416 protein-coding genes, 6 tRNA genes and 7 pseudogenes (1 of these 429 only partly in view) are annotated in these 461373 nt (G+C 63.3%); 216 read left to right on the top strand and 213 right to left on the bottom strand.

The annotated features are described in order from the left end of the window. Positions 1-54 precede the first annotated feature (54 nt). The 3 genes from AC6I65_RS07890 (at position 55) to AC6I65_RS07880 (ending at position 4016) form a co-directional block, all read left to right on the top strand. On the top strand, positions 55-687 hold the full coding sequence (locus tag AC6I65_RS07890; protein WP_497901376.1) for a universal stress protein: 633 nt from the start codon (positions 55-57) through the stop codon (positions 685-687). Between the two features lie 645 nt (positions 688-1332). Next, positions 1333-2280, top strand: a complete 948-nt coding sequence (locus AC6I65_RS07885; RefSeq protein ID WP_497901375.1) for a zinc-binding dehydrogenase — start codon at positions 1333-1335, stop codon at positions 2278-2280. 215 nt (positions 2281-2495) lie between these two features. Then, the gene (locus AC6I65_RS07880; RefSeq protein WP_497901374.1) at positions 2496-4016 is read left to right on the top strand and encodes a SagB/ThcOx family dehydrogenase; all 1521 of its coding nucleotides are present in this window, start codon (positions 2496-2498) and stop codon (positions 4014-4016) included. Positions 4017-4852: 836 nt separating this feature from the next. Here AC6I65_RS07880 and AC6I65_RS07875 read toward each other — a convergent pair. Together AC6I65_RS07875 and AC6I65_RS07870 are read right to left on the bottom strand one after the other, a co-directional pair. Further along, positions 4853-4975, bottom strand: a complete 123-nt coding sequence (locus tag AC6I65_RS07875) for a hypothetical protein (RefSeq protein WP_497901373.1) — start codon at positions 4973-4975, stop codon at positions 4853-4855. 302 nt (positions 4976-5277) lie between these two features. Further along, the gene (locus AC6I65_RS07870; protein ID WP_497901372.1) at positions 5278-5712 is read right to left on the bottom strand and encodes an ester cyclase; all 435 of its coding nucleotides are present in this window, start codon (positions 5710-5712) and stop codon (positions 5278-5280) included. 591 nt (positions 5713-6303) lie between these two features. Between AC6I65_RS07870 and AC6I65_RS07865 the strand changes: the two genes are divergently transcribed. Together AC6I65_RS07865 and AC6I65_RS07860 are read left to right on the top strand one after the other, a co-directional pair. After that, positions 6304-6669, top strand: a complete 366-nt coding sequence (locus tag AC6I65_RS07865) for a DUF5805 domain-containing protein (RefSeq protein ID WP_497901371.1) — start codon at positions 6304-6306, stop codon at positions 6667-6669. 5 nt (positions 6670-6674) lie between these two features. Then, the gene (locus AC6I65_RS07860; protein WP_497901370.1) at positions 6675-7718 is read left to right on the top strand and encodes a tyrosine-type recombinase/integrase; all 1044 of its coding nucleotides are present in this window, start codon (positions 6675-6677) and stop codon (positions 7716-7718) included. A gap of 551 nt (positions 7719-8269) precedes the next feature. On the opposite strand, the gene AC6I65_RS07855 is transcribed toward AC6I65_RS07860, so the two are convergent. The 3 genes from AC6I65_RS07855 to AC6I65_RS07845 form a co-directional block, all read right to left on the bottom strand. Beyond that, a complete protein-coding gene (locus tag AC6I65_RS07855; RefSeq protein WP_497901369.1) occupies positions 8270-8404 on the bottom strand; it encodes a hypothetical protein in 135 nt (44 codons plus the stop codon). 193 nt (positions 8405-8597) lie between these two features. Next, complete coding sequence (locus tag AC6I65_RS07850; protein ID WP_497901368.1) at positions 8598-10196, bottom strand: amidohydrolase; 1599 nt, start codon at positions 10194-10196, stop codon at positions 8598-8600. 89 nt (positions 10197-10285) lie between these two features. Then, a complete protein-coding gene (locus AC6I65_RS07845) occupies positions 10286-11215 on the bottom strand; it encodes a dihydrodipicolinate synthase family protein (RefSeq protein WP_497901367.1) in 930 nt (309 codons plus the stop codon). 228 nt (positions 11216-11443) lie between these two features. On the opposite strand from AC6I65_RS07845, the gene AC6I65_RS07840 reads away from it, so the two are divergent. After that, the gene (locus tag AC6I65_RS07840; protein WP_497901366.1) at positions 11444-13270 is read left to right on the top strand and encodes a BNR-4 repeat-containing protein; all 1827 of its coding nucleotides are present in this window, start codon (positions 11444-11446) and stop codon (positions 13268-13270) included. 159 nt (positions 13271-13429) lie between these two features. Then, positions 13430-14401 (top strand): Gfo/Idh/MocA family protein, encoded by a 972-nt coding sequence (locus AC6I65_RS07835; RefSeq protein ID WP_497901365.1) that lies wholly within the window; start codon positions 13430-13432, stop codon positions 14399-14401. Positions 14402-14583: 182 nt separating this feature from the next. On the opposite strand, the gene AC6I65_RS07830 is transcribed toward AC6I65_RS07835, so the two are convergent. Further along, positions 14584-15732 carry a GNAT family N-acetyltransferase gene (locus AC6I65_RS07830; RefSeq protein WP_497901364.1) on the bottom strand — a complete coding sequence of 383 codons (1149 nt, stop codon included), beginning with the start codon at positions 15730-15732 and terminating at the stop codon, positions 14584-14586. Positions 15733-16810: 1078 nt separating this feature from the next. On the opposite strand from AC6I65_RS07830, the gene AC6I65_RS07825 reads away from it, so the two are divergent. Then, positions 16811-18070, top strand: coding sequence for a right-handed parallel beta-helix repeat-containing protein (locus tag AC6I65_RS07825; protein ID WP_497901363.1), 1260 nt, complete (start codon positions 16811-16813; stop codon positions 18068-18070). Between the two features lie 224 nt (positions 18071-18294). Here AC6I65_RS07825 and AC6I65_RS07820 read toward each other — a convergent pair whose 3' ends face one another. The 3 genes from AC6I65_RS07820 to AC6I65_RS07810 all read right to left on the bottom strand — a co-directional run bounded on the left by AC6I65_RS07820 (position 18295) and on the right by AC6I65_RS07810 (position 20798). Then, entirely contained in the window at positions 18295-18534 is a 240-nt protein-coding gene (locus AC6I65_RS07820; protein ID WP_497901362.1) for a hypothetical protein, read from the bottom strand. Between the two features lie 185 nt (positions 18535-18719). Further along, positions 18720-19766, bottom strand: a complete 1047-nt coding sequence (locus tag AC6I65_RS07815; protein ID WP_497901361.1) for an ABC transporter permease — start codon at positions 19764-19766, stop codon at positions 18720-18722. Positions 19767-19778: 12 nt separating this feature from the next. Next, complete coding sequence (locus AC6I65_RS07810) at positions 19779-20798, bottom strand: ABC transporter permease (RefSeq protein WP_497901360.1); 1020 nt, start codon at positions 20796-20798, stop codon at positions 19779-19781. A 149-nt stretch (positions 20799-20947) separates the two neighbouring features. Between AC6I65_RS07810 and AC6I65_RS07805 the strand changes: the two genes are divergently transcribed. Continuing rightward, complete coding sequence (locus AC6I65_RS07805) at positions 20948-21181, top strand: hypothetical protein (protein ID WP_497901359.1); 234 nt, start codon at positions 20948-20950, stop codon at positions 21179-21181. Between the two features lie 269 nt (positions 21182-21450). Here the strand turns inward: AC6I65_RS07805 and AC6I65_RS07800 are convergent, their stop codons facing one another. The 3 genes from AC6I65_RS07800 to AC6I65_RS07790 all read right to left on the bottom strand — a co-directional run bounded on the left by AC6I65_RS07800 (position 21451) and on the right by AC6I65_RS07790 (position 25783). Further along, on the bottom strand, positions 21451-22533 hold the full coding sequence (locus tag AC6I65_RS07800) for an oligopeptide/dipeptide ABC transporter ATP-binding protein (RefSeq protein WP_497901358.1): 1083 nt from the start codon (positions 22531-22533) through the stop codon (positions 21451-21453). Continuing rightward, positions 22523-23602 (bottom strand): ABC transporter ATP-binding protein, encoded by a 1080-nt coding sequence (locus tag AC6I65_RS07795; protein ID WP_497901357.1) that lies wholly within the window; start codon positions 23600-23602, stop codon positions 22523-22525. The genes AC6I65_RS07800 and AC6I65_RS07795 overlap by 11 nt, the downstream gene beginning before the upstream one ends. A gap of 237 nt (positions 23603-23839) precedes the next feature. Then, complete coding sequence (locus AC6I65_RS07790; RefSeq protein ID WP_497901356.1) at positions 23840-25783, bottom strand: ABC transporter substrate-binding protein; 1944 nt, start codon at positions 25781-25783, stop codon at positions 23840-23842. A 608-nt stretch (positions 25784-26391) separates the two neighbouring features. Here AC6I65_RS07790 and AC6I65_RS07785 point away from each other — a divergent pair. The 3 genes from AC6I65_RS07785 to AC6I65_RS07775 all read left to right on the top strand — a co-directional run bounded on the left by AC6I65_RS07785 (position 26392) and on the right by AC6I65_RS07775 (position 29666). Further along, a complete protein-coding gene (locus tag AC6I65_RS07785) occupies positions 26392-26586 on the top strand; it encodes a hypothetical protein (RefSeq protein WP_497901355.1) in 195 nt (64 codons plus the stop codon). A gap of 116 nt (positions 26587-26702) precedes the next feature. After that, positions 26703-28169 (top strand): amidase, encoded by a 1467-nt coding sequence (locus AC6I65_RS07780; RefSeq protein WP_497901354.1) that lies wholly within the window; start codon positions 26703-26705, stop codon positions 28167-28169. 177 nt (positions 28170-28346) lie between these two features. Then, on the top strand, positions 28347-29666 hold the full coding sequence (locus tag AC6I65_RS07775; protein WP_497901353.1) for a neutral/alkaline non-lysosomal ceramidase N-terminal domain-containing protein: 1320 nt from the start codon (positions 28347-28349) through the stop codon (positions 29664-29666). Between the two features lie 125 nt (positions 29667-29791). Here the strand turns inward: AC6I65_RS07775 and AC6I65_RS07770 are convergent, their stop codons facing one another. Continuing rightward, positions 29792-31405 (bottom strand): glycoside hydrolase family protein, encoded by a 1614-nt coding sequence (locus AC6I65_RS07770; RefSeq protein WP_497901352.1) that lies wholly within the window; start codon positions 31403-31405, stop codon positions 29792-29794. A gap of 260 nt (positions 31406-31665) precedes the next feature. Here AC6I65_RS07770 and AC6I65_RS07765 point away from each other — a divergent pair, with 260 nt between their 5' ends. From AC6I65_RS07765 to AC6I65_RS07750, 4 genes are all read left to right on the top strand, one after another. Beyond that, positions 31666-32658, top strand: coding sequence for a Gfo/Idh/MocA family protein (locus AC6I65_RS07765; RefSeq protein ID WP_497901351.1), 993 nt, complete (start codon positions 31666-31668; stop codon positions 32656-32658). Further along, positions 32655-33650 carry a Gfo/Idh/MocA family protein gene (locus tag AC6I65_RS07760; protein WP_497901350.1) on the top strand — a complete coding sequence of 332 codons (996 nt, stop codon included), beginning with the start codon at positions 32655-32657 and terminating at the stop codon, positions 33648-33650. Before AC6I65_RS07765 ends, AC6I65_RS07760 begins: the two co-directional genes overlap by 4 nt. 48 nt (positions 33651-33698) lie before the next feature. Continuing rightward, on the top strand, positions 33699-34703 hold the full coding sequence (locus AC6I65_RS07755; RefSeq protein ID WP_497901349.1) for a Gfo/Idh/MocA family protein: 1005 nt from the start codon (positions 33699-33701) through the stop codon (positions 34701-34703). Between the two features lie 187 nt (positions 34704-34890). After that, the gene (locus tag AC6I65_RS07750; RefSeq protein ID WP_497901348.1) at positions 34891-35730 is read left to right on the top strand and encodes an NAD-dependent epimerase/dehydratase family protein; all 840 of its coding nucleotides are present in this window, start codon (positions 34891-34893) and stop codon (positions 35728-35730) included. Positions 35731-35832: 102 nt separating this feature from the next. Here AC6I65_RS07750 and AC6I65_RS07745 read toward each other — a convergent pair whose 3' ends face one another. The 5 genes from AC6I65_RS07745 to AC6I65_RS07725 form a co-directional block, all read right to left on the bottom strand. Further along, positions 35833-36831, bottom strand: coding sequence for a Gfo/Idh/MocA family protein (locus tag AC6I65_RS07745; RefSeq protein ID WP_497901347.1), 999 nt, complete (start codon positions 36829-36831; stop codon positions 35833-35835). Next, complete coding sequence (locus tag AC6I65_RS07740) at positions 36828-37790, bottom strand: Gfo/Idh/MocA family protein (RefSeq protein WP_497901346.1); 963 nt, start codon at positions 37788-37790, stop codon at positions 36828-36830. The genes AC6I65_RS07745 and AC6I65_RS07740 overlap by 4 nt, the downstream gene beginning before the upstream one ends. A gap of 308 nt (positions 37791-38098) precedes the next feature. Continuing rightward, positions 38099-38872: an AAC(3) family N-acetyltransferase gene (locus tag AC6I65_RS07735; protein WP_497901345.1), complete on the bottom strand. Its 774-nt coding sequence runs from the start codon at positions 38870-38872 to the stop codon at positions 38099-38101. A 438-nt stretch (positions 38873-39310) separates the two neighbouring features. Beyond that, on the bottom strand, positions 39311-40063 hold the full coding sequence (locus AC6I65_RS07730; RefSeq protein WP_497901344.1) for a fumarylacetoacetate hydrolase family protein: 753 nt from the start codon (positions 40061-40063) through the stop codon (positions 39311-39313). Positions 40064-40191: 128 nt separating this feature from the next. Beyond that, positions 40192-41646, bottom strand: coding sequence for an amidase (locus tag AC6I65_RS07725; RefSeq protein WP_497901343.1), 1455 nt, complete (start codon positions 41644-41646; stop codon positions 40192-40194). Positions 41647-41751: 105 nt separating this feature from the next. On the opposite strand from AC6I65_RS07725, the gene AC6I65_RS07720 reads away from it, so the two are divergent. The 5 genes from AC6I65_RS07720 to AC6I65_RS07700 all read left to right on the top strand — a co-directional run bounded on the left by AC6I65_RS07720 (position 41752) and on the right by AC6I65_RS07700 (position 46791). Next, positions 41752-42528, top strand: coding sequence for an HpcH/HpaI aldolase family protein (locus AC6I65_RS07720; RefSeq protein WP_497901342.1), 777 nt, complete (start codon positions 41752-41754; stop codon positions 42526-42528). A gap of 278 nt (positions 42529-42806) precedes the next feature. Further along, the gene (locus AC6I65_RS07715) at positions 42807-42983 is read left to right on the top strand and encodes a hypothetical protein (RefSeq protein WP_497901341.1); all 177 of its coding nucleotides are present in this window, start codon (positions 42807-42809) and stop codon (positions 42981-42983) included. Continuing rightward, entirely contained in the window at positions 42980-44047 is a 1068-nt protein-coding gene (locus AC6I65_RS07710) for a Gfo/Idh/MocA family protein (protein ID WP_497901340.1), read from the top strand. Before AC6I65_RS07715 ends, AC6I65_RS07710 begins: the two co-directional genes overlap by 4 nt. Positions 44048-44346: 299 nt before the next feature. Continuing rightward, complete coding sequence (locus AC6I65_RS07705) at positions 44347-45636, top strand: DegT/DnrJ/EryC1/StrS family aminotransferase (protein ID WP_497901339.1); 1290 nt, start codon at positions 44347-44349, stop codon at positions 45634-45636. Between the two features lie 108 nt (positions 45637-45744). Further along, positions 45745-46791: an NAD-dependent epimerase/dehydratase family protein gene (locus tag AC6I65_RS07700; protein ID WP_497901338.1), complete on the top strand. Its 1047-nt coding sequence runs from the start codon at positions 45745-45747 to the stop codon at positions 46789-46791. A gap of 85 nt (positions 46792-46876) precedes the next feature. Here AC6I65_RS07700 and AC6I65_RS07695 read toward each other — a convergent pair whose 3' ends face one another. Continuing rightward, positions 46877-48325 carry an enolase-like domain-containing protein gene (locus AC6I65_RS07695; protein WP_497901337.1) on the bottom strand — a complete coding sequence of 483 codons (1449 nt, stop codon included), beginning with the start codon at positions 48323-48325 and terminating at the stop codon, positions 46877-46879. 295 nt (positions 48326-48620) lie between these two features. On the opposite strand from AC6I65_RS07695, the gene AC6I65_RS07690 reads away from it, so the two are divergent. From AC6I65_RS07690 to AC6I65_RS07660, 7 genes are all read left to right on the top strand, one after another. Next, a complete protein-coding gene (locus tag AC6I65_RS07690) occupies positions 48621-50678 on the top strand; it encodes a hypothetical protein (protein WP_497901336.1) in 2058 nt (685 codons plus the stop codon). 298 nt (positions 50679-50976) lie between these two features. Beyond that, positions 50977-51738 carry an IclR family transcriptional regulator gene (locus AC6I65_RS07685; RefSeq protein ID WP_497901335.1) on the top strand — a complete coding sequence of 254 codons (762 nt, stop codon included), beginning with the start codon at positions 50977-50979 and terminating at the stop codon, positions 51736-51738. A gap of 302 nt (positions 51739-52040) precedes the next feature. Continuing rightward, entirely contained in the window at positions 52041-52928 is an 888-nt protein-coding gene (locus AC6I65_RS07680; RefSeq protein ID WP_497901334.1) for a GNAT family N-acetyltransferase, read from the top strand. Between the two features lie 1132 nt (positions 52929-54060). Beyond that, the gene (locus AC6I65_RS07675) at positions 54061-54939 is read left to right on the top strand and encodes a DUF7351 domain-containing protein (protein WP_497901333.1); all 879 of its coding nucleotides are present in this window, start codon (positions 54061-54063) and stop codon (positions 54937-54939) included. 115 nt (positions 54940-55054) lie between these two features. Then, on the top strand, positions 55055-56143 hold the full coding sequence (locus AC6I65_RS07670; RefSeq protein ID WP_497901332.1) for an aminopeptidase: 1089 nt from the start codon (positions 55055-55057) through the stop codon (positions 56141-56143). 123 nt (positions 56144-56266) lie between these two features. Then, positions 56267-56710 (top strand): universal stress protein, encoded by a 444-nt coding sequence (locus tag AC6I65_RS07665; protein WP_497901331.1) that lies wholly within the window; start codon positions 56267-56269, stop codon positions 56708-56710. A 74-nt stretch (positions 56711-56784) separates the two neighbouring features. Beyond that, entirely contained in the window at positions 56785-57897 is a 1113-nt protein-coding gene (locus AC6I65_RS07660; protein WP_497901330.1) for a thiamine pyrophosphate-dependent dehydrogenase E1 component subunit alpha, read from the top strand. A gap of 82 nt (positions 57898-57979) precedes the next feature. On the opposite strand, the gene AC6I65_RS07655 is transcribed toward AC6I65_RS07660, so the two are convergent. The 6 genes from AC6I65_RS07655 to AC6I65_RS07630 all read right to left on the bottom strand — a co-directional run bounded on the left by AC6I65_RS07655 (position 57980) and on the right by AC6I65_RS07630 (position 64666). Next, positions 57980-58333, bottom strand: coding sequence for a hypothetical protein (locus tag AC6I65_RS07655; protein WP_497901329.1), 354 nt, complete (start codon positions 58331-58333; stop codon positions 57980-57982). 163 nt (positions 58334-58496) lie between these two features. Next, positions 58497-59009 (bottom strand): metal-dependent transcriptional regulator, encoded by a 513-nt coding sequence (locus AC6I65_RS07650; protein ID WP_497901328.1) that lies wholly within the window; start codon positions 59007-59009, stop codon positions 58497-58499. Positions 59010-59173: 164 nt separating this feature from the next. After that, positions 59174-60442, bottom strand: a complete 1269-nt coding sequence (locus AC6I65_RS07645; RefSeq protein ID WP_497901327.1) for an RNA-guided endonuclease InsQ/TnpB family protein — start codon at positions 60440-60442, stop codon at positions 59174-59176. Positions 60443-60617: 175 nt separating this feature from the next. Then, entirely contained in the window at positions 60618-61274 is a 657-nt protein-coding gene (locus AC6I65_RS07640) for a dihydrofolate reductase family protein (RefSeq protein WP_497901326.1), read from the bottom strand. Positions 61275-62524: 1250 nt separating this feature from the next. Then, the gene (locus AC6I65_RS07635) at positions 62525-63922 is read right to left on the bottom strand and encodes a hypothetical protein (RefSeq protein ID WP_497901325.1); all 1398 of its coding nucleotides are present in this window, start codon (positions 63920-63922) and stop codon (positions 62525-62527) included. A 162-nt stretch (positions 63923-64084) separates the two neighbouring features. Then, on the bottom strand, positions 64085-64666 hold the full coding sequence (locus tag AC6I65_RS07630) for a DUF7998 family protein (RefSeq protein WP_497903178.1): 582 nt from the start codon (positions 64664-64666) through the stop codon (positions 64085-64087). 162 nt (positions 64667-64828) lie between these two features. On the opposite strand from AC6I65_RS07630, the gene AC6I65_RS07625 reads away from it, so the two are divergent. From AC6I65_RS07625 to AC6I65_RS07610, 4 genes are all read left to right on the top strand, one after another. Next, positions 64829-65866, top strand: coding sequence for a sodium:calcium antiporter (locus tag AC6I65_RS07625; protein ID WP_497901324.1), 1038 nt, complete (start codon positions 64829-64831; stop codon positions 65864-65866). Between the two features lie 106 nt (positions 65867-65972). Continuing rightward, positions 65973-66302: a cupin domain-containing protein gene (locus AC6I65_RS07620; protein ID WP_497901323.1), complete on the top strand. Its 330-nt coding sequence runs from the start codon at positions 65973-65975 to the stop codon at positions 66300-66302. 84 nt (positions 66303-66386) lie between these two features. Beyond that, complete coding sequence (locus tag AC6I65_RS07615) at positions 66387-66788, top strand: dihydrofolate reductase family protein (protein WP_497901322.1); 402 nt, start codon at positions 66387-66389, stop codon at positions 66786-66788. Beyond that, positions 66740-66937 (top strand): dihydrofolate reductase family protein, encoded by a 198-nt coding sequence (locus AC6I65_RS07610; RefSeq protein ID WP_497901321.1) that lies wholly within the window; start codon positions 66740-66742, stop codon positions 66935-66937. Before AC6I65_RS07615 ends, AC6I65_RS07610 begins: the two co-directional genes overlap by 49 nt. A gap of 155 nt (positions 66938-67092) precedes the next feature. On the opposite strand, the gene AC6I65_RS07605 is transcribed toward AC6I65_RS07610, so the two are convergent. The 10 genes from AC6I65_RS07605 to AC6I65_RS07560 form a co-directional block, all read right to left on the bottom strand. After that, entirely contained in the window at positions 67093-67557 is a 465-nt protein-coding gene (locus tag AC6I65_RS07605; protein ID WP_497903177.1) for a YbhB/YbcL family Raf kinase inhibitor-like protein, read from the bottom strand. Between the two features lie 125 nt (positions 67558-67682). Next, complete coding sequence (locus AC6I65_RS07600; RefSeq protein WP_497901320.1) at positions 67683-67826, bottom strand: hypothetical protein; 144 nt, start codon at positions 67824-67826, stop codon at positions 67683-67685. 101 nt (positions 67827-67927) lie between these two features. Beyond that, positions 67928-68320 (bottom strand): secondary thiamine-phosphate synthase enzyme YjbQ, encoded by a 393-nt coding sequence (locus AC6I65_RS07595; protein WP_497903176.1) that lies wholly within the window; start codon positions 68318-68320, stop codon positions 67928-67930. A 299-nt stretch (positions 68321-68619) separates the two neighbouring features. Beyond that, complete coding sequence (locus tag AC6I65_RS07590; protein WP_497901319.1) at positions 68620-69717, bottom strand: Mrp/NBP35 family ATP-binding protein; 1098 nt, start codon at positions 69715-69717, stop codon at positions 68620-68622. Positions 69718-69791: 74 nt separating this feature from the next. Further along, positions 69792-69992 (bottom strand): hypothetical protein, encoded by a 201-nt coding sequence (locus tag AC6I65_RS07585; protein ID WP_311136822.1) that lies wholly within the window; start codon positions 69990-69992, stop codon positions 69792-69794. Next, complete coding sequence (gene nrfD, locus AC6I65_RS07580; protein ID WP_497901318.1) at positions 69992-71356, bottom strand: NrfD/PsrC family molybdoenzyme membrane anchor subunit; 1365 nt, start codon at positions 71354-71356, stop codon at positions 69992-69994. Before nrfD ends, AC6I65_RS07585 begins: the two co-directional genes overlap by 1 nt. Next, positions 71353-72618, bottom strand: a complete 1266-nt coding sequence (locus AC6I65_RS07575) for a 4Fe-4S ferredoxin N-terminal domain-containing protein (RefSeq protein ID WP_497901317.1) — start codon at positions 72616-72618, stop codon at positions 71353-71355. The genes nrfD and AC6I65_RS07575 overlap by 4 nt, the downstream gene beginning before the upstream one ends. Positions 72619-72670: 52 nt before the next feature. Beyond that, positions 72671-73183, bottom strand: a complete 513-nt coding sequence (locus AC6I65_RS07570; RefSeq protein ID WP_497901316.1) for a halocyanin domain-containing protein — start codon at positions 73181-73183, stop codon at positions 72671-72673. A 135-nt stretch (positions 73184-73318) separates the two neighbouring features. Then, on the bottom strand, positions 73319-73990 hold the full coding sequence (locus AC6I65_RS07565; protein ID WP_497901315.1) for a helix-turn-helix domain-containing protein: 672 nt from the start codon (positions 73988-73990) through the stop codon (positions 73319-73321). 129 nt (positions 73991-74119) lie between these two features. Beyond that, a complete protein-coding gene (locus AC6I65_RS07560) occupies positions 74120-74335 on the bottom strand; it encodes a hypothetical protein (RefSeq protein ID WP_497901314.1) in 216 nt (71 codons plus the stop codon). Positions 74336-74530: 195 nt separating this feature from the next. Between AC6I65_RS07560 and AC6I65_RS07555 the strand changes: the two genes are divergently transcribed. The 6 genes from AC6I65_RS07555 (at position 74531) to AC6I65_RS07530 (ending at position 79114) form a co-directional block, all read left to right on the top strand. After that, positions 74531-74764, top strand: a complete 234-nt coding sequence (locus AC6I65_RS07555) for a DUF2249 domain-containing protein (protein ID WP_253434883.1) — start codon at positions 74531-74533, stop codon at positions 74762-74764. 201 nt (positions 74765-74965) lie between these two features. After that, positions 74966-75247 (top strand): DUF2249 domain-containing protein, encoded by a 282-nt coding sequence (locus AC6I65_RS07550; RefSeq protein WP_497901313.1) that lies wholly within the window; start codon positions 74966-74968, stop codon positions 75245-75247. A 197-nt stretch (positions 75248-75444) separates the two neighbouring features. Beyond that, positions 75445-76548: a copper-containing nitrite reductase gene (gene nirK, locus AC6I65_RS07545; protein ID WP_497901312.1), complete on the top strand. Its 1104-nt coding sequence runs from the start codon at positions 75445-75447 to the stop codon at positions 76546-76548. 330 nt (positions 76549-76878) lie between these two features. Further along, a complete protein-coding gene (locus tag AC6I65_RS07540; RefSeq protein ID WP_497901311.1) occupies positions 76879-78453 on the top strand; it encodes a heme o synthase in 1575 nt (524 codons plus the stop codon). Continuing rightward, entirely contained in the window at positions 78450-78899 is a 450-nt protein-coding gene (locus AC6I65_RS07535) for a DUF3054 domain-containing protein (RefSeq protein ID WP_497901310.1), read from the top strand. The genes AC6I65_RS07540 and AC6I65_RS07535 overlap by 4 nt, the downstream gene beginning before the upstream one ends. Before the next feature lie 77 nt (positions 78900-78976). Then, a complete protein-coding gene (locus AC6I65_RS07530) occupies positions 78977-79114 on the top strand; it encodes a DUF7560 family zinc ribbon protein (protein ID WP_497901309.1) in 138 nt (45 codons plus the stop codon). Positions 79115-79243: 129 nt separating this feature from the next. On the opposite strand, the gene AC6I65_RS07525 is transcribed toward AC6I65_RS07530, so the two are convergent. Further along, on the bottom strand, positions 79244-79705 hold the full coding sequence (locus AC6I65_RS07525; protein ID WP_497901308.1) for a pyridoxamine 5'-phosphate oxidase family protein: 462 nt from the start codon (positions 79703-79705) through the stop codon (positions 79244-79246). A gap of 62 nt (positions 79706-79767) precedes the next feature. Next, positions 79768-80424 (bottom strand): helix-turn-helix domain-containing protein, encoded by a 657-nt coding sequence (locus AC6I65_RS07520; RefSeq protein ID WP_497901307.1) that lies wholly within the window; start codon positions 80422-80424, stop codon positions 79768-79770. Positions 80425-80732: 308 nt separating this feature from the next. Between AC6I65_RS07520 and AC6I65_RS07515 the strand changes: the two genes are divergently transcribed. From AC6I65_RS07515 to AC6I65_RS07505, 3 genes are all read left to right on the top strand, one after another. Continuing rightward, positions 80733-82802 carry a sensor histidine kinase gene (locus AC6I65_RS07515; RefSeq protein ID WP_497901306.1) on the top strand — a complete coding sequence of 690 codons (2070 nt, stop codon included), beginning with the start codon at positions 80733-80735 and terminating at the stop codon, positions 82800-82802. A gap of 215 nt (positions 82803-83017) precedes the next feature. Then, positions 83018-83179, top strand: a complete 162-nt coding sequence (locus AC6I65_RS07510; RefSeq protein ID WP_497901305.1) for a DUF7560 family zinc ribbon protein — start codon at positions 83018-83020, stop codon at positions 83177-83179. 341 nt (positions 83180-83520) lie between these two features. Further along, complete coding sequence (locus AC6I65_RS07505) at positions 83521-83901, top strand: helix-turn-helix domain-containing protein (RefSeq protein ID WP_497901304.1); 381 nt, start codon at positions 83521-83523, stop codon at positions 83899-83901. Between the two features lie 32 nt (positions 83902-83933). Here AC6I65_RS07505 and AC6I65_RS07500 read toward each other — a convergent pair whose 3' ends face one another. The 3 genes from AC6I65_RS07500 to AC6I65_RS07490 all read right to left on the bottom strand — a co-directional run bounded on the left by AC6I65_RS07500 (position 83934) and on the right by AC6I65_RS07490 (position 86069). Next, entirely contained in the window at positions 83934-85046 is a 1113-nt protein-coding gene (locus AC6I65_RS07500) for an aminotransferase class V-fold PLP-dependent enzyme (RefSeq protein ID WP_497901303.1), read from the bottom strand. 149 nt (positions 85047-85195) lie between these two features. Beyond that, positions 85196-85726 (bottom strand): DUF2243 domain-containing protein, encoded by a 531-nt coding sequence (locus AC6I65_RS07495; protein WP_497901302.1) that lies wholly within the window; start codon positions 85724-85726, stop codon positions 85196-85198. A 1-nt stretch (position 85727) separates the two neighbouring features. Next, positions 85728-86069 (bottom strand): four-helix bundle copper-binding protein, encoded by a 342-nt coding sequence (locus AC6I65_RS07490; protein ID WP_497901301.1) that lies wholly within the window; start codon positions 86067-86069, stop codon positions 85728-85730. Positions 86070-86209: 140 nt separating this feature from the next. On the opposite strand from AC6I65_RS07490, the gene AC6I65_RS07485 reads away from it, so the two are divergent. Next, positions 86210-86497 carry a DUF7967 family protein gene (locus AC6I65_RS07485; protein ID WP_497901300.1) on the top strand — a complete coding sequence of 96 codons (288 nt, stop codon included), beginning with the start codon at positions 86210-86212 and terminating at the stop codon, positions 86495-86497. A gap of 150 nt (positions 86498-86647) precedes the next feature. Here AC6I65_RS07485 and AC6I65_RS07480 read toward each other — a convergent pair whose 3' ends face one another. Together AC6I65_RS07480 and AC6I65_RS07475 are read right to left on the bottom strand one after the other, a co-directional pair. Continuing rightward, a complete protein-coding gene (locus tag AC6I65_RS07480) occupies positions 86648-87685 on the bottom strand; it encodes a sulfite exporter TauE/SafE family protein (RefSeq protein ID WP_497901299.1) in 1038 nt (345 codons plus the stop codon). 1 nt (position 87686) lies between these two features. Further along, complete coding sequence (locus AC6I65_RS07475; protein ID WP_497901298.1) at positions 87687-87836, bottom strand: DUF7512 family protein; 150 nt, start codon at positions 87834-87836, stop codon at positions 87687-87689. A 532-nt stretch (positions 87837-88368) separates the two neighbouring features. Between AC6I65_RS07475 and AC6I65_RS07470 the strand changes: the two genes are divergently transcribed. Further along, positions 88369-89211, top strand: a complete 843-nt coding sequence (locus AC6I65_RS07470; protein ID WP_497901297.1) for a universal stress protein — start codon at positions 88369-88371, stop codon at positions 89209-89211. Positions 89212-89237: 26 nt separating this feature from the next. On the opposite strand, the gene mobA is transcribed toward AC6I65_RS07470, so the two are convergent. After that, complete coding sequence (gene mobA, locus AC6I65_RS07465; protein WP_497901296.1) at positions 89238-89888, bottom strand: molybdenum cofactor guanylyltransferase; 651 nt, start codon at positions 89886-89888, stop codon at positions 89238-89240. Between the two features lie 222 nt (positions 89889-90110). On the opposite strand from mobA, the gene AC6I65_RS07460 reads away from it, so the two are divergent. Continuing rightward, on the top strand, positions 90111-90572 hold the full coding sequence (locus AC6I65_RS07460) for a pyridoxamine 5'-phosphate oxidase family protein (protein WP_497901295.1): 462 nt from the start codon (positions 90111-90113) through the stop codon (positions 90570-90572). Positions 90573-90612: 40 nt separating this feature from the next. On the opposite strand, the pseudogene AC6I65_RS07455 reads toward AC6I65_RS07460, so the two are convergent. The 3 genes and pseudogenes from AC6I65_RS07455 to AC6I65_RS07445 all read right to left on the bottom strand — a co-directional run bounded on the left by AC6I65_RS07455 (position 90613) and on the right by AC6I65_RS07445 (position 92385). Next, positions 90613-91340, bottom strand: a pseudogene (locus AC6I65_RS07455) (DUF2270 domain-containing protein). Positions 91341-91436: 96 nt separating this feature from the next. Continuing rightward, positions 91437-91874: an NINE protein gene (locus tag AC6I65_RS07450; RefSeq protein WP_497901294.1), complete on the bottom strand. Its 438-nt coding sequence runs from the start codon at positions 91872-91874 to the stop codon at positions 91437-91439. 61 nt (positions 91875-91935) lie between these two features. Further along, on the bottom strand, positions 91936-92385 hold the full coding sequence (locus AC6I65_RS07445) for a DUF2085 domain-containing protein (RefSeq protein ID WP_497901293.1): 450 nt from the start codon (positions 92383-92385) through the stop codon (positions 91936-91938). A gap of 95 nt (positions 92386-92480) precedes the next feature. Between AC6I65_RS07445 and AC6I65_RS07440 the strand changes: the two genes are divergently transcribed. Both AC6I65_RS07440 and AC6I65_RS07435 read left to right on the top strand, forming a co-directional pair. Then, entirely contained in the window at positions 92481-92771 is a 291-nt protein-coding gene (locus AC6I65_RS07440) for an amphi-Trp domain-containing protein (protein ID WP_497901292.1), read from the top strand. Between the two features lie 159 nt (positions 92772-92930). Beyond that, positions 92931-93398 carry an NUDIX hydrolase gene (locus AC6I65_RS07435; protein ID WP_497901291.1) on the top strand — a complete coding sequence of 156 codons (468 nt, stop codon included), beginning with the start codon at positions 92931-92933 and terminating at the stop codon, positions 93396-93398. 256 nt (positions 93399-93654) lie between these two features. On the opposite strand, the gene AC6I65_RS07430 is transcribed toward AC6I65_RS07435, so the two are convergent. The 4 genes and pseudogenes from AC6I65_RS07430 to AC6I65_RS07415 all read right to left on the bottom strand — a co-directional run bounded on the left by AC6I65_RS07430 (position 93655) and on the right by AC6I65_RS07415 (position 97856). After that, the gene (locus AC6I65_RS07430) at positions 93655-95040 is read right to left on the bottom strand and encodes a calcium:cation antiporter family protein (RefSeq protein ID WP_497901290.1); all 1386 of its coding nucleotides are present in this window, start codon (positions 95038-95040) and stop codon (positions 93655-93657) included. 78 nt (positions 95041-95118) lie between these two features. Then, positions 95119-95784, bottom strand: a complete 666-nt coding sequence (locus AC6I65_RS07425) for an AIM24 family protein (RefSeq protein ID WP_497901289.1) — start codon at positions 95782-95784, stop codon at positions 95119-95121. Between the two features lie 170 nt (positions 95785-95954). Beyond that, the gene (locus AC6I65_RS07420; protein WP_497901288.1) at positions 95955-97262 is read right to left on the bottom strand and encodes a TIGR00341 family protein; all 1308 of its coding nucleotides are present in this window, start codon (positions 97260-97262) and stop codon (positions 95955-95957) included. Between the two features lie 343 nt (positions 97263-97605). Then, a pseudogene (locus AC6I65_RS07415) lies at positions 97606-97856 on the bottom strand (hypothetical protein). Positions 97857-98280: 424 nt separating this feature from the next. Here AC6I65_RS07415 and AC6I65_RS07410 point away from each other — a divergent pair. From AC6I65_RS07410 to AC6I65_RS07390, 5 genes are all read left to right on the top strand, one after another. Next, positions 98281-98796 (top strand): hypothetical protein, encoded by a 516-nt coding sequence (locus AC6I65_RS07410; protein ID WP_497901287.1) that lies wholly within the window; start codon positions 98281-98283, stop codon positions 98794-98796. Between the two features lie 79 nt (positions 98797-98875). After that, the gene (locus AC6I65_RS07405) at positions 98876-100507 is read left to right on the top strand and encodes an SbcC/MukB-like Walker B domain-containing protein (RefSeq protein ID WP_497901286.1); all 1632 of its coding nucleotides are present in this window, start codon (positions 98876-98878) and stop codon (positions 100505-100507) included. After that, the gene (locus AC6I65_RS07400) at positions 100500-100943 is read left to right on the top strand and encodes a hypothetical protein (protein WP_497901285.1); all 444 of its coding nucleotides are present in this window, start codon (positions 100500-100502) and stop codon (positions 100941-100943) included. The genes AC6I65_RS07405 and AC6I65_RS07400 overlap by 8 nt, the downstream gene beginning before the upstream one ends. Before the next feature lie 557 nt (positions 100944-101500). Next, the gene (locus tag AC6I65_RS07395; protein WP_497901284.1) at positions 101501-102751 is read left to right on the top strand and encodes a hypothetical protein; all 1251 of its coding nucleotides are present in this window, start codon (positions 101501-101503) and stop codon (positions 102749-102751) included. 306 nt (positions 102752-103057) lie between these two features. Next, a complete protein-coding gene (locus AC6I65_RS07390; RefSeq protein ID WP_497901283.1) occupies positions 103058-105133 on the top strand; it encodes a hypothetical protein in 2076 nt (691 codons plus the stop codon). A 250-nt stretch (positions 105134-105383) separates the two neighbouring features. Here the strand turns inward: AC6I65_RS07390 and AC6I65_RS07385 are convergent, their stop codons facing one another. Genes AC6I65_RS07385 through AC6I65_RS07370 form a run of 4 tightly spaced genes read right to left on the bottom strand, consistent with a single transcriptional unit; the run spans position 105384 to position 108575 of the window. Next, a complete protein-coding gene (locus AC6I65_RS07385; protein WP_497901282.1) occupies positions 105384-106331 on the bottom strand; it encodes an amino acid ABC transporter permease in 948 nt (315 codons plus the stop codon). Next, complete coding sequence (locus AC6I65_RS07380; protein WP_305882359.1) at positions 106328-107059, bottom strand: amino acid ABC transporter ATP-binding protein; 732 nt, start codon at positions 107057-107059, stop codon at positions 106328-106330. Before AC6I65_RS07380 ends, AC6I65_RS07385 begins: the two co-directional genes overlap by 4 nt. Before the next feature lie 4 nt (positions 107060-107063). Then, positions 107064-107780 (bottom strand): amino acid ABC transporter permease, encoded by a 717-nt coding sequence (locus AC6I65_RS07375; protein WP_497901281.1) that lies wholly within the window; start codon positions 107778-107780, stop codon positions 107064-107066. A gap of 6 nt (positions 107781-107786) precedes the next feature. Next, on the bottom strand, positions 107787-108575 hold the full coding sequence (locus AC6I65_RS07370; RefSeq protein ID WP_497901280.1) for a transporter substrate-binding domain-containing protein: 789 nt from the start codon (positions 108573-108575) through the stop codon (positions 107787-107789). A gap of 364 nt (positions 108576-108939) precedes the next feature. On the opposite strand from AC6I65_RS07370, the gene AC6I65_RS07365 reads away from it, so the two are divergent. Continuing rightward, complete coding sequence (locus tag AC6I65_RS07365; RefSeq protein WP_497901279.1) at positions 108940-109680, top strand: glycosyltransferase family 2 protein; 741 nt, start codon at positions 108940-108942, stop codon at positions 109678-109680. Between the two features lie 420 nt (positions 109681-110100). Here the strand turns inward: AC6I65_RS07365 and AC6I65_RS07360 are convergent, their stop codons facing one another. Next, complete coding sequence (locus tag AC6I65_RS07360; protein WP_497901278.1) at positions 110101-112356, bottom strand: NADP-dependent malic enzyme; 2256 nt, start codon at positions 112354-112356, stop codon at positions 110101-110103. A gap of 127 nt (positions 112357-112483) precedes the next feature. Between AC6I65_RS07360 and AC6I65_RS07355 the strand changes: the two genes are divergently transcribed. After that, complete coding sequence (locus AC6I65_RS07355; protein WP_497901277.1) at positions 112484-112978, top strand: phosphopantetheine adenylyltransferase; 495 nt, start codon at positions 112484-112486, stop codon at positions 112976-112978. A 363-nt stretch (positions 112979-113341) separates the two neighbouring features. Beyond that, positions 113342-117475, top strand: coding sequence for a glucodextranase DOMON-like domain-containing protein (locus AC6I65_RS07350; protein ID WP_497901276.1), 4134 nt, complete (start codon positions 113342-113344; stop codon positions 117473-117475). A gap of 426 nt (positions 117476-117901) precedes the next feature. On the opposite strand, the gene AC6I65_RS07345 is transcribed toward AC6I65_RS07350, so the two are convergent. Next, entirely contained in the window at positions 117902-118210 is a 309-nt protein-coding gene (locus tag AC6I65_RS07345) for a cyclin family protein (protein ID WP_497901275.1), read from the bottom strand. 257 nt (positions 118211-118467) lie between these two features. On the opposite strand from AC6I65_RS07345, the gene AC6I65_RS07340 reads away from it, so the two are divergent. The 8 genes from AC6I65_RS07340 to AC6I65_RS07305 all read left to right on the top strand — a co-directional run bounded on the left by AC6I65_RS07340 (position 118468) and on the right by AC6I65_RS07305 (position 125042). Beyond that, on the top strand, positions 118468-118638 hold the full coding sequence (locus AC6I65_RS07340) for a hypothetical protein (RefSeq protein WP_253434770.1): 171 nt from the start codon (positions 118468-118470) through the stop codon (positions 118636-118638). A 47-nt stretch (positions 118639-118685) separates the two neighbouring features. Then, positions 118686-118767, top strand: a tRNA-Leu gene (locus tag AC6I65_RS07335). A 203-nt stretch (positions 118768-118970) separates the two neighbouring features. After that, complete coding sequence (locus AC6I65_RS07330) at positions 118971-119987, top strand: metallophosphoesterase family protein (RefSeq protein WP_497901274.1); 1017 nt, start codon at positions 118971-118973, stop codon at positions 119985-119987. 197 nt (positions 119988-120184) lie between these two features. Next, complete coding sequence (gene sucC, locus AC6I65_RS07325; RefSeq protein ID WP_497901273.1) at positions 120185-121330, top strand: ADP-forming succinate--CoA ligase subunit beta; 1146 nt, start codon at positions 120185-120187, stop codon at positions 121328-121330. Further along, entirely contained in the window at positions 121327-122196 is an 870-nt protein-coding gene (gene sucD / locus AC6I65_RS07320) for a succinate--CoA ligase subunit alpha (RefSeq protein ID WP_497901272.1), read from the top strand. The genes sucC and sucD overlap by 4 nt, the downstream gene beginning before the upstream one ends. Before the next feature lie 220 nt (positions 122197-122416). Next, positions 122417-123259, top strand: coding sequence for an RAD55 family ATPase (locus AC6I65_RS07315; protein ID WP_497901271.1), 843 nt, complete (start codon positions 122417-122419; stop codon positions 123257-123259). 191 nt (positions 123260-123450) lie between these two features. Further along, positions 123451-124398, top strand: a complete 948-nt coding sequence (locus tag AC6I65_RS07310) for a hypothetical protein (protein WP_497901270.1) — start codon at positions 123451-123453, stop codon at positions 124396-124398. Beyond that, positions 124395-125042: a DUF8135 domain-containing protein gene (locus AC6I65_RS07305; protein ID WP_497901269.1), complete on the top strand. Its 648-nt coding sequence runs from the start codon at positions 124395-124397 to the stop codon at positions 125040-125042. Before AC6I65_RS07310 ends, AC6I65_RS07305 begins: the two co-directional genes overlap by 4 nt. A gap of 111 nt (positions 125043-125153) precedes the next feature. On the opposite strand, the gene AC6I65_RS07300 is transcribed toward AC6I65_RS07305, so the two are convergent. From AC6I65_RS07300 to AC6I65_RS07290, 3 genes are read right to left on the bottom strand one after another with little or no spacing between them, the layout of a single operon-like run. Next, entirely contained in the window at positions 125154-125345 is a 192-nt protein-coding gene (locus AC6I65_RS07300; RefSeq protein ID WP_497901268.1) for a 30S ribosomal protein S17e, read from the bottom strand. Positions 125346-125368: 23 nt separating this feature from the next. Further along, entirely contained in the window at positions 125369-126013 is a 645-nt protein-coding gene (locus AC6I65_RS07295; protein ID WP_497901267.1) for a DUF447 domain-containing protein, read from the bottom strand. Continuing rightward, on the bottom strand, positions 126010-126174 hold the full coding sequence (locus tag AC6I65_RS07290; protein ID WP_497901266.1) for a hypothetical protein: 165 nt from the start codon (positions 126172-126174) through the stop codon (positions 126010-126012). Before AC6I65_RS07290 ends, AC6I65_RS07295 begins: the two co-directional genes overlap by 4 nt. A gap of 26 nt (positions 126175-126200) precedes the next feature. Between AC6I65_RS07290 and AC6I65_RS07285 the strand changes: the two genes are divergently transcribed. Continuing rightward, a complete protein-coding gene (locus tag AC6I65_RS07285) occupies positions 126201-126578 on the top strand; it encodes an Ig-like domain-containing protein (protein ID WP_497901265.1) in 378 nt (125 codons plus the stop codon). A gap of 128 nt (positions 126579-126706) precedes the next feature. Here AC6I65_RS07285 and AC6I65_RS07280 read toward each other — a convergent pair whose 3' ends face one another. Both AC6I65_RS07280 and AC6I65_RS07275 read right to left on the bottom strand, forming a co-directional pair. Further along, positions 126707-127561: a triphosphoribosyl-dephospho-CoA synthase gene (locus AC6I65_RS07280; protein ID WP_497901264.1), complete on the bottom strand. Its 855-nt coding sequence runs from the start codon at positions 127559-127561 to the stop codon at positions 126707-126709. A gap of 81 nt (positions 127562-127642) precedes the next feature. Then, a complete protein-coding gene (locus tag AC6I65_RS07275; RefSeq protein ID WP_497901263.1) occupies positions 127643-129184 on the bottom strand; it encodes an outer membrane protein assembly factor BamB family protein in 1542 nt (513 codons plus the stop codon). Positions 129185-129596: 412 nt separating this feature from the next. Between AC6I65_RS07275 and AC6I65_RS07270 the strand changes: the two genes are divergently transcribed. Next, positions 129597-131792, top strand: a complete 2196-nt coding sequence (locus tag AC6I65_RS07270; RefSeq protein ID WP_497901262.1) for an AAA family ATPase — start codon at positions 129597-129599, stop codon at positions 131790-131792. Between the two features lie 93 nt (positions 131793-131885). Here the strand turns inward: AC6I65_RS07270 and AC6I65_RS07265 are convergent, their stop codons facing one another. Both AC6I65_RS07265 and AC6I65_RS07260 read right to left on the bottom strand, forming a co-directional pair. Continuing rightward, positions 131886-132611, bottom strand: coding sequence for a protein sorting system archaetidylserine decarboxylase (locus tag AC6I65_RS07265; protein WP_497901261.1), 726 nt, complete (start codon positions 132609-132611; stop codon positions 131886-131888). A 94-nt stretch (positions 132612-132705) separates the two neighbouring features. After that, a complete protein-coding gene (locus AC6I65_RS07260) occupies positions 132706-135531 on the bottom strand; it encodes a DEAD/DEAH box helicase (protein ID WP_497901260.1) in 2826 nt (941 codons plus the stop codon). 139 nt (positions 135532-135670) lie between these two features. Between AC6I65_RS07260 and AC6I65_RS07255 the strand changes: the two genes are divergently transcribed. Together AC6I65_RS07255 and AC6I65_RS07250 are read left to right on the top strand one after the other, a co-directional pair. Beyond that, positions 135671-136849, top strand: coding sequence for a tRNA sulfurtransferase (locus AC6I65_RS07255; RefSeq protein WP_497901259.1), 1179 nt, complete (start codon positions 135671-135673; stop codon positions 136847-136849). A gap of 476 nt (positions 136850-137325) precedes the next feature. Continuing rightward, positions 137326-138438, top strand: a complete 1113-nt coding sequence (locus tag AC6I65_RS07250) for a glutamate-cysteine ligase family protein (protein ID WP_497901258.1) — start codon at positions 137326-137328, stop codon at positions 138436-138438. Positions 138439-138539: 101 nt separating this feature from the next. Here the strand turns inward: AC6I65_RS07250 and AC6I65_RS07245 are convergent, their stop codons facing one another. Then, on the bottom strand, positions 138540-139700 hold the full coding sequence (locus AC6I65_RS07245; protein ID WP_497901257.1) for an aminopeptidase P family protein: 1161 nt from the start codon (positions 139698-139700) through the stop codon (positions 138540-138542). A gap of 299 nt (positions 139701-139999) precedes the next feature. Between AC6I65_RS07245 and AC6I65_RS07240 the strand changes: the two genes are divergently transcribed. Next, positions 140000-141601, top strand: coding sequence for an alpha,alpha-trehalose-phosphate synthase (UDP-forming) (locus tag AC6I65_RS07240; protein WP_497901256.1), 1602 nt, complete (start codon positions 140000-140002; stop codon positions 141599-141601). Positions 141602-141608: 7 nt separating this feature from the next. Next, positions 141609-142409, top strand: a complete 801-nt coding sequence (gene otsB, locus AC6I65_RS07235) for a trehalose-phosphatase (RefSeq protein ID WP_497901255.1) — start codon at positions 141609-141611, stop codon at positions 142407-142409. Between the two features lie 74 nt (positions 142410-142483). On the opposite strand, the gene AC6I65_RS07230 is transcribed toward otsB, so the two are convergent. After that, positions 142484-143245, bottom strand: a complete 762-nt coding sequence (locus AC6I65_RS07230) for a peptidase M10A and M12B matrixin and adamalysin (RefSeq protein ID WP_497901254.1) — start codon at positions 143243-143245, stop codon at positions 142484-142486. Between the two features lie 85 nt (positions 143246-143330). After that, a complete protein-coding gene (locus AC6I65_RS07225; RefSeq protein ID WP_497901253.1) occupies positions 143331-143621 on the bottom strand; it encodes a hypothetical protein in 291 nt (96 codons plus the stop codon). Positions 143622-143869: 248 nt separating this feature from the next. Between AC6I65_RS07225 and AC6I65_RS07220 the strand changes: the two genes are divergently transcribed. After that, complete coding sequence (locus AC6I65_RS07220) at positions 143870-144034, top strand: hypothetical protein (RefSeq protein ID WP_497901252.1); 165 nt, start codon at positions 143870-143872, stop codon at positions 144032-144034. 307 nt (positions 144035-144341) lie between these two features. Then, on the top strand, positions 144342-145289 hold the full coding sequence (locus tag AC6I65_RS07215; protein ID WP_497901251.1) for a biotin--[acetyl-CoA-carboxylase] ligase: 948 nt from the start codon (positions 144342-144344) through the stop codon (positions 145287-145289). 15 nt (positions 145290-145304) lie between these two features. Here AC6I65_RS07215 and AC6I65_RS07210 read toward each other — a convergent pair whose 3' ends face one another. Next, complete coding sequence (locus tag AC6I65_RS07210) at positions 145305-145787, bottom strand: universal stress protein (protein ID WP_254155928.1); 483 nt, start codon at positions 145785-145787, stop codon at positions 145305-145307. 94 nt (positions 145788-145881) lie between these two features. On the opposite strand from AC6I65_RS07210, the pseudogene thiC reads away from it, so the two are divergent. Together thiC and AC6I65_RS07200 are read left to right on the top strand one after the other, a co-directional pair. Beyond that, positions 145882-147333 (top strand): annotated as a pseudogene (thiC, locus tag AC6I65_RS07205) (phosphomethylpyrimidine synthase ThiC). Between the two features lie 173 nt (positions 147334-147506). Beyond that, entirely contained in the window at positions 147507-148406 is a 900-nt protein-coding gene (locus AC6I65_RS07200) for a PhzF family phenazine biosynthesis protein (protein WP_497901250.1), read from the top strand. Between the two features lie 259 nt (positions 148407-148665). Here the strand turns inward: AC6I65_RS07200 and AC6I65_RS07195 are convergent, their stop codons facing one another. Together AC6I65_RS07195 and AC6I65_RS07190 are read right to left on the bottom strand one after the other, a co-directional pair. After that, on the bottom strand, positions 148666-150984 hold the full coding sequence (locus tag AC6I65_RS07195; RefSeq protein ID WP_497903175.1) for a PAS domain-containing protein: 2319 nt from the start codon (positions 150982-150984) through the stop codon (positions 148666-148668). A gap of 129 nt (positions 150985-151113) precedes the next feature. Further along, positions 151114-151476: pseudogene (locus AC6I65_RS07190) on the bottom strand (PAS domain S-box protein); the annotation flags it as partial. Positions 151477-152286: 810 nt separating this feature from the next. On the opposite strand from AC6I65_RS07190, the gene AC6I65_RS07185 reads away from it, so the two are divergent. From AC6I65_RS07185 to AC6I65_RS07175, 3 genes are all read left to right on the top strand, one after another. Next, positions 152287-152937 carry a helix-turn-helix domain-containing protein gene (locus AC6I65_RS07185; RefSeq protein WP_497901249.1) on the top strand — a complete coding sequence of 217 codons (651 nt, stop codon included), beginning with the start codon at positions 152287-152289 and terminating at the stop codon, positions 152935-152937. A 229-nt stretch (positions 152938-153166) separates the two neighbouring features. Then, positions 153167-154303, top strand: a complete 1137-nt coding sequence (locus AC6I65_RS07180; protein ID WP_497901248.1) for an ATP-binding protein — start codon at positions 153167-153169, stop codon at positions 154301-154303. 562 nt (positions 154304-154865) lie between these two features. Next, positions 154866-155459 carry a cupin domain-containing protein gene (locus AC6I65_RS07175; RefSeq protein WP_497901247.1) on the top strand — a complete coding sequence of 198 codons (594 nt, stop codon included), beginning with the start codon at positions 154866-154868 and terminating at the stop codon, positions 155457-155459. Between the two features lie 382 nt (positions 155460-155841). Here the strand turns inward: AC6I65_RS07175 and AC6I65_RS07170 are convergent, their stop codons facing one another. Then, positions 155842-156522 carry a hypothetical protein gene (locus AC6I65_RS07170; protein ID WP_497901246.1) on the bottom strand — a complete coding sequence of 227 codons (681 nt, stop codon included), beginning with the start codon at positions 156520-156522 and terminating at the stop codon, positions 155842-155844. Between the two features lie 252 nt (positions 156523-156774). Between AC6I65_RS07170 and ppsA the strand changes: the two genes are divergently transcribed. Further along, the gene (gene ppsA / locus AC6I65_RS07165; RefSeq protein WP_497901245.1) at positions 156775-159126 is read left to right on the top strand and encodes a phosphoenolpyruvate synthase; all 2352 of its coding nucleotides are present in this window, start codon (positions 156775-156777) and stop codon (positions 159124-159126) included. 73 nt (positions 159127-159199) lie between these two features. Here the strand turns inward: ppsA and AC6I65_RS07160 are convergent, their stop codons facing one another. Together AC6I65_RS07160 and AC6I65_RS07155 are read right to left on the bottom strand one after the other, a co-directional pair. Next, the gene (locus AC6I65_RS07160) at positions 159200-160033 is read right to left on the bottom strand and encodes a class I SAM-dependent methyltransferase (protein ID WP_497901244.1); all 834 of its coding nucleotides are present in this window, start codon (positions 160031-160033) and stop codon (positions 159200-159202) included. 76 nt (positions 160034-160109) lie between these two features. Then, positions 160110-160844: an SDR family oxidoreductase gene (locus tag AC6I65_RS07155; RefSeq protein ID WP_497901243.1), complete on the bottom strand. Its 735-nt coding sequence runs from the start codon at positions 160842-160844 to the stop codon at positions 160110-160112. 151 nt (positions 160845-160995) lie between these two features. Here AC6I65_RS07155 and crtID point away from each other — a divergent pair, with 151 nt between their 5' ends. The 3 genes from crtID to cruF all read left to right on the top strand — a co-directional run bounded on the left by crtID (position 160996) and on the right by cruF (position 164370). Beyond that, on the top strand, positions 160996-162495 hold the full coding sequence (gene crtID, locus AC6I65_RS07150) for a bifunctional phytoene desaturase/3,4-desaturase (protein ID WP_497901242.1): 1500 nt from the start codon (positions 160996-160998) through the stop codon (positions 162493-162495). A 125-nt stretch (positions 162496-162620) separates the two neighbouring features. After that, a complete protein-coding gene (locus tag AC6I65_RS07145; protein ID WP_497901241.1) occupies positions 162621-163493 on the top strand; it encodes a prenyltransferase in 873 nt (290 codons plus the stop codon). Then, a complete protein-coding gene (gene cruF, locus AC6I65_RS07140; RefSeq protein ID WP_497901240.1) occupies positions 163486-164370 on the top strand; it encodes a bisanhydrobacterioruberin hydratase in 885 nt (294 codons plus the stop codon). Before AC6I65_RS07145 ends, cruF begins: the two co-directional genes overlap by 8 nt. Before the next feature lie 119 nt (positions 164371-164489). Here cruF and AC6I65_RS07135 read toward each other — a convergent pair whose 3' ends face one another. The 4 genes from AC6I65_RS07135 to glpA form a co-directional block, all read right to left on the bottom strand. Further along, on the bottom strand, positions 164490-165668 hold the full coding sequence (locus AC6I65_RS07135) for a Cdc6/Cdc18 family protein (protein ID WP_497901239.1): 1179 nt from the start codon (positions 165666-165668) through the stop codon (positions 164490-164492). Continuing rightward, positions 165668-167191 (bottom strand): anaerobic glycerol-3-phosphate dehydrogenase subunit C, encoded by a 1524-nt coding sequence (locus AC6I65_RS07130; protein WP_497901238.1) that lies wholly within the window; start codon positions 167189-167191, stop codon positions 165668-165670. The genes AC6I65_RS07135 and AC6I65_RS07130 overlap by 1 nt, the downstream gene beginning before the upstream one ends. Before the next feature lie 220 nt (positions 167192-167411). Next, entirely contained in the window at positions 167412-168716 is a 1305-nt protein-coding gene (gene glpB, locus AC6I65_RS07125; RefSeq protein ID WP_497901237.1) for a glycerol-3-phosphate dehydrogenase subunit GlpB, read from the bottom strand. Position 168717: 1 nt separating this feature from the next. Next, positions 168718-170484 (bottom strand): anaerobic glycerol-3-phosphate dehydrogenase subunit GlpA, encoded by a 1767-nt coding sequence (gene glpA, locus AC6I65_RS07120; protein ID WP_497901236.1) that lies wholly within the window; start codon positions 170482-170484, stop codon positions 168718-168720. A 327-nt stretch (positions 170485-170811) separates the two neighbouring features. On the opposite strand from glpA, the gene glpK reads away from it, so the two are divergent. The 6 genes from glpK (at position 170812) to ribB (ending at position 177082) form a co-directional block, all read left to right on the top strand. Beyond that, the gene (gene glpK, locus AC6I65_RS07115) at positions 170812-172350 is read left to right on the top strand and encodes a glycerol kinase GlpK (protein WP_497901235.1); all 1539 of its coding nucleotides are present in this window, start codon (positions 170812-170814) and stop codon (positions 172348-172350) included. Positions 172351-172352: 2 nt separating this feature from the next. Continuing rightward, entirely contained in the window at positions 172353-173423 is a 1071-nt protein-coding gene (locus AC6I65_RS07110) for a DUF7973 family transport facilitator (RefSeq protein WP_497901234.1), read from the top strand. A gap of 174 nt (positions 173424-173597) precedes the next feature. Continuing rightward, on the top strand, positions 173598-174284 hold the full coding sequence (locus AC6I65_RS07105) for an HAD-IIB family hydrolase (protein ID WP_497901233.1): 687 nt from the start codon (positions 173598-173600) through the stop codon (positions 174282-174284). Between the two features lie 76 nt (positions 174285-174360). After that, positions 174361-175401 carry a 4-demethylwyosine synthase TYW1 gene (gene twy1 / locus AC6I65_RS07100; RefSeq protein WP_497901232.1) on the top strand — a complete coding sequence of 347 codons (1041 nt, stop codon included), beginning with the start codon at positions 174361-174363 and terminating at the stop codon, positions 175399-175401. Between the two features lie 282 nt (positions 175402-175683). Then, a complete protein-coding gene (locus tag AC6I65_RS07095) occupies positions 175684-176388 on the top strand; it encodes a DUF120 domain-containing protein (protein WP_497901231.1) in 705 nt (234 codons plus the stop codon). A 1-nt stretch (position 176389) separates the two neighbouring features. Next, positions 176390-177082, top strand: coding sequence for a 3,4-dihydroxy-2-butanone-4-phosphate synthase (gene ribB / locus AC6I65_RS07090; protein ID WP_497901230.1), 693 nt, complete (start codon positions 176390-176392; stop codon positions 177080-177082). A 105-nt stretch (positions 177083-177187) separates the two neighbouring features. On the opposite strand, the gene AC6I65_RS07085 is transcribed toward ribB, so the two are convergent. Further along, a complete protein-coding gene (locus AC6I65_RS07085) occupies positions 177188-177637 on the bottom strand; it encodes a Rieske (2Fe-2S) protein (RefSeq protein ID WP_497901229.1) in 450 nt (149 codons plus the stop codon). A 65-nt stretch (positions 177638-177702) separates the two neighbouring features. On the opposite strand from AC6I65_RS07085, the gene AC6I65_RS07080 reads away from it, so the two are divergent. Beyond that, positions 177703-178731, top strand: coding sequence for a class I SAM-dependent methyltransferase (locus AC6I65_RS07080; protein WP_497901228.1), 1029 nt, complete (start codon positions 177703-177705; stop codon positions 178729-178731). Between the two features lie 168 nt (positions 178732-178899). Beyond that, positions 178900-178972 (top strand) — tRNA-Thr (locus AC6I65_RS07075). Positions 178973-179819: 847 nt separating this feature from the next. Here AC6I65_RS07075 and AC6I65_RS07070 read toward each other — a convergent pair. Continuing rightward, the gene (locus tag AC6I65_RS07070) at positions 179820-180218 is read right to left on the bottom strand and encodes a CBS domain-containing protein (RefSeq protein WP_497901227.1); all 399 of its coding nucleotides are present in this window, start codon (positions 180216-180218) and stop codon (positions 179820-179822) included. A gap of 200 nt (positions 180219-180418) precedes the next feature. On the opposite strand from AC6I65_RS07070, the gene AC6I65_RS07065 reads away from it, so the two are divergent. The 4 genes from AC6I65_RS07065 (at position 180419) to AC6I65_RS07050 (ending at position 187952) form a co-directional block, all read left to right on the top strand. Beyond that, on the top strand, positions 180419-180871 hold the full coding sequence (locus tag AC6I65_RS07065; protein ID WP_497901226.1) for a hypothetical protein: 453 nt from the start codon (positions 180419-180421) through the stop codon (positions 180869-180871). A gap of 76 nt (positions 180872-180947) precedes the next feature. Next, a complete protein-coding gene (locus AC6I65_RS07060; protein ID WP_497901225.1) occupies positions 180948-183248 on the top strand; it encodes a hypothetical protein in 2301 nt (766 codons plus the stop codon). After that, positions 183245-184327, top strand: coding sequence for a hypothetical protein (locus AC6I65_RS07055; protein WP_497901224.1), 1083 nt, complete (start codon positions 183245-183247; stop codon positions 184325-184327). The genes AC6I65_RS07060 and AC6I65_RS07055 overlap by 4 nt, the downstream gene beginning before the upstream one ends. Continuing rightward, the gene (locus AC6I65_RS07050; RefSeq protein ID WP_497901223.1) at positions 184320-187952 is read left to right on the top strand and encodes a UvrD-helicase domain-containing protein; all 3633 of its coding nucleotides are present in this window, start codon (positions 184320-184322) and stop codon (positions 187950-187952) included. The genes AC6I65_RS07055 and AC6I65_RS07050 overlap by 8 nt, the downstream gene beginning before the upstream one ends. Positions 187953-188097: 145 nt before the next feature. On the opposite strand, the gene gltB is transcribed toward AC6I65_RS07050, so the two are convergent. From gltB to AC6I65_RS07035, 3 genes are all read right to left on the bottom strand, one after another. Then, positions 188098-192651: a glutamate synthase large subunit gene (gene gltB, locus AC6I65_RS07045; RefSeq protein WP_497901222.1), complete on the bottom strand. Its 4554-nt coding sequence runs from the start codon at positions 192649-192651 to the stop codon at positions 188098-188100. Positions 192652-193162: 511 nt separating this feature from the next. Beyond that, positions 193163-194650, bottom strand: a complete 1488-nt coding sequence (gene proS / locus AC6I65_RS07040) for a proline--tRNA ligase (protein ID WP_497901221.1) — start codon at positions 194648-194650, stop codon at positions 193163-193165. A 134-nt stretch (positions 194651-194784) separates the two neighbouring features. Next, positions 194785-195906 (bottom strand): Cdc6/Cdc18 family protein, encoded by a 1122-nt coding sequence (locus AC6I65_RS07035; protein ID WP_497901220.1) that lies wholly within the window; start codon positions 195904-195906, stop codon positions 194785-194787. A 261-nt stretch (positions 195907-196167) separates the two neighbouring features. Here AC6I65_RS07035 and phnD point away from each other — a divergent pair, with 261 nt between their 5' ends. The 7 genes from phnD to AC6I65_RS07000 all read left to right on the top strand — a co-directional run bounded on the left by phnD (position 196168) and on the right by AC6I65_RS07000 (position 203044). After that, positions 196168-197298, top strand: a complete 1131-nt coding sequence (phnD, locus tag AC6I65_RS07030; protein ID WP_497901219.1) for a phosphate/phosphite/phosphonate ABC transporter substrate-binding protein — start codon at positions 196168-196170, stop codon at positions 197296-197298. Between the two features lie 6 nt (positions 197299-197304). Then, complete coding sequence (gene phnC, locus AC6I65_RS07025) at positions 197305-198141, top strand: phosphonate ABC transporter ATP-binding protein (RefSeq protein WP_497901218.1); 837 nt, start codon at positions 197305-197307, stop codon at positions 198139-198141. Then, positions 198138-198986 carry a phosphonate ABC transporter, permease protein PhnE gene (phnE, locus tag AC6I65_RS07020; RefSeq protein WP_497901217.1) on the top strand — a complete coding sequence of 283 codons (849 nt, stop codon included), beginning with the start codon at positions 198138-198140 and terminating at the stop codon, positions 198984-198986. The genes phnC and phnE (AC6I65_RS07020) overlap by 4 nt, the downstream gene beginning before the upstream one ends. Further along, positions 198983-199795, top strand: coding sequence for a phosphonate ABC transporter, permease protein PhnE (gene phnE, locus AC6I65_RS07015; protein WP_497901216.1), 813 nt, complete (start codon positions 198983-198985; stop codon positions 199793-199795). Before phnE (AC6I65_RS07020) ends, phnE (AC6I65_RS07015) begins: the two co-directional genes overlap by 4 nt. 19 nt (positions 199796-199814) lie before the next feature. After that, positions 199815-200603 (top strand): HAD-IIA family hydrolase, encoded by a 789-nt coding sequence (locus AC6I65_RS07010; RefSeq protein WP_497901215.1) that lies wholly within the window; start codon positions 199815-199817, stop codon positions 200601-200603. A gap of 94 nt (positions 200604-200697) precedes the next feature. Beyond that, a complete protein-coding gene (locus AC6I65_RS07005) occupies positions 200698-201669 on the top strand; it encodes a quinone oxidoreductase family protein (RefSeq protein ID WP_497901214.1) in 972 nt (323 codons plus the stop codon). A gap of 112 nt (positions 201670-201781) precedes the next feature. Beyond that, complete coding sequence (locus tag AC6I65_RS07000) at positions 201782-203044, top strand: sulfite oxidase (RefSeq protein ID WP_497901213.1); 1263 nt, start codon at positions 201782-201784, stop codon at positions 203042-203044. A 24-nt stretch (positions 203045-203068) separates the two neighbouring features. Here AC6I65_RS07000 and AC6I65_RS06995 read toward each other — a convergent pair whose 3' ends face one another. After that, positions 203069-203554: an 8-oxo-dGTP diphosphatase gene (locus tag AC6I65_RS06995; protein WP_497901212.1), complete on the bottom strand. Its 486-nt coding sequence runs from the start codon at positions 203552-203554 to the stop codon at positions 203069-203071. 214 nt (positions 203555-203768) lie between these two features. Between AC6I65_RS06995 and AC6I65_RS06990 the strand changes: the two genes are divergently transcribed. Continuing rightward, complete coding sequence (locus AC6I65_RS06990; protein WP_497901211.1) at positions 203769-204428, top strand: helix-turn-helix domain-containing protein; 660 nt, start codon at positions 203769-203771, stop codon at positions 204426-204428. A 275-nt stretch (positions 204429-204703) separates the two neighbouring features. Here the strand turns inward: AC6I65_RS06990 and AC6I65_RS06985 are convergent, their stop codons facing one another. Then, positions 204704-205993, bottom strand: coding sequence for an MFS transporter (locus AC6I65_RS06985; protein WP_497901210.1), 1290 nt, complete (start codon positions 205991-205993; stop codon positions 204704-204706). Positions 205994-206182: 189 nt separating this feature from the next. On the opposite strand from AC6I65_RS06985, the gene AC6I65_RS06980 reads away from it, so the two are divergent. Then, on the top strand, positions 206183-207157 hold the full coding sequence (locus tag AC6I65_RS06980; protein WP_497903174.1) for an aldo/keto reductase: 975 nt from the start codon (positions 206183-206185) through the stop codon (positions 207155-207157). 140 nt (positions 207158-207297) lie between these two features. Continuing rightward, on the top strand, positions 207298-207753 hold the full coding sequence (locus AC6I65_RS06975; RefSeq protein WP_497901209.1) for a DUF7979 domain-containing protein: 456 nt from the start codon (positions 207298-207300) through the stop codon (positions 207751-207753). Between the two features lie 34 nt (positions 207754-207787). Here AC6I65_RS06975 and AC6I65_RS06970 read toward each other — a convergent pair whose 3' ends face one another. Next, positions 207788-208384 (bottom strand): DUF6149 family protein, encoded by a 597-nt coding sequence (locus AC6I65_RS06970; RefSeq protein WP_497901208.1) that lies wholly within the window; start codon positions 208382-208384, stop codon positions 207788-207790. Between the two features lie 195 nt (positions 208385-208579). Here AC6I65_RS06970 and AC6I65_RS06965 point away from each other — a divergent pair, with 195 nt between their 5' ends. Continuing rightward, positions 208580-209818 (top strand): NAD(P)/FAD-dependent oxidoreductase, encoded by a 1239-nt coding sequence (locus AC6I65_RS06965; RefSeq protein ID WP_497901207.1) that lies wholly within the window; start codon positions 208580-208582, stop codon positions 209816-209818. Positions 209819-210125: 307 nt separating this feature from the next. Here the strand turns inward: AC6I65_RS06965 and AC6I65_RS06960 are convergent, their stop codons facing one another. Further along, positions 210126-211763, bottom strand: coding sequence for an outer membrane protein assembly factor BamB family protein (locus tag AC6I65_RS06960; protein ID WP_497901206.1), 1638 nt, complete (start codon positions 211761-211763; stop codon positions 210126-210128). Between the two features lie 808 nt (positions 211764-212571). On the opposite strand from AC6I65_RS06960, the gene AC6I65_RS06955 reads away from it, so the two are divergent. The 6 genes from AC6I65_RS06955 to AC6I65_RS06930 all read left to right on the top strand — a co-directional run bounded on the left by AC6I65_RS06955 (position 212572) and on the right by AC6I65_RS06930 (position 217827). Continuing rightward, positions 212572-214632, top strand: coding sequence for a histidine kinase N-terminal 7TM domain-containing protein (locus AC6I65_RS06955; protein ID WP_497901205.1), 2061 nt, complete (start codon positions 212572-212574; stop codon positions 214630-214632). Between the two features lie 227 nt (positions 214633-214859). Further along, positions 214860-215087, top strand: a complete 228-nt coding sequence (locus AC6I65_RS06950; RefSeq protein ID WP_497901204.1) for a DUF7979 domain-containing protein — start codon at positions 214860-214862, stop codon at positions 215085-215087. A 147-nt stretch (positions 215088-215234) separates the two neighbouring features. Next, positions 215235-215645, top strand: a complete 411-nt coding sequence (locus tag AC6I65_RS06945; protein ID WP_497901203.1) for a DUF7124 domain-containing protein — start codon at positions 215235-215237, stop codon at positions 215643-215645. A 1-nt stretch (position 215646) separates the two neighbouring features. Continuing rightward, entirely contained in the window at positions 215647-216513 is an 867-nt protein-coding gene (locus tag AC6I65_RS06940; RefSeq protein ID WP_497901202.1) for a DUF7847 domain-containing protein, read from the top strand. A 61-nt stretch (positions 216514-216574) separates the two neighbouring features. Beyond that, complete coding sequence (locus AC6I65_RS06935) at positions 216575-217114, top strand: DUF5815 family protein (protein ID WP_497901201.1); 540 nt, start codon at positions 216575-216577, stop codon at positions 217112-217114. Between the two features lie 119 nt (positions 217115-217233). After that, on the top strand, positions 217234-217827 hold the full coding sequence (locus AC6I65_RS06930; RefSeq protein ID WP_497901200.1) for a flavodoxin domain-containing protein: 594 nt from the start codon (positions 217234-217236) through the stop codon (positions 217825-217827). A gap of 140 nt (positions 217828-217967) precedes the next feature. Here AC6I65_RS06930 and AC6I65_RS06925 read toward each other — a convergent pair whose 3' ends face one another. After that, a complete protein-coding gene (locus AC6I65_RS06925) occupies positions 217968-220772 on the bottom strand; it encodes a PAS domain S-box protein (RefSeq protein WP_497901199.1) in 2805 nt (934 codons plus the stop codon). 166 nt (positions 220773-220938) lie between these two features. Here AC6I65_RS06925 and carB point away from each other — a divergent pair, with 166 nt between their 5' ends. Both carB and AC6I65_RS06915 read left to right on the top strand, forming a co-directional pair. Next, positions 220939-224109: a carbamoyl-phosphate synthase large subunit gene (gene carB / locus AC6I65_RS06920; RefSeq protein ID WP_497901198.1), complete on the top strand. Its 3171-nt coding sequence runs from the start codon at positions 220939-220941 to the stop codon at positions 224107-224109. Between the two features lie 90 nt (positions 224110-224199). Then, positions 224200-225297 carry a phosphotransferase family protein gene (locus tag AC6I65_RS06915; RefSeq protein ID WP_497901197.1) on the top strand — a complete coding sequence of 366 codons (1098 nt, stop codon included), beginning with the start codon at positions 224200-224202 and terminating at the stop codon, positions 225295-225297. Between the two features lie 61 nt (positions 225298-225358). Here AC6I65_RS06915 and AC6I65_RS06910 read toward each other — a convergent pair whose 3' ends face one another. Continuing rightward, complete coding sequence (locus AC6I65_RS06910; RefSeq protein WP_497901196.1) at positions 225359-225529, bottom strand: glycine zipper domain-containing protein; 171 nt, start codon at positions 225527-225529, stop codon at positions 225359-225361. 217 nt (positions 225530-225746) lie between these two features. Here AC6I65_RS06910 and AC6I65_RS06905 point away from each other — a divergent pair, with 217 nt between their 5' ends. Further along, positions 225747-225983: a DUF8015 family protein gene (locus AC6I65_RS06905; protein ID WP_497901195.1), complete on the top strand. Its 237-nt coding sequence runs from the start codon at positions 225747-225749 to the stop codon at positions 225981-225983. A gap of 271 nt (positions 225984-226254) precedes the next feature. After that, entirely contained in the window at positions 226255-228831 is a 2577-nt protein-coding gene (gene folP / locus AC6I65_RS06900; RefSeq protein WP_497901194.1) for a dihydropteroate synthase, read from the top strand. A gap of 94 nt (positions 228832-228925) precedes the next feature. Here the strand turns inward: folP and AC6I65_RS06895 are convergent, their stop codons facing one another. Both AC6I65_RS06895 and AC6I65_RS06890 read right to left on the bottom strand, forming a co-directional pair. Next, the gene (locus AC6I65_RS06895; protein WP_497901193.1) at positions 228926-231181 is read right to left on the bottom strand and encodes a PAS domain-containing sensor histidine kinase; all 2256 of its coding nucleotides are present in this window, start codon (positions 231179-231181) and stop codon (positions 228926-228928) included. A 51-nt stretch (positions 231182-231232) separates the two neighbouring features. Further along, positions 231233-232315 carry a glycosyltransferase family 4 protein gene (locus AC6I65_RS06890; RefSeq protein WP_497901192.1) on the bottom strand — a complete coding sequence of 361 codons (1083 nt, stop codon included), beginning with the start codon at positions 232313-232315 and terminating at the stop codon, positions 231233-231235. Positions 232316-232629: 314 nt separating this feature from the next. Here AC6I65_RS06890 and AC6I65_RS06885 point away from each other — a divergent pair, with 314 nt between their 5' ends. Then, entirely contained in the window at positions 232630-233832 is a 1203-nt protein-coding gene (locus AC6I65_RS06885) for a carboxylate--amine ligase (RefSeq protein WP_497901191.1), read from the top strand. 87 nt (positions 233833-233919) lie between these two features. On the opposite strand, the gene AC6I65_RS06880 is transcribed toward AC6I65_RS06885, so the two are convergent. Continuing rightward, positions 233920-234933 carry a DUF8471 domain-containing protein gene (locus tag AC6I65_RS06880; protein ID WP_497901190.1) on the bottom strand — a complete coding sequence of 338 codons (1014 nt, stop codon included), beginning with the start codon at positions 234931-234933 and terminating at the stop codon, positions 233920-233922. 392 nt (positions 234934-235325) lie between these two features. Here AC6I65_RS06880 and AC6I65_RS06875 point away from each other — a divergent pair, with 392 nt between their 5' ends. Next, positions 235326-236192 carry a DUF7982 domain-containing protein gene (locus AC6I65_RS06875; protein WP_497901189.1) on the top strand — a complete coding sequence of 289 codons (867 nt, stop codon included), beginning with the start codon at positions 235326-235328 and terminating at the stop codon, positions 236190-236192. A gap of 138 nt (positions 236193-236330) precedes the next feature. On the opposite strand, the gene AC6I65_RS06870 is transcribed toward AC6I65_RS06875, so the two are convergent. Next, the gene (locus AC6I65_RS06870; protein WP_497901188.1) at positions 236331-236600 is read right to left on the bottom strand and encodes a DUF8044 family membrane protein; all 270 of its coding nucleotides are present in this window, start codon (positions 236598-236600) and stop codon (positions 236331-236333) included. A 543-nt stretch (positions 236601-237143) separates the two neighbouring features. On the opposite strand from AC6I65_RS06870, the gene AC6I65_RS06865 reads away from it, so the two are divergent. Together AC6I65_RS06865 and AC6I65_RS06860 are read left to right on the top strand one after the other, a co-directional pair. Further along, positions 237144-238244, top strand: a complete 1101-nt coding sequence (locus tag AC6I65_RS06865) for a peptidoglycan bridge formation glycyltransferase FemA/FemB family protein (protein ID WP_497901187.1) — start codon at positions 237144-237146, stop codon at positions 238242-238244. Positions 238245-238369: 125 nt separating this feature from the next. Beyond that, entirely contained in the window at positions 238370-239827 is a 1458-nt protein-coding gene (locus AC6I65_RS06860) for an oligosaccharide flippase family protein (RefSeq protein ID WP_497901186.1), read from the top strand. A gap of 112 nt (positions 239828-239939) precedes the next feature. On the opposite strand, the gene AC6I65_RS06855 is transcribed toward AC6I65_RS06860, so the two are convergent. Then, the gene (locus AC6I65_RS06855) at positions 239940-240980 is read right to left on the bottom strand and encodes a GNAT family N-acetyltransferase (protein WP_497901185.1); all 1041 of its coding nucleotides are present in this window, start codon (positions 240978-240980) and stop codon (positions 239940-239942) included. A 308-nt stretch (positions 240981-241288) separates the two neighbouring features. Between AC6I65_RS06855 and AC6I65_RS06850 the strand changes: the two genes are divergently transcribed. Further along, positions 241289-242848 carry a right-handed parallel beta-helix repeat-containing protein gene (locus AC6I65_RS06850; RefSeq protein WP_497901184.1) on the top strand — a complete coding sequence of 520 codons (1560 nt, stop codon included), beginning with the start codon at positions 241289-241291 and terminating at the stop codon, positions 242846-242848. 70 nt (positions 242849-242918) lie between these two features. On the opposite strand, the gene AC6I65_RS06845 is transcribed toward AC6I65_RS06850, so the two are convergent. Together AC6I65_RS06845 and AC6I65_RS06840 are read right to left on the bottom strand one after the other, a co-directional pair. Continuing rightward, positions 242919-244748, bottom strand: coding sequence for a putative glycosyltransferase family protein (locus tag AC6I65_RS06845; protein WP_497901183.1), 1830 nt, complete (start codon positions 244746-244748; stop codon positions 242919-242921). 220 nt (positions 244749-244968) lie between these two features. Continuing rightward, complete coding sequence (locus tag AC6I65_RS06840; RefSeq protein WP_497901182.1) at positions 244969-246204, bottom strand: carboxylate--amine ligase; 1236 nt, start codon at positions 246202-246204, stop codon at positions 244969-244971. A 339-nt stretch (positions 246205-246543) separates the two neighbouring features. Here AC6I65_RS06840 and AC6I65_RS06835 point away from each other — a divergent pair, with 339 nt between their 5' ends. Together AC6I65_RS06835 and AC6I65_RS06830 are read left to right on the top strand one after the other, a co-directional pair. Next, positions 246544-247509, top strand: coding sequence for a hypothetical protein (locus AC6I65_RS06835; RefSeq protein ID WP_497901181.1), 966 nt, complete (start codon positions 246544-246546; stop codon positions 247507-247509). A gap of 304 nt (positions 247510-247813) precedes the next feature. Next, entirely contained in the window at positions 247814-249856 is a 2043-nt protein-coding gene (locus AC6I65_RS06830) for a hypothetical protein (RefSeq protein WP_497901180.1), read from the top strand. 283 nt (positions 249857-250139) lie between these two features. Here AC6I65_RS06830 and AC6I65_RS06825 read toward each other — a convergent pair whose 3' ends face one another. The 8 genes from AC6I65_RS06825 to AC6I65_RS06790 are packed head-to-tail and all read right to left on the bottom strand — an operon-like array spanning position 250140 to position 258750. After that, positions 250140-251039 (bottom strand): polysaccharide deacetylase family protein, encoded by a 900-nt coding sequence (locus tag AC6I65_RS06825; RefSeq protein ID WP_497901179.1) that lies wholly within the window; start codon positions 251037-251039, stop codon positions 250140-250142. Beyond that, positions 251029-252093 (bottom strand): non-hydrolyzing UDP-N-acetylglucosamine 2-epimerase, encoded by a 1065-nt coding sequence (gene wecB / locus AC6I65_RS06820; RefSeq protein ID WP_497901178.1) that lies wholly within the window; start codon positions 252091-252093, stop codon positions 251029-251031. Before wecB ends, AC6I65_RS06825 begins: the two co-directional genes overlap by 11 nt. After that, the gene (locus tag AC6I65_RS06815) at positions 252090-253175 is read right to left on the bottom strand and encodes a DUF354 domain-containing protein (protein ID WP_497901177.1); all 1086 of its coding nucleotides are present in this window, start codon (positions 253173-253175) and stop codon (positions 252090-252092) included. Before AC6I65_RS06815 ends, wecB begins: the two co-directional genes overlap by 4 nt. After that, complete coding sequence (locus tag AC6I65_RS06810; protein WP_497901176.1) at positions 253172-254245, bottom strand: glycosyltransferase family 2 protein; 1074 nt, start codon at positions 254243-254245, stop codon at positions 253172-253174. The genes AC6I65_RS06815 and AC6I65_RS06810 overlap by 4 nt, the downstream gene beginning before the upstream one ends. Continuing rightward, positions 254245-255561, bottom strand: a complete 1317-nt coding sequence (locus tag AC6I65_RS06805) for a nucleotide sugar dehydrogenase (RefSeq protein ID WP_497901175.1) — start codon at positions 255559-255561, stop codon at positions 254245-254247. The genes AC6I65_RS06810 and AC6I65_RS06805 overlap by 1 nt, the downstream gene beginning before the upstream one ends. Further along, complete coding sequence (locus tag AC6I65_RS06800) at positions 255558-257153, bottom strand: nucleotide sugar dehydrogenase (RefSeq protein ID WP_497901174.1); 1596 nt, start codon at positions 257151-257153, stop codon at positions 255558-255560. The genes AC6I65_RS06805 and AC6I65_RS06800 overlap by 4 nt, the downstream gene beginning before the upstream one ends. Next, a complete protein-coding gene (locus tag AC6I65_RS06795) occupies positions 257146-258135 on the bottom strand; it encodes a Gfo/Idh/MocA family oxidoreductase (protein ID WP_497901173.1) in 990 nt (329 codons plus the stop codon). The genes AC6I65_RS06800 and AC6I65_RS06795 overlap by 8 nt, the downstream gene beginning before the upstream one ends. A 39-nt stretch (positions 258136-258174) precedes the next feature. After that, positions 258175-258750 (bottom strand): acyltransferase, encoded by a 576-nt coding sequence (locus AC6I65_RS06790; protein WP_497901172.1) that lies wholly within the window; start codon positions 258748-258750, stop codon positions 258175-258177. A gap of 523 nt (positions 258751-259273) precedes the next feature. On the opposite strand from AC6I65_RS06790, the gene AC6I65_RS06785 reads away from it, so the two are divergent. Together AC6I65_RS06785 and AC6I65_RS06780 are read left to right on the top strand one after the other, a co-directional pair. Continuing rightward, positions 259274-261124: a S9 family peptidase gene (locus tag AC6I65_RS06785; RefSeq protein ID WP_497901171.1), complete on the top strand. Its 1851-nt coding sequence runs from the start codon at positions 259274-259276 to the stop codon at positions 261122-261124. Positions 261125-261225: 101 nt separating this feature from the next. Beyond that, entirely contained in the window at positions 261226-262278 is a 1053-nt protein-coding gene (locus AC6I65_RS06780; protein WP_497901170.1) for a lysylphosphatidylglycerol synthase transmembrane domain-containing protein, read from the top strand. 25 nt (positions 262279-262303) lie between these two features. Here the strand turns inward: AC6I65_RS06780 and AC6I65_RS06775 are convergent, their stop codons facing one another. The 3 genes from AC6I65_RS06775 to AC6I65_RS06765 all read right to left on the bottom strand — a co-directional run bounded on the left by AC6I65_RS06775 (position 262304) and on the right by AC6I65_RS06765 (position 266929). Next, positions 262304-263365, bottom strand: a complete 1062-nt coding sequence (locus AC6I65_RS06775; protein WP_254155791.1) for an NAD(P)-dependent glycerol-1-phosphate dehydrogenase — start codon at positions 263363-263365, stop codon at positions 262304-262306. 132 nt (positions 263366-263497) lie between these two features. Next, positions 263498-265852, bottom strand: coding sequence for a heavy metal translocating P-type ATPase (locus AC6I65_RS06770; protein WP_497901169.1), 2355 nt, complete (start codon positions 265850-265852; stop codon positions 263498-263500). An 87-nt stretch (positions 265853-265939) separates the two neighbouring features. Then, entirely contained in the window at positions 265940-266929 is a 990-nt protein-coding gene (locus AC6I65_RS06765; protein ID WP_497901168.1) for an NAD-dependent epimerase/dehydratase family protein, read from the bottom strand. Positions 266930-267093: 164 nt separating this feature from the next. Between AC6I65_RS06765 and AC6I65_RS06760 the strand changes: the two genes are divergently transcribed. Continuing rightward, on the top strand, positions 267094-268029 hold the full coding sequence (locus AC6I65_RS06760) for a branched-chain amino acid transaminase (protein WP_497901167.1): 936 nt from the start codon (positions 267094-267096) through the stop codon (positions 268027-268029). A 60-nt stretch (positions 268030-268089) separates the two neighbouring features. On the opposite strand, the gene AC6I65_RS06755 is transcribed toward AC6I65_RS06760, so the two are convergent. Next, a complete protein-coding gene (locus AC6I65_RS06755; protein WP_497901166.1) occupies positions 268090-268644 on the bottom strand; it encodes a DUF6735 family protein in 555 nt (184 codons plus the stop codon). Positions 268645-268955: 311 nt separating this feature from the next. Here AC6I65_RS06755 and AC6I65_RS06750 point away from each other — a divergent pair, with 311 nt between their 5' ends. Next, on the top strand, positions 268956-269627 hold the full coding sequence (locus AC6I65_RS06750; RefSeq protein WP_497901165.1) for an HAD family hydrolase: 672 nt from the start codon (positions 268956-268958) through the stop codon (positions 269625-269627). Between the two features lie 49 nt (positions 269628-269676). On the opposite strand, the gene AC6I65_RS06745 is transcribed toward AC6I65_RS06750, so the two are convergent. Next, complete coding sequence (locus AC6I65_RS06745; RefSeq protein ID WP_497901164.1) at positions 269677-270123, bottom strand: SRPBCC family protein; 447 nt, start codon at positions 270121-270123, stop codon at positions 269677-269679. A gap of 89 nt (positions 270124-270212) precedes the next feature. On the opposite strand from AC6I65_RS06745, the gene AC6I65_RS06740 reads away from it, so the two are divergent. After that, positions 270213-271502, top strand: coding sequence for a DUF7405 family protein (locus AC6I65_RS06740; RefSeq protein WP_497901163.1), 1290 nt, complete (start codon positions 270213-270215; stop codon positions 271500-271502). Positions 271503-271698: 196 nt separating this feature from the next. Here AC6I65_RS06740 and AC6I65_RS06735 read toward each other — a convergent pair whose 3' ends face one another. Both AC6I65_RS06735 and coxB read right to left on the bottom strand, forming a co-directional pair. After that, positions 271699-274185, bottom strand: a complete 2487-nt coding sequence (locus AC6I65_RS06735) for a cbb3-type cytochrome c oxidase subunit I (RefSeq protein ID WP_497901162.1) — start codon at positions 274183-274185, stop codon at positions 271699-271701. Then, positions 274185-275180 carry a cytochrome c oxidase subunit II gene (gene coxB, locus AC6I65_RS06730; RefSeq protein ID WP_497901161.1) on the bottom strand — a complete coding sequence of 332 codons (996 nt, stop codon included), beginning with the start codon at positions 275178-275180 and terminating at the stop codon, positions 274185-274187. Before coxB ends, AC6I65_RS06735 begins: the two co-directional genes overlap by 1 nt. Positions 275181-275549: 369 nt before the next feature. On the opposite strand from coxB, the gene AC6I65_RS06725 reads away from it, so the two are divergent. Further along, positions 275550-275840 carry an amphi-Trp domain-containing protein gene (locus tag AC6I65_RS06725; protein WP_497901160.1) on the top strand — a complete coding sequence of 97 codons (291 nt, stop codon included), beginning with the start codon at positions 275550-275552 and terminating at the stop codon, positions 275838-275840. Between the two features lie 59 nt (positions 275841-275899). Here AC6I65_RS06725 and AC6I65_RS06720 read toward each other — a convergent pair whose 3' ends face one another. Further along, entirely contained in the window at positions 275900-276310 is a 411-nt protein-coding gene (locus tag AC6I65_RS06720; RefSeq protein WP_497901159.1) for a DUF7975 family protein, read from the bottom strand. A gap of 59 nt (positions 276311-276369) precedes the next feature. Here AC6I65_RS06720 and AC6I65_RS06715 point away from each other — a divergent pair, with 59 nt between their 5' ends. Continuing rightward, on the top strand, positions 276370-277005 hold the full coding sequence (locus AC6I65_RS06715) for an adenylate kinase (protein WP_497901158.1): 636 nt from the start codon (positions 276370-276372) through the stop codon (positions 277003-277005). Positions 277006-277031: 26 nt separating this feature from the next. On the opposite strand, the gene AC6I65_RS06710 is transcribed toward AC6I65_RS06715, so the two are convergent. Beyond that, positions 277032-279599, bottom strand: a complete 2568-nt coding sequence (locus AC6I65_RS06710) for a vWA domain-containing protein (RefSeq protein WP_497901157.1) — start codon at positions 279597-279599, stop codon at positions 277032-277034. A gap of 338 nt (positions 279600-279937) precedes the next feature. Between AC6I65_RS06710 and AC6I65_RS06705 the strand changes: the two genes are divergently transcribed. From AC6I65_RS06705 to AC6I65_RS06695, 3 genes are all read left to right on the top strand, one after another. After that, positions 279938-280894 (top strand): DUF106 domain-containing protein, encoded by a 957-nt coding sequence (locus AC6I65_RS06705; RefSeq protein WP_497901156.1) that lies wholly within the window; start codon positions 279938-279940, stop codon positions 280892-280894. Between the two features lie 105 nt (positions 280895-280999). Next, entirely contained in the window at positions 281000-281575 is a 576-nt protein-coding gene (cmk, locus tag AC6I65_RS06700; protein ID WP_497901155.1) for a (d)CMP kinase, read from the top strand. Continuing rightward, a complete protein-coding gene (locus AC6I65_RS06695) occupies positions 281575-282501 on the top strand; it encodes an RNA-guided pseudouridylation complex pseudouridine synthase subunit Cbf5 (RefSeq protein WP_497901154.1) in 927 nt (308 codons plus the stop codon). The genes cmk and AC6I65_RS06695 overlap by 1 nt, the downstream gene beginning before the upstream one ends. 48 nt (positions 282502-282549) lie before the next feature. Here AC6I65_RS06695 and AC6I65_RS06690 read toward each other — a convergent pair whose 3' ends face one another. After that, a complete protein-coding gene (locus AC6I65_RS06690; protein WP_497901153.1) occupies positions 282550-282948 on the bottom strand; it encodes a MaoC family dehydratase in 399 nt (132 codons plus the stop codon). An 87-nt stretch (positions 282949-283035) separates the two neighbouring features. Here AC6I65_RS06690 and AC6I65_RS06685 point away from each other — a divergent pair, with 87 nt between their 5' ends. From AC6I65_RS06685 to yqeC, 12 genes are all read left to right on the top strand, one after another. Then, positions 283036-283911: an alpha/beta fold hydrolase gene (locus tag AC6I65_RS06685; RefSeq protein ID WP_497901152.1), complete on the top strand. Its 876-nt coding sequence runs from the start codon at positions 283036-283038 to the stop codon at positions 283909-283911. Then, entirely contained in the window at positions 283908-285611 is a 1704-nt protein-coding gene (locus AC6I65_RS06680) for an AMP-binding protein (RefSeq protein WP_497901151.1), read from the top strand. The genes AC6I65_RS06685 and AC6I65_RS06680 overlap by 4 nt, the downstream gene beginning before the upstream one ends. A 76-nt stretch (positions 285612-285687) precedes the next feature. Further along, positions 285688-286389 (top strand): helix-turn-helix domain-containing protein, encoded by a 702-nt coding sequence (locus AC6I65_RS06675; RefSeq protein WP_497901150.1) that lies wholly within the window; start codon positions 285688-285690, stop codon positions 286387-286389. A 72-nt stretch (positions 286390-286461) separates the two neighbouring features. Then, positions 286462-287631, top strand: a complete 1170-nt coding sequence (locus AC6I65_RS06670) for a thiolase domain-containing protein (RefSeq protein ID WP_497901149.1) — start codon at positions 286462-286464, stop codon at positions 287629-287631. Beyond that, entirely contained in the window at positions 287628-288005 is a 378-nt protein-coding gene (locus AC6I65_RS06665; RefSeq protein WP_497901148.1) for a Zn-ribbon domain-containing OB-fold protein, read from the top strand. Before AC6I65_RS06670 ends, AC6I65_RS06665 begins: the two co-directional genes overlap by 4 nt. 338 nt (positions 288006-288343) lie before the next feature. Continuing rightward, positions 288344-289795 (top strand): ABC transporter substrate-binding protein, encoded by a 1452-nt coding sequence (locus tag AC6I65_RS06660; RefSeq protein ID WP_497901147.1) that lies wholly within the window; start codon positions 288344-288346, stop codon positions 289793-289795. A 5-nt stretch (positions 289796-289800) separates the two neighbouring features. After that, positions 289801-290736: an ABC transporter ATP-binding protein gene (locus AC6I65_RS06655; RefSeq protein WP_497901146.1), complete on the top strand. Its 936-nt coding sequence runs from the start codon at positions 289801-289803 to the stop codon at positions 290734-290736. Beyond that, positions 290733-291431, top strand: coding sequence for an ABC transporter ATP-binding protein (locus AC6I65_RS06650; RefSeq protein WP_497901145.1), 699 nt, complete (start codon positions 290733-290735; stop codon positions 291429-291431). Before AC6I65_RS06655 ends, AC6I65_RS06650 begins: the two co-directional genes overlap by 4 nt. Positions 291432-291508: 77 nt before the next feature. Next, complete coding sequence (locus tag AC6I65_RS06645; RefSeq protein WP_497903173.1) at positions 291509-292627, top strand: branched-chain amino acid ABC transporter permease; 1119 nt, start codon at positions 291509-291511, stop codon at positions 292625-292627. Between the two features lie 28 nt (positions 292628-292655). Further along, on the top strand, positions 292656-293987 hold the full coding sequence (locus tag AC6I65_RS06640; RefSeq protein ID WP_497903172.1) for a branched-chain amino acid ABC transporter permease: 1332 nt from the start codon (positions 292656-292658) through the stop codon (positions 293985-293987). 97 nt (positions 293988-294084) lie between these two features. After that, positions 294085-295107 carry a 3-oxoacyl-ACP synthase gene (locus AC6I65_RS06635; RefSeq protein WP_497901144.1) on the top strand — a complete coding sequence of 341 codons (1023 nt, stop codon included), beginning with the start codon at positions 294085-294087 and terminating at the stop codon, positions 295105-295107. 85 nt (positions 295108-295192) lie between these two features. Then, positions 295193-295963, top strand: coding sequence for a selenium cofactor biosynthesis protein YqeC (gene yqeC, locus AC6I65_RS06630; protein ID WP_497901143.1), 771 nt, complete (start codon positions 295193-295195; stop codon positions 295961-295963). Positions 295964-296002: 39 nt separating this feature from the next. Here the strand turns inward: yqeC and AC6I65_RS06625 are convergent, their stop codons facing one another. Together AC6I65_RS06625 and AC6I65_RS06620 are read right to left on the bottom strand one after the other, a co-directional pair. Beyond that, positions 296003-296386 carry a CBS domain-containing protein gene (locus AC6I65_RS06625; RefSeq protein ID WP_254155716.1) on the bottom strand — a complete coding sequence of 128 codons (384 nt, stop codon included), beginning with the start codon at positions 296384-296386 and terminating at the stop codon, positions 296003-296005. Positions 296387-296460: 74 nt separating this feature from the next. Beyond that, the gene (locus AC6I65_RS06620; RefSeq protein WP_497901142.1) at positions 296461-297027 is read right to left on the bottom strand and encodes an 8-oxoguanine DNA glycosylase OGG fold protein; all 567 of its coding nucleotides are present in this window, start codon (positions 297025-297027) and stop codon (positions 296461-296463) included. 144 nt (positions 297028-297171) lie between these two features. Here AC6I65_RS06620 and fdhF point away from each other — a divergent pair, with 144 nt between their 5' ends. Beyond that, positions 297172-299250 carry a formate dehydrogenase subunit alpha gene (fdhF, locus tag AC6I65_RS06615; RefSeq protein WP_497901141.1) on the top strand — a complete coding sequence of 693 codons (2079 nt, stop codon included), beginning with the start codon at positions 297172-297174 and terminating at the stop codon, positions 299248-299250. An 87-nt stretch (positions 299251-299337) separates the two neighbouring features. On the opposite strand, the gene udk is transcribed toward fdhF, so the two are convergent. After that, positions 299338-299997 (bottom strand): uridine kinase, encoded by a 660-nt coding sequence (gene udk / locus AC6I65_RS06610; protein ID WP_497901140.1) that lies wholly within the window; start codon positions 299995-299997, stop codon positions 299338-299340. Between the two features lie 121 nt (positions 299998-300118). Here udk and AC6I65_RS06605 point away from each other — a divergent pair, with 121 nt between their 5' ends. Beyond that, entirely contained in the window at positions 300119-300883 is a 765-nt protein-coding gene (locus AC6I65_RS06605; protein ID WP_497901139.1) for an aldo/keto reductase, read from the top strand. Between the two features lie 61 nt (positions 300884-300944). Here the strand turns inward: AC6I65_RS06605 and AC6I65_RS06600 are convergent, their stop codons facing one another. After that, the gene (locus tag AC6I65_RS06600) at positions 300945-301370 is read right to left on the bottom strand and encodes a JAB/MPN domain protein-containing protein (RefSeq protein WP_497901138.1); all 426 of its coding nucleotides are present in this window, start codon (positions 301368-301370) and stop codon (positions 300945-300947) included. Positions 301371-301454: 84 nt separating this feature from the next. After that, positions 301455-302138 carry a hypothetical protein gene (locus AC6I65_RS06595; protein ID WP_497901137.1) on the bottom strand — a complete coding sequence of 228 codons (684 nt, stop codon included), beginning with the start codon at positions 302136-302138 and terminating at the stop codon, positions 301455-301457. 118 nt (positions 302139-302256) lie between these two features. On the opposite strand from AC6I65_RS06595, the gene AC6I65_RS06590 reads away from it, so the two are divergent. After that, positions 302257-302979 (top strand): VOC family protein, encoded by a 723-nt coding sequence (locus tag AC6I65_RS06590; protein WP_497901136.1) that lies wholly within the window; start codon positions 302257-302259, stop codon positions 302977-302979. Positions 302980-302993: 14 nt separating this feature from the next. Here AC6I65_RS06590 and AC6I65_RS06585 read toward each other — a convergent pair whose 3' ends face one another. Then, positions 302994-303284 carry a DUF5779 family protein gene (locus AC6I65_RS06585; RefSeq protein WP_497901135.1) on the bottom strand — a complete coding sequence of 97 codons (291 nt, stop codon included), beginning with the start codon at positions 303282-303284 and terminating at the stop codon, positions 302994-302996. A gap of 162 nt (positions 303285-303446) precedes the next feature. Here AC6I65_RS06585 and AC6I65_RS06580 point away from each other — a divergent pair. From AC6I65_RS06580 to AC6I65_RS06565, 4 genes and pseudogenes are all read left to right on the top strand, one after another. Next, positions 303447-303517 (top strand) — tRNA-Pro (locus AC6I65_RS06580). 167 nt (positions 303518-303684) lie between these two features. Further along, positions 303685-303810 (top strand): hypothetical protein, encoded by a 126-nt coding sequence (locus tag AC6I65_RS06575; RefSeq protein ID WP_497901134.1) that lies wholly within the window; start codon positions 303685-303687, stop codon positions 303808-303810. A gap of 134 nt (positions 303811-303944) precedes the next feature. Then, positions 303945-304010, top strand: a pseudogene (locus AC6I65_RS06570) (hypothetical protein); the annotation flags it as partial. Positions 304011-304238: 228 nt separating this feature from the next. Continuing rightward, positions 304239-305021, top strand: a complete 783-nt coding sequence (locus AC6I65_RS06565; protein ID WP_497903171.1) for a CAP domain-containing protein — start codon at positions 304239-304241, stop codon at positions 305019-305021. A gap of 219 nt (positions 305022-305240) precedes the next feature. Here the strand turns inward: AC6I65_RS06565 and AC6I65_RS06560 are convergent, their stop codons facing one another. Then, positions 305241-306383 carry a S8 family peptidase gene (locus AC6I65_RS06560; protein ID WP_497901133.1) on the bottom strand — a complete coding sequence of 381 codons (1143 nt, stop codon included), beginning with the start codon at positions 306381-306383 and terminating at the stop codon, positions 305241-305243. Between the two features lie 695 nt (positions 306384-307078). Further along, positions 307079-308821 (bottom strand): dihydroxy-acid dehydratase, encoded by a 1743-nt coding sequence (ilvD, locus tag AC6I65_RS06555; protein WP_497901132.1) that lies wholly within the window; start codon positions 308819-308821, stop codon positions 307079-307081. A 202-nt stretch (positions 308822-309023) separates the two neighbouring features. Here ilvD and AC6I65_RS06550 point away from each other — a divergent pair, with 202 nt between their 5' ends. Beyond that, the gene (locus AC6I65_RS06550; RefSeq protein ID WP_497901131.1) at positions 309024-309302 is read left to right on the top strand and encodes a HalOD1 output domain-containing protein; all 279 of its coding nucleotides are present in this window, start codon (positions 309024-309026) and stop codon (positions 309300-309302) included. Between the two features lie 102 nt (positions 309303-309404). Here AC6I65_RS06550 and rqcH read toward each other — a convergent pair whose 3' ends face one another. Both rqcH and AC6I65_RS06540 read right to left on the bottom strand, forming a co-directional pair. Next, a complete protein-coding gene (rqcH, locus tag AC6I65_RS06545; protein WP_497901130.1) occupies positions 309405-311600 on the bottom strand; it encodes a ribosome rescue protein RqcH in 2196 nt (731 codons plus the stop codon). Positions 311601-311756: 156 nt separating this feature from the next. Beyond that, entirely contained in the window at positions 311757-312329 is a 573-nt protein-coding gene (locus AC6I65_RS06540; RefSeq protein WP_497901129.1) for a twin-arginine translocation signal domain-containing protein, read from the bottom strand. Positions 312330-313126: 797 nt separating this feature from the next. Between AC6I65_RS06540 and AC6I65_RS06535 the strand changes: the two genes are divergently transcribed. Then, positions 313127-313363, top strand: a complete 237-nt coding sequence (locus AC6I65_RS06535; protein ID WP_497901128.1) for a hypothetical protein — start codon at positions 313127-313129, stop codon at positions 313361-313363. An 80-nt stretch (positions 313364-313443) separates the two neighbouring features. Here the strand turns inward: AC6I65_RS06535 and AC6I65_RS06530 are convergent, their stop codons facing one another. Together AC6I65_RS06530 and AC6I65_RS06525 are read right to left on the bottom strand one after the other, a co-directional pair. Continuing rightward, the gene (locus AC6I65_RS06530; RefSeq protein ID WP_497903170.1) at positions 313444-314052 is read right to left on the bottom strand and encodes a DUF5806 family protein; all 609 of its coding nucleotides are present in this window, start codon (positions 314050-314052) and stop codon (positions 313444-313446) included. A gap of 384 nt (positions 314053-314436) precedes the next feature. Beyond that, entirely contained in the window at positions 314437-316404 is a 1968-nt protein-coding gene (locus AC6I65_RS06525; RefSeq protein WP_497901127.1) for a beta-propeller domain-containing protein, read from the bottom strand. A gap of 183 nt (positions 316405-316587) precedes the next feature. Between AC6I65_RS06525 and AC6I65_RS06520 the strand changes: the two are divergent. From AC6I65_RS06520 to AC6I65_RS06505, 4 genes and pseudogenes are all read left to right on the top strand, one after another. Next, a pseudogene (locus tag AC6I65_RS06520) lies at positions 316588-317724 on the top strand (thiolase family protein). A gap of 276 nt (positions 317725-318000) precedes the next feature. After that, positions 318001-318336 (top strand): DUF7344 domain-containing protein, encoded by a 336-nt coding sequence (locus AC6I65_RS06515; protein ID WP_497901126.1) that lies wholly within the window; start codon positions 318001-318003, stop codon positions 318334-318336. Between the two features lie 82 nt (positions 318337-318418). Further along, complete coding sequence (locus AC6I65_RS06510) at positions 318419-319210, top strand: TrmB family transcriptional regulator (RefSeq protein WP_497901125.1); 792 nt, start codon at positions 318419-318421, stop codon at positions 319208-319210. A 66-nt stretch (positions 319211-319276) separates the two neighbouring features. Continuing rightward, entirely contained in the window at positions 319277-319603 is a 327-nt protein-coding gene (locus AC6I65_RS06505) for a HalOD1 output domain-containing protein (protein WP_497901124.1), read from the top strand. A gap of 75 nt (positions 319604-319678) precedes the next feature. Here the strand turns inward: AC6I65_RS06505 and AC6I65_RS06500 are convergent, their stop codons facing one another. Both AC6I65_RS06500 and tnpA read right to left on the bottom strand, forming a co-directional pair. After that, complete coding sequence (locus AC6I65_RS06500; RefSeq protein WP_497901123.1) at positions 319679-320500, bottom strand: TrmB family transcriptional regulator; 822 nt, start codon at positions 320498-320500, stop codon at positions 319679-319681. 406 nt (positions 320501-320906) lie between these two features. Further along, positions 320907-321304: pseudogene (gene tnpA, locus AC6I65_RS06495) on the bottom strand (IS200/IS605 family transposase). 43 nt (positions 321305-321347) lie between these two features. Between tnpA and AC6I65_RS06490 the strand changes: the two are divergent. The 14 genes from AC6I65_RS06490 (at position 321348) to AC6I65_RS06425 (ending at position 332348) form a co-directional block, all read left to right on the top strand. Beyond that, positions 321348-322664: an RNA-guided endonuclease TnpB family protein gene (locus tag AC6I65_RS06490; protein WP_497901122.1), complete on the top strand. Its 1317-nt coding sequence runs from the start codon at positions 321348-321350 to the stop codon at positions 322662-322664. A 233-nt stretch (positions 322665-322897) separates the two neighbouring features. Further along, on the top strand, positions 322898-323875 hold the full coding sequence (locus AC6I65_RS06485; protein ID WP_497901121.1) for an ROK family protein: 978 nt from the start codon (positions 322898-322900) through the stop codon (positions 323873-323875). 87 nt (positions 323876-323962) lie between these two features. After that, positions 323963-325519, top strand: coding sequence for an LVIVD repeat-containing protein (locus tag AC6I65_RS06480; protein WP_497901120.1), 1557 nt, complete (start codon positions 323963-323965; stop codon positions 325517-325519). Between the two features lie 38 nt (positions 325520-325557). Further along, positions 325558-325920 (top strand): NifU family protein, encoded by a 363-nt coding sequence (locus tag AC6I65_RS06475; protein WP_312907027.1) that lies wholly within the window; start codon positions 325558-325560, stop codon positions 325918-325920. Positions 325921-326042: 122 nt separating this feature from the next. Further along, positions 326043-326678, top strand: coding sequence for an amino acid-binding protein (locus AC6I65_RS06470; RefSeq protein WP_497901119.1), 636 nt, complete (start codon positions 326043-326045; stop codon positions 326676-326678). Further along, positions 326678-327622, top strand: coding sequence for a homoserine dehydrogenase (locus tag AC6I65_RS06465; protein WP_497901118.1), 945 nt, complete (start codon positions 326678-326680; stop codon positions 327620-327622). Before AC6I65_RS06470 ends, AC6I65_RS06465 begins: the two co-directional genes overlap by 1 nt. A 249-nt stretch (positions 327623-327871) precedes the next feature. Continuing rightward, complete coding sequence (gene tuf / locus AC6I65_RS06460) at positions 327872-329137, top strand: translation elongation factor EF-1 subunit alpha (RefSeq protein ID WP_497901117.1); 1266 nt, start codon at positions 327872-327874, stop codon at positions 329135-329137. Next, positions 329138-329446, top strand: a complete 309-nt coding sequence (gene rpsJ, locus AC6I65_RS06455; protein WP_253434333.1) for a 30S ribosomal protein S10 — start codon at positions 329138-329140, stop codon at positions 329444-329446. Positions 329447-329622: 176 nt separating this feature from the next. Further along, positions 329623-330237 (top strand): rhomboid family intramembrane serine protease, encoded by a 615-nt coding sequence (locus AC6I65_RS06450; RefSeq protein WP_497901116.1) that lies wholly within the window; start codon positions 329623-329625, stop codon positions 330235-330237. Between the two features lie 95 nt (positions 330238-330332). Next, a tRNA-Ala gene (locus tag AC6I65_RS06445) sits at positions 330333-330404 on the top strand. Between the two features lie 335 nt (positions 330405-330739). Continuing rightward, positions 330740-331039, top strand: a complete 300-nt coding sequence (locus AC6I65_RS06440) for a hypothetical protein (RefSeq protein WP_497901115.1) — start codon at positions 330740-330742, stop codon at positions 331037-331039. A gap of 276 nt (positions 331040-331315) precedes the next feature. Then, positions 331316-331582, top strand: a complete 267-nt coding sequence (locus AC6I65_RS06435) for a hypothetical protein (RefSeq protein ID WP_497901114.1) — start codon at positions 331316-331318, stop codon at positions 331580-331582. Positions 331583-331780: 198 nt separating this feature from the next. Then, complete coding sequence (locus AC6I65_RS06430; RefSeq protein ID WP_497901113.1) at positions 331781-332026, top strand: hypothetical protein; 246 nt, start codon at positions 331781-331783, stop codon at positions 332024-332026. Positions 332027-332120: 94 nt separating this feature from the next. Then, entirely contained in the window at positions 332121-332348 is a 228-nt protein-coding gene (locus AC6I65_RS06425; RefSeq protein WP_497901112.1) for a hypothetical protein, read from the top strand. A gap of 79 nt (positions 332349-332427) precedes the next feature. On the opposite strand, the gene AC6I65_RS06420 is transcribed toward AC6I65_RS06425, so the two are convergent. The 3 genes from AC6I65_RS06420 to AC6I65_RS06410 all read right to left on the bottom strand — a co-directional run bounded on the left by AC6I65_RS06420 (position 332428) and on the right by AC6I65_RS06410 (position 333467). Then, the gene (locus tag AC6I65_RS06420) at positions 332428-332610 is read right to left on the bottom strand and encodes a hypothetical protein (protein ID WP_497901111.1); all 183 of its coding nucleotides are present in this window, start codon (positions 332608-332610) and stop codon (positions 332428-332430) included. Between the two features lie 280 nt (positions 332611-332890). After that, positions 332891-333016: a hypothetical protein gene (locus AC6I65_RS06415; protein ID WP_497901110.1), complete on the bottom strand. Its 126-nt coding sequence runs from the start codon at positions 333014-333016 to the stop codon at positions 332891-332893. 16 nt (positions 333017-333032) lie between these two features. Then, on the bottom strand, positions 333033-333467 hold the full coding sequence (locus AC6I65_RS06410; protein WP_497901109.1) for a DUF8023 family protein: 435 nt from the start codon (positions 333465-333467) through the stop codon (positions 333033-333035). 121 nt (positions 333468-333588) lie between these two features. On the opposite strand from AC6I65_RS06410, the gene AC6I65_RS06405 reads away from it, so the two are divergent. Both AC6I65_RS06405 and AC6I65_RS06400 read left to right on the top strand, forming a co-directional pair. Then, on the top strand, positions 333589-333780 hold the full coding sequence (locus AC6I65_RS06405) for a DUF8053 family protein (protein WP_497901108.1): 192 nt from the start codon (positions 333589-333591) through the stop codon (positions 333778-333780). A gap of 73 nt (positions 333781-333853) precedes the next feature. After that, positions 333854-334357 carry a hypothetical protein gene (locus AC6I65_RS06400; RefSeq protein ID WP_497901107.1) on the top strand — a complete coding sequence of 168 codons (504 nt, stop codon included), beginning with the start codon at positions 333854-333856 and terminating at the stop codon, positions 334355-334357. A 21-nt stretch (positions 334358-334378) separates the two neighbouring features. Here the strand turns inward: AC6I65_RS06400 and AC6I65_RS06395 are convergent, their stop codons facing one another. The 4 genes from AC6I65_RS06395 to AC6I65_RS06380 all read right to left on the bottom strand — a co-directional run bounded on the left by AC6I65_RS06395 (position 334379) and on the right by AC6I65_RS06380 (position 337762). Next, entirely contained in the window at positions 334379-334966 is a 588-nt protein-coding gene (locus AC6I65_RS06395; protein WP_497901106.1) for a tyrosine-type recombinase/integrase, read from the bottom strand. Between the two features lie 484 nt (positions 334967-335450). Beyond that, complete coding sequence (locus tag AC6I65_RS06390; RefSeq protein ID WP_497901105.1) at positions 335451-335912, bottom strand: type IV pilin domain-containing protein; 462 nt, start codon at positions 335910-335912, stop codon at positions 335451-335453. Between the two features lie 832 nt (positions 335913-336744). Continuing rightward, entirely contained in the window at positions 336745-337206 is a 462-nt protein-coding gene (locus AC6I65_RS06385) for a hypothetical protein (protein ID WP_497901104.1), read from the bottom strand. A 373-nt stretch (positions 337207-337579) separates the two neighbouring features. Then, positions 337580-337762, bottom strand: a complete 183-nt coding sequence (locus AC6I65_RS06380) for a DUF8106 domain-containing protein (protein ID WP_497903169.1) — start codon at positions 337760-337762, stop codon at positions 337580-337582. Positions 337763-337991: 229 nt separating this feature from the next. Here AC6I65_RS06380 and AC6I65_RS06375 point away from each other — a divergent pair, with 229 nt between their 5' ends. After that, entirely contained in the window at positions 337992-340910 is a 2919-nt protein-coding gene (locus tag AC6I65_RS06375; protein ID WP_497901103.1) for an Eco57I restriction-modification methylase domain-containing protein, read from the top strand. Between the two features lie 278 nt (positions 340911-341188). Here the strand turns inward: AC6I65_RS06375 and AC6I65_RS06370 are convergent, their stop codons facing one another. Beyond that, positions 341189-341752, bottom strand: a complete 564-nt coding sequence (locus AC6I65_RS06370) for a DUF7344 domain-containing protein (protein ID WP_497901102.1) — start codon at positions 341750-341752, stop codon at positions 341189-341191. A gap of 698 nt (positions 341753-342450) precedes the next feature. Here AC6I65_RS06370 and AC6I65_RS06365 point away from each other — a divergent pair. After that, positions 342451-343569: a hypothetical protein gene (locus tag AC6I65_RS06365; protein WP_497901101.1), complete on the top strand. Its 1119-nt coding sequence runs from the start codon at positions 342451-342453 to the stop codon at positions 343567-343569. 397 nt (positions 343570-343966) lie between these two features. Here AC6I65_RS06365 and AC6I65_RS06360 read toward each other — a convergent pair whose 3' ends face one another. The 7 genes from AC6I65_RS06360 to AC6I65_RS06330 all read right to left on the bottom strand — a co-directional run bounded on the left by AC6I65_RS06360 (position 343967) and on the right by AC6I65_RS06330 (position 354056). Beyond that, positions 343967-346918, bottom strand: a complete 2952-nt coding sequence (locus tag AC6I65_RS06360) for a hypothetical protein (RefSeq protein ID WP_497901100.1) — start codon at positions 346916-346918, stop codon at positions 343967-343969. 474 nt (positions 346919-347392) lie between these two features. After that, the gene (locus tag AC6I65_RS06355) at positions 347393-347551 is read right to left on the bottom strand and encodes a hypothetical protein (protein ID WP_497901099.1); all 159 of its coding nucleotides are present in this window, start codon (positions 347549-347551) and stop codon (positions 347393-347395) included. Positions 347552-347651: 100 nt separating this feature from the next. After that, the gene (locus tag AC6I65_RS06350; protein ID WP_497901098.1) at positions 347652-348950 is read right to left on the bottom strand and encodes an ABC transporter ATP-binding protein; all 1299 of its coding nucleotides are present in this window, start codon (positions 348948-348950) and stop codon (positions 347652-347654) included. Next, the gene (locus AC6I65_RS06345; protein WP_497901097.1) at positions 348947-350158 is read right to left on the bottom strand and encodes an ABC transporter ATP-binding protein; all 1212 of its coding nucleotides are present in this window, start codon (positions 350156-350158) and stop codon (positions 348947-348949) included. Before AC6I65_RS06345 ends, AC6I65_RS06350 begins: the two co-directional genes overlap by 4 nt. A 1-nt stretch (position 350159) precedes the next feature. Further along, positions 350160-351161, bottom strand: coding sequence for an ABC transporter permease (locus AC6I65_RS06340; protein ID WP_497901096.1), 1002 nt, complete (start codon positions 351159-351161; stop codon positions 350160-350162). After that, positions 351158-352234, bottom strand: a complete 1077-nt coding sequence (locus AC6I65_RS06335; protein ID WP_497901095.1) for an ABC transporter permease — start codon at positions 352232-352234, stop codon at positions 351158-351160. The genes AC6I65_RS06340 and AC6I65_RS06335 overlap by 4 nt, the downstream gene beginning before the upstream one ends. Positions 352235-352400: 166 nt before the next feature. Beyond that, entirely contained in the window at positions 352401-354056 is a 1656-nt protein-coding gene (locus AC6I65_RS06330) for an ABC transporter substrate-binding protein (RefSeq protein WP_497901094.1), read from the bottom strand. 132 nt (positions 354057-354188) lie between these two features. Here AC6I65_RS06330 and AC6I65_RS06325 point away from each other — a divergent pair, with 132 nt between their 5' ends. The 3 genes from AC6I65_RS06325 to AC6I65_RS06315 are packed head-to-tail and all read left to right on the top strand — an operon-like array spanning position 354189 to position 355756. After that, the gene (locus AC6I65_RS06325; RefSeq protein ID WP_497901093.1) at positions 354189-354824 is read left to right on the top strand and encodes a ribonuclease H family protein; all 636 of its coding nucleotides are present in this window, start codon (positions 354189-354191) and stop codon (positions 354822-354824) included. A 51-nt stretch (positions 354825-354875) separates the two neighbouring features. Next, entirely contained in the window at positions 354876-355328 is a 453-nt protein-coding gene (locus AC6I65_RS06320; RefSeq protein ID WP_497901092.1) for a DUF2240 family protein, read from the top strand. A gap of 23 nt (positions 355329-355351) precedes the next feature. Next, positions 355352-355756 (top strand): DUF7993 family protein, encoded by a 405-nt coding sequence (locus AC6I65_RS06315; protein WP_497901091.1) that lies wholly within the window; start codon positions 355352-355354, stop codon positions 355754-355756. 58 nt (positions 355757-355814) lie between these two features. On the opposite strand, the gene AC6I65_RS06310 is transcribed toward AC6I65_RS06315, so the two are convergent. The 5 genes from AC6I65_RS06310 to AC6I65_RS06290 form a co-directional block, all read right to left on the bottom strand. Next, the gene (locus AC6I65_RS06310) at positions 355815-356870 is read right to left on the bottom strand and encodes a Leu/Phe/Val dehydrogenase (RefSeq protein WP_497901090.1); all 1056 of its coding nucleotides are present in this window, start codon (positions 356868-356870) and stop codon (positions 355815-355817) included. Positions 356871-358098: 1228 nt separating this feature from the next. Continuing rightward, entirely contained in the window at positions 358099-358752 is a 654-nt protein-coding gene (locus AC6I65_RS06305) for an HAD family hydrolase (RefSeq protein ID WP_497901089.1), read from the bottom strand. Between the two features lie 117 nt (positions 358753-358869). After that, positions 358870-360144 (bottom strand): cation:proton antiporter, encoded by a 1275-nt coding sequence (locus AC6I65_RS06300; RefSeq protein ID WP_497901088.1) that lies wholly within the window; start codon positions 360142-360144, stop codon positions 358870-358872. Between the two features lie 33 nt (positions 360145-360177). Continuing rightward, positions 360178-360672: a cation:proton antiporter regulatory subunit gene (locus tag AC6I65_RS06295; RefSeq protein WP_497901087.1), complete on the bottom strand. Its 495-nt coding sequence runs from the start codon at positions 360670-360672 to the stop codon at positions 360178-360180. Positions 360673-360818: 146 nt separating this feature from the next. Beyond that, positions 360819-361469, bottom strand: a complete 651-nt coding sequence (locus AC6I65_RS06290) for a DUF8159 domain-containing protein (RefSeq protein ID WP_497901086.1) — start codon at positions 361467-361469, stop codon at positions 360819-360821. An 87-nt stretch (positions 361470-361556) separates the two neighbouring features. On the opposite strand from AC6I65_RS06290, the gene AC6I65_RS06285 reads away from it, so the two are divergent. Further along, entirely contained in the window at positions 361557-362816 is a 1260-nt protein-coding gene (locus AC6I65_RS06285) for a cation:proton antiporter (RefSeq protein WP_497901085.1), read from the top strand. An 81-nt stretch (positions 362817-362897) separates the two neighbouring features. Here the strand turns inward: AC6I65_RS06285 and AC6I65_RS06280 are convergent, their stop codons facing one another. The 5 genes from AC6I65_RS06280 to AC6I65_RS06260 all read right to left on the bottom strand — a co-directional run bounded on the left by AC6I65_RS06280 (position 362898) and on the right by AC6I65_RS06260 (position 368400). Further along, complete coding sequence (locus AC6I65_RS06280) at positions 362898-363623, bottom strand: ABC transporter ATP-binding protein (protein ID WP_497901084.1); 726 nt, start codon at positions 363621-363623, stop codon at positions 362898-362900. Then, positions 363616-364425, bottom strand: coding sequence for an ABC transporter ATP-binding protein (locus tag AC6I65_RS06275; protein ID WP_497901083.1), 810 nt, complete (start codon positions 364423-364425; stop codon positions 363616-363618). The genes AC6I65_RS06280 and AC6I65_RS06275 overlap by 8 nt, the downstream gene beginning before the upstream one ends. Next, complete coding sequence (locus AC6I65_RS06270) at positions 364425-366470, bottom strand: ABC transporter permease (RefSeq protein WP_497901082.1); 2046 nt, start codon at positions 366468-366470, stop codon at positions 364425-364427. The genes AC6I65_RS06275 and AC6I65_RS06270 overlap by 1 nt, the downstream gene beginning before the upstream one ends. Before the next feature lie 18 nt (positions 366471-366488). Beyond that, entirely contained in the window at positions 366489-367793 is a 1305-nt protein-coding gene (locus tag AC6I65_RS06265; protein ID WP_497901081.1) for an ABC transporter substrate-binding protein, read from the bottom strand. A gap of 145 nt (positions 367794-367938) precedes the next feature. Continuing rightward, a complete protein-coding gene (locus tag AC6I65_RS06260; protein WP_497901080.1) occupies positions 367939-368400 on the bottom strand; it encodes a MaoC/PaaZ C-terminal domain-containing protein in 462 nt (153 codons plus the stop codon). Positions 368401-368545: 145 nt separating this feature from the next. Here AC6I65_RS06260 and AC6I65_RS06255 point away from each other — a divergent pair, with 145 nt between their 5' ends. The 3 genes from AC6I65_RS06255 (at position 368546) to AC6I65_RS06245 (ending at position 371097) form a co-directional block, all read left to right on the top strand. Continuing rightward, positions 368546-368959 (top strand): universal stress protein, encoded by a 414-nt coding sequence (locus tag AC6I65_RS06255; protein ID WP_497901079.1) that lies wholly within the window; start codon positions 368546-368548, stop codon positions 368957-368959. 214 nt (positions 368960-369173) lie between these two features. Next, complete coding sequence (locus AC6I65_RS06250) at positions 369174-370427, top strand: RNA-guided endonuclease InsQ/TnpB family protein (protein ID WP_497901078.1); 1254 nt, start codon at positions 369174-369176, stop codon at positions 370425-370427. A 73-nt stretch (positions 370428-370500) separates the two neighbouring features. Further along, on the top strand, positions 370501-371097 hold the full coding sequence (locus AC6I65_RS06245; protein ID WP_497901077.1) for a GNAT family N-acetyltransferase: 597 nt from the start codon (positions 370501-370503) through the stop codon (positions 371095-371097). A gap of 120 nt (positions 371098-371217) precedes the next feature. On the opposite strand, the gene AC6I65_RS06240 is transcribed toward AC6I65_RS06245, so the two are convergent. After that, complete coding sequence (locus tag AC6I65_RS06240; RefSeq protein WP_497901076.1) at positions 371218-372060, bottom strand: enoyl-CoA hydratase/isomerase family protein; 843 nt, start codon at positions 372058-372060, stop codon at positions 371218-371220. Next, positions 372060-372980, bottom strand: coding sequence for a 3-hydroxyacyl-CoA dehydrogenase family protein (locus tag AC6I65_RS06235; protein ID WP_497901075.1), 921 nt, complete (start codon positions 372978-372980; stop codon positions 372060-372062). The genes AC6I65_RS06240 and AC6I65_RS06235 overlap by 1 nt, the downstream gene beginning before the upstream one ends. A 169-nt stretch (positions 372981-373149) precedes the next feature. Here AC6I65_RS06235 and AC6I65_RS06230 point away from each other — a divergent pair, with 169 nt between their 5' ends. Beyond that, a complete protein-coding gene (locus AC6I65_RS06230) occupies positions 373150-374292 on the top strand; it encodes a thiolase family protein (protein ID WP_497901074.1) in 1143 nt (380 codons plus the stop codon). A gap of 93 nt (positions 374293-374385) precedes the next feature. Here AC6I65_RS06230 and AC6I65_RS06225 read toward each other — a convergent pair whose 3' ends face one another. Further along, positions 374386-375921, bottom strand: coding sequence for a zinc ribbon domain-containing protein (locus tag AC6I65_RS06225; RefSeq protein WP_497901073.1), 1536 nt, complete (start codon positions 375919-375921; stop codon positions 374386-374388). Continuing rightward, positions 375918-377090 carry a thiolase domain-containing protein gene (locus AC6I65_RS06220; protein ID WP_497901072.1) on the bottom strand — a complete coding sequence of 391 codons (1173 nt, stop codon included), beginning with the start codon at positions 377088-377090 and terminating at the stop codon, positions 375918-375920. Before AC6I65_RS06220 ends, AC6I65_RS06225 begins: the two co-directional genes overlap by 4 nt. 162 nt (positions 377091-377252) lie before the next feature. Between AC6I65_RS06220 and paaK (AC6I65_RS06215) the strand changes: the two genes are divergently transcribed. Together paaK (AC6I65_RS06215) and paaI are read left to right on the top strand one after the other, a co-directional pair. Next, on the top strand, positions 377253-378539 hold the full coding sequence (gene paaK / locus AC6I65_RS06215) for a phenylacetate--CoA ligase PaaK (RefSeq protein ID WP_497901071.1): 1287 nt from the start codon (positions 377253-377255) through the stop codon (positions 378537-378539). A gap of 501 nt (positions 378540-379040) precedes the next feature. Continuing rightward, complete coding sequence (gene paaI / locus AC6I65_RS06210; protein ID WP_497901070.1) at positions 379041-379436, top strand: hydroxyphenylacetyl-CoA thioesterase PaaI; 396 nt, start codon at positions 379041-379043, stop codon at positions 379434-379436. A 106-nt stretch (positions 379437-379542) separates the two neighbouring features. On the opposite strand, the gene AC6I65_RS06205 is transcribed toward paaI, so the two are convergent. Continuing rightward, a complete protein-coding gene (locus AC6I65_RS06205; RefSeq protein ID WP_497901069.1) occupies positions 379543-380181 on the bottom strand; it encodes a helix-turn-helix domain-containing protein in 639 nt (212 codons plus the stop codon). Positions 380182-380268: 87 nt separating this feature from the next. Between AC6I65_RS06205 and paaA the strand changes: the two genes are divergently transcribed. The 6 genes from paaA (at position 380269) to paaK (AC6I65_RS06175) (ending at position 384581) form a co-directional block, all read left to right on the top strand. After that, complete coding sequence (gene paaA, locus AC6I65_RS06200; RefSeq protein ID WP_497901068.1) at positions 380269-381207, top strand: 1,2-phenylacetyl-CoA epoxidase subunit PaaA; 939 nt, start codon at positions 380269-380271, stop codon at positions 381205-381207. Positions 381208-381209: 2 nt separating this feature from the next. After that, positions 381210-381539, top strand: a complete 330-nt coding sequence (gene paaB, locus AC6I65_RS06195) for a 1,2-phenylacetyl-CoA epoxidase subunit PaaB (protein ID WP_253434174.1) — start codon at positions 381210-381212, stop codon at positions 381537-381539. Then, complete coding sequence (gene paaC / locus AC6I65_RS06190; RefSeq protein ID WP_497901067.1) at positions 381539-382393, top strand: 1,2-phenylacetyl-CoA epoxidase subunit PaaC; 855 nt, start codon at positions 381539-381541, stop codon at positions 382391-382393. The genes paaB and paaC overlap by 1 nt, the downstream gene beginning before the upstream one ends. Before the next feature lie 162 nt (positions 382394-382555). Further along, on the top strand, positions 382556-382960 hold the full coding sequence (paaD, locus tag AC6I65_RS06185; protein ID WP_497903168.1) for a 1,2-phenylacetyl-CoA epoxidase subunit PaaD: 405 nt from the start codon (positions 382556-382558) through the stop codon (positions 382958-382960). Position 382961: 1 nt separating this feature from the next. Continuing rightward, the gene (paaE, locus tag AC6I65_RS06180; protein WP_305882370.1) at positions 382962-383129 is read left to right on the top strand and encodes a 1,2-phenylacetyl-CoA epoxidase subunit PaaE; all 168 of its coding nucleotides are present in this window, start codon (positions 382962-382964) and stop codon (positions 383127-383129) included. Between the two features lie 168 nt (positions 383130-383297). After that, the gene (gene paaK / locus AC6I65_RS06175; RefSeq protein WP_497901066.1) at positions 383298-384581 is read left to right on the top strand and encodes a phenylacetate--CoA ligase PaaK; all 1284 of its coding nucleotides are present in this window, start codon (positions 383298-383300) and stop codon (positions 384579-384581) included. 60 nt (positions 384582-384641) lie between these two features. On the opposite strand, the gene AC6I65_RS06170 is transcribed toward paaK (AC6I65_RS06175), so the two are convergent. Further along, positions 384642-386087: an aldehyde dehydrogenase family protein gene (locus AC6I65_RS06170; protein WP_497901065.1), complete on the bottom strand. Its 1446-nt coding sequence runs from the start codon at positions 386085-386087 to the stop codon at positions 384642-384644. A gap of 232 nt (positions 386088-386319) precedes the next feature. Here AC6I65_RS06170 and AC6I65_RS06165 point away from each other — a divergent pair, with 232 nt between their 5' ends. After that, positions 386320-386796, top strand: a complete 477-nt coding sequence (locus AC6I65_RS06165; RefSeq protein ID WP_497901064.1) for a VOC family protein — start codon at positions 386320-386322, stop codon at positions 386794-386796. A 462-nt stretch (positions 386797-387258) separates the two neighbouring features. On the opposite strand, the gene AC6I65_RS06160 is transcribed toward AC6I65_RS06165, so the two are convergent. The 6 genes from AC6I65_RS06160 to AC6I65_RS06135 form a co-directional block, all read right to left on the bottom strand. Beyond that, complete coding sequence (locus tag AC6I65_RS06160) at positions 387259-387633, bottom strand: methylglyoxal synthase (RefSeq protein ID WP_497901063.1); 375 nt, start codon at positions 387631-387633, stop codon at positions 387259-387261. A 52-nt stretch (positions 387634-387685) separates the two neighbouring features. Continuing rightward, entirely contained in the window at positions 387686-389212 is a 1527-nt protein-coding gene (locus tag AC6I65_RS06155) for a TrkH family potassium uptake protein (protein ID WP_497901062.1), read from the bottom strand. A 190-nt stretch (positions 389213-389402) separates the two neighbouring features. After that, positions 389403-389651, bottom strand: coding sequence for a hypothetical protein (locus AC6I65_RS06150; RefSeq protein WP_497901061.1), 249 nt, complete (start codon positions 389649-389651; stop codon positions 389403-389405). Between the two features lie 305 nt (positions 389652-389956). Further along, on the bottom strand, positions 389957-392272 hold the full coding sequence (locus tag AC6I65_RS06145; RefSeq protein ID WP_497901060.1) for an amino acid permease: 2316 nt from the start codon (positions 392270-392272) through the stop codon (positions 389957-389959). Continuing rightward, on the bottom strand, positions 392265-392696 hold the full coding sequence (locus AC6I65_RS06140) for a universal stress protein (protein ID WP_497901059.1): 432 nt from the start codon (positions 392694-392696) through the stop codon (positions 392265-392267). Before AC6I65_RS06140 ends, AC6I65_RS06145 begins: the two co-directional genes overlap by 8 nt. A 178-nt stretch (positions 392697-392874) precedes the next feature. After that, complete coding sequence (locus AC6I65_RS06135) at positions 392875-395235, bottom strand: amino acid permease (protein WP_497901058.1); 2361 nt, start codon at positions 395233-395235, stop codon at positions 392875-392877. A 322-nt stretch (positions 395236-395557) separates the two neighbouring features. Between AC6I65_RS06135 and trkA the strand changes: the two genes are divergently transcribed. The 8 genes from trkA to AC6I65_RS06095 all read left to right on the top strand — a co-directional run bounded on the left by trkA (position 395558) and on the right by AC6I65_RS06095 (position 405038). Next, the gene (gene trkA, locus AC6I65_RS06130) at positions 395558-396892 is read left to right on the top strand and encodes a Trk system potassium transporter TrkA (RefSeq protein ID WP_497901057.1); all 1335 of its coding nucleotides are present in this window, start codon (positions 395558-395560) and stop codon (positions 396890-396892) included. Next, positions 396892-398445 carry a TrkH family potassium uptake protein gene (locus tag AC6I65_RS06125; protein WP_497901056.1) on the top strand — a complete coding sequence of 518 codons (1554 nt, stop codon included), beginning with the start codon at positions 396892-396894 and terminating at the stop codon, positions 398443-398445. The genes trkA and AC6I65_RS06125 overlap by 1 nt, the downstream gene beginning before the upstream one ends. 51 nt (positions 398446-398496) lie before the next feature. After that, positions 398497-398916 carry a VOC family protein gene (locus AC6I65_RS06120; protein WP_497901055.1) on the top strand — a complete coding sequence of 140 codons (420 nt, stop codon included), beginning with the start codon at positions 398497-398499 and terminating at the stop codon, positions 398914-398916. Positions 398917-399562: 646 nt separating this feature from the next. Next, on the top strand, positions 399563-400360 hold the full coding sequence (pyrF, locus tag AC6I65_RS06115) for an orotidine-5'-phosphate decarboxylase (protein WP_497901054.1): 798 nt from the start codon (positions 399563-399565) through the stop codon (positions 400358-400360). Between the two features lie 97 nt (positions 400361-400457). Next, positions 400458-400718: an AN1-type zinc finger domain-containing protein gene (locus AC6I65_RS06110; protein ID WP_497901053.1), complete on the top strand. Its 261-nt coding sequence runs from the start codon at positions 400458-400460 to the stop codon at positions 400716-400718. Between the two features lie 101 nt (positions 400719-400819). Then, positions 400820-401587, top strand: a complete 768-nt coding sequence (locus AC6I65_RS06105; protein WP_497901052.1) for a Nif3-like dinuclear metal center hexameric protein — start codon at positions 400820-400822, stop codon at positions 401585-401587. Positions 401588-402046: 459 nt separating this feature from the next. Beyond that, a complete protein-coding gene (locus tag AC6I65_RS06100; RefSeq protein WP_497901051.1) occupies positions 402047-403735 on the top strand; it encodes a hypothetical protein in 1689 nt (562 codons plus the stop codon). 211 nt (positions 403736-403946) lie between these two features. After that, positions 403947-405038: a deoxyhypusine synthase gene (locus AC6I65_RS06095; RefSeq protein WP_497901050.1), complete on the top strand. Its 1092-nt coding sequence runs from the start codon at positions 403947-403949 to the stop codon at positions 405036-405038. A 113-nt stretch (positions 405039-405151) separates the two neighbouring features. Here AC6I65_RS06095 and AC6I65_RS06090 read toward each other — a convergent pair whose 3' ends face one another. Both AC6I65_RS06090 and AC6I65_RS06085 read right to left on the bottom strand, forming a co-directional pair. Beyond that, entirely contained in the window at positions 405152-405361 is a 210-nt protein-coding gene (locus AC6I65_RS06090) for a DUF7563 family protein (protein WP_253434122.1), read from the bottom strand. A gap of 470 nt (positions 405362-405831) precedes the next feature. After that, positions 405832-407148, bottom strand: coding sequence for an RNA-guided endonuclease InsQ/TnpB family protein (locus AC6I65_RS06085; protein WP_497901049.1), 1317 nt, complete (start codon positions 407146-407148; stop codon positions 405832-405834). A gap of 203 nt (positions 407149-407351) precedes the next feature. Here AC6I65_RS06085 and glmU point away from each other — a divergent pair, with 203 nt between their 5' ends. Both glmU and AC6I65_RS06075 read left to right on the top strand, forming a co-directional pair. Then, positions 407352-408533, top strand: a complete 1182-nt coding sequence (gene glmU, locus AC6I65_RS06080; RefSeq protein ID WP_497901048.1) for a bifunctional sugar-1-phosphate nucleotidylyltransferase/acetyltransferase — start codon at positions 407352-407354, stop codon at positions 408531-408533. 200 nt (positions 408534-408733) lie between these two features. Further along, a complete protein-coding gene (locus tag AC6I65_RS06075; protein WP_254160516.1) occupies positions 408734-408985 on the top strand; it encodes a translation initiation factor eIF-1A in 252 nt (83 codons plus the stop codon). Between the two features lie 253 nt (positions 408986-409238). On the opposite strand, the gene glmS (AC6I65_RS06070) is transcribed toward AC6I65_RS06075, so the two are convergent. From glmS (AC6I65_RS06070) to AC6I65_RS06045, 6 genes are all read right to left on the bottom strand, one after another. Continuing rightward, positions 409239-411053 carry a glutamine--fructose-6-phosphate transaminase (isomerizing) gene (gene glmS / locus AC6I65_RS06070; protein ID WP_497901047.1) on the bottom strand — a complete coding sequence of 605 codons (1815 nt, stop codon included), beginning with the start codon at positions 411051-411053 and terminating at the stop codon, positions 409239-409241. A gap of 427 nt (positions 411054-411480) precedes the next feature. Further along, positions 411481-412170: a helix-turn-helix domain-containing protein gene (locus AC6I65_RS06065; protein WP_497901046.1), complete on the bottom strand. Its 690-nt coding sequence runs from the start codon at positions 412168-412170 to the stop codon at positions 411481-411483. Between the two features lie 243 nt (positions 412171-412413). After that, on the bottom strand, positions 412414-415749 hold the full coding sequence (locus tag AC6I65_RS06060) for a bacterio-opsin activator domain-containing protein (protein WP_497903133.1): 3336 nt from the start codon (positions 415747-415749) through the stop codon (positions 412414-412416). A 154-nt stretch (positions 415750-415903) separates the two neighbouring features. After that, positions 415904-416578, bottom strand: a complete 675-nt coding sequence (locus AC6I65_RS06055) for a cytochrome c biogenesis CcdA family protein (protein WP_497903132.1) — start codon at positions 416576-416578, stop codon at positions 415904-415906. A 3-nt stretch (positions 416579-416581) separates the two neighbouring features. Beyond that, positions 416582-417139, bottom strand: coding sequence for a TlpA family protein disulfide reductase (locus AC6I65_RS06050; RefSeq protein WP_497903131.1), 558 nt, complete (start codon positions 417137-417139; stop codon positions 416582-416584). A 1-nt stretch (position 417140) separates the two neighbouring features. Beyond that, positions 417141-417998, bottom strand: coding sequence for an SCO family protein (locus tag AC6I65_RS06045; RefSeq protein WP_497903130.1), 858 nt, complete (start codon positions 417996-417998; stop codon positions 417141-417143). A 92-nt stretch (positions 417999-418090) separates the two neighbouring features. Here AC6I65_RS06045 and AC6I65_RS06040 point away from each other — a divergent pair, with 92 nt between their 5' ends. From AC6I65_RS06040 to AC6I65_RS06030, 3 genes are all read left to right on the top strand, one after another. Further along, a complete protein-coding gene (locus AC6I65_RS06040) occupies positions 418091-419233 on the top strand; it encodes a DUF7350 domain-containing protein (RefSeq protein ID WP_497903129.1) in 1143 nt (380 codons plus the stop codon). Positions 419234-419337: 104 nt separating this feature from the next. Continuing rightward, entirely contained in the window at positions 419338-419535 is a 198-nt protein-coding gene (locus tag AC6I65_RS06035; RefSeq protein WP_497903128.1) for a hypothetical protein, read from the top strand. A gap of 243 nt (positions 419536-419778) precedes the next feature. Continuing rightward, complete coding sequence (locus tag AC6I65_RS06030) at positions 419779-420537, top strand: ribonuclease H-like domain-containing protein (RefSeq protein WP_497903127.1); 759 nt, start codon at positions 419779-419781, stop codon at positions 420535-420537. Between the two features lie 91 nt (positions 420538-420628). Here the strand turns inward: AC6I65_RS06030 and ddfA are convergent, their stop codons facing one another. The 7 genes from ddfA to mct form a co-directional block, all read right to left on the bottom strand. Continuing rightward, positions 420629-420904: a DdfA family disk-determining factor gene (ddfA, locus tag AC6I65_RS06025; RefSeq protein ID WP_497903126.1), complete on the bottom strand. Its 276-nt coding sequence runs from the start codon at positions 420902-420904 to the stop codon at positions 420629-420631. A gap of 435 nt (positions 420905-421339) precedes the next feature. Further along, positions 421340-421413 (bottom strand) — tRNA-Thr (locus AC6I65_RS06020). Positions 421414-421428: 15 nt separating this feature from the next. After that, positions 421429-421944: a GNAT family N-acetyltransferase gene (locus tag AC6I65_RS06015; protein WP_497903125.1), complete on the bottom strand. Its 516-nt coding sequence runs from the start codon at positions 421942-421944 to the stop codon at positions 421429-421431. A gap of 213 nt (positions 421945-422157) precedes the next feature. After that, entirely contained in the window at positions 422158-422736 is a 579-nt protein-coding gene (locus AC6I65_RS06010; RefSeq protein ID WP_497903124.1) for a CBS domain-containing protein, read from the bottom strand. A gap of 105 nt (positions 422737-422841) precedes the next feature. After that, entirely contained in the window at positions 422842-423597 is a 756-nt protein-coding gene (locus AC6I65_RS06005; protein ID WP_497903123.1) for a GTP cyclohydrolase III, read from the bottom strand. A 233-nt stretch (positions 423598-423830) separates the two neighbouring features. Next, positions 423831-424151 (bottom strand): DUF5785 family protein, encoded by a 321-nt coding sequence (locus AC6I65_RS06000; RefSeq protein WP_497903122.1) that lies wholly within the window; start codon positions 424149-424151, stop codon positions 423831-423833. Between the two features lie 53 nt (positions 424152-424204). Then, positions 424205-425377: a succinyl-CoA:mesaconate CoA-transferase gene (mct, locus tag AC6I65_RS05995; protein ID WP_497903121.1), complete on the bottom strand. Its 1173-nt coding sequence runs from the start codon at positions 425375-425377 to the stop codon at positions 424205-424207. A 135-nt stretch (positions 425378-425512) separates the two neighbouring features. Between mct and glmS (AC6I65_RS05990) the strand changes: the two genes are divergently transcribed. The 5 genes from glmS (AC6I65_RS05990) to citE are packed head-to-tail and all read left to right on the top strand — an operon-like array spanning position 425513 to position 430914. Next, complete coding sequence (gene glmS / locus AC6I65_RS05990; protein WP_497903120.1) at positions 425513-425974, top strand: methylaspartate mutase subunit S; 462 nt, start codon at positions 425513-425515, stop codon at positions 425972-425974. Continuing rightward, positions 425975-427420 (top strand): methylaspartate mutase subunit E, encoded by a 1446-nt coding sequence (locus tag AC6I65_RS05985; protein WP_497903119.1) that lies wholly within the window; start codon positions 425975-425977, stop codon positions 427418-427420. Further along, positions 427410-428690, top strand: a complete 1281-nt coding sequence (locus tag AC6I65_RS05980; RefSeq protein ID WP_497903118.1) for a methylaspartate ammonia-lyase — start codon at positions 427410-427412, stop codon at positions 428688-428690. The genes AC6I65_RS05985 and AC6I65_RS05980 overlap by 11 nt, the downstream gene beginning before the upstream one ends. Beyond that, a complete protein-coding gene (gene mch, locus AC6I65_RS05975) occupies positions 428683-429828 on the top strand; it encodes a 2-methylfumaryl-CoA hydratase (RefSeq protein WP_497903117.1) in 1146 nt (381 codons plus the stop codon). Before AC6I65_RS05980 ends, mch begins: the two co-directional genes overlap by 8 nt. Positions 429829-429867: 39 nt before the next feature. Next, positions 429868-430914, top strand: coding sequence for an L-malyl-CoA/beta-methylmalyl-CoA lyase (gene citE / locus AC6I65_RS05970; RefSeq protein WP_497903116.1), 1047 nt, complete (start codon positions 429868-429870; stop codon positions 430912-430914). 135 nt (positions 430915-431049) lie between these two features. On the opposite strand, the gene AC6I65_RS05965 is transcribed toward citE, so the two are convergent. Further along, positions 431050-431445 carry a hypothetical protein gene (locus AC6I65_RS05965; protein WP_497903115.1) on the bottom strand — a complete coding sequence of 132 codons (396 nt, stop codon included), beginning with the start codon at positions 431443-431445 and terminating at the stop codon, positions 431050-431052. Between the two features lie 144 nt (positions 431446-431589). On the opposite strand from AC6I65_RS05965, the gene AC6I65_RS05960 reads away from it, so the two are divergent. Beyond that, entirely contained in the window at positions 431590-432024 is a 435-nt protein-coding gene (locus AC6I65_RS05960) for a DUF7539 family protein (protein WP_497903114.1), read from the top strand. A gap of 106 nt (positions 432025-432130) precedes the next feature. On the opposite strand, the gene AC6I65_RS05955 is transcribed toward AC6I65_RS05960, so the two are convergent. The 3 genes from AC6I65_RS05955 to AC6I65_RS05945 form a co-directional block, all read right to left on the bottom strand. Then, entirely contained in the window at positions 432131-432316 is a 186-nt protein-coding gene (locus AC6I65_RS05955) for a hypothetical protein (RefSeq protein WP_497903113.1), read from the bottom strand. After that, positions 432313-432666: a HalOD1 output domain-containing protein gene (locus tag AC6I65_RS05950; RefSeq protein WP_497903112.1), complete on the bottom strand. Its 354-nt coding sequence runs from the start codon at positions 432664-432666 to the stop codon at positions 432313-432315. The genes AC6I65_RS05955 and AC6I65_RS05950 overlap by 4 nt, the downstream gene beginning before the upstream one ends. A 92-nt stretch (positions 432667-432758) precedes the next feature. After that, entirely contained in the window at positions 432759-433400 is a 642-nt protein-coding gene (locus AC6I65_RS05945; RefSeq protein WP_497903111.1) for a helix-turn-helix domain-containing protein, read from the bottom strand. 282 nt (positions 433401-433682) lie between these two features. On the opposite strand from AC6I65_RS05945, the gene AC6I65_RS05940 reads away from it, so the two are divergent. Next, positions 433683-434339 (top strand): helix-turn-helix domain-containing protein, encoded by a 657-nt coding sequence (locus AC6I65_RS05940; protein WP_497903110.1) that lies wholly within the window; start codon positions 433683-433685, stop codon positions 434337-434339. Between the two features lie 136 nt (positions 434340-434475). Beyond that, positions 434476-434811 carry a DUF7344 domain-containing protein gene (locus AC6I65_RS05935; RefSeq protein ID WP_497903109.1) on the top strand — a complete coding sequence of 112 codons (336 nt, stop codon included), beginning with the start codon at positions 434476-434478 and terminating at the stop codon, positions 434809-434811. Positions 434812-434899: 88 nt separating this feature from the next. Here the strand turns inward: AC6I65_RS05935 and AC6I65_RS05930 are convergent, their stop codons facing one another. From AC6I65_RS05930 to AC6I65_RS05920, 3 genes are all read right to left on the bottom strand, one after another. Further along, positions 434900-435691 (bottom strand): NAD-dependent epimerase/dehydratase family protein, encoded by a 792-nt coding sequence (locus AC6I65_RS05930; RefSeq protein ID WP_497903108.1) that lies wholly within the window; start codon positions 435689-435691, stop codon positions 434900-434902. Between the two features lie 109 nt (positions 435692-435800). After that, entirely contained in the window at positions 435801-436085 is a 285-nt protein-coding gene (locus tag AC6I65_RS05925) for a DUF7410 domain-containing protein (protein WP_497903107.1), read from the bottom strand. A 153-nt stretch (positions 436086-436238) separates the two neighbouring features. Continuing rightward, the gene (locus AC6I65_RS05920) at positions 436239-437645 is read right to left on the bottom strand and encodes a hypothetical protein (RefSeq protein ID WP_497903106.1); all 1407 of its coding nucleotides are present in this window, start codon (positions 437643-437645) and stop codon (positions 436239-436241) included. A gap of 324 nt (positions 437646-437969) precedes the next feature. On the opposite strand from AC6I65_RS05920, the gene AC6I65_RS05915 reads away from it, so the two are divergent. Further along, complete coding sequence (locus AC6I65_RS05915; RefSeq protein ID WP_497903105.1) at positions 437970-438230, top strand: cytochrome C oxidase subunit IV family protein; 261 nt, start codon at positions 437970-437972, stop codon at positions 438228-438230. A gap of 399 nt (positions 438231-438629) precedes the next feature. Here AC6I65_RS05915 and AC6I65_RS05910 read toward each other — a convergent pair whose 3' ends face one another. The 26 genes from AC6I65_RS05910 to AC6I65_RS05785 form a co-directional block, all read right to left on the bottom strand. Continuing rightward, positions 438630-439058: a hypothetical protein gene (locus AC6I65_RS05910; protein ID WP_497903104.1), complete on the bottom strand. Its 429-nt coding sequence runs from the start codon at positions 439056-439058 to the stop codon at positions 438630-438632. Between the two features lie 195 nt (positions 439059-439253). Then, positions 439254-440726: a preprotein translocase subunit SecY gene (gene secY, locus AC6I65_RS05905; RefSeq protein ID WP_497903103.1), complete on the bottom strand. Its 1473-nt coding sequence runs from the start codon at positions 440724-440726 to the stop codon at positions 439254-439256. Positions 440727-440728: 2 nt separating this feature from the next. Then, a complete protein-coding gene (locus AC6I65_RS05900) occupies positions 440729-441241 on the bottom strand; it encodes an uL15m family ribosomal protein (RefSeq protein ID WP_497903102.1) in 513 nt (170 codons plus the stop codon). A gap of 2 nt (positions 441242-441243) precedes the next feature. Then, entirely contained in the window at positions 441244-441717 is a 474-nt protein-coding gene (locus tag AC6I65_RS05895; protein ID WP_497903101.1) for a 50S ribosomal protein L30, read from the bottom strand. Next, positions 441714-442346, bottom strand: coding sequence for a 30S ribosomal protein S5 (locus tag AC6I65_RS05890; protein ID WP_497903100.1), 633 nt, complete (start codon positions 442344-442346; stop codon positions 441714-441716). Before AC6I65_RS05890 ends, AC6I65_RS05895 begins: the two co-directional genes overlap by 4 nt. Further along, entirely contained in the window at positions 442343-442891 is a 549-nt protein-coding gene (locus AC6I65_RS05885) for a 50S ribosomal protein L18 (RefSeq protein ID WP_497903099.1), read from the bottom strand. The genes AC6I65_RS05890 and AC6I65_RS05885 overlap by 4 nt, the downstream gene beginning before the upstream one ends. Next, a complete protein-coding gene (locus AC6I65_RS05880; protein WP_497903098.1) occupies positions 442891-443340 on the bottom strand; it encodes a 50S ribosomal protein L19e in 450 nt (149 codons plus the stop codon). Before AC6I65_RS05880 ends, AC6I65_RS05885 begins: the two co-directional genes overlap by 1 nt. Next, positions 443337-444044, bottom strand: coding sequence for a 50S ribosomal protein L32e (locus AC6I65_RS05875; protein ID WP_497903097.1), 708 nt, complete (start codon positions 444042-444044; stop codon positions 443337-443339). The genes AC6I65_RS05880 and AC6I65_RS05875 overlap by 4 nt, the downstream gene beginning before the upstream one ends. Before the next feature lie 3 nt (positions 444045-444047). Then, entirely contained in the window at positions 444048-444581 is a 534-nt protein-coding gene (locus AC6I65_RS05870; RefSeq protein WP_254160201.1) for a 50S ribosomal protein L6, read from the bottom strand. A gap of 2 nt (positions 444582-444583) precedes the next feature. Beyond that, complete coding sequence (locus AC6I65_RS05865; protein WP_254160199.1) at positions 444584-444976, bottom strand: 30S ribosomal protein S8; 393 nt, start codon at positions 444974-444976, stop codon at positions 444584-444586. Beyond that, on the bottom strand, positions 444973-445161 hold the full coding sequence (locus AC6I65_RS05860; RefSeq protein ID WP_253434008.1) for a 30S ribosomal protein S14: 189 nt from the start codon (positions 445159-445161) through the stop codon (positions 444973-444975). Before AC6I65_RS05860 ends, AC6I65_RS05865 begins: the two co-directional genes overlap by 4 nt. Further along, positions 445154-445699 (bottom strand): 50S ribosomal protein L5, encoded by a 546-nt coding sequence (locus tag AC6I65_RS05855; RefSeq protein ID WP_254160195.1) that lies wholly within the window; start codon positions 445697-445699, stop codon positions 445154-445156. The genes AC6I65_RS05860 and AC6I65_RS05855 overlap by 8 nt, the downstream gene beginning before the upstream one ends. Then, positions 445696-446421 (bottom strand): 30S ribosomal protein S4e, encoded by a 726-nt coding sequence (locus AC6I65_RS05850; RefSeq protein ID WP_497903096.1) that lies wholly within the window; start codon positions 446419-446421, stop codon positions 445696-445698. Before AC6I65_RS05850 ends, AC6I65_RS05855 begins: the two co-directional genes overlap by 4 nt. Further along, on the bottom strand, positions 446418-446774 hold the full coding sequence (gene rplX / locus AC6I65_RS05845; protein ID WP_497903095.1) for a 50S ribosomal protein L24: 357 nt from the start codon (positions 446772-446774) through the stop codon (positions 446418-446420). Before rplX ends, AC6I65_RS05850 begins: the two co-directional genes overlap by 4 nt. 8 nt (positions 446775-446782) lie before the next feature. Further along, entirely contained in the window at positions 446783-447181 is a 399-nt protein-coding gene (locus AC6I65_RS05840) for a 50S ribosomal protein L14 (RefSeq protein ID WP_253433997.1), read from the bottom strand. Next, positions 447181-447636 (bottom strand): 30S ribosomal protein S17, encoded by a 456-nt coding sequence (locus AC6I65_RS05835; RefSeq protein WP_497903094.1) that lies wholly within the window; start codon positions 447634-447636, stop codon positions 447181-447183. The genes AC6I65_RS05840 and AC6I65_RS05835 overlap by 1 nt, the downstream gene beginning before the upstream one ends. Further along, positions 447627-448061 (bottom strand): ribonuclease P protein component 1, encoded by a 435-nt coding sequence (locus AC6I65_RS05830; RefSeq protein WP_497903093.1) that lies wholly within the window; start codon positions 448059-448061, stop codon positions 447627-447629. Before AC6I65_RS05830 ends, AC6I65_RS05835 begins: the two co-directional genes overlap by 10 nt. Positions 448062-448071: 10 nt before the next feature. Then, positions 448072-448293, bottom strand: a complete 222-nt coding sequence (rpmC, locus tag AC6I65_RS05825) for a 50S ribosomal protein L29 (RefSeq protein ID WP_497903092.1) — start codon at positions 448291-448293, stop codon at positions 448072-448074. Then, positions 448293-449291, bottom strand: a complete 999-nt coding sequence (locus AC6I65_RS05820; RefSeq protein WP_497903091.1) for a 30S ribosomal protein S3 — start codon at positions 449289-449291, stop codon at positions 448293-448295. The genes rpmC and AC6I65_RS05820 overlap by 1 nt, the downstream gene beginning before the upstream one ends. Further along, positions 449291-449764 (bottom strand): 50S ribosomal protein L22, encoded by a 474-nt coding sequence (locus AC6I65_RS05815; protein WP_312912433.1) that lies wholly within the window; start codon positions 449762-449764, stop codon positions 449291-449293. The genes AC6I65_RS05820 and AC6I65_RS05815 overlap by 1 nt, the downstream gene beginning before the upstream one ends. Before the next feature lie 7 nt (positions 449765-449771). Further along, positions 449772-450197: a 30S ribosomal protein S19 gene (locus tag AC6I65_RS05810; protein ID WP_253433984.1), complete on the bottom strand. Its 426-nt coding sequence runs from the start codon at positions 450195-450197 to the stop codon at positions 449772-449774. Continuing rightward, positions 450194-450916, bottom strand: coding sequence for a 50S ribosomal protein L2 (locus tag AC6I65_RS05805; RefSeq protein WP_497903090.1), 723 nt, complete (start codon positions 450914-450916; stop codon positions 450194-450196). Before AC6I65_RS05805 ends, AC6I65_RS05810 begins: the two co-directional genes overlap by 4 nt. Before the next feature lie 2 nt (positions 450917-450918). Next, complete coding sequence (locus tag AC6I65_RS05800) at positions 450919-451173, bottom strand: 50S ribosomal protein L23 (protein ID WP_312912430.1); 255 nt, start codon at positions 451171-451173, stop codon at positions 450919-450921. Then, positions 451170-451922 carry a 50S ribosomal protein L4 gene (gene rpl4p / locus AC6I65_RS05795; RefSeq protein ID WP_497903089.1) on the bottom strand — a complete coding sequence of 251 codons (753 nt, stop codon included), beginning with the start codon at positions 451920-451922 and terminating at the stop codon, positions 451170-451172. The genes AC6I65_RS05800 and rpl4p overlap by 4 nt, the downstream gene beginning before the upstream one ends. Positions 451923-451933: 11 nt before the next feature. Beyond that, complete coding sequence (locus AC6I65_RS05790; protein WP_312912428.1) at positions 451934-452953, bottom strand: 50S ribosomal protein L3; 1020 nt, start codon at positions 452951-452953, stop codon at positions 451934-451936. 4 nt (positions 452954-452957) lie between these two features. Beyond that, positions 452958-453839 carry a putative RNA uridine N3 methyltransferase gene (locus AC6I65_RS05785; protein ID WP_497903088.1) on the bottom strand — a complete coding sequence of 294 codons (882 nt, stop codon included), beginning with the start codon at positions 453837-453839 and terminating at the stop codon, positions 452958-452960. Between the two features lie 270 nt (positions 453840-454109). Between AC6I65_RS05785 and AC6I65_RS05780 the strand changes: the two genes are divergently transcribed. Both AC6I65_RS05780 and AC6I65_RS05775 read left to right on the top strand, forming a co-directional pair. Continuing rightward, entirely contained in the window at positions 454110-456020 is a 1911-nt protein-coding gene (locus AC6I65_RS05780; RefSeq protein WP_497903087.1) for a polysaccharide deacetylase family protein, read from the top strand. Positions 456021-456169: 149 nt separating this feature from the next. Beyond that, a tRNA-Gly gene (locus tag AC6I65_RS05775) sits at positions 456170-456240 on the top strand. Positions 456241-456538: 298 nt separating this feature from the next. Here the strand turns inward: AC6I65_RS05775 and AC6I65_RS05770 are convergent. Further along, positions 456539-456745 (bottom strand): HalOD1 output domain-containing protein, encoded by a 207-nt coding sequence (locus tag AC6I65_RS05770; RefSeq protein WP_497903086.1) that lies wholly within the window; start codon positions 456743-456745, stop codon positions 456539-456541. A 502-nt stretch (positions 456746-457247) separates the two neighbouring features. Between AC6I65_RS05770 and AC6I65_RS05765 the strand changes: the two genes are divergently transcribed. Both AC6I65_RS05765 and AC6I65_RS05760 read left to right on the top strand, forming a co-directional pair. Beyond that, positions 457248-457967, top strand: coding sequence for a DUF2270 domain-containing protein (locus tag AC6I65_RS05765; RefSeq protein WP_497903085.1), 720 nt, complete (start codon positions 457248-457250; stop codon positions 457965-457967). A 211-nt stretch (positions 457968-458178) separates the two neighbouring features. Beyond that, complete coding sequence (locus AC6I65_RS05760) at positions 458179-459420, top strand: inorganic phosphate transporter (protein WP_497903084.1); 1242 nt, start codon at positions 458179-458181, stop codon at positions 459418-459420. 587 nt (positions 459421-460007) lie between these two features. On the opposite strand, the gene AC6I65_RS05755 is transcribed toward AC6I65_RS05760, so the two are convergent. Continuing rightward, positions 460008-460667, bottom strand: coding sequence for a helix-turn-helix domain-containing protein (locus AC6I65_RS05755; RefSeq protein ID WP_497903083.1), 660 nt, complete (start codon positions 460665-460667; stop codon positions 460008-460010). A gap of 421 nt (positions 460668-461088) precedes the next feature. Between AC6I65_RS05755 and AC6I65_RS05750 the strand changes: the two genes are divergently transcribed. Beyond that, positions 461089-461373: the 5' portion of a DUF7344 domain-containing protein gene (locus AC6I65_RS05750; protein WP_497903082.1), read on the top strand. The gene runs 72 nt beyond the window's last position; the window shows 285 of its 357 coding nt (coding positions 1-285); the start codon lies at positions 461089-461091; its stop codon lies beyond the right edge, outside the window.

The following is a 461373-nucleotide window of genomic DNA, read 5'->3' as shown; positions in this document are numbered from 1 at the left end:
TAGGGTACAATAACGGCCCAAGAATATAATGAGGGAGGCCGGTGACGGTCGAATATGTACCAAACGATTCTGCTGCCGACCGACGGAAGCGACGCCGCAAACAGTGCCGTGGGACAGGCCTACGAGATAGCCGAGCGCTTCGGTGCGACCGTTCACGTGCTCTACGTCATCGACGCGGAGCAAAACTACTCGTTCGAAGTATCTGAGGAGGAACTGTCCGAAGCGTTTCGAGACGAGGGCGAGACCGTGACGGAGGAAGCGGCCCGCCGGGCGCCGGAGGGCGTCGACGTCGTCACGGCCATCGAGGAAGGGTCGCCACACCAGTGCATTCTCGAGTACGCCGACGAACACGGTGCGGACCTGATTGCGATGGGGACACACGATCGACGCGGTCTCGATCGGTTCCTGATCGGGAGCGTCACGGAGCGCGTCCTGCGTGGGGCGGACGCGTCGGTGCTGGTGACGCGAACGGCCGCGGAGGCCGGCGTCGAAACCGCCGAACGCGCGATCGAAATGGCTCGAGACGTGCTTGGCCAAGAGGGCTACGAGAACGCGACTGTACTCGAGGAACCGTACGAACAGGGCGGCTACTGGATCGTCCGGACGGAGGCAGATCACGAGCAGTTCAACGTGCACATCGAGCGCTCGAGCGGTGATGCCCGGGTTGCTCGGATCGAGAGGCGGTGACTGGTGACTGGTGACTGATGAGTGTGACTGACAACTGACGTGTGCCCCGTCGAACTCGGGTTGTTGAGACACGTCATTCTCCGTCCCGGAGAGCTGACTGAACGTGGCAGAAACCCGGTCACCTGCACTGAACGATGCTGGCGTTTTGATACAGACGACGTCGTCGACGAGCTTTCGCAGTCGCTCGGCAGTCGCCGGCGGCCCACTCACGCCAAAAATACGTGTGGCTGGAAGGCAGGACTCGAGGTCTCCGGTTGGATACGATAATCCCTCTGAACTGGCGACGGGGAGGAAGGTACCCGTCACCAATCCCAGGTCAGGGTCTACTAGGTGGGTACTGATCGGATCGATACTGTCGCGCACGGTAGATAGCGCGACAGGTTGTCGTGGTGGTGCGATTAGTATCAATTTCGTTGCGATTCCCACTCACTTGTAATCGTCCCAGGCGGTCAAAACGCAACGTTCGGTGATCCCCTCTAGCGGGGCTCAGTCTGGTTAGAGATGAGCGCCCACGCAGATAGAGATTGGAAGCGCAAACTGTCCGAACTGGTGGACTGCGACGATTGACTCGGTCCGCAGACGGGCGACGAGCAAGTGGTTCCAGCAGGGCCAACGTATACGGCACCGCTAATCGTACGGCCGCGCATGGAGGCGATGGTTATCACCGACTTCGGCGGGACCGAGGTGTTCGAACAACGTGAGGTCGATCGGCCGACTCCGAGGCCGACCGAGATCCTCGTTCGTGTCCGCGCTTCGTCGGTCAATCCCGTCGATTGCAAAATTCGGCAGGCGGGTTCTTGGGCCGGGATCTCTCCGCCGACCGTCATCGGATACGACGTCTCCGGCGTGGTCGAAACGGTCGGAGACGAAGTCACCGACTTCGAGGCGGGCGACGAGGTGTTCTACACGCCCGAAATCTTCGGCGAACAGGGCAGTTACGCCGAGTATCACGTCGCCGACGAGTCGATCGTCGCTCGAAAGCCCGAGTCGCTCTCCCACGAAGAGGCAGCGGCGCTCCCCCTCGCGGGCGGGACCGCGTGGGAGGCGATCGTCGAACGTGGCGACGTAACTGCCGGCGAGACGGTACTGATCCACGGCGCCGGCGGCGTAGGTTCCCACGCCGTGCAGATCGCCGACGCCGCTGGTGCACGGGTAGCTGCCAGGACGAGTCCCGCGACCGTCGAACAGACCGAAGACCTCGGCGCGACGCTCGCCATCGATTACAAGTCGGAGGACTTCGTCGACGTGATCGAGTCGTCGTTCGACGAACCGGTCGACTTGGTCTTCGACACCGTCGGTGGCGAGACGCTGGTCGAGAGCACCGACATCACGAAGCCCCACGGGCGGCTGGTCACGATCCTCGAGCCGGAAGGTGAGTGGGGCACCGCCTACCAGAAGAACCTGACCGTGGAGATGCTGTTCCTCGAGCGGGATCGACGTCCCCTCGACGGATTGCGCCGACTCGTCGAGCAGGGGCGACTCGAGCCTGTGATCGATTCGGTCTTGCCGCTGTCGGACGTGGCGAAGGCCCACGAGATGGTCGAGGAGGGCGGCCTCACCGGCAAGGTTGTGCTTTCCGTCGGTGGCGAATAACGCCGGGATCTCGATCCGTGTCGCAGACCAGTTTCGGGATTGATTGCCAAAGTACGACTGAAAGCCGCCGCTCTCGTCACTATTTCCGCATTCGCCATCGTTGCTTCCGCCACCTTCGTCCCTGGTCCGGTGCCAGATCGACGTAACAATAATTGGAAACTCCACGGCAGGAACGAACCCCGGATTGATTGGGACTGCCGTAGAAGGAAACCAGTATGGTCAGCGCCATCGAGTACCACGAGCGCACCAAACACTCCCCGCGGAGCGTTCGGGAGAGCAGCCACCGTCTCGATTTCGATAACAAACCTCGCCCCTTCAAGCACTACGAGGACCTCCCGCGCCGAGCGCTATCAGAGCGCGTTCGCGTGACCGGCATTCCTGCGCTGTCAGCGATCACGCCCACCCACGCCGATTTCTCGCACGAGCGAGCCGTCGACCTGGACGCGCTCACGGCGCTGTCGTACTTCTCGACCGGAATCACGAAGCAGGTCACCCGTCAGGGCCGCGAGCTACTCTTTCGTGCCGCGGCCTGCACCGGAGCGCTGTATCACGTCGACCTGTATGCGGTCTGTGGCGACCTCGCGGATCTGAAAGCCGGCGTCTACCACTTCGAGCCCCGATCGCTGTCGCTCGACGTGCTTCGCGAGGGGGACTACCGGGGCGTGCTCGCGGTCGCCAGCGATCACGACGGCGTCGCGACTGCGCCGGTCACGTTCGTCGCGACGTCGACCTGGTGGCGAAACGCCTGGAAGTACCGCGACCGGACGTACCGTCACGCGTTCTGGGATTCGGGAACGGTACTCGCAAACCTGCTGGCGACCGCGGAATCGCTTTCCCTCCCCGCGGAGGTCGTCCTCGGGTTTGCCGACGAGCCCGTCGTCGAACTGCTGGGTGTCGACCCACGACGGGAAGCGCCGCTCGAACTCGTCCCCGTCGGCGCCGGAAATCGTGCGCCCGACTCACCCCCCGTCGAACCAATCGATCCGGCGACTGCGGCGCTGTCGCCTGAAGAGAAGGAGTTCCCGCTCGTCCACGATGCCTGGCGGGCGAGTACGCTCGAGAGCGGAGACGCCGTCCGCGAGTGGCGCTCTACGGCACGAGAGCAGTCAGTCGGACAACGAGAGGGCGGTGATGGAGACCGGATCGAACTCGACCCGGTCGATTACGAGACGGAGTCGAAGCGGCCGCTACACGCGACGATCCGTCGCCGGGGCTCTTGTCGCGCCTACGAGCGCGAACCGGTGAGCTTTCGGAAATTTTCGACGGTGCTCGACCGGGCCACACGAGGCGTTCCGCTCGACGGTCGCGAATCCGACGCCTCGCCGCTCCAGTTCGTCGACGCGTACGTACTCGTCAACGGCGTCGACGACGTCCCACCCGGCGCATACCACTACCACCCCAAGGCGGGCGAACTCGAGCGGCTGATCGATGGCGAGTGTCGCGAGGAGGCGGCCCACCTCGCGCTCGATCAGCGCCTCGGCGGGGAAGCTGCGGCCTGCGTGTACTTCCTGACGGACCTCAAGGCGGTCGTCAATCGACTCGGGAACCGGGGGTACCGACTGGCACAGCTCGAGGCGGCGGTGACCGCCGGGCGTTGCTATCTGGCGACTTACGCACATCGCCATCTCGGCGGAACTGGGCTCACGTTCTACGACGATCGCGTGACGTCATTTCTGTCCCCGCGTGCCGACGGACAGACGCCTATGTTCCTCTACACGTTCGGCAAACCGGAGTAGAGACGTGGTTCGTGTGATTGCTTATATAGCATCTATTCGAATGTGCATCCATCGCTGAGCCGAATTGCGATTCGATTGTACCGACCTGCTCTCGCAACCACCGACCGTATTGATATAGCATTTAGTAGTTTATGGGTCGATTTCAACGACACCCGTGATTACTCGATGATTCGGGACGAGCGTACTCTCTCGTGTAGTCAACTACTCTATCCCCGACGGACGGAAGCGATGGCGTAGTCGAAGCAATTGAAGCGAGCCAGACACTGGTGAATCAGTTCGACTCGACTATTCATGCGTTGTTCGTCAACGAACCGTTCGTCGTTATTACGACGTGGCCTTCGAGGAAGCCGATTGCAAAGCCGAACGAGCATTGGATAGGGCGAGCGAGAAACGTAATCGGGATTGACGTCAAAAAACACCGCAGGACTGGGATTGCGTATTGAGTGATTCCTCGAGCCATCGATGAGTACGAAGGGGTCTCGTGCCAATGGGTACACACAGACGAACGAACTCGAGCACTTCTCCATCGCGAGCGTTACCGGTCGTGGAATTCGCCGGCTTCGGTACTCGTTCGTGTACAGTTTTCAATTCAGACTTCAGAAGACGGGACTCTCGATCAAGTGACGTTCACCTGGGAGCGGCTAATCGACGACGTATGTCGTGTGGCAGAGATGGGCGGAACTCAGTACAGAGCAACTCCAGGATCGGCTGCCTGGGTCGGTCAGCAACGACCTTAAGGGCACACTTGCCCAGAAAGAGGAACACCTCGTTCACGTGAGCCCCTGATGACGGCCAGGCGGAAAGAGTGTGCGTGCCCGCAGCTCGATCCTACCGAATCACCGACGCAGCGTTCTGATGATCAACTCGACGTACTCGATGAACGAGACGGTCGGCGTTCCGGGTAGATACATCGGAGGATCGGACTGATCGAGCGGGTCGTCGAATTTGGCCGAGTTCATACACCAGTTACGGGCCAGAGGCATTTATGTATTCGTAAATATAATACAGGAATTGAAAACTAATATTCGTGATTGTTGGGTGGTGGCGTGGTGGTGAGAATCACTGGTCGACAGTCGCGGCGATCTACTAACCAACTGTACAGAATACAGTCGAGAAAAACTGTGTACCGGGCTGAACGCAATTTCGTGTGAGCTCGAGATGAAGAAACCCGGCGGATCGATTAGATACGGCTGTATGTTGGCCTGAACACGGATCTACAACCAGAAAACTGAAAAAACAATGGGCGTCACGGTAGCCCGGATTATGCGGTTGGCAGTGTTGTGACCCCCAACTGTCGGAGTATCCCGAGTACGTCGGGCCTGACTCGACGCTCCGCTATCTTTCCGTCTTCGAGTCGCAAAAACGCCATTGCCTCGATCTCGAACGCGTTCCCGGTCGGTTCGTGTCCCATGAACACTCCCTCGTGTGTTCCCCGCTGTGTCATCCGGACGACGACCGTGTCTTTTTCCGCGACGGTCTCTTCCGGAGTGACGACGAAGTCGGGAAACGCCGTCCGTAGTTCCTTCGTGGTTTCCACGACAGCCTCTCGGCCCGTTGTTTCGCCCAATGGAGTGTAATCGACGATATCCGCGTCCAGAAACTCTCTGGCTGTGTCGTAGTTGCTCTCGTTAACGAACTCGTTCGCGAATCGACGAACGATCTCTTTGTTTGCCCTGGTTGTCGATGCTGATGCCATAGTCTCCCTCGCACGTCTGTACGCTCGACTCGGACCCTCGCGCTCCTCGATGCCCGATATCTAACGCAAGTGGACGTTACGCCGTGAACTGCGTTAACAATTTTCTCAGTGTTTCTGGAGTCTTCGGCCGAGGAGCCTTCTTCGAAAACAAATTCGATGCAAGCTGTTGGCCAATCGAATGGTCCTTGAGTGGCTCGTGTTGAATACCGACTCTGGACCTTGCACGCCGTTGTAGAGGAGAAGCAGAGGTGAACAAGGTATGTAAAAGACAATGCGCATACCAATTGCACGCCGTCTGGTCCTCTTTTGTGCACTCGAGGGCTCTAAGGTCAGTGGAACCAGGCGAAATCATTTCTCGGCGAATTAGCGATACTCGTGATGGGTACTCAACACTACCTCCTGAACTGGACGGCCGTCAGAACGACGCAAATTCACCCACTGAAAAATCATCTTACTCCACTAAACTGTCCAATAGGAACCAATCAGCACATACCTTGCCGGTATATTGGGTGGTTTTAGACGGATTAGGCGCATAAGCTGTCCTCAACCACCATCATTAAGTGACTGTCACGAGTCCTGGTCAGTGAGACGATGCAGAACAAGCGATCCCTCAATGTCGACGTCCCCGAGTACCAACTCGAGCTATACGACGAGGAGGCCGAACAGATGGGGTTCGGCTCTCGAGCGGCGTACATCCGTGCGATGATCAACGCTGGACGGCGGGATTTCGGCCTCGACCCCCAGGGTGCAGGGGACGAAGACACCACTCTAGACGATCTGATCGAACAGCGTATCCTCACCCACCTCGGCCAGACTGGTTCTCTCCCAACCGACGAAATCGTCGATGGACTGACCGGCGAGGTCGAGCAATCCACGACGGCCGCACTCGAGCGACTGAACGACGCCGGTGACATCGATTACTCCGTCCAGGATGGCGGGTTCGTCCTTAGCCGGTGACCGAGATGGCAGGAAGAGACCTCACGCGAGCATCGGCCGACGCTACGACGGACCCGATCGCGACGTTCGTCGAGGAGATGGAGCTGTACGGGCGGTCGGAAACGACGGTCAACGATTACGAGACGACGCTTCGGCAGTTCGACGACCACCTCGGGCAAGAAACGCTCGACAGCGCTGACCGCCTCGACTGCTTGCGATGGATCCAGGGATTGCGCGACGACGGCTACGCTCCCGGTTCGATCCGGACGAAGGCTGTCCACCTCAACCGATTTTACGGCTACATGGCCCAGGTCGGCACGTTCGACGCCAATCCCATGGTGGTCGTCATGGAAGAGATGAGCGAGAAGGGCGATTCTTCGCCGACGCGCCGCCAAGTAACCGTCCAACAGATGGGCGAGTTCGTCGATGACATCGAACATCCTCTCAGACGAGCGCTCGTAACGTTGCTGGTGAAGACCGGAATGCGGGCCGGTGAAGCGTGCAACCTCGACCTGCGTGACGTCCACCTCGACCACGCCGCCGTTCGAGACCATCGTTCGAAGCCGGTTCGAGCGGCGATCCGCGACCACCCGGATACGCTATTCGTGAGCAGCACCGTCGGCGTTGGAGACGTCGTGAACGACGAGAAGCGCGTCGACGGGAACAAACGCCACCGAGACACCCGAATCCCGATCGACGAGGAGTTGCGGGACGCACTCGTGCGGTGGTTGGCCGTCCGGCCCGACCCGATCTCGGACGCCGACCCGTTGTTCGTGAGCCTCTCGAGGGATTACGGCGAACGGTTGACGAGTGACGCCGTGCGATCTCACGTCCGTTCGGTAGCCGAAGGGTGGGGATGGTACGCTGAAGGTGCGGGGCCGGAAGAGAACGTCACGCCGCACTATTTCCGTCACTTCTTCACCACGGAAATGCGCAACCGTCTGGGGGATGCGTACGTCGTCAAGTACGTCAGAGGCGACGTTGGCGACGTGATGGACAGGTACACTCACAACTGGGAGGAACTTGTCGAGGCACCCTACCGAAACAATATCTTTCGTTTACAGGAATGACCGCCCAGGCCCAAATGAATCATATGTCGCTATATTGAATCTGCACTGTCGTTGTTGAATGCTAAAATACACGCTTGAGCTTCATCCGCACTCAATTGAGCGGCTACGCGTTCTCTGAGCAGTCGGAGATCGTGCCGATGAAGCGAGTTCAGTTACGTGATGAGTGTGTCTACAGCGGCTGGTGCTCTGTCGAGCCAGACGTAATGAGTCGAACTATACCCCGTGTCCGGTTCGTCTCATCGGTCAACGCTTGGCGGAGCACTCGTTAGGCAGGTCTGAGAGGCGAGCAGGTTGTAGAGTTGGTATTGCTATCTAGTCTTCAATTGATCACGATGTTCTCCCTCTTACGGATTCCCGAACAGCCACTGTCTCGTTTAGCACCTCACGTTGAATCACATCATTCAAGTTATTGGTTCGGTATTCGTGTAAGTTGGTAGTTCACTATTAGTGCAAGACACTCGTGACCGCTCGCCCGACTGCCCATCCGGTTTCGAGCAGGTTCAGTCGCCGTCCTCGAGGTGATTTCTCAATCGGAGTTGAAAGTGGGAGAGTCAATATTCGTAGCCGTCCTCCAGAATCACGGTATCGTCGAGACCGGATTTTCGGATGGCCGATGGAAGGAACAGGGTCTGGATCGATTCTTCGATGTCAGTTCCTTCGATATCTAGAATCAGCTCTGGCTCCATGGTATTGCGCTCGTACCCAATACCAGATACTGTTTACAGATGACTGCAGGCTGTTAACTATATCAAGGATAACGAGAATGTCTCGAGTTTGATGATCACGATCGTTGTGTCATCGTTGCTCTCTAGGAGATCAGTATACGTGGCGCTTCGAATGTCAGAACCCCATCAGAGAGTCCAATGCTCGAGTCCGCCGTTACGCACCCGATCGCTCGAGGCGGTTCTGTCCGTCAGCCCTGTAAACGAATTCCCCACCAACTATTGTCGCCAGGACGTCGAAATCAGCGATCTCCTGGGGATGTTCGTACGGATCTCGGTCGAGGATCACCGCGTCGGCAAGCATCCCTGGCTCGAGCGTTCCCTTCCGGCCTTCTTCGAACTCGGCGTAGGCTCCACCGCGGGTGTACGCACGAATCGCGTCGTCGACGGAGAGTCGCTGAGTTGGGTGGGGTGCGTTCACCGCGCAGTGTATCCCGTACAGCGGTCCAAACGGCATCTTGTCGCTGCCGAACGCGAGCGAGACGCCAGCATCCTGGATCGACCGGAAGCGATTGTTCTCGCGCAACCAGCGTTCGCCGAGGCGCGCCTCGTAGAGTCCGCCCGATGCGGACCACTGCAGGAAGTTCGGTTGCATACTCGCGACGACGTCAAGGTCGGCCATCCGCTCGATCTGTTCGTCGGTCGCGAGTTCGACGTGTTCGATCCGCAATCGTGGGTCTGAGACGTCGTAGTCGGCGAGAACCCCCTCGTAGGCGTCGAGGACGACGTCGATCGCTTCGTCGCCGATTGCGTGGGTCGCGATCTGTTGATTGGCTCGAGCGGCGGTTGCGAAGGCCGATTCGAGGTGGTCCGGGTCGATCACGAACTGACCGTCGTTGCCGGGGTCGTCGGCGAACTCGCCCGTCAGTTTCGCCGTTCGAGAACCGATTGACCCGTCCGCGAACACCTTCAGACCGAGTATCCGAAGTCGGTCGTCGCCAAAGCCGCTGGCAAGTTCCAGCGTCGAAAGTTCGTCGACGTGGTCGACGTGAACGTAGTAGCCCAGGCGGATCGGGAGGTCGTTCTCGCGCCACGCGTCGTGGAAGGCGGCGTGAATCGAATCGCCCGCACCGGGTGGCGTCGTCATCCCGACCATGTCCTGGATCGACGTCAGTCCGAGTTCGTTCGCCTGTCGAACGCCGAGGTCTAGGATCGTTCGCGCCTTCTCGCGGTCCGGATACGTCGCCTCTTGGACTCGGATCACCGCGTCCTCGACGACGACGCCGGTCAGGTCGCCGTCGGCGTCCCGTCGAAGGTCGCTCTCGACGCCCTTGAAGTCGACGCGTTCCAGACCAACCGTGTTGAGCGAAATCGTGTGGCCATCAACTCGTTGAGCGGCGATCGGATGGTCGTTGCTGATAGCATCGAGATCGGCCCGCGTGAGGTACTCGCGGTCCCCGACCGGCCAGGTGCTCTCGTCGTATCCGAAGCCGAGCACCCAGTCGCCGGGGTCGGTGCCCGCAGCGTTTTCCGCCAGGAGGCCGAGCGCGTCCGACCGACGTTCGACCGCTTCGAGATCCGTCTCGTGTAACGTCATTCCGACCGACGGAATGTGGGTGTGTGCGTCGTTGAACCCGGGGAGAACGACACACCCGTCGAGGTCGAAGGTGTCGGCGTTCGAATCCGATGCGTCTCGAGCCTCGGCTCCCAGGGCGTCGACCCGGCCGTTTCGAAACCTGATGGCGTTCGACGTCGTCCGATCGTCGTCGAGGGTGTGGACGGTCCCACCGTCTAACAGCAGCGACTCGGCGGTCATATCTGGGACTCGAACCGAGGACAGTAATACGTATCGTTAGAGACGGATTCGACGCCCTGGGAGACGAGTGATAGCCCGCCTGCATCCGTTCAGGACAGGAGTCCGTCGCGCTCGAGGTTCTCGAGGAACGACTCGACGCGGCCACGGTCCTCGGCCGAGAGTTCGACGAGCGGTTCGCGGATGGTACCGCCGTGCATTCCCTGCAAGTCCGTACCGTACTTGACGACGGGAACGTTCTTCGCGGATCCGAACGCGGGGCCGCCGCCTGCCTCCTCGCGCAAGTCCTCGTAGGACCGCAGAGCGTCACGGATCTCCTTCGCACGCGCCCAGTCGCGGTCGGTGAGTGCATCCGACAGCTCGAGGACGGGGCGCGGGATGAAGTTCCCGATTCCCGTCGTGAAGCCGTTCGCACCCTCAATCGCGTAGGCGAGCGCGTAGCGCTCGGCGACACCGTTGAGCCACTCCACCTCACCCGAGACGGTCTCGACTAATCGGGAGAACTCCTTGACGTCGTTGACGGCGTACTTGACGGCGACGACGTTCTCGATGGTCGAGAGTTCCTCGAGCACCGTCTCGTCGAGCAGCGAACCGCGCTTGTAGACGACGAGTCCGAGATCGGTCGCCTCCGCGAGCGTGCGGTAGTACTCGATCAGTCCCTTCCGATGAACGTAGGTGTGACGCGGATACATGATCATCGCGGCGTCGGCCCCCGCGGCGGCGTAGTACTCGAGGAGTTCGGTCGCGTTCTTCGTGCTGCCACCGGCCCCGCCGACGACCGTGGCGTCGTCAGGCAGCGCGTCAACCGTCGCACTGACGACGTCGATTCGTTCGGTCTGTGACAGCGAGTAGTACTCGCCCGTGTTCCCGCAGGGGATGAAGACCCGAGCGCCCTCATTGTACAGCGTCCGTACGTTATCGGCAATCCGTGTCTCGAGGACGTCCTCACCGTCCTCGCTGAACGGCGTCGGTATCGTGAAGGCAACTGATCGAAGGTTCTCCCGCAGTGCGTCGTAATCCATGATCGCTGTCGGTATCATTCGGGTGTTGGACCATTATATTTCCGGTCACCCCACTCCTGCGTACGAGTGTCGACTCGGTGCAACCGACAGGTGACATAGTCTCCGTGGCCCACTGTTCCAGGAGATTCGTCCTCACTGGCCATGAAGATTCGTTCGCGCTCGAGACGCGTTTTCGGTTACGGGGAAACGTATAACCCGTACTACGTGAGTGAGTTCCATAGAAGTGAAATGAGAGACGAGACCTCGCTCTCGCGCGGGCTCCTCGGACACTGGTCGGGCGAGCGATCGCCCGACGGTATCGTTCGAGACCGGTCGCTCGAGGGCAACCACGGTAACTACGGAATCGACGCCCGTTGGATCTGGTTTACGAACCCGCGGGCGGTTAGACACGTCGGTGATCGGGAGCGAACGTACGTCTGCTACCTCGGCGGCCCGACCGGGCGGGATATCGTCGCCGCAGCCTACGACCACGAGACGCGGTCGTTTTCGACGACCGTCGTCGACGAATCGTTCTCCGACGACGACCACACGAACCCGTCGCTTATCGTCCGTAACGACGGCCGGATTCTGCTGTTCTGGGCAGGCCACAACGGTGACGCGCTGCACTACGCCGTCTCCTGCGATCCCGAGAGCGTGTCGGCGTTCGGTCCGACCCGGCAGATCGAACAGGAAAGCGTCACGTATCCGAACCCGGTTCGGTCGCCCGACGATCCGGAGACGCTATACCTGTTCTACCGGGATCGAACATACACGCGCGACGTGACGAACGACAAGTACGGCTACATGGGTGACGGCAACCTCTACTACCGGGTTTCCGAAGACGACGGGCTGACCTGGAGCGACCAGACGCGAATTGCCGTCCCCCCGGAGGGCCACTACTCGATGTACTTCGTTCCCGCTCGCGGAGACGACGCGATTCACTTCTTCTTCACCGACGCCGAGCGCGGTGGCGATGCCCCCAAGTGGAACGTAATGTACGCCCAGTTTCGCAACGGACGCTTCCACGCCGCTGACGGGTCGCAAATCGCTGGCACTGACGACCTACCGATGACGAAGTCAGACCTCGAGGTCGTCTACGACTCCACCGCAGCGGGCAACCATTACGCCTGGGTCTGGGACAGTGCGGTCGACGACGATGGCAACCCGGTCGTTGCGTACGCGACGTTTCCATCGACGCTCGCTCACGAATACCGGTACGCGCGGTGGGACGGCGACCAGTGGTGCGATCACCACCTCGCGGACGCGGGCCGCTACATCGCCAGACGGCCGATCGAGTTGCACTACTCCGGCGGGCTCTCGATCGATCGCGACGATCCGAGCGTCGTCTACGGCTGCGTCTCTCGAGGCGACCAGTGTGAACTCCGGCGGTTCGAGACCGATACCGGTGGTGAGACGTGGGCGGAGATGACGATGACGAAACGGCCGGTCGGCTGTGCCATCAGACCAGTCGTCCCGCGAAACGCCGGCGAGGAGGTGCCAGTTCTCTGGACGACGGGCTCGTACAAACACATGGACACGGCACAGACCGTCCTCCGCGGGCTGCCCGCCGACCAGCTAATCGGGTCGAAACTCGAGGGCGATGGGTCACACGGCGTCGATCTCGGATTCGACCGCTACGACGCCGCCACGTTCGCCGGCGGAATCTCCGTCGCTGCGCGCATCGAACCGCGAGACGTAACGAGGCCGCAGGTACTCGCGAACTTCGGCGGTGCGGTCACGCTTGGAGTTGGTCTCACGGGAAAATCGGCGATCGAATTCTCACTGCGCGGCCCGAGAAAGGAGTGTACAGTCGCGTGGACAGACGTTGCGGCAAACGAGTCCCATCACGTAGCGGGCGTCTGGGACGGGCGGGACCGCCTCGCACTCGCCGTTGACGGTGAGGTGATCGACGAGGGTCGCTTCGACGGACCACTCGAGTTCGAGACCGACTGGGCCAGCTGGACGCTATTGAAGGGTGAGTACCTCTTCGATCACGGCTACGACGGAACCGCGACGGACGTCCGACTCTACAACCGACCGCTCTCGACGGCGGAGTTGCGGGCGCTCGCGGAGTAGTCACTGCAGCGACCACCTCGAGAACGTTACCGCGGCCACCTCGAGAACTGTCGCTCTCGCCCAATTCGAACGTCGAACTTACGGTCCCGGCGCGCCGAATCCTGTCACTGTGGGTACTGATATCGAAGCCTACAAGAGGATTACCTCGGTGAACGACGTATGGACGTAGGATTCATTGGAGCTGGCAAGATGGCCGCCACGCTGATGGAGAAAGTCGACGCCAGTAGTGACGCGAGCATCACGGCAATCTGTGACATCGACGAGGACGCCGCTCGAGAAGCCGCAGAGCCTCGCAACGCGTCGGTGTACACCGAGCACGAAACCCTCTACGAGGAGGAGTCCCTCGACGCGGTGTTCATTGCGATCCCCCCGTTTGCGTACGACGACCAGGTGACCCTCGCCGCGGAACACGGAATCGCCGTTTTCGTCGAGAAGCCGGTCGCCCTGAAACCCGAACAGGGGCGAGAGACGCAGGCGGCGATCGAGGACGCCGGGATCGTTACCGGAACTGGCTACGTCTTCAGGTACGACGAGATCACGGAGAAGGCCCTCGAGTTGCTCGAAGGCCGGGAGATTGCGATGCTCACCGGCCGCTACTGGAGCAGCCTGCTCGCGAGTCCGTGGGGGAACGAACTCGAACTCTCCGGTGGCGAAATCGTCACCCGGACGACTCACATCTACGACCTGGTTCGGTATCTCGGCGGCGACATCGAGCGCGTAACGGCTGCGAGTACGGATCGGATCGGAACCCCGGAGATCGACTACCCGGACGCCACGACGGCGACACTGGAACACGAGAACGGCGTCATCAGCACCGTCTCCTCGGCAGTGACGTCGCCGGAGTGGACGGCCGAGTTGAATATCGTCGGCGAGGATGTCCATTTACACTTGGATTACACGACACAGGAGCTCACCGGTACGGTCGGCGAGGAGTCGGTCCACTTCGAACTCCCGACCGATCGATACGGACAGGAGGTGACAAACTTCCTCGAGGCCGTCGATCGAAACGACCCCGCACACGTCCGTTCAGATTACGCGGACGCTGTTCGGACGCTGTCACTCAACTGGACCGTCATCGACGCCGCCGAGTCGGGCGAACCGGCCATCGTTGGTGAGACGCCTCGATCCTGAGCGGAGCGAACAGGCCCATCGACGGATCGACGTGTGGGTTTTTCGTTCGACGTGTAGCGTTTTGAATCGGTTATCGAGATAGAACTCGAGTGCGTGAGCGGTTTTTTATCGTAGCGTAGGCGGCTCGACAATCACGGCGAAGGCCGCTCGATGACCCGGTGACTCGAGTGCTCGCCGACCACTCAGATCGTCTCGGTCTGCCAGAAGTAGTACTCCAGAGGGAGGACCGCTCGCAGAAACGGCCGCGAGCGCCTGATCGGCCAGCACGCGTCGGGCGAGCCAAACAGGAGGCGGGTCATCGTCCGCCGGTCCAGGACGACATCCGGCTCTCGCGTCGTTCGCTCGACGTGAACGCCGGTCGCGTCGTAGGCGACCGTCACGGCGTCTGTCGTCTCGAGTCCCTCTACGGCCAGCGTCACCGCCCCGGATGGACACCCGAAGTCGTCGTCGACGGTCGCCCATCGCTCCGCGAGCAGCGGTTCGTACGCCTCGAGCGTCGCGAGCAGGTCGAGGATATTCAGTTTTCGATGCGGGCGCGTCTCCCAGTCGATTGCCAGGTCACAGAACGACGGGACGAGCGGATGGTGGGGATGGGTGAACACCTCCAGTTCGGCCTCCGTCTCGAGGACGGATCCGAACAGTGTCGTGACGCCCTCGCGCGAGCCGCCGAATTCGAGGACGGACGCGGGGTCGGTCCCGCGATAGGCGAGGTACGCTGGTCGATCTCCGTCGTAGACGAGTATCTCGAGGTCGCGCTGGCCGAGCAACCGCTCGTATCCACGGTCGGTGCGGGTTATCCGGTACCGTTCGCGCTCGTGGATATCCGTGATCAGTTCGAGATCCGTCCGACGTCGATACTGGCGGATGTCTGCGGAACCGGCGGGATCAGCAGTGAACGATCGACGCGTGATCCGGTACCGGTCCTCTCGGCCGGCGTTCTCCCAGCCGAATCGCCCGTAGCCGAGTCGGTCGCCCTCGAGTTCCGCGAGGGGGACGTCCTGTGAATCGAGGCGGTCGAGCCAGAACTCGAGGAGCTGGGTCATGTACCCGTTTCCGCGGTGGTCCGGGTCCGTCGCGACGCCAGCGATGCCGTAGCACGCGACGGTCGCGGATCCGGCACGAAGTTCCGCCGGAACACAGGCCACGTGGCTCACGATGTCGCCGTCGCAGGTGACGACCGCGTGTCGGTTCGGCCGTGTTTCATCGAAGCAGTGGGGCATTCGCCGTTCGAGACCACCGCGTTCGAAGCCGAAACATCGTTCCGTGAGCGTCATCGTCTCCCGGAACTCGCCCGGCCGAATGAGCCGCGGCCCCTCGATAGCTGGAGTCACGGAAGCACCTACTCACCACGCCTACAACACAATTTCGGTGATAGATATCCACGAACGGTACCCGACGAGGACGGGGCCGTATCGTTTCGGTCGAGTAAACGGCGAGCGATGTACCCGACGATTGCATTCGGATTGCCGTCTGTGAAGTCGTGTCCTCCCGGAGGGGTACCGTCCGAAAACGACCACTACGCCAGTTAGTTCCTGGTCTGACGAGGGCCGGTTGGTCCACTGATTGACTCGAGTTCGATCAGGCGACGGGGCCGAATCGACCTCTAGTGGTGTGGTAATAGCGTCGGTCGATGCACACGCCGTACTGCTATCGACCAGCGTGCAATGGTCCTTCCTCGTCAGAGAAACCATTCGTTCCACCGAGACAGACCCGAGCAGGACTCGAGACGGTGCACACGAATCCGTTGCGTGCAGCAATTCGTTTGGGTAGGTCAAACGAACGTCCGAAACCGGACTGCTGCGGCGATAGTCGACTATCGACCGGCCTGCTGGCGGACGAGCAGTCGCTCCACAGGTACACTCAGTTACATCCACCTCGGGGCTTACAACATTATGTATGTCACACGAAGGGAGCGGATGTGGTTGGTATCCTGACGATTAAATAAAAAGGAATCGAACCAGAACCGACGTATCCCACAGGTTTGATTATTCGAAACAAATATGTACAATGATGTGCCTCCCTGGCTGGGGAAACGGTTCCGAGCGGCCACACATCCATCGAAGAAGCCGTCTACGCCGTGCGTTTAGCAATTCCAAACGATTGTTGACACTCGCGGCATTCGAGGTGCCCACACGAACCAAGCAATCTGGCTTTGGAGGCTACCCCTCACAAGGTCGGGTCGGAGCAACCGGACACTCTCATCTCGGGAATTAACTCATTGACTTTCGAGACGAACAACGTATCATCACAGAGAAGGTAGCGATTAATAATTTCAACATCTAACGAACGTAATTTTTACGTGAATGTTATGTGCCACTGCGTCACATTATCGTGTGTGGCACTCACATGAACAGACGATCGTATCTTTCATCCGTTGGAATCGCAAGCGGTGTCCTGGCGGCCGGTTCGATGAAGACCGGTGCAGACTCGCTTGACATCAGTAGCCAGTCTCCATCCGAATCGACCAATCGAATTCAAACGGCGGGCGACCTCGCTCGCCTGTCGACCGACGAGATTCTCGAGCTCGACGACGAAACCGTCCGGCGGCCGTTCAACCCGGAACTCGGCGGCGGTGAGGCGTACGATCCCGACGAGTTCGAGGGTGCTGAAGCGTATCCTCACGGCGGGAAAGTCACCCGAGACCTGGCCGAATACGTCGTTTCCGATGCGGACGAACTCGAGACGGCAGCCGGCGATTCGACTGCCGGAGAGATCATCTGGGTCGAGGGAGACGCCGAGATCGATATGACCGGCGTCTCTATCACGCTCCCTGGCGGCGTGACGCTCGCGTCCGACCGTGGGCAAGACGGGTCGGAAGGGGCGCTCCTCTCCCAGGACGAGAACGGGTTTAATGCGTTCATCAGTACTGGCGGTGACGACGTTCGACTCACCGGGCTTCGACTGTCCGGGCCCGAACACGAGCACTGGGACTACGAGGACAAGGGAATCGACAGTATCTACGACGTCGGAATCACCTACGGACTCCTGATCGACGACACTGACGACGTCGAGGTGGACAACTGCCAGTTCTCCGGGTTCACGTACGCCGGCATTCGGGTCGGAATGTGGGGTGAGTACGAGTGTGAAGGGGTCTACATTCACCACAACGAGTTCGTCGACAATCCATCGCCATCACTCGGGTACGGCATCAACGTCTACGGCGGCGATCCGCTTATCGAGTACAACTATTTCGATAACAATCGTCGTTCCATCGCCGGCGTGGGCGGTGACGTGCCGATGAACTACACGGTCCGGAACAACCTCTTTGGCCCGCGGACACAGTTGGCACCGATCGACGCCCACGGAGGCGAGGTCGACGATATGGACGAACCACAGGCGGGCGTGCGCATGAACATTGAGAACAACGTCGTCCTGTCGGAGAAGGCCGTTGTCTCCGACGCTCCACAGCCGGCGATCGTCATCCGTGGCGTGCCGCGGGAGCGAGCTACGATCCGGAACAACTGGTTCTTCACCGACCGCGCTCCGCCGTTCAGTGCGGACGAAGGGACTGGTGACGGTGGCGCGGCGATCCGCCAGTGGACCGACCAGTATACCTCGATCACCGCGTACAACAACGTCTTCGGAAAGTTCGTTTTCACGGCAGAACTCGGAACGCCCGGAACGGCGTGGAGACCACAACAGGCACGCGAAGACCGAGATACCAACTGACGGTCGCCCGACCGTACTTTCGCCACGTTCTCTCCGGCTGCACTCGAGAGAGACCGATCACTTTGAAGGGACCTACCGTCGAGTGGTCGGGCGTATACTGGTCGTAGTAGTCTCGCTATCTTTCCCCTACGATACGCTCGGTGACTGTTCGACGGACGATGCAGTCGAACATCTTGTTTGGGGAGAAGAATCCTCGAAATATGGACTGTTGAAATGTCTGTGGCTCACTGACCGCGCCGTATCACGGCCAAAACGACGTAGAGGCCCACCGAAACGAGAATGACCGTCGCACCGTAGATCCCGAGCATTCCGGCGACGGTACCGTCTCCTCGAACCGCTCCGACCAGGAGCAAACCGAAGCCAAACAGCAGACTCAGTGCCAGTGGCTGCTCGAGCAACGATTGGACCGACTGGTCGATCCGTGACGATACGCCCTGTGAATCTTCGGACAGCTTCGCGGACATTGTGAGTTACTCCGACCTTCGGAGGACAACTGCATAAACCTTCACCTCCCCAGAGTGCGCTCGAGGGAATACAGGTGGCCGGAGCGGAAGACTCGGTTTTGAGCCCGTGATTAGGGTTGGGACCTGCAGACGAAGACGATGGGGAAGACCAAAAGGAAGACGAAAACGAAGAGTATAGTAACCGATCAGTTTCGGTTCGTGACGTCCTCACTATCGTCGACGGTCTTGGAGTGGCGAGCCCTGAGGCGGGGGTTGAACACCTTGTCCAGTCCCTGCGAGAGCAACACCAGTGCGAACGAGAGCAGTATGAGTGCCGCCATCGGCGGGTACAACCAGTGTGCGGCCCGCTCGGGGTTCGAGAGGGCGCCTCCAGTCGCGTACGCGTCGTTCATCATGGTCCCCCAGTTCGTCTCCGAGTAGGGAAGGAACCCGAGGAAGTACAGCGCGACGGAAGCGAAGATCACGCCTCGAGCGGCCTGTGCGGAGTTGATCAGTACGTACGGCATGAGCTGTGGGATAATGTCGTTTCGGAGGATCGAGCGCGTCGAGACGCCCATCGAGCGGACGGCTTCGACGTATGACGCCTCGCGAAGCGTCAGAACCTGCGATCGAATCGTCCGTGCTAGTCCGGGCCAACTGTCGATCGCGAGGATCACGCCGACGGCGAATGGATCCCGCGGCTGGTAGATGGCCGCCAGGACGACGACTAGCGGAAGCCCGGGAATGACCATGAGGATGTCCGAGATGAGCATCAGGACGTAATCGACGATCCCACCCTTGTATCCCGCGACCGTCCCGACGACGACCGCGACGCCTGCGGCGAAAATCGCCCCTGCGAGCCCCATTTTGAGCACGGCAGGCGTGGCGTGGACGAGCTGTTTGTGGATCGGTCGACCCATATTGTCGGTGCCAAGAGGGTATTCCGTCGACTGGAACCAGGTCATGTACGTCTCCGCCTCGTTGATCGACGGTTCTGGGACGAGGTAAACGCCCACCGTTCCGGTGAAGACGAACAGTCCCAGCACGACGATTCCAAACCGGGTTCGCCAGTCGGTCCAGGCGATTCGGGCCTGCGTTAGGAAGTAGCGGTCGATCGCCCGTGAGTACCTTTCGCGTTTCGACATCGTCGACATCGATGACTGGGACATGTTGGTCAGGAAGTCCGGCGTCGACCCGCCGTCAGTCCTCGCTTCGTTCGCCCCGTCGTCAGCCGTTCGTTCGTTGTGTTTCATCTTGAAATCAGCTCAGTATGACTCTTTGTCGTTCGTTCCGGCCCGTGGATCGATCAACCCGTACGTCAGGTCAGCGATCATGATTCCGGTGATGGTGATCGTCGAGAAGAATATGAGCAGCCCCATCAAGAGCGGATAATCATGCTGTGAAAGCGCTTCGTAGGTGTACCATCCGATTCCGGGATACGTATAGATCTGTTCCATGATGATCGAACTGCTGAAAATCGCGGCGATACCAATCATGAAGCTCGTGTACAGGGGCAAAATTGCGTTTCTGCCGACGTACCGGATCGCGATCCGATTGTCACTCAGCCCGCGGAGACGGGCTACTCGAAGGTAGTTCTCCCCCATGACGCGGATACAGTTCCCCCGCATCGCCAGCGCGGAGCCGCCGAATCCGACGATGATACTCGAGGCGATGGGGAGTGCAGAGTGATGCAATACGCTCAGCATGAAGGGGATGTTGAACCCCTCCGTCGTGGAGGGATCGTATCGACCTCTGGTCGGGAACCAGCCGAACTTGAAGCCGAGAAACGAGAGCATCAGGATCGCCCCAACGTAGTACGGAACCGAATTGAGGAACGTCGCACCGATAGATGCAACGTTGTCGAACCGGGACCCCTCCTTGTAGGCCATGAGCGCGCCCAGGACGATGTTCGCGCTAAATCCGATCAAGAGCCCGTAGATACTCACGAAGATCGACCACGGCATCGCTCGAAAGAGAATATCGAAAACTGGCTCGCCACGCCAGAGGGATTCACCGAAATCCTGGTAGACGACGATGTTGACCATGTACTCGGCGTAGGCTTCGAGAATTGGTTGCTCTGGGTCGATGTTCGTTCGCAATTCGATCATTCGGTTGATCTGATCGATGTTCACGTCCTGGCCCTGTTGAAGGGAGGTCTGTATCATTTCGTCTCGCATAACCTCGATTGGACCACCCGGCATAAGACGATAGAGAATAAAGGTTATCGTTATTACAGAAAATAACGTAATAATTGCTTGCCCTACTCTCCTGGCATAGTAGTTCATACTGGCTCATTTCGCTAGTCGATATTAAACTTTGCGTCAGGTGTTATCATGCCAAGGAGACGCCCTCGACGGGGGATATTGTTTTCAACTGCATTGACTTCACCGACACCCGAACAGTTATATGGGAATCGACGGTGACACTCTACGTAATGGGGCGATCGTTCACCGCGGAACTGGGCAAGCAAGTCTGTACGTACAAACTCTACCTGATCTTCGGCGTCTCACTGGCCCTGGTCCTGATCGCGTTCTCGCTAGTTTCGCTCACCGTCGTCGAACCAGCGAGCGCGACGTATGTCATCGTCGTCCTGAACCTCGCAACGCTCGCTGTCCTCACTGTCGCCATGTCAGTCGCGATCGTCATCTGTACGAGACGTGACTATTAGTGCTCCGCCGAGCGTCGACCGATGAGTCAAACCGGCTTCAAGTCCGGTTCGATTCTTCGCTGTAAGCTCTGAACGCCCTCAGTGCGATTCCAAACCTGAATTGAGGGGTAACACCGATGGCGTCTACCTGTTTTCACTCACCAGTCGACCCTCGGAAGCGTACGAGTACCCCTCTCGTCGACTGTTTCCGGAATCGAGTATCGTCAGTAACCCCACCGGAGAAGACGAGAGCGAGCAATGAGCGTCTACGGCCAGTTCGTCGTCGCGATTCACTCCGGAAGCGGTTCGCTGTTCCAGTATTCGTGGTTCCGCTCAGACCGGAAGCACGCGACGTCCGAACGGCCGCTTTCGTCGGCTGGCGTCAACTGTGGAACCTGGGTCGTACACACCTCTCGAGCCTTCGGACACCGGGTGTGGAACCGGCACCCGCTCGGTGGGTGTTTCGGGTCCGGGATGTCGATTTTTCGCATCGGAAGTTCCTTCGCCCCTTCTTTCGCCGCGTCCGGATCCATGACCGGCGTCGCCCACCGAAGAATCTTCGTGTAGGGGTGTTTCGGATTTCGGATGATCTCCTCGGCGTCACCGATCTCGACCAGGTTTCCGAGGTACATGATCCCGATACGGCCGCCGACCTTCTCCGCGAAGTAGTACGCGTTGGCGAGGTCGTGTGAAATGAAGAGATAGGACGTGTTGACCTCCCGTTGCAGGTCGTGCATGAGGTCCATCATCTCTATCCGCAACGAGACGTCGAGGGCACTGACGGCCTCGTCGGCCAGAATTACGTCCGGGTTCATCAGGAGCGCACGGCCCAGTGCAACCCGTTGTTGTTCACCACCGCTTAGCTGGTGGGGATACCGCGACGCGTACGACGACGCCGGTTTCATCCCGACGTAATCGAGCAGTTTGTAGATCCGTTCCTCTCGATCGTCGACGCTCAAGTTTGGATACCACTTCTTCAGCGGCACCGACAGACTGCTGAGGATGGTTCGATTGGGGTTCAGTGAACTCCCCGGATCCTGATGGATGATCTGGAGCGACCGACGGATGTCCGCGAACGGGATGTCTACGTCACCACTTCCGTCCTTGGCGTCCCAGATATCCTGTCCGCGGTACCGTACCGAACCGTCAGAGGGTCGCTGCAGGCCGACGGCCGTCTTTCCCAGCGTGGTCTTTCCGCACCCGCTCTCGCCGACGAGAACGATCACCTCGTTCTCGTGGATGTCGAGGGAAACCCCATCGACCGCCCTGACGACCTCTGCCTTCTTCCGTCGAAGGGTCTGCATCAACGACCTGTCCGAAAACTCGACACCGACGTCGTCCAGCGTGACGACCGGTTCGGAACTACGGCTCATCGAACGTCACCTCCTGTTCCTGGTCGCTCAGTGTATAGGTGAGCTGTTCTCGGGCGTCCTCCCAGTGGTAACAGGCGACCTCGTGGTCGGCGCTCACGGGCTCGAGTTCCGGATCGACCGCCACACACTGCTCGTCTGCCAGCGGACACCGAATGTGATAGGAACACCCCTTCGGCACGTTGACCGGGTCTGGACTGTCACCCTCGATTGGTTGCATATCTTCCAGGGCAGACGACAGATTCGGGACGGCCTTCAACAGTGCTCGAGTGTAGGGATGGGCGGCGTCTTTCAGGATGTCGTAACACGGGCCCACTTCCACGAACTGGAACGCGTACATTACGGCGAGGCGATCGGCCAGATCCGCGACGAGCGGCAAATCGTGCGTGATGAAGATCATCGTGATCTCGTACTCGTCGTGGAGTTTCGCCAGCAGATTCGTGATCGAACGCTGCATCAGCAAGTCGAGCGCCGCCGTCGGTTCGTCCATCACCAGGACGCTGGGCTCGAGCAACAGACTGAGCGCGATCAGGGCGCGCTGTTGCATACCGCCACTCAGTTCGTGTGGATACGAGTCGAGAACGCGCTCGGGATCGAGATACAGGTCCGTGAGCAACTCGCGGCCGTAAGCCATTCCTTCCTCGACGTCGCGGTTGTGGGCCCGAAGCGTCTCCTTGAAGTGGCCGCCGATCGACATCGTCGGGTTGAACGAGTCCATCGCCCCCTGAAACACCATCGAGACTTCCTCCCACCGGAACTTTCGGAGCTCCTCTTCGTCGAGGTCCCGGACGTCGAACGGATCGCCGTCAGGAGGGTGGTAGATTACCTCGCCGGTCAACCTCCCTGGATTGACGACTGCGTCCAGGAGCGCCGATGCGAACATGGATTTGCCGCTGCCACTCTCGCCGACGATCCCGAGAATTTCGTTCCGATGGATATCCATCGTCACGTCGTCCATCACTTTCGACGTCCCTCGTTCCATGTCGAACGTAACGGATGCGTTCCGGACTTCGATCAGTGTCTCCCTCCCCCAGGAGTTTGGCGAGGTCGTCACTCCGTCACGTACGGTCACAGAGAGTCACCTGTACGGGAGCAGTCGACTTTACAGTGACGTTCGGTTCGTCACGTACCGAGAACTCGATCATCAGCCGTTCCATACCCAAAGGGAGGGTGGTTTTCTCACATAAGCTTTTAGGAACCTGTTTGCCGACGTATAGCTTTTCGTGGGACAGAAGTCGTGAGAGAAGAGGAAAGAGGGAGAGAAAGAAGACGGTGCTAATTCCGCTCACCGAGCGGCCGTGCGGGTTCGTTATGGGTACCCAACGGTGCCGTTCTTGATGAGGGGGTACAGCGCGTTGTTGGTTTCGAGCCGCCACTCCTCGTCGACCGACCAGTCGAAGTCACGCGTGTTGGCCCAGCGACCGGATTGGCGGTAGAGCAGGTCGATTTCCGGCATGTGGAAGTTCCACATCCAACACAGCTTTTTGATCTGTTCGTTGGTCCACTCGACGTCGTCCGTAACCATGATCTCGTCGACAATTTCGACCAGGTTGATCTCCTCGGTGTCGCCGGAGAGGTCGAGTTGACCGATTTCGGTTGGGATTTCCCAAACGAGCGGCTTCCCGTTGTACGGCGAGTGCGTGCGGCCGTCGTCGAGCCACTGCTGGATCGTATCGTTCGCAGCGCTGGTTCCACCAGTTGCGATCTGTGACACGAGGCGAAGCCCGAACGAGTGATTGTACCGGAAAAACCCAACCGGGTGCTGGTAGTCCGCTGCGTAGTGGCTGTACGGCGTGAGCCCCCAGTCCATGGTTTCGTTGAACCGCTCGGTCACCTGGTTCTGCTCCTGGCCCTCGAACACGACGGGGAAGCCGTACTCCTCGAGCTGGGCGTGGACGGTCTGTCCTGGGACGTTGAAGAAGTAATCCGTCCCGATGGGCATCAGGATCGGATCGAGTTCTTCGCCGTCCGGATTGTAAACCGTCCCGTCTTCGCGCGAGTAGCCACCGGCCTCGAGGAACTGATCTGCAAGTTCGTGGTCGGATGCCTGGGGTGCGTAGTCGATGAAGTTGTCCAGGTCGTCGCCGAGGTACGTATTGTTCCACTCCTGTTCGATGCCCGTGTGGACGTCGATTGGCAGTCCAGTCTCGAAGTTCGTGACGACGTCCTGCGTGTTGATGACTGCCGTTATCGCGCGACGAACGGCACGGTCCTGGAGTGCCTCGGTGTGGTTCCAGTTGATCGTCATCGAGTACATGAACTTCGAGGCGTACTTCGCGAGGTCCTGGTAGTGGTCGGGGAGTACTTCCCTGTACTTCTGTTCCATCGCGACGGACGCGAAGTCGACCTTTTCGTTCGATATTAGCTCGTCCTGTGCGGCACCCCCAGCGACGAGTTCCTCGTACTGTTCGATCTGGATGTCTTCGGACCAGCGGTGGTGGTCGACGGGTTCGAGCGTAACGCCCTGTGTGGACCAGTCGACGAGTTCGAACGACCCCGTGCCGAGCCCTTCGTTCATGTACTGGTCGATATCGATTTTCTTTTCGAGAACCTCAGTTGCGGCCGCATCACGTTCCTCGTCCGTCGACGCGTCCTGCAGCGCCTCGAGGTGGGGTTGCCACGTCTCTGCATTGAGGGAGTCAAGGTTACCGCTCACGCCACCCAGGTCGGTGGTCTCGATGAGCGCAGGATTCTTGGGCTCCTTGTAGGTGTACTCGATCGTCAGGTCGTCGACCAGTTCGATGTTCTCGTACTGGCTTCCGTCGGGTGACATCAGCCGATTCACTTCTTCCCACGTGTACAGGTCCTCTGCGGTGTACTGGTCGCCGTTCCAGAAGGCGAGGTCGTCACGAAGCGTCTTCGTGAGTACTAGGCTATCGAGGTCCCAGTTCCAGGACTCGAGAGCCGGCGTCTCGACGTTCCCGTTGTTGTAGACGATCGTTTGCCGGTCATTGGTGAAATCGGCCAGTCGGGACGGGAACTCTTCACCGAGAGGGTTGAAGTTGTACTCGTCGGGAAGCGTACTGCCGGCAATTCGGGTCAGCGTCCGGTTCTCACCGTTGCCCCCATTTCCTCCGTTGCCGCCGTTGCCTCCGTTGCCTCCGTTGCCTCCGTTGCCACCGTTACCACCGTCGCCGCCCGTACACCCGGCGAGACCGGCCGTCGCACCCGCCGTCAGGGCGAGAACGTGACGCCGACTGGTCAGATTCCTGTTGCTACGCGTGCCCACTGTAGGTTTGTCACCGTCTGGCATAGGAACCACACTCGCCCCAGGTACGATAAATCTTTCCCCGCGAAGTATGTGGATTCGCCTGGGAAATTTGCCGGGTTCTAGAATTTACTGGCCGTTCCTCTTTACTTACCCAAATCGTTATGGAACTATCTCGTGCAAGTTCCGACCGCCAGCCGCGGCGAATCCAGAGACGACTGGTAGCCGAGGTCTGGTCGGTCAGAGGCCGGTCACAGAAGAACGAGAGGTGCCGAACGGGTGCGGTCAGAAAGCAATCCTGATTCGATCCGCTGTTCGCGGTCGGCGATTGATACGCTCGACTCGAGCTGATCCTTCGCCTCGATGTACGACCACGTTCGCTCGCGACAATCACCCACATCGTTCTGGAGGGGGTCAGAAAATCGATCGAAAGAGATCACTCGAATCGTTCGAGCCCGTGAATAGAGATCGGACGACGACAGCGACAGGTATCCAGGGAACCAATATCCAAAAGCGACGGGACGCTCCGAAGACGAATGGGCGAAGACTATAACTCATGCCGGGCGAGCAACGTGAGTATAGATAGCGAATAGCATGACGAGCAACTCGTGGAGAAAAATGGTTCACGGTTGCCCAACGGACGTCGAGGGTTCGTGGTCGGTGCCGCGGCCGGAGTACTCGGACTCGGGGCGACGAAACTCGCACTCGAGCTACGCACACCCTACGACATCAACAGCTTCGACTATCACGAGGCCCGGCTCCGTGCGGCCGGACACAGCGATCCGCCGCCACGGGCCCGTCGAGAGGCGGTCTTCGACTGGGTCGCCGAGGACATGCCGTCGACCTGAGGAGTGTTGGCCCTCGAGGCGTGAACTCGGCTGTCGAGGAACCACAATCGGTGGATTCCTCGAAGCCGACGCCACCAACACGCTTTTGCCCCCTCCGAGACCTTCTTCAGCGGACTATGGCCAGTGATCGTCGCTTCGATCCCGCGTGGGAACTCGCAGAACGCATCCGCAACGGAACCGTCAGTCCAACGGCGACCGTCGACGCTCACCTCGAGCGAATCGACGCGCGCAACGACGACGTCAACGCCTTCATCACCGTCGCGGCGGATCACGCCCGCGAGCAGGCCCAAGAGGCGAAACGGGCGCTCGAGGACGGCGAGTCGGTCGGTCCGCTCCACGGGGTACCCGTCGCACTCAAGGATCTCACGGCCTTCCGCGAGGGGATTCGACACACGTTCGGCTGTCGAGCCTTCGCTGACAACGTCGCGACCCACACCGCCGAGTTCGTTCGCCGACTCGAGGACGCCGGGGCGATCGTGATCGGCAAGACCAACACGCCCGAGTTCGGTCACAAACCACTCACCGACAATCTGCTCGTCGGACCGACCGCGACCCCGTTCGATCTCGATCGAAACGCCGGTGGCTCCTCGGGCGGGAGCGCCGCAGCGGTCGCTGACGGACAAACCGCGTTCGCCCAGGGCGGAGACGCGGCAGGATCCGTCCGTATCCCGGCGGCGTGGTGTGGCGTCTACGGATTGAAACCGTCCTTCGGACGGATCCCGGAATCCGCACGTCCGAACGCGTTCCAGTATCACTCGCCGTTCATCTGCAAGGGCTTTCTGACGCGATCGGTCAAAGACGCCGCGATCGCCCTCGAGGTCACGGCAGGACCGAACGCCCAGGATCCGTTCGCCTTGCCGGCGGATGACGCCGATTACGTCTCCGCACTCGACCGACCGATCGACGAGTGGTCGATCGCTTACAGCCCCGACCTCGGGGTGTTCCCCGTCTCGCAGTCGGTTCGGGCCTGTATCGAAGACGCACTCTCCGCGTTCGAGCGAGCGGGCGCGACCGTCGACCAGGTCGACGTCGACATGGGCCACACCCTCGAGACGCTCCGAGACCGGACCCGTTTCGGACTGATGCAGGCGTTCACCGCGAAGATTGCCGACTCGATTGAGGACCGTAGCGGCATCGACTTCCTCGGCGAACACGCCGACGACGTTCCCGAGGAGTTTCGCGATCGAATCCGGGCGGGTCGGAGGTACTCCCCCGTCGATATCGGCCGGATGAACCAGGTTCGGACGGCGATGTTCGACGGCGTGCAGACCGTCTTCGAAGACGAGGGATACGACCTTCTCGTGACGCCGACGTCGTCCATTCCACCGATCCGAAGCAATTCGCTCGACGACGTTCGTGTCGACGGTGAACCGGTCAATTCGCGGGCCGACTGGCTGTTGACGTGGCCGTTCAACATGACCGGTCACCCCGCCGCGTCGATTCCGGCGGGGCTGGTGGACGGACTCCCGGTCGGGATGCAACTCATCGGCCCGCGCTTCGGCGACGAAACCGTGCTCACGGCGAGTGCGGCATTCGAACGCCACCAGCCCTGGATGGACTGGTACGCGACGGTGCAGGCATAGTAGTCCCAGCGAGGCGGGTACCACGGCACGACGGGCCGCTGGCGACTGGCCACGGACGACGGACAGCACGGTCGCCACCGCTCTCGCGGACGACCCACTCGTTTTCGGCTGCTTCGTCGAGTGACGATGCCCACCACAACCGGACCGTTTTTGCCCCCGGTCGAACAGAGTAGTGTCATGAGCACGACGGACAACGATCACGAGTGGCGTGCAGGAACCGCGAGCGAGGTTATCACGCCCGAGGAGTCCATGCGAATGGCCGGTTTCGGTGCCCGCGAGGAACCCTCCGAGGGAACGCTGCAGGACCTCCACGCGAAGGCGATCGCCCTCGAGGACGAGAACGGGACGCGCTTCGTTGCCGTCGGGGTCGAGATCCTGGCAATCTCGCGGCCCCTGCACGCGACGGTCACTGACGCCTGTGAAGACCAGTACGACCTCCCGGCATCAAACCTGCTGTTGAACGCTTCGCACACGCACTGCGGCCCGATCTACCGGGAGCGCAAGACCGAGGTCTTCTCGTTGAACGACGAAGAGCGTGCGCAAGCGCGAGCCTACGCCGCGTACCTGGAGGAGACGCTAATCGAACTCGTCGGCGAAGCACTCGCGAACCTCTCCCCCGCCTCGATCACATACAGTCACGCCCGCTGTGGCATCGCGATGAACCGACGCATTCCACTCGAGCAGGGGATCGGCTTTCAGCCGTACCCGGACGGGCCGGTCGACCACGACGTGCCGGTGCTGGCGATCGAGTCACCGGACGACGAGACGCTTCGGGGGATCTTATTCGGATACGCCTGCCATCCGACGAGCCTGTTCATCCGGGAGTGGGCCGGTGACTGGGCCGGGTACGCCATGGAACACCTCGAGGAGGAGTACCCCGACGCCACCGCCGTCTTCGTCCAGGGATGTGGCGGCGACCAGAAGGCCTACCCCCAGCGCGACCTCGAGTTGACGAAACACTACGGCAAGTCCCTCGCGACGGCCGTCCGCGGCGCGCTCGTCGCAAAGCGCCGTGAGGTTCACGGACCACTCCGGTGTGTGAAAGAGGAAGTCGACCTCGAGTTCGAAGACCCGCCGTCCAGGGAGGAACTGGAGACACAACTCGAGTCCGAGGAGCGCTACGAGCGGCGTCACGCCGAGCACCTCCTCGCGGAACTCGACGAGCACGGCGAGTTGCCGCGCACCCATCCCTACCCGATCCAGGCCATCGGATTCGGCGGGGACCTCACGGTGGTGGCGCTGACGGGCGAGGTGCTGGTCGGGTACTCGCTGAAGCTCAAAGAGCGGCTACCCGGTCCACTGTGGGTTGCCGGGTACTCGAACAACTACATGACGTACATTCCGACTGTCGACGACCTCTTCGCCGGCGGCTACGAGGCGGATCGGTTCGTTCACCTGACGGAACTGCCCGCGAAGTTCGACCACAGCGTCGAGGATCGAGTGCTCTCGACGGCGACGGCGCTCGCTCGACGCGTCGGGCCGCCGGACGAGCGGTAACGGGCAGGGACGTCGAGTGGAACGGACTGGTCCTCGCCGATCCAACCGATCTCGATTATCGAACATCCCAAAGGCCGACTCCTTGAGCAGTCACGGTATGATCGCGTTCTCGCAGGACTCGCTCGTCACCACCAGTCGTTCTGGTGCGTTTCAAGGTTCGTGAGATCACCATCGTCGAGGGCGTCCTCGTTCACACCGTGGAACTCCGACAGCCGTATCCGAACGCCGTCGACCTCTCCCTGGATGACCGAGTCCGTGTTCCAGATTTTACAGCCGTGGATACGGACATTCGAGAGTTCACCTACGGAGTCGACCACCCAGTCGTCGTCACGGGTGTGCTCGATGAACGCCCTCGGTTCGTCGCCGTCTCCCACGTCGAACGCGCAGTTGCTGAAGTCGATGTGGCGGACGACGGACGTCTCGTCGAGAATCCGGCACTCGACGAATTTGTCGAGGTTTCGCGCGGTACAGTTGCTGAAACTGACGTTTTCGATGAGATCGTTCGCCCACGTCCAGAGGACGACCGCCGCCGGAATCTGGGCGTCGTGGTCGGCGTATCGGGGCGCCATCGTACAGGAGTCGACGCGGCCGTTTCGGATCTCGCCGGTGAACGCCGAGAACGCGATCGTGTCGACGTCGCAGTCCGAGATTCGGAACCCGTCGACCTCCTGGATGATACCGATGCGACGGACCGAGCAGCCCTGTATGGCGACGTCCGTAATGCCACCGCGCACGCCGTGGATCGCCAGGTGTTCGTCCATTCGACAGTCGGTGAAGGTGAGGTGATGACCGCCGGTACCGCCCTCGCCGATGCTCGGGGCCGCCTGGATGCCCGGCCCGTTCACGTTGTCGTAGGTCGAACAGCGGACGACGTCGACGTGTTCGCAGGTACCCCGGAGGGTGATGCCGTCATAACCGGTGTTGCGCGCGAGGCAATCAACGATCTTCGAGCGCGTGCAGTCGGTGAAGACGATACCGTAGCGCCAGTCGACGTTCTCGACGGTGATCGAGTCGAACCGCGCGTTGTCGACGGTGTGGAGCCAGACGGGACCCCAACGGATGCCGTTCTGGTCGGAATCGACACCCTCGAAGTCGATGTGACCACCGCGGACCGTGATGTCGTGGTTGCCGTTCTCGTGGTCGTCGTTAGTGATGAGTGCGGCACCCCCGTGGAACACCTCCGTGTCGCTTTCGTCCATCGTGGACGTGATGGTGACGCCGTCGAGAATCTCGAGGGTGAACTCGCTGGGGAGGTAGACCGTTCGATTCCACTCGCCCTCGTCGCCGTAGACGACGACCTTGTTGTGTCCCTCGGCGTCGGCCGCGTCGACGGCCTCCTGGACCGCAGCGGCCCCCTCCGCGACGTCGACGTAGCGGACGTTGTTGATCAGGTCTCTATCGTTCGTCGCACGCAACACGCCATCCTCGATAGTGAGATCCTCGCCTGCGAAGTCGGTGATGGGGTCGGACCCGGCCATCTCGAGGGCACCGAGGTCGCTCAGGGTGTGTCCCTGTGCATCGACGTCCTGTTCCCATCGACGAGGTCGTGGGTTGCTGGTAGCACCGACCTGCCCGACAGCGCCGCCCAGCAGACCCGCACCGGTGACGCCCGCCAGCGCCATCGCCGCCCGTCGAGTGACTGTTCCCTCCTCTCGCTCGCCCGCTGGTACTCGATCCGCCGCTTCGCCTGTCGGGTCGGTCGACTCCGAGGATCCGCTATCTTGTCTATTGGTAGCCATTCGCACTGTTGGCAACACCCATGAGGGTTATAAGTAAATTTCCTCAGGAGGATGTTTCTTATAGAAAAAGAAATAAATAGGGTAATTAGAAGCAATCGGATGCGTTACGCACTGTGAACGCGCTCGAGTGCTGATCGAAGCGAGTGTTCTCGCCTCGAGTCGATGTACGGAAACGAGCACAGAGGCGACGGTGCGAGACCACAACCCGCGTCAGCAATTGACACAATACTTATCGTGCCCCTCCCTGTACGCCTCGAGTGATGGTACGGATCGGAATTCTGGGCCGCGGCTTCATGGCGACCGTCCATGCGCTGCGGTACGCCGAGCTGGATGGAGTCGACGTCGTGGCCGTCGCGTCGCCGAGCGGCCCGAACGAGTTCGTCGCCGAGTACACCGACGGCGCGACGCCCTACGACGACGCCGTCGAGATGTACGACGCGGAACCCCTCGACGCAGTCGACGTCTGCACGCCGACGCACACCCACCGGGAGCTAGTCGTGCCCGCAGTCGACCATGGCCTGGACGTCCTCTGTGAGAAGCCCATCGAGCGAACGATGGCCGACGCGACGGCGATGGTAGACGCGGCCGCCGAGGCGGGCGTGACGTTCATGCCGGGCCACACCCTCCGGTTCTTCCCGGAGTACGCGAAAGCACGAGAGCGAATCCAGGCGGGCGACATCGGCACCCCCGGAAACGCCCGTCTGTTCCGCCAGTCGCCGTTCGCGGAGAAGAACGCCTGGTTCGTGGACGACGAGAAAAGCGGCGGGGTCCTCCTGGATCTGGCGATCCACGACTTCGACTTCCTCCGGTGGACACTCGGCCCGGTCGAACGCGTCTTCGCTCGACGCAAGCAGTGGGACGACCACGAGTACGCACTCGCTACGCTCCGCTTCGAAAGCGGCGCGGTCGGCCACGTCGACGCCCGCTGGCCTAACCGCCCCGACCTCCCGTTCGTCACCCGGTTCGAACTCTCCGGCGACGAGGGCCTGCTCGAGTACGACAGCGAGGCGGTTTCGCCGATAGACGTCTACAGCACGACCGATTCCGGCGAGCCCCAGCGAGACCCGATCGACGAACCACTCGAGAAGGACCCCTATCGACTCGAACTCGAGGCGTTCGTCGACTGCGTGCGCTCGGGTTCGGAGCCGCCGATCACGGGCAGCGACGGACTGGAAGCACTCCGGATCGCGCTCGCGGCGATCGAGTCCGCGAACACCGGACGGCGCGTCGCGCCCGACGAGGTGACGGCATGACGCTCCGTATGGGTATCCTGTCGACCGCGCACGTCCACACGAACGGATTCGGGTCTCGACTGAACGCCCGGACGGACGTCGAGTTCGTCGGGGTGACCGACGACGACGGCGAACGCGGTCGCGAGGCGGCGGATCGATTCGACGTCGAGTTCCTCGAGCCTACAGCGTTGCTCTCATCGGTGGACGCGGCCATCGTCTGTTCGACGAACGTGACCCGGCGCCAGTGGGTCGAACGGGCGGCCGCCGCCGGCGTCCACGTCCTCTGTGAGAAGCCGCTCGCGACGAGCCTCGAGGACGCCCGCGCGGTCGTCAACGCCTGCGACGACGCGGGCGTCCAGTTGGGCGTCTGTATGCCGTTGCCGTTTAGCGTTCCCGCGAAGCGGGCGAAGGAAGCCTACGAGGCGGGCGAGATCGGTGACCTTCGGGTCGCGGTCGGTACGAACCGGGCGTGGCTGCGCGACCGCCACCTGACGGGGTGGTCGGCCAGTCCCGAACACGCTGGCGGCGGCGCGGCGATGGACCACACCGTCCACATCGTCGACCTGGTACGCTGGATCACCGGCGAGGAGGTCGTCGAGGTCAACGCGGAGTTTTCGACGATGCACGACGGCGTCGAAGTCGAGGACATCAACGTGCTCTCGATGGCGCTCTCGGACGGGAGCATCTTCACCCTCGACGGATCCTGGGACCGGCCAGACGACTGGGACTACTGGGGCGACGCGACGCTGAACCTGATCGGCACCGACGGCGAACTCTCGATCGACGTCTTCGACCAGACGCTCAAGCGCACCCGCGAGGGCGAAGGCATCGACGGCGTCTACTGGGGTTCGATCCCGGACGACGGGTTGCTTCAGGATTTCGTCGACGCGGTAGAGAACGACCGACCGCCCCTGGTCACCGCCGAGGATGGTCTTCGCGAAACCGCCGTCGTGCTCGCAGCCTACGAGTCAGACGAGCGCGGCGAACCAGTGGCGGTCGAGTACCGAGACTGACGCCGACTGGAGGCACATTTTTATACCGGCCGCGTGATGGATTCGGCGATGACTGAAGACATTCCGGTCCGCGTCGGCATCGTCGGGCTGGGAACCATCGGACGAATTCATGCGACGCGAATCGACGACCTCGGCGCCGAACTCGTCGGCGCAGACTTAGACGAGGACGCGCGGGCGTCGTTCACGGACGAATTCGACGCCCCGGCCCACCGCGATCACCACGAACTGCTCGAGTCCGGCGTCGACGCGGTGATCGTCGGCGTTCCAAATCGCATCCACGAGGAAATCGCGGTCGATGCCCTCGAGGCAGGCGTGGACGTCCTCCTCGAGAAGCCACTGGCGCACTCCGTCGAGAGCGCCGAACGGATCGCGGCGGCTGCCCGAGCGGCCGACGGATTCTGTACGGTCGGGTTCACGATGCGGTTCTCGAGTCTCACGGAGCGAGCGATAGAGCTCCGGGACGAGGGATCGTTCGGCTCGCTCTCGCACGTGAGCGTCGACTACCTCCGACGAGGCGGCGTCCCCGGCGGCGGGCGGGGCTGGTTCACCGACGAGGGACTGGCCGGCGGCGGCGTGCTGATGGATCTGGGCGTTCACATCATCGACCTCGCCCTGTACCTGCTCGACTACCCGACCGTCGTCGAGGTGAGTGGACGGGCACGCTCCGAGTTCGGCGAGTACGACGTCGACGACTCCGCGACCGCCTTGCTCCGGTGTGCCGACGGGCAGACGATCTCCGTCGAGACGGCCTGGCACGCCACGGCCGTCCCCTCGAGATCGTGCGTCGTGCGAGGGAGCGAAGGTGGCGTGTCGTTCCAGGTGAGCGAATCCGACCTCGCGTTCGTGAGCGCCGACGCCGACGCCGACGTCGATACCCTCTCCGTCGAGGCCAACGACATGCACCTCGCGGAGGACCGGGCGTTCCTCGAGGCGGTCGCCGGCACCCGCGATCCGCCTGCGGAGACGGTCGAGGAGGCGCTCGTCGTCCAGCGAGTGATCGACGTGATCTACCGGTCCAGCGAGAGCGGTCGGGCGGTGCGTCTCACCGAGTAACCGAACCGTACCGGACGCTTCCTCTTCGAACGTGCGGTGACTCGACTAGCGTTCGGAGAACACCACGATGGCGATTTCTTGCGAGTGCTCGAGCGAAGAGCGGTGAACCAGAACGGGGAGCACGAGAAGAACGGGGGAAGCGGGAACGAAGCCCCACCGTTATATCGACGCTCGTACATTGGCGACCATGGACGTGCTGATCACCGGGGCGAACGGAATTGTCGGAACCGCGATCGTCGAGGCGCTCGGCGATCGCGACGAGTATTCGTTCACGGAACTGGACATCGAGTCGCAGCCGGATCGAGAGACCGTCGTCGCGGACGTCGCCGACTACGAGCAGCTTCGACCGGCGTTCGACGGCATCGACGCCGTCGTTCACATGGCCGTCTACGCACCCGGATTCGTCGACGAGTCCTGGGAGGACATCCTTCGGGTAAACGTCCGCGGGACGAGAAACGTCCTCCGGGCAGCGGCCGACACCAAGGTCGAATCGGTGATCTTCGGCTCGACGAACCACGTCGTCGGAATGTACGAGCGGGAGTTCTCGCCGGACCTTTACGAACCCGAATACGACCTGACTGTCGATCACCGGTCTCCCGTCCGCCCGGACTCGACCTACGGCGTCTCGAAACTCTTCGGCGAGCACGATGCTCGTTTTTTCGTCGAGACGAAGGCGTACCCGAAACGGTGCTACGCGCTTCGGATAGCCAGCGTCAGGCCGGCCGGGGAGGACCACCCCTACGCCGCCGCGGAGCGCGGCGTCGACGACGGGCGCTGGGAACGCGACAGCGAGACGTACGATCGACAGGTCGCCCGGTTGAAGGCGACGTGGTTCTCCCGTCGGGACTGCGGGCACATGATCGATCGAATGCTCCAGGACGACAGCGTCGAATTCGACGTCTTCTACGGCGTCAGCGACAACGACCGACGGTGGTTCGACATCGACCACGCCCGCGAGGTGCTCGACTACGCGCCTCGAGACAACGGAGAGGAGTGGGACGGTCCGCCGAGCGGTGACCGAGGGTGAGTCAGACTCACGGCCTCGAGACCGGAGACCACGGCGTGACGAACGTACACCTCCCGGAACGGCTACCTGGACGTGACACTGAATCCCGCGACGGGTCGAGGGTCAGTCGAACGCGACCTCGACTGGCTCACCCCTCTCGGCTGACTCGTAGGCCGCTTCGACGACGCCGACAGCCAACAGGCCGTCGTCCGGGGTGATCTCCGGTTCTCGATCTGCCCGAACACTGCTCACGAAGTCCTCGATGAGGCCCGCGTTCGCGTTGGTGCCGTAGAACGCCGTGTGAACGCCTGCGTTCGAACCGGACTCGACGGTGTGGACGAGCGACTGATTCGTGTAGTCGATGCCGACCGTGGCGTCAGTGCCGGTCAGTTCGAGGGTCGCGTCGCCCCACGTGTGCCAGGCGTCCGGCTTGCTCCACGACCCGTCGAGGAAGAACGGCGTTCCGTCCGCCAGTTCCATCGAGAGGACGTTGACGTCGTCGACCGGGATGTCGTGAAACCGCGTGCCGACCTCGGCGTACACCTCCGCGACCGCCTGACCTGTGAGGTGATAGACGAGGTCGACGATGTGAACCGAGTGGTCCATCACGGCGCCGCCACCGGCGGCCTCGGGATCGACGAACCAGCCTCCGGGCATCTGCCCGCGGTTCGTTCCGGAGATGGCGAGGAGGTTACCGACCTCGCCGGCGTCGAGGGTCTCTTTCGCCCGCTGAGCGGGGCCGCAAAAGCGAAGCGGCATGGTGATGCCGGCTCGGATTCCCGACTCCTGCCAGACGTCGACGATCGCCCGTGCGTCCTCGAGAGTCGGTGCGAGCGGCTTCTCACAGAGGACGTGGACGCCGGCGGCGGCCGCCCGTTCGAACCACTCGCGGTGGTCGGCGTTTGGCGCACAGATCACCGTGGCGTCGATTCGCTCGAGGAGCGCGTCGGCGTCGGCGACGTACTCGGTGTCGTGGCGTTCGGCCGTCTCCTGGCCGCGGTCGGAATTTCTGTCCGTTACGCCGACGAAGTCGACATCCTCGCGGTCGGCGAGTTCACCGGCGTAGGCGTCCGTGTGGACGTGGGCGGTCGACAGGATCCCCATCGCGATGGGGTCGCTCATTTCGCCACCTCCTCGGGTGCGACCGGGACACCGCGGTCAGCCGAGTGCTCGGCGGCGAGCGCGAGGCGAAGCGCCTCGATCCCCTCCGAAGCGCCGGCCTCGGGGTCCGAACCGTCGTCGAGACAGGAGACGAAGTGCTCGAGTTCCCGCCGATAGCCGTTCTTCGCGAGCGGGCTCTCGACGGTCGCGTCGCCGTCGGTCCACTCGGCGTAGGCCGACTCCTCGGCGCTCGAGAACTCGACCAGGCCGTCGTCGCCGGCGAATTCGAGTTCGACGGTAAACGGCCTCGAGTCGGGCTGTGCCCAGGAGGACTCGACGTAGCCGACGGCGCCGCTCTCGAAGCGAAGGGTGACGAACCCGTGTTCGGACTCGTCGTCGCGGTGGCGGCGGGCGAACACCCGCTCGACGTCGCCCCAGCACCACCGGAGATAGTCGAGATCGTGGATCGCCAGGTCGACGAAGATGCCACCGCTCTTCTCGCGGTCGGCAAACCAGTTATCAGAGCCCCAGTCCGGAAACGGCGAGAGTCGCCGTGCGCGAGCGACGCCCTCGTTTCCGATCTCGAGGTCGCGAGCGTTTCGGTAGTTCGGGAAGAAGCGGGCGACGTGACCGACCATGAACGTCAGCCCGGCGTCGGCGACAATCTCGTCGATCTCGTGCGCCTCCGGGAGCGTCCTGGCGATCGGTTTCTCGAGGAAGACGTCGACGCCGGCCGCGGCGGCCGTCCGCACCAGTTCGACGTGCGTGTGTGTCGGGGTACAGATGTCGACGTAATCGGGGTCTGTCTCCTCGAGCATCGTCGCGACGTCCGTGTAAATCTCGGCCTCGAAGCCGAACTCCGCGACGAACTCGTCGGGACCGCTCGGTGAGGCGACGCCAACGACCTCGACGTCCATCTGGGCGTACTCCGCCGCGTGGGTTCGGGCCATGAAACCCGCTCCCGCAATACAGGCTCGCATACTGAGCATTGACACGCCAGAGCTATAATAAACGTTTCGTGGGACGAACCGAAGCACGGGTGGATCGAGGGGCCGATACACCGGTTCGACTGAACACAGCAGCTGGACCGATCCGTTATCGTGACCTCCGAAAGGGACATGCGAAACGCATCGTCAATCGCTCGAGGCGACCGGTGACCGAGAACTCGGAATCGCAACGCCGTCTCTGTGATCGGCGTTTCGATTGACAAAACTGTACCTTGGTGTGTGTTCACACAGATATCCAGGGACGTGACCCCAAATTATGGAGTGGACTGGTGACGATACAGTCACTGCCGGTCAGCGATGCGGCGCCGCGCGTACGCACACCGTTCGCAGTCGGGAACGTCACAGAGGAGGAGCCCAGGCTGCTCCTTGAGTAACTCCACGACCAGTGAGAGAAGCCTCCGTCCGTCGACGAGGCGCGCGGTCGCATCGCCGACACGCCCCTCTCTCTCGAGACCCAGTCGGGTCGCGATACTCCCGACGACGCCGAATCCGTGGGAGCAATGCACCTGGTTCACTTCGACGGTTTCGGTCGATCCGTCCTCCCCTCGTATCGTCGTCTCGGCGATCTGGTCGCGGTAGGGCAGGTTGGCCAGTCGCTCGGCGACGTGAAGCGCCGAGTTCGTCGTGTGGTCGACGCCGAGGAGGAGTATCTGTCCGTCTCTGTCGTTGATGAGCCGGTGGATCGGACTGCCAGGACCGATCGAATTTCGGAGTTCGTGGTTGGCGACCACCGACTCGGCGTCTGGACCGATTGCGGCGACGGACTTCGTCGGGTGCGCGCTCCGTACTGCTTCCGGTCGATTCCAGAACGCTTCGGTGATGGCACCGACGGTCGACGGGGACGTCTCCGGATCGTACGCCCGATCGTACCTGGTGAACGTCGGCATCAGTATGGTTCCGTCGCCTACCGTATCACAGAGTGCGTCGACGACCGTTCGTGCACCACCGTCGACCCAGCCGAGACGACGCAGGGAACTGTGGACGATCAGGCTGTCGCCGGCCTCGAGGCCGAGGCCACGGAATCCGCCACGAAGCTCCTCCCGGGTGAGGCTCATACCCCGTTCCTCTCGAGGTTCGGGCATAACTGTTGCGAACGGTCGATGACCACTGGGCAGCACAGATAGAGTTGTTTTGCGATTCGAAACAGATTCGACCGTCGGCTCGATGGCGTGTTGTACACCCACGTGAACCATCATTGTCGAAGACGGCGGGTCGGTTACCGCGACAGAGCGGGGGTAGATCACTCGAGGTCATCACCCATGGATTACACACCTACGCCTGTAATATTTTGGTGGTGGGACAGATCGTACCACCGTAGAATGCATAACGTACCACGCCAACGAGTCACAGGGGGTTTGGAGTTCCTAAACGGCCATTTCGTATGAATAAGCGTATAGGAGACTGATTGCCCCGTGTTCGAGGAAAGTCGGGAGCCACGGTAACATGCACCACATTTAGTAATTCGAAACGAGAATCTACCCCCACGCTTCGATTCACTCGCGATCGATTCGAACTGTGTGTTCCAGCGTTCCAATCCCCTCGATTTCGATTTCGACCCGGTCACCGTCGGAAAGTGGTGCGACACCGGTGGCGCTCCCCGTCGCGATTACGTCGCCTGGTTCGAGCGTGAGATACGACGTGATTTCCTCGATTACTGCCGCCTCCGAGAACACGCAGTTCGATCGGTTCGTTCGTTGCTTCACCTCACCGTCGACGCGCAGTTCCATGGTTGCATCGTCCGGCACGTCCTCCGGACTCGCGAGAACGGGGCCGATCGGTGTGGAGTCGTCGATCGCCTTCGCACGAACGAGGTTCGCCGGGTCGTAGCGGCTTTCCGGCGGCGAGAGGTCCGTAATCTCGTTGAGACACGTAAACCCGGCGACGACGTCCATCGCCTCGTCTCGAGAGACGTTTCGACACTGCTCGCCGATGACAACCCCCAGTTCTAGTTCGAAACAGTACTCACCCTCGCCGTCGAACGTCGAGACGCCACCGTGACCGACCAGCGTGTTCGGCGGCTTGACGAACAACAGCAGGTCTCCCGGTGTTCTGGGCGGTTCGTCGTCCTTCTCGAGGACGTTCGATTCGTAGTTCGGTCCGACGCCGATCACCTTCGTCGGTTCCGTCGGGGGAAGTACCTCGACCTCGGAAGGATCGTAGCGCCGGGTGTCCGTTTCGATTCCCTCCGCCGTCCAGTCGCCGGTCGCGACTCGTCCGGCAGCGTCGATGAATCTCGTCTTTCGCATCGCCTCAGTCGAGGCTCGAGAGGGCGATAAAGGTACTGGAACGTGGAACGACCGGCCCAGCGCGGGCACGATTCGTCCCCGTTCTCGTCCGACAGTCGCGTCCTGCCATCGTCACATACCGCATCCGATCAGATAGTTGGCAACGGAACCCGTCGATCGTCGATCCGTTCGAACGCCGCACTCGCCGCGAGGACGGTATCGTCGCGGAAGCGGCGTCCTGCAATCTGGAGGCCGACCGGGAGGCCCTCGTCGGTGAGGCCGGCCGGAACCGACGCCGCCGGGTGGCCGGTGAAGTTGTAGGGCAGCGTCAGGTGCCACCCGCCCGAGGGGATCGGTTCGCCGTCGATCGAATGGGGGCCGTCGGTCGTCTTGTCGAACGCCGGCACGCCGACCGTAGGCGAGAGTAAGAGATCGTACTCCGTGAAGACGTCCTGCAGTCCATCGAGGACGTCCGTCCGAGCAACGTCGACGAGTTTGTAGTCGATCGCTGGATACTCCAGCCCACGTTCGATCGTGTCGATACTGTACTGGGACAGTTCGTCTCGATGGTCCTCGTAGAGATCGATTCCGTGTTCGCGCTTTACGTGGATATTGTGGAGCGCGTGGCCGACGGCCGACCAGCCGGTGTACATCGTCTCCAGGATCTCCTCGTGGGAGCGCCCGTAGTCGACGTCGACCCGCTCGATCGTGGCGTCGGTGGCCGCTTCGAACGCGTCGACGGCATCGTCGACGACGGTGCGCACCTCGTTCGCGACCGGAAAGACACCGAGGTCGGGACTGTATCCAATCCGGAGGTCGCCGACCACGTCGGTCACCGCGTCGACGTACGCCGTTCCGTCGTCGGGGAGGCTGAACGGATCCCGCGGATGCGGCCCGGCCATTACGGACAGCATCAGCGAAGCGTCCTCGGCGGTCCGAGTGATCGGTCCGGCACAACACGTGGGTGAGTGATGGTAGAACGCGTCCGGTCGACTCGCGATCGGAACGCGGCCGTAGGACGGTTTCAACCCGAAGACGCCACAGAACGAGGCTGGAATCCGAACCGAACCGCCCGCGTCGGTCCCGTGAGCCAGCGGGACCAGTCCATCGGCGACCGCCGCGGCGCTCCCGCCCGAGGAACCGCCGGCGGTCCGCTCGAGGTCGAACGGCGTGGGCGTCGGACCGCGAAGCCGGTTGTCCGTCGTTCCGCTGCGCCCGAATTCCGGCGTGTTGGTCTTGCCGATCACGATCGCGCCGGCGGCCTGCAATCGTTCGGCAACGATCGAGTTTTCGCTCGGAACGTTGTCTTCGAACACGCGCGACCCGTACGTCGTCCGAACACCGGCGACGTCGTAGAGGTCCTTGATCGCGACGGGGACGCCGTGGAGTGGACCGAGCGGGTCCCCATCTTTGATCGATCGCTGGGCGGCTCGGGCCTGCTCCCGGGCGCGGTCGTCACAGACGGTGAGGAATGCGTTGATCGTATCGTTTCGTTCGTCGATTCGCTCGAGGTGGGCCTCGACGACGTCGATCGGCGACAGGTCGCCTCGTCGAATCGAACCCGCGAGGTCAGTTGCCGAGCGACTACAGAGATCAGCTGTCATCGATACCTCGAGCCACGAATCCCGATACGATAAGCGCTTGCGTTCGTCGGGAGAGGCGAAGACCGAAGAAACACTTACTACGGTGGTTCGTCTCGTAACGGGTGGATGGATCATACGAACAGTATACGGCACGAAATCGAATCCGGTAGCGTGGTTCTCGGCGCCGAAAGTGCGACGTTCTCGCCGTCGGTCGTCGAAGTTTACGGCGACGTCGGCCTCGACTTCGTGTGGCTCGACTTCGAGCACGCGGGTCCGAGCCCGTACGACAGCACCGTTCTCGAGAACCTCACCCGCGCGGCGGAGCTCGCAGGGATCGAACTCCTCGTCAGACTGCCGACCGGCGACCCGCCGTTGATCCGGAAGGTCCTCGACGCCGGCGTCAGGTCGATCCTGATCCCCCGCGTCGAGACCGCGGCAGAGGTGCGGGCAGCGGTCGAAGCTACCCGGTATCGGTACGACGGCGGCGTCGGCGACCGCGGCGTTGGCAACAGTCGAAACAGCACCTGGGGGAACTCCGCGCCGAACCAGGTCGAACTCGAAGACGACTCGGTGGCTATCGGCGTGATGATCGAAAACGAGACGGCGATCGAGAACCTCGAGTCGATCCTCGCCGTTCCAGCACTCGACTTCGTCTTCGTCGGTCCCGCGGACCTCTCGGTATCCCTCGGCGGGTCGTGGCTCGATCCACCGACCGAACTCGACGAGCGGGTCGATTACGTAGTCGAGACCGCGACGGACGCGGGGATACCGGTCGGCGGGGTCGCGACGACGGTCTCGTCCGCGCAAGCGGCGGTCGACCGCGGCTATCAGGTGCTCCTCGTCGGCGGCGAGATCAGTTCGGCACGGAGCGTCCTCGAGGAGAAATTGGCGAGTCTCCGTTGAGATTGCGGTCTCGGCAGGAGATACGCCTGTTATCGTCGACTTCATAGAAATACGCCGGTTATCACATCGTTGATTCTATAGGAAACACACCAGTTACCGCGTCGTTGCATCGTCGAATTGAGACGAGAGCCAGCAACGATGTTCGAACAGCCCCTCCGTCGATGACCAATGTTGATGTGGAATTTACGCACCCACAAATTACATTATACTGAGGTCCTTAGCGGAAGGCGGAGAACAATGCAGCCCAGTCGTCCATCTCAATCAGAGGCAGGTTCGCCGTGACGTTCGACGTCATCCTGAACGAATACTACGCGCCCGATCGCGACTTCGATAGCACGGACCGCTACGAGCAAGCCGATCCAATCACAGCGCCCTCTGCGCTGACCACGAGGATGGTGACGCTCGAGACGCTCGAGACGCCCAATAACCCGGTCGTACCGGAGGGACGCCAGTGACCGATCGAACGATCGGCTACGTCGGCCTCGACCACCACCACGCGGAACCGTACCTCGAGACGCTCGAGACGCTCCCCGTAAACGTTACGTGCGCCTGTGAACCAGATCCGGACTTCGAGGCGTCCACTGTCGCCACCCTCGACGACGTCCCCGTGTACGACGACCTCGAGCAGTTACTGAGTTCGGAATCGCCGGACGCTGTCTTCCTGACGCTCCCGAACAGGGACACCCCCGGAGCGATCGAACAGGCTCTCGACGCGGGTGTCGACATCTACACGGAAAAGCCGGCTGCCCGAACCGCCGCCGAACTCGAGCCCCTACTCTCGCGAGTCGAAGCCGCCAACGAGACCGTCTGCGTCTCCTATCCCTGGCAATCACACCCGATCACGACGGAGCTCGTGGCCCTCGTCGACGAGGGATTCTTCGGCGACATGCGAGCGTTCGACGTTCGATACGTCGCCTCGCAACTGTCGTTCCGGGACACCGACCACTTCATCTTCGACGAGGACGCCAGCCGCGGTGGCATCCTCCAGTGGCTCGGCATCCACTGGCTTCAGTTACTCACCTTGCTCCTGGAGGAACCGATCACCCGCGTCAACGCGTGTATGGTCGACGGAACCGCGGAGGTCGAAGTCGAGGACGCGGCGACGTTGCAACTCGAGACGGCCGACGGCGTGCTCGGGACGCTTCACTGTGGGTACTACCTCGGCGAGGACCTCTACGACACGAAGATTGACCTCTACGGGACTCACGGTCGGAGTAGCTGGGACCCGATGGGGCGGGAGTTCGGGTTCGACGAGGAGACGACGCTCGAACTCGACGACGCGAGCGGCGAGTGGGCCAGCACGCCCCACCGGACGATCACCCACGAGTACGATCCGGCGCCGGGCTACGGCGGGTCGTGGGGCAAAGACTTCGTCGAGGAATTCTTCGAGGCCTGCGACGGGAATCGCGATCCGCCGGTCACGCTCGAGGACGCGATGGTCGTCCTCCGCGTTCTCGACGCCGCCTACGAGTCCGCGGAGACGGGCGAGTGGGTCGATATCGAAAACGCCGGTAACTGAGAGACACTGGTAACTGAGAGCCGTCCGCTCGCTCGAGGTCTGTCCGATCCCAAACCCGACGCTGATCCACGAAACTGCCGCTCGCGTGGTGACGTTCGCTGGGATAAAAAGCGCGGCCGCTAGCAGCGGCTGCTAGCAACCTGAAATGCGGCCGCTGGTGGCCCCAAACGCGGCCGCTAGGAACCTGAGACGAAGTCGTTGGTGTAGAGTACAACGACCGTCATCTATATTGTGATCAAAACCACTAGTCACTCGTGAACCCACATGACGTACCCAACTGAGCGGAGGACGACGAAACGATGAGTCGTGCCCTCGCGATAAACGACGGCCCCGAAGCGGTCACCGTCGATGACGACGACGTATTCTCGTGGCCGATCATCACGGACGAAGACGAAGCGGCCACCCTCGATGTCCTCCGGCGAGGATTGATGTCCGGCACCGAGATCACGAAACAGTTCGAAGCGGAATTCGCGGACTGGCAGGGACAGGAGTACGGCCTCGGCTACAGTTCCGGGACGGCGTCGCTCCTGGGGGCGATGTACGGCGTCGGTGTCGGCGTCGGCGACGAAGTCATCGGCCCCAGCGTCACCTACTGGGCGGCCATATTGCCGTGTATGGCGCTGGGCGCGACACCGGTGTTCGCGGACATCGAACCCGATACCCTGTGTATCGACCCCGAGAGCGTCGAAGAGCGAATCAGCGAGCACACGAAAGCCATCGTCGTCGTCCACAACTACGGGCATCCAGCCGACATGGATCCAATCATGGAGATCGCTCGCGAACACGACGTCGCGGTCATCGAGGACGTCTCTCACGCCCACGGCGGGGAGTACAGGGGCCGCAGGCTGGGGAGCATCGGCGACGTCGGCGCCATGTCGCTGATGAGTCGGAAGTCCTTTGCTGTGGGCGAGGCCGGAATGCTCGTCACTGACGACCGAGAAATCTACGAACGGGCGGTCGCCTTCAGTCACTACTCGCGTCACTCCGAAACCCTCGAGCGAGAGGACCTGGTTCGATTCTCCGGCCTCCCGTTCGGCGGTCACAAACACCGGATGCATCAGATCAGCGCCGCCGTCGGACGCGTTCAACTGAAACACTACGACGAACGCATGGCGGAGATTCAGGACGCGATGAACTACTTCTGGGACTTGCTGGAGGACGTCCCAGGCATCCGCGCCCATCGACCCGACGACGAGGGGAGTAACGCCGGCGGCTGGTACGCACCGAAGGGGCTGTACGATCCCGAGGAACTGGGCGGATTGCCGGTCGCTGACTTCGCCGACGCGGTCGCGGCCGAGGGCTCCGTCTGCAGAGGCGGGTGTAACTTCGCGCTTCACACCCATCCCCTCCTCAACGAGGCCGACGTCTACGGACACGGGAAACCGACTCGACTCGCACACGCTCACCGCGACGTTCGCGAAGCAGAAGGTGACCTCCCCGTCGCCGAGGGAATTCAGGAACGCTGTTTCGCCGTGCCGTGGTTCAAACAGAACCGACCGGCGGTAATAGAGCAACACGCGGACGCCTACCGCAAGGTCGCGGAGAACTACGAGGAGTTGCTGGAAACGGTCGCTCAGGCCGACGACTGATCGGTGGCGGGCGGTCCGATTGAACTCGTCGCTATACCTCGGTCGGGCCGTCGGTACCTTTATATCGAAATGCCGTTTCCATTCGAGGGTAACCCGCGATACCCAGCTATGAGCGAAGGAAATACACCCCCCGCTGCAGTCTCAACCGAAGCACAGCTAGATGATCTCCTCTCCGAGCCCTACCCCGAGGACGTCGAATTCGCCCGGCAACTCGAGGGCGACGTCATGGTTCTCGGTGCGGGCGGGAAAATGGGACCGACGCTCATCAGACGGATCCTCCGCGCGAACGAGGAAGCAAACGCCGACACGACCGTATACGCCGTCTCGCGGTACTCCGATTCCGCTGTCGAGGAGAGACTCCAGTCGTGGGGCGCCGAGACGATTCGGGCGGACCTCCTCGAGGAGGGCGCGCTCGAGTCGCTTCCGGACTGCGAGAACGTCATCTACCTGGTCGGCATGAAGTTCGGGACGACCGGCCAGGAGCCCAAAACCTGGGCGATCAACGCCTACCTCCCCGGCCGTGTCGCGAGCCGGTACGCGGATTCGCGGATCACCGCGCTCTCGACCGGCAACGTCTACCCGCCAGTGCCGGTCGACTCCGGCGGCTCGGTCGAGACGGACGAGACGGGGCCGGTGGGCGAGTACGCCCAGTCGTGTCTGGGTCGCGAACGCGTCTTTCAGCACTTCTCGAAGGAAAATGGGACGCCCACGTGTCTATTGCGATTGAACTACGCCGTCGAACTACGCTACGGCGTCTTGCTCGACCTCGCGAAGCGAGTGTACGCCGAAGACCCGGTTCCGCTCGAGATGGGCCACGTCAACGTCATCTGGCAGGGTGACGCCAACTCGGCATGTTTCCGCTCCCTGGAACTGGCCGATTCCCCCGCAGAAATCCTGAACGTCACCGGGCCGAACGTCCTCTCAGTGCGCGACCTCGCCGAACAGTTCGCCGACGAGTTCGGCTGCGACGTGACGTTCGAAGGCGAAGAGAAGGAGACGGCGCTTCTCAACGACGCGAGTCGGAGTCACGAGCTATTCGAAGAACCGAGAATGGCGATCGACGACGTCGTCGAACTCGTCGCCTCGTGGGTCGAACAGGACGGTCCTACCCTCGGCAAACCCACGAAGTTTCACGTCCGGGACGGCGAATTCTGAGAGGGGCCGCCGACAGGGAGGGGATTCCTTCTCGTGGCCGCGGCGATATTCGATTCCCAGTTCGATCCGCCTCGAGAGCCCGTACCTACTCGTACATCGACTCGATTTCCCACGCCTCGAGCGGCGTGAACCGCGACGGATCGAGTTCGAAACGCCGGCCGAACGGCGCGTCGATTACGCTTCCGAACTGCATGTGACCGTCCGCGACGTCGAGCGCGGCGAATCCATCCTCGTGACGCTCGTAGAGGTCGCTGTGGGCCTCGAGGAGCGTCTCCTGGAGGTCGTCGGGGAGGAAGCTCAGGCCGCGATAGTAGTGGTGGCCGTTGCGTTCGATGTGATCCAGTCCGAGCGTCCCCATCACCGCCAGGTCGTGGAGCAATTCGACCGGACCGATCGTGGTGAGGTCCTCGCCGCTCATAACGTAGTCGCCGTCCGTCTCGCGGCGGCGTTTCTCGATGAGACAGGCGTTGACGACGCCCTTGAAGACGCCTTTGCAGTTTTTGTGACTCGTTCCGGCGTACCCACACTCGAGGGCGCGACCGGCACTGTCCAATCGGTCGTCGGACTCGTCGATGATGATCGGCGGGCTGTCACTCCACTCGGAGAGGACTTCGCGTGTCTCGTCGGTGAGCGCCTGCTCGCGTGGGAGTGGCTGTTCGACGTACGCGACGTGATCGACGACGGCAGCGAGGGCCGGCTCGTCGGCGTGGCGTTCCCACTGCTCTTTGAAGACGCGGACGCTCTCGTACTGCTCGTTCGCGTCGAGCGTGCAGAGATACGTGTCGTGTGCCCCCTCCTCGAGAACCGCACCGATGCGGGCCAATCTGTCTGCGTCGCGCGCTTCGTCCGCCGAGAGCTTGATCTTGAAGTGGGTGATTCCGTCGCGCTCGACGTACTCCTCGAGCGCCTGCGGGAGTCCATCCTCGAGCCGGTTCGTCGCGTCGATTTCATCTCGTCGGAGGGGATCCGCCAGTCCGACCGTGTGTCGAACGGCCGCTTCTCGAGTCGGGTTCTCGGGCAGGTACGCCGAGAGCGATTCGCCCTCGAGTTCGGGGTAGATTCGCCCGGGGTCGACCCCGAAGGCACCGCTGCGAATGCCGTCCGCGAAGGTGAGCTGTCGGTGGCGACAGAAGGCGTCGACGAGCGCCTGCTCGACCATGCTCACGCCGTAACCCCAGAGCAGCGGCGGGTGCTCGGTGTCGGCAGCCCACTGGCGCTGGCGCTCGTAGAGGTCGTACCAGAGGTCGAAGACGGTTGGCGCAGGCTCGAGGTCCCGGGCGTGGTCGCAGGCAGCGGTGAACACCTCGAGCAGGCGTTCGTTCTGTTCGACCAGCGAGAGGTCGGGGTCCTTGAGAAACCACATCGGGGCGATTCCGACCATCGAGACGCCCGTCGCCCGCTCGCCGTCGACCGCGATCTCGAGGTCGAGAAAGTGGTGGGCTCCCTCGGTCGCGACGACGTTGCCAAAGTGAAACGGCATTCGGGTGTCGTTGTTGCGCACGTACTGGTCGGCACGGACGACTTCGATTTCCATACGGGGAGCAGTGCCAGGAGAGACATAAGTATGCGTGATTACGGGCGACGAGACGGTCGACGGTGTGCTCGAGAACCGAGGCGTGCAGTCCTGAACGTTCGATCGAGACGACGTGCTCGCGGCTGAACCTCGGGCCAGACGACTGACGGTGTCGGTCACGCGAGCGGAATCGGTCGCCCAACATCAACATGTGACCGTTCTCCTGAGCGTAGATTGAATCGAACGTTCACGGACCATTGTCAATCAATCTAAGTTAAATTTAATTACCACAGTACGGTGGTTGTCAATGGCTATCATGACTGATGCTAGCGAGCGGGGAGAGACAGACGTATCCGACCGTAACGGCACGGTTGGTAGTACATTGAGCCGACGAGCGGCGATGAGCGCACTGGGGTTGGCTGGCCTCGGGTTGGTGAGTGGCCAGGTCGGTGCGCAGGAGCGAAGCAAACAGCCGTGGACCCGCTGGGAGGGCGACGTAAACGCCGACGGCCACGATTTGCTCGCTCTGGGCGGACTCGAGATGGCGGCGACGTCAGAACGGATTTCGGATTTTGCCGGACAGAACCTCAGCGTCGACGAGGGCGTGTTGAACGCCGACAGTACACTGGTTGACGTAATCGACATTGACGACTACGGTGCGGATCCCACGGGCGAGGAACCGTCGGACGACGCACTCGACGCGGCAATCGACGATCTGAGCGACGGCGACACCCTGGTGATGACCGATGGGGAGTACTGGTTCGACGGCCAACACGAAATCTTCGAAGACTACGTGACGGTTCTCGGCACGGGATCCAAACTACGAATCACTGGCGTCGGGTACGGAGCGTACGCACACTTCCTCTCGTTCGGTAACTGGACTGCCGTCAGCGACTTCGGCGGCGATACGGTCAATGCAACCGACGTAAGCGAAGGCGATCAGCGGATCGAGGTCGAGGACGTCTCGCCGTTCAGCGTCGGCGACGACGTCACGATCTCGGAGACGAAATACAACAACTCGCCGACGCTGTCCTGGGGCGGTACCGCCGGGCGTGGGACCTGCCCCACGAGGGCAGTCATCCGCGAGATCGACGGTTCGACGCTCTATCTCGACCGCGGCCTGAACTACGATCACGGCGCGGGTAACGCCGGCGTGTTCCTGCTGGATTCGGTCGTCGGCGGCCGGTTCGTCGACATGCACCTGACCGACGGCGACGGCGAGGACGAGACCGAGGGCTTCCTAATGTGCGCCTACGCACGCGACTGCACGTTCATCAACTGCACTGCCGAGAACTACGTCGGGTTCCCGTTCGTCGACATCCACTCGCTCCGAACGGTGATGGTCGACTGCGAGGCGACGAACCCGGTCCTCCCCGAGGGTCGAGCGTCCTCCCACTGGGAACCCTTCCAATTTCGCGGCAGTACGGATCCGACGGTCGTGCGCCCGTCGATCGACACCTGCCGACGCGGGATCGACATCAACGCTGGGTCGAACGTGGTCAGAATCTTCGACCCGCGGATCAGGAACGCGTACCTCCACGGCATCTGCTTCCACTCGAACGCCACGCAGCAGGTCTACGGTGCCTACGAGGTCTACGGCGGTCGGATCGAAGGTGCCGAGGAGATACTCCACGACAAGTACCACGCCGGATACGGGCTCTCGCTGTCGCCCAACCAGAGTCACGTGAAGGCGTTCGGAACGACCGTCGTCGGTCGCCCCGCCGCCATCAATACCCCGTACGGCCAGGCATCGAACCTCACCCTTGAGGGGTGTGAACTCGAGACGTTCGCCGGCACCGGCGCGAACGTGGTAAACGGCAATCTTCGAAACTCGAGACTGGAAAGCGTCTCCATCGTCGGTCGCGGCGGGAACGACGACGTTGCCCTCAACCTCGCCGGAGCGGAGAACGTCTCCGTGTCCGGGGACGTTTCGGGAAGTTTCACGGACGACGTGGTCTACGTCGGAGACGCCGAGAATGTGACCCTCGAGGTCGATGTCCTGGACAACGATACCGCTGCCAACGACGTGACGATCGAACACTCACGGAACGTGTCGGTGACCGGTACGCTGCACGGCCGGGGCCGGTCCGTCGCCACGAGCGGCGACGTCTCCGACGTTCGCGTCGCCGACGTCGACGCCAGGGCGGACGCGCCTCCCATCGGTCACCACGGAGCCGATGGCATCGTCTCCAACCTGTGGGTAACGGCCTGCAATACCGTCGGCGGTGCCGACACAGACATTGACTTTGCCGATGAACTGGAGGCGGAGATCGAGGGCCTGTGGATACAGAACAACGTCTGTGGCGACGTGTCGTTCCACGGGAACGCGAGTGACGAAGACAAGTTCGTGAGTGGGAATCTGACCGGCCAGTAGCCAGGCGAATCAATCCGTCTCGTTTCCGCTTCGGTCGGAAACAGGGTGAATCCGCGATTGTCTCTCCCTCCTCGAGGCGTTCGCGGACGTACGCTGGTACGCTCGTTTGGACCGTCGAAATACGTCCCATCGGTTCGAGACCAATACGGACTCCAACTGGACCGGTGGTCCCCCGTGTCATTATGTAGCATTGGGTCCATGGAGTGCATATCGAGAGCAAATGCGTTCCAGTAGATGTCATTTGAGTGTGTTTAGCAGAGCCAAACATTTATCACCTCCATACGCCCATTAGCCAGGCATGGCCGAAGCAAAAAACCCGGTTCAAGCGGTCCAGCGTTCCCTCGCGATCGTCGATATGCTCCGGGACACCGGTGGGGCCCGCGTCACAGAGGTCGCCAGGGAGATCGGCGTCTCGAAGGGGACCGCCCACTGCCACCTGGCGACCCTCGAAGAAAGTGGGTACGTCGTCAACGAGAGCGGCGAGTACAAACTGGGATTGCGGTTCATTGACCTCGCACACTACGCGAAGAACCGTATCGACATCTACGACATCGCGACCACAGAGGTCGACGCACTCGCCGAAGAGTCCGGAGAGATGGCGCTATTCACCGTCGAAGAAGACGGCGAAGGAATCTGTCTGTACACGGCCCAGGGCGCGAAGGCCGTCCAGACCGAGATTTACGTCGGCTATCGAAACGCCCTCTACCACACCGCTGTCGGAAAGGCGATGCTCGCGTTCATGCCGGCGAAAGAGCGCGACCGACTCATCCAGGATATGGAGTTCGAGGCCTTCACCCCGAACACGATCACCGACGAGGAGGCGTTGCGCACGGAACTCGAGACGATTCGTGAGAGTGGGATCGCGTACAACCACGGCGAGACGATCCAGGGACTCGTCGGCGTCGGTGCGCCGATCCGCGACCAGGACGGGACGGTCTACGGTGCGATCAGCATCATTGGTCCAGTGCGCCGGATGGACGAGGAACGCCTCGAGACGGAAATACCGGACATGATTCGGCGGGCAGTCAACATCATCGAGATCAACATTACCTCGCTGTGAACGTGTTTTCGTCTTCGTGAACGCCGCCGCCGAAGGAACACGCCGACGTTAGGGCCGCTCGAAACGGACTTCGTACGTCTCGGACGGGGTCCCGTGCTGATTCGTCGAACGGGGCTGTACCAGGTCGAAACAGACAAACGTCGTTCGGCAGGCCGTCGGACACGACAGGAGCACGTGCTCGTGTCTGGATATCGTCGAAAGGGTGGCAATTGGGCAGTGCAGTCTCTCCTCTAGCCCATGACACGGTCTCTCCATCCGGACCGCCAGAGCTATGTTCGTTCTGGAACATCCATTCCCATCGAATGCTCGAGATACGACCACTCTCGGCCGACGACCTCGACGACGCACTGACCCTCTCGACGCAGGCTGGCTGGAACCAGCTACCCGCCGACTGGGAGCGGCTATTCGCGTGCTGTCCAGCGGGCTGTTTCGCCGGCACCGTCGACGGCGAACTCGTCGCGACGACTACCGTGATTACCTACGGTGCTGACGGCGACGGAGCTGACGTCAGCTGGATCGGGATGGTGCTCGTCGACGAAGCCCACAGGGGCCAGGGGTTCGGGAGTCGAATCTTCGAACATGGACTCGAGTACGCACGCGAGAACGGAGGCGGCCTCGTCGGCCTCGACGCGACACACCTCGGAGAACCGATCTACCGAAACTATGGGTTCGAGCGCGTCGAACCCGTGTTCCGCTGGCAGGGGACGCTTCCCCGTCCCGAAGACCTCGCGGACGAACAGGAACCGAGACACGATAAGGAGACCATCGAACGCCTCACCTCTCCAGACGTCGACGCCATCCTCGAGTTCGATTGTCGTCACGTCGGCGTCGACCGGAGCACGCTACTCGAGGAACTGTTCGCCGAGCCTGAGGTTCGCGGGTTCTACTCGCGAACCTCGACCGGAATCGAGGGCTACGCGGTTATCCGGCCGGGGAGAACCCACTGGCAGATTGGGCCGCTCGTAGCGGCCAAACCATCCGTGGTCGGTCCGCTACTCCGGGCCGTTTCGGCCGACCTCGCTGGTGAGGCGGTAATCGTCGATTCACCGGAACGGGGTCCAACCACGACCTCCCTCGAAGCACTCGGGCTCTCTCGCGAGCGGGAACTCGTACGGATGACGTATCCGAATCGCGAACCGGCACTGGTCGCCGAATCGGTCCACGGATTTCTCGATTTCGCGTTCGGGTGACTCGATTCCGCTTCGTCTCACGAAATGGGCTGTTAGCGACCTCAAAGCGTCTAGTCCATAATTGATATCGAGTAGCCGTTTCGGACAGGAAAGCCACGGCCGTTACGAACTCGGTCGAGTCATCCTCGCCCCTGGTTCTCGGGGCGCAACGAGCGACTGAACCGCGATCACAGTCACGAGCGTGTAAGGATCTGCGTCACAGTCGGGAGCTCTCGCCAAAACTGACAATTTCGAGATTTGTTTGACCGACACCATCCTTAGTAGTGTAGAAAACACCCACTATAGTTCCAGATACACTCTCGACTTCTCTCCACTCGCTGGGAAAGCACACAACGCGAAACTCGACGACACAAGGTTCGGTTAGAGTGGAGTCGACAAACCGAGTTGACCGCTCAACTCAGCCCTATTGAGAGGAGGGAGATTGTCGTAGCCGGCAACCAAGAATAAGGCTTCAGAAGGAACGAATTTCTCGGTCGACCGACTCAGGAACTCCGTTCTAGGTCGCTGTCGTATCATCAAAGTTGACGACACGAGGAAACCGATTCGATCCCAGTTATATTGAGAAATTAGATCAATACCGGCTCCGCCATATATTGGCAGAAGAGTATCAATACCGGCTCGAGATGGCTTCGTCGGCCTCACTACACAACTCGTTCTGCTGAGCCACACGAGAGCATTGCTCTCGTGGACGTCGTGAATCTACTCGTGCGTACACGGCAAAATAACCCTAGCCGAAGTCCGACCTCTCAAACCCTACTCGATTCCGCTACTAGCCGCAAAGACTGCTGAGCGAGAAAAAGGACCTTGCCTTCGTCGACGAGGACACCAGGTCTACCTTCGAGAACGTCAGCGAAGAATTGGCGGGAACCATCGTCGGTGATCGATCGTTCTTGAGGAAAGACGAATTCGAAGATGTAGTGGAGAGCTGGCCGTCAACGACGGAATACGCCGGGATACTCGAGTTCGGTCTACCCATCTGTGGTAACTTCCGATAGTAGATAGTAACGTCGAGACCGCGGCACAGATCCGATCCAGTTATCGAGTGCTATCGTATGAAAAGACCGAATCTCGGACAGAGATCACCTGGCCGGCTGGCGGAATAGCTTTCTCACCATCTCGCCATAGACCGTCCATGAGCGACGACGAAGCAGTTTCGGTCGAACACCGGCCGCCAGAGGAGGTGTTCGGACTGCTCTCGAACGACCTCCGCGTGGAGATCGTTCAGGTACTTGGGAAGGGCGGAGAGCCGCTATCGTTTTCGGACCTTCGGACAGCTGTGAGCGAACGGGACTCGGGGAAGTTCAACTATCACCTTCAGAAACTCGTCGGCCACTTCGTGATCCAGGACGAAGACGGCTACCGACTCTCGTTCGCCGGTGAACAGGTGTACGGTGCTATCCTCTCGGGGTCGTACACGGCAAACGCATCGATTCCCCCGTTCGAGTTCGACGGACCGTGCCCGATGTGCGGTCACGCCGCCCTCGTCGCAGAGTATGGGAACGAGACAGCGTTGCTCTACTGTCCGGAGTGCGACGAGTGGCGCAACGAATTCTCGTTCCCACCTGGCACGCTCGACCAATTCGCCCGTCAGGATCTCCCGTTTGCGTTCGATCGCTGGATGCGGGCGACGGTGATGAAATTCCTTCAGGGCTTCTGTGAGAACTGCGGTGGCCGAGTCGATACGGCCCTCGAACGGGCTTCGTCGGTCAATCCGAGGCCCGCTAGAGCGGTATTCGAGTGCGAACGTTGCGACGATGAATTACGGGCTTCACCCGCGCTCCCGGTTCTATACCACCCGGTTACCATTTCGTTCTTCGAACAACACGGCGTTGACGTGTTGCACGATCCTTCCTGGCGGTACTACGACGAGGATGACGACATGGCGATCGAGATGATAAACGACGATCCGTCGAGCGTCCGTGTGTCCGTTACGCTAGGCGAGACGGAACTCGTCGCCACGGTTGACCACGACGTCACGATCACGGACGTGGCCATCAGGAGCGGCGACTAGAGACCAGAAGTGCCAGGAGAGGCGTAGGCCGACATCGTCCACTTCTTGCAGCCATCTTACAGAAGTGTGCTTCTGGGAACGATCAAGATGACGCTTGCCCAGTTACCAGACGGACATGGACCCACGAGTCGTGGAACACGCGCGTATCATCGTCGACCACTCGATCGCTGCGAAGCCAGGAGACGAGGTACTGATTAAGGCACCGTCTGAAGCTGAAAACCTGGCTGTCGCGCTGAACGAACTTCTCGGAGATCGCGGTGCTCGACCGATTTACATCGGGCCGAGTAGCCGAGCCCAGCGTGCATTTATGCGGGCGATGGATCCCGACGACTACGACGGGCCGCCAGCTGCGTACATGGCCCTCGCCGAAAACGTCGACGCCTCTATCGCTATCCGTGCGGCGTCGAATACCAACGAAACCAGCGACGTCCTTCCGGAGAAGACCACCGCCTATTCAGCGTTGATGAAGCCGTTCCAGGAAGAAATGGCGGACAAGCGGTGGGTTGCGACCCAGCACCCCGCACCGGGGAACGCACAGGACGCCGAGATGAGTACGGCGGCTTACGCTGATTTCGTGTACGATGCCGTCAACAAGGACTGGGAAGACCAACGCGAGTTCCAGGAGAATCTGGTCGCGTTGCTCGAGGAGGGACACGAGGTACGAATTCGCTCTGGTGACACGACGGACATCACCATGTCGATCGACGGTATGGTGCCGGTCAACGACTTCGGTGAGAAGAACCTCCCTGGCGGTGAAGTCTTCACGGCGCCAAACCCAGACTCGGTCGAGGGCGAGGTGTTGTTCGACAAACCGCTGATGGCCTACGGGCGCGAAGTCACGGACGTCCAGTTCGTCTTTTCGAAGGGCGAGGTAGTGGACTACAGTGCGGGGAAGAATCAGGACCTGTTGGAGGCCGTACTAGAGACCGACGACGGCGCTCGGCGGCTCGGCGAACTCGGCATCGGTATGAACCGCGATATCGATCAGTTCACCCATAACATGCTCTTCGACGAGAAGATGGGAAATACCGTTCACCTGGCACTGGGTCGTGCCATCGACGAGAGCGTTGGCCCGGACCGTACGGGCAACGATTCAGCCGTCCACATGGACATGATTGTCGACATGAGTGAGGAGTCGGTTATTGAAGTCGATGGTGAACGAATACAGCAAGAGGGAACGTTCGTGTTCGAGGACGGATTCTAGAGACCGATACCCACCAAACGAGGCGGGTACGTTTGCAGTGACCGAAACGCCCCTCTCGCTCGAGCGAGTGATGGAACGTGTCTTTTTCACTGCAGGGCGTGTCAATCGATACAGAGACCGACAATGTACGACGAGATCCTCATTCCGACAGACGGAAGCACCACGATCGATCAGACACTCGAGCACGCCCTTCCGATCGCAGCAGACAACGATGCGAGAGTCCACGCACTGTCGGTCATCGACACGCGAATCGTCCAGGCAGCAACGGGCGAGACGCGTGAGGAAATCAAGACACAACTCGAACGTGAGAGTGAGTCGGCCGTCGCCGACGTCACCGAGCGAGCGTCGGACGCCGGACTCGAGGGGGTCGAGGCGGTCGAGCGCGGCACACCGGCCAAAGCGATCCTCGAATACGCCGAGACTCACGACGTCGATCTAATCGTCATCGGCACGCATGGGAAGAGTCCTCGAGAGAAACGGATTACGATGGGGAGCGTCTCCGAACGGGTCGTCGACAAGTCTCCGATCCCGGTGTTTGTCATCCGTAGCGCCGATGGGGTCGTATAGACCAACGTGTTTTCCCAAGATCCAATAGTACATCCAACAATACGCTTTTCGTGGCGCTGCCCGATCCCCTCTCTATGATCAGAGACGTACTCGACCGGGAGCCGGACGATCGAGTATCGGTACTCGATTCCGACGGGACCGTCGTCGCCCCAGAGCTCGTACCCGACCTCGACGACGAGACGTTGGTGTCGATGTACCGGGATATGCGCCTGTGTCGGCGATTCGACGAGCGGATGATCAGTCTCCAGCGCCAGGGTCGGGTCGGGACGTACGCTTCGCTTGCCGGGCAGGAGGGAGCACAGATCGGGTCGACGTATGCGCTGGCCACGGAAGACACTATTTCCTACCAGTACCGCGAGCACGGGACCGTCCTTTCGAGGGGCTTCCCGTGGGAGTACCTGTTGTACTGGATGGGGCACGAGGTCGGGAACGCGGTGCTCTCCGACGACAACGTCTTGCCGCTCAACATCTCGATCGGTGGCCACCTCCCACACGCGGTCGGGTACGCGTGGGCGGCGAAGTTGCGCGGCGACGACCGCGTGACGCTCGTTCACTTCGGGGAAGGATCGACGTCTGAAGGGGATTTCCACGAAGCTGCGAACTTCGCGGGCGTCTACGACGTTCCGATCGTCTTCTTCTGCAATAACAACCAGTGGGCGATCTCCACACCGCGGGAACAGCAGACACCGTCGAAGACGTTCGCGGAGAAGGCTCGCGCCTACGGCTTCGACGGCATCCAGGTCGACGGAATGGATCCGCTCGCGACGTACGTCGTGACGGAGGCGGTCCGCAATCGAGCGGCAATTCCCGCCGGTGGCGAGCCTCGACCCACGATGATCGAGGCAGTTCAGTACCGCTTCGGCGCGCACACGACGGCGGACGATCCGACCGTCTACCGCGACGACGCGGAGGTCGAACGCTGGAAGGAACGCGATCCTGTCAGGCGGTTCGAAGCGTATCTTCGAGGACAGGGGCTGCTCGACGGCGAGCGCATCGACGCGCTCGAGTCGACCATCGGCGAGATGATCCAGGCAATGATCGATCGAGCCGAGTCTTACGAGGGGGATCCCGACGAATTATTCGAGGATACGTACGCCGATCCGACCGACCGACTGGTCGAACAGCGCGCGTTTCTCCGAGAGCTCAGGGAGACACACGGCGACGAGGCGTTGCTCGAGGAAAACTAGATCAGTCACGGAGACGTATCGAGAGGAGGAGTCGGGCTCCCGTATCGGTACTCTGGTGAAGTGATCCGGGCAGCAGGTCGCGTCAGTACTCGTCTTGCACCTTGTCCATCTTACACTGGACACAGAGATCGTCAGCAAAGCAAGCGACATTCTCGTAGGGGCAATCGTACGCTTCGACGGTGACGGAGAGGCTCCGTTTCGCGTGCTCCCACTCGGCCGCCCAGTCTTCGATACGTGTATCGACGGAGGTGAACACGACCTCGTCGTCGCGGTCGATGATTTTCGCTGCAGTGACGTCGTACTGGCGGTCTTTCACGACGTCGATCGCCTCGTAGTACGACGAACAGATAATCTCGTCAGTGCCGTCAGTATCGTCCAGTAATCGGACTCTGATGGAGCCATCGTACTCCTCAGTCGGGTCCAGCCCACTTGGCATAGTGGTACTCATGGGACGATACTGTAAAAGACCCACCCCACCCGTCCCGGCGAACCGATTTCGAGAAGCGTCCTCGAGAGCGACTCGAGTTTCGCCCTCGACGCTCGTCTCCTGCAGTATTCGACGGAAAACAGTGGGCAACGATTCGAGAACGTCCAGCGGGCTATCCGAACGTTCTAACGAGGCACGTCCCGTCGTCGGCGAGACGACGACACGTTCGTTCGCGGGTCCGGTCGATACGCCGCTCGAGGCGGACGAGCCCTCGTTCCGGGAGTTCGTACCCGATCCGATAGGCGGTTTCGTCGTCGATGTCGTACGAGAGCGTGCGGTCGAAGAAGGTGGTGACGACGCACTGACGCCACGCCAGTGCCTCCGCGTGTGCCGTTCCGCGGTCGGTCAGTTCGAACCCGGCGTAGGGCTCCGTTTCGAGGAGCGAGGCGTCGGCGAGTACGTCGACCATTTCGGTAACGCTGGCCGGCGCGACCGACAGCCGTACGGCGAGTTCGCCGGCTCGCACGCGACGGGTTCCGCGACTCGAGAGCCAGTAGCCGCCGAGGAGGTACCAGCCGGAGGTGGCGGTGAGCACGTTCGTCGAATCCGGATCTGGGCACTCGCGCCTCGAGTCGGCCTTCGTTACCCTCGATCGGTCACGGCTCGAACTTGCTGTGGTGTCCATCGACCACTACTCACGCGTCTAACCGGGAAATTGCTCGTCCGAATACGTTCGTATTTCGTATTCTGGTTCTGTTGAGACCCTTCAGATCTGTTGACATCCTCCCGCGCCTGAAGACGCGGGAATCCCGACCGCAGTTGAGATATTAGGGTTTACGAGCCCACGTGTTATCGCGGTGCAAAGCAACCACTCTCTGTATCGAACACGAAAGTCGATGGCTGTGCCAACCAGCCGTTACTCCTATCGCCGCCATCCGTGGCGAGACTCGGAGTTACTTTCCGCCGAATGTTCTCCGCGCCGTTCACGTCCGCATTGGCCACCATTCCACACTCATCGCAGACGTACAGGCCGCGTTCAACGCGGTTCGCCTTGCGCTTGCGTCCACAACACGAACACGACTTCGACGTATTACGCTCCGACACACGCTTGACCGTGATACCCTCGGCCTCGGCTTTGTATTCGAGCATCTTCGTGAACCGGTCGAACGCCCACGAGTGCAGGTCCAAGTTGCCGTGTTTGCCCCAGTCCTTCACGTCGCCATCCTCGCCTTCTCGAATGCCACCGAGGTCGCCGATGGCTATCAGTCCAACGTTCTCTTCGACACAGTGTTCGACGATGTGCTTCGAGAGCGCGTGGAAGTAGTGGATGCGCCGACTAGACTTCTTCGCGTTCAATCGCGTGGCTCGCTCGGACGCCGAATCGTCACAGCGCGCAATGTGCTTGCTGTGATAGTAGTCGTCCTGTTTCAGGCAGTTCAACGGGTACAACTCTGCGTGGCCGTCCTCGTACGCGAGGGCGGCGAAGTTTTTCACACCGAGGTCAATCCCCACGGTGTTTTCGCCGGGCGTTTCCAGAACTTCGACTGCGAGTTTGCAGACGAGGTGGAGTTCCCACTCGTCACTCGTCGTGTTCCAGACGGCACGGACTTGCCGGATGCTCCGCACCTCATCCAAGTCCACGTCGGGGCGGGTTTCAATATCGCAGAGGGTGAAGTCGGACCAGTGTTCTTTGAGGTTTTTGCCCTTCGAGAGGCGAACCCTGCCGAACTTGGTATCGACTTTGAACCCGTTCTGCTTGAACGTCACCGTCGAGCGTGGGTGTTCGTCGTTGTGTTTGCGGTAGCCGGGCGGATTCGCTTTCGAGTCCCCGTTTCGGCGTTTTCCGTACCAGCCGTCGAACGCTTCAGCGAGTTCTTCGAGAACGCGCTGACTCGATTGAGAATGCAAGTCGGCGTAGCGTTCGTGGGTCTTGAGGTAGGATTTGAGGTCGCCTTCCTCGGGGATGAGGCCGGTTTCACTCCACACGCGGTCGCAGGTCCAGCGACCGACGTTCCAGAGTTTGCTGGCGGCGAATCCGAGCGCATCGAGGTCGGACTGAACTTCTCGCTGGTTCCGAATGGAAGCAACGAGTGTTCTATCCACGACCTCTATCGCCATACATAACCAGTGTTGACAAGATTATATAATACTACCCAATTCCGTGACGCGTTGAATATCCAGCCGTACTGTTATCGGTGGTTCACGGCATCCCGCGACGGCGCGTATCCACGCCGTAAACGACGTGGTATTGCGCCTGCTCCGCGTATAACTTTACCCACGAACGAACCACTACTCACTCCGTCACATCGTCCAACGCGAACGAGCCGTATTCAATCTCCCCCGCTCGCTCATATCGGAGCATGTGGACTCCCGTGCTCGACGTCTCGGCATTCGCCAGTTCGAGGGCCGTGGGGATCGTGCCGTCCCCGAACAACCGCTTCCCGTTTCCCAGGACCAGGGGGAAGATCCAGAGCCAGAACTCGTCGACGAGGTCGTGTGCGAGCAATGTCTGGATCAGGTCGTGGCTCCCCTGCGTCATGATCACATCCCCGCGCTCCTTCTTAAGATTCTCAACGGCCTCCACGACGCCTCTCGAGAGGAGCGTCGAATTGTTCCACTCCACCGCATCGAGAGTTCTGGAGGCGACGTACTTGGGCATACTGTTCAGTTTCGACGCCATGGGATCGTCCTCCGCATTGACGTGAGGCCAGTGCGCGGCGAAGATCTCGTACGTCTTTCTGCCGAGCAGCAGCGCATCGGCCTCGGCGAACTGGCCATCTATGACTTCGCCCATCTGCTCGTCCCAGTAGTTGACCGACCAACCGCCGTGTTCGAAACCGCCGTCACGGTCCTCGTCAGGACCACCCGGTGCCTGCATCACGCCATCGAGTGTAAGGAACGTTCCAACAACAAGCGTACCGGTCGTTTCGTTTGTATGATTCTCGCTCATTCATCCGATTAACGTGAAAACAAGCGATAAAGGTATCATCCGTAGATGCCGCTTTGCTGAATACAACCTTTGGGCCTTGTTTAGACGCAGCAGAGACTAGCTCTCGCACCTCGCGCTCAAAGTGCGAAACCGTACTGTAGGATGCCGACTACCGGATTCACCTCGCCCGAAATGACGCTCGACTCTCCTATTTAGGAGCGTCTAAACAATGCTCAACCTCTATATTCAGCAGACAACTCTTATAATCTACTGAGGATTACAACAAAACGTCCTAATCGCGTTTCAGATACCTCATAATCGGGTTCTACATCCGGAAGAGTAGGTTTGGTCTCTGTTCGAGGGCCGATTATGAAGATAGTCTAGAAATGATTGCACGATGAGGATCTTCCTCGAGAGCAAGGCTTGTGTCCCAATCGTCGAGTATGAGGATTCTCGAGGCGATTAGGGGCCATTCACGTATGTTTCAGTGATTTCTGAGACTGATGGTCGAGTGAGGTCCGTTTCGTGATCGGTACTCGCTACGTAGATGCAGGGCACGAAGCGTCAAACGTGCATAACCGGTTCGAGACGCGTTCTATGGTGTGTTTACCTTCTTGAAAAGTGTCTCAGTCTCTTCGGAAATTCTGGTGCTGTCTAGAACCCAAAACCGATAGCAGGGAACCGATTTTGAACTTTCGAGTCGTGTACTGACCGGGCCTACGATCGACTCGAGCGGGTGAGTGAGATCCCTCCGGAGAAGCCTCTAAACCGCCGAATCCGATTTCGTCAGATTGACTTGAGGCTCTCTTCATAGTGTTTCTCTTCCTGGTAACCGCCAACCCGGAAAACGCAAGAGGGAAACCGATTATGAATTTTTTGAGAGCGTGATTTGCCCCACTTTTCGGGTCACTCTCTTTCTCCTATTCACGTCTGTCACTGCCCTGGAAGCCATCTCGAGCGATAACCCCACTCAGAAATCTCTTCCTAGATTCGTTCATAGACCACTTCTACACACTTCTTCCGGACCACTACCGCGGTTATGATCACCAAGCTAGTCTGGGCAATACGATCATAGAAGCGCTCATCCCTCTGTGAACTCCTCTATTCGTTAGGGAGCATGTTCAGTTCGCACCCATCTGTACCGGTTAGTTCCATTCAATGTGGTTGAAATAAAAGGGCTCGATGTGCTGCATCCATTCTCTCTATGCAGCACGGTGGTTCAAACCTATCACTCTCTGAGGGGTTCAACAGAGCCGTATTTCTGTTTTTGGTCACCTGGGAGGCGAGTCGACGCCGGACTGTGACTGGGGCTGGGAGGGCGACGGCTCGCTTCCTGGTTCTTCGCTAGAGAACCGGCCGAACAGCAAGCCCGTCACCGAGTGGGGACTGTGGCGTCTGAGGATCAGGATCACGTTGAGCAGGAAGAGCGCGGCGCCAACTGTGACCGAGAGTCCGCCGAGGGTCGAGACCGTTTTCGAGAGCGCGAACGCGTCGCTGACGACCAGCAACCCCACCCCGAGGACGAAACAGACGAAGTCAGCGCGTGCCACCCGGTCGTCGTAGAGGTCGTCGATCATGGGCACCGGTTCGAGACCGAGCCGGTCGCTGTAGCGGTGGACCCAGACGATGAACGGAACCACGTGGTAGAGCGTCCCGAGGACGACGAAGCCGACGACGCCGAGGATCAACAGCGAGAAGGCGCCGGGGGCGCCGAAGAGCGTAGCCGGGTCGAGCGGGTCGCGCAACAAGGCTGGGCCGGTCCAGATCGCCCACCCGCCCATCGCCGCGGTGAGGACGGCGTACCGACTGAGCATCGGCGTCCAGGGCACCTGTGCCTCGAGGAGCCGACGGGCCAGGATCACGCTCATTCCGAGGGCGCTCGCGACGACGAGGATCGCACCCACGCGGGCAAGTGGCGCGACGTCGAAGAGTCGACCCCCGGCCAGCGCGAGGACACCTACGGGATGGCCGACCGACTCGAGCTGACGGAGCGGGAGGTCGATTCCGTGGAGACTCGACTGGGTGAACATCGTAGCGAGCTGGTAGAGCGCCCCGTAGACGGTCGTGAGGACGGCCCCGTAGAGAGCGAGGGTCGCATGGCTCATCCGGACCGATCCGTGGCTCACAGGGGTATCTGCGAGAATCGGCCGCGTTAGGCCGGCCGCGAGAACCACGCCCAGGCCCGTCAACAGCACGAAGAAGCCCAGTGCGATGGCGAAGTGGCGCTCGGTGACGTCCCACGGCCTGGCCCGGCGGAGCGTTCGCCCGACGTTGTAGACGAACGTCCAGAACCCCGCGAGCATCACGAACCCGCCGAGCGGGAGCCAGCGGTACGCGCCCACCAGAAGCGCGGCGGCGAACGCGAGGAGGCCGGCGACGACCAGCCACAGTTGCGCGCTCGCCAGCCGCCTCGAGTGGATGGCGACGCCCGACCAGACCGGGACGAACTGGGTCATCGCGCCCATAATCGTCACGGCGACCCAGCCCACCAGCAGGAGGTGGACGTGCGCCAGCCCGAGATTCCCCGGAACGAGGGTTCCGCCGAACGACTGGACGGCCCCCGCGAGGGCCCCGGCGAGCAACAGCCCGGTCCCAACCAGGAAGTGTCGAAGAGGGATCGTCATGGGCGGACCTCGATCCGCGTCGATCGATCCCGGTATCGCGCTCATAGTCAGTGAAAGGGGCTCGAGCTACCTCGAGATGGTTCCGAACATATTCCGGTCGGCGTTCGCTGACGGGTATTTTGGCGGTAAAGCGGCGAGCGATGAGCAACGAGAGCACCCTTCCTGAGAAACGAGAAACCACAACCCAGAAACGCGACGCTCAGAACGTCAGAACGGCGCGTCTGAACTGCCCCGGCTCGGCCCTGTCGCGCCCATCGAGCGCTCCATCGGATTGGACCCGATGTCGCCACTCGGCTCGTGATCGACCGCACCCGTCTCGAGGAAGGCGGCTTCGACCTCCTCGAGCTGGGCGTTGATCGCCTCGCTCTGGTGGTGCATCGGCGCCGCGCGAACCGAAACGAGGTCGTACTCGTGGCGCTCGGAGAGACCGTTCCAGGCCCGGAACGAGCCGATCGTGAGGGTGTGCGTCTGCGGGCAAAACGGCGTCGTCGGGGTGAACTCCGCCCGGAGGACCGCGGGGTCGTCGCGGTCCCGGGCGTACCGGTAGCCGGCGCCCGGGTGGCGGGTGTCCAGGTTGAGCCTGGCGAGGTTGTAGTTGAAGGTCATGTCGTAGACCTTCCGCTCCTCGAAGCAGTCGCGCGTGAGCCGATGAAACGCGAGGTGATCGTCGCCGGTCAAGATGTCGTGCTCCTCGAGGGACGGCCCCGGCTTTGGCACGTTTTCCGGAACGTACTCGTCGTAGCCGTCGAAGAGGTCGTCCGCGCCGAACGGGGATCGAAAGCCGCGCATACCAAACGAGAGGGGCTCCGGCACCCTATGGGTGGTCCCGGACATATTCGCGTCGAGCACATCTGGCGCATCTGGCGCATCGAGCGCTTCGGGCACATGGGACCATCGAGCGCGTCGACATTTCGGACCGATTTATACCCTTTCGTCCCAACACGTTCGCCAATGGTCTTCCCAGGAGTCCTCGCAGGCGGGTCGCTGGTCGACGTCGCCGTCGTCCTCGTGGCCACGGGCGTGATCTGGATCGGGAGCGGTTGGCTCGAGGGGTCGGCTGATACGCTCTCGACGTACTACGAACTCCCGGCCGTCGTCCAGGGATCGATCGTCGTCGCCGTCGGCTCGAGTTTTCCGGAACTCGCGAGCGTCGTGTTCACGGCGATCGGAGGAACGTTCGACATGGGGGTCGGCGCGATCGTCGGCTCCGCGATCTTCAACATCCTGGTTATCCCCGCACTCGCCGGCATCTTTTCAGACGGAACCATGGAGACGAACCGGGCCATCGTCTACAAGGAGGCCCAGTTCTACATGATCGCCGTCTCGGGGTTGATCATCACGTTCGCGCTGGCGGTCATCTACAACCCCGTCTCCAACGGCTCGGGACTCGGCGGCGAAATCACCCGTCCGCTGGCGATGCTCCCGATCGGGCTGTACGGCCTGTACCTCTTCATCCAGTGGCAGGACGTCAGCGATTACGAGGCCACGGAGGCGAAGCCATCGATCGACCTCGCTCGAGAGTGGGCGAAACTCGCTGGTGGATTGCTCCTGATCCTCGTAGCGGTCCACCAGCTGGTAGGTAGCGTCGAATCGCTCAGCACGACGTTCGGCATCCCGGAGTTCCTCGCCGGCGTCACGATTATCGCGGGCGCGACGAGCCTACCTGACATGCTGGTGAGCATCCGGTCGGCTCGAGGCGGAAACGAGGAAACGAGCCTCGGCAACGTCCTCGGTTCGAACACGTTCGACCTGCTCGTGGCGATCCCCATCGGCGTGTTGATCGTCGGGACGGCCGCGGTGGACTTCGCGGTCGCCATCCCGATGTTCGGCGTGCTCACCCTCGCCACGGTGGTCCTCTTTGCGGTCATGCGAACCGACCTCTCGTTGACCACCCGGGAGGCGTACCTGCTGCTCGTGAGCTATCTGGTGTTCGTCGGCTGGGTGATCGCGGAAACGATCGGCGTAACCAACCTGATCAGGGGCGTTTGAGATCTGTCGTCGCTCGAGATTTGGACGTGAGCGCGTCGCTCGAGGCCCGGAAACCGAATCGATTCGGGCGAATCCCCATGGGCCCGGGATCCGTGCATACCACTATATGTCAGAACCGACCGCCGATTCCGCCGCACCCACCGAACGCGCTGTCCTCGAGGACCTCGAGGGCGCGCCCCACGCCCGCGTCTTCGAGGGCGAACCTCAGACGATCAGGCTCACGCTCTCCGCCGGCGATTCCATCGCACCCCACCAGCACCCCGACCGACAGATCGTCTTCTACGTGCTCGAGGGACGCCTGACCGTCACACTCGACGAGGACGAACACGAACTCGAGGCCGGCGATATCGTCCGCTTCGACGGCGACCAGTACGTCTCTCCGAAGGCCATCGAGGACAGCGTGGCGTTGCTGGTACTGGCCCCTCGAGTCGACTAGCGATTAGTGATTAGCGCCCGCCGTTATCGACGGGACGCACCCTTCGAGGCCAAGAACGATCGTCCCTGGAGTCGTACGAGCAGCGTGATCGCCGGAACGATCACCCTCTACATCGCGACCAGCGTCGACGGATTCATCGCCGACGATGACGGCGACGTCGAGTGGCTCGAGGCGTTTGAATCGACGAGGGAGAGCCAGGGTGACGGCGGGTACGACGCGTTCTTCGCAGATATCGACGCCCTCGTGATGGGCGCGAATACGTACGAACAGGTGCGGTCCTTCGGCGCGTGGCCATACGAGGATCGGCCGACGTGCGTGTTAACTCACGACGATACCGAACCGGTCGTGGACTCTGTCGATACCGTCGAGTTCGTCGACGAACCGGTTGCGGACCTCGCGCTCCGCGGCTCCGAGATCAGTACGCCAGTATCTGGCTCGTGGGTGGCGCTCAGGTCGCTCGGGCATTTCTCGAGGCGGGACAGGTAGACCAACTTCGTCTGACCATCGCCCCAATTCTGCTCGGTGGCGGAATTCGTCTGTTCGGGACGAACGGACCGAGAAACCGGTTGAAGCTGGAAGAAACGACGACGCTCGAGAACGGGCTCGTCGAGCTTCGCTACGGGATCCAGGAGTAGTGTTCCCCTCGATGTCGGTCGGACAATTGAGGTCAGTGGACCGGAGGGGCGCCCACTGTGGGTTTGTCAGAGGAACGACCACGCTTTCGGTGACGCCCTCGAGCACTTCGTCGACGGATAAACCGCCGAATCCCGTTCGAACCCGCCCAGCCGAACTACGGCGGATACGTCCCGGTCAACTGCGTCTGTGCGATCACGTGCCCGTCTATCGCCCTGCCGAGTTCGTCGGCCGAGGAGCCCGCCTCGAGGTCGAACATGGCGTCGAGGGCGTACGCTTTGAATCGATAGGTGTGCTCGGCGTCCGGTGGCGACGGCCCGCCGTAGCCGACGCCGCCGAAGTCGTTCTCGCCCTCGACGGCGCCTGCGGCGTCCCAGTCCTCCGGAATCGTGGTCATCTCCGGCGGCACGTTCCACACCAGCCAGTGGACCCAGATCCGCCCGGCCGGTTCGACGGCGTCTGGATCGTCGACCACCAGGACGAGCGAGTCAGCTTCGTCCGGTACCCCCTCGATCTCGAGTGGCGGATTGACGTCCCGGTCGCCGCGTCCGTACTCGTCGGGGATGCGCTCGCCGTCGTCGAAGGCGGGGCTGGTGAGTCGGAGGTCGCCCCGCTGGTCCACTCTCGAGAGAGCGGGGTTGTCGTCGTCGCTGTTCCCACCGCCGGAATCGCCGGGGCCGCCGAACCCGCCGAAACACCCCGCGAGAATCGCGACGAGTGCGGTCGTAATCGTGCGTCGTGGCATGTTCATCTCCGTTCCTGTCGCGGCTCAGGTTCGCGTTCTCGAGCGGCTTCCCGGACCGACGTCGTCATCTCGTGCAAGACGACGCTCTCGGCCTCGAGTCGGTACAGTCGTGAAAGTCGAGCGCTCGAGTCGGGTGTGTGGACCACTGCCAGGGGAATAAAACACCCACCTGTCGACAGCAGAGGTCTCCCGGTCCGATCGGTAGCGGATGTCGTTCGCCGTTCCCCGGTCGAGGGCGAATACGCAATCACGCCGAGAGCGCCGTCACGCGGAGGCGACGGGTTCGCGGTCCGTCACAGTCGACGAACAGGATCGACTGCCAAGTCCCGAGCGCGAGTTCCCCGTCGACGATTGGCACCGTTACGCTCTCCCCGAGGATCGTCGCACGAAGGTGGGCGTCCGCATTGTCGTCGATCGCATCGTGATCGTAGCCGTCCCCGCGCGGGAGTAGTCGCTCGAGGGCGTCCTCGAGGTCGGCCAGGAGTCGCCGTTCGTTTTCGTTGACGATCACCCCGGCGGTCGTGTGCGGGACGAAGACGGTGCACGTGCCGCTCTCGACGGCGTCGGGAAGGGCGTCTTCGACGGTCGACGTCACGTCGACGACGTTGAGTCGGTCCGTGGTCTGGATCTCGAGTTCCATCGTTGTGTTCGAGTATCGTTTCGTGTCGTTCACCGTAATTCCCGGCGTGAATAACGCGGTTACTCCCGCGAGAACAGAAGTTCCTTCGCGGGATCCTCCGCGACGACCCACCAGTTGACGTCCCGCTTCGGGTGACGTCGCTCCACGTGCTCGCGAAGGTGCTCACCCGTGTCGAAGTCGACTGGCGCTCGGTCTCGAGGTGTGACGAATTCGGGCGAGGTTATTACTATAAAAAGTATAGCTGTCGTCGAAACGGCGGCAGAACTCGAGCGATCGACGGGAAACGGGAAATGAAACGGCTACTGGCCGGCCGCGGACGGAACGGGTTCTTCGACCTCGTTCGCCGTTACGTCGGCGACTCGAGCCCGGTTCACCTCTCCGATGCGGTCGACGACGGTTTCGACGAGGTCCTCGAGGGCCCCCTGGACGGGGCTCGAGTCGTCCTTGACCGGCGGGACGTCGCGCTCTTCGGCGCCGAACTCGGGATTGAGGGGAAGTTTCGCGAGCAGCGGGACGTCGTAGTCGGCGCTGATGCCGTCGCCGCCGTCGCGGCCGAAGAGGTCGTGCTGGTCGTCGCAGTTTGGACACTGGAAGGTCGACATGTTCTCGACGATACCCAGGATCGGCGCGTCGTGTTCCTGGAACATGCGTAGCCCCTTCCGGGTGTCGTCGACGGCCATCTGCTGGGGCGTCGTGACGATGACGGCCCCCGCGACGGGCATGAGCTGAAGGAGGTTGAGCGTAGCATCGCCAGTTCCTGGCGGCAGGTCGACGATGAGGTAGTCGAGGACGCCCCACTCGACTTCCTGGAGGAACTGGGTCATGATGTTGTTGACCATCGGCCCCCGGAGGATAGCCGGGTCGTCCGCGTTCTCCGTGAGAAAGCCCATGCTGATGACACGGACGCCGTCCGACCGGGGCGGGACGAGTTCCTCGTCAGGGGTAATTCCGGGTTCGCCCTCGATCGGCAAGATGCGCGGGACGTTCGGGCCGTGGATGTCCGAGTCGAGGATGCCGACCCGCGCACCCATCTTCTCGAGGCCGGCCGCGAGGTTCGCGGCGACGGTCGTCTTGCCGACGCCGCCTTTGCCGCTCGAGACGGCGATCACGTTCTTGACTCGGGGGAGAATCTCCTCGTCGAAGCCGTGGTCTGTGCCCACGTTGGCGCGAACGTCGGCCTCGAGGTCCGCGTCGAGGTCGGCGACGACCTCGCGGATGCGATTCCCCATCGTCATCTCAGCGGGGGCGTAGGGCGCGTTGAACGCCAGCGAAATCCGGGCGGTGTCGTCCTCAATCGAGATGTCGTTGACCAGGCCGAGCGAGACGATGTCGTCCTCGAGTTCGGGGTCCTGTACGGTTGCGAGTTGGGTACGGAGGTCGGATGCGGATACGGTCATAGGTTCAGTTTGGTTTGAATCGGTAGTCGGTGTCGTTCGTCGCTCGATACGCGGGTCGAAGGGCGGCGATGAAATTAGAAGAAGATCACGTCGAGAATCACCGTCTTGATGAACATAGCGGTCCACAGGAGCGTGGTCAGTCCAACGAGGTAGACAACCCCGAGGGTCGCCGTCTTTCTGTCGCGGGGCTCACCGAGATACCACGCCAGGAGGACGACGTAGACCGGAACCAGGATGATCCCAAAGATAAGCCACGTGCCGGGGCCGAACTCCATTACGCGTTCACCTCCATTGGGGAGTCAGCCGTCGGAGTCGATTCGGCCTCGTCGTCGTGACCCCGCAGTTCCTCGATCGCGTGGAGTTCGACGACCGGGATGACCTTCGCGACGAGCATGAAGAACGTGATGACGATGGCGATGGTCCCGACCAGCGAGGAGAGCTCGACGAGGCTCGGGACGTACGATCCGGGGACGCCGCTGTAGAGGCTGAACGTCGGATGCATGAGCCCCTCGACGACGAAGAGGATCTTCTCGACCAGCGTCGCACAGAGCACCGCGACCGCCGCAGCGATGCTGCGCTTGAGGCTGAACAGCGACGGGCGGAGCGTCTGGGCGAAGACGTACGCCATCGTTCCGAAGACGAGGCCCATCGACACCCAGTACAGCGGCTGAGCGAGTTTGGCGTGCATCGCGTAGTCGACGTCGACCGGCGGCGCGAAGACGCCGTTGATGACCTGCTGGAGCTGGAGCCAGAGGAACAGCAGACTGAAGAAGCCGAGCCACAGCAAGAGCCCGCGGAACACGTCGTCGGTGATGATGTGGTCCCAGTCGTAGGCCCGTCGGAACGCGTAGGAGGCGATCAGGACGCCGCTGATGGCCGAGGTCAGCGCGATGGTCAGGAACTGGGGGCCCTGAATCGCGCCCGACCAGCCCGGCATCGACGACAGCAGGGCGAACAGCCACGGGATCACTCCCCCGTGGAGCAACAGCGGCGCGAGGATGATGATCCCCAGCGCGAGCCACCAGACCATCCGTTCGACGACCTCGTCTTCCTCTTCGGTGTACCCGATCGTCAGCGCCCGGTACAGCGGCTCGAGTCGGTCCGGGAGGTCGTCGCGAAGACGCGTCACGTCGTAGCGTATCGTCAGTGCGAGGTAGGTCGCGGTCATCACGAAGTAGAGCGTGATGACGGTCACGTCCCAGACCAGCGGCGAGGTGTGGATCGTCTCGTGGTAGTTGAGCAGGATGCTCGTGACGATTCGGTCCGGCCGGCCGACGTGGATGATGATGTACAATCCGGCCGCCGTCAGGCCGGCAATCGTCAGCAACTCCGCGAGTCGGGCGACAGGCTTGTACCGGTCCATCCCGAGGAGGCGGACCGCTGCCGATAGGATGATCCCACCGTGGGCGATCCCGACCCACCAGATGAACGCGCCGATGTACAGCCCCCAGGTGACGCCGCCGCTCGAGCCCCAGTCCCCGAGACTGGTGACGATGAGGCCGTCTCGAAGCTGGAGTCCCCAGCCGATCAGGAACGCGAGGATTCCCAGGGAGACGACCGCGAGCAGGCCGTAGTATCCCTTCGAGGTGCGCTGCATCGGCCGAACGATGTCCGCTTCGCTCGGACGTTGGGTGCTCACGGCGAGACACCTCCGGCGAACGTGCCGTCGTCGAGCACTTCCTTCCGGCGGTCGAGTTGTCCGACGTCCTCGTAGGCCACGGGCCCTTCGACCTGTTTCGCGTCGGGGCCCGGTTCGTTCCCAACGAAGACGACGTTCGGGTCGGTGCCGAGTTCCTCGAGCAGCCGGAACGTCGAGACTTTGTTCTCGGTCCGGTTGGGGAACGTCTCGCGGTCGTTGGGGGTTTCCTCCCGGACCTGCTCGAGGTAGCGGTTGGGGTCGCTGTCCTCGTCGTTCATGTCCCCGAAGTGGATGGCATCCATCGCACAGGCGTCCTCGCAGGCGGTCGTGCCGATCTTGTCCTCGCCGCGCTTGCCGTCCTGGCGGGAGGGGCACATCGTACACTTGCCCATGACGCCCTTCGGCGGCCGGCTGTCGACCCGGCGATCGCGCCCGTCGTAGACGTGCTCCGGATCGAGTTCCGACTGCGGGGTGTCGGGTTCGCCCCACTGGAAGTAGTTCACGCCGTAGGGGCAGGCCACCTGACAGTACCGGCAACCGATGCAGACGTCGTAGTCAGTCAGGACGAGGCCGTCCTCGGTCCGCTTGTGTCTGGCCGTCGTCGGACAGACCTTCTGGCAAGGGGCGTCCGAACAGTGCTGGCACGTCCGCACGAGGAAGTTGTGGCCGTCCTGGTCGGGCTCCTCGTAGGTGAAGACGTACATCCAGTTGGCCCCCATCGAGGTATTGTTCTCCTGGCTGCAGGCGACCACGCAGGCCAGACAGCCGTCGCACTTCTCGAGGTCGATGACCATCCCGTACTGCGTGCCCTCGTCTTCGCCCTCGCCGGCGGCCGCGGCCGGGTCTGCGCCCTCGGCGCTGTCCACCGTGGCCCAGGTGCCGAGTCCGAGGAAGAGTCCCGCGGCACCCATCTTCTTCATCACCTCGCGGCGGTCCATCTCGCCGTCCTCTTCGAGGGCAGCCAGTCTGTCGGCCAGCGAACGCTCGTCGTCGACGTCTTCGAGCCCTGCCAGCTCCTCGGGCAATTCGGTGTCGTCGACCTCGAACTCCTCGACGACCGCGTCGTGGTAGCGCGCGGCGAACTCGGCTTCGGTCAACTCGCCCGCGACGAGGCGCTGGGCGTCCTTGGCCATCGCCAGCCCGAGATCGGCGTCGTACTCGCCGTCCTCGAGTAGTTCGCGCATCTCCGCCTCCCATTCTTCGGTGTGGAGCGCCTCGAGCGTCTCCGTGGCGTCGCCGGATTCGGCTTCGTCGGCGCTCATACGCGAGCCCACCTCGGCGTCAGCGTCGTGAATAGTGCGATCATGGCTGGAGCTATTCGACGACGACGGCGCCTTTCATGCCCATGCTGACGTGGGGCGAGCAGTAGTAGGTGAAGGTGCCCGTCTCGTCGAAGGTGTGTTCGAAGGTTTCGCCTTCGTCGCTCAGCATCTCGCTCTCGAAACTTTCGTCCTCGGCGATTACGTCGTGTGGGCTGCCGGCGCCGGTCCACTCCCAGACGACGGTCGTTCCCGAGTCGACGACGATGGCTGCGGGGCCGTACGCGAAGCCGTCCGAGCCGGCACCGACGTCGACGGTGACCTCGGACTCGCCGGTGTGGTCTTCGACGCCATCGTAGTTGTTGGCGTCGTCGAGGTAGCCGTCGAAGTCGTAGTCGCCGCCGCCGTTCCCGTTCCCGTTGCCGTTCCCGCCATTTTCACTTTCATCACTGTCCCCGTTCCCGCCGCTAGCTTCCTCGTCCTCGAGACACCCGGCGAGTCCGCCAAAGACGAGCGCTCCCCCGACGGCCCGTAGAAATCGCCGTTTCCGTTTATCGTGTACAGTCATGATACCTCTGGCAGAAGTATGGACGACGGATATAGGATTTCAGTGGTGGTTTCCAGACCACGGGAACACACCCGATGATGTTCGGAGAAACGTACTGTTTGCTCGAGAACGAGAGAATTGCGTCTGTGTGGTCGCTCAGGACACCAGTTCCTCCTCGAGCGGAGGCTGTCGTTCTACGTCGACCAGATTCTCGACGAACTGCTTGATGATCGCTTCTTCGGCCCGGTGAAGCGTCTCGCTGCAGGTCGACTTCGCGATGCCGAGACGCTCGGCGAGGTCGGTCAGCGAACACCGGCGCGGGGTGTCGTAGTACCCGTGTTCGACGGCGGCGACGACGAGTTCGTGCTGGCGCTCCGACAGTAACTGCGTGTCGTGGAGCCGTTCCTGGACGCTGTCGATGCGGTACTCGAGACCGAATCGGGAGAACTGGTCGGCCAGCTGGGAGAGTCGGTCCCGGGAGCCGGCGACCTCGAGGGTCGCTTTCCCCTGTCGGATCTCGACCGGGAGCTCGATCGGCATACCGGAGTCGCGCGAGGAGAAGAGCAACAACGGGGCCGTGGTCTCGAAGTGGACCGTCGCCTCGTTCTCGCTCCACTGGATGAGCGAAATTTCGGTGAGTTGTGGATGGTCCTCCATGTCCTCGAGGACGGCCGGGACGTCGGGACCGGTGATTCGAACCAGGGCGAACCCCGATTCGGCGCCCGGAACCGCGGCGTCGACGTAGAAGGTTGCCTCCGGGTGGGCGCTCGAGACCTCCTGCACCCATACCTTCTCCGGGAGCGTGACGGTGAGCGTCGCGTGAGCCATACGAACACGTTCGGGTCCGTTCTCCCTAATTACTACCCCAGAATATGATCGGTCGGGAACGACCGTGGGGTTTATCATCTCGAATCGCCACCGCGGCTGGATTTCGCTCGAGGGCGGCGAACAGCGGCGCTAGCGTTCTCCGGACGTCGGATGGAAGTCGGCATAGACCGGCCAGAAGGGGACCAGCAGAAGGAAGACAGCGACGACGAAGGCGGGGACAGCCAACCGTGCTGGCAGTCCGAGCCACCAAAGCAGGGCCGTGGTTCCGAGAGCGAGTCCAACGTGAAGGAGGACCGCGACCTGGACGGTGAGGAATCCGTGTGTGCCAGCATCGGTCGGATACATCGAGTATCGGTACCGTTCGAATCCGCATAAGTGTTCTCGCGTATCCGACACGACGACCGTCCGAACGCTTCCTGAATTATGTGTGATACGCACGTGAGCACGCGATCCGGTGAGGAGAGACGACCGCCTGCCTGAAACTATCCCGAACGTATTCGGAGGAACGCCGATACCGGTGGAACCACTACCGACGACTGCATGACGACACTCGACGTCAGATCGATCCCGCCGGTCGACCGCCACCCGACGATTCACGACGCCTTCGACGAACTCGAGGCGGGCGAAACGCTGACGATCATCAACGATCACGAACCGAAGCCGCTGTTCTACGAGTTCCAGGCGGAAGTCGACGAGTTCGATGTCGACGGGTACGCCGTCGAACAGGCCGAGGCGGGGAAATTCGTCGCGGAGTTCCCCAAACGAGCCGAGTAACGCACCGTTCGAAACTGATACTGGTACCCTCACTCTCGTTCATCTCCACCGTTCGCGTCTTCGCGCGAACGTTTTCGTCTGTCGCACTCAGTTGTCACCCCGAGTTGTCATCCTCTCCTGTCACCCTCGATCAGCAGCCTCGCTCCTCACCCGAACGCATTCGCGAACAAGTAGACGAGCCTCGAACCCGTTTGTAGACGTATGTCTACTCACGACCAGGGCCACGATCTCGAGTCCGCCGTCGAACGAACGACAGCACCCAAGGACCGACCGCGAACCGTGCTCGACGTTCGATCGCTGGGACCGCCTGCTCCGCTCGCGAACACGCTCGAGCGACTGGCGGAGCTGCCCGAGGAGACGGTACTAATCCAGCGAAACGATCGCGCTCCGCAGTTCCTGTATCCGAAACTCGAGGACCGGGGCTACACGTACGAGACGCTCGAGATCGACGCCGAAGTCGTGACCGTCATCTGGCGAAAGTGACCGGAAATCGGGATGTCGACTCCGCTTTCATCGGATTCGAACCCCGTCTGGACGAGATGGTTGAAGTTGACACCCTCATAACGGGGGGTCTTTTAAATATTTAAACTCCTGTCCGAACACCTCCGTGTGTATTTCCATTGTCCGGGAATCATATTCATACTTGAACATACGTCAAGCCATACTCCCAGGTGAGGACAATGACCCAACTGAATTCGAAACGACGGCGGTTCTTACAGGGGCTCGGTGTTGCTGGTGCAGTAGCGGTCGCTGGCTGTGTCGGGAACGCTGACGAAGGGAACGGAAACGGCAACGGAAATGGCAATAGCGAAGAACCAGCGGGCGACGTGGAAGAGTCGCTCGCGAGTGCGAAACCGGTCGACGTCGACCGCGTCGCGGCCGATCCGACGGACATTCCGGGGCCGGTCGACTGGAACGAGCCCCGTCACCACGAAATCTCGATGACGACGACGGAGGTCACCGCGGAGATCGAACCGGGCGTCACTTTCGACTACATGACGTTCGACGACCAGATCCCGGGACCGATGATTCGCGTTCGCCAGGGCGACACGATCCACCTCACGCTCACGAACAGTGAGGAGAACTCGATGCCCCACAACATCGACCTGCACGCGGTCTACGGCCCTGGTGGGGGCGCCGAGGACACGACGATCAATCCGGGCGAGAGTGCGGAAATCGAGTTCAAGGCGATGTACCCCGGCGTACACGTCTACCACTGTGCGGTCCCGAACATGGACTACCACATCAGCGCCGGGATGTACGGCGCGATCCTCGTCGAGCCCGAGGACGGCCTCCCAGAGGTCGACCGCGAACTGTACTTCGGACAGAACGAACTGTACACGAAGGGCGCCCCCGGTGAGGAGGGCCACCACGCGTTCAGCTTCGACAAGATGAAAGCCGAGGACCCGACCTACGTCACCCTCAACGGCGAGGCCTACGCGTTTACCGGGAACGGCTACGGCCCCGTGACCGTCCAGAAGGGCGAACGGGTTCGCGTGTTCTTCGCCAACGGCGGGCCGAACCTGACGAGTGCCCTCCACCCCATCGGGAACGTCTTCGATGCGTACTACCGCGAGGGCGACCTGGTCTCCGAGCCGGGCCGGTTCATCGAAACCGCGCCGGTCGTCCCCGGCTCCGTCGCGGCTGGTGAGATGGAGACCCCGGTTCCCGGTCCGATCAAGCTCGTCGACCACGCGCTCACTCGAGCCGCGCGGCGGGGGATGCTGGGCGTCATCGAGGTTGAAGGCGAACCGGAACCCGACATCTTCAATCCGAACCCGTAGGCTCGCTGTGTGTGGAACTCACCTTTCTTTTCCGCGACTCGTCTCCTCTCCGATCTGCCTCGATTCTCATCCACGACTCTCGACAGTTGACGAGCTGACGCTCGCCGAAACGTACCGTCCTGTCTGACCCAGCCAGGGTGTAGATTCGGGCTCGAGGGACGAACCCCTGACCGCTCCGATAACTGGCGTCGAAATCGACGATCGTCGGATCTGAACGGTGGAAGTGAACGCCAGAACTGTCACCCGCCTCCCTCGAGACACTTCGTCGCTCGAACCCGCCGAAACATGTTCGGGGGAATTGTCGGGTACGACCATTTCGAACGCTTTCCTGTGAGCGGGACCGAAACCGCCCGTTCGAACACGCTCTACTCACTCATGACGACCCTGTTTACGACACGTCGATTCGTCCTCCTCCTCGCAACAACGACGCTCGCAACCTACGCACTGCTCGCGACGGGGGCGGCGCTCGCGACGACCGACGCCGGAAGCGCCTGCGGGACGTGGCCGCTCTGTACCGACGGAATCGCGTCACCGATCGATCCCACGCTGATTGCCGTTCTCGGCCATCGACTGCTCGCCGGGCTCGTCGGCCTGTTACTCGCCCTGACGACACTCGGCGCCTGGAAGACGGAGGCCAGTCGGCGGACGCGCATCGCCATCAGCGGCGGCGTGGTCCTGTTCGTGATCCAGGTCGGTGTCGGTGGACTCGTCGTCGTTACCGGGGAGCCCGTCGCGGGACGAGCCCACCTCGCGATCGCTGCCGTGCTTTTCACCGCGCTGCTCGCTGCCCTCGGCTGGATGCTCGAGGGCGAGTCAACCACCGAACGGACGACACCTGCTGTCGGCGAGCCGTCCCCGTCGTCCACGACCGAAAGCAAGCCGTCCGCATCCGCAGGCGGGCTGTCGTCCGCAACCACAGGTGAGCCGCCGTCCGTAGCCGCAAGCGAGCCGTCGTCTACATTCGCGAGTGAACCGGTATCGAACCCGACTCGAGCCAACGCGGAACGGTCGACGCGCGCCCGACTCCGTTCGAGGGGGCGATCCTACCTCGAGTTGACGAAACCACGGCTGATGTGGCTACTGTGTCTGCTCGCGCTCGCGGGGATGGCGCTCGCGACAACGACCGGTCAGTGGCCCGACGGCGTGACCGTCGTGGCGACGCTCGCCGGCGGGGTGCTGGCCACGGGAGCGAGCGGGGCGTTCAACCACGCCTACGAACGCGACCGCGATCAGCAGATGTTGCGAACGGCGGACCGCCCCGTGGCGACCGATCAGGTGTCGGCCGCTCGCGCGACCCTCTTTGCGTTCTCGCTGGCCGTCCTTTCGATGGTCGTGCTCGTGACGCTAGTCAGCCTCCTCGTCGCGGCGCTGACGTTGGTGGCCATCGTCTACTACAGCGTGCTCTACACCGTCGTCCTCAAACCGAATACGACTTGGAACATCGCGATCGGCGGCGGGTCGGGCGCGCTTCCGGCCGTCATCGGCTGGGCCGCCGTCACGGGATCGGTCGGACTGCCGGCGATTGTGCTCGCACTGATCGTCGTCGTCTGGACGCCGGCACACTTCTACAACCTCGCGATCGTCTACCGCGACGACTACGCGCGGGCCGGCTATCCGATGTTTCCGGTCGTCTCGGGCGTCTCGGCCGCCCGTCGCCGGGTCCTCCTGACCCTCGGCGGAACGCTGGTGATGACCACCATGCTCGGTCTCGTGACCCCACTCGGCTGGCTCTTCACCCTCTCGACGATCACCGCGGGTGGGCTGTTTCTCGGGACGACGGTCGTGCAGTGTCGCCGCAGAACTGACCGTTCGACGCTCCGAACCTTCCACGCCTCGAACGCCTATCTCGGCGTCGTCCTGCTCGCCATCGTCGCCGAAGCGCTCGTCGTCGGTCTCCGACCATGAACGCGATAACCACACGCATCCGACTCGCCACCCTCAACTCGAGCATCGCCGTCGTCGCCAACGTCGTCGCTCTCGGCGACGGGATTGCCATCCTCGCCTTCTTCGGCGTCGGCTTGCTCTCGCACGCCGTTGAACCGTGGGCGTACCCGATCCACACCCTTCGAACCGCCGTGCCGTTTCTGGTCGGCTGGCTGTTCGTGAGTCCGCTCGTCGGGACGTTCCGGTTCGACACGCTTTCCAGCCCCTCCGAGACCCTTCGGTACGTCACGCTCGGCTGGATCGGCGCTTCGCTCGTCGGTGCCGCGATTCGGGCGACGGAATACTTCCCCGGGGGTGCCCCGCTCGAGTTCGTCCTCGTCAACGTCGTCTTCGGGCTGGCCTTCGTCCTGCCGTGGCGACTCTGCGTTTCGCTGCTCGTTCGTCGGGCGCTTCGACACCCCGTTTAAACACCCCCACATAGTGTGGCTAGACCCCTATCGAGAGCCGCCGTGTTCGTCTAGATAGAGGTGCCCAACCGACTGCAATGACAACTTACGAATTTACCTGTCCGGGCTGCGGCCAGCGAGGCCCCGTGGACGGCGACGTACGCAACGCGACGGTCGAATACGGGTGTCCAGTCTGCGGAACGAGGGTTTCCAGCGAACACTTTCTCGTCCACTGATGGCGTTTTAGCGCGTTTCGACGCGTTTCGACGTATTCGGCGCGTTTTAGCGCGTTCGCCACGTTTGTCGCGTTCACCGCAGATTGCCACCGCTCGAGAGCCTGATCCACGCCGAAAAATCGACAGAATCTACGCGTCCCCGCGATCGATTTCGGTTCGGCGCCCGCTCAGGTCGTCGGGTACGAACCGATAGAGTTGGATGTCGAGATTCGCCTTCGACTCGCCCCAGATTTCGAACAGCGGTCGCTTCGTCGTTCCGTACTGTTCGACGTCCTCGACAGTGAGGTTGGCCGGGTCGATCGTCTCGAGCGTACCGACGGCCACGATGCTGTGGTAGGTCTCACCGCCATCTCGTTCGTTGTAAACGACGAGACGAACCTGGGGAGAGGAGTCGAGAAACTCGCGTTTCTCGCTTTCGGGCGTCGAAACCAGTCGCATGTAGAACGATCGGCTGTCGGCGTCGTATCCGTAGGAGATCGGGACCGCGTACGGCGTGTTGTCGCTGGCGAGTGCCAGGACGCCAGTCTCGTGGCGACTCAGGAAGTCGTCGATCTCCGTCGCCGTCATCTCGGTTTCCTCGGCTAGTGACATCGTCGTATGCAGAGTCAAAGCCGATGCGGCATTAAACTATTTCCGTTGTCACTCGCCGACGATCACGCGTCGGTCTCGAGGATGTCCTCGAAGAGCTTTCGCTGGGCGGCGACGAGGTGTTCAGTGAACGTCGACTGGCTAATGTCGAGCTCGGCGGCGATTTCGGTCGCGTTGGCTCCTTTCGGGCGCTCGAAGTAGCCGGCATCGTAGGCAGCCTGCAGGACCTCGTGCTGGCGGTCGGTGAGTTTCCCCCGGTTGACGAACACCTGCTCTTCGGTCGATCCTCGTAGTGGCGGCTGGAGGAGTCGCTGGACATCGATGTCGGGGTACCGTTCGCGGAACTCGGCCATGATCGCCTGGAGCTGGTCGAAGTCCTCGGCGTGAAAGACCAGCGTGAGGTCCCCGTCCTCGGCGACGTAGCGGTGGACCGGACAGCCGAACGAGCCGAGGCAAGCGCAGGGACAGCTCGAGTCGTCGTGCGCGTGGCGATAGAGGTTGGTCGACCCGTAGGAGAAGATCGGTCCGGAGACGTCGTCGATCTCCTCGTCGGTGGCAGCCAGGAACTCCGTGGTGCTTCCCCCACCGTGACTCGAGCTGTCCTCGCTGGCGGCACTCGTCGAGACTCGATCGACCGTCGTCCCCGTCCGCTGTGAAAAGGCCGCGATTGGACAGCCCTCAGGCGACCCGACTTTCACCGTCGCGCGAATTCCCGGCGACATCGTCTAGGGTCGTGTTCGAAGGCCGGCCTAATGAAGATAGGGTTCCGCGGACTCCGGGTCGGCGTGTCGGTGTACGGCCATTTCATCCCGCGTGATACCCAGTGGTGGTACGGGGCCTTCCAGCGGGGTAGGCCACCATCGCGCATGATACGCACGGTCGGGTAGAGATGACAATTCGTCATCCCACCTCCAAAAGACGCTCCGGCAGCCGCGGGGCGAGCGACGATCGACACCGGGTGACGATACGTCCGTCTGAGTGACGGTCGGATCCAGAAGTACTATTTATTTGGCTCTACGTCTGGAATTGTATGAATCCCCTGGCCCGATTCCACTCGACGTTCGGTGGGCGTCGTGCGATCCTCACACTCGGGGGTCTGTACGCCGCTATCGGTGTGATCTGGCCACTCACGCAGGCTGGCGAAGTACTGCCGAGTTCGGCGGTACTAATCGTCGTCGTTCTGGTCAGCGGCTCCGGCCTCGTGCTTCTCTACGGGGGATACGGGCTGCCCCAGACCGACATTCAGCCGAGGTTCTTCGCGACCATCGCCCGCTGGTGTCTCCGCGCGATTGGCGTGGTTGTCAGTATTCTCCTCTTCATTTACCTCGCCGGTCAGTTATCGGACCCGGTGAACAACTTCCTCATCCTCACTGCGCTCGCTGGCGTCGCCGGTTTCGGCGCAGGGGCGTACGATGCGCGCGCAAAATCGCGAACTTACGTTCTCGAGCAGCGCAATCAGGAACTCCAGGACACGCAGGCGGAACTCGAAGAGACGCTCGATCGTCTCGCAGCGTCCGAACAGCGCTACCGAACGTTGACGGAGAACTTTCCGAACGGGGCCGTCGCGCTGCTGGACACCGAGTTACGACACACGCTCGTCGCCGGGAACGCCCTCGAGGAAACCGGATACGATCCGACCGAACTACGGGGAAAACGCGTCCAGGACGCCTTCCCGCCGGAGGTCGTGGACGTCGCCGAACCGCACTATCGCGCGACGCTCGAGGGCGAATCGACCGTCTTCGAACTGGAGACGCCAGAACAGGTGTTCGAGTTCCGTACCCATCCGTTGACCGACGAAGGCGGACGCGTGTACGCCGTGCTGGTCATGTCCCAGGACATCACCGGGCGGAAAGACCGCGAACGGGAGCTCACGGATCGGATTCGCCAGCAACAGGTCGTCGCCGACCTCGGCCAGCTCGCACTCGAGACGGACGACCTCGACGAGCTCATGCGCGAAGCGACCCAGCGGGTGACGGCTGCGCTCGACATCGAATACTGCAAAGTGCTCGATCTGAATCCCCAGGCCGACGAATTGCTCCTTCGCCAGGGGATCGGCTGGAAACCCGGGCTCGTCGGAGCGGCGACGGTTTCCGCCGTCGAAGCCGACTCGCAGGCGGCGTACACGCTGGCAAACGATCGTCCCATCATCGTCGAAGACCTGGAGGCGGAAACGCGATTTACCGGTCCGGATTTGCTCCGAAACCACGACGTTCGCAGCGGAATTAGTACCATCATCGGCCCGAATGACAATCCGTGGGGAATCCTGGGGGCTCACGACACCGATCCACAGGTCTTCAGCGACGAAGATGTCACGTTCGTCCAGAGCGTCGCTAACATCATCGCGGAGGCCATCGAACGCCACCAGTACCAGCACGAACTCGAGCAGTCCGTCGCCAGTCTTCGAGAATCCAACAAGCGCCTCGAGCAGTTCGCCTACGCCGCCTCCCACGACCTCCAGGAACCGCTCCGAATGGTCTCGAGTTACCTCCAGCTCATCGAGCGCCGATACGGCGACGTCTTCGACGAAGATGGGGAAGAGTACCTCGAATTTGCGATCGACGGGGCCGACCGCATGCGGGGAATGATCGAGGGGTTGCTCGCGTACTCGCGGGTGGAAACGAGCGGCGAACCGCTCGAGCCGGTCGATCTCGAGGCCGTCCTCGAGAACGCTCGCGAGGACCTCCAGGTGCAGATTTCCCAGAGCGATGCGGCGATCACGGCCGAATCACTCCACGAGGCGACCGTCGAGGGCGACCACGATCAGTTGCGACAGGTCTTCCAGAACCTGATGAGCAACGCAATTCGGTACAGCGGCGACGAGCCGCCGTCGATCCACGTCTCGGCGGAACGAAACGGCTCCCGATGGGTCGTTTCGGTCCGAGACGACGGGATCGGCATCGATCCCGACGAGACGGAGCACATTTTCGATGTCTTCACTCGACTGCATAGTCGGACGGAGTACGAGGGAAGCGGGATCGGACTCGCCGTCTGCGAGCGGATCGTCGAACGCCACGGCGGCGAGGTCTGGGCGGAGTCCGAACCCGGTGACGGAACCACGGTCTCGTTTACCCTCCCTTCGGTCGGTGAGCGGGCCGAGTGAGGCCCGCAGCGGTCACGATACGGATGCGCGGACGCGCGAACGCGTCCAGACCGACCTGGACACTCGAGCGACGTCCTCGACGCCGTCGCCCCGTCGTTCGTTCCCGAAGAGAGGAATCGCCCCAGCAGGGCGAGACTCGACGCCCGTGGGGTATTCTCATCATCTCAGAACGAGAGTGGACAACTTATTACTGGAGGGTGTCTGACCTAGTAGCAATGAGTGCAAGTGAGGACTATCGCTTCGTCTGTCCCGAGTGCGCCCAGACCATCACGGTCAACGCGTCGATGCGGGACGCCCTCGTCGAGAACGGCTGTGTGATCTGTGGAAGCACCGTCTCTCGAGCGGACTTCGAAGAGATGGCCGAAAACGACGCCTGAATTACCGCCCGTCACCGACGAGTCGAACGCCCGTTTCTCTCTTCTCTTTTCACGACCGACGCTCGATGGGCGAATTTTGTTGACGAATGCCGGCTTCGTCGCGATTCGACGACATGGACGGAGTGGAGGACGTCCAGGACTCGAGTTCTGCGATGGCGATGATAATGACGACCACCGGAAGACGACCCGCAAGCCGTGTGCGAGACGCCCTCGTTCCAACAGCCACTCGAGGCCGTGTGATGCGTTCACAGGCCCCGAAACGGCTATTTTCGCCACCCTATATAAATAACCCACGATATCGGTGGTGTACACTCGAGGGCCATCGGTTCCTCTACAGAAGTATGAGCCAGTCACTGACCGCGACGACGAGCCCCTTCGGATACGACACCCCAAGCGACGAGACGACGATCACGACCGGCGACGACGTCCAGACCATTCTCGATGCGCTCACCGACGCCGACTGCCGGACCATCCTCGAGGCCCTCAACGAAGACGCCGCGTATCTCACCGCATCCGAACTCTCCGAGCGCTGTGACGTCCCCCTCTCATCGACCTACCGCAAAATCGAGAAGCTGACCGACGCGGGGATGCTCGACGAGAAACTTCGCATCCGCCGCTCGGGCAAGCACACGAGCGAGTACGGCCACCGCGTCGACGACGTCCAGATCTCGGTCGAAGCCGACAGCGGGATCGAACTGTTGCTCTCTCACCCCAGCGCCTGATCGGCTCCGATTCTTCTCTTTCACTCCTGAAATTATCGTTTCAACGCCTCGAGCAACGCGTCCAGGTCGTCTCGCGTATTGAACGCGTGAACTGACGCTCTCATGCCATCCGGGTACGAGAGCGACCGAACTGTGATGTCCTGCTCGGCGAGGCGGTCCACCGTCGCCTCCGGATCGGGCACATCAATCGTGACGAGCCCGGACTCGAACTCGCGAGGGCTGAGCAATGCGGAGTCCGGGAGGCCATCCTTGAGATACCCGGTGAGGTCGGCGATACGGGACTCGATCGCGTCCGTCCCGAGTTCCTGGTGATAGTCGATTGCCGCCGCCAGGCCGTCGTAGAGGGCGGGGCTGGTCGTGCCGACCTCGAACCGGCCAGCGCCGGGCGCGTACTCGTAGTCGTGCGCAGAGGCATCGGTCACGCTCCGGTAGCCGATCGCACCCGGCACGCACTCGCGTTCGGCCCCCTCGCGGACGTAGAGGAAGCCGGCGCCGAAGGGGCCAAGCAGCCACTTGTGACCGGCACCGACGACGAAATCGGCTCCCCAGCCGGTGACGTCGACAGCTGTCTGTCCGGGCGACTGCACGGCGTCGACGAGCACCCGTGCGCCGGCGTCGTGTGCCAGTTCGACGAGTTCCTCGATCGGCAGTCGCGTTCCGTGTGTCCAGGTGATCGAACTCACGACTAGCAGCGTCGCTCCCTTGAGTGCGTCCTTCGCGGCCTCGAGGTCCAGTCTTCCTTCCGTGGTCTCGAGGACGCGAACCTCCGTGCCGCGCGTGCGTTCAAGTCGTCGCCACGGCAGGATACCCGCCGGGTGCTCGAGGTCGGTACGGACAACGACGTCGTTCTCGTCCCAGTCGAACGCGCCGGCGACGCGGTTGATGCCGTCGGTCGTGCTCTGGGTGAGCGCGATTTCGGTCTCGTGAGCGCCGATGAGGTCGGCCACTGCCGCCTCCGCCCGGTCGAGGCTCGAGACGGCAGCGGCGTACATGCCTTCGCCGGTCGGCGCGTCGTACTCGTGGGACTCGAGGGACGACTCGATCGTCTCGACGACGGGCCGGGGACTGGGCCCGCCGGCGCCAGTGTTCAGGTAGATGCCGTGCTCGAGCGCTGGAATGTCCGCGCGAAGGGTCTCGTAGTCCATGAAGGTAGGTACGTCTACTCGCCGAAGGTCCTAATCGTTGGCCTCGATCGTGGGGGCTGCCGGTTCCGCTGCCAGTTCGGCGTTCGTCTCCTCGAGATTGTGCCCAGTCCAAATTTCTCTCCAGGATCGAAATAGCAGTCTGTTCGCAGTCAGGTGGTTCCATCTCGAGCGCCGCCGGCTGCATCCGAGTGCGAGCGAGCGATACCGTACCCGAGCGTGAGCAAGAGCATGCCCGAGAGCAAGAACGCGACGTCGAAGACCAGAACGCTCGCCGGCCCGTCGGGCCAGACGTGGTGGAGTTCGAGGAGGTGGTGATTGACGAGTCCCTCGACCAGGTTGAAGATTCCCCAGCCCATCAGGACCGAGCCGAATAGCGTTCGACCCGAGGGTGAGACGTACGGATGACGCCACGCGCGGACGATCAACACGATGCCGACGATCGTGAACGCGTAGGTCGCCACGTGAAAGAGCCCGTCAGCGAGGACGTTGAGCCGCATTGCGGCGAGGTCGGTCGTGTCCGTCCGGGCCGAGAGCATGTGGTGCCACTGCAGGAGCTGGTGCAGGACGATACCGTCGAAAAAACCGCCTAGCCCGACGCCGAGGGCGGCTCCGGCTTGGACGAGCGGCTTCGACCGCGCGGAGAGCCCGAGCCACCTCTCGGATCGCGGGGGTGCTGCCATGCTAGCTGGCCATTTCACGACACGATTCGGCACACTTCGGAAGGACCTCCGCACAGGCCTGACAGTGGTCGTGGTCGTGCTGTTCGCACTCCTCGGCACAGGCCTCGCAGGCGTCCGCACAGATGGAGGCGAGGTCGCCGTGGTAATCCGAATCGCGTGCCATGAATCGCGCGTGCAACGTTGCCAGGTCGGCGACGTCCCGACAGAGCCGGATGCACTCGGCCATCTCCTCGCCGTGGTCGGCACACTCGTCCGCACACCACTCACAGACCTGGGCGGCCTCGAGGCAGTTGTCGATGCAGTCTTTCATCTCGTCGTCTCGCGGGAGCTGTTGTAGCGCCATCACAAGAACGAACAACACCAAACCGGATCAACGCCACACATGGTCATGCAAGCGTCGCCCGGCGCAGACGAGAGTGGGTCCCTCTCGAAGGAGCACGTGACTGCCAAACGGCTTTGGGAATCCGCGTCCTGGATCCAGTTATGGCGTCCGAAGGGGACCAAGAAGGCATTCGAGTCTGGCTGGTCGAGCGAACGTACTCCGACGACGAACAGAACCTCATCATCCTCGTCTACGCGACGCCCGACGGCGAGCGCTACTTCCGCAAGGAACGGGCGCTCACGAGTTTCACCGACGCTCGAGAGACGACCGCCGCACTCGAGGTCGACGCCGACAACCTCGGGTCGGTCGACGACCGCGACCAGCGGGAACGCTACGCGACCGAGGCATCCCGAATGGCTGCCGAGCACGAACCCGACGATCCAATATAGTGTCCCCGCAGGCTCAAACTCGAGTCGCTCCGTCCGTACTGGTGATTGATATTCGATCACTGTCGGTCGCGTCGCTCGAGACCACTGGCTGACGGTCTCGAGTACCGTGTCACGGTGAAAACAGATCTGCCGAACGCGTTCGAGGCTCGACTAATCGGCCGTCGAACGAGCGATTCGAGCGTTCTGGCGCATCGTGGCGATGGTGCTGTAGATGACGGCCCCACTGACCATGAACGCCGAGAGCAAGATTAGCGCGAAACTGATCGTGCTCAGGACCTCGATTCCGAGGTAATCTCCGGCCTGGCGGAACGCGACGGCGACCGAGCCACCCAGGAGCATCAGCCCGAAGTATATCTTGATGTCGCCCTCGTCGACGATGCTGGTCGCCGCCGAACCGATGCGGGCGCCGAGCGCGCTCCCGGCCAGCAGCGGCGCGACGATCGAGAGGTCGACGCCGCCCTCGAGGCCGTAGAGGAACGACCCGATCCCACCAGAGAAGACGATTTCGAACAGGTCGGTCCCGACGGCCACCGGAACGGGGACCCCGATCAGGTAGAACATGGCAGGCATGCGGATGAACCCGCCACCGACGCCGAGGAAGCCCGACAACAGCCCCGTGGCGAACGCGACGCCGAGGACCATCCACAGCGAGACTTTGATTCCGCCGGCGATGGTCATCATCGGGGGCACGTGGTAGGACTGGATCTTCTTCGCAAGGTCTGGGATGGCGTCCGGATCGATCTCCTCGTCGGCGGCGTCGTGGTGGCCGCTCGAGCTATCGGTACCGTCACTCTTCAGCGCGTTCCGGGTGACGAACAGACCGATTGCGCCCAACAGAACGACGTACGTGACGCCGATGACGCCGCTGGCGAGGCCGAGTTCCTCGAGGTAGAAGACCCCGATTCGCCCGACTTCGATGCCGGCGGTCGTCCCGACAATCATCAACCCGCCGAGTTTGTAGTCGACCTGGCCGAGGTCGTGGTGTTTCATCGTCGCGATGACGGCGGTCCCGAAGACGAACGCCATGCCGCTCCCGACCGCGACGCGGGCCGGGTAGCCCATGACCAGGAGCGCCGGCGTCACGAGGAAGGATCCGCCCATCCCGAAGAAGCCGAACAGGACGCCGACCATGAAGCCGAAGCTCACGAACAGGACGAGCATCGTGAGCGCGATGCCGAATACCTCCATGTTAGACGTTCTCGATCGTGGCGATCAGGGGCGGTGCGCCGACTCGCTCGAGCAAGCCGTATCCTCCGTAGAGGACGATCGCCTCGACGAGGACGGCTCCCACGAGGACGCCTGCCTGTACTGGTTCCGACAGGGAGGCGAGCTCGATCATTCGTCTCGACCTCCGTTCTTCGCGCGTTCCGGTTGTGTACGGATCATGGTTTTCTGCTCATTACCTTCTACTGCAGAAGTGCCTATAACGCTTTTGGGATTAGTGCACAATATTACTGTCACCTATCCCACGCCTAACCAACAGAGATATTCGAATACGTTACAGGAATACGAAGACCTTCGCCGGGAGGGTTGAGCACGGGCCCTATCGTCTCACGCGCAGATCGACTCCCAGCCACGACAACGCGTGGTCACCAGTCACGAGGGCATCTAGTCAAATGCACCTGTTTCGCTCGCCTGTCGACGCGCTCGCTGTAACCGTTCGCTGGCTGATCTCCATCGCACCGGCGAATCGAGGACTCGAGCCATCTGTGCGGATCACGGAGAACGAACGGTGGCAAATTCGTACGCCTCCCCAACTGCACCGAGCGACCAGTTGTACACGTCGAATAGAGCGATCAATGCCCGAGACATTCCCAACACGGTATTGGGTGTACGAAACAATATTAAACCTGGAGATCCCTAGTGACGTTATGAAGGCCGTCATCGCAACCGACCTGTCCGCAGCCAGTGAAGCCACGATCGAGACCGAGACCTGCCTCGAGTGCCTCGGCCGGATCGGCATCGAGGAGATTCACCTGGTGACGGTCATCCCCTTGAACGTGCACGCGGGCATGCCCGGCATGGACTTCGAGGGGCGGCGCGAGCGCGCACTCGAGCGATACCGAAACGTCATCGAGGGCGCCGGCTTCGACGTCGAGAGCCACGTCGTCCGGGGAACGCCCCACCGACGAATCAGGGGCATCGCGGAGACGATCGGTGCGAGCATGACGATCGTCGGCTCCCGCGGGAAGAGCCCGCTCGAGAACCGGGTGATCGGGTCGACCGCACGTAACCTGGCGCGAACGAGCGAGACGCCGTTGCTCGTCAACCGGATCGAGCGCGGCGTCGACGAACCCGAAATCGTCCGCAAACACCTGTTCCAGCGGATGCTCTACGCGACGGACTTCTCCGAGAACGCCGACCGCGCGTTCGACGCGTTCTCGTATCTCCGGCACGCTACCGAGGAGGCGACCCTCGTTCACGTCGAGACGCCGAAAGACCCCGGGCTACCAGAGGGGGAGGATCCCCGCCAGCGACTCGAGGAACTCGCTGACCAGCTCGAGGAGTGGGGAATCGACACTCGGATCGAGATACGGCAGGGCGACCCGGCCGACGAAATCCTCGACGTCGAGTCCGAGTACGAGCCGACGACGACCCTCGTTGGCTCACGCGGACACAGCCGCCTGCGACGGCTCCTGCTCGGGAGCGTCTCCGAGGACATCGTTGCCCGCGCGAAGGGGAACGTGTTGCTCGTGTCGCCGCGCGTAGCCTGATCGGTCGAGGGCCGATTTTCTGCCGGTCAGAACCGCGCCCGTGCCGCCTCGAGGTCCGCTCGCGTGTCGATGCTGTCGAACGAGTCGAGCGTCGCGTATCGTTTCCAGTCGGCCGGCTCGAAGACGGTCCACTCGAGCCTGTCGAGCGCGGCCAGTATCTTGCCCTCGTCGGCCTCGAGCGCCGCGCGACAGGCGTCGGCCATCGGTTCCGCCCGGTAGACCGCGTGGGTCGTCTGGAACCAGCCGTCCGGGTGTTTCGGAACGACGGCTGCCGTCCGTTCGTCGGAATCGCGAGCGTCACCGCCCTCGAGTCGCTCGAACAGCGCCTCGAACAACGCCGGTTCCACGAACGGCATGTCACACGCCACGACCGCCGCGACGGGAGCGCTCGCGGCCTCGAGACCCGTCGCGATCCCGGCGAGGGGGCCGCGGTCGGGCGTCTGGTCGACGGCCACCTGGATCGTCCGCGACTCGGATTCGACTGCGCCCCGGAGGACGTCGACCTGCTCGGCGCGGCAGTTGACGACGAGTTCGTCCGTCACGTCCTCGAGTCGGTCGGCGACGTGACCGATCAACGGGGTGCCGTCGAGGTCGGCGACTGCCTTGTCGCCGTCCTGGAAGCGAGTCGAAAATCCGCCCGCGATGATGACGCCGGCGCGCGAGGATGTCTCGGGCATCGTGGCTCGAGTTCCCCTTGGCGGTCCGGGTGAATCAGTGCATCGAAGCAAACGAGAGAATCCTCGAGATGGGGAGGAAGCGAAAACCGTTATTGACGTGCCGGACTCGAGCGTCGGCGAGCAAAGAGCGCCGGGAGCGCCCGGGCGGAAATGATCCGTTTCTCGAGACAGTCCGTGCGCTCGTGAACGGTCTATTTTTGGCCGACGCTCGTACCGGTTGACATGCACGGACAAGGGCTTCGCTGGGTACAACTCGGTGGCGAGGACCTCGATTCGTTTCTCGACCGGGGCGGGACCGGCGTTCTCTCGTTCGGCTCGACCGCCGAGGAACCGCCGTTCTCGATTCCGGTTTCCTACGGCTACTACGCGGACGAGGGCCACTTCTACTTCCGGCTATCGTTCCCGGAGGGACACAGCGGCGGCAAGACAGCGGTCCTCGACCGACCGGTCTCGTTCGTCGTCTACGCGGAGACCGACGACGGCTGGCACAGCGTCGTGGCGACCGGATCGCTCGAGGAGATCTCGGACGCGCCATACGAATCGGCGGCGGTTCAGGGGATGTGGGCAGTACAAATTCCGGCCGTCGACGTCTTCGAACGGCCGCCCGACGACGTGACGTTTCGCGACTTTCGGCTCGTGCCGGACCGCGTCACTGGCCGGAGAGAAGTCGAGACGGCGGAGTGACCGTCGCTCGGATTCAGTGGCATTGGGATTGTGAAGCCGTCTACTGCCCGGACTTCCACTCGCCGTGCTCGCCCTCACGAAACTCCCCTTTCGCCTGCCGCTCGCGCGGCCAGAGGCCGATGGCGACGGCGGCTAGGTACCAGAGGGCGCACACGGCGACGACCACCTCGCCAGAAACGAGGGCGATCGACGCCGACTCGAGCCAGGCGTCGCTGGGGACGAACGCCGTGATCCGAAAGGCCCACGCCAGCACCAGTACGGTGAACAGCGCCAGGTAGATTCGTCGGAGTCGGTTCGCGAGCGCCTCGAGCGTCGACACTTTCACCGTCGGCCGTCGGTAGTCGTCGCTCAGTTCGACACGCCAGTCGGCGTTATCGACGGGCGCGTCGGGATCGAGCGCCGCCGCCAGCAGATTCTGTTGCATGAGGCGGACGCGAGCGCGATACACGTCGTAATCCCGGTAGCGTCTGGCTTCGATGAACAGGAACGTGGTGACCACCAGGCCCGCGATCAGGATGATGTAGTGGGGGTTGTCCGTACTCGAGAACGCCCAGGTCAGGATGGCCGTCATGATGGTAACGCTCCAGGTCGTCGTCTGATCGAGGCGCGAGCGCCAGGTCGTTTCCCGGGAGACTTCCCCACGATAGGTGTTCCTAACACCGAACTGATGGTCGTTCGGTCCTGCTCGAGGTCGCTTCCGATCGCTGCGTCGCCGTCTCGTGCTCGTGTATCGCCGGTGTCGGTCGCGTCGTCGCTCGAGGGTAGCATATGGGTGTTACGCGGGCGAAGATGATGAACGAAGGTGGGGGTGCCGGTGGTCTCGAGGCGCGGACGTACTCGCAAGAAGAACAGCGATTGGACCCGTTATCGGCCCAGCAGACTCCCGTCGGCCCACTTCTCCTCGTACTCGGCGTCGTCGGCTATCAGCATGAGGATGCCCTCGATTATTCCGAGGATCTCCGGAATAAACGTCCAGAAGAAACACAGATACAGTACGCCGAGTTTCATGTTCCCCTGGTAGAACTTGTGGGCACCGATTCCGCCGAGAAACAGTGCGAGAACACCGGCGACAACCTTGTCCGAATTGGCCGATCCACCGCCCGACGCGGGCTGTCGAGTGCCACACTCCGGACACAGTTCCGCCTGCTTGGCGATGAGCGACCCGCACTCGACGCAGTACTTCTCGTTCGCGCCGCGTTCCCCGTGGCTTCCCTCGAGGGAAATCGATTGATTGACTCCGCAACTCGGGCAAACCGATGCCTGATCCTGGATTTCGTCGCCGCAGTTGATGCAGTGTTTCATGGACAGGTGTCAGCGAAACTTCTCACGCTCGAGGTAAATAACCAGGTGCAAGAGGTGCTGTTCAGTCGGATCGGCGAAGCGAGTACGAGAGCAAGAGGGCGGCGAGGAGCCCGTAGATGAGACCGACGACGAGGACCGCCAGCACCGACTCGAGGAACAGGAGCGAGAGACCCAGTCCGTAGCCAAATCCGAGCAGTGCGCCGGTCAGCGTTCGAACGGCGTTCGTTCCGCGGGTCTCTCGAAAGGTCGTCATCGACCAGTCGAGGAGTGCGGGTGCGGGCAAGATTGCCACGAGAAGCGTCGGGTTCGCTGGCAACGGAGCGAATAGATACGCGAGAAATCCGGCGACGATGCCCGGGTAGATACCCAGACACCGGGCACAGACGTCCACCCGGCGACCGAAGACGACCGGCGAGTAACACCGGTGTCGTTCCGAGGGCAGGTGGTGGGCGAGCAGGAACCGCCGGGTCTCGGTGAGCCCCTTCCGGAGTTCCGCTCGGTCGACGTCCATACGTACTCGTGTCGGAGCGACCGGATGAATCTACTGGACGGTCACGCTGGCTCGAGCGACGCCCCTATCCGCATCCGACCCGAATCGATATCACCATGTCGTCAGACGAAACCGACGCCGAACGAACGGTGATCCGAAGCGGCCGGAAGTTCGAACAGGCGTACCGCCTCGACGCGGACGAGGTCGGCGCCTTCCTGATCTCCCTGGGCGAACAACTCCAGGCGGGCAACGAACTCACGATCAGCGGCGAGGAGTGGGAACTCCCCTTCGCGTTCGGCGAACCGATCGAGCTGGAGATCGACTTCGACGGGGTGGGCGACCCGGAACTCGAGATCGAACTCGAGCTTCCGGGACGGACCGACGAAACTGCGCCGCGAGTCGAGTAAGCCGAACGAGCCAAGCGAATCGGATCCCCGCGCCGACGAATCGAGGTGCGTTCGAGGACGACGGTCTCGACTCTCTCGTCGGTCGGAAGAGACCTTTAATGATCCTAGGACTCATTGGGTGATACCTTTTTATGTATTACCGTGATTGAGTGGTATAGAATGGGCACTCGATCACCGACGTACGTGCACAAATCGTGTGCGTACATCACTCGAGACGAAGCGGAGCTACTGGCGTTCGAGAGCCCCGAGCACGACGGACTGCAGATTCCGAAGGGAACGATCGAATCCGGCGAGTCACCTCGAGCGGCCGTCTTTCGCGAAATCGTCGAGGAGAGCGGCCTCAGCGCGGTTGGCCCGACCAGCCACGTCGCCACCGACGTCTGGAACCGGTACGAATCCCCACCGAAGTACTACGTCAGACACTTCTTCCATGCGACGGTCCACGACGCGCCCGACGAGTTCACCCACGTCGTCACCGGCGAGGGCGAGGAGGTCGGCCTCGAGTTCGAGTACTCCTGGATCGACCTCCGAGAGCCACACTCGTTCGCGCTCGACCTGGACGACTACCTCTACCTGCTCGAGGGAGCGCCGGACCAGCCGAGGGCCGTCGGCTCCGCCGCTGACTGATCGCAGTGCGCTCCCCTGGACGGGCCCGGGCGACGCGATTCTCGGACAGGTAGCTGGCGATTGGAACCCCGATATCGACCCTTCTCCGAGTACGAAGCGACCCCGGGACTTTCGAAAAGTTCGCACTCGAGACTCGAGGCACAGGCAACTGAAATGCTGAAAGCCAGTGCACAGAAGAACCTCCAGACACGTGACGCCTCCCGGCTCGTCGAAAACGAGCGGAGGAAGTATAACGCTTCGAACGATGGAGCCAGATTCAATCGTCAGCGCCGTGAGCGCGGTCGTCACCGGGGGACATCGCCTCGCCGATCGTCCCCGCAGTCCGACGGAGGAGGAGCAAAAATTCTCGACGACGCTGGACGAACAACGTCACCCCGAGAACGATGTAGACGATGGAGTACGCCAGCAAAAGTTCGATACTCGAGACGGGGAGCGTCACGAAGTCTCGGATGATAATGAACTCGAGCAGAACCTGCGAGAGGAACAACACGAGCAGCGTCAGCGCCTCCGTGACGGAGATTTCGAACCGGATTAGCAACGAGACGGCGAAGAACGACTGGGCGGCGGTGAGCCAGATTTCGGCCTCCTGTTTGAAGTCAAACGCGAGCACGCCGTAGCGCCCCAGCGCGATCGAGTAGACGACCACGAGCGTCCCGATGAGCAGCGTCCACTGGTTGAGCTTCGAGGAAATGAGGGCGTTGAACCCCGCCGTCGATCGCGCCTTGTTCACCAGGTAGACGACGACGATGAGCTCCGGCGCCTCGGAAGCCAGCGGGGCGATCCACTGGATCATGAAGAACGCGGGGATGCCGATTCCCTCGCCCAGGAACTCGAGACCGTGAGCGAAGGGTTCGACGGCCGTAAAGATCATCGTCCCGGAGTACGCGAACAGCGCAAACACGGTGGCTATCCGGAGTCGTTTCGGGAATTGCTGGAGGTACGCCGGAACGCCGACGTGATCCATGTCGGGTTCGACGTCGCCGCGGATGATTACCGCGATGTAACAGACGTAGAGTCCGACCAGGACCAGCATGTCGAAGATGTCGATGCCGCCGTTGAACGGCACGAGGAACGCCCACAGGGTCGCCAGCAGGAGGAAAACGACCTCGAGGCCGATCTCGCGGTCGAGAACGACCGAATCGGAGAGGATGCCGCGTCGGTTTCGCACCGCTGGATCGTCGGACGCCCCAGTCCGATAGATCGTAAAGAGCGCGACGCCGGCCCAGCCGAGACCGATGAGGATGCGGTTCGCGCCGGTCATGTTGGCGACGGCGAGGTTCCCGGCTTCGGCGCCCCGCGGGGTTCCCGCGAATGCGCCCGCGTTCCACGCGTAGAGCGCGTCGACGGCGTACTCGGGGGCCACCGCCAGGACGGCCAAAACGGCAATCGCGAACGCCTGCGGGACGTCCTTCTCGGCGGTCTCGGCGGCCCACGCGAGGAGGAACGCCGAGCCGAGGACGGCGAGTCCCGTCACGAACACGGTCTCGAGGGTTGAGAGCGTGGCGAGCACGGTCGGTGCCTGGTACTCGAGTCCCAGCCGGGGCGCGAGCCATGGAAGGATGGTCGTTGCTCCGCCCACGACGACCCAGGGGAGCGTCAGTGCGAACGCTGCCGAAAGAGCGAGGAGGACTCGTCGGTTCATAGTGCAACTCTCGTGTCTCGTCAACTGAAACGCGTACCGGCCACCCTACGGTGCGCCCCGCGATGATACTGTGGCCTGCTACTGCTGTGAACCGTGTTCCTCGTACGGCTGCACGACGACGAACCCCTCCGATCCCGTGAACTCGAGCTGGTAGGTCTCGTCTGAAGACTGGCCGATCATGTTCGAGAGCGTCCGGTCGACGTGACTCCCGGGCGTCGTGCCGCTCCAGGCGACGGTCGCGCTCGGGTCGGTCCGGACCGGCGGCCGTAGTACCAGCGGCGACCCGTGGGTCGTTATCGCGACGCACCCCGGCCCCACGAGCGAGACGTTCGTCAATCCACCTGCCGAGAAGCCCGCGATGCTCTTGATGGTCCGGATTTCGTAGTTCACGCTCGATTCGAACGCGAGCACGTCGTCTCCGTTGACCGAAATCTCTTCGCCGTCCTCGAGTTCGAGTAGCTGGATCTTCTTCTCTTGATCTGCGAGGTAGAGGTGGCCGGTGCCGGTCGCCTCCATCACCGGAGTTCCCTCGCTCGTCGCTTTCTCCTTGAGGAATCCCTTGATGCCGCCCTCGGCGGAGGACTTTCCTTTGAACGAGACCTCGCCGCTGTAGGCGATCATCGAGCCGGCCTTCGCGATCACCGACCCGTCGAGGTCGATGTCCAGCAGTTTGTCGCTCTCGAGTTGAAAGGTCTCGCCACCCTCCCTGGGTTCGTTCGCATCGACAAATTCGTTGACGTTCATGATATCTGAGCCGTTTCGACTCTATCGGCTTCCATGGCAGAGGGTAGCCATATAGGTATGTATCTGGCGCTGTCGCGTCCTGCCGGTCGAAACCGGGTCCGACAACAGGTCGGTTATCCAGCAGGAGTCGGGACCGATCACTCGAGCGTAACGAGGTCTCACTTAGAAGGTTAGTAACCAATGCCGAATTCAGAGAGAGTTTCGCTCGATTCGTTGCTTTCGGCGACCGTCGCTTCTTCACTGAAAACAGTGACAGAGACCTCGTGTCCGGTTTCCTCGAGGATATCCTGTTGGAGAGCCGCAGCAGTCGTCGACGTGTCGCCGGTAACGGTAACGGTTACACCGGTCGGCGTCCTCGAAAAAAGGTTAGTTTCGTACGAAACCGAATGTGAGAGAACGGTCGCGTCGGTGTTCGCCATTACGCGTTCGACGTCGTTCTCGAAAGCGGCATCCTGGGTTGCGTCGAGGGTCGTACCGACAAGGAACGACGAGAGGAGGAGCACGCAGACAAGGAGGACGACGAACTGTTTTATCGCCTGCCCGCGTGCGATTTTCTCTTCCCGGTACCGTTTGGGGCGATAGCCCCGCATCCACAGGACGGCCATGCCCGCGAGGTTAATACAGAGAACGTTCACGAGTACGAGGATGGCAGTGCTCGCCGCGAGCACGGGGTCCCCGAAGGCGACCCCGATGCCGACGGCAGCTGCCGGAGGGATGAGCGCAGCTGCGATCATCACTCCGACCAGTACGGCACTCGCACCTGTGGTGAACGCCAGTGCGCCTGCGACACCTGAGGCAATCGCGATTACAACTGAGAGCACACCCGGATTCGTCCGCTGGGCGATTTGTTGGTGAGTCTGAATCTCTATGCCCGCGCCGATCGTATAGCGGACCACGAGCGAAAATACGAGCGCACTGACGACCGCGAGGACGACTCCGAGCACCTGTGCACGCACTCCTTCGCGGAACAACTCCGGCTCGTGAATCATTCGGCCGACACTTGCACCGATTGCGGGGCCGAGAAGGGGCGCGATTACCATCGAACCGACGATAACCGCCGCGCTGTCGGTCAACAGTCCCGCCGTGGCGACGACCGCGCTAAGGGCGATCAACGTGAAATAACTCGGACCAGATTCCGCCATCTGTTCGGCTTGAGAAAGTAACTCTTCGTGAGCGATGCGCGCGTTGTCCGTCGACTCCTTTGCTACACCCGTGGTTTCATCGCTCGTCTCGTACCGGTGTGAGACGAGCGTTTCGAGATCGCTAACGGCGACGAATCCCCGCTCTTGGATTCCTATGTCCCGGAGGCCGTCCATGAGCTGATCCGTAGCATCTGTCGAGACCGGAACGAGCAACATCGCCTCGTATTCGCGGTTAGATACTTCTTCGATGAGTGTGTAGTCGAGTTCGGAGTCGTCGAGGAACGAAATGACAGTGGCCCGTTCACCGCTCGGGACAGGAAACTGGACGAGCCGCATAGGGTGGAAACGCCTCCTGATCAAATAGAATCGTTGCCTCGCGGTTTGATCGTTCACTTCACTGTGAATGTAAAGCGGACGTATAGAACGGCTCGCCATCGATAGTCCGGCAACGGCGAGATCATCGCCACGGTTAGTGGCATGCCTACGTTACCTGCTCGCCGGGAGTTCCACGCCGTTTAGATGGATTCTAGCCCTGAAGTCGTCGTACTCGTGAGGGATTTCTGATGGCTGAGTCGACGTCCTCGTCGAGAGCGACACCTCGTGCAGGCAACAATATCGTCGTTTCCTAGTACTCGAAGAACCGCACGCGGACGGTCACTGAGTCCGAGACGCGGCGGCGTCACGCGTTCAGTCCCCAGTCGACATCCACCTCGACGGCTTTCCGCCCTCGTTCGACGCGTTCGACTTTCGTCCGACCGACGTGCTCGATGGCTTTCTCGCGGTCGAGCTCTCCGTCGAGGCACTGCGTGAGTACGAGGTCCTCCCACAGGTCTTCGAGACCGCGCTCGAGTGCCCGCTCGACACTTCTGACTCCGGAAGGCCGCGAATTTCGGCGATTTCTCGAACCCGGTCGGAGATTTCGGCGGCCATAGGCCACGATTGGCCGGCAACGCTCTCAAATCGTGTCCGTCTGTCCAGCGAGGAGCTGACCGGGGCCTATGTTCACACTTCCATCTTGTTCGATTCTGTTGTCGTGATGTTTGCATTCAACGAGTGTTGTGACTTCGTCTTCGTCGCCTTCGCTCACAACTAGAAGTCGATTTGCTTCTCCCCGTAATCATACGAATATTGCTTGTTCCACTTTACGTTATACGACCCAGATTCCTCGAGAAACTGGCCAGCGATCACCGCTGCCCCCATTCGCTCGTACTGCCTCCAAACGATTCACACACTGATTGACGATACGTCTGGCGATCAGGGACCCAATGACTTGTAGTCGCAACTGTAGTTCATCTTCATTTATTCCCTATGTTTTATGTAACCTTGATGAGAACATCCGATTGTCTTACCAGATATGCAGATTCCAACGAAGATCTGGGATAGCGGATGGGGTGCTCTCTTTCTCACCATCTATTCTCTTATGGCAATTCATATGATGGCCCCTGACAATCATGTATACAAGTCCTTCGCCGCACTGCCGACCATTCTCGTCATGTTCCTCGTTGAGCGGTACAGTAACGAGCTTATTGATTTCTGGGCAGGAGGAGAACTCTACCGTTCTACGGAGTACGTACATACGCTGACGGGTGAAGATCACTTCTATCATGCAGTGAATGAAAACGTCCAATTAAGCATCGACGACTTTGACCGACGGGCATACCAAAATAACATCACTATCCTCACGGGCCTCATCATCGCGATTAGTGCACCATTCCTCGGATTTTATAACCAGAACCTTGTCGGAGCCATAGTCGGCTTCGTTATTGCAGTCCTCGCAGTGCAATGGCTGAGCCGCAGGTCAATTGAGCAACTGAACACCTTGGCACGGGACATTACCGAACCATACAAAGCAAAATATGAAAATCAGTAGACTCCACATCAAGCAGTTCGCACGAAACGAATTCCCCGAGTTCACTAAGGACGATGTGTCCGGTGATGACCTCCTTATTATGGGAGGCAATCGATCCGGCAAGACCCTCACATTCAACGCGCTTCTATACGGCCTCTACGGTCCACAGGCGACCTTTGGGGTTTCACCGGGGCGCAAAAGCACAGTTCGATTTCACTTCGACGATGATGATATCGTCGAACGCGGAGGTGGAGGTCGAAAATACTCGCACGGCGACGAAACCTACGAAAAGGGGGAAGCAGACCAGAAAATCGAAGAGAGGATTGGTCCAGCGAAACTCGTCACCCTTCAGTTTCTCCTTTCCGAGAAGGACGAGTTACCACTTGCACAGCTATCCGGAGACGACCGTCTATCAGTGATTCGGCGTGTCGTGGATACCGACCTTCAGGATGAAATCGTGGCACTTCGAGAACAACGAGAAGAATTAGAGCATGAGATTGAACGAATTCAGCGAACAGAACTCCAGCCACGGAAAGAAGACCTAGACGATATCAACGTCGGCCAATATGAACGTCGACTGGAGAAAATCAAGCATCTTCAATCGCTCATCAACTCTGGACGGATTGATATCATCAAACAACGGCTTTTGGATAACGAGGAGATCCGTGAGGAACTGAGCGACCTCAACACTAGGAAACGGGGAGTCGCACAAGAACTTCGGAAGAAACAACGTCAGCTACGTGAAGCACGGCGCTATACACAACAGGTCAACAACATCATTGTCGACGCGATCCAGGAATTGACCTGTGCCGTTTGCGATCAGATCGTCGTCGAAGAAACCGCAAAACAACGCCTCCAAAATGGCCGCTGTCCGCAATGTGGTCGGAAGCGTGACTTGGACGAACTGAAAAGCCACCTCAACTCCAAAGTTGAACGCGCAGATGACGATGTCGAGGCGCTGGAAACAAAAATCGAAGAACTCCAAGAGGAGAAGGACGAACTTGAGAACGAGATTGAGTCACTACAGGATTCCGTCCCGGATTTGTCTGACCTGAATGATCTCGCCCAACATACGCTTGAGGACAACGACTACGACATTGATGCGGTGGCAGAACGAACACGAAAGGAACTGGATCAACACCGAGAACATATTGAGGAATTACAAGAACGCAAAGACCGGCTTGAGGCGGAAGTTGTAGAGATCGAGGCTACACTTGCTGATCTGGATGATGAACTTACTGCTATAAACGACCGTATAGACGAACTCTCTCAGGAGAGCTTTGAAGAGATTATACAGTCGTTCCGAGACGCATGGTCAGACAACTACCAGGAAATGGCTCCTGAGTTGGCTGTCGAAATTAACATAGAATCCGATGGGACAATTATTCTTCCAGGAAATGAAGGTGCTCGGGAATATGATGAACTAAGTACTGGGGAAATCTGGCTCCTGAACTTGTCGTTTGCATATACGCTAGCAGAGCAAGCAACCGAAGCCGAAGAAGGCGGGCACAACTGGGAAATCCTTGTTCTCGACGAACCCTTTGCAAACATCGATGAAGACATCCGAGAGGAAACACTCGAGTACATCCGCGATTCCGATATTCAGTTTATCATCATGACCTCAAACGAGGAGCTGGAGTCCCACTTCAATCCGCAGCAAGTCAAATCTCTAGACCGAATTCAGGTCCAGTACACGTTTGACGATATGGAGGAGTTGATTGCTGATGACTGATGACGAAGCTCACCATCCGCGACTCTTACTATTAGACGAAGCAGACGGGGAAATCAAAGGCCGGGCTAAGTATCACAAACTGCTCTACAATTACGTTGACGAGGAAGCTGAGGACTCGGAGTTGGCGTTTGTAAGGGAAGAACGGGGTCCGTATGATCCGGGACTGTCTCAGGCGATGCAGCGGTATATCGACCTAGGACATGTCGAAGTAGATGAAGAGAATGAACCACACGAAATTCGCCAAACGGAGAAAGGCGAGCGGTATATGAGCGGGTACGAGCGAACCAAGATGCGGCTTGATGAAACGTTCCGACAAACAAAGAAGCGGATAGCAGAGACTGTGAAAAAACACGGTGAAAAGAGCGCAAATGAGATGGTCCAAGAGGAGAATATTCAGGAAGCGAAGGAAAATCCGTTCCGGAAAGAGCTGAAGTAGTCTGATTCTACCCGACTATATGCCGTTCATTGCTCGGAAGGACCACCGGACTGTAATCCCTGAGGAGGTGAGCGATGAAGAAGATGTTATTTGCCCGTCCTGTTGTGAGCAGATGCGGGCGCGAGGACCGTTCGAGAATGGGACGGGTCGTCACTTCTACCATCTGTCAGGCAGCAATGCAGGCGGCTGTAACGGTGTTCCCGGAGGTGAATCGGACACACATCGGAAGCTGAAGTCAATCGCAGTGTCCGCACTCCGCCAGAAGTACGACGGTCAATACACCTACTGCACGCACGAGGTCACACTAGACAGACGGAGACAGGAATCAAACATTAGAAACGGGGCCTCGGCACTCGAACGGAGATGGTGTACTCGTACCGCTCAGTCGAATCCATCCGTACTCACTTCGGCAGGTGTTATTCGGGCAGAATCGAACGCGACGGTACCGGGCTAGCAGTACGCTTCGAATTGGCAGGGTTAGGTCGGCCTGTCCCACGGTACTCACACCGGGACGTCGCCACCAGCCGTTAAGACCCCCCACGATGAACCGTCGGACGATGTGTCGTTCTCTATCGGGCGACCGCGACGGTCCGACGCTCGTGGCGGCCGAGTGCGAGGGGTCGACCGGGCTGCAGGTCGACGTAGGGGTGCTGGTCGCTCACGCGCCGGGAACCGATCCCGGCCGGCTTCAGTCGTTTGCGACGCAAGCTGCCGAAGATACGGTCGACGAACTCGCGTCGGTCACGGACGTCACCTGGCGGTTCTACCTCGAGGACGCGGTACCGCTCGCAGACCACGACAAGCGACGGCCCTCGGAGTTCCTCGACCGCGCCACACACCAGATGGTCGAAGGGCCGTACGACTTGATCCTCGTCGTGACGGACGTTCCGCTCGTCTCGAGTAAGGAACGGTTCGTCCCCGGACTGGCGTCGCCGCTCTCTCGCATCGCGGTCGTCTCGACGAACAACCTCCGCAGTGCGCCCCGCAACGAACCTCGACGCTCGCTCGAGGACGACGCCGTCCGCTGGAATACGGCGACGCTCGTGGTCCACCTCGTCGGACACATGCTGGGTGCTCGTCACCGCGACGCCGACGGGGGCGTCATGGAGCCGTTCCAGTTCGATCCGGACCGACGGGCCGTGCCGCCGTTCGACGCGGACGTCGAGCGATATCTCCATCGGATCGCCGCGGAGCTCCCCGCGGCCGAGGCCCGCCCGCGCGGCCCAATAGCGCGTCTCGTCTTCCACGCGGCCAGTGCCGTCCGAAACCCCGGACGAATCCTGCAGGCGCTCGGTAACAGTCGGGCGCCGTTGTTGCCGCTCTCGCTACCGAAGCTGTCGACGGCCGCGCTGACACCGACGCTCGTCATCGTCTTCAGCGCCGAATCCTGGGACGTCGGCTTCCACATGACCAACGTGACGGCAGCGCTGTTCGCGGCCGTCAGTATCTTCACGGCAACGCTCTACCTCCTGTTCGTCCAGAACCTCTCCTTCCCGCGGAAGCGACATCGGATCGTCACCGAACACACGGCCTTAGTCAACGTCACGGTCTTTTTCGTCCTCTTGCTGGCGATGGTCGGCTTATTCGGGCTCGTGTGGGCGATCATTCTCGTCATCGAACTGGTCGTCTTCCCGCCGAATTTGATGTCCAACTGGCCGAGTCTCGAGGAGCCGACCGTGGGCTTCATCGATCTCGTCCGGACCGGTGCGTTCATCAGCACCATCGGGGTACTCTCGGGCGCGTTGGCGGGTGGGCTGGAGAGTCGGCTTATCATCAGTCACCTCGCACTGTTCCCCGACCGACCGTAGCCTCCTCATCCGAATTCGAATGCGCCGATTTCCCTGGGAGGACGAGAAGTAGGACTAGTAATTCGATGGCGCCGGCACTCACGACTGGTCTACTATCCACAGCCACTGTGTTTACAGTTTCTGTAGTGTTCGCTCGTACAGTAGTCTACCAATGCGAGATTGGGTCACGTCCGGCTTTGTGTAACTCCAGAAAGCCTATCCGTACTCCCGCCACGGTGGTTCCTAGACGATGTGGAACCGTACGGCCGTGCCGGACGATACGTGTGGAAGGGCTGCCATCGTCAGGACCTGCACAGTTGATGACGAATGAGCAAAGACACCGATCTGCCGATCGACCGACGGACAGTACTCGGGACAGTTGCGAGCGGGGCGGCCGCGTTACTGGCGGGCTGTTCGCTGCTCGAACGGAGCGCCGATAACGCAACCTCGAACCTCGACGACGAACGGGCGCGCTCACTCGCCGAACGGTTCGCACCGACGATGTACTTCGATCGTCAAGAGCAGTGGTTCCCGACAGATCCTCGACGATACGAGAGCGAGCGGGATGGCGAATTCGTCGTGAATGGATTCGACGCCTTCGACGGGTACGTGAAGCGCCGGAACGATGGTGACGGACGAAAACCGCCAGAACCGACGGTGTTCTACCACGCCGTCGAGTACGACGATTCGCCGCTGGTAGTCGTGCAGTTCTGGTGTTACTCCGTCTTCGATCAGTTCACTACGAACTTCCATTGGCACGACTGGGAGGTCCTGCAGGTGTTCGTCGACACCGACACCGACGAACCGCAACTGTACGTCGCCAGTTCCCACTCCCGATCGGTGCCGAACAACGAGTTCCTCGACCCCGACCCCGAACAGCGACCGCGGATCCTCTCGGAACTCGGATCGCACTCTAGTGCCCTCTCGGTCAACGCCGACGCCGAACACTTCCAGCGGTTCCCCATAGACGACGACGTAGCCGACATCACCAATAGCGTCGTCGAGAGCCTCGAGGACGTCGCGGCAATTCCGCTGGCTTACGGCCTCCCGCGCGACGAGGGGTTGGCGCTCCCATTTGCGGTCCCCGAACTCGAGGGCGAACCGATCTACGAACACGAGCGGCTTCCGTCAGTCGACGCCTCGGATCTCGTTCCCGACGAGTTAACCGTCCGCTCGTTCGACACGCTCCAGTCGCCGCCGACAGACCTTCCGGGCCGAGAGTCGGGCTACCGTTTCGAGTACCGGGGACGTGAGGGGGCAGACCCCGACGTAGCGTACGAACTGGTCCCGACGGCCGAACTCGAACACATCGAGGAATTTACGGGGCCGCAACTGAGCTTCGAGTTCGCCATTCCGGAGTTCGCGGAGGACGCCATGGCCGGCCACCTCACGACGACCGGCGTCCCCTGGAAAGGGGCCCGGTACGACGAACCAGCAAGCGACATCACCGAAATTAGACACCGTCAGGCGCTTTCAGATCGATACGACGCTATCAGCGACCCCTCGCCAGTCAACCAGATCGTCGCCGGCATCACGAACGTGGTGGCTTCCGACGACGCCCCAGAAGACGAAGGGCTGACCACCGAATCCTCGTCGATCGAGATGCTCGCACTGCTCCAGAGCGACCCCAAAGCGGTACCGACGTTCCAGGGAATCGCCGTCCTCCAGGACGTCCCCGAGGGCGAGCACACCCTGACGATAAACGGCGCTGGCGTCGCTCCCCACAGCGAGACGATCACAGTCTCCGACGACGGCGACACAACGGTCGCCGGCGTCAACGGCGAAATCCCCACCGTGGCCCGCGAGAACGCCACGAAACTCGAGATCGATCCTGACGACGCCGACAGCAACCTCACCGCCCTCGCCGTCGAGGACGACTTCGCCGGACGGCTGTACGACGCCCCGCTGTCCGGCCCCGACGCGGTGTACGTCCACCGCGGCGGAGCGTTCACGACCGAAATTCGCGACAGCGACGGCGAGGTCGGCGCGTTCCGCGTCAACCCCGGCGATGAGGAACGAGTGCACATCGACGAGCCGCGGACGGGCAAGACCCCCCTTGCAACCTACCTCGCGGACCTCGCCGAGGAGACCCGTGTCGGTGTGGCGACCGACGACTCGGACCCATCCGACGACCAGGGCCGAGAAAACGCGATTCAGGGACTCTCGCAGGCGCTCGAAGCCGTCGTGGACGCCGCCCGCCGAGCCGCAACGCGCGCCGAGTCGGGCGACCGGGGCGGTGCGAACCGGAGTCTCGACGCGGTGGCGACCCGCCTGGAAACCGTCGAGACGCGGCTGGTGGAGGCCAGCGATTCGCTTCCGCCGACACGGGTCCGCGCGACCGAACGCCGCCTCGAGCAGGCCAAACGTCGGTCCGCTCAGGCGCGCGAGGCCCAGAAGCTCTGAGTCGATCGACTGTCCGAACGGGGAGTGGAGCGGACTGCTTTCGAAATTCCAGGGAATCGATCTGCCTTCGATGCGGACGACTCGTCTCTATCCACGTTGGGCCCGCATAGCCAAATACCTCGAGGAAATCGGTGGCCTCAGCACTCATAGGGCTCGTCATCACCGGGTGCCGAGTCCGGTTCGGAGCGAGTACGTCGTCATCGGCCACTCGAGCCTACGCCCGCTACCCAAAAATCAGTTCGTGTTTCCATCAGCTCCGTTCGGACGCCGTCCCCAGTCCTGGAATCGCAACCGTTCGCTCGAGGCGGGCCATCGCGAGCGAAGTCGTGAGCACCAGCGCGAGGTAAAACAGCGCGACGACGATGTAGATATTGGTGAACTGGAACGTATCCGAGCCGATGTGTCTGGCCTGGCGAAACAGTTCGGGGACGGTGATGAACGCCGCCAGCGAGGAGTACTTGATGAGGTAGATGAACTCGTTGGTCCAGCCTGGGATCGCGAACCGGAGCCCCTGCGGGAGGACGACGTGGCGGATGCCCTCCGTTCTGGAGAGGCCGACGGCTCTGGCCGCCGTGAGCTGTCCGGGATCGACCGACTGCAGGGCCGCCCGGATGTACTCGGCCTGGTAAGCCGAGGAGTTGATCGTGAAGCCGACGATGGCGACGAAGATGGCGGCCCGCGGAATCCCACCCTGGCCGACGAAGCCGATCGAGTCGAATGCGCTCGCCAGCGGCGACCCAAAGTAAAGGAAGAAGAGCTGGGCGAGCAGGGGCGTCCCGCGGATGAGTTCGGTGTAGGCCAGCGAGACCCGGCTGAGGATCGGGCCGCCGTACGTTCGCGCGACGGCGAGGGGGACGGCGATCACCAGGCCGAAGAGCATCGAGAGCACCGTCAGGTAGACGGTGATGAACGCACCTGCCGCCAGCGACGGCGCCGACTCGATCGCAAGGCTCACGAGGTCGAACGATTCGAACGGCTCGAGGGGGAGCCAGGGCTCGCGCTGGCTGACTCCCAGCTCCGAGCGGATTAGGTCCGGGAACCCGACGGCGGTGAACAGGCTGTCGAGCCACGCGTTGTGGTAGGCCCAGCGGGCGAGCAACCACGTCCAGAAGACGATCCCGACGGCGCCGACGACGAGCCGTCGCCGACCGGGGAGGGTGTCGATTGCCGAGCCGCGAGCCTCCTCGAGCGTGCTCATCGGTGGACGGTGAGGTCGCCGAGGAAGGCGGCAGTGCGGTCGTGTTCCGGGTCGTCAAACAGCGCCTCGGGCGGGCCGCGCTCGACGATCCGTCCCTCGTCCAGGAACGTCAGCGTCGTGGCGGCCGAGCGGGCGAACCCCATCTCGTGGGTGACACAGAGCATGGTCATCCCTTCGTCGGCGAGGTCTTTCATGACCGCGAGCACCTCGCCGATGAGTTCGGGATCGAGCGCGCTGGTCGGCTCGTCGAAGAGGATGAGTTCGGGGTCCATCGCGAGCGCGCGAGCGATGCCGACGCGTTGTTGCTGGCCGCCCGAGAGTTCGGCGGGATAGGAGTCCGCCTGGGGCTCGAGTCCGACGCGCTCGAGGTAGTCCATGGCTCTGGCGTCGGCTTCCTCGCTCGAGAGGCCGAGGACCTCCTCGAGCCCGAGGGTGATGTTGCCTCGCGCCGTCCGGTGGGCGAAGAGGCTGAAGTCCTGGAAGACCATGCCGACGCGCCGTCGGAGGTCGTTCTCGTCGATGTCGTGGATTTCGACGTCGTCGAGGTAGATGGCGCCGTCGTCGATCTCGGTGAGTCGGTTGACACACCGGAGCAAGGTCGACTTCCCCGACCCGCTGGGGCCGACGATCACTTCGACGTCCTGGGACTCCATCTCGAAGCTGACGTCGTGCAGTACCTCCTCGTCGCCGTAGGATTTGTCGACGTGGTCGACGCGTAACAGACTCATAGGCTCAGTCGTTTCCTCCGGGAATCGCGTAGCGGTCGTGCAAGTGGTCGAGCGAGCGGTTCGTCACGAACGTCAACACGAAGTAGATCAGGCTGATGGCGATGATGACCTCCATGACGGCCGTGTCGCGTCCGGGGCGAAGGTAGAGTTGCTCCGCTCGGGTGAGCAACTCCGCGAGCCCGATAGCGAAGGCGACGCTCGTGTCCTTGAGGACGATTGTAAATTCGTTCTGAAAGCCGGGGATCGATCGGCGGACCGCCTGCGGGAAGATCACGTGTCGAATCGCCCCTATTTTCGTCATCCCGACCGACCGCGCAGCTTCCATCTGGCCTTCGCTGATCGACTGGATGGCGCCTCTGAACACCTGCGCCTGGTAGGCACCGCTTCGAAGGCCGAGCGCGAGCGTCGCGGCGATAAACGCCTCCAGTCCTACGTCGAGCCCCGGAATCGTCCCGAGTCGAGGGATCGGCAACCCAAAGTAAAAGAGGACGATCAGGACGACGATGGGGGTTCCACGGAGGACGACGCCGACGGTGCTCACCGTCTCCCGAAGCCAGCCCGAGCCATATACCTCTACGGCGCCCGCCGGGAATCCCGACAGGAAGCCGAGCGTGAGGCTCGTGATCGTGAGCAAGACCGTGACGAACGTGCCGAGGAGGAGAAAATCCCAGCTCGAGGCGACGAACTGCCAGTCGCTCGCCTGCAAGACGACGGGGTCCATGATTCGTTACTCGAACCAGGTTTCGATGAGTTCCTCGTAGGTGTCGTCGTTCCGAATCTCCTCGAGGGCGTCGTTAATGTCGCCGAGGCGGTCGTCGTCCTGACGCATGCCGAAGCCGAACACCTCGCCGGTCTCGATCTCGAACGCGACTTCGACGTCCCGCCCGGACGCGAAGTTCTGTGCGACGGGGATGTCGATGATGATTGCGTCGACGTTCCCGTTCTCGAGGTCCTCGACTGCCAGCGGGTAGTTGTCGTACTGGCGGACATCGTCTTCCTCGAGGATGCCCTCTTCGACGAGTGCCTCGGCTTCGTCCAGACCGGTCGTTCCGCCCTGTGCGCCCACGGTAAGGCCCTCGAGGTCTTCGACCGCGCTCGCGTCGACGTCACTGCCGGCGGCGACGAGCACGGCCTGGTCGGACTCGTAGTAGGGGTCCGAGAACGCAATCGCTTCCTGGCGCTCCTCGTTGATCGTCATCCCGGCGGCGATGAAGTCGATGTTCCCCTCCGTGAGCGACGGAATCAGCGAGTCGAACTCGGTGTCGGTCCAGTCGCCGACCTCGTAGCCGGCCCGGTCGATGGTTTCCTCGGCGAGGTCGATGTCGAATCCGACGAGTTCGTCGTCCTCGTTGATGAACTCGAACGGTGCGAATCCAGATGCGGTGCCAGGGACGATCACGTCCTCGTCGCCACCACCGAGGACGTCGCCAAGGCAACCGGCGACGCCGGCGGTCGCACCGACCGCGCCGACGGTCTTGAGGTACGCACGGCGATCCATGTCGAATCTGCGAGTCATACCCGTGAACTCGCAAGACTGACGTTTTAACGTTTCGCACGAGGGGCGCAAACCGGCGCTCTCGGGACCCTCGAGAGTGGCTCGCGGCAAATATTGTGCGCCACTTATCAGTACACTATCCGATTACTACTCAATCACTACCTGACCACTCTCCGATCACAACCGAAGAACACCGTGACGCCGTCTCTCGATCCGAACGTCGACCTGGATAGAGGACCCGAGCGTCGATCTGGCCGACGACCTGAACCGACAGTCGAACGAAGAGCCGACAGTATAAGTCAGTGCCTCGAGACCTGGGTCGTAGATGCGACGTTCGAGGCGGCGGTCGACGGGGTTGGACACAATAGACGACCGAAGAACCGAGATGCGTGCAGACGGCGGTGACGAGCCCGAACGTACCGACGCGGACGACCGTACTGACGGCCAACGCGCCAGACGCGCCGACCGCTCGAGCAGACCCCTGGTGAGCTTCGTCGTCCCCGCGCGAAACGAGGCCGAGTACATTCGAGGGGCCCTCTCGAGCATCGAGGCCCTGGACACTGCCTACGACTACGAGGTGATCGTCGTCGACGGCGACTCGAGCGACGCCACTCGAGACGTCGCCTGCGAGTACGACGTGACGGTCGTCTCCGGCCCGGCGGACGGAATCGCGGCGGCGAGAAACCGTGGTGCGCACCAGGCCGAGGGCGAGTGGCTGGCCTTCGTCGACGCCGACACCGAGGTTCGCGCCTCGTACCTGACCCGGATGCTCGGGTTCGTCGAGGCCGAGGGGCTGGCCGCGGCTTCCTCGCGCTGTCGGGTGACCGGCCCACTCCGGGCGAAGTGCATGGAGGCGACGATCAATTATGTGTTCCCGCGGCTCGAGCGGCCGGTCCTGCCGGGGTTCAACACGTTCGTCCACCGCGACGCATTCGAGGCAGTCGGCGGCTTTCCACCGGTCGCCAACGAGGACACGGCGTTCAGTCGGACGCTCGCGCGCTCGTTTCCGACGGGCTACTGTCCGCGGGTGTTGGTCGAGACGTCGGGTCGACGGATCGCAGCGACCGGTCTGACGGGCACGCTCTGGCACTACGTGAGACTCGACGTCGATCGCGTGTTTGGGTGACCTTCGTAGGGTGAACGGCGTTACTCGACGTGTGGCCCCTAGTCGGAAGACGGCGAACTGCCGAATCGAGCGCCGAACTCGGAGAATCGGTTCTACGTGCTGAAACCGAGGCCGTGACACCGTCTGAACGCGTACTTGAATACGACAGGTCAACGTTTTTTGTGTCTGTCGGTGACTTTCAACCTGGTCTGAAACCTCGAGCGCGAGAGGACACAGACCGCTTGGAATTCACCCGTTGACGATCGAATCTGGCCACCTCTCCCACCCTCCCCCCTCCCGAGGTGGCCATTCTCACTCCTCACTGGCACCTGGAACCTGGCACCGGCTTCGAGCGGCTAGTCGTCCGAGAGTCGCACCGTGGCGGTTGGCGATCGGGAGTTGAAAGTCAAAAATCGAAATTACCGAACACCAGTACGCGCGTTACTCCGACTGGGCGTCGACGACCGCCACTCCGGCCAGGTTGACGATGTCTTTGACCTCGTCGCCCCGCTGGAGGACGTGAACCGGTTTGTCCATCCCGACGAGCATCGGGCCGATGGCCTCCGCACCGCCGAGGCGCTGAAGGAGTTTGTAGCCGATATTGCCCGACTCGAGGTTCGGGAAGACGAGCACGTTCGCCGGGGCGTCCAGGTCGGAGAACTCGTAGGTACCGGTGAGGATGTCCTCGACGACGGCCGTGTCAGCCTGCATCTCGCCGTCGACGGGGAAGTCGACCTCGGGGTCGCCCTGGAGCATCGCGGCGGCGCGACGTGGCTTTCGCGTCCCCTCGTTGTCGACGCTCCCGAAGTTGGAGTACGAGAGCAGGGCTGCCCGCGGCTCAACGTTGAACCGGCGGGCGAGTTTCGCGGTCTGTTTCGTGACCTCCGCCAGCACCTCCTCGTCGGGGTCCTGGTTCACGGTGGCGTCCGCACAGAAGACGATCCGATTCTTGAACGTCATGAGGTAGACGCCGGCGGCGTAGTCGACGTCGTCGGCAGTGCCGATGACCTGCAACGGCGGTCGAAGCGCCGAGGGATAGTGGTGGGTCAGTCCCGTGAGCAGGGCGTCAGCATCCCCCTCCTCGACCATCACGCTGCCGAAGTAGTTCGTATCCCGGCGGATCAGTTCGGTCGCCTCCGAGCGCGTGATCCCCTTGCGCTGGCGCAGGTCGAACAGCCGTTCGGCGTACTCGTCGTAGGCGCCCGCGGTCGGGTCCGCAACAGTGGGCGTGAAGTCGAGGCCGAGATTCGCCGCCGTCCGGGCGATCGTGTCCTCCTCGCCGATGAGGACCGGGTTGGCGATCCCCTGCTCCTGGAGCTGGTAGGCTGCCCGTATCATCTTCTCGTCTTCGCCCTCCGCGAGCGCGACGCGTTTGGGGTCGCTCTTGGCCTTGTTGAGAACGACGCGCATCATCTCCCGGGACTTCCCGAGGCGGGCCTCGAGTTGCTCCTCGTAGGCCTCGACGTCGATCTCGGTCCGGGCCGCGCCGGAGTCCATCGCCGCCTGGGCGACCGCGGGGGCGACGCGGAACAGCACCCGCGGATCGACCGGCTTGGGGATAATGTAGTCGGGACCGAACTGGATCGCCTCGTCGCCGTAGGCCTTGACGACCGCGTCGGGTACGTCCTGGCGGGCGAGGTCGGCGAGCGCCTCGGCTGCCGCGACTTTCATCGCCTCGTTGATCTCGGTCGCGCGAACGTCGAGAGCGCCGCGGAAGATGAACGGGAACCCGAGGACGTTGTTGACCTGATTGGGGTAGTCCGAGCGGCCGGTGGCCATGATGACGTCGTCGTCGCGGGCGTCTTTGGCCTCCTGGTAGCCGATTTCGGGGTCCGGGTTTGCCATCGCGAAGATGATCGGATTGTCGCCCATCGACGCCACCATCTCCGGGGAGACGATGCCGCCGACCGAGAGGCCGACGAAGACGTCCGCACCCTCGAGCGCGTCCGCCAGGTCACCCTCGGGGACGTCGCGGGCGAACTCGCGTTTGTACTCGTTGACGTCGCCGGCGTCGGCTCGCGCCTGCGTGATGATCCCTGAGGAGTCACACATCTGGATGTTCTCTCGCTTCGCGCCCAGCGAGACGTAGAACCGGGCCGTCGAGAGCGCGCTCGCACCGGCGCCCGAGAAGACAATTTTCAGGTCCTCGAGGTCCTTGCCGGCGATTTCGGCGGCATTGACGAGCGCGGCGCCGGAGATGATGGCCGTCCCGTGTTGGTCGTCGTGGAAGACGGGGACGTCCATCTCCTCGCGGAGGCGCTCCTCGATGGTGAAACACTCGGGGGCTTTGATGTCCTCGAGGTTGACGCCACCGAAGGTCGGTTCCATCATCTTGACGGCCTCGACGAATTTGTGGGGGTCGGCCTCGTCGAGTTCAATGTCGAAGACGTCGATGTCGGCGAAGCGTTTGAACAGGACGCCCTTGCCTTCCATGACGGGTTTCGAGGCCTGCGCGCCGATGTCGCCCAGTCCGAGGACGGCGGAGCCGTTCGAGACGACGCCGACGAGGTTCCCCTTCGCTGTGTAGGTGTAGGCGTCGGTTTCGTCCTCGTGTATCTCCATACACGGCGCGGCGACGCCCGGCGAGTACGCCAGCGAGAGGTCTCGCTGGGTGTTCGTCGGCTTCGTCGTCGAAATTTCGATCTTGCCCGGTGGCTCGCTCCGGTGATACTCCAGCGAGTCTTCGTCCAGTCCCATATCGGGGAGAGGAACGTGCAGTACAAAAAACGATGCGAAGCGGATGTTCGACGATCGTCGTATATCGCTCGAGAGCGGGAATCGACGATTCGACCCTTTTATACGCACCCCACCAGTGACAACGGGTATGGACGTCGCGCTTGGTGGGACCTTCGACCCCGTTCACGATGGCCATCGACGGCTCTTCGAACGGGCGTTCGAACTCGGGGACGTGACCGTCGGGCTGACCAGCAACGAACTTGCACCGAAGACCCGACACGTCGACCGGTACGTCCGCCCCTACGACGAGCGAAAGCGCGACCTGGAGGCCGAACTCGAGGCACTCGCCGAGAAACACGACCGCGAGTTCGAGGTCCGGACGCTCACCGAGCCGACGGGAATCGCGACAGAGGCCCAGTTCGACTACCTGATCGTCTCGCCCGAGACGGTCGATGGTGGCAAGAAAATCAACGACCTGCGCCGCGAGCGCGGCCACGACCCGCTGGAACTCGTGGTCGTCCCCCACGTCCGGGCCGAGGACGACGACATCATCTCGAGTACTCGCATCGTCAACGGCGAGATCGACGAGCACGGGAACCTGACGCCCGACCGCGAGGGGCGGGAGTCCTCTCGGCCAGAGTAACGCGACGTACCGAGCGGATTCGGCCAGTTTTCGTTCGGCGCCGAGACGCGACCTTGAGCGCCGTTCAGATTTTCTGCGGGATGCGAACGAGGTCTTCGAGCGGCGCGTCTGGCTATCACCGTCAGTATCGATCGAGAACCGTAACTCGATCGAACCCTCGAGCGGGTCGACCGCCGCTATCTGACGACGTACGGATTTCCTAATCTCGTCGGAGCGCCAATAGATATCTCTAAGTGTGAGGAATAATTACACCCCACTTGCAACAGCCATCAGGCGCGATGACACGGCACACGGCCTCGAGTCGCACGCTCGAGCGGCGGTCCGAACTCGCGCTCGCGGACACCATCGGACGATCCACCAACCATGAGCGACAATTCACGAGACGACGACTCGAGATCGCTGTACAGACGAACCGTCCTCGGCGGCGTTGCGGGACTCGGCGCCTACGGACTGACGGCCGGACTGAGCGGCTCGGTCGCGGCGAGCGCCCCGGAGGGCGTGACGGCAAGCGGCATCGACTCCTTCCACCCCGGCCACCCGCGCTTCGTCCAGGTCGGCGAGAAACTGTGGAACTCGGCGTTCGTCGGCCCCGAGATGATTGGCGGGCGAGACAACCTCGCCCCGCGGGTACCCGAGGCCAGCCCGAACCCGGAGGGCTACACAGCTGAGGACTTCACCTGGTCCGTCGCGCAGCGTCCAGAGGGGAGCGAGGTCGAGCTCACCTACCAGTCGTCACTCGACCTGGATCGACCCAGGTACGACGAGGGCCGGGACAACGTCGCCGAGTTCGAGGCCGACGTCCCCGGCACCTACGTCCTCGAACTCGAGGCGCCCGACGGCACTCATGAACTGACGATCCACGCGTTTCCCGAATCCGAGGGGGGAGCAGGCGGCCAGCCCCGGATCGAACTCGAAGGACGGTACGAGGACGGCGAGTACGTCCTCGAGACGAACGCGCGACTCGCGCCGAACAGTCGGGCGACGCGGGCCGACCTCGAGGTCGCCTTCCTCGCGGACGACCGCGACGCGCTCGCTACCGACGCGATTCAGGTCGACGGACTAACCGGGCGCGTACCCGAGTCGGCCCTCGAGGGCGAGCCTGCCCGCGTCCACGCGGTCGCCTACGACGGCGACAGCCTGAGCACCCTCGATACGATCGAACTCGGACCCGACGGCGCGATCAACCTGCCCAACCGCCCGCCGGAGTGGATGGCCGAGGGCGTCATGTACCAGATCTTCCCGCGCTCGTGGGCGGGCGAACGTGGCGCGACGACGTTCGAGGACCTGATCGACGGCGTCGATTACCTCGCCGATCTGGGCGTCGACGCGGTCTGGCTGACGCCCGTCGTTCCGGCCGAGAGCGTCGACAAACTGTACGGCAACAACAACGATTCCGGCTTCCAGGAGGGGCCGCCCGGCGGCGGACCGCACGGCTACGACACGAACGACTACTTCGGAATCGCCGAGGACCTCGTCCCGGACGGGATGAATCCCATCGAGGCCTACGCGGCATTCGTCGACGCCTGCCACGAGCAGGACATCAAGGTCGTCTTCGACCTCGTGAGCAACCACGCCGGACGGGGACACGACTACTTCCAGGACACCATCGCCGAGCAGGGATCCAAACCGCCAGCACCGAGCTGGGAGTACCCGCCCGTGGAAGCCTGGAACGAGGACTCGAAACACTTCGACTGGTGGGACCGCCTCGAGGCGCCGATCACCCACGACGGCGAGACGGTGGAACCGGCCCCCAGTCCGACCGGCTTCTGGGGCCTCCGGGTCATGCCCAACTGGAACTACGACAACGTGGCGGTCCGCGAGCACATGCTCGCCGTTGCCGAGTTCTGGTCGGGCGAGGTCGGCGTCGACGGCTTCCGCTGTGACATTGCCTGGGGGGTCCCCCACAGTTTCTGGAAGGCGGTCCGCGAGGTCGTTCGGTCGAACGATAGCGAGTTCCTCATGCTCGACGAGACGATCCCGAAGGATCCCGCCTTCTCGGAGAACGAGTTCGACATGCACTTCGACACCGAGGGGTTCACGACGACGACCCACGACGTTGCCGGCGGACTGGCCTCGCCCACCGACCTCTACGACGACGTACGGGCGCGAGCGTCGGAGGGGATCCCGGACCACTCGCTCGTGCTCAACGCCACCGAGAACCACGACGAGTTGCGCCTGCTCAACCAGACCGTGATCGACCAGGCGAACCCGAACCACGACGAGACCTCCGACGACGAGTGGGAGGGCGGCGCCGCCCTTCAGCGCGCCTGCTGGGCCGCCGGCGTCACCCTCCCCGGCGTCCCCTTCGTCTACTACGGCCAGGAGCGCCAGATCAGCCGCTTCGGCAAGGGTCGACACATGGGCGAGGACGACCTTCGAGGCTACAATGACGACGGCTCGGTCAACAGTGGCGCCGACGTCCGCCCCGGCGGTCGCCAGCGAGCGTTCATGAACTGGGACGCGTACGACGAGGACCACCTCGAGTTCTACCGGACACTCATCAGTGCGTACCACGACCTCGACGTGCTGAAGAACAACGCCGAGCTCGTCGGCGAGTGGCACGAATCCGACGACCGCGTGCTCGTCTTCGGCCGCGACGCCAGCCACCTCGAGGACGTCGACGGGCCCGAGCGCGTCGTCGTGATCGTCAACTTCGACCCCGAAGGGGCAGCGACCGTCGACCTGCGGTCGGACGTGCACGTGACCGACGTCGTCTCCGGCGCGGATCTGGAGGTCGAGGCCGACGACGAACGACGCGCTGTCGAGGTTGACCAGGTCGCGATCCTCGAGACGCCGACGTTCTTCGCCGCGGGCGACCGCATCGCGAACCTCTCCGTCACCCCGGGAACCGACAAGGGCGGCAACGGCCGCTACCAGTACCCGACCGACGACCGGTTCACCGACGGCATCTTCGATCTGACCGCGTTCTCGGTTCACGACGGCGGCGATACCTACCAGTTCCGCGCGGCGGTCGGCGGCGACCTCGAGAACTACGACGGCTACGACGGGGGCTTCTCCGCCCAGCACCTCCAGTTGTACCTCAGCGACGGCTCCGACGACGGGACGACGGAGATGCGTGAGGGCGTCAACGCGACTCTCGAGCGCCCTCACCAGTACCGGGTCGTCGTCGACGGCGAACACGGGACGCGACTCGAGGCCGCCGACGGGACGCTCCTCGCCGAGGGCGACGTCGCCGCGAACCCGGCCGCCGACGAGATTCTCGTCGACGTGCCGAAGGCCGCGCTGGAGACGCCCCTCGACGACCTGGACGTCGCGGTGGTGATGCTGGGCTACGATCCGGACGCGCCGGGGAACGTCATGCAGGCCGAGGCGGAGGCCACCGAGACGACCTTCGGCGGCGCACAGAACGACTCCGCGCCGAACGCGATCGACGTGGTGACGCCGGCAGACGTCGACTGGTACCGTGGATTGGCCTACAGCGACGGGACGCGAGCGACAGTGCAGTACATCCCGCTCGTGACCACACTCGAGCCGGTCGCCACGTTCGACGAACCCACCGGCGAGCCCTACGGCCCGGGGACCTACGAGTACCCGACGAGCGACGACTTCTACGAGGGTGCCTGGGACATCGACGAACTGACCGTCTCGGCCTCGCGAGATCACGTCGAGTTCGCGTTCACGATGGCCAGCGAGATCCAGAACCCCTGGGGGCTCCCCCGCGGCTTCTCCCACCAGTTCTTCCAGGTGTACGTCCACGACCCCGACGCCGACGTAGAGGGAACCACGGAGGGTCGAACCGGGCTGAACGCCAACATGGCGACGCCCTACCACTACCGCGTCGTCGTCAACGGCGAGTCGGTCAAGAGCGTCGAGTCGGCGGCGGGCGATTCCGTGTCGTCGAACGTCGAGACGAACGTGGAAGGGGGCACGGTCTCGGTCCGCGTTCCTGCCGACGCCATCGGCTGGGACGTCGATGTCGACGGCGGGATCGGTATCGCGGCACTCGTCGCCCCGTTCGACGGCTACGGGGACGGCGCGATTCGCGGTATCGCCCCCGAGGCCGGCGAGTACGTTATCGGCGGCGGCACTGGCGAGAACGATCCGGCCGTGATGGACATGGTCACCCCCGAGGGCGTGGACCGCGTCGAAGTGCTCTCGGAATCCGACGGATCGGTGCCGCAACTTCCGTTCGTCGTACTCGGTGACGTCGACCTGCCCGAGGCCGGGGACGGGTCCTCGAGCGACGGGAGCGATGGAAGCGATGGAAGCGGCGGCAGCGAAGGGGCCGACGGCGACGACGGCAGCGACGGCGATGGCGCAGACAACAATGGTAGCGACGCCGACGGCAACGGCAACGACGAAAACGAAAGTACGGACGAGAGTAATGGCGGCTCGAGCGACGACAGCGGAAGCGGCGGAAACGGCGGATCGGAAGACGATGGACTCCCCGGTTTCGGCGCCGTCGTCGGCACCGCAGGCGTCGCCGGCGGAACCGCACTGGCAGCGAAGCGTCTCGCCCGCGAGGACGACGAATAACGCCTCGCTACTCGCATTTGCCGTCGGCGTTCGAGGCCGGTGGGCGTGGTCGTCTCGAGCGCGAATCGGTCGGCGACACTCGGTGAGCGCACCGGGCGAAAACGCGTCTCGACGTCTCGAAAACCATCAGGAAACGGAACACTTTCGCTAGTGTAGCGGCCGCCTACCGGAAGGACATCGGTGTTTTCCCGCTGGAACGATCCCGTGAATCGGGAGTATCGACCATTACTCAGTGCGCCGAATGAAGCCCTCACTATCTGGCGACGGTGGATCGCGAATAGAAGAGGATGCGTTCGCGAGGGAATCAGGCGCTCAGCTGATTCGCTCGGATCGGTGGCGATCTGCGCTGACGATGCGGTTCGGCGCGTCTGCGCGTTCTTCCAGGTCCAGGTGAGTCACTCGCGTTGCGCTCGATCACCGATCGGTCTACCACTTCGGCGGCTCGAGTCCGGCGCCAGCCAGCAGGTCCTTCCAGCGCTGTTGGATGGAGAGGCGGGAGACGTCCGCAGCCTCGGCGACGGCACACTGGGTGCGGCCGTCGCCCGCGACGAGCGACCCGGCGTAGATACTCGCGGCCAGCACCGCCGGCTTCGATCGATCGGCCTCGGGGACGTTCGCGAGAAAGAGATCGGCGGCCGTCGAGCGAGCCTCGCCCGTCAGCTCGAGGCGATCCGCGGCCTGCTCGAGTTCCTCGAGCCACGGTTCGTGTTCGACGCGCGTATTGGCGCTGTACATGCTCGTTACAACGGATGGTTGCACCATAAACACACGGTTGGCGATCGCTCCCGTCGCGTCCCACCATCGTTCACCTATCGAGGACTGTGGCGGCAGCCGTGATTCTCATCGCAATAACGTGCTACGCCAGACAACGTCCAGCTACGAAACCCTAGGCTAACTGGCCGTTCGCCCGGGATTTCACTAGGTCACTCTTACTAAAGCGGTTCGGATTCGAAGCAAGGACCACGCACCCGGCGGGGGGTACGCGTCACCACATGAACGAACCAACTTGCAAACTCGTCTGTACTGGCTGTGGGCTCGAGATGCCGTATCGAGACCGATCGTTGGCCGAGCAGGCAGCCGAACTCCACCAGTTGCGAGACGCCGAGCACATCACGTTCATCGTGCCGCCGGACTGGTCGCCCGAGGAACCGGTGACGCACTAGGACGGACCGATACTTTCTTAGCCGATTCGACGTGTATTCGAACTCGAGCGCGGGTAGCCAAGTGGTAACGGCGCAGCGCTTAGGACGCTGTCTCGTAGGAGTCCGCAGGTTCGAATCCTGTCCCGCGCATGCCTCTCCGAGCACTCCGCGAGGAGAGGCATCGCGACGAGGGATTCGAACGAGAGAAGTCGCGCGCAACGAAGTGAGCACGTCTTCGCGTTGTTCGAATCCTGTCCCGCGCCTCGAGTGGTGACCACTCCTGTTCCCCACTGACTGGGGATCGAGGCCGACACACCTTTGCTGGGAACCCGAGTCTGGGAGACCAGTGATCTATGGTGGCGACGATCGAGAATCTCTCTCCTGGTGATAGACTTTCTGGCCCGATGGTGTTCACCGTTACAGAAGTCTGTTGGGACCCTGAAGTCGCGCGGCGAGCGGAAGTTGCCCTCGTCGACTGTAGAGGAAACGAACTACGGCTCGTCGACTACGAAGGCGCGAAAATCTCGATTGACTGGAAGCGAAACCACCGGTATCGAATTTCCAGATGCGCAGTTCAAGCTGGAGGTGGTGGATACGCTCTCGAGCTCTCTCCGAGCAAACGAACGGAGATCGATTCGATTGGTCCGATCGAACGAACCGCCGGAATTCTGGTGATTGGGGATACGCACGTCGGTCGGACCACGCATCCACGAACTGGTGAAACGATCGATCCGATTGGGGCGTTCAGTGCGGCTGTCGACTACGGTATCGAACAGGACGTCGATGCAGTCGTACACGTTGGGGATATTTTCCACGATACGGCGACTGCCGTTCAAGCGAAGGCCGTCGAGCAACGCGTCTTTGACCCGCTGGCCGAAGCTGGGATCCCGTTCTACTACGTTCGCGGTAATCACTCGGCAGAACCAGGCGACGAATTGCTCGCAAGCAGAGACAGCGTGCAGGTCTCACGGATCGACACCAGTGGAATATCGGTCAAATCGACGGTCCGACTTTTCGGTATCGATCACCATCCAGAAGGCAAGCTTCGCTGGCATACTCTCGAGTTTCCAAACGCAGTCAGTGAACCCGTTTCTATTCTTATCCTCCACCAGACGCTCGAGCAGCTTTCTGGACCCGGTCGAAAAAGCGTTGATCTCTATCAGATTCAACGTCGGTTTGGGAGTCAATTCGATTCCGTTGTTTCGGGACATCATCACGATGCCAGGTCAAAGAAATGGCGAGGAGTCCCTGTGATGTATGCTGGCGCGGCTGAGAGAATGAGCAAGAACGTCGACCCAGTCGATCGAGTCGCGTGGCTTCTGACCGTCAGGGACGAAGCGATTGCTTTCGAGCAGTACGATATTCCGTAATCCCCTCGATCATCCCACAACGACCATCGATAAAACCCGTTTCACGGAACGTTTCGGGATTACTCACCTCATCCTTGTATCCATCATAGCTGCACACATCGCAGGTAACCAGGTGTGACAACTCGAGCCACGAAACTCGAGACTCGACGCAAACTCCCATGATTTAAGCAACGGCGCGACTGCTTTTCGAGTGCGCAATGAAACTCCACGAGTACCAGGCGAAGCAGGTGTTCGCTGACGCCGGGGTTCCGACGCCAGCGTCGACGCTCGCGTCGGACGTCGACGGCGTCCTGGCGGCCGCCGACGAGATCGGCTATCCGGTCGCGATCAAGGCACAGGTTCAGGTCGGGGGTCGCGGCAAGGCCGGCGGGATCAAACTCGCCGAGGACGCCGACGAGGCCCGCGACGCGGCCGAATCGATCCTCGGGATGGACCTCAAGGGCTACCACGTTGACCGCGTGCTGGTCGAGGAAGCCGTCGACTTCGTCAACGAACTGTACGTCGGCGTAACGATGGATCGCGGGGAGGGCAAGCCCGTCGCCATGGTCTCGACGAAAGGCGGCGTCGACATCGAGCAGGTCGCCGAGGAGACGCCCGAAGCGATCGCTCGTGAACACGTCGATCCCGCGTTCGGCATGCACCCCTACCAGGCTCGCAAGGCCGTCTACGACGCGGACGTCGATCCGGACCTCGCCCTCGACGTGGCGGGCGTCTTGACGACGCTCTACGACCTCTGGGACGACCGCGACGGATCCGACGCCGAGATCAACCCGCTGATGGTCACCAGCGACGGCGAGGTCATCGCGGCCGACGCCGTGATGAACATCGACGAGGACGCCCTGTTCCGCCAGCCCGAGCTCGCGGAGATGGAAGACGAAGCCGCGAGCGGCGACGAACTCGAGCAGAAGGCCGACGAGTACGACTTCGACTACGTCCGCCTCGAGGGCAACGTCGGGATCATCGGCAACGGTGCCGGTCTCGTGATGACGACGCTGGACCTCGTGGACCACTACGGGGGGAAGCCCGCGAACTTCCTCGACGTCGGTGGCGGCGCGAAGGCCGAGCGAATCGCCAACGCGCTGGATATGGTGTTCTCCGACGAGAACGTCGATTCGGTCGTGTTCAACATCTTCGGGGGCATCACCCGCGGCGACGAGGTCGCCAAAGGGATCAACGAGGCCCTCGGACAGTTCGACGAGATTCCAAAGCCGGTCGTCGTGCGGCTGGCCGGAACGAACTGGGAGGAAGGCATGGAGATTCTGAACGAGGACCTCGTGACGGTCGAACAGACCCTCGAGGATGCGGTTCAGCGTGCCGTCGAGTACGCGGAGGGAGAACAATGAGCGTCTTAGTCGACGACGACACTCGCGTGGTTGTACAGGGAATCACCGGCGGCGAAGGGAAGTTCCACGCCGGTCAGATGCTCGAGTACGGGACCAACGTGGTCGCTGGCGCCGTCCCCGGAAAGGGCGGCCAGGAGGTCCACGGCGTCCCGGTCTACGACACGGTCGACGAGGCCGTCGAGGAAGAAGACGCCGACGCCTCGGTCATCTTCGTCCCGCCTGCGTTCGCCGCGGATGCCATCTTCGAGGCCCTGGACACGGACCTCGACCTCGCGGTCGCGATCACCGAGGGCGTCCCGACCCAGGACATGGCGAAGGTCAACAAGCGCCTGACCGAGACCGACACGCGGCTCATCGGGCCGAACTGTCCCGGCCTGATCACGCCCGGCGAGTCCAAACTCGGCATCCTTCCCGGCAACATCTTCGCCGAGGGTGACGTCGGTCTCGTCTCCCGCTCCGGCACGCTGACCTACCAGGTCGTCGACAGCCTCACCCAGCGCGGGATCGGCCAGACCACCGCCGTCGGTATCGGCGGCGACCCGATCATCGGCACCGACTTCGTCGACGCCCTCGAGCTGTTCGAGAACGATCCTGAGACAAAGGCGATCGTCATGTGCGGCGAGATCGGTGGCGAGGACGAAGAGGAGGCCGCGGCGTACATCGACGAGCACGTCGAGACGCCCGTCGCAGGCTTCATCGCCGGCCGAACGGCCCCGCCAGGAAAGCGGATGGGCCACGCGGGCGCCATCGTCTCCGGTTCGGGTACCGGCACCGCAGAGAGCAAGATCGACGCGCTCAACGACGCGGGCGTCCCCGTCGGCGACACGCCCGAGGAAGTCGCCGATCACATCGAGAGCTTCCTCTAGAGCGCGAGTCGGTCGGATTTTCATTATTTCGTTGTTTCGTTGTTTCGTTGTTTCGTCGTTTCGTTTTTAGGCTCCGAGGCGACTCGAGACGAGGACACGCACTCGAGTCGAGGATTCACTCGAGTCGAGAGTACATCCGTTACTGCGTGACTCTCTGCTGTCTCCGGACGACCTCGAGCCTGCCACAACACGTAAGCGAGTCCCCTGCGACGCTGACCGTATGCAGCGGATGCCACTCGGTATCTCGCGGTTCGACGCGATGATCGGCGGCGGCGCACCGAGCGGAAGCGTCGTCTTGCTGGCGACCGAGGCGGGTGCCGGCGGCCGGGAGTTCTGTTACACGGCGACGGCCATGAACGGCCTCGCCAGAGCCGACGGCGACCAGTTCGAGTTCTACTACGGCGACCTCGAGCCTGGCGTCGTGCTCCCCGACAACGTTCATTACGTCTCCTTTACGAGCGAACGCGACGCGATAGTCGACGAGATGCGGTTCGTCCTCGACGACGACCTCGTCGAGGCGGGGACGTCGGCCGTCTCGTTCGTCGACCTCTCCCAGGAGTTCTTCCAGTTGACCCCGGTACCGACCGACTGGTACAGCGACACGCGAACCGACATCACGAACCTTGGCGACGGGACGAACCGCCGGAACGTGCTCGAGGCGCTCGGCGAGTACCTCACGGAACACGCTTCCGGGAATCTGGTCGTTATCGACTCCGCAACGGACCTGCTGGCGGCCGCGGCCACCAGCGACCAGTTCTCCCAGAGCGATCTGACGATCCTGCTCAAGGGGCTCAAACGAGCGGCGTACCGATGGGGTGGCATCGTCCTGTTGCTCGTCGATGTCGAAACGCTCACCGGGCAGGCGTTCGGTCGGCTCAAGGAAGCCGTCGACGGGACGCTACACTTCGAGTGGGAGAGCGGAGGCTCCGAACGGGATCGAACGCTGGTCGTCGAGGAGTTTCGAGGCGTGCTCTCGCGGCTCGAGGACGAGAACATCGTCCAGTTCGAAACCGAGATTCGCGACAGCGGGTTCGACATCAGTAACGTTCGAAAAATTCGGTAGGCTCCTCCCACCCCTCCCCTTCACCGCCCTCATATCCCCATCTCCTCCCTTCACCGCCCCCACCTCCATCCCTCGCCATCCGCCCATCTACACCCGTCAGCCGAATACCACGCTGAGAGCCAATCTCCTGCGCGTATCGAGCGCTGAAACCGACACAACCCCTAAGAGTGCGCCCGTCGAATCGGGTACGCATGGCGAGCGAGAACCACGAGGACGGGGCGGTCTCGTTCGCGTTACCAGCCGATGTGGACGATTGGATCGACGAGGAGGCTGACCGGCACGGCGAGACGCGAGCGGCGTTCTGTCGACAGCTCCTGTCGGCGACGCACGCGGTCACCACCGACGATGCGGGACCCGACGATGAAGGCCCTGACGAAGACCGGATCGAGCCCGTCGACTCCGAGACGCTCCGATCCGCACTCGAGGAGCAGCGAACCGAGTTCATCGACCACGTCGAAGACGTTCGTGAGCGCGTCGTCCAGGTCAAGCAGGAGGCTGATGGGAAGGCCCCCGAGGAGCACGACCATGACGAGTACGCCGACCGTTCGGCGGTCGAAGCGCTCGACGAGGACCTCGAGACCGTGGCAGAGCGACTGTCGGCGTTCGAGGACCGGATCGACGCGCTTTCGAGCCTGGAAGCCGACCTCGAGGCCCTCTCGGAGGCGGTCGACTCGGGCTTCGAGAACTTCGAGGACGTCCTCGAGCACGTTCTGGAGACCACCGACGAACTCGAGCGGCGGTCGACGACGCTGGCGACGGCGGTGCTCGACCTTCGCGAACAGCGAGACGCCCTCGCGGCTCGCGAGCGTCGCCGTTCGGAGGCCGAACGACTGCAGCGAGCGGCGAGTCGGCTCGGGATTCAGACGGCCACCTGCGCGGCGTGTTCGACGGCCGTTTCGATGGGACTCCTGACCGAACCGACCTGCCCATACTGTGGTACGCAGTTCGCGGACGTCTCGAAGAAGCGCTCGTTCCTGGGGTCGCACACGCTCGAGACGGGCGAGCCGCCGGCCCTCGAACCGGCAGCGCACGCGGCGGTCGACACCGACGAGACGGCGTCGGTCTTCGAGACGGTCGAGGCCGACGCGGAACCGGCGGTCGACGACCAATCGACCGCGAGCGAGGAGGAAGGCAAATGAGTGACGATCGTAGCGACGGCGGCGGCGATGTGAGCCGGGAGTTCGACGACGGTGATGTGGACGTAGACACGAACTCGGACCCAGATTCGGATTCTGCATCGAACTCGGACGCGTCAAACTTGGACGCGTCGGACCCAGACGCGAACTCGAGACCGGGCCAAAACTCAGAAGCGGACGAGGACTCGAGAGCCGTGGCGTTCGACGAACGAGCGCTCGAACCCGACACCACTGACGAGACGCCGCCAGCACTCGAGTCAGCCTCCCAGAAACCTGACGACCGTACGGACCCCCTCGGCGACCTCGCGGCACGAGTCTCCGACCAGGCGACGTCATCGCCGAAGCGGGATCCGGCCATCGACGACCTGTTCGATCGGGAAGACGTCGCCGAAATCGATCGCGAGCGCCTCTGGGCGGAACTCGAGGACGAGTCCACGGAGGTGTCGCCGGAACCATCCACCGAACGGGAGTATCGGACTATTCCGAAGCGAAGTTACTGCCACCAGTGTGAGTACTTTTCCGACCCACCCACGGTCGCCTGCACCCACGAGGGGACGGAAATCCTCGAGATGCCTTCGATGGACACCTATCGCGTCGTCGACTGTCCCGTCGTGCTCGAGGACGAGGCGCTCGAGCGGGATCGATGAGCGTGGGCTCGAACGCGTAGTGTTTCGAGTCGCTATCGTGTCGACTCGCCGGCTCAAAGGTCGTCAGCGTCGTCACTCACCGATTCAGTGGCAGTCGAGAAAATCCCCAATTCAGGCCGAAATGGCGGCGCCTTTCTTTCGCGTGACGTAGCCCGCGATTCGGTTTCGAACGCCCTTCGATTCGATGTTCGTCAGCTTCGTGACGCTGTCTTTGTTCTGTTCGAAGTCGGTCGTGAACGCCTCCGGATACTGCTCCAGGAGGATGTTCCCCGTCTTTTTGATGTAGGCCGGCTTGATTGCCATACCCGTTATTCCGTGAGCGCCTTCTAAAGCCATTCGTTCTCGTCTCGCGCTCGCGCCGACGGGTTCCACTCGCTGTACGCCACGAGATTCCCGAACGCCGCTCGCTCTCTGGTGCCGCCAGCCCGGTCGACAACCTCGAAGCAGTGCTCTAACAGCCCCTCGAGTCGCGCGCGGTCGTAGCCCTCGACTCCGAGGCGGGAGGCCGCGACGGTCGCCTCGATCACGGCGCCGAAGCCGCGATTGATTGGGACCGGCGTCACGGACTCGCGTTCGACGGCCGACTCGCGTGGCTCGAGCGTCCACTCCGCCCAGCCGGTGCCGTCGGCCGTGCCGGTCTCGACTCGCTCGACTGCGACGCGAGCCCAGGCGTCGGCGGACTTGAGGATCGGGTCCTCGCGTTCGGTGATCGAGAGCGCGGCGTCGACGAAGTCGACCGGGTCGCGGGTGAACTGGACGTAGCCCTCGCCTCGCCGCTCGAAGTTCCGGCGCGTTCGCGTGTTGCCCCACGTTCTGGCGGTGGCGGGGTCGCCGGCGAACACGCCGAGTGCGGCGACGTTCCACAGCCCATTGGGCCCGAGCGTGGTGACGACGGTTTCGCTGACGCCGCGTAACTCGAGTGGCCACCCTACGGTGTTCGCGCCGTCGTCGACGGTTCCCGGGTCGCTCATATCTCGACCGTTTCGTGCTCGAGGGCGATGAATAACCCGGCCGCGGTGAGATCGGCCGGCGTTCCCGGATTGTCCTCGTGGTCGCCGATGTTAGTACCGATTATGGTGTGGATGGTAGCTATGAGAAATAATGTAACGGAGGTAAATCCTACAATAATCATATATGCTCTTCGGATATAGATTTTCTATGGATAGAAGAGGATTCTTGAAAACCTTTGGTATAGCCACGACAGGACTCGTCAGTATTGGTGGTATCGGTTGGTGGGTAACACGGGATGATCTCTCCCTATCAGTTCGAAACCTTACAGAATCTAAAAGACCCGTTTCCATCTCTGTTGAAACTGGATCAGATACTATTTTCCACGATTCATTTGAGGTTCCTGCCTCAGAAACTATAGATCGTGAAGATATTGCGAAACCAGGACAATATACATTATCTTTAACACTCGATTATCATGGAGATAATAAGTTCGAACACGAAGTAGATACCCAACTTTGCCATACTTCGAGGATGACCTTCGAAATAGACATCGGCAACGCCCTGGCGATCTATGAAGACTGCTAGTTCCTTACAAATTCCTGAAGCACTGTTTCAGCTCGTGGATGCTCCGGGACATGGCAGACCTGGCTTCCCACTGCACCTACTGCATTGTACAAGTACCCAGCGAACGTCGCCGTCCGGGCCGGAATCACTCATATCTCGACCGATTCGCGCTCGAGGGCGATGAATAGCCCGGCCGCGGTGAGATCCGCCGTCGTTCCCGGGTTGATCCCCCGGTCGACCAGCTCGTCGGCGAACGTCTCGACCGCCGGTCGATCGGTCTCGAGGGCGTCCCGCTCGTAGAGCATCGCAGCGCGGTCGGTCACCTCGACCGCGACGTCCTCGTCGTGGCGGGCGGCGACGAGGGTGTCCGGACGCTCTGCGAGCAACGAGAGGAAGACCGAGGCGGCGCGCTCGAGGATCGATCCCCCGGCCGCTTCGAGGCGGTCGGCCGCGGCGAACGACCGCTCGAACCCGCGGATCCACTCGCGAGCGACGTCGTCGCCGGGGACGCTCCCGTCCATCACGTCGTACAGCGTCAGCCCGCGCTCCTCGAGGGCCGGAATCGCGTCGCTCCCGCGGCGCACGTCGAGGGGTTCCATGTCCGCGGGCGGGTCGCCGACGAAGACGTCGACGTAATCGAACGCGCGGTAGAACGCCGCCGCGTCGGCGACGGTCGTCCCCTCGACGACGCTCGTGACGGCGGATCTGGTCAGGCCGTCACCGTCTCGAGCAGCCCGAACGAGCGGAACGAGCACCAGCAGTGCGCCGAACTGCGTGTTCCCGCCCTCCTGTTCGGCCATGCCTTCGATCGCGCGTTCGAACGCCGGACCGACGGATGCGCCGTCGGCTGCCATCTCGAGGCCGTCGCGGGCTCCCACGGCCCCTGCGAGGAAGTGTTCGAATCGTAAGTCCTCGAGGTCGCGGTGTCGGTCGACGTTCCCGGGCTTCGGCGTGCCGGCGACCTCGAGCAAGAGCGCGAGTTCAGCGGTTCGATCCGGTCGCATGCCATCACCTCCACGCCGGCGAGGCTTAGGCGTAGGTGTCTCGTGGCCGTCGAGTCGTCTCGCGTACCGCGCTCCTGACGCTCAGCACTCCTTCGGCTCGGTGACGACCAGTGTCCCCGTCTCGGTCACGTCGTTCGCGGAGACGATCCAGTCGTGTTCGCCAACCCCGAGATCCCTGCTCGTGACGGTGAAGTGAACGGCGTCGGTCTCGCCACCGTCCAATTCGAGGGAAATCGACTCGTTGTACGGACCGATCTCGAGCCGGACCTCGATCGAGGTCGTCTCGTCGCGTCGGTTCGTCACGGTGACGTCGAAGTCCGCGCCGTCTTCGGCGGGCTCGGCGTCTTCCCGGTATTCGATCGATTCCGGGGCCTGGACCGAGAGACGTGGGGGATTGCCGTTCGGGTTCTCGTCCCCGTCTTCGGACGAGCGAAGGGCCGCGACCCTATCCGGTGTCGAGACGTACAGAGTGTCCCCGTTGGCGGCGCACGACATGGCCGGCCACATTGCGCCCCTGTAATCCTCGACGCCGAGTTTCGCGAGCGAAAACGACCAGAGTTCGTCCCCGTTTTCGAGGTCGAATCCGTACAGCTCTGGCTGTTCCCTCGAATACGAGTGGTGCGGAATGACAACGGTTTTCCCGGCAACGATTGGTCGGCCCCAGGCGTCCGTCGAGCCGCCGATTGACCACCGGGAGTCCGTGTCGTAGTGGTACGCTCCGAAGCCGGCTCTGCCCACCGCGACTTTTGCCGTTTCTGTCACCGCTAGCGGGAACCGGTACGTCGTGTAGCCGACTTGATCACCGGTCGTCACGTCGAGGACGGGGAATTCCTCGCCGTCGCTGATCTGCCCCGTGAAGAGGAGTCCCGCCCCGACGGTGAGGTGGTCGTGATAGTCAACATGCGTGGCATGATACAGTTTCCGGTAGGACCACTGCTCGTCACCCGTAACCGGATCGAGCGCGACGAAGCCCGCATCGCCGACGCCCGCGTAGATCGATTTATCGTCAGCGGCGACCGGCGTCGATGTGAACCGAACCGCCTCCTCCTCTTTTTCCTCCCAATGGCGGGTCTCGAGTTTGACGGACTCTCGCTTCCACCGGACCGAGCCGTCGGTTCGGTCGAGCGCGTACAGGGTCCCGTCGACGACGACGTACACTGTCTCGTATGCGACGACCGGCTCCGGAACCGAAACCTCGCTATCGGACTCGAATTCCGCTCGCCAGCGAATCTCGCCCGTCCGAGCCTCGAGCGCCGTCACTGCGTCGCCGCCGACGTAGACGGCGTCGTCGACCACCGCCGGCGTCCCCGCGGCACCGACGTCGTCGCTCTCCCACCGGACCGTGCCGTCCTCGGCCTCGAGTGAGTGTACTTCCCCGTCAGTTCGAAGGTAGACGACCCCATCGACGACGGCAACGTCTCCGGTGTAGTCGTACTCCCAGGCGACCGACGTCGGCGCGGGCAACCAGCCATCGAGCGGGATAGCCGACGAGTTTTTGACACCTCCGTGGTGGGAGGACCAGCCACTTTGCTCTTCGAACGATTGTTGCGAGTCCTCCACCTCCTGAGTTGCTCCGGCGGAGACGAGGACGCTACCAGTCGCGAGTGCTGCACCTGTTGCCAAGACGGACCGTCGTTTCCAGGACGACATAGGTGGGAAAACCGGACTTCCTCCTATTCCTATGCGGTTGTTTATCCGAACGTTTCACGTAGAGAAACTGTTGCTCGCGCTGTAATTATGGCGCTGACACGGGGTCGGTCGAACGTCGAGGGCGAGGCTGAGATCGACTCCACGAGGCGGGCTTCCGCTCGAGCAATCGGTGGTGCCTACCTTGTCGTTTCGGGCGACGGCGCGGGAATCGAACGGCGGAAGTGGCGGATTCTAGCGGGTCGCAGTCGACGCTTCCAGCGTAATTCACCCCGCGTCTGGAGAGATTCCACTCTCGACGCCGATCGATGGACACTCCCCCGTCGATCATCGAACGCATCGCCGCTGGTGGGAAATTCTCAAGGCGACTCCCCCACAACGATCTGTCATGACCGAGACTGACGACGGCGTCACGCTGACCGTGCGCGCGGCGGAGAAGCGCGACGCCGGCCGCGGCGTCGCACGGATCCCAGAGACCGCGCGGCGAAAGCTCGGCGTGTTGAGCGGCGACACCGTCGTCATCGAGGGCGAGGGGCGAACCGTCGCGAAGATGTGGCCGGCGGATCCGGCGATCCCGGAGCAGGTCGTCCAGATCGACGCCGACACCCGCGCGAACGCTGGCGTGAACGTGGGCGACACCGTCGAGGTGCGAGCGACGGACGGCTCGTCCATCCGGGAGGCCGAAACCGTTACGCTCTCGCCGCCGCCGTCGCTGAGCGACGCCGAGTCGCGACTGGCCGAGCGCGTCGCCAACCAGAAACTGCGCAACCGGCCGATTCGCGCCGGGGAACAGATCCGGATCGAGGGCGTCGCGGCCGACCCCTTCACCGTCGTCGAGACCGAACCCGCGGGCGACGTCCAGATCACCGGCTCCACGACCGTGCTAGTCTTCGACGACACCGATACCGACGGCGCCGATACGCCGAGTTCGACGCCGTCTCGAGACGGCGACGACGGGCGCGGATCGGCAGGGACGGCGGCCAAGCCGAATCGACCATCGGGCGTCACCTACGAGGACATCGGCGGCCTCGACGAGGAACTCGAGCAGGTCCGGGAGATGATCGAGTTGCCAATCTCCGAACCCGAGTTGTTCAAACGCCTCGGGGTCGAGCCGCCGTCGGGCGTCCTGCTGTACGGACCGCCAGGCACAGGGAAGACGCTGATCGCCCGCGCAGTGGCCAACGAGGTCGAGGCCAACTTCGTCACCATCTCCGGGCCGGAGATCATGTCGAAGTACAAGGGCGAGTCCGAGGAGCAACTTCGACGGACCTTCCAGGAGGCCCGCGAGAACGCCCCGACGATCATCTTCTTCGACGAAATCGACTCCATCGCGGGGACGCGCGACGACGACGGCGACGCCGAGAACCGGATCGTCGGCCAGTTGCTGACCCTGATGGACGGGCTCGACGCCCGCGGCGAGGTGATCGTCATCGGGGCGACGAACCGGGTCGACTCCATCGATCCCGCGCTCCGGCGCGGCGGCCGCTTCGACCGCGAGATCCAGATCGGCGTCCCGGACATGGTCGGTCGACGCGAGATCCTCGAGGTCCACACCCGCGGGATGCCCCTGGCCGAGGACGTCAACGTCGACAAAATCGCGAGTCGGACCCACGGCTTCGTCGGCGCGGACCTCGATTCCGTCGTCACCGAGGCCGCGATGGCTGCCATCCGCCGCCGACCCACCGACGCCGACGATCGCGCGGCCTGGAGCGCGAATCCCACGGTTACCCGGGCGGACTTCGACACCGCGCTCGCGGCCGTCGAACCCTCTGCAATGCGCGAGTACGTCGCCGAGTCGCCCAACACCGACTTCGCGGACGTCGGCGGTCTCGAGGACGCCAAACAGGTCCTCCGGGAGTCCGTCGAGTGGCCGCTGACCTACGAGCGACTCTTCGATCGAACGAACACCGATCCGCCCTCGGGGGTCCTGCTCTACGGGCCGCCAGGGACGGGGAAGACACTCCTCGCGCGGGCACTCGCCGGCGAGACCGACGTCAACTTCGTCCGCGTCGACGGCCCGGAGATCGTCGACCGCTACGTCGGGGAGAGCGAGAAAGCGATCCGCAAGGTGTTCGAGCGCGCCCGCCAGTCGGCTCCCTCGATCGTCTTCTTCGACGAAATCGACGCCATCGCGGCCAATCGCGACGACGGCCACGAGGTGACCGACCGCGTCGTCTCACAACTGCTGACCGAACTCGACGGCATGCGGGAGAATCCGAATCTCGTGGTGCTGGCAGCGACCAACCGCAAGGACCACCTCGACCCGGCCTTGCTCCGACCAGGCCGCCTCGACACGCACGTCCTCGTGCCCGAACCCGACCTCGAGGCCCGCCGCAAGATCCTCGAGGTCCACGGCCGCGGCAAGCCGTTCGGGGAGGACGTCGACCTCGATGCCCTCGCCGACGACCTCGAGGGTTACACCGGTGCCGACCTCGAGGCGCTCGTCCGGGACGCCTCGATGCGGGCGATCCGCGAGGTCGCTACGAAGTACGGTCCCGAAGAGGCGAACGACCACGCCGACGACGTTGTCGTCGAGCAGCGCCACTTCGAGGCGGCCCGGGATGCGGTGGACGCCAAACGCTAACGGCTGGTGTTGGCTGGCCGATTGACGACTGGTGCTGGCTGACCGGTTGACGGCTGGTGCCGGTTGGCCGGTCGCACATCGGCCAGGAACTGATCAGCGGCTCGAGCGACCGTCGTCGAGTCCGTCGTTGCCCGACAGCAGATTTTCGTCGGTCTCGAGGATCACCGTCTCTCCGGCGGTCATCTTCTGACCCGGCTCGACTACCAGATCCTCGGGGTCGACTGAGGGGGGAAACACCACGTCGACCCGACTGCCGAACGCGATGTGGCCGATTCGCTGGCCGCGCTCAAGGGAGTTGCCAGGCTCGACGTAGGGGTGGATGCGGCGGGCGAACGCGCCGGCGATGAACGTGACCTCGGCTTCCGTCGATCGTTCCTGGGATTCGGTTTCGTCGGCGCTCGAGTTGGGGGTCTCGTCGTCATTCTCGGAGAACGCCCCTTCTGTGGGCTCAAGGTGCAGGTGAACTTTCTCGTTCCGGTCGGAGTCCTTCGAGAATGCGGGTTTGAATCCGCCCGGCGAGTGCTCCACGTCCCGTACCGTGGCGTCGAACGGCGCACGGACGACGTGGACGTTGTGTACGTTCATGAACGTCCCCAGCCGAAACCGGTCACCCTCGGTCCGCATGACGGACACCTTGCCGTCGGCGGGCGCGACGACGCCAGATAGGGGCGGCGTTCGCTCGGGATCGCGGAAGAACGCGAGCGTCCCGACGCCGAGCAGGAGGGTCGCGATGCCGACGCCGACGCTGATGAGGTAGGCGAACGGGGCCACGACCAGCGGAACGATGGCGTAGCGCCACGCACCCGGCGCGAACTTCATAGTCGGACGAACGCGGCGTGAACGCTTGGGCGTTACGACCGCGGCTCGAGTGGGACCGATTCCCGCCCGAACCTGGCCCCATGCTCAGTCTCAGTCAATCCCAGAACGCCTTCGTCCGGGCGTACTGGCGCTCCTTCTCGAGGATGTCTCGGTAGAAGTCGGCCTCGTTCTCGCGTAAGCGACTGATGATCTGGGCGGCGTTGTGCGGGCCGACCCCGCGGGCGGACATGGCGACGACGGCCCGCTTGCCGTGACTCTGGACCAGATTCGCATTTTTAACCGCGCGACGGGTCAGCTCCTCCTGTTCCTCGTCCTTCGAGTCAGCCTGGACGGCCTGGAGGACCTCGTCGGCCCACGGACTCAGTGCCGCCACACGCGTCGAACCGCAATTCGGACACTCGGGTTGCTCAGCGACCCGCTTCACTTTCGTCCGCGAGTACCACTCCCGACAGTGGGTGCACAGCAGGGTCACCCGGTCGTCTTGCAGGCGCTCCTTGACGGTCTGGATGACGCTCGCATCGGCGTTCTCGGGTACCAGCAGTTCCTTGCCACCGGAGCGGCCCGCGCTCCCGATGGCCGTCCGGCCGCGAACCGTCTCGAGCGATATCTCGCCGGACTGGAGCCGCGAGAGGACGCGGCTCGCGCCCGTCACGTCGAGGTCCTCGTGGAACACCTCGCGGATCGACTCGGCGTACATCGGCGTGTCCTCGAGCGCCTTGAGCAACCGCTCGTTCGACATGCGGCCGGAGCCCTGCCAGCGCTTGAGCGCGCCGAACTTCGCCGAGACCTGCGAGAGGCGGTAGGCGAGGGCGTCCGATCCCTTCAATCCCAGCTCGACGATGGTGCCGACGTGGTCGGGGTCCGTCTCGGTCAGGACGGCCACGACGTCGCTCGTCGCCACGTCGGTCGGCACCTCGAGTTCGATCCGGTAGGGATCGGTGTCGAGGCCAATCGACGACCCGGACTGCTGGCCGAGCAGGGCCGAGAGCACGCGACCGAGGGTTTCGTTCGTCCGGTGGCCGAAGCAGGCGTTGAGGACGACCGTCCGCCCCTGGCGCTCGAGCACGATGCGGTCGTGAGTCGGCATCGGTGCCTCGCCCTCGAGCTGTTTTCGAAGCCCGGAGACGGCCCCAAGGAGCGTCGTATCGTCGCCCGGGTAGCGCCCGCCGAGGTCGCGAGCGACGGCGTCGTCCTCGGCGCCGGTCTCGAGTTGGGCGCCGACGGTACCGCGAATTTCGCCGACCTCCTGGGCGACCGGTTCGGGGACGGGAATCTCCTGGCCAATCCAGGACGGGACCTCGCCTGCTGGATCTTCGATGGGGGTGACCCGTACTCGCTCCTCGTCGTCGTCGATTTCAACGATCCGCCACATCTCCCCGCGCTGGATGAAGACGGCCCCCGGCTGACCGAAGGTCGTGACGAATCGCTCGTCGAGAGTGCCGATCTGGCCGCTCGAGGCGATGTCGTGGACCTCGTAGGTCGCCTCGTCGGGGATCATCGAGAGGTTGGCGTAGACGTACTGCCAGGTGCCGCCGGTGGTCTCGACTCGCTCGCTGCTCTCGTCGAACCAGACGATGCGATTCCGGTGAAGCTCCGAGAGGACGCTCCGCAGGGCCGATTCCTCGAGGTCGCGGAACGGATAGGCGCGGGCGAACAGGTCACGGATTTCCGAAATGTGGCGCGAGCCGGTCGACTGGACGATCCCCGGAATCTGGTTGGCGACCACGTCGAGGCTCCCGTCGTGGATCTCGGCCGGTTCGACCTCGCCCGCGCTCGCCCGCCGGGCGATGGCCAGCGCCTCGAGCGTGTCGTCCGGGCGGGTCGTGACGATGGTCCCCCGTGAGACCTGGTCGCGGCGGTGGCCCGCGCGGCCGATCCGCTGAAGCAGTCGCGAGACCTGGCGCGGGCTCTGGTACTGGATCACGTGGTCGATCCGGCCCACGTCGATCCCGAGTTCCATCGAGGAGGTACACAGCAACGCGTCGAGGTCGCCGGCCTTGAACCGGTCCTCGACGTCGATGCGGGCCTCTTTCGAGAGCGATCCGTGGTGGACCCCGATCGGCAGGTCGAGGCGGGTGAACCGCGAGCCGAGCGCCTCGGCCGTCTGGCGAGTGTTGACGAAGATGAGCGTGGACTCGTTTTCGGCAACGAGGTCTCGGATGAATCGGACGTGGCTGGCCGTCGTCGCGTCGGTGGCGAGTTCGCCCGCGAGTCGCTGATCCTCGTCCGTGATCTCGGGCTGGCGAACCCGCACGTCGATCCGGCTCCCGACGTCGATTTCGCGAATCGTACACGGTCGGCCGCCCGTGAGAAACTGGCCCACCGAGTCGGGGTCGCCGACGGTCGCGGAGAGCCCGATTCGCTGGAACGAGCCCGAGAGTTCGCGGAGTCGCTCGAGCCCTACCGCTAGCTGGGCGCCCCGCTTGGAGGCGGCGAGTTCGTGAACCTCGTCGATCACGACGTGGGAGACGTCCTCGAGCCCCTCCCGGAGGCGCTCGCCGGTGAGCATCGCCTGGAGCGGCTCGGGAGTCGTCACGAGCACGTCGGGCGGATTCTCGGCCTGCTTGCCGCGCTGGTACTGGGTGGTGTCGCCGTGACGGACGTCAACCTCGAGGCCGAGGTACTCGCCCCACCACTCGAGGCGCTCGCGCATGTCACGGTTGAGCGCCCGCAGCGGGGTGACGTAGAGTGCGCCGAACCCGTCGGGCGGGTCGGCCACGAGGTCGTCGAAGACGGGAAGCATCGCCGTCTCGGTCTTGCCACTCCCCGTGGGGGCGATCACGAGCGTGTGCTCGCCGGCGGCCAGCGGCGGAATCGCGAGTCGCTGCGGCGCCGTCGGCGTCGCGAACCCGCGTTCGGAGAGGGCCTCCCGGACGCTCGAGCCGAGGTGAGTGAAGGCGGCGACGTCCCCGTCTGTCATCGATTCTAGCAGGGGCCGAGTGAGGATAAAAGCCGTGTTACCGACCCGATGTGCGCCGTGTTCTCGAGCGTCTCGCCCGCCGGTACCGCGGCTTCGTCGCTCGTAATCCCCTTATACGTCGGCCCATCTATCTCTCTCCATGCACCCGCCCGGCGCCGACACCGTCCTCGTCCGACACGGGGACCTCAACACGAAGAGCAACACCGTCAAGCGGTACATGCTCGACTTCCTGCTCGAGAACCTCGAGGCCGTCCTCGCGGACCGCTCGGTGGCCGGCGACGTGGAGGGCAACTGGAACCGCCCGCTGATCCACACCACCGAGGACGCCGTGGAGGCCGCGGCCGCTGCCGCCGCCGACGTCTTCGGCGTGGTCTCGACCAGCCCCGCAATCGTGGTCGAGGCCGACCTCGAGACGATTTGCGACGCACTCGCCAAGACCGCCCACGCCCGCTACGACGGCGGCAGTTTCGCCGTCGACGCCACCCGCGCCGACAAGCGACTCCCGTTCACGAGCGAGGACGTCGCCCGGCAGGGCGGGACCGCCATCTGGGAGGCCGTCGAGGACGAGTTCGATCCCGAGGTCGACCTCGAGGAGCCCGACCTGACCTTCGGCGTCGAGGTTCGCGACGAGGCGGCCTACGTCTACCTCGACCGTCTCGAGGGGCCAGGCGGACTTCCCCTCCGATCGCAGGCGCCGATGGTGGCGCTCGTCAGCGGCGGCATCGACTCCCCCGTCGCGGCCTACGAGATGATGCGCCGGGGCTCGCCGGTGATCCCGGTCTACGTCGCGCTCGGTGACTACGGCGGCCCGGACCACGAGGCCCGGGCCATCGAGACCGTCCGATCGCTCTCGCGGTACGCGCCGAACGTCGACCTGAGCGTCTATCGCGTGCCCGGCGGCGAGACCGTCTCCCTGCTCGCGGAGACGATGGAGGAGGGGCGGATGCTCTCCCTGCGGCGATTCTTCTACCGGATCGCGGAGCAGATTGCCGAACAACACGACGCGAGCGGAATCGTCACGGGCGAAGCTATCGGGCAGAAGTCGAGCCAGACGGCCCAGAACGTCGCCGTCACGAGTCGTGCGACGCGACTGCCGATCCACCGGCCCCTTCTCACGCGAGACAAACAGGAGATCGTCGCGCAGGCCCGCGAGATCGGGACCTACCGCGACTCGACGATCAACGCCGGCTGTAACCGGATCGCGCCGAACCGCGCCGAGACCAACGCCCGTCTCGACCGGTTGCTCGAGGTCGAGCCAGACGACCTGTTCGAACGTGCTGAAGCGGCGGCGGCGAGCGCCGAGCGGATCGAGTTGTGAGTTGTGAGTGGGCTCTGGCGCTCGAACGCTCGTCGGCGGTAAACGGTATCCACACGCTCGAGTATCCACGCGCGTCAGCGTGGAGCAGATCGTCGCCGGCTCGAGATTGCGCATTCCCGCCTGGCAACCGCTGAGAGAATACCCGCGTCACTGTCGATTTGGACTACGGAACGATTTCGAACGCCGTTGCAGTTCTCCTGGTCAGAGAGGATAGGTAACACACAGATTTGTTCGAACTCCCCTCTATAGCCGGTGGCACCGCGTACGACCGATAGCTGGCCTGAGGTTCGAGTCGCCAAGTATCTGTATTCACGACGGTATCACAGCTGCCCAAATCACTTTGGGAGAGGGGTCTTCCCGCTCACTCGGTTGGTTTCTGTACGGTCGAACGACGACTGACCCCATATCCGGGGTCGATCCCGTGCCGCCGTCGCTGTGATGTGAAACCACTCAGCGTGCAGTAGCTCACCAACACCATGCAACTCAGTCTCGAACTCGAATACTGGACCGTTGACGATACGGGTGCACTCGCACCTGCAACACCGGTGCTCGACCGCATCGACGACCTTCACGCCGAGAGCGCAGACCCCATGCTCGAGGTCGTCACCGATCCGTGCGATGGCATCCCCGAACTCCGGGAGGAGGTCGCGTCCAGACTCCAGGAAGCGATCGACGTCGGGCGAGAAGAGGGACGTCACCTCGTCCCGCTCAGTACGCCGCTCAACGCCGGTTCTCTCGGCACGAGCGATACGCCTCGAACGCGGATTCAGCGTCAGGTGCTCGGCGAAGCGTTCGAAAAGGCCACCTACTGTGCCGGCACCCACCTGCACGTCGATCAGATCGAGGGAGCCGAAGCCGACCAGTTGAACCTCCTGACCGCACTGGACCCGGCGTTTGCGCTCGCTGGGAGTTCCACGTACCACCAGGGAGAGAACGTGGCTGCCTGTGCGCGCCCCCACGTCTACCGGCGGACGTGTTACGGCGACCATCCCCGGCTCGGCCGATTGTGGCCCTACGCAGAGGACGTAGACGAGTGGAACGACCGGATCGACGCCACGTTCGACGACTTTCGCCAACAGGCAGTTGCCGAAGGCTTCGACCAGGAGACGTTCGACGAGCACTTTACGCCAGAGGATACGATCTGGGCACCGGTTCGGTTGCGCGACGAATTCGACACGATCGAATGGCGGGCCCCGGACGTCGCACTCCCTGGACAGGTCCTGCAACTCGCCGAAGACGTTCGAGACATCTTGAGTCTCGTCGAGCGTAGACGCGTGGAGATCGGTGGACGGGGCGACGTTACGGGGTCGACAGTGTCGATTCCCGAGTTCGATCGAGTGAAACAGCACGTGAGCGACGCCATCGATTACGGGCTCGAGGCGCCTGCTGTCGAGCGATACCTCGAGACGATGGGATTCGACCCCTCCGCCTATCGTCCGCTCTCGACGGAGTTCGAGGACAGCCCTCGGCTGTCTCGGGCGCAAGCACGGCAACTTCGACTTCGGTACGCCCACCGGCTCGAACGGGAAGTCGACGCACTCGCCTCCGAGCAATCACCAGCACAGCCTTCGGTTCTCCAGCCAGTCTGAACCAGGGTTCACTCTTCTGACGGCCCAGGACCACAGTGGTTCTCATTCCGCCACCGTTTCCAGGGTACACAACAGCATCCAGCTCGACGAGGCCAACTCCGCTACCGGCGAGTCCCTTCGCACGTCCAGTCCAGCGGCGTCGTATTCAACCGCTCGCAGTCGTCTTCGGTGACCATCACAAGGTCCTCGAGTCGGACCCCGAACTCACCCTCGAGGTAGATTCCCGGCTCGACGCTGAAGACCATGCCCGGCTCGAGGGCCTGGTCGTTGCCCTCGACGATGTAGGGCGGTTCGTGGACCTCGAGGCCGACGCCGTGGCCGGTGCGGTGAACGAAGGCGTCGCCGTAGCCTGCGTCGGCGATAATCTCGCGGGCGACGGCGTCGACCGACTCGGCCGTGACGCCGGGTTCGACGTGCTCGACGGCCGCCCGCTGGGCGCGGGCGACGGTCTCGTGTACCTCCCGATACCCCTCGGGCGGGTCGCCGGCGAAGACCATCGTCCTGGTCTGGTCGCCAGGATAGCGGGCTTGCCCCGACTCGAGGTCCGCGTCGACGAACGCGCCGAAGTCGAGGACGACCGGATCGCTGGCTTCGATGGGGCGGTCGTCGGGCTGGTGGTGCGGGCGCGCCCCGTTCTCGCCCGCGGCGACGATGGTGTCGAACGCGGTGCCGCGACCACCCTCGGCCTCGAGCAATCGATCGATCTCCTCGGCGAGTTCCCGTTCGGTCAGCCCGACGACCGCCTCGCCGCGCTCGCGGAGCGTCGTGGAGACGCGGTCGGCGAGGGCCCCTGCTCGTCGGAGAGTCGCCCGTTCAGTTCGATCCTTTCGCAGGCGAAGGGACTCGAGCACATCGCTCGCGAGGCCGTACGTCGCGTCGGGAAACAGACCGCGAACGTCCTGGGCGAAGGTCGTCCAGAGGCGGTCGTCGAGCAGAATCGTCTCGCCGGCCCCGAATCCCGGCTCGAGACCGGCGGTTTCGAACGCGCTCGAGAGCGCATCGACGGGGTCGTCGCCGTCGTCCCAGAGCATGACGTGGTCGATGGGCGCGGCCTCGAGATCCGCCTCGTACATCGCGGGCGCGACCACGACCGGCGGCCCGTCGCGGGGAACGGCTGCCAGGAAGTGGCGTTCGGACGGCGATTCCTCGAGGCCCGTCAGGTAGGTGAGTGCCGGCCCAGGCGAGGCGATCAGTGCGGCGCCACCACGGTCGGTGAGTCCTCGCTGGCACTGCCGTACTCGTTCGGCGAACGGCTCGTTCATGGCTGACGATTCAGGGGGAGCCCCTTGAGCGTTGCTCGAGGCGCCGGTCGTCGGTCGCTGGTCGCTGATCGCAAGTCGCTGGTTCACGGTTTGATCGCCCGGTCGCCGTCACCCTCGAGCGCCCGTGAATGTCCCTGCAGCGAGCCGGTTAGGGTGGTGTATATCAATGGCCTGTGACTGCAGGCCGCGAACGAAACAGTAGGGCAAACGAGGAAATTTCATAGATGCGATCTACGGAGCGAGTAGCGGTGGCGGAGTCGAATCATGGGAACGATTTACGGGACGACGGTAGACGGCTCGTGACCGACGGTGGCGCCGATTTCGACGCCCCGGAATCGCTACTCGTCGTCTCGAACCGGCAGCCGTATCGTCACGAGTGGGCCGACGGTAGCTCGCGCGGGGACGACGGCGACGGAGCCGGGAACGGCGATAGCGACGAGAACGGCAACGGCGACGGAGCCGGGAACGAAACCGACTCGAGCGAGCGTGACGTCACCGTCGACGAACCGACCGGCGGCCTGACCGCCGGACTCGACCCCGTGATGCGAGCGACTGGCGGCACCTGGATCGCGTGGGGCGACGGCAGCGCCGACCGCGCGGTCACCGACGAAAACGACCGCGTCGACGTCCCACCCGGAAGCGATGATCAGTACACGCTGCGGCGGGTCTGGCTCTCGGACGAGGCCGTCGAGGGCTACTACACGGGCTACAGCAACCGCGTCCTCTGGCCGCTCTGTCACGGGATGACCGAACTGCTCGAGTATCGACCGACCGACCTCGAGTGGTATCGTCACGTCAACCGGCAGTTCGCCGACGCCGTCCTCGAAGAGGCCACCGACGAGTCCGTGATCTGGCTCCAGGATTACCACCTCGGGCTCGCGCCGTCGATGATCCAGGCGAAGGCACCAGCGGGTGCGACGGTCGCTCAGTTCTGGCACATTCCGTGGCCGGACCCGTCGTCGTTCGCCGCCTGTCCCAACGCCCGCGAACTCCTCGTCGGGCTGCTCGGATCCGACGTGTTCGGCTTCCACGTCGAGCGCTACGGGACGGCTTTCCTCGAGTGCGTCGAGGAGACGCTCCCGTCTGCGACGGTCGATTACCGCGAACGTACGGTCCAGTACGACGGCCACGAGACGCAAATCGTCGCGACGCCGATGGGCGTCGACGCGAGCAGCTACGAGGAACGGGCCCGAGAGATCGGAGACGACAGGTGGGATTCCCTGCGCGAACGGTACGCCATCCCCGACGACTGTGCGGTCGGCCTGGGCGTCGACCGACTCGACTACACCAAAGGAATCCCGGAGCGACTGGCCGCCCTCGAGCGTCTCTTCGAAGGCTACCCCGAATGGCGCGAGTCGTTCACGTTCCTCCAGAAGGCGACGCCGAGTCGGACGGAGATTCCGAGTTACGATCGACTCGGACGGCAAGTTCGATCGACCGTCGACCGGATCAACGAGCGCTTCGGTACGGACGACTGGCAGCCGATCATCTACACGGAGGACTTCCTCGACCGCGCCGACCTGACCACGCTCTATCGGGAGGCCGACCTCCTCGTCGTCAGTTCGGTCCGCGACGGCATGAATCTCGTCGCCCAGGAGTACGTCGCGTCATCGACCGACGGTGATGGCGCCCTCGTTCTCAGCGAGCACGCGGGAGCGGCCGACGCACTCGGCTATCCGTCGTTCACGATCGACCCAGCGGATGTCGATCGGTTCGCGCGAACGATCGCCGACGCGCTCGGAGCCCCGAAAAGCGAGCGCACGACCCGAATGGCCGCCCTGCGGAACTACGTCTTCGAACACGACCTCGAGTGGTGGATGAGCGAGCAGTTCGCCCACATCGAGGCAGCCCGATTTCCAGCAACCGACCGACGAGTGAACGACGTGTCACGATCCCTCTGAGTCCCCGATGTCCCTTCAGCAACGAACGACCCGAGACCTGCAGGAACGCCTCGCGACCGGACTCGATCGCCACGACGAACTGCTGGCGTGTTTCGACTTCGACGGCACGCTCGCCCCCATCGTCGACGACCCCGAGCGGGCGCGACCGCTTCCGGCGGCCGAACGCGCCATCGAGCGCCTCGACTCCCACGAGGACGTGACGACAGCAATCGTCAGCGGGCGCGCGCTCGCCGACGTCTCCCGGCGCGTCGACGGACCGTCGGTCTACGGCGGGAATCACGGCCTCGAACTCGCGCGGGACGACTCGGTCGCCGTCCACCCCGTCGCACGGAAGCGATCCCGGCTGGTCGAGCGGTGCTGTGACGTCCTCGAAGACCGCCTCCAGGGCGTCTCCGGCTGTCGCGTCGAGAACAAACGACTCACGGGAACGGTCCACGTCCGCCACGTATCGCGGGAGATGGTCCCGGTCGTCGAACAGGAGACGCGAGCGGTCGTCGACCGGGTCGGAGACGGCGACCTGGAGTGCAGTCACGGCAAGGCCATCCTCGAGTTCGGCCCGCGCGTTCCCTGGACGAAAGGCGACGCTGTCTCCTTGCTTCGGTCGAAGCGAGCGCGGGATCCGTTCGTCCTGTACGTCGGCGACGACGTGACCGACGAGACGGTCTTTCGTCGCCTCGGCCCGAATGGGCTAGGGGTGGCCGTCGGACGAGCGACGGAGACGGCCGCCTCGTGTCAGGTTCGATCGCCTCGAGCCGTAGCACACCTCCTGGACTGGCTCGTCGACGCGACGGCTGGGCGGTTCGAGTGAGGGCTGGAGATAGCTGTTCTACGGACACTCAGAAGTCGGCGTCTAAGGGACACTCGGCAATCGACGCCCAGTAACTACCGCAGATTAACGCCACCCTTGTATTCGCGTAACGTCGACTCCGCACAGAGCGAAAATCGGTGAGTGAGCTTTCGGTCCGGGTGTGGCGGGGGGGTGTACTCCTGACCACACCGAGACTCCGCGGAGTCGAACGACGAATCCCACGCGTAGGCGCTCATCATCGGCGTCGACACGGTCGCTTGGTTGGCGACGTACGTCCGCCCGTGCTCGTGGCGAAGCCCGAGCGTGTGGCCGACCTCGTGAATCACGACCTGGATGGTGAGGTTGGGTCGCGAGTACGGGAGTTCGTCCGCCTCCTGATCCGGTGGCTCGAGTTCGGCGATGTGACGCGCCCCGCCGACCGAGGCAACGTGTGGAATCGCGTACCCTGTCGGTGACGTGTGCATCGGCCCGTCGGTGACCAGCAGGTTGACGTCCTTCGCGGCGTCGATCGAACCGATCCCCGTCGCCCCCGATCCGACGGCCATGGGCCACCGGCCCGACCGGACGGGTCGGGCCCCGTCCTCGGAATCGACGGGAACGACGCCACCGAAGGAGACGTCGACGTCCCAGAACTCGTACTCGAGCGCGGCCTCGATGTGGGCCGCGAGCAGGTCGGCGATGTCGTACGTCGAGGCCTGCTCGGTCAGCCAGAACCGCACCTCGATCTCGGTCGCCGGCTCGCGCGTGGCGTACCTGAGCGTTCCCAGCGTGCCCAGTGATCCGACCCCGGCGAGAAACGACCGACGCTTCACGCTCGGAGCGTTGAACGAAACCATCTAGAAACTTGGTATTCACATCGCCATCCATTAAGTGTGTGACACCGGCGCAGGTTCACTCGCCCGCGACATCCCGCTGCCACTGTCACTGTCGCGTATCGATCGCTCGCGTCTTCACCCGTCGCTGGCCCGTCGCCACCCTGATCTCGAGCCAGTCGGGCAGGTCGCTGGCGGCGACCGGCGTCAACGACAGGAGCGCGTCACCGTCGGCGACCAGTCGTCGACCGGATCGGTGGCGGAGACAGGGCTCCCACGTGCCCGAGCGGTGCTTCTCGAGGACGTCCCAGCTGGTGTAAAATCGTCCGTCCGATCCCAGGTACACGGTTCCGAACCGACCGCCGCCGACGTCATCGTTCCCGTCGCGCTCGCCTCCCATCGTGGTCGACTCGAGAGTGGGATACCAGCCGTATTCAGTTACGGGTGAATATACGGTTCGTTTATCAGTCTCGATGGGAGACTGGTCTCGACGGTGTCTGGTTTCAGGCGGTGGCGAATCGGCGAATTAGCGAATTCGATTCTATCAGTCGTCGAGCTAATCTCGGGTCCACGAGCATCCTCGGGCGTTCACGAGCGGGGCACGACCGATCACAATAGATATGTGTTCGGATATCGGAAGTAAATACAATGGATGCGCAGCGAGCGACGTATCAGTGGGGGCGCATCGCTGCATTCCTCCTCGGAATCGGTCTCCTCGTCGTCGCTCTCGAGATGGGGTTGTTCGGCATCCTGCCGATCCGCTCGCTGCAGGGCTCTGTTCGATTCCCGCCGCTGCGTTCCTCTACAGGGTGACGAACCTGTCGTGGCGATCAGCCGCACTCTCCGGGCTCGGGGCCGGTATCGGTGTCGCCATGGGAACGTATCTCAGCGGAACCGTGCTCGCGATGGTGTAGGCGAGTCCAAGGGGATTTTCGTAGTCAACTGGACCGCTCGAGACCCACTCTTCAGTGACGTGTTTCGGTTCTCCGTGAGGAACCTGTGAACTCCTCCGAGACTCCCTATTGATCCTCCTTTACGCTCGTCCGGACGAACCGTCACGACCAAACCGCCGCCAACCGCGACCACCTCGATTAAGTATCCCGCGAACCGCCTCACACGCATGAACGACACGCGACGCGCCGTCCTCGAGGCGCTGGCTGATGGCCCCGTGTCGGGGCCGGACCTCGCCGCCGACCTCGAGTGCTCGCGCGCGGCCGTCTGGAAACACGTCGAGGCCCTCCGGGACGCCGGCTTCGACGTCGAGAGCACCGGATCGGGCTACGTCCTGGCCGGCGATTCGATCGACGCCTACTCCGGGCCGGCGATCGAGTATGGTCTCGAGGCACCGTTCGCGGTCGAGTATCACGAGACGCTCACCAGCACGAACGATCGCGCACGGGAACTCGCGGGACGCGGCGAGACCAATGTCGTCGTGGTGGCCGATCAGCAGACTGAGGGACGTGGCCGCCTCGAGCGCGCCTGGGACGCCCCCGCGGGCGGCGTCTGGCTCAGTATCGTCTGTCGACCAGAGATCCCGCCCGCTCGCGCGCCCCTCTACACCCTCGCAGCCGCGGTCGCTACGGCCCGGGCCGCTCGAGAGGCGGGCGTCGACGCGGCGATCAAGTGGCCCAACGACGTGATCGTGCCGGTCGGCGACGGGGGCGATTACCGCAAGCTAGCCGGTATTCTGACGGAGATGGAGGGCGAGACAGACCGCGTCGCGTGGCTCGTCGTCGGCATCGGCGTCAACGCCAACCTCGAGGTCGCCGACCTGCCCGAGGGGGCGACGAGCATCAGCGACGAGGCGGGGGCCGTCGATCGACGTCGTTTCGTCCAGCGAGTGCTCGAGACCTTCGACGAGTACCGGTCGGATCTGGACGCGGTGATCCCCGCCTGGCGCGAGCTCGCGGCGACGCCCGGCCAGCGCGTTCGGGTCGAAGTCGCCGGAACCGAACTCGTCGGTCGAGCCGTCGACGTCGACGAGCACGGCGCGCTCACGGTTGCGACCGACGAGGGCGATCGGACGGTGACGGCAGGCGACTGCGAGCACCTTCGCCCGGTCGAGTGATCGGCGTCGAACGGGCTACTCGACGGTCGCCTGGGCGTTCTGTACGCCCTCGAGTTCGTCGTCGCGGTCGCCGTCGACGCGAACGGTCAGGACCGGGACGCCAGCCCGTCTGACGACGCGTTCGGTGACGCTTCCCAGGAGGAGGCGGTCGATGCCGCCGCGTCCGTGGGTCCCCATGACGACGAGGTCGCACTTCTCGGGTTGGGCCTCGGCGACGATCACCCGGCTGGGCGAGCCCTCGAGCACCTGCGTCTCGACAGTTACGTCGTCGGGTGCGAGTTCGACGACGCGCTCGACGGCCGCTTCCCCCTCCTCCCGGAGTGCGTCGGTGATCCCGTCCCACGCGGTCTCCATCGGCAGCCCGCCATAGTTCGCCGCGTTGACCACGTAGATCGCGCGCACCGTCGCGTCGTGGAGCCGGGCGAGGTCGATGGCGTACTCGACTGCACGCTCGCCCTCGACCGAGCCGTCGGTCGGGACGAGGATACACTCGTACATGTGTTATCGTGGTACATACTCGCCCGACAGATAAGTACGTTGCTGTAGATTGGGATGTGAAGAATTATAATCTAGTGGTACCACTAAGTTGTCGATGGCAGAGACGCAACTACAGGCTGCCCGATCGGGGACGGTCACCGACGCGATGGCACGAGTCGCAGAGCGAGAACAACGCGACCCGGAAACCGTTCGGAAGGCAGTCGCCGACGGACGCGCCGTTATCCCAGCGAACGTCGGTCACGACGCGCTCGATCCGATGATCATCGGCCGCTCGTTCGCGACCAAGGTCAACGCCAACATCGGTAACAGCGAGACGACGAGCGACGTCGAGACCGAACTCGAGAAGCTTCACACGGCAGTGCACTACGGCGCCGATACCGTCATGGATCTCGGCACGGGAAGCGACCTCGATCGGATTCGAACGGCCAACGTCGAGCAATCGCCCGTCCCAATCGGGACGGTTCCCGTGTACGAAGCGGTCAAACGCGCCGGTTCGCCCGAAGACCTGACGACCGAGCTGCTGCTCGAGGTGATCGAAAAGTAGGCTCGACAGGGCGTCGATTACATGACGATTCACGCGGGAATCCTCCTCGAGCACCTGCCGCTGACGGAGGGGCGAACGACCGGAATCGTCTCGCGAGGAGGCTCGATCCTCGCGAAGTGGATGGAAGCCCACGGGGAACAGAATCCGCTCTATCAGGTCTACGACGACATCTGTGCCATCTTTGAGGAGTACGACGTGACGTTCAGCCTCGGAGACAGCCTCCGCCCGGGATCGCTGGCCGACGCCTGCGATGAGGCGCAGTACGCCGAGCTCGACACGCTGGGACACCTGACGCGGCGGGCCTGGGATCAGGGCGTCCAGGTTATGGTCGAGGGGCCCGGCCACGTCCCGATGGACCGAATCGCCGAAAACGTCGAGCGTCAGCAGGACGTCTGCGATGGCGCGCCGTTTTACGTCCTCGGGCCGCTGGTCACCGACGTCGCGCCGGGATACGACCACATCACGAGCGCCATCGGGGCGGCTATGGCGGCCAGAGCCGGGGCCGCGATGCTCTGTTACGTCACGCCCAAAGAACACCTCGGGCTGCCAGAGAAGGACGATGTTCGAGACGGACTCGCGGCCTACCGGATCGCCGCCCACGCCGCCGACGTCGCGAACGGCCGCCCCGGGGCTCGAGACTGGGACGACGCCCTCTCGGAGGCTCGGTACGCGTTCGACTGGTCGACCCAGTTCGACCTCGCCCTCGACCCCGAGCGCGCCCGGTCGTTCCACGACCAGACGCTCCCCGGTGACAACTACAAGGAGGCTCGCTTCTGTTCGATGTGCGGTGTCGAGTTCTGTTCGATGCGCATCGACCAGGATACCCGCGAGGAGGGAGAACTGGGTCGACTGACGGGACGGACGGATCTCGAGACTTCGCCGGCCGCTTCAGTCAACCTGCCGCCAGTTGGCGTCCACGACGGGGGTAAGGTTGTAACCGACGAGACGAGCGTCGAGAGAGACCGCGATCCGAATGTCGACGCGACCACCGATTCGCGCTAACGTGCGTGCTTTCGGACATGAGCGCCCTGAATACGACCGCCTTCGGACACGAGCGCCATCGAGCCATCGACCGATGGCGTCCACCTCTTCGGAAGGGTCGACCAATGACGTCCACCTCTTCGTTGGATCCGTCCGTCGGTGGATTCATTTGGCTGTCAGCCGTCGCCGCCAGCATGGAGACGAGACGCATACTGCAGGTCGACGCGTTCACCGACGAACCGCTAGCCGGAAACCCCGCCGGCGTCGTCCCGGACGCGAACGACCTCTCGGAGACGCAGATGCAGGCCATCGCCAACGAGATGGCCGTCAGCGAGACGGCGTTCCTCCTCGAGAGCGACGACGCCGACCGCCGAATCCACTACTTCACCCCCACCCAGGAGGTCGACCTCTGCGGGCACGCGACTATCGCCAGCTTCGCCTGGCTCGCCGAGCACGGCGACGTTGAGCCCGGAACCTCGACCCTCGAGGCGAACGTGGGAGTCCTCGAGATCGACGTCGAGGCCGACGGCACCGTCTGGATGACCCAGGACGCCCCGACGATTTGCGAGGTCGACCTCGAGTACGAGGACGTCGCCGACGCGCTGGGCGTCGACCAGGCGGGGCTCGAGGGCGTCGCCGCGGACCTCCCGCTGGCGGTCTCCTCGACCGGCCTCCCGTTTCTGCAGGTCCCGATCACCTACCTCTCGGACGTGGGCGGGGCGGACCCGGACGTGAACGCCGTGGCGGCGCTCGCCGACCGGGTCGACGCTGCGGGCGTCTACCTGTTCACGTTCGACGCGCTCGAGGCCGAGTCGACCCTCCACGGCCGAGCGTTCGCCCCGGGGGCCGGCGTCCCGGAGGATCCCGTGACCGGCACCGCGAGCGGCGCCTGCGGCGCTTACCTCGAGCACTTCGGTGCGTTCGACGACTTCCCCGAGGAACTGCGTCTCGAGCAGGGCCACTACGTCGACCGTCCGGGGCTCGTTCGCGTCCGCGTCGACGATCAGGTGCAGGTCGGCGGCCGGGCGGTGACAGTCCTGGACGGCTCGTTACAGGTTCCCGAAGCGGAGGCGGACGACATACTCGAGGCCTGAGTGTCGGTTCGAGAGGCTCTGTTGAAACCCTTAGAGATTGATACGAATCGCGTGCTGAATACAGAGGATAGATTCAGCGAACGACTTCATGGTTCTGAGTGATTTGCGCTGGATCAGCCGATCGATAAACTGGCGAGTTGATCAGTGGGATTTCTGTCAGCTAAGACGCTGTTCGGTGGGTCGTAATGAATACAAGATATTTATTCAGGAGGCGTCGATAGTCGGTCAATAGGGATGTGTGGTTAATCGGTAGAGGTCGTCATTCACGTAGATCGTCTGCAGCTGGTAACGTGAACGAAAACGTCGCTCCCTCACCCGACTCGGACTCGACCCGAATCTCACCGCCGTGTCGCTCGACGATGCGCTTACAGAGTGCGAGACCGATCCCCGTCCCATCGTGTTCCTCGTGGCTATGGAGGCGTTGGAACACCTCGAAGACCCGGTCGGTATCGGTGGGGTCGATGCCGATTCCCTCATCGCGAACCGAGATACGCCACTTCGATCCCTCGCGTGCTGCCGAAATGTGAACACGGGGCGGCTCCTCGCCGCTGTACTCGATGGCGTTGCTCAACAGATTCTGAAACACCTGCCGGAGTTGGCCGCCGTCTCCGTGAACGTGCGGGAGCGACTCCGCCGTGATCTCTGCGTCTGATTGCTCAATCTTGAGCTGAAGATTCATTCGAACGTCTTTAAGCACCTCTTCGAGAGCAACCGATCCGAACGGTTCGCCTCTCGTTTCGACGCGGGAGTATTCGAGCAGGCCGTCGATCATCTCACGCATCCGTTCGGCACCGTCGACGGCGAATTCGAGGAACTCCTGCCCATCCTCGCCCAACTCCTCATCGTATCGGCGCTCGATGAGGTTGAGATAGCTGGTAATCATCCGGAGCGGCTCTTGAAGGTCGTGTGAGGCGGCGTACGCGAACTGTTCGAGACGTTCGTTGGACTCCTCGAGTTTGCGTTGATACCTCTTGCGCTCCGTGATGTCAGTAAGCGTCACGACTGCGCGACTCACGTCACCGTGTTCGTCCTCGACTGGCATCCCATGCTCCATAATAATACGCTGCTCATCGTCGAACGTACTGATTTCGTAGATATTCGGTTCAGTGACTTCTTCGCCGCGGAGCACTTGGGACATCGTCCACTCGTCTGGGTCGACCGGGTCGCCTGATCCTGCCCACACCGCGGAATACTTTTCGTACTCATCCACCGATTCCGCATCGAAGACATTGCCGCCCCATATTTCCTTTGCAGTGTCGTTCGCTCTACACAGTGACCCGTCTTCATCCGCGACTACAACACCGACGGGTAGCACTTCGAATAGCGTTTCGAGTTCCTTCGTTCGCTCCTCGAGTTTGAGTTGGGCTCGTTTTCGCTCCGTGATGTCGGTCAGTGCCCCGGGGAACGTCTGGGCGTTCCCGTCATCGTCGCACTCGACGTGACCGCGGGCAACTACCCATCGAAGTTCATCGTCGGCGTTCCAGACGCGAAACTCTGCTTCGAATTCGCCACAGGTCTCGATTGATGTACCAACCTTTCGTTCGACACGCTCGAGGTCGTTCTCGTGGATCGAAGTCAAGTACTTATCAGGCGGGATACCATCACGAGCGTCATCAGGATCGATCCCGAACAGCGTGGCGAACGAGGCACCGGCGCGCAGCCGATTTTCGGGGACGTCCCACTCCCACGTGGCAATCGCTCCGGCTTCGGTTGCGGCTTCCAGTTGTTCCTTCGCGTCGTGCAGATACTGCTCACGCGCTTTCCGCTCGGTGATGTCGGAGGCGATCCCAACGATTCGTGCTACCGTTCCGTCTTCGTCGTGAACGGCGTTTGTCCGGTCGTGGATCCACCGTTCACTGCCGTCGGGGCGGACGATCCGGTATTCCGTTTCGTACTCGGTCTGTTCGGTGACCAGCTTCCGAACACGGTCTCGGTCATCCGGATGGATCGCATCGACGAACGCTGTTGGATTCTCGTAGAGGTGCTCACGGTTTTGGCCCCAGATGGTTTCGTAGGATGGGTTAACGTAGTGTATCTCGTCTCCATCGACCGATTCGATATAGACGACTTCTGTGAGGTGATCGGCGAGCTGGCGGAATTTCTCCTCGCTCTCGCGGAGTTCCTCCTCTTGTTCTTTCCGTTCGATTTCGGAGGTGACCAACCGACTTAGCAGGTCTACCAGCGTGATTTCCCAGTCGGAAAACGGTTCTTCGCGAACATCGTCATCGTAGAAGCAGAACGTACCGTACAGGTCTCCGTCCTTAAAGACAGGCGCGGCGAGGTAGCACGCGATTCCCCACTCAGCGTTCTCTGCTCGGTCAGCGAGTGCCGGCGCGTCGGCGGCGACGTCTTCGAGGACGAGCGACTCTCCAGTGCGGGTCACTCGTTCACACACCGTCGCCGAACGCGGAACGACATCTCCTGCCTGTATTGTGCCGTCTGGTGCGCGTACGACCTCGAAGCGGTACTCATCTCCGTTGACGTGCGACAGAGAAGCGTACTTCGTTCCAATCACGTCCTGCCCGATACCTAACAAACTATTGACTTTCTCCTCGAACGATCGCTCTCCATCAGAGATGACCTCGTGAATCTCGCGTAACGTCGCCTCTTGTTCTTCGAGTCGTTGTTCCGGTTTTTCACGGAAGGTAAGTGTCCGCTCCGTCTGGTTCTGTTCGGAGGTTTCGTGAACGATATCGAACGTTCCATAGAAGTCACCATCGTCGGTAAGAAGGCTCAGTCGGACTTCACAGGGTTTCGATTCGCCATCGGCAGTTTCAATCAACAGGTCGAACGTTCGTTGGTTATCCGGGGTTTCACCGCTTTTGAGCCGGTTGCGAAGGTTCTCTTCAACGCGTTCGATCGCGGCCTCCTTGAGGAGAAGCGAAACGTGCGAGCCTACGAGTTCCTCGCGGCTGTAACCGGTTATCTCAGTAATAGCATCGTTAACCCCGACGAACCGTCCATCGGAGTCGAGTTGATAGATCCCGGCATCTGCCGTCTTAACAAGGGTTTGATAATTTTGGAGGGCTTGATCGGCATCTACATTCCCCCAAAATGCAGTTCCGGTCATATCCGCTATTTTCATATACAGGTCTGTAGCCTCGAATGCGGTTAAACCCTTGTACGGGTGTCTTTTTTCGTGCGCATTCAGCCAGAAAGAGATGAAATTCGTCATCCGTATTCAACACGCGTTTCCTGACAGGGTTTAGGCATGCTAACACCTGTCTCGGTATATTGTCCTCCTGTACCGAGCGGCTCCCACTTTTACCGATTGAACAGAATCTCGTGTTGCATTCGCGCTGTGTATGCAGCACCAGCTCAGCAGACTATCGTTTTTCTGGCAGCTCGAGGCTGCTGCATACAGAGGATGAGTTTAGAACGGCAGCACCGTTTGTTTCGCGCTGGTGACGTAAAATCGAGTTCGTGTAAATGCTGATTAGACACTCGATGAGAGGGACCAACCTACGGAGCGAACGCGATTGAACTACGTGCCCTCCGTTCGGGCCGGTATATGCCAGCAGACGAGCCAAACCCGTGTTCGGGATAATTTCCACAGGAACATGGAAGGAGACTTCGGTCCGCTCGATGTAACCGCTCGGGGACCAGGAGAGCCCGAGGTAGTGATCGTTGCCCGCGTTCATGGCGACGAGCGGAGCGGTATCCGTGCGGTGACTCGCCTGCGCGAGGCCGACCCTCAACCTGCAACGAGGTGTTGCGTTCGTCCTCGCCAATCCAGCGGCGACCGAGGTCGGCTCAGAGAAGGTATGCAACATGATGACTTTCTTTATTTCCCTCGGCTGTTTCTGAATTACTCGATATAGAACCTGCGAATCGATCATTGTGGTCGATAGATCTTTATTCCAACTCGAGTATTTCGCGTATGGCCATTGAAGCATCATTTGCTACTACAGACGGTGAATTCCCGCTTGCAGCCGTTTTTTCGGAGTTGCCAGATGCGCAAATCGAATTAGACCGTGTTGTCCCGACGGACAAGGCGGTTGTTCCGTATTTCTGGGTGAGGGACAGTGACGTTGCAGAGAGTGAACTTGGCGAAATCGAGCATCCTGGCGTTCACGATCTTCGTGTGATCGATGACGTTGCTGGTGAAGCCCTTATCCGCATTGACTGGGACTTCGACTACGAGAGCGTCTTAACTGCGATCCTCGAAACAAATGTCATACTGGTCTCAGCCATTGGGAAGCAGGATAAATGGACGTTCGAAATACGTGGCGACGAACAACAAGCTGTCTCCAACTTTCAGTCTTACTGTCGCAGTAACGAGATTCCAATCAAACTCACCCAGCTTCATGCCCTTGCACCCTTACGATCAGGGCAAGAGTATGATCTCACTGAGGCCCAGCGAGAGGCGCTGACGCTCGCATATGCACGCGGGTACTACGACTCTCCACGGGAAGTAGCGCAAACAATGGTCGCTGACGAACTCGGGATTACACGACAAGCGCTGGCCTCCAGATTGCAACGAGGTACCAGACGGCTGATTGGGAGTACCTTAGTCAGCCCGGCCAAATGAGTATATGAATTGGTTACCTACGCAAAAGTCACATTCAAACACTGTTCGTTCCTGTGAAACAGTATGGTCGGAAATGTCGGGTACGCCATCATAACACAAGGCGTCTGCTGCCTGGAAATTGCTTTTGGGGTGAGACTCATACAGGTCACTAGAGGTACATCTCTCGGGAATATAGACGGAAGCGCGTCATCTACCCTTCGCGACAGAGGCTATCTATCATTATAAAACCATGTCTGCCAATACGACAGATAATGAAGGGTACAGGAATCTCTGGCCACGCATTATTTCTGCCGTCGGAGGCCTGTTTGTCGCGATTGCTGTCTGGAGAGTTTTCTTTAGTGCACTCGAGGAGACGTCACTCACCCCCGCGGTACTCGATTTCTTCAAGATTGGTCTCCCTGGTATTGTACTTCTGTACGGTGGGTATCGGCTGCATCATTCCGGAGTCCACCCGGAGACGTACTCACAGATTGCAATCTGGTGTTTAGGCGCGGTAGGAGTGATGACAGTCGCCATCTCTTTGCGTATCGTTGACCCCAGTGTGACTACTGACGGGGTGCTCTGGTCGATTACGATTACGATGGCAATCGGTATTCTCGGTGGCTTCGCAATTGGTATGAACGAAGCTCAAACTACGACCCGCGCTCGTGAGGCAGAACAGCACAATCGTGAGGTCAAACAGCACAACCGTGAGGTCAAACAGCACAAACATCGGCTTCAACAACAGAACGAGCGCCTTGAGGGATTCTCGAAAATGCTCGCACACGAACTGCGAAACCCGCTGGCAATCGCACAGATACGCCTCAATGATTTCGCGGACGGTAACGACGAGGCGTTCGACGAGGTCGAGCAGGCGCACAACCGTATCGACGAGATCATCAGTGTTCTTCTACTGACTGCACGGGTAGATGAAGCAACTCTGGAGGGAGAGGTGGTGGCGATTTCAGACGTGGCCACAGACGCGTGGGCGGCGCTGGTATCAGGACAAGCACGGCTTGTGATCGAAACCGAACAGATAATCTACGTCGATCCGGTTCACCTCTACCATTTACTCGAGAATCTGTTCTCAAATGCGATCGAGAATAACCATGAGGGTGTGACCGTTCGTATCGGTGATCTTGACGGAGGGTTCTACGTTGAAGATAATGGCCGCGGAATCCCAGAGGAAGACCGCGGCGCCGTCTTCGATGCTGGATACACCACTGGTGAAGTTGGTATTGGGTTTGGCCTCTCGTTTGTTGCTCAGATCACCAACGCCTACGGCTGGGAGTGTGACCTCACTGAAAGTGAGTCGGGTGGGGCGCGATTTGAGTGGACAAGCGTCGACGTCGCCGCTACATCAGAGGAGTCAATCAGCTCTGCCTAGTGATTGGCTGGTAGAAACTGACCCGAACAGGTGTGGAATACCGAACAATATGCTATCTCCATTAACGCCAAAAGAAATGCTGCCACCTGCTGTTGCGTCCCTCTCCAATCAACTCTCTCACAAATCCGAACCCCAGTGCAGCCAGGTACTTTACCATCTATAGATCGATTATTGTTCAATGAGGTATAATAATTTCCCCTCTGGATAGAGCGATAGGGGAGCCCTCTCTATTGGGCAATCACCACTCCTTGAAAGTCGGCTTCAGTCCGTGCTACATTCGCACCTTCTCTCTTGCAGAAACTCAACAAACTACCGAGTTGCTATCAGAAGTGGTGTGCTAGATACAGAGGGTGAATTCAGCACAATAGCGCCATTTATTTCACCCAGTCAGTTCGGAACCAACTGAGACATACGGCTGCGAACTAAGCAGGTGTATCCTCAAACGAGTTGTTAGCTATGACGTTCCTTGTTATTGTTTGATTGATAGTATTATGTGGTATGTTAACGTTTGCGTTGAATGCTCTAACTGAAAACGACAGTTGGGGGATTGAGGAAAGAGAATATGAGCCAAAATACAGACCCAGTTAAAGGTCTCTTGCGCCGAACAGTCCTGAAAGCGAGCGCGGTCACAGCGGGTGCACTTGCCATGAGCGGTCCTGTGTCAACTGCTGATGACGGAGACAACGAGAGTGACACCAACGGTGAGGACGGCGCCATTGACGAACCGGACGGCTTCGAAGTCGATATCCTCGCAGAGCACGCCCCTTTTCCTGACGAATTGGCGGCGACGTTCTCGCACACGTTTGCTGAAACAGATCACGATGACCCCGGTGTCCCCATCGGTGCGCATCAAACGCTGGACAGTGAGTCAACCATGATCGTCGCCGATGTCAGGTGGGAGCCAGGCGGGTCGTCCGGCTGGCACCACCACCCAGGAGTGGTGCTCGTCAGCATGCTCGAAGGTGAAGTCGAAGTCACGTGGGAGAGAGATTGTGTCCCTCGCACCTACTCGGCAGGTGATGGATGGTTCGATCCCGGAGTGGTCCACAATGCTGATAACCTGAGCGACGATGAGCCCGCCCGAGCATACGCGATCTTCCTCGGGGTTCCCGACGGAGAACCTGCGACGATATGGGTCGAACCAGTTGAGTGTTGACGCCCCGCTCCAGATATTTGGCGGTTCGTGCTCGAGTGAGCCGGCGCCACGAACAAAAGGTTCAATTCGGTGATTCCGTCCCTGATATTCAGCGCACAATCCAGACAAATTTTCGATATTCTGTGGCCGGTGTGTTATCTCGTTTCTCTACACTAAGCGATTGTAATGTCTTCCGAGTGATCGTTGATCCATGCTGCATTCGCGCCCTGTATTCAGCACGCCCCCAGGTTCCTGTAAAATTTAAACATTCTACAGGACCTTTTAGAGGGTCGAGTTGGGACACTCGAGATCGATCGCAGTCAAGTACACGGGAGCTGCCGCTACGGGACGCCGTTCCAGTGTACGGAAGAAACTAGAACGAACGATGTGAGGAGAGAACGATTCAGGGTAGCGGATCGGACCCCTGATTTGTCCCTGACTCGTCGCGTTCACGGTCGCTCGAGTGGCTCGACCCCGACCCGGTCGAGTCGGACCCTCCCGTGCCGGCCGACGAACCCGATTCGGACCGAGAACTCGAGGTCGTTCCCTGATTCGTTCGAGATTCCTCGCGGTTGAGCGGCCGCCCTGCGCCGCCAGTCGAAGAACCGGACTCGAGTGCCGACGGTTCGTCGCCCGCGCCGCTCTTGAGCGCCGTCCCTTCGTCGAAACTCGCGGCGTGTTCTTCGCGCTTGAGTTCCTGGACGCTCCGGCGGGTCTCCGCGACGTCCTCCTCGAGGTCCGTCAGTCGGCCGTCGAGGCCCTGCAGGATGTCGCTCTTGAGGGTCTGCCGGTCGAACTGGCGGGCAGCTTCCTCGCCCGCGGCCACCGGAACGGTGTACAGGAGCGCGAACGTTCGGCCGAACTGCCAGATAGCGATCCCGAGGAGCACGAGGATCACGGTTATTACCGGACTCGTCACCTCGAGCGCCTCCCCCGGACTGGTCGGATCCGAGAACAACGCGCCGATCGACCCCGACAGGCCGACCATGAGGCCGAGCGCGACGAGTACGAACCCGCCGATCAGCGAGCCGGTCACGATAGCCCGATACTGGAGCGTCCGCGTGAGTACCTTCGCAAGGTCCATACGCGAGTGAATCTCACTCGAGCGGTATAGTCACTTCGGGACTGCACCGGAGCGGGGCGCGTTTATTCACCGATGAAGGTCGCTTATGAACTCACGAATATCGCTCTATACGGGTATTCGGAGGAGGAACGGACGGTTCCGTCCGACTAACCAGATCCGACGCTGTCCGAGAAATTCATTCGATATCGAGTTGGAAATTGTAAGCATCGTTCGCAACCTTCTTTATTCGATGCGGTGTCCACGAAGACACAGATGGCAGTACTCTGGCTGGACGAGATCAGCGCCGACGACATCGAGACTGTCGGCGGCAAAGGTGCCTCTCTCGGGGAACTCACGGATGCTGGGTTGCCCGTCCCACCCGGGTTCGTCGTCACCGCCGGGACCTATCGACGCTTCATCGAGGACGCCGGCATCGACGAGGAACTGTTCGAGGTCGTCGACGTCGACGTCGAAGACTCGGCCGCGCTCGCGAGCGCGGCCGACGGCGCCCAGGACCTCATCCTCGAGACGCCGTTCCCCGACGAGCTTCGCGAGGAAATCCTCGAGTCCTACCGCGAGATTGGGGGTGACGAGGAAGCCTTCGTCGCCGTGCGCTCGTCGGCGACGGCCGAGGACCTCCCGGACGCCTCCTTCGCCGGCCAACAGGAGACGTTCCTGAACATCACCGAGGACGACCTGCTCGACCGCGTCCGCCGGTGCTGGGCCTCGCTGTTCACCCAGCGGGCAATCTACTACCGACAGGAGCAGGGGTTCGACCACTCCGTCGTCAACATCGCCGTCGTCGTCCAGCAGATGGTCGACGCCGAGACCTCGGGCGTCATGTTCACGAGCCACCCCTCGACCGGCGACCCCACCATGATCATCGAGGCCGCCTGGGGACTGGGCGAGGCCGTCGTCTCCGGGGCCGTCTCCCCGGACAACTACGTCGTCTCCCGCGAGGACGGCTCGATCGACGTCACCGTCGCCGAGAAGAAGGTGATGCACGTCAAAGACGAGGCGACGGGGGAAACCGTCGAGCGCGAGGTCGACGAGGACCGCCGGAACGCGCGGGTGCTCTCCGATACCGACCTCGAGCAACTGGTCGAACTCGGCGAGCGCGTCGAATCGCACTACGACACGCCCCAGGACGTCGAGTGGGCGATGGTCGACGGCGACATCTACATGCTCCAGTCACGGCCGATCACGACCATCGATGGTGGATTCGAACCCGACGTCGAAACCTCAGGGCTCGACCAGTCCGGAGTCGAGGCGGACGCGGCGACCGGCCTCACTGATGGCAGCGGCTCACAATCGGTCGCCGGCGGCGAATCCGGCGACTCGGGCTCGAAAACTGGTGAGGTCATCGTCGACGGCCTCGGCTCGAGCCCCGGCACCGCCAGCGGCGCCGTCCGGATCGTCCGTAAACTCGACGAACTCGACAAGGTCGAATCGGGCGACATCATCGTCACCGAGATGACCACGCCCGACATGGTGCCGGCGATGAAACGCGCCTCCGGCATCGTCACCGACGAGGGCGGCATGACCAGCCACGCCGCCATCGTCTCGCGAGAACTCGGCGTCCCCGCGATCGTCGGCACCCAGAACGCGAGTACCGTCCTGGAGGACGGACAAATCGTCACCCTCGACGGCGACAAGGGAACGGTCCTCGAGGGGGCGAGCGAACCCGATGCGGACCGCGAACCCGTCGAGGAGGTCCGGCCGCAGTCGCCGGTCAAGCCGATGACGGCCACGGAGGTCAAGGTCAACGTCTCGATCCCGGAGGCCGCCAACCGGGCGGCCGCCACCGGCGCCGACGGCGTCGGCCTGCTGCGCATCGAGCACATGATCCTCTCGCTCGGCAAGACGCCCGCGAAGTACATCGAGGACAACGGCGAGAACGCCTACGTCGGCGAACTCATCGAGGGCGTCCGAACGGTCGCCGACGAGTTCTACCCGCGCCCCGTCCGCGTCCGCACCCTCGACGCCCCGACCGACGAGTTCCGCGAACTCGAGGGTGGCGAGGGCGAACCCGCCGAGCACAACCCGATGCTCGGCTACCGCGGCATCCGCCGCAGCCTCGACCGCCCGGACGTCTTCGCCTACGAACTCGAGGCGTTCCGCCGGCTGTTCGAGATGGGCTACGACAACGTCGAGATCATGTTCCCGCTGGTCAACGACGCCGAGGACGTCTTCCAGGCCAAGCGGCTCATGCAGGAAGCCGGCATCGACCCCGAGAAGCGCAAGTGGGGCGTGATGATCGAGACGCCAGCCTCGGCGCTCTCAGTTGGCGATATGGCCGAGACCGGGATCGACTTCGCCTCCTTCGGGACGAACGACCTCACCCAGTACACCCTCGCGGTCGACCGGAACAACGAGAACGTCGCCGACCGGTTCGACGAACTTCACCCGGCCGTTCTCCGCCTGATCGGGGACGTGATCGAGACCTGCCGCGAGCACGACATCGACACGAGCATCTGCGGCCAGGCGGGCTCGAAGCCCGAGATGGTCCAGTTCCTCGTCAACGAGGGCGTCAGCTCGATTTCGGCGAACATCGACGCCGTCCGCGACGTCCAACACGAGGTCAAGCGCGTCGAGCAGAAGCTGTTACTCGAGTCCGTACGCTAGAACTCGAGTCGGCAGACCGTTCGGGCGGCTCGACGCCCTGATCGCATCGGCTCGCTTGAACAGTACACTCGATTTAGTTCTCGACCGGGCTCCGCTTTCCGGCTTCGTCCACGACACGGTCGTCGTCCTCGAGAGCGAGCGCCGAGTCCTCCCGGTAAAACACCCGGAGCGTATCGACGGTGTCCTCGGTCCGGGCCAGCTGGGTGAATCCCAGGTCGGTGAAGATCGGCTTCCACTGCCTGAAATAGAGCGGAAAGTCCTCGACCTGTGTGGTCCGTAACAACTGGTCGCCGTCGGGCTCGTTCTCCTTCGTCACCAGCAAGTTGTCGGTCACGCGGCCGATTTCGCCGAAAACCCACTCGTTGTCTGGGTGGATGTGCTGGAGGGCCTCTACTGAGAAGACGACGTCGAACTGGCCGTCCTCGAGTCGCGGGAGGACGTCCTCGAGCGGTTCCCAGTAGAAGGTTCCGTCCTCGGCTAACTCGGGATAGCGCTCAGCCATGACGTCGCTGGCGTCCTCGTTCAGGTCGATCCCGTGGAGGTTCTCGTAGCCGTGCTCGCGGAGGTGCTCGAGGTGACGACCGGCGCTACAGCCGACCTCCAGGATCGTCGCGTCGCGGTCGACCCGCGCGTCGAGCACCGAACGGATCGATTCCGTGCCGCCGGTCGTCCCCATGTCGGCGTAGAACTCCGGCGAGTAGACGCCCGAGCGCTCCGCCCAGCGTTCCTGGACCTCATCAGGGTCCATTCGCCTCGAGTCCATCGAGAGTAACAGGGTGCCGAAGGCGCCGAGGGCGGCCTGCGGGCGGGTGCGAAGGTAGGTGAGCGTGCCCTCGTCCGCGAGCGCCTCGCGCTGGCGATCGATGGTCGCTCGGATCCACCGGGTGATCGCCGACAGTCTCGTCATACCGGGCGTACGGCGTGGCATCGTAAACACCTGTGGTCTCGGGGTCGCCCCTATCCGTCCACCCGCCGGTCGCTTCCTACCTGTCGACTCCGTTGGTCGTCTCATCCCTCGTCGCTCGTTTCCAGTCGGCGAGGCCGACGACCTCGCCGTCAAGCACGTCCGGGTCGCACTCGGTCGCCGCCCAGACGAAGAGTTCGGCCACCGATACGGGGTCCCGTCCCTCGCCACCTGTTAGGTTGGTGCCGACCTGGCCTGGATCGAGACAGCCGACGACGGTGTCGGTATCGGTGTCGGCAGCGAACCCGCGAACGACCGCCTCGGCGCCCGCTTTCGAGACGGCGTAGGAGCCGTAGCCCAGCTTCCCGTCGCGAGCGACCGAACCCGTCGGCACAAGCACGCGACCGCCGTCGCTCAAGTGCGGCAGGGCTTCCGTGATCGTGGCGAACACGCCGCGCGCGTTCGTCCGCCAGTGGTCGTCGAACCGGCTGTAAGACTCCTCGTCGATCGGCGTCTCGCCTGCGTTCCCGTGATAGACGCCGGCGCAGGCGACGACGACGTCGATCCCGCTCTCTGGTCCGGCTCTCGAGGCGGTCTCCATCAATCGCTCGCAGTCGAACTCGTCGCGAACGTCGGTCCGGAGACCCGTGACGGCCCCGTCGGTCCCCGAGGCGAGGTCCGCGACCGCCTCTTCGAGTTCGGCGGCGTCTCGAGCCCCGACGACGACCGTCCACGCCTCCGCCGCGAAGGCCGCGGCGACTGCTCGACCGATTCCGCGCGTCCCGCCGGTGACGACGACCGTCCGTTCGTCCATGCGCGACCCACGGCGGCCAGTTACTCGAGCGTATCGACTCGCCGTAGCCAGTTACGCAAGCACATCGACCGGCGAAAAAAGACCTCCTACGACAGCGACACCTACGTAGGTAGGCACACGTTTATCACCGATCCAACACTACTTTGGGACCATGCACTCGCTCGCGGGAGAGTCGGTCGTCGTAATCGGGGCCGGGATCGGCGGGCTGTCGACGGCGTGCTACCTCGCGAATGCCGGGGCCGATGTGCAGGTCATCGAGAAGAACGAGCAACTCGGCGGTCGAGCCAGCCGCCTCGAGAAAGACGGCTTTCGCTTCGACATGGGGCCCTCCTGGTACCTCATGCCGGACGTGTTCGAGCGGTTTTTCGCGACGTTCGACCGCTCGCCGAGCGACTACTACAGCCTCACCCACCTCGATCCACACTACCGGATCTTCTTCAAGGACGGAGACCGGGTGGACGTCACGCGCGACCTCGAGCGGACCAAAGCCGTGTTCGAATCCTACGAAGATGGCGCCGGCGAGGCGTTAGAACGCTACCTCGAGAAATCGAGGGAGAACTACGAGGTCGGGATGGAACACTTCGTCTACGAGGACCGCGAGCACCTGCGCGACTATCTGGACCTCGACGTGGCCCGCCATGCCCGCGGCCTCTCTTTGCTGGGGTCGATGCAGGGCCACGTCGAGAACTACTTCGACCACCCGAAGCTCCAGCAGATAATGCAGTACACACTCGTCTTCCTCGGCGGGTCGCCCCGGAACACCCCCGCGCTGTACAATTTGATGAGCCACGTCGACTTCAACCTCGGCGTCTGGTACCCCGAGGACGGCATCGGCGGGGTCATCGACGGAATCGCCGACCTTGGGCGCGAACTCGGCGTCACCTACGAGACGAACCGGCCGGCGACCGAGATTAAGGGCCGCGAGGGGGCGTTCTGCGTCGAGACCCCAAAGGGACCTCTTGAGACGGATCTGGTGGTTAGCAACGCCGACTACGCCCACACGGAGCAGGACCTGCTCCCACCCGAGAAGCGCGGCTACGACGCCGACTACTGGGCGTCGCGTACCTACGCCCCCTCCGCGTTTTTGTGCTACCTCGGTGTGGAGGGTGACGTGCCGGACCTCGCTCACCACACCCTCGTGCTTCCGACGAACTGGGAGCACCACTTCGAACAGATCTTCGACGAGCCAGCCTGGCCAGACGACCCGGCTTACTACCTATGTGTCCCCTCCGAAACCGACGACACCGTTGCCCCCGAGGGCCACAGCAACCTGTTCGTGCTCGTCCCGGTCGCGCCGGGACTTGAGGATACCCCCGAGATCCGGGAGGAGTACCGCGACTTCGTCCTTGCGGACATCGCCGAACACACGGGCACCGACCTCCGGGATCGAATCGTCTTCGAGGAGACGTTCTCCATTGAGGATTTCGCCGACCGGTACAACAGCTTCGCGGGCACTGCGCTGGGGATGGCCCACACCCTGCGACAGACGTCCCTCTTTCGGCCACCACACCGCTCGAAAGAAGTCGACGGCCTCTACTTCACCGGATCGTACACCACACCCGGCATCGGCGTCCCGATGTGCCTCATCAGCGGCGAACTCACGGCCGAGAAGGTGCTCGAGGATTTCGGTACAGACGGCGCTGGTACCTGACTCGAGGTGACCACGATGGCACCGACCGACACACAGGTCCGAAGCCAAACCATGGTGAACCGACACTGTCACTCGGCGGTGACGGCGCCGTTGCCAGCGAGGGAATCGTTCCCCGGTGAGCCACCGTGACCGCCAACCGACGCTCCTCGAGCGAGCGCCCGATCCTCGACCCGCTCGCGTACCTGGTGACGCTGTCTCGACCACGGTTCTGGCTGTACCTCGCCGGGCCGGTGCTGGTGGGAATCGCCTACGCCGCCGAGAGCGTCGGGGAACTGCTGTCGCTCACCGCGCTCGTCCTGTTCGCGTACTTCCTGGTCCCGGCGAACGTCTTCCTGTACGGAATCAACGACGTGTACGACCGGGAAATTGACGCCGAGAATCCGAAGAAGGACGGTCGCGAAGCGCGCTACGAGGGGCAGCGATTCGTTCCCGTTGGCGTCGTCGCGTGCGCACTCGTCCCGCTTGTCCTGCTCCCGTGGCTGCCGGCGCCGTCGTGGCCCTGGATCGCCGTCTTCCTCGTGCTGGGTGCGGGCTACAGCGCCCCGCCGCTTCGATTCAAGACGACACCGTTGCTCGATTCGGTCTCGAACGGCCTCTACATCGCCCCCGGCGCGGCCGCCTACGCTGCCATCTCTGGCTCCCAGCCGCCGATTCTGGCCCTCGTCGGCGCCTGGCTCTGGGCGATGGGCATGCACACGTTCTCGGCCGTTCCCGACATCGAACCCGATCGCCGGGCTGGGATTCGGACGACCGCGACCGTGCTGGGAAAACGGCGCACCTACGCCTACTGCGCCGCCTGCTGGCTCGCCGCCGCCCTCGCCTTCGGGGCGCTCGACTACCGTCTAGGACTACTGCTCGGCATCTACCCGTTCTTCGTCCTGGGCGTGGCGACCTCGAGCGTGGCCGTCTCGCGGGCCTACTGGTGGTTCCCGGCGATCAACACGGTCGTCGGTATGGCGCTGACGATGGGCGGGCTCTGGGGGGTGTTCTATGGCTGACGGCGGGACCGCGGCAGCTCCGAATCGGGCAGGCAGAGAACGGATCCAGCGTCGCCTCGAGACGCTCGTCCTGGAGAATCGCTTCACTATCGCCGTGATCTTCCCGCTGGTGGGCGCAATTAGCCTCGTCGGGAGCGCCGAAGGCGTAATTCCGGAGCCGTTCGCGTACAACCCGCTGTTGATCCTCTTCGGCACGCTCGTGATGCGCTCGCCCCTCGTGGTGGGTCTCCTGCCCCGGATCGGCTGGCGGGCGCTCGGCTGGCTCGGCCTGCTCACGGCCTACACCTACGGCGTCGAACTGCTGGGCGTGCGTATCGACTGGCCCTACGGCGACTTCGAGTACGCAATCTCGCTCGGACCGATGCTCTTCGGGGAGATTCCACTCGCCTTGCCGCTGTTCTTCGTTCCGCTCGTACTCAACGCCTACCTCCTCACGGTGCTCGTCTTCGGCCAGCGGGCCACGAACCCGCTGGTCCGGCTCCCGGCCGCCGTCGTCGCCGTTGTCGCCGTCGACCTCGTGCTGGACCCCGCCGCCGTCTCCATCGGCTTCTGGGCGTTCGAGACGGGCGTCTACTACGGTGTTCCGCTCTCGAACTACGTCGGGTGGCTCCTCTCAGGGACCGTCGCCGTGGTTCTCGTCGACCTCGCTTTCGACCGCGAGGCGCTGCTCGAGCGCGTCCACGAGTGTCCGTTCATCCTCGACGACCTGGTGAGTTTCGTGCTCCTGTGGGGATCGATCAATGTCCTCTACGGCAACTGGATCGCCGCGGCCGTCGCTGGCGTCTTCTGTCTCGGCCTCCTGCGAACCGGCCGCTACGACCGCACGATGGTGGCGAACGCCGTTCCGAAGGGGATCCGAAGCCGGGTGCTCGAGTAGCGCGTCGACAGAATCGCGACGAATCATCGTCCGTCAAAGTGAGGAGAACGCCGAGGCTCTAACCAGTACTGATCCACTAATACTATAGGAATTATATTAAAAGCCGCTCGAGCGCTCGGTTACTCCTGGGCCGTCGTCAACGCCTGAAACGCGATCGTCGGGAATCGCGGCTCGAGCGTGCTCGGGCGGCGACCACCACTCCCTCCCTCGCTCCCGACCGCCTCGTCGATCGACACCCGCTCGAGCAGCCCTCTGTCGGCCAGTTCGTACAGAAACCGCTTGACGGTTCCGCTCGTCAGCGACGACGAGCGGGCAATGTCGTCCGCGAGGGCGCGAATCGACCGACGGTCGGTTTCGTCGTCACACACCTGGATCAGCGCGACGAGCACGCGCTGGCGCGATTCCGGCAGGGCCAGCGCCCGGTCGACGTGGACGCCGCCACCCGGCACGTCCGTCTTCGCGGCCTCGAGGTGGCGGTCGTCGATCGCTTCGGCGCCCGCCTCCGTCGCCAGGTACGCGGCGCCGAACACCGCCGCTAGCGCGTCGTGAGCGTTGCCGTCGGCCCACTCCGCCAGCGACCGGACTGTCTGGTGGTCGAGTGTGCCGGCGGCCAGTCCCGCGGCAGTTCGCTCGGTCACCACGTCGACGAGTTCGTGCTGGCGGTAGGCCGGGACATCGACGACGGACCCGTCCCACCCGGTGGGCGCTCGCCGCCCGACCGGGACGACCGTGGTGCTCTCGTCGACCGCCTCGAGTAACTCCCGAACCCTCGTCACGTCGATCGTTTCCGGTTCGTCATGGTGGTCCACGGCGATCACTGCCCGGCGGTCGGGCCGGGCCAGCCGCGCGGCGAGACGGTCGCGGAGGTCGTCCGTCCCGACGCCGCTGGTCGGAACGGAATCCGTCGAGAGCGACGAGAGGACGGCCTGATAGAAGGCGAACGCACTGGTCGTCCGCCGGGCGTCGACGTAGACGAACCGGATCGCCCGCCGGTCGCTGCCGGCGCGCGTCGTCGTCCCGATCGCTCGAGTCGAATCGCCCAGCTCCGCCGTCAGTGCGGCGAAGAGCGCGGTGATCACGGCCGACGTTCCGGACCCGGCAGGACCGACGACCGCGAACGGTTTCGGCAGAAAGTTGCTGAAGGCGGGTTCGACGGCGTCGAGGAGCGCCTCGAGGGTCGAACCGCGGCCGACGGGCTCACTGCGGTGGACGGTGGGGCTCAGCACCTCCCGGTCGAGGACGAACCCCGAATGCGGCTGGGCGGTTCGCCGACGGGCGATTCGTTCCGCGAGATCCATCAGTTCGCTCCGGACGGCTCGTCCTGGCCTTCGCGGTCCGGTCTGCCCGTCCCGTCTTCGTGGTCAGCTTCGTCCGTCCTGTCTTCGCGGTCCGATCCGCGCACCTCGTCTCGACGGCCCGCCTCGCCCACCTCGTCGACGCCGCCATCCGTCGTCGCACGCGCGACATTTGGAGAGTCCGGAACGAGCGCCGCCTCGAGCACCTCGAGCGGGTGTTTGATCTCGTATCCGGTCCCGTGTTCCATCTGCATCGCACAAGTTGGACACTCGGTGAGACCGGTGTCGCCGTCGGCGCGTTCCATGTGCTCGAACATCTCCTCGCCGATCTGCATCGAGGTCTCGTAGTGCTCTTCCTTCCAGCCGTAGGTGCCCGAAATTCCAGAACAGGACTCGCCCACGTCCTGGGCCTCGACGCCGTCGATGGTCGTCAGCACCTCGATGGCCTGTCCGTCCAGTCCCTGGTTACGGGCGTGACAGGGAGTGTGGTAGGCCAGGTTCGGCACGTCGGCGCGCGTCCCCGCGAGTTCGCCCTCGAGGTCCTCGTGGACGCGGAGGTACTCCAGGCCCTCCCAGGTGTTACTCGAGACGTCGTCGACGCCGTCGATGTCGAACAGTTCGGGGTACTCCTGGCGAAGCGACATCGAACACGAGGTGCAGGAAGCGATCACGTCGGCGCCGTCCTCGATGGCGGCCGCGAGTTCGGGGACGTTGGTGTCGGCGGCCCGGCGGGCGTCGTCGAGCATGCCGTTCGCGAACATCGGCGTCCCCGAACAGCGCTGCTCGGGCACCACGACTTCGTAGCCGAAGTGTTCGTACACCCGTACGAGGGCCTTGCCGACCTCGGGCGTGTTGTAGTTCGAGTAGCAGCCGTGGAAGTAGGCGACCCGCTTTTCGGCGCCGGACTCGCCGCGTTCCTCCCGAGCCGCCTGTGCTCGTTCTCTCGAGGCCTCGTGACCGCCCCGCGCTCGCCACCACTCCCGGAAAGTTTCGGTGGCGAACTCGGGGAACTCGCGTTCGCCCGCGATGCCGAGGACCTTCTCGTTGAATACACTGGTGAGCGTGAGCCCCATTACGAAGTTCGTCAGCCGGGGGACCTTGCTCCCGAGGTGGGCCATCAGCCGGTAGTTCGAGAGCAGACGGTTTCGCCAGTACTCGAGCGAACGCTTGCTCATCCGCTCCTCGACGTACTCCCCGCGAGCGCTGTTGTGCATCTGGGAAAGCGGCACTTCCGAGGGACAGGCGTGGTCACAGCGCATGCAGTTCGAACACTTCATGATCGAGTCGTCGACGTCGTGGTCGGACTGGCGTTTCAGCCGCCACTGCTCCGGCCCCTGGAACTTCGGTCCGGGGAACTCGTCGTCGACTTCCGCGACCGGGCAGTTGGTATCGCAGGTCGAGCACTTGTAGCAGTTGTCCGCCCCCGGCCGGAGGTCCATGTCGTCGGCTTCCGGAAAGACCTCGATGGGGTCGAACTCGTCGTCGCCCGGGACGTGGTCGTCGGTCGGTCGTGTCGCGTCGCTCATGGAATCACCGTCATATTGGTTTGAAATTGGATCCGTCTCTGAATCTGCATGTGCGCCTGAGCCTGGCTCTGAAACTCGTCTCCACCGCAAGTCTCGGTCTCGCTCTCGGTCGCCCGTCGATCCGGCCGCCACTGATCGCACACACTGCTCGAGGGGCCACTCGAGGCTGCGTACGGTCCGTACAGTGCGTCCGGGCCAGCACGCGAACGAACCGCTCGGTTCATCCGCGCACCTCCGATCCAGCCCGGTCGCCCGCGACGAACCCCGTCGCGAGCGAGACGCCGCTGCCGGACTTTTCGGCGGCGAAGTCGTACCCCGAGAGGACGGCACCCGCCGCCCGCAGGTTCGCGAACTCGAGGTCGCCCGCGGCGTCGAGCGGGCGCAACTCGCGGTCGATGGCCACGCCGAAGCGAGCGAACGGGTGGTCGCCGAAGGCGTCGCCGTCGAACCAGTCGTAGCGGTCCGGCGACGCCTCGACGTGGCAGTTGAAGATGGGTTCGAAGACCCGCTCGCGTTCGGATCGAACGCCCTTGCCGACGAGGCCGCCGGTGGCGAGGACGTACTCGTCGGCGCGGTAGGGGACGTCCTGGCCCTTGCGGTCGACGAGGACGTGTTCGATTCGCGTCGAACTCGAGCCACGGTTGCGCTCCGCCGCCTCGTAGTCGACCACCGGGACGCCCGTCGTGACGCGAACGCCAGCGTCCTCGAGCGCGTCGTACAGGCGGTCCTCGAGGCGCATTCCTGGCAGGCTCGGTGGCCCCGAAGGCACCTCGAACACGTCGACGCCGAGGCGCTCCTCGAGGTCCCGGCGGACGGTCGCGTGATTGTCGTCGCCCAGGATTGGCGGGAACCCCACGCGGGACTCGCCCTCGAGCTGGTCGCGGACGATGGCGGCCAACGCGGCCCGCGCGGAGGTCTCGCCGCGGCCGACGTCGACGGCCTCGTCGCGGTCGAGCAGGTGCGCGTACCGGGTCACCTTGGCGTCGTCGCGCCGAATGCCCGGGAACGAGAGGGTGACGCCGCGGGCCTCGAACGGAGCGCCGGTGTCCTCCAGGTGGGCTGCGGCGAGGGGGGCATCGAACTCGGGGAGCGTCTCGAAGCCGACGAGCAGCGCGTCGCTGGGATCGCTCGCGAGCCCGGGCGCGACGCCGGCGGGGTAGCGGGCCGTGGGCTTGATCGCGCCGCTCGAGGTTGGGACGAGCGCGTTTGCGTCCGTGTGCTCGCCTACGTAGGCGTCCCCGACGATCGCGTCGAAGAAGAGCAGCGCCTCGCGAACCGAATCGCCACCCACGCGTTCGTAGGGGTGGCCCTCCGGGAGCGACTCGAGGGCGTCGAAGGGGTCGGCGAGTGGTCCCTTTCCATTAGGCGCGTAGCCGAGCACGTCGATCAGCCCGCTGGCGTGTCGGAGCGTGCTCTGTTTGTAGGTGAGCAGGCGAACCTGGACGCCGCGTTCGGCCGCGGCGAGCGCCGCCGTGGCGCCGGCGAGTCCGCCGCCGATGACGAACACGTCGTCGGTGATGGCCATTTCAACGATCACCTCCCTTCGGATCCTCGCCACGCTGTCGGGAGTCTCGAGGACCGCCGTCGGTCGCGACGCCGCCGGTCGCCTCCCGAGCCGAGTCCGGCCGTCCGCCGTCGAACGCCCCGAAGTCGACCGGCTCGTCGGCTCGAGCCGGATCGCCGTCGGCGTTGAACGTCGTCGCGTGCAGCGCGTAGGTGAGCATCGCCTGGGAGAGCTGTTCGCCCCAGAGCGCGTGGCGCTCGCCCTTCCAGCGCTCCTGGAAGAGTTCGTCGTAGGCGGCTCGTGCCGTCGGCTCGTCGTACTCGGGGTGGAGTTCGTTGGCCATGACGTGACAGCAGAAGCCGCCCTGGCAGTTGCCCATCGACGCCCGGGTCCGGATTCGCACGGCGTTCAGGTCGGAGCCGGATTGCTCGATGGCGTCCTGTATTTCGGCGCGCGTGACGCCCTCGCAGGTGCAGACGACCGGGTTCGGATCGGTGGTTCCGAGCACCTCCTGGGAGCGACTCCCGAGGCGCTGTTTGCTCCGTCGCGCGATCGGCGAACGCAGGCCGAAGTCGTCCATCGCGTCCTCGAGGGTCTCGAGGTTCTCGCTTCCCGGAAGTGGTTCGCTTGCAGTTTCGCAGGTGGCCCGGTGGCCGAGTTTCTCGCAGACGTGATCGGAAATCTGCTCGGCCATCATCCGGTAGGTGGTGAACTTGCCGCCGACGATGCTGGTGATTCCCGAGACGCCGTCGCGTTCGGCGTGATCGAGCAGGAAGAAATCCCGGGTGATGTCCGTGGGGTCTACCGTCCCAGTTCCTGGCGGTTCGTACAGCGGGCGGACCCCCCAGAACGAGCGGATCGTGCGGGCCTCCGAGAGGATCGGCACCAGTTCCGAGAGGGTGTCGATCATCAGGTCGACCTCCCAGCCAGCCTCAGGGTAGTCGTCGGGGTCCTCAACTTCCTCGTCGGTGGTGCCGAGGATGGCGGTCGTCTCGTGGGGCACGACGATGTCGGCGTCGCCTTTCGGTCGACAGCGGTTGATGACCGTGTCGACCTGGCGGACGTTCATGATGGTCATGACGCCCTTCGAGGGGCGGACGGCGACCTCGAGGTCGGCCATCTCGCCGATCTGGCCGGCCCACGCGCCGGTCGCGTTGACGACGTACTCAGCCGTGATCTCCTCGGTGGCGCCGGGCGACCGGTGGGTCCGCTTTCCGGGGCCGGAGTCGTGGCGGACCTCGACGCCGTAGACGTCGTCGCCCTCGCGGAGGAGGTCGATCACTTCGGCGTGGGTTTCGACGCGCGCCCCGTGGAATTCGGCATCGAGAGCGTTGGCCACGCAGAGTCTGAAGGGATCGATCGCACCGTCGGGCACCTGAATCGCTCGCTCGACGTCTTTGGCGAGGTAGGGTTCGATCTCCCGGGCTTCCCGCCCCGAGAGGGCACGTGCGGGGATGTCACACGCCTTGCACCCACGCAGCTTTTCCTGGAAGTAGTCGTCCGGATCCTCCGGGCGCTGGACGAACAGTCCGCCGGTCATCTCGACGCAGTGGCCGGCGATGTCGCGCAGGACCTCGTTCTCCTCGATGCACTCCTTCGCGCTGGCCTGGTCCGACACGGCGTAGCGGCCCCCGCTGTGTAAGAGGCCGTGCATCCGGCCGGTCGTCCCGTGTGTGAGGTTTCCCCGCTCGACGAGCGTCACCTCGAGCCCGCGCATCGCCAGGTCCCGGGCGATGCCACAGCCGGTGGAGCCGCCGCCGACGACGAGTACCTCCGTATCGTATGCCATCCGTTGACTCAACGACGTGGTGACGCGCCATTATTTTATCGGTGGTCAGCCAACACCCATAACAATCACCGTTTTTCCAGATAGTTCGTCGTTGTGTCAGGAGTTTTCGTGGGTCGAACGAGTACAGGCGAGAAACGCCCCTGTAAATTCGTCTACTCGATATTCCTAGGCAGTAATGGTTTCGTTCACAGAGGTTGTCTCGAGAAATACATAAATACCGACTTACATATTGGGCAATGTTTATACCGATCGTTGGTGTTGTTTATCAGTAATACCGGATCGTCGGTAAAGATGTTCGCAACCGAGCGACACAACGGGTGACCACCAATGACAGACACATACGTCGGCGCAGTAGACCAGGGTACGACCGGCACGCGATTCATGGTGTTCGACCACAGCGGCCAGGTCGTCGCCAACGCGTACGAGAAACACGAACAGATCTACCCGGAACCCGGCTGGGTCGAACACGACCCGATGGAGATCTGGGAGAACACCAAATCGGTGATCACGAGCGCACTCGGCCAGGCCGGGATCAGCCCGGACCAGCTCGAGGCCATCGGCGTCACCAACCAGCGCGAGACGACGCTGCTCTGGGACGCCGAATCCGGGAAACCGGTGCACAACGCGCTCGTCTGGCAGGACCGCCGGACGACAAGTCGCGTCGAGCAACTCGAGGAAGACGGTCTGGTCGGAACGATTCGCGAGAAGACCGGCCTCGAGGCCGACGCCTACTTCTCGGCGACGAAAGCCGAGTGGCTCCTCGAGAACGCCGACCCGATCAAGATGGAGCGTACCCGGCCATCGGACATCCAGGACCGCGCGGCCGAGGGCGAGGTCCTCTTCGGGACCATCGACACCTGGCTGATCTACAACCTCACGGGCAACCACATCACCGAAGTCACGAACGCCTCGCGGACGATGCTCTACAACATCCACGACCTCGAGTGGGACGACGAGTTGCTCGAGGAGTTCGACGTGTCCCGGGAGATGCTCCCGGAAGTTCGCCCCTCGAGCGACGAGGACACCTACGGGACGACCGATCCGGACGGCTTCCTCGAGGCCGAGGTCCCAGTCGCGGGCGCGCTCGGCGACCAGCAGGCGGCGCTGTTCGGCCAGACCTGTTTCGACGCCGGCGAGGCCAAGAACACCTACGGGACGGGCTCGTTCTTCCTCATGAACACCGGCGAGGAGGCCGTCGAGTCCGAACACGGCCTGCTCACCACAATTGGCTTCCAGCGCTCGGGCGAACCCGTCCAGTACGCTCTGGAGGGCGCCATCTTCATCACCGGCGCGGCGATCGAGTGGCTCGAGGACATGACGCTGATCGACGACCCGGCCGAGACGGCGGAACTGGCCAGGAGCGTCGATTCGACCGACGGCGTCTACTTCGTCCCCGCGTTCACGGGGCTAGGCGCCCCGCACTGGGACCAGCGCGCCCGCGGCACCATTGTCGGGATGACCCGCGGTACCCGGAAGGAACACGTCGTCCGTGCGACCCTCGAGTCCATCGCCTACCAGACGCGAGACGTCGCCGAGGCGATGGAGGCGGACTCGGGCATCGAGATGCAGGATCTCAAGGTCGACGGCGGCGCGGTCAAGAACAACTACCTCTGCCAGCTCCAGTCGGACATCATCGGCTCGGAGATCTCTCGTCCCGTCGTCGACGAGACGACGGCCCTGGGGTCGGCCTACGCGGCCGGCCTGGCGGTGGGCTACTGGGGCGACGTCGAGGGGCTGCGCGACAACTGGCAGGTCGACCGCGAGTTCACTCCCGAGATGGATCCGGAGAAAGCCGATCGCATGTACAGTCGCTGGAGTGACGCCGTCGAGCGCTCGCTCGGCTGGGCCACCGACGGAGGCGACTGACCATGGTTCTCGGTGAGCTCCTGGAGGCGCTGCTCGACCTCGAGATGCTCATCGCCGCGTTCGGCGGCGGTGCGTTCGGGGCGGCCCTCGGCGCGCTTCCGGCGTTCATCTTCACCGGGTTCATGGTTATCGCGGGCGAGTCGGCGACGCTCGTCAATCCGGATGCCGCGGCGATCACTGGCGATGTCGCGTTCGGCCCGCCGTTCTCTCCGGCAATCAGTTTCGCTGGCGGTGCTGCGGCGACGGCCTACGCCGCTCGCCGGGGCTACATCGACACCGCCTTCGACTTCCACGAGGCGAAGAACATCGCCTACGCTCTCGGGACGAAACCCGACGTCCTCGCCGTGGGCGGCGCCTTCGGCGTCCTCGGGTACGTCCTCCAGGTGACCTCGGCGACGCTCGGGTTGCCCTGGGATCCCATCGCGATGGGGGTCGTCCTCTCGGCGCTGTTTCACCGGCTAATCCTGGGCTACAGCATCATCGGGAAAGTCCGGGGCACTGGCTACTTCGACATGTCGCCGTTCGAGCGCGAGGAGACGCGGGCGATCACCGACGGCGGCGAGGTGGACGCAGGAGCAGAGACGGAGGCGGCGGCCGCCCAGAGTTCGCGTCTCGCCGTCGAACCGTGGCTCCCCCACCAGTACAAGTGGGACCACGTCGCCATGATCGGCCTGGCTGGCGGCCTCCTGGGCGGGTACACGGCGCTCGTCACCGAGAGCCCGTTCCTGGCGTTCGGTATCAGCGCCGCCTCCCTCGTCTTCCTCAACTGCGGCGTCGAGAAGATCCCGGTCACGCACCACATCACGCTCCCGTCCTCGACGGCCGCGCTGGCGGTCGTCGCGAGCGGCGACGCGGTTCTCGCGGGGACCAGCAATGAGGTCGCCCTGATCGTCGCCGCCGTCTTCGGGATCATCTGTGCGCTGTTCGGGGAAGCGTTCCAGCGGGTGTTCTACGCCCACGGCGACACCCACTGGGACCCGCCCGCGGCGGCCATCGTCTTTGGGACGATTCTGATCGCCGTGGCGTACTTCCTCGGCATCTTCCCGACGACGGTCTGGGTCCCGACGCCCTGACCGCTGATCACCACCCCTTCTGGGTTCTACTCACAGCAGCGACCTTCAGTTCGACCCACTCACGCCCGACTCGAGGAGTGATTTTACCTCGGCCCTCGCAGTACCCAGATCGCGGCGGGCACAAGTGCGACCGAAGACCGACTCCTTTAGGCTTCGCCTCGAGCACCTTTCGGTATGACCGCCGACCCGCCGCTCGTCCTCGACATCGACGGCACGCTCACCCGCCCGGAGGGGTGGGGCATCGACCCTCGCATCTTCGATCCGCTGCTCGAGTGGGACGCCCCGGTCGTCGTCGCCACCGGAAAAGCGTTCCCGTATCCTGTCGCCCTCTGTCACTTCGCGGCGCTTCCCGAACTCGTTGTCGCCGAGAACGGCGGCGTCGTCTACACCGGCGAGTCCGTCCACTACACCGCCGACCGCGCCGCGGCCCAGGCCGTCGCGGAGGCCTACCAGGAGGCCGGCTACGACCTCGGCTGGGGGCCCGAGGACACGGTCAACCGCTGGCGCGAGACCGAGGTGGCTGTCAATCGCGAGCAACCCGAAGGACCCCTCCGAGAACTGGCCGCCGAGCACGGCCTCGAGGTCCTCGACACCAGCTACGCCTACCACGTCGTCAATCCGGAGACGAGCAAGGGCCGCGGCGTCGCCCGCCTGGCCGAGCACGTCGGCTTCGCCCTCGAGGACGCGGTGGCCGTCGGTGACTCCGAGAACGACGTCTCGACGTTCGAAGCGGTCGGTCGAAGTTTCGCCGTCGCCAATGCGGACGACGCGGCGAAGGCAGCGGCCGACGAGGTGCTCGAGACGGCTCACGCCGACGGGACGCTGAGCGTGCTCGAGCGGGTACGTGGACATAGCGAGTGACTCGACCGCCGCTCGTAGAAACCGCTGGCACGACACCACACGCCTTTTACTCGCGGGCGTCCAATCGCGTTCCATCATGAGCAATGCCGCGGATTCCGGGGCCGACGCGTCGTCGGAGGACGGCGACGTAGACGTAGACGGGGACGACGGTGGCGGACCGATGCAAGTCGACTCGCCGAACTACCACCACGAGAACCACACCGCTGCCCAGACCTGTGGGTGGACCGCCAACGCCCTCCGCGGCGAGGGCAAGTGCTACAAGAACATCTGGTACGGCATCGAATCGCACCGCTGTATCCAGATGACGCCCGTCGTCCGCTGTAACGAGCGTTGCGTCTTCTGCTGGCGCGACCACAACGGCCACGCCTACGAACTCGAGGGCGTCGAGTGGGACGACCCCGAGGCCGTCGTCGACGCCTCCATCCGCCTCCAGAAGAAGCTCCTCTCGGGCTTCGGCGGCAACGACCAGGTCCCCCGGTCCGTGTTCGAAGAGGCCATGGAACCCCGCCACGTCGCTATCAGCCTCGACGGCGAGCCTTCCTTGTATCCCTATCTCCCGGAACTGCTCGAGGCGTTCCATGACCGAGACGTCACGACGTTCCTCGTCTCGAACGGCACCCGCCCCGAAGTCCTGCGAGAGTGCGACCCAACCCAGCTGTACGTCAGCGTCGACGCCCCCGAGCGTTGGACGTTCGACCAGGTCGTCAAGGCCATGGAGGACGACGCCTGGGAGCGCCTCGTCGAGACGATGGACGTCCTCGCCAAGAAGGACGAGACGCGCACCGTCCTGCGGACGACGCTGATCGACGGCGAGAACATGCGCGACCCGGACTGGTACGCCGCCTTCTACCAGCGGGCCGACCCCGACTTCGTCGAACTCAAAGCGTACATGCACGTCGGGCACTCTCGCGGCCGACTCGACAGGTCCTCAATGCCCGATCACGAGGACGTCGCCGAGTTCGCACGCGAGGTCGCCTCCCACATGCCCGAGTTCACCGAGGTGAAGGAGGTTCCCGCCTCGCGGGTCGCCCTGCTCTCGAAGACTGACGATACGTGGGTCCCGAAGCTGAAGAAGGACAGTGAGTTCTGGGAGCGCGACCCTGTCTCGAGCGGTTGAGTGAAAAGGGGTCCCTTTGACGGCAATTATCACAATTGGTGAACCACCTGTCGGTGACGGGACTCCGCCGTCTCGAACCGGACGATCTACGTCTCCGAATCGGTGTCGTGGGTGGATATCGAAATTGGGACGGACCGATCGATACATACCGATGGAGTCGAAAACGCATTCTCGAAAGGACTCCGGGCCGTCGGAGCGATAAACTGCCGACAACCCCATAACAGTTTTGGAATGCGTGCCACATTCGGTACGCTTATGCCACGGAGGGGCGAAGCGTCGCGTATGCACGAGACCGTATCGACCACCGTCGGGCACGACGAACTTGCCGTGCTCAAACTCCTCGCACTCGACGGGGGTCTCGAGGGCGACATCAAAATCTCCTGTTCGGCCCTCGCGGATCGACTCGAGGCGTCGAACCAGACCGCCTCGCGGCGGCTCCAGCGTCTCGAGAGCGCGGGCTACCTCGAGCGCGACACCGTCGCCGACGGCCAGTGGGTCGTCGTCACCGACGCGGGCGAGGGCGCGCTTCGCACCGAGTACGAGGAGTACAAACGGCTCTTCGAGGCCGACCCCGAGGTCGAACTCGAGGGCGTCGTCACCAGCGGCATGGGCGAGGGCCGCCACTACATCTCGCTGCCCGGCTACAGCCGCCAGTTTTCCGACCGCCTGGGCTACGAGCCGTTCCCCGGGACGCTCAACGTCGAACTCCACGACGAGAGCATGCGACGGCGCCGGGCGATGGCCTCCCTCGAGTCGATTCCGATCAACGGCTGGGAGAACGACGAGCGCACCTATGGCCCCGCGGTCTGTCACCCCGCTACCGTCGAGACGGCCGACGGCGACGTCTACGAGACCGCCCACGCGATCGCCCCCGAACGAACCCACCACGACGAGGATCAACTCGAGTTGATCGCGCCCGCGAAACTTCGCGACGAACTCGACCTCGAGGACGACGACCACGTGATGATCACCGTCGGAGACCGCTAACATGAACGGATCAGACACCACCAACCCCCGCCAGGAACCGCTGACAACTGCCGCGAGCGTCGAATCGGCCCTCGAGCGCCTGCAGGCTGGCGAACCGATCCTCGTCCACGACGCGGCCGACCGCGAAGGCGAGACCGACCTGATCTACCACGCCGACGCCGTCACGCCCGAGGCCGTCTCCCGCCTGCGCAACGACGCCGGCGGCCTCGTCTGCGTCGCGTTCGAGGACGCGGTCGCCGACGCGTTCGACCTCCCGTTCTACGACGACGCCGTCGACCATCCGGCAACGGCCGGCCACGACCTGGGCTACGACGAGCGCTCGTCGTTCTCCGTGACGGTCAACCACCGGGACACCTACACCGGGATCACCGACAACGACCGTTCGCTGACGATCCAGTCGCTCGGCGAGGCCGCCGCTGATCCGGACAAAACCGACTTCGCCGAGGAGTTTCGCGTCCCCGGTCACGTCCACCTGCTTCGGGCGGCCCCCGACCTCCTCGAGCAACGCGAGGGCCACACCGAACTGGGCGTCGCGCTGGCCCTCGAGGCCGACCTGCCGCCCGCCGTCGTCGTCTGTGAGATGCTCGACGACCGGACTGGCGAGGCGCTCGCGCCTGCGGACGCGCGAGCCTACGCCGACCGCCACGGTTTCGTCTATCTCGAGGGGAGCGACGTGCTCGGGTATCTCGACTGATCTCGATATCAGGCGTCTCGATTGCTCTTGAGGTTTAGTTATCTCGACTCCGCTCGAGGCCTTTCTAAGCCTCGAGAGGCCTCGAACACCGCCGGCTGACTCCCCTCAAAAAGAGATGTGCGAGGTCGATGACGGACCGTCGTCGCCGTCTTCGTCGCTCCCGTTTTCGTCCGCCTCTCCGTCGTCCTCGAGGCCGCCCTCGTGGTCGAAGTGATATATCGAATCCGTCAGGTAGACCCGACCGTCCTCGGCGGTCACGTCGATGCCGACGAGTCGCGTGCCGGCGGCTTCGCCGTTGTCACACGCCCCCGAACAGGCGTCGTACATCGAGCCGTGTCGCGGGCAGATGATCTCATCGTCGCGCATCGCGACGCCGCGGCCGACGTCGAGTCGCTGCGGTTCGTGCATACAGCGGTTGATCCACCCCTCGACGCCGTCCTCGCAGGGGACGAGGATCGCCTCCTCGGCTTCGCCGTAGCGGTCGCGAACCGTGAACAGCCACGACCGGGATTCCTGGACCGTCTCGAGCCTCGTGAGTTCCGTCCGACCTGCCATGGGCCGGGCTTCCGGCGCGAGCGACAAAACGTCACCGTTAGGACGCCGGAGCAGCGACGGGAGGTATGGACGTGCCGTGTGTCCGCGTTCGCCCCGAGCACGGCGAGACCGTTCGGAGTCGGCTCGCCGACGCGGACCTGATCGCCGACGAGTTCGAGATCGCCGTCGAGGACGGCTGGCTCTACGTGCCGCTCGACGATTCGGGATCGAGTTCGGACTCGAGCGAACGCCCGGTAGACGCCCTGCTCTCGGATCTCGAGGTCGACTACGCGCTCGTCGGTCGGGACGTACCCGCTCGCGATACACAGACGATGCCCGCGGATCTCCTCGGCTTCGAACCCTCCTACGAACGGCTGGGGGACACCGCGCTCCTCGAGGAGGACGACCCGGAGCGGGCGCGGGAGATCGCCGACGCGATCGTCGCGTCCGACCTCCCGCTCGAGACGGTCCTGAACAAGGCTTCGAAGATCAAGGGCGAGACTCGCGTACGCGACTGGGACGTGGTCGCCGGCGAGGGGACGACCGTCGTCCACCGGGAGTACGGCTGTGAGTTCGCACTCGACCTCGCGACGGTGTACTTCTCGCCGCGTCTCGCCACGGAACGCCACCGGGTCGTCGAGCAGGCGAGCGAGGGCGAGCGCGTCTTCGACATGTTCGCCGGCGTCGGCCCGTTCGTGATTCCGTTTGCCAGACGCGGCGCCGAGTGCGTCGGCGTCGACGTCAACGAGGTCGCGATCGAGTACCTCCGGGAGAACGCCGACCGGAACGGCGTCGCGGATCGGGTGACGGCCATCGACGCCGACGTCCGCGAGGTCGCTCCCGAGTACGAGGACTGGGCCGACCGGATCGTGATGAACCTCCCTCACAGCGCGGACGCATTCCTCGAGTCCGGGGTGACGATTGCCGGTAACGACTGCGTGATTCACTACTACGACATCCAGCACGAGGACGACCCCTTCGGACCGGGAGAGCGAGCGATTCGCGCGGCAGCCGAGCCCGAGTACGAGGTGACCGTCGAGACCCGGCGCGTCGTTCGATCCTACGCCCCTCACGAGCTCAACGTCTGCCTGGACGTGCGCCTCGAGCGGCGGTGAGGCGATGGCCTAGACCCGGTCACAGTGAGCGGATCCCGAGCCTGACTCGAGATGAGAGATCGAGCTCGGCTCGACGAGGTGAGATCGAATCCAACTCGGGCAACAGACTCGATTCGCAATCCTTATGCCGGCTATCGGTCCTACGTAGAAGTGGACGCAGACACCTGCGCCAGTATAGCTCAGCTGGCAGAGCGAATCCTTCGTAAGGATTAGGTCGAGGGTTCAAATCCCTCTACTGGCTCTTTCTATTCGAACGTCAGATCGAACGAGCGACGGGTTCGAATCAGGTGAGCGGTGCCCGTCGCGAGTGAACGTCCGTCACCGTACTATCCGCGGGATCGGAGCCACGCTCTCTTTCGACTCGTCCAGTTGACTCCGCGAGTGTACGGAATATCGAGTTTCGGATTCAACGCTGGAGCCAGCGGTTTCGACCCCTCGAGACGTGAATAAACCCCATGTTAGTATAGCAAATCCATGCATGGTACGACAGAGCGAGCGCGACGAACGGCACGTTCAGAGTAGTCTACGCGGTGTTCTATTCCTCGAAGACGCTGACAGTGTTGGGACGACTGACCACTGCGGGGTCTCGACGATCGATTCTTGGACTCGACGCTCGCCATCTCCTCGAGTCGTAACCGTAGATAGTAGCGCAGTTTCCTGTTATTCGGGTGCGCGCATGAAACTGAAACAGGCGATTCGGCAACTACGTGTGTTACTGTTCGTTCAACGACCCATACAAGTTGAGGATTGTAATGGAAAGTATCGCCCACCCGATGAATGTAAGGATGATTCCTTGACTTTGATAGAATCCGTGACGGCAACAATAGAATCCACCACCAGTTGCCCGCAGAAACTCTCTTAGACCATATGCGATAAATAGACTACCAAGCGTTCCCCCTGCTGAATACTTTGCAATAAGAGTTGCTACTGTCAACACAGCCATTATTTCCAATCACCCAACTGAAGTGATAAGTCTTCTCCCCCGTACTGAACGCGAGTTTCACATCTCACACTGAATAAAGAAGCCGTGCTATAAATTACTGGTAAAAACGCGGTTCCCTGTGTGGCCAAATCGGCCAGTTCAGTACCTACACCGACGCCCGCATCGTCGTCAGATACCCCGCCAGGTCGGTCGTCGTGACGATGCCGACGACGCCCTCGTCCTCGTCGACGACCGGCAGGTGGTGAACCCCGTGTTCGAGCATCACATTCGCCACCTCGGTGATCGGCTGCTGAGGTGAGACGGTCACGACGTCGGTCGTCATGTAGCGCTCGACGGTCGTCTCCGCTTTCGGATAACTCTCAGCGACGATCGTAACGAAGTCGGTCGTAGTCAGGATTCCCTCGAGGCGACCGTCGTCGTCGACGACGACGAGTGAGCTAATGCCGTTCTCGAGTATCGTCTGGCCGGCGTCCTCGACGAGGGTGTCGGGTGCGACCGTTACGAGATCCGAACTCATCAATCTGGCAACGAAAATGTCGTCCATACGTAGTGGTATTGAAGTCCGGCTATAAATATTCTCACGCCATGGGGTGACACCCCGGCCCGCTCGAGCGCGGCCAGCAGGTCATCGACGTGTCAGTCCCAGTGACGCCCCTCCCCTGTCCCCACTTTCCAGCGCATCAAATGTGATGAACGTACCCTCGAGAACTAACCCGCTCGCGGTCCTACGTACCACGATACACGATGGCCGCACCAGAACCGTCCGACTCGAGCGACGACGCGACACAGTCGAGGCGCCCACGCGTCGACGACACGACGGGATACGGCGTCGCGATGACGTTCGTCGCTGGCGTCCTGCTGGCGCTCGCGTACTACGGCTGGCTCGCGATTCAAGGGCCCTACGGACTCGGACAGGCCCTCCCCGAGCCGTTTTACCTGCTTGCGATTGCCCTGCTGTTCGTCGTCGAACTCCTCAACAGCCGCCGAGCCGGGCTGGTCGTCGCCATCGCTCGCGCCATGGCGGTCGCGGCCCTGTACGGTGCCCTGTTCGTCCTCGCGGTCGAGGGCGGTGCCTACATCATGGACGATCCGGCGGTCTTCCTCGAGAACTTCGTCGGCGTCACCGTCGTCGCGATCTCGCTCGTTGCCGCCGCGCTCGTGTACGTGACGTATCTGACGGTGGTCGAGGCGTCGTGAGCCAGAGCGGCCAGTAACCGGCCAGGTCGGGTACAGGTTTAAGTACTATACAGTCACTACTCCGTGGCATACCGCAATGCCGACATCCGAGTCCCCGACGCTCGAGGGGACGCTCGTCGCCCTCCCGTATCCCCGTCACGACCTCCTCGAGCGCGTTGCCGACGAGTACGCCGCGCTCGTCGAGTCCCACGGATCGAAAAACGTCCTCGTCCTCAAGCGGCACCCGGCGGGACTCGACCGCCTCGAGCGAGTCCTTCCCGAGACGACAGACGACCCGAACGCGACCCAGAACGCCGTCAGCGGCCCGCGAGTCGAATCACTTCCCGAACACGCCTCGAAGGTCCTCGAGACCTACGACCCGACACTCGAACGCCTCGAGTACGAAGAGCGGATCGAACTCATCTCGCTTGTCATCGCTGGCGCGAGTCGCGACGTGCCGCCGTACCTCGAACGCGCGAGCGAGCACGACAGTTTCGCCCGCGACGTCGGACGGTTGTTGCTCGAGGCGACCCGGCAACAGATCGACGCCACGGGGGATCGAGACGGGGACGCCATCCACCCCTGTCTCGCCTTCCTCTACGCCATGAACGACCGGTTCCACGACGAACTCGACTCTCGGGGCTTCGTCGAGCGGGCAGACGTGATCCCACGAGTGGTCGACCTGCTCGAGGCCGACGCTGACGGCCTCCATGAGCGGATTACGGACTCGTTCGACGCCGTTCTCGCCGTGCAGTTCGAGGAGTTTCGCCGCCTCGACAGGCGCTATCTCGCGGCGCTGACCGGGGAGGCCGAACTCGTCTGCGTCGGCCAGCGCCACGCGAGCGTCGAACGAACGCGGGTCGAACCCGGTTCGCTCGAATCGATCGCGGACGGCCTCGAGGTCCGGCCGCCGACGCGACAACCCGAATCGAGGCCGGCCCACGACGCGGTCGCTCGAGCACTGGCGACAGGAAGGGATGGCGGGAACGATTACGGCCAGCGTTCCGATGTCGAGGACGAGAACGAACGCAAGGAGGACGATAAAGCCGAAAACGAGCGCGGAGAGGACGACAAACGAAAGGAGGAGAACGAACGAAAAGAGGAGAACGAAGACGAGCACACGACCGCTCGAGCGTACCGACTTCGAACGGAAACCGCTCGAGCGCAGGTGCGGTGGGTCGCCAGCGAAATCCAGTCGCTCCGCGACCGATTCGACTGGTCGTTCGACGAGTTCGCGGTCGCCGTCCCACGAGCGGAACGCGTTCCCCGGACACGACGACTCCTTCGCGACGTGGGCGTTCCCACGGCTACGATCGGTACGCCCTCCCTGGCGGACGATCCCGCCGTTAGCGAACTCTACGCCGTCATCGAAGCGCACTGTACTCTCGAGCAGGGACACGACCCGACCGAGATAACCGAACCCGTCATCGCCAGACTCGAAGCCCGCATCGAGGAATTTTCTCCGCGTGACGTCGAAACCGCCCACGGGCAGTCAGTGACGACCGCACTCGAGTCGTGGATCCAGCGAACGAATCTGAAGGCGCGCATCGCCCGCGACGAACCGTGGATCGACGCCCGCGAGCAGTTCCAGAGCATTCACCGGGTCCTCGAGATCGCCCGGTTCGTCGAGCGGACGGACCTCGTCGCCCCCGACTGGCAGGGCCTCCGACGAATGCTCCAGCGAACGATCGAGTACGACGCCCCGCACGTCCACGCCATCGAGACGCGAGGGCCGGGCGGTGGGGTAACCGTCTGTCCGATCGACGACCTGGCGTACGACTCGCGGGAGGTCGTGTTCTTGCTGGATCTGATCGACGACACCTATCCCGGGACGCAGTTTCTAACGCCGTTGTTTCCGACGGCGTGGCTGCGCTCGATGCCATCTTTTCCCGCCGTGACCGACCCCTCCGCATCGACGCTCGAGGAGACGTTCGCCACGGTCACGGACGGGTCGGCCGTCGCCGACCGCTTCGAGACGTACCACGCCGAACGGGCACGTCGACGTCTCGCTCTCGGTTCTCGGACAGCCCGGACCCGGCTCTACTGCTGTTCGTACGAGCGCGAAACCGAGGGCCTCCGACGAACCCACGACGAGTCCCGATTCGTTCGCGAACTCACAGTTATGCCCGGGATAGACCTCGAGCCTGTCGACGTAAAACACCGAGACCACGTCGGCTACGGACGGCAACGAACCCTCGAAGCCACTCTCGAGGTGCCCTGGACCGACCTCGAGACACTCCTGGGCCGTGCGTCGATTGGCGAACCCGTCGACCTCGATGCCACGGCGGAGCGAATCCAGGAGCTCGCCCTCGCCCTGGAGCACGAAAACGTCGACGAGACGGTCCGGGACGCCGTGTACACGCAGTTCGAGTTCGCAGCGGGGGAGGTGAGTCGATGACGAGGAACCCCACCGAGGCCGACGCGACGACGTCGCCGCCATCGCGCGCCGAGGCACCACCGATTTCGATCGACGGCGTGCGAACCCACCTCCGGTGTCCGCAACGGTACCGATACGCCCACGAGTACGGCCTGCACACGGGCGAAGACGATCCGCAGGCGGCCCGACTCGAGTTGCTCCGAACGGCCATCTGTGATGCCCTTCGTGCGGGGGACGTCGACACGCTCGAGACGCGTGCCCTGGACCGGTTTGCCAACCGCTGGGCGGACTACGGCGAGGGGGTCCACTCACGCGCCCAGCGACGACACGAGCGTCGAGTGCTCGAGGCGGCAATTCGGGCGTACGTCGAGGCCATCGGTACCGACCACGCCGAGTGCCTGTACGCCACCAGGGCGAGCGGCGTCGGCGGCGAACTCGTCGGTCCGGACCTGCCGATTCGATCGACGGTGACGGCGACTCGACCGACGGCTGATGACGACGAGGCCTCTCCTCTCCAGATCGACGTGCCGATCGATTACGCCGTCCTCGAGGGATCGTCGTTCGTCGGGGTTCGGTTCGTCCCGACCGCCGCACACCTGGGGATACTTCGCTATCGAGCCGCGTGGGACGGCGACGTCGCCGATCGGTTCGCCGGACACTTCGATCCGGACCGGGCCGAATTCGCCCCCGAAATGGTCGCCACCCTGCTCGAAACGGCTGCCGCTCTCGATGGATTGCGGACGCTTCGTGACCACCTGTCCCTCACGGACGCCCGTACCTGTCGGTACGTCCAGGTCCCGGTCCTCGATCGGGATCGGCTGACCGTCAACCCACTTCGCGAGCGCGTCGAAACGAGCGTCGAGCCGGTGGACCTCACCGAACCTTACCTGGACCACCACACGTTCGGGATGACACACGAACACCGAAACCAGACCGTTGACGATCGGTTGCGACAAGTGGCGACCGCCGCCATCGCCGGCGTCGACGACGAAGCCTTCGAATCCCGGTGGGACCAGATCGAACGTAACGTCTGCCCGACGTGTCCGTACGCCGTCTGCTGTACGAAGTACCTCTCGAGCGAGGTGGCCTTCGATGGATGACCACCGGCTCTCGAGGTCGACCCCGGGCCCAGCCCCGAAAGGAAATCAGCCCGCCGTCATCGCGAGCGAGGCCGCGTGCACGTCCGTCGACGCGGGCGCCGGTACCGGAAAGACGACCACGATGCTGGCGCGGATCGAACGGGCGCTCGAGGACGGTGCCGTCGATCCCTCCGACGTGCTCGTCGTGACGTTCGCGAACGAGGCGGCCGCGAGCATTCGAGCGTCGATCACCGAGCGACTCGAGCCGTCCGTCGCGGCGGCGATCGAGGTTCACACGTACCACTCGTTTTGCTACCGGTTGGTTCGAGAGTACGCTTACTATCTCGGGCTCTCCCCGTCGTTCGAGGTCGTCACCGAGCGGAAGCGACGACGGCTACTCAACCGGCTCCTCGCCGAGTACGAGTACGACTTTGCGGCCGTCGACGTGGCGCCGACGAAATCGGCCACCCCGTCGACGCTCGCCGGATCGGTCGACCACTTCGTCTCGGTGATGAGTCGCGAGGAGATCGCCCCGGACGCCCTCATCGACGCCCTACCCGACGAACGGACGCTCGACCTCCTCGAGGAACTGCTCCTGTGGCTCCGCGGCGAGGCGACGGAATCGCTGTCGTTCGACAACGAGGCGATTCGGTACTTCAACCGGGACGAACACGTGAGGGAAATTCGCGAGGCGCTCGTCGAGTACGGCACGCTGTTGACGTTCTGTCGAGAGAAGATCGCCGAAGGTCCGGCGGCGTTTCGCGACGATCCGGTGGTTCGAGAGGTCGACGCCTACCTCCGCACGCTTCAGGCGTGCGTGACGAGAACGCGAGAAGCGATGTCGCTCGACGACCCGTCGACGAAGCACCTGCCGCCCGTTCTCTTCGGCAACGAACTCTGGCGGGACGGGGCGAAAACGGTCGAACAGACGCCGTTCGGCCGACTCGAGCACTACGTGGCCGTGCTCCGACAGGCCGGCCACTACGCCGAAATCTACGCCGACTATCGGGCGAGGCTCGAGACCGACGGCGCGGTCGACTTCGACGAACTCGTTCGGACCGCGACGCGCCTGCTGGAAGACGAGGCCGTCGCCGAGGAGATCACCCGCCGGTGGAGCCACGTCTACTGCGACGAGTTCCAGGACACCGATGCGACCCAGTGGACGCTCGTCACCGAACTCACGCGCGGCCCGGATCGACCAGACCTCCTCGCCATCGGGGACACGGACCAGGCGATCTACGGCTGGCGCGGGACTGACCCCAGGGGCCTCGAGCGTCTCGGTGCGAACGACGGCGACCACGAGTCGGTCGAACTCGAGTTGAACTTTCGGTCGAAACAGGAAATCTTGGACCTGACGAACCACTGTTCGTACGGCACCCAGCCCTCGAAGACGCTCCGCGAGTACGAGCGGACCCGAGGTGCGTACGACGAGGCGAACCCGCCCCACCGGGTGCTGAAAGTCGAGAGCGACGAACTCGAGTCGTCGACACCCGAACAGGTCGGGACGGCGATTTCACGACTCCTGAACGGCGACTGTGGATCCGTCCCGGAGCGAACGCTCGAAGACATCGCGGTCATCGTCCGGACGAACGCACAGGCGCGGAATATCGCCGCAGAACTCGAGCAGCGCCAGATTCCCTGCGAGCGGTCGGGTTCGGCGACAGGGTCCGTGTCGGAGGGCACCCAGACGGTTCTCTCGTACCTCCGCGTGCTGGTCGATCACGACGCCGACACGCACCTTCGTCGAGTGCTTCTCACACGATATCGAGTGTGTGAAGCCGATCTCTCCCGCCTCCACCGCCGCAACCGTCGGCTGTACGACGCGCTGTTCGAGGCCGACCTCGAGGCCGAACCCTTCGACGAACCGGATCGACTCGAGCGGGCGCGTGCCGACCTCGAGGCGCTCGCGGCGGCGAAAGACGCCTCCCCGATAGCGCCGTTTCTCCGACAGTTCCGGGAGCGAACGTGCATCGAGTGGTTTCTGGGTCCCGACGACCGCCAGACGTTCGAGCGGATCGAACGGTTCGTCGACGCCAGGACCGGCACCGACGTGCTCGAGTCGCTCTCGACCCGGTTCGTCGACGCGCTCGAGCGGGTGTTGGCGGGCGGATCGCGCGACCGCCAGCAGGGAACCACGTCCGCGGACGCCGTTGACGTCATGACGGTGCACCAGGCCAAGGGCCTCGAGTTCGACACGGTCCTCGCGCCGTACCTCTCGGACGAGGAGTGGTGCGTTCGGCGAGACTACGCCTACGGGGCCCGGTATCGTCTGCTTGCCGCGAGGCTCGACCCGGCCGTCGACTCGCCGCTGTGTGCGGATCTCGCCGCGGAGCCGACGGCTGAATCCTGGCGCGTTCTCCACGTCGCGCTCACCAGGGCGGAAAACCACCTGCTCGTCTTCGGCTCGAACTACGACTACGAGGGCGGAGACGGCGACCTCGCCGCCTCCATGGCCGACGCGTGTCTCCCCTCCGCGATCGAGTGGTCGGTTACCGGCGAGCGGATGAACCTCTGGTCGGAACTGGTGACGGCGTTCGACCGGGTGCAGGAAACGTACCCCGAAACGGTCGTCAACGTCACCGACTCGCTCGCTGAACCGTCGACGCACGCCACCGGCACCATCGACTACCTCGATACCGACGGCCACCGGACGCTCGAGACGGACGAGGCGCTCGACGTCGTCCACCGACTGGGGCGACAGCTTCGGAACCGAACGCTGCTACCGGCTGCGGACGCCGCTCCCACAGTCCCCGAACTCGACGCGCCGGCGGGGCGACGAGTCGGAGCGCTGGATACGGCGGCTTCGCGATTCGCCCCGGACGCGTTCTCGGAATCGGGACGCGAACGGTTCCCCGAAGCACTCGAGCACAGTTACAGCGCGCTGGCAACCCACGACGAGTGTCCGCGAAAGCATTACCTCGAGTACGTCGTCGGGGCGCCCGACGATCCGGTCTCGGGTGACGACGGTCGACAGTGGGTCGATTCGACCCCGGGCAACGGTCGAACGAGCCGCGAGTCGAACCCGCGACTCGTCGGCACGGTCTTTCACGCCGTGGCCGAGGAAGCGTTCTACCGGGAGTACTCGAGCCCCGGGGAGTGGCGTCGGGCGGCCACCAGACGGCTCACGGCCCGCGGGCAACGAGGATACGAGAAGGCCGTCCACCGGTGTATCGATCGGTACTTCGACGCTCGAGAACCCGACCTCGAGGCGCCGGTTCACGCGTGGGACGAACTCGCCGCGGAACTGTCGTTTGCGGCCGACGACGTGCCCGGCGTCGACGGCTCGGTCGTCGGCTACGTGGATACGGTCCGGCGGGCACCTGACGGACGACTCGTCGTCCTCGACTACAAGGCGACGAGCGAGCGGATCGACCCCGAAGCGGCCCTCCAGCTTTCGCTGTACGCCCGCGCCTGTGAACGCCGGCTCGGCGAGCCCGTCGACGCCGTCGGCTACGTGTACGTGGGACCTGTCGAGGGCCCCCGGGTCGCCCTCCACTCGCCGTCGGCGACGCCCGACTGGGGGGCGGTTCGACGCGGACTCGAGGCGCTGGATCGACCGACCTACGCCGAGACGACGCCGGGGTCGCACTGTCGGAGCTGTCCGCATCGGTCCCTCGGGTGCGGGCCCCCGCTAGACGTGACGTAGCGTGGTATCGAGACGAAATATGACGTAAAAACGGATCGACCCTCCACGAAACCACGTTGCCTCGAGCGTGGCCGATTCGAGCGTCCGCAACGATCGTCGGAGCCATCCACCACCTGACCGTCGTGCTAGTATTCGCACGCCCCTCTTAATCGTCGCTCGTGGCGAACTCCGGCGAGTCGGATTCGGAACCTACCGCGGGCGATTCGGGAAGCTCGGCGCGGACGTCGTCCCGCCCGTCCTCGGTGATCGCCTGATGGTAGGCTTCGGGCATGACCTTCACGAACGACTCGAGGGCGCGCTCCCAGTTCGCCAGGAGGTCCCGCCCGCGCTCGGAACCGGTGTAGGCGACGTGGTTCTCGAGCAGGCGCTCGAGCATGGCCTCGTCGGCCTCGTCGAGGTCCTCGTGGAGCGAGACCATGCCGGTGTTGGCCTTGTGCTCGAGTGCCGCATCGGGGTCGAAGACGTACGCGACGCCGCCGGACATCCCCGCGGCGAAGTTGGTTCCGGTCTCGCCGAGGACGGCGACGACGCCACCGGTCATGTACTCACAGCCGTGGTCGCCGACGCCCTCGACGACGGCCTTGGCGCCGGAGTTGCGTACGGCGAAGCGCTCGCCGGCGACGCCGTTGACGTACAGTTCGCCGCCGGTCGCGCCATAGAGCGCGACGTTGCCGATGGCGACGTTCTCGGTCGGCTCGTAGGCGGCCGTTTCGGGCGTCCGAACGGTGAGTTTCCCGCCCGAGAGGCCTTTGCCGACGTAGTCGTTCGCGCTCCCCTCGAGGTGGAACGAGAGGCCGTGAGCCAGGAACGCGCCGAAGCTCTGGCCGGCGGTGCCCTCGAGGTCGACGGTGAGGGTATCCTCGGGGAGGCCGGGTTCGCCGTAGCGGCTCGACACCCGGTTCGAGAGCATGGTGCCGACGGCGCGGTCGACGTTCCTGATCTCGGTTTCGACGGTCTGGGGAGTCCGGTCCTCGAGGGCCGCGCTGGCCTCCTCGATGAGGGTTCGGTCGAGGTGATCCTCGAGGCCGTGGTCCTGTTCCCGAATTTTGGTCCGGACGTCGCCTTCGGGTTCGGCCAGGACGGCCGAGAGGTCGACGGTTCGGGCCTTCGGGTGGTCGACGTCCTCGCGCTGGGAGAGGACCTTCACGCGCCCGACCATCTCTTCGACGGTTTCGAAACCCAGGTCGGCCATAATCTCGCGCAGTTCCTGGGCGATGAACGTCATGAAGTTGATGACGTGCTCGGGTTCGCCGGGGAAGCGCTTGCGGAGGTCCTCGCGCTGGGTGGCGACGCCGACCGGGCAGGTGTTCTTGTGACACTGACGAGCCATCACGCAGCCCTCGGCGACGAGAGAGGCGGTGCCGAAGACGTACTCCTCGGCGCCGAGCAGGGCGGCGACGGCCACGTCGCGGCCGGTCTTCATCCCGCCGTCGGCCGAGACGCGGATCCGGTCTCGCAATCCGGTGGCACACAGCATCTGGTTCGCCTCGGCGAGCCCGAGTTCCCACGGCAGGCCCGCGTGCTTGATCGACGTCCGAGGCGAGGCGCCGGTGCCGCCGGAGTGGCCCGAGATGTGGACCACGTCGGCGTTGGCCTTCGCGACGCCCGCGGCGATGGTGCCAATACCAGCCTCCGAGACGAGTTTGACGTTGATGTCGGCGTCCTCGTTCGCCGCCTTCAGGTCGAAGATCAGCTGTTTCAGGTCCTCGATCGAGTAGATGTCGTGCAGCGGCGGCGGTGAGATGAGACCGACGCCGGGCGTCGATTTTCGCACGTGGGCGATCATCTCGTTGACCTTCTGACCGGGCAGGTGGCCGCCCTCGCCGGGCTTTGACCCCTGCGCCATCTTGATCTGGAGTTCGTCCGCGCTCGAGAGGTACGTGCTGGTGACGCCGAAGCGGCCCGAGGCGACCTGCTTGACGGTACACTCGCGCTCGGTGCCGAAGCGTTCGGGCGGTTCGCCGCCCTCGCCGGAGTTGCTCTTCCCGCCGATGCGGTTCATCGCGACGGAATTGTTCTCGTGGGCTTCGGGCGAGAGGCTCCCGAGGCTCATCGCGGCCGTCGAGAACCGCCCGACGATGTCGGCGACGGGTTCGACGTCCTCGAGCGGGATCGACTCGCGGTCGGAATCGAACTCGAGGAGGCCCCGAAGAGTCCGCAGGTCTGCGGACTGGTCGTTGATCCCCTCGGCGTACTCCCGGTAGCGCTCGTAGTCGCCGGATCGAACGGCCTGCTGGAGCGTCCCGACGCTCTGGGGATTCCACTGGTGGTGGATGCCGCCCGAGCGGTGCTCGAACTCGCCCTGGCGGTCGAGGGTCGCTTCGTCGCCGAATGCGGCCTCGTGGCGCTCCAGGAAATCTGCTTCGATTTCGGCGAGGCCGATCCCCTCGGTGCGGTTCTCGGTCCCCTCGAAGTACTCCTCGGCCAGGCTCGAGTCGAGGCCGACGGCCTCGAAGATTTGGGCGCCCTGGTAGCTCTCGACCGTCGAGATGCCCATCTTGGCCATGATCTTCAGGAGGCCATCCTCGAGCGCGCCGACGTAGGCGTCGATGGCGACGCCAGTGTCCGCGCCGTCGGAGCCGGCCGTGAGGTCCTCGATGGTCTGGTAGGCGAGGTAGGGGTTGATTGCGTCGGCGCCGTAGCCGACCAGCGTCGCGACGTGATGGACGGTTCGCGGGTCGGCCGACTCGAGCACGATCCCGGCGTGGTTGCGCAGGCCGTTACGCACGAGGTGGTGGTGAACGGCGCCCATCGCGAGCAGGCTGGGGATCGCGACGCGGTCGTCGTCGACGTCACGGTCGGAGAGGATCACGACGTCGTTGCCAGCCTCGATTGTCGCGACGGTGTCCTCGCGAACGCGCTCGATGGCCGCCTCGAGGGCCTCGCCATCGGGCTTGTCGGCGGCTTCTGAGCGCTCGTAGGTGACGTCGACCGTTCCCGCCGTGACGTCGTTTTTCTCGCAATCGCGGATCGCCTCGAGTTCGGCGTCGGTGAGGACGGGCGAGTCGAGGACAAGTTGGCGGGCGTGGGCGGGCGACTCCGAGAGCAGGTTGCGCTGGAATCCCAGCCGGGACTCGAGCGAGGTGACCTGCTCCTCGCGGATGTAGTCGAGCGGCGGGTTCGTGACCTGCGCGAACAGCTGTTTGAAGTACGAGAACAGCGGCCGGTTGAACTCGGTGAGCACCGACAGCGGCGTGTCGTCGCCCATCGAGCCGATGGGGTCCTTGCCCTTCTGCATCATCGGCTCGATCAGATTCTCGAGTTCGTCGTGGGTGTAGCCGAACGCGGCCTGGTGAGAACGCAGTCCGTTGACGGCCTGGCGTGGTTCCGGGTCGGCCGTCTCGAGGAGGTCCTCGACGCGAACCTGTTCGCGGGCGAGCCACTCGCCGTAGCGGTCGTCGACGAGGCCGTCGAAGACCTCTTCGTCAGGGATAACCCGGCCCTCGTTCGGGTCGGCCAGGAACAGTTGGCCGGGCTGGAGCCGCCCGCGCTCGGCGATTTTCTCTGGTGGGGTCTCGAGCGCTCCGGCCTCGCTGGCGGCGATCAGGCGGTTGTCGGTCGTCACGTCGTACCGGCAGGGACGCAGGCCGTTCCGGTCGAGAACGGCGCCGACGCGTTCGCCGTCGGTCGCCGCGACGAGTGCGGGGCCGTCCCACGGCTCGACGAGCGAGGCGTGGAAGTCGTACCAATCCTTGCGCGCCTGATCCATCTGGTCGTCGCCGCGCCAGGCCTCGGGGACGAGCATGCGGAGTACGTGCGGGAGGTCACGACCGTCCTGCAACAGTAGTTCGACCGCGTTGTCGACGCTCGCAGTGTCGGACTGGTCGGGATCGTTGATGACGGGTTTGACGGCCTCGAGATCGGCTATAACGTCGCTCTCGAGGTCCGTCTCGCGGGCGCGCATCCAGTTGACGTTGCCCTGGATGGTGTTGAACTCGCCGTTGTGGACGACATTCCGGTAGGGGTGAGCGAGGTGCCACGCCCCGAGCGTATTCGTCGAGAAGCGCTCGTGGACCATCACGAACGTCGACTCGAGGCGCTCGTCGGCGAGGTCGGGGTAGTACTCGGCGACCTGCTCGCCCTTGAGGAGGCCCTTGTAGACGAGCGTCTTCGAGTCCAGTGAGCAGACGTAGAATCGATCGGACCCGTCGACGTCGGCGTCCTCGACCGCGTTCTCGAGCGCGCGCCGGGCAACGTAGAGACGGCGGTCGAAGTCGTCGTCGGCCAGTTCGTCCGTCGACGAGACGAACACCTGCCAGACGTCGGGTTCGGACTCGAGGGCCGTCGCGCCGAGGCCGACGTTTTCCGTCGGTACGTCTCGCCAGGCGAGGGTCTCGAGTCCGTACTCGGAGAGGGTGTCCTCGAGGAGGTCGACGAGCGCCTCGCGGGCGGCGTCTTCCTGTGGGAGGAAGATCGATCCGGCGGCGTACTGCGGCGGCAGGTCGACTGTGAGTTCGTCGCGGAAGAAGGCGTCCGGCGTCTGGAGCACGATCCCCGCGCCGTCGCCGGTGTTCGCTTCGGCGCCGGTGGTGCCCCGATGCTCGAGGTTGACGAGGAGTTCGAGGCCGTCGGCGACGACGTCGTGGCTCGCTCCGCCGTCGAGGTCCATAACGACGCCGAGACCGCAGTTCGACCGTTCGTCTACGGGGCTGGCGAGGCCCCGCTCGCCGTGAGACGAGTCACTGTGTGGCTGTGTCATACACACTCGAGTGACCCACACCCACAAGAGGATACCCCATTATGACTAAGGGTATTATAATGCCATATTAGGGAATTAAAACCGTAAGGGTGTACGAGAATACGAAAGCGCGTACTAGGGGCGCAGGAGGGGCATTGAACGCTCGGTAAATCGGTTCGCGGCCGGCCGGCGGTCACATCGCTCTCGCTCAGTGAGAATCGTCGCCAGAGAAAGTGTCAGAGGCACGTAGTGTCCATCCGCTGGATGCACACCACGATAGATAGTCATCGCCGGAGCCATATGCACTATGGGGCTAAACGATTAGGTTCGGGTGAGTCACTCATTCACTCACACTCACTCTCCTTTGCACTCGTTCGCTCTCTATCGCTTGTAGACACTCGCTGGCTCACGGTCGTACACCCATATTCACGCCCACCCGTCCACGCGGAGACGAGGACTCGAGGGCGCCGCTACGCGAACACACGGGCACCGGAAGAACGTTCCGAGACGAACAGGGGAGAGGACCGCTCGATCAGTAGGTTCTGGCGAAGTACGCCAGCTGGTCGGCGTGCTCGCCACAGACCGTACAACTGGCGTCTTCGTCCTCGGGCGCGGCAGCCTCGCCGTCGGTCTCGGCGCTCTCCTCGGCGAGAGGCTGGAGGACGATCTCCGCGGAGACCTTCTCCTTGATGGCCTCCTCGCAGGCCTGGTCGCCACACCACGGGACCTTCACGTAGCCGCCGTGGCGCCCGATCGTCCCCATGATCTCCTCGGGACTGTCGGCCGTTCGCACGTTCGACTCGAGGGTCTTCCGGGCGGCCTCGTACAGTTTCTCGTAGATTGCGTCGAGGTGCTCCTCGACGGTGTCGGCGACGCCCTCGCGGTCGGCGACGGTCTTCTCGTTGTCCGGGCGGTGGACCAGCGTGACCTCGCTGTCGTCGGCCTCGTTGGGGCCGATCTCGATCCGGAGAGGAACGCCTTCGAGTTCGTGTTCGTTGAACTTGAAGCCGGGATTGCGCTCGTCGCGGTCGTCGAGTTCGACGCGGAAGCCCGCGGCCTCGAGTTCGTCGGCGACCTCGTTCGCGTAGCCCAGGACCTGCTCCTCGGTGTCCTCCTGCCAGATGGGGACGATGACGACCTGCGTGGGCGCGACGGTGGGGGGCAAGACGAGTCCCTGATCGTCGGAGTGGGTCATGATGAGCGCCCCGAGCGCGCGCCAGGAGAGCCCCCACGAGGTCGTGTAGGCGGTCCGCTCCTTCTCGTCCTCGTCGGCGAAGGTGATGTCGAACGCCTCCGCGAAGCTCTGGCCCAGGTGGTGGCTCGTGCCGCCCTGGACGGACTTGCCGTCGGGCATCAGACACTCGACGGTCGTCGTGGTATCGGCGCCGGGGAACTTGTCGTGTTCGGGCTTCTTCCCCTTCAGGACGGGGATGGCGAACAGTTCCTCGTAGACGCGTTCGTACTGCTCGAGGCGGGTCCAGACCTCCTCCCAGGCTCCCTGGTCGGTCTCGTGGGCAGTGTGGCCCTCCTGCCAGAGGAACTCCTTCGTGCGGAAGAACGGCTTCGTGTCCGTCGCCTCCCACCGAACGACCGAGCACCACTGGTTGAGCCGCATGGGGAGGTCGCGGTGGCTGCGGGTCCACTCGGCCATGAACGGCGCGATGATCGACTCGCTGGTGGGGCGGACGGCGAGGCGCTCCTCGAGTTCGTTGTGCCCACCGTGGGTGACCCACGCCACCTCGGGGTCGAATCCCTCGACGATGTCCTTCTCGCGCTCGAGGTAGCTCTCGGGGATGAACAGGGGGAAGTAGGCGTTCGTGACGCCAGTCTCCTTGAACCAGCCGTCGAGGGTGTCCTGGAGGGTCTCCCACAGCGCGTACCCGCGGGGTTTCATGACGATGAAGCCGCCCATGGGGGCGTAGTCCGCCAGGCCGGCCTTCTGTACGACCTCGGCGTACCACTCGCCGGGTCGATGATTCTTGGACTCGGTGATTCCGAGTTCCTGTGATTCTTCGCTCATACCTCGACAGTCTGCCAGCGCGCTCTTAAACGATGCGAAGGTACGGCGTCGGGTGACACGGGACCGGCGGCCGCGTATCGACGTGGATCACGGCTGTGTCGGCCGTCGATGACGCGTTGGCGGGACGTATACCGTCAACCCCGGCCTCGAATGCGGCGGTACACGACCGGTGAGAACCGAGGGACCAGTCTGGTCGACGGCCGCCCGACGCCAGTGCCGTCGGTTCGAACGCGCTCGAATACGCCGCGCTGGGCCAGCTCGTAGAGGTGTCGCTTGACGGTTTCCGCGGAGAGGTCGACGTCTGCGGCGAGCGTCACGGCCGTGTCGTCGATTCCCGTACTCGTGAGGCCCAGTTCGACGAACCGGTCGAGGACGATCCGCTTGCTATCGTGTAGCGACGTGAGCGTCTCGACGTGGACGCACCGGTCGGGCGTGGTTTCGACCGCCTCGTCGACGTGTTCGGTGCCGACGCTCGTCGCCCCGTCTCGTTCGGCGAAAATCGCGGCGGCGTACAGCGCAGTGAGCGCTCTCGTCGCGTCGCCAGCCGCCCAGTCCCCGATTTCGCGGACAAGCGCGTACTCGAATCCGTTGGAGGCGAGCGCAGTCGACGCCCGGGCGAAGAGAATGTCGAGGAGCGTTTCGGTGGAGTAGGCTGGAACTCGAACCGTGTTATCGACGCCCTCTAGCGGTCGTCGACCGACCGTGATCGTCGCCAGTGACGCGTTCGCGGGGAGTCGGCTCCGAATCGCCTCCACGTGCGATTCGTCGACGTGGTCGAGAGCGAGAACCGTTCGTTCCGCGGTCGTCATCGCGTCCGCTACCCGCCGTTCGAGCTCGTCGAAACCGATTCCGCGCTTCGGCGTCGGTTCGACGGTAAGCGCATCGAGCAAGTCTCGAAGGACGTCGAACGTACTCGACCCGCGTGCGTCGACGTAGACGAACTCCGTGCGCGGGACGACAGCCGTTCGGGTGGTGGTGACGATGGGCGCGTCGCTGGGCGAGAACCGCTCGCGAAGCAGGCGAAACAGGCTCGAAACGAGCACTGACTTGCCGGATCCCGGTGGTCCGTACACCCGACAGGACGGTGGGAGCGACCCGTCGAACGCCGGCTCGAGTACGTCGAGCAGTCGTTCTGCACTCGCTCCGTGACCGGTGGGTTGCTCGGGGTGGATCGCCGGATTCAGCGCGGCTTCGTCGACGAGTAGCCGGTTTCGATCGTCAGATATCCGACGGTCGACTCGTTCCCACAACTCCATTGATATCAGTACAAAACCTGCATCAAGTAAGTGTTTCGGCTACTGCCTACTTCTTTACGAGTGACGGGTGACTATCGATCACGAAAAGGACTGTGAGAGTAGCAACGGGACGATTCGCCCTGAGTGTACGAATGTTCTGTACTCGGAATAGAATTGAGTTAACGCTAGTATAGATTGTGTCCGTACGAGGGAAACTGGATCATACAAAATGGACCGTAGGATGGTGCATATTTATTAGGTTCCATTATATTTACTGCCACTATGGCATCTAGCGATGAATCCCGGCGACGATTTTTGAAAGGGGCGGCGTGTGCGTGCTGTGGTGCAACGCTCGCCGGTTGCTTGAGTGGAAATGGCGACGAAGACGACGGCAACGGCGACGGAAACGGAAACGGAAACGACTCGAGCCAGGGCGACTACCCCGAATTCGACCCGCTCGACCCCGAATTCCCGCAGCTAACTTCGACGCTGATGGAGCACAGCTTCGAAACCGGGGCCCTCGAGGAGCTCGACAACTTCGAGGAGCGAGACGAACCCGTCTACGGCAGTCCACCACGGGAAACGCCAGACGACGAGAGCGAGTGGATCGATCCCGACACGCTCGACTTCGCGATGGTTCCCACAGAGGATCCGACCGTCTTCGAAGGCGTACTCGACCCGCTGCTCGAGAACATCGCGGAAGAGACCGGCAAGGAAGTCGTCAACAACCCGCTCCAGTCCTACGCAGCCCAGATCGAGACGATGCGCAACGAGCGCCTGCACGTCGCCGGTTTCTCCACCGGGTCGACGCCGTTCGCAGTCAACAACTCGGGCGCCGTCCCGTTCAGCATTCAGGTCGGCGAAGAGGAGTTCGGCTACCGGCTGTGGGTCATCACGCAGGCCGACAACGACGAAATCACCGAACTCGATGACCTGGCCGGCAAGAGCGTCGCTCACACCAGCCAGTCGTCGAACTCGGGTCACCTCGCGCCGAACGCGCTCTTCACCGATGCTGGCGTGACCCCCGGCGAGGACTACGAGATCGAGTTCTCCGGCAGTCACGAGAACAGCGCCGCGGGCATCTACCACGGCGACTACGACGTCGCGCCGATCTGTAGCACCTGCTACGCCCGCGTCGCGGAGCGTGGCGACGTCGAGGCTTCGGAGATCAAGTGCATCTGGGCGAGCGCCCCGTTCCCGACGACCTCATTCTGCTACCGTTACAACCTCCACCCCGACATCCAGGAGGGTATCGAGCGGGCGTTCCTCGAATACGACTACCAGGACACGGAGATCGCCGAGGAGTTCGAAGGGCGCGGGACGTGGGTAGAGATCGATTACGCGACCCACTATCACGACATCCTCGTCAACCACCAGGTCAACGGCGTCGATTACGAGGAAGACGAAGCATAATACCCGATGCTCAAAGTAGTCGATCTGGACAAGACGTATCCGACCGGAGATCACGCGCTGAAGAGCGCCTCGATGGAAGTGTCGGGGAACGAAGTCGTCGCAATCATCGGCCCCAGCGGCGCCGGAAAGAGTACGCTCATCCGGTGTATCAATCGACTGACGGAGCCGACCGACGGGGAAGTGTGGCTCGACGACACCGAGTTGACCGAGCTGTCGAAGCGGGATCTGCGGGAAACGCGCCGAGACATCGGGATGATCTTCCAGGAGTACGGACTCGTCGAGCGCCTCACCGTCATGGAGAACGTCCTCTCCGGCCGGCTCGGCTACCTCAGCAACTGGAACGCGTTCCGTCGGAACTTCCCCGAGGAGGACGTACAGCACGCGTACGAAACCCTCGACCGGGTCGGTCTCGCCGGGATGGAGGACAAGCGAGCGGACGAGCTCTCGGGCGGCCAGCGACAGCGCGTCGGCATCGCCCGCGCGGTCGTCCAGCGCCCGAAGATCATGCTCGCGGACGAACCGACGTCGAGCCTCGATCCGGACACGTCTCGAGCCGTCATGGACCTCCTGACGGAGATCGCTCGAGAGGAGTCGATTCCGGTGCTCATCAACATTCACGAGGTCGAACTCGCGCTCGAGTACGCCGACCGCGTCGTCGGCCTCCACGACGGCGAGATCGTCTTCCAGGGCGGTCCCGAAGCCGTCGACGAGGGCGCGCGCGACGTCATCTACCGCGGTGAGAATAACGACCACCGCGATGCTGACGGTCAGATTTCGAGCGAACCGGGGTCCGCAATCACTGACGAGCACGCGCCGGACAAGAGCCCGACCAGAGACGTATGAGTAGCGGGACAAACGGGGACCGCACGAGCGAGGACCTGTGCACCGACGGAGGCTACCCCGGTACGTGGGAGCGGCCGACGGTGTTCTACAACGCCGCGGTGAAGTACGCCGTCTACCTGGTTATCACCGGATTCGTTCTCTGGAGTATCTGGGAGATGCGGATCGGCATCGATCGGTTCGTGTCCGGTTACGAGGCTGCAACGAGTCTCGCCGAGGGGATGTACCCGCCGAACTTCGGGCCACGAAAGCGCGAGCTCATCTACCGCGGAATGATAGAGAGCATGGCGATGTCGATCGTTGCCACGTTCGTCGGCGTCATCATCAGCATCCCGATCGCGGTGATGGCCGCCGAGAACCTCGTTCCTCGACCGGTCTACTACGTCGGGCGGGGAATCGTCTCGGTGTCGCGGGCGCTCCACGAGCTCGTGCTCGGCATCCTCGCGGTCATGGCCGTCGGGATCGGCCCGCTCGCCGGTGTGATCGCGCTGGTGTTCGCCACGCCGGGATTCTACTCGAAGTTGCTCGCCGAAGACCTGGAGGACATCGACGAAGGACAACGCGACGCCATCAGGGCGGTCGGTGGATCGCCGCTGCAAGTCCTGCTGTACGGCGTCTATCCCCAGGTGATCCCCCGAATCGCGGGGCTGGGGATCTACCGCTGGGACATCAACATTCGGGCGAGTACGATCATCGGCATCGTCGGCGCGGGCGGCATCGGGACGACGCTGCTCAACGCCTTCGACCGCTACGAGTACGACTTCGCGATCGCGATCATCATGGCCATCATCGCAGTCGTCCTCGTCGGTGAGGCAATGAGCGTCTACATTCGGAGGCGGATACAATGACCGATCAACCGATGGGGTCCGATACCTCGACGGCGTGGGACACCAGGGGTCGGAAGCGGCGATTCGTCCGGTACGTCGGTCTGCTCGTCACGTTCGTCGTCGTTGCGATCTCCTGGCGGGCACTAAACGTCCGGTACGAGTACCTCGAGACGGCCCCGGAGTCCGTTCGGGACCTCCTCAACCGAATGTATCCGCCGGACGCCGCGTACGCCAACGAAATCGTCGGTCCGCTGCTCGAGACCATCAACATTGCCGTTCTCGGGACGGGCCTCGCGATCCTGCTAGCGCTCCCCGTCGCGTTTATCGGGGCGGAGAACACCACGCCGAACCGGGCGACCTACCTGCTCGGAAAGTTCCTCATCGTCGCCTCGCGCTCGGTGAACGTCATCATCTGGGCGATCATCTTCGTAATCCTGTTCGGAACGAGCGCGCTCGCCGGCGTCCTGGCGGTCGGCTTCCGGTCGATCGGATTCGTCGCGAAGCTCATCGCGGAGGAGATCGAGGAGATCAATCCGACGCAGGTCGAGGCCGTTCGCGCGACCGGCGCGAGCAGAACGCAGACGTTGCTGTATGGGATCGTCCCGCAGGTGAAGCCGGCGTTCGTCGGGGTGTCGGTCTACCGCTGGGACATCAACGTCCGGTCGAGCACGATCATCGGCTTCGTCGGTGCGGGCGGCATCGGCATGGAACTCCAGAACAGCATCGACTTTCTCGACTGGCACCGCGTGTTGACGATTCTCATCGCCATCCTCGCGGTCGTCATCGTGAGCGAGCTGATCTCGGCGTACCTTCGGTCGAAGGTGCGCTGACCCCACTTTTTCTCTCCGCATGCACTACGACGGCATCATCTTCGACCTCGACGGAACCGTCTATCGGGGTGACCGACTCATTCCTGGAGCGACGGCCGCGATCGAGCGCGCTCGAGCATCCGGTTCGAGCGTCCTGTTCCTCTCGAACAACCCCACGAAGCGGCCGCCAGAGTACGCCGACCGGCTGACCGCGTTCGGTATTCCGACCGACGACGATGACGTGCTCAACTCGGCAGCCATCACCGCTGAGTGGCTCGGGGCGAACCATCCAGGTCGGCCAGCGCTGGTCGTCGGCGAGCGCCCGCTCGTTGCCGAACTCGAGGACGCCGGCATCACCGTGACGGAAGATCCCCGGCAGACGGAGATCGTCGTCGCGTCGATGGACCGGTCGTTCGACTACGAGACGCTCCGGCTGGCACTCGAGGCCCTCGACGACGAGACGCCGTTCGTCGCGACCAATCCCGACCGCACGTGTCCGGTCGAGGACGGGGAGATTCCCGACGCCGCCGGAATGATCGGCGCGATCGAGGGCGTTACCGGTCGATCGCTCGACCGCGTGCTCGGAAAGCCGTCGCCCACAGCGGTCGAGATCGCGATGGCGAGGATGGACTGCACCCCCGAACGGTGCCTGCTCGTCGGCGACCGCCTCGAGACCGACGTCGAGATGGGGGCCCGATCGGGGATGGCGACCGCGCTCGTGCTCACGGGGGCGAGCGACAGGACCGACCTCTCGAGTGCACGGTACGAACCGAACCACGTCCTCGATTCGATCGCCGACCTGCCGGAACTGCTCTCCGCCGGCGGGTGACCCGCTCGCTCTCTGCCCGGGTCGCGATGAGGAACCGCGAGGCCGTTTCTTCCGGTTCTCTCGCCTTTTTACAAATCCGTCACGAAGACGGGGTATGCGAAGCATCGAAGTTACCGAATACGGTGACAGTGGTGTCCTCCAGACCGCGGATCGCAAACGACCTGAGCCAGGACCGGGCGAAGTCAGAATTTTTGTCGAGGCCGCGGGGATCAACTTCGCGGACGTCATGCAGCGACGCGGCGTGTATCCGGGTGGGCCGGAACCGCCGTACGTCCCCGGGATGGAAGCCGCCGGAACCGTCGACGCCGCAGGTGAAGGCGTCGACCTCGAGGAAGGCGACCGCGTGGTCGGCATGCTCGGCGGGGGCGGATACGCCGAGTACGCCACCGCCAACGCGCAGATGCTCCTGCCCATCCCCGACGGGATGAGCTTCGAGGAAGCCGCCGGCTTCCCCGTCCAGTTCCTGACCGCCCACTCCTGTCTGTTCGAGTGGGGCGGCCTCGAGGAGGGCGAGTCCGTCCTGATCCAGGCCGCGGCGGGCGGCGTCGGCACGGCGGCCGTCCAGCTGGCTTCACGAGCCGGCGCGGAAGTCTTCGGCACGGCGAGCACCGAGGAGAAACTCGAGCTGGCGGCCGAGCTGGGCTGTGACCACCCGATCCAGTACACGGAGGTCGACTTCCGCGACCCCGTCGAGGAGGCGACCGACGGCGAGGGCGTCGACCTCGTCCTCGAGAGCGTCGGCGACGACGTGTTCGACCGGAGCCTCGACGCCCTCGCGCACTTCGGTCGGCTGGTCACCTACGGCGTGGCGAGCGGCGTGCCCGCGAGCGCCGAGAACCGGCGCCTGCTCTTCGAGAACAAGTCAGTCATTGGATTCCATCTCGGACAGGCGTCCCGTCACGACCCGAAGCGGATCATGCGGGCGGTTCCCGACCTGACCCGGGGGTTGGCCGATGGAGACCTCGAGGTAATCGTTGGGGAGACGTTCGCGCTCGAGGACACGAGCGAAGCCCACCAGTTCATCGAGGATCGAAAGAGTGTGGGGAAGGTCGTGCTGATTCCCTGAGCAGCACGCGGTCGTCGACTCGAGACGATGAGCCGACGATTCGAGAGGACGAATCGGTGAACCTCGGATGGCGAGTGATAGCTATTTTGTGCTGCCTGTGGGCCACTCACCTATGGCCACGGAACGCCCTCGAGAGGCCCGTCACAGCGAAATCGACGCGATTGTTGAGCAGAAGGCGGGCGGCGTCGCGGAGACGAGAGACGAAGCCGACAAGTACACCGTCCTCGGGGCCGCGAGCCGACGCACGTTCGCGAACTGGCTCACGCCGATCGAGGAGCACTTCGTCTGCCACCGGAACGACATTCCGGACGCCGACGCCGACGCGTGGACCGTCTCGCTCACCGGGAGGCTCGACGGGGAACTTTCGATGGCCGACATCCGAGACGAGTATCCGCGCGTGGCGGTCGCACACACGATGGAGTGTGCCGGCAACGGGCGCGGCCAGCACCGACCCGAGACGGGCAGCGTCCAGTGGGACTGCGAGGCTGCAGCCACCTCCCTCTGGACTGGGACTCCAGTGAGTTCGATTCTCCGCGATCACGGCGTGAGAGCGGCCGACGGGCAGTGGCTCACGACGGTCGGCGGCGACCCCTCGGACGGCGACGACGTGTTCGCTCGGTCGATTCCGCTCGAGAAGGCCCTCGACGACTGCTTGCTGGCGTACGAGATGAACGGCGACCCGCTGCCGCGAGAACACGGCTACCCCGTTCGCCTGATCGTTCCCGGCTGGTACGGCGTCAACAACGTCAAGTGGGTCGAGGAACTCCGCGTCATGGACTCGATGGTGACCGAGGGGAGCCTCGAGCGTCCCGGAGAACACGCCCACTGGCAACAGGAATCCTATCGCATCTATCCCCAGGGAAGCGAACCGGACGAGAACGAGACGGTCGACACGTACGATACGTGGGCCCAGCTCGAGGGAGCTGTCGAGCACCCGTACACGTTCGACGCGAACGTAATGTCGCTGATCGGCGCCCCGTCCGGGGAATCACCCGTCGGCGTACGTCCGGACGAGACGGTCGAGGTGCGCGGCGTCGCCTGGGCGGGCGACGACGCGGTCGACCGCGTCGAGGTCTCCACGGACGGCGGCGAGACCTGGAACGATGCAGAACTGTTCGGCCCCGACTACGCGGGCGCGTGGCGACTCTTCCGGTACGACTGGGACGCTGGTCCGGGCAGCCACACCCTGCTGTCGCGCGCCGCCGACGACCTGGGCCGACGACAGCCGGCGCGAATCTCCGGACCGGAAGCCTGGCGCGACGCCCTCGAGACCGACGAGTATCCCTGGAACGAGGGCGGGTACGCCGCGAACGCCTACGAACCGAACAGCGTGGTCGTCGAGGTCCGTGCCGACGACCGGGACGTCAGCGAATAATCCGAATCGTGTGCGCCGACGCGGTCACTCCTCGAGCGACGCGCCGCGCTCGAGATCGTAGTCGACGAACTCGGCTTCGTCGAGTGGTCGTCCACCCTCGAATGCGAAGGTTCCCTCGACGGTATCGCCCTCGAGCACCGCGGGTAGCCAGAGGTGATCGTCCTCCCACATGCTGTCGTACGGCACGTCCTCGACTGAAACCCACTCGGGGTGGGCCTCCTCGGTCGCCACCGGTTCGCCGTCGTAGGTCTCCGTTCGGAACACGTGACAGACCGTGTGAACCTCCCCGTCGAGGGTGAACGTGAGCTCGCCGGCCTGCTCGAGCGCCTCGAGGGGGAGCTCGAGGCCGACCTCCTCGCGAACCTCGCGAACAGCGCACTCACGCGGCGTCTCGCCGTCCTCGAGTTTGCCGCCGGGTCCGTTGTACCACCCCTCGCCGAGTCCACGTCGCTTCTCGATGAGGAGTACCTCGTCGCCGTCCAGGACGAAACAGAGCGTCGCCTCGATCATGCTCGAGGGTTCGACTGTGCGGACAAAACTGGTGTGGTCCGCTGCGGCTGAGGCTTCGTTTCACCCCGAGGTAGACGGGCCTGATCTCGGCCGTTCGGATACGGCCACCCTCGTCGGATGAGGCTCCCTGTCGATAATGGACCTTACGAACTACGTCTCTCGCTTCGATCCGCTCCACAAAATCGAAGGTCGATGACAACAAATAGACTCAACGATGGCCACCGAAGCGACGTTTACCGTCCCCTCGAGTCAGTTCCCGCTGGGGACCGTGTTCGAGCAGCTACCGGACGTGACGGTCTCCCTGGAGCGGATCATCCCCGCACAGGACGTGGTAGTGCCCTACTTCTGGGTGCGAGGGACCGTCGTCGACGACATCGAGGAGGCATTTACCGAACACCCCGGCGTCAGAGACATCCATCTCGTCGACTCCGTCGCGGACGAGTATCTGCTGCGCGTCGAGTGGGCGGTCGAGTATTCGGGCGTACTCAGCGCGCTCGTAGAGACGGAGATACCGCTCATCGAAGCCGTCGGCACGAGCCACGAGTGGACGTTCGATGTTCGCGGCGACGACCGAAGCGACATCGCGGCCTTCCAGCAACGCTGTCGGGAGCTGGACGTACCGGTCACGCTGACGAGCCTCCACGCGTTGACGCCGGTCGAGACGGACACCGAGGCGGCACTCACCGATCCCCAACAGGAAGCGCTGGTACTCGCCTTCGACCGCGGCTACTTCGAGACCCCCCGGGAGGTGACGATGGGGGAGGTCGGCGACGAACTCGGCATCTCCCAGCAGGCCGTCGCCTCTCGCCTTCGGCGCGGAATAAAACACATTCTGGGGAGTACGCTCTCCGAGACAGGCCGCTCGGATCGATAGATCGCTTAAAAGGGTTTTGTATAACGCGAAGCAATCCTGATGGTCGTTCTCCTTGGACTACACGTACGATGCCCTCCGGTAAACGCGAGCGTACACTCGTCGCATGTTCCGCCTGCGGGACCGCCTATGCAGCCACGAGCTGGTCCGACGGACAACTGCAACCGATCGGAACGAAGAACGGCTGCCGGTGTGGGTCGACGGAGTTCCGCGAGGTCCGTTATCGAGAAACCGCCCCTCAGGAGGAAGAAGCCGACTGACCGGTTCGAAGCAGCGCGCTAGGCCTTCGCGTCGGCGCTCGAGTCCGCGTCCGTCCGGTCGAACAGGCGGTCGAGGCCGAGTGCGAGCGCGGCCGACAGAGTGGCTCCGATGAGGGCGAAGCCAGCGAGCGCGACGAAGAAGGTCGCGAGGCCTGCCTCGCCGAGCAGAAATCCACCGATGGCGATGCTGGTCGCGCCAAATCCGAACTCGCCGAGGTAGGTGTAGCCGTAGGAGAGGCCGCGGCTGTCGGCGGGCGTGTAGACGGCGACGGCGTTCTGGTAGAACGGCTGGATGGCGAACAGGACGAAGCCCAGGACGCCACAGAGGACGAGCAGGGCGCCCAGGCCGCGGTCGACGATGGGGACGAACGCGAGTGCGAGAGCGGCCAGGACGGCGAAGAGTGCGGCCAACCCGCGAGCCGCTGGAACGCGGTCCGTGAGCTTCCCGCCGGTATACTGGCCGGCCATGCCGACGACCAGCAGGCCGACGTAGACGTAGAAGCCAGGGTCGATGTCGTAGCGCTCGAGCGTCGGGAACAGTTCGAGTCCCTCGAGCGCCGGCAGGCCGGTCATGATCTCGGGCAGGTAGGTAAGCACGCCGCGGTAGTACAGGCCCTCGAAGGTGACGAGGACGAAGACGATGGCAAAGGCGCTGGCGAAGAGCGCCCGAGAGTTGGCGAGAAACTCCGGCAGCGAGAGCGCCTCGTCCCGCCCGGCATCGACGTCGTCCGCGACTGCGGCGGTCGCGTCGAAGTTCGCACTGAGCCCGTAAGCGACGGCGACGAAACCGGGGATCGCCAGCAGGGCGGCGACTACGGGCCACTCGAGGACGATCAACAGCGTGGCGGCGACGAACGGCCCGAGGGCGATGCCGAAGTTGCCGGCGATGCCGTGCCAGGCGAAGACGGTGCCGCGCTCCTCGACGCCCGTGCTGATGAGCGCGAGTCCGGCGGGGTGGTAGACGCTGGCGGCGATACCCCACAGCAGGAGGCCGACGGCCACGGCGTAGATAGACTCGAGGACGGAGGCCGCCGCGAGGGTGACGAAGGCGAGGCTCATCCCCAGCAGACAGAGCAGGATGAGCCGCTTCGGACCGTACCGGTCGGCGAGGACGCCGCCGGGAAGTGCGCCGATACCGAAGGGAGCGTACCCCAGCGCGACGACGAACCCGACGAGGGTGACACTCACGTCGAATTCGGCGAGCCAGACGACGAGGAAGATCGGTATCGAGGTCTCGAACCAGTGGACGAGGGCGTGGCCCGCCATGGTGAAACCGGCGATCGAGCGGTCGTTCGAATCGAGAGACATGCGAGACGGTGGTCAAATGGCTGGCGTCGGGGTACTTAGCGACTCGGAAATCGGCAGAGTGGCGGGGGCGTTCGGTGGCCGCGCTCGCTGACCTCGAGAACTCGAGACGCTGTCCCCACCCGCACCCTTTTGTCGGGTACCGATGTGTGACAGAGTATGGCGGATCGGACGATCGGCTACGCCGACGAGATGGAGTACACGACCCTGGGCGAGACGGGACTCGAGGTCTCCTGTCTCTGTCTGGGCTGCATGAACTTTGGGAGCGCCGAGCCCTGGATGATCGATGACGAGGAACAATCGATCGAGATCGTCGAGCGCGCGCTGGATCTCGGGATCAACTTCCTCGACACGGCCAACGTCTACTCCCGCGGGGAGAGCGAGGAGATCGTCGGCCGGGCGATCGAGCCCTACGACCGGGACGAACTCGCGATCGCCACGAAGGTGTTCGGACGCATGGGCGACGGACCGAACCGGCAGGGCCTCTCGAGGAAGCACATCTTCGACCAGTGTCGAGCGAGTCTCGAGCGCCTCGGGACCGATTACATCGACCTCTACCAGATTCACCGGTGGGACGAGGAGACGCCGATCGAGGAGACCCTGCGCGCGCTCGACGCCCTGATCGACGAGGGGGTCGTTCGCTACGTCGGCGCGAGCACGATGACAGCCTACCAGTTCACGAAGGCGCTGTACACCGCCGACGTCGAGCACCTCGAGCGCTTCGTCTGCATGCAACCGGAGTACAATGCCGTGGATCGCCACGAGGAGGCGAACCTCCTTCCCGCCTGCGCGGGCGAGGGAGTCGGCGTCATCCCCTGGTCGCCGCTGGCCGGCGGCTTCCTGACCGGAAAGTACGACCGGGACGACGATCCTGACGAGGGGCGGGCCGCGACCGACGAGTACACGAGACGGCGCTTCACCGACGAGAACTGGGCCGTCCTCGAGGTCATCGAGGAGCTCGCCCAAGAGCAGGGCGCGACCGCCGCGCAGGTATCACTGGCCTGGCTCCTCCACAAGGACGTCGTCGACGCGCCGATCGTCGGCCCGCGGTCGATCGACCACCTCGAGGAGAACGTCGGGGCCGTCGGGGTCGAGTTGACGGAGGGAGACCTCGAGCGCATCGAGGAACCGATCGATCCGCGGTGGCCTGCGCCGGGGAAGAACTGACGTGACGACCGGATGAGGTGGAGACGACACCGCCAACGAACACTGTCGTACGGGTCGACGTTGGCGTATCTTCCCCAGCAATACGTTTAATAATTCCCACATTTAGCCAATTACTTATACTTTTGATATATAACCATACTATGATCCGAAGAGAGTGGCTCCACTTTGGCATGCTCTTTCTCGGTTTCGCACTCTTCTTCCCGGCTATACTCAGTGGACTCGCTGCGGTGGAGTACGAAATTGCCCTCGAGGAAACCGCTACGGACGGCGGTGAGGTTTCAGACGAGATAGATCGGTACGGAGTCGCTCGGTACGACGAACTATCGACCGAGCACCGGCGGATCGTCGACGGCGCGGTCGAGGGTGAACGATATCGATTCGACGACGACGAGAACGTCGCCATCGCGTGGGGTGACGGCCGTGTCGTCTCTCGAGACGGACAGTATCACGTCATTCCTCGAGAGACGGTCGTCGACTGGATCAGTCCGAGTGGACTGCTCGCGCTGGCATTCGGGATCGGAGGGGTGGTGTTGATCGTGGAATCGATTCGTCGGCACCACTTTCCTCGGTATCGTCCGTTCCGACGGGCGAGGTAGCTCGCCGGCTATTCGATTTCGGACGGCGTAACGGTTATTCCTCCTCGAGCGACTCGTCGTTCACGCCGACGGCTCTCGAGACGTCCACGTTCTCTGGGTCGTCCTGACCGCCGACGACCAACTCGCCGTCCTCGTTCTCCACGTAGACGTCGTCGGCGAACCCGCCCTCGGCGTGGGGGTGCTCGGGATTCTCGAGGCGTTCGGGCGTCGACGGGGCCTCCGGAAGCCCACCGTCGGGCCTGAACTCGCCCAGGGGTCGATCGATCGTGATCCCCCAGGTCGCGAAGAAGTCGTGGTAGCGGTCGTAGTGGTCCTCGAGTTCGTCGGCGGGGAACTCCATCATCTCGGTCCAGCCGTGGTTGTAGAAGTCGAAGTTCGCCTGGATGTGCGTGATCTCGCGGGCCTCGGCCTCGGAGTACCCGGCGCGCAGGGCCTCGAGGTAGCTGTCCATCGTCGCCTCGAAGAGGCCGTCGAGATGGGCCTTGCGTTCGTCGGCACGGGCCGGATCGGCCTTGCCCAGGAAGATCTTCGTGTGCAGGCGAACGAGACCCGAAATGGCCACCGAACGAACGACTGGGGTCTCGAGGGCCTTTCGGGAGGCGAAGTGACGGGCGTTCTGGCGGAGTTTCATACTCGAGCGGACGGACTCGAGCCTAATGAGCAATGTGGAGTGGACGGATTGTCTAGCTATAGACAGTATAGTATGATCGATTCCTTGATGACGAACGAGCGACGCCCGCGGCGAGGCTACTCGACGATGGCGCCTCGACCTCGAGGGTAGTCCAGATAGCAACCGACTTTAACCCCCGTTACGAAATTTCCCGACATGACCGAGTACGTTATCATCGGGGACGGGATCTCCGGCAGTTCGGCCGCGGAGACACTCCGGGAGGAGGATCCGGAGTCGTCGATCACCGTCATCACCGATGAGGGCGAACCGCTGTACAATCGCATCCTGATTAAAGAACACGCCAAGGGCAAACTGCCCGAGGCACCCATCTCGATCCACGACGAGGACTGGTACGACGAGCGCGACATCGACCTCTCGCTCAACACGCACGTGACGACGATCGACACCGACGAGAAGATCGTCCGCACCCACGAAAAAGACGACGTTCCCTACGACAAACTGCTGATCGCGACGGGCGGAACGCCCACGCAGTTGCCGGTCGAAAACAGCGACGCCGAGGGCGTCCACCACTTCTGGACGTTCCAGGACGCCCGAAAGATCCGCGAGAGCGCTGAAGCGGCCGACGACGCCGTCATCGTCGGGGCCGGATTGTTGGGCATCGACTTCGCGGCAGTCTGTGGTTCCCAGGGCGTCGACGGCAAGTTCCTGATGCGCGGGGACCGCTGGTGGCGCTACGCGCTCTCGGCCGACGGCGCCGAGATCATGCACGAGGGGATGCGAAACGTAGGCGTCGAGCCGATCTTCGACAGCGGCGTCAGCGAGTTCGAAGTCGACGAGGACGGCCGCGTCGAGGCCGCCATCGGCGGCGACGGCAACCGCTACCCGTGTGACTTCGCCGGCGTCGCGATCGGCCTGACGTTCAACACCGAGTTCCTCCACGACACCGACCTCGAGCAGGACAACGGCATCGTCGTCGACGAGTACATGCAGACGAACCTCGAGGACGTCTACGCGGCGGGCGACCTGACGCAGTTCTACGACGTTCTCCTGGGCGAGCAGGCCCAGAACGGCTCGTGGGGCTCGGCCAAAGAGCAGGGTCGAGTCGCGGGCATCAACATGGCCGCCGACGACGAGGCCGAGCCCTTCGAGTGGGTCTCCTCGTACTCGATTACCCACTTCGACTTCCCGTTCCTCTCCTTCGGTCACCCCACCCTGGGCGACGAACACGCCGAACGCCGCTACTCAGACACCGAGTGGCGCCGTATCGCGTTCAAGGACGGCAAGGTCGTCGGCGGCGTCCTCATCGGCGACCTCTCCGCCCAGAGCAAGCTCAAACAGCTCATGCGCCAGCAGCGTATCGTCGCCGACCAGGCCGAGGTCCTCCTCGAGAAGCAAGTCGACCTCGACGAACTCGCGCCGAGTCAAGATCAATAGTCGGGCAGTCGTCGCTGAGGGCCTGTCGCTCGTTCATCGACACACCGCAGGTATAGTTATTGTCGACGTCCTCGTGCGGTGATACGTTGTAGCAGTTGTGCTGAACTCACAGCGCAAATGTTACAACGACAAATGCTCGAGGAGCGGGTATCTGAATCACTCGATCCGTATGAACGAGATCACTTCTGGATTGACAGCTGCCTGCGTCTGGCGAAACTACCGGATAGCACGCATGCGGGTGTCAGGTTAGCGAGGTCGTCGGGTTCTACCGACTCTCGTCGCGATTCACCGCACCCGACAACCTCTGTTACTCGTCCGGTTCGTCCGTATTCGACTGCCGGCGCAGCCACTCGAGGCCGAGGAGGCCGCTGACGATCCCTGCGCCGGTCGTGAAGCCGGGTGACTCGTCCGCGTCGGTCTGGGAGGTGCGTTCTTCGGCCTCGGTAGCCCCGTCGTCTCCGTCGTCGGAGTCGGTCGTGGTCTCGTCATCGTCGTCGGATCCGTTCCCGTCGGAGTCGGTCGTATCCTCGCCGTCGTCGTTTTCGTCGCCGGGAACTTCGCAGCTGTCGCCGCCGCCGGACTCCTCATCTTCGTCCGACGTCTCCTCGTCACCGGTGTCGTCGGTGCTGTCGCCGTCGTCCGCGCCATCTTGCCCATCGTCGTCAGTTCCGTCTCCCTCGTCAGCGGAGTCATCTTCGTCGTCCGTCTGTTCCCGAAGCGCGAAGAGTTCCTCTTCGTGTTCGACGTATATCGTCTCGCCGCTGATCGCCCGAATGTGTCCGACCGGTGCGTCGTCTTTCGAGAGCGTCCACTTCTCGCTCCCGTCGTTTTTGTCGAGCGCGACGAGTTTCTGATCGTAATCCCGGTCTCCGTGGTTGTGGCCGTCCACCTCGAAGTAGACGTAGACGGTCTCGCCACTGATAACGGCCTCCCCGTAGGTGTACGTGACGTCGATGCTCCAGTCCTTGTACTCGTCGTCGTGGGCCGAGTAACTGCCGTAACCCTGATCGTTTCCTCCGATCGCGGATTCGTTGCTGAGTGCCCGTCCGGTATGCGACGGGACATGGTTCAGCAACTCGCCAGTTTGGGCATCGTAAAGCGGGTTTTCCTCCCCCGGCAACTCGACGAGAACCGCCGTCTCAGTCGCGTAGATATCGTGTCCTGAGTTGTAGTTGTAGTACCCTCGCCAGTTCTGCCAGACGGTCTCTCCGGTCGTGTGATCGAACGCGAGAGTGCCGTTCTCCGTACCAGCGTACACGAGGCCGTTCGCTGCGGCGGTCCCGGTGACAAATCCGGACTCCTTTTCTTCACCGTCGCTCGACTCGACGACGGCCGTGTCTTTTTTCCATCGGACCGACCCGTCGTCGGCCTCGAGCGCGTACAGGGTGCCGTCGACGACGGCGAAGACGCTGTCGTACGCTACTGTGTGGTTGCCCGTCCACTCCTCGGCACCGAGCGTACTCTCCCAGCGGACGCTGCCATCGTCTCGATCGAGCGCTACAATCTCGCCACCGTTGAGATACACCGTCTCGCCGACTACCGCGGGACTGTGCGCGTCGACGTCGGTGTTCTCCCAGAGGAGCGAGCCATCTGCCGCGTCGAGGGCGATGACCCCGTCCGTCGTCGTCGTATACACGGTGTCGTCGGCGACTGCCGTCGTGTACACGGTGTAGTCACCGAGTTCGATGGGGTCCGTCCGGTCAACGGACCAGGCGATCTCGAGCGAGTCGCCGTCGAACTCGTACCCGTCCTCGATGAACCTGGCGTGGCCGGCGTCACCACGGTGCGACGCCCAGTCTTCGTCCATCTCCGGGTTGGGGACCAGCGACGGATCGGGGAGGTCCCCATCGACGTCGGATGCGCCGACCCCACTCGAGGCGAGTCCAATCCCGGTCGAAAGCGCTGCACCTGCTGCAAGGACCGAACGGCGATGCACATCGTGCATACCCCTTCCACCATCAATGAGTCCCTTTACTATCCAGGTATTATGACTGAGTTATTCTATTTACAACTGTTTCACATGTCGAATTCACCCTCCTTGACCGGTTCGGGCAACGATTGCCAACAGCATCTCGTTGCGACGAATCAATCCTCTGTATCTCCCGCTACACCTCTGACAACAACTCAGTAGTTTGTCGAGGTACTGCAAGATAGAACGGCGCAACTGTTTCACGAGATGCAAGTCAACCAACCAGAAGTGGTGATTGCACAGTACAGAGCGATCAGTTAACGGACGAATGTAGTTAGTATCATAACGACTCCGATCGGGAGATACACTGGCCCTAGCCCAGCGGTGCACGTATTGACCCCGCCGTCAGGCGTATAGGTGACTGTCAGGCCAGTAACTCCCTCGAGTTCGTAGCCACCCGGCGGCCCGTCGGGCCCGTATCCCACATCACTACACGTCGACCAGAAGAATAGTGGACTGATGAGGACAAGGAGGACTCCAAGAAAAAGCAGTTTCCGCCTCGTCTTCGGCTTCATACGACGGCTTCCCGTTCGGGAGTCATAGAATTTTCTACGCTCGTGTGGGGCGTCTCCCACATCGGTTGGTTCCAGACCAATGATCGAGATAAACAACGGATTCCACTCGTTCGATGCGCTTTAGCCCACCTGCAATCGAGCATCAAATGGAATTCTGTTAACGCATCAATTGTCGAACTAATGGCTCGAGCGGAGCCACAACACGGATAACGTCCGAACTCACAGAAGAATGCGTAGAGACTCGCGCCAGAAGCAGTGAAAGACAACTCATGGAATGGCACGTATCACTGTGGACGGCGCTTCTCGGTGTTACCGCACTCGTCTCGTTCGCGTTCGCAGTGTACGTCTTCCGGAACTACTACCGACGAGACGACGCCGTCGTCGTGGCCTTTTTCGGAATCTCCACTGCGACCGTGTGGTGGTCGCTGACTTACGCGCTCCAGGTCTCGGCGACGACGGTGTCGGCCAAATTGGCCTGGAATCGATTCGTCTGGACCGGCGTCGCCCTGATGATGGTCTCGTGGCCGCTCTTCGTTCTCGTCTACACGGGACGGGAGCGGTGGGCTCGTGGGAAGCGGCTCGCCCTGCTCGCCGCGCTACCGACCGCGACGCTCCTGCTCGTGTGGGGTGGCAGGGCAGACCAGTTTTTGTATCTCGAGCCGGCCGTCGAATACGTCGACGGGCTCTACGTGCTCACGTTTACGCCAGGGGCGTTCTTCCTGTTCGTGCAGGCGTACTCCTACGCGATCAACGGCGTGACCTACGTGCTGCTCTGGCGAACGATGAGACGCCAGGCCGGGCCAGTCCGTCGGCAGGCGATACTCCTGTTGGTCGCGGGACTCATACCGGCCGTCGCCACCCTCGTCGGCATGACCGGGTGGATCACGCCACTGTTTTTCGATCTCACGCCGCTCGCGTTCCTGCTCACGACGCCCCTCGTCGCCTGGGCGTTGTTCAGCCACCGGCTGTTCGAAATCTCGCCGGTCGCCCGAGACGTGGTGTTCGAGAACCTGGCGGACGGCGTGGTCGTCCTCTCGGACGGAGGTACCGTTATCGACGCCAACGACCCCGCGCGGTCGCTGTTCGACGATCGAATACTCGGAATCTCGCTCCCAGAGGCGTTCGAAGCGTATCCAGAGGTCGTCTCGGTCGTCGACAATGATGCTGACAACGAGCGTGTCACGGTCGAAACGAGCGAGGAAACGAAACGACTCGAGGTATCTGCGCTGGACGTGACGTCAGGAGGAACCGTTGCGACAGTCCTGCTGTTCGAGGACGTGACCGACGAGGAAACGCTCGAGCGACGGTACCAGAGCATGATCGAAAAGTCACCGAACGTGGTCGCGACCGTCGACGAAGAGTGGACGTTCCGATACGTGAGTCCGTCCATCACGCGGGTGTTGGGCTACGAGCCGGCACAACTCGTCGGAAATTCGCTCCTCGAGTACGTCCATCCGGACGATCGAGCAGACCTACTCGAGTTGCGGACACAGTCTCGAGAGCGACCCGGTACCGATTCGATCGAACATCGGGTGACACACGCCGACGGTACCTGGAACGTGTTCAAGACGACGACCGAACCGCTGTTCGACGGTGCCGGCGAGTTCGTCGTGACCTCGACGGACGTCACCGACGAGCGAATCTACGAACAGCGACTCCAGGTGCTCAATCGCGTGCTTCGACACGACGTCAAAAACAACGTGAACATCATCACGGGCTACGCGGATCTGCTCGCGGATCACATCGATGCCGGCGGCGAATCGTACCTCGAAACGATCGAGGAGAACGCAACGGCCCTCGCCGACCTCAGCGAACTGGCGCGGGAAGTCGATATGGTGTTACACGGGAAGTCGGACCATCAGACGGTCGACATGGCGGCTGCAGTCGATGCGGCGACCGAGCGGCTACAGCGGAGTTACGACGATGCGACCGTTACTGTCGGCATCGACGTCGACGTCGACGAAGCGGCGCTCGCCCTTGTTAATCCTCTGTACCCGTCGGCGATCGACAACGTCCTCAAGAACGCGGTCGAGCACAGCGATCGGTCGAACCCGTCGATCGAGGTCACCCTCGACCGGACGGAGACGACCGTCGACGTGGTCATCGCCGACGACGGGCCGGGCATCCCGGCGGTCGAACAAGAGGTGCTGACTGCCGGACGGGAGACGTCGCTGGAGCACGCCAGCGGACTCGGGTTGTGGCTCGTGAACTGGATCGTTGCTCGATCCGGTGGAGACGTCGAGTTCGCCGAGAACGAGCCTCGAGGGAGCATCGTTCGACTCCAGTTTCCGCGAGCGACCACGGCGACAGCGAGCGCACAAGCCAGTTGATTTCTCGAGAGTCGATTTCGACGTCGCTCGAACCAGTTCACGCTCGAGGAGGTGCCTCGATAACAGTTGCTGGACAGTGGCGGGAAGGATTGGTGCAAAATTCAGTTCACGGAACGACGCACCATGGACGGACGGAACGAGTCGTTAGTAGGCGAACATATTGTTCCGCGCGATTCTTCCTGGAACCGAACGTTTATGACCGCCCGTGTCAATTGGTATCTTGGAACATGTCCTCCAGTGACACTGAACCCCTCCAGCGGCAGTTGACCGTCCGGCGAACCGAATCGATCCCGGCATCGTCGCGAGTTCGCCACGTTGATCAGCTGAGTGAGGAGGCACTAACCCGGTTCCTCGAGGTCGTGGAAGCCGGCTCGACTGCCGTCCGCGAGGACATGGAACTGGCCGATGGCGACGTGATTATTCACACCGACTACTTCTGCGTGAGTTACGACTGAGCCCAGGTCGTTCCAGGTTACCGGGAGTGGATTTCGAATCACCCCCTCCTGCGGGCAGGTCGACAATCCGCCTCTGGGTGGTGTGCCGTCGGCCTGTCGCCGGGCGTATCGAAGCGGTTTTCCGGGGTGCGACGCAATCTAGGCGACATGAACGGCGGAAGCGACATGACGCTCGCGTTCGAACTCGAGGCCCTGCAGGCGCTCGCCTCGCCGGAGGCCGTCTTCGACGACGCTCGGGGCTGGAGTTCCTACGTCGGCGTCGTCTCCGAGGAGCCGACGTACGTGGTGACGAACTTCACCCGGAAGAACCGGGTCCGACAGGACTTCTTCTCTGGCCCACGCGGCAAGGCCGAGAGCCTCGAGAGCGTCAAACGCCAGTTCGATACGGATCGACACGTCTTCGTCGGCGTCGGCGACGACGACGAGGCCCTCGCCGACGAGGTCGGCTGGGAGTTCCTCCACGTCGAAGACGCCGCGGAGGCGGCCGATTGGACGCTGTCGACCGAGCCGGAGGAAGCCGACGATCCGGACGAGGCGATTCGCGACGACTGGCCCTGAAATGGCCCAGCTCTCGGTACTGACGGCCATCGACGAGGCGTTCGAGCGCATCAGCGACCGCCGCGCTCTGACGGTGCTGGGCGGGCTGGTCGCCGTCCAGGCACTGATGCTGGTCGGCCTCCAGAGCCAGCTCGAGGCCCAGCGGGCGTTTATCGAGGAAGAAGAGCTGTTCGTCCCGGGGTTCGAAACGCTCCCCGACGAGTTGCCCCTCGCGGTCGAGCTCTCGGTCGGGGTGGCGACCGCGCTCTGGCTCGCCATGCTGGTGGCGTTCGTCGCGCTCTCGGTGGTGGCGTTCCGCGTCCTCTCCGAGCGGGCGGCACGCACGCGGAGGCGGGACGACACCGACGACGTCGATGGTGAACCCGTCGAGGATGAATCGCCGCTCGAGTCACCGTCGAACGATGCGCCCCGGTGGAACGACGAACTCGGTCGAACGACGCTCTCGACAGTCGTCGCCGCGTTCGGCGGGTCGCTGCTGGTGGGACTCGGCCTCGCACTGTTCGTCCTTCCCGGACTCGTCGCCGCCACGGCCCTCGCGTTTACCCACCCGTACCTCGCAATCGAGCGAGTCGGACCGATCGATGCGGCCCGCCGGAGCATCGAGCTGACCCGCGGCTCCTGGCTTCGCGTCTTCGTCCTCCTCGTCGTCATCGTCCTGAGCTTCCTCACCGTGAGTTCACTGGGCGCCGTCGCCCTCGCCGCCCTCGAGTCGGCGCCCGTCGCGGGTGAACTCGCCAACGTCGCGTTCGGCTCGCTGGCCTGGCTCTTCGCGCTGGCCCTGCTCGCGAGCGGGTTCGACCAGCTCGAGGCCCGTCGGACCGAAGAGGACGAAAAGTGGGCGGGTATCGACGACGAACTTCTCCCGTAGGCTCGACGCGCGGCCGTCTCGAGTCGTCGTCCTTATCACGACACCGGCCCAAACCCCGGCGATGGCCGACCCCGCGCCTCGCGTCCCGGGCGACGACACCAACCGCCTCGAGCTACCCTGCGGAGAGTCGCTCGACCCGCACGAGATTGACCTCGGCATGCGCGAGTACAGCTGTTCGTGTGGCGATCGCCACGCCGTGGTCACGGACGTCCACCCGCCCTCGCGGTTCGTCCCCGAGTCGCTCGTCGCGGTCCTCCAGGAGACCGTCGACACGGCCGACGACTTCGACGAGTTCGGCACGCCCCACCTGCTCGGTATCGTCATGGAGGAGTTCCCCGAGGAGGTGGTCGTCCACGACGCATCAGAGGACGGCGCCGTGGGGTACACGCTCCTGTGGGTGACCGACTTCGAGGCCCGACGGCTCCACGTCGTCGTCGTGGAACTGATCGTCGAGTTGATGGAACACGCGATCAGCCACGCCGATGACGGCGACGCGATCACCGAGTTCGAGACGCAGATGCTCGAGTTCGACGTCGAGTCGTTCGTCGATCAGTACCGTGACGTGCGGGACTTCGAGAGCGAGTACGACGCGCCGGTGTGACCGGCGTTCGTGTGCGAGGTCAGCGTTTGTTTTCGCCGATACGTTTCGTCGTTTCGTCGTTCCATGTCCGAGCCACCGTTTTATTGACGTCGAACGCGTACCAGGAACGGTGACCTACCGTGGCCTCGTTTCTGATACTGTACGGAACCGGTGAAGGACAGACGGCGACCGTCGCGAGGCGGATTGGCGAGAAGATCGCCGAACGCGGCCACGAGACGACGGTCGTCGACGCAGCCGAGACCGCGCACGAGCTCGAGATAGAGGGCTTCGATGCGGTGCTCGTTGGGGCATCGATCCACGCCGGGAAACACCAGGAACCGGTCACCGAGTTCGTTCGGTCGATGAGTGAGGCGCTTGCGGCGAAGCCGACCGAGTTCTTCCAGGTGTCGCTCTCGTCTGCAACCGAGGAGGGACGGACGCAGGCGGCGGGATACGTCGACGAATTCGTCGAAACTACCGGATGGCATCCGGATCGAGTCGGCCTCTTCGGCGGCGCGCTCCGGTACTCGGAGTACGGCTTCCTCAAACGACTACTGATGAAACAGATTGCGGGGCGGACGATTCCCGACGTGCCGCCGGCGGACGAGTCCGGGGACGTCGAGTTCACGGACTGGCACGAGGTCGAGTCGTTCGCGGCCGACGTGGCCGCGTTCGTCGAAGGCCGTCTCGGGGTGGCCCCGCCAGCGAGCGACCCATCCGAACGAGATAGCTGAGTACGAATGCGGAGAGAGGTGAGCAAGAGCACGACAACACCGTGAACGGCCCTACGGCCCCTCGCGCTCGAGTCACCGTGGCTCGAGGCGACGTGTATTGAGTCAGCAGCTCGAGTCACCGTGTCTCGACGAAACGAGACCTACTCCGTATCGATCTGCGTCACTCGTTCGTCATCCCTGTTGCCGTCGCCATCGCCATCGACATCTCCCCCGTCTTCTCCGAGCGAAACGTCGAATCGAGCGCCGCCGGCTTCGCTCTCCGTCACCGCCACCTCCCAGCCGTGAGCGTCCACGACCTCCGTCACGATCGCCAGGCCGAACCCCGTTCCCTCCGGGTGGGTCGTGTAACCGGACTCGAGGACCGCCTCCCGTTCGTCCGGCGGGATCCCCGGCCCGTCGTCGGCCACGTAGAAGCCGTCTTCGCTCGCTCCGATCGTGACGTGTACGTCGGACCCGACGTGCTCGAGGGCGTTCCGAAAGAGGTTCTCGAACAGCGCGAGCAGTCGCGTCTCCTCGCCCGTCACGGCCGGAAGCGAGCCGTCGACGTCGATGTCGAGCGCTGGATCGACCGTTCGACCGGCCCGACGAACCACCGTCTCGAGGGAAATCGATTCGGTGTCGGTGAGTTGTCGCCCGCTGCGAGCGAGCACGAGCACGTCGTCGATGATGTCGTCCATCCGCTCGAGCGCCCACTGCACTTCGTCGAGGTGGTCTCGGTGTCCCTCGTCTCGTTTGGCGGCGAGCATCTCGACGTGGCCGGTCGCGAGTGTCAACGGGTTTCTGAGGTCGTGTGAGACCGTTCCCGCGAACTCCTCTAAGCGTTCGTTCTGGCGCTCGAGTTCTCGTCGCTGGTGCTCGAGTTCGCTCTCTCGTTCGGCGCGTTCGAGGGCGGCTTCGACGTTCGCAGCGAGGATGTTCGCGAGCGCGAGCGATTCCTCGTCGAAGGCGTTTCGTTCGGTCGAGGAGACGAGGAGAACGCCGTACTCCCCCAGGGGGAGGTGAGCCTCACTTCGGATCGGCGTCTCGGGATTTCGAACGCCACTTTCGTCCCGAATATCGTCGTGAGCCATCGGTTCGCCCGATTCGAACGCCGTCCAGGCCAGTCCACCATCACGTTCGATGGAGGGCGGCTCGCCGAGGAGGCTGACGACGTCGTCCGATATCGCCTCCGGAACGAGGGCGTCGACCTCCGGATCGTACCGATGGATGCCGGTGAGCGGATACTCGAGGATGTCGGTCGCGAGCGCACAGCCGACGGTTGCAACCTCTGTGGCGTTCTCGGCGGCCATCAGCCGTCGGGTGCCGTCGTGAAGCGCGCGGATCCGTTGTTCGCGTTCCTTTCGCTCGCCGATATCCCGGATGACACCGACGGTTCCGGCGAGTTCGTCGTCGTCGATCACCGGAGCGATGTTCGCTTCGGCAACGTGGTTCTGACCGTCGGCGTCGGCATACTCGAATTCGAACGTTCCCCACTGCCGGTCTTCCTCGAGGATCGCCCGAATCTCACGGATTCCCCGTTCGAGTGCCGCTTCTGGCATGAACGAGCGAGCGTGAGCGCCGATGACCGATTGCCGGGATCGGCCGACCGCCTCGGCCATCGCGTCGTTTGCCACCGCCACGGTCCCGTCCGCGTCGAGGACGTACATCGGGTCGCCCACCGTCTCGACGAGCGTCCGGTACTCCTCGAGTTTCCGTTCACGCCGTTTCCGTTCGGTGACGTCGGTGTAGATGATGTACTCGTAGACGGTGCCGTCGAGTTCGACGGCGAACCCCCTGAGGAGGAACTCCCGGGGACCGTCGACCGTGAGTCGCGTGACCTCCTCGGTGACGACTTCATCCAGGCCGACCGCGTCGTAGATTGGGACGGCGTCCTCACCCGCCGGGAGCAGCGACTCACGGAGGATCTCGCCTTCGATCTCGTCCGCCTCGTACCCGAACAGGCGCTCGAAGCCGGGGTTGGCGGCGACGATCCGGTCCAATCCCGGATCGCTAACGACGACGACGCCGTCGGGGACGTTCTCAAACAGCGCGCCGAATCGATCGCGTTCGCGACGGACGGCCTGTTCCGATCGAATGCGCGAGATTGCCGCGGAGACGTGTGCCGCGAGCAGTTCCGCCAGCGTTCGGTCGCGCTCGGTGAACGCCGCCGGGTCGCGCGAGGTGGCCTGGAGCACACCGAAGGCCCCGACGGGGACGCTGAGCCCGGAGCGAAGTTCGTCGTCAACGGGATCGGCATCGTCGTCGGAGCCGATGTCGAGGTCGAGAGAGGATTCGCCGGACTGGAACGTCCGGCCGACGACCCCCTGGTCGGGTTCGAACGCCTCGGTGAGTTCGGCGACGATGGTGCCCTCGGCGGCCGCCGGGCGCAACACGCCGTCTTCCTCGACGTACAGCGCGCTGTCGTCGCTCTCGAGGACGTGAATCATCGCCTCGACCGCGAGTCGGTAGACGGTTTCGGGGTCACGGCAGGCCTCGAACTCGAGGGCGACGTCGTGCATCGCGTCGACCCGGCGGAAGCGGCCGTCGTCGCTCGAGGTCAGTACGCGCTCGACCCGCTCACATAGGCGTTCGAGAGCGTCCTCGGGTTTATCGCGGTCGATGGGGACGTACGACGTCACGTCCGCGTCAATCGCGCGACTCGCCAGTTCCTCGGAGCCGTGACGGGCGTACAGTACTATCGGAAGGGCTGGATAGGTTCGCCGGATCGTTTCGACGAGCTCGAGACCGTCGGAATCGGGGAACCGGTCGACGGCCACCACACCGTCGACAGACCGATTGCCGAGTGTTCGAACTGCGTCTACAGCCGTCTCGACCCTGTGAACGGACAGCCCTGGACACGACGACTCGAGGGCGTCGACGACTCGCGGCGCTCGGTCGGTCGGGTCGACGTAGACGAGCGACCCACCATCGAATGCCCGTCGTTCACCACTACCACCACCAGACATGTAGTTAGCAATAGATGACTGGGTACTACCATAAGGAGTTCGGCCGTCGGATCGTTCTCGGCGACGGGGTGTCCCGAGCCGACCGTACGAAATTCGAAATTCTATTTCGAGAATCGCACTATTTCGTGGCGCTTATTACGATGTACACACTTCGGACGGACAACGAATGAGTACCGACCACGACACCGGGGACGACGGACGCACGATCCTGCTCATCGGCAGCGGGCCGATTCAGATCGGTCAGGCCGCCGAATTCGACTACTCAGGCGCGCAGGCCTGCCGGGCCCTCCAGGAGGAAGGCGCGCGCGTCGTGCTCGTCAACTCGAACCCGGCGACGATCATGACCGACCCGGAGATGGCCGACCGGGTCTACCTCGAGCCGATCACGACCGACGCCATCGCTGAAATCATCCGGAAAGAGCGCCCGGACGGCGTCATCGCCGGGCTCGGCGGCCAGACGGGACTGAACGTCACGGCCGAACTCGCCGAGGAGGGCGTCCTCGAGGAGTACGACGTCGAGATCATGGGCACACCGCTCGACACCATCTACGCCACGGAGGACCGCGACCTCTTCCGCCAGCGTATGGAGAACATCGGCCAGCCAGTGCCGCAGTCGACGACCATCTCGCTGGATTCGGGCGAGTCGGTCACCGAGATCACGGACGAGGACCTTCGCGAACGCGTCGAGGACGCCGTCGACGCCGTCGGCGGCCTCCCGGTCATCGCCCGGACGACCTACACGCTAGGCGGCTCCGGATCGGGCGTCGTCGAAGAGATGGACGAACTCCTCGCTCGCGTGCGGAAAGGACTTCGCCTCTCGCGGAACAACGAGGTCCTCATCACGGAATCGATCGCCGGCTGGGTCGAACTCGAGTACGAGGTGATGCGCGACGCCGACGACTCGTGTATCATCATCTGCAACATGGAGAACCTCGACCCGATGGGCATCCACACCGGCGAGTCGACGGTCGTCACCCCCTCGCAGGTCATCCCCGACGACGGTCACCAGGAGATGCGCACCGCGGCGCTCGACGTCATCCGCGAACTCGGCATCCAGGGCGGGTGTAACATCCAGTTCGCCTGGCACGACGACGGTACGCCAGGCGGCGAGTACCGGGTCGTCGAGGTCAACCCCCGCGTCTCTCGCTCGTCGGCGCTCGCCTCGAAGGCGACGGGCTACCCCATCGCCCGCGTGACCGCGAAAGTCGCTCTCGGGAAACGGCTCCACGAGATCGAAAACGAGATCACCGGCCAGACGACCGCGGCGTTCGAGCCGGCCATCGACTACGTGGTTACCAAGGTCCCCCGCTGGCCCAAGGACAAGTTCGACGATGTCGACTTCGAACTCGGTACGGCGATGAAGTCGACCGGTGAGGCGATGGCCATCGGACGCACGTTCGAGGAATCGCTCCTCAAGGCGCTCCGCTCCTCGGAGTACGACCCCGCCGTCGACTGGGCCGACGTTTCCGACGAGGAACTCGAGGCCAACTACCTCGAGACCCCGACGCCCGATCGCCCCTACGCCATCTTCGAGGCGTTCGAACGTGGCTACACCGTCGAGGACGTCTGCGACCTGACGGGCATCTACGAGTGGTACGTCGAGCGCTTCGAGAACATCGCCGAGGCGTCGGTCGCCGCTTCCGAGGGCGACTTCACCGAGGCCGCCGAACTCGGCTTCACGAACCAGCAAGTCGCGGCCCGCGCGGGTGCCGAGGTAGGCGCGGTCGAGTCCGCCGCTCCCGAGCGCACCTTCAAGCAGGTCGACACCTGCGCCGGCGAGTTCGCTGCCTCGACGCCGTACTACTACTCGGCGCGGGACGCCCTCGAGTCGGGTTCCTCCCCTATCGCCCACGACGAAGTTCAGGTCGACACCGACGTCGAGAGCGTCGTCGTCGTCGGCGGCGGCCCGATCCGTATCGGGCAGGGCGTCGAGTTCGACTACTGCGCCGTCCACGCGGTGCGCGCCCTGCGGGAACTGGGCATCGACGCTCACGTCGTCAACAACAATCCCGAGACCGTCTCGACGGACTACGACACCAGCGACGGCCTGTTCTTCGAGCCGATCACCGCCGAGGAGGTCGCCGACGTCGTCGAGACGACCGGCGCCGACGGCGTCATGGTCCAGTTCGGCGGGCAGACCTCCGTCGACATCGGGGAACCGCTCGAGGCCGAACTCGAGCGCCGCGGCCTCGATTGTACCGTCATGGGCACCAGCGTCGAAGCGATGGACCTCGCGGAAGACCGCGACCGGTTCAACCAACTCATGGACGAGTTGGGTATCGCCCAGCCCGAGGGTGGCGCCGCCTACAGCCGCGACGAGGCATTCGATCTAGCCCAGAACCTGGGCTACCCGGTCCTCGTCCGTCCGTCCTACGTCCTCGGCGGCCGCGCGATGCAGGTCGTCCACAGCGACGACGAACTCGAGACCTACATCGAGGAGGCCGTCCGGGTGAGCCCCGATAAGCCGATCCTCATCGACCAGTTCCTCGAGGACGCGGTCGAACTCGACGTCGACGCCGTTTCGGACGGCGAGGACGTGCTCGTCGGCGGCGTCATGGAACACGTCGAGAGCGCCGGCGTCCACTCCGGGGACTCCGCGTGTGCGATCCCGCCGCGCTCGCTCGACGACGAGACGATGGCCCGCGTCCGCGAGGTCACCGAGGAGATCGCGACCGCGCTCGAGACCGTCGGTCTGCTGAACGTTCAGCTGGCGGTCACCGGCGTCGGGACGGACGAGCCGACCGAGGTGTACGTCCTCGAGGCCAACCCCCGCTCTTCCCGTACGGTGCCGTTCGTCTCGAAGGCGACCGGCGTCCCAATCGCCAAACTCGCCGCGAAGGTGATGGCCAGCGAGACGCTCGCGGAGCAGGGCATCGACGAGCGGATTCCCGAGCACACCTCGATCAAGGAGGTCGTCCTGCCGTTCGACCGCCTGCCGGGAAGCGACCCGCGCCTCGGCCCGGAGATGAAGTCGACCGGCGAAGTGATGGGCACCGCGAGCGACTTCGCGACGGCCTACTGGAAGGGGCAACAGGCTGCCGGCAACGCCGTCAGCGAGGGAACTGCCGTGATCGACCTCGCGGTCGACGGCTTCGAGCAGTTCTTCGACGTCGCCGAGTTCGAGGACGTCCCCGCCGCGATCATGAAGGGCGAGGTCGACTTCGTCGTCAGCGACGACCGCGACGCCCTCGAGATGGCCGTCGAGGAGGACGTCCCGTACCTCTCGACGGAGGCCAGCGCTCGCGCGTACTTCGAGGCGCTCGAGGGATTCGACGGCGATCTCGACGTTGCGGCCGTGACCGACCGGCCACAGCGGGCGGCGAACTGGGGCGGCTGATCGGGCCGGCCTTGCCTTAGTAAGGGGGGGTACTGCTAAGAGGTCACATACCACCGAAAGAATTCTGTCGGACGATTCGGTATCCGGGCTATGGACGACGTTCCCGAGGCCCGAGCGCTGTCGGCGTCAGCCGTCGACACGATTGTCCAGTCGATCGACCCGGCGCTCGAGGTTCGAGACGCAACCGCCGTCGAACGCGGCTTCTGTTCGGTCTACCGGCTCGAGGTCGACGGTAGCGATGGATCACGAAGTCTGTTCTTGAAGTGTTCTCCCGACGGGAAAACGTGGGGAATCCCCGACGAGGCACGCGTCCAGGCCGTTCTCGATGCCCACACGACGATCCCGGTCCCCGAAGTACTCGGCGTCGTGGACGACCACGAGACGCTCCCCGCACCGTGTTACCTGATGGAGGCGCTGCCCGGTGAGGCGCTCCCCTACGAAGACGTGTGCCACCTCGACGACGGCGCTCTCTCGCGACTCGCGCGGGAAACCGGCGAGTACCTGGCCGAGTTACACGCGGTGCCGGCGGTCGAGCAGTTCGGCCACGTCCGGCGCGACGGGCCCGACCTAGTCGGCGGGCGACCCGATCGCGAGCCGTCGACTCTGACGGTCGGCGATCCGCGGGAGACCTGGCCGACGTTCCTGCGGGCGTACGTCGACCGCGAACTCGAGCGCCATGCGGATTCGAGGTTTTCGGCGCTCACCGCTGAGCTACGCCGGTGGCTCGAGGCGAGAATCGACGCGTTAGAGGTGGAAGGACCGTTCGATCCCGTGATGGGGCGCAACGATCACGGATTGCACAACCTCCTCGTCGACTCCGAGACGGGCGAGGTCACCGCGATGCTCGACTGGGGCTACACCCTCGCCGTGCCGGCGGCGTTCGATTTCGAGTTCGCCGCCTACCTCTACAGCGGGGCCTTCCTGGCGGGGCTGCCCGGCGTGTCGGATCGGCGACCCCTCGTCCGCGAGGCGATGCTGTCGGGGTACCGGACGGCGAATCCGGATCGAGCGGACGCGGTTTCGACCCCCGAACCGCTCTACGAACTGGTCGCGATGGTCCGCATCATGAACGACTTCGAGCACCTCGAGGTGCCCGACGGAAGCGAACGCGCCGTGACGGACCGCATCGAGGCGGACGCTCGAGCGATTCTCGAGAGTCAGAACAGAGGGTCTTCCCGGACGGAATAACGTACAGAACGCACTCCCTCGTGGTCGCGATTGCCTGTGCACGCGGACGGCCGTTCGTCGACTAGTCTTCGACCTCGCTCCACGCGACTCCGAGCGCAACGCCGATTCCGACGCCGATGGCGATTCCCGCACCGATATTGTCCATCGCCACGCCAATGGATACCCCCATTCCGACGCCGACCGCAATTCCCACGCCCAGTTTCGACTCATCACCGTCCGTTTCGATTCCCATAGCGATACAGACGCTCGCCGGATTATTACCGTATCGCTCGCCCCATTTAGCAGCGACGACGAGCGTGCGAGAGAGCCGAGCGACGGCTCTCGAAGGGCATCTCACGTCTCGTCGCGTTCGACGAGCCGTCACCACTACTACGGCAGGTTCACGGTAATCGCCAGGAGTATCAAAACAAATTTGGCGAGCGACCCCGTACCGCCTACCGGTGATTGCAATGACGACGAGAGGTATCGATACGCCGACTAATCCCCGATTCGACCTCGTGATCGACTTCGACCGCTACGACCTGCATCTTGCGATTATCCCGCTCGCCTTCCTGGCCACTGCTGTGGCGAGTCTGGTGGCCGACATCGCACTCGAGTCCGCGCTCGTGATGGCCAGTCTGGTGGGTCTCGTGGCGATGCTCGACGGCATGGTGTTGCGGCCGCCGAACGGTCACGGCGGCGTCTGACGTTGGTTCGACACGCGGTATCGAAGATGAACCGCGCGTGGCAGTCGAGAGGATCAAAGCTATAAAAAGAGTAGTACCGAAACCGGTGCGGAGCTATCGCTTCGAATACGACATCTACGCGCGCCACCACTGATCGCGCCACCACTGATCGCGCCACCACTGATCGCGCCACCACTGATCGCGCCACCACGGGTTTCGATACGCACCACCTCTCGAGTCTCCGCTCACCGAGGTCCGACACCCTAAAGCGGCCGCGCTCTGAGTGACGCGTATGGAATACCACGAGGCGGCGGACCTCCTCGTCGGCCTGCGGCGATTCCGTCCCAGTCCGGGTACGGAGTCGACCCGGGCGTTCCTCGAGCACCTCGGGGACCCACACGAGGGCGTCTCGTTCGTACAAATCGCCGGGTCGAACGGAAAGGGCAGTACGGCGCGGATGCTCGAGTCGATCCTCCGGGAGGCGGGGCTCACGGTCGGGCTCTTTACGTCACCGCACCTCGAGGACCTCCGCGAGCGGGTTCGCGTCGACGGACGGAAAATCCCGAAGGCTGCCGTTCGAGAGTTCGGCGAGCGCACCGGCGAGTACCTGACCGCCCAGGCCGCCGAGGGCGCCTCGCCGACGTTCTTCGAGGCGATGACGACCCTCGCATGCTGGCACTTCGGTCGGAAAGACGTCGACGTCGCCGTCCTCGAGGTCGGTATCGGTGGCCGCTACGACGCTACCAGCGTGGTCGACCCAGTCGCCAGCGCGGTCACGAGCGTTAGCCTCGAGCACACGGGGATCATCGGCGACACGATCGAGGAGATCGCTGCGGACAAGGCCCAGGTCGCCCCCTCGGACGCGCCGCTGGTCACGGCGACGACCGGGACGGCCCTCGAGACGATTCGGTCGGTCGCCGGCAGCGTCGTGACGGTGGGAACTGTCGAAGGCGGCGCTCTCGAGGATAAGAGCGAACCAGCCGACGGACCCGACGTCACCGTTCGCTACGGAGGCCGAACGAACCACGCCGAGGCCGCCGTCTCCATCGACGGTGACGGATGGACTGTCGACGCCCGCCTCCCGGTACTGGGCGCCCACCAGGCCGAAAACGCCGGCATCGCCGCGACGCTGGCCCGGCAGGTCGCCGACGTCTCGACGCGCGACCTCGAGCGCGGCCTCCGAAACGCCCACTGGCCGGGCCGATTCGAGGTCATGGGAACCGATCCCCTGGTCGTCCTCGACGGCGCGCACAACCCGGGGGCCTGCGAGCGACTCGCCGAGACCCTCGCCTCGTTCGAATACGACGACCTCCACCTCGTCGTCGGCGCGATGCACGACAAGGATCACCGCGAGATGGCCGCGGCGCTACCGACTCCCGACCGGGTCACCGCCTGCGAACCGAGCCTCGAGCGCGCCGAGGACGCCGACGTGCTCGCGCGGGTCTTCGCGAACGCCGGCACCCCGTCGGTCGACACCGTATCGGGGGTCCCGGACGCCCTGAACGCGGCGCTCGAGGCGGCAGAACCCGACGACTGCGTGCTCGTCACCGGGTCGCTGTTCGCCATCGCCGAGGCCCGTCGTCGGTGGACGCGAACGGCCGTCCCGAAACGGGTCCGGGACCGGGACGACGCCCGTGGCGTGCTCGAGCACGCGGACGTCGACGCGGCGACGATCACCGACGTGACCGAGAGCGGCGTCCACCGCGTCGTCACGATGGCCCTGCCCCGCGACGGGGCGACCACGATCGAACGGGAACTCGTGGGAGTGGGCGGGGAGTGTTCGCTCTCGCGCGTCCGGTCCGGGGACGATCCGGTCGAGGCCGTCCTGATGGGGACGCTCGCCCAGTACGAACGGCTGACTGAGACGCTCGCCAACCGATCGGACGGCCTGGCGTCGATCGCCCACGATCTGCGGACGGCCCTCGGGCTGGACGCCCCCGCGGACGCGGAGACGGACGCAGGGACCGACGCAGCGACTGACGCGAGGACAGACTACCCCTGGGAGTCCGGCCCCTGCATCATGGGCATCCTGAACGTGACCCCCGACAGCTTCCACGATGGCGGCCGGTACGACGCCCTCGAGGACGCCCTCGCCCGTGCGGAGCGCATGGTCGACGCCGGCGCCGAAATCGTCGACGTAGGCGGGGAGTCGACCCGCCCCGGCGCCGACCCCGTCTCGATCGACGACGAGATCGAGCGCGTCGTGCCCGTGATCGAGCGGTTGGCCGCGGGCGGGGACGTGGACGAGGGTGGGGGCGGAGAGGGGGACGGGAACGGGAACGAAGGCATAGACGCCCTGCTCTCGGTCGACACCCGACGGGCCGCCGTGGCGGAGGCCGCCCTCGAGGCCGGCGCGGACGTCGTGAACGACGTCTCCGGGCTGGCTGACCCCGAGATGCGTTTCGTCGCCGCCGAGTACGACGCCCCCGTCGTCCTCATGCACAGCATCGACGCGCCGGTCGTCCCGAATCGCGACGTCCAGTACGACGACGTCGTCGAGGACGTCATCGAGCAACTCACCGAGCGCGTGTTGCTGGCGGAGAAAGCCGGCCTCGAGCGCGACCAGATCCTCATCGATCCCGGACTCGGCTTCGCGAAGACGCCCGAGGAGAGCTTCGAACTCCTGGACCGACTCGAGGAGTTTCGCACCTTCGGCTGCCCCGTTCTTGTCGGTCACTCACACAAGTCGATGTTCGAGCGCGTCGGTCGCGCCCACGGCGAGCGACTCGAGCCGACGATCGCGGCGACGGCCCTCGCGGTCGACCGCGGCGCAAACGTCGTCCGCGTCCACGACGTCCCGGAGAACGTCGCCGCGATGAAGACGGCGCTGGCGACTCGTGGCGACGGCGTCTCGAGTGGCGAGCCCTGATCGTGGAACCGGGTGGAATTAGAACTGGGACCGGAAACTGAATCAGGGTTAGAACGGATACCTGAATCGGGTCTGGAATCGATTCACCCAGCGCTCACTCCGCACGAACCGCGGGAAGCGTAAACGAGAACGTCGCTCCCTCGTTAGGTTCGGACTCGACCCAGATCTCGCCACCGTGGCGTTCGACGATGCGCTCGCACAGCGCGAGACCGATACCGGTTCCCGGATGTTCTTCGTGCGTGTGCAGCCGCTGGAACACCTCGAAAATGCGCTCTGCATCCTCCCGATCGATCCCGACCCCCTCGTCGCGAACCGTAAGCACCCAGTGCTCGCCCGCCTGCTCGGCAGTGACGTCGATCTGCGGTGGCTCGTCACCCCGGTACTCGATCGCGTTCGACAGGAGGTTCTGGAACAGCTGTCGCAACTGGCTGGCGTCGCCGTTCACACGAGGCAGGTCGTCGGTCACGATCACGGCGTTGCTCTCCTCGATCCGCACCGTGAGGTCTTCCTGGACATCTTCGAGGACGCCGTTCAGGTCGACCGGTTCGAACGGATCGCCGCGCGTATCGACGCGCGAGTACTCGAGGAGACCGTCGATCATCTCTCGCATTCGTTCGGCGCCGTCGACGGCGAATTCGAGAAACTCTTCGCCGTCCTCATCGAAGGCGTCGCCGTACCGGTTCTCGAGCAACTGGAGATAGCTCGTGACCATGCGAAGGGGTTCCTGGAGGTCGTGGCTGGCCGCGTAGGCGAACTGCTCGAGGCGCTCGTTCGACTCCTTGAGTTTTCGCTGGTATGCCCGACGCTCGGTGATGTCGGTGAGCGTCACGACAGCGCGGCTCACGTTCCCGTACTCGTCTCGTACCGGCTTGCCGTGTTCCATGATGATTCGATGCTCGCCGTCGAACGCGTCGATTTCGTAGATGTTCGGTTCCGTGACTTCCTCGCCCTGGAGCACCTGGTACATCGTCCAGTCTTCGGGCCCGACTGGCTCACCCGAGTCCGACCACACCGCAGTGTACTTCTCGTACTCCTCGACGGATTCGGCATCGAAGACGTCGCCGCCCCAGATGTCCCTGGCCGTGTCGTTCGCCCTGCGCAGCGATCCGTCTGCGTTCGCGACTACGGCACCAACGGGCAGGACCTGAAACAGCGTCTCGAGCTCTCTCGACTGTTTTTCGACCTGGAGTTCGGCTCGCTTGCGTTCCGTGATATCGGTGAGTGCGCCGGGGAACCGCTCGGCGTTACCGTCTTCGTCGCACTCGACGTGGCCGCGGGCGACGACCCACCGAAGTTCGTCGTCGGCGTCCCAGACGCGGTACTCCGCCTCGTACGACTCGCAGTGCTCGACGGCGTTCTCGATTTCCGCGGCGACGCGGTCGCGGTCGTCTTCGTGGATCGACGACAGCACCTGGTCGAGCGGGACGCCCTCGCGAGCGGCTTCCGGATCGACGCCGAACGTTCGAGCGAATGAGGCACCGGTGACGAACGAATCCTCGGGGACGTACCACTCCCAGGTGCCGACGGCGCCGGCTTCCGTCGCGGCCTCAAGTTGCGTCTTGGCAGCCTCCAGATACTGCTCGCGCTCCTTGCGCTCGGTGACGTCCCGGAAGTACACCGACACGCCGGTCTCGGAGGGATAGATGGTCGCTTCGACCCAGAATTCCAGGGGATCGAAGTAGAGTTCGTACCCCTGGGGTTCCTGGGTTTCCATCGCCGCCTGGAAGGCGTTCCACACATCGTCGATTTCGGCAGCCTCCGGATACAGTTCCCACAGCACTTCGCCGAGCAGTTCGTCCTCGGTCGCCTGGAGCAACTCTTCGGCCCGGTTGTTGACGTGGGTGAACCGGAAGTCCTCGTCGAGGGCGTAGAACGCGTCGGTTACCCGTCCGAGGATTTCCTCGACTTCGCTCTCCGCGTTGTGTTGGTCGGTGACGTCCTCGAACACGAAGACAGCGCCGTCGAACTCGTCGTTCTCGTTCCACTGTGGCGCGCCGTCGACCGACAGCCACGTGCACGCTCCGGAGGGGCGACGGAGACCGACAATCTGATCGGAGATCGGGGTCTGTCGAGCGCAAACGCGATCGAACGGGGAGTCACCTGGCTCGAGCCGTTCGCCGGCCTCGTCGACGAAATTCCAGCGAGCATCGTCGGCGAAGACGAGGGCGTCTCGGGACCGCTCGAGGAGGTCCCCGGCACGTTCGTTCGCGAACGTCACCTCGCCGTCGGCGTCGACGACCGTGATCCCGTCGTCAATCGCGTTCACCAGCGATCGACAGCGCTGGCGGGCCTCGGAGCCGTCTTCGCCGTCGCAGAATCCCGCATCGACATCCTCGGCTTGCTCATTCATTATCGGCTACAGGGCATCGAGTTGGAAAAGGGCCTCGACGGGCGGTCAGCGCTAGAGCAGCCCGCGTGCGTCCTGGAGCTCCCGATAGGTCTCGAGGTACGTCTCCAGCACCGCCTCCCGATCCAGGTTCGCGAACGACTCGTCGTAGGTCCGGTGCTCGAGGTCGCCGGCCTCGAGGATAGCGTCGGCGAGTTCCTGTTCGCTCGTGGTCCGGAAGCCCCGTTCCCAGCCCTCGACGAGTTCGTGGGCCGCGGAGTCGGCGTGGTACTCGACGATGCCGACACAGCCCGCGCCGAGCGCCCAGGCGAACTCGGTCGGGAAGACGCACTCGGTGGCCGTCTGGGCGAAGACGTGCGCACTCCGGTAGGCCGCGATGCGCTCGTCCCGACTCGTCTCCCCGGCGAAGGTCACCCGGTCGTCGATCCGCAGGTCCCGCGCGAGTTGTTCGTACATCCCTCGCTGCGGGCCGTCCCCGAGGACGAGCGTGTGCCAGTTGCGGTCCCGGAGTTCCGCGAGCCCCAGAAGCAGGCTCTCGAGGTTCGCCCCCTCGTCGAGTCGCCGGGCGTAGACCACGTCGACTCGGTCGCCCGGCGGCGTCGCCTCGATCCGTTCGAGGTCGATCGGGTTCGGGACGACGTCGACGCGTTCACCCGAAGCGCCTCGCTCTCTGACCCAGGTCCGGACCATCCGCGACGGCGTGACGATGCGGTCGGCGTTCCGGGCCGCGTAGCGATGGCCGCGGTCGTCCGGGATGCCAACGGCACCGTCGACGCCGATTCCCGCGCCGTACCACTCGAGGACTAGCGGGGCTCGAGCCAGCGTCGCCCCCCAGTTGGCCGCCCGCACCTGGCCCGCGGGATCGGCACTCGCGTGAATCACGTCCGGGCCGATCGACCGGAGGACGAACGGGAGGCGAAGCAGGAACGACTGGCGCGCCTCGAGGCCGGTCGAGACGCCGTGGTACGTGATCTCGTCTCGCTCGAGCGTGGACGGCTCACCGGGCCAGAACTGGGCACAGCAGACGTGGATGTCGTGGCCGCGGTCGGTGAGGAGGTCGAGAACGGTCCGGAACCGTTCGTTCGTCTCCGTCTCTCGGTGGTGGGCGGTTTCGAAGGAGACGAACGCGATTCGCATCTACGCTGTAGATGCCAGCGAGGGGGTAAAAATATAGGGCATTTGGAATGCCGCCGTCGCTCGAGGGGTTCCGTTACCTCCCGCGACGAAACGAGAGAGGTGGTTCTCGCGATCTTGCGGTGAAGTGAGAGAGACGGTTTATCACCTCCCGCGGCGAAACCAGACCACTACTGAACGCGTCGACGGCACTCCCTCGTTCGCCATCGAGACGGAATGCAACGTCCGACCACGCCTGCGAGAGACGACAGAAACACGTAATTACGTAGACGAACAGTTGTCGCCGTTAATACCGTTGCACCCTCTCGTTCGTCTCGATGGTCACCGACGCGTCCGGCCAGGGAGCGGTCTTGCTCCCCGCGAAATTCAACCCCGCCTGCTACACGTGCGTTCGCTCGCTCGCCGAGCGCGGCGTTCACACGATCGTCGCCTCGGAACACGAAAATGTCCCTGCTGGCGGATCGCGATTCTGTGACGAACAGATCCAGATCTGTTCCCCCGACGACGACCTCGTCGCGTACAAAGACGCACTGAAGGGAATCGCCGCTCGACCGGACGTCCGAACGATCCTCCCTCTCCGCCCGGCCGATCCGTACGTGTTCGCGACCTACCGGGACGAGTTCGAACGATACGCGTCAGTGATCGCGCCGCCGACCGAGGCGCTCGAGGTCGTCAACGACCGGACGAAACTCTTCGACGCTGCTCGCGAGGCCGGCCTTCCGGTTCCCGAAACGCGATGTCTCGACGAGGTCGACCGGTGGGACGTCGCGTCCGTCATCAAATCCCGGTACAATCTTCTCACGTCGGAACTCACGCCGTCGCTCGCCTCGGATACGTCCGCGGTCGAAAAAGACGTGGTCTACGTCAAACCGGGAGACGAACCCGACAAAGCGACGATTCGCTCCGGTATGCGACACGAACCGATCGTCCAAGAGTACATTCGACACGACGACCAGTACGTGTTCGGCGCGCTGTACGATCAGGGCGAGGCGGTTGCGACGTTCCAGCACCGACAGATCCGCGGGACGTCCTACACCGGCGGTGGCGGCGTCTATCGGGAATCCATACGCGATCCGAAACTGGAGGCGGTCGGCCGGGCGCTACTGGATAGTCTCGACTGGCACGGCATCGCGTGCATCGAGTACGCGAAGGACACCACCACCGGCGAGTACAAACTGCTCGAGATCAACCCGCGGTTCTGGCAATCGCTCCCCTGTGCGGTCCGGGCGGGCGCCGACTTCCCGGCGTACTACTGGCTGCAGGCGCTCGGCCGTGGCTCGTCGATCGACGCGAAGTACGAACGTGGCGTCAGAAGTCACTACCTCTATGGCGAAGCAAACTACCTGCTTAGTCTTCGACGAGACGAGCCGATACTCGTCGACCGGCCCCCGGTCCTGGACACGGCACAAGACCTTCTCGAGTCGTGCATCCGGACGCCTCACTTCGACGTCTTTCGACTCGACGATCCTGTTCCGTTTTCGCGCGAACTTCGGCGGGTTCTCCAGAACAGGATCGGGTAGGGGGCCGAAGTAGGGCAGGAATGAGTCGAAGCAGGTAGAGAGGAGTCGAAGTGGGCAACGGGTTCGCCGTTTCTCCATCACGAATACTCACAAATCGGCTTCCTCAACCCACAGGTGCACCCGGTATGGTGCAGACTCGATCGACGGCTCCGCGGGAACGTCGTCGACGTACAGCAACCAGACGATGCGCACCTCGCCGTTCGCAGTCGGCTCGACGTCGTGAGCGAGACGCCACGTTTCGCCGTGATCGGTCGTCGCCTCGAACCGCTCGAGCTCGCGCTGGTCGACGACGCGGGTTTCGTTTTCCGAGACGTCCATCTCCTGTTCGACGACGACGACCGTGTACGTCGTCGTGCGTCGTTCGTGGTTGTCGACCCCCACGACGACCTCCTGGCTCTCTCCCGGTGGGATCTCGAGTACCGAATCGGCATCATCCTCGGAGAGAACGTATATCGTGGAGTACTCGTCGTCCTGTGGGAGTGCCGTGGCGGCGTATCCAACGCTCGCGATCACGAGCAGTATCGTACAGACCAGTGCGACGTTCAGGATCGCTGAACCGCGAGAGTCGGGATCGAACACCGACGTGCGAAGAGTGTCCATCCACTCGTCATATGGAACTCGAAACCGATCGGTCGGCGGGAGCGCAAGGCGTCTCCAGATTGCGCCGGCCGTGAGGGCGACGGTAACGGCCGAGACGGCGACGAACGTCGGTCCAAATCGGAACGTCCCCTGCGCAGTGATCAGGATGAAACCGATCACCGGAACGATAATGGCACTCGAAGCGATCGAAAACGCGATGCGTTCCGGGCCGTCGATCGTTCCCCACCACGACCGGGGACGTTCGAGAATGGTCGTCGGCGACTGAACCCCGCTTCCGGCATCGTCGAACCGGTCTACTGGCCCGCGCTCCGGGAACACGAGAGCAATCAGCGCGTATCCTGGAGCGACGAGGACGAAGACGAGACCGAACGGAACGCGAAGGGGCGTTTCCCGTATCACCGGGGCAAACACGACGACGTTCGTCAGGGCCGTGAGAGCGAGGACTACCGTCAGGTCCGCTGGCAGTCGACGATCGTGCGGTCGAACGAGCGAACGAATCATCCTCTCTGTCTCTTTCACGAACCGCGATTAAAATCGGATGGACGGTTGTCCGGACTGTCTGGGTCCAATGATAGTTGAACCACCAAACGCTGTCGTGATGCGCGATATGGCCGCGGCCCCACTGCAAGAAATCGGCCGTTTAGACCCTTTCACGGCAGGTAAACCGTGATTGACGACCAGCAATTTAAAGCAGTGGTCCTCGGTAGTTTGAGAAGAGACACTGTGACGACCCCCACAGACGGCCACGATTACTCGCACGTCCCTCGGTGGCGGGACGAAGCTGGTTCGTGCCCACGACGCCTGTCCGTCCCTCGCTGGCTTCAGATGGCACGGTCGTGCGTCGACGTGACCTCCCATTCGAACGAACCGCCGTCTCATTTGAGTACTCCCACATGAGCCCGGAAGAGTACGATAGTACGCCGGATGCGTCGTCCGCTGCGTTCGACCAGGGTGGTGAAAAGCGGGCTTTCGAAGGAGGAACTGCCCCAGCCGACGGTGCCAGAACCTCCGTCGTTCGTGATCGGACGGTACAGTTCCCCACCGGCGCTCGAACGACGCGAGAGCGACTCACGATAGCGGGATTCGTCGCCATCGGCGTGTTCTGTTTCGCTGTTGGGTTCGTCGTATCGGCGGGTCGTGAAGTCCTCTTCTCGCTCGGCGGGATCGGGTTGTTCGCCAGTATTCTAACGTACGGAGTGACGGGGACGCGGTCGATCGAGGCCAGAGATGGGGCCGAAGTGTACGAGACGTGTGCGACTAACCTCGAGGCGATCACGACGACGTTCGGTTCGAGTACCGAGCGAATTTACGTGCCGAACCCGGACGGCGCCGAATCCGGGGCTCGGCTATTCGTCCCGGCCGCCGTCGACGGCGGCGTCCAAGACGCGGCTGGATTCTCTATCGTCGACTCGGAGGAACGTGGACTCGTCCTCGAACCGACTGGGGAAACGCTGTTCCGGGAGTTCGAGCGGGAACTGGACGAACCAGTTGCGAGCTCTCCGGAACTGCTGACCGAACAGTTGACCGATTCGCTCAAACACCGTTTCGAGTTCGTCACGGACGCCGACGCGACCGTGCGACCGGACGAGGGGGTCGTCACGATTACCATTTCGGGGAACGTCTTCGGCCCCCCGGATCAGTTCGACCATCCGGTCGCCTCCTTCCTCGCAGTGGGTCTCGCAGTCGGTCTCGACCGCCGGATCTCGTTCGAGGCTACTGCGCTATCCGACGACGGAACGTGGGTCCTCGAGTATCGGTAGGCGTCGTTCGAAGCGAAGGCTGTCGCTGATATCCCGGCTGCCACCGGTGAACTGGTGTCGTGTCGAACCTGAAGTGGTGAGACGAACCGATATTCGTGTCCGGTTCGTCTCATCGATTAACGCGTGACGGAGCACTGGCTATGGCGACAGGACGAACAGGCTGACGAAACGGTAGCAGAGCACCGCTGCGGCGCCCGCCAGCAAGACCTTGGTGAGGATTCGTGGTCGATCGACCCATCGTGGCTGCACGTGTGACATGGTGAGCAGGTTCGTCAAGATGGCGACGCCGAGTGCGGAGAACAGAATAAACAGGCCGTAAGTAAAGAATCCGGTCATCGAGAGCACGAGTACCGTTCCCAGCAACCACGAACACTGAACGAGGACGAACCGCATTCGGTGCGGTCTCATTAGTGGATGGATCGAACGAGCAACACGGTAAAAACTATAGCGACCGTATTCGTGGCGCTTCTCGAGTAATCCACGGTTGGAATACGTTCGCCCCACCGTCTGTGAGCCGTATCCTCGCTCGTCGATTCGTGACCTGAATTAGTGATCGAGTACTGGCTGGAGAACGGATGTGGACCCGTCTGTCACCCGAATCGATGCCGTTCACAGTGTATCTGAAACGGTATACCGACCTCTTCGGTAGTCAGGAATTTTATATATCTAATTATATGCGATGCAAGACGTCTATCTCAACCTGATAGCGGTGGTCCGATATTGCGACCGACGTCATCGGTCGAGTGTTAACGAAACCGTCGAAACGAAGACCAACGACATTGGGGCAGACGAGTACTACTCGGTTCGACTCGAGAGGATCGATGGGGGTTTCGCCGTCGCAGGAATCGATTCATCCTCGAGCCACGGTCGAAAACGTCACACTACTCTGAGGATTCGGACGAAGTTATTTCTGCTTCCCTGTGGGCCGTTAATCGACCGTAACGAAGCCCTATGTCCCTCACTGTAACGCGTCACGATAGCATCGAACAGGCCAATAGAAACCAGTGGAACCACGTCGTCGAGCAGGCCGATCTGGGAAGCGTCTTCCATCGTTACGGCTGGCTCCGGGCAGTCGAACGGGGTCAACCGCTCGAGCCACGTCATCTACTCGTCGAAAAGAAGGGCAACCCCATCGCGATTTCTCCAAACTTCGTCAGTTCGATTGGGTCGACCCCGGTTCGACGCCTCAACAGTATTAGACCCGGCTCGGGTGGTCCAATCGCCATGGGCGACGAGGAAACCGCGCTCGATCTAATACTCGAATCGACGGCCCGCCTCAGTGATGGGTCGGTTCGATTTCACCAGATCAGTAACGTCGATTCGTCCTACGTTCGATACCACGATAGCTTCCTGGAACACGGGTACAACCTGCGAATTACTAACTGTGACATGTTCCTCGATACGTCGCGCGACTGGGACGCCCTCCTCGCCGAGATGGATAGCTCGAGGCGACGAGCGATCAGGCGAGGACACGATCACGACGGGGAGGTCGTCGAGGAAGAACTGACCAGAGCAGTCCTCAGCGAGATGCACTCGAATTATACCGATGTCGCGGAACGTGTCGGTGGCACCCGATTGACTCGAGCGTTCTTTCTCGAACTTCGCAACCTCCCCGAACGGATCAAGATATTCTCGCTCCACGTCGACGGAGAACGACGCGGACTGATGCTGTTCGTGCTGGACGACGAACGGTCGATGCTTCACTATCTCTGTTCGGGCGTTACGGAGGATCATTTCGAGTACAACGCATCGGAGTTGATCCACGAACACGCCATTAAGTGGGCCATCGACAATGGCTACGAGACGTACAACTTCCGTGGAACGGAGCCCGACTTTCGAAACGGACTGTTTCGATTCAAGGAACGCTTCGCTACCCACGCGGCCCCCAGTCTTACGTGGGAGCGGGGCTATCCACAGGTCGCCCTGGCGGCGCTGAACGGCGGACGCGTCGCTCACCGATGGGTTACGTCCTCGACATCGATTACCCCTGGGTCCGTGCAAGAGAGAACGGCAGAAATTAAATCGAGAGTCGTTGGTCGGGTTTTCTCGTGATCAAACTTCCGAGTAGCATGCAGTCACCGGGGCAAACGCACGCTCTAGTCTGAACCATGCGCAATTCATTTTCATCCGCGGTCGTCTCGATCATCGTTTCGAAGGCGTACATCTTACTCCTCGGAGTGGGGTTCACACCAGTTCTCGTTCGGCTCCTCGGACCGGTCGAGTACGGTCGGTACGCGCTCGTCCTATCCGTCTACTCCGTCGTCGGAATCGTTCTGGTCTCAGGAACGGGCGATACGGTACGAAAGTACATCTCCGAGCGGTCGGACGCGGCGTGGCAAGCCGCCATCTTCGGGTACGTGTTCAGAGCGGTGTTCGTCATCGGGCTCCTCGCCGCTACGCTATTCTCTCTGGCGGCGTACACGGGTCTCGCAGCATCCACGTTCGGACCGGCGTTTACGTCACTCTTCTACGTGCTTGCCGCGTACCTCGTTTTCAACCAGCTGGCGACGCACGTCCTGTGGACGCTCATGGGACTCCAACTGGAGTCTCGCTCGGAACCGCTAAAAGTAGTCAAGGAGACGCTATTCGTCGCGTTCGCGATCACGTTCGTCTACCTTGGATACGGCGTCGAGGGCGTATTGCTCGGATCCATCGTCTCCAGTGCGTTCACCATCGTGTTCGGATTGGCAATCGTCAGCCGTCTGTTGCCCGTTCGCCAGGCCTTCTTCTCGAGCGGTGTGGACCTTCCGAAACGACAGATTCTCACCTACACCGCGAGCACGATCGGTTTCTTCCTCTTTTTGACGTCCCTGTACCACGTCGACGTGCTCTTGCTCCAGGTCTGGTTGTCCGACGAATTCGTGGGATACTACAAAGGCGCGCTGGTGATCGCTGAAGTCTTGTGGTTCGCACCGATCGCCGTTCAGTACGCGCTCTTACAGCGTGTCTCGCACCTCTGGGAGCGTGGGGACATCGACGCTATCGAGCAACAATCACAAATCGTTACGCGGTACGTGTTCCTGTTTACGACGTTGCTGGTACTCGGCCTCGCTGCGCTGGCAGCTGACTTCGTTCCGCTCTACTTAGGTGAGTCGTTTCGACCGGCGGTCACGCCCCTGTTGTTGCTGCTCCCGGGCGTGCTCGGGTTCGCGGTCGCGAGACCGTCACTCGCCATCAACCAGGCCAGGCGATCGCTTCGTCCGCTCCTCGTCGCGACGGGCGCCAGCTCGCTGATCAACGTACTGTTAAACCTACTGTTGATTCCGGGCTACGGAATGATCGGAGCCGCCGTCGCGACGTCGATCGGCTACGGAAGCCTCGTCGTGTTCCAGACGGCCATCGCTCGACGGATGGGGTACCGACCGCTCGCGGGCATCCGCTGGGGGGCTACGTTCGTCACGATCACTGTGTCGGCAACGTCGATCTTTCTCGTTTCGTGGGCGATCGACTCGTCGATCCTCTCGCTCGTGATCGTCCCGCCGTTCGGTGCGGTCGTGTTCGCCGTCGCCTCAATCATGACCGGCGCGATCACGAGTGACGACCTCGAGGAGATTGCTAGCGCGACTGCGCTGCCGAAAACGGTCGAACGTCAGTTGCTCGAACTGATCGAGCGGATTCCGACCCGCCACGAATGACGCGAATAGGCCGACGCGTCGTACATCCGACCGCTGGAGGCTACGTTCGGCTTCCGAACGACTCAAATCAATTTGCGGCTCGAATTGAGCGGCTCACTCGAGAACCGTTTTCTCAGCCTGGTGCGAGTTTCGTGACGAGTTCGTTTCGATCCCGAAGCCTGAGATACAGCTGAACGGCGGCGGCCATTCCCCGACCGGATCGGTACATCGTATAGTACGTCCGGACGTTCGGATTGTACTTCGACTTCCACCCGTTAATTCGTGGGATGTTAGCGTCGACGAGTTCGTAATCGCGGACGCCTCGTTCCATCGCATCGGTGAGCATCCGCCACTCAAGGAGTTCGTTCGCTGGAAGAGACGTCCCGGGCTTCGTTCCACCTTGCCATCGGTGAGCCGTCTCCCCGTCCACGAGGAGAATCGTACCGGTGACGGGGTCTCCGTCGACGGAAAGCACGTACGGATTCACGACACCGTCGGGAAGCCGTTCGTAGAGTTCGGCTACGAACGACGGCGACATCGTCGCGGCCTTCCCTTGCTCTTCGAATCGGCTGACCACCTGCTCCATGATCCACCTGGCCTCGTCGACGCCGCCGACTGCCACGGTGTACTCGTCGTCGAGATGGTTTCGGATGGTTCGACGCGTCGTTCGACTGAATCGACGGATCAATGTCTCCTCGTCGGTCTCGAGGTCGACGACGTAGGTGTAACTCGGGTGGACGTCGAACTCGTTCCACTTGAACGGTCGGACGTCGTCGTACCGCCAGGACGTTCGAATCGAGGTGTACCTGGGCTCGAGTTCGCGGTCGATCCACTCGAGACACCCGTCGATGAACCGACTGTGTCGCTTCTCTCGTTTGCGTTGCTTGAGTTGACCCATGTTGAGCAATGCAGGCCCGAGAATAGGGACGTGTAACCCGTGCGGTGGGGAGAACGCGAACGTAACCGGACCCTTGTGGCTCTCGAAGATGGGAAAGATCCCGACCGGTTCCTGGCCCTTGTATCCGACGAGCGGGTACAGTCTGGCGTTCGAGTACGTCGCCTGTGTTCTGAGCGCGTCGTACCGATGGAAGACCGATCCTTGCGGCGACCGGTCGACGTATTCGTTCCACGATTCTCGATCGGCGGGGTTCAATACCGATATTCTGATACTCATCTCTAGGTTCCTCGAGACCGGACGTCACTGGCCGAACTGTCGGTACGTGCGTCCGAGATGGCCTTTGTTATCCTACTGGTACGGGACTGGAACGCGATATTACTCCAGCGTCGGAGGCGTGTCTCTATCCCCGTAGCCCTGGTTCAGGTGGCGGCCACTTGCCGTTCGTCCGTTCGTAAATCCAGCTGGCACTCTTGCCAGAGAATGCTGCCAGCGACGGATACTTAGGCGAAATATCAAATTGAACTGTTCATATAGGCATGCTTCTGAGAAATTGGTATCCCTCCACACGTGGTCTCTCGCCACGTATGGACCGCCGGAAGTACCTGACGGCAGTTGGTGGCCTCCCACCGACAATCACTGGCTACATGTTGTCCAGCCAGGGTGCAGATATAGACGAGGACGGGAACGTACCGGCTCCCGACGCCACCGAGGCGACGCTCGCGGATCACTGGCGACACGTCGACGTAGTCAACTATGGAGCGGACCCAACCGGCGAAGACGACGTCACGCCAGTTCTGGAGGAAATTCTCGCCGAGGAAGGCGGCGACGAACTCCTCGTACTCTTTCCACCCGGGACGTACCGGATGGACGCTGGATTCGAGCACGACTCGTTTCGAGACTTCGGGTTGCTCGGCTACAACGCAACGATCGAACCGTCCTCGACGTTCGAAGGGGCTGGTGTCTACGATTCCAAGGTGTTCGCGCTTGGTCCGTCCCGGTCGTACAGTGGACACAACGTATACATCGGCGGCTTCGAGTTCGATTTCCGGAACGTCGAGGACGAGGACGGCGTCGCAGGCTCGGCCGTCGTCTCGTACGCGACCGGAGACGTGATTTTCGAGCATATCATGACGGTGGGCAGGCCGACGAGCGGGCGTCGCATGATCGAACTGATCGGGATGGAAGACTGTCGCGGACAGATCTACGATTGCGTCGTCAACGGAGGGCCAGGTGCCGGCGTGTACGTCGAGGCGACCGACAACGCGGTCGCAACGATCACGCACAGCCTGGCCCGAAACTGCGCCGACAACGGATTCTACTGTTCGAACGGGTCGGTCGTCGTCGAGAACTGTACAGCTATCGACAACGACATCTCGAACATTCGAATCGGTGGTGTCGTTCGCGACAGCGCCGTCTGGGTTCGCGATTCCGAGTTGTCCGACGCCCGCGGCTACTGGCTTCGAGACGGTGACTGCCGTCTCGAGAACTGCTACGGGTACAACGACGCCGAGGGGTCGCGGTCGGTACTCGAGGTCGCGTCTTCCGGCAGGTCGGTGACGATAACCGGCTCCCGGTTGGGATCGGACGCGGACCGACGGATCGCGGTCGTCAACGAGAACGGCGAAGGCGGCGACGGCCTGGTAACGTTTCGAGACTGTACGTTCTTCGGCGAGAAGGACTCCAGTGCTACGGAGGACGCGATCATCGTCGCCAGGGATGAAACGGCGTTTCTCGACTGCTCCTGTACGCTCACCGGCGACGTGATTCCGGTACGGTTCAATGGGGGCGCGCAGAACTGTCGCGTGATCGGCGGTCGATACGAGTCCGTGCGCCCGATTCGTTTCGAATCGGGCAGGGGTGGGGTCGTCCGTGACGTCACCCTCGAGACCGACCGCCAAGATGTCGTACTGGAGGTCGACGTCCCGGACGTTGCCGTCGACAACGTCCAGGGGGAGATTTCGACGGACGTTCGAACGGTCGTCAATGGACTCGGTGACAACGGATCGTCGAATCCGGCCGACGATGGCGACTGGCACGAACACGGGCGTGAGGGCACCGTCGTCGCCTGGACGGACGCGGATTCAGGCGAGGAGCGACTCTCAATCTATCGAAACGGGGACTGGTACTCCTGGATGGTCGAGTGAGCGGCCAGCGTCGTCGTGCCTCGAGGCAAGAAGGAGGCGCTTTAGCCCTCTACGAGACGAGAGAGCCGCACTACCGGTAGAACGTGACTGAACCGGAGTCGTACACGCGGTTACGCTCACCCAGGTTCTCGACCGGTATCTCGTCGTCGACGTACGCCGTGAACTGCAACGGACGGCGCTCGAGTTCGCCGTCTCGTAACAGTACGCTCTCTGCTTCCTCGAACATCGCGTTCTCCGCACCGGCGTCGACCACGACGCACTCGGCGTCGAGCATTTCGCCCACGTATCGACACGACGGCCTATCGGTTTCGATCAGCCCGTCGTACATCGCGTCGATATCCTCGTACGACTGGCGTTCCTGCTCGGTCAGGTAGTAGGTATAGAACGGCCGTTCGACGGCGGGGTTGTCCCTCGCGACAAAGTCGTTCGAGACCGCGGTGAAGCCGAAGAGCGATAGCACAAGCACGAGAACGACGAAGTATTTGAATCCGCCTCGAGAGAACAGCCGATACGCGCCGATGGCCCCCGTCAGCGCGAAGAGCATGTACGTGTAGTGGACGAACCGATTAATGTTGATCCCGGCGAGGCCCTCGAGGAGGAGTGTGGGCCCCGGGACGGAGAGGGGCACGAGTAGCAGCGCGGAAATGCCGATGACGCCGGTGGCGATCCACTCGCGCGTGTCGTCCCGGAGCCACAGCAAAGCGCCGAGGAGCATGAAGAAGATGAAAAACGAGTACGGGACGTAGTTTGCGACCTCCGCCCACGGGCTGGCGACGACCCCCTGCGGTGGCGGTTCGGTTCGAGAACCCGACGCGGCGCTCGTCAGTGCTCCGATAATCGTTTCGACCAGGGGTTCGGCCGCGTACAGCCAGTAGGTGAGCGTCACCAGCCCCGTGGTTACCATCGTGAAGGAGTCGACGGTCGGCGGTTGGGCCCCGACCGCAGACGAGCGCCTGACGATTCGTTCGACCGCGTAGACGATGGTCATGATGATGAACACGAACGGGATAGAGACGGGGTGGTAGACGACGATCGCGACGAGAAACACCAGGCCAGCGAGGCGCATGCCGGGGGCCGTCCGGCCGAGAAGGGTGACGAGGAGCGCGAGAAAGACGATCGAGGTGACGCTCCGTGGAATCGAGTACATTCCGTAGAAGGTGTAAAACGGATGGAATATCGTGAACAGCGCGGTCAGGAGCGCTACTCGTTCGTTCAGCGTGACCCGCCGTCCGAATCCGTACGCTGCGAGGATGCCGGCACCAAACAGTACCCCGCTGAGCACGTACACCGTTCGGTGGGTCGTCAGGTAACCGCCCAACAACTGGTGCGTCGTCGCCGCGTACACGTGCCACAGCTGGAACGGTTCGTACAGTTCCAACGACACTGGCGCACCGCTTTCGACGAGCGAATCGATCAGCGAGACGTGGACGATCAAATCCGTGTTCCCGATAAAAAAGTCGTACTTCAACGTCACGCTGAACACGGTGAGCGCGAAGGCGACGACCATGTGGTACAGACAGATCGGCGTGCGACCGGAACCGAGGCTGGGCAACCAGATCAACACGATGATCAGTCCGTACAGGACGGCGAGTCCGACGAAGAACGCGAGAGGACGGACGTCGTAAATCGCAAGCGAGACGACGAGGCTCGAGACGGCGAGGTGAAAACCGATGGAGAACACTCGCCAGTCGACGGCGATCCATTCGACCGGCTCTCGGTAGTGACGCTTCCCTCCGCGCCACAGTACGACGACGGCCAGCGTCATCGGCAGAGCCAGGTAGAGTCCCAAGATCGAGAGGTTCACACGACCGACGACGAATGGACCAGCGACGCCCAGGACGGCGAGGGGAATCAGAAGAACCTTCGATACGAGGTAGGCGTGGTCGAACATCGTCCTCATGTATCATCACGCTCCTCCTGGCCGCCTCTCAGCGATCGTTGGCTGGGGGATTCTTCTCGAGGCACGTTCGAAAACCGCTTCCAGTTCCGGACGATTACCCCGATAGAGGCACGCTCGAGACGTGCGACCCGGCTGACGTCCTCGTTGGAGCGGCCAGTGCAGGGTCCACGATCGGCTCGCTGAGACCCGTCATCGTCGGTCCATGTCCCACCGAAGCCTGTCATCGTCGATCCTCCCCTGCGTTCCGCGATCGACGGCCAGTTACGGACTCGACAGCGGCCTCGAGTCGAGCCTCTACGTCGGGGACTCGTTCCATCGCGGCGACAGGTGGCATCAGCCAGGCGACGGGATCGGTCCAGTCGAGACTCCACTTCGCCCCTGGGGTCAGTACCGTCCTGAGAGCGGTCGAGATTTCGTTCCGGGTCGGTTGCCGAACGCAGTACTGGAGTTCCCGAAGCGGGAATACCATCTCGTCGACCGTTCCGATAGTCCTGACGGGGAGATCGACGTCCAGGTCGAGAGCGGATGCGACCATTGTCGAGGCGAATCGGTAGCCACGTTCGCTAGCCAGCGCGTACGACGCCCAGAACTTCGGGTTCACCTCCATGAGCACGAACGACCCATTGGGACGGCGCTTGAACTCGACGAGTGCGATTCCGTGCCACCCCAGATCCTGTAACAAGTCCGTCGCCTGCGCCTCGAGAGAGGGGTTTCGGTAGGTTCGAAGATGCGTCCCACTTCCACCCCATCGAGGAACGGACCGAAGTTCCTCGTGACTGAACCTGAGCACGACATCGTTGTCCGAACAGAGAACGCCGACTCCGTAGGTCGACCCCGTCCCCTCGATTAGCTCCTGGACGAGTACGTCCCCGCCCGGAGCGACCGCCGCAATGCGGTCGTAAGTCCGCCAAAAGCGAGCAGGGTCGTCGACTCGAGCCGTCGTCTCGCCACCGCCGGATTCGTGTCTGGCCTTGAGAAAGACGGGAAAGTTTAGTTGGTCGAGTGCACCCCTCGGCCGCCCGTTCGCGTCGATTCGCTCGACGACGCTCGAGTACTCCGCCGGAACGTCGATCCCGAGACGGGCCGCACGGTCGAGGACGGCGGACTTGTCGGCACCGGTACGGAGCGACTCGCTCGAGGGGAGAGAGGTGGAAACAGAGGAAGGAAGGGTCGACCGAAGTCGGTCGATTGCAACCGTTGATTGGTACCCGACCGGCAAGACGAAGTCCGGGCGATAGGTCTGAACCGCCGACTCGAGGGCGTCGGCGTATCCCTCGCTCTCCGGTGGAGGGGCGATGATTCTCTCGTCGCAGTATCTCGACCGGAGCAGTCGGCTGTATCGGGTCGTTCCGACGCCGACGATCGTCACACTGAGATCCTCGGAGAGTTCCTTCGCGACGGTCAGCGCGGTCGGGTAATCCCCATCGAGGAGGAGGACCGTCGGATCGGCACACATAGGGTTCGTAACCACCACCCTCCGTGAAAAGCCAACCGGTGGTACTCGATCATTGCGTTCGGTAACGCCTGTTTTCCCGTTCGAGTCGCTTCACTGACTGCGTGATTGACCGGCGTAGCAACAAGCAAAACCGTCACGATCACGAACCGAATACGCGAACGTCGCTCTTCCAGGGTCCGCTCCGAAGGCCAGATCGGTCGGTTCACCTCTTCGGACTGCCAGTATAGTCTCTGAGCTCGAATGTCTTTCGAAATAGAAGTTCTTGTCCTTATTTATGAGATAAATGTACGATTTTCACACGACAAGGTTGATAACCGGAGGTTACTTCATCGTTTTTGTATGCGAGGCAAGCAATCTGATGTTTCCGGCGACGAGCCCCGTGGCGATACGCGGCGAACGAAACGGGGCACGCTCGGCCGACGCTCGTATCTCTCACTGCTCGGGGCAACGGCGACGGGAGCGTTGTTCTCGAGCGCAGTTCGAGGGGAGGTGGACGGTTCAGAGGCGACCGACCTCGAGTTCATCGACATCGATTACGGCGAGAGCTACGATGCCTCGTCGAGGTACAACGGTCTGGAAGACGTCTACCGCGTGTGGAATCACCGCTCGGGAGCCGATCCGGAGATTGCGGTCGATCAGCCAGGAACCGGGGACCGGTGTCTCGCACACCACTTCCAGGGGAACCAGATGACTGCCAATACGGTCTACTCGTTCGACGCCAATCACGGCGGCGTCGTAGACGAGACGTACCAGCGATTTCGATTCCACCCGAACGGGATGACACTGGCGGACAGGGGGACCTTCCGGTTCTTCTGGGCAGGACTTCGGAACGGACCGACGTCGTCGGGTGGGACGAGCCAGGAAGATATCCCGAACGGCAAGGACGGGTGGTCGGTCCGACTGGGGTACGCCCGACGTGGATCTCACAACCATCCCGACGAGTACCCGCTCTTCGTCTACGTCTACCACATGGATCAGGTAAACCCGGTCCCCGAATTGAACGTCACCGAGACGGACGTTCGAATGAACGAGTGGAACGACATCCGGTGTCACCAGGTACTGAATACGGTAGAGGGCGGTCAGGCGAACGCCGACGGCGAAATCCGCGTCTGGGTGAACGGCGAACTGGCGTTCGAGCGAACCGACTACCGCTGGACCAGCGTTCCAGGACAGGGTATCGAGGAGGCCGGCCCCTACGGCTACTGGTGGGGGTCAAATCAGAACGGTGAGACCGTTTACTTCGACGATCATCACATCGTCGTCGGCGGAATTCCCGAAAATATCGTGTCGCCTACGAAGTCCTGACGTCCACAGGCGGCGTTCGATTCGATTGCGCGCCGATGAGAACTGGCGAACGGGCGTATACGTGTCGATCTTTTCACTCGAGCGACCGCTCTGATCCGCAGGCGATTACTACTATCTGATCCGTGAATCGAGTCTAACGGTACTGAATACCCCCTTTAATCGGTTCGTGTATCTCGAGTACGGGTATCGTTTTCCGTGGTTGGACGAGGACACTACAGACAACCTGACAGTAACTCATCGACGTATAAAGTTCCGATATGTTCATGAGAGCGTTGAGGTCAGCATAGTTGGCTAGTCAAGTTGCATGGCACGTGAGCGCTCGAAACGAGCAATCGATAGCACACTGGAAAACGGCAAAGAGAACGGGACGGCGAACGACATCGAACGGAGAACGTATCTCAAGGTACTCGGTTCGACCGCGATCGCCGGTGGGGCACTCCTGAGTTCGGGCACCGCCGCGGCCGATTCTCACGACCAGGATCTGATCGAGATCGATTACGACCAGTACTACGATCCGTCGTCATCGTACAACGGCCTGGGTGACGTCTACGACGTGTGGAACCAGCGCTCGAGTACGAGCCCCGACATCACGTCGAGCACCTCTCGAACGGGAGAGACGAGTTGCGCACACTACCTCGACGGCGACCAGATGAGCGCGAACACGGTGTACCCGTTCGACGACCATTACGGGGCGGACGTCGACGAGCTGTACCAGCGGTTCTACGTCCACCCGAACGGGATGTGGCTCTCGGAGAACAACACGATGCGGATCTTCTGGGCCGGGTTACGGAGCGAGCAAGACCAGGACAGCGGGAACTTCGCCACGCCACCGCCGTTCACGGGCGAAGACGGATGGTCGGTCCGGGTCGGTTTCACCCGTCGGGAGAACCACGACCACCCCGACACGTACACGTTCTTCGTCTACTCTTACGACGCGCGACTCACCGACAGCACGACCCCGTACATCGAGTACGGCAACCGGGTCCAGATGCCGATGAACGAGTGGGTGAAGGTCGAAACCTACCAGAAGCTGAATACGTACACTTCGAGCGGGTCGATGAACAACGACGGCGTCTTCCGTGCGTGGGTGAACGACGAACTCGCCTACGAGCGGGAGAACCTCGCGTGGCGGTCCGCCGACGGAAACGGGATCGAATACGCGGGACCACTCGGGTACGACCTCTACCAGGACAACGATCCGCACACGATTTATTTCGACGACCACGTGATGCTGGTCAACGGAACCCGCGAAGACTGGCTGAACTACGACGGTGGAGAGAGCGGTGACGGTGGAGACGAAGGGGAGGAGACAGACGATACCGGGGACCAAAACGAACTGGCAATCCTGACAGAAGCCGGTGCCGATCGCGTCAGTTACCGGTTCGTCGCCGACGGCCCCGTCTCGACTGCCGACCTTGGCACCTCGCCCTCTGGCAATTCCGTCTCGGCAAACGGCAACGACACGATCACTGAGCGCGAGGACGGCACCTACAGGGTTGAGGGATTGACGGGCAACGGCTGGGGCGATGGTTTCGCCATAGACGGCGAAATTGTCGCTTTCGAGGCCGAAAACGCCGATTCCGATGCCGACCCCGCCTTCTGGCTCGAGTGGAACGGCGAAGAAGTCGCCGTCGCCGACCTGGTCGGTGACGATGAAGAAGGAACAGAAGACGATTCCAAGAGCGAGAACGAACTGGCGATCCTGACGGAACCCGGTGCCGACCGCGTCCGTTACCGGTTCGTCGCCGACGGCCCCGTCTCGACCGCCGACCTCGGCACCTCGCCCTCCGGCAATTCCGTCTCGGCGAACGGCAACGACACGATCACCGAGCGCGAGGATGGCACCTACGAGGTCGAGGGTTTGACGGGCAACGGCTGGGGTGACGGCTTCGTCCTCGAGGGTGACATCGTCACCTTCGAAGCCGAGAACGCCGATTCCGACGCCGACCCCGCCTTCTGGCTCGAGTGGAACGGCGAAGAAGTCACCGTCGCCGATCTAACCGGTGGGAGCGAAGACACCGATCCAGAACCGGCCGAGTTCGCAATCCTGACCGAACCGGGAGCAGATCGGGTGCGCTATCGATTCGTCGCCAACGGTCCCGTCACCGTCGCCGACCTCGAGACGTCGCCCTCCGGAAACCCTGTCTCGGCGAACGACAACGATACCATCACCTACTACGAGACCGGGTACTACGAGGTCGAGGGTTTGACGGGCAACGGCTGGGGAGACGGCTTCGCCGTCGAGGGTGACATCGTCACCTTCGAGGCCGAGAACGCCGATTCCGACGCCGACCCCGCCTTCTGGCTCGAATGGAACGGCGAGGAAGTCGCCGTCGACGACCTCTAGGAGACGACCATCCGGAACATCGAATTTGGTCGGTATCACGGCCGATGCCGGTCGGAACGGCTCACCGTGGATCGGTAGCGATCCCGACGACCTCCGCAGTCACCGGCAGTAACCTTCGTTTCGAGCGTCGTCGTTCGATTTCGGCGAGTTCGTATATCGCTCCCTCGAGATCGACGGGTACGATCGCACCCGGGAACGTTCAGGTCAGAGAGATTACGTAGAGCCCAGCCAGATCGATGGTTTCAAGGTAAATGTTTGTCTTTCGTGCGTCCCATTTGGGAGGCTACGGGCGCTCTCGAACTGGCTTTCGTTCCAATTCGTTCGATTCGTCGACGCGCCGGAGAAACTCCGTACAGGAGCCGACCCAGGCGTTGCGTTCCTGGGCGTACTCGACGAGGTCGACGTACAACTGGCGATACCCGCCGAATTCGTCCTCGTTGAAAAATCTCGGGTGCCACAGCAGCGTGGCGACGGCGTCGTTTCGCTCGGCCTCACGGAGCAGTTCGTAGCCTCGTTCCCGGGCCGACTCGAGGTCCGTTTCCGGCCCCAGGAGCGCGACTTCCATCGCGGTGAGCGGGAAGACCGCGAACTCGTCGTCGAAGGGGCGCAAAAGACCGTACCCGTGGCGAAAGCCGACCTCGTCTGTCGAACCGAGACTGGCGTCGTACCGTAACCCGAGTTCCCGGTGAATCTCCCACGTGTCCGGCCGGGTCAGTCGGAGATAGTGCTGCCTCCCACCGGTGATTTCGTGACCCAGGATTCGTTCCAACTGCGACTTCTCCTCTCTCAACCGAACCGGATCGTCGGGAGACTCGTATGAACCGTGTAATCCGACTTCCCACCCGCCGGCATCGAGTTCGCGAATAACGTCGGCGATAGCCGGATCCGTGATCTCGTATCGACCCACGAAGTGTTTCCAGTTCGCCGGTCGCAGCCACTCTCGCGGCGATTTATCGCGGAACAGGTTCTGCTCGTTCAGAAAGAAGAACGTCGACCTGACGCCGAGATCGTCCTCGAGGGCCATGATCTCCTCGAACTGCCAGTACGGTCGACCCCTCGAGAGCAGCGACCGCAGTTGCGACGGGTCGCGGTTCACGAGAGCGTAATACGGCGCCTGGTACGTTTTGTACGGACGGTCGACGTCGTGGGTGAGACAGACCGCGAACGCGTGGTCATCGAGCACGCTCGAGCACCTCGACGATGGATTTGGCCGCTCGCCCGTCGCCGTACGGCGACGGCTTGTCCTCAAGCGAGCGTTCCCGTACCAGGGCACGCTCGATCGCTCGTCGATCCGTGCCGACGAGTTCGTTCCAGCCGCACTCGACCGTCTCAGCCCACTCGGTCTCCTCACGAAGTGTGATACAGGGAGTATCGAGGAAGAACGCCTCCTTCTGGACCCCGCCCGAGTCGGTGACGACGCGATCGGCCTCGTCGAGTAACCGGATGAAATCGAGGTATCCAACCGGCTCGGTGAGGTGCAGTTCGCGTCTCGCTCGCTCGAGGAGATCGTTGCGCTCGAGTCGGTCGATCGTTCGGGGGTGTGCCGGGAATATGACCGGCAGCGACGATGTCGAGAGAGCGTCGACGATCGATCGCAGCCGGACCGGATCGTCCGTGTTTCGCTCGCGGTGGACGGTCGCCAGGACGTAGTTTCCAGGCATCACCTCGAGTCGCTCGAGGATCGTCGATCGTCCAGTAGAGCGGTTGACGACCCGCAAGAGCACGTCGTACATAACGTCGCCGCTCCGGTAGACGCCCTCTTCGAGGCCTTCAGCGGCGAGATTTGCAACCGCTCCGGCCGTTGGCGCGAACAGCAGGTCTGCCGCGTGATCCGTCAGTCGTCGGTTCACTTCCTCGGGCATGTCGGTGAAACTCCGCAGACCGGCCTCGACGTGAGCGACCGTCGCGTCAACCTTCGAACCGACGATCGCTCCGGCGAGCGTCGAGTTCGTGTCACCATAGAGGACGATTACGTCCGGTTCGACCTCTGCGACGACTGGTTCGATGCCGTCGATCATCGCGGCCGTCTGCGCGCCGTGAGACGCCGAACCGACTCCAAGTTCGTAGGCGGGGTCGGGAATCTCGAGTTCCTCGAAGAAGACGTCCGAGAGTTCTTCGTCGTAGTGTTGACCGGTGTGGACGAGTTTCTCGTCGTGGCCCGACGCGTTCAGCGCACGCGAAACAGCCGACGCCTTCACGAACTGCGGACGAGCGCCGACGACGGTGAGTACCTTCATCGACCAGCCTCCGTCTCGAGGCCGGGTTTCCGACGCGGTTCGCCTGCCGTCTCGAGGATGGTATCGAGGAGATAGGCAGTGACGTCGATCTTGTCGTCGAGGAGTCGCCGTCGTTTTTGCCTCCAACGCGCCTTGGCGTCGGGATCGGTCGAGAGGTCGCGAGCGAGCGCCAGCGTCTCCCGTTCGTCGGATAGAGAGGAGAGGAGGCCGTACGTGGACTCGAGTTCCACGAAGTTGCTCATGTCGCCGTCACCGACGAACGAGTTCGATCGAATCGCCGGCGTCCCCAGGATGGCCGCCTCCGTCGCCATCGTCTGGGAGTCGCCGACGTAGAGATCGGCGTAGTAGAGCAGGTCGTGAATCAATTCCGGCGGGACAGGGAGACGATAGGGCTCGAATTCCGGCGAAAGCGGATCCTCGCTGGTGACGTACGTCCGTCCCTCCTCGGAGAGGATCGAAAGCAGTTCGCGTTTTCCCTCGGGGGAGAACCCGCGGTTGCCGGTGTCGTGGTTGGCGCTCCAGGAGACGAATCGACAGACCGAGTAGTGCTCGTGCGGATCAACGCCGACGGCCCTGAGTCGGTCGGGATCTGGTTCGAACCGATTCGGATGGAGGTACGCCAGCTCGTGATACCCCGCGTACCGCTCCTGTTTCGCACCGAGGTCACGACCGTAGTTTACCGGCGTACAGATCTTGGTCGCAAACGGATGCGTCAGCCGTGCCTGCAACGTGGCGACCTCGCTGTCGTCGAAGACGATCATCGGCGTCCCGGTAACTCGTGCGGCGTGGGCAGCCGGCGGCATCGGTGAACTGACGACTACGTCCGGATCGACTCGCCGCATAGCCCGGAGGGTTCGAATCTCGCGCTCGATGAGTTCGAGAAACAGTCCGGCCACGTTCGATCGCTTCTGTGAGAGTGGAGTGTGGTCGATCCCGTACCGGTCGAGGAGCGTGACCGTGAGATCCTTTTCCCGGGAGAACACGTGCGTGTCGTGGCCGAGCTCCTCGAGTTCTCGAATAGCGTGTTTGAACAGGTGAACGTGTGCCGGATGGCCGACGTCGAACAGGACGGTCGCCGTCATTCGTGGATCACCACCTCACGGTCTTCGTTTTCCTGCATGTCGAACACCATCGCGAACAGCAGGAACAGCCAGCCGACGAGAAACAGCTGAGTGCTCGCGAGGATGCGAATGAACAGCGATTCTCCGGATCGACCACGGGAGAGGAACGACCAGAGCACGCCGAGTGATCCGAGCGCGGACGTGCCCGCACCGAAGAGGTAGAATAGGACGACCGGGTGGAAATCGAATCGAAGGTACCGAGTTTCGAGCCGCCAGAGGAAGTTTCGAAGGAGCATTCCCGAGACGTTCCGGACGTACGTCGAGTAGACGATGCTCGACTTCTCGTCGCCGTAGACCGCGGGAATCGAAACGTCGGCGACACGGGTACTTCTGGCGTTCAGCTTCACGAGGAGGTCGTTGCAATAGCCGTAGTACTCGTACATCGACTCGAGGTCGACCGCCTCCAGTGCGTCCCTCGAGATGGCGGTGTAACCGTTCTGGGGGTCGCTCAGCTTCCAGTATCCCGATGCGATTTTCGTCAGCAATGAGAGGAGCGCGTTGCCAAACAGTCGGAACCGCGGCATCGATCGCTGGTGATCGGGTGCGAGCAGTCGATTCCCCTTCGCGTAGTCCGCGACTCCGTCGACGATCGGGTCGAGGAGCTTCGGCATCGCGTCGAGATCCATCTGACCGTCGCCGTCGACGGTGACGACGATGTCGAGTCGTCCGGCCCGCGCCGCCAGATAACCGGTCTTGATCGCGCCGCCGGCACCGCGATTCTCACGGTGATCGATCGGGACGACGCGACCGATCGGCTCGTGAACGGTTGCTCTCGCTGCAAGCGCGGGGTTCTCTCCACCGTCGGGTCGAATTCGTTCGACCCGGTCCGCAACCGCCCCCTCCCGGTCGATCCGGCGGCGTGCGTCCGACTGTGCTGCCTCGAGAATTGCCTCCCACGTGCCGTCCGTGGAACAGTCGTTCACGACGTACAGTCGGTCGACGAACGAAGGCATCTCCCTGACCACGTCGCCGATGAATCGTTCCTCGTTGTACGCCGGAACGACGGCGGCGACGGAGTGATCCCGGTACATTACAACCTCCAGTAGCGACAATCGTGTTCGCTCGCCCGGTCCTCGAACATCCCGTCGACGTCGACGAGGACGGGGTTCTCGTTCATCTCGGCGAGTAGCCCTCCGATGTCGAGTTCACCGAAGGCGTCGTGGGGCGTTCCGATCACGATGGCATCGAATCCATCCCCGGACGGTTCGGGAACGACGTCGATGCCGAAGCGCTCTCGGATCTCGGCGTCGGCCGCGTGCGGGTCGTACCCGACGACGGAGACGCCGTACTCTCGGAGGTAGTCAATCACACCGCCGATCGACGATCTGAGATCCGCCACGTTCGGCTTGTACGTCAGTCCGAGGATCAAGACGGTACTGTGCTTGAGCACGTTCTCGGCGTCGTTCAGGGTCTTTACAGTCATCTCTCCGACGTGGGTTGGAACGTAATCGTTGATCTCGCGTGCGGATCGAACGAGTTCGAGCTTGAACCCGTTTCGTTCGCTCTCGTAGACGAGGTAGAACGGATCGACCGGAATACAGTGGCCGCCGACGAGGCCGGGTCGGTAGTCGTGAAAGTTCCACTTCGTCTTCGCCGCGTCGAGCACGGCCTGTGTGTCGATCCCAAGGTGCGTACACGCCACCGCGAGTTCGTTCACCAGCGCGATGTTGACGTCGCGCTGCGTATTCTCGACGCACTTCGCGGCTTCGGCGGTTTCGATCGTCGGCGCCTCGTGGACGCCCGCGTCGACGATCGATCCGTAGAGGTCGACGAGATTCGCCCGCGCCCCTTCGGTCAATCCGCTCACGATCTTGACGACGTTGCGCAGACCGTGGTCGTCGTCGCCCGGGACGATTCGTTCGGGCGAATAGCCGACGCCGAATTCCTCGCCTGCCGTCATACTCGAGCCTCGCTCGAGCGCCGGAACGAATAGCTCGCGAGTCGCCCCCGGATACACCGTCGACTCGAGGACGACGGTCGTCCCCGCGGTGAGGTGTTCGCCGACCGTCTCCCCCGCCCGTTCGACCAGGCTGAGGTCCGGTTTCTCGAGTTCGTCGACCGGGGTCGGCACCGCGACGACGACGTAATCGGCCGTCGATATCACGCTCGGGTCGGTCGTAAACTGTATCGAACTCTCGGCGATCGATCGATCGCTAACGTCGCCCGTCGGATCGATTCCGCGTTCGAGCGTTCGAATCTTGTCCGTATCGACGTCGTAGCCGCGGACGTCGTACCCGACGCTGTCGAACTCACAAGCGAGTGGGAGTCCGACGTAGCCGAGTCCGACGACGCAGATCCGGTTGGCAGATGGAGTGAAAGCAGTGCTCGCGTTCGCGGTATTGCTCACGAATCCCACCCCCGCTCCTCGCGAACCCCGCCACCGATTTCGTATACCCGCGAATCGATCGGGCCAGCGACGGTTCCGCGACCGTCGACGACGACCGGACGGTGGTCTCTACGATCACTGAGTTCGTTTTCACGGTCCGTTCCCAGGTCAGCCCACCGAATCTCGTCGAACTCCTCGTGCGGTGTGACCAGAATCACGCCGTCGATCGGGAGGTCGTACGCCGCCTCGAGCTCCACCCCTTCTAAGTCAAATGCCTCGAGGTCGTCCGACTCGAGCATCGGGTCGACGCCGTAGACCGTCGCGCCGGCCGCGGAGAGTTCGGCGGCGATGTCGATCGACGGCGAGGCCCTGATCTCTTCGACGCTGGGTCGATACGTGAGCCCGAGCACCAGTACCGTCGCGTCCGACAGCGCCGTCCCCTCGTCCTCGAGACCGTCGCGCAGTTTTGCGACCGTGAACGCCGGCATCGAGTCGTTGACCGCGCGAGCGGTCTCGAGCAGCGGGGCGTCGGTCTCGAAGGGGTGGATCACGAAGTACGGATAGAACGGGATGCAGTGGCCACCGACGCCGGGTCCCGGTTCGTGGATGTCACAGAAGGGCTGGGTGTTCGCGACGTCGATCGCCTCCCTGACGCTCACGCCGAATTCGTCGGTGAACGTCGCGAGTTCGTTCGCGAGCGCGATGTTGACGTCTCGGTACAGTCCCTCGAAGACCTTGACGCACTCGGCAGTGGTCGCGTCGGAGACCGCAATCACGCCCTCGTCGTTGATGGTCTCGTAGATCGCTCGCGCGGACGCGGTGCTCTCCGCGTCGACGCCGCCGACGACCTTCGGGTACGCGCCGCGGATGTCCTCGAGCGCCCGTCCCGACGACGTCCGTTCGGGGCAAAAGGCCACGCCGAACGTCCCGCGGGAGAGTCCCGACGCCGCCTCGAGCGCCGGAAGCACCCGATCGCTGGTCGTCCGGGGTGGAACGGTACACTCGACGAGTACCAGGTCGCCCGGGTCCAGTCCGGTTCCGATCGCCTCGATCGCGGCGTCGAGGATCGAGAGGTCGGGCGCTCGCTCGTCCGTGATGGGCGTCGGCACGATGACGACGTGTACCGAGCATCGCCTCGCAGCCTCGCGGGGGTTCGTCGTCGCCTCGAGCGCACCGGTGGACACTCGTTCGGCGACCAGCTCGTCCAGGCCGGGTTCCCGTTTGACGTGACAGTCTCCGGCCTGAATCGTCGCCACGACGTAGGGGTCGATATCGACGCCGAGGACGGTGCCGGTCGTCTCGGCGAACACTGCAGCGAGGGGGAGTCCCATCTTTCCGAGTCCGTAGACGGCGACGGGGATCGACCCCGAGACGAACGCGCGACGCAGTCGTTCGCTCGAGCGGCCGGTTCCGTACGGTCGGGTGTTCGCCGCTGTGGACTCTGTCGACGAGTCTCGGTCGTCTGCACGGTCGACTGTTCCGCCGTCGGCCTCGGTGACCTCGAGTCTATCGGTCCCATCGACCGTCCCTCCGTCGGTATCGGCGGCCTCAGATCTGTCAGTATCGGCGACCTCGAGTCCGTCGCCCTCGGCGATCGATCGTCGATCAGTCATCTGCCACCCTCACTCCGAGGTCCGATCGGTCGCCCATGGCCTGGGCTTCGATCTGGTGGGTCAACTCGAGCGCAGCCAGTCCATCGTCGATGGTCACGGCCGGCGTCTCGTTCGACGCGACGGCCTGGACGAAGGCCTCGAGTTCGTTCCGTAGCGGTTCCTCGTTCGGCACGTGCGGCCGTTCGACGACGCTTTCGTGCTGGAATCGAACGTTGCCGTCGCGTTCGGCGTACTTGGGGACCGAGTTGCGGTGAATCGCGATCGACTGGGCGATGTAATCGAGTTCGACGAGACACTCCCTGGCGGTCACGGTGAGTCGACGCACTTTTCGCTGTGTGAGTCGGCTGGCGGTGAGCGACGCCATGATCCCGGAGTCGAACTCGAGCAGCGCCGATGCGTGGCGATTGTCGTTTACGCCGGTGCTCTTGACGCCCGTCGGCGACTCGTCGAGCAACGAGAGCACGACGTCGATGTCGTGGATCATCAGGTCGAGGACGGCGCTGTCGTCGATTCGCCGGTTCGGTGGTGGCCCGAGCCGTTCTGCGTGTATACTGATGATCGAGAGATCCTCGACGATTTTACGAAGCGTCACCACGGCCGGGTTGAACCGCTCGACGTGACCGACCTGTACCGGCACGTCGGCGCGGTTCGCTCTCGAACGGAGCCGTCGCCCCTCTTCGAGATTCGTGACGAGGGGTTTCTCGACGAGCATCGCGACGCCCGCCTCCAGACACTGCACGGCGACGTCGTAGTGATGCACGGTCGGGACGGCAATCGAAGCGGCGTCGACCGACGCGAGGAGCGACTCCAGGTCCATCGCGGTCGCGCCGTGTTCGTCGGCGACGCGAGCGGCGCGTTCGTCGTCGACGTCGAAGACGCCGACCAGATTCACCTCTGACAGTCCCGCGTAGACTCGCGCGTGCTGTCTCCCCATCGAGCCGACGCCGATTACGCCGACGTCTATCCGTCGTTCAGTTTGCATACGCGACGCTCACCTCCCTGGCGAACCCGACGATGGCGATCATGCAGCGTTCCCCCCTTGAAGCGCCGCCGGAAGCGGTTCGTGTCTCGCCGGAACGCCGACAGCCAGCGTCTCCTCGGGGATGTCCGCCGAGACGACCGCACCCGCGGCGACGAACGAGCCTCGCCCGACGGTCACGCCGGGGAGGATGGTCACATTCGCCCCGATCGAGACGTTAGCCTCGAGGGTCGGGCCCTCGAGGTCGGCCTCCCGACGGAGTGGATAGGGATCGTTCGTCAAGACGGCGTTCGGACCGAGAAAAACGTGATCCTCGATGGTGGTCTCTGCAGGTACGTAGACGCCGGTCTGCATGCTCACGTTCGAACCGACGGTCGACGTCCCGTCTATGGTCGCGTTCGTCCCGACGAGCACGTCGTCGCCGATTCGGGTTCCCTCGCGAATCAGTGCGAAGTGACCCGTACTGAATCGGTCGCCGATCACGACGTCGTCGTAGACGATCGTCCCCGCCCTGATCGTCGGATCGTCGCCGATGACCGGCGGCTGTGTCCCGTCGTCGTAGGCGTAGCCGATCGACGGCGTATCGGTCGAGCCGAGCAGTAACTCGTTGTCTCTCATCGTAAATCGGATGGACGCATGCTCTCAAAAGGGACCGCGACCGTTTCAGCCGTTAATTCACGGCCCGAGCCCTGCAACCGCCGTGTAGGTCGCGGAGCGACGGGCTCCGCTCGTCGGGAACGACGTCGTCGCCGGCCGACGATTTCACACCCTCGTCGATTCACATAAACGGGTGAACACCGCCGCCAGCGACGGTCACCGTCTCACCGCATCTCGAATGCAAGTAACGGTTTCTATCCTCACCGTTTCACTCATATCGAAGAACACTGTTCGCCTCTCCCCATTCAGCGCTGAAACACCGGAACCGCGAGTGAACGGTCGTGACCCCAGTAATGAGAATTTATCCCGCTGGGACCGAGTGTCGATGGCTCAGTTCGAAGGCCCTTCTCCTGGAAAGCATCGACTGACCGGTTTCGTGGAGGACACAATGCCGGAATTGGACGGGACGGAGCACGCGGATCCATTTCGGCACTCGAGGGACCGAGTCGAAACCGTTACCATTTCGAATCGAGACTGGTGAGCCATGGGAACGTACGACATCGAGCGCTATCTCAACATTCGAAGCGCCTACGGCGCCTCCCTCGGCCCGGCGGGCGACCGACTGGCGTTTCTGATGAACACCACCGGGACGCCCCAGGTCTGGACGCTCGAGGAGGCACAGACGTGGCCCGAACAGCGAACGTTCTACGACGAGCGAGTGACGTTCGCCTCCTGGTCGCCCGAACGCCCGGAACTGGCGTTCGGGATGGACGAGGGCGGCAACGAGCGCGCGCAACTGTACCGACTCGACGCCGAGACGGGCGAAGTGGCGAACCTGACCGGGATGCCGGAGGCGAAACACCGCTGGGGCGGGTGGAGCCACGACGGCGAACAATTCGCCTTCACCTCGAACCGCCGCGAGGAGAGCGTCTTCGACGTGTACGTCCAGGGCCGAGCGGACGTCGGCGACGACGCCGAACTCGTCACCGAGGGCGACGGCTGGCTCACCGTCGGCGGCTGGAGCCCCGACGACTCCCGTCTGCTGATCTCGCAAGCCTACTCGAACTTCGACCAGGACCTCTACAGCCTCGAGCTCGAGACCGGAACGATGACCCACCTCACGCCCCACGAGGGCGACGTCCGCTACCAGAGCGCCTCCTGGGCGCCCGACGGCGAGGGACTCTACCTCGTGACCGACGAGGAGACCGACACGCTCGCGCTCGCCTACCTCGACCTCGAGGGTATCGAGGTCGAAACGATGGTCGAGGGAGATGGATGGAACGTCGACGGCCTCGCCATGGACGACGAGACCGGCCGATTCGTCTACTCGCGAAACGTCGAGGGCTACACCGAACTCACCGCGGGCGAACTCACGGGCGACGATCCGGCGGCGTTCGAGATGTTCCCCGAACCCGACCTGCCGGGCGGGCTCTCGGGCGGCGTGAGCTTCGGCCCGGACGCCGAGGTCTTCGCCTGCTCGACGACTGGCGATGCGGTAAACGCGAACGTCTTCGTCGTCGACGTCGAATCCGGCGAGAGCGAGCAGTGGACGCTCGCCCCCACGGCAGGAATCCCGCCCAAGACCTTCCGGTCCTCGGAACTCGTTCACGTCGAGAGCTTCGATGGCCTCGAGGTGCCCGGATTCCTGACGCTCCCGGCGGGGTCGGCGGGGGCGCTCGAGGGCGCTGGGGATGGGAACGGAACCGCCGACGACGGCTACCCCGTCATCGTCGACATCCACGGCGGCCCCGAGAGCCAGCGCCGGCCCTCGTTCTCGAGCGTCAAGCAGTACTTCCTGAACCGGGGGTACGCCTACTTCGAACCAAACGTCCGGGGCTCTTCGGGATACGGGAGCGAGTACGCAAGCCTGGACGACGTCGAAAAACGGATGGACTCCGTCGCCGACGTCGCCGCCTGCGTCGAGTGGCTTGCCGGCCACGAAGCGATCGACCCCGACCGCGTCGTCGCCATGGGCGGCTCCTACGGCGGGTTCATGGTGCTGGCCTCGCTCACCGAGTATCCGGAGCTCTGGGCCGCCGGCGTCGACGTCGTCGGCATCGCCAACTTCGTGACCTTCCTCGAGAACACGGGCGACTGGCGCCGGAAACTCCGCGAGGCCGAGTACGGCTCGCTGGCCGAGGATCGCAAGTTCCTCGAGTCGATCTCTCCGATCAACACCGTCGATACCATCGAGGCCCCGCTGTTCGTCCTCCACGGCGCGAACGACCCCCGCGTGCCCGTCGGCGAGGCCGAACAGATCGTCGAGGAGGCCCGCGAGCAGGGCGTCCCCGTCCGCAAGCTTATCTTCGAGGACGAGGGTCACGGCTTCAGCAAGCTCGAGAACCGCATCGAGGCCTACTCGGCGATCGCCGAGTTCCTTGAAGAGCACGTCTGATCGCGATTCGTCGACGAAGACGGTCGCGCCGAATACCGAACGGTGAACGTTCCGTTCCCCGACAGTACGTTCAAGTCAACGAGTGTCGTTGCTCCCGGCAGATGCGCCGATTACGGGTGGTCGCCGGCTTCGCCGTCGCACTCCTGGTCACGGGAATACTGGTCTACAGTGCCGGCTGGGAGGCCGTGGTCTCGAGTATCCGTCGCGCCAATCCGATCCTCGTCGCCGGTGGTGCGGTCGCCGGAGCGACAATGCTCGCGCTCCGCGCCCTAATCGTCTACCGACTGCTCGATCCGATCGAGGGATCGGCCCATGGGACCGACTTCGTCGGCGCGTTCCTGGCGGGGTACTTCTCCCGGAGCGTCGTGCCGTGGGGACAGTCCGTCGGCGTCGCCGTGACCGCGTACCTGCTCGCGGGATCGTCCGATTCACCGTTCGAGGACAACGCCGCCGTCGTCAGCGTGGCCGAGGTACTCGTCTTCCTCACGTCCGTCGTCGTGGCCATTGTTGGACTCATCGGGGTCGCTGCGAACGGTTCCGTCGACGTCGCCTCGAGCGTGACCGCCGGGTCGCTCCCGTCGAACCGTCTCAGGACCGGCCTCCTGGGGGCACTGTTCGCAGCCGTTCTCGTCGCCGCCTCGGCCGTCTCCGTCACACGCGACGGCGTCGCGCGGACCATCCTGTTCGAGATTACCGCTCGGCTCGAGGGGGCGCTGGCCAGAGTGCCCGGCATCGAGCGCGCCGCCGTTCGAACTCGCGTCCGTGGGTTCCTCTCGACGATCGACGACATCGCGGCGGATCGGTCGGTCCTGCTGGGCGCGGTGACGGTCGCTCTGGCGAGCTGGATCTTCAACGCCCTCGCCCTGTTCCTCTCGCTGATCGCCCTCGGTGTCGACGTCCCGTTCGCGGTCGCGCTCCTCTGTGTACCGCTGTCGACGGTGGCGGCGGTGGTTCCGCTTCCGGGCGGGATGGGCGGCGTCGAGATGTTTCTGGCCGGGCTACTGGTCGCGACGACCGCCGTCTCGGGCGACGTCGCGACGGCCGCTGCGCTGCTCTACCGGCTGTGTACCTACTGGGTGCACGTCGGTCTCGGGGGAATCGGCGCGACGTACGTGTCAGCCACCGGCGTTGGGCTGGTTCGCGTCGACGGATGACGCCCGTTCAGCCGACGACATCAATTCAGCCGATAACGCCCGTCTTCACCGCAACCTCTCGAGCGGCCCGCTCGTCCATCCCGTCGCCCAGAATCGTGTACCGGTCGCGGATGGCGTGGCAGGTCGTCAGCGCCTCGATCACGGTTTCGTCGTCGATGCCGAGATCGGCGGCCGTGGTCGGCGCGTCGATGCTCGCCAGCGCGTCTCGAATCTCCGTCCAGATGCCCGACTCGCCCTCGTGCAGGTAAGCCGTCATGATCGACCCGACGCCGACCTGGTGGCCGTGGAGGGCTGCGCCGGGCGCGAGACGATCCAGTTGGTGAGAGAAGAGGTGCTCGGCGCCGCTGGCCGGCCGGGAGGAACTCGCGATGGACATCGCCACCCCCGAGGACATGAGCGCCTTGGTGACGATCCAGGCGGACTCCTCGAGGCCGGGGCGGATCATGTCGGCGTTGCCGACGAGAATTTCGGCGGTCATCTCCGCGAGGGCGGCCGCGTACTCGGAGTACTCGACGTTCTTGAGTCGGTGGGCTAGCCGCCAGTCCATCACCGCGGTGTAGTTCGAGATGATGTCGGCACAGCCCGCGGTCGTCAGTTCCCAGGGTGCGTTCGCCAGAATCCCGGTGTCGGCGACCACGGCGAGCGGCGGTTCGGCGGCGACGCTGTGGCGCGTGTTCCCGTCCGGGACCGAACCGCGGTTGCTGACGATGCCGTCGTGACTCGCGGCCGTCGGCACCGAGAGGAAGCCGGTGTCGAGGTGGTCGGTGGCCATCTTGGCGATGTCGATGGCCTTCCCGCCGCCGACGCCGATCAGGTACGAGGCATCCACCTCCTCGGCAGCGTCGATGACCGACTCTACGGCCTCGAAACTCGCCTCCTCGACGGTGACGATGGCGGGTTCGATACCGCGCTCCTCGAAGTCGGCGGCGATCGGTTCGGCCGCGAGTTTCCGCGGCGTTGGGCTCGTGACGAGCAGCGGCCGCCCCTCGAGGTGAAGGTCGTCGACGACGCTCACGGTCTCGGCGAGGACGTCGTGGCCGACGACGACGTTCCGCGGGAGGCGGATCCACGTCGACTTCTCGAACATAGGTGAGAGGAGGCGGGGAACGATATAAAGGCGTTCCCGTCGATCGAGCGGTGCTAGCCTCTCGAGGCGAGGGACCTCGAGGAGAGCGTTCGAATCGTCTCTCGATGGTACGTCGGACGAGACCGGCTAGACTCATCTCGCGGGTTGTGCTTTTTGCGGCGGGGACAAACCGGATAACTGCGGAATCGAAAGATCCACTCGTCGAAGTAATTGTGCGTTAATCGCGACGATCACGGTGCTGAGTGACATGAGCAGGGCGCCGATGGCAGGGGAGAGAAGGATCCCAATCGGCGCGAGAACGCCGGCCGCGAGCGGAATCGCGAAGACGTTGTAGCCCGCCGCCCAGACGAGGTTCTCCTGCATCTTCCGGTAACTCGCGCGGCTCAGTTTGACGAGCCGGGCCACGTCCATCGGGTTGTTCTGCACGAGAACGATGTCCGCCGACTGGACGGCGACGTCGGTTCCCGATCCGATCGCGATCCCGACGTCGGCGCGGGTCAGTGCTGGGGCGTCGTTGACGCCGTCGCCGACCATCGCCACCAGGTTGTCTTGGTCCTGCAGTTCGGTCACCTTCTCGTCTTTGTCCTCGGGCAGCACCTCGGCGAAGACCGTCTCGATGCCGAGTTCGTCTGCGACGGCCGCGGCGACGTCTTCGCTGTCGCCGGTCAGCATCGCCACCTCGATGCCGAGGTCGTGGAGCGCGTCGACGACCCGGTAACTCTCCTCGCGGATCACGTCCGCGAGGGCGAAGGCAGCGATCGGCCTCGCCTGGTCGATACCTGCCTCCTGATCGGCACCTGCCTCTGTGTTCGCCTGGGCGCTCGAGTCGCCGTCACGCTCGCCCTCGCGAACGAGGTAGACGACCGTTCGTGCGTTTTCTCCGGACCGTTCTGCGAACGCCGCCAGTTCCGGAGGAACCTCGGCCTCGAGATGAGAGAGGAGGTTTGGACCGCCGACGGAGATCACGTCGCCGTCGACGGTCGCCCGCACCCCACGGCCCTTGAGCGCCTCGAAGTCCGAGACGTTCGGCGGCTTCAGACCGCGGTCGGCCGCGGCCTCGCGCATCGCCTGGGCGATCATGTGCTCTGAATCGCTCTCGACGGCGGCGGCCAGCGCGAACGCCTCATCCTCGTCCACGCGGTCGACTGTCGCGACGTCGACGACGCCCTGTTCGCCCGCTGTGAGCGTCCCGGTTTTGTCGAAGACGATCGTATCCAGATCCCGCGCCCGTTCCATGGCGATCCGGTCCCGGATTAACATCCCGTTGCGCGCAGCGAGGGACGTGTTGATCGCGACGACGAGTGGAATGGCGAGCCCGAGAGCGTGCGGACAGGCGATCACCAGGACGGTCACCACGCGCTCGATGACCGTGGCGTTGAACTGGATGGCAGCGGTCCAGGCGACGGCGGTCACTGCGGCTGAAGCGAGAGCGACGTAGAACAACCAGCCCGCTGCCCTGTCGGCGAGCATCTGCGTTCGGGACTCGCTCTGCTGGGCTTCCTCCACGAGACGCATGATCCCCGCCAGCGTCGTCTCCTCGCCCGTCGCGCTGATCCGAACGCGGAGGCTCCCGTCGCCGTTGATTGTGCCGCCGATCACCTCGTCGCTCGGGTCCTTCGAAACGGGTTTCGACTCGCCAGTGATCATCGACTCGTTCACGTCCGAGTCGCCCTCCTCGACGACGCCGTCGGCGGGAACGTTCGCCCCGGGGCGGACGAGTACGAGGTCGCCCTCCGACAGGTCGCTGACGGGGACCTCTTCAGTTTCACCGCCCCCGGTTATGCGTTCTGCGGTATCCGGGAGGAGTTTCGCCAACTCGTCGAGCGCGCTCGAGGCCCGTCGGACCGACCGCATCTCGATCCAGTGACCGAGCAACATGATGTCGATCAGCGTCACCAGCTCCCAGAAGAACGCCGACTGGGTGGGGAAGACGACGCTCGCCAGGCTGTAGACGAACGCGACGGTGATCGCCATCGAGATGAGCGTCATCATCCCTGGCGATCGGTCCTCGAGTTCGGGGACGGCCATTCGCAGGAAGGGAACGCCACCGTAGGCGAAGACGATCACCGCGAAGACCGGGCTGATCCACTCGCTGCCGGGGAACGCCGGGACCGAAAATCCGAGCCACTCCTGTAGCATCTCGCTGTACAGGAGAACGGGGATCGAGAGGATTGTCGAGACGAAGAATCGGCGGCGGAACATCTGCTCGTGGCCCTCGTGCATATCACCGTGGTCGTGGCCGTCGCCTCCGTGGCCGTCGTGGCCGCCGTGTCCTGCCCCGCGTTCATGCCGCTCGTCAACCTCCCGTCTCGCCTCGGCGACGTCTTCGGCCGTCTCCTCGAGCACGGACTGTTCCACGCGGGGCTCCGACCGACCGTCGGCGTTGGTTTCCCGATCCTCGGCCACGTCGTGGTCGTGGTCGTGGCCGTGACCGTGGTCGTGGCTGCCGTCGGTTCCCTCACCGTCGGCGTCTCTGTGATCGTCCATCTGGCACCTCGTTACACGGTACCACGAGTGAAGAAGGTACGTCTCGCTCGAGGCGGCGCATACAGAGCTGAATCCGAACCGAACGTCTCAGAGCGTATCGAGAATCCCAAGAACCCGTTCTTCGGCGTCCCTCCCCGGATCGTACTCGCTCCCGTCCCGGTCGCTCGCCTCGTGTTCCTCGAGCGTCTTCGCCATCGCCTCCTCGAGCGGGGTCGACTCCCAGCCGAGCTCGGCGAGTTTCGCGGTCGAGAGGACGTGTGGGTAGTCGCGGTAGAGGACGTAGTCGTCCGTCGAGAGGCCGCCGGCCTCGAGTTCGCGCGGGCCGGCGTGGACGACCTCGACGTCCCTGCCTGCGGTGTCGGCGATCAAGTCGACCATCTCCTCGAGCGTGACGATCCGGCGGTCGCCGACGTTGTAGAACTCGCCCAGCTCACCACGCTCGGCGACGGTCCGGAGGGCGCTAGCGACGTCCTCGACGTAGGCGCGGTGCCAGACGTTGGTGCCGTCGCCGGGGACGATCACGCGGTCGCACTCCAGGACGCGGTCGAGCCAGAAGTCCATCCGCTCGGTGTAGTCGTGGGGGCCGTACACGATGCAAGGCCGGACGGACATGGCATTGACCCCGCGGTCGGCCGCGGCGACGACCGCGCGGTCACCCTCGGCCTTCCGGTTGCCATACGTGTCGTCCGACTCGTCGGTCGCCTGGTCGGGGCTGCAGGGTCGCATCGGCGTCTCGTCCTCCCGCTTGGGAATTTCCTCGCGGCCGTAGGCGTCCCCGCTCGAGATGTAGACGTAGGCGTCGACGTCGGCGAAGATTTCGGTCGCCGCGCGTACGTCCCGCGGGTAGTAGGCCACACAGTCGAAGACGGCGTCCGGTTCGACGTCGGCCGCGGCGGCCTCAAGTGCCGAATCGTTCGTCCGGTCGCCCTGGACGTGGTCGACCCAGTCGTCCTCGGCGAAGGGGTCGTCGTGATTCCCGCGGTTGAAGAGGGTGACGTCGTAGTCGTGTGCGAGGAGGTTGGTGACGAGGTGGCGGCCAATAAATCGGGTGCCGCCGATGACGAGTGCGGTGTCCATACCGGACGCTCGCTCGAGAGGGTCAAAACGGTGGCGGAGGCGGCGAGGGAGACGCTCGGCTGGCCGTCACACGTGTGAGTTACTCGAGTGCAATCGACTCACGCTCGAGGCCGACGCAGGAGCAATCGCCAACGTTCATTACGAAGGGCTTCGTCCCCCTGGGTATGGGATTTGACGAGATGGACGTCGACACGATCTGGATGGACGGCGAGTTCGTCGACTGGGAGGACGCACAGACCCACGTCCTCACGCACGGACTCCACTATGGGACCGGCGTCTTCGAGGGGGCGCGCTGTTACGACACCGAGAACGGGCCCGCACTCTTTCGCTGGGAGGAACACGTCGACCGCCTCTTCCAGTCCTGCAAGCCCTACGAGATGGAAATCGGTCACTCCCACGAGGAACTGACGGAAGCCACGAAGGAACTCATCCGCCGCCAGGACCTCTCGTCGTGTTACATCCGTCCGCTCGTCTACTACGGCTACGAGAGTCTCGGCGTCAGCCCTGGGGACTGTCCGACGAAGACGACCATCGCCGCCTGGCCCTGGGGCGCCTACCTCGGCGAGGACGCCATCGAGAACGGCATCGATGTGAAAGTCTCCTCCTGGCGAAAGCACGCCTCGAGCCAGATTCCGACGAACGCCAAGACGACGGGATTGTACGTCAACAGCCTGCTGGCCGGCGAGGAGGCCCGCCGAAACGGGTTCGCCGAGGCCATCGTCCTCAACAAGGAGGGCAACGTCGCGGAGGGCCCCGGCGAGAACATCTTCCTCGTGCGCGACGGCGAGATCTTCACGCCCGGCCTCTCCGAGTCGATCCTCGACGGCATCACCCGCAACGCGGTCATCCAGATCGCCCGCGACCTGGGCTACACCGTCCACGACACCGTCTCCATCTCGCGAGGCGAACTCAACACGGCCGACGAACTCTTCTTCACTGGCTCCGCCGCGGAAGTGACCCCGATCAAGCGCGTCGACAACGTCACGATTGGCGAGGGGACCCGCGGGCCGATCACCGAGGAGATCCAGCAGACGTTCTTCGACGTCGTCGAGCGCCGGACCGACGAGTACGAGGAGTGGTTCGACTACGTCGAGGCGTAAATCGCACTCAGTTTTTCGAGTTGTGCGGTTCGCACGTCCCGAGTCGTTCGCTCGAGACACTCACTCGAGCCCCTCGCTCCCGAGAAACGCGTCGAACGCATCCGGCGGTCCGTCGTCCACATCGACATCGGCGGCGTCTCCGTACGTATAGAAGTAGCCGTTCTCGTCCTCGGCAATCCTGGCCTCGAGGTACGACTGGGCGGCCCGCCGCGAGAGGACACCCATCTCGATGACGTCGGCGAGGACGGTCTTCGTGGCGCGAAACCAGGTCCGGACGGCGAGGTCGCGCTCGCCCGGTTCGACGGCGACGAGCGCGCCCCGTCCCTGCTCGCGGCCGTCGCCCCACTCGAGCCAGCAGACGCGGTAGGCGCGAATCTCGTACTCGGGTGAGACCAGAATCAGTGCCTCGTACCCGCAGGGATCGAGGTAGTCGGTGAGGACGCTGTCCAGGGCGACGGAGTCGGCGAGGAGGTCGGAGTCGATTCGCCCGCCTGCGAACGGCGCGTCGACGGAGAGGGACTCGAGGACGCTGAGTTCGTCGCCGCCCCAGTGACTGTACCGGAGGTCGTAGAGTCGGTCGGGGCGACGGTAGGCGACGAGCGCTCTATGCCCCATCGTGCCACCTCGGTCGGTGCCGCTGGATCGGCCGTCGACAGGAACGAGCAGCGACCCGACGGACGACTCGGATACGCGAACGGGAGTGCATCACCCCCTTCTGGCCGCGGACTGGTACTTGAACTCGCGGGTCGTCAGCGGGTGATCGACGACTCGAAGAGTGGACGGCCCGCCGATCCAACAGCCCGCCGACCCGACGACCCAACGACCCAGCCAATCGACGGTCCAGCGATCTCACGAGCCGACGATTTGCCGATCCCACAGCCCACCGGGCGTAAGGCCAAAACCCTCTCGCCCCCTATCTCCGCTGAATGGCATACGACGCAGTCGTCTTCGACAACGACGGCGTGTTGACGACCCCGACCAGCTACGAAGCGCTCACGCGAGCGATGACCATCGCGTTCAAACGCCACGGCATCGACGACCCCGCCCAGGACGACCTCGAGACCCTGATCTCCCCGACGATCGACGAACTCGAAGCCGTCACCGATCGGTACGACCTCGAGCCGGAGTCACTCTGGGCAGCCCGCGAACGGGCGGCGATCGAGGTCCAGCACGAGGAACTCCTGAATGGGAACAAAACGCTCTACGACGACGTGTCGACGCTCGAGACGCTCGACGCCCCGATGGCCATCGTGAGCAACAACCAGCACGAGACCATCGAGAACATCGTCGATCACTTCGAACTCAAGGCGTTCGACCCGTACTACGGTCGCGAGCCGACCGTCGACGGCATCAGACGGAAGAAGCCCACGCCGTACTACCTCGAGCGAGCGATCGACGACCTGGCGTGTGCGAACCCACTGTACGTCGGTGACAGCTGGGTCGACGTCGCGGTCGCAGAGGCCCTCGAGATCGACTCGGCGTTCATCCGCCGATCCCACCGCGAGGACTACGCGTTCACCGAGTTCGGCTACGACGGCGAGCCTACCCACGAGATCACGTCCCTGAAGGCACTGTCGGGGCTCGAGCCGTCGTCCTGACCCGTCACCAGGTTTCGATTTCGGCGCGTCGATCCCCTCGAAGCAACCTTCAGGCGGTCGCCCGAACCCGGCGCTCCGCTCGATTCCTGAGCGCCCGGTTCATCGCGCGAAAGCCCCGTTCGATTCGACGTCGGTGGAATAGTACCGGTACCAGCGCTCCTCGAAACGTCTCCCGCTGGAGCAGCCGCGTTCGTCGCCCGCCATCGATCGGTTCGAGGTGGAACTCGTGGTAGCCATCGAAGGCGAACGGGACTCCCAGCCGGCCGAGCCAGACGATCCGACGGTTCGTCTCGACGATGAGCACCGTCGTTCGAATCGTTCTGGTCCGGCCACCCGGCAACCGGACGCGGATCGTCAGCCGCTCCCCTTCGACGGGGAGTCCCTCGACGGAGCGGAGAAACGGGTTCCACTCGGGATAGGCGTCGAACTCGAGGAGGACCTGCCAGACGGTCTCCGGTGGGGCGTCGATCGTCTCGAACACCTCGAGTTGTTCCATGGTAACAGCGAACGTGGCGAATGGCAAAGCACCTGTCGGTCACGCGACCCACCACAACCCCCATTACCGCGCAGTCCCGAGAGCCGAATATGACGCGTTCGTCGCGCACCATTTCGCGCCGATCCTTCGTCCGCAGCGCCGTCGCCATCGGCGGCGCGAGCGCCCTCTCCGCCTGCCTGGATCGAGAGAGTGGGGATGCGGACGCTCCGCCTCGAGGCGTCGATGCCGGCGGCCTCGAGGACCTCCCCGAGCGCCAGCACGCCTGGACGGCCGCCCAGCGGACCGACGAGCACGGCAACCCGCTCGTCCCCGAACACCACGTCGCCCTCCACTTCTCGTACGTCGGCGACGGCCCGACCGACGAAGAGCGCGAGCAGGTCGAGACGGCGTTCGAAACCCTCGAGCGAGCGTACGCCCGGAGCAACGAGGGCTTGCTGTTCACCGTCGGCTACGGCCCCGCCTACTTCGACCGGTTCGACGAGGCCCTGCCAGAGCACGTCGACCTCCCCGAGCCGAGGGCGCTCGCACCCATCGAGACGCCCGAGTTCGACAGCTACGACGCCATGGTCCACCTCGCCAGTGACCGCGGGTCGGTCGTGTTGAGCGCCGAGGAAGCGCTCACCGGCGAACTCGAGTCGATCAACGGCGTCGACGTCGAGGCCACGCTCGAGGGCATTCTCGAGGTCGAGGAACGACGAACCGGGTTCACGGGCGCCGGATTACCCGCCGAAAACCAGGACGGCGTTCGCGGGATTCCCGGCAGCGAACCCGTGTCCGAGGACGCTCCAATGTTCATGGGCTTCAAATCCGGGTTCAAGAAGAACCAGGCCTCCGAGGACCGCGTGACGATCCAGGAGGGGCCGTTCGCCGAGGGCACCACGACGCACCTCTCTCGCATTCGCCTCTCGCTCGACCAGTGGTACGAACAGGACAGCCGAACGATCCGCGAACGAAAGATGTTCTGCCCGGCCCACGCTGAGAAGGGGAAAATCGAGGGCACGGGCGACAACCTCGGGGACTCGAGCCAGCTGGGCGAGTGCCCGGCGCACACACTCGAGGACGCCCGCGAGTACGGGACCGTGGGCCACTCTCAGAAGTCCGCCCGCGCCCGCGAGAACGACGAGCCGATCATCCTTCGCCGGGACTTCAACTCGACGGACGACGACGAGGCGAGCCTGCACTTTCTCTCCCACCAGCGTCGCATCGAGGACTTCGTGAAGACGCGCGAAGCGATGAACGGGACCGACGTCGCCGAGCAGTCGGCGATCGGCGCGCGGACGAACAATGGCATCCTCCAGTACATGACCGTTCGGCGGCGAGCGAACTACCTGGTTCCGCCGCGCCGGCACCGGGCGTTACCCACGCCGCGACCCGAGTAGGGACTCACGATCGACGACGGTAGCAAAGACCAGACGGTCCAACCTCTCGAGTCACGTCACAGAGTCTCTCGAGACGGCTTCGCTCGGGCCGACTGTGGAACGCTCCGCTCGAGAATAACTAGAGACGAAACTGAAGCGGACTCTCGAAAACAGTCTGGAACGCGAAAACAGAACAGTCGGGGCTCCCGCCCGCCGCCTACATCAGGTAGAACAGCGGGAACAGGAACACCCAGACGATGTCGACGAAGTGCCAGTAGAGCCCGAAGTACTCGACTGGCCGGTGATCCTCGAGATAGGCGTCGACCGTGGCCACGCGGTAGATCATAAAGCCGGCGACGAGCAGCCCCAGGATCACGTGCAGGGCGTGCAGGCCCGTCGTGACGTAGTAGATCGAGTACTCGAGGCTGCTGAACCAGTAGTGGTCCTCCGCGAACTTGTGGGCCCACTCCCAGCCCTTGACACCCATGAACGTCAACCCGAGCAGGACCGTCGCGCTCATCGTCGCGAGCAGCCCCTTTTTGTTCCCGCGTTCGGCCATCACCAGCGCCAGGATGACCGTGAAACTCGAGGTCAGTAGGATGTAGGTGTTGACGAGTCCGGCCATGGGGATCGAGTCGAACTCCCAGGCAGACCACCCCATGTGGATGCGCATGAACACGAACGCGCTGATGGCCGCTCCGAAGACGACCACGTCCGACGCCAGGAAGAACCAGACGCCGAGTTTCGTGTTGTTGACGCCCTCGAACGGCCAGCGCTCGGCGACGTTCATCACCGGGGCGTTGAACTGCTCAATGCCGAAGTTCCAGAGTGTGTAGCCGAGCATCCCCACGCCGAGTACGATCAGCGCCGGAGAGAGCATGCTTGGCTCCTGAGCGGAGACGTCGGCCCCGTTCGCTGCAGCGAATTCGGCGACGTACGGCGTCAACCCCGCCAGTCCGAGGAAGAAGACGGCCAGCGAGAGTCCGACGCCGAACGGCCAGATGCTGGCGTGGTCGGCGTGTTCTTCCTCGTGAGCGTGCTGGGTCGTTGCCGGCGTCGCGTGACCCTGACCCGACTCGGGGACGGCGACGGTCCCGCCGTCAGTCGCGGCGCTCGAGTCGTCGACGAACTCAAGCCGTCCGCTCGCGTAACTCGGTCGGCCGGACCAGTTCTCGAGCGGCGGCGGGGACGGAATCGCCCACTCGGCCGTGCGGGAGAACTCCCACGGGTTGTCCGGCGCGTCCGGACCGGAGACCAGGCTCTTTCCCAGGATGTAGAACATGAGCAGGAACGACGCGCCGAAGATGAACGCGCCGATCGTCGCGAGCTGGTGGTAGATCTCCAGCCCCTCACCGAAGTGGAAGACGCGTCGTGGGGTCTCCCAGGCGAGGAACATCGGGAAGTAGAGCAGGTTGAACCCGAAGAAGTAGATCGCGAAGTGGATCTTTCCGAGGGTCTCGTTGTACATCTTCCCGCTGATCTTCGGCCACCAGTAGTAGATACCGGCGACCAGCGCGGTCACGCCCGAGACCATCACGTAGTGGAAGTGAGCGACGACCCAGTAGGTGCCACGGAACTCGTAGTCGAGTACGACGGCCCCGAGGAACACCCCGGTAATGCCGCCGAGGATGAACAGCAAGAGCGCACCCAGGCTAAACAGGAACGGCGTGGTGAACCGCACCCGGCCCTTGACCATCGTGTAGATGAGCGCGAAGACCATCAGGTCGAACGGCAGCGAGATCCCGATGGTCGTGGCCATGAACAGCGTCTTGATCTCGAGGTTGATCGTCGTCAGGAACATGTGGTGCATCCAGACCAGGAAGGACTGCACCGCGACGAGGACCATCGCGATGATGACCCACTTCCGGCCCACGAGACGCCGACCACAGAAGGTCTGGAAGGTCTCGAACATGATCCCCAGTGCGGGGAAGAAGACGATGTACACCTCGGGGTGGCCGAAGAACCAGAAGACGTGGGCCCAGAGTAGACTCGAGCCCTGGTCCGTCGCGAAGTACTGGGTCAGGAAGATGCGATCGATCCCGAGCAACAGCAACGCGGCGAGCAGGGCCGCGAACGCGAACAGCATCATCCAGACGGTCAGGAGCCACGACCAGGTGAACAACGGCATGTTCCACAGGCCGAGGCCTTCCGCGCGCGAGCGGTGGATCGTCGTGAGGAAGTTGACCGTCCCCAGCGTGATCGACATCACGAACAGCATCAGCGCGAGAATCGTCGCCGTTCCGCCGGTGGTTGCCTCCACGGCGGGGGTGTACGTCGGCACGTTCAGCGGCGCGTACATCGTCCAGCCGCCCTCGAACGTCCCGCCCTGGAAGAACGAGATCATGAACATCGCACCCGAGAACAGGTAGAACCAATAGCTCAGGGCGTTCAAACGGGGGAACGCGAGGTCTTTTGCCCCGATCTGAAGCGGGACGAAGTAGTTCGCAAAGCCCGAGGCGATGGGCGAGAGGAACCAGAACACCATCAACAGTCCGTGTGCGGTCACCGCCTGGTTGTAGGAACTGTCGGAGAGGAGACCGGCACCGCCGCTCTGCCAGAGGTGGGCTCGGAACAGGAGCGCCATCAACCCTCCGAAGAGCAAGAAGAACAGGGCCGTCGCCATGTAGAGAATCCCGACGTCTTTGTGGTTCGTCGTGACCAGCCACCGCTTGACGGACGTCATCGGGGGGAAGTCATCGGACATCAGTTCTCACCTCCGCTGTCGTCGGTTTCGTTTCCATTTCCGTTTCCATTTTCATCTCCGTCACTGCTGGATTCGTCCCCGCCGTTGCCACCGTCGGACCCGCCGAGCTGGAGCGATTCTTCGGGCCCGTCGACGATTTCGAAGTCGTCCTCCGTGGTCTCGAAGGAGCCGTCGGTCGACTCGACGATCACGGTGTAGGTGTCACCCTGTTCGACGCCGATTTCGAGGGCGCCCTCGTCGTCGAAGTCCTCGCCAGTGTAGGTTCCGACCGTTTCGCCGTCGGGGTCCTGCACCGTGACCTCGACGTTTTCGGTGTCGTTTACCGTCTCACCCTCGCCGTCCTCGAGCGTCAGCGTGAGCGTGAGTTGATCCTGGACCCACTGGTCGTACGTTTCCTGGCTCGTGACGTTGAGGGTCCCCTTCATATTGGAGTGGCCGGGTCCGCAGAGTTCGAAGCACTCGATCAGGTACTCACCCTCTTCGTCGGCCTGGAACCACGTCTGGTCGATCTCGCCCGGAATTGCGTCGGCCTTCACCCGTTGTGAAGAGATGCCGAACGAGTGCCACACGTCTACTGACGTCACATCGACCCAGACTGGTGTATCCGCGGGAACGACGAGTTCGCCGTTCGATTCGACGCCGTTCTCGTAGTAGAACGACCAGCTAAAGGTCTGGCCCTCTACGTCGACCTCGAGGGCGTCCTCGCCGGGGCTCTCAGGTCCGCTTTCGACGTCGATCAGCATGCCGTACGACCAGAGCGTGAGCGAGATGACGATGAGCGCGCTCAGGAAGAACGACACGAAGAGTTTCTTCCCGCCGGCTCCGCCAGTCGGAAGTTCTCCGAGCGTCGGCAGGTCCTCGTCCGGGTGGCGCTCTCCGTCGTCACGGTATTTGTACGCATTGTACAGGACGTACGCTACGACGATGATGCCGACGATCGTCCCTAATCCCAGGAACACGAGGAAGAGCTCCTGGAAGATGTCGACACGCGTCATCTGCGTCTGGAGTGGAGTGGAGATTGTGTTCACCTCAATTATACGGGTCTCTTAGTGGGGGCTCATTGCCGCGTGCACTTATCTATTTGGAAACGCCCGACAGCGACCGTAGTCCGACGACAGCGGGACACGTTGTGGCCGCCTGCAGAGTCTCCTGGGAACCCCCATGTGCCCTTGCGTAGACCGATTGACTCGGGTACCTTCTGTCTATCGTTCTTGCGGACGGACACTGTCGCCGTAGATGATCGTTGGCGGAAACATGTTCGGGTGTGCTCGAGCAATGCCCGATTATCGGACGTCGGCCAATAGAGACGAAGGCACACCCAGTTGCTACGTGCGATTTATACCCCCAGGCACCCAAGGAAGTGTATGCCAGAAGAAGTGCTCTTTTCGTTCGAGCAATCGCTGACGAGGGACGAAATCGCCGATTACCTCCGAGCTGTCGCCGATCGCCTGGAAAGCGGTGACGACCTCGTCCTCGAGAGCGGGGGCAACTCGGTCACGATGCAACCACCGGGACGGCCGACGTTCGAGGTCAAGGCCGAGCGGGAAACCTCGCAGTCGGGCGGTCCAGCCGAGTTCAGCGTCGAGTTCGAACTCGAGTGGGAGGAAGGAGCCGACGAGAACGGAGACGGTGACGGCTCCCTGACGATTTCCTAATTCCAGGACGCTCGGAGTTGCCTCAGCACCCGATCACTCGCCCTCGAGCGCCGCGTTCGTCACACGGCGGCGATCCAGATCGTCGCATCCTCTGGACACTCGAAGACCGCACGCAAAACGTGCTCGCAGAACTGGGCGATCCGGTTGGGGTCGGCCTTCGCGCTCACGCGTACATTCGTTCCGTCGGCGTCGTCCGGCCGCGTCAAATCGTCGATTTTGAACGCCGGGTACTCAGAGAGGAGGGTTTTCAACCGCTCGAGTTCGCCGTCCGTGCAGTCGAGGCTCACGACTCCATCGGCGAACTGGATCCAGGGCACGCCCAGGTCGGGATCCGGGGCGTCCTCGCGCTCGAGGACGGCTTCGTCCACTTCGATCGTCAGGAACGGACTTGCCCGCTCGCGGTGGGCGACGATGGCGTCGACGATCAGGCGTCGCCGTTCCTGCGGGTCGGCAGCCGAAAATCGCGTCATACCCGGACGATTGTGCGCCATTCTTTAAGCCTTTATGCGCTGGGGCAGAAGGACGGGGTATGGCACAGCCACGGATTCTCATCCTCGGTGCCCCCGGGGCGGGGAAAGGGACCCAGAGCGCAAAGATCGTGGAGCACTTCGACGTCGAACACATCACCACGGGCGACGCCCTTCGGTCGAACAAGCAGATGGACATCTCCCACCTCGACCTCGAGTACGATACCCCGGCCGAGTACATGGACCAGGGCGAACTCGTTCCCGACGAGGTCGTCAACGCCATCGTCGACGAGGCGCTCTCGTCGGCCGACGGATTCATCCTCGACGGCTACCCACGCAACCTCGAGCAGGTCGAAGCACTCGAGGACATGACCGACCTGGACGTCGTTCTGGCGCTCGACGTGAGCGAGGAGGAACTCGTTCACCGGCTGACGGGCCGCCGGATGGATCCTGAGACGGGCGACATCTACCACGTGGAGTACAACCCGCCGGAGGATCCGGAGGTCGAGGAGCGACTCGAGCAGCGCGAGGACGACACCGAGGAGACGGTTCGCGAGCGGCTTCGGGTGTATCAAGAGAACACCGAGCCCGTGCTCGAGTATTATGAAAAAGAGGGGTCGCTCGAGCGCGTCGACGGCGAGCAGGCGCCCGACGAGGTGTGGGAGGGCGTGAAGGCGACGATCGAAGCGAACGCATAACGGCGGTCGACTCGAGCGGTCAGTTGCTAGTCTTCTGCAATCTCAACGTTCCAGTGATCGACGGCGATGGCGTAGTCGTTCGATCCGCCGACGGCGGAGTAGTCGGCGTGGACCTCGAATCTCGTATCGGCCTGGACGACTTCCTCCGCGATCCCATCGAAGACGTCTTCGAGGTCGTCCGCATTGTTGGCGTGTCTATACTCTCCGCCAGTCGTCTGGGCAACCTCTTTCAATAATTCTTCGTCTGCCCCATCTCCAAGCCCGATTGAGTAAATCGAAATGCCCGTATTGGCGGCGTTTTCGGCCGCCTCGAGCGTATCGTCGTCGTGTTCGGAAGGGTCATTAAAACCATCACTCAACAAGACGAGGATGCGGTCGGCATCTCGCGGGTTAGCCTCGAGTTCGTTGACGCCGGCCTCGAGTCCGGCAGCCATATTGGTGCCGCCACCGATGTTGTTTTCGACGCTGTCGTTGACTGCCTCGAGGTCAGTTGACAGGCCGTGAACTTGGTGGGAACCGCTGTTGAACTCGATTACGGCTGCTCGATCACGTCGGTGGGGTTCCAGCGCGTCTGATGCATTCAGTTCACCGATGAACGATTGCGTAGCGTCGACACGAAGGCCGTCGGGGTCGTATCCTGGATGATCGTGTCCAACCCACGCCTGGTTGGGGGACTCGACGGACCGGATCGTGTCTCCCTCCTCGACTGTCGTCCGTTCGTACCAAGAGAACTGCTCAACTCCTCCATCCGCCCGTTTGACCTTCACCGGACTCCCGACGACGATTTCGCCAGTGTGAACCGGCTCCTGCCATGATCCTCCACCGTACACCTCCCACACCGTATGCGGCCCCATCGAGCCCGATCGATCCAGGACGAACCCGACGTCGATCGGGTTCCTAGTCGTCACGTTTTCGAACTCGAGCGTCCGGTTCTCCTCTGGAATCGGGACGTCGGTACGAAGTGATCGATCGAAGTGTACCTCGAGGTCGGAACCGCCGTCGGCGTTCCCCGGTTCGCCGATCCCTTCGAACGTCCCGGTCACGATGGCGCCGTAGATGTCGGTCCCGTGTTCAACCTCGAGGGAACCCGCACCTGGCGCGTAGACGACGCCCTGGACCGTGCCTGCGACAGCGACGTCGGTTTCACTCGTCCCGTACACCCAGAGCTGTGACGCCCGGTCGTCCGGGACCGTCACGGACTCGAGATTGATTGCAGAACCGCCGGCATAGATACTGACCTGTCCCGGGCCGACAACGGTGACGTCCTCGAGAGAGACATCGCCGTCGACAGCGACGTAGACGTCGCCACTGGTCGTGTCGAATTCGATGCCTTCACGAGTGAAATCGCCATCGACGGAGTACGCTCCGGCGTCGATATCATCGTCTGTGTCCCCCTCGAGTTTCGTCTCGTTTTCGAGCAGCGTCGTCGTGCGCGTAATCTCGTCGTCGATCGGTTCGATGGAATCGAACCCGTCCGCCAACTTCGCGGTCGGAACGTCGACGCTCGCCGGTGAGCGATCCTCCCCGACGTACAACGCGGCCGGTGAGACGTCCGCCTCGGGCTGGATCTGGATGTCGCCGTTCACCACCGGAAACCCGGTAATTTCGGCCTGTTGTACCCAGAGCTTATCGACATTCGCAACGAAGAGGTCGTCAGTTACGTTACCCGAATCGGCGTACGATGCTACGCGTCCATCGTAGGAGTCGACGGTGAGAGATTCGTGGGTCCCTAACTGGACCGTCTCGTCCGACACGTAGAGGCCGCCGTAAATCGTGGGATCGACGCCGAGATAGTCGTCGATGGGCCGATCGACGTCGACCGTGGCGAGAACTGACACCGTCCCCGTCGATTCGTCGTGACAGATGACGTTCTCGTCGCCCGCGTTCTCGAGCGAGCAGTCCTCGACTGCGGCATCTTCCACGTCGGTCGCTTCGAACTCCTCGCTCAGGAAGTCGTACCAGCCGTCGTGGTAGGTCTCGTCCGTGATCTCGAGGTGGACGTACCTGACGAATCCCAGATCAGATACACAGTCGCTCGTCCCCGTTTTGCTCCGCGTCGCCGTCATCGAGTGCTCACCGACTCCGACGTCCCCCTGAAGATCCGAGACGGAGAACTCGAGGTACTGCGTCCCGCGACTGTCGGCGACGTACCGAAGGTCTGGTTTCGACTGTATCACGGTTCCGTCGTCGGTGTGTCTCCAGGTTCCTCCCGCCTGTTTGGCGAGTCGCTTCCCATCGGATTCGTACTCGAGCGTGCCGAGCGTGACGTCGTCGAGCACCGTGCACGACTGTTGGAATCGATTGGCCGCCGTCAGCGACGCTGTTCCGGAATCGGTCAGCCGGTAGGTCCCGTCCTCCCCACCGGGAATCGTGACCGCCGCCGAATCCGAACTCGAGTGCAGCAACGTCGTCAGTTCGTGGTCGAACGTGGCGAACGTCTGTTCGGTTCGCTCGTCGTCGAGATCCCCCTCAAGCGTGTCTATAGCGACCATTCCGGTCACCGCAACCAACGCGGCCCCGACGAATACCATCCCAAATAGCAAAACGATGCCAACGAGTGGGGCGTCTCCCCGGTCGGCTGTCCCACCAGCCATATATGCACCAATCATATTTCTGTATTCAAGAAAGACACATTATAAAAAACCACCAGATATTGCCGGTGGATACCCCCTCCCGAGAGTCCAGGTTCCCGAAATCGGCAGACAGGCCGTTGTCTCGACCACTGCCTTCGGATCGGATAGGACGGCTTGAAACTCCCCCGTGGGTGGATAGGAGACGTTGAAGCGGTGCAGGCGCTGCTCATCGATACATCGACAAACGTCTCATCGCCCGTGGGTCGGCAGCGCTCGAGCGAACCGAGACCTATCGTCCACGACCGCCTCGCCACCGAAGATAAACACTTGTATACCGAAGGTGACCTAGCCCAAAACAGATGACGCGCACAGCGGAGAAAATAGGCGCCCTCGTCCGCGAGGACTCGTCGTTCGAGGAGGCCCTCGAGGCGATCCGCCGGAAGGCCGACGAGAACGGCGGCGAGGTCGAGTGGGCGGACGTCCGCGACGACCTGTCGAGTGGCCAGTGGGGCCGACTCATCGAGAAGGGGATCCTCGTCGACGGCCAGGACGGGTTCGAGATCGCCGATCGGTCGGCGTTCGACGACGCCCTCGACGGCGACGGCGAGGACGGCGGCCTCTCCGAGGACCTGCCCGAGATCGACGCCGAAGAATCGAAGTGGTCGCAGTGGGACAAGATTGCGGGGGTGACCGCGCTGTTGTTCATGTTCGGCTACTGGATCACCTCCGTCAGGGACACCGTCGGCAGCGTACTCGACGTCGCCCTCGGGCCCCTGGCGACGAGCATGCCCTTTTACACCGTGATCCTCGCCATCGCGATCATGACGGGTCTGTACTCGACGCTCCTGCAGGCGAACCTGATGAACATGGAGCGGATGGGGAAGTACCAAGAGCGCATGAAGGCCATGCAGGACAAGCGCTCCGAGGTCCAGGATCGCAAGAAAGAAGCCGAGAAGCGGGGCGCGAGCGAAGCCGAGATCGAGAAACTCGACAACGAGCTCCAGCAGGTACAAGAAGAGCAGATGGAAGCGATGGCCGACAACCTCGGGATGTTCAAAGAGCAGTTCCGACCGATGGTCTGGATCATGCTCTTTACGATTCCGCTGTTCCTGTGGATGTACTACCGGATCCACGGCACCGGCCCCCAGACCATCGAGCAAACCGTGGTCATGCCGATGGTCGGCGAAGTCGAGTGGCAGGAGGGCGTCATCGGCCCCATGCGCGCGTGGATCGTCTGGTACTTCCTGTGCTCGATGGGTTTCGTCCAGCTGTTGCGCAAGGCGCTCAACATCGACATGTCCCCCGACACGAGTTGAGCGAGTCGGTTTTCACGGTTCGACACCGGTCACAGGCTCCCGGTTTGCCTCGGCCCGCCTCGAGCGATTCAAAACCCCTTTGAGGTGGCCCCGCGCACTTCGAGTATGTTGCTGACCGTCTCCGGACCGCCGGGCGGAGGAAAGACGACGAATGCGGCGTTACTGGCCGAAGAGTTCGGCCTCGAGCACGTCAGCGGTGGCGATATCTTCCGTCAACTCGCGGACGAACGCGGCTACACCCCCCTCGAGTTCAACAAACTCGCCGAGGAGAACGACGAAATCGACCGCGACCTCGACCGACGACTGCGCGAGATCGCCGTCGAGCGCGACGACGTCGTCCTCGAGTCGCGACTAGCCGGCTGGCTGGCAGCCGAACAGGCCGACCTCAAGTTCTGGCTCGACGCGCCGCTGGCGATCAGGGGAGAGCGGATCGCCGACCGCGAGGACAAATCCCCGGAACGGGCGACGGAAGAGACGCGCGCACGGGAAGCCAGCGAGGTTGGACGATACCGCAAGTACTACGGGATCGAGTTCGGCGACCTGAGCATCTACGACCTCTCGATAAGCACCGCGCGCTGGAGCCCCGAGGCCGTCGCCGACACGCTCGTGACGGCCGTCGAGGCGTACGATCCGGCCGCCGACGAGGGGAAAACGCCCGTCGACGTCGACTACGAGTTCTGATGATCCGTCGCGGTCCCCCCGAGGAACGGTCGCCAGCGGCGCTCCTTCAGTTCGGCGTCGTCAATCTCGACAAGCCGCCGGGGCCGTCCTCCCACCAGGTCAGCGGCTGGCTGCGCGACGCCGTCGCCGAGACCCTCGAAGCGGCCGACGCAGAGCCAATCGATCGGGCATCCCACGCTGGCACGCTCGACCCGAAGGTCACGGGCTGTCTGCCGATCATGCTCGGCCACGCGACCCGGCTGGCGCCGGTGTTCCTCGAGGGCCACAAGGAGTACGTGGCCGTCCTCGAGTGTCACGCCCCGGTCCCCCACGACGCCGAGTCCGTCGTCGAAGAGTTCGAGGGGCCGATCTACCAAAAGCCGCCGCGAAAGAGCGCCGTCTCGCGGCGGGTTCGCGTGCGCGAGATTTACGATCTCGAGGTGCTCGAAACGAGCGACCGGCAGGTCCTCCTGCGAATCCGTTGTGAGAGCGGCACCTACGTCCGCAAACTCTGTCACGACCTCGGTCTCGCGCTAGGGACGGGCGGGCACATGGGCCACCTTCGTCGGACGGCGACGACGCCGTTCGACGACCGAACGCTTCACTCGGCCCGGGACTTCCTCGACGCGCTCGCGTTCTGGCTCGAGGACGACGATCCCGACCCGCTCCTGGACGTGGTCGAACCGGCCGAGCGTATTCTCGCGGACGTCCCTCGAGTCACCATTGCCCCCAGTGCCGCCGAGTCGGTCGCCACCGGGGCGCCGGTGTACGCGCCCGGAGTACTCGAGGTCGACGACGGCGCCGCAGATGCCGCGAACCGAGGCGGTGGTGCCCCGCTCGTGGCCTGTTATACACCCAATGGTGCGGCAGTCTGTCTAGGTCGGCTCGTCGGCGATCACGGGGCCGACTCGGGAACCGTGGTCTCGCTCGAGCGCGTGCTCGTGTAGTCCTCAAAGCGTCTCCCTATCAAACCGCGAACGGGCTATGAACGCCAGTCACCCCTCGTGAGCGAGTGAGAGTACCGTGGCTTCGCCCGAGACGACCACGTCGTCCTCGACGCGGGCGATCGTCTCGACGCGGTAGCGATCGTCGCCCAGGTCCTCGAGCACTTCGGCCGTCGCGGTGACGGTCTGGCCGGGATAGACTGGCGCCTCGAACGAGAGGTCCTGGGAGAGGTAGACGACTTCGCCAGGGAGGGAGGCGAGGGCACTCGAAATGAGACCCGCCACGAGCATGCCGTGGGCGACGGGGCCGTCGAAGAGGCCCTCTGCGGCGTACTCGGGGTCGAGGTGAAGCGGGTTCTCGTCGCCGGTGAGATCGGCGAAGCGCTCGATGTGGTCGGTCGTGATTCGCTGGCTGACCTCGCTTCGGTCACCGGGACTGGCAGTCGACATACCTGTTCTTTCGTCGCGACCCGCGTGTAGTCGCGGGTTGATACTCGAACGTCGGTGTACTTGAGCGCGGAGGGAAACTAGGCTAGCATGACTCGAGCGACCAACGGCGACGTGGAACTCGCCTACGAGGTTGGCGGCGACCCGGACGGGGAACCCGTCGTCTTCGTCGAGGGACTCGGCTACGGCCGGTGGATGTGGCGCTGGCAGCGCGACGCACTGGCCGACGAGTATCGGACGATCCTGTGGGATAACCGGGGAACGGGCGACTCCGACGCCCCCGAGGGACCGTACACGATCGAAGAGATGGCGGACGACCTTGAGGCCGTGCTCGCGGACGCGGGCGTCGACCGCGCCCACCTGGTCGGGGCGAGCATGGGCGGGATGATCGCCCAGCGCTACGCCCTCGAGTACGACCGCGCGGTAACCCTCTCTTTGCTCTGTACCACCCCCGGCGGCCCGGAGGCAGTTCCGGTGCCCGAGGAGACGCAGGCGGCGATGTTCGCCGTTCCCGACGATGTCGACGAGCGCGAGCGGATTCGTCATCGAATGGCCCCCGCAGTTTCGGAGACGTTCTTCGAGGAAAATCCCAACGTAGTCGAGGACATTATCGACTGGCGCCTCGAGAGCGACGCGAGCGACGCGGCCAGGAAGGCCCAGGCGGCGGGCGTGGCCGAGTTCGACGCGGCGGACGAGGTGTCGGCGCTCGAGGTCCCAGTAGTGATCCTCCACGGGAGTGACGACCGGGTCGTCCCCGTCGAGAACGGCCGTCTGCTCGAGAACCTGATCCCGCAGGCCCGACTCGAGGTCTGTGACGGCGGTCATCACCTCTTCTTCGTTGAGCGGTCCGACTGGGTGAACGACCGGGTGGTCGACTTCCTCGAGGCGAACCCGATCAGGACAAGTCTCAAAACGGGAGGCAAGCTTGAAGGAGAAACCGCACTCGAAGCCGGTGATCGCGAGTGAACTGGAGCGACGACGACTACGGCTGGGTCGGCGACTGGACCGCCAGGCGGGCGTCGCTCTCGCCCGACCGGACGGCGATCGTCGACGCTACCGACGACACGCGAGCAACGTACGCGGACCTCGAATCGCGGGCGAATCGCACGGCTCGGCTGCTCGAGGATTACGACGTGTGCGAGGGATCCCGGGTCGCCCTCGTCTCTCGAAATCGCCTCGAGGTCTTCGACCTGTTCTTCGGGACTGGCAAAACCGGTGGCGTACTCGCACCGCTGTCCTACCGACTCGCACCGCCGGAACTGGCCGAACTGCTGGAACTCGTCGACCCGAACCTGCTCGTCATCGAGTCGCCGTTCGTCGAGCGCCTCGAGCACGCGATGGCTCGCTCGAGCGTGGATCCAGCGGTGCTCGAGATCGAGACCGACGAACCGGCCGGCGGGTGGGACGTCTATCGCGACAGGCTACCGACGGACGACGGCCCCGTTGAGAGCCGCGACCGAGCCCTCTCGGATCCGCACCTCCTGCTCCACACCGGCGGATCGACGGGGACGCCGAAGGAGACGACGGTCACGCACGGCTCGCTGTACTGGAACTCCACGAACACGATCACTGCGTGGGGGCTCCGGCCAGACGACGTGACGCCGATGGTGTTCCCGAACTTCCACACTGGTGGCTGGAACGTCATCACTCTGCCGCTGATGCACATGGGCGGCACGCTGGTCATCGACCGCGAGGTCGATCCCCGGCGCGTCCTCGAGCAGGTCGAAACCCACGAGGCGACGGTTCTCGTGGCCGTCCCCGCCGTGTTGCGGTCGATGGCGACCCACGACGACTGGGGGCAGACTGACCTCTCGAGCCTGCGGTTCGTCAAGAGCGGCGGTGGCCCCTGCAGAGACGCCATCGTGCAGGCATGGCGCGACCGCGGCGTCGACATGTCTCAGGGATACGGCCTCACCGAAATCGGCCCGAATAACTTCGCGATGCCCGACGAGTACGACCCCGGGAAGGTCGCGAGCGTGGGCAAACCGGTCCTCCACGCCGACGCCCGGATCGTCGACGAAAACGGACGCGAGGTCGAGACCGGAGAGATCAGCGAACTCGAGTTGCGCGGTCCGCACGGGTCGGCGGGCTACTGGCGCAACCCCGAGGCGACCAGGGAGACGTTCGGGAACGAGGCCGACCGGGACCGGTGGGTATCCACCGGCGACCTCGCCCGAGTCGACGAAGATGGATTCTACCACATCGAGGGCCGGAAGAAGAACATGTTCATCAGCGGGGGCGAGAACGTCTACCCGCCCGAGGTCGAGGACGTAATCGCCGATCACGACGCGGTAGCGGAAGCGATCGTCGTCGGCGTCCCCGACGATCAGTGGGGGACGGTCGGGAAGGCCGTTGTCGAACTGACCGACGAAGCTCGGACAAACGCGGCCACCCCCGGGGACGCGCTGGCGCTGGAGGACCTCGAGGTGTTCCTCTCGGGGAAACTCGCGCGGTTCAAGATTCCCAAGTACCTCGCGTTCGTCGACGAGATGCCGATGAGCGGCCCGTCGAAGATCGATCGGACGGCGCTCGAGGATCGATTCGGGGGCGACGAGGACGAGGGGAGGCGGAACGAGGGCGCCGAGGGCGCCGGGGATCGAAGCGAGGGAACGAGAGGCGACGAGAATCGCAACGAGACCGACGACGGAGCGGAGGTCGAACCGTGACTCGCGCTTTGTTCACCCGCTCTCCGTCCCGAAATCGACGGGTAAGGTTATGGCGTTCAACTAACAATACGTGTCAATGATCGACCTCACCCTGGACATGGAGCAGTACGACTGCCCGTTCATCGACACGACCGACGATCACGACGTGTCGTTCACCGCCGTTCAGTGGGAGTTCGACGGCCAGCGACGCGAACTCGAGACGCGGATGATGGTCGAAGGTGAGGACCGGTCGACGCTCGAGTCCGGCCTGTCGACGCTGCAGGCCCACGACAACATGTACGAGTGCACGCTCTTCAAGAAACACGAGGGGACGGCGCTCCTGCGAACCGTCATCGACGAGACGAACGCGATGCGCGTCATCCGAGACAACGGCGGCTACATCACCGGCCCGTTCCACATCGAGGACGGTAGCGAGCGCTGGGAGGTCGGCTTCGACGAGTCCCGGACGGCCGACGACGCCCTCGCCGACCTCGAGCGCAACAACGAGTTCGACGTCCTCACCGAGGACGCCCTCGACCTGCCCGACCTCTTCGACGTGCTCGACAACGCCGACGCGGCGAGTAACCTGATCGAGGGCTGTCGGTCGCTCTCGGACGTCGAGCGCCAGACGCTCACGGTCGCGGCAGAGAAGGGCTACTTCGACCAGCCCCGGGGAGCGACTCTGCAGATGCTCGCCAACGAGTTCGACGTCTCCGACACGGCCGTCTCGAAGAACGTCCGCCGCGCGGAGCGAAAGGTCCTCCGACGGGTCGTCGACGCCCTCGAGGACCTCGAGTAGCGGCGCTCGCGGATCCGACGACGAGACGGGAATTCCACATTGTTTTTGAACACGGACCACTTCCGTTCGCGTATGCACCAGGCACGTATCGTCGGGGTTGGCATGACCAACTTCGGCGTCCACGACCGGCCGCTTCCGGAACTCTTCTCGAGCGCGGCGTTCGACGCGATGGACGACGCGGGTGTCGACGCGCCCGCCATCGAGTCGTTCTACCTCGGGAACGCCATGGGCGGGCAAACCGAGCGGGACACCCACCTCGCGCCGACGCTGGCGAGTCACATCGGCCTGGCGGGCATCCCCTGCCAGCGCTACGAGGACGCCTGTGCGACCTCCTCGAACGCGTTCAAACACGCCGTCCGCGCGGTCGAGGCCGGCCAGCACGACGTCGTCCTCGTCGGCGGCGTCGAACGCTGCACCCCGACGACGGGCCTCGACACGCCCGAAATGACGTCCGTCTTCGCCTCCGCCTCTCACCGCCAGTACGAACAGCCGACCGGACTCTCCTTCCCCGGCGTCTTCGGCCTGCTGACGACGCGGCACATGCACGAGTACGGGACAACCGAGGAGGACCTCGCCGCCGTCGCGGTCAAGAACCACCACCATGGAACCTACAACCCGCGCGCGCAGTTCGGCTCGGAGACGACGGTTGAGGAGGTCCTCGAGAGCCCGATCGTCGCCTCGCCGTTCCACCTGTTCGACTGCTGTCCGTTCTCCGACGGCGCAGCGGCGGTCGTCGTCGCCAACGAGGAGGCAGCGGCCGACCTCTCGAGCGAGTCCGTCGCCGTCTCCGGTGTCGGCCACGCCACGGACACGATTCCGCTCGCGGACAAAGCCGACTTCACGGCGACGCAGTCGGCTCGAGATGCCGCGAGCCAGGCCTACGAACAGGCCGGCGTCGGCCCCGACGACGTCGACGTGGTCGAACTCCACGACTGCTTTACCGGCGCGGAGGTGCTGGCCATCGAGGCGCTCGGCTTCTTCGAGGACGGCGAGGGCGGCCCGGCCGCCGCGGACGGGGAAACCGCGCTCGGCGGTCGCATCCCAGTCAACCCGAGCGGCGGCCTCAAAGCGAAAGGCCACCCCATCGGCGCCACCGGGGTCGCACAGCTGGTCGAACTCACCGAACACCTCCGCGGGGAGGCCGGCGAGCGCCAGGTCGAGGGCGCCCGTCGCGGGCTCGCACACAACCTGGGTGGCGACGCCGGAACCACGATTGTCTCCATCCTGGAGGTGGACGCATGAGCGACGCACTCCCCAACCCCCTGACCCACGCCGAGTGGACCGAGGCGCTCCGCGACGGTCGGCTCCTGGGCCAGCGCTGTGGCGCCTGCGGCAACGAGACGGCGGCGCCGAAGGCCGCCTGCAACGAGTGTGGCTCCCGCGAGATCGAGACGGTCGAACTGCCGACGGAGGGAACGGTGTATACCGTAACGACCATCGCCGTCGCCCCGGCAGCCTTCGAGGGCAGCTACCGCGTCGCGGTAATCGACCTCGGCACCGAGGGCACCGCCCGCGTGACCGCCCGTCTCGAGGGCGACTGTGACGCCGAGATCGGCGACACCGTCGTGTTCTCGGACGTGCTCGAGGTCGACGAGCCGGTACCTGTTTTCGGCTGAACTGCCTCCGAGGGCCTGCCTCGAGTTCCGAACGTGCTCGAGTCGCCAGGGATTGGGACCGAGGCCTGGAGACCGAATTGGCGAGACGCGCCGCCGCTCGAGGCGGCCAACCGTTCGGCACTTTCGACTTTGCGGACCACTCCGAGGCCGTCAACCTCGAAAAGCTGTGTGACGTGGGGGTGCTGGCCACGGGTAAACAGCCGATACCACTATATCTATTATATTGTTTTAGTACACATTCTATAGCGAATACACACGTTCGAGACGACCGTCGACGCCTCGAGGTTCGTATATCAACCGTCCCTGCTTAGGAGGGGGAATCCATCTAGTGAGCTAGTATGGCACGAGGTACCAACCGGCGGGACGTGCTCCGGCGAACGGGTGCGCTCGCCGCGCTCGGATCGGCCGGACTGGCAGGGTGTATCGCGGACGAGAACGGAAACGGCAACGGCGGGAACGGTGGCAACGGCGGTAATGGTGGAAACGGCGATAGCGACGGGAACGGCAATGGCAACGGCGACGGGAACGGCAGCCAGCAGGTCTCCGACGAGACGATCCGCATCGGCGCCTTACAACCTGTCTCCGGCGACCTCGAGTACTACGGCCAGATCAGCCTCATGGGCTTCTACTCGGGCATCGCCTACAAGTACGACATCGACCCCGTCACCGAAATGACGACGGGAACTCACACCCTCGACCCCGACGACGGCCCAACCTTCGAGTTCATCGTCGAGGACACCGGATTCGTCCCGGACACGGCACAGGAGGCCGCCGAAAGCCTCGTGCTAGACGAGGAGGTCGACCTCCTCTTTGGCGCCTCGAGTTCCGACTCCGCGCGCCGGCTCTCGGCGAACATCCTCGACGAGGCCGGGATTCCGTACATCGCGGGACCGTCCGCGGACGCGGACATCACCGCCTCGAGCGAGCACTGTCACGAGTTGCTCTTCCGGGCGAGCGAACACACGGGGATGGACGCCCGCGCGGGCGGTCGATACGTCGCCCAACAGGGTGACGTCTCGACGGTCGCCATCTTCGCCGCAGAGGGTGCCTTCGGCGAAGGCGTCGCGAACAACTACACCGAAGTGCTCGAGAGCGAGGGCGTCGAGGTACTCGAGCCGCGGTTCGTCGAGCCGGGGTACAGCGAGTTCGAGGGACTGTTCGACGAAGCCCTCGACCAGGGCGCAGACGGCGTCGTCGGCGGGTTCACCTTTATCACGCTGCCAGAGTTTCTCCCAACGGCGATGGCGTACGACGAGATCCAGGCCTTCGGCGGGTTTGCGGAGCTCGTAACGACCCAGATCACGGGTCAAGCCGTCGAGGCGACCCTCGGCGAGGACTTCACGGCCGAGGACATCCAGGCGTCCGGGCTCGGACCGTTCACGACCCGCTACCACTGGAACCAGTACGACAACGAGATCAACGACGCTTTCATCGATATGCACACCGAGGCGTACGGCCTCATGCCCGACCTGTTCAGCGCGGGCACCTTCGTCAGCGGCTCGGCGCTCGTCCAGGCTATCGACGAGACCGGATCGGTCGACAGCGGCGACATCGCCGACGCGATGCGCGGCATGACGGTGACGGACACGCCGAAGGGCGAGGGCGCGTACACCTTCCAGGAGCACAACAACCAGGCCGCCTCGGCGATGACTGTCGCCTGGCCGGTCCCGACCAGCGACGACGTCTCCGAGTACTGGGACGCCGCCGTGATGCCGGGCGAGCCGGTCGAGACCATCCCGGCCGACGAGGTCATGATCCCGGCCGACGAGGCTAGCTGTTCGCTGAACTGATCGTCATGGTGCTCCGGACGACCAATTTGACGAAGGAGTTCGGCGGCATCACCGCCGTCGACGGCGTTGACTTCAGCCTCGAGGCCGGCGAACTCTGCTCGGTGATCGGTCCGAACGGGGCCGGGAAGACGACGTTTTTCAACCTGCTGACGGGCGTGCTCGAGCCGACGCAGGGGACGGTCGAGTTCGCCCCGAGCGGTAGCGACGGCGCTCGTCGCGCCGCCGCCGCTGAATCGACTGCAATCGACACCGGGTCGACCGCAACAACCAGTGACGAGTCCAGACAGTGGGTCGACATCACCGACGCCCCGCCCCACGAGACGGCGCTACTCGGCCTGCACCGGTCCTACCAGATCACGAACGTCTTCCCGACCGTTTCGGTCCTCGAGAACGTCCGCGTGGCCGTCCAGGCCCACCGCGGCAACGACTCCTGGCGGTTCTGGCGCAACGTCGGCGCCTTCGACGACCACTACGCCGAAGCCGAGGCCATCCTCGAGCGGGTTGGCCTCGCTGCGGAAGCCGACCGGACCGCCCAGAACCTGAGCCACGGCGAGAAGCGCAACCTCGAGATTGGCATCGCACTGGCCGGCGACCCGGACGTGCTGTTGCTCGACGAACCGACCGCGGGCGTCTCGAGCGAAGATGTCGACCAGGTCACGGCGATTATCGAGGACGTCGCCGCCGATCACGCGGTCATGCTAATCGAGCACAACATGGACGTCGTCATGGGGATCAGCGATCGCATCGCAGTGCTCAACCGCGGCGAGTTGATCGCCGACGGCGAGCCCGAGACGGTTCGCGAGAGCGAGGCCGTCCAGCGGGCGTATCTGGGGGGCTACGACGGCGACGGCGACGGTGACGGCGGCAGTGACAGTGGTAGCGACGCCGGATCCTCCCGAACCGACGACGGGACCGGGTCGTCGACGGGGGTGGCGTCGTGAGCCTGCTCGAGCTCGAAGGCGTCCACACGTACTACGGCGAGAGCCACATCCTCCAGGGCGTGGACCTCCACGTCGAAGAGGGCGAGGTCGTCGCTCTGATCGGCCGCAACGGCGTCGGGAAGACGACGACTCTGCGGACGATCCTCCAGTTGACGCCGCCGCGAGAGGGAACGGTTCGCTACGCGGGCGAGGACGTCACCGACCTCCCGACGCACGAGGTCGCCTCCCGCGGCATCGGCTGGGTACCCGAGGAGCGACGGATGTTCGGCTACCTCAGCGTCGAGGAGAACCTGCGGGTCGCTGTCGGCCCGGAGGGCGACTTCGACGTGCTGCGAGACGAGATGTTCGACCTGTTCCCGGACCTCGAGCGCTTCCGCGAGAAGGAAGCCCGGAACCTGAGCGGCGGGCAACAGCAGATGCTGGCCATCGCCAGGGGCATCGTCGGCGGAAACGATCTCCTCCTGGTCGACGAGCCGAGTGAGGGGTTAGCCCCGCTGATCGTCGACCAGGTCGTCGAGGCCCTGCGCGACGTCTCCGCGGACACCACGATGGTGCTGGTCGAGCAGAACTTCCCGCTGGCGATGGACCTCGCCGATCGCTTCTACCTGCTCGATCACGGTACGGTCGTCGAGTCGGGTTCGACGGAGGGCGTCACCGCCGACGACGAACAGATACGGAGGTATCTCTCGGCATGATCAGTACGTTCGGCACGATTGGTTCGTTCTCGTCCCTCCCGCTCGGCACGAACGCGCTGTTCGTCTCGCTCCTGGCGATGCTCGAGGTCGGGTTCGGTCCCGGTGTCGTCGGACTGCTCGAGACCGGAACCGGCCCCAGCGTCCTCGGACTCCTCGAGCCCTCGTTCGCGCTCGAGTGGCTCGGAACGGTCGCCTCTGTTGCCGCTGTCGCCCCGCTCGAGGGGCTCGACACCGTCGCTCGCATCCTCATCGAGGGTCTCGGCAAGGCGTCGATCTACTTCATCATCGCTATCGGCCTCACCCTCGTGTTCGGACTGATGGGCGTGCTCAACTTCGCCCACGGCGCGTTCGCGATGGTCGGCTCCTACGTCGGCGGCGTTCTGATGGTCCTGCTCGTCGCCTCGAGCGCGGGCGCGGCGACTCGGATCTTCTTCTTCGTCGTCGTCGTGGCCATCGTCTTCGCGCTGTTGACAGCCGTCGGCGCCGCCCTCGAGGTTGGCCTCGTTCGCCCGATCTACGACCGCACGCCGATGTACCAGATCCTACTGACCTTCGGCGTGGGGCTCATCCTCGAGGAGGTAGCCAGAATCGTCGCCACCGCTCGCGGTATCCAGCCCGAGCCGAAGTGGTCCGGGGCGCAGGCGACGATTCCGTCGGCCCTCGACGCGCCGTCGGAGATCCTACTGACGCTCTTTGGCGCCCGTATCCGCGGATTCTACCTGTTCGCCATCGTCGCCGGCGCGATCCTGGCCGTCGTCGTCTGGGCGTTCCTGACCCGGACGCTGTACGGCCTCTACATCCGGGCCGGCAGCGAGGACTCGGAGATGGTCGAGGCCCTCGGGATCGACGTCCGCCGGGCGTTCACTATCGTCTTCGGCCTCGGGACCGGCCTCGCGGCCGTCGGCGGCGTCTTCCTCATGTGGGACCCGACCGCCGGCCCGAGCGTGTTGCTCAACCTCGAGGTCCTGCTATACGCGTTCGTCGTCGTCGTCATCGGCGGACTGGGGTCGTTCAAGGGGACGGTCGTCGCCGCGCTGATCGTCGGGCTGGCCGACTCGCTGACGACGTGGTTATTCACCTCCGGAACCGTGCCCTTCCCGGGCCTCTCCGAAGTCACGCTGTTCACGTTACTCGTGATCGCGCTCGTGATCCGCCCGCAGGGACTGTACGGCGTCGAGGAGGTGGGCGGCCATTAGCTCCTCGTCCGACCTCGAGACCGAGGCCATCGAGGAGCACGACGAGGGAGCAGATCGAAAGCGCGATACACCGCCTCGAGGTGACAGTCGCGCCGGTAGCGACTGGCCCCGCCAGTACCTTCGCGATCACCTGGCCCACGTCGCCGTTATCGCGTTCTTCGCGGTGTACCCCATCGTCTACGGACCGTTGACCGGATTTCCGGCGCTTGACGTCGGCGTCGGGATCATCGATCCGGGCGCGTTCTTCGACGCGTTCCTCCCGGCGACGACGTTCCTGATCGCGATGCTGTTCCTGGGGTTGTTCGCGATGAGTTTCGACTTCGTCAGCGGCTACACGGGTTACCTCTCGTTCGGCCACGCCGCGTTCTACGGCATCGGGGCGTACTTCATCGTCCTCGTGGCCAACGGGAAAGTGCCGGGGCTCCCCGACAGCACGCCGTTCATGGTGACGATGCTGCTGGGCGCCCTGCTCGCCGTTGTCCTCGCGCTGCTGATCGGCGCGGTCTCGTTCCGACTGTCGGGGGTGTACTTCGCCATGCTCACCCTCGGGTTCGCCCAGGTGCTCTACCAGCTTGTGCGCAACTGGGACTACGTCGGCTCGAACCCACAGCAGGGACCGAACCTCGCCGGGCCGACCCCGGAGGTGGGCGTCCCCTACGTCGACTCCCTGTCGATCGCGCTCGGACGGCTCGCTGGTGACAGCTTCGAGAACGTCCTCGGAACCGGCATCGACGTCTCGGCGACGATGACCTCCTACTACGCCATCGGGATCATCGTCGTCCTCTCGTACTTCGCGATGCAGCGGATCGTCCACTCCCCGTTCGGTCGCGTGATGATCGCTATCCGGGAGAACGAGGAACGCGCCCGCGCCGTCGGCTACAACGTCTTCTGGTACAAGATGGCCGCCTTCGGCATGAGCGCCTTCTTCGCTGCCATCGCGGGCGCGCTGTTCGCGGCCTACCGGAGCAGCGCCGCCCCCGACACGACGTTCTACTTCCTCGTCACGGCCGACGCGCTCATCGTGACGATCATCGGCGGCATCGGGACGCTCGCCGGGCCGCTCTTCGGCGCGTTTACCTTCGAGTGGCTCGAGGACGTGCTCTCCTCCCAGCAGAGCGGACTCGCACCGTACCTCCGGGGCGGGCTTCCCGAGAGCGTCCTGAACGCGGACGTCGCCGGCGTGACGTTCCTCGACGTGATCAACACGGTGATCGACGGACGCGCGCCGCTGTACCTGGGAATCGTCTTCGTCCTGTTCGTGCTGTTCGTCCCCAACGGCTTGCTCGGGTCGATCCGCGACCGACTCGGTGGGACCGTCGCGAACCGACTGCCGGCCCACCTCGAGCGCTACCGACGATGACTCCACGTTTCACCAGGCCACGACGGTATCGCGACCACCCGATTTCCGATCGACCTCGCGCTAGAGTCGACCGTTCCCCCACGCGAGGTGACCCGCGATGACGACCGTCGGCCTCACCGGATACGGCCGCTACCTCCCCGACGAGGTCGTCACCGGCGAGGAGATCGCTGCCCAGAGCGGGATCCCAGAATCGGTCGTCGTCGAGAAGATGGGCGTCCGCGAGAAGCGCGTCTGCCCGCCCGACGACGACCACGTCACGGACATGTGCGTGGCTGCCGCGGAGGACGCCCTCGAGATGGCCGACCGCGACCCCGAGGATGTCGACCTCGTGCTCTACCACGGGAGCGAGTTCAAGGACCACGTCGTCTGGTCGGCCGCGGCCAACGTCGCCGAACGGCTGGGCGCGGAGAACGCGTTCGCCACCGAGAGCTACACCCTCTGTGCCGGGGCGCCCATCGCGATCCGGCAGGTACGAGCCCAGCTGCAGGTCGACCACCTCGAGACCGCCCTGCTCGTCGCCGGCAGCCGCGAGGAGGACCTGGTCGACTACGAGAACGAACAGTCCTCGTTCATGTTCAACTTCGGCTCCGGGGCCAGCGCGATGGTCCTGGAGGCCGATCCCGGGTCCCGAGCACGGGCACTGGTCCACGAGAGCGCCGCCCTCACGGACGGCTCGTTCTCGAAGGACGTGATCATGCCCGCGGGCGGCTCGCTCGAGCCCGCCAGCGAGGAGAGCATCGCCGCGGGGCGACACACCCTCGACGTACCCGACCCGGACGGGATGAAAGAACGGCTGGCACCCGTCTCGCTCCCGAACTACCTCGAGGTGGCGGACGCGGCGCTCGAACGTTCCGGGTTCGCTCGTGACGACCTCGACTTCGTCGCCGTCACCCACATGAAGCGGTCGTTCCACGACCTGCTGTTCGAGGAACTGGGGCTCGATCCGGCGACCGACGGCGTCTACCTCGACGCCTACGGCCACGTCCAGAGCGTCGACCAGGTGCTCGCCCTCGAGGACGGTCGTCGGGCGGGGCTGCTCGAGGAAGGCGACCTGGTCTGCTTCCTCGCCGCCGGCACGGGCTACACCTGGGCGGCGACGGCGTTGACCTGGCTCGGGTGACTGGTACACGGGCCGGTGATCGCTACGCGGCTCGGATGATCGGCATTTACCTAGGTTTTTGCCCGCATCCGTCCACTCTCCAGTTATGACAGACGCGCTCGTCCGGGCACTCCAGGCCGACACCGGCGTCACGGCCGTCGTCGGCGCCGGCGGAAAGAAATCGACGCTCTACACGCTCGCCGACCGCCTCGGGCGCGCCGTACTGACGGCGACGGTACGCATTCCAATCTTCGACGAGCGGGTGGCCGACGTGGTGCTCACGCCCGACCCCGTGGGCGAACTCGAGGACCACTTGCGAGAAGAAGCTGAATCAGCAGTCTGGCCCCTCGGACTGGTCCCCGAGCGAGACCGGAGCGACCGCTATCGAGGTTACGAACCGGATGAAATCGACGCGATGGCCGACGTCGACGGCGTCGACCACGTGCTCGTCAAGGCCGACGGCGCCCGGACGCGGCTGTTCAAGGCGCCGAACGAACGCGAACCCCAGATCCCGTCCGTCGCAGACACCGTTCTCGCCATCGCTAGCTGCCACACCGTCGGGCGACCCCTCGACGCCGAGACCGTTCATCGACCGGAGCGCGTGGCCGAACTAACCGGCCGTAGCGCTGGCGAACCGATCACGCCGACGGACGTCGCGACCGTCCTCACCCATCCCGACGGCGGGCTGAAACGGGTTCCCGAGGGTGCGGCCTTCGTTCCGGTCGTGAACATGGTCGACGACGACGGCAACCTCGAGACCGCTCGAGCCATCGGGGAGGCGATTATCGAGGACGACGAGGCGAGCGAGGGTCGGGTCTCTACGGTCGTTCTCACGAGCATGATCCGCGAGGAGCCGCTGGTGACCGTCCTCGAATGAGTTCTGGCTCCGGTTTCACGCAGGGTATCCAGCCCAGTTTCAACGCGGAGACTCGGAGAGGTGAGCGGTCACGTCGGTCGAGGAGACCATCCCGACGTAGTCGCCGTCGACGACCGGGAGGTGCTTGATTCCGTACGTCGTCATCATCGCGGCGACTTCCTCCATGTAGAGATCCGGGGTGGCCGTCTCGACGTCGGTCGTCATCACGTCGGCCACCGTCAGTTCCGCAACGTTCCGTCCCTGCGCGACTGCCTCGAGTACGTCCGTACTGCTAATGATCGCTCGCGGCGTGGTCGGGACGACCAGGGCGCTGATGTCCCCGTCGCGCATTCGCTGGGCAGCGTCCATCACCGTCGCGTCCTTCGAAATCGTTTCCAGTGGACTGGACATGACGTCTCCGACCGTCGTTCTGTCGTTCGACATACCCGTACGACGGGCACGAAACGTATGGTGTTTTCCCTCGAGGCCTCGGGCTCCCCGCTCGAACGGTGCACTCGTTACGCCAGTCCGTCGCTTCCGAGTCGCCAGAGTGCCCGGTACAGCGACACCAGTCCGAGATCGTGGTCGCGAGCGAGGTTTCGACAGCACTCGAGGTAGCGCCGGTAATCCTCGACGTCGATCGGGTCGGGTGGCGGCGTCTCGAGCGAGCCGCGTTCGGCCACCGTGGTCCACAACTGCCGGTCGACGACGAGGTAGCGTTCGGGGTCAGCGTAGTGCAGAAACGCCGAGGCGGCGGGCACGTCGACGCCCTCGAGCGCGGTCAACGACTCGAGCGCCGCTTTCGCGCCGTCCGCTCTCGCGGCATCGACGGCCGTCTCGACAGCCGTCTGGAGGTCGTCCCACCCGTTCTCTTGAAACGCCGACTCCGCCGGGTGTGGCTCGCTCGAGCGGGTGCGTCGGGAGTACCAGCGAACGACCCACTCGACGTCTTTCCAGAGGAACGAGCCGTCGGCGAACGCCGCGGGCAGTGTCTCGAGACGCTCGTCCTCGACGGTCGCGAACGGCTCGTATTCCTCGTAGGCGGCGGCCGCTCGCTCGAGTTCCCCAGTTTCAGATCCGTCCATCGAGTCGACCGACGGTCCGAACCGACAAAAACCGTTGCCGGAGCGAGCGAACGGTTTTGGCGATTCTCGGCGATCCATCCCGTCCGGTGACTGTCCGCTCGAGACTCCCAAAGACTGATACGTGTAATGGTAGCAATCGACAGTATGAGCTCCGAGAACGAGGGCGTCGAGACGATCTGTCCGTACTGCGGCGTCGGCTGCGGGCTCACCTTACAGGAGGGTGAGGAGGCGGGCGACGTCACTCTGAAGCCGTGGTTCGACGCGCCCGTGAACGAGGGTGCACTGTGCATCAAGGGCGGGGCCTCGCCGCAGGTGGTCAACCACGAGGATCGATTGAAGACGCCGCTAATTCGCGAAGACGGCGAGTTCCGCGAAGCGACCTGGGAGGAGGCCCTGGACCTGGTCGTCTCGGAACTCGAGCGAATCAGCGAGGAACACGACCCCGACGCGGTGGGCTTTTTCGGCTCCTCGAAGGTGATGAACGAGGAGAACTACCTGCTCCAGAAACTCGCCCGACGCTACGGGACGAACAACGTCGACAACTGCACCCGAATGTGTCACGCCTCGACCGTCTACACGCTCCGCCAGAGTCTGGGCGCCGGCGCGATGACCAACAGCATGGCCGACCTCGAGACCCACGGCGACGTCTACTGGGTCCAGGGGGCGAACCCCGCCGAACAGCACGTCATCGCCCACAGCAACTACTTCCGCCGGGCCGTCCGCGAGGGGGCGACGCTGATCCAGGTCGACCCACACGCCAACAAGACGAGCCGGGACGCGGACATTCACCTCCAGCTCGAGCCCGGTACCGACATCCCACTGTTGAACGTCGTCCTGCACACGATTCTCGAGGAGGGGCTGTACGACGAGGACTTCGTGAAGGAACGAACGCGAGGGTTCGACCACCTCGAGGCGACCCTCGCGGACTTCGACGCGGCGGCGGCCGCCGACACCTGTGGCGTTCCGCTCGAGGACATCCAGGAGGCCGCCCGGATCTACGCCGAGGCCGAAAACAGCGCCATCTTCACCGGCATGGGGATGAGCCAGCACGCCTGCGGCGTCGACAACGTCCAAAACGAGGTCAACCTCGCACTGATCACCGGCAACGTCGGGCGCCCCGGCACGGGCGTCAACCCGCTTCGCGGCCAGAACAACGTCCAGGGCACCTGCGACGTGGGCGCGATGCCGAACGTCCTCCCCGGCTACCAGAACGTCGACGACGACGAAGCCCGGGAGGCGGTCGAATCGGTCTGGGGTTTCGAGATTCCACCCGAACCGGGGCTGACGAACGTCGAGGTCTCGAACGCCATCGGCGACTCGGTCCACGGACTCTACGTCATGGGCGAGAACCCGGTGATGAGCGAACCCGACGCCCTCGAGGTCGAAAAACGCATAGCCGACCTCGAGTTCCTCGTCGTCCAGGACATCTTCATGACCGACACGGCGGAATTCGCGGACGTGATACTGCCCGCCACGTCCTGGGCCGAACGTGGCGGCACGGTCACCAACACCGACCGACGCGTCCAGCGGATGCGAAAGGTGACCAACGTCCCCGGAAACACCCGCCACGACCTGGACATCCTCTGTGACGTCGGTACCCGACTCTTTGGTTCGGGATTCGACTTCGACGGCCCCGAAGCCGTCTTCGAGGAACTCCGGGAGGTGTGTCCGATTTACCACGGCATGACCTACGACCGCATCGGCCGCGAGGGCATCCAGTGGCCCTGTTACGAACCGGGCGACGAGGGCGACCAGTACCTCTACGCCGATTCGTTCGATACCGAGGACGGCCTCGGCGTCGTCCGCGGCGTTCGCCATCAGGCACCTGACGAGGTTCCGGACGACGAGTTCCCGCTCGTGCTCACGACCGCCCGCCTCGAGGAACACTACAACACGGGGACGATGAGCACCCGGTCGCCGACGCTTCGCCGGAAGACTCCCGAAAACTTCGTCGACGTCCACCCCGCCGACGCCGCGAACCGGGGAATCGAGGACGGGGAGTACGTCGTGCTCCGATCCCGTCGCGGCGAGATCGTCCTCGAGGCGAACGTCACTGAGGACATCAAGGAGGGCGTCGTGTGGACCACCCCGCACTTTTCGGACGCCCGAGCGAACACGCTGACGAACGACGTGTTGGATCCGCTGGCGAAGATTCCGGAGTACAAGGCGGCCGCGGCTGAGGTCGAACCGGTCGGCGAGGGTAGGGCGCCGGCCGACGACTGACCGCGGTCAGCGAGGGTGGAGCGCTGACCGACGACTGATCGGGCTCGAGTCGTCGCGGCTGGAACGAGAAAAGAGGATAACGGCGGCTCAGTCGTTATCCAGCGTCTCGAGCGGCTCTCGCGGCTCGAACTCCTCGGAGAGCTCCGACTCGATCTTCTCCGTGAGCAGGTCGATCGCCATCCGGTTGACCCCCTCGGGGATGATGACGTCCGCGTGCTTCTTCGTCGGCGCGACGAACCGCTCGTGCATCGGCTTGACCGTCTCGAGGTACTGGTCGATGACGCCCTCCAGGTCCCGGCCGCGGTCGATCACGTCCCGCTGGATCCGCCGGAGGATGCGGACGTCCGCGTCGGTCATGACGTAGACGCAGAGGTCGAGCATCGCGAGGATCACGTCGTCGTACAGCGCGAGGATCCCCTCGACGACGATGACGTCCGTGGGCTCGACGGTGACCGTCTCGTCCATTCGGTTGTGGCGCTCGAAGTCGTACTGGGGCATCTCGATCGATTGCCCCATCGAGAGCGTGTCGAGGTGCTCGCGCAGGAGTTCCCACTCGAAGGCCGAGGGGTGGTCGTAGTTGACCTCGGTCCGTTCCTCGTACTCGAGATGCGAGAGGTCCTCGTAGTAGTTGTCGACGGGGATTCGAGTGACGGCTTCGCCGACCGCCTCGGCGACGTCGCGGGCGACGGACGTCTTCCCGGCGCCCGTTCCCCCGGCGATCCCGATGACGAAGGAGGGGATACTCATTACTCGAGGATCGAAACGCACGGTTAAGAAGACGGTGGTCTCGGGCGGCTCGAAAGGGACGCAGCGCGAGACCCGGATAGCCGACCGGGACACCGAAATACCGCCGACCGATAGTCGACGTATGGACCTGCCACCGATCGGCCTCGGCACGATGGGCATCGAGGACCCGGACGTGATCGCGACCGCCCTCGAGGTCGGCTACCGTCACCTCGACACCGCACATATCTACGGCAACGAGGCCGTCGTCGGTGAGGGAATCGCCCGGAGCGACGTCCCGCGAGACGAGCTCACCGTCGCCACCAAAGTCTGGGCCGACAGCCTCGCCCCCGACGACGTGATCGACAGCACCGACGCGAGCCGCGAGCGCCTGGGGGTGGAGACGATCGATCTCCTGTACGTCCACCGCCCGATCGAGACCTACGACCCCGAGGCGACGCTCCCTGCGTTCGACAGCCTCCGCGAGCGCGGCTGGATCGAACACGTCGGCCTGAGCAACTTCACACGCGAGGAACTCGAGACCGCCCGATCGATCCTCGTGGCCCCGATCGCTGCCCACCAGGTCGAGTTCCACCCGCTCTTTCGATCTCCGGGCCTGCTCGAGCACGCTCGTCGCTACGAATACCCCGTCGTCGCCTACTCGCCGCTCGCCGGCGGTCGGGTGCGCGACCTCGAGCCCATCGTGACGGTCGCCGAGAAGCACGAAACGACGCCCGAGGCGGTGGCACTCGCGTGGGTCCTCACTCACGACGGCGTCCACGCAATTCCGAAAGCCAGCAGCCGCGAGCACCTCGAGGCCAATCTCGACGCAGCCGGACTCAATCTCGAGTCCGGCGACGTCGACGCGATAGACGCGATCGAGCGGCGTAAGGAGCTGTTTCCCGAGTGACGGTTCGACGGATTAGTCCACGGCGAGTTCGCCGACGAGTCCCCGAAAACGTCGAGCCAGACTACTCGAGGGACTCCACCGGCGGCTCCGCGTCGACGACCTCGAGCAACAGTCGCTCGCCGGCCCGATCGAAGGCGGCGAACGACTCGGGGGTCGGTTCCCACGGCGGAACGGCCACGAAGACGACCTCCGCGAGGTCGTCCCGCCGCGTGACCAGCAGTTCGCCGGTCGGGTGGGAGACGAATCGGCCCTGGGTCTCCCTGGCCGGCGTCGACAGGTTGACGCCGAAGACGGCGTTGACCGCGTTGCCGGGGTCGGGCAGGAAGAAGTCTGTGAACACCGGCGTCTCCGCGGGGAGCACACCGGCATCGACGCCCTCGAGCATCGACGACTCCGAGACGGAGAGGCCCGTCGTCAGGCGCGACGGCTCGGCGTCGGCCGCCAACTCGAGCAAGACGTCGACCAGCCCGCGGGTGATGTAGACCACTGTTACGACCTGAGTTCGGCCCGGAGGCTACAAAGACCTGTTCCCGTCATGGGTTGGCTCGCGGCCATAGTTTGGGCCACAGGGTCAAAACGGCAGGAACTGCCGAACCGCCCCGGCGTACACTCTGGGGGTCCGCCGCCGCGACGTATCGAGGGTCTCCGACAGAATCCGAGCCGCGTCGTCGTGGATACCCTCGCCGTGGCCGACCAGAATGCGTTCGGGCCGGTAGCCGCCGAGCGTCCCACGCGGCGGCGACAGACGGCGCATCGGATGGACGCCGAGCGGTTCGTCGCCCGCCAGGAAGTACGCCACGGTCCCGAGCGATTCGGGGACGATCAGCGTTCCACGGACTGGATCGTACAGCCCGACCTCCTGCCAGAATCGCCCGTCCTTCAGCACGAACGACTCGAGGCCCGTGTCCGCAAGTTCGTCGCCGAACCTGACGACCGGCGCGCCGACCTCCTCACTCACGCCGTCGAACCACTCGGGCAGGTAGACCGCGGCGTCGTGGCGTTTGGCGATCGCTCCCGCGTCGCGCTTGTGCCGGTCGAGCATGACGACGACGCCGGCCACCTCGCCGAGCGACGCGAGTAATTCGTCGACCCCATCGGCGTCGACGGGGTCGAACACCCAGACCTCGCCGTCGATTTCGAGGGCGTGGCTGGCCCGCTTCATCGCCTCCTCTGGATGGGCAATCCAGCCGACGCCGCCGTCGAATCGGTCGATCTCCTGGAGGGCCGTCTCACTCTCGTCGACACGAAAGCTCATGCGTAGCCCTTCGAACGCGACGAATATAAACGTCATACAGGCGAACGAACAGGTCGACCGAAGAACAGATACTCGAGGCAGCGATGGGACTTTGAGGCCATCCGGCGTACTCGGACGCATGCTGACCAGGCTGGCCTGGCTGGGGCTGGAAGTCGAGTTCCTCGTACCCGCACGCCGATTCTACGAGGAGACCCTCGAGTTGTCGGTCGTGGATCGCCCCCTCGCTCGGCACGTGAACGAGGCGCGAAGCGACGACGACGGACGAGCGGTCGCGTTCGACGCCGGTGGCACGGACCTGATCCTCCGGCGACCGACGGGACTCCCGCGCGGCGGGCTCCACACCCACTTCGCCTGCTCGATCCCGGCCGCCGAGTACGACGACTGGTGGGACGCACTCGAGGACGAACACGACCTCCAGGAACACACCTTCGGTGACGCTCGCTCGCTCTACCTCTACGACCCCGACGGCAACTGCGTGGAACTGGGCCAGGGCGACGTTCCGGGGCCGGGCATCGACGGCGTGTTCGAGGTCGTCCTCGAGGTCGCGTCGCTCGAGGACGCAGAGGACCGCTACGGACGTCTGGGGTTCGAGACCGTCGACCGCGGCTCGGATCGCCGTCGCGTTCGGATGAACGGCCTCGTTGCCCTCGAACTCTGGGAACCGCAACTAGGGTTGGCCGACGCCAGAGGTGGCGTCCACGTCGACCTGGGATTCGAGACGGACGACCTGGACGCCGTCGAAGCCGTGCTCGAGGAGTGGGTTTGCTCGCTCGAGCGATCCGACTCGCGACTCGTTGGGCGCGACCCCGACGGCCACCACCTGACGGTGTTCGAGGATTGAAAAGCGAAACTCGCTCAGAGGCGGCTCGTGTCCACGTCGACGCCCGGGGGCGCGACGATCAAGAAGCCCCGAAAGTGGACTAACGTGCCGCCCGCTTCCTTGATGTCTCGAGCGAAGCCCGCCGCCAGTTCGTTGACGTCGCCGTTGACGTTCAGTACCAGGACGTTGCCCGCGTTGACGGCCTCGAGCCACTCTTCGGGGTCTTTCGAGCCGTCGAGGACGTCCAGCAGGATGCTCCCCTCGAGCTCGAGTTCGTCGTCGATGTGTTCCTCGACGGTTCGCAGGTCGAGGTCGAAATCGCTCATGTGCGGAGGTTGAACCCCGACGAGAAAAACGTTCCCCCCGTCGGTAGCGCTCCTGGTCGGGAGTCTAGGTGAGGTCGGCGGGTCGGCGGAAGCGGGCGAAGGAGTCACACCCCGCCCCCGAAGCGATACCCTTAAACGACACACGCGCATCGTTCGAGATGCGGGACCGTGGGGTAGTGGTATCCTCTGCGGATGGGGTCCGTAGGACCCGAGTTCGACTCTCGGCGGTCCCACTCATTCATTCGCGATGCTCACTCAATCGTGAGACCGCCGTACATCGCAAACTCTTCGAGTTTGCTCAATCTCGGCGGTCCCATATTCTGACGCGAACAAATCCGTGAGCGCCAGGACTATGCATTGAGCCGAGATCGAACATGCAAAGGTCTCGTATCGGGCCAGGATGTATCGCGAGGAGATCCGTGCGCTCGTCGAGAGCGCCGAGTACGGCATCGAGAGCTACGCCGACCGTATTCAACACATCATGGGCGTGGCGGAGCGCAACGATAGACCGGAATTCTGTGGTTGAGTATATACTACAACATTGATGGACTGGTTCCTCGCTAACATGGATTAGCAAGGCTACTTAGGAGGGTTTGAATCACAAAGGAGAAGACGTCAGGAAATTTTATATAATTGTAGTGAGGTCTGTGACTCACTCAAATGGCGAATTGTTCAGTTTGCGGCGAGGGGGCCAATATGCCTTATACGTGCAACTACTGTGGGAAAACTCACTGCTCTAAACACCGACTCCCTGAGAACCACAGGTGCCCAAGCAGACATAATGCAAAAACGCTAGGTCCAGAATTCCGGAATTGGAATCAATCACAAGATGAAGGATTTCTCGATAAATTAAGGAAATCGGACACATCGGAACGAAAGCAATGTGACCGCTGTTCAGCGTATACTACTCCCGAAAACGACCTTTGCTTGACCTGCCGTCGGGAAGTGAAGAATATGAACCCGAGCCCGGGCACGAAGGTCAATGGGTCACTTTCAAAAGAGACTGCAGAACCGGACTTGAATCACAGTCAACAGTCCCTATTCTCAAGAATTATAGATGAAACGATGAATGTAGTTTTCTTTCCTGTCTTTTTGATCATAGGGGTGCTAATGTTGATTCTCGGATTACCGATCAGGGTTATCAAAGGCGTTGGCCGTTTCATTCGAATGTACTCAACGCCAATTCTGGCTTTACTACTTGTGGCAGGTGTCGCGGGAGGCTTCGTTTACCTGAACGACGAGACTGACCATTTAGAGGGGCTGGCAAATGATCTCCATGACGACCAATCGTTTGATGAAGCAGAAGTCGAACGTATCTTTCACGAGGAGATTAATCAGGTGCGAACAGAGCATGGTGCTGATTCATTGGCCTATGATGACGATCTCGCTATTATAGCTTCCAAGCACAGCAAGGACATGGATACTCGAGACTATTTCGATCACGTGGATCCAAATGGGCAGGACGTCATGGGTCGGTATCGTGATTATGGATATCAATGTGACGCTGGAGGCGAGAACATCGCGCAAACGTTCGTTCATGAACGAGTTAGAGCGTCCTACAAGGGAAGCACAGTTCGAATCACGGATGAAGAGGAACTAGCAAAACATCTTGTGAAAGAATGGATGAATTCACCAGGGCACCGTGAGAATATTCTCCGAACAGAGTGGCACCGGCAGGGGCTTGGTCTACACATTAGCGATGACGGAGAAGTATATGCGACACAGAACTTTTGTTAATCGCTATTGTTCCGTAGCTGACTCGACACGCCAGGACGGGAGACGATTCCCGACCGGGTGATGGCTGAAGACGACGACTGACCGCGAAAAGAACTACGTCTAACTCCATTCCGGATTCGTTCACCCGTTTACGCCCTCGAGTTGACTATCACTCCGTCCTCGTCGTCTCACTGATAACGAGTCGCGTACCGAGCGACGACGAAACGGGGACCGGTCCGTTCAGCTCGAGAGACCGAGCGCCGCGGCGACGTCGAGCAGACCGCTTCCTTGCTCGTTGTCTGAGAGCCCGATGTCCTCGGCCGTGTCTTTCAATTGCTGACGGGCTTCGGTGTTCGTGTAGCCGTTGGCCATCAACTGGCCGCCCGCGCCGGCAACGTGCGGGCAGGCCATCGAGGTTCCGGAGAACGTGTCGTACCCGCCACCGGGAACCGTCGAGTTGACGTCCTCGCCGGGGGCAGCGATCTCGACCTCGGAACCGGTCGAGGAGAAACTGGCCAGCGAGTCGTCCTCGCTGGTCGCGCTGACGGCGATGAACTCCGGATAGGCGGCCGGGTAGCCGACGCAGTCAGAACACGGGCCGGAATTACCCGCGGCGGCGACGAGCAACACGCCGTTGTTGTACGCGTACTGGCCCGCGTCCCTGAGGGTCTGGGAGCCGGAACTCGCGCCGAGGCTGAGGCTAGCGACGTCCCAGCCCTGGTCGGCGACGTACTCGACACCGGCCGCGATATCGGAGAACGATCCGCTGCCGCGCTTGTCGAGGACTTTGACCGCGTGCAGCGTCGCCTCGGTGGAGACGCCGACGACGCCTTCGTTGTTGTCGACGGCGTCGGCGGTCCCCGCACAGTGGGTTCCGTGGTCGTTGTCGTCGTCCCAGTCTTCGGTACACTGTCCGCCTCTACATCTCACGAACGCCCGGCCGTCGCCCAGATTGGCCTGTAGGTCGGGGTGATCGGAGTCGATTCCGGTGTCGAGGATCGCGACGTCGGCCCCGGCGCCGGTCTCGCCGTTGTCGTGCGCGACGTTCGCATCCACGCGGTCGATCCCCCACGGAGTGGATTGGGCGAGCGCGTGCATCTCGCCGTTCTCCTCGACGTATCGTACGTTGGGGTTGTTCTGTAGTCCGGAGACGGCGCGTTTTGGTACCCGAATCGTCACCGCGTCGAACGCGAACTCGCGAACCGTGTCCGAGGCCGCCTCGAGCGCCGCGGTTCGACCGCGGCCGTTCGAGAAGCCGACGTTGACCTCGACGACGTCGTCCGGGTCGGCCGCTGCCAGCCCGGAGACCCCGGCGGTCGCGAGCGTGCCGCCCACTGCTTTCAACACTGTTCGTCTGTCAACTGGGTGCGTGTCCCGTGACATCCGTTTTCACGTGACACTCACCCAATGATGAACGTTTCGGTCGTAACATCCATATGTTAAGTGAATAGCAAATTAAGTAAGGCAATGACGGTCACCATCGTATATAAAAGTACATTCGAACTAATTTGGAGTCAATAAAGATGTAATAACAACTCCCCAACACAACTGTCTGTGCCGGTTGTATCGACGTATCAACGCTATCGATTCACCTACGATGGTCGAGACAGGGGTCGATATCGGCCACACACTGTATGCTCGAGGGTGGACAGCATCCGTCGCATATTCGACTGGAGTAATATCGTCACACGCCAGACCGGCGACTGGTCGAGTGCGCCGTCACGACGTGAAAGGGGCGTTCGCGATGGTTGTGGCGAATCAGTTCACCTGATCGCTCGGAAGTGTTCGGATCCACACCGACAGGAGTGCGTTCCGATCGGGCGGATACGACCGCTCTGGAGCTTTTTCGCTGCGTATACCGATTCGCAGCGTTCGCACACGGCCATGACGCGATTGTGCTCGCGCAAGGCGATCACCCCGGTTTTGAAGACGACACCGAGGAATTTCAATATTCGCCACGGTTTTCTGATACGATGGTGGGGTCGAGGGTCGAGGGTCGAAAGTCGCATGGCGTCTGTGCGAACAGCTAGTGCGGCGAAACGGACGCCCGTCAGTGATAGAACGCCGCCCGCACTCGCTCAGTCTCGAGTGAGCCGCGGATTCGTCACGGCGCCGTTCGACGCCGAGTCGAAATCCCGACAGTACTTCGCCAGAACGCCCCCGTCGTAGACCGGATCGGGACGGTCCCACGCCTCGCGTCGGTCCTCGAGTTCCGCGTCGTCGAGGTCGACCTCGAGTGTCCGGTCGGGGATGTCGACCGTGACGACGTCCCCGTCCTCGAGCAGGCCGATGGGCCCACCGACGAAGGCTTCCGGGGCGACGTGGCCGATCATCGGGCCCCTGGTGCCCCCGGAGAACCGGCCGTCGGTGATGAGCGCGACGTCGTCTTCGTGACCCGCGCCGACGACGGCCGCGGTGACGCCGAGCATCTCGCGCATGCCGGGACCGCCGCGCGGGCCCTCGTTGCGGATGACGATCACGTCGCCGCTCTCGATGTGGCCCTCCTGGACGTAGGCCATGGCGTCTTCCTCGTGCTCGAAGATCCGGGCCGGCCCCTCGTGGTGGAAGGCGTCGTCCCCGGTCACCTTCAACACGGCACCGTCGGGGGCGAGATTGCCCTCGAGGACCTTGATCGCGCCCTCTTCCTCCTTCGGGTTCTCGACGGTGTAGAGGAAGTCCGCCTCGAGGTCGGCGTCGTTCGCCGGCAGGTCACCAGTTTCCTCGAGGTGAGCGAGTTCCTCGGCGATCGTTCGGCCGGTGACGGTCATCGCGTCGCCGTGGAGCAGGTCCGCCTCGAGCAGTCGGCGGAGGACGACCGGGACGCCCCCGAGTTCGTGGAGGTCGTTCATCACGCGCGTGCCGCCCGGTTGGAGGTCGGCAATCTTTGGCGTCCGCCGCGAGATCTCGTCGAAGTCGCCGATCTCGAGGTCGACGTCGGCCTCGCGGGCGAGCGCGAGGAGGTGGAGGACGCCGTTGGTCGACCCCCCGATGGCGGTCTGGAGGGCGATGGCATTCTCGAAGGACTCGCGCGTGACGATGTCCGAGGGGCGCCGATCTTCCTCGATGCACTCGAGGGCGAGTTCGCCCGCGCGTCTGGCGACCTCGTAGCGCGCTTCGTCCTCGGCTGGTGGCGAGGCACTTCCCAGGGGAGCCAGCCCGAGCGCTTCCGAAATCGAGGCCATCGTGTTCGCCGTGAACATCCCGCCACAGGAGCCGGCGCCGGGACAGGCGTGACGCTCGAGGTCGTCGAGTTCCTCCTCGTCCATCTCCCCGGTTCCGTACGCGCCAACGCCTTCGAAAACCTGGACGATGGTCACGTCCCGGCCCTCGTGCTGGCCGGGCATGATCGAGCCCCCATAGAGAAAGACGGAGGGGAGATCGGTGCGGATCGCGGCCATCATCATCCCGGGGAGGTTCTTGTCGCAGCCGGCGACGGTGACGAGGCCGTCCATCCGCTCGCCGAAGCTGACGAGTTCGACGCTGTCGGCGATGAGTTCCCGCGAGATGAGCGAAGCTTTCATCCCCTCGGTTCCCATCGAGATGGCGTCGGAAATGGTGATCGTGCCGAACTCGATGGGCATCCCGCCGGCCTCGTCGACGCCCTCGAGCGCCGAGTCGGCCACGTCGTCGAGGTGGACGTTACAGGGCGTGATGTCCGCGGCGGGGTTCGCCACCCCGATCATCGGCGAGCCGAAATCCTCGTCGTCGAATCCCATCGCCCGGAACATCGCCCGGTGGGGCGCCCGGTCGGCCCCCTCGGTCACGTCGCGGCTGGTCAACCGCTCGTCTTTTCCGTGGTCGAACGCGTCGTCGCTGCTCATGGTCGCCACTTGGCTCGAGCGTGCATAAGTCACCCCACTCGGTCAAGTGGTGCCGGATTTCGAGGACGAATCGTACGTGTTCGGCTCCGTCCGCTGTGGCACACGCTCGATCCAGCGGGTCTGGCAGGAGCATGACGAACGTCAGACTCCTATCACCACACAATCACTGGGATATTTATCGTCGGTTGTAGCCACCACAAATATGCAGGAGGACCACGATATCGGCTACCGGATCATCGAAGCCATCGCCACGCGAGAGGGGATCGACCCGCTCGACGTCGACCCACCGCTCCACGTCGCAATCGACGTCGGTGCACTCGAGGACGTTCTTCGATCGACGAACGATTCCACCTCCATCTCGTTCGAGTACGGCCGGTACACGGTGCACCTCGACGGGCCCGAGTCGGTCCAACTCACCCCGCGTCCCGAGTGTGACTCCTCCACCGCTTGCGGCAGCCAGTCACACCACAGCGAGGCGTAGTCGGGTACGGACGACGGACGTCGGACGACGGACGACCCTCGAGCTCTCGGTCAAAGTCGAGGTACCTCTTCTGAGCCCACGAACGGGACCGCACGTCGAACGCTACTCCTCGAGCAGCCGACTCCCACCCGGCGGCAGGAAGTGCGCGATCTGGTCAGGGCTCGCAATCTTTCTGACGAACGATTCGTCCGCAAAGCGCTCGCGGAGTTCGCGGTAGATTCGCTTTGCGGCGTCGGCCTGAGCGAACCGGCCAGGTTCGACCTCGATCGTCGTCACCGCCTGGCCCTCGATCGCCGACGGTGGCCCACCGACGACTCGCGTGTACGGCTCACACTGGATGCCCACCGCGACGCCCACCGGCGTGTCGTCCAGGTAGGTCCGGTCGCCGCGAATCGCGAATCCGCCCTTCTCGAGGTACTCGCCGCTCTCGGGCGTCTTCGACACCTGGTCGGAGTCGACGACGTAGACGTCGCCTGCGTACCGGCCGTCCTTCCAGACCGACGAGTACGAAACCGCGAACTGGGCCGCCTCCTCGACGCTCGAGTCGGGAATCTCGATGTCGCCCGAGGACGCCTCGCTGGGGTCGGTGGCCTTCAGGACCGTGACCGGCCCCCCGTGAGCCTGCGTGTGTAACACGCGGTCGCCGCGCTCGAGGTACTTCTTGACGAGTTCCTCGTTCTGGTCGGCGTTCCGACCCCCGATCACGAGGTAGTCGTCGCTGGTCCGGAACCACCGGAACCGCTCGTACCACTGCTCGTTCTGGCGAATCGGGACGGAGGGTTCGGCGAGCCAGTCGCGTTCGTCGTCGTCCTCCTCGTCGGTTTCTTCGTCGCCGCCATCGGCTTCCCACTCGTCGCGCCGACGCTCGATCTCTGCGAGTTCCTCGCGCGTGTCCTCGATCGCCGCCAGGGCACCCTCCTTCTTCTCGGCGATGCGCTTTGCCTCCGTGTAGAGCCGGTCCGCGTTCTTCTCGACCCCGTCCTCGACGAGGAGCGAGATCGGCTCGTCCTCGAGGCGGATCGTCACCGTCCCTTCTTTCCCATTGACGTCGACGAACGGCTGGGCGGCGTCCATCCCCTGCTCTTTCGCCTCGTCGAGTCGGCCGGCGATCTCGCCCCAGGGAACGCTCTCCTCGCGGGCCGAGCGAACGGTCGACAGGAGGTCGTCGACCGTGCCGTAGTGGGCGTACAGCAGCTCGGCCTTCTCGCGCTCGGCCTCGGCTTGCTCGTCGAAGCCCTGTATTGCGCCCTCCTGCTGGTCGATGATCCGCTGGTGCTTGGCGATCTGTTCCTCGAAATCCGGGCGCTGGTCGCGCGGATCCGGCTCGTCTGCGTCCAGGTCCAGCCGGAAGAAGTACTCCTCGAGGGCGCCGTTGAACGTCTCGTGGGATTCGCTGGCGAGGTCTTCGTGCTCCTCGAGCGGGAACGGGGTGACGTCGACGACGTGGGCGTCGTTCATCTCGTCTTCGCGTTCCGCATTCACGTCGTCGCTGTTCCCGTCGCTGCCGCTGTCGCCGTTCTCGTCGTTACCGTCATTCCCGCCGCCCTCGAGATACACCCGCGGCTCGAGAGTAGCGTTTCGCAGGTCGAGTGCCAGTCGCTCGATGGCCTGGTAGATCCGCTCGTACTCGTCCTCGCTCGCGTCCTCGATGTCGAGGGTCTTCTCGACGCCCGCGCGGGTACACAATTCCTCGGCGTAGAGGCCGCCGAAATTGAGCTGGGTCGCGAGCGTCCGGACGACGTCCGTGTCGGAGTCGTCCATCTGCTGATTGAACGCCTCCCGCGAGACGGTAAGTGGATTGACGCGAGACTCCGGGAACTCGTATCGCGAGCCCGGGACGACCGTCCTGGACTTCAGCCGAACGGTCTCGAGGGAGTCGATCACCTCGTACTCGCAGTCGGTGACGGCGACGTTGCCCTGGCCGAACAGTTCGACGATGATCCGCGTCACGCCGTCCTCGCGGTCGAAGACGAACTCGAGGATGCGGTCAAATTCGTACTGCTCGACGCCGACGAAATCCGCCCCCGAGAGGCGGTTGCGGAGCATCATCGCGAACTGCGGCGGGCGCCCTGGCGCATCCGGCACCCGCTCTGGCGAGACGGTGTGGACGCGTTTGCGGTCGCCGACCTCGAGCATGAGTTCGACCCGGCCGCGGTCGAAGTCACGCATCTTGAGGCGAACGAGGTCGTCGCCGTAGAGGTAGGCCTTGTCGACTTTAGCCCCCTCGTAGGATCCGAGTTCACCGACGAGCGCCGCGAGGTCGACGCTGGTGAGTTCCTGCTTTGGCTCGGTGCTCATACACCACAGTGTCGCCCACGGTGGGAAAGACGTGTCGTTCCTCGAGTGTGAAGAGGGCGAGCTCGTACAGTATCTGTCCACGGCTCCCGTTTCGGGCCGCTCACAGCATCGCCTGATCCTCGAGTTTCGAAAAAATCCGAGACGAGAGTAGTCGCGTCAGTTACCGCCGCCGCCGCCGCCGTTTCCGGCATCATCTTCGGTTTCGTTCCCAGCGCCGCCGCCGTTTCCGGCTCCGTTCTCCTCTTCCTCCTCGTCCTCGGCGCCTCCTGCAGCACCTCCACCACTGGCGGCGCCGATATCGAGCTCGAGCAGGTTCAACTCCGGATTGCGGTACGACACGGTGTCAGACGACATCGTTGCCGTATCACCTTCGCTGACTTGCGCCTCGTCTTCGTCGACGAAGAGGTGCCCTAACGGGCCACCCGTACCGATGTCGACCTGAATAATGTACACGTCCCAATCGTCGTCGAACTCGTCGCCGAGTGCCTCGACGAGGGTGTCTCGAGATCCCGAGTCCAACTCGGCGAGGACCGTGAAATCGGAGTCCGGGAAGTAATCGCGACCGTGGATAACGACTTCTCCTTCTTGGAGTCCTTCACCGTCCTCCTCGTCTTCCTGAGCCGCCACGTTCGTGCTGGCACCGGCACCGACAGCCAGGGCGGTTGTTGCTAACGCGCTCTTCTTCATGAATGACCGTCTTCCGTCGTCTGGGTCTCGTTCTTCTCTCATGTCTCTCAGCCCAGGTTGGGCGGTCGATTGTTTGGCCAAGGTTTCGTATAAGTAAGTTCGTTCGTTTCACTTCTTTTCGCAAACAGTCGGGAATAATACCTCGTGCGGACTCAAAAATAGCTGTAGCGGCGCTTCTCTCGTCTATCGAATTCGATCTGTAACTGTTGATTTCTTCACCGAGCCGACGGCCGCCACCGTAACGGACGCATTTCCACCTGAAACGGACGGACAGAGAGGGGTAATGATTCCTCTGTCCGAAACCGGGGGCTCGCTCGAGGTGTCCTGGTAGATACGGTCCCACGGAGCGTGTTCGGTAGTGTGCTCAACCCGCCGTTAAATTGCAGCGTAAACCGCTCATGCCGTCGTCCAGCGCCACTGGACCAATCCGAACCAGCAATAGGAGTCTGGTTTTGGCGGGGCAATTGAACCAAATTTCTCCCCGAAACGGCTCGATTACGTGAAAGTGAACACCCGGTCCAGTACGGCGATCATTGGGGGCGAACGCGATCTCGCCCCGTTTTCCGTTACGAACAGCGCTCGATATTCTCGTCGGCACGTACGCTGAACGCCACGAACGGCGAAAGCGTCCGTCGTACAATGAAAAGGAACAATCAGTGCGGGCCGAGGGCGGCTCCGAATGAAGGCCCCCGTTTCGACGCCGTCCCTCGAGCCATCGACGGAGCGTCATCGTGTTCTCTGTTGATCCTACGGTCTCCCTGTCCCCAGGCGCTCGAGTGGCACGTTTTGATGAGTTTGTCAAAAGACTCTGTGTTACGGCCGTGGTAGGTGTGCGTGTCATGACCGACCGAAACGAACTCTCCGAGGTCATCGCACAGTGCACCAATTGCGGGAACGTGTACGCCTCCCACGTGAACCCCGATGGAACCGTCAGCCCGATCGGGCAGCGAAACGGCTGCTCGTGTGGCTCGAGCGAGTTCACCGTACTCGAGGGGGATCGCACAGCCGCTGGGCCTCCGCCCGGTACCGAACGCGACCACGACGGAACGCTTCGTAACCTCTTTCACCTGGCCTAATTGCTGAGCGGCCGATTTCCGACCGCAGCGCGTCGAGGAGATTCGTCGAGAAGTCGTTTCACAGCCGGCCTGTAGGTCGCCTACGTTTCCTCCTCCCGGAGTTCCTTGCTCGCCTCGCGAACCTCGCGCATCACGCTCGAGATGCGCTCTTCGGCCTCGAGTTCGTCCTCGACGGAGAGGTCAACGCCCTCGACCTCGAGGAGGAACTTCGCGACCTCGGTGGCCTCGTACATCACGTCGTCGAGTTCCTCCGCGGTGAAGAAGTCACACATCGCGCCGTAGAGGAAGGTCGCGCCCGACTTTCGAACTTTCTCTTCGAAGGACGACCGCGCCTGGTTGACCGCCTGCGGGGTGTAGGTGTCGGTCATGAACGGCACGAGTTCGGGCAGGTTCTCGCCTATTTTGGTCATCTCGACGCCCGTCTCGGTCCGAAAGTCCGAACAGAGTCGGGCGATGGCCCACTCGCGGGCAGTGACGTACGTTCGGTCGCGCAGGAACTCGTTGACCCGGTCGTACTGGGCGCCGTCCATCTTCTGGAAACGAGCGTACTTCTGGACGTCGGCCGGGATCTCGTCGTCCTCGTCGACGGCGTCGGGATCGGGGACGCCGGGCATCGGCGGTTCGGGCGTCGCCGTCTCGTCGCGGTCCTCGCTCGAGCGAGCTGTGTCCCGTTCGGATTCGTCGTCCAGACTTTCGGGTTCGTCGTCTCGTGCCTCGGCTTCGACATCTCGTCTCTCGCCTTCGACGTCACGGCCCTCAGATTCGTCGTCCCGTTCCTCAGGTTCACCTGCTGTGGTTCGCCCCAATCCGCCCTCGGAACCTCGAGACTCGTGTTCGCGTACGCGTTCGCCCTCGACGGCCGTGTCCGTTCCTTCTCCGTCTGACCCGGGTGTCGTCCTCGAGGAGGTACCGGGGTCGGAGGCGTCGTCCACGCCGTCCGACTCGGCGTCGCTATCGCCGTCGCGATCCGTCATCCGGTCGCGGTCGTCGGCCCGCGATCCGGTGTCCTGCTCGCCGGTGTCGTCCATGCGACGTCATTCCCAGACGCTCGAAATAAGGGTTGTCCTCGCGCGCTACAGGTCGAGGCGCTTCACTTCCTCCCAGGTCGTCTGGTCGACGACGACCAGTTCGTCCTCGCCGAAGACGTACAGCGAGTCGCCGATGTACGTCGCCCGGAACGCCGGACCGTCGGTGTCGACGGTCGTGACGCGCTCGAGACCGTCCTCGTAGGCGTAGACGTGGCCGCCCTCGCTGCCCGGCAGGAAGAACACGCCGTGGCGCTCGTCGAGCAGGAAGGCGTTGTGGCTCTCGCTGACAGCCGACCAGCGATCCTCGAGGATCTCGTCATCCTCGATCACCGGGTTCTCGGGGTCGCTCGCGTCGAAGATCACGGCCTTGACCTTCCCGTCTTCCTGCCCGATGCCGAGGATGCGCTCCTCGCCCAGCGGATGGAGGTAGTCGGAGTAGCCCGGAAGCTTGAGTTCACCCTCGAGCACCGGGTTCTCGTGGTCGGAGACGTCGATGACGTGGAACGGATCGATCTGACGGAACGTGACGACGTAGGCCTTGTCGCCCTCGTAGCGCACGGAGTAGACCCGCTCGTCGACGCCCATGCCGGTGACCGAGCCGGTCACCTCGAGGTTGGAGTCGAGCACGTAGAGGTCGTTCTCCCACTCGGCGCCCGGGGCGTTGATCGTCGTCGCGATGCGCAGGTGGCCGTCGTGTTCGTCCATCGACCACTGATTCAGCGGCGTGCCGGGGACGGCGCCGCCGGCGTCGACGGAGAGGTCGCCACCGAATCCGACCTTGACGATCCCCGTCCGGTCGAACGCTCGCTTGTTCTCCTCGACGTACTCCTCCCAGGCGTCGCGGAGTTCGCGCTCTTTCGTTCGTCGCTCGTCGTCGTCGAGTCCGGCCCGCCAGTCGGCGAGGATGGCCTCGATCTCGGTCATGGTCGCGCGTTCGGACAGGTCGTAGCCCTGCAGGCGCTCGAGTCGCTCAAGCGTCCGGTCGTCGAGGTACGCCTCACCGGTCGTCAGGAGGAACTCGAGGCGGACGTCGGCGTGGGACGGCGAGTCAACGTACGTCAGGTAGACGCCGTTTTCGGAGACGTAGGTCGCGGTCGTGTACGACGAGCCGAGGAAACTCACCGAGTCCGTGACCTCGCCGCTCGAGGGGTCCAGGCGCAGCGTCGTGTACACCGTGTCGGCGCCGTTCTGATCGCTCGGGTAGTGGACGTCCGTGCAGTCGACCGCGGGGCCGTCGTCGCCGAGCGGTTCGACCGGACAGGGTTCGGCCGGCGAGACGCGGTCGGCCACAACGAGGTAGACGTCACCGTCGTAGAGGCGGGCCGTCTCGAGGTGACCCTCGAAGTCCGCCGACCAGGCCTCTTCAGGGTCTTCGGGACTCGAGACGTCGTAGCCACGCAGGCGATTGCGGTCGAACTGCACCAGAACGTCGTCGTCAGTCAAGAGCATCTCGCCCGAGCGTGGAATCTCACTCAGCGCTGTCGGGTCGTTCGGCGTCGAGGCGTCGATGACATGGGTTGCGCTTCCGCCGTGGAAGCGCCGGTCGCCGTAGTAGACGGTCTGGCCGTCGGTCTTTAGGATGTCGGGCTCGTCCAGCATCACCTCCTGGACGTTGGTCTCGGCGTAGCGGCGCTCGTCGGCACCCGAGGAGTCGCCGCTCCTGGCCGCGTCGTTCCCGTTGCCGTTCCCGCCGTTACCGCTCGCGCCGTCTCCGTCCGCCGCGTCGTCGGTGGCTTCCTCCTCGGCGGTCTCGACCGGCCGCCCCATTCCGAAGCCGAAGGACCCGGAACCCTCGTTCGACGCTCGCAGGTAGTCGGCGAACGCCGCCTCGGAGTCGAACTGCTCGATAGTCGGCTGAGGAGTGTCGTTCGATAGCTGTCGATTCTCCGGTTCGTTGGTGTCGGCTGCCGCCGGTCTCGTCCCACCGAGTTCGCCGGCGAAGGCGAATCCCACGCTCGAGCCCACGAGCAGGGCGACGAGGGCGACTGCCAGCACCTGTCGATCGAATCCCATCGGCTAGTGATTCGTCCCCATACCTCAATATACTAAGGTAAGGTAAAATCGCTCTTTCACCGTGAGCGATTCAAAGCACCTGTCTCGAGTCGGACGACAGTTTACTGCTTTGATTCGTAAACTTTGTACGCGTCTCCGCGAGTTCTACGGCCATTTAAGTTCGTGAGGGACGTCCGTGTCAGTATGACACAGACGCCAGTGATCGTCCAGGCTGTTCGGACCCCCCAAGGGAAAGACGGCGGCGTGTTCGCCGACGTTCGCAGCGAGGATCTCTCCATTCCGCTGATCGACGACATGCTCGCCGAGACCGGCCTTTCGGGCGAGGACGTCGACGATCTGATGTGGGGCTGTGCCCAGCAGCGCGACGAACAGGACAACAACATCGCCCGCGTCATCGCGTTGCTCTCGGATCTCGGCGAGTCCGTGCCGGCGACGACGATCAACCGCTGGTGTGCCTCCTCGATGCAGGCGATCATCTCCGCCTCCGACGCCATCCGCGCCGGCCAGCGCGAGTGCATCATCGCCGGCGGCGTCGAGAACATGTCGAAGGTGTCGATGGGCGACAGCTACACGACGCTCCACCCCTAGCTCGCGACCGAGTACAACGTCGGCGAACTCCAGATGGGGATGACCGCCGAGAAGGTCGCCGAACGCTACGACGTCGACCGCGAGACCCAGGACGAGTACGCCCTCCAGAGTCACCAGCGCGCCCACGCTGCGACCGAGGAGGGCCGATTCGAGGATCAGATCGTTCCCATCGAGACCGAGGACGGCACCGTGACGAAAGACGAGGGCATCCGCCCCGACACCGACCTCGAGACCCTGTCGGGCCTCCCGACGGTCTTCAAGGGCAACGGAACCGTGACGCCCGGAAACGCCTCCCAGATCTCTGACGGAGCGGCGGGCGTGATGGTCACGAGCGAGGCCTTCGCCGAGGAACACGACCTCGAGATCATGGCGACGGTCGGTTCGAACAACGTCGCCGGCGTCGACCCCACCGTGATGGGCATCGGTCCGGTCCCCGCTACCCGAGGGCTGCTCGAGCGCACCGGCCGGGACATCGATGACTACGACCTGGTGGAACTCAACGAGGCGTTCGCGAGCCAGACCGTCTACAGCCGGGACGAACTCGGCATCGACAACGAGCAGTTCAACGTCAACGGCGGCGCCATCGCGATCGGCCACCCGCTCGGCGCCTCAGGCGCCCGATTGCCCGTCGCGCTGGTCCACGAGTTGCTCGAGCGAGGGGGCGGCCGCGGGTTGGCGACGCTCTGCGTTGGATTTGGCCAGGGAGCGGCGATCGAACTCGAGGTCGAGTAGAGCCTGAACTGGGTTTTTTGGTCCAGCTTTTGCGAGCGAGGCGCGAGCCGAGCGAGTTAAAAGGTGGTTGCGTCAGGGAGCGGCGATCGAACTCGAGGTCGAGTAGCGAATATCTTCGGTAGGGGGAATATCTCTCGGACCGACCTCTCTTTTCGAGAGTGCAGGTGTAGAACACCCTGCCCAATCGTGATCTGTCAGCACCTGGAGTGTGAGGATGCGAGTGAACTGTGGGGTTAATCCCCGTGGCGACCGTCATAAGATTGAATTAGGAACACAATGAGTCAGACCATCTACAACATATCGACCGAAACGGCGCTACACCTCGTCGCCAACCAACGACGTCGATCGGTTCTCACGCAGTTGATCGAAAGCGAGCAGAACGCCGTGGCGGTGGATCTGCTCGCCGAGGACCTGTCGCCGGAGAACCCTCCCCCAGACTCAGTTGAAACGATGAGTTCCGAACGACTTCTTCTCGATCTGTATCACAACCATCTCCCGAAACTGGAAGAGGCCGGCCTCGTCGAGTACGACGACCGAACGGAAACGGTTCGTTATCATCCGAACGACCGCGTCGAAAAACTGCACCAGTTCGTCACCACTGAACTCGAGTAGTCTTCTCTCAGCGTGACTCGAGGCCGACTCGAGCGTGCCACCGTGAGGTAGGCTTTTTGCGCTCTCCATTGACGGATCAACTATGGTAGCGTTCGACGAGGAGCAGGCCGAAGCCGAGGCACTCGACCGGTTACAGGAGCTCGGGTTGTCCCAGTACGAAGCCCAGACGCTCATCAACCTCCTGCAGCTCGGGACGGGTACCGCACAGGACATCACTCGTATCAACGGCGTTCCCCGAACGCGGGTGTACGAAGCGGCGGATCAACTCCACGAACTGGGGTTCGTCGACATCCAGCACACGACGCCGCGGAAATTCACCATAATCTCGAAGGAGACCATCGTCCGTACGCTCAACACCAAACGCGAAACCACGATTACCGAACTCTCGGAGTGTCTGGAGGAAATCGGCCCCGCCCAGCCACAACGCGAGCAGTTCGGCGTCTGGACGGTCACCGGTCGAGAAGCGGTGTCCTCCCGCATCGACGAGTTCATCGCCGAGGCAGACGAGCAGATCGTCTACATGACCGTCGACGAGTTACTCACCGATGCCCATCTCGACGCGCTGCAGGCTGCTGCCGACCGAGGGGTCGAGATCTATCTGGCGGGCATCTCGGAGGCGGTCGAAGATCGCGTTCGGGAGGAGGTGCCGTCGATCGAGCTGTTCGAAACCCTCTGGGAGTGGCAGGATACGCCCGCCGGGAGCCTGTTGATCACCGACGAAGAGACGGCGCTCGTCAGCGCGCTCGTGAACGGGGCTAGCGGCGCCGACGAGATTGGGGAGACGGCGATCTGGGGCGCTGGCGACCGCAACAGTCTCGTCGTCGTCCTGCGAGCCATCTTCACTTGGCGACTCAACGACACTCGATCGGCGTGACCCTGTCCAATAATTCACTCACATCATCACACCAGTTTAATGCTGTTTGGCCGCGTTGGACGAGCAATGGTCAGTAGTGATCGAGAGGGGGATGCGCAGTCGTCAGAATCGGCTGCCGTTCACCTCCGGAAGACGTACGACTGGTCGGCCACGGCGCCGAGTTTCGCCGTAATCGACGCCCTCGCGACCGTCGAGAGCGTCGACCCAGCCGAATTGCTGACCGTGTTCGAGACGACGCTTTACGATCACGCCGACCCGGAGGCACTCGATATCCTCGTCCGAGAGCAGAAATCGGAATCGATCGGCGTTACCATTTCGATCGACCGCTACCAGGTCCGATTCGACGGTGACGAACTGATCGTCTCAGAACCGAGCGATCCCTCGTCACCGTAGCTCTGTACATCGAGTGGTCAGGAATTGCTCTTGGATCACGAACGGAAAGCATCGCCGACTACTTCGGTCGTCTGGCTACGCGTTTCCCGGATCGTTCGAAGGGGGCAACCCCGCCGATACCAGTCGACGCAACAGCACCACGATTCCGTTCTCGAGACCGCGCGCGAACACCGCCTGCTCTTTCGTTTTCCCGTCGTCGGCGTCTGGATAGTACGATCCGATCAGCAGCGTCTCGCGATCGACGAGCAGGATCCGGCTGATCGCGACCTCGTGGGCGACCGCCGGTCCGGTGAGCCAATCCAGGTCGGTCTCGAACGTGCGGACGTTGGGGAGTCCCGTCCCGAGTTGCGCGGTGATCGACTCCGTTTGCCCGCCGAGAAGAATCGAGAGTTCTCGTTCGCGTGCCGCCTCGAGACGCTCGAACAGCGTCTCCGACAGCAGTTCCTCGTCGACGACGAGCAGTGCGATTTCTGATTCCGCCCCATCGATGAGGTCGAGCGTCCGCGACTCGATCGCCTCGTTTCCCATCAGCGACCACACTTCCTGGAGCTGGGTGTCCTCCTCCTCGAGTTTTCGGCGTTCGATCGTCTGGAGAGACGTTTCGAGCGATTCGATACGGGCGTCGTACTTCCGGCGGAGCGTCCGCGTCGCCTCGGCGATCCCCACGGCTCGAAACCGCTGTGGGCTCGCGTGCTGTACTTCGACCAGTCCCTGTGACTCGAGTACACCGATTGCATCGTACACCCGCGTCCGAGGCACCTCGGAGATCTCGTGGATCTCTTTCGCCGTGCCGGTGGACAGCTGTGTGAGCGCCAGAAAACAGCGCGCTTCGTACTCCTTGAGTCCGAGTTCCTGCAGCAGACTAATCGCCTCTGAGATGCGTTCTTCCTGTGTCATGGCCCAACCACGAGTCCGGTTTTCCGAACGTGTGCGGTTGGCGGCGGTGACGGAAAAGGATTCGTGTCGTAGACCGCGCTCGGACTAGATCCGTTCCGGCGGATCGAGCGAGGAGACACTGTTCACTCAGATAATCACACAAACTACTTGAGGGCACACTCGCTATGGACAACTGGCGTGTCCCGTTATGGCCCAACCACTATGGGACACGCTGATGTCGCTTTCTACCGACCCTTGCGCTGAGTAGCGCGTCGTCCACTCGTGGCATCGGTGACAATCGAAGTCGTCAACCAGTGAGTGATCCGACGGTGCCGGATTTTTCGTCCAGCTGGGACGAACGAAGTCTAAAGGAAACAGCAAGAGTTCCACGGGTCACCTGACCCGTAGGTGAATCGCGTACACTCGCCTAGTGTTCCGTCTCCTCGATGTACCGACGAACCACGTCCTCGGAAACAACACCAGTCGTCCCAACGCAGTATCCATCCTTCCACAACCCACTTCCCCAGAAATACCGCTGTTTGATTTCTGGATGGCGTTTCAGAATCGTTCGGCCCCAGTAGCCCTTGAATTGCTTGGCAATCTCGGCAGGACTCCATTTCGGGTCAGCCTCCACGAACAAGTGAACGTGGTCAGTAGCAATCTCCATCGACACGATCTCGTGACCGAACCGTTCAGCAGTTCCTTGAAACAACTCCGCAAGTTCGCCTCGAACTACTCCAACACCTCATGCCGATACTTCGGATACCACACGAAATGATATTTACACGAACCAATCGAATGTGCATGACTCCTGTAGTCTCCCATCCTAAACCCTTCTTTTATTATCATTTGATTCGATAGTCAAGGTATGGGTATCGAAGAAGTTACGAAGACCGCACGCACTCGGCTCTGCATAGAGTCTGGTGAGCGGTCGTGGCTCAAAGATGCCCGATTCACCGCACGAGACATCTCCAACGACACACTCCGACTCAAACAACAAGGCTACAACCGCACTGAGATTCAGAACGAAGTTGACCGCGATGACTTCCTTCGGAACAACAAGTGTGCGGTCGTCGGGAAAGCCCTGCAAGCGTGGGACTCCTACAAAGAACTCCTCAACTGGTGGTACGACCAAAACGACACCAACGTCGGGAAACCGTCGCCACCAGCCACGGACAAGAAAGGAGCCTATCCGCTCGTTATGGCGCACACCGAAGGCTACCGACTCACCTACGACGACGAGGACAACCGTATTCGGTTCCGTGTAAGTCCAAAGCCGTACAAGAAGGTGAAAGGACACCTTCGAGGGCGACCGGAAGACATCAACCTCATCGAGTCAGCCTTGACCGAAGATGAGTGGTCGTTGGGACAGGCCGAACTTCTGTACCGAGATGGCGTGTACTACCTACACGTCACGGTCAAAACAGAAGTCGAAGTGCCTGAACCTGAAGACGCTGACACACTCGTCGGCGTCGATATTAACGAGCGCAACATCTCTCTCACCGCTCTTAATCGTGAGACGATGGACACGCTCGGAACACTCGTGCTTGACTACGGCTCGGTGAAAGCCGAGCGCCAACGCTACCACACCATCGCCAAACGCTGTCAAGAACACGGCCAACACTCTATCCACCACCAACTCGGGGAGAAAGAAGAACGCTACACTGAGTGGATTCTTCACCGGATGTCCCGAGTCGTGGTCGAGTTCGCCCAACAATTCTCGAACCCTGTTATTGTGTTCGAGGACTTGAGTGGGATTCGAGACGCCATCAAGTACGGCACGTACATGAACCGGCGTCTGCATAAACTCCCGTTCCATAAGTTCGAGAAACAGGTTCGATACAAGGCAACGTGGAATCAGGTTCCGTGTGAGACGGTTGAGTCGCCGTACAACTCGAAGTCGTGTTCGTGCTGTGGACACCGTGGCTACCGCCAAGGTCGGCGGTTCCGCTGCACTAACGATGAGTGTGCGGTTCAGCAAGATCACGCTGACCGAAACGCGAGCGTGAATGTGGCGTGGCGAACGTGGGCGAAACACGCTGGCGTAGACGTTGAATCGGTTAATTACCGGACTCGCAAAACCCAACCGATTGTTCGGAAGGTGAGCCTGTCTGGGTCGGGGCGCTCTGTAAACCGCCCATCCTCATCCCGCGAAATCGCTTCGCGTGGAGTGCTATCGGCGTAGGCTGAGGGAACTAGAAAAGCCACGGGTCACCCGACCCGTGGTCGTTTACACCAGGATTGACACGACAAGTGACTCGAGTACGACCTTTCTCCCGACACGTTGATGAATTTACCCTCTCGTTAGTTCGGCTGGTCGACTCGAGACGCGTGTTGACACGTGCATTGGGTGGTGTACTCGCTCTCGAGTAAGGATGTGTGTAGTTAAGTGTGGGGGCGTCGGTTGCACGGATAGGAATGGTCTACTACGCGGGCGTCGACCTCGGCGCGACCAACGTTCGTGCGGTCGTCGGCGACGGCGAGGGTCGAACCATCGGCTCGAGCAAGAACGGGACGCCTCGAGGCCCGACCGGGATCGACGTGACCGAGAAAGTTCTCGCGACGCTTCGGGAAGCCTGCGCGGACGCCGGGGTTGAACCGGCTCGGGTCGAGGCCGTCGGCATCGGCTCGATCGGTCCGTTCGACCTCGCCGAGGGAGCGGTGATCGATCCCGCAAACTTTCCGGAGACGGTCGATCGAATCCCGCTAACGGGCCCAATTTCGGTGCTCGTCGACTCCGAGGAGGTCTACCTCCACAACGACACCAACGCAGGCGTCATCGGCGAACGATTCCACTCCGACCGGAATCCCGACGACATGGTGTACGTCACGGTCTCCTCGGGGATCGGCGCTGGAGTGTGCTGTGACGGGCGGATCATCTCCGGCTGGGACGGCAACGCGGGCGAGGTCGGCCACTGTGTCGTCGACCCCCGCGGGCGACTGACCTGTGGATGTGGCAAGGAAGGCCACTGGGAGGGGTACTGTTCGGGGAACAACATCCCCGAGTACGCCCGCCTGCTGGCCGAGGACGACCCCTCGATCGACACCAGCCTGCCCCTCGAGGACCCCGACTTCACGGCCAAGGACGTCTTCGATCTGGCCGGCGAGGACCAACTCGCCGACCACACGATCGAGCAGGTCGCCCACTGGAACGTCATCGGCATTTCGAACATCGTTCACTCTTACGCACCGCTGGTCGTCTCCCTCGGCGGTGCCGTCGTCTTGCACAACGAGGACCTCGTGGTCGACCCCATCCGCAAACGGGTCCCCGAGATGGTGATGTCGAACGTCCCCGAGATCACCGTCACCGATCACGGAGACGACGTCGTCCTCGAGGGGGCGCTAGCGAGCGCGATGACCGAGGGAACCGGCGACCGGCGTCGAATGCGCGGGTAGCCGTGTACTGGCGTCAGCGTCGACTGCGCGGGTCGCACCGCCAACGACATCGAACAACGTTTTATACCCCCGGTTCGTGTTGAGAATATGCAACGACGTGCCCTCCTTCGGTCGGTCGCTGGTGGCTGTGGCGTCGGCGTCGGCCTCGGTCTCGGTCTCGGCCTCTCGAGCGGATCCGCAATCGCCTCGGCGGCACAGGAATCCTACGAACCCCTGGGATCGGTCCCCGTCGACGGGGCCTGCGAGGTCGTCGTCGGCGACGACCAGGAGACGGCCTACCTCGCGACGGTCGACGGCTTCGCCACCGTCGACGTGAGCGATCCGGCCGATCCGCAGGTGCTAGCCGACAGACGAGGCCTCCTCGAGGACGTCCAGAACGAGGACCGCTCGTTCACCGAGATCCTCGACGTCGAGGTTAGCGGCGACCGCCTGATCGTCCCCGGGCCGGCAAATCCCGGCGAGCCCGACATATTCCACGGATTTCTCCAGTACGACGTGAGCGATCCCGCGAACCCGACGCTGATCGGCGAGCCCGTCGAGACGGGGTATCACCTCCACAACTGCTTTCTCGACGGCGATCGTCTCTACCTCCCCCGCAACGAGGTGGGGCAGAATCGGCGGCCGAACGCGGTCGAAATCTACGACCTGAGCGGGGACGACCCCCAACGCCTCGGCGAATGGTCGCTGCTCGATCACGAGCCGCGGTGGGACGACGTCACCAACCACTTCCTCTGGTACCTTCACGACGTAACCGTCCACGACGAGATCGCCGTCCTCCCCTTCTGGAACGCCGGCACCTACCTCGTCGACGTGAGCGATCCGAGCGAGCCAACGTACGTTTCGCACGTGTCGGAGACGTCCCTCGAGGAGCAACTCGAGATCAGCGACGCCGAGATGATGGACTACTACACCGGACTCCCCGGCAACGACCACTACGGCGCGCTCGACGACACCGGGTCGATCCTCGCGGTGGGCCGGGAGGCCTGGGTGACCGACGCACCCGAGGCCAACCGACACGGCGGCATCGACCTCTACGACGTCAGTGATCTCGAGAACCCCGTCCACGCGGCGACCATCGACGCGCCGGAGACGCCGAACGGCGCTTATGAGGCCGGCCAGTGGACGACCTCGCACAACTTCGAACTTCACGACGGCCACCTCTACTCCTCGTGGTACCGTGGCGGCGTAAAGCTCCACGACCTCTCGACGCTCGAGGAGCCCGAGGAGATTGCCGCCTGGCGAGACCCGTCCGTTGCCGCCTTCTGGACGGCCCGGGTACTCGAGCCGTCGGCGACGTTCGTCGCCAGCAGTACGCCAATCCTCCCCAACGCCGAAACTGAGGGCGCGCTGTACGTCTTCGCGAGCGAGGCCGGCGAACAGGCCGATCCGCCGTCTTTCGAGGGCGACACGGGCGATCCCAGTGAAGATGCCGACGGAAACGAAACCGACGCGGGTAACGACGGAAATGAAACCGACACGGGCAACGACGAAAACGAAAGCGACCCTGGTGACAACGAGACGGCCGACGCAGACGCCGGGGCCGAGGAATCCGAATCGGATTCGACCCCCGGATTCACCGCCGCGGGCGCAGCGGGAGTCGTCGGCGGGACCCTCGCGCTCGAGGCCTGGCGTCGTCGCCGGTAAACCAAACCCTTTCGGCGGTCGGCTTCCTAGAACGCCCAATGACCGACGCCGACGACGAGCCACTGAAAGCGCGCGTCGAGCAGTGGCTCACCCGCGAGATGCCGATCATCAAGATGCACGGCGGGACGAGCGCCGTCCGCGAAGCCGATCCGGAGACCGGCGAGGTGATCATCGAACTCGGCGGCGGCTGTACCGGCTGTGAGGTCGCGGACATCACGACCAGCAACATCGAGGCCGAGTTGCTGACCTGGCCCGAGATTACCGACATCACCGTCCGGGTTCCCGACCCACGCGAGAGCCTCGGCGGACCCGACCAGGCCGAGTCGATCATGGGCATCGACCGAACCGAGGGCGGACGCGGGGACTGGGGGTCCTCGAACCCGGGGAAGGACCACTTTTAAAGCCTGACCGTGGCACCTGCTGACACCGCCGGTCAGTTTTGGCGGCGCCTATACGCTTTTTTATGCCCGTTACGCAGATGGAGCCATGACGACGCGTGGACGACCGTCAGGAGGGATCGTCGATGAGTGACGAGTACGCTTCCGGGTCGTCGACAACAGGGACCGCGGCCGACGACGATGCTGGGGCTGACGGCGACACTAACGCCGGGACTGACGGCGAAGACAACTCTCCGGAGACCGACGGTGGCCGACAGGCCTACACCGTCCGCCTCGAGCTGGTCGACGAACCAGGCGAACTCCTCCGGGCGCTAGCGCCGATCAGCGAACACGGCGGCAACCTCCTGAGCATCCACCACGAGCGCGGAAACATCACCCCGCGAGGTCACATCCCCGTCGAGGTCGACCTCGAGTGCGTCCCGGCCCGGTTCGACGACGTCGTCGACGGGTTACGCGACGCCGGCATCAACGTCATCCAGGCCGGACCCGAGCGCTACGGCGAAGAACTGACCGTGGTGCTCGTCGGCCACCTCGTCGAGACCGACCTCTCGGATTCGCTCTCGCGGATCGAAGGCGACGCCCACGCCGGCGTTCTCGATCTCTCGCTGAACGCCCCCGACGGAACCGACGCGGTCTCGAGCGCGCGACTTCGCCTCGCCGTGGACACGGGTCGACGCGAGACCGTCCTGGAGGGCCTCCGCTCACTCGCCGACGAGAAGGGACTCGGCCTGATCGAGCCGCTGTCGGGAGGTGAGATCTGATGCGCCTCGCGATTCTCGGCGCCGGGGCCGTCGGCGGGTCGGTCGCGGAACTCGCCGGCGAGTACGGCCACGAGGTCGTCGCCTTGGCGAACTCGAGTCGGGCCGCTGTCGCCCCCGCTGGCGGGGAACTCGACGTCGAGTCGACACTCGAACGAGCGGCGAGCGACGAACCCCTCGGCTCGAGCGACCCAGATCAGGTCTTCGAGACCGACTACGACGTCCTGGTTGAGGCGACCCCGACGACCCTCAGCGACGCCGAACCCGGCTTCTCGCACGTCGAGCGAGCGCTGGCCGACGACAGACACGTCGTCCTCGCGAACAAGGGGCCGGTCGCCGAGCGCTACGAGGACGTTCGCGCGCTCGATCGCGAAAGCGCGGGGTCGGTTCGGTTCGAGGCCGCCGTCGGCGGCGCGATTCCGGTGCTCTCGACCATCGAGGATTGCACGCCCCAGGCCGTCACCACGGTTCGCGGCGTGCTCAACGGCACGGCGAACTTCATTCTGACGCGGATGGCCGCGGAGGGTCTCGAGTACGAGCACGTCCTCGCGGAGGCCCAGGATCTGGGCGTGGCCGAAGCGGACCCGACGTTCGACGTCGACGGCACCGACGCCGCGCTCAAGTGCGTCATCCTGGCGAACGTCCTCGCTGACGGCGGATTCTCCCTCGAGGATGCCGACGTGACCGGCATCCAGGACGTTCCGCCGAGCGCGCTCGAACTCGCGGCCGAGGACGGCCGAACGATTCGCCTCGTCGGGGAGGCGACCCGGGAGGGGGTGCGCGTTGGCCCGCGACTCGTCCCCGAAAACGGCGCGATGGCCGTCTCCGGCACGCGAAACATCGTCCAGATCCAGACGCGCCACGCGGGCGATCTCTACTCGAGCGGCCGCGGCGCGGGCGGACCGGAGACGGCGACGGCGGTGCTCTCGGACGTGGGGCGACTCTGAGGGGAGGCGGGGTAACTCTGAGGACTCGAGCACGCCCCAGGACCCGCGTGCCGTCGCCCCGTGGTTTGTCACACTGGCGCCGGGCTCGAGTGAGCGACCCACCGATCAGCAACGAACACCGTCAGTGCGTGCGCACTACTCACAAACCGCAAGCAAGCGACGGGGTCACACGAATACGCTTTCGAAATGGTTTTAACCGCATCGGCCAAAAGAGACCGATATAAGCGCCTTTGCGCGTGAGCTACAACAATGAGCGACAAACCGCACCAGAACCTGGCCATCATCGGCCACGTCGACCACGGAAAGAGTACGCTGGTCGGACGCCTCCTGTTCGAGACGGGAAGCGTACCCGAGCACGTCATCGAGCAGCACCGACAGGAAGCCGAAGAGAAGGGCAAGGGCGGCTTCGAGTTCGCCTACGTCATGGACAACCTCGCTGAGGAGCGAGAGCGTGGTGTCACCATCGACATCGCCCACCAGGAGTTCGACACGGACAAGTACTACTTCACCATCGTCGACTGTCCTGGTCACCGCGACTTCGTCAAGAACATGATCACGGGCGCCTCCCAGGCCGACAACGCCGTCCTCGTCGTCGCCGCCGACGACGGTGTCGCGCCCCAGACCCAGGAGCACGTCTTCCTGGCCCGCACGCTCGGTATCAACGAGCTCATCATCGGCATCAACAAGATGGACGTCGTCGACTACTCCGAAGACTCCTACAAGGAAGTCGTCGACGAGGTCAACAAGCTCCTCAACCAGGTCCAGTTCCAGGTCTCGGACGACTCGTTCATCCCGATCTCGGCCTTCGAGGGCGACAACATCGCCGAGTCCTCCGACAACACGCCCTGGTACGACGGCCGTACCCTTCTCGAGTCCCTCAACGACCTGCCCGAGACCGACGAGCCCTCGGACGCACCGCTGCGTCTCCCCATCCAGGACGTCTACACCATCTCCGGTATCGGGACCGTCCCTGTCGGACGCCTCGAGACCGGGACGATGAACGTCGGCGACAACGTCTCCTTCCAGCCCAGCGACGTGGGCGGCGAAGTGAAGACGATCGAGATGCACCACGAGGAAGTCCCCTCGGCCGGCCCCGGTGACAACGTCGGATTCAACGTCCGCGGCATCGGCAAGGACGACATCCGTCGCGGTGACGTCTGTGGCCCCGCCGACGACCCGCCGAGCGTCGCCGAGACCTTCCAGGCGCAGATCATCGTCATGCAGCACCCCAGCGTGATCACCGCGGGATACACCCCGGTTTTCCACGCACACACCAGCCAGGTCGCCTGTACGATCGAGTCCATCGACAAGAAGATGGACCCCTCGAGCGGCGAGGTCAGCGAGGAGAACCCCGACTTCATCCAGTCGGGCGACGCCGCGGTCGTCACGATCCGACCGCAGAAGCCCCTCAGCATCGAGCCGGCAAGCGAGATCCCCGAACTCGGGAGCTTCGCCATCCGCGACATGGGTCAGACCATCGCCGCCGGCAAGGTCCTGAGCGTCAACGAGAAATAAATGCAGCAAGCACGCGTTCGACTCGCGGGCACCAACCCGAACGATCTGGACAACATCTGTGCAGACGTCCGCGAGATTGCGAACAACACCGGCGTCAACCTCAGCGGGCCGATCCCGCTGCCAACGAAGACGCTCGAGGTGCCAACGCGAAAGTCGCCTGACGGCGAAGGCACCGCTACGTGGGAGCACTGGGAGATGCGCGTCCACAAGCGCCTGATCGATCTGGACGCCGACGAACGCGCACTCCGACAGCTCATGCGCATCCAGGTGCCGAACGACGTCTCGATCGAGATCGTCCTCGAGGACTGAGGCGGTTTCTCGAGTCACGATCACGGTCACGAGATTCGTTTTCACTCGTTTATTCGACGCTCGAGCGGCTGCACTGGGAGGGCAGGCTCGAGACTCAATGCGACCCCTGCCGCCCCCGAACCCGACGACGCACATTCGCGGTACATACTTTTGTGTCCGATCGACGAACACCTAATATGGCGTCTGACTCCGCGAGCCCGATTCTCGAGACGCTCGGTTTGTTCGCGATCGTGTTCGTCCTGCAGGTGATCGCAGCGATGTTCAGCCTCGGTCTGATGGCCGGCCTCTTCGTCCTCGCACCGCCGCTCGAGTCCAACCCGTGGACGATTCTCACGAGCGTCTACGCCCACGGCGGCGTAGGTCACCTCGTCTCGAACAGCATCGGGCTGATCGTCTTCGGTTGGCCCATCGCTCGTGCGACGACCCGGCTTCGATTTCACACGTTCTTCGTGCTGACCGGTGCGATCGCCGGGATCTCACAGATCCTCGTGACGAGTGCAATTGGGCCGGCCACGTCCGTCCTCGGCGCCAGTGGCGCCGTCTTCGCGCTCATGGGCTACCTGATCGCCGGTAACCGCGTCTCCGACAGTGTAGCCGCCCGCGTCGAGATTCCGCTCTGGGCGACGCTACTGGCGTTCGTCGTCCTGGCGGCCGTGATCACGGTCGCCACCGGTGCCCCAGGCATCGCACTCGTGGCCCACTTCACCGGGTTCCTGCTGGGGCTCGTGACCGGTCGTCTGGGCGTCCTCGAGGTCTCGCGGGCCGCCGAACGAACTCGAGCGATGGCGTGAGAAGCGAGCCAGGGACTCGAACGAGCACGCCACTTCATGTCGAACCCACCCCGAAACACAAGCTACAAGTACGAACCATGGATAGAATTCCTCGAGGGCTCGTAGATCAGTGGCAGATCGCTTCCTTCGCAAGGAAGAGGCCCCGGGTTCAAATCCCGGCGAGTCCATGACGCGACGACGCGGAGCCTAATCGATAGCCCACGTCGGCCTTTTATCATACTCACACGCTCCAGAGCCCCGAGTCCAACCCGTTTTCCGGCAACCGCTAACGCTTCGATTTGACCCCGTCTCGGGTGACCCGTCGCAGCCGTCATGCGATTGTATCCAGTGGACCGACGCCCAGCCAGTAAACGTTATCCCCGTATACATTTCTCCCACGCCAATTCTCACTGGTGAAAACAGGTCCACTGAGACCGATCCTTGCACATCGCGCACCTGCCAACAGCTGCGGCTGATAATCAGGCCGCGAGAACTATGTTACACCAGTGACCAGTCCCGGTTGATGGCTGACACGCTTCGGTTCCAATGCCGGAACTGTGGGGAAGTGACGTTGCAGAACCCACGTTACTGTCCGCAGTGCGGGGAAAGCGTGATGCGGCCCGTCGAGACGTCTGAGCCAGGGAGCCACCAACACGAACTGCGGACAGACGAGTTCGATATTGAGCAGGCGCTTTCGCGCTTGGATAGCCTCGATCGTAATCACCAGAAGGCCGCAACCGAACAGGCGGCTACTGAGCGTGCGGATAAGACGGTTGATGAGGAGAACCGCACCCTGCTTGATCGCCTGAAATCGCTGTTTTGACCGGGCTCTACGGCTCAGAAGTCAGTAGCAAACTGTTGATTAGGCTCTGTTGAACCTCCCAGAAGGTGATAGAAGTTCCGTGCTGAATATAAACAAGGAACTCCCCACAGCGGCTCTATTTGTGTCCCTCAGAAGCCAATCCCTGGCTTCAACCCCACAAGGGTTCGTCTGAAACCAGTCGATAGGAGGTGGTAATCCGATGTCGTTTTCCTACATGTTTATCTCAAATCTTCGACAACACTTATTACTCCTACAAGTTGATTGAATAGTAGAGCTATGGCCCAGTCAGATCGAGATCGCATAGACCCGCCAGATCCAGAACTCCGGTTCGATGCTGGAAGCTACGAAGGATCCTTGGTCAACGCAATTATTGTACTCCGGGGCCTGATCGGGATCTGCCTGATCCCCACCATGCTGATCTGGACACTTATCACTGCCAACTCCATCTTCTCCGAGCGATCAGTGCTGTACCTCGGTCACTGGATACCGGTGATCCTCGCGATGGCCGCAGCCGTGTACCTCCTCGGCAAATTGTACGAGTAATTCCGCCCGGAGCAGCCGGCGTGAACTTCGAACGGCCTGCCTGGGCGGATTCCTTTTCCCGATGTCTCACTCCTCTGGAAGCGCCTGCCAAACGAGGAGTTCGTTAGGAGGCGAGGCTCCGATACCGTTTTGCTACCTGTTTGACGCACGATCGCAACAACCCTTAAATATTTGATGGGAGAGCCGCCAAGTACAGCTGTGAGCAAGTCCGAACCACGACTTCGATTCGGTGCTGGAGGCTACGAGGAGTCCGTGCTCGGGCTGGTCCTCCTGGTCCAGATCACTCTGGCCGCGATTTTCATCTTCCTAATTCTGGTAGTGGCGCACCTGACTATCGGTGCCATCATTTCCGGTCGCTTCGTCTGGATGCAGCTTTTCACTGACCTGGCTTTCCTGGCCGCATTCGGCCTGGTCGTCTACCTCCTGAGCTGGCTGTACGAGTAGTTCACTCCGGAAGGGCCTGAAGTGATCTCGTGGTATCGACCACTTTCGCCCCGGACGGCTCACCTATTTCTCGGTTGGTGTGGCCCTCGGTCACATGGGCCGCTTCGACGAACACATCCTCGCCAATGGACCGCTCACGAAGTGGGAGATCGTCGACGTCACCGGGATGCCGATCGACCTGGTCGAGCTCACGCTCCAAGATCAAGAGGCGCTGGGGGTCGTCGAGCGAACCGAGGAGGGGTGGCGACTCGCTCGCGACCGCGCCCACCTCATCATCACTATTCCCGAGCCCGAGCTCGTTCCCGGTCGCCACGGACCTTAGTCCGCGTAAAAATAAGCGCTCACTGCTTGAGCGGTACTGATCGTCTGGAGGGTGAGCCCCAGCTTCTCGCCAGTGTGCGCTACCGATCTATCGCTTTGTCAATTTCGAACACCCAGAACGCCTCGTTACCAATTGCAAGTGTCGTAATCCCCAGGCTGAGATACAAGAGTGTCAATTCGGAGGAGATTATTCCGAAGATCGAACACTGTATTGCGAGCGCCATCAACAGGAGGTTCCGAAGCCGTCGTTCTGTCGCACTCATAACAATTATCAAACACCAACTGGGTAAAATAGATTCTGATTCTCGAGCTCTTTATCTATCACTACAGCCGGGGCATGATCGACGGCGGGATTGGCCTCGAGGTGGAGTTCGTCGACGGTCACGTTCGCCACGTGCCGACGCCGGAGCAGGAGGTGTCCGATGTCGAGTGAACAAGCTCGCTCGTGTCCGCGGCGCAAAGGCCGACCAGGAGGCCGGCACCGAGCGCGAACACGATGACGGCAACGGCGGCCAGGCGGCCAGCCGTGGGCGTGGGCCGCACTTATATCACCCCCGCAGCCATCACCCCAGTAAGCGCAACCGAGAGCTCCGAGGCCGTGATGATGTAGCCGGTGATCGTCGAATCGTACCACTCCGCTTTCGTACCGGTGAATTTCGTGAGTTGCATGAATTGAGCCTCGAGGTTACTTGTATGCGATCAGGTAGAACGCAGCGGTGTTCAGCAGGACAATGAACCAGCCGAGATACCACATCGAGTCGACGGCGTACGAAACAGCGGGTACGAGTGCCGACAGGATGTTGAGGATGAACGCCAACAGGAGTGTCACCGTCTCGACGTCGGTGTAGTCCTCGAGCGTCGTCTGGCCGTTCGTGACCCAGGCGGTCACGAGCGTCAGCATTGAGACGATGAACGCGTAGGTGATCTCGGTGCCGTGGGCAGCGTAGAGCGCCGCGTCCATCCCGACGTTGAACGGCGCGTTCAGCGCGATCGAGACCACGCCGACCATCGAGACCGACGCGAGCACGAACAGCGGCGCGAGCACGCTGTCAATCAGGTCGATTCCGTCCTCCCGGCGAACCGCGCCGGGAACCATGTTCTGCGGTAGGCTAAGTGCCATACCTCCGTAGCGGCGCCCCAACGGGTCGAAAAACTCCGTATTTCATAGGCGACGCCTCGGGTATTTATCGGCAAAACAGACTGTCAGCAACCTTTATACCAAGGCGGGTTGCCCGCCGGATATGGCACTGAACAAATTACGCCAGCTCGACCAGAACTCAGCCGGTGTTACGCTCCCGAAAGACGACCTCCGCCTCGAGGGAATTCTCGACGAAAACGGCGAAGTCGAAGGCGAACACCACGCGCATATTCGTCACGTCGACGAAGGGAAATGGACCGTCGAATTGGTCGAGATTACTTTTAGCGAAAGGTAACGGCGTTATATTTTCATCATCAATTATATTTCCTGACCGGAATATATTAGATGATTAGGTCAAATTTCCTACTATGCGTCGCAGACAACTCCTTGTGAACGCAGGATCGGTAGCGCTCGGTAGTACGATAGCCGCTTCGGGCCTGGCCGCTGCAGAGTCCGATCGACGACTTCCACCGAACGAGAACGTCTCGAGCACATCCATCCATCCGTTTCCGACTCCAGAGCCCCAGGAGGTGTCGACCGGTGACTGGATCACTCATCGAATTGGATGGATTTCACCGACTAAGGGGGAACTCGAGGACTTCCTCGGGAAATATGATATTCGAGCGTGGATCGATGGAGAACCCATAGACGATTTCGACTCATATCGAGGAGATATCAACGAGGATGAGGACGGTTGGACGACGTACTGGCGCTACACGACACCGCCAAAATCACCCGGAATATACGAATTTGAGGTGGAGTTCGAATTCAACGAGGATTTAGATAACGGGAAGAACGAAGCTGGCGACGTTATCACGGTCGCCGGTACGTACGAAGTTGCACCTAGTGGCGGGCGCGGTAAAGGACGATAACGGAGTCCAATCAAACTCCGATCAAAGCCAGTCGACTTTTTTGCGTTCTCGCTGCTGAGCTTCCGGCGAATACGTTCCGCGATAGTGCTCGAGGAACGTCTCGAGGTCGTTCCACCCGCCCCAGTCGATCACTAGGAGCGGATCGACGTCAGCAGCGGCGAGCGCGGTCGCCCACGTTCGTCGGAGATCGTGCATCCCGAGATACAGCCAGCCGTCGTCGCCGGTCACCTGGTAGAGCTCGCGAGCAGTCCCGCTGAGCCAGCGCCGAAGTGAGCGCGTCGTCGAGATCTCGAGTAACGGTTTCTCGCTCGAGGCGTCGCGAACGTCGGCCACGGTTCGGATCGTCGTCGCCAGATCCCGCGGAACGGGTGTCTCACGGAACTTGTCGCCTTTTCCGTGCCAGACACGGAGTACCGTTCCGGCGTCAGTGTCGACGACGTCCTCGGGCGAGACATCGAGAATTTCGTGCGACCGGAGCCCACAACGCGCGCCCAGAGAATAGGCGAGGTGCTGCTGGGTGTCGGTGGCGGCCTTGAGGAGCTGTGCAACTTCGGCCTGGCTGAGCCAGACGTTCATGTCGTCGCGATTGCGATGTTGCTGGAGATTCATATCCGGGTTACGAGTAAGGCGGACGGCAACCCGGGGTATAGTGAGTGTTTTGGTGCGATGGGCGGCCCGATCGGGCCGGTTCTCGTCCGAGATCTACTCCTTATCGGACGGCCACTCGAGTTGCGTTGCAGCATCTACTGGGTCGATCTCATATTTGGAAGCGAACTTCTCAGCCAACACCCACGCTTTTTCTGCTAATATCGGATCAGCGTCCCGGAACTCCACTTCAAAACGGGTTAGCGCTACGATTAACAAGGCGTCATCCTATAAAAAGGATCGTCCGATGCTCATCTGCCACTTTCAGTAAGTATTCTGTCATGGTTAATCAGTTCAGGGTCTATCTGCCGAGGCTGGGCCTCAAACCGGGTTATCGTAACGACAAATAGACAATCATCTTGAATGGCATTAGCGTTTGCTCGCTCTGGCTGTGTAATCCTATTAAGAAGAACTGTCCGAGAAATAGACGATATCGATCGAGACGTAATTAGGCAGTCGCCGTGAAGTCGTTAATCACGGTATTCCGTTCTGCTTGATTGTCAATGGGGCTATCATTAGCTAAGCCTTCACCTTCGTACGCCTGAACTGTGAAGTCTTTGGATTGTCCACTTGACAAGCCCAAATCAGATGTTGCACTCCAAGTTGCGGACGCGCCAGTTCCAGACAGAGTCCCTTGAACATCGCCATTCTCATCAACAACTGCAACACCATCAGCGTCGCCCATTTCAGTAATACTGATTGTGATAGTATCAGTATCATCTCCTTCGATATCGACGACTGCATTAACGCTGGCTTGTCCTGTATTGGAACCAAGGTCAAGCACGAACGCCGCGATCACAGCTGCGAGAATAACCGTAATCGCAACCATGAGTATAACTCCGATGACAGGAGAGACGGCCCGTTCCGATTCGTTTCCGATCAGCTTGCTTCTGTATTTCTTCAGGTCCATGATTATCGTTGTTCTATTTCGCACAGCAGATGTGAACGGTCAGAAACTTTATTGACTGACCCGGTGTCGAGTCAGTCGGCGGATGGGGTTGGGGGTACTCACCTTCCCACACCGTCAGTTCTTCGCGTCGCACCTGTGCTGATAGTCTCACTTAACGGCTGTATAATAAACCCTGTGGCTAGGTATGAATAAACGAGATTCAAGGTAACTGAGACGGTTTCAGAATTGATAATCAGCGACTCGTGGAAGGCCTACAGCACCCCCTTGAAACGTTCACGTCTGGCGTTTTTCCGCTGTGGTGTCGAAACCCGAATCCTATTACACACTACCATTCATCACTCGATCAATGAGTGACAGCGTGTTCGTGACCGAGAAGGATCTGGCGCGAACCTTCGACGATGGGGCCTACGAGGACGCCGTCGAGATCGTCGAGCAGTACCGAAAAGCGACGTGATACGCCTCGAGACACGACGTCAAATCGGGAGCGACCGCCTCGGCACTGGATCTCCCGCGCTCGCGCTTGCGAACGTGAATCGACGAGGGCGGTGTACCCGACCCAGTGAAGTGTATCGAGGCCGCGCGGCGACACGGGAGGCTCAATCTCGAGTACGGGGACACGAAATGCCCGTCGAGTCGTTGACTCCCCAACATCGCAAACCCGTCGGATTTTCGCAATCCCGGCGAATCCATCGGAGCGAACGAATTTTCAAGCGAGAGAATATGTCGAGGCAGGATTTGAAGCCCTGGAAATCACAGCACGAGCGAAGCGAGCGACCGTCTTCCTCCGGGTTCAAACCGGCAGTCTCGGGAGTACACCGCTCACAGCGTGAGCTTACTGCTCATCACGAGTACATGCATTGCCCGCTACCATGGTGCTTATGTCGAGCGTGCCATCTTCTTCGATGAGATAGAGGACCTCGGTTTGTTCACTAACCTGTGAGGCCGTCACCTCTCGAGGGCCGACGCGCTCTCGATCGTCAACCTGGCCCTCCAGGGTGAGGGTTTCTACCGTCCCGTCGAACCAATCGCGAGGATTCAACTCCTCGTCGGAAACGACGTCGCCATTGGCGCTCGGCAAGTCGTAGGTGCCCTGATGAACCGTCTCACCATCGGCCTGGACGTGAATTTCGATCGTGTGATTCGAGTGCTGATCTCTGTTGTGGATCTCGAGGGTACACAGTGTAAACCGCCCAGTTTCGTCCTGCTCTGCCAGAGAGCTGCAACCGCTGAGACTGGCGAAAAGTGTGGCGCTACTCAGGCAGATAACCCTTCGGCGTGAAATTCCCTCGTCCATGGATAAATACAATCACTACCCATTGAATATCTTATGGTTCAGGGGGTGCCTGGCAGAGGCACCATCATCGACGGACGAGCCCTCATCGTGACGCCCCGTCGAGTGACCACCCCCCCCCACCCACCCTTCCCCTGCACGTGCTGTGCAAGCCGGAAACGGCGACGTGAGACGAACACTCGAGTCGCCGAGGATCGGTAATTCACCACACTATTGCGTCGAGTTAGTCTAATCCAGTCGGATAGGGAGACATGGGTGTCGGTGAGATGGTCGGAGGGCCATCGCTAAGAAGTGAACTGGCACGAGCGAACCCGACCACTCCACGAGCAGTTCTGGTCGACGCCGAACAGCCGTCCGAGAACGGCACGTCGACGACTCAATCGCCTGGACGGTAGCAAAGGCCGCCCTTGCTCTCCGTGACCGAATCGGCACTGGTCGGGCGAGAGGTGATCGTCGTTCCACACGTCGGACACTCGATGTCGGTGGCGTCGTCGTGCACTCGGCGGATCCAGTCCGCTTCGAGGGGGCTTTCGTGACCGCACGTGAAACAAATGAGCATCGACTTTCGTGGCGTCGATTGCTCGGGGGGTTCAGCGGAGGGGGACATACTCGACTGTAGCGGCCGGACACGGATAACGGTGGTTGCCACGTGATGGTCCACAGCCACAACTAGCTGCAGACACTGGTCGCCCTCGAGCCCTTACCACCGTCACGCGTCCGTTCACCGAGCGGTACTCGAGTGACCGACTGATCAATAGAATCAATACGGACCCGTCTGAGTCCAAACTATGCCGGGCACTCCATCCGAACCGGAGTTCCACCGTCTTCTCTGTACGCGATTGCGGGACTACGTCGACCGCGAACGAACGTCGGTCGATTCCGTTCGCCTTGAGGAGGGGACCGAACGGGGACTGGGAAACATTGTCGTCGAATCCGAAGTTATCGAGAGCCTGGTTATCGAAGTCGAGCGCGATTGCGTCAATCCCCTCGACGTCGACGTAATTACACAGGCTCGAGACGATGCCGACGCGGCAGGTGTCGAGCACTTCGCGACGTGCAACTCCCGTGACTTCTTCCTGTTTCACAACACCGACCAGTGTGGGATTTCGGAGATTCCGTACTACTACCTCGATTTCCGTGACGTCGACTTCGACGGTCCGTCGGCAAACGACCGGCTCTCGACGATCCTCCACGCGGTTCAGTCCCTCACGACTCACGATGAACTTCCCCGGCAGAGCGCACGCGACCGAATCGTCGGTCCACTTCGCTCGTTTCACGACGCGAGCTGGCCGACGTTTCGAACCCTCGCCCGAGAAACGTACGAAACCGACCCCGATTTTGCCGAAACGTTCGACGAGTGGGTTCGAGAGAACGACTACGCGTCACTCGAGGAGTCCGAACAGTTCTCCCTCGCCGCCAAACAGTACGCGTACCTGGTGGCCAGTCACGTCCTGTTCTCCGAGGTCGTTCGAGAACAGCCGTCCGAACCGAGAGAGACGAAGAGCGGGAATCCGCTCGTGTCCCTCGTCGAAGACGCCTCAACGGCCGATGGTGAAACCGGAATAGCGCGGCTGTTCGAAGATCTCCAGGCGGAAGTGGGCCTCGAATCGGTGCTCGACGACGACACGTCGTTGTTCGCCGCGTACCCACACAACTCGAAAACGCGGTCGGCCGTTCGTGCGTTGCACGGAAGCATCGAAGCGAAGAACCTCTCTACCGTCGACGAAGACCTGGTCGGAGAACTGTACGAGGAACTGATCCCGGAACTCGAGCGAAAGTCCTTCGGGCAGTTTTACACCCATCCAGCTATCGCCGAAGCGATTTGTAACTGGGCACTGCAACCGCAGGGAAATGGCGTCCCTCGAGTCCTCGATCCGGCGTCCGGAAGCGGTACGTTCCCGGTAAAAGCGTACCACCGAATGCAGGAACTTGCACCCACCGCAACACACCAGGAAATCCTCGGCAACGTCACCGCAATTGACGTCAATCGATTCCCGTTACACCTCACGGCGCTCAATCTCGCGTCACGAACCGTCCAGGAGCGAACCAGCCGGTTACACACGATCAACGACTCCTTCTTCAACGTGTCTCCCAGGGATAGTCGGCTATCGGAGGGAGACGAGACGGGAAACGAACCGATGAGATACGACGCAGTAGTCGCGAACCCGCCGTACATCCGCCAGGAGAACCTGTCTCCCGACAGGGACCACTTCCGTTCTCACCTGAGAAAGTACGGCGCGGAGAACTCGAGTCGATACGCGAGCGGACAAAACAAACTTTCGACTAGATCCGACGCGTACGTCTACTTCGTCTCCCACGCGTTGCAGTTCCTCCGAGACGGGGGGCGCCTCGGATTCATCGTCCCCACGAAGTGGCTGACGACGAAATACGGCGAGTCGTTTCAAGAGTTCCTGTACGATCAAACGAAAGTCCACGCCATCGTCGGGTTCTCCGACAGAGCGTTCACTGCGCTCGTCGATACGGTAGTGTTGTTCGCTGAACGATGTACCGACGAAGCGGAGCGCCGAGAGACGGTTATGGACCTCATCAGGGTGAAAGAGTCGCTGTCGCCAAAGGAACTGTCGTCGATTGCGGGCGCTCGACGGTCGATTCCCGACGGGAAGGCGTTTGGAATCAAGACGACCGAAGCGTACCGAGTCGTTAGTCTCCCCCAGGCTCGCCTGGAGAGACAGGGTGGACGAAAGCTCGGTCACTACCTGTACGGTCCGAGCCCGTTTATTCCGCTCGTACACAGTGACAAGATGCGACGGCTGGATACGTATGCAGACGTGGCGTTCGGCAACAAGACGGGCAACAACGACTTTTTCTTACTCGACGAGCAGGACGTCACACAGTGGGGGATCGACGAACGATTCTTGCAGCCAGCGATTCGATCGATTCGAGCGCTGGAGTCGTATCGCGTGGCGGATACGGATCAGTACCTTCTCGATTTCGGCGCGTACGTCGATGCCGTCGAGTCACGGCAGGACGGACTGGGCTCGACGAGCGAGCGAGCAGAAGACGTAAAGGAGGAATTGCGCAACGACGGGTACGAGTCGACGGTCAGCTACCTCGAGTACGGGGAAGAAGCGGGCGTCCCCGATGGACGAACCGTGTCCCAGCACACGCCCTGGTTCAACCTGGGAGACCTGCTCGTCCCGGACGTCTTACATCCGGTGTTCTACAACGAACGGGTGTTCACGGTCGACAACGCCGGTGGGTACGCGCCAACGAACGCGATTCAGTGCGTCGATATAACCGCGTACCACGACGTGCTCCCCTCCGTTCTCCACTCGACGGTGTACAAGGTACTGCTCGAGCTGTGGGGCCGACACGAGGGCGGAGGGGCGCTTCAGTTACTCACGTACGAAGTTTCGTCGGTTCCGGTTCCGAGCCCGGAATTGATGTCCGAGTCACAACGGGTGCGGATTGCGGCGGCCGGGGAGAAGCTGGTGCGTGGTGTCGACGGTGCGCAGGACGAACTCGATCAGGTGATCCTCGAGTTTCTGGAGATTGGACTATCCGTCGAAGAACTGCAGGCTGTCCACAGCGGACTGGTGGCACAACGAGTAGACGGGGCGGCAACGGAGAACGTCCTGATCGAAGGCATCGACGAGTTCGACGCGTTCAACGACTCCGATCTGCCCTCCTCGATACCCGATTACGAACCGGACGGCCAAAAGGATGCGAGAGTGGACGATTTTTGAGCGGTGCGGGGAGTCGTCCGTTCTCGATGTGTTCTCGCCACTATTGCCACTATCACTACTATCGCCACTATCGTCACTGGAACCTTGACGAACTGTAGGCTCAAGGCTACCGTTCCGTTGGCCTCAGTAGCGGCCTCGGTCGTTCGCGCTGGACGAATCCGTTGGTCCGCCGTCTCATTTCGAGCTTCGGTATCCGAAACGTCACCGACGGGCAATTCGGAACTCGAGTCTACACAATCTTCACTGTTCTCGAGTAGAAGGGAGCGACTGCGACTCGATTAGCGACGCGTGTCGTCGACCGTGAGCGTGAAATCCGGCGCAATCGACGTCGTCGATTGTCGAGCGGATCGATACGCGGCATAGCTCGAGACGAGCACGACCGCGAGCAGGGTGATTCCCACGAGACCACTGATCGCAGTCGGGAAGAACTGTCCTCCCCAGAGGCTCACCGACGCGGCTGCGATAGAGACCCCGACGATCGTGGCCATCGACTGTCGGTCGAGAGGAGATGGGTCCGTCCGAAATTCGATCGTGACGCGTTCCGTTCGATCCGTCGGCGAGACCATCTTTCGTTGCCGGTCGAACGAGACGAGGTTTCGCTCCTCGAGCAACGGGAGGTGCGATTGATAGAGCGAGCTGTAGACCGACTTGATGGTTCGTCTGTCGAGCTGATCGGGTTCGCACCCGGATTCCCAACTCGCGACGCGTTCGACGAGGTCGAAGAGGTCCACCGGTCCGTCCCGCTCTGACAGGCAATACAGGACGTATCGTCTCCGGATATTCCTCGTCATCTCCCGGATGTCTTCAGAGAGATCCTCGAGCAGTTGGCTATTCCCGTTCATGCGTACGGCAGTCACTCGACTCATCGACGACCGATCTCTTAAAGGGAGAACCTCGTTATAGGCTGACAATTAGACTTATATCGTCCGTGAACCGTCACATGTCGAAATTTCCGTACGCGATTACTCGTCATCGTGCGTGTTGGTCGTCGATACGTGCCATTTCGCCGCCGAAATATTCGTGGCACCGATATATCAAGAGTGGTTTCCATACGCGAACCGCGAGGGTTCCGGGTCGCGCTGTGATCGATTCGCTCACCGGGAGAGAACGAATCATCTCATCGAAAGGCCACATTACGTCCCTCGTACTCGAGGCTTACCGAACGTGGTGGTATCCGTATGGACACCTCTCCTGGTGACGATTCCGACAGCCGGCCCGTAACCCCCTTTTAACTCCGTTCGTTCGCGCCGGCTCCGGTCCGTAATTGGACGTACCGATCGGTATTCAGTCCGTACACCTCGGGAATGGCCTCCTCTCTCGAGCGACGTTTGCGGTACGTGCTCGATATTCGCTGCTTCCGACGACTCTGCCTGCTGACGGTCTCCCGAATTTGCCCCAGCAGGCCCGTTGAACCACCCTACGAATGGTTGGGAAGTCATTATTAAAACACACTGTTACCGTCGTCAGAATCGGTATTATCATGCAAAAACACACTCCCATCCCGATCACACTGCTCGCGGTTGTCATAGTCGTGATCGGCATGGCAGTCCCAGCAGGCGCATCGCTGGCAGCGACAGGTACCGTCACGGAAGCGACCCAGACGCCACTCGAGGCGACGACGTTCGAACCCGATCAGTCGCACACGAACGCCGGGAACGGCACCGACTCGGCCACGGTCGTGACCGAAGACGGAACGATGTCGGTCGAGGAGGCACTCGCCGAGTTCGACACCGACGAACTCGAGGCGGTCGTCATCGAATCGAGTGCAGTCGACGGGGAAGAGAACACGCAGGTACATGCCCTGGAAGACGAGGATGCCGAACTCGTCTGGGGAACGCTGCTGGAGTCGGCGGACGACACCGATGGGGCGACGCTCGCGGACTTCACGAACGACGTGACGGCGTCGACTGCGAACGGCGAAACGCTCGCCGTCGACGACGGTGAAGCGACGATCACGACCGATCACGGGACGGTCGTGACGGTGGAGCAAGTCACACGCGACCGGACCGAACAGGACGGCGAGTCGACGGCGACTGGACCCAACAGTCGCGCGGAGGTCTATCAAGAGAACAGTCAGACGACGAACCAAAACGCGACGGTCACGGTCGATGCCGAGCGGGCAGCAGTCCTGGTCGTACAACTGAACGTCCAGGAGAACGACCAGACCGGCTACGCGGCGGCGGCCGGCGAGAACGCGTCGGCGGTCGTCCACCAGGAGAACGACCAGCGTGCGATGCAGTTCGCCTCGGTGAACGTTACCGCCTCGGAGGCGGCGGTCGTCGTCGCCCAGATCAACGTCCAGGTCAGCGAGCAAGAAGCGATGGCCGCCGCGGCAGGTCCGGATGCGACGGCTGACGTGATACAGGAGAGTTCTCAGCTGAACGACCAGGACGTCGATATCGCCGTCGAGGCGGACGAGAGTGCGATCTACGTGATCCAGGAGAGCGTACAGATTAGCACGCAGGAGGAACACACGAGCACGAGTGACGGAGACGAAAGTGACGACGGCGATGACGAGGACGAAAACGACGACAACCAAAACGAAGACGATAGCGACGGGGACGACGAAAGTGATGGCGACGAAGACGAAAACGAAGATGAGGACGAGAGCGAGTGCATGCCGGATTACAAGAAACAAAAGAAGGCCGATCACCCGTAGATAACGAACGGCGAGTCGGACCAACGGGAAACAGCACTAGGCGTGGACAGACGTCGAACGAATCGAAGTCCGTGCCGTTTCTCACCATTTCGTCACAAATTTCGTCAGTGATGAGCCCCGAACGCCTCCAGGACCGAGCAGCCAGACGAACTGGTCTGGCCGATTGGCTCGAATAACCTGGATTGATGCGGGGCAATTTTCGCACGACTCTCGGTCGACCCTCGTTCGAGACGTTCGAGACATTTGACGGTCGACTCGCTCAACTCGCCTGACTCGCTCGAGACGTTCGACGAAGCCGACGAAACGGCGAAGCTGACGAAACAACGAAGCTGCGTTTCTACGTGTGTACTCGAGTCCGGGTCGCACGGCTTCAAAAAAACATACCAGCTGAAGGCGATTACGCGGCGCTCTGGCTGGTCGTGATAGTGGTCGACTGGGACTGGGACTGCGTGTTGTCGTCGCCAGACGCGTGCTGGGTTTGCGTCTGGTCGACCTCGGTCTCGTCGGTCTGGGTCACCGTGTCAGTGCCGTCCGAGTCCTGTTCGGCGTTCTGTTCGATCGAGGCGTCCTGCTCGGCGGTCTGTTCGTTGCCGTCGCCGTCCTCGATAGTCTGTTCCTGGTCCTGGTTCACGTCCGCGTCCTGTTCGATGGACTGGTCGTTATCGTCGCCAGTGGCCTCCTGGTCGGCGTTTTGTTCGACCTCGGCGTCCTGCTCGGCAGTCTGCTCGTTGTCGTCGCCGTTCTCGACGGTCTGCTCCTGGTTCTGGTCGGTTTCGGCGTCCTGCTCGACGTTCTGGTCGTTCGAGGTTCCGGTCGCCTCCTGGTCGGTCTCTTGTTCGACGTCGCTCTCCTGGTCAGCTTCCTGATCGTTCTCGTTGCCGTCTTCGACTTCTTGTTCCTGTTCGGCCTCCTGTTCAGCTTCCTGTTCAGCCTCCTGGTCGTTGGCGACACCACTCGAGTCCTGATCGACTTCTTGCTCGGTCTCCTGTTCGGTTTCCGCCTCCTGCTCGTTGTCGTTACCGTTCTCGACTTCCTGTTCCTGCTCGGCCTCCTGTTCGGATTCCTGTTCGGCTTCCTGGTCGTTCTTGACGCCGTCGGCGTCCTGGTCGACTTCTTGTTCAGATTCTTGCTCGCTTTCGGCTTCTTGCTCGTTGTCGTCGCCGTCCTCGACTTCCTGCTCTTGCTCGGCTTCTTGTTCAGCTTCCTGCTCGGCCTCCTGTTCGTTAGCGAGACCGTCGGTGTCTTGTTCGACCTCCTGTTCGGTCTCTTGTTCGCTTTCGGCCTCCTGCTCGTTGTCGTTGCCGTCTTCAACTTCCTGATCCTGTTCGCCCTCCTGCTCGGCTTCTTGTTCGGCCTCCTGGTCGTTCAGGGCGCCGTCGGCGTCCTGTTCGGTATCCTGTTCCGTCTTTTGCTCAGCCTCGGCTTCTTGCTCGTTGTCGTCACCGTCCTCGACATCCTGCTCCTGTTCGACTTCTTGCTCGGCTTCCTGCTCGGCTTCCTGCTCGTTGTCGAGACCACTAGCGTCCTGTTCGGCCTCCTGCTCAGTTTCCTGCTCAGATTCGGCTTCTTGCTCGTTGTCGTTACCATCCTCGACTTCCTGCTCAGATTCGGCCTCCTGCTCGGCTTCCTGTTCGGCCTCCTGGTCGTTCAGGGCGCCGTCAGCGTCCTGGTCGACCTCTTGCTCGGTTTCCTGTTCGCTTTCGGCTTCCTGGTCGTTGTCGTCGCCGTCTTCGACTTCCTGCTCTTGCTCGGCTTCTTGTTCAGTCTCCTGTTCGGCCTCCTGGTCGTTCAGGGCACCGTCAGCGTCCTGCTCAGTTTCCTGCTCGGATTCCTGTTCGCTTTCGGCTTCTTGCTCGTTGTCGTCACCGTCCTCGACTTCCTGCTCCTGTTCGACCTCCTGTTCGGATTCCTGTTCGGCTTCCTGGTCGTTCTTGACGCCGTCGGCGTCCTGTTCGACTTCTTGTTCAGATTCTTGCTCGCTTTCGGCTTCTTGCTCGTTGTCGTCGCCGTCCTCGACTTCTTGTTCTTGCTCAGCTTCTTGTTCAGCCTCCTGTTCAGCTTCCTGGTCGTTGTAGTCGCCGTTCGTCTGCTGGTCGGTCTCCTGATCTGACTCTTGTTCAGCTTCGGCTTCTTGCTCGTTGTCGTCACCGTCCTCTACTTCCTGTTCCTGCTCGACCTCCTGGTCGGCTTCTTGCTCGGACGCTTGTTCGTTCTCGTAGCCGCTCGCCTTCTGCTCGGCGTCCTGATCGATCTCCTGCTCGCTCTCGGCTTCCTGCTCGTTGTCGTCACCCTCTGCCGTCTGCTCCTGGCTACTGCTTTGTTCACCGTCCTGGTCGGACGATTGCTCGTTGTCGTCGCCGAAGAGCACGAGCTGAACCGACCGTTGGTCGATGTCGTTGTCGTTTTGCTCGGCGCTCTGGTCGTTATCGTCACCCTCTGCGCTCTGTTCCTGACTCAACGACTGGCTCGCACTCTGGCTGGCGTCCTGATCGTTGTTGTCGCCAAAGAGCACGAGCTGAACCGACTGCTGGTCGATGTCGTTGTCGTTTTGCTCGGCGCTCTGGTCGTTATCGTCACCCTCGGCGGACTGCTCCTGGCTGAAGAGTTGCTCGGCAGCCTGAGTAGTATTTTGCTCGTTGTCGTTGCCGAAGATCACCAACTGAACCGACTGTTGGCCGATGTCGTTGTCGTTTTGCTCGGCGCTCTGGTCGTTGTCGTCACCCTCGGCCGTCTGGGATTGCTCGAGCACCTGCACGCCAGTCTGACTCGCGCCTTGCGCGTTGTCGTTCCCAGCAATTGAAAGCTGGATCTGGAACTGGCTGATGTTGTTGTCGTTCTGTTCGGCGCTCTGGTCGTTGTCGTCACCCTCGACGGACTGCGATTGGACGAGCACCTGCGCCGCCTCCTGGGCGCTCAGCTGGTCGTTGTCGACACCCAGGATGACGTACTGGATCTGGTCCTGCTGGATGTCTCCGTGCTGTTCGGCGCTCTGATCGTTGTCGTCACCCTCGGCGGACTGATTCTGTGTGTAGAAAACGAGGATACCCTGGTCCTCCACCTGCTCGTTGTCGTCACCGAACAACGCCCACTGCTCCTGGCTCTGCTGGTAGTAGAGCACCTGGGTCGCCTCCTGGCAGTTGTCGTCGCCGGTCGCGAGTTGACTCTGTAGCAACTCGCCGTCTACCGTGGCGACCTGGTCCTGGTAATTCTCGTCGCCGTCGGCTTCCTGATAGCTATCTTGCGCCCCATTGACGATCGTTACTTCCGCCTGTTCACAATTCGATGCATCTGATGCCGATGTCGCCCCTAGCGCCACTGCGCTCCCGGCAAAGATCATGCCGGTCGCCACGAATAACGCGACGAAAGCTACGACAAAACGGTCCTTTCCTGACATTTGTTTCATCCGGCGGATAGCCCGCCAACACATCCTCTCGAGGATACCCTACTTTGTTATCTAAACCGAACACGCCGATAATTTCGATTACAAATCTCGGGTCTGCCAGTAACATCGATTGCGAAGCCGTAATCGCCGTTACTGTCGTCAGAAAACGGTGTAATCGCCGATATCGATCCACGGCTCGAGAACCGATGCTCGTAAACGGTACGAACGCCGGTCGGTCGGCGACGCAGCCGAACCGATCCATTCGCGAAGTGCACGAGACAGCGGCCGGAGTCCGGTTATCGAGGTCACCCCTGCGTTCAGTGTGGTTGCCAGGCTCAAAAGCCGCTTCTCGAGTGGCCTCTACGGATCACGTCGCTTAGCACACGGTTCACAGCACACAGCACACAGCAAACGGCTCACAGTACACAGCACACAAATCCGTCAGGAAGGATCGCCCAGTTCTTCAGATTCCCACTGGGACGCGAGCCGCTCGGCCAGTTCGGGCGGTCGGTGTTCGTTCAACAGGTGGTGTTCGAGGCTCTCGTCGGTGTCGATCGTCTCCTTACACAGTTCGCAGTAGATCGGTGCTTTGCTCGCCATAGCACCGATACGCGAGAAACGCGCAAAAGCATCGCGTCCGAAACGGGGCGCTCGAGGGAGTAATCCGCCATTTCCCAGGAAAATCCAGATTCGTCGAACGTCAGCGCTCGTCGATGTAGAGGTGACAGGCGACGGGGTGAGCGTCGTTCCCCAACTCCGGGTTCTCGAGTTCGCAGACGCTCTCGTAGGCGTCGCGCAACCGCGTCGCGGATTCGTCCCAGTCCCCGTTGGCGAGTGGCGCCAGCGCATCCTCGACTACCGCATCGTGTTTCGGCGGCAGCTGCGTGTCGAGAACGTGGGCCTTCAGGTCCGCGACGAAGGCGTCCGTATCGGCCGGGTCGACGTCGATTCCCTCGTCGGTCATCACGGCGTGGTCGCTGGCGACCTCGAGACTGATATTCTCCCGTTCGACCAGTTCTCTGAGGGTCATGATCTCCCGGTAGGCGTCTTGCTCGATAGCGACGTCTTCGGGCGGAATCACCTTCGGGCACCGCGTCCGGAACCGGCAGCCACTCGGCGGGTCCCGCGGCGAGGGGACGTCACCGGATAGCGTTTCGCGGTCGCGATCGCGCTCGTCGGTCGACGCCCGCGGGACGCTCTCGAGCAGTGCCCGCGTGTAGGGGTGCTTCGGCGCGCCGAAAATTTCCTCGACCGGGCCGGTTTCGACGATTTCGCCCAGGTACATGACGGCAACCCGATCACAGATGTGGCGGATGACCGAGAGGTCGTGGCTGATGAGCAGGTACGTGAGGTCGAACTCCTCCTGGAGGTCCTCGAGCAGATTGAGGACCTGTGCCTGGACGCTCACGTCGAGTGCGCTCGTCGGTTCGTCGAGGACGATGAACTCGGGTTCGAGGGCGAGCGCCCGCGCGATGCCGATCCGCTGGCGCTGGCCGCCCGAAAACTCGTGTGGATAGCGATCGATCTGGTCGGCCGACAGGCCGACGCGCTCGAGCAATTCCTGGGCCCGATCGCGGCGTTCCTCGGCAGTGCCGACGTCGTGGACCGCGAGTGGCTGCTGGATCGTCTTTCCGATCGTCATTCGCGGATCGAGGCTCGAGAACGGATCCTGGAAGACGACCTGTGCGTTCCGCCGGAACTCGTTGCGACGGTCGCCCTCGAGTTCGAAGACGTTCTGGCCCTCGAACTGGACGACGCCGTCGGTGGGTTCTTGCAGGTGTAACAGCGTCTCTCCCGTCGTCGATTTCCCGCAGCCAGATTCGCCGACGAGACCGAGCGTCTCGCCGCGGTGCACCTCGAAGTCTACGTCGTCGACCGCACGGACGGCGACGGGCTCCTGCCCAAACAACCGGTCGATGTACGAATCTTGCTCGTAGAAGTACTTGCGGAGTCCCTCGACGCGCACCAGCGGCTGGTCACTTCCGGTATCGAGGCTCATTGTGACTCACCTCCGTCGGTCGTCGCCGTCGCCTCCCGCTCGAGAGCATCGTTTTCGAGCGCCTGATTCGGGTCGTACTCCATCTCCGCGAGATAACACTTCGTTGTGTGGTTTGCACTTCCCTCGGCCGCGTACGCCGGCGGCTTCTTCAGGCACTCATCCATCGCCTTCGGGCACCGATCAGCGAAGTAACACCGGTCGGGCATCTCGTGATCGAGGAGGCTCGGGACGTTCCCCGGGATCGATCGCAACCGCTCGGCGGTTCCCTCGAGATCGGGAACGCTCCCGAGCAGTCCCTCCGTGTACGGGTGGACCGACCGGTCGAAGACGTCCTCGAGAGTGCCGCGTTCGACGATCTCCCCAGCGTACATCACGCCGACGCGATCACACATTCGGGCGACGACGCCGAGGTTGTGCGTGATCAGCAGGATGGTCATGCCCGACTCCTCCTGGAGGTCGTCCAGGAGGTCGAGGATCTGGGCCTGGATCGTCACGTCGAGCGCGGTCGTCGGTTCGTCGGCGATCAGGATGTCCGGTTCGCCGGCAAGCGCCTGAGCGATCATCGCCCGCTGGAGCATGCCGCCGGAGTACTCGTGGGGGTACTCGTCGGCGCGCTGGGCCGGGTCCGGAATCCCCACGGTCTTGAGCAATTCGATCGCTTTCGCCTTACTCTCCTCGCTCACGTAGCGTTTCGAGGGGAGTGCCATCGACATGACGTACGATCTCAGGGAGTACTCCGGCCCCCGCGTTCGAGCCTCGCCGGAACGCGGGTTCGGGGTCGCCCGTTGCTGGACCTCGACGGCTTCGGCGATCTGTTCGCCGACCGTCAGACTGGGGTTGAAACTGCTCTCGGGATCCTGAAAGATCATGCTGAAGGAGGTGCCCCTGAGCGAGCGACGAGCCTCCTCGGGAATCGCGAGCAGGTCGACCATCTCTCCCTCGACGGCCGCCGGATGGGATTCTCGCATCGCGTCGGCGAACGTCGGATTTCGGTACTCGATCGACCCGCTCGTCACCTCCCCTGGCGATTCGACCAAGTCCATGATCGAAAGCGCCGTCACGCTCTTTCCGCTCCCGCTTTCGCCGACGATACCGAAGACCTCGCCGCGTTCGATCGTCAGGTCGAAGTCGTCGACAGCGTTTACCTGTCCCTCACTGGTGAAAAACTGGGTCGATAGGTTGCTGATACGGAGAATGTCGTCGCTCATGTTAGGCACCTCGTTCGCTTCCTTCGATGTTCGGGTCGAGCGCATCGCGGAACCAGTCGCCGAGCAGGTTGACCGCAATCACCGTGAGCATGATGCCGATTCCAGGAATCATCGCGATCCACGGGCGCGTCCGGAGGAGGTCCTGCCCACGCTCGATTTCGTACCCCCACGACAGTGTCGTGCCGGAGAACCCGAGGTACGCCAGCGACGCCTCGAGGAGAATCACCACGGCGACCTGAATCGTCGCGAGGACGATGATGGGCGTCAGGCTGTTCGGGAGGATGTGCTTGGTGAGGATCGATCTACTCGACATCCCGTAGCTCTTGCTCGCCTTAACGTACTCCTGATTCCGTAGCGACAGGGCCTCTCCGCGAGCGACTCGCGCGAACCAGACCCAGATGACGAGACCGGCCACGACCGTCACCGAACCGGGAATGGGTATCGATTCGGGCATGCCGTCGGCGAGTCCCGCCACGACGATCGGGTCGGGGACGTAGATCGGTGAGGAGCCGAAGACGCCGACCAGCGCCATCGCGAGGATGAGCGAGGGGAACGCCAACATCGTGTCGGCGACCCGCATCAGTCCGTCGTCGACGCGGCCCCCGTAGTAGCCGGCGATGAGCCCGACTGGAACCCCGACGACCATGGCCAGTGCGGTTCCCAACAAGGCGACCAGCAGCGAAACGCGAGCGCCGTAGACGAACCGCGAGAAGACGTCCTGTCCGACGTTGTTGGTTCCCAGGATGTGTTCGCTCGTGGGTTCGACGGAGACATCACCGATTTCGCCCTCCTGGGCGACCTGCGTCTCGTAGGAGTGGCCCAGCGGTGGGTACGGCGAGCCGCTCTCGGCGTAGTACCCCGTCCTGGTCGGGTCGTGGGTGGCCAGCAATGGCGCGAAAATCGCCATCAGGATGATTGCGACCAGGAGAACCAGTCCGATTTTGGGCAGGAGACTCTCGACGAACGTCTGCTTGAGATTCGACGTAATTCGGTTGGAGATCATTCGTTGTTCACCTGCGGATTGAGCGACGTGTACAGCGCGTCGACAGCGATGTTGATGACGATGAACGAGATGGCGATGAAGAGGATAATCCCCTGCATCAGTGGCCAGTCTCGAGCGTTCAGCGCATCGACCAGACGGAGGCCGAGACCCGGCCAGTTGAACACGGTTTCGGTGATAACCGACCCGCCGATCAGTGACCCCATCTGAAGGCCCAGAACCGTGATAATCGGAATCATCGTGTTACGAAGGACGTGCTTGTATCGGATGAGTGGGTTCGGCAACCCTTTCGCCTTCGTCGCCGTCACGTATGGCTTCCCGAGTTCGTCGATCATGCCGCTCCGGGTGAGCCGGGTGATAAGCGCGGTAAAGTACGTCCCGAGGGTGATCGCCGGAAGGGTGATGTAGTGTAACCAGGTTCCCATCTCGTTGATCGACTGGTCGAAGACGATCGCCCGAACTGCGTCGGCGAAGCTCACGCCACGCCTCCCCGTCGGGAACCCGTAGAAGTCGAAGCCGATGTAGGTGGGATACGGGATGTGGACGATTCCGATAGAGAAGGTATCGGTGGCGACGTCCGGATACGGGATACCGAACCAGACGCTCATCACGAGGATCAACATCAGCCCGAGCCAGAAGTTCGGCGTACTGATTCCGAGGAGTGAAAACAGCGTCGCGCCGTAATCGGAGGGCTCGTTCCGGCGCGTCGCGGAGACGACTCCGAGGGGAATTGCGATGACGATCGCCACGATCGTCGCGGCGACCGTGAGTTCGACCGTCGCCGGAATTCGCTCGATGACCATCGCCGAAACGTCCCGGCTCGACTGCCAGGAATAGCCGAGGTCTCCCCTGAGCAGCCCCTCGACGTAATCGAAGTACTGTACGTAAATGGGATCGTTGAGCCCCTCCTCTTCTCTGACCCGTTCGACGAGCTCCCGGTTCGCCCCCTGCCCGAGTATCAGCGTCGCCGGATCACCCGGTGAAACGGCCCGGAGGCCGAACAGGACCGTCACCACGCCCCAGAGGACGAATACGCCCTGCAGTATTCGTCTAACCAGAAATTTCCTCAGTGCCATCGGAATGTATCGAAGGAATCCACGAACATTAATTATACTGTCGGTCCCCGACCGATTCTGGCGGTTTCGGGACCCGAACGGGAGCCCGAGATGTCACTACTGGACCCGATCGTTCGGCGCTACAAAAGTCAGATGGCGTTTCTATTCGATGGTGCTGAGGGCCGACTTAGTTCTCCATCTCCCAGATGTAGATGGTCTCGTCCTCGCGGGGCTCCCACTGGATGTTGCTGTTCGCCCCGTAGATGCTCTCCTGGGTGTGCAGGAAGACGAACGGCGCCTTCTCACGCGCCATCGCGTTGACCTCCTGGAGCGCCGCGGTCCGTTCCTCGGGGTCGTCGATCTGTTGGGTCTCGAGGATCGCGTCGCTGAGTTCCTCGTCGTCGAAGGTTCGCGACGGGTTGTCGGGAATCGTGAAGAATCCCTGCACGCCGTAGTCGGTGTCGCCCGTGATGGTCCCCCAGCCGATCATGTAGAACGGGATGTCGAACTCGTTGGGGTCGACGCCGGCCTGGTTGGCGTCGGATACCGTCCCGAACTCGACGATTTCGGCCTCACAACTCACGTTGTCGAGCTGGTTGATCATGTCGGCGACGCGCTCGCCGATCGCGGCGTCGTTGAGGTAGCGACCCTGCGGGGCGGTGAGCGTGATCTCGACGTCGCCGTAGCCGCTGTCTTCGACGAGGCTCTCGGCACGTCCGGGGTCGTGCTCGTACGGTCCGAGTTCGTCGTTGAAGCCGTTGATACCGGGTGCGACCGGCTGTCCTCGTGGTTCGCCGAATCCGCTGAGGATCTCGCTGACGATCGCCTCGTTGTCGACGGCGTAGTTCATCGCCTGGCGGAACTCCTGGCTGTCGAACGGTTCCACCGTGTTCTTCATCGGGCAGAAGATGTTCCGGAAGCTCGTGACGTTCCGGATGTCGATGCCGTCGGCGTCCTGGACGGTCTGGACGTCCTCGGGGAGGATGTTCATCGTCACGTCGCTCTCGCCGGTCTCGAGTGCAGCGACGCGGCTGCTCGACTCGCCAGAGGCGTTGAACGTGACCCGGCTGAACGGCGGCTGGTCGCCCCAGTAGTCGTCGAACGCCTCGACGACGATTTCTTCACCGGAGGTGTACTCGACGACCTGGTACGGTCCCGTCCCGTTGAACGCTTCGGGATCAGCGCCGGCGATCGCTTCGTTCTCGGCATCGAAGTTGTCGACCGCCCACTGCTTGTTCATCGCTCGCGCGTAGTTCCCGAACTCGAACTCCGCGAGGCCGGCCGACGCGCCGTAGCTGATCGAGAGGGTCGTCTCGTCGACGGCTTCGGCGCCCTCGATGGAGCCGAGACCGTACGTGCCGATCGGACTCTGGACTCCCATATCGGGGTCGATCGTTCGGTTGATCGTCCAGGCGATGTCCTCGGCGGTGAGGTCGTCGCCGTTGTGGAAGACCACGTCGTCTCTGAGGGAGACCTCGGTCGTGCCGTCGCCCTGTGCTTCCCACTCCTCGGCGATGCGCGGGAGGATACCCTCGCCGGGTTGGAAGTCGAAGACCGGCTCGTAGATGTGGTCGTAGACGTTGAAGTAGTCCCCGGTGATGTGATCGAGCGGGTCCTGGGTGTCCGGGAACTGCGTCAGCGTCAGCGTGATCTCGTCGAGGCTACCGCCTCCATTGCCGTTGCCGTTACCGTTACTATCGTTGCCGTTCCCGTTGCCGCCGTTACCATCGTCCGGATCATCACCGATACAACCGGCGATCGATGCGAGTCCAAGCGTGGTCGCACCGGCTGTGTATCGGAGGACGTTCCGGCGGTTCGTGGTGAATTTGTCAGCACCCTGCATACGCATACATGTACAATCATCCTATTTATACGTTGTTGGATTCGATCGACCAGCACATTGGTGGAACCGATCGACTAACGCTCGGTGAGAGACGGCCTAGTTGTTAAGTACTTGACTGTCCTACAGCGGCATATGGCCGCTCACGGCCGCCCCGCACTTCGGGATCTGTTCGACGAGTCGCCGACACCGCACATCGCCCACCCCCCGTCAACCCATCATCGTGACTTCTACGTCGCCACCGACGGGTCCTTCCGACGGGCGGGTGGCGGCCTCGGGGCCGTCATCGAAACGCGCGACGGCACGCGCGTCGGTCGCATCGCGACCACCGACGTGCCGCCGGACAACAACGTCGCGGAGTACCGGGCACTCCACCTCGGTCTCGACGTCCTCGCAGCCAGGGCGCCGGTCGACGCCCGCGTCGGCATCCTCGTCGATCACGACGAACTCGCGAGCAACGTCAACGCCGCGATCCTGGCCGCCGGACACCCCGACCGCAAACCGCCGCGTCCGTACACTGTCCCGGCGGCGACGACTCACCACTGGCGCGGGATCATTGCCAGACTCAACCGCTTCGGCGAGGTCCGGGCCGCTCGCATCGACAGCAGCCAGAACCCCGCACATCCCCTCGCGAACGCCCCCGAGGAGTACGCTCACGTCAACCGTGAACTCGATCGCTGCGTGCTTCCCGACCCGCCCGAGGTGACGTCGACGCAAGTTCCACCGCCGTCTCGAGCCAATCGGAATCAGGGTAGGCGAGCGTCGGACTGAGGGTAACCTGAATCGTCAACGTTATTCACCCCGTCGCGAGAGTCGTTCTCGATGAGCCTTCGCGTCGCGGTCGCCGCGCCCTTCAAACAACACGGAACGAACCGACTGCGCGAAAACGAGTTCGTCGTTGCGCTGTCGCTCGATCGCGACTGGTTCTCACCCGACCAGTCACAGCGACTCATCGACGTCGCGACCCAGGAGGGCGTCCTCGAGCGCGATGGTCCCGAACTGGTGGCGACGTTCGATCCCTCGAGCGTGACCATCGACGACGACTTCGTCCCCGGCGACGACCTCCTCAGAGAGCGCTCGACGTTCGAGCGCGTGCTGGACGCGCTGGTCGCCTCGGGCGTCGAAAAGCACGAGGCCGTCGGCGCGATCAACTCGCTCCAGCAGGAGTACGCGATCACGATTGAGGCCGCTGCGGTCGTCTACGCCAGCGGTGAGGGGATCGACGTCGGCGAACTCGCCCCTACAGCCCGCTCGGCGTTGATCGAAGACGGTTAGCCTGCCCGGGGACAACGGCGCGTATGGTCGAGGATCGGATTACCGACGGCCGGCGGATCGCCGAGTTGCTCGCCTCCGAAATCGACGGGCGGGCAGACGACGAACTCGCGTCACTCGCGGTGACGAACGCCGACCGCAACGTCGAACCGGCAGTCGGCGGGGCTCGCGCGTTCGATATTTCCTTCGTGGACGAGGACGGCGACCCGCTGGAGCGCCTCGCTCGCGTCTTCGTTCACCCGGATCGGGCCCACCTCGAGTTCGACCAGGGACGAGAAGCGGCCGTCGACGCCGCCGGGGAGGCCGACTTGCGAACGCGCCCGAAGGCGACGACGCCGGCGAAGACGCTCGTCTTTCTCGAGCGCGCCGCGACGGTCAAACGCGGCGTGACCGTCGTGCAGGCCGCGGCTCGGGACACCGGTGGCCGGTGAACTCCGGGACGCGGGAGGGACTCGGTCCAAGAGAGATCGGGTCGGTCCGGCTCAGGCATTACCTGGACGACGGAGACGCCGCCTCGACCTCGGCCGCCTCGATCCGCTCGAGCGCGTACCGATCCGCGGCCTCGAGGACGGTTACGTCGTCGGCCTCGGCGCGCTCGATGAGCGTCCGGGTCCGGTCGCCGATGGCCATCGCGTCGGCGAGCGCCTGTTCTCTCGTGTCACCGGTATGTTCAGCGGCGACGGTGATCAGACCGCCCGCGTTGAGCACGTAATCGGGCGCGTAGAGAATGTCCCGATTCCGGAGCGCCTGCGCGTGGGCCCGCTCGTCGAGGATGTTGTTCGCCCCACCGGCAACGATGTCGCACTCGAGTTGGGGAATCGTCTCGTCGTTGACGACGCCGCCGATCGCACAGGGGGCGAAGACGTCACAGGGCTGTTCGTAGACGGCCGAAGGGGCGACGGTCTCGAAGCCGTACTCGCGGGCGAGTGCGGCGGTCGCTTCCTCGTCGATGTCGCTCACCGCGACCTCGGCGCCGTGCTCGTCGAGGAGTTCGGCGAGGCCGCTGCCGACTTTCCCGACGCCCTGGACGACGACGGAGAGGCCGTCCACGTCCGGCGTCCCGTAGGTGGCCTCGACGCAGGCTCGCAGTCCCTCGAAGACGCCGCGGGACGTGATCGGCGAGGGATCTCCGAGTCCTGCGCTCGTACCGACGACGTGGTCGGTTTCGCCCGCGATCACGTCCATGTCCGCGACGCCGGTGTTGACGTCAACGGAGGTGATGTAGTAGCCGCCGAGTCGGTCGATCATCCGTCCGTAGGCCGCCATCAGGTCCTCGGTCTTCTCGGACGGATCGGCGCGGATGACGGCCTTCCCGCCGCCTAAGTCGAGGTCGGCGGCGGCCGCCTTGTAGGTCATCGCGCGCGAGAGGCGCATGACGTCGCGCAGGGCGGCGTCGTGGCCCTCGTAGGGGAGTAGCCGAGTGCCGCCGAGAGAGGGGCCGAGCGTCGTGTCGTGGATGGCGACGATCGCCTCCAGGCCGGTTTCGTCGTCGACGAAGTGCGTTACCTGTTCGTGGCCGGACGCAGCCATCTTCCCGTGTACCATTGTGCAAGAATTGCACGAATGGAACTATTAATGTGGCTATTTTCGATTATTTGCGTCCAGTTCCTCGTCGCGGAAAGACGATGCGAACTGTGCCTCGTGAGATCCATCTATGGCGATACATTTCGGTTGTCGTGCGAATTGAGAGCGCGAAGGTGGCACGGCATCTGGTCGATTTACAACAAAACGTACTAATCGCGTATCAGATACCTCATAATCGGGTTCTCTGTCCGGAAGAGTAGGTCTGGTCTCTGTTTCGAGGGCCGATTATGAAGATAGTCTAGGAAGGATTGCACGATAAGGGCCTCCCTCGAGAGCATGACCTGTGACCCAATCATCGAGTAAGAGCCCCCTCGAGGCGATTAAGGAGCCTTCGCGTATGTTTTGGTGATTGCCGAGACTAATGGGTGAGCGAGGTCCGTTTCGTGATCGGCGCTCGCTGAGCAGATGCAGGACTCGAGTCGTTAAACGTTCATATCCGGTTCGAGACGTGCTCTCGCGTGTGTTTGCCTTCTCGGAAAGTGTCTCAGTCTCTCCGGTAATTCCAGTGCTATCTAGTACCCCAAAACCGATAGCAGGGAACCGATTATGAACTTTCGAGTCGTGTACTGGTCGGCCACACGTTCGACTCGAGTGGGTGAGTGAGATCCCCTCCAGAGAAGGCTCTAAACCAGCGAATTCGATTTGGTGAGACTGGCTTGGGGCCCTCTTCGTAGCGTTTCTCTTCCTGGTGACCGCTAACCCCGAAAACGCAAGACAGTAACCGATTATGAATTTTTGAGAGCGTGATTTCTCCCTCTTTTCCGGGTCACTCTCTTTGTCCTGCTCATGCCTCCCTCTGTCCTGGACGCCATCTCGAGCGATAACCGCCTTCTTTAGGATCTCTTCCTAGGTTCGTCCATAGACCGCTTCTACACACATCTTCCGGACAGTTGTCGTGGTTATGACCATCAAGTGTTCCGGCCAATACGATGGTAAAGCGATCGTCCCCTCTGTGAACTCCTTCGTTCGTTAGGGAGCATATTCACTGAGACCCCTACCTTTCGCTTTCAGTTTAGCGGTTACTCTGGAATCAAGAGCTGCTACGTCCACATTTACTCCATGTCGGGGTGAGCATGCGGTTAGTAGCCCGGAACCGGTATGCGCGATATCACCGTGGGGGTGGCCCCAATGTATCGGTGACGGGCCAGGACCGCACGCGACTCTAGCGACCACGTGCCGATGCGAGTGGTTACAGCGACGCGAGAACAGCAGGCAGTTCGCGTGTGATGGCAGACTGGTCGACGTGAGCGACCGCCCGCGAGTCGGGTTCGGTGTCCGATCGGAGCACCTGGATCGCCCGCATTCCGGCTCGAGTTGCCCCCTCCACGTCCGCCTCGCGCTCGTCGCCGACGTACACGGCTCGCTCGGGTTCGACAGCCAGCTCCCCCAGAATTGCCTCGAACGCCCGCCGATCGGGCTTGCCCGCCTCGAGCTCGCCAGTCACCAGCGCCGCGTCGAACCGGCCTTCCCAACCGAGCGTCTCGAGTTTGTCCCGCTGGGCCCGGACGGGCCCGTTCGTCAGGAGTCCCACGCGGTAGGTCGACCGGAGGTCCTCGAGCATGGTTTCGACGCCCGCCAGCGGCGTGAGGGCGTCGGCGATCGACTCCCGGTAGGCCGTGGCGATGGCGCCGGGTTCGGCACTCGTGTCGTGGTCGGCGAGCAGGTCCGCGAAGATTGGCTCGCGGCTCTCGCGCGTGAGGTTGTTCCGGTGGGCCTCGAGGTACGACTCGCGCGAGAGCGGCGGCGCGCCGGCCGCGGCCGTCGCCTCGGTGAGCAACGTCTCCCGGTCCCGGTCGGGGACCGCCAGCGTGTAATCTAGGTCGAAGACGACTGCCTCGAGCATGGGGGATGGAGGGGGCTCGAGGGGTTTGAAGTTGTCTGTTGAACTCTGGCGCGAGTCGTACCGACGTCTGCTGTGAGTTCGTTTCGGACGAAGAAACTCGACGGTCGAATCGATCGATCAATCGCCGCTCGAGACCGCCCCGCTGCGCGCCTCGAGGCGCGGCACGAGCACCGCTTCGACACGGTCGGCGTACTGCATGAGGGTCGTCCCGAGGATACTCATGACGAGGACGTAGCCGACGGCGAACGCGTAGATGTCGGTCGCAATCGAGTCCGAAAGCGCCCCGCCAGCACCGGCCAGGGCGATGCTCGCAATGATCAGGGAGAACTCACCGCGAGTCGTCATGCCGAGGCCGACCCGCAGGGATCGTCGTTCGTCGAGGTCGTAGATTCGACCACCGAGGTAGCCACTCAGCAGTTTCGTCGGCGTCGTGGCGATCACCGCGACGGCGATCAACCCGGCGACGCCGGCGAACAGCTGCGGGTTCGTCTCGAGGCCGATCCAGAAGAAGAAGATGGCGGCGAAGACGTCCCGGACGGGCTCGAGCAGTTGTTCGAGGTCGTGGACGTGGTCGGTCGCCGAAAAGGCCATCCCGACGAAGAAGGCGGCGACGGCTTCGCTCACACCCAGGGCGAGCGCGGCGCCTGCAATCAGGACGAGGATTCCCAGCGTGCGGAGGACGAGGAACTCGTTCGAGTCGGTCTCGAGGCTCCGCTGGAACCAGGCGGTGCCGAACTGGACGAGTATCAAGAGCGCGAGGATGAACCCGATCGCGACCCCGATCGAGCCGAGCGCCTCGCCAACGTCGCCGCCGCCCAGGACGAGCGCGGAGACGACCGCGAGATAGATCGCGATGAAGAGGTCCTCGTAGACGAGCGTGCCGAGCAGCGGGTTCGCCTCGTCGTTGGCGATCCAGCCGAGGTCGATCAGGGACTTGGTGATGATCGCACTCGAGGAGATGTAGACGATGCCCGCGACGAGCAGGGCCGCGAGGAGGGATTCGAAGAGGACGAACCCGAGGACCAGTCCGGCGCCGAAGTTGATGGCCAGGTCGACGCTCCCGGCCCTCCCGATGTCGTGTCTGGACGCCAGCAGTCGCTCGAGGTTGAACTCGAGGCCGAGGAAGAACAACAGGAAGACGATCCCGAGTTCGGCGCCCAGGTGGATGAACTCCGACTGGCCGTCGAGCGCCAGGGCCTCCCCGTGTGGGAGAACGCCGGTCCCCAGGAGGGCCGGAAGGTCGACCGTTCCGAGCACGTACGGGCCCGAAAGCATCCCGGCGATGATGTAAAACGGGATCACCGACTGGTCGATGCGCGAGGCGAGCAGGCCAGCGACGGCGGCGACGGCGAAGAGCGCGCCGACGTCGACGAGGTGGGTTTCAGCTGCCACTCTCGGACACCTCCAGTGGTGGCTGCACGGGGATCACCTTCCGCCGTCGCCTCCAACGAGTGACTCGAAGTCCCGACAGTCGTCCCGGTCGCCGACGACGACGAGCGTGTCGTCGGCCGCGAACGTCGTCTCCGGGCCCGGTGCGGCGAGAACCTCCTCACCACGCTGGATCGCGACGATCGAGACGCCGGTCCGCTCGCGGATCTGTGCCTCGGCGATGGTCTGACCGACGAGTTCCGAGGCCGGGTCCAGGTTGTACCACTCGATGAACGTCTCGCCGGTGAGCATGGTCTCGACGCGCTCCGATTGAACGGGCTGGAAGTACGCCCCCTCGAGGATCGTTCCCACCTTGCGGGCGAGCCGATCGGACATTTCGAACACCTTCTCGCTGTCGGCGCCCTCTTCGACTTTCTTGTAGATCTCCCGTTTGCCCGTGTTGTGGGTGACGATGACGAGGCGCTCCCCGTCCTCGAGTTCCACCTCGTACTTCTTGCCGACGCCGGGAAGGTCGCTCTCGTAGATGGTCATACCCCGAAGACGGGAAGGGAACGTAATAAACGCCGCGGGAATCGGTAGGCTATCGGCGGAAACCTAGAGGACGGACTATCGGCACCAACTCGAGTGTCGTCCTGGACGAGGCTACCGAGACGACCGGCGCGGGTTACTCGATCACGCTACTCCTCCGGAGAGACGCCGACGAACGGCGGGTGGCGCCGCGAATCGATCGTCCCTGCCACCAGTTCGCCGTACTCGGCGGCCGTCAGGTCGCCGCTCACGTAGCGTTCGGCCCACGCGCTCTCGACCGTCGCCGAGCCGTAGGATTCGGGCGCGTCGTCGAGAATCGTGATCGCGAGGGCGACGGCGTCGTAGCCGGCGTCGACCAGGGCCGCGTAGGCTCCGACGATCGGTCCGAGTTCGTGGATCGTCCCCGTTTCGTACCGCTCCCGGTTGATGTACTCGAGGGTCAGCACGTCCCGCTCGCGCTCGAGGGACTCGACTTCGAGTCCCTCGGACTCGAGCGTCTCTGCGAACGCGTCCTCGTCGGTGATTTCGTCGTCTACCGACTCTACTCCCGCCGCGAACACGTCCGTCCGTTTCGTTATCGGCAGGTCGGGAACGAGTTCGGCGATCGGCCAGGACTTATTCGGTGGGAGTTCCTCACCTACGTCCTGGGTACAGCCCGCGAGCGACGCGGTAACGCCGACGCCGAGGATGCCGAGCGCGGTGCGTCTCGAGATTCGATCCGACGCACTCGACTCTGACTCAATCCGCCCCGATTCGCTCGACTCCGACACACTCGACGCCCCTCCGAACCGTCGGTCCATAGCGAACGAACGACGACCACGGTAAACGACGCTGTGCCTGCAACTGACGGGTCCGGTCTTATCCGATCGTTGATGGATAGTATCGGTGTGGTACTCGAGTTGTACGACATCGGCTTCGTCGTCGTCGGTGTGACGCTGTTCGGCATCGCCGTGCTCCCCCGATACGTCGCCGACAGAGCGATCTCTCTGCCCATTTTCTTCGTGGTCCTAGGGTTTCTCGCGTTCGGATTACCGTTCGGGCTCCCTGCCCCCGATCCGCTCGAGCAGGGCCACGTCGTCGAACGACTGGCAGAGTTCGGGGTCATCATCGCGCTGATGGGCGTCGGACTGAAACTCGACCGGGCGCCAGGGCTGCGTGCCTGGTCGTCGACCTGGCGATTGCTGCTGATCGCAATGCCGTTATCGATCGCCGGTGCGGCGCTGGTTGGCTGGTGGCTGGTCGGCCTCGTCGTCCCGACGGCGATTCTCCTGGGGGCGTGTATCGCTCCGACCGATCCCGTGCTCGCCTCCGAAGTTCAGGTTGAAGACCCCGGAGACGGATCCGAAGAGGACGTGATCGGCGAGGGGGAGTACGATGACGAGGTCAGGTTCGCGCTCTCCTCCGAGGCCGGACTCAACGACGGCTTCGCCTTCCCGTTCACGAACCTCGCCGTCGCCATGGCCCTCGTCGGCATCGCCCCGGGTAACTGGATGGGGGAGTGGCTGCTGGTCGACGTCGGCTACCGGGTCGTCGTCGGGACCCTCGCCGGCGTCATCCTCGGCTGGATCAGCGCCAGACTCATCTTCGGCACCGAACCGAACACACAGATCGCCAGGTCCGTCCAGGGGCTCGAGGCCGTCGCCGGGACACTCCTCGTCTACGGGATTACCGAACTCGTCGGCGGCTACGGCTTCATCGCCGTCTTCGTCGCCGCAGTGACGATCCGCAGTTCCGAACGGTCGCACGAGTACAACGACGCGCTCCACCAGATCAGCGAACTCGCCGAACAGGTCTCCATGGGGGTCATCATGGTCTTCTTCGGCGGGGCGATTGCCGGGGGACTACTGGCGCCGCTGACGCTCGAGGCGGCGATCGCTGCCGTCGTCATCGTCTTCCTCGTGCGTCCGCTGGCCGGTCTCGTCGGCTTCCTCGGCTCGAGTACGGGGTGGGCCGAACGCGGCGCCATCGCGTTCTTCGGTATCCGAGGAATCGGTTCGTTCTACTATCTCGCTCACGGCCTCAACGAGGCCGCCTTCTCCGACGCCGATCTGCTCTGGGCGCTCGTCGGGGCCGTCGTCCTCGTCTCGATCGTCGTCCACGGAATCACGGCGAACCCCGTCATGCGAGCGGTGACGGATTCGTCGTAAGTTGGACGCCGTGAGCGGGAGGTCGTGACTCGCCGGCCAGCGGCGACTCGAGCCAAATATCCCGCACGGGGGAGACGGTTCTCAGGCGGTGACGCCGAGGAACCGATCGAGTACCTCCTCGTCGGCCTCGAGTTCCGCCGAGGTCCCCTCCCAGACGATCTCGCCCTGGTTGATGACGTAGTTCCGGTCCGCGAGGGCGAGGCCGACGTGGACGTTCTGTTCGATGAGGAGAACCGTGATCCCCCGGTCGTTGAGGTCCTCGATGATGTCCATGACGTCCTGCACGATGTAGGGAGCGAGCCCCTCGGTCGGTTCGTCGAGCAGGATGAGGTCGGCCCCCGCGACGAGCGCCCGGGCGATGGCGAGCATCTGCTGTTCGCCGCCCGAAAGCGACGACCCGGCGTTTTCGTGGCGTTCAGCGAGGTTCTCGAACGTCTCGAGCGCCTCGTCGACCGACAGCGAATCGACCTCGTCAGCCCCGCCGTAGGAAGCGAGTTCGAGGTTCTCCCGGACGGTCAACTCGGGGAAGATCTGGCGCTCCTCGGGGACGAGCGAGAGTCCCCGCTTGGCGGTCGCCGTGGCGTCGAGCTGGGAGATATCCTCGCCGCGATAGGCGATCGTTCCCGACGTAGGCGTGATAATTCCCATAATCGACCGGAGCGTCGTCGTCTTACCGGCGCCGTTGCGCCCGATCAACGAGACGATTTCACCCTCGTCGATCGCGAGCGACAGGTCGTGCAGGACTCGCGTCTCGCCGTAGCCCGCGTCGACGTCCTCGAGTTCCAGAAGTGGGACGCGATCACTCATCGAGCGTCCCTCCGAGATAGGCGTCCTGGACGGCCTGGTTACTGGCGATCTGATCCGGCGTTCCCTCCGCGAGGAGTTCACCGCGATTCAACACGCTGATTCGATCGGAAAGTTCCATGACGAGTTCGATGTCGTGTTCGATGAGTAATAATGTCTGATCTACCAGGACGTCCTGGATCAGATCGATCGTCTCTCGCGTCTCCTCTACGCTCATTCCGGCGGTCGGCTCGTCGAGCAAGACCAGTTCGGGATCGGTCGCCAGAACGACGCCGATCTCGAGACGACGGCGATCGCCGTACGCAAGCGCGTTAGCGGTGACGTCCGCGACCGACTCGAGGCCGACGCGCTCGAGAATGTGCTCGGTTTCGGCGGTGATCTCGTCGTAGCGGTCGGTCGGTCGAAACAGCGACTCGAGCAGCCCAATTTCCTCTCGGTTTACCGACTGGACTGCCAGCCTAACGTTTTCTCTAACTGATAAGCCACCAAATATATTCGATATCTGGAACGATCGGCCGATGCCGCGGCGGACGCGCTCGGCCGGCGAGAGCGACGTGATGGCAGTCGGTTCCTCGTCGTCGCGTCCGGCGAAGTATATCTCCCCTTCCGTGACCGGAAGTGCCCCGGAGATGAGGTTGAACAGGGTCGTCTTGCCGGCCCCGTTCGGCCCGATCAGGCTCCGGAACTCGCCGTGCTCGAGCTCGAGGTCGACGTGATCCGTCGCCGTGAACTCGCCGAAGCGTTTGACCAGTCCCTCGGTGCGGAGGATAGGGTCTGCGTTGCTCGGAAGCGGTTCGGTCGCCATCAGTCGTCACCTCCGGGAGTTGTGTCGTCCGGCGTTGGTTTCGAGCCGGGCCCACCCGAGAGGAGTGGTCGTAGTAGTCCCGGGATCGAGACCAGTCCCCGCGGAAGGAAGATGACGAACAGGATGAAGATGACACCGAGTACCAGTCGCCAGTAGCCGGTGAAGTCGGTCAGCACGTTCTCGAGGCCGAAGAAGACGAACGAGCCCAGAATCGGCCCGTACAGCGTCCCCATGCCCCCAAGGACGACCATAACGATAACCTCGCCCGATTTGATCCACTCGACGGCCGAGGGCGTAACGAGTCCCGTGTTGAGCGCTGACAGACTGCCGGCGAGTCCGGCAACTGCCCCGCTGATGACGAACGCACGGCGCTTGTAGACGGTCGTGTCGTAGCCGAGGAACGTCGCCCGTTGTTCGTTCTCACGGATCGCTTTCATGACCGCGCCGAACGGCGAGTTGAGAATTCGTCGGGTGAGGAAGAACGAAGCGACGAGGGCGGCCAGTACGACGTAGTAGAACAGGGCTGAGCCACCGAGGACGACCGGACCGAGGACGACCTCGATTTCGTTGAGTTCGATGCCGGCGCCTCCGACACCGTAGTACGCGCCGAAGCCAAAGAGCCCGTCCGAACCGCCGGTAAACGGCCGCTCCTCGATGAGACCGAAGAGCGAAATTGTATCCATCGAATAGATCGCGTTGTAGAACAATTCCGCGAACGCGAGCGTAATCATCGCGAAGTAGACGCCGGCGACCCGAATGGAGAGAACCCCGACAATCCACGCGGCCACCGCAGAGAGCGCGATAGCCAGCGCGATTGCGACGAACGCGGACTCGCTCACGTTGATCAGCGTGATCGCGGCCGTGTATGCGCCAAGCCCCCAGAAGAGGACGTGGCCGAGCGAAACGAGGCCGGTGTACCCCATGACGAAATCGAGCGACAGCGCGAACAGTCCCCACAGGAGCATCCGGGTCACGAGCGTGACTGCGTACCCCGAGTAGAGCCAGCCGCTTCCGAACGGAATCAACACCAGCAAGACCACCATCACGAACCCGAGTTTCAGTCGCGTGTCCTGATCCAGAAAGCCACCGTCGGTTCCGGCCAGTAACGTCCCGCTTTCGTCCTCCGGAGCTTCGGTTCCGAACAGCCCCTGTGGGCGAACCAACAAAATCGCGATCATCAGTAGGAAGATCACGGTCCCCTCGAGCGCGGGGACGTTGGGTCGAATAATCGTCTCCTGGAGAACCCCGACGAGAAGCCCCCCGACGACCGCACCCTTGAAACTTCCGAGACCGCCGAGGACGACGATGACGAACGCTGGGATGATGAACGACATCCCCATGCTGGGGCTCACTTGCTGGGTTCCGCCAACGATGATCCCTGCAATCGCCGCGAGGGCGGCGCCAGCACCGAACACCAGCGAGTAGTATCGGTCGATATCGATACCCAGATTCCGGACCATCTGGCGGTCCTGTGACCCGGCGCGAATAATGAGCCCGTACCGCGTGTGCTCGAGCGCCGCCCAGACGGCGAGGGCGACGAGAGTCCCGAAGACGATGATGAACAGGTTGTACGAGCTAAAACTAAACCCGAACAGCTCGAAGGTGCCACGGATAATCCCGGGGCGATTGAACGAGCGGTTCCCCGTCCCCCACACCAGATAGATCAGGTCGTTGATGACGAGCACCAGTCCGAACGTGAGCAAGATGTGATAGAGGGGATTTCGACCGTACAGCGGTCGGACGGTGAATCGTTCGATCGCCACGCCGACGACCCCGACGAGAAGCGGTGCAATCAACAGGGCGGCGAAGAACGCGTAACCGCCACCGAGGGGTGCAATTAACGCGAGCGCGAAGTACGCACCGAGCGTAAAGAGTTCGCCGTGGGCGAAGTTGATAACGTGCATGACCCCAAAGATCACGGAAAGCCCGGCCGCTAGCAGGACGTATATGAGGCCGACCGTGAGCCCGTCCAGCAGTCCCTGCAAGGAGACGAAAGAAAAGACTCCGGTCGTGGCCCCCTCCAGAAGGATGTGTGAAGATATCATTCAACTAGTGCTCTCCGGTCAGAGTGAACAACCCGTCGATTCACAGTCGGGGGCAGCTTCCTCGCCGTCGAGTTCCCACCCTTCGAGGAGGTTCACGTCCGCGATGTCCCCCTCCTCGGGTTCGACGCATTCGGCCATCCAGACCGGGTTCGTCGCCTGGTGATCGCACTCCCGGAATTCGACGGGACCGAAAATCGTCTCGTGTTCCATACCAGGCAGGGTGTCCTTGACGTCAGCAGGGTCGGTCGAACCGGCCTCCCGAATACCGTTCGCGACCATTCGGATCGATTCGTAGCCGACGCGCGAAAAGTTGTCCGGGAGGTCGCCGTCGTAAGCGTCCTGGTAGTCGCTGACAAACGTCTGGTTGTCGCCGGTCTCGATCGTCGGAACGTACCGGGTCCCGCTGTAGATGCCGTAGGCACCCTCGCCCGCACCGGACATCACGGCCCGGAACGATCCGGTCGTCGTCACGATCGGAATGTCGTCGTGGAGCCCTCGATCTTTCGCCTGCGTGAGGAACGTCGCCAGGTCCGCGCCGGTCATCCCAACGACGAGCGCATCCGCCTCGTCGCTGGCGTCCGAAATCTGCGTGATGAACGAGGCGAAGTCCGTCGAACCGGGGTCCGAGCGGGTGATGCCGATTTCCTCGTACCCATCGCTGAGGTTCTCCATCCGCGTACTGATCTCGTTGTGGACGGAGTTGCCGTAGGCGTAGTCGGCTATGTGGTAGAACAGCTGGTCGCCCATTTCCTCGGCCATCCACCGCGACATGACTTCCGCGATCTGGGCAGTGCTCGTCTCGAACCGGAACACCCACTCGTTGCAGTTCTCCCCGGTGATGGAGACGTCGGCCGCCCCCGGCGTGTACAGCACCTCGTTGTTCAGGGCGAACTCGTTCATCGCCAGGGCGACCGAACTCGAGATGCACCCGGTGAAGAACTCCGCGCCCTGGGACTGGACGGCATTGTTCGCCTCCTGGATCGCGGACTCGGAGTCGAGCTGGGTGTCGTACTCCTCGTATTCGAATTCGAACTCGTACTCGTCGCTCTCGTTTATCTGCTGGATGGCCAGTTCCGTTCCTCGGTGGCGTTCTTCGGCCAGCGCGCTGAATGGCCCCGTGAACGGCTCGAGGACGGCAAGTGGAACGGTTCCGCTCGCGCCGCCGTTGCCGTTTCCGTTACCGTTGCCGTTGCCGTTTCCATTCCCGTTCCCGTCGCCATTGCCGTCACCTGACGATTGAATACACCCGGCGAGTCCGGTCAGCCCGGCTGCCCCGCCAGCGACTGCACCCCTCAAAAACTGCCGCCTGTTCCCCTGTCTCATGGTATCTCGAGTCACAAGTCCATCTATCGCGGATGTTGTATAAATATTCACCCGTAGATGAACGGGTTATATATGTCCCAGAAGTAGTTCGACTGTCGGAAAATCGACCGAAGACGAACGGTTCACCCCGAACGACGTTGAAATATTACTCCTGCATCTTGATGAGGAACTTCATGTCGCCCTCGAACACCACGTCGTCCTCCTGGTTCGTCATGGTGGTATCGATCGTCACCAGGCCCGCGTCGTCCTTGCTCGAGAGTTCGCGCTTCTCGGTGACCTCCATGTCGAGTTCGATGGTGTCGTCCATGTAGACCGGATTGGGGATGTTCATGTAGTTCATCCCGAGGAAGGCGTAGACCGTTCGCTCGACGATCCCACAGCGGTAGACGAACCCGGTCGCCAGTGTGAACGTCATCGGGCCGTGAGCGACCCGCCCGTCGAAGTGACCCTCCTCCGCGAAGTGTTTGTTCGTGTGGAGCTCGGTCCAGTCGCCGGTGAACATCGAGTGGAGGACGAAGTCGGACTCGGTCACGGTTCGGCCGACGCTCTCGAAGGTCTGTCCCACTTCGAAGTCCTCGAAGTAGTGAGGCTCGTAGCTGTATGCCATGATACGACTGTTCCAATAGAGCGGATAAATAGATTTTCCTCCCGTCATATGTCCCGACCGACGGCCCCTCGAGCAGCACACCCAAATCGCCTCGAATGACCCCTGGACCCGAGAGATTATGACGATTCCACCACAATCGACGCGCATGTACCGAATACTGGTCGGTCTGGACACGAACGTCGAACGAGCACAGGCCCAGGCTCGAATGATCGCCTCGCTGCCCGCAGCGAGTACGGACGTGACCGCAATCCTGACCCACGTCTTCCAGGAGAACCCGGAGGGGGCGTCGATCCAGCAACTCGATTCCGTCCGACGCGCCATCGACGTCCTCGAGGACCACGACGTCGAGTACGAGTACTTCGAGTCGAGTGGGGACCCGGCGAGCGAACTCGTCGAGGCGGCGGCCGACCTCGAGGCCGACATGATCTGTCTCTCCGGCCGCAAGCGGACGCCCACCGGGAAGGTGCTCTTCGGGAGCGTCACCCAGGCGGTAATCCTCAGTAGCGAGCGACCGGTGACGACCGTCTCGCCGTCGTCCGCAGCAGTGAGCGACCAGTGACGACCGTTTCGCCAGAGTGAGCGCAGGATCAGGACTCGCCGCACGTTCGAGACACTCGCTCGAGGCGGCGTTCGCCCCTCGAGAGTTATACAAAATTCAGGAGAAAAACCACTGCTTTAGCCGTGGGATGAATCCGTCACTGCTGAACCAAACCACGCTACAGTGGCAGGCCGACTCCCCAGCGTTTAAGAAATACCAGTGCTACATATAAGATATGGAGGTGCGGCGTACCGTCCCCGTTGCACTCGACGTGGACAGCGACGGCGCCGCACTCCTCGAAGACACCGTAGACACGTTCCTCTGGTCGGCACAGCACGTCGTAGACCACGCTTTCAAAGGTGACTACGTCACCACCAGCAAAACCACGCTAGACGACGAAACCTACGACGACGTACGCGAGAAAACGGACGGGTTCAACGGTGGGTTGGTGCAAGCCGCTCGGAACAAGGCCGCTGAAGCTTGCAAAAGCGTCGTCGCACGCTGGAAAAACGGCAAGAAAGCTTCGAAGCCGACGTTCACCAGCCCACACGTCGTCTACGACCACCGAACCGCCACATTCCACGACGATTACGTATCTCTCGCCACCACAGATGGTCGCATCGAAGCCGACTACGTACTGCCCGGCGAGGATAGTGACACGCCGCACTCGGAGTACCTATTTTCACACGAATACGAAATCACGGGTGCGGAACTACACTACCACAACGGCTACTGGGTGCTTCACGTCCACTGCAAGAAGGATGTGGAGTCTGACACGTCGGAGAAGGCAACACCTGAGAACGGAACGGTTCTCGGGGTTGACCTCGGCGTGAACAACCTCGCCGTCACATCGACGGGCACGTTCTGGACGGGCGACGAGTTCGACCACTGGCGGCGCGAGTACGAGAAACGTCGTGGCTCACTCCAACAATGCGGAACGCGCTGGGCACACGAGAACATCCAGTCAGTCGGACGGAAGGAAGAAGATCGGTTCAAGCTAATGCTTCACCGTATCAGCAACGAACTCGTCGCTGATGCTCGTGAGAACGGGTGTACGGTCATCGCGTTCGAGGACTTGACCGACATCCGTGAGCGAACTGGCGCGTCGTGGGGACACAAGTGGGCGTTCAACCGTCTGTACGAGTATGTCGAGTACAAAGCCGAGGAACACGGCATCACAGTTGAGCAGGTTGACCCCGAGAACATGTCACGCCGTTGCTCGCACTGTGGGTTCACGCACCCTGACAACCGCAACGGCGAGGAGTTCGAGTGTCTGAAGTGCGGGTACGAGAATCACGCAGATTACAACGCCGCGAAGAACATCGGCTTACGGTATCTCCGTCGGAACCAAACTGGGTCTGGCGGAGGCGCATCCTTGGGCGTGCGCTTGAACAGCGGGATAATGAACGTGAATGGAGGCTATTCTCCTGCCGAGGAATCGGCCAGAACGGGAGTCCACGCTGAATCCCACGACTTCAGTCGTGAGTAGCTCAAAAACTACCCACGCATGTTCGGGGAGAACGTGATGGTGCTGGCATCCGTATCTACTGACAAGAACGATAATGTCGACCGATACCTGCGCCGCCTGGAACCCGTCAGCGTGTGAGGGGACCGCTGGCTGTCCGCCCCGGTGCCCACGCTTCATCGACAAACACGGACGAGCGCTCCTCGTCGAACCAGCGAGCGACCGCCACCGCGAGGGCCTCCGAGCCATGTACGCGGACTACCCCGACGCACACCGGTCGATGGGACTGCCGCCGATTCGTCTCGAGCGAATCGATACCTGGCTCGACGCGTTGCTCGAGACGGGCACCAATCTCGTCGCTCGAGACGGGACGCGCGTCGTCGGCCACGCGGCCTACGCGGCAAACTCGAGCGCGGAACCCGAGTTCGTGATCTTCGTCGACCCCGACTACCACGACGGCGGCGTCGGGAGCGAACTCTGCCGGCACACGATCGCCACGGCCGCCGAGAACGGCCACGAGGCGCTCACGCTCGACGTGGACGCGGCCAACGAGCGAGCCGTACACGTCTACCGGAAACTGGGGTTTCGGATCACCGGTCGAAGCGGCGGCGACCTGGCCATGCGCCTCTCGTTCGACGAACCCATCGTCGACGCCGTCCGACTGCCGCCGGCCGAGCGGGAGACGCCCGCCTGAACGGCGCTCGAGCCGACCATCGGCGCGATTTTCTGTACACGTACAGTCGGCTGGTACGACGACTCGAGCGAGATCCGTAGACGGGCGGAACAGCGTCCGCAAAAGACCCAGAAACTCGGGCTACTCTCCCGTCCACTCCGGCTCTCGATCCTCGAAGAACGCGTCGATCCCCTCGTTCTTATCCGCGGTTCCGAACAGCTGAGCGAACAGTTCGGCCTCGTACTCGATGCCCTGCTCGAGGTCGGTCCGGGAAGCCGCCTTGACGGCGGTCTTGGCCAGTTCGAGGGCGACGGGGCTCTGCTCGGCCATCGACTCCGCGAGGCCGTAAACCTCCTCGTCCAGTTCCTCGGCGTCTCCACAGACGACATCGACGAGACCGATCTCGAGCGCCTCTGCGGCGTCGATCAGGTCGCCCGAGAGGATCAGGCGCATCGCCTGGCCCTCCCCGACGAGACGGGGGAGGCGCTGGGTGCCGCCACCGCCGGGCATGATCCCGAGGTTGATCTCCGGCTGGCCGATCTTCGCCCGCTCGTGGGCGATTCGCACGTCACAGGCCTGGGCGAGTTCGCAGCCACCGCCCAGCGCGTGGCCGTTGAGCCGGCCGATCACCGGCTGGGGCATGTCGTCGATGACCTCGTAGACGCGGGGGCGCTTCGAGATTTCACGCTGCTCGAGGGCGCTCCGATCGCGGAACTCGCCGACGTCGGCGCCGGCGACAAACGCCTTGGCCTCGTCGGCACCCGTGAGGACGACGACGCGGACGTCACTCTCGACGATGGCGGCCGCGATTTCCTTCAACTCGCGCCGAACCTGCGCGTTGAGCGCGTTTCGGGCGTCCGGGCGATCGATCGTGACGGTCGCGACGCCGGGCACGTGGTCGCCGACGCTCGCGTGGACCAGGTCGCAGTCCTCGGCCGCGGCGTCGACGTCCTCGACGCCGTCGATGGGTTCGTCGGGGAGCATCAGTTCGCCCCTCCGCGGTTGTCACCGTCTTCGCCGCCGTCACCCTCGTACTCGCCGCTGACGCCAACGATCTCGCCGTCCTCCCAGACGTAGAACCCCTCGCCGGTCTTCTTGCCTAACTTGCCGGCACGTACCTTCCGCTTGAGCGCCTGGGGCGGCCTGAACCGTTCGCCGAGTTCCTCGCGCAGGTACTCGAGGATGTCCAGGCGAACGTCGAGGCCGACCACGTCGCCGAGTTCGATGGGTCCCATCGGGTGGTTGTAGCCGAGTTCCATCGCGGCGTCGACGTCCCGCGGGTCGGCGACCCCTTCCTGGACCATCCGGATCGCCTCGACGCCGAGGGCGACGCCGAGTCTCGAGGAGGCGAAGCCGGGTGAGTCGGTCACTTCGACCGGCGTCTTGCCGATATCGTCGACGAAGTCGTGGGCGAACGCGACGGTGTCGTCGTCAGTCTGTTCGGCGACGACGATCTCGACCAGCCCCATGATGTGGACCGGGTTGAAGAAGTGCAGGCCGATCACCCGTCCGTCGCGTTCGGCCGCGCTCGCGATCTCCGTGATCGACAGCGACGAGGTGTTCGTCGCGATGATCGTCTCGTCGTCGACGAGTTCCTCCACGTCCTCGAGCGTTCCCGTCTTGAGGTCGATGTCCTCCGGGACGGCCTCGATCACGAGGTCCGCGCCCTCGACGGCGTTCGCGAGATCCGTCGTTCCCGAGAGGCGCTCGAGCGCGGCGTCGGCCTCCTCGCGGGTGACCTTGTCGCGTTCGATGCCGCCCTCGAGGTTGGCCTCGATGGACTCGAGGCCGTTCTCGACGTATTCGGTTTCGATGTCTCGCACGGTCACGTCGTGGCCCGCCATGGCCGTCACCTGGGCGATGCCGTGGCCCATGGTGCCGGCGCCGAGTACTGCGACTCGCATGTGTCGGGGTTTTCGGGGCTGTGTGAAAGCCGTTTCCGTTCGGGCGATACGTTCGGCCTGGCGAACAACCCTGCGCGTCGGGTCGTTCGCCGCCGCCCCGACCCCACAAGACCGACGACCACTGCAGGGAGCCAAACGCTTAACCCCCGACCGTCCGACCACCCTCGTGATGACAGACGCCGACGCAGAGGCCGTTATCGTCGATGCCGTACGGACGCCGCAGGGACGCAAGAACGGCGGACTCGCCGAGACCTACCCCGAGGACCTCGTCGTAACCGTCCTCGAGGCGCTGGTCGAACGCACGGGCGTCCCCGCCAAGGAGTGGGACGACTTCCGACTCGGCTGTGCCAACCAGGAGAACGAACAGGGGCGGAACCTGGCCCGCCAGTCGCTACTCGCCGGTGGCTTCCCGGAGACCGTCCCTGGAGCCACGACGACTCGGCTCTGTGGCTCATCGCTGACGACGCTCGTCGACGCCGTCCGGGCCGTCGAGACGGGCGACGGCGACGTCTACCCCGTCGCTGGCGTCGAGCACATGAGCCGGATCCCGTTCTCGAGTTGGCTCCACCCCGGCATCGAGGAGCGTTACGAAACCGACGACCTGCCGATGGGTGCGACCGCCGAACGGGTCGCCAGGCGGTACGACATTTCGCGGGAAGCCCAAGACGAATTCGCTCTTCGCTCGCACGAACGCGCGCTCGAGGCGTGGGACGAGGGTCGGTTCGACGACGAGGTCGTTCCGGTCGAAGCGCCTGACAGGACAGTTGATACGGATGAGGGCCCCCGCCCTGACACCGACCTCGAGACCCTCGCCGGCCTCCCCACCGTGTTCGCGGACGACGACGCGGCGACCGTAACGCCCGGCAACGCCTCCCCGCTGACCGACGGCGCCGCAGGGCTGCTCGTCACGAGTCGCGAGTACGCCGAGGAAGGCGGTCTCGAGATTATGGCCAGCGTCGGCGCCCGCGGCGTCGCCGGGGTCGATCCGACCGTGATGGGGACGGGGCCGATTCCCGCCACCAGGCAGGCGCTCGAGGCCGCCGACCTCTCGGTTTCGGACCTCGACCTCGTGGAACTCAACGAGGCGTTCGCCTCCCAGAGCCTCTACTGCGCCGACGAACTCGGGTTCAACGACGACGAGCTGAACGTCAACGGCGGCGCCATCGCGCTCGGCCACCCGCTGGGCTGCTCCGGCGCCCGCATTACGACGACCCTGCTCCACGAACTGGCTCGCCGCGACGGCCGCTACGGTCTCGCGACCATGTGCGTCGGGTTCGGCCAGGGCGTCGCCGTCGTCTTCGAGCGGGAGTGAGCCAGCTCGAGCGCGCTATTTTGTCGAGACGAAAATCCAGTTCGAGCGATCAGGACTCGAGTGCTCAGAACTCGGGCGCTCAGGAGTCGAGGATCAGGACTCGAGCAACTGCATCTTGAATCCGTACCGGGTCACGCCCTCTTGGGTGTAGATCCGCCGGACCGTCGCGTCGACGCTGTCGCCGACCGACACGGACGCCGTGTCGGGCGTCAGCACCTGCGTGGGGGTCGAGACGGGCTCGTCGTCGGGTTCGGGGCCGTCGAGGGCCACGACGGCGCTGACGAACGCCCCTTCGCGGGCCTGCTGCTCGACGAACTCCGGTGGGGCGCCACCCTGGCCGATCACGGTCGCGGCTTCGACGGTTCCCGTCCCGGGGAGTTCGACGTCGTCGTACTCGTCGAGCGTTCCGCACTCCCGACACGCGCCGGAAGGCGGGAACGCGAGCCGCCCGCACTCCCGACACCGGCCCGCGACCAGGCGGTGGCGCTGGGCCATCGTCCGTTTCCAGCTGGGGACGCTGACGTAGGCGCCGCCGCCGTCGGGTTCGCCGGGCGTCACGTCGCCGCGGATGCGGAGGTACTCGCCGTAGGAGAGCGTTCGATTGCCCTCGAGTGCGGTTTCGACGGGGACGCTGTCGCTCGAGTTGGAGTCACCGCCCGCGTCGGTCTCGTCGCCACCGTCCGCGTCGCCTCCGCCCACCTCGAGGCGCATCGCGATCGCGCCGCCGCCCGACCCGTACGCGACCAGGCCGAGCGAGCGGTGGCCGGCCTCGAGCGCCTTCGCGAGCCCGAGGAGGGTGCTCGCGGCGCCGGTGTCCCCGATGTCGTGGACGGTCGTCCCCGCCTGGATCCGTTCGGCGTCGCCCCCCAGCGCGCTCGCCGCACGGTATGGCAGTTTGCCGTTCGGCGACTGGAGGCAGACGGCGTCGACGTCCTGGAGGGAGGACTCGAGCCCCTCGACGGCCGACGCGACGGCGTCGGTGTAGGCGTCCCGGTCGTACTGCGTAATGTCGAGGCCGGTCGTTTCCCTCGAACCCGCCTCTCGATACCTGATTCCGGGGACGGCGTCGACGTACTCTCCGGCGTCAGTGACTCTCCCGGGGCCGTTGGGCGTCAAGACGAGCGCGGCGGCGCCCGCTCCACCCGCGTGCTCGTGTTCGTCCGAGGGGGCGCCACGTGGGGCGTCACTGGCGACGACCAGGACGGCGCCGTCGGTCGCGGTTTCGAGGCCCGTCCGGAGTGCGTCTGCGCCGACGCGGGTGCTCCCGGTGAACTGGCGGCTCTCGAGCGACGAGGCAAGTCCGAGGAAGCTGGTCAGGCGCGGCCCCAGCGCCTCCTCTTCGTACGGTGGCGTGGTCGTCCCGAGGAGGAGGTGCGTAATGGTTCCGGGGTCGACGTCTGCGGCCTCGAGCGCCCGTTGGGCGGCCTCGTAGGCCATTGTCAGCGTATCTTCGTCGCCAGCGGGGACGGCGGTCTCGGAGATGCCGGCGCCCTGGAACTGCCCCCAGGCCTCCGTGATGGCCTCCGCAGTGAGCCGGTAGTCGGGGGCGTACGCGCCGACGCCCGCGATACCAAGCTTTGTCGCCTCGCTCGGGCCGGGCGCCTCGCCGCTCGCTCGAGAGGCGGTCATCGCGCCACCTCCCGCTCGAAGACGTGGACCGCCGTCGCGCCACCGCTCCCGCCCACGTTGTGGGTGAGCCCGTAGCGTGGGTCCTCGAGTTGGCGGTCGCCCGCGTTTCCGGTCAGTTGATCGAAGACCTCGACGACCTGCCCGGTGCCGGTCGCACCGATGGGGTGACCTTTCGACTTGAGGCCGCCGGAGGTGTTGACCGGGAGGTCGCCGTCCGGGTCGGTGACGCCCTCGCGGAGGAGTCGCGGCGCCTCCCCGGGTTCGCAGAAGCCCAGGTCCTCGTAGGCGATGAGTTCCGCGATGGCGAAGCAGTCGTGGACCTCGGCGAAGTCGAGGTCGTCGGGGCCGATTCCCGCGCGCTCGTAGGCTCGTCTGCCGGCTTCCTGGGAGGCCGAGATGCTCGTGTAGCTGTCGCGTTCCGCGAGGCCGACCCGCTCGCTGGCCGCACCGACGCCCGCGACGCGAACGCGCTCGTCGGTGTACTCGGCCACGACGTCCTCGCTGGCGAGGAGGACCGCGGCGGCGCCGTCGGAGGTCGGACAGCAGTGGTAGAGATTGAGGGGGTCGGCGACCGCCGGCGCCGCGACGACGTCCTCGAGCGAGCACTCGAAGTCGAGGTGGGCCTTCGGATTCTTCGCGCCGTTGGCGTGGTTCTTGACGGCGACTCGCGAGAGGTCCTCGGGGGTCGCGTCGTAGGCGTCCAGGTAGGCGCTGGCCATCTGGGCGTACACACCGGAGAAAGTGGTGCCGGTGAGGCGTTCCCACTCGGTCTCTCCGGAGACGCCGAGCCAGTACTTCGTGGTGTCGCCGGACATGTCGGTCATGACCTCGAAGCCGCCCGCGAGGACGACGTCGGCCATGCCGCTCCTGATCGCCTGGACGCCCTGGCGGACGGCGAAGCCGCCGGCGCCGCAGGCGTTCTCGATCCGCGAGCAGGGCACGTTGTGGAGGCCGACGTGTTCCGTGACGGCCGGCCCCGAGAGGCCGATCTGGCGGCCGCCGACGCCGAGGGTGGCGACGACCGCCTCGTCGACGTCGTCCGTGTCCAGGCCGTGGTCGACCCGATCTCTGGCGGCCGCGTACGCCTCCGCGAACAGGTCCCGGTAGCCTCGCTCCGGGAACGAACCGAAGGCGGTCTGTCCAGCACCGATGACGTAGACGTCCCGCATACCCGGTCCTTGTCAGGTGGCGGGTATATAGCTTCGGACCCTGGCAGTTGTCGCTCGAGTCGAGTCGCTGTCACCATCGACGGACGTTGCGTTCCCCGACGCCGTGGGTGGTTTGTGCCTACCACATAATTTTTGGTGCCCCACTCCAGAGAGGGAGATGAGATGGCCTACCAGGCAATAGAGACCGCTCCGCGGAACGAACTCCGGGAGTGCCAGAACGAACGCTTACAGGAAACGGTGCGAAACGCCTACGAGAACGTCGACTTCTACCGGAACGCGCTCGAGGACGCCGGACTCACCCCCGACGACATCGAGACGGTCGACGACATCACGAAACTCCCCTTCACGACGAAGGAGGACTTCCGCGACGAGTACCCCGACGGCCTGTTCGCCGTCGACAACGAGGACATCGTCCGGATCCACGCCTCCTCGGGAACCACCGGAAAGCCGAAGATCGTCTCCTACACACAAAACGACGTAGACGTCTGGAGCGACGCCGTCGCCCGGTGTCTCGAGGCCGCCGGCCTCGGCGCGGGCGATACGGTTCAGAACGCCTATGGCTACGGGCTCTTCACAGGCGGTCTCGGGCTCCACTACGGCGTCGAGGAACTGGGCGCGACCGTAATTCCGATCGGCGGCGGCAACACCCAGCGCCAGGTCGAGATGCTCCAGGACCTCGGGAGCGACGCCATCGCCTGCACCCCGTCGTACGCGCTGTACCTCGCCGAGACCGCGGCAGACATGGGCGTCGACCTCAAGGACCTCCCGCTGCGGGTGGTCATCTTCGGTGCCGAACCCTGCACGGACCCGATGCGCGAGGCCATCGAGGAACGCCTCGGCGTCAAGGGAATCGACATTTACGGCCTCTCCGAAATCGTCGGTCCCGGCGTCTCCATCGAGTGCGTGGAGGCCCAGGAGGGACTGCACATCCACGAGGACCGGTTCTACCCCGAGGTCGTCGATCCCGAGACCGGCGAACCCCTGCCGGAAGGAGAAGAGGGCGAACTCGTCCTCACGACGCTCTCGAAGGAGGCCCTTCCCGTCCTCCGGTATCGGACCGGCGACCTGACGACGCTCTCGAGCGGGGAGTGTGAGTGCGGACGCACCACGATCCGCATGGACAACGTCACCGGTCGCTCCGACGACCTCGTGATCATCCGTGGGGTCAACTTCTACCCGAGCGAGGTCGAGGACGTCGTCCTCGAGTTCGACGAGGTGGCGCCTCACTACCGGATCGACCTGGACAGAGTGAACAACCTGGACACCCTCGAGATCACCATCGAGTGCGAGCACGACTTCGAGGGCGACCGCGAGGAACTGCGCGACCGGGTACTCACCCGCCTCCAGAACGTACTCTCGTTCACCCCCGATACCCTCACGATCGAGGAGCCCGGTGGCATCGAGCGGACGGAAGTCGGGAAGGTCAAGCGCGTCTACGACCACCGCTGAAGCCAGTTCTCGGTGAACGGAGCGCGATTTCGAAGACCGGTTCTCAACGTGTTCTCGAGCGTCGATTCACGAGCATTGGTATAGAGTCTATAGTATTAGGTATAGAATCTATAGTTTTAACCAGAGAGTGACTGAAGACTCGAGCGACCAGCCCGAACCGGGGAGCTAGTCGAGAGGGAGTCGCGCCAGTCCGGCAATGCGGCCATGGACCAGAACGTACGGTGGCCGGAAGCACGTGCCCGCGATAGCGGGCCGTGCGACTCGGGGAATAGCTGGCGTCCGTCCTGGCGGACTGAAAGGGCGAACGACGCTCGCGCCGAGAGGGCTTTCGTCGTATTTGTCGCCGTGTTCGTGGCCGACCTTCGTCGTGTCTGTGGTTCTCGTGATCGATCACCGGTCGATCCGTGCCTCGTCTCCCGTATCGCTCGAGCCGACGTCCCTCCCGACGTTCGGTTGCCCCCACCAGTAGTTTCTTGCCACCCGACCACACTGGCTGTGGGTATGGCAGACACCGACGCGCTGCGCGAGCACATCGAGAGCGATCCCTACTGTGCCACCCTCGGCATCGACCTCGTCGACTTCGAACCCGGCCTCGCCCGGACCGAACTCGAGGTCACCGAGGACCTGACGAACTTCCACGGGACGCCCCACGGCGGGGCGGTCTACTCACTGGCCGACGCGGCGTTCGCGGCCGCCTCTAACTCGCACGGGGATACCGCCGTGGCCCTCGAGACGAACATCTCCTACCTCGAGGCGGTGGACGTGGGCGACGTCCTGACGGCGACAGCGGAGGAGACCCACGTCACCGGTCGCACCGCGGAGTACGAGGTAATCGTTACCGACGAGGCCGGCGATCGGATTGCGACGTTCCGCGGTCGCGTGTACATTCTCGGGTGATCGATCGAGTCGATCTAAAACCGGTCCTCGTCGAAGCGTGTCTCGAGACCCGCCTCGAGGTGCCGAACACGACTCTGACGACGAGCACAACGAGCGACGAACCACCTCACGCGAAAATCTGTCGAAACAGCGCCTCTTCCGCCCGGCGCAGCCGCTCGAGGAACGCCGACTTGCTGATCCCCAGTTCCGTCGCCACCGCCTCCGAACTCGTCCCCCGCGGGATCTCGAAGTATCCCAGCTCCATGGCCACCCGGAGACACTCCTCCTGGGCGGGCGTCAGGTCCCACTGCTGGCTCGGCGCCTCCTGGGCCTCCGACTCCATGGGATAGACGCGCTCGAGGCGCACGCCGACGGTGTCGCCCGCGGTCTCCATCACGTTCTTGAGCACGTCCCGACCGACGACGGCCCCGAAGACCGTGGCGGCACCGTTGCGGTAGCGGAGCGTCTCGACGATCAGGCCGCCGTTGATCAGGTCGTGGACCACGCAGGGCTGCTTCGAGAGACACCGGAATCGGTACCGCCCGTCGACCTCGGTGACGTGGAGGTAGCGGATGCGGTCGTCGGCGTCGAGCGTCTCGACGAAGTGGTCGTTTCGCGGCGAGCTAAACTGCAGCAGATCGTAGCCGTCGGCCCGCAGCTGTGGCGCCTGGGCGTGGACCTCGAGGTCGACCGACTTCGTCGCCTCGGCGAGCGGGCAATCGTCGTGCTGCACCCGGAATTCGACGGCGAGACACTCCTCGATCATGCAGAAAAATACGCGCGAGAGTATTTAAAACCCCGTCATGTGGCGGTCAACTGCTAAGGGTCGAAACGACGTGTAGTATAATGAACGATGGACATCGACACCGTCAAAGAACGGGCCGGGCCGCGGGAGTTTAGCCCCGCGGACGACATGCCCCTCGAGTACCGGGAGGCTGCCACCCGGATGATCGAGTTCCACGCCAACAGCGAGATCATGGGGGCATACCTCGAGCGGCCGTTCATTCGACAGGCACCGAGTATCGACCGCAAACTGGCCTTCTCGGCGAAGGTGCAGGACGAGATCGGCCACGGGCAGTTGCTCTACCGTGCGGCGGAGTCGCTGGGCGTGAAGACGCGCGAGGAGATGCTCGACGACCTGGCCAACGGGAAGGGGAAGTTCCTCAACTGCTTCCACTACCCGATGGACAGCTGGGTCGAGACGCCGATGATCGCCTTCTTCGTCGACGGCGCTGCGATGCGCCGCCAGGCGACGCTGCGACGCACCAGCTGGGAGCCCTACGCCCACGCCATGGACAAGGTGTGCTTCGAGGAGGGGTTCCACGTCAAACACGGCGAGAGCATCCTCGCGGAGCTGATGACCGGCTCGAAGAAAGAACAGGAGATGACCCAGGAGGCCTTCGAGACCTGGTGGCCCCGGATCATCCAGTTCTTCGGGCCGACCAACGACAAGAGCACCCACCACGACTTCTCCGCCGCGGTGGGGCTCAAAGCGCAGTCCAATGACGACCTGCGCTCGATGTTCCTCCGGGAGTACATCCCGAAGGCCGAGCGCTACGGGCTCGAAATTCCCGACGAGCCACGTATCCGCGAAACCGACAACGGCTACGAGGTCGTCGAGGACGACCTGGACTGGGACGAGTTCTTCCAGATCGCGAAGAACGACTACGAGCCCGGTCTCGGCCAGATCAACGGCCGTAAGCAGGCCCAGGACGCCGTCCAGTGGGTCCGCGATAGCCTCGAGTGGGAGAACCGACCGACCGGCAGCCCGAAACCACAGGCGGCTGACTGACCATGATCTGGGAAGTATTCCGACAGGAAGAGCAAGGTGGATACCACACCCACTGTGGCAACGTCCACGCGCCCGACCGCGAGATGGCCAGGCAGTTTGCAGCCATCCAGCACGGACGGCGCAAGGCGACCAACAGCCTCTGGGTCGTCCCGAAGGAAGAGGTCGCGGAAATCGACGCCGACGAGACCTCCTTCGGCGGCACGACCGACAAGAGCTACCGCTGGGGGCCGACCTACAAGTCCGACGTCGATCACGCCGCCGAGGTCATCGAATCGGACAAGGAACAGGAAGCCGCCGAACGACAGCGCTCGAAAGCGCAGGGTGACGACTGATGGCGAGTGCTGAACCCGTCACGACCGACGACCTCTCGGCCGACGAACGAGACGCGCTCGAGGCGCTGTTGCTCCGGTTGGCGGACGACGAGTTCGTCCTCGCCGAGCGCTACACCGAGTGGCAGGTCCGCTCGCCAACCCTCGAGTCCGACCTCGCGCTGTCGAACAACGCCCAGGACGAACTGGGCCACGCCCGCCTCTGGTACGACGTGCTCGAGGACCTGGGCTACGAGGAGCACGAACTCATCTACGAGCGCGAGGCTGACGCCTGGCGCCACAGCACCCTCGTCGAACGGCCGTTCCCCGGGGGCGACTGGGCCGACGCCATCGTCCGTCACTACCTCTACGACGTGGCGGAGAAGCGCCGCCTCGAGGCGCTCGAGGACTCGGCGTACCCGAAACTCGCCGACCGCGTCGGCAAGATTCAGGCCGAGGAGCGCTACCACCTGGAACACGCCCAGAACTGGATGGAACGGCTTGCTGACGACGACGCAGACGACGGCGGCCGAGAACGCCTCCAGCAGGCCGTCGACCGGCTGTTCCCGTACGCACTGACCCTGTTCGCCCCCGTCGACGACGAAACCGAGGCGACAATCGAGGAGGCCGGCTTCCGCGACGCCACGCTCGAGGAGCTGGCCACCGACTGGGCGAGCGAGGTCGTGCCGTTCCTCGAGGGACTGGGACTCGACGTGCCGATCGGCGAAGACGATGTCCTCGACCTCGACCCGGACGTTCCGCGCGGACGCGACGGCGACCACACCGACGTCTGGGCGGACCTCCGCGAGGAGTTCACCAGCACCTACCGCGAACTGGGTCGCTCGGGGGCGACGAAGATCATGGAGAAACCGGAGTAACGCCTCCAGGCACCCGTCCCGTACCCACTGCTACCAACCACAATGAACCGTAACACACCATCCGATGTCGACGTTGACGCCGATGCCACGCTCGAGGCCGACCCACCGACCGAGGGAGTCGACGGAACCGACGACGGCCTCGAAACCGGGTTCGACCCGGACCTGGACGCTGAGAACGAGGCGACCCCGTGTTCGTACACCGACTACCGATCCGGCGAGGCCGTCGAGGACCTCCCGGCGACCGGCGAGGGCGCGACGGGCGTCGAAGCCGCCGTCTGGGACGCCCTCTACGGGGTCGAGGATCCCGAGATGCCGGTCAGCATCGTCGACCTCGGCCTGATCTACGGGCTCGTAGTCGAGGACGGCCACGCGACCGTCGACATGACGCTGACGTACTCTGGCTGTCCCGCACGGGACATGCTCCAGGACGAGATCCGAGAGACCGTCGCGGACGTCGACGGCGTCGAGTCGGTCGACCTCCGCCTCGTCTGGAGTCCCGGCTGGACCATCGAGATGGTGACCGAACAGGGCCGATCCGACCTGCGAGAGTTCGGGTTGAGCGTCTAATATGCGCGAGACAGATCCATCCGTGATGACGAGCGGCGAGGCGTCGGGAGCGGAGTGTCCGTACTGCGAGTCGACGGACACCGTCCGCGAGCATCCGAAAGGCCCGTCGCTGTGTCGCTCGATGCACTACTGCAACGAGTGCCAGCAGCCGTTCGAGAAGTTCGAGTAACGGAGACGGTCGACTGAGCGACGAGGACTCGAGTGATGGAGTCGCAGAGCGGCAGAGTAGCGGGTCGCGCGGGAATCGTAACGCTCGCCGACGCACAAACCACCCGCGTGCGGCGACCCCCCGGGGCGCCAAGAACTATAGGCCTCCCCTTCGTCCCCTCGAGACAGCATGGTCGCATCCGACGAACGGCTCCCGCGGGAGGAACGCCGGGAACAGCAGACAAAGCGGCTCCGTGAGACCGTCGAACGCGTTTGCGAAAACGTCCCATTTTACGAGGAGCGGCTCACAGCAGCTGGCGTCACGGCCGACGACATCGAGACGCTCGAGGACGTCACCAAACTGCCGTTCACGACGAAAGCCGACTTTCGAGACACCTACCCCGACGGCCTGTTCGCCGTCGACGACGAAGACGTCGTCCGCATCCACGCCTCCTCGGGGACCACCGGAAAGCCGAAGATCGTCGCCTACACCGCGGGCGACCTCGAGCTCTGGAACGAGGTGATGGAACGAGCGATGTGGGCCGCCAACCTAGACGCAGGCGATACGGTCCAGAACGCCTACGGCTACGGGCTCTTCACCGGCGGCCTCGGCTTTCACGCCGGAGCGGAGTCGCTCGGGGCGACGGTGATTCCGGCGAGCAGCGGCAACACCCAGCGCCAGGTCGAACTCGCCGCGGACCTCGAGAGCGACGCGCTCTGTTGTACGCCCTCCTACGCGCTGTACTTCGCGGAACGGGCCGAGGAGATGGGTATCGATCCGCGGGAACTCCCGCTGTCGGTCGTCCTCTACGGCGCCGAGCCCTGCACCGAGCCGATGCGAGAGGCCATCGAGGACCGGCTCGGCGTCACGGGGATCGAGAACTACGGCCTCTCGGAGCTGATTGGGCCCGGCGTCGCCGTCGAGTGCGCTCACGCCCAGGACGGGCTGCACATCCAGACCGACCACTTCTACCCCGAGGTGGTCGATCCCGACTCCGGCGACCCATTGCCGCCTGGCGAGGAGGGCGAACTCGTGCTCACCTCGCTCACGAAGGAGGCCCTGCCCGTGCTTCGATACCGGACCGGCGACATGACCACCCTGATCGAAGCGCCCTGTGACTGCGGTCGAACCACGATCCGAATGGACGGCGTCACCGGCCGCGCCGACGACCTGCTAATCGTCCGTGGCGTCAACCTCTATCCCAGCCAACTCGAGGCCGTGATCCTCGAGTTCGACGCCATGGCGCCCCAGTACCGGATCGACCTGTATCGCGAGGGCGCGCTCGACCGACTCGAGTTGACGGTGGAACTCGAGCGTGGGTTCGATGGGGACGAAGAAGCGCTCCGAGAACGGTTGCTCGAGGCGATCTCGAGCACGCTCTCGTTGACTCCCGACACGCTAGACCTCGTGGAGTACGGCTCGATCGAACGAACCGAGGTTGGGAAGGTCAAGCGGGTGTACGACCACCGCTGATTCGGATAGCACCAAACCGACTGAATCGGCGCCGGGCGACGACCGCGGCCGTTCGCCCTGCTACTCGAAGTTGATGTTCACGTTCTTCGCCTGCGTGTACTCGCCGATGGCTTCGGCGCCCTGCTCGCGGCCCTCGCCGCTCTCTTTGACCCCGCCGAACGGCGTCTGTGGGAAGGTGACGGGATACTCGTTGACGCTCACCATCCCGTACTCGAGGTCGCGGGCGAAGCGGTGGGCCCGCGAGAGGTCGTTTGTCCAGACGCCGGCGAGCAGGCCGTAGGGCGAGTCGTTGGCGACCTCGAGCGCCTCCTCCTCGCTCTCAACCTCGATGACCGAGAGCACTGGTCCGAAAATCTCCTCGCGGGCAACGGTCATGTCGTTGGTCACGTCAGTCAACACGGTCGGCTCGAGGAAGTAGCCCTCCCGGTCAGGGACCTCGCCGCCGGTCGCGACGGTCGCGCCCTCCTCGAGGCCGGTTTCGACGTAGTCGGCGACCTCGTCACGGTGACTCTCGCTGACGAGCGGGCCCATTCGCGCGTCGTCGTCGATGCCGTTCCCGAGCGGCGTGTTCTCGGCGCCGGCGACGACGCTCTCGACGACCTCGTCGTGGACGTCCTCGTGGACGACGAGTCGGGAGCCAGCCCAGCACATCTGCCCAGCGTTCATGAAGATGCCGTAGTGGACGCCCTTCGATGCGGCCTCGAGGTCCGCGTCGGGGAAGATAATGTTTGGTCCTTTCCCGCCGAGTTCGAGCGTAACACCGGTGACGCTGTCGGCGGCCTGGCCCATCACGCGCTTGCCGATTTCCGTGCTGCCAGTGAAGGCCACGTGGTCGACGCCCTCGTGTTCGGCCAGCGCCGCCCCGGCGACGCTTCCACGGCCGGGAACGACGTTGAGCACGCCGTCGGGAAGCCCGACTTCTTCGGCGGCCTTCGCGTAGTACAGCGCGGAGAGGGGCGTCTGGCTCGAGGGCTTGACCACGGCGGTGTTGCCACAGGCGAGTGCCGGGGCGAGACTGCGTCCCGCTAGCTGGAACGGGTAGTTCCACGGGACGATGTGGCCCGTCACGCCGACGGGCTCTCGGATGGTGTAATCGAGGCGGTCACCGGGGACGGGAATCTGATCGCCCGCGAGCTTGTCCGCCCAGCCGGCGTAGTACCGGAACGTGTCGATGACCATCCCGACCTCGAGGGTCGCCTCGAACTGCGTCTTGCCGTTGTCGTGGGATTCGACGAGCGCGATTTCGTCCTTCCAGTCCTCGAGCTGGTCCGCGAATGCCTGCAAGTACGCCGCCCGCTCGGCGGGGTCGAGCGAAGCCCACTCGCTTCCGCGCTCGAGCGCGGCGTCGGCCGCCGACACGGCGGCGTCGACGTCTGCTTCGCCAGCCGCCGCGACCGTCGCGTAGGTCGTCTCGTTCGCGGGGTCGACCGTCTCGATCTGCCCGCTGTCTTCGCCGTCGGCCCATTCGCCGTCGATGTAGAGGTCCATTGGACCCGTGTAGCTCATGCACGAAAACCGACGGACGGAAGCGTGTTATAGGTTGCTGTAACGGCACGCCTCAGGGCGTGCTCGGAGGGGGGTCTCAGTTGCGTCGCACGGCTCCCAGCGCGGCGAAGACGACTCGAGTGAGAGCCCCGCCCGGAAGACGGTGGCCCGGCTTGGGATCCGGACTCGACGCCGCAGGGAGCGCGACGGCGACATCCCAAACGATTATCGTTCTCGAGAGACGTTCCGACGTATGGACGGGGACGACCTGCCGCCGATGCGCGTCGATCACACCGGAATCGCCGTCGAATCCATTCCGGAGGCCGAACCGCTCCTGTTCGCCCTCGGCTGTGAGAAGATTCACGAGGAGCCGAGCAAGTACGGGTCATTCACCTGGGCGACCTACGTGCTCGGCGGCGCCTCCCGACTCGAACTCATCGCCCCGCGACCGGGGTCGGAGTCCTTCCTGACCGACTACCTCAAGGAACACGGCCCCGGCCTCCACCACGTCACCCTCGAGGTGGCCGATCTCGAGGCCGCAGTCGAGGCACTGGAGGCGGCCGAGGTGTCGGTCATCGACTACAACGAGTTCGAGACTTGGGGCGAGGCGTTCGTCTCCCCGGCGAATCCCACGGGCGTCCTCTTCCAGCTGATTGAGTACTACGAGGGGTACGCCGGCGAACGGGACGCTGGCTGTCGATTGTTCGTCGATGGAACACCCCTCGAGTGAGTCCGTTCTCGCTGGCCGGTGGCCCGTCCGCCAGTTCGCGACTAGCCGACCGGGCGTTCGCGCTGAAAGCGTGATGAATTAGTATAGATTACGAGCATAGCTATGTAATAGTGTGTCAGTTACTAACGTAATACGGCGCGTTCGGCCTGGATTGGTCATTTATCGGAATTAAATAATTGACCAAAGTATGGTATTTCTGTATCGAGAACGGAAATTGGCGCCGGTGACGTCGATCGAGAGGAATCGGCTTTGACGGCGTATACTTCTGAAAAAGGCCAGCAGCAGTCTTCGACGTCGGGGATCCCGTACGGCCAGCGTACAAGGTCGATGAAGTTCAGATTCTGCCGTAATTAGCTCTATAACGGCTATATGGTCGACCCTTGTATCGTCGAAGCGGAGGGGCGATAAAATCGAGAGTATGAGTATATGTTTGTCGACATATTAGTGAAATAGTACAGTAACTTATGATACGTCGTCGATTCCCTCGAGCAGGTATCGGGCACTCGCGAGATTCGTCGCCAGGGCGGTGTCGTGGACGTCACAGATCCGCAAGAGTGCCGAGATGTCGGGTTCGTGCGGTTGGGCCGTGAGCGGATCGCGCAGGAAGACGATCCCGTCGAGAAGGTCCTGGGCCACCTCGCTGCCGATCATCAGGTCGCCGCCGAGCGGTCCCGACTCCTTCCGTTCGATCTCGAGGTCGGTCGCCTCGAGGAGGCGTTTGCCGGTCGTTCCCGTCGCGATGAGGTCGTAGTCGGCGAGCACGTCCTCGTACTCGCGAGCGAAGGCGATGAGGTCGTCCTTCTTCTCGTCGTGGGCGATGAGTGCGAGTCGAACCATAGGCTCGATTCGTCCTCGAGGGGCAAGATACCTCGGGCGCTCGCCCTCGAGTCTACGAGCGCCAGTACGCCGGGAGTAAGAGGACGAGAACGGGGATAATCTCGATGCGACCTATCCACATCATGAAGATCATGACGAAGCGCGTGAACAGCGGAAAACCGGCGTAGTTTTCGAACGGACCAGCCAGGCCGAACGCGGGCCCGATGTTGAGGAAGATGGAGGCGGCCGCGCCGAGGGCCTCGAATTCCGAGACGGTGATCCCGTCGCGCGCCGCGTCGACAACGATGAAGATGGTCAACAGGAAGAAAATGATGATCGCGAGCATCACGTAGGCGAAGATGTCGTTGATCGTGTCCTCGTCGACGACGGTATCGCCGAGTCGGACGGGTCTGACCGCTCGCGGGTGGATGGAGAGAAAGAGGTTGCGAGCCAATCCTTTCAGGATCACGAGCCAGCGCAGGGACTTGATCGAGCAGGTCGTACTGCCGGCCATGCCGCCGACGAACATCCCCAGAAAGAGGATGTGTTTCGCGCCGGGATTCCAGAGGTCGAAGTTTACCGAGGCGTACCCCGTCGTCGTCACCATCGAGACGACGTTGAACAGGCCGTGTCTGAGCGTCGCCTCGACGCCTACTGTGTCCCCGGCGAGGCCGATAAGGAGCGAGACGAGCGCTCCGAAGACGGCGATGACGCCGATGTAGAAGCGAAACTCCTCGGACTCGAGCGGCCGTGTGTACGACCCGCGGGCGACCGCGTAGAGCAACACGAAGTTCGTCGCGCCGACGATCATGATCGGGATCATCGTCCACTGCACGATCGGCGTGAACGCCCCGATGCTATCCGGTTCGGGCGAGAAGCCAGCCGTCGAGACGCTCGTCAGCGCGTGAGAAATCGCGTTGAAGAGGTCCATCTCCGGCGCCAGACCGAGGAGATGAAACGCGTAGAAAATCGCCGCCGCCGCAACCGTCAGCCCGACGTAGAGTCCCCAGATGAGCCGTGCCGTGCTCTCGATTTCCGGGGTGAGCTTCGTGACCGTCTGGGTCTGGGTCTCGGTCTCCATCAGCTGTGCACCCCCGACCATCAGGTTCGAGAGCAGGCCGATGGCGACGATCAGAATGCCCAACCCGCCGAGCCACTGCTGGATCTGTCGCCAGAGCAGGATCGAGCGCGGCTGGTTCGTGAAGTCCCAGCCGCTCATCACCGTCGCGCCCGTCGTGGTCAGGCCGCTCATGCTCTCGAACATCGCGTTGACCGGTCCCTCGAGTCGGCCAGAAAAGGCGGAGGCGGGGTCAGCACCCAATCCCAGCAGGACGAACGGAATCGCGCCGATCAGCGCGACTCCGAACCACGTCAGCGCGACCATCAGGAACGCCTCGCGCTGACCGAGGTCGCGCTCGTCGGTCAGGCGCTCGAGCAGCGTGCCGACGGCGACGGTGCAGGCGATGGCGACGACGAACGGAATCGTCTCGTCGCCGTCGAGGGCCGCGAGCGCGAGCGGCGCGGCTAGTGGGACAGCGAGCCAGAAGAGAACGGTCCCCGTCACGCTACAGCTCGAGCGCCAGTCGACTCGGATCCTCATCGAACGACTCGACCTGTGTCAGCGACGGTGATAACGATACTGGGTTTCGTCGTCCGATACGGGTGGGTTTCAGCGGGATTCGATCGTGACGTTGGGGGTACGGTGTCAGGGGCAGGGCGTCGAGCGTTCGGTTTCGAGGGGAAAGCGTCGAGAGTGCGGCGTCGAGAGTGCAGCATCGAAGGCCACGGGCTCACTCGAGCGCCGCGAGAAAATTGTTCAGGAGCGCGGAGCGTTCGTCCCTCCAACTCTCTCCGTCGGGGGGTAAGTAGCGGACGACGACCATTTCCCCCTCGTTTGGCTGGTCCACCGCGTCGACCCACCGGGTTCCCTGCCAGAGACCCGTAACTTCGACGCGCCCCTGCCGTGCGTGCGTGTACGTTCGGCCGCGCTCGAGGCCGCTATCGGCGGGCGAGTGAGATGTGTTCGTTCCGTTTCTCATACGCGTTGTTCTACTTCAAGTGCTTTTTCCTGACTGCTTGCGGTCGAAGGTTTCGGATCACCGCTTCGAGAGCATCCGATTGCGCCGTTCGCACTGAGGGAAGCGACCGTTTCGTGGGGGCGAAAGAGGCGTCAATCGGGCCAGGTGAGCCAGGTTGGACACGTTGGACTAATCAGGAGTCGTACCTGCAAACGCGTCGTTCCGCGACTGTTCCCGCGGGTGTCAGACCGTGAGACCGGCCCGTTCTGTGTCGCGAGACTCGAGCACATCACCGAGCGAGGCTCGAGAAGATCGTCGACCGCTGATCAGGAGCCGGATTTCGTTCTTGTCTCGGCTTCTTCTTCTGTTTCTGTCGACGCTTCGCCTCCTGGACGGCCGAAGAGCCGTTCGCGGAGCGACCGTTTGGCCGGACGCTCCGCGAGCAGGACCGAACAGTCGACCTCATCGACGACGTCGAACACGAGCGAGCCGCCCACGAGCCGGGAGAGTAGCCCCTTTCTGGTCGCGCCGAGGACCACCATCGTGTGATCGTTCGCGGCGCGCTCGATGGCTCCCTCGACGTTGCCGTCTGTTTCTACGAGGAGGGTCGCGTTGCCGAGCCCGTGGTCGTCGGCCCAGGTGCCGAGGAACGCCGTTCCTTTCGCCCGGTCGGTGTCCTCGTCGACGACGTGCAAGATCGACACGTCGGCGCCGTGGACGTCTCGAAGCGCCTTGGCAGCCTCGGCGCTGAGGTCCGAATCCGGCCCGCCAGCCGTCGGCACGAGCACGCGTGAGGGGTCGAACCCGCGGTCTTTGAACACCAGGAAGTCACAGGGGAGGTTCATCGTGAGGTCCTCGAGGCCGGCGCTGGTCCGCCCGCTGGTCCACGGTCGGTTCGGGCTCCAGCCCATGACGACCGTGTCGGCGTTCAGCCGTTTAGCGGAGTCGACGACCTCCTCGAGCGATCGGTGAGAGACCACGGTGTGGGTTTCGATCTCGACGTCGTACTCCGCGGCGACCCTCCGGGCGTTCTTGAGGAGCCGACTCGACTCGCCGTCGACCGTCTCGAGCTGATTGGCCACGTACTCGAGGGACGTCTGGTCGGGGACCTCGACGACGTGAACGGCGTGAACGACGCCGTCGTTCTGGTCGGCCATCGTACAGCCGAGGGCGACCAGTTCGTCCTCGGTCCGGGGGTTCGAGACGGGGACCATCACGTTGTAGGGGGCGGTCGCGTCGGGGGAGGCAGCCTCGGCGGCTGAAACCGCGATGTCGGGCATTTCTTCGGACCGGTCGCGGACGTACTCGCCGAGAACGCCCTGGATTGGCGTGCGGTAGCGTGCGTAGAGAACGTACCAGAGAATGGCGCCGGCGACGAACACCACTGCCAGGATCTGGGAGGTGAGGTCCATGAAGTAGATGAGTCCCAGCGACAGGACGAATCCGAGAATCGGTACGATCGGGTACAGCGGAACCGTGAAGTCTGGATCGTAGTCGGGGTGGTCGGTTTCGCGGAAGACGATCAGCGCGGCGTTCATCAGGGCGTAGACGATCAGGTGGAGGACGCTCGCCGCTTCCGAGAGCACCTTGACGTCTCCGCCCATGACGACGATGAAGACGATGATCAGCCCGCCGGTAACGACGATCGATCGGTAGGGTGTCGCGAATCGCGGATGGATTTCGTTGAGCCAGTCGTTGACGATCTTGTCCCGACCCATCGCGAAGTTGATCCGGGCCGACGCCAGAATCGAGGCGTTGGCCGACGAAGCCGTCGCCAGCAGCGCACCGAGGGCCATGATCACCGCGGCCGCACCTGCGAAGTTGCCGGGAAACGCCACTTCGGTCGCCTGGGCGACTGGCGCCTCGAGGTCGAGATCCGGCCACGGGACGACGCCGAGCATGATCGTCACGAGAATGCCGTACAGTACCGTGACGATGGCGACGCTGCCGACGATGGCGATTGGGAGATTCCGTCCCGGGTTCTTCATCTCCTCGCCGACGGTGGCGATCTTGGCGTAACCCAGGAAGGAGACGAAGACGAGGCCGGTCGCCGGCAGGAGTTCAGCGGTTCCGAACGGCGTATAGCCGCCGCTTCCGGAGACCGTCGCCCAGTCGAAGGCGAACCAGCCTGCGACCGCGAAGATTCCCAGGATCACGAGTAAAATGGTGACGATGATCGTCTGGACGCCGCCGGTCTCCTTCGCGCCGATGTAGTTGACGCCGACGAAGGCCGCCCCGGCGAGGATCGCCCCTACCTGCACGTTACTGAGAAACAGGATCGAGGGTAACTCGAGGAGTTCGCCCAGGTAGCGGCCGAATCCGATGGTGTAAAAGGCCGAGGCGAACGCGAGCCCGAGCCAATCGCCCAGTCCAGATATCGAGCCGAACAAGGGGCCGAGCGCGCGGTTGACGTAGTAGTAGGCACCGCCGGCTTTCGGCATCGCCGTTCCGAGTTCCGAGACCGACAGGGCGTTGACCATGGCGATGACCCCGCCGACGAGAAACGAAATGACCACGATCGGGCCGGTTCCCTGGGCGGCCTCACCGGGAAGGACGAAGATGCCCGCCCCGATCATCGTCCCGATGCCGATGGTCATTGCGGGAATCAAGCCGAGGTCCTTGGCGAGTTCCTCGTCACTCATCTCGGTCACCCGGAAGGATCAGGACCGGTCGATCGGTTCGATTGATCAATTTTCGTGCAACGTCCCCCGTTAGCAGCTGTCGCCACCGACTCTCGCTGCGCGGGACGAAGACGATCGCGTCGGCGCGTTCGTCGTCGGCGACCTCGAGAATCGTCGCCGCGACGTCGGGCCCGTATCCGAGGGTGGGTTCGACAGCGAGCGTGGGATCGTCGATGACCGCCTCGAAGATCTTGAAGAGGGTTTCGGCGAACTCCTCTCGCTGTTCGACGCCTGCAGCGTCGGGAGCACCGCCAGCTTTTTCGACGACGTAGATCGGGATCAGGGTGGCGTCGTCGAACCGACCGGCGACGGCCTTGCCCGTTACTCGGGCGTCCTCTTCGTTCGCAATCGGCACCAGAACGCGCCGAAACGGCCCCTCGCTCATCCGAAGCCGCCTCCGGTGGATTCGAGAGCGTTCTTCCAGAGCAGTGTACAGCGACTATCCGATGGTATCATATTCGAGGGTATTTATCGATACATGATAAAACCCTCGCTTGTATTTTCGAATCCTGAATCTTGGGACGAGGTATTGGCGAATCGATAGTGACTCTGTTCGCCGCCGTTTACTGAGAGGTGGTTTCGGTATTACTCTCGTCGACGTCGGGCGTCGTCGGCTCGGGTTCGACGCCCGTGTCGTCCTCCTCGAGGTCGCTGTCGCCGGCTCCGCTGCCGAAGAGCCGATCGCGAAGGCTCCGCGTGTGGCGTTTCTCTGCGAGCAGCACGGAGCAATCGACCTCGTCCAGAACGTCGAGCACGAGCGACCCGCGAACGAGGCGCGAGAGGACGCCCTTCTCGGTGGCACCGATCAGGAGCAAGGTCGCGCCCTCGGCCGCCTCCGCGATCCGCGACTGCACGTCGCCGGTCTCGACGCGGAGCCTCGCGTCCTCGAGGTCGTGGTCGGCTGCCCAGGACGCGAGGAACGCCTCGCCGCGCTCGCGATCGCCGTGATCGGTGACGTGCAACAGCGTGACGTCGGCGTCGTACTGCGACTGGAGGGTCTTCGCCACGGCAGCGGCAAGGTCGGAATCGGGACCTCCAGCGGTCGGGAGCAGGACGCGGGACGGATCGAACCCGCGGTCGCGGAAGACGAGGAAGTCACACGGGAGCGAGTGAGCGAGTTCGTCGATGGTGGTTTCGGCCCGGCCCGGGGCACCGTGGGATTCGGGACCCCAGCCCATCACCGTCACGTCGGCACCGTAGCGTTTCGCCGCCCCGAAAATCTCCTCGAACGGGTCGTGCGAGAGGACGATGTGCGTCTCGATATCAGCACCGTAGGTCTGGGCGTCGGCCTGGGCTTGCTCGAGCAAGTCGTGGGCGGTCTCGTGTGCTTTCTGTTCGCGCGCGGCCTCGAGAGCGGTCTGTCTCGGGACGTCGACGATGTTGACGGCGACGACGGTACCGTCGTGGTGGTTGGCGACGGCCGATCCAAGGGAGATCAGGTCCTTCTCGTGTTCGGGGTTGGCCAGCGGCACCATGACCCGGTAATCGCTCTGTTCGGGAGCGACGGAGGTCGCGGCGGAGACGGCGACGTCCGGGAGCTGTTCCGAGCGGTCGAGGATCCAGGCGTCGAGGACGCCAGCCGCTTCGACGTGCCGTCGGGCGTAGAAGAGATACCACAGCGCCGCGAAGGCGACCAGCCCCAGCGAGAGATAGATCACGCGGGGTTCGATGTAGACGATGAGGGCGAACGAGGAGAGCGTCCCGATGATCGGGACGATGGGATACAGCGGCACCTCGAAGTCCGGGTCGTAACCCTCGGGTTCGGCCTCGCGCATGACGATCAACGCGATGTTCAACAGCCCGTAGACGATCAGGTGCAGGACCGATCCGGCCGTCGAGAGCAACGCGAGGTCGCCCACGATCAGGAAGAAGAGGATCAGCCCGCCCGTGACGGCGATGGACTTGTACGGCGTTCCGAAGCGGGGGTGGATCTCGTTGAGTTTCGGGGTGACGATCTTCTCCCGTCCCATCGCGAAGTTGATCCGCGAGGACGACAGGATCGAAGCGTTCGCCGAGGAGGCCGTCGCGAGCAGTCCGCCGAAGAGCAGGAGGCCAGCGCCAAAGGCGCCGAGGCTGTAGCCGAGGAGGTCGTACTTCCCGAACAGAAGGCGGGCGGCGTCGACGACGGCTGTATTGTTCTGGGCGACGAGTTCGTTCGGCACGGCCGCGAGCAGGACCACGAGGAAGAACGCGTAGATGGTCGTGACGATGACCACTGACCCGATCACCGCGCGCGGCAGGTTGCGGCCGGGGTCCTTGATCTCCTCGGCGACGGAGGTAATCTGGACGAAGCCGAGGTAGGAGACGAAGATGATCCCCGTGACGGGAAGGATTTCAGCGGCCATACCCGGCTGCGCGGATCCGGCGAGTGAGTTCAGGTCAGCATTGAGCAGACCGACGACCGAGAACAGCGCCAGAATCCCCACGAGTAAGAGCACGATGACGATCTGAAGCGTCCCGGTCTCCTTCGCGCCGATGTAGTTGACGGCGATGAAGAAGAGCGCCCCCACCAGGCCGATCATCTGGGCGGGGCCGAGTGTCAGCGGCCCGAGTGCGAGCGCGCCGAGGCCGACCAGGTCGTTGACGTACTCGCCGAGGCCGTACATGTAGAAGGCGGAGGCGAACGCGAGGCCGATCCAGTTGGCCCATCCGGTGATCGAGCCGAACAGCGGGCCGAGCGCCCGGTTGACGTAGAAGTACGCCCCGCCGGATTTCGGCATCGCCGTCCCCAGTTCCGAGGCGGAGAGCGCCGTAAACAGGGCGATCACCCCGCCGAGGACGAAGGTTGCCGCGGCGAACGGTCCCGCCCGGAAGACGGCGGTCCCCGGCAGGACGAAGATACCCGCCCCGATCATCGTCCCGATCCCAATCGTCAGCGCCGCGAGGGGCCCGAGGTCCTTCGCGAGTTCCTCATCGCCGCTCACGTCGGGTCACCTCGAGGGACCTCGTCGCGGGCGAGAGTGTGGCTCGAGCGCGGCGTTCCGTGGTAATTTCGTGGCGTTCGTCCGTCGGTACGGTCGGAAGATGGGTGAGCGAGTATGAACATTAGTTGGAAGAATACGGCTGCTACCACCACGTATTCACACGGGTGATATCAGGGCTTCGCTCTCTCGGCGTCGTCAGCGACGTCCAGATTGTGGGCTCGTGCATACTAACCAGTCAGTCAGCCTGTCGTACTACGTCGTAACGTCTATTTCGGTACCAACAAAACACCACCTCAATGAACGAGCCTTCACGGGTGGCATCGTGCACGTAGTCATCGTCGGTGCCGGCGAAGTCGGTCGATCGATCGCCAAAAATCTCGAGGAGACCCACGACGTCGTGATTGTCGATCAGGATTCTGACATCGTCGAGGACCTCACCTACTCGCTCGACGTGCTCGCCATCGAGGGCGACGGGACCGAGATCACGACGCTTCACGAGGCGAACGTCGAGGAAGCCGGCCTCGTCATCGCCTGTACGGACGACGACGAGGTGAACCTCGTCATCTGCGGCGCGGCCAAGACGCTGACCGACGCGTTCACCATCGCCCGCGTGCGACGACGGACGCTGCTCGAGACGTGGGAGGGGTCGGAGGGCGCTTTCGGCGTCGACTTCATGGTCTGTACCGACCTGCTCACGGCCCAGGCGATCTTCCGCATCTCCGGCCTCCCCGGCGCTCAGGACGTCGACATGTTCGCCGGCGGCCTCGTGCGGATGGCCGAGTTCGAGATCAGCCCCGAGAGCCCGATCGCCAACCAGAGCGTCCAGGACGCCGACCGGTACGACTCGTTGACGTTCGCGGGAATCTTCAGAAACGGGGACATGATCGTCGCTCGCGGAGAGACGGTGATCGAACCGAACGACCGGGTCGTCGTCATCGGGAGTCCCGACTCCGTCTCGACCTTCGCCGACGACCTCGTCTGTCTCCCGGAAACCGAACAGGAGGAGGTCGTCATCGTTGGCGCCAGCGAGATCGGCTACCAGACCGCCCGTGAATTCGAAGAACACGGCTACGAACCCCGTCTCATCGAGCGAGATCCCGACCGCGCCCGCGAGGTCGCCGAAGCTCTCCCGAACACGCTCGTCATGCAGAGCGACGCCACCGACACCGAGTTCCTCGAGCGGGAGCACATAGACGAGGCTGACATCGTCGTCTCCGCCCTCGGCAGTGACGAGCGCAACCTGCTCGTCTCCCTGCTCGCTCGACGGCTCGGCGTCGACCGCACCGTCGCCGTCATCGAGAACCTCGAGTACGCCGAACTGTTCGAGACCGTGGGCGTCGACGTGGCGATCAACCCCCGCGAGGAGACCGCCGAAGAGATCGTCCGCTTCACGCGATCGAACCGTGCAGAGAAGGTGGCCATGCTCGAGCACGACCGCGCCGAGGTCATCGAGATCGAGGTCGGTGCCGACAGCGCCCTGGCCGAACGAACAATCATGGACTCGGTCGCCGACCTCCCCGAGGGCGTCGTCATCGGCGCCATCTCCCGCGGCGGCAACCTCGTGACCCCGCGTGGAGACACGACGCTCAGGTCCGGCGATCACATCGTGCTGTTCGTCGATGCGACGGTTCTAGATCAGGTGCTCGAGGCGATCTGATGAACTCCCATCTCCACGTCGACTCCCATCTCCGCGTCGACTGGCGGGCCGGGCTGAGCCTCGTCGGGACGATACTCGCATTTCTCTCGCTCGCTTTCGTCCTCCCGATCGTGACGGCGCTCGCATACGGCGGCGAGGATCTCTGGGTGTTCGTCATCTCGATGAGCGTCACCGTCGGGTTCGGCCTCGTGCTCCGACAACTCGACACGGATCCGGACCCCGGCGCTCGAGAGGCGTTCATGGTCGTCGCGCTGACGTGGCTTTTCGCCGCAATCTTCGGCGCGCTTCCCTACCTTCTCGCCGGGAACGGAACCGTTGCCCATCCGACGAACGCCCTCTTCGAGAGCATGAGCGGCTTCACGACGACCGGCGCGACGGTGATGGGCGACATCTCCTTCGACACCCACTCGAGGGCGATGTTGTTGTGGCGCCAGCTCACCCAGTGGGTCGGCGGGATGGGGATCATCGTCCTCGCGGTGGCGATCCTCTCCCAGATGTCCGTCGGTGGCGCGCAGTTGATGGAAGCCGAGAGCCCAGGGCCCGGCGTGTCGAAACTGACACCACACATTGCGGAGACGGCGCGGGTGCTCTGGTTCGCCTACATCGGCTTCACCCTCCTTCTGATGACGCTGCTGTACGGCCTTCACCTCGCTGGATTTGCACCGGAGATGGATCTGTACAACTCGATCGCTCACGGTCTCTCGACGATGCCGACCGGCGGGTTTTCGCCCGAAGCCAGGAGCATCGAGGCGTTCTCGCCAGCCGTCCAGTGGCTCATCGTGCCGTTCATGTTCATCGCCGGGGTCAACTTCGTCCTCTGGTGGCACCTCGTCTCGGGGGACACGCGAGCCCTGTTCCGGGACAACGAGTTCCGACTCTACCTCGGGGCCGTCACCACGCTCTCGGTCGTGCTCACGGCCGTCCTCTTCTTCGACGCCACCGTGAGCACCGACGAGGTCGGCCAGATCGGCGGTCGCCTCGAGCCCTCGTTGCGGTACGCGACCTTCCAGATTGCCTCGCTGACCAACTCGACCGGCTTTGCGAACGTCGACTTCGACCAGTGGGGCGGCACTGCGAAGGCCGTGATGCTCTTTGCAATGTTCATCGGGGGGAGCACCGGGTCGACCGGCGGGGGAATCAAAGTACTCCGGTGGCTCGTCATCCTCAAATCCCTGCGGCGGGAACTGTTTACGACCGTCCACCCCGAGGCCGTCCGTCCGGTTCGCATGAACGGAAAAACCCTCGACGAGGAGGCGATTCGGGGCATCTACGCGTTCACGTTGCTGTACTTTTGCCTGTTCTTCCTCGGAGTTCTGCTGTTGGCCGCCGACGCCGCCCGCGTCGGCCTTGAACTCGAGAGCATCGAACTGGTCACGGCCTCGATCGCCACCCTGGGCAACATCGGCCCCGGGTTCGGAATCATCGGTCCAATGGGCGGCTACGGCGAGTTCCCGGTCACCTCGCGGCTCCTGATGATCCTCTACATGTGGATCGGTCGTCTCGAGATCTTCCCCGTACTGGTGTTGCTGACGGCGGCGTACTGGCGGTCGTGATCCGCGAGGCGGTCGACGCGCTTTTGACGCCGCCCCCACGAAGTCGAGGCGATGACGACGCCACGCGCACATCACGTCGGGATCACCGTCTCTGACCTCGAATCCGTCCTTCCCTTCTACCGAGACGTCCTCGGGTTCGACGTGCTCGATCGATTCTCCGTTTCGGGAGAAGCGTTCGCTGAGGCCGTGGACGTCCCCGACGCCGCAGGCAGGTTCGTCCACCTCGAGACTGGTGACGTTCGCCTCGAACTCGTCGAGTACGCGCCGACGGGAACGGCCAAGTCGAAACCCGAGCTGAATCAGTCGGGAGCGACCCACGTCGGTTTCCAGGTGGCCGACCTCGAGGCGTTCTTCGCGTCCCTGCCCGCCGAGGTGGAGACGCTGAGCGAACCCCGGACCACCGAGAGCGGTACCTCGATCCTCTTTCTGCGCGATCCGGAAGGGAACCTGGTGGAAGTACTCGAGCGGTAGACGGCTCGCACACGACACATCGGTTCCGTGGTTTCGGCGAACGTTCGATGGAGGAATCCGGCCGATAAAACGGCCTCGAGGCGTTCGCTCTCGAGCGCGAGGACTGACAGGCGCCGAACCGAGGAGGATTGAAGAGAGCCGTCCGCGAACAGGGTCTCGCTCGTGCCAGCGAACGATTGTGTCGACGGGCAGCCGACGACTGTCTTATGCTCACACATGACATAGGTATCTGTGCTATGGAGCACCCGAAAGCACAGCACCGATCGACCGTCCCAGTCGGGGCGACGCCGATCTCGAAGTACGTAACCTGGAACGATCACCGTCGTGCGATCCACGACGGGGCACTGGCGGCCCGAGAGCGACACGCGTTGGCTGCGCGGTGACGACTGTCCGCGCTCTCTGCGGCGAGCGCCGCCTCGAGCGTTTATTTTGGCGCGCTCGAACGCATCCGAGATTGTGCTGGATAACACATGTAACTGGAGATGGGCGCCAGATCCCCTTCTCGAGGCGCAACCCAGAGGGCGAAGCGACCGTATCAGGTGTCGAATCCCTTCCACCCCGACCGGTCGTTCGAACCAGCGACCATCACTCCGTCCGGACGTCCACAATAGCAACGTTTTCGTCCCTGCCTCGAGCACTTGAGGCCATGAACTTCTTCGATCGGTTGCACGACCGCATCGTGACGGTCGACAGCGTCGTCAGCGTCGGTCTCGACCCGGACCCGAAGCGCATTCCCGAGCACCTGCGGGACCACGACCTCCCGCGGTGGGCGTTCAACCGCCGGATTATCGACGCCACGCACGAGCACGCCGCGGTGTTCAAACCCAACGCCGCGTTCTACGAGGACCCCGACGGCTGGCGAGCCCTCGAGGAGACCATCGCCTACGCCCACGGGAAGGGCGTTCCCGTGCTGCTCGACGCCAAGCGGGCAGACATCGGGAACACGACGCGACAATATGCACAATTGCTCGAGAAAGCAGACGCCATCACCGTCAACCCCTACATGGGCCGGGACTCCCTCCAGCCGTTCCTGGCGAACGAAGAAGCGGGCGTCTTCGTCCTCTGTCGCACGTCGAACCCCGGCGGGGCCGACCTGCAGGACCTCGAACTCGAGACCGGCGAACCACTGTACGAACGCGTCGCGGCCCTCGCGGACCTCTGGAACGAGAACGACAACGTGGGGCTGGTCGTGGGTGCGACGAAGCCCGAGGAACTCGAGGACCTGCGCGAGCAGGTGCCCGACCTGCCGTTCCTGGTCCCCGGAGTCGGCGCCCAGGGCGGGGACGCCGAGGCGGCCGTCGAGTTCGGCCTGGCGAACGGGGTCGGCCTCGTGAACTCCTCGCGCGGGATCATCTTCGCGGGCGAGGAGGCAGGTGAGAAGTTCGCCGACGTCGCGGGCCAGGCGGCGAAGCGGCTGAAAGCGCGATTGAATCAGTACCGGTAGGCTCGAGCCGAAGCGATGGTCGAATAGAACTCTTCATCCAGTAACTCGAACGTGGGAAACGTTATCACGTCCTAATCGAGAGCTAGCGCTAGTACAGATGTCCCGCTGTCACGTGTGCCACGAACCGCTGGATCTTCCGAACGATTGCAACTACTGTGGCGAATACTACTGTCGCGAACACCGTCTTTCCGAGAACCACAGCTGCCCGAACCTGGACCAAGTTCACACCCTCGGGCCGGAGTTTCGTGAGACAGCGGTCCAACCTGCGAACGAGGACAGCGCTTTCACGCCGGTACGAATCGGCGTGGGGATACTCGTTCTCGCGATACTCGCCACCCTGATCGTGTTGTTCCTTTGAGTATCGTCACGTTCCTCCCGCTATCCCGAGATGCGTCGAGCGTTGATCGACGTCGAGTCCGAACCGTCCGACTCAACACCCCTCCCGACGAACCCTCGAGCATGGACCTCACCACGCTCGTCGACCGCTTCGACGCGGAACTCAGAACCGCGGACTTCGCCGACCTGGACGCCAGCGCGAACGGCCTCCAGGTCGGCCCCGACGAAAAGATGGTCGAGCACGCGGCGTTCGCCGTCGACGCCGCTCGAGAGACGATCGACGCCGCCGCGGACGCAGGCGCGGACGTACTCGTCACCCATCACGGTCTCTCCTGGGGCGGGTTCGAGCGCGTCACCGGACGGACCTACGACCGCCTCGAGCCCCTGATCGAACACGACCTGGCGCTCTACGTCTCCCACCTCCCGCTGGATGGCCACCAGGAACTGGGCAACGCCGCCGGAGTGGCCGACGTGCTCGACCTCGAGGAGCGCCGACCGTTCGGCGCGTACGGGCCGGAGTACATCGGCCAGCGAGGGCGCACGGCCGAGTCGTACGCACCCGAGGAACTCCAGGAGACGCTCGAGTCCACGCTCGACACTGGCGGCCAGCCGGTCCAACTCCTCGATTCCGGTCCCGACGAGATCGAGAACGTCGCCATCGTCACCGGATCCGGCGTCGACTGGCTCGAGGAGGCCGTCGACGCCGGCGCAGACGCACTCGTCACCGGCGAGGGCAAACAGCAGGTCTACCACGAGGCGAAGGAGGCGGGAGTGCACGTCGTCCTGGCGGGCCACTACGCCACCGAGACGTTCGGCGTCCGGTCGTTGCAGGGGATGGTCGAGGAGTGGGGCCTCGAGACGACGTTCCTGGAGGCGCCGACGGGGCTGTGAGCAGGTGATCCGGCGACGAGCCGCGCCCGCGTCGACCAATTAGCTCGCCAACCATTGCATCGAATTTCGGTTCGTTCCGCCGTCGCTACCCTGGGGCGCGCGAACACATCGAGGAGAGGCAACGACTCCACATGGGCCGTTCTCGAGCCCGCTAATCGCCTCCTACTCCCTCAAACGGCGGTCCGTTTCCGGCGAAGGGGGTCTCTACTCGGGGAACGAATCGACGGGTCGGCTGGCCGGATACGTGTCCTGTCACTCGTCTAATCAGTGATGGAATCGAGTTTGGGACCTGTTACTCGAGCGATTCTCACACCCTCGTTCGTTCAGCGACGGTGGCATTCTCGCGTGCGAGACGATTCGCGCCGAAGGATGCTCGTGAAAACCGGTAGTTCATCGATTACAAACTGTCCATCTCGTGGAGGTGTACTCACTCTGGGGGCGATCCCCCGGGAGACTACGATGACAGACGAACGATCCATCACGAGACGAGACAGCCTCAAACGAATCGCCGCCTCCGGCGCGCTCCTCGGTGGCACCGGCTTCGCTACCGGGACCGTGAGCGCAGGCGAGGGGATGGCCGACAACATCAGGCTCGTGGCCAGCTGCTACGAGGAAGACCGATCGAAGTTCCGCGTCGACAACCACAACAAGAAGACGGTGAAAGTCACCTGGGACGTCTACGGAACCGACCAGTCCGGCTCGCTCAAAGTGTCCGGCAAGGACTCGGCGTACTTCTGGGTCAACGCCGACCACGGTGACGCCACGGTCAGGCTCTTCTACGACGGCGAACAGATCGACGTCAAGCACGCCAACGACCAGAAGGTGTGTGCGCCCGAAGACCCCAAAGAAGCGATCGACCTCGAGGCCGCGTGTTACATCGATGAACGCGTCTACAACGGCGAGAACGACGTCACGGTCGACCCCGACGGGACCTGCGACGAGGCGACGTACTGCTTCACGCTCACGGTCGGTGACGACGCCGACGGGAACTCGCTGAACGAGATCGAGGCCGACTTCTGTGGAAGCGGCATCGACGTCTCGAACGTCGACGACGATGACGTATCGGTCGAGCTGAATGGTGACGACGTGACCGACGACCTGGACGAGGTCGACGATGACGACGATGGCCAGACGCTCACGCTCACCTTCGGCGGTGATTACGACCTCGAGGAGGGCGACGAGATCCGGGTCTGCCTCGACGACGTCAAGAACCCGGCCGAGGCGGGCGTTTACACCGCGCGGTTCACGCTGAACGACGAGGAGTCGTCGGTGAGCGCGTTCACGATCGGAGACGTCGACGACGGCTCGAAAGGGAAGAAAAAGAAGAAGGGCGACCACTTCCCCGGGATGGCGAAGTTCTGCGTCCACAACCAGTTCTACGAGGACGTCAAGGTCGTCTGGCGCAGTACCTACATGCACCAGGCGGGACTCCTGGAAGTGCCCGCACGCGGCACGCGATGCTTCTGGGCCGACCTCGACAAGAAGGGGAAGGCACACGTCAAACTACTCTACGACGACGAGCAGGTCGACGAGGCCGACGCCAACACCGACGAACGCTGCACGCCGAACCCGCACAAGATCCGGTTCCGGGCGGTCTGCCACGAGAACGGCCGCGCACGCTTCCGCGTGTTCAACTACAACCAGCAGACGGTGCCCGTGTCCTGGTCGGTCGACGACGATGACGATGACGATGACGACGACTGCGACTACGACGGCTCCGGTTACGTCCCCGCGATGGACTCGCTGGACGTCTGGGTCGACGTCGACGACGATGACGACGACGTGACCCTCTCGTACCTCGGCGAGGAACTCGACACCGACGAGGTCGCCGAGAAGGTCTGTGGCCCCGAGAACCCCAAAGAGGCCATCGACCTCGACGGGCTCTGTTACCAGCCCGGAAAGGGCAAGAAGCCGGGGAAGGCCAGGTTCGCCATCCACAACTGCTACGACTACAAGGTCCGGGTGACCTGGAAGAGCGCCTACACTAAAGAGGCCGACACGATCAAACTCGACGTCGGCGAGACCCACTACTTCTGGGTCGACCTCGACAAGAAAGGGAAGGCGATGGTCAACCTCTACTTCAACAACAAGAAGATCGACGAGGCCGACGCCGACACCGACACGCTGTGTGAGGAGTACGACGACTGACCTGACGCGAACGCCGACAGTTCCCCTGCACCTGTTATTTTTTCGCCGCCGATGCGACGCGTGAGCCACGAGCCTCGAGCCGTAGGCTTTCAGTTCGGACTGAACCGCTCGAGACCAATTGGCAGAATCATCGAGAACGCCGGTGCGATTCGACGAACCTGTCGTGCCGGAAATCGCGGCGTTGAAACGACTGGCACCCTCACGCTCGAGTATGACTGGCGACGAGGCCCACGACCCCGATCACGATCACGGTCACGACAACGACGGTCACGATTCGGAACACGATGCCGATCATCACGAACCCGAGCGAGAGACGTTCGCCCACGACCCCGTCGGCCACGCCGAAGTCCGTTCCGGGATGTCCGTCGACGATCTCGCGACCCAGTACGGACGCGCGGGCGTCGGCGCGGCGAACCTCCACGAGGCGATCGACGTCACGAGCGCCATGTTCGACGACGACGTCACCGTCTTCTTCGGCCTCGCGGGCGCGATGGTGCCGACGGGGATGCGCAAGATCGTCTCCGATCTCGTTCGCGACGGGTACATCGACGTCCTGGTGACGACCGGGGCGAACCTCACTCACGACTCGATCGAGGCCATCGGCGGGAAACACCACCACGGCGCCGTCCACGCCGAGGGCAAGACCGAACGCGAACACGACGAATCGCTTCGCGAGGAGGGCGTCGACCGAATCTACAACGTCTACCTCCCCCAGGAACACTTCGCCGAGTTCGAGAACCACCTCCGGGAGGAGGTGTTCCCCGTCCTCGAGTCCGAGTGCGAAGACGAGGGGTCGGTCTCGATCGAACGGCTGACCCGCGAACTCGGACGGGCGAACGCGGACGTGAACGAACGAAACGGCATCGACGAGGATCCCGGTCTCGCGGCGGCGGCCTACGAGAACGACGTGCCGATCTACTGTCCCGCGGTCCAGGATTCGGTGCTGGGACTCCAGGCCTGGATGTATTCCCAGACGACCGCCTTCTCACTCGACGCACTGGGGGACATGACCGGCCTGACCGACCTGGCGTTCGAGGCGGACGAGGCCGGCGCGTTCGTCGTCGGCGGCGGGGTGCCGAAGAACTTCACGCTCCAGACGATGTTGGTCACTCCACGAGCCTACGACTACGCCGTCCAGTTGACGATGGACCCGCCCCAGACCGGCGGCCTCTCGGGGGCGACCCTCGACGAGGCCCGGTCGTGGGGGAAACTCGAGCCGGAGGCTCAAAATGTGTCGGTGTACGCCGACGCGACCATCACGCTGCCGCTGGTCGTGGCGGCGGCGCGCGATCGCGTCGAATAAAGCGCCTCGATGCCGGGTGACAGGCAATTCCCGGACGAGGCGATTTTGGTGTTCGAGCCGCGGAGCGTGGGGGCCGAGTGATCAGGTAGGGGTTTACGAACCACGACGGGCGGTCAGCGTCGATCTTCGGGGATGAAATCGGCCGTCTTCATCTCGCGGTAGGTCGAACAGTCCGGGCACGCGTGGACGTCGTCTCGATTGTCGCCGAACACGCGGGCGAACTGCCGGGTCACCCGGTTGCCACAGTTCAGGCACTCAGGTGTAGTCGTGGTCGCCGCCTCTCGAGACGCCATCGGGGTCCACTGCGTTGGTTCAGTCGACATCAACAGCCTCTTTCGACGTTAGGGTATTTACTATAGGTCGCCTAACGAATGAAATCGGCTGCAAGCGTTTCAAATCGCCGTGCAAGTCTCGAATGGGACAGTGTCCCGAAATCCGGACAATCAGCCGACGGTAAGCGTGTAATGGATCGTTATTTGCACGTAATACGAAATTAGTCGCGGGATAGACGGTCGCCAGTCGGCCGAGTGGTCCCTGCCGTTTTCGAGGGGAACGAACGCGAACGAACCCGATACGGTCAGTTGCAACACTCGGGAAGACGAATGCGAATCGTTCACCCGACCGTGCTCGCTCGGGTAGTGGCCCGATCTCAACGCCGAACCGGTGTGGTCGACGAAACGCCGTCGCGTCTCCCTCGCTGAACGACGTCCTCGAGAGTCGGTCACGTTCCCATCGGGTGATCGTTTGACATCCTCCCCGCCCTGAAGGGCGAGGATTCCCGAGCGTTGGGATATTATGGTTTGCAGTCTACCACTTGGTCACGCGGTAAGAATCCGCGTGTCAAGTCGTGAAGGTAGACTCCGGGCTGTGCCAACCAGCCGGTACTCCTATCCTCGTCCAAACTGGCCGAAGACTCGGAGTTACTTTGATTAATGTCGAGACGGATATTCTCCGCCCCGTTCACGTCGGCGTTGAACGCATCATCGTGTTCGTCGCACACGTACAGGCCGCGTTCAACGCGCTGACTATCGACTTTCCTACCGCATACGCAACACGTCTTGCTCGTGTCGCGTTCGGATACTTCTACGACCTCGATGCCCTCGACTTTCGCTTTGTAAGTGAGTATCTTCGTGAAGCGGTCGAACGCCCACCCGTGCAAGTCAAGGTTGCCGTGCCGACCCCAGCTTTTCGACTCACCGTTCTCGTCCTCTCGAATACCGTTGAGCTTACCGATGTTGATGCGCCCCACTCCTCTCTCAATACACCGTTCGACGATGTGTTTGGCGAGACTGTGGAAGAAGTGGGTGCGGCGCTCCGACCACTTCGCGTGCAGACGAGTAGCTTCTTTACCGCCCGAGTCGTCGCACTTGGCGATTTCTTTCGGGAAGTAGTACCCGTCTTGCTTCAAGCGGTTGCCGGGATAGAGGTCGGATTCCTCGGTGCTGTATGCGACGGCGGCGAAGTTGCAGATGCCGAGGTCGATGCCCGCCGTCTCGGTGCCGGGTGCGTCGGGTGTCTCCACTTCGTGTTTGCAGACAAGGTGGAGTTCCCACCGCTGTTTCGACTTGCTGTAGACGGCCCTGACTTGTTGCAGGTTTTCAACCGTGACCTCGGGACGAGTCTCGTACTCGACGAGGATGTAGTCCCAGTCTCGCGGGTGGTCTTTGTGGTTCGCGCCCTTCGAGAGGCGGACGCGATTGTGTTTCGAGTCGTGACGGATGCCTTTCTGCTTCCACGTCACGGTGGAACGCGGGTGTTCTTCGTGGACGCGGTTGCCGTTGTCGTCGTAGTAGTTTTTCTTGCGGTAGCCGGGCGGATTCGCACGAGAGTCGTTCTTGCGTTTGCCATACCACGAGTTGAAGGCTTCAGCGAGTTCCTCCAGAACGCGCTGACTGGACTGGCTGTGCAGTCCCTTGTATTTGGTGTGACCTTTCAACTCGCGCTTCAAGTCCGAATCGTCGGGAATCTCGCCAGTTTCCTCCCACACTTGCCGGGAGTGATGGTTCGCAACGTTCCACAGTTTCGATGCACTCCATGCGTGCAGGTCGAGCATCCGCTCCACTGGTGAGTGGTTGCGGATTTTCGCCCGATATGTGCGGTGGACGTACATTCGTGAAACGTCTCCATAACCAGTTATGGTGCCTTTTATTGTGAATGTTTGGGTTGGTACGTGGAATATCCAGCCGTGCAGTCATCGGTGGGTAGTGTCATCCAGTGACGGCGCGTATCCCCACCGTGAACGGCGAGGTTTTGCACCTTCTCATCCCATAACCCGTATAGTTATCCGTGAATTCGTATAACCCGTAGGTACTGATGAAAGCCGTGATTCTCGCTGCTGGGGAGGGGACCCGGATTCGTCCGCTCTCGGGCGAGTTGCCGAAACCGATGCTCCCGGTTGCCGACCGCCCGCTGCTCGGCCACACCGTCGACACCGCCATCGACGCCGGAGCCGACGAAATCGTTCTGGTAATCGGGTACGAGGCCGATGCGGTTCGCTCGCACTTCGGCACAGAGTACCGTTCGACACCGATCCGCTACGCCGTCCAGGAGTCCCAGGAGGGAACCGCCCACGCCGTCAACGCGGCGCGCGAGCACCTCGAGGGCCCCTTCGCCGTTCTCAACGGCGACAACCTCTACGATCAGGCGGCCATCGACGAACTCTTCACTCGCTGTCCTGCCGTCTGTGCGATCGAAGTCGAGGAACCGCAACACTACGGCGTGCTCAGCACCGACGACGAAAGCGTCACGGACATCGTCGAAAAGCCGGAGAACCCGCCCACCAACCTCGCCAACGCCGGGGCTTACGCCTTCCCCGCCGAGGCGAAAGCGTGGCTCGAGGTTCCCGAGAGCGAGCGCGGCGAGTACGAGATCACGGACGTGCTCGCGACGGTCATCGACGAGTTCGACGTCACGCCCGTGGTCGTCGACCGCTGGCTCGACGTGGGTCGCCCGTGGGAGTTGCTCGAGGCCAACGAGTGGAAACTCGGCGAACTCGATTCCCGAATCGACGGCGACGTGAGCGAGGACGCCACACTCGAGGGAACCGTCGTGGTCGAGGAGGGCGCAGAGGTCCGTGCCGGCGTCGTAATCGAAGGACCGGCGCTGATCCGGGAGGGGGCGACCGTGGGTCCGAACGCCTACGTTCGCGGCTCGACCCTCGTTGGCGAGGGCGCGAAAGTCGGCCACGCCGTCGAGGTGAAAAACAGCGTCCTCTCGGCGGGAGCGACCGTGGGCCACCTCTCGTACGTGGGCGACAGCGTCCTCGGGGAGAACGTGAACTTCGGCGCCGGGACGAACGTCGCGAACCTGCGCCACGACGGCGAGGACGTCCGGTTCACCGTAAAGGGTGAGCGCGTCTCGACCGGTCGCCGGAAGTTCGGCGTCGTCGCGGGCGACGAGGTCAAGACGGGCATCAACACCAGCCTGACGCCGGGATTGAAACTCTCTTCGGGGGCGACAAGTTATCCGGGAGAGACCGTCGACCGGGACCGATAGCCAGCAGGCGGCAGTCGACCAGGACCGATACTCACGGACAGTTCTCGACGCATCTCGAGTCCGACGCCAACCGACGGGTGCGTCTCTGTGTTTCCTCCCTCGAGTGTCTCGTTATATGATACCACGAGCCACCGATACGTTATACCGCTGGAGTTCGTAGTGATGGTGTGAGCGAAGAACACCAACGACGCAATTTGCGGATGCCCAACGACGACGAAGTGTTCGCCGTTGTCACCGAACACCTCGGCGGCAACCACGTCCGACTCCAGTGTGAGGACGGCAAGAGCCGTCTCGGCCGTATCCCCGGCCGCATGAAGTACCGGACCTGGATCAACGAGGACGACATCGTCGTCGCCGAACCCTGGGACTGGCAGGACGAGAAGGCGACGATCGAGTGGCGCTACACCGGCCAGGACGCCGACCAGCTGCGCCGCGAAGGGCACATCGACTGAGTGTTTTCGCTGACGGTACTCGCTGGCTCGCCTCGAGAGCGACGCATTCGGTGCTAATCGGCGCGTCACCCGAGACCAAGAGAGTCACTCGACCACCTGTAACGAGACCGCGTTCTGACTATTGATTGTATAGTATTGGGAATCGAACCGATGAAAACCGTCCGGCACCACGGCAGCGTCTCGATAGTCGGGATCACGTGACCGGAAACGGCGGCCTCGTCACCTCGAGGCGGTCACCCGAATTGATGCCCGATTATTCGACCGTGACGCTCTTCGCCAGATTCCGGGGCTTGTCGATCGGTCGTCCCAGCGCGTTCGCCGCGTGGTAGGACACCAGCTGGAGCTGGACGTTCGCGAGCAGGCCCGCCAGGTCCGGATCGACGTCCGGAATCTCGAGGTGGGCGTCCGCGATGTTCAACGCACGATGGCCCTCGGGACACACCGCGATCACCGGTGCGCCCCGCGTCTGGGCTTCCTCGGCGTTGTTCAGTACTTTCTCGTCCTCCTCGCCGGTGAAGATCGCGAACACCGGCGTTTCGGGGGTGACGAGCGCCAGCGGGCCGTGTTTCAGTTCGCCCGAAGCGAACCCCTCGGCGTGCTCGTAGGTAATCTCCTTGAACTTCAGCGCGCCCTCGAGCGCGACCGGGAATCCGAGGCCGCGACCGATGAAGAAGAACGACTGGCTGTCGAGGTACTGCTCGGCGAGGTCCCTCGAATCGTCGTCCTCGAGGACCGACTCGATCGTCTCCGGGAGCGCCGAGATGTCCTCGAGCAGCGACTCCAGGTTCGCTCGCTGCTCGCCGACGACGTCGCCGGTCACCCGCTGGGCGAGCAACAGGAGCATGACGGCCTGCGAGGAGAACGTCTTCGTCGCGGCGACGCCGATTTCGGGGCCGGCGCGGATGAGCAGGGTGTCGTCGGCCAGTCGCGCGGCCGTCGAGCCGACCACGTTCGTCACCGTCAGCAGTCGGGCGCCGTCGGCCGCCGCCTGGCGCATCGCCGAGAGGGTGTCTGCGGTCTCACCGCTCTGAGTGACGGCGATCACGAGCGTGTCCTCGTCCACGGGAGGAGCACTTACCCCGTACTCGTTGGCGAGGTGGGCGCTCGTCTGGACGCCGGCGCAGTTCATCGCGATCGATCCGTAGAGGGCGGCGTGATAGGACGTACCGCAGGCGACGAACTGCACGCGCTCGATTCCCTCGAACGTTCCCGGGGGGAACGACTCGAGGGCGACGTCGCCGGCCTCGTGATCGATCCGGCCCTCGATGGCCTGGCTGAGCGAGGTGCCCTGCTCGTAAATTTCCTTGAGCATGAAGTGGTCGTACTCGCCCTTGCCGGCCTGTTCGGGGTCCCAGTTCACCGTCTCGGCCTCACGTTCGATGGCGTTGCCCTCGAGGTCCGTGAACTCGATGCCGTCGGGACGGACGACGATCACGTCGCCGTCTTCGAGGTAGACGACGCTGTCGGTGTACTCGAGGAACGCGGGGACGTCGCTGGCGAGGAAGTAGCCCTCCTCGTCGAGGCCGACGACCAGCGGCGAGCCCTGTCGAGCGGCATAGATGACGTGATCGTCGGCGACCATCGCGGCCACCGCGTAGCTGCCCTCGAGGTCGTCGATGGCCTGTCGGAACGCCGCCTCGGCGGAGGCGCCCTCGTCGAAGTACGACTGGATGAGGTGCGGGATGACCTCGGTGTCGGTGTCGCTGGTGAACTCGTGGCCCGCGGCTACGAGGTCGGCTTTCAGTTCGGCGTAGTTCTCGATGATACCGTTGTGGACGACGGCGACGTCCTGGGTCGAATCGGTGTGAGGATGGGCGTTTTCGTCAGTCGGCGGCCCGTGGGTGGACCAGCGGGTGTGGCCGATGCCGACCTCGCCGTGGAGATTGTCGCTGTCGATCGTGCGCTTCAGATCGTCGACCTTCCCGGAGCGCTTCTGGACTTTGATTCCGGAGCCGTTCTGGACGGCGACGCCCGCGGAGTCGTAGCCGCGATACTCGAGGTTCTCGAGCCCGGTCAGCAGGGTATCGATCGCCTGGTCGGTGCCCACGCGTCCGATGATGCCACACATCAGTGGCTCACCTCGTTGATCGCGACGTCGACCGCGGGAGTCTGCCGGGTGCGAGGGAGAGATGCGAAGCGGTTTCGGGGGGAGCCGCCACGGGTCGCTCGGACCGTCAAACGATGCACTGTCATAGCACTACAGAGCGGCGCTCGACCCATTACTATAGATCCACTAACGCAGTCGATAGTCACCACGTACTCTCTCCACCGGCTGATACGTCGCGAACCGGCCTCGAGCCCGTCGAAATTGCCGTCTTTCGACGCAGATGGAATTATTTCACGAGATGGGAGAGAATTCCGCCCGCGCAGACGGTCCTTTCCATCGGTATGTTCACCCATCGCGTTTCCGGAAACAGTTTTGAACTGATTACACGATCGAAAACAGCGTCTATAACACAGTCTATAATCGTGACTCGAGCGGCTCGGATCGAGCCCTAGAGCGACGACTCACACAGCTCGGTCACCGCCCGGCGGAGCCGCTGGGAGACGGCGGATTTCGAGATCCCCAGCGTCTCGGCGAGTTCGTCCTGTGAGATGCCACGAGGAACGTCGAAGTACCCCTCCTCGTAGGCGACGCTCAGAAGTTCTTCCTGTTTCTCGGTTAGTCCAATCGCGGTCGTCTCGTTCGCTTCCGCCAGGCGCAAGTGGTTGACGTGAAACGAGATTCCTCGTCGGCGACACGACTGGTTGAACGCCAGTAAGCTATCGCGGTCGGGAAAGCGCGTTCGAAGCACCCAGCCGGTCTGTCCGCTCGAGAGGTCGAGGACGCGGCCGCCGGCTTCGACGACCTGGCTCGTGAATCGAACGGCGCGGTCGGTAACCGTGGCTCGATACACCCGTTTTCGCGGGTATCGTTCTACTAGCGTCGGATTCGAGACCGTGGTATCGCGCGCGAGCGCAGATTCGAGCTCGTCGAAAGGAGCGGCCTCGGCGACGAAGAAGATCACCGTAGTGCCGTCCTCGAGTTCGCTCGAGTACTCGAGGTCGACGCGACCGCTGGAGAGTCGTTGAAGCGTCGGTCGAAGAATCAACGCGTCGTGATCGAGTTCGAGTTCGGCGACAATTCCGCCGTCGGCCTGAGATCGAAGCGGAACCGAATCGGCGTCGAGGGGGTTAGTGCTCATCGACGGACCACCCCGCACGGAACGAGAGTCGGGTAATCGCCGCTTATCGCAGACAAGTACATCAAGCGTGCATTTCGCCCCGAGTCACTTGGTGGTAGACGCTAAATGGCGAAACGGACGGTTAACGAGGCGCTAAACTGATTCATTCATCGACTTCAGTGATAGTCACGACGTGGTGAGTAATTCGGAATTTCCGGCCGCGACGTGCGTTCCAGCGACGAGATGAGGGTCCGGAACGGCGAGTCAGTCCGGTGGTCGCTCGAGCCACCCCGCCTCGAACAGAAGTTCGTACACTTTTCGTTCGGCGATGCGCAAGTGTCGCGTGAACGTCGGCTGAGAGACGTCGAGCAGATCGGCGACCTCGCCGCCGGTGTGCTCGCGCGGGGACTCGAAGTAACCCGAGTAGTAAGCGAGCCTGAGCGTCTCGAGCTGGCGCTCGGTCAACTGATTGCTGACGCGGTCCTCGAACGAACTCGCCGGACGGTCCCCGGACGAGACGACGCGTTTCGAACGGAGTTCGACGCCCGATTCCCAGCGTTCGAGTCGGTCGACGAACGACCGGATGCTGGTTCCGGGTGCGAGGTCCACGACGAACGCCGGTCGCCGCTCGCGCCCGTCTATCGTTCGGAGGTCTCCCCCGTGTGCGCCTACCAGTCCGGCGAGCGTCTCGCCAGCGAGTCGAACCTCGACGTGGAGACGGGCGCCTCGTTCGCTCGAAACGTCGAGTGCCTCGAGGCCCTCGATCCCGTCAGCATTCGAGCGAACGGCCGACGCCTCGAGGTCGTCGTTTGCAATCGAGCACACGACTGACGTCCCGCTCACCCCCTCCGAGAGCGCCAGCAGGTCGATCCGGCACCGACAGCGTGTGGCGAGGGCGACGAGGGGGTCACCACTACCACCACCCTCATCCGAGGAGAGCCCTTCTGCCGGCTCCTCCGGCGCAGTTCGAAGACGGTCCGCCCCGTCGTCGACCGACGGAAGCGCGAACGTGAGTTCGAGTCGGTCCTCGGCGCTCAGGAACCGTCGGTACTCGCCGACGGCGAAGGCGAGCGAGAGGTGCGTTCGGAGGGTCTCGAGTCGCTCGAGCAAGTCGGACGTCACGGCGGCTGCCGGGACGGAGAGCGCCAGCACGCCGTATCGCCGGTCGTCGAACGACAATGGAAGGAAGACGACGTCCCCGACTTGGTCGTCGGGGCGGTCGAATCGGCCACGACGGTCGGTTCGTCCCACCGTCCCCGGCGTGTTCCGGTCGGCGGCGGGGACGTGGCTCACCGATCCAGACTCGATTGCCGCCGAAAGCGAGTCGCCGTCTTCCGCGAAGCCGTCGCTTCCGATCGGCGAACTCGCGGTCAACGACCCAGCGCTCGCTTGCTCGGTGACGGTCTCGGCGGCCGGATCGACGTCACCGAACCAGGCGCCGTCGATCCACTCGAGCGCCGCCAGGTCGGTACAGAGTATCGACTCAGTGGCCCGACGGTCCGAGGTATCGGCCAGCGTGGACTCGAGCCCCTGCACGACCGCCTCGAGCTCGCCCAGTCGGTCGCGGTCCGCTTCGAGGCGGTCGACCGTCTCCTCCAGCGCCTCGAGCGCGCGCCGGCGATCCATCGCCTCGAGTTCGGTCGCGGCCAGAGCCGTCACCCAGCCGGTCGCCTCGACGTCCATCGAATCGAGCGTTCGCAGGCCGAGTCCCGTCACGACGACGACTCCGCGGTCGCCGACCGGGGCGACGAACACCTGATCGGTCGCCACCGCACCCGTTGCCAGCAGCGGGTCGAACGCCCCGGACTCGAGACGGCCGAGCGACGGTCCCGACAGCTGCCGCGGGTCCAGCGCCGGGACGTCCGCACAGTCGAGGGTCGGGAAGTGTATCGCCGGATCGGCGTCGGTCGGCGCGACGGCCGCCGGATAGAGTCGTTCACCATCGAGCAGGTAACAGCAGGCGACCGACGACGGGGTGAGCGCGAGGATGCCGTCGGCGAGGTGCTGGCTCACTACCGACGGCGACCTCGCCGACCGGATCGTGCGACTCGCCTGGAAGAGAGCGGAGACTATGGCGACGTCCGCCGACGGCGGCCGGTCGCCGAGCATGCAGAGCGCCGCCCGGTCTCGAGACAGCGATACGACGGTCGACGAGACGGTTCGGTCGCCGTCTCCCGTTCGGACGGTCGCCTCGAAGGTGTCCGCGCGCCGTACCGTCGAGTCGCCCGCTCGATGTCGGATTCTGTCCATCGTTCGCTCGTCAACCAGCGAGTCGAGCGCGCCGGCGAGCACGTCCGTCGCACCCAGCAGCTCCCGTGCGACCGGGTTCGCCTCGAGCGTTCGCTCCGTCTCCCGGTCGAAGACGACGACGCCGATTCGGAGCGCCGCCGTCACCGCCTCGAGCGCCCGTGCCGTCTCGACGGCCGGACCCGCCTCGTCCTTCGGTGACGCCTCGTCGCGATCGGTCGACGCACCCACGGCGATGGCCAGCATGCCCGAGTCCGTGGGCGCGGCCACCCACTCGAGCGTCGAGCCTTCCTCGTCCGGCGACCCCTCCCCGTCGAAGGAGAGCGACGTCCGAAACCGAACCGACGACCCACTCTCTCGAGCCTCCCGAAGACGGGCGAGAATCGCCTCGTGACGGTCCGCCGGCAGCGCCTCCTGGATCGGGGTCCGGGCCGTGGGACCGTCGACGAAGAGGACGCTGGCTTCGTCGGACGCCGCGACGATCCGCCACGCCTCGTCGACGGCGAACGCCGGGCGCTCGAGCGCGCCGACCCAGGCTTCGACGTCGCTCGAGTCGGGTTCTGGCGTGGGGCCGACGGTCAGAACGAGGCCGTCGTCGGGTACCGGGTCGGCGCCTCTCACCGTCGCGACGTGCGTTCGCCACGTGCCATCGACATGGCGAAGCTGAACGATTCGCGGCCCAGTCGGGGCGCCCCCCGCCTCGACTCCCCCCTCGTCCGCCGTCTCGTCCCCCGCCTCGTCCGCCGACGAGGTTCGTGCCACCTCGAGCGCGCGCCGGATCGATTGTCGGTCGTCGTCGTGGACGACATCCGCGACGGGTCGGCCGACGAGTTCGCCCGGCGTGTACCCCATCACGGCCTCGACGGAGGGGAGGGCCGACTCCACGGTATCCGTCGAGTCGACGACGAGAGCCGTCCCGGGTCCGTTCTCGAGGGCGGCCCGTTCGAGTGCCGTCCAGGTCTGGTCGACGGCGGGCGGTGACGACGCTTTGAGTATTGTTTCCACGCGTGCGCGAACCTCCGCTCGCGAAGCGTCCGGATCGAGCACGTCCGTCGCCCCGGCCTCGAGCGCTGCCTCGGCGTCAGCGCCAGCGGCGACCGCCAGGAACGGGCAGTCGGCGCGCTCGCGAACGCGTTCCAGATCGGCCGGTGGGAGGTCGAACGGGTACACCAGACAGCCCGCCTGCGCCATCTCGAGGTACTCGAGGGCCGTCCCGAGGTCGGTCACCCGATGAACGGCCTCCACGCCGAGGGCGTCCTCGAGCGTTCGCGCCGTCTCGCCGACGCTATCGGCCGGGTCGATCACGAGGACTGGCGGCGTACCGCGAGACTCGAGGCCGGCGCGCTCGCTCACCGGAGTCACCTCCGACGCGGTGGCGTCTGCGAGTCGTCTGGCCGCCCGGTCTCGTCAGTCACTGTCGAACACGACCGTCCTGAGACGATTAAGTAGCCCCACCGTATCGACCGGTAGCGAGCGATTGCGTTCACGGCGACGGTTCCGAAACCGCTCACAGCACCTCGAGGATCACGATCGCGAGGTAGAGTTGCCCGAGTCCGGCGACGATCATGACGGCGCCAGCGAGGCGTTCGATCGTTCCCGTGTGCGCTGCGATCCACCCCGCCCCGGCGACGAGTCCCATCCCCGTCGCGACGGTGAGCGAGATCATGAGTCCGGTGACGCTCCCCACGTACGCGATGAGGACGAGCGCGCCAGCGCCCGCCGGTAACGAGAGCGCGCTGGTCAGGACGCCGAGGAACAGCGGCGCGACGCAGCCGGCCGCCGCGAGCGCGTACCCGGCGCCGAAGACGCCGAACCCGAGGACGCTCGAGCGCCGTTTCGGGAGCGCGAAAGACAGCGAGGGGGCTCGTCCGGCGACGACCAGAAGTCCGAACACGATCAACAACGCGCCGACGATCGGTTCGAACAGGGTAATGTTCGAGAGCGTCTCGTGGCCGACCACGAACGTCGCCCCGAGGAGGACGAGAAACGTGGCAATGACGCCAGCACCGGCGACGACACCGCGAGCGAGCGAACCCCCGAGCGTTGGCTCTGCGTCCTCGGTTCGGCTCGCGTAGTAGCCGACGTACCCCGGGAGCAACGGGTACGCACACGGGGAGAAGAACGTCGCGATACCGGCTCCGACTGCGAACGCGACCGTCGACACGAAGGCGAGATCGACCATCGATCAGAGCGCGCGTTCGATGCCAGCGATCAGTTCGTCGACCGACTTGATGCCGTCCTCGGACCACTGCACGAAGCCGTACTCGTCGACGGCGACTGCGTACGGGTAGCCCTGGAGTCCGTAGCGCTCGGCGAGTTCGACGGTGCGATCGACGCCGACCGTCCAGTTGCCGTCGTGTTCGGCCCACCAGTCGGCGAGTTCCGCCTCCGTGATCGAGGCCCCGGTCGACGACCCGACGTTCTCGTTGGTCACCGAGACGAACAGTACCTCGTCGCCCAGCTGTTCGTGGGCCTCGACGAGGGCAGGCATCTGCTTGATGCAGGGCGCACACCACGTTCCAAAGAAGTCGATGAACGTCGGCTGCTCGAGCGACGGGAGGGCGATGGTCCCGGCCTCGCTCCCCTGGGTGTCGACCGTCTCGATCTCGAGTTGGTCGGCCTCGTCGCCGAAGCGACGCCGGATGCGAGACTGCAGGCTCGAGACGTCGGTCGTGGCGACCACGCCGCCCGTAGCGAGGACGCCGAGACTGCCGAGCCCTGCGAGGAGGTCGCGCCTGCGCATGTTACTGTCCAACGACCGTGCGTACGTCCTCGAGGACCTTCGAGGTGTCGACCGAGGCGCCGTTCCGGTACGCGCGCTCGACGACGCCGTGTTCGTTGACGAGGAAAGTCAGGGCGATGTGGGTGAACGTGTACTCGCCGTGGTCGTGGCCGCTGGTATCATTGCCGCCATCCTCGCTGTCGTTTTCGGCTTCGGTTTCGTTTCCGTGGTCGTTCCCGTGATTCTCGTCGCCTCCGCTTTCGCCTTCGTCGCTGGCGTCACCGTCACCGTCACTACCCTCCTCGGCGTCGTCCACCCGCTCGATCTTCATCCCGAACGTCTCGTCGATCGTCGTCTTCGCCGTCTCGTTGTCCTCGGGCCGAAGGAAGTGCCAGTTGCCGACCTCGAGATCGACCCCCTGCTGACCGGCGTACTCCTCGAGCACTTCGGGGGTGTCACGCTCGGGATCGAACGTGAGTGCCAGCAGGTCCAGATCGTCGACGTAGTCGCGTTCCATAGCGTCGGCCTGCGCCCGCCGTAGGCGCAACAGCAGGGCCGGGCAGACCCCGTCTGGACACGACGTGAAGAAGAACGTCAGCAGATAGGATTTTTCGCCCTCGAGGTCGCTCGAGGAGACGGTTTCGCCGGTTAGTGGGTCCGGGAAGGAAAACGACGGCATCTCCTGGCCGTAAATCGGGTAAACGGGGTCGCCCTGAGATTCGGCCGGCGCCTCGAGGACGGTCTGCCCGTCGCCCCAATACTCGTTCACGTCGTCGTCGGAATCCTCGCCACCCAGCACGCCTTCGACCGAGCCGAGACACCCCGCAACCCCGGCGAGACCCGCCGTCGAGAGACCGCCGAGATACGTCCGTCTGTCCATACTCGAATCCTGGCACCGGTCGATCAAAGGCTCGTTGGTTCGGCGATCGGCGAACCGACAGCGGTTTTGGCGCCTCGACCCTCGGTTCGAGTATGACCGCCTCTCGGCGAGACGCGCTCCGCTACGCCGCCATCGCCGGTTCGCTCGGACTCGCTGGCTGCCTCGAGCGCCTCGGCTTCGAGGAACAGTCGGCCTGGAACACCCCGCCGCTGCTCGAGGATCGTCCCGACGCCGTCTACGTGCCGGCCGGCGAGGAGGAGATGGCCACGTACGGTCAGGCGACGGCGGGCGACTACGCCGTCTCGCTCACCTACACCTTTCCCCACCGGTTCTGGCTCGTCTCCGGCGAGCGCGAGCGCGTCGACGTCCAGACAGAGGACACGCACCACCTGATGATGACCGTCTGGGACGACGCGACCGGCGTCGTCCTCCCCGCCGACCTGGGCCTCGAGATCGTCGACGCCGACGGCGACCTCGTCCACGGCGACGCCCCCTGGTCGATGCTCGCCCAGCGAATGGGATTTCACTACGGCGACAACGTCACCCTCCCCGAGGAGGGATCGTACACGGCCCGCATCCAGGTCGGCCCGATCACGACCCGCCGAACCGGCGACCTCGAGGGACGACTCGAGTCGCCCGAGACGGTCGAGATTCCGTTCGAGTACGCCCGCGCTGACGTGCGCGACCTCGAACTGATCTCGGTTCCCGAGGACGAACAGGGGACGCGGGGGGCACTCGGGGTGATGAGCCACGGGGGCGGAGGCGGGCACGAGGGCGAGCACGACGAAACCGGGTCGGGCAACGACGAACACGGAAACGGCGCCGCACCCGCGTTCACCGGACCCGCCGTCTCGGACCTCCCCGGAACCCGCTTCGGCACCGAACGGAGCGGCGACGCGGCCATTACGGCCATCGAGACCGACCTCGAGCGGCTGTCTGCCGACGCGGACGCAGACACGTACCTCGCCGTCTTCCCGCGCACGCCGTACAACGACGTGCCGCTCCCCTTCACGTCGCTGTCGGTCACCCTCGAGGCCGACGGCGAGACGCTGCTCGAGGAGCCGCTGGTCGAAACGCTCGATCACGAGTTCGGTCACCATTACGGGCTGGCGACCGACGACGTGACCGCGGCCGACCACGTGACCGTCTCGGTCGACACCGCGCCACAGGTCGCTCGACACGACGGGTACGAGACCGCGTTCTTCGACTTCGAGCCCGTTTCGTTCGATCGGTGAGGCACGCTTCCGAACGGTTTCAGCGAGTTAGATCCCGGCTAGGCGGCCGCTGACCGGGCTTATGACTCGTATAACAAAAACGACCGATACGGTACGTGGCAGGTATGTCACAATCTGAACGCCCCCGAGTAACGGTCGGCTGTCCCGCCTGTAGCGAGTCCGTTCGCGCGGCCGTCCCCGGCGGACCGGGGATCAGGAAACCCGGACACGACCTCGAGGCGAGCGACGAGGAACACCGTCTCAGCGGTACGGAGACGACGTGTCACAACTGCGGTCACACCGTCGAGCTGTACTATTACTAGGTTTCGGGGGAGGGGGTTCGGATTCTCACGAGCCGACCGCTAGCCAATCGAAATCGACCGCAGGGTACAACGGGGGGGGGGGGTTTCGATACCGTTCGAGCCAGTAATGGCGAGTCGAACGCCGAGGGCGCCTCGAGTCTACCTCGACCATACGTATAGAAAATATAGCAAAGACGACGGACCGTTCGTTTCGTGTCCGGTCGAACCCACACGTTTTTGCGACCTGAACGCCCCTCATCGGACGTGCAAATCGAGAACAGCTTTCTCCCCGTTCGCGGCGTGGGCGAGACCACCGAGCGTCGCCTCTGGGAACACGGCATCACCCACTGGGACGAGTTCGACGGCAGCGTCGTCGGCTCGACCGTCGCCGACCGCATCGAGACCTTTATCGACGACGGCCGACGCCACCTCGAGGCCGGTGACGTCTCGCCGTTCGCCGAGGCGCTCCCGGCGGCGAGTCGCTGGCGATTCTTCGAAAACGTTCGCGACGACGTCTGCTACCTCGACATCGAGACGACGGGCCTCAATGCCAGCCATCACGACGTCACAACGGTGAGCGTCCACCGCCGGGGTGAAACCCGGACGTACGTCAACGGCCAGGACCTCACGCGAGACCGCCTCCAGACCGAGTTCGACGACGCCGCGGCGCTCGTGACGTTCAACGGGCAGCGCTTCGACGTCCCCTTCCTCGAGACGGCGTTCGACGTCGATGCCTCGGTGCCCCACATCGACCTCATGTATCCCTGTCGGAAACTCGACCTGACGGGCGGGCTCAAACGGATCGAACGGGACCTGGGCATCGACCGCGACCAGCCGGACATCAGCGGCCGCGACGCGGTTCGCCTCTGGCACCAGTACGAACGTGGCGACGAGGACGCCCTCGAGACGCTCGTTCAGTACAATCGGGCCGACACCGCGAACCTCGAGCCGCTGATGGAGACGGTGGCCGAACGCCTCCACGAGTCAATCTTCGAACCAGTCTGCGGACGTAGACTCGAGTAGCCGTTTGCGCCATGTTCGATGCGGACGACACTACGTCGCTCTGGGCAGTGCTGTGCGGTGTGTGGGCAAGACGACCGTAAACGCGAACGAGTCAATCGAGAATAGTGACTTCGCCGTCGCTCTCGACGACCATCTCGTAGCCACAGAACGTGAACGTTACTTCGCCGGGGCTCCGTGGGGTGCCATCCTCGCGTGGCGCAAACAGGGAGTCGAGCGCTTCTGGATTGAGAACGTCGTAGAGCGCGTCGTACTCGGGAGGTTCGATTTCGACTGGGTCGACACCCTCTTCTCTGGCAACGGCTTCGACGATACGGAAACTAAGAGGAACTCCTTCTTTCATGCTCGATCGGTCGGCTGACAGTAGCATTGGCGGATGCTTTACACGGTTGGATATAAAACCTGTGGCCTCAAGCCCCTCTTGCTGCACATTTCTATCCATCAATGACCTAGTATGGCCATTATTTTTCAATTTGGGACCTAATTTGATTATAAAATTAGTACTGTCAGCGTAGTCTGAACGAGCTCAGTGGCGAACTCGAGAGTGTAATCACGTATTGAACGTCTGGATTCTATGAAACAGTCGGTCAATTGACCGAACGTCACAGTTGGTTACAATTTTTACCGGGTTTCTCGCCATCAACCACGTGAGTAAGTGACACTCACAGCGACAGTTCGACAGCAGGTGAAGACGGAGTGTTTCTGGACTGCGGGCGAGTCGCTCCGGGTCAGCGTGTACAGCGCGACGCCGAATCGAGGCAATCGTCCGCGCCGCTCGACGTCGGAGCCGACGATCGCAAGAAGGAGCCAGGGACGGGATTTGAACCCGTGAACTCTCGATTACAAGTCGAGTGCATGTACCACCCATGCTCCCCTGGCGCGGTCTGTGAGTTATCACTCGTCCTTTGAGTGTGTATCGTTTTCGGCCGGCCGATCGAGTTCGCGCTCGAGCCCGACCCTGAACGGTTCGTACCCCGCCTCGCGGTAGAAGCGCCTGGCCGCCTCGTTGTCGGCCATTGCCTCGAGAATCAGCCGATCGACGCCGCGGTCGGCGAGGCTGGCCTCGACGTGTTCGAGTAACGCCGACCCGATTCCCTGGCCACGGTAGTCGGGGTCGACGTAGAGGTTCGAGAGGAAACCGCGCGTACACGCCAACTCGAGCGCGCCGTGTTCGACCGAGAAGGACGCGAATCCGATGATTCGGGTCCCGTCACGGGCGACCAGCAATCCGTCGTCGACCTGGTGGGCACCGAGGGTTGCCCGCATCGTCTCCCGGTTGGCCTCCGAGCGAACGACGGATCCGTGTCGGCGCTGATCGGTCGCGAGGCGGACCCAGCACTCCGTGACGGCCTCGAGGTCGTCACTCGTTGCCAGTTCGATCACGAGGTCGATATCGTCACCGACCGTCATTCGCGGGTGGGTGGCGCTCGAGGTGGGTTTGCTAGCACTGGCGGCTCAAGAAGCGGGTATCGCTGCTCGAACGATGGGTGCCGCCGCTCGAGGACCGAGCGCCATCGGGAGAGACACGGACATCGCCGCTCGAGGTACCGGCCTCGCCGCTCGAGATGTCCGGGTGAACGAGCCACGGGCCGTATCGGCCGGCCACACAGCTCGGCGGGCACGTCACACCTGCCGACAGTCCACGCAGACCAACTGGCCGTTGGCCTCCTGGAGCGAGTCGGTGAGCGTCCCACACGCCTCACAGACGCCTTGCGTGCTGAACTCCTCGCCACCGTTGGTCGCGTACTCGTCCGAGAGGGTCGTGGTGCCCTCGTTCGTGACGCCGACCCCTTCGGCGGCCGGCTGACTCGTCGCGCCCTGGAACGATCCCGCGACGGCGATGACGTCGCGCTGGGTCAGCACCCCGACGAGTTCGCCGTTTTCCTCCACTGCGAGGTTGCGAATGTTCTGACTCGCCATCGTGTCGGCGGCATCGGTCAGCGAGCGGTCGGTCTCGATCGTGAGCACCGGCGACGACATGACCTCGCCGACGGTCATCTTACCCGGGTCATCCTCGTCTTCGACGACGCCCAGGACGTCCCACTCGGTCATGATTCCGACGGCCTCGGATCCACGAACGACGAGCACGCAGCCGGCGCGCTCTTCGCGCATCAACTGCACCGCACCGAGCACGGTGTCGGATTCACTTACACCGACGTATTCAGTCGTCAGGGTATCCCTGACCGACAGATCCGATTCCATAGCCAAATACACAGCCCAAACGACCTAAAAGGTACCTCCGACACGTATATACGGTCACACACTGAAGTTCCGATTTCTGTCCTCCCCGAACGGCCCGGCGGCGATTCAGAACTCCACGCGCGTCCCGTTCGCCCGACAGTGCTCAAGGGCGTGTTTCGCCGCGTATCCCGCATCGTGAGCGCTGGCTCCCGTGCCGACGCCGACCTGCATGGTCACGTCGACCGCCGACTCGACGTGTTCGATGGCCTCGAGGTAGTCCGCTCGCTCAAGGTCGGGGCAGACGACGATGACGTTGTCGCCACCGACGAAAAACGAGAGGCTGCCGTGGGCGCGGCGCATGTGGCGCATGAGCGCGGCGTAGCCCTGTTCGATCTCGATGAAGCTATCGAAGGCGTTGAGTTCGTCGGTGTACTGCCCCGTCGCGTCGATCACGTCGAAGTGGGCGATCTGGACGTCCCCGTCGGTTCGGTGAGCGTCGTCGATGGTTCGGCCCTCGAGGATCTCGCGGCGATGCTCGTCCTGGGCGCTGCCGGCGTCCTGGATGAGGCTCGTCGCGTCCGAGAGCGCCTGCACCGGGGTCGTCCCCGTCGCGACGCCGAGGCTCAGGGTGACCGGATAGCGGTTGCCGACGGACTCCTGGATCAACGCGTGGTCCTCGACGTCGAGGCCGTTCGTGACGGCGATCATGTTGTCGAATCGCGTGAAGAAGACGTAGCCGTCGCGGGCGCCGATGTACTGCGAGAGGTCGGCGTACAGTCGCGACTGGAGCGTCTGGAGGTCGGCTTCCCGTCGCGGTTCCGGCGTCACGGTCCACGGTCCGTAGTTGTCGATCTGAAAGAGCGTTACCTGCGTGTTCGTCACGGTACTCGTCCGTTTCGAACGATATCGTATAAGCGATACGTAATCCAGATTCGTGATGAGAGATCAGAGGCAACTCGATCGGGGGTCTACTCGACCACACGGACCGCGCCCGAGGAACGGTCACTGGTCAGGCGACTCGAGTCGATTTGTACTGAGACCTGAAACGAGAAGGGACAAGAACGAAAACGAGAACGTGAACGGCGCACCGACGGTCGATCGAAACGACGCGTCGATCAGGCCGACTTCGTCTCGGGGCTCGCGCCAACCGGATGGTAGTCCCAGAAATTCCCCTCGCGCATGGCCGCGCCGACCGCTTTGTGCATGTCCGTAATCGTCTCGAATTCCGACTCGTCGACGTACTCGAAGATGTCCGCGAGCGCGACGACCGACTGGTGATTGATACGGATGGGTTCGTCGCCGTGGGCCTCGACGAACGCGTCGCGCTCGAGCGGGAAGTCCTCGTCCTCGTCGACCTTTTTGGCGATGATCGCCATGTCGAACTTGCGCATCCCTTCGCTGCCCTCCTCCCCGTCGGGGTCGTGTGGCCAGTCCATACCAGAGCGTGTGCCCGGGGGGCGCAAAAGGGTTACTCTCCGCTGTCGCGGACTCAGTCGGATTCCGCCGTTCGAACCGCGTCCCTGAGTACCTCCTCGCGGTGTTCGTCGAGCAGCGGCGCGCGCCCACGCGGTCGTGGGGGCGTCTCGCTCATCTTTATCGGACTGCCCGCGATTTCGACTTCGCGGTCGGCTCCGGGCTGGGCCACCGGAACAAGCATCTCGCGCGCGTGCACGTGCGAGTCGTCGAAGATGTCTGCTGTGTTCTGGACGGGCGCGACGGGGACCCGGCCCTCGAGCGCGTCGCAGATCTCGTCACACGTGCGCTCGCGCGTCCACTCGAGGATGGCCGCCCGAAGCGTTTCTCGACTACCGAGCCGACTCGAGGCGTCCGGGTACTCGGCGGCGAGGTCCGGACGGTCCATCGTCTCACAGAGGGCGTTCCAGTGGTTCGAGCCGAACGCGGCGATCACGACGTGGCCGTCGGCAGCCTCGAAGGCGTCGTACGGAAAGAGGGTCGGATGGGAGTTCCCCTGACGCGTCGGCGCCTCGCCGGTGTAGGAGTGTTGGTAGATCGCCCGTTCGGTCATGCTGATCATCGCGTCGTACATTGCGGTATCGACGTACTGGCCCTCGCCGGTTCGCTCGCGGTGGTGCAGCGCCGCGAGGATACCGACGCAGTTCAGCGTCGCCGTGAACAGGTCGCCAATGCCGGGGCCAACCTTCGTCGGCGGGCCGTCCTCCTGGCCGGTGATCTCCATGACGCCGCCCAGCGCCTGCGCGACGAGGTCGAACGACGGCTGGCCCTGCCGATGCGTCTCGCCTGTCCGCGGGTCGCCGAAGCCCCGAATCGAGGAGTAGATCAGTTCCGAATTGCGCTCGGCGAGCGTCTCGTAACCCAGGTCGAACCGCTCCATCGTGCCCGCGCGGTAGTTCTCGACGACCACGTCGGCCTCCTCGACGAGCGAGAGGAACGCCTCGCGGTCACGCTCGGCCCCGAGATCGAGTTCGAGGCTGCGCTTTCCGCGATTGACGCTCTGGAAGTAGCCGCCGTAGGCCTCATCCTGGGCGCTTTCGACGAACGGTGGGTTTGGTCGGATGAGGTCCCCACCCGGCCGTTCGATTTTGACGACGTCCGCGCCCATGTCCGCGAGCAACATCGTACAGTACGGTCCGGCGAGCACCTGCGTCAGATCCAGCACGCGAAGCGAGGAGAGCGCTCCCATGCCCTCACCTCACGTAATGGAGGTAAAAACCTTTACTATAAATCATGATGGTGTCATAGGGTCCCACAGGAGGGGTGTTAAGGTGTATTAGGTGTATTATCATGATCGACCATTAACTTTAAACACAGGTCTATCATGGTTGTGCACACAATGTCCCGCACGGTCGTTCTCGGGGTCATCGGGTCCGACGCCCACGTCGTCGGCATCACGATCCTCGAGCAGGCGTTCGCTGCAGCAGGCTTCGAAGTCATCAACCTCGGCGTCCAGACCTCCCAAGAGGAGTTCGCCGACGCCGCCAGCGAGCACGACGCCGAGGCCGTACTGGTCTCCTCGCTCTACGGCCACGCCGAACAGGACTGCCAGGGGTTCGAGGAGACGCTCGAGGCCCACGAAGTCGACGCGGTGACCTACATCGGCGGCAACCTCGCCGTCGGCCAGGACGACTTCGAGCGGACTCGCGAGACCTTCCACGAACTGGGATTCGATCGCGTCTTCGACGCCGAGACTCAGCCCGAAGAGGCAATCACGGCCCTGAAGCGCGACCTCCAGCTCACGGCCACGGAGCAAGAACGAGACCGGGCCACCGTCACCTCGTAGATGATACGCGACGAGCGCATTCCGGCCGAGGAGTTGCAACGCATCGACGCGGCCCTCCGCGAGAACTGGCCCACTGGCGAGGCCGTCGACTTCGACGAAGCCGTCGAGTTCCACGAGTCGCTGCCGTCCACGAAGCGCTTCGCGGACGTACTTGAGTCGGCCACCCACCCGCTCTTGCAACCGAGGGCGGGCGTTCCGCGCCTCGAGGACCAGATCGGCCTACTCGAGTACCTTCACTCGGAGGGCGAGGCGGACCTCCTGCCGACGACCATCGACTCCTACACGCGCGACAACGAGTACGGAAAGGCCCAGGAGGGACTCGAGGCCGCCCGCGAGTCGGGCGAGGACACCCTCAACGGCTTCCCGGCGGTCAACCACGGCGTCGACGGCTGTCGCGACCTGATCGAGGCCGTCGACGCACCGATCGAGGTCCGCCACGGGACCCCCGACGCCCGTCTGCTGGCCGCGATCACCTTCGCGGGCGGGTTCCAGAGCTTCGAGGGTGGCCCGATCTCCTACAACATCCCCTACACGAAGCGCCACGACCTGGCGACGACCATCGAACACTGGCAGTTCGTCGACCGGTTGGCGGGTGCCTACACCGAACGCGGCGTCCGAATCAACCGCGAGCCGTTCGGCCCGCTCACGGGAACGCTCGTCCCGCCGAGCATCGCCATCGCGGTGATGGTGCTCGAGGGGCTGCTCGCTGCCACACAGGGCGTGCGCTCGCTAACCCTCGGCTACGGCCAGGTCGGGAACGTCGTCCAGGACGTGGCCGCACTCCGCGCACTCCGATCCCTCGGCGAGGAGTACCTCCCCGACGAGGTGTGCGTCACCACCGTCTTCCACGAGTGGATGGGCGGGTTCCCGCCCGACGAGGCGCGGGCGAACGGCGTCATCGGCCTCGGCGGCATGACCGCGGCCATCGCCCGCCCCGACAAGGTCATCACGAAATCACCCCAGGAGTTCCAGGGCGTTCCGACGAAGGAGGCGAACGCGGCCGGCCTCCGAACCACGAGACAGATCATCGACATGGCACTCGAACAGGACATCGACATCGACGGCATCGACGAGGAACAGGATCTGATCGAGCGTGAAACCCGCTGTCTCCTCGAGTCAGTCCTCGAGCACGGCGACGGTGACGTCGCCCGCGGAACGATCCGGGCGTTCGACTTGGGCGCGATGGACGTTCCCTTCGCCCCGAGCGACAGCGCCCGCGGAGCCGTCCTCCCGGCCCGCGACGACGACGGCCGCGTCCGCATCCTCGAGTTCGGCGACCTCGCGATGAGCGACGAGGTCAAGGAAACCCACGCCGCACGCCTCGCCCAGCGGGCCGAAACCGAGGGCCGCCAGCAGTCGTTTCGCATGGTCGCCGACGACGTCGACGCGATCAGCGACGGCCGCCTCATCGGCCGGCCGAACGGGGGTGACACCCGTGCAGATTGAATCAATCCGAGCAACTCTCGGGGTCTCCGGCTTCTACACCGACGACCAGCTGGCCATCAAGCGCGGCGCCCGCGAGGATGGCTTCGCCTACGCGGGCGAACCGCTCACCGACGGCTTCGAGTCGGTCCGTCAGGCGGGCGAAGCCCTGCTCGTCGACCTCGAGTTGAGCGACGGAACGGTCGTTCGTGGCGACTGCGCGGCCGTCCAGTACTCCGGGGCGGGCGGGCGCGACCCGCTCTTTCGCGCCGCCGAATACGCCCCCCTGGTCGAGGGGGCGGTCGCCGACGCGCTCGTCGGCCGCGACCCGAGAGACTTCGGCGAGAACGCGGCCGTGCTCGAGGGGCTTCGCCAGGACGGCTCCCAACTGCACACTGCCGTCCGCTACGGCGTCTCCCAGGCCCTCCTCGCCGCAGCCGCGCGCACGCGCGTGAGAACTATGACCGACGTGCTCGCAGACGTGCTCGGGACGGAACCGGCGACCGAGCCGGTCCCCGTCTTCGGCCAGTCCGGCGACGACCGTCGACGAAACGCCGAGAAGATGCTGCTCAAGGGCGTTCCCGTTCTCCCCCACGGGCTGTTCAATAGCCCCTCGAAGCTCGGCCCCGAGGGCGAGAACCTGCTCGCCTACCTCGAGTGGCTCCGCGAGCGTGCTGGCAAACTGGGTCCCGAGGGCTACGAACCGCGCTTCCACGTCGACGTCTACGGCACGATCGGCGAGCTATTCGGCGCGCCGTTCGACGACGACGAAATTCTCGAGTACTTCGCCGACCTCGAGGCCGCCGCTGACCCGATTCCGCTCCAGATCGAGGGACCAATGGACGTCGGCACGCGCGAGGATCAGATTCACGCGATGGCCGAACTGCGCGACGGGCTCTCGTCGGCAGGCGTGGAGGTCGACATCGTGGCCGACGAGTGGTGTAACACCCTCGAGGACGTCCAGGCCTTCGTCGACGCCGGGGCCGCCGACCTCGTGCAGGTGAAGACGCCGGACCTCGGCGGGGTTCACCGGAGCGGCGAGGCCGTCCGCTACTGCGAGGGGACCGACACGCGCGCGTACCTCGGGGGCACCTGCAACGAGACGGACATCTCCGCACGTGCCTGTGCGCACGTCGCGCTCGCGACGGACGCCGCCCAGGTGCTGGCCAAGCCCGGCATGGGGTTCGACGAGGGCTACATGATCGTCGAGAACGAGATGCGCCGGACGCTCGCCCGCCGCGGGCACGCACCGACCGCCTCGAGCGAACCGGAGGAGGTGACTGCCGATGACTGACGCCAACGCGGACGGTTCGCGAGACGAGAGCGACTCGAGTGTCAGGAACGACCTCGAGTGGACCGACCCCGACACCTTCACTAGCGCGCTCGAGCGAGCGGACACCCGCGAGAAAGGACACCACTTCGAGGACTTCGCAGAGGGAGACGTAATCCAACACGAACCCGGACTCCGGCTGACTCGCTGGGGGAACGAATTGTGGACGAGCCAGACGCTGAACCACGACCCCGTGTACTGGCGCGCGGACGTCACCAGCGATCGCGGGTACGACGAACCGCCGATCCACCCGGACTACCTGCTGGCGGCCACCCTCGGCTGCACCGTCGAGGACCTGAGCGAGAAAGGTGGCTACTTCCTTGGCCGGACGAACGTCCGCTTTCCGGCCGACGTCGTCACTCCGGGGACCGACCTGCGCGTCGAGAGCGAAGTCCTGACTACGAAGGGGTCGAACTCGAGGCCCGACTACGGCATCGTCACCTGGGCGACCCGCGGGTACGACGCCGGGACGGGCAAAACGCTCTGTGCCTACGAGCGGACCAACATGATTCCGCGACGCGAGCGACTCGAGACGGACGGGAGCGGCGCCGAGGCCGACGGCGGTGGCCGCCCGTCAGATACCGAACGTCCCGCGAGTGCACTCCCCGAGACGTTCGTGACCCCCGCAGGCGACGCGTTCGAGGACTTCGAGGCTACTCTCGAGACGGCCGAGAACCGGGACGCCGTCGTCGCCTACCGGCACGAACGCGGGCGCACCATGGACGACGTGACCGTCGCGACCCTGCCGCTGGCGACGCTCAACACGGCGAAACAGCACCACAACGCCGACGCGATGGCCGACGCTCCCTCGGGTGGGATCGTCGCCTACGGCGACGTGACGCGCTCGACGGCGCTGGGCCACGCTCGCTCGGACGAGCGAACCCACCGCGAAGTCGGCTTCGAGGACGAACGCTTCCACGCGTTCGTCACCCCCGGCGACACCGTCTACTGCTTCACGCGCGTCCTCGAGACGAGTCGCGAGACGACGACCGCGAACGAGCGGGCGGGGACCGTCCGCTTCCAGCACGTGGCGTTCAACCAGCACGACGAGCCGGTGTACTCCGGGATTCGAACCGCCGAAGTGCTGACTCGAGACGACTGAATCGTTTTCATCACGACACGAACACGACCTACATACCACATGACCGACCGAACCTGCCGCACCTTCCAGACCGCACCGGCCGCCGTCCCGAAAGACGACACGGCGAAGTACCTCAGATCCGGCCTCACCGCCGAGGGCTTCCAGGCCCCCGACTGGCTCGTCCCCGACCTCGAGGACGGCACTGCCCCGGACATGAAAGCCGAGGGGCTCGAGAACGTCTGCGAGTTGCTCCCCGACTTCGAATTTCCCGGGGAGATCTGGCCGCGCGTCCAGTGGAGCTACGACGACGAAACGTTGCGTGCCAGGGGCCGCGAGGAAATAGACACGCTCGTCCGCGACGTAGGCGAGGAAATCGACGGCGTCGTGGTCCCCAAGGTCGGCCGACAGGGAGACGTCGAGCGCGCCCTCGAGGCGGTGGCCAGAGCGGAAGCCGATCACGGCCACCCCGAGGGATCGATTGGGCTCTCGATCATCGTCGAAACGGCACGCGCCCGGTCGGATCTGCGCGAAATCGCTCGGCTGGGGACCGATACCGGCGGCGAGCGCCTCACCTCCCTCGTCTTCGGCCCCGTCGACTACACCGCCGAACTCGGCGGACGCGACCTCGGCGACGGCCGCCCGCGCTGGGACGGCTTGCTCGAGGCGCTCTCGAACGAGGCGAGCGCGAACGACCTGCTGGCGATCGGCGGCCCGTTCGACGACCTCTTCGCCGAACGCGCGGGCGTAACCGTCTACAACGCCGACGGCTACGCCGACCAGGTCGAGCGTGAGGCGCGGATCGGTCTCGACGGCTCCTGGTCGCTGTACCCCAAACAGACGATCCAGGCCAACCGGATCCACACGCCCACGCCGGCAGAACTCGAGCGCGACGTGGACAAGATCGAGCGGTTCAACGCCGCGAAGGTCGAGGGAACGGGTGCGGTGACGATCGACGGCCAGATGGTCGACGAGGCGACGTTCAAGAACTTCCGGAACACCGTCGAGACGGTTCGAGCGATCCACCGTACCCGTCCCGAACAGACGGACGACCTGTACGACGAGGGGGTGCTCGAGCGGGCGCTCGATCTCGAGCTATCGTACCGGTAGGCCATCGGACTCGCCGAGTGGTTGGGAGAGCGGTCTCGAGCGGTTGGAGGCAGCCTCGAGCGGCCGGGGAACGGCCTCGAGCGATCGGGCAACGGGCTTCGAGCGTTCGACTGCAAATGCAAATCGAGGCGCCAATCACTCCGTCGTCGCGGTGTCTGTCTCTGTTCCTGCCTCCGAAAGCATCTCGACGCGAAACAGGTAGTCGTCGTACGCACCGTCGAGATTAGCGGGACTCTCTTCGTCGGTGTGGGCGCGACACAGGAACGCCTTCGCCTCGACGGCACCGTGTCCGGTCTCTTCCTGATAGCGTTCGACGACGACGAACGTCGCCGGTTCGGTACAGTCGCGGCGGTGGCACTCTCGAGGCGAGTCGTAATCGTCGCCCGTCGGGCCTTCCTCGTCGGTTTCGTCCCACTCATCCGGTGGTTCGGCCTCGTCGCCACGGTCGCGCGCTTCCGAGAGTTCCCGTTCTCGCTGTCGGTTCTCCTCGTCCCGAGCCTGCTTCTCTCGACTCCGTTTCGTGTCTGCCATATAGTGACATACAGTCGTGATCGTGATAACGCTGTGGACGGCACGTTAATGGACGCCCCATGAATGGCTGTCACGCCACCGTCGCCAGCGAACTCACAGACCGTCGACGCAAACGTTGATTGACCTGGCAGTCGTCACTAGGCCATGATTGAGCGTCCGGACGAACGGCAACTGATCGTACGCGCACGGTCTCACCTGGAGCAATGGACGAACCGTGCCCGAACGGAGGCGTACAGCGAACTGTTCGAAGGTGACGACCCGATTCTCACGGCCGAGGACGTACAGCTCCTCGATGCGCTCGACTCGGCACTCGAGCGACAGGGTGGAGACGGCGTCTGGGGAACCGATCAGTACGGGATTCACACCGCCGGTGACATGGGCTCTGACGTCCCGCTCGGTGTCGTCTGTGTCTATCACCCACAGATAACCGAAGATTCCGTCCTCCGAGATGGAGACGATATCGACGACGAGATCGAAGAGCGACTCAACGCGGCACTCTGGCGATACGGAGAACGCGTTTCGACGCTCATCGAAGACGAACTCGAGGAGTTCGTCCATCGAGTCCAGCGCGAAACGTAATCGAGCCGAGATCGGACGCCTGCACTCCCTTCGTTGCTACCGGGGCTGAACATCGTTCGGCGAAAAGATCATCGTCCGCAGAAATCGCGTTCGCCGACGCACTCGTTCACTCCGACTCGCCGTTCTTTCGCACTTCCGTGACGATCACGTCCCAGTCTGGATGCTCGGGACCGTTCCGACACTCCCACCCACCTTCGACGTCGACACCGTTACCGGACGCTCGACGAAGGAGCGACTGCAATTCGGTATTGAGTTCCGCTCGAGTCGCGAGTGAGGCTTCTTCGGAGGTCATACGGGAGACACTCCCTCGGCCACGCCGTCCGTTCCCGTCCGCTCTCGCAAAGTGAGCGCGACCGTACCGTCGTTGGAGACGGTTATCGCGTACGTCGCTACCCGAAACGTGATCGAAACCCCCTCCCCCGTTCCGTCTCGAACGCGGGCGAGATTGTCGAGCGCACCAGTGTTAACGGACGCGTGAAGCGGTTCCAGTTCGACTGGATCGACATCCATCACCTCCGAGAGCACCGCCACGACGGCCATGCTCGCAGAGACTGAAGTCTGGTCGTACTCGGCTCTGTACGTTTCCGACTCCGGATGAAACGCCATCGACGCCAACTCGACACCGGCCTGTGTATCAATCATACTACGTCACCCTAGCGGCCTGAGTCGGGTGAAGAGCGGCACTGATTATACAGAAGATACTAATACCGGTCTACCGAGCATTCCGCCCATGTCTACGGATTAGCGAGCGTTGCGCCGATGAGACGGCGATGGCCGCGTCTGAGTCGGGACGAAAGCGACTGCTGGGTGATGCCGAGTTCGTCGGCAACGTCCTCGAGCGACGCCTCGCGCGGCGAATCGAAGTAACCCCGCTCGTACGCCAGCACCAGTGCCTCTCGCTGTGGGTCAGTCAACTCGTACCCGTCGCCCTGTATCGGGAGTAGCGCGTGCACGGCAGTGATTTCGATGGAGATGTCGTGTTCCTGGCAACTGGTTCGGAACTCGCTGATCGCGCCGCGACTTTCGCCTCGAACCTCGAAACGCCACCCGTCTCTCGTCCCGATCCCGGAGAGGACGGCGACGTTGGTCTTGGCAAGCGCGCTCAGGATACCGAAGTACGACTCCTCCCACTCCGCCCGCATGAGAAACTCGCTGTCGACGCTGTCGACGAGGTCGACGCTGACTATGCCAGCGTGAGCCTCGAAGGCGGCTTCAATATCCTCGGCCTCCGCGCCACGGATCCAGAAGTAGGGGATGATCAGGGTCTCGTGCGGGATGAGTCGCTCGAGTTCGACCGTGACCCCCGGCAAGTTTTCGAAGATCGTTCCCAGCGGAAACTCCTCTGCTGGACTCGTAAATTCTAGCACGGTAGCCATACTCCCAGTTCGTCGGGACGGTGAATAACCGGTGTGGGTGATGTATCAAGCCACGACGCAGCAGTCCGACAATGGCGATTCGAGAACGACGCAGCGACTCGGGTAATGGCAGTTTGGAGACGCGGTGTGCCAGGTAATGGCAGTGTGAGCACGACATGATGCTTCGAGCAGTGAATTTTGAGGCGGGGAAACGGTTGCCTGGTTCCAATCTTGGTAAAGCATGGTGTACCATGCCACCTAGTTTTGTACCGGCATGGCCAACCATGGTGACGAGAGCGAGTCATGAGCGTGATCGCAGAATTCCGAATCCCATCCGCCGACTTCGAACTCGGGCGGATTCTGCACATCGAGGGGATTACGTCCATCGAACTCGAGAACCTCGTGCCGATCGGTGAGGCCACCGTTCCCCTCTTCTGGATCCACAACTCGACGAGAACCTCGTTCGTCGACGCCGTCAAACGCCACCCGACCGTCAACGACGCATCGGAGGTCGACGTCTTCAAGGACCGAACGCTCTTCACGCTCGACTGGGACGCGAACCAGGACCACCTCTTTCGGGGAATCAGAGAAACCGAGGGCCAGCTCTTGAGTGCCACCGGGACACCCGAATCGTGGGCCTTCGAACTGCGATTCCCCGATCACACGGCCCTCAGCGAGTTCACGACCAGCTGTGAGGACGCACAGATCTCGCTGGAAGTGGCTCGCGTGTACAATCCGACAGAACCGGACGCCGGTCCGTGGCACGGCCTGACCAGTCCCCAGCGAGAAGCGATCACGCTGGCCGTGGAGATGGGGTACTACGACATCCCGAGAGGCTGTACGACCAAGGAACTCGCCGACGAACTCGAGATTTCCGATCAGGCCGTCACGGAACGACTCCGCCGAGCGATCGGGGCGCTCGTCACGTACACGCTCATCCCCTCCGAGGATGACACGTGAGATCGGGTTCCCTCGTACATCATGGCGAATCCTCACACTTCTCACCCGGTAATGTGTGGATATGGATCGCCAGTCGAGCAAGTCGAGCGCGGAAGGATTGGGGGTAGGGGGAGAGGCGACGAGAACCAGTTCACCGGTGAGCAGCGAACCAAGTCCTCCCGACGAGGTTCTCCTGGCAATTGCCAGCGAACAGCGTCGAGTTATTCTTCGAACGTTAGAGCTCGCCGACGAAGAGGCGATGGAGATGGACGCGCTTGCGGACCGGGTTGCCGAAGCGCTACGGAATACGGATCGAGCAGACAGCGAGCACAGACAACGCGTCCGAACGGCGCTCCATCACGTCCACCTCCCGAAACTGGAAGCGTGCGGGATGGTCGTCCGCGACACCGAAACGAATCGGATTCGGAACGCCACCGACGACCTGGATCAGGAACTGCTGACGATGCTCGAGTCCTACGAGACACAAGTGTAACGCCGCCTTCGACGATCGAACCGTTCGACGGTTCGATCCGTCTCGGTCCAGCGATCTAACCGATTTTCGGTATCGACCGTCTGCGCGATTACTCGTCGAGCACGACGCTCGAGTCGTCGCGGGGCCGATACTCGAGTTCGTGCATCGTCTCAGCCAGCGACAGGAAGCGATCGGCGTTGTTCGAGACGCCGTGGGCGGTGACCGCGTGGGTCGAGAGCGAGGCCGAAACCGTTGCCTCGAGCAGGCGCCGGCAGTCGGCGGGGCTGAGCCACATCGCGCGGGCGTAGCGCTCGCCGGAGCCGTCGCGTTCGTCGCAGGTCTTGCGCAACTCGTCCTCGTCGAGGAGCCAGCCGATCCGCAGGTTCACGACCTCGAGGCCGTGTCTGCGGGCGTAGTACTCCCCCATCGCCTCCCCGAAGACCTTCGTCACGCCGTAGTAACTGTCGGGGCTGGGCGGGTCGTCGGGGCGGACGACGCGTGGATCGCCTCCGGTGGTCTCGACCCTCGTCGGGTCCACGACGTTCTCGCCGTTGACGGCGTGGTTCGAACTCGCGAAGATCACTTGCTCGAGGTCGTTCTCGAGGGCGGCCTCGAACGCGTTGTACGCGCCATCGATATTCGGCCCCTCGAGGTCGTCCCACTCGGCCCTGGGGGAGGGGTTCGCGGCGAGGTGGATCAGCACGTCCGCGCCCTCGAGCGCGTTCGAGAAGGCGTCGAGGTCGGCAATCTCGAGCGTCTCGCTGTCGATGTCCTCGTGTCCGCTGTGGCTGAAGAGTCGACAGTCGTACGCCGACAGGGCCTCGATCGCCTGTCGACCGACTTGTCCGGAGGCGCCGGTGATGGCCACCGTCCGATCGGTCGAGCCGTGGTGGTCCGCCATGGACGGCTGCACGACGCAGAGCCCAAAATAGGTGCGGGCGGCGCGCGCCGGTTTTGGCGGATGGGCTCGGGAGCTGGGCTCGAGCGGGGCGAACTCGAGGCCTATCGCGTCAGCCCGACCAGACGAGCCCGTAGAGGAACACGAACATGAAGTAGACCAGAAACACCGAGACGGCCGCCTTCGCGTGGAAGGTGAACAGGTCGAACTCCTCGTCCTCGCGGGCCTCCTCGAACGCCTCGTGCTCGTCGTCGCTGCAGACGTCGTCGTGAGCCAGACCCACGTGGTACGTGAGGAGTTCCTCGGTCTGGAGCGGGCGAGAACAGTAGGGACAGGTCAGTGCCGGCCCCTCATCGGGCACGTCGTATTCGGGTTCGGTGACGGGCTCCGCGTGCATCTACTCCCGAGTAGGGCGCGGTCGAAAAAGTGTCTGCCGGTTCTCCAGAACAGGGGGCTGCTCGAGTGAGACGAGAGTAGAAGCAATAGCAAGCGCGTCGGGTTGCTCGAGTTAGGACGAGGGCGAAAACAGCTACGAACCTCGAGTCCCCACCTAAGCGGGAACGAACGGCGCGCTCAACGTGGGCAACGAGACCAGGTACAAGCTGATCATCGTGAAGACGATCATGACGACGATGAACGGATACTGGCTCCGAATCGCCTGAAGCTTCCCGGGGAACAGCTCGATCGAGACCGCGTGGGCTATCCACACGGCGAGCACGTGCCCGACCAGGATGCCAGCTATCTCGACGTAGCCGAACCAGGACGTGAGCGCCAGCTGGGTCGGGTTCGCCCCCGGGTTCAGGGGTGCGCTCAGCGCCTCGAGCAGGGCCGGCCACAGCGAGATGGAGAAGCCGATGTAGTGGGCGAAGTGGTAGCCGGCGGCGATCGCCAGCAGCGGCGGCGCGTACCTGATCGCGAGGTATCGCCGGGAGAGGTACGTCTCCGCTCTCGAGCGGGTCAGTCCAGCCGCGACCCAGTAGACCCACCAGCAGAGTGCGTACCCTCCGACCAGCAACAGGAGGTAGACCAGCTGTGGTGGCAGACCGATCCAAACCAGCGCTTCGATCGCTGCGACACCCGGTGGGGTGACGATGAAGCCGCTGAACGTGAGTTCCCAGACTAACACGAGCACGAACCCGACTACCGAGAGGTCCGTCACCACGTCGTCGTCGCTCAACCGGGCGCCCGGCCAGCGCAGCGAGAGGCCGTCGTCGGTTCGCTGGATCGGAGCGACCGACCCGTAGAGGCGAAACCAGACCGACAGCGGGTCGCCCCGCTCGAACCAGGTCGACGACCCGAACGCGACCGCGCCGGCCACCGTCAGCACCGAGTAGACGAGGATGATCACCGCCAGGAGCCGCGGACTCGAGATGACGGGGGCGACGACCTCGAGCCAGACGAACACCAGGAGCGCGCCGACGGCCGGCCAGGAGCCGAGCGAGGACGGGTACGTGCGGTCGAGCGTCGGGAGGGCGCTCGCGATCCGTCGCCAGGGATTGAGGGTGGGCCACGGATCGCCCACCGTGTAGGCCACCGTCGTCAGGATGGCGCGAACGACGACGAACGAGAGGAGCACTGTAGCGCTGGTCAGGCCGATTCCCTGCGGACCGACGATCCCCACGACGACCATTCCGAGGAGGACGCCCACGCCGATCGTCCCGCCGATGATCGAGGCGGCGCGAGCGAGCGTCCGGTTCGAGAGGCCCACGTGCTGATCGTGGGCGTGTGCGAGGAACTCCCGATCGGTGACCAGCATCGTCAACAGCGCGGAGACGCCGACGACGCCCGCGCCGGTCGCGAGGTAGAGCCACGTCGGCACGCTCACGTCGCCGCGGCTCTGGGTCAATCCGGAGGCGATGTTGCTCGCGGAGACGACGCCCGTTGCGACCGCGACGGCGAGCAAGGCCAGCCCCGCGACGATTCCCATTCGGCGAGCGGCGACCGATCGCCCAGTCATTGGTCGACTCGAGGGCCCGGACGGGCATGATGGTGTCGTTGTCGAGTCGGGTCCGGGCCCCGTAGTCCGGACGCTCGTCGCCGATATTGCAATCGTCGGCTCGAGTGGCCCGTGTCGACGAAACTGGGCGGCCAGTGTCGACCATGCAGAGCGACCTTCGCCGATCGTACAGTTCGGTCAGTTTCGACCGTGCAACACGACCGTTCTCGGCCGTGCAACACAACCAGTTGAGCACGCGAAACGCGACCGGTCCCAAACGCGAACAGTCACCCGTGGAAGCCGCATGAGGAAGGTATAAGTGTGCGTCTCTCCGAAGTCTCACCAATGTCGAGTGTACGAACCTACACCCTCATCTACGTCCTGTTGCTGTCGTTAGGGACGGCAAAGTTCGTGTTCTTCGAACTCCCCTTCACCTACGAGTTCGCCGTGGGGGCGACGCTCTTCCTCGCCCTCATCAAGTCCCTGCTCATCGCTGGCTGGTTTCAGCATCTCGTAGACGAACCCCGCTCGATCACCTACGTGATGCTCAGCGCCGTCTTCATGGTCTTCCTGCTGGCGGTCGCCGCCGGCTTCTCGATCCAGTAGCGGTCGAAGGCCGCGGCGGTTCGCACGGTCTCTTCCGTTTTCTCGCCTGTGCCGCTCTTTCTCGTATCTCATTTCTCCCGCTCTCAGTCTCGCGAACGTCGTGACGTCACGACACTCGAGTCACCGACTGAGATGTCGTCACGGCGAGCCACACCGGGTGCCGACGTCACAGACGTATCGCTCTCGGGTCGTGGACTCGAGCGATCGTCTGAGTCCACAACCGACGTACAGACGTCTCCGATGAACCCACATCCACGAGGCAGTCATCGTACGGACGTGCCCCCAGCAGACTGCGCTGGCATGGATAACACTCGAGAACGATAGAAGCGTCCCCACTCGCTCGAGCGATCAATCCGGCCAGTCGAGAAAACGTACTGAAGTACTGAAAAGACGTCAGGCCTATCCCATCAGGAGGAGGACCGCAACCGCGAGCAATCCCAGGACGCCCAGGGTGAGCGTCGCGAAGGCAACGCCCATGGCCGTGTTTCCGAACCGATCTCGAGCGGCGAAGTACGCACCGAAGAAGACGTAGCCGATCAGGGCGGCGCCGCCGACGGCGAAGACGATCGGTTCGACCAGCGCCGAGTCGACGTACTCACCTTCACTGACGACCAGCACGGCGCCGGCCAGGAGGGCAACGGCGGTGCCGACGAAGCCGAGCGCCCAGACCGCGGGCGTCTTCGCGAGGCCGACGAGACGGCTGTCTTCGGTAGCCGTTCGCGGTGACCACTCGGCGTACCCGCTGCGCGTTCCCGCCTGCCCGCTCGGCGTCGCCCGCTGACCCATTCGGGTGATGATCGCCGCCGCGCCGAGCACGATTAATCCCATCAGGAGTGTGCTTATCAGGTATATCTCTGACATCGAACCAGCTCTTAGCAGAGGCTTGTCCCTTCGCCCATATATATCCTGCAGTTGTGCTTCGGACGGTTCGCTCGAGACTCGAAAAAGCCCGTCGGGCGCCGCGGCCCCGATAGATGCGTCGCTCGAGAACGATGAGTACGGCAGGAAAAGTGAAAGGCGCGGCTACTCGCCGCCGAACATCTGGCGCATCATCGGATGCATCTCCATCAACTGCTCCTCGGCGATCTCCTCGTACAGTTTGTACGTGATCGAGACCGCGAGCAGCAGGCCGGTTCCGGAGACGGCACCGATGGTACCGAGCATGTTCGCCCAGACGGCGAGCAACCCGACGAGCGCGCCGCCGATGACGGTCACCTGCGGAATGTACCGCTCCATGACCTTCTCGACGACGCCCGCGTTCTGGCGGAAGCCAGGGATCTGCATCCCGGAGTTCTGGATCTGTCGAGCCGTCGCCTTCGGCCCCATGTCCGTCGTCTCGACCCAGAAGATGGCGAAGATGGCACCGCCAACGACCATGAACGTCAGGTCGATGCCGATCCGCACCATGATCTGCCAGGGGTCGATCGGTGCGGGGGTCTGTCCCGTCCACCACATCCAGTCGTTCGGCGAGTAGATCGGCGCGAAGTAGTAGAAGAACCCGCCGACCGGCTGTCCGTTGGTGTAGACGCCGAGCCATCCGGGCATCGACCACTGACTATGGATGATCTGGCCGAGGAACTGGATGTTCGCCTGCACGGCGCGAACGAGGATCATCGGCAGGACGCTCGCGTAGATGAGCTTCACGGGGAAGCGTCCGCGAGCACCCTTTACGCGGGCGTGGCTCAGCGGAATCTCGACGCGGACGGATTCCGCGTAGACGACGATCCCGAAGATCAACAGCGTCGTCGCGAGCGCCAGCAGTTGTCCGCCGTTGTCGGCGATGAACAGCGTATTGAAGCCCTCGCTACTGAGCCAGGAGTTGACCGCAATCTCGTCGGTGAACAGGATCTGGTACCAGCTGTAGAAGAATCCCTCGTCGGAAAGCGAGAGGAATCCCGAGACGAGTCGCTGGCTGACCCCGGCGATGATGAACAGGCCGACACCGCTGCCGACGCCCCACTTGCTGACGACCTCGTCCATGTAGAGGATGAGGATCCCGCCGATGAAGATCTGTATGAACATCAGCGTCTGCACCTCCGCCCCGGTGAGCGTGAGGCCGCCGAGCTGGATGACGTTCGCTGCCGGAAGGAAGCTGCCGGCGAACACCATCGGCAGGGCCGTCAGCGCCGTCATCACGACGACGAGCAGCTTCTGCAGGCCCTGGTAGAGGACCTGATCGCGCGGGTCGTCGGTGTCGAGCCCGAGCAGATTCGCCCCACCGAGCAACTGCAACACGATGCTGGCGGTGACGATCGGGCCGATACCGACCTGCAGGAGCGAGCCGTGTGCACCGGCGAGGATCGCCCGGAACTGGCCGAACAGGTCCTCACCACCCTGGGTACTGATCCCCAAAACCGCGATGTTCGTCAGGAAGAAGTACAGCACGAGGATTCCCGCCGTCCACCCCAGCTTTCGCTTGAAGGGGACGTGCCCCTCCGGGCGGCGGACGGTGGGCATCCGCGTCAAGACCGGTTCGGCGGCTTCCTTCCATCCCATGGTTAGTCCTCGGTCGCCTCGTCGGCTTCGTCAGCGTCGTCTGCGTCGTCAGCGTCCGCCTCCGCAGCCTGCTGTGCACGCTCGGAGACGATCGCTTCACCACCGGCGTCCTCGAGTTTCTCGCGGGCCGTCTCGGTGAAGCCGTCCGCAGTGATCTCGAGTGCGTTCCGGACCTGGCCGCTGCCGAGGACCTTGACGACGTCGGCCTCGTAGCCGTCCTCGACGACGTCGCGGGCGTCGATGGCGTAGCCGTCGCCGGTCTCTTCAGCCTGATCGTCGGCGACGTAGAGGATCGCGTCCTCGTCGAGTTTCTGGACGTCGATCTCGGCGACGGTGGGCTGGGCGCCCTGCGGTCGCTTGAAGCCGTGTTTCTCTCTCGATTCGTAGTTGTGGAACTCGTGTTTGTCACGCCCGGCTTTGCCGCGGCCACCTCGGTGGCCGGCCCCGCGGCGGTTCTTGTGCGTACCGCCGCCGTGGGTTCGCGAGCCGCGCTGACGTCGTTTCTTGCTCGTCATGGTTATCGCATCGCCGTTAGCAGGGCGTTAATCTCCTCGGTTGTATGCTTTCCGAGTTGCCCGCCGTTTCCGGTTGGGTGTTTGACGCCCTCGTGGCCACCGCGTGGCGGGTGCAGTCGCAGCGTCGGCGACAGCCCCTGCTCGCGAAGCGTCGTCTCCTCTGCGAGGAGCGCCTCGGCGAGGGCGGCGAAGTCGTCGAACTCGGTGTGCTCGGCGATCCAGTCCTCGTCGACGTCGCACTGGCGGCCCTCAAGCGGTTCCGCTCGCTTCGCGAGCACCGTCTCGAGCACCTCGGCGTCGGGTTCGCCGTAGGCCACGAAGTCGTGGACTTTGGTGATCATCCCGCGGTAGGTGTCGGAGTCGGGGACGATGGTGAGGTGGTTGACCTTGTGCAGGTTCAGCATCGACAGCGTGTCGTCGACAGCCTGCTGGCGGTTGACCTCGCCGCGAATCTGGACGATTGCTTTCGCCGTCATCGTTCGGCCACCTCTCGTGGGATGCGCGACTGCGAGGCGTTCTCGAGTGCGTTGTAGGTCGCTTTCGCCAGGTTCACCGTCGTTCGGGTGTTGCCGTGGCTCTTCGTCCAGGCGTTTTCGATGCCGGCGAGTTCGAGCACCGCGCGCACGGTGTCGCTCGCGGCCAGGCCCAGCCCCTCGGGGGCCGGGATGAGTTCGACCTCGACGGAGCCGGCCTTGCCGGTCGTCCGTCGGGTCAGCGAGTGAGGCCGGTCCGAACGGTCCTCCCACGACCCGGAGCCGCGGGGCACCTGGATGAGGTTCAGCTTCGCGATACCGATCGCCTTCTGGATGGCGGCGCCGACCTGGTCCTCGCGACCCTCGGCGTAGCCGACGAAGCCGTCGCGGTTGCCGACGGCGACGACACACCGGAACTTCACCCGGCGGCCGGAGTCGGTCATCCGCTGGACCATGTTGATGTCCAGCACCTCGTCGTCCAGTCCGGGGAGGAGCTGGTCGACGAGTTCGGGCTCTTTGAGGGGAAGTCCAGAGTTGAGGGCGTCCTCCATCGTGTCGATTTCGCCCTCCTGAACGAGCTTCCCGAGTCGGGTTACGGGCTGCCACCCGTCGTCGTAGTCGTTTGCACTCATTCTAAGATCGCCTCTCGTACGTCGTCGAAGTGTTCGGGAAGGTCCGTCGCGTCGAAGTCGCCGCTGTAAAGCGGCTCGTCGAGCTGTTCGGCGTACTCGGCGATGTGCTCACCGCGAGTACGCGACCAGTCGGCGAGGACGCTGTCGTTGTGGGGAATCTCGAGCCCCGCGTCGATCGCGCCCTCCTGGATCGCGAACACTTTGTTTCCGGGCGTCGCCTTGTTGAGGCCGATATCGAGGACGGCCTCGTCGACGCCGGCGTCTACCGCTCGCTTCCCGGCCAGCAGGCCGGTCAGGTACGCAGCCGAGAGGTTACTCGTCGGCGCGTCCCAGCCGTACTCCTCGAGGTCGCTCGAGTGAGCACTGGCGAGCGTGTCGTCACCGTCAGGGCCGGGGGTGATCAGCTGCGCCGTGGCGTGCTTGTTGCTCACGCGAGCAACGAGGCGGGGTTTCCCCGATTTCAGCAGGCGCAACCTCTGATGGTAGTCTGTCCGGACCTCACGGCGACGCCGCATCGGTACCTTGTATCGTGGTCCTGTCGCCATTATTGGTCACCGTATTCGTTGTCGATGTAGTTCAACAGGTACCGGACGCTGCGGAACTCCCCGCCGGCTGCCTTCCGATAGAGCCGGCGGTACTGCGTGGGCGTGATTTCGCCCTGGTCGCGGAGTTCGCGAAGCTTCCGGCGCTGTGCGCGAATCTTGTTCGTCCACTCCTCTTTCTGGTTCTGGCGGGCGCCCTTCTTGCCGCGGCGCTTGCCAGGCCCCTTCTTGTGGCCGTAGGAGCGCTTCTCGTTGCGTTTACGGGCACGACCACGGGAGTTCCCGCGGGCGTCTTTCGCCCGGATCGTTCCGTCGTCGATCAGTTCGCGAATCTCCTCACGCGTGATCGCCGACGCGATGTCGCCCTGGGCCTCGGGGTCGAACCAGACACGGTTCTGCCCGACGTCGAGGACGTCCGCTGCGAGTCGCTTCTGTGAACTCAGGTCAGTCATTCGTCCACCTCGACTTCGACGTAGGTCGGGTTCAGAACGCGGATTTCCGCGTCCTCGGCCTGCTCCTCGATTCGCTCGCGCTTGCGAGCGCCGACGGAGCTGGCGATACGAACGGCCTGGGTGTCGCCGTCGACACCCTCGAGGTCGTCCGTGTTCTCGACGTAGACTTCCTCGAAGCCACTCGGGTGTTTGCCGCGAATAGCCTCGGGCGTGCGGTAGCCGGCCTGGACCTTCGGGCCCTTGCCTTTGATACCGCGACGCTGCTTGGAGAGGCCACCACGGGGGCGACGCCAGGATTCCGGCGTGCGCTTTTTCTTGTGGTAGTCCTGTCGCTTGAACTGCGGCTTGCCCTCGGCGTGGCGCCGTCCGAGCAAGCGCGCCTCCTCGTCGTCGAGGTCGGGCGTCTTCTCGGTCAGCCCGCGGGGCTGCAGTTCGGTTTCGACGTCTTCGGTCTCTTCTTCTTCCTCGGCGGCCTCGTCTTCGATCTCGGCCTCGGTCTCTTCCGTGACCTCGAGGTCGCCGACGTCGGCTTTGATACGCGCAGCGAGCGCGTTACCGATGCCCTCGGCCTCGGCCAGTTCGTCCTGGTCGGCCTCTTTGACGTCCTCGATGGACTCGAACCCGGCCTCGCGGAGTGCGTCGGCCTTGCTCTCACCGACGCCGCTGATGTCTTCGAGTTCCTGTGGTTGGTCGTCGTCAGCCATCTATCAGGCACCTCCTTTCTGTGGCTTCTGGGTGATGTAGACCCCGTCCTGGAAGACGCGGGTGTCCTTGCCTTTCACCTTGGTCAGCTGTTCGATGTCGGCGGCGGTCTGACCGACGTGCTCCTTGTTCGGGCCGGAGAGCGTCAGCGCTTCGCCGTCGACGTTCACCTCGGTGTCGCCGTGGATGGTCGTTCGTCGCGGTGCTTTCTCGCCGAGGAAGTTCTCGATGACGACCTCCTCGCCTTCGACGCGGACCTGCATCGGGAAGTGAGAGTAGAAGACTTCCATCTCGTACTCCCATCCCTCGGTCACGCCGTGGAAGGCGTTTCGGATGTGGCTCTCGAAGGTACCGACGGTCGCGTTCGTTTTCGCGTTCTCCGTCTCGCTCTCGATGACCACGCGGTCGTCGTCGACGTCGACGGTGACGTCCGGGTACCAGAGGCGGCGGGTAACGCTGCCTTCCGGGCCCTCGATCGTCACGTCGAGGTGATCGACCTCGGCGGTTACGTCGTCTGGGATGTCCAGTTCGGTTCGCATTGTTAGTAGACGTACGCGATCACCTGGCCACCGATGCCCTGCTCTCGAGCCTCGTAGTGGCTCATGATTCCTTCACTCGTCGTCACGACGAGCGCGCCGAAGTCTCGAGCCGGGAGGAATCGCTTCTCCCACTTCTCGAATTCGTCGGCCTTGACGGAATATCGGGGCTTGACGGGGCCGCATTTGTTGATCGCTCCTTTCAGTTCGACCTCGAACGTCCCGGCTTTGCCGTCGTCGACGAACTCGAAGCCGTCGATGTACCCGCGGTCGTAGAAGACCTCGAGGACGCTGCCGATGACGTTGGAGGCGGGTTCTACCTCGTGGCTCAGGTGTCCGACGCTCTCGGCATTGTCGATGCCCGACAGCGCGTTACTGAGTGGATCGTTCCCGGTCATTTGTACTTCTTGAATCCCATGTCGCGGGCGATCTCGCGGAAGCACTGCCGGCACAGGTTGATGTCGTACTTGCCGACCAGCCCCTGCTTGCGACCACAGCGCTGGCAGGCCGCTTCCTGCCCCGTGCGCTTGGCGGCGTGCTCGCCCGTCTGTTCGTTCTCAGTCTCGGTTTCGCTCTCACTCATCGTCTGGCACCTCCACGTCCACGTCGTAACTCGACTCGAGGTACGCGATGGCGTCCTCGGGTGTCAGCCGGTGTCGCGACGGGATCGCCTGGGTCGCTTTGGCTCGCTTCGTGACGCGATAGCCCGGTCGGACCAGGTTGACCGTCACGTCCAGGCCGTAAATCCCGACGTTCGGGTCGTACTCCTGGCTCGGGAACTCGGTGTGTTCGGCGACGCCGAAGCTGAAGTTCCCGGTCTGGTCGAACTGCGACGCCGAGAGGTCCGCGAGCGGCAGCGCCGTCTCGAGGAAGTCCTCGGCGTCGTCACCGCGGAGGGTGACCTTCGTGCCGATCGGGTCGCCCTGGCGGATGCCGAACTCGGGTTCGGTCGCCTTCGCCTGCGTGCGGACGCTCTGTTGGCCGGTGATCTCCTCGATGATGTCCTCGGCGCGTCCGAGGTCGCGGCCGCCGCGGCCGACGCCCATGTGGACGACGACTTTCTCGACGCGGGGTTCGCGCATCTCGTGGAAGTCGGCCTCACCGGCTTCACTTTCGCTCATTCGTCGTCACCTCCGCTCGCCGTCTCCGACGAGTCGTCGCCGACGAAGTTCTCGTCGATGACGAACACGTACTCCTCGACGGTCTCGAACTCGCCGTCGTCGGTTTCGACCGTGACGATGTTCGAGCCGCTGCCGAGGGTCACGTCGATGTCGACGAGTTCGCCGATCTTCCCGCCGTGGTTGCCGCTGACGGCGGTGACCAGCGCACCCTCCTCGTAGGGGAAGTGCGCGACGACTGACTTGTCCTCGTTGTCGACGACGACCGAGTCGTTCGTGCTGTACTCGTCCGCGACGACGACGTTCGTGCCGTCGTGGAGCGAGAGCTGGGTCTCGCCGCCTTTGACCTGCTGTTTGCCGACGACCTTACCGAGACGGCTGTCTGCGGCATCGGCGTCGATTTCGGTCAGCGAGAGGCGGCCGCCCTCGTCGGGGAAGACGCGGTAGTACTCCTCGCGTCCGGGGAAGCCGACGATGTCGAACATCCCGATGGGACGCTTCTCGTCGTTGATCGGCTCGCCGTTGACCAGGATCGCGTCCTGAGAGAGGGCGTAGCGGGCCTCCTTCTTCGAGTCGACGTAGCCGAGGACGTCCCGAAGGATGATGACCAGCGGAACGCCGGCTTCGCCGTGGGGGCCAGCACGCGCTTTGACGGTAAAGACGTCGGTCTTGCGCTCGACCGGCCACGATTTCGGTACCGAGAGTCGTTTCTGATGGTTGCTCATTCGCTATCACCTTCCAGGCGCGTCTCGCGGCGCTCGTCCGATAGGTCGAGCTCCACGATTCGGACGTTCGACGCGTCGAGCGGTCGGGCGACTTCCTCGCCGTCTGCCGTCTCGACCGTCACGTCCTCGACGTGGATCACGGCCTCGTCGAGGTCGACGCGCAGGACCTCGCCTTCGTCGCCGGCGAAGTCGCCGCGCATGACCTCGACGCGGTCGCCCGCGTTGACGCGGGTGCGACGCACGTCGTACTCCTCGCGGAGATCGTCGGAGAGCGTGGCGTGAACCTGCTTGTGCTTCTGGTGAAGCGGCGCCTGCTCAGTCTGGGTTCGTTGTTTGCGTGGTTGTTTACTCATAGTCTATCCTATACGATCATCGTCGCCGTGCTGGCGATTGCGCCGAAGCGCTCCGCGACCTCGCGGGCGATGGGCCCCTTGATCTCGGTGCCTCGCGGCTCCTCGTTCTCGTCGACGATGACGGCGGCGTTGTCCTCGAACTTCAGACGCGTCCCGTCCGGCCGGCGGATCGACTTCCGCTGGCGAACGACGACGGCCTCGAGGACCTGGCGTCGCATCTCGGGCGTCCCCTTCGTCACGGAGACCGTGACTTTGTCACCGAGACCCGCCTTCGGCTGGCGGTTCTTGGTGCCGTGGTAGCCCGCGACGCTGATGATCTTCAACTCGCGTGCGCCAGAGTTGTCGGCGCAGGTCACGAGCGAGCCCTTCTTCAGGCCCTGCGTGACGTCGGCTTTCATCGCCTCCATCAGGCATCACCTTCGTTGGCTTCGTCCTCGTCGCCGGAACCGCCGGCCAAGTCTTCGGCCGACAGCTGAGGATCGTGTTCCTCTTCCAGCGTCAGTTCGGCGACGTCGACGGCGGTCGCTTCCTGGGTTACTTCGACGACCACGTGCGATTTCGTCTTCGACAGTGGTCGGGTCTCTGCGATCTTGACCGTATCGCCGACCGAGAGCGACTCGAGCACGCCCGGCACGTGTGCCGGAATGCGCGAGCGACGTTTCATTTGACGGTCGTACTTCGGAACCGTCACGTCGTACTCTCGCTCGACGACTACGGTCTTGTCCATGTCCGTCGAGACGACGGTGCCGACGAGGATCTGACCTCGGACCGGCAGGTCGCCGTAGAACGGACACTTCTCGTAGTCGTACTCCTCCGGGTTTTCGGGTTCCGGAGGCGTTTCAACATCTAGTCCTATTGCCATGGTGAGTCACCTTTCGTTTCGGTGCGTCGGGCGGGTCGTGAGAGCAGTCGCGATCCATCGACCGTAACGTAGGCTACGTCCTCGCCAGCAGCGTGCCCGCTGGCACGATCGCCGACGCTGTCACCCTCGGCGCAGTCTGCCGGAGAATCGGCAGGTTGTGTATCGGCCAGTTTGGACGCAGTCCCCGGAGACTTCTCGTCTCCGGCGGCTTCATCTGTGATCGCGAATTCGAATACCGAGCCCGATTTCGGCACGGTGAGCACCCGGGACGTCCCGTTCTCGCGAATCTCTATAGAAAGGGTCTTCGTCGTCTCGAGGACAACTCGTCCCTCGATACCCACGCGGCCGGCGTCGTCGCTATCGACGACCCGGACCGGTAGGCCGTTGAGTTCGTGTCGTGGGAGCGTTTCGGGTGTCAGTGCCATCGTGTATCGATTATTCCTCGTCGGTGTCGTCGAGGTCGCCCTCTTCACGCTGGATCGTCTTGACCCGCGCGATGGTCCGCTTGAGCTCGCCGATTTCGCCCGGGTTCTCCGGGGCTCCACCGGCGGCGAGGACAGCGTTGGCGTTCAGCAGTTCCGTCTCGAGGTCCTCGAGTTCGGACTGCCGTTCGGCGGGCGTCATGTCGCGGATCTCCTCGTTGTGGAGGATTGCCATCAGGCGTCACCTCCCTCGTCTGCTTCGTCGTCTTCGGCTTCGGCTTCGTCGCCCTCGTCCTCGGCTTCCATCTCCGCGACGAGGTCCTCGGCTTCCGCCTCGATCTCCTCGTCGAGTTCGTCGAGTTCCTCCTCGACGTCCTCGGCGTCTTCGGAACCGACCGCTGCCTCGGATTCCCCGGCGTCGGTCTCTTCTTCGTCGACGACTTCTTCCTCGAGAACCTCCTCGACGACCTCTTCGTCGATCTCGGCCTCGTCGGCGGGTGCCGGTTCGCCACCTTCGGCTTCCGTTTCGCCTTCGTCGGCCTCGGCCTCATCTTCCTCGGGCTCACCCTCGAGCAACTCCTCGACGCCCTCGGCCTCGTTGGCCTCGACGGCATCGGGGACGACTTCCTCGGGATCGAGGTCGTCGTGGATGCGGAAGTCGTCGGGAAGTTCGGCTCCCGGCGGGATGATCTTGACCGTCACGCCGATCGTACCGAGCTTCATCACCGCGACGCCCTGGCCGGTGTCGACGATCTCCTCGGCGGGTTCGCCGTTGTGCTTGATGTAGCCACGGTTGAACTTCTCGACGCGCGAGCGCGCGCCAGTGACCTTTCCGGCGAGGACGATTTCGGCACCGAGGGCGCCAGCGTCCATGATCCGGTCGATCGTCGTGTGACCGGCCTTCCGGAAGTACCAGCCACGCTCTAAGGCGTTGGCCAGTCGGTCCGCGACGATCCGCGCGTTGAGGTCGGGTTCGTCGACCTCCTGGACGTCGATCTGAGGGTCCTCGAGGTTGAACTTCTCCTCGAGAGCCGTCGTGACCTTCCGGATGTTCTCGCCGCCCTTGCCGATGACCATCCCCGGCTTCTCGGCCTTGAGGACGATCTGAGTTCCCATCGGCGTCTTGGCGACGTCCATGCCACCGTAGCCCGCGCGGCCGAGTTCTTCCTCGAAGAACTCGTCGATCTGGGACCGCTGCAGGCCGTTCTCGATGAATTCGTGTTCGTCTGCCATTAGTCGTCACCTTCTGCGTCCGCGTCCGCGACGACGATTTCGACGTCGACCTGCGGGGTGTTCCAGGCGGAGGCCCGGCCCATCGCACGCGGTTTGCGTCCGACGGACTCGCCGACCTTGTGGGCGGCACAGTGAGCGATCTCCATCGACCCACCGTCGAAGCCCTGGTGGTCGGCGTTGGCCGCCACGTTCTCGAGCAGTTCGAGGAACGCCTTGCTGGCCTTCTCGGGGTAGCGACCGGCGTCCCAGCCGTCGATGTCCGAGCGGTGGCCGACGCCGGAGTTGTGCGACCGGAACGGAACCGAGCGCTCGCCCTCGACGACCGCCTCGAGGTATTCGACGGCGTCGTCGACCGTTCGACCCTTGATCTCGCGGGCGATCTCCTTGCTGTGCTTGTGGCTCATGTGACGCTCCCGGAGCATCGCTTTCGCGGTGGTGTCCGGGTCGGCGTCGACTGAGTAGTTGATTCCCATGCGATGATCACTTCAGTGGGACGAACTTCGACGATCGGGTCGCGCCGATACCGGCCTGTCCGTGCGTGACGGACGATCGGGTGAGCTGGAACTCACCGAGGTAGTGGCCGATCATCTCGGGCTCGATCCGAACGCGCTCGAAGCTCTGTCCGGTGTAGACGGCGAAGGTCAGCCCGACGAACTCCGGAAGCACCGGCATGTTGCGCAGGTGCGTCCGGATCGGCGAGTTGGCCGTCTCCTGTTCGTCTTTCTCGCGGGCCTTCTCGAGCAGCTTCTCCTGCTCGACCGAGAGCCCGCGCACGATACTCCGTCGCTGGCGTGCCGGAAGCACGTCAGCGACTTCCTCGAGCTCCATCTCCTGGAGCTCCTCGAGCGTGTGACCGCGGTAGGTGAACTCCTCACCCTCGCGGCCGGTACGGTATTCCGAACTCATTTGTTTCCACCTCGACCGGTTCGCCGGGAGGCGATGTCACCGACTTTCCGTCCCGGCGGTGCGTTCTTCGAGACGGATTTGGGGCGACCGGGGTGCTGACGACCGCCGCCACCGAAGGGGTGGTCGACGGCGTTCATGGCGACCCCGCGGACGCGCGGCCACTTGATCCCGCGGGCGCGCATCTTGTGGTACTTCTTGCCTGCCTTGACGAACGGCTTCTCCGTGCGGCCGCCACCGGCGACGACGCCGATGGTGGCGCGACACTGTGGATCGAGCCGCTTGACTTCGCCACTTGGCAGCTGGACGACCGCAGCCTTGCGGTCGTGGGTGATGAGGTCCGCGTTGACGCCGGAGGCGCGGGCGAACTTGCCGCCGTCGCCCGGCTTGGCCTCGACGTTACAGACCGGGACCCCCTCGGGAATCTCCGCGAGCGGGAGCGTGTTCCCGGGCTTGATCTCGGCGCTGACGCCGACCTGGATCTCCTCGCCGACGGCGACGCCCTCGGGAACGAGGATCAGGCGCTGTTCACCGTCGTCGAACTCGACGGCCGCGATCGGTGCCGAGCGGGCCGGGTCGTGCTCGATGCTGACGACCTCGCCCGATACCACGTCGGTGTCCTCGAGCGTCTTGTGCTCGAGATTTGCCTTGTATCGGTGCGACGGCGCGCGGAACGTCGGCGATCCGCGCCCTCGACGCTGACCGAAGATTCGTCGTCCCATGCTCAGAACACCCCGATTCGTGAGGCGACTTCCTGGGCGTCGTCGTCCTCGCCCAGCGTCACCGTTGCCTTCTTCGTGCCGTCCATGGTGATCTGTGTGTTCACGTTCGCGACCTCGACGTCGAAGCGCTCCTCGATGGCGTCCCGGATCTCGGGTTTCGAGGCGTCGACGTGCACGAGGAACTGGAGCTTGTTCTCGAAGTCCATGTCGTTCATGGCCTTCTCGGTGACGAGCGGGTACTCGATGATCGAACTCATCGGTCAGCCACCTCCTCGAGGGCGCTCTCGGTCCAGACGGTCAGTCGACCGGCCTGGGTGCCCGGTGCGAGGTCCTCGGCGTTGACCTCGGCAGCGGTCGCCACGTCGGCACCCGCGAGATTGCGGGCGGCGCGCGATGGACCGGTGTCGCTCGAGGTCACGAAGAGGATCGACTTGGGCTCTTTGTGCTTTCGACCGCGGAGTTTGCCCTGCCCCGAGCGGACGCTGCGTCCGTCGTCGGCGCGCTGAATGTCCGCGTTGACCCCGGCGGCCTCGAGGAAGGAGACGACCTCTTTCGTCTTCACGAGCTCCTCGAAGTCGTCGCTGACGACCAGCGGCAGGTCGGCGTCGTCGTCGAAGGCGTGACCGCGCTCGGCGACGATGTCGGCGTCGGCCGTCGCGGCGATGGCGCTTCGGGTCGCGAGTTTGCGTTCTTTCTTGTTGATCGATTCGCCCTGGTCCTTCTCGGCCTTCGGCGGGTGGGCCCGTCGTCCCTTTACGGCCTGCGGAACGCGGCGAGCGCGTCCGTTCTGCCGGGGTACGTGGGCCATCCCGCGACCGCTACCGAACGATTCGGCGGGGGTACGCATCCCGGCGAACTCGTCGGCACCGTAGGCCTGTTTTCGGTTTGCCTGTGCGACGCGGACCGCGCGGGCGATCAGGTCCGGGCGGTACTCCGTCTCGAAGACCGCCGGGAGCTCGACCTCCCCCGCGTCTGCGCCGTCCAGGTCTCGTACTGTTGCGTTCATGTGTTGCTAGTTCACCCCTGGTTGGATGCGGTGGAGACGTAGCGCACCTCGGGATCGAGACGCGGCTGGTCTCCGGGTCGAATCGCCGGGCGGAAGCGCACGAGGCGCTTGTTCGGCCCGGGGAGCGAGCCCTTGATCAACGCGTGCGGGCCGTCGACCTCGCCGTAGTTGACGAAGCCGCCGTCGACCGTCGCGTCGTCGCCGTCGCCGATGTCGACGAGGCGCTTGTTGAGCTCGGTCCGCTGGTGGTACCCGGTCTGACCCTGCTGGGGGACCGTCGAGCGGACGCGGCTCGGGTTCCAGGGACCGAGGTTCCCGATGCGGCGGCGCCATCCCTGCCGGGCGTGTTTGCCCTTGCGCTTCTGGACGCCCCATCGCTTGACGGGACCCTGGGTACCTTTCCCCTTGGTGACGCCGCTGGCGTCGACGTACTCGCCGGCGCGGAACACGTCGTTCATGACGTGCTCGCCGCCCTCGGCGATCGTCTCGAGCGCGAAGTCGACGCGCTCCTCGACGGAGCCGCCGCCGACGCGCGTCTCCATGACGTCGGGTTTCTTCTTGGGAACCGAGGGGATCGAACCGGGGACGGTGTGGGTGATGACGCGAACGTCGTCGACCCGACCGGCCTCGAGCTCCTCGCGGAACTCGTCTTCGGCGGCCTCGGCGTCGTACTCGTCGCCGGGGACGTCGAGGACGCGCTCGAGTTCGTCGACGAACTCGGTGGTCCAGACCTCGGTAATCGGTTGCTGTCCATACGGTGTGTTCTCGTACGCACGCAGGGCGACGGCGCGCATCGGCGGCGTCTCCACGATGGTCACGGGAACGGTCTGTTCCATTCCCTCGGTCGGCGAGTTAGCGGTGTCGTCGACCATAACCACGTGGGTCATGCCGGCCTTGTAGCCCGCGAAGCCCTGGAGCGTTGGCTGTCCGTCGTCGTCCGGCCACGAGGAAAAGCGTGGGACCTCGCTGGTCGCCCGCTTTCGTGGGCCGAACCCGAGTGAGCCTTTGCGTGGTGCGTTTGGTTGTGGCATTCTATCACGCTCTCAGTGAGAGGGGTGCGAGGGTGGCGAACAGAGCCTCCTCCGTTCGCACGACCGCGCTCCCCTGGTTCGGAACCGTATTGAGCCAGAGGTCGAACCCCGTTTCCGTGCGCAGATCGCTGGGTTCGACGTTTGCGTCGTCCTCGGTATCGGCGTAGGCGGCCTCGACGGCTCCCTGGTCGATACCGAGGATGTCCGGCAACCCTCTCTCGGGTGCGCCGAAGGCGACGGTCATCCCGTCCCGTTCGACGCGTCCGGCCAGCGTCTCGAGGCGTCCCACGGTGAGCGGTTCACCGTATCGGGAGGCCGCGATGCGAACGCCGGCGTCCTCACGGCCGAGTGCTGCCGGGAGGTCCGTCCGCTCGACGGCGAACCCCGGTGAGGGTTCGTCGACGAGTTTCGCCCGGACCGGTCGTCGCGAAGAGATCCTGACGGTCACGCGCTCTCCCTCACCGACCTCCATTCCGGGAGGCGTGTTGAGGGAGATCGGGTGTTGCAGTCCGCAATTGACCCGGACGCGCCCTTCAGGTCCGACCTCGGTCACGATTCCTTGTCTTGTCGACCCCGAACCGTTCGATTCGGAGCCGGTCTGTGACGGGGCACGGAGCGGCGGTAAGACGCCCACGGCCTCCAGTTCGTCCCGCTTGCCCCAGGCCTCCTTTCGGAGGTACGGGGGCGTCGCGGCGTACCGCAAGACGGTTTCGACGAACCCGTCGCCAAATCGCCCGTCGTCGCCCCCTGGATCGGGGTAGACGATCAGGCGATCGGCCCGGAAGATGGTCGCCGCACGGGCGACGTATCCGAGTTTGCGAGTGGCCTCGCGTTTGTCCTCGGCTTCCCGGCTGAGTGACGACGGCACGAGCACGCTGACGGTCATACCGCGACTTCGGCGCCTCGTCACTAGACTGTAGCGATGTGTTACGGACAGTGTCTTAAAAGGGTAGCGGATTCGATTCCCGGCTGTGAGGGGTTCGCAGGGCCAAATTCGTGACACTCGGGAACACAAAATGGTCCCAAGAACGCGGCAATCGCTACCGGGTTCGGCGCGCTTAGCGAGAGAGAAAGGTTGGTCCGTATCCGTGAAACGGTTGGCTTTTTTTCATTATATCCTCCATTAAGAAGTCACCCGGCCCCAGACGGTGGCCCAATGCAACCGTCATCTCGACGCAAACTGTTGGCTGCACTGGGCGCAGGCTCGGCATCGCTCGCTGGCTGTCTGGACATGATTCCCGGCGGCGACCCGAGGGACGGAAACGGCAACGGAACGTCGGGCAACGGAAACGGCAACGGAAACGGCGACAGCGATCGAACCGGGAACGGCGACGACGACGGTGGTAACATCGCGTGGCCCGCGACCGACACCGGCGAACCCATCGACACCTTCGAGAACCTCGAGCACTGGCGGACGACCGAGGGGACGATCGAGGCCGCACCCGACGAAGCCAGAACCGGATCGCAGGCGGCGGTCCTCGAGAGTGACTCGAGTCAGGTCATCGCCACGACGGCTTTCCCTGATCGGCTCGACCTCGACGGATACGACGTCTCGCTGGCGGTCAAGGTGGAGTCGGCTAACCGGGTCGCCCTCGAGGTCGAAACCAGCGGCAGCCGTGGAAACCGACTGAAGAGCATCCGCGTGGTCCCTGGCGGGTACGAAGGCTGGCTCCGCATCGACTTCGGATACGGCCAGAAGTACGGCGAACCCGACCTTCCGAACGTCAGCCGGATAAACATCATCGGGTACGGCCCCGAGGACGGACCCACGCGACTCGTGGTCGACGACCTCCGGAGGACGCAGGGCGTCGACAACGGCAAGGCACTCCTGGCGTTTTACGGCGGCCACCGTACCCAGTACGAAATCGCCGCGCCGATGCTCGAGGAGCGCGGCTGGTCTGCAGCGGTCGCCGTCGATCCCGAACAGATCGGCGGGCGCAGCCAGATGTCGCTCGAGCAACTCGAGGAACTGCAGGATCAGGGCTGGGACGTCTGTGCCTATCCCGTGAGTCAGGGTGCGCTACCGGAGATGCCCATCGAGCGCCAGGAGCGCGTCCTCGAAGCCACTCGAACCGCGCTCGAAGAGCGTGGCTTCGAAAAGGGCGCCCGGCACTTCGTCGTCCCGGACGATCAGATGACCCAGGAGACCCACGAGGCACTCCGCGAGCACTACGACTCGGGGCTGCTGTTCGGCGGCGGACCGACCAGCGGCAATCCGACCTCCATTCACACTCTCCCTCAGATCTGGGGGCCGGCCCTTCACGAGGGCGTCCGCCGTCACATCAACAACGTCGACCAGTGGAACCAGCTCTCCATCCTTCGCATTCCGCGGATCGTCGAGGGCGAGTCGACGTCGAACAGCATGTCCATCGACGACCTCGAGCACCTGCTCGACCACATCGAACAGCGCGGTCTCGACGTCGTGACGCTGTCGGACGTGGTCGACGATAACCTCGGTGGCGGTGGCGACGGCGACGATGGCGAAGAGGACGAAACCGCCGAACGACCGGAGGGAACGATCTTCGAGAACGGCCGTTCGCTCTCGTTCGACGGCGACGGCTCGACGACGTCGGACTCGTTCGACCTCTCCGAGGGAATCCTCGTTGGAGACTTCTCGGCCGACGGCGAGTTCGTCGCCACGCTCCAGTCGAGCGACGACGACCTCGCTGACGACCTGCTGGTACAGACCGCCGACGGCGCGGACGGCGAGTCGATGATGATCGTCGGCGAGGGCTCTTACGAACTCGACGTCGAAGCCGACGGCGAGTGGGAGATCGGTCTCGACCAGCCCGAAGTTCACGCCGATGGCCTGACGGACGTCCCAACCTCGGCGTCCGGGTCGGGGCCGTCGTTCGTTGGCCCGCTGTGGACCGAAGACGACCTCAGCCTCGAGGTCACTCACAGCGGGGATGGGACGTTCATCGTGGACGGCTGGGGAGCCGACGGTAGCTGGGAACAGCTGGTCAACCAGAGCGGGGAGTTCGAAGGATCCCGGTCGTACGCCGCCGCCAACGTCTGCTGGATCGACGTCGAGGCCGACGGCGACTGGTCGCTCGAGATCGAGTAAGTCGTCACCGAGTTCCCGGTCTCGAGGCATTTATCGAGTCGATAAACCGCCGGCCGGGCCCGCGGTGTGAGGCGTGCAGTCGTAGCCCACACCCCTCCCGATTCGCAACCCTTATACACCCTTGCCGGTATAGGTGAGAGTGCAACAGGGCGCTGGTAGTGTAGTGGTATCACGTGACCTTGCCATGGTCACAACCTGGGTTCAAATCCCAGCCAGCGCATACATACAAAGGGTGCAACACCCTACTCGAAATCCACCTTCTCAAGGATCCACGTCAACGAATCCAATAGTAACCTCTACTCTTTAAATTGGATTTGGAGATTCCAGTTGGTGCTACTGATAGGATTAGCGTATATTCTCATGCTTTCCAGTGTTGCAGATTACAGATATGTTGAAATCGGCGTGCAAGACTTAGAGGATGAGTTCAGCACGGTCCTCTCGTTTATTCCACACGTTCAGGCCGAAACCAACCGATACATGTGACTGCGAACTGACCGCTGGGATTACCAGTAGACCTCTCACTCGCAATAGACTTGCAACTTGTCTCCGTCGATGTGCACCTCATACTCGGCGATCGTGAACGAAATCGAGGTTGTGCCCTTGTCGGTGACGAGAGCATCAAGCGCTTCCGGATCAACAAAATCACATAGGGTCCCGTCCACTTCATCTGAGAGATTAACTGGCCGTACGTCTTCTAAGGATGCAAGCGCATCGATGACGGCCATACTCGGAACCATATCCGACCAATCGTATTGCCTCTGAACCGACTCAGTCGATGTCATAGTATCCACATCTCAGAGTAGGGTTAGACTCGGTTATACTTGGCGTGGGAGTCATCATGATGGATTAGTTCGTAGCCGCCATCAGCGACTTCTACCCCGTTCTGGTATGCGCTTTGTAGGGGTGCCGAGTACTTGTGCGAACTCTGTTTCGGAGGTAGGCGGATCAATTGCCATTGTCTGGCTCAGAATATGGACCACAACGAGGAAAGTAGCACGGCATGGTACACAACGGTTAGTGGAATAACGATTAGCCAATCAACTGTACTGAGTGATCACCACCTTCACAAATCAGGCCAAATTTCGTGTGACATTCGCGCTCTGAGTTCAGCACACACTACATGAACTACCCGGTTCTTGTCAGAAACGACGTAACCGACTCAGTACATGGCACTCAGATTACGCCATCACCATAGCTGCTTATGGAACGAGGAGATGTCTCTCCTCTATGACCGATTCGAGTAGAGACGAGTTCGACCCAACAGCACCAGACCAACGGGAGGTCGGCCGCAAAATGGTTGACGACAGCACGGGACTCGGTTCGGTGATGGCCCACGCCTACCGCGGAGAGATCGACCGAGTGGGGACGTGGCGCCAGCGCCTCGACGAGACGACGACGTGGGCGGTAACGCTGATGGCAGCAATCTTGACGTGGGCGTTTTCGAGTACCGATAACCCACACTATATCGTGCTGATCGGTATCGTTGTCGTCACCGTCTTTCTGGGCATCGAAGCACGGCGGTACCGGGACTACGATGTCTTTCGCTCTCGCACTCGAGTCATTCAGGAGAACCTGTTCGCAAACGCCCTCGATCCGTCCCAGGGTACTGAAAGCCACGACTGGCGAGCGGAACTGAGCAGGGACTATCGCCGGCCGACGCTGAAAGTCTCGTTCTACGAAGCACTCGCAAACCGACTCCGGCGTGTGTACCTTGCTCTGCTCAGTGTCCTATTGGTCGCGTGGGTCTTCAGGATTACAGCGTTCGCGCCGCGCCAGGACTGGCTGACAACCGCTGGAATCGCCCGTATCCCCGGGATTGCTGTGGTTGTCGTTGTGGGTGTGTTCTACGTCGTACTGCTGGGTGTCACCTTCTGGCCCCACGAGCGCCATGCCAAGGGTGAATTCCGTGAAGGGGACCCGGGCGATTGGAAAGAAACAGACCGATAAATCCGTTCTCTGTACTGATCGATCACCCCCATCCAGATTGGCTCCCACTTCGTGCGACATTCGCGCTAAGTATTCAATACGGCCGCTGAAGCCTATCACTGCTTGAGGGTTTCAACAAGGCCATAACAATCAATATCTGCGGGGCTTTCCAAGGAAACTCAATCCGGAAATTATATTCGGGGAGGCGAGTGACATTATCACACACGGGAAGATGGTCTCACTGCTGACTATCGTCGGTGTTGTTGTCGCCGTATTTGTCGGGTTCAATATCGGTGGGTCGTCGACGGGCGTAGCGTTCGGTCCGGCGGTCGGTTCACGCCTCGTTCGGAAGACGACCGCGGCGGCCCTGTTCCTCGTGTTCGGCTTCCTTGGTGCGTGGACCGTTGGTCGAAACGTCATTGCCACAATGAGCAGCAGTATCGTCCCAGCAACCCAGTTCACGCCTGTTGCAAGCGTGGTCGTCCTGTTTTTCACCGGTGCGTCACTACTTATCTCGAATCTCTACGGCGTTCCAGCGTCGACCTCAATGACAGCCGTTGGAGCCATCGTCGGACTGGGACTCGCGTCGGGTACGCTCAATCAGGCGCTTATGTTCGTTATTATTTCGGCGTGGATCGTCGCCCCGCTCTTGTGCTTTGGTATCGGGATCGGAGTTGGGCGCTACATCTACCCGTATCTTGACCGCTACGTCGCGTTTACGACGTTCACCCTCCAGCTCGTTCAGCTTGACCGCTCGAAGGTGATTCCACGCCCGTATGTCAATCCGAACGCATCTCCGCAAGACATCGTCGGATCACTCTTGGTAGTCGTCATTGCCTGCTATATGGCATTCTCGGCAGGGGCGTCGAACGCCGCGAACGCTGTGGCTCCCCTCGTTGGCGAAGGGGGATCACTTACCGTCAATCAGGGGGTTTTGCTCGCGGTGTTTGCCTTCGGTTTGGGTAGTTTCACTATCGCTCGTCGTACGCTGGAGACAGTTGGAGATGAAATCACAGAGCTACCGATTCTCGCTTCGCTGATTGTCTCCACAGTCGGTGGGACAGTCATCACAATCCTCTCTTATTTTGGGATCCCTGCAAGTCTCGCTGTCAGTACAACAGCGACCATCATTGGGCTCGGGTGGGGCCGGGCAAGTCGGGCAGCGACACTTCCAAAGTTAGTGACGCCGACGCCCGAGCGTTCGGATTTTGAGATGGCGACAGGTGCGTTAGTTACCTCACGCGCCGAAGACGTACCCGTTGGTCCGACTATTGGAGATATTGCCAGACACGAAGAACCGCCAGAGAGGCCGGAGGAGATCCCAGATGTACCGAATATTAGTGCAGAGGGACCAGCTGATCTCGACGAGAAAAGTCTCTTTAATCCAGCGGCGGCAAAACGTATCGCTACGATGTGGGTTTTGACCCCCTCGCTGGCAGTTGCCGCCTCCTACCCGGTGTTCGTGTTCCTGTGATACCCCCGTCAGATGTAATAGCAGGCTGGCAAGCCTGGTCAGAATTCAGATATCCACGGTAAGCCCATCATTGCCATTTCTCACAAAACCAATACCCCGATAGAGATTGCGAGCGAGAAGGCTGCTGCTGAGGTCAATCGAGAAAGTCCAGTTCTCGCCCTTTGCCGAACTCACTCGTTGTAGATACTGGTCTGATGAATACGCGCTTTGTATCTTGCAGAGGTGTAGCGAGCTACCGAATCGCTGTCAAGAGAGCCGTGCAAGATACAGAGAATAAGTTCACCACGATAGTGTGGCGTATTTCCTCGGTCTGCTCAGTAGCCCACTCGTTTGTCAACTCAGTCGTTACGGAAACCCGTATTACTCGTCTTTTCGACGGCCTGAAATTCGGTTGACCCGCATTGGCATCCGTTTCTCGCCCCGATCGGTTGTGCCGTGCCGTCAGGCCATTGCTCCGCTGCATAGGCAGCTCCGCAATTGAGACATGTAACGGCTGTCCGTTTGCTCTTTCCATTAGGCATAACTATCCCTTCAGCGAGTAATACTGTCAGCGCTTCTTTTGGGTATCCAATGGGTATTTAAGCAAGCTATTGATCCGACTCCGCTGTTTTGGGGAGGGTACTCTCGAGGATGTGCTTTATCCCCCGGCGGAGCCGAGATGCGATGGCCTGCTGAGAGATGCCGAGTTCGTCGCCGAGTTCTTCCATCGTCACTTCGCGCGGGGATTCGAAGTACCCACGCTCGTGGGCGAGTACCAGTGTGTCTTGTTGCTTGTCAGTGAGTGCTGCCTCGGTTTCGGTCTCAACCGGTGTCAATGCGTGTAGTTCTGTCAGCGTGACCGGGATGTCTAACTCTCGACAGCGAGATTGAAAGGTTGCAAGATCGCTTCGAGTGTCTCCGCGAATGTCGAACGTCCACCGACGGCTCGTGCCGGTCGCTTTGATGAGCGGAACGCCGGTCTCAGTCAGCACGCTCAGCACGTCGTCGTACTCGATCGACCACTCAACCCGCAGGAGATACTCGCCATCGACGGAATCGACGAGCTGGATGTCCCTCACGCCCGGGTGGGCATCAAACGCGGCCTCGATGTCCTCAACTTCCGTTCCTCGAACCCAGAAGTAGGGGATCACCACGTCCTGTGACGGGATCAGTCGCTCCAGTTCGACCGTCACGTCCGGGAGTTGTGCGAAGACGGTGCCGAGGGGGAACTGATCGGATGGAACGATATAGGTCGCCTCAGTCGCCATGACTCGAACGATGGTGCACTGATTGTAAAACTCTTCCATGGAACAATGTGGAGGGGACGAAGGACTCCGTCAATCCGCTTTGTGCGCGCTCAATCTGCTGACTACGCGCTTTGTGTTCAGCAGAGTAGACCGAACAACTCGAATTATATCAGGATAGCGTGCGAGATACAGAGGATGAGTTCAGCGCGGCGGCTTCGTTTGTTTCACACCGAACCCGGAGAACCACCCGCCCACTACACGTCCGTACAAGCAGTAATCGGGATCTCACAGCAGTCAAGTACCTCTCGACGCCGGCGAGGGACGCGGAGACCCTCGACAAATCCCTCTCTGCGCTGGAGGCCTGTGCCTGAAGCTATAAAAGGAAGTTGTATAACCAAAATGAAATCTCACGTGGAGCGGTCTCTTCAGAGTTAAGTACACCATGTTCACGGAAACCGACTCCTCGCCAATGATTCCCAGAAGAGATACGCTCCTCCTCGCGCTCGCCAATCGGCACTCTCGTTTTGTCATCGAGTACTTCAAAAATGCGTCCGAAGACCACGCCACCGTCGATGACCTTGCAATTGCGCTCGCCCGACGTGACCACGCAGACGAGACGCAGGTTGCAATCCGGCTCCACCACGCTGCACTCCCCAAACTGGACGACGCTGGACTCGTTGACTACAACAGGCGGACCAAAACGGTCCGATATCACGGTCACTCGCAA

The sequence above is a fragment of the Natronosalvus sp. KLKA75 genome (assembly GCF_059736265.1).
This window is presented reverse-complemented; position numbering and strand designations above follow the sequence as displayed.

Coding starts and splice junctions, on each gene's coding strand:
- AC6I65_RS07890 (WP_497901376.1), top strand. CDS start 55: ATGTACCAAACGATTCTGCTGCCGACCGACGGAAGCGACGCCGCAAAC.
- AC6I65_RS07885 (WP_497901375.1), top strand. CDS start 1,333: ATGGAGGCGATGGTTATCACCGACTTCGGCGGGACCGAGGTGTTCGAA.
- AC6I65_RS07880 (WP_497901374.1), top strand. CDS start 2,496: ATGGTCAGCGCCATCGAGTACCACGAGCGCACCAAACACTCCCCGCGG.
- AC6I65_RS07875 (WP_497901373.1), bottom strand. CDS start 4,975: ATGAACTCGGCCAAATTCGACGACCCGCTCGATCAGTCCGATCCTCCG.
- AC6I65_RS07870 (WP_497901372.1), bottom strand. CDS start 5,712: ATGGCATCAGCATCGACAACCAGGGCAAACAAAGAGATCGTTCGTCGA.
- AC6I65_RS07865 (WP_497901371.1), top strand. CDS start 6,304: ATGCAGAACAAGCGATCCCTCAATGTCGACGTCCCCGAGTACCAACTC.
- AC6I65_RS07860 (WP_497901370.1), top strand. CDS start 6,675: ATGGCAGGAAGAGACCTCACGCGAGCATCGGCCGACGCTACGACGGAC.
- AC6I65_RS07855 (WP_497901369.1), bottom strand. CDS start 8,404: ATGGAGCCAGAGCTGATTCTAGATATCGAAGGAACTGACATCGAAGAA.
- AC6I65_RS07850 (WP_497901368.1), bottom strand. CDS start 10,196: ATGACCGCCGAGTCGCTGCTGTTAGACGGTGGGACCGTCCACACCCTC.
- AC6I65_RS07845 (WP_497901367.1), bottom strand. CDS start 11,215: ATGGATTACGACGCACTGCGGGAGAACCTTCGATCAGTTGCCTTCACG.
- AC6I65_RS07840 (WP_497901366.1), top strand. CDS start 11,444: ATGAGAGACGAGACCTCGCTCTCGCGCGGGCTCCTCGGACACTGGTCG.
- AC6I65_RS07835 (WP_497901365.1), top strand. CDS start 13,430: ATGGACGTAGGATTCATTGGAGCTGGCAAGATGGCCGCCACGCTGATG.
- AC6I65_RS07825 (WP_497901363.1), top strand. CDS start 16,811: ATGAAGACCGGTGCAGACTCGCTTGACATCAGTAGCCAGTCTCCATCC.
- AC6I65_RS07820 (WP_497901362.1), bottom strand. CDS start 18,534: ATGTCCGCGAAGCTGTCCGAAGATTCACAGGGCGTATCGTCACGGATC.
- AC6I65_RS07815 (WP_497901361.1), bottom strand. CDS start 19,766: ATGAAACACAACGAACGAACGGCTGACGACGGGGCGAACGAAGCGAGG.
- AC6I65_RS07810 (WP_497901360.1), bottom strand. CDS start 20,798: ATGAACTACTATGCCAGGAGAGTAGGGCAAGCAATTATTACGTTATTT.
- AC6I65_RS07805 (WP_497901359.1), top strand. CDS start 20,948: ATGGGGCGATCGTTCACCGCGGAACTGGGCAAGCAAGTCTGTACGTAC.
- AC6I65_RS07800 (WP_497901358.1), bottom strand. CDS start 22,533: ATGAGCCGTAGTTCCGAACCGGTCGTCACGCTGGACGACGTCGGTGTC.
- AC6I65_RS07790 (WP_497901356.1), bottom strand. CDS start 25,783: ATGCCAGACGGTGACAAACCTACAGTGGGCACGCGTAGCAACAGGAAT.
- AC6I65_RS07780 (WP_497901354.1), top strand. CDS start 26,703: ATGGCCAGTGATCGTCGCTTCGATCCCGCGTGGGAACTCGCAGAACGC.
- AC6I65_RS07775 (WP_497901353.1), top strand. CDS start 28,347: ATGAGCACGACGGACAACGATCACGAGTGGCGTGCAGGAACCGCGAGC.
- AC6I65_RS07770 (WP_497901352.1), bottom strand. CDS start 31,405: ATGGCTACCAATAGACAAGATAGCGGATCCTCGGAGTCGACCGACCCG.
- AC6I65_RS07765 (WP_497901351.1), top strand. CDS start 31,666: ATGGTACGGATCGGAATTCTGGGCCGCGGCTTCATGGCGACCGTCCAT.
- AC6I65_RS07760 (WP_497901350.1), top strand. CDS start 32,655: ATGACGCTCCGTATGGGTATCCTGTCGACCGCGCACGTCCACACGAAC.
- AC6I65_RS07755 (WP_497901349.1), top strand. CDS start 33,699: ATGACTGAAGACATTCCGGTCCGCGTCGGCATCGTCGGGCTGGGAACC.
- AC6I65_RS07750 (WP_497901348.1), top strand. CDS start 34,891: ATGGACGTGCTGATCACCGGGGCGAACGGAATTGTCGGAACCGCGATC.
- AC6I65_RS07745 (WP_497901347.1), bottom strand. CDS start 36,831: ATGAGCGACCCCATCGCGATGGGGATCCTGTCGACCGCCCACGTCCAC.
- AC6I65_RS07740 (WP_497901346.1), bottom strand. CDS start 37,790: ATGCGAGCCTGTATTGCGGGAGCGGGTTTCATGGCCCGAACCCACGCG.
- AC6I65_RS07735 (WP_497901345.1), bottom strand. CDS start 38,872: ATGAGCCTCACCCGGGAGGAGCTTCGTGGCGGATTCCGTGGCCTCGGC.
- AC6I65_RS07730 (WP_497901344.1), bottom strand. CDS start 40,063: ATGCGAAAGACGAGATTCATCGACGCTGCCGGACGAGTCGCGACCGGC.
- AC6I65_RS07725 (WP_497901343.1), bottom strand. CDS start 41,646: ATGACAGCTGATCTCTGTAGTCGCTCGGCAACTGACCTCGCGGGTTCG.
- AC6I65_RS07720 (WP_497901342.1), top strand. CDS start 41,752: ATGGATCATACGAACAGTATACGGCACGAAATCGAATCCGGTAGCGTG.
- AC6I65_RS07705 (WP_497901339.1), top strand. CDS start 44,347: ATGAGTCGTGCCCTCGCGATAAACGACGGCCCCGAAGCGGTCACCGTC.
- AC6I65_RS07700 (WP_497901338.1), top strand. CDS start 45,745: ATGAGCGAAGGAAATACACCCCCCGCTGCAGTCTCAACCGAAGCACAG.
- AC6I65_RS07695 (WP_497901337.1), bottom strand. CDS start 48,325: ATGGAAATCGAAGTCGTCCGTGCCGACCAGTACGTGCGCAACAACGAC.
- AC6I65_RS07690 (WP_497901336.1), top strand. CDS start 48,621: ATGACTGATGCTAGCGAGCGGGGAGAGACAGACGTATCCGACCGTAAC.
- AC6I65_RS07685 (WP_497901335.1), top strand. CDS start 50,977: ATGGCCGAAGCAAAAAACCCGGTTCAAGCGGTCCAGCGTTCCCTCGCG.
- AC6I65_RS07680 (WP_497901334.1), top strand. CDS start 52,041: ATGCTCGAGATACGACCACTCTCGGCCGACGACCTCGACGACGCACTG.
- AC6I65_RS07675 (WP_497901333.1), top strand. CDS start 54,061: ATGAGCGACGACGAAGCAGTTTCGGTCGAACACCGGCCGCCAGAGGAG.
- AC6I65_RS07670 (WP_497901332.1), top strand. CDS start 55,055: ATGGACCCACGAGTCGTGGAACACGCGCGTATCATCGTCGACCACTCG.
- AC6I65_RS07665 (WP_497901331.1), top strand. CDS start 56,267: ATGTACGACGAGATCCTCATTCCGACAGACGGAAGCACCACGATCGAT.
- AC6I65_RS07660 (WP_497901330.1), top strand. CDS start 56,785: ATGATCAGAGACGTACTCGACCGGGAGCCGGACGATCGAGTATCGGTA.
- AC6I65_RS07655 (WP_497901329.1), bottom strand. CDS start 58,333: ATGCCAAGTGGGCTGGACCCGACTGAGGAGTACGATGGCTCCATCAGA.
- AC6I65_RS07650 (WP_497901328.1), bottom strand. CDS start 59,009: ATGGACACCACAGCAAGTTCGAGCCGTGACCGATCGAGGGTAACGAAG.
- AC6I65_RS07645 (WP_497901327.1), bottom strand. CDS start 60,442: ATGGCGATAGAGGTCGTGGATAGAACACTCGTTGCTTCCATTCGGAAC.
- AC6I65_RS07640 (WP_497901326.1), bottom strand. CDS start 61,274: ATGAGCGAGAATCATACAAACGAAACGACCGGTACGCTTGTTGTTGGA.
- AC6I65_RS07635 (WP_497901325.1), bottom strand. CDS start 63,922: ATGAGCGCGATACCGGGATCGATCGACGCGGATCGAGGTCCGCCCATG.
- AC6I65_RS07630 (WP_497903178.1), bottom strand. CDS start 64,666: ATGCGCGGCTTTCGATCCCCGTTCGGCGCGGACGACCTCTTCGACGGC.
- AC6I65_RS07625 (WP_497901324.1), top strand. CDS start 64,829: ATGGTCTTCCCAGGAGTCCTCGCAGGCGGGTCGCTGGTCGACGTCGCC.
- AC6I65_RS07620 (WP_497901323.1), top strand. CDS start 65,973: ATGTCAGAACCGACCGCCGATTCCGCCGCACCCACCGAACGCGCTGTC.
- AC6I65_RS07595 (WP_497903176.1), bottom strand. CDS start 68,320: ATGGAACTCGAGATCCAGACCACGGACCGACTCAACGTCGTCGACGTG.
- AC6I65_RS07590 (WP_497901319.1), bottom strand. CDS start 69,717: ATGACCGTATCCGCATCCGACCTCCGTACCCAACTCGCAACCGTACAG.
- AC6I65_RS07585 (WP_311136822.1), bottom strand. CDS start 69,992: ATGGAGTTCGGCCCCGGCACGTGGCTTATCTTTGGGATCATCCTGGTT.
- AC6I65_RS07575 (WP_497901317.1), bottom strand. CDS start 72,618: ATGAGCGCCGACGAAGCCGAATCCGGCGACGCCACGGAGACGCTCGAG.
- AC6I65_RS07570 (WP_497901316.1), bottom strand. CDS start 73,183: ATGACTGTACACGATAAACGGAAACGGCGATTTCTACGGGCCGTCGGG.
- AC6I65_RS07565 (WP_497901315.1), bottom strand. CDS start 73,990: ATGGCTCACGCGACGCTCACCGTCACGCTCCCGGAGAAGGTATGGGTG.
- AC6I65_RS07560 (WP_497901314.1), bottom strand. CDS start 74,335: ATGTATCCGACCGATGCTGGCACACACGGATTCCTCACCGTCCAGGTC.
- AC6I65_RS07555 (WP_253434883.1), top strand. CDS start 74,531: ATGACGACACTCGACGTCAGATCGATCCCGCCGGTCGACCGCCACCCG.
- AC6I65_RS07550 (WP_497901313.1), top strand. CDS start 74,966: ATGTCTACTCACGACCAGGGCCACGATCTCGAGTCCGCCGTCGAACGA.
- nirK (WP_497901312.1), top strand. CDS start 75,445: ATGACCCAACTGAATTCGAAACGACGGCGGTTCTTACAGGGGCTCGGT.
- AC6I65_RS07535 (WP_497901310.1), top strand. CDS start 78,450: ATGAACGCGATAACCACACGCATCCGACTCGCCACCCTCAACTCGAGC.
- AC6I65_RS07530 (WP_497901309.1), top strand. CDS start 78,977: ATGACAACTTACGAATTTACCTGTCCGGGCTGCGGCCAGCGAGGCCCC.
- AC6I65_RS07525 (WP_497901308.1), bottom strand. CDS start 79,705: ATGTCACTAGCCGAGGAAACCGAGATGACGGCGACGGAGATCGACGAC.
- AC6I65_RS07520 (WP_497901307.1), bottom strand. CDS start 80,424: ATGTCGCCGGGAATTCGCGCGACGGTGAAAGTCGGGTCGCCTGAGGGC.
- AC6I65_RS07515 (WP_497901306.1), top strand. CDS start 80,733: ATGAATCCCCTGGCCCGATTCCACTCGACGTTCGGTGGGCGTCGTGCG.
- AC6I65_RS07510 (WP_497901305.1), top strand. CDS start 83,018: ATGAGTGCAAGTGAGGACTATCGCTTCGTCTGTCCCGAGTGCGCCCAG.
- AC6I65_RS07505 (WP_497901304.1), top strand. CDS start 83,521: ATGAGCCAGTCACTGACCGCGACGACGAGCCCCTTCGGATACGACACC.
- AC6I65_RS07500 (WP_497901303.1), bottom strand. CDS start 85,046: ATGGACTACGAGACCCTTCGCGCGGACATTCCAGCGCTCGAGCACGGC.
- AC6I65_RS07495 (WP_497901302.1), bottom strand. CDS start 85,726: ATGGCAGCACCCCCGCGATCCGAGAGGTGGCTCGGGCTCTCCGCGCGG.
- AC6I65_RS07490 (WP_497901301.1), bottom strand. CDS start 86,069: ATGGCGCTACAACAGCTCCCGCGAGACGACGAGATGAAAGACTGCATC.
- AC6I65_RS07485 (WP_497901300.1), top strand. CDS start 86,210: ATGGCGTCCGAAGGGGACCAAGAAGGCATTCGAGTCTGGCTGGTCGAG.
- AC6I65_RS07480 (WP_497901299.1), bottom strand. CDS start 87,685: ATGGAGGTATTCGGCATCGCGCTCACGATGCTCGTCCTGTTCGTGAGC.
- AC6I65_RS07475 (WP_497901298.1), bottom strand. CDS start 87,836: ATGATCGAGCTCGCCTCCCTGTCGGAACCAGTACAGGCAGGCGTCCTC.
- AC6I65_RS07470 (WP_497901297.1), top strand. CDS start 88,369: ATGAAGGCCGTCATCGCAACCGACCTGTCCGCAGCCAGTGAAGCCACG.
- mobA (WP_497901296.1), bottom strand. CDS start 89,888: ATGCCCGAGACATCCTCGCGCGCCGGCGTCATCATCGCGGGCGGATTT.
- AC6I65_RS07460 (WP_497901295.1), top strand. CDS start 90,111: ATGCACGGACAAGGGCTTCGCTGGGTACAACTCGGTGGCGAGGACCTC.
- AC6I65_RS07450 (WP_497901294.1), bottom strand. CDS start 91,874: ATGAAACACTGCATCAACTGCGGCGACGAAATCCAGGATCAGGCATCG.
- AC6I65_RS07445 (WP_497901293.1), bottom strand. CDS start 92,385: ATGGACGTCGACCGAGCGGAACTCCGGAAGGGGCTCACCGAGACCCGG.
- AC6I65_RS07440 (WP_497901292.1), top strand. CDS start 92,481: ATGTCGTCAGACGAAACCGACGCCGAACGAACGGTGATCCGAAGCGGC.
- AC6I65_RS07435 (WP_497901291.1), top strand. CDS start 92,931: ATGGGCACTCGATCACCGACGTACGTGCACAAATCGTGTGCGTACATC.
- AC6I65_RS07430 (WP_497901290.1), bottom strand. CDS start 95,040: ATGAACCGACGAGTCCTCCTCGCTCTTTCGGCAGCGTTCGCACTGACG.
- AC6I65_RS07425 (WP_497901289.1), bottom strand. CDS start 95,784: ATGAACGTCAACGAATTTGTCGATGCGAACGAACCCAGGGAGGGTGGC.
- AC6I65_RS07420 (WP_497901288.1), bottom strand. CDS start 97,262: ATGCGGCTCGTCCAGTTTCCTGTCCCGAGCGGTGAACGGGCCACTGTC.
- AC6I65_RS07410 (WP_497901287.1), top strand. CDS start 98,281: ATGCAGATTCCAACGAAGATCTGGGATAGCGGATGGGGTGCTCTCTTT.
- AC6I65_RS07405 (WP_497901286.1), top strand. CDS start 98,876: ATGGGAGGCAATCGATCCGGCAAGACCCTCACATTCAACGCGCTTCTA.
- AC6I65_RS07400 (WP_497901285.1), top strand. CDS start 100,500: ATGACTGATGACGAAGCTCACCATCCGCGACTCTTACTATTAGACGAA.
- AC6I65_RS07395 (WP_497901284.1), top strand. CDS start 101,501: ATGTGTCGTTCTCTATCGGGCGACCGCGACGGTCCGACGCTCGTGGCG.
- AC6I65_RS07390 (WP_497901283.1), top strand. CDS start 103,058: ATGAGCAAAGACACCGATCTGCCGATCGACCGACGGACAGTACTCGGG.
- AC6I65_RS07385 (WP_497901282.1), bottom strand. CDS start 106,331: ATGAGCACGCTCGAGGAGGCTCGCGGCTCGGCAATCGACACCCTCCCC.
- AC6I65_RS07380 (WP_305882359.1), bottom strand. CDS start 107,059: ATGAGTCTGTTACGCGTCGACCACGTCGACAAATCCTACGGCGACGAG.
- AC6I65_RS07375 (WP_497901281.1), bottom strand. CDS start 107,780: ATGGACCCCGTCGTCTTGCAGGCGAGCGACTGGCAGTTCGTCGCCTCG.
- AC6I65_RS07370 (WP_497901280.1), bottom strand. CDS start 108,575: ATGACTCGCAGATTCGACATGGATCGCCGTGCGTACCTCAAGACCGTC.
- AC6I65_RS07365 (WP_497901279.1), top strand. CDS start 108,940: ATGCGTGCAGACGGCGGTGACGAGCCCGAACGTACCGACGCGGACGAC.
- AC6I65_RS07360 (WP_497901278.1), bottom strand. CDS start 112,356: ATGGGACTGGACGAAGACTCGCTGGAGTATCACCGGAGCGAGCCACCG.
- AC6I65_RS07355 (WP_497901277.1), top strand. CDS start 112,484: ATGGACGTCGCGCTTGGTGGGACCTTCGACCCCGTTCACGATGGCCAT.
- AC6I65_RS07350 (WP_497901276.1), top strand. CDS start 113,342: ATGAGCGACAATTCACGAGACGACGACTCGAGATCGCTGTACAGACGA.
- AC6I65_RS07345 (WP_497901275.1), bottom strand. CDS start 118,210: ATGTACAGCGCCAATACGCGCGTCGAACACGAACCGTGGCTCGAGGAA.
- AC6I65_RS07340 (WP_253434770.1), top strand. CDS start 118,468: ATGAACGAACCAACTTGCAAACTCGTCTGTACTGGCTGTGGGCTCGAG.
- AC6I65_RS07330 (WP_497901274.1), top strand. CDS start 118,971: ATGGTGGCGACGATCGAGAATCTCTCTCCTGGTGATAGACTTTCTGGC.
- sucC (WP_497901273.1), top strand. CDS start 120,185: ATGAAACTCCACGAGTACCAGGCGAAGCAGGTGTTCGCTGACGCCGGG.
- sucD (WP_497901272.1), top strand. CDS start 121,327: ATGAGCGTCTTAGTCGACGACGACACTCGCGTGGTTGTACAGGGAATC.
- AC6I65_RS07315 (WP_497901271.1), top strand. CDS start 122,417: ATGCAGCGGATGCCACTCGGTATCTCGCGGTTCGACGCGATGATCGGC.
- AC6I65_RS07310 (WP_497901270.1), top strand. CDS start 123,451: ATGGCGAGCGAGAACCACGAGGACGGGGCGGTCTCGTTCGCGTTACCA.
- AC6I65_RS07305 (WP_497901269.1), top strand. CDS start 124,395: ATGAGTGACGATCGTAGCGACGGCGGCGGCGATGTGAGCCGGGAGTTC.
- AC6I65_RS07300 (WP_497901268.1), bottom strand. CDS start 125,345: ATGGCAATCAAGCCGGCCTACATCAAAAAGACGGGGAACATCCTCCTG.
- AC6I65_RS07295 (WP_497901267.1), bottom strand. CDS start 126,013: ATGAGCGACCCGGGAACCGTCGACGACGGCGCGAACACCGTAGGGTGG.
- AC6I65_RS07290 (WP_497901266.1), bottom strand. CDS start 126,174: ATGATTATTGTAGGATTTACCTCCGTTACATTATTTCTCATAGCTACC.
- AC6I65_RS07285 (WP_497901265.1), top strand. CDS start 126,201: ATGGATAGAAGAGGATTCTTGAAAACCTTTGGTATAGCCACGACAGGA.
- AC6I65_RS07280 (WP_497901264.1), bottom strand. CDS start 127,561: ATGCGACCGGATCGAACCGCTGAACTCGCGCTCTTGCTCGAGGTCGCC.
- AC6I65_RS07270 (WP_497901262.1), top strand. CDS start 129,597: ATGACCGAGACTGACGACGGCGTCACGCTGACCGTGCGCGCGGCGGAG.
- AC6I65_RS07265 (WP_497901261.1), bottom strand. CDS start 132,611: ATGAAGTTCGCGCCGGGTGCGTGGCGCTACGCCATCGTTCCGCTGGTC.
- AC6I65_RS07260 (WP_497901260.1), bottom strand. CDS start 135,531: ATGACAGACGGGGACGTCGCCGCCTTCACTCACCTCGGCTCGAGCGTC.
- AC6I65_RS07255 (WP_497901259.1), top strand. CDS start 135,671: ATGCACCCGCCCGGCGCCGACACCGTCCTCGTCCGACACGGGGACCTC.
- AC6I65_RS07250 (WP_497901258.1), top strand. CDS start 137,326: ATGCAACTCAGTCTCGAACTCGAATACTGGACCGTTGACGATACGGGT.
- AC6I65_RS07245 (WP_497901257.1), bottom strand. CDS start 139,700: ATGAACGAGCCGTTCGCCGAACGAGTACGGCAGTGCCAGCGAGGACTC.
- otsB (WP_497901255.1), top strand. CDS start 141,609: ATGTCCCTTCAGCAACGAACGACCCGAGACCTGCAGGAACGCCTCGCG.
- AC6I65_RS07230 (WP_497901254.1), bottom strand. CDS start 143,245: ATGGTTTCGTTCAACGCTCCGAGCGTGAAGCGTCGGTCGTTTCTCGCC.
- AC6I65_RS07225 (WP_497901253.1), bottom strand. CDS start 143,621: ATGGGAGGCGAGCGCGACGGGAACGATGACGTCGGCGGCGGTCGGTTC.
- AC6I65_RS07220 (WP_497901252.1), top strand. CDS start 143,870: ATGGATGCGCAGCGAGCGACGTATCAGTGGGGGCGCATCGCTGCATTC.
- AC6I65_RS07215 (WP_497901251.1), top strand. CDS start 144,342: ATGAACGACACGCGACGCGCCGTCCTCGAGGCGCTGGCTGATGGCCCC.
- AC6I65_RS07210 (WP_254155928.1), bottom strand. CDS start 145,787: ATGTACGAGTGTATCCTCGTCCCGACCGACGGCTCGGTCGAGGGCGAG.
- AC6I65_RS07200 (WP_497901250.1), top strand. CDS start 147,507: ATGGAGACGAGACGCATACTGCAGGTCGACGCGTTCACCGACGAACCG.
- AC6I65_RS07185 (WP_497901249.1), top strand. CDS start 152,287: ATGGCCATTGAAGCATCATTTGCTACTACAGACGGTGAATTCCCGCTT.
- AC6I65_RS07180 (WP_497901248.1), top strand. CDS start 153,167: ATGTCTGCCAATACGACAGATAATGAAGGGTACAGGAATCTCTGGCCA.
- AC6I65_RS07175 (WP_497901247.1), top strand. CDS start 154,866: ATGAGCCAAAATACAGACCCAGTTAAAGGTCTCTTGCGCCGAACAGTC.
- AC6I65_RS07170 (WP_497901246.1), bottom strand. CDS start 156,522: ATGGACCTTGCGAAGGTACTCACGCGGACGCTCCAGTATCGGGCTATC.
- ppsA (WP_497901245.1), top strand. CDS start 156,775: ATGGCAGTACTCTGGCTGGACGAGATCAGCGCCGACGACATCGAGACT.
- AC6I65_RS07160 (WP_497901244.1), bottom strand. CDS start 160,033: ATGACGAGACTGTCGGCGATCACCCGGTGGATCCGAGCGACCATCGAT.
- AC6I65_RS07155 (WP_497901243.1), bottom strand. CDS start 160,844: ATGGACGAACGGACGGTCGTCGTCACCGGCGGGACGCGCGGAATCGGT.
- crtID (WP_497901242.1), top strand. CDS start 160,996: ATGCACTCGCTCGCGGGAGAGTCGGTCGTCGTAATCGGGGCCGGGATC.
- cruF (WP_497901240.1), top strand. CDS start 163,486: ATGGCTGACGGCGGGACCGCGGCAGCTCCGAATCGGGCAGGCAGAGAA.
- AC6I65_RS07135 (WP_497901239.1), bottom strand. CDS start 165,668: ATGGATCTCGCGGAACGAATCGCCCGTCGGCGAACCGCCCAGCCGCAT.
- AC6I65_RS07130 (WP_497901238.1), bottom strand. CDS start 167,191: ATGAGCGACGCGACACGACCGACCGACGACCACGTCCCGGGCGACGAC.
- glpB (WP_497901237.1), bottom strand. CDS start 168,716: ATGGCCATCACCGACGACGTGTTCGTCATCGGCGGCGGACTCGCCGGC.
- glpA (WP_497901236.1), bottom strand. CDS start 170,484: ATGGCATACGATACGGAGGTACTCGTCGTCGGCGGCGGCTCCACCGGC.
- glpK (WP_497901235.1), top strand. CDS start 170,812: ATGACAGACACATACGTCGGCGCAGTAGACCAGGGTACGACCGGCACG.
- AC6I65_RS07110 (WP_497901234.1), top strand. CDS start 172,353: ATGGTTCTCGGTGAGCTCCTGGAGGCGCTGCTCGACCTCGAGATGCTC.
- AC6I65_RS07105 (WP_497901233.1), top strand. CDS start 173,598: ATGACCGCCGACCCGCCGCTCGTCCTCGACATCGACGGCACGCTCACC.
- twy1 (WP_497901232.1), top strand. CDS start 174,361: ATGAGCAATGCCGCGGATTCCGGGGCCGACGCGTCGTCGGAGGACGGC.
- AC6I65_RS07095 (WP_497901231.1), top strand. CDS start 175,684: ATGCACGAGACCGTATCGACCACCGTCGGGCACGACGAACTTGCCGTG.
- ribB (WP_497901230.1), top strand. CDS start 176,390: ATGAACGGATCAGACACCACCAACCCCCGCCAGGAACCGCTGACAACT.
- AC6I65_RS07085 (WP_497901229.1), bottom strand. CDS start 177,637: ATGGCAGGTCGGACGGAACTCACGAGGCTCGAGACGGTCCAGGAATCC.
- AC6I65_RS07080 (WP_497901228.1), top strand. CDS start 177,703: ATGGACGTGCCGTGTGTCCGCGTTCGCCCCGAGCACGGCGAGACCGTT.
- AC6I65_RS07070 (WP_497901227.1), bottom strand. CDS start 180,218: ATGGACGACATTTTCGTTGCCAGATTGATGAGTTCGGATCTCGTAACG.
- AC6I65_RS07065 (WP_497901226.1), top strand. CDS start 180,419: ATGGCCGCACCAGAACCGTCCGACTCGAGCGACGACGCGACACAGTCG.
- AC6I65_RS07060 (WP_497901225.1), top strand. CDS start 180,948: ATGCCGACATCCGAGTCCCCGACGCTCGAGGGGACGCTCGTCGCCCTC.
- AC6I65_RS07055 (WP_497901224.1), top strand. CDS start 183,245: ATGACGAGGAACCCCACCGAGGCCGACGCGACGACGTCGCCGCCATCG.
- AC6I65_RS07050 (WP_497901223.1), top strand. CDS start 184,320: ATGGATGACCACCGGCTCTCGAGGTCGACCCCGGGCCCAGCCCCGAAA.
- gltB (WP_497901222.1), bottom strand. CDS start 192,651: ATGACACAGCCACACAGTGACTCGTCTCACGGCGAGCGGGGCCTCGCC.
- proS (WP_497901221.1), bottom strand. CDS start 194,650: ATGAGCGAAGAATCACAGGAACTCGGAATCACCGAGTCCAAGAATCAT.
- AC6I65_RS07035 (WP_497901220.1), bottom strand. CDS start 195,906: ATGGAGTTGTGGGAACGAGTCGACCGTCGGATATCTGACGATCGAAAC.
- phnD (WP_497901219.1), top strand. CDS start 196,168: ATGGCATCTAGCGATGAATCCCGGCGACGATTTTTGAAAGGGGCGGCG.
- phnC (WP_497901218.1), top strand. CDS start 197,305: ATGCTCAAAGTAGTCGATCTGGACAAGACGTATCCGACCGGAGATCAC.
- phnE (WP_497901217.1), top strand. CDS start 198,138: ATGAGTAGCGGGACAAACGGGGACCGCACGAGCGAGGACCTGTGCACC.
- phnE (WP_497901216.1), top strand. CDS start 198,983: ATGACCGATCAACCGATGGGGTCCGATACCTCGACGGCGTGGGACACC.
- AC6I65_RS07010 (WP_497901215.1), top strand. CDS start 199,815: ATGCACTACGACGGCATCATCTTCGACCTCGACGGAACCGTCTATCGG.
- AC6I65_RS07005 (WP_497901214.1), top strand. CDS start 200,698: ATGCGAAGCATCGAAGTTACCGAATACGGTGACAGTGGTGTCCTCCAG.
- AC6I65_RS07000 (WP_497901213.1), top strand. CDS start 201,782: ATGGCCACGGAACGCCCTCGAGAGGCCCGTCACAGCGAAATCGACGCG.
- AC6I65_RS06995 (WP_497901212.1), bottom strand. CDS start 203,554: ATGATCGAGGCGACGCTCTGTTTCGTCCTGGACGGCGACGAGGTACTC.
- AC6I65_RS06990 (WP_497901211.1), top strand. CDS start 203,769: ATGGCCACCGAAGCGACGTTTACCGTCCCCTCGAGTCAGTTCCCGCTG.
- AC6I65_RS06985 (WP_497901210.1), bottom strand. CDS start 205,993: ATGTCTCTCGATTCGAACGACCGCTCGATCGCCGGTTTCACCATGGCG.
- AC6I65_RS06980 (WP_497903174.1), top strand. CDS start 206,183: ATGGAGTACACGACCCTGGGCGAGACGGGACTCGAGGTCTCCTGTCTC.
- AC6I65_RS06975 (WP_497901209.1), top strand. CDS start 207,298: ATGATCCGAAGAGAGTGGCTCCACTTTGGCATGCTCTTTCTCGGTTTC.
- AC6I65_RS06970 (WP_497901208.1), bottom strand. CDS start 208,384: ATGAAACTCCGCCAGAACGCCCGTCACTTCGCCTCCCGAAAGGCCCTC.
- AC6I65_RS06965 (WP_497901207.1), top strand. CDS start 208,580: ATGACCGAGTACGTTATCATCGGGGACGGGATCTCCGGCAGTTCGGCC.
- AC6I65_RS06960 (WP_497901206.1), bottom strand. CDS start 211,763: ATGCACGATGTGCATCGCCGTTCGGTCCTTGCAGCAGGTGCAGCGCTT.
- AC6I65_RS06955 (WP_497901205.1), top strand. CDS start 212,572: ATGGAATGGCACGTATCACTGTGGACGGCGCTTCTCGGTGTTACCGCA.
- AC6I65_RS06950 (WP_497901204.1), top strand. CDS start 214,860: ATGTCCTCCAGTGACACTGAACCCCTCCAGCGGCAGTTGACCGTCCGG.
- AC6I65_RS06945 (WP_497901203.1), top strand. CDS start 215,235: ATGAACGGCGGAAGCGACATGACGCTCGCGTTCGAACTCGAGGCCCTG.
- AC6I65_RS06940 (WP_497901202.1), top strand. CDS start 215,647: ATGGCCCAGCTCTCGGTACTGACGGCCATCGACGAGGCGTTCGAGCGC.
- AC6I65_RS06935 (WP_497901201.1), top strand. CDS start 216,575: ATGGCCGACCCCGCGCCTCGCGTCCCGGGCGACGACACCAACCGCCTC.
- AC6I65_RS06925 (WP_497901199.1), bottom strand. CDS start 220,772: ATGTCTGGTGGTGGTAGTGGTGAACGACGGGCATTCGATGGTGGGTCG.
- carB (WP_497901198.1), top strand. CDS start 220,939: ATGAGTACCGACCACGACACCGGGGACGACGGACGCACGATCCTGCTC.
- AC6I65_RS06915 (WP_497901197.1), top strand. CDS start 224,200: ATGGACGACGTTCCCGAGGCCCGAGCGCTGTCGGCGTCAGCCGTCGAC.
- AC6I65_RS06910 (WP_497901196.1), bottom strand. CDS start 225,529: ATGGGAATCGAAACGGACGGTGATGAGTCGAAACTGGGCGTGGGAATT.
- AC6I65_RS06905 (WP_497901195.1), top strand. CDS start 225,747: ATGACGACGAGAGGTATCGATACGCCGACTAATCCCCGATTCGACCTC.
- folP (WP_497901194.1), top strand. CDS start 226,255: ATGGAATACCACGAGGCGGCGGACCTCCTCGTCGGCCTGCGGCGATTC.
- AC6I65_RS06895 (WP_497901193.1), bottom strand. CDS start 231,181: ATGAATGAGCAAGCCGAGGATGTCGATGCGGGATTCTGCGACGGCGAA.
- AC6I65_RS06890 (WP_497901192.1), bottom strand. CDS start 232,315: ATGCGAATCGCGTTCGTCTCCTTCGAAACCGCCCACCACCGAGAGACG.
- AC6I65_RS06885 (WP_497901191.1), top strand. CDS start 232,630: ATGGTCACCGACGCGTCCGGCCAGGGAGCGGTCTTGCTCCCCGCGAAA.
- AC6I65_RS06880 (WP_497901190.1), bottom strand. CDS start 234,933: ATGATTCGTTCGCTCGTTCGACCGCACGATCGTCGACTGCCAGCGGAC.
- AC6I65_RS06875 (WP_497901189.1), top strand. CDS start 235,326: ATGAGCCCGGAAGAGTACGATAGTACGCCGGATGCGTCGTCCGCTGCG.
- AC6I65_RS06870 (WP_497901188.1), bottom strand. CDS start 236,600: ATGAGACCGCACCGAATGCGGTTCGTCCTCGTTCAGTGTTCGTGGTTG.
- AC6I65_RS06865 (WP_497901187.1), top strand. CDS start 237,144: ATGTCCCTCACTGTAACGCGTCACGATAGCATCGAACAGGCCAATAGA.
- AC6I65_RS06855 (WP_497901185.1), bottom strand. CDS start 240,980: ATGAGTATCAGAATATCGGTATTGAACCCCGCCGATCGAGAATCGTGG.
- AC6I65_RS06850 (WP_497901184.1), top strand. CDS start 241,289: ATGGACCGCCGGAAGTACCTGACGGCAGTTGGTGGCCTCCCACCGACA.
- AC6I65_RS06845 (WP_497901183.1), bottom strand. CDS start 244,748: ATGAGGACGATGTTCGACCACGCCTACCTCGTATCGAAGGTTCTTCTG.
- AC6I65_RS06840 (WP_497901182.1), bottom strand. CDS start 246,204: ATGTGTGCCGATCCGACGGTCCTCCTCCTCGATGGGGATTACCCGACC.
- AC6I65_RS06835 (WP_497901181.1), top strand. CDS start 246,544: ATGCGAGGCAAGCAATCTGATGTTTCCGGCGACGAGCCCCGTGGCGAT.
- AC6I65_RS06830 (WP_497901180.1), top strand. CDS start 247,814: ATGGCACGTGAGCGCTCGAAACGAGCAATCGATAGCACACTGGAAAAC.
- wecB (WP_497901178.1), bottom strand. CDS start 252,093: ATGAAGGTACTCACCGTCGTCGGCGCTCGTCCGCAGTTCGTGAAGGCG.
- AC6I65_RS06815 (WP_497901177.1), bottom strand. CDS start 253,175: ATGACGGCGACCGTCCTGTTCGACGTCGGCCATCCGGCACACGTTCAC.
- AC6I65_RS06810 (WP_497901176.1), bottom strand. CDS start 254,245: ATGTACCGGGATCACTCCGTCGCCGCCGTCGTTCCGGCGTACAACGAG.
- AC6I65_RS06800 (WP_497901174.1), bottom strand. CDS start 257,153: ATGACTGATCGACGATCGATCGCCGAGGGCGACGGACTCGAGGTCGCC.
- AC6I65_RS06795 (WP_497901173.1), bottom strand. CDS start 258,135: ATGCAAACTGAACGACGGATAGACGTCGGCGTAATCGGCGTCGGCTCG.
- AC6I65_RS06790 (WP_497901172.1), bottom strand. CDS start 258,750: ATGAGAGACAACGAGTTACTGCTCGGCTCGACCGATACGCCGTCGATC.
- AC6I65_RS06785 (WP_497901171.1), top strand. CDS start 259,274: ATGGGAACGTACGACATCGAGCGCTATCTCAACATTCGAAGCGCCTAC.
- AC6I65_RS06780 (WP_497901170.1), top strand. CDS start 261,226: ATGCGCCGATTACGGGTGGTCGCCGGCTTCGCCGTCGCACTCCTGGTC.
- AC6I65_RS06775 (WP_254155791.1), bottom strand. CDS start 263,365: ATGTTCGAGAAGTCGACGTGGATCCGCCTCCCGCGGAACGTCGTCGTC.
- AC6I65_RS06770 (WP_497901169.1), bottom strand. CDS start 265,852: ATGGACGATCACAGAGACGCCGACGGTGAGGGAACCGACGGCAGCCAC.
- AC6I65_RS06765 (WP_497901168.1), bottom strand. CDS start 266,929: ATGGACACCGCACTCGTCATCGGCGGCACCCGATTTATTGGCCGCCAC.
- AC6I65_RS06760 (WP_497901167.1), top strand. CDS start 267,094: ATGGGATTTGACGAGATGGACGTCGACACGATCTGGATGGACGGCGAG.
- AC6I65_RS06755 (WP_497901166.1), bottom strand. CDS start 268,644: ATGGGGCATAGAGCGCTCGTCGCCTACCGTCGCCCCGACCGACTCTAC.
- AC6I65_RS06750 (WP_497901165.1), top strand. CDS start 268,956: ATGGCATACGACGCAGTCGTCTTCGACAACGACGGCGTGTTGACGACC.
- AC6I65_RS06745 (WP_497901164.1), bottom strand. CDS start 270,123: ATGGAACAACTCGAGGTGTTCGAGACGATCGACGCCCCACCGGAGACC.
- AC6I65_RS06740 (WP_497901163.1), top strand. CDS start 270,213: ATGACGCGTTCGTCGCGCACCATTTCGCGCCGATCCTTCGTCCGCAGC.
- AC6I65_RS06735 (WP_497901162.1), bottom strand. CDS start 274,185: ATGTCCGATGACTTCCCCCCGATGACGTCCGTCAAGCGGTGGCTGGTC.
- coxB (WP_497901161.1), bottom strand. CDS start 275,180: ATGACGCGTGTCGACATCTTCCAGGAGCTCTTCCTCGTGTTCCTGGGA.
- AC6I65_RS06725 (WP_497901160.1), top strand. CDS start 275,550: ATGCCAGAAGAAGTGCTCTTTTCGTTCGAGCAATCGCTGACGAGGGAC.
- AC6I65_RS06720 (WP_497901159.1), bottom strand. CDS start 276,310: ATGACGCGATTTTCGGCTGCCGACCCGCAGGAACGGCGACGCCTGATC.
- AC6I65_RS06715 (WP_497901158.1), top strand. CDS start 276,370: ATGGCACAGCCACGGATTCTCATCCTCGGTGCCCCCGGGGCGGGGAAA.
- AC6I65_RS06710 (WP_497901157.1), bottom strand. CDS start 279,599: ATGGCTGGTGGGACAGCCGACCGGGGAGACGCCCCACTCGTTGGCATC.
- AC6I65_RS06705 (WP_497901156.1), top strand. CDS start 279,938: ATGACGCGCACAGCGGAGAAAATAGGCGCCCTCGTCCGCGAGGACTCG.
- cmk (WP_497901155.1), top strand. CDS start 281,000: ATGTTGCTGACCGTCTCCGGACCGCCGGGCGGAGGAAAGACGACGAAT.
- AC6I65_RS06695 (WP_497901154.1), top strand. CDS start 281,575: ATGATCCGTCGCGGTCCCCCCGAGGAACGGTCGCCAGCGGCGCTCCTT.
- AC6I65_RS06690 (WP_497901153.1), bottom strand. CDS start 282,948: ATGTCGACTGCCAGTCCCGGTGACCGAAGCGAGGTCAGCCAGCGAATC.
- AC6I65_RS06685 (WP_497901152.1), top strand. CDS start 283,036: ATGACTCGAGCGACCAACGGCGACGTGGAACTCGCCTACGAGGTTGGC.
- AC6I65_RS06675 (WP_497901150.1), top strand. CDS start 285,688: ATGATCGACCTCACCCTGGACATGGAGCAGTACGACTGCCCGTTCATC.
- AC6I65_RS06670 (WP_497901149.1), top strand. CDS start 286,462: ATGCACCAGGCACGTATCGTCGGGGTTGGCATGACCAACTTCGGCGTC.
- AC6I65_RS06665 (WP_497901148.1), top strand. CDS start 287,628: ATGAGCGACGCACTCCCCAACCCCCTGACCCACGCCGAGTGGACCGAG.
- AC6I65_RS06660 (WP_497901147.1), top strand. CDS start 288,344: ATGGCACGAGGTACCAACCGGCGGGACGTGCTCCGGCGAACGGGTGCG.
- AC6I65_RS06655 (WP_497901146.1), top strand. CDS start 289,801: ATGGTGCTCCGGACGACCAATTTGACGAAGGAGTTCGGCGGCATCACC.
- AC6I65_RS06645 (WP_497903173.1), top strand. CDS start 291,509: ATGCTCGAGGTCGGGTTCGGTCCCGGTGTCGTCGGACTGCTCGAGACC.
- AC6I65_RS06635 (WP_497901144.1), top strand. CDS start 294,085: ATGACGACCGTCGGCCTCACCGGATACGGCCGCTACCTCCCCGACGAG.
- yqeC (WP_497901143.1), top strand. CDS start 295,193: ATGACAGACGCGCTCGTCCGGGCACTCCAGGCCGACACCGGCGTCACG.
- AC6I65_RS06625 (WP_254155716.1), bottom strand. CDS start 296,386: ATGTCGAACGACAGAACGACGGTCGGAGACGTCATGTCCAGTCCACTG.
- AC6I65_RS06620 (WP_497901142.1), bottom strand. CDS start 297,027: ATGGACGGATCTGAAACTGGGGAACTCGAGCGAGCGGCCGCCGCCTAC.
- fdhF (WP_497901141.1), top strand. CDS start 297,172: ATGAGCTCCGAGAACGAGGGCGTCGAGACGATCTGTCCGTACTGCGGC.
- udk (WP_497901140.1), bottom strand. CDS start 299,997: ATGAGTATCCCCTCCTTCGTCATCGGGATCGCCGGGGGAACGGGCGCC.
- AC6I65_RS06605 (WP_497901139.1), top strand. CDS start 300,119: ATGGACCTGCCACCGATCGGCCTCGGCACGATGGGCATCGAGGACCCG.
- AC6I65_RS06595 (WP_497901137.1), bottom strand. CDS start 302,138: ATGAGCTTTCGTGTCGACGAGAGTGAGACGGCCCTCCAGGAGATCGAC.
- AC6I65_RS06590 (WP_497901136.1), top strand. CDS start 302,257: ATGCTGACCAGGCTGGCCTGGCTGGGGCTGGAAGTCGAGTTCCTCGTA.
- AC6I65_RS06585 (WP_497901135.1), bottom strand. CDS start 303,284: ATGAGCGATTTCGACCTCGACCTGCGAACCGTCGAGGAACACATCGAC.
- AC6I65_RS06575 (WP_497901134.1), top strand. CDS start 303,685: ATGTATCGCGAGGAGATCCGTGCGCTCGTCGAGAGCGCCGAGTACGGC.
- AC6I65_RS06565 (WP_497903171.1), top strand. CDS start 304,239: ATGAACCCGAGCCCGGGCACGAAGGTCAATGGGTCACTTTCAAAAGAG.
- AC6I65_RS06560 (WP_497901133.1), bottom strand. CDS start 306,383: ATGTCACGGGACACGCACCCAGTTGACAGACGAACAGTGTTGAAAGCA.
- ilvD (WP_497901132.1), bottom strand. CDS start 308,821: ATGAGCAGCGACGACGCGTTCGACCACGGAAAAGACGAGCGGTTGACC.
- AC6I65_RS06550 (WP_497901131.1), top strand. CDS start 309,024: ATGCAGGAGGACCACGATATCGGCTACCGGATCATCGAAGCCATCGCC.
- rqcH (WP_497901130.1), bottom strand. CDS start 311,600: ATGAGCACCGAGCCAAAGCAGGAACTCACCAGCGTCGACCTCGCGGCG.
- AC6I65_RS06540 (WP_497901129.1), bottom strand. CDS start 312,329: ATGAGAGAAGAACGAGACCCAGACGACGGAAGACGGTCATTCATGAAG.
- AC6I65_RS06535 (WP_497901128.1), top strand. CDS start 313,127: ATGACCGACCGAAACGAACTCTCCGAGGTCATCGCACAGTGCACCAAT.
- AC6I65_RS06525 (WP_497901127.1), bottom strand. CDS start 316,404: ATGGGATTCGATCGACAGGTGCTGGCAGTCGCCCTCGTCGCCCTGCTC.
- AC6I65_RS06515 (WP_497901126.1), top strand. CDS start 318,001: ATGAGTCAGACCATCTACAACATATCGACCGAAACGGCGCTACACCTC.
- AC6I65_RS06510 (WP_497901125.1), top strand. CDS start 318,419: ATGGTAGCGTTCGACGAGGAGCAGGCCGAAGCCGAGGCACTCGACCGG.
- AC6I65_RS06505 (WP_497901124.1), top strand. CDS start 319,277: ATGGTCAGTAGTGATCGAGAGGGGGATGCGCAGTCGTCAGAATCGGCT.
- AC6I65_RS06500 (WP_497901123.1), bottom strand. CDS start 320,500: ATGACACAGGAAGAACGCATCTCAGAGGCGATTAGTCTGCTGCAGGAA.
- AC6I65_RS06490 (WP_497901122.1), top strand. CDS start 321,348: ATGGGTATCGAAGAAGTTACGAAGACCGCACGCACTCGGCTCTGCATA.
- AC6I65_RS06485 (WP_497901121.1), top strand. CDS start 322,898: ATGGTCTACTACGCGGGCGTCGACCTCGGCGCGACCAACGTTCGTGCG.
- AC6I65_RS06480 (WP_497901120.1), top strand. CDS start 323,963: ATGCAACGACGTGCCCTCCTTCGGTCGGTCGCTGGTGGCTGTGGCGTC.
- AC6I65_RS06475 (WP_312907027.1), top strand. CDS start 325,558: ATGACCGACGCCGACGACGAGCCACTGAAAGCGCGCGTCGAGCAGTGG.
- AC6I65_RS06470 (WP_497901119.1), top strand. CDS start 326,043: ATGAGTGACGAGTACGCTTCCGGGTCGTCGACAACAGGGACCGCGGCC.
- AC6I65_RS06465 (WP_497901118.1), top strand. CDS start 326,678: ATGCGCCTCGCGATTCTCGGCGCCGGGGCCGTCGGCGGGTCGGTCGCG.
- tuf (WP_497901117.1), top strand. CDS start 327,872: ATGAGCGACAAACCGCACCAGAACCTGGCCATCATCGGCCACGTCGAC.
- rpsJ (WP_253434333.1), top strand. CDS start 329,138: ATGCAGCAAGCACGCGTTCGACTCGCGGGCACCAACCCGAACGATCTG.
- AC6I65_RS06450 (WP_497901116.1), top strand. CDS start 329,623: ATGGCGTCTGACTCCGCGAGCCCGATTCTCGAGACGCTCGGTTTGTTC.
- AC6I65_RS06440 (WP_497901115.1), top strand. CDS start 330,740: ATGGCTGACACGCTTCGGTTCCAATGCCGGAACTGTGGGGAAGTGACG.
- AC6I65_RS06435 (WP_497901114.1), top strand. CDS start 331,316: ATGGCCCAGTCAGATCGAGATCGCATAGACCCGCCAGATCCAGAACTC.
- AC6I65_RS06425 (WP_497901112.1), top strand. CDS start 332,121: ATGGGCCGCTTCGACGAACACATCCTCGCCAATGGACCGCTCACGAAG.
- AC6I65_RS06420 (WP_497901111.1), bottom strand. CDS start 332,610: ATGAGTGCGACAGAACGACGGCTTCGGAACCTCCTGTTGATGGCGCTC.
- AC6I65_RS06415 (WP_497901110.1), bottom strand. CDS start 333,016: ATGCAACTCACGAAATTCACCGGTACGAAAGCGGAGTGGTACGATTCG.
- AC6I65_RS06410 (WP_497901109.1), bottom strand. CDS start 333,467: ATGGCACTTAGCCTACCGCAGAACATGGTTCCCGGCGCGGTTCGCCGG.
- AC6I65_RS06405 (WP_497901108.1), top strand. CDS start 333,589: ATGGCACTGAACAAATTACGCCAGCTCGACCAGAACTCAGCCGGTGTT.
- AC6I65_RS06400 (WP_497901107.1), top strand. CDS start 333,854: ATGCGTCGCAGACAACTCCTTGTGAACGCAGGATCGGTAGCGCTCGGT.
- AC6I65_RS06395 (WP_497901106.1), bottom strand. CDS start 334,966: ATGAATCTCCAGCAACATCGCAATCGCGACGACATGAACGTCTGGCTC.
- AC6I65_RS06390 (WP_497901105.1), bottom strand. CDS start 335,912: ATGGACCTGAAGAAATACAGAAGCAAGCTGATCGGAAACGAATCGGAA.
- AC6I65_RS06385 (WP_497901104.1), bottom strand. CDS start 337,206: ATGGACGAGGGAATTTCACGCCGAAGGGTTATCTGCCTGAGTAGCGCC.
- AC6I65_RS06380 (WP_497903169.1), bottom strand. CDS start 337,762: ATGCTCATTTGTTTCACGTGCGGTCACGAAAGCCCCCTCGAAGCGGAC.
- AC6I65_RS06375 (WP_497901103.1), top strand. CDS start 337,992: ATGCCGGGCACTCCATCCGAACCGGAGTTCCACCGTCTTCTCTGTACG.
- AC6I65_RS06370 (WP_497901102.1), bottom strand. CDS start 341,752: ATGAACGGGAATAGCCAACTGCTCGAGGATCTCTCTGAAGACATCCGG.
- AC6I65_RS06365 (WP_497901101.1), top strand. CDS start 342,451: ATGGCAGTCCCAGCAGGCGCATCGCTGGCAGCGACAGGTACCGTCACG.
- AC6I65_RS06355 (WP_497901099.1), bottom strand. CDS start 347,551: ATGGCGAGCAAAGCACCGATCTACTGCGAACTGTGTAAGGAGACGATC.
- AC6I65_RS06350 (WP_497901098.1), bottom strand. CDS start 348,950: ATGAGCCTCGATACCGGAAGTGACCAGCCGCTGGTGCGCGTCGAGGGA.
- AC6I65_RS06345 (WP_497901097.1), bottom strand. CDS start 350,158: ATGAGCGACGACATTCTCCGTATCAGCAACCTATCGACCCAGTTTTTC.
- AC6I65_RS06340 (WP_497901096.1), bottom strand. CDS start 351,161: ATGATCTCCAACCGAATTACGTCGAATCTCAAGCAGACGTTCGTCGAG.
- AC6I65_RS06335 (WP_497901095.1), bottom strand. CDS start 352,234: ATGGCACTGAGGAAATTTCTGGTTAGACGAATACTGCAGGGCGTATTC.
- AC6I65_RS06330 (WP_497901094.1), bottom strand. CDS start 354,056: ATGCAGGGTGCTGACAAATTCACCACGAACCGCCGGAACGTCCTCCGA.
- AC6I65_RS06325 (WP_497901093.1), top strand. CDS start 354,189: ATGGCCGCTCACGGCCGCCCCGCACTTCGGGATCTGTTCGACGAGTCG.
- AC6I65_RS06320 (WP_497901092.1), top strand. CDS start 354,876: ATGAGCCTTCGCGTCGCGGTCGCCGCGCCCTTCAAACAACACGGAACG.
- AC6I65_RS06315 (WP_497901091.1), top strand. CDS start 355,352: ATGGTCGAGGATCGGATTACCGACGGCCGGCGGATCGCCGAGTTGCTC.
- AC6I65_RS06310 (WP_497901090.1), bottom strand. CDS start 356,870: ATGGTACACGGGAAGATGGCTGCGTCCGGCCACGAACAGGTAACGCAC.
- AC6I65_RS06305 (WP_497901089.1), bottom strand. CDS start 358,752: ATGCTCGAGGCAGTCGTCTTCGACCTAGATTACACGCTGGCGGTCCCC.
- AC6I65_RS06295 (WP_497901087.1), bottom strand. CDS start 360,672: ATGACCATCTACGAGAGCGACCTTCCCGGCGTCGGCAAGAAGTACGAG.
- AC6I65_RS06290 (WP_497901086.1), bottom strand. CDS start 361,469: ATGGACCGACGGTTCGGAGGGGCGTCGAGTGTGTCGGAGTCGAGCGAA.
- AC6I65_RS06280 (WP_497901084.1), bottom strand. CDS start 363,623: ATGAGTGATCGCGTCCCACTTCTGGAACTCGAGGACGTCGACGCGGGC.
- AC6I65_RS06275 (WP_497901083.1), bottom strand. CDS start 364,425: ATGGCGACCGAACCGCTTCCGAGCAACGCAGACCCTATCCTCCGCACC.
- AC6I65_RS06270 (WP_497901082.1), bottom strand. CDS start 366,470: ATGATATCTTCACACATCCTTCTGGAGGGGGCCACGACCGGAGTCTTT.
- AC6I65_RS06265 (WP_497901081.1), bottom strand. CDS start 367,793: ATGAGACAGGGGAACAGGCGGCAGTTTTTGAGGGGTGCAGTCGCTGGC.
- AC6I65_RS06260 (WP_497901080.1), bottom strand. CDS start 368,400: ATGGCATACAGCTACGAGCCTCACTACTTCGAGGACTTCGAAGTGGGA.
- AC6I65_RS06255 (WP_497901079.1), top strand. CDS start 368,546: ATGTACCGAATACTGGTCGGTCTGGACACGAACGTCGAACGAGCACAG.
- AC6I65_RS06250 (WP_497901078.1), top strand. CDS start 369,174: ATGGAGGTGCGGCGTACCGTCCCCGTTGCACTCGACGTGGACAGCGAC.
- AC6I65_RS06245 (WP_497901077.1), top strand. CDS start 370,501: ATGTCGACCGATACCTGCGCCGCCTGGAACCCGTCAGCGTGTGAGGGG.
- AC6I65_RS06240 (WP_497901076.1), bottom strand. CDS start 372,060: ATGCTCCCCGACGAACCCATCGACGGCGTCGAGGACGTCGACGCCGCG.
- AC6I65_RS06235 (WP_497901075.1), bottom strand. CDS start 372,980: ATGCGAGTCGCAGTACTCGGCGCCGGCACCATGGGCCACGGCATCGCC.
- AC6I65_RS06230 (WP_497901074.1), top strand. CDS start 373,150: ATGACAGACGCCGACGCAGAGGCCGTTATCGTCGATGCCGTACGGACG.
- AC6I65_RS06225 (WP_497901073.1), bottom strand. CDS start 375,921: ATGACCGCCTCTCGAGCGAGCGGCGAGGCGCCCGGCCCGAGCGAGGCG.
- AC6I65_RS06220 (WP_497901072.1), bottom strand. CDS start 377,090: ATGCGGGACGTCTACGTCATCGGTGCTGGACAGACCGCCTTCGGTTCG.
- paaK (WP_497901071.1), top strand. CDS start 377,253: ATGGCCTACCAGGCAATAGAGACCGCTCCGCGGAACGAACTCCGGGAG.
- paaI (WP_497901070.1), top strand. CDS start 379,041: ATGGCAGACACCGACGCGCTGCGCGAGCACATCGAGAGCGATCCCTAC.
- AC6I65_RS06205 (WP_497901069.1), bottom strand. CDS start 380,181: ATGATCGAGGAGTGTCTCGCCGTCGAATTCCGGGTGCAGCACGACGAT.
- paaA (WP_497901068.1), top strand. CDS start 380,269: ATGGACATCGACACCGTCAAAGAACGGGCCGGGCCGCGGGAGTTTAGC.
- paaB (WP_253434174.1), top strand. CDS start 381,210: ATGATCTGGGAAGTATTCCGACAGGAAGAGCAAGGTGGATACCACACC.
- paaC (WP_497901067.1), top strand. CDS start 381,539: ATGGCGAGTGCTGAACCCGTCACGACCGACGACCTCTCGGCCGACGAA.
- paaE (WP_305882370.1), top strand. CDS start 382,962: ATGCGCGAGACAGATCCATCCGTGATGACGAGCGGCGAGGCGTCGGGA.
- paaK (WP_497901066.1), top strand. CDS start 383,298: ATGGTCGCATCCGACGAACGGCTCCCGCGGGAGGAACGCCGGGAACAG.
- AC6I65_RS06170 (WP_497901065.1), bottom strand. CDS start 386,087: ATGAGCTACACGGGTCCAATGGACCTCTACATCGACGGCGAATGGGCC.
- AC6I65_RS06165 (WP_497901064.1), top strand. CDS start 386,320: ATGGACGGGGACGACCTGCCGCCGATGCGCGTCGATCACACCGGAATC.
- AC6I65_RS06160 (WP_497901063.1), bottom strand. CDS start 387,633: ATGGTTCGACTCGCACTCATCGCCCACGACGAGAAGAAGGACGACCTC.
- AC6I65_RS06155 (WP_497901062.1), bottom strand. CDS start 389,212: ATGAGGATCCGAGTCGACTGGCGCTCGAGCTGTAGCGTGACGGGGACC.
- AC6I65_RS06150 (WP_497901061.1), bottom strand. CDS start 389,651: ATGAGAAACGGAACGAACACATCTCACTCGCCCGCCGATAGCGGCCTC.
- AC6I65_RS06145 (WP_497901060.1), bottom strand. CDS start 392,272: ATGAGTGACGAGGAACTCGCCAAGGACCTCGGCTTGATTCCCGCAATG.
- AC6I65_RS06140 (WP_497901059.1), bottom strand. CDS start 392,696: ATGAGCGAGGGGCCGTTTCGGCGCGTTCTGGTGCCGATTGCGAACGAA.
- AC6I65_RS06125 (WP_497901056.1), top strand. CDS start 396,892: ATGAACTCCCATCTCCACGTCGACTCCCATCTCCGCGTCGACTGGCGG.
- AC6I65_RS06120 (WP_497901055.1), top strand. CDS start 398,497: ATGACGACGCCACGCGCACATCACGTCGGGATCACCGTCTCTGACCTC.
- pyrF (WP_497901054.1), top strand. CDS start 399,563: ATGAACTTCTTCGATCGGTTGCACGACCGCATCGTGACGGTCGACAGC.
- AC6I65_RS06110 (WP_497901053.1), top strand. CDS start 400,458: ATGTCCCGCTGTCACGTGTGCCACGAACCGCTGGATCTTCCGAACGAT.
- AC6I65_RS06105 (WP_497901052.1), top strand. CDS start 400,820: ATGGACCTCACCACGCTCGTCGACCGCTTCGACGCGGAACTCAGAACC.
- AC6I65_RS06100 (WP_497901051.1), top strand. CDS start 402,047: ATGACAGACGAACGATCCATCACGAGACGAGACAGCCTCAAACGAATC.
- AC6I65_RS06095 (WP_497901050.1), top strand. CDS start 403,947: ATGACTGGCGACGAGGCCCACGACCCCGATCACGATCACGGTCACGAC.
- AC6I65_RS06090 (WP_253434122.1), bottom strand. CDS start 405,361: ATGTCGACTGAACCAACGCAGTGGACCCCGATGGCGTCTCGAGAGGCG.
- AC6I65_RS06085 (WP_497901049.1), bottom strand. CDS start 407,148: ATGTACGTCCACCGCACATATCGGGCGAAAATCCGCAACCACTCACCA.
- glmU (WP_497901048.1), top strand. CDS start 407,352: ATGAAAGCCGTGATTCTCGCTGCTGGGGAGGGGACCCGGATTCGTCCG.
- AC6I65_RS06075 (WP_254160516.1), top strand. CDS start 408,734: ATGCCCAACGACGACGAAGTGTTCGCCGTTGTCACCGAACACCTCGGC.
- glmS (WP_497901047.1), bottom strand. CDS start 411,053: ATGTGTGGCATCATCGGACGCGTGGGCACCGACCAGGCGATCGATACC.
- AC6I65_RS06065 (WP_497901046.1), bottom strand. CDS start 412,170: ATGAGCACTAACCCCCTCGACGCCGATTCGGTTCCGCTTCGATCTCAG.
- AC6I65_RS06055 (WP_497903132.1), bottom strand. CDS start 416,578: ATGGTCGATCTCGCCTTCGTGTCGACGGTCGCGTTCGCAGTCGGAGCC.
- AC6I65_RS06050 (WP_497903131.1), bottom strand. CDS start 417,139: ATGCGCAGGCGCGACCTCCTCGCAGGGCTCGGCAGTCTCGGCGTCCTC.
- AC6I65_RS06045 (WP_497903130.1), bottom strand. CDS start 417,998: ATGGACAGACGGACGTATCTCGGCGGTCTCTCGACGGCGGGTCTCGCC.
- AC6I65_RS06040 (WP_497903129.1), top strand. CDS start 418,091: ATGACCGCCTCTCGGCGAGACGCGCTCCGCTACGCCGCCATCGCCGGT.
- AC6I65_RS06035 (WP_497903128.1), top strand. CDS start 419,338: ATGTCACAATCTGAACGCCCCCGAGTAACGGTCGGCTGTCCCGCCTGT.
- ddfA (WP_497903126.1), bottom strand. CDS start 420,904: ATGCTACTGTCAGCCGACCGATCGAGCATGAAAGAAGGAGTTCCTCTT.
- AC6I65_RS06015 (WP_497903125.1), bottom strand. CDS start 421,944: ATGACGGTCGGTGACGATATCGACCTCGTGATCGAACTGGCAACGAGT.
- AC6I65_RS06010 (WP_497903124.1), bottom strand. CDS start 422,736: ATGGAATCGGATCTGTCGGTCAGGGATACCCTGACGACTGAATACGTC.
- AC6I65_RS06000 (WP_497903122.1), bottom strand. CDS start 424,151: ATGGACTGGCCACACGACCCCGACGGGGAGGAGGGCAGCGAAGGGATG.
- mct (WP_497903121.1), bottom strand. CDS start 425,377: ATGGGAGCGCTCTCCTCGCTTCGCGTGCTGGATCTGACGCAGGTGCTC.
- glmS (WP_497903120.1), top strand. CDS start 425,513: ATGGTTGTGCACACAATGTCCCGCACGGTCGTTCTCGGGGTCATCGGG.
- AC6I65_RS05985 (WP_497903119.1), top strand. CDS start 425,975: ATGATACGCGACGAGCGCATTCCGGCCGAGGAGTTGCAACGCATCGAC.
- mch (WP_497903117.1), top strand. CDS start 428,683: ATGACTGACGCCAACGCGGACGGTTCGCGAGACGAGAGCGACTCGAGT.
- citE (WP_497903116.1), top strand. CDS start 429,868: ATGACCGACCGAACCTGCCGCACCTTCCAGACCGCACCGGCCGCCGTC.
- AC6I65_RS05965 (WP_497903115.1), bottom strand. CDS start 431,445: ATGGCAGACACGAAACGGAGTCGAGAGAAGCAGGCTCGGGACGAGGAG.
- AC6I65_RS05960 (WP_497903114.1), top strand. CDS start 431,590: ATGATTGAGCGTCCGGACGAACGGCAACTGATCGTACGCGCACGGTCT.
- AC6I65_RS05955 (WP_497903113.1), bottom strand. CDS start 432,316: ATGACCTCCGAAGAAGCCTCACTCGCGACTCGAGCGGAACTCAATACC.
- AC6I65_RS05950 (WP_497903112.1), bottom strand. CDS start 432,666: ATGATTGATACACAGGCCGGTGTCGAGTTGGCGTCGATGGCGTTTCAT.
- AC6I65_RS05945 (WP_497903111.1), bottom strand. CDS start 433,400: ATGGCTACCGTGCTAGAATTTACGAGTCCAGCAGAGGAGTTTCCGCTG.
- AC6I65_RS05940 (WP_497903110.1), top strand. CDS start 433,683: ATGAGCGTGATCGCAGAATTCCGAATCCCATCCGCCGACTTCGAACTC.
- AC6I65_RS05930 (WP_497903108.1), bottom strand. CDS start 435,691: ATGGCGGACCACCACGGCTCGACCGATCGGACGGTGGCCATCACCGGC.
- AC6I65_RS05925 (WP_497903107.1), bottom strand. CDS start 436,085: ATGCACGCGGAGCCCGTCACCGAACCCGAATACGACGTGCCCGATGAG.
- AC6I65_RS05920 (WP_497903106.1), bottom strand. CDS start 437,645: ATGACTGGGCGATCGGTCGCCGCTCGCCGAATGGGAATCGTCGCGGGG.
- AC6I65_RS05915 (WP_497903105.1), top strand. CDS start 437,970: ATGTCGAGTGTACGAACCTACACCCTCATCTACGTCCTGTTGCTGTCG.
- AC6I65_RS05910 (WP_497903104.1), bottom strand. CDS start 439,058: ATGGGATTAATCGTGCTCGGCGCGGCGGCGATCATCACCCGAATGGGT.
- secY (WP_497903103.1), bottom strand. CDS start 440,726: ATGGGATGGAAGGAAGCCGCCGAACCGGTCTTGACGCGGATGCCCACC.
- AC6I65_RS05900 (WP_497903102.1), bottom strand. CDS start 441,241: ATGACGAGCAAGAAACGACGTCAGCGCGGCTCGCGAACCCACGGCGGC.
- AC6I65_RS05895 (WP_497903101.1), bottom strand. CDS start 441,717: ATGACGGCGAAAGCAATCGTCCAGATTCGCGGCGAGGTCAACCGCCAG.
- AC6I65_RS05890 (WP_497903100.1), bottom strand. CDS start 442,346: ATGAGTGCAAACGACTACGACGACGGGTGGCAGCCCGTAACCCGACTC.
- AC6I65_RS05885 (WP_497903099.1), bottom strand. CDS start 442,891: ATGGCGACAGGACCACGATACAAGGTACCGATGCGGCGTCGCCGTGAG.
- AC6I65_RS05880 (WP_497903098.1), bottom strand. CDS start 443,340: ATGACTGACCTGAGTTCACAGAAGCGACTCGCAGCGGACGTCCTCGAC.
- AC6I65_RS05875 (WP_497903097.1), bottom strand. CDS start 444,044: ATGGCTGACGACGACCAACCACAGGAACTCGAAGACATCAGCGGCGTC.
- AC6I65_RS05870 (WP_254160201.1), bottom strand. CDS start 444,581: ATGCGAACCGAACTGGACATCCCAGACGACGTAACCGCCGAGGTCGAT.
- AC6I65_RS05865 (WP_254160199.1), bottom strand. CDS start 444,976: ATGACCGGGAACGATCCACTCAGTAACGCGCTGTCGGGCATCGACAAT.
- AC6I65_RS05860 (WP_253434008.1), bottom strand. CDS start 445,161: ATGAGTGAGAGCGAAACCGAGACTGAGAACGAACAGACGGGCGAGCAC.
- AC6I65_RS05855 (WP_254160195.1), bottom strand. CDS start 445,699: ATGAGCGAAAGTGAAGCCGGTGAGGCCGACTTCCACGAGATGCGCGAA.
- AC6I65_RS05850 (WP_497903096.1), bottom strand. CDS start 446,421: ATGAGCAACCATCAGAAACGACTCTCGGTACCGAAATCGTGGCCGGTC.
- rplX (WP_497903095.1), bottom strand. CDS start 446,774: ATGAGTAAACAACCACGCAAACAACGAACCCAGACTGAGCAGGCGCCG.
- AC6I65_RS05840 (WP_253433997.1), bottom strand. CDS start 447,181: ATGGAGGCGATGAAAGCCGACGTCACGCAGGGCCTGAAGAAGGGCTCG.
- AC6I65_RS05835 (WP_497903094.1), bottom strand. CDS start 447,636: ATGGCAATAGGACTAGATGTTGAAACGCCTCCGGAACCCGAAAACCCG.
- AC6I65_RS05830 (WP_497903093.1), bottom strand. CDS start 448,061: ATGGCACTGACACCCGAAACGCTCCCACGACACGAACTCAACGGCCTA.
- rpmC (WP_497903092.1), bottom strand. CDS start 448,293: ATGGCAATCCTCCACAACGAGGAGATCCGCGACATGACGCCCGCCGAA.
- AC6I65_RS05820 (WP_497903091.1), bottom strand. CDS start 449,291: ATGGCAGACGAACACGAATTCATCGAGAACGGCCTGCAGCGGTCCCAG.
- AC6I65_RS05815 (WP_312912433.1), bottom strand. CDS start 449,764: ATGGGAATCAACTACTCAGTCGACGCCGACCCGGACACCACCGCGAAA.
- AC6I65_RS05810 (WP_253433984.1), bottom strand. CDS start 450,197: ATGAGTTCGGAATACCGTACCGGCCGCGAGGGTGAGGAGTTCACCTAC.
- AC6I65_RS05805 (WP_497903090.1), bottom strand. CDS start 450,916: ATGGGACGACGAATCTTCGGTCAGCGTCGAGGGCGCGGATCGCCGACG.
- AC6I65_RS05800 (WP_312912430.1), bottom strand. CDS start 451,173: ATGAGTTCGATCATCGAGTACCCGCTCGTCACCGAGAAGGCCATGAAC.
- rpl4p (WP_497903089.1), bottom strand. CDS start 451,922: ATGAACGCAACAGTACGAGACCTGGACGGCGCAGACGCGGGGGAGGTC.
- AC6I65_RS05790 (WP_312912428.1), bottom strand. CDS start 452,953: ATGCCACAACCAAACGCACCACGCAAAGGCTCACTCGGGTTCGGCCCA.
- AC6I65_RS05785 (WP_497903088.1), bottom strand. CDS start 453,839: ATGACCGTCAGCGTGCTCGTGCCGTCGTCACTCAGCCGGGAAGCCGAG.
- AC6I65_RS05780 (WP_497903087.1), top strand. CDS start 454,110: ATGCAACCGTCATCTCGACGCAAACTGTTGGCTGCACTGGGCGCAGGC.
- AC6I65_RS05770 (WP_497903086.1), bottom strand. CDS start 456,745: ATGGCCGTCATCGATGCGCTTGCATCCTTAGAAGACGTACGGCCAGTT.
- AC6I65_RS05765 (WP_497903085.1), top strand. CDS start 457,248: ATGACCGATTCGAGTAGAGACGAGTTCGACCCAACAGCACCAGACCAA.
- AC6I65_RS05760 (WP_497903084.1), top strand. CDS start 458,179: ATGGTCTCACTGCTGACTATCGTCGGTGTTGTTGTCGCCGTATTTGTC.
- AC6I65_RS05755 (WP_497903083.1), bottom strand. CDS start 460,667: ATGGCGACTGAGGCGACCTATATCGTTCCATCCGATCAGTTCCCCCTC.